The sequence below is a fragment of the Nitrosospira sp. NRS527 genome (genome assembly GCF_018406445.1).
GTDB lineage: Bacteria > Pseudomonadota > Gammaproteobacteria > Burkholderiales > Nitrosomonadaceae > Nitrosospira > Nitrosospira briensis.
Window position 1 is genome coordinate 1,786,987 of record NZ_AP024515.1, and the last position, 461,373, is coordinate 2,248,359.

Genomic DNA, 461,373 nt, shown 5'->3' on the forward strand with positions numbered 1-461,373 from the left:
GCAATAAAAGTAAGCGCGACAGCTTACACGAAGCATCTATTGACCTATATGCCTGTCAATAAAGGCAAGCATCGCTGCCCGTAAATCCAACAACTTATCAGAGAAGAAGTTTTGCCGCGAACACCCGCCGCAACCAGCAAGAAAGAGCTCAGTGAGGGCTGGGGATAGTGGGCATGGTTCTAACCCCTTCGCTTGACGTACCCCACTGGGTGTCGGCTTTCGCATTATTTTCTGCGCGGCTCGCATTCACGCAATTAGGTGTTGCGTCAATGCTGCGTGGACTGGTCTTGCATTCATTCAGCTTCGCAGCACGCTCGGCGGCGTTTGCTTCATACCAGTCAACGGATCGAACTTCTTCCTGCGGCTCATGAGTCTCGCAGCCCACCAGCGTCGTTATCAATAGCGCCCCCACTGCCATGAAAACAGCCATCACTGTCTTTTTTGTATTCATGATTTTCGCTCTTTAATATGCTCATTGGCAATTCCGGCCCGCGCTCTCAGAGGATGGGTAAATATAGGTTCTGCTCTACTTTTCCAGCAAAAAAACACAAGCACATCCTCAATATACCGGCAGAATGGATGGGACTGAAAATCAGGCTTATCGGTATCAACCGATAAGCCTGATTTTTCCCTCATCCATCATTCGTCACCAGAATCAACATCCGACAAGGCCGGAATAGCAACGATCGGAGGTCATTTTTTATTTCATTTTGAGCATTACACGACTCAAATTGTTGCTCTGTGCGCTAGCGAACCTACCGGTGCAGATCCAATTGCTCTTCCGGTTGGGGTACATCCGCGCCAACCACTACGCCATCTCGCCAACCATCGGGCTCCGCAACAAATCACGGATCTCCATTTCCTTTTGCAAGATATCCATGGCCTGGTTATGGATCATATCCAGCGCGTCATAGCCCCGATTGCGCAACGAGGCCGCCTTGAGCATCCCGCACGCCATCGATTTTCTGAGCTCGCGCAAACCTGACTTTTCCCCGCAGTAGCTGCGGATTATTTGTTCAGTGCCTCTTCGGCTATGCATTCCCGTGCCAAAATTTGCGGCCAGATGGCGCGCCAGCAAATCAAGACCGCTTGCTTCCCTGCCGAATTGCACGCTCACGTAGGCCATGTGCAATGCGGGCAATACGCGTTCGCACAGCCCGAGTATCAATGCTGCTTGCGCGTGCCGATCGTATGCCGTCAACTCGCCGTTGGCCCCCTCCCCTGCCCCATCGGTTCCACGCATGGCATTCACCGACGAGATTTTCACGATCGGCCTGCTGCAGGTTTCATAAGCCCATCCGAGGGCGTGCTGCGGATCATTAAATATCATTGTCATATTCCTTCTGGTTGATATAACGCACAATGTTTCCCATGCTTCCGCCCTTTCCCGCAATATTTCGTATGTTGCGAACCAAGACGGATAGTCTCTTCATGTCGGCAGCCATGGCACGACTGCGACTGCCTGCGAGCGGCAACCTCTTCGGGATTTCCGTATTCCCAGTGTTCGAGATGCACTGAGTCGATACTTGCCCTGGTCGCGCTGGTCGCCCTGGTTGTTGTGCTGGCGATATTCATTCTCTTCTGCCGCTCCGATGTATCGAATATTTTTCCTGCACCCTGCAGGTGCTGATATTTCTGGTATTTTTCCCTGCATCCATTGCTTACACCTTCTCCATGTTTAAATATGACTTCACCAATTTCTATTGCCCCTCGACGCCACATTGCTCAACCTGATATTTCGCCTGCCCATTTCGGCTATGCAATGTTTCTCCAATAGCCTCGCCCAGACCATCGCTCATGCGTTTCAAACCCAGCGCCGGCTGATCCGTTCCCCCGCGCAGCACCTGCTTCGCCAACTGCTCGTTCCCGATCAATAGTGGTCTGTCGTTGCGGAAGCCCTTCAGGTTGTTATGGGCTGTCGCGATGCCAATTAGTGTGGATGGGTATTGCGGACGCTCGCTGCGGGAACGGAAACCGCGGTAGCGATTCTCGAATTCCTTTGCCACAAACGGCCATTCATCCTCGGCTTTGGTCCCAAGCGCAATCCAACCGCCCATGTCGTGGATCACCCGGTGGATCAACGCGTCGTCGAACACCACGTCACAGTACGTTCCCGCTTGCCGCACGGCCTGATCGACCTTGGCCCAGGCTCTTAGCGCGGCATCCTGCGTCGAGCCTTGCAACATGCGGATGACGTCAGCCGGTTTGGGCGCGAACTGTCCCGCATCCGGATTCGCCAGATGCCGGTTAAAAGCATCCACAATCGCAGCCAGGTCATACTTCTTGAGCGCGGTCCACCATACATCCAGCGCAAAGGTCGATACGCTTTTGCCATAAAATCCCATCACCCCGGCAATCCCGTCGTGAAATTTCTGAAAATCATCAGCTTGCATGCCGGGCTTCCCTCGATTGCGGCTCTTCGGCTTCCGCCAGCCTCAACTCCGGCGGCAGCCATCCCTTCGTCGCAGCCCTGTTCGATGATTCGAGCAATTCCTGCCTGTTGGGCATCCGTCCCTGATGCAAGATCAGTTTTGCGGCCTCCTCGCGCTGGCGCTTTACCGTACCTATGACATAAGCAAAATTCTCCTTTCCCTTTGCAACGGCGCTTTTAGCCGCTTGCACAAATTCATCCTCCACCGCGCCTGCCTGCAATAACGCAAGCAATGTCGGATGATGAGGATTGCTGCCTTGAACCCCATGCCGGGCCAAAGCCTTGCAACAGGCCCCCGCCGCGCCCGGGGGCACTGAACTTCGGCTTCCGGCTTCAAAGGGTTGGGTGGAGCTGGAATAGATGTTGGAAATAATCGGGGAAGTAACACCAGACGCGATGTCGGATACACACACCTGCTCTTCCGGTGAGTAAATAGTTCGTGTAGAACTACAGTCTCTATCTTGATGGGGCTGGTATTGGTGCTGGCGCTGGTGAGCTTTGCCACCGGGCTCCCCAGCAGATATTGCGGCGGCTATATCGCCGAAAGCCGTGGATAACCCATCGGGTATGTCTTGGGCCTCCCGCCGGGTTTTCTGGAAGGACTCTTTTGGCGGACGGCCGCCTTTTCTGCCGTTGATGCGTGCCGCCTCTATTTTGGGCCGGGCCTTGGCAATCTCGCGGTCGGCACGATGGTTATGGCGCAAACCATCCATCTCGGAAACAGGAAAAAACTGATCGGCAACCACCTTCACGGCGTGCTGCTCAAGCCGCGTCATTGCCCTGCACACCCTGTAGAGGCTGGGCAATTCCTTGGGCAAGGGCTTTTCTACGCTAAAATAGGTATCGAGCAGCATTGTGTAAGCACCGTGCTCTGCCAAAGACAAGTGTGCTGTGTCCCGCTGATAGTCGCCGCAATATCGTTCGTAATAATTCACGGGATAACTCCATTTATTCGCTGTAACTGAATATGAATACGGTAATCCGGCTGGTCGGATCGCATAATGAAACCTTTTTTAATTGGCGATCTCCAATAGAAGGCATTATTACAAGTTTAACTTGTTCAGTCAAGTTATTCTTGTAAGCAGATTGCAAGAGATGCTTGTATTATGAATGCATGGATATTGCGAAAATAATTCGGGAGGGGCGTGAAAAGCTTAACTTGAACCAGTCCCAGCTGGCTGATCTGGTTGGCGTATCGCCGCAGGCTGTTCAGCAATGGGAGGCGGGCGCAACCCAGCCGCGCGGAAAAAGATTGAACAAGATTGCGCAGATACTCAAGCTGTCGCCAACGGTGACGCATTTCGGAGCGCCGGCGGCGCCTGGAGGAAAATCACATAGTGAACGCAGGGGCACAAGAACCGGCGCATCCGCCAAAGCGGATCCTGAAAAACGCAACTCGGATCATGATCCTCTTATCGATCAAGTTATTGAAGCGATGCGGCGCATGTCGAAAGAAGACGCTGCCCGTCTGGTAACAATAAGCAAGGCCCTTGTCGGCGAAGGGTCTGTAGAAAGGGCGGAGGCTATGCCCGACCTGAAACCACTGCCTGTTCCCGATCTAGCCGCTCATCCGTCACCCGCTTTTCCTCCGCGTCGGATGTCCCAGGCAGGAACAAAGGGCCGGGGAAAGACGGCAGTCAGATAGAAGGTTGCACGACCGGCATCAGATGGACAGGCGGAAATTCGACAGGCGCCGAAGCTAGCAATCTGTCGGGCTTGAAAGAATCGCAGCAAAAAAATGACTGGTTAAGGGCAGATTTTGCGGACTTTGAAGGCCAATAGTTATTCTATTGACCGAAAAGCGGCGAAATATGAACAGGCCAGACGCTTTTGCAGCCGATTTCGTTTAAGTACGGCAGGCTGCTGGTAAGCGGCCCCGAGGAGAAGCCAGAGAATGATTAACAACGATAGTGCGACCAACCCAATCAAGACCTTAACAATATGAAACCTTCCAGCGGTATTCCCTACGACAGCATAGAGATGCTGTTCGCTTTTCATGTTTCCGAAAAGGCCCGCGCGAAGCGAGAGCAATATATTATGCAATTCCCTCAACAATTGCGTGAAGCGGAAAAGCGTAGCTATACGCTCGAGCAAGCGGTAAAGGAAATTCTTGCGGATGTGGCCGAAGTCGCCGTGCTCATCAAGGAATTGGAGAGTTAGCATGTCTCGGACGCGTTGCTCGCGGTAACGATTTTTAAAAATAATTATTTATATCCTTCGGAGCCCACTATGAAACCCGCTATTGTCGCCCTGCTCAGCATATTGATCCTTTCTTCATGCGCCGTGGGACCAAAAATGAACCGCCTGCATGAAGGCATGACAAAATCGGAGGTCCTGGGCGCTGTCGGCAGCCCCGATGGCTACCAGCGTAGCGGCGAGTATGAGGTACTGCTCTATGTTGACCGGAACACTACCCCCTGGACTTTTTTTGGCGGCTATTATCGGGATGTCTCCGATTACTCGGTCATTTTAAAAGACAATCAAGTAGTAGAGTATGGCCCCGGACGGACACATCAACGTGACTCCGAGGTGTCTCCTTTCGTAAGAATACCAAGCCGATAATCGCCGTTAAGGCAAATCCGCAATCCCTCAGTTCGAAACTTGTAGCGCGGGCACACGCGTTACAAGTTATCCTTGACAATTACAAGATTAACTTGTAATATGCTCTCCGTGCTGCAACACCTCGGTTTGTTTGGTCCAGGTGTTTGCAGCATCCGCGAAACAGACGTGTAGCCTGATCCGGCATAGCCTCGATCCAGTAAGCCCCCGGTGGCGTGGAAAGACAAGCGGTCGCATGAAGGAAACGCACAAAGAAATGTCCAGGCTGTGCCTGGCGCGGAACTGAGCCCGATTTGAAAGGGTAAAAAAGGTAAACTCGAGGAAAAGCGCGATGATGGAAAACGGGGCCGGGCGTTGGACAAACTGGATGGAAACATGGACCGAACACCGCCCGGTGCCCCTTGATCTATCAGATAGCGAGATACTGGACTGGTTAGGCGAATACTGCGACCAGGCAATTTATAGCCGCCCCACCCCGCAATATTGCGGCAGCTTTACCTTGTATTGCGACGAGATCAAGACAAAGGGCCCGACCCTGCGCGAAGCGGTTTGCCTTGCGGCGGCGAAGTGGAATGAGGTTAACGAATAAACAGCCACAGCGGCTACAGATATTCTGTAGATTGTGCGCTAACATAAACAGCCTGTAGCGCGGCGATGGTGTTTTTAGAACAAAAAAGATTAACGGCTAAGCGCATGAAATGGCGGCGCTTCCGCAGCCCTCTTATTCCCTATAGCTGATTTGAGACAGAAAACCTTCGCTTGGGGAGGCGATCACTTCCGGCTCTCTTGAAGCAACGATGGGGGGCGGGGGCGTTCCGAACCGCTTCCTGCGGGCTGCGCGTTCAACCACTGTGATGAATACATAATCCGGCTTGAAGGTTTCCACCAAACGAGCAAACAACTCCGGGTGCGCCTCGTCATAATGCAGTTGCAGTGTTTCGGTGAAAGTGGCAGCCATAAAGGGTGACATCGCCGTCCCGAAAGAATCGCGTAACCACAACACTCTCTTCTCATTCAAGGCGTGTTTCGATTTAACGAGTAATGGACGCCGCGCGGTATGAATTTGAGGATTGCCCCCGGATCGCTTGAGGCTGCCCGTATCGAAATCATACTGCTCGGTTTCGATAGGGCGATCACTGATAATCCTGATGACCACCTCCGTATCTCTTAATGTTTCCTTCAATCTCAGGAATTTCGCCAAATCCCCCCCTTGGCGCTCATTCACCATGAAACGACGTATCGGTTGCTCGGTAAGCCGCCGCAACCCCTCCTCGGCGCGAGCAATTTCCGTTTCGAAAGCACTAAAAGCCACCCAGGCGCCAAGGCTGTTCCAATGCGTGTCTGTTTTGTAGTAGAGCGATTCGGGAAACTCAGACTTTGCGGCTCGCAAGGCCATTCTGGTGTCGACATAGAGCCCCTGGCTGACATTGGCCAGCAACATATCCGTTGCAGAGTGGGCGGCAGGCTGCGCCCAGTCCGGCAGGAACTCGGGATAGATCGTACCCTTGTCGGGGCCCAGCATGACCCGAAACATACTGACGCCTTTTTGATTCAGCCACTGGCTCCAGGATTCGGTCGCACTCCCGATTACCCCGGCAATTTGCGCGTCCTTGGCCGTTGTCCCGTGACGTCCCTGAGCGACGGTTTTGTTGTACGGCTCCCCGAGATAAAGCCAGTCTTCTTTTCCGATGAATACCTGGCTCGGGTTAGTGGAAATCCCGTGAGGATAGGAAAAACGGCTCAGCAAAGCCAACGCGAAATCGAAATTGTAGAGTACGGATTCGCTCCACCATTCCTGACCCTCATTCTTCTGTCCATTCACATTCAACATGCTCAGGTTGATCACCGGCACAACCGCCAATGCAAGCAAGGCGGCGCAAACGAACATTAAAACTCTTTTTTTCATGTGAGCGCCGCTTAGCCCGGATGTTTCACAAATTCGCGTGATGATTGCGCAGGATTTTGTTTTGTAGGGAGATTTTGTGAAAGAGTGGCGTAGTTATTCATACGCCCGACTGAACGAAATTTTCATACGAAACAAAAGACCAGCAAGGGCACGCGTCAATTTATGAAACATCCGGGTTAAAAATTGAAGTAAAGAAATATCGAGCTCGTTGTTACCATCGTGCAGTACATGGCAACGCAAAACAGCAGCAGCGCTCCCGATAGTTTTGCGGTCCCATGGCCGTCCGCCATCAGCTCGAAAGAGTTCTTCCGGCTGATGATTCCCAGCGTAAGCAGGATCGCCGTGAAGCAGAACACGTTCGCGGCAAGACCGGCAGGCAGCCACCTCAGGAGATGATCGGAAAACCAGCCTCCCCACATCAGGCCGCTGGTTTGCACGTCCATTGCTGAAAAATGAAAGAGCGAGCCCACATCCGCCATTCCACGTATGACCCTGAGCGCATCTTCGAGTGTATTGGCCCGAAAGAAAATCCAGGTAAAATTGATGAAGTTGAATGTCAACAGCCATGCCAATGCTTTCGGCATACGCAGGCCCAGCCCGCACCATGCCCGATGCAGAACGAGTGCGACACCGTGAAACGCGCCCCACATCACGAACATCCAGCTTGCACCGTGCCAGAGGCCGCCCAGTATGAAGGTTGCCATGAGGTTCAGGTAAACCCGGGGGGTGGAGCAACGATTGCCGCCCAGCGGAATATAGAGGTAATCGCGCAGGTAGCGGCTGAGCGTAATGTGCCACCTTCGCCAGAAATCCTGGATATCCAGTGCCTGGTACGGAGAATTGAAATTGATGGGCAACCAGATGTTGAACAGCAACGCCGCCCCGATCGCCATGTCACAGTAGCCGCTGAAATCGAAATAAAGCTGAAAGGTATAGGAAAGGCTGGCGGCCCAGGCACTGAAAAAATCAAGCGCCGTTTCGCCATCGAACCCGGCATTTGCCCAAATCGCAAAGGTATCTGCGATGACTACCTTCTTGAACAAACCGATGCTGAAAATGAACAGCCCGAGGGCAATATTGCGGTAGCGCACCGCCAGGTTCCAGCGCGATTTGAACTGCGTCATCATCTCATGGTGATGCAGAATGGGACCTGCTATCAAATGAGGAAAGAAAGTGACAAACAGTGCGTAATTCAGGAAATCATATTCCCTGGCCTCGCCGCGATAGCTGTCGACGAGATAGGCGATTTGCGTGAAGGTAAAGAAACTGATGCCCAGCGGCAGCAAAATATCGGGTAAGGCAATACCAACATTGAAAGCGGCATTGATGTTATCCGTCAGAAAATTGGCGTACTTGAAGTATCCAAGCAAGCCAAGGTTTGCGGCAATACCGCCAGCCAGAACAAGACGGGGCGGGAATCGCGAATATCCTGCCGCAAAGTTCGAAGAAAGATGGGTGCCAACAGCGAAGTTGAATAATATGGACCCGACGAGAATCGGCAGGTAGGCTATGTTCCAATACGCATAAAAAAAAAGGCTTACCGCCACCAGCCATGCCTTGCCCGCGAGGACAAGCCGCATTCGATTCAATGCGAAGTAACCGAGGAACGCGATCGGTAGAAACAGCAGAATGAACTTCGGGGAGCTAAAAATCATCTGTGCATGGCTCTTCCATGGATTAGCCGGGGGCGTTTTATTGCACCGGCGTTTTTACAGGCGATCCCACGCTCGCCCGTATCTCATCTTGTTCCTGACCAGGCTGCGTTAACGCGGCTCCTTCCAGCCTCGCCCTGATAAATAACGCCTCGGTGATCATAAAAAAATTCTGACGCGGGTAAGTGCTGCCGAACCAGGCTCGGCCAAGGTTTGCCCTGCATGGGGCGAGAAGTCGTTAATCCCCATCTGCGTCTTGCAATGTTCGGATACGCTGCCACTGAAAAACTGACAAGTACCAACCCTGATATACACCGGACCGGCTTGGAATGGGCAAGCGGCATGAAAAGTGAGACTGGCTAAATAGGGCTGAATCAGGCTGTCCGCCACCCGGCAACGTATACTGATTGCCCTGCCGAAAAATTATACGCCTTTGAAGCCCAGCGTCGAGGGGCTATTTTAAAATATGCTTCCGTACGGTTTTCAGCAGGATGGATGGAGCGTAGCGCGACCCATTAAAAGCACGCAACACCACACATTAACCACGACCGGATACCGGCGCGACGTCAGCGTGGCAGGGTATGAGAATAGCCAAATGATGGGTTGCGCTACGCTCCACCCACCCTTGTATGATCGAAATTGTTCTAATTTTGGTTAAGGTGCAAGTAAGATCATCAGTTCACTGGAGAAGCCGTCCCATTCTGAAAGTTGGTCGGGCGCAGCCCGACCTACATAAGCTGAGCAGTCGTCAAGCTGAGAATAGTGCAGAGGCATATTTTAAAGTGATGGGAATACGATTGACGTCAACGATACTGGATTATCAGGTTTGAATCATCCGTCTTCGGCAATGCCGTCAAGGATCCCCCACATTGCGTCTGTGGATTTAATGCGTGGACTGGTCATCGTCCTCATGGCGCTGGATCATGTGCGCTGGTATTTCCTGGATGTCGATTTTAGTCCTACCGATCTTTCGCGCACGGATTCAGCCTTGTTTCTGACCCGCTGGGTGACGCATCTTTGCGCGCCGACCTTTGTCTTCCTGGCGGGCACCAGCGCCTTTTTATCGGCCGCTCACAGCCCGGATCGCCATCAACTTGCTGCTAGATTGCTCACCCGGGGGCTCTGGCTCGTCATTCTCGAGCTTACGATTATCCGCTTTGCCTGGTTTTTCAATCTGGACTATAGCCAGATGGATTTGCAGGTCATCTGGGCCTTGGGGTGGTCGATGGTCGTGCTGGCCGGGCTCGTCCATATGCCTTTGTGGTCGATCGCCGTTCTGGGTATCGGCATGATTGCCGGGCACAACCTGCTGGATGGTATACGGCTCGAGGATTTCGAAATGGCGGACGGATCGCTCGGATGGCAGGGATGGGTGTTAAGCATGCTCCATATTCCGCGCTTTCCGGTAGTGTATCCCCTCATCCCCTGGATCGGCGTGATGGCGGCGGGCTACGCCTTCGGCCCTTTGATGCTGATGACACCGAGGATAAGGAAACAACTGGCACTTGTATCCGGTGCTGTCCTCGTCGCGGCCTTCGTCACTTTACGCGCCTACAATGCATATGGCGACCCTTCGTCCTGGTCCACTCAGGAAACAACCTTGCTCACGCTTTTTTCTTTTCTGAACACGACAAAATATCCCCCTTCCCTGCTGCTCCTGTTGATGACCCTGGGTGCCATGTTCATCCTGCTTTCGGTATTCGAACGGCGACATGGGCTCTGGGGAAATTTTTTAATCACCTTCGGACGCGTGCCCCTGTTTTTTTATGTTCTCCATCTATATGTCATTCATGTTCTGGTTATTGTATTCGGCTATGCGATAAGCGGCGATATCAGCTCATTCATGACGATTCCGGTTTTTTTCCCGCCCTGGTGGGGCTTCAGCCTTCCCATCGTCTATTTGATCTGGGTTGCGATAACTGCGCTGCTCTATCCGGTTTGCCGTTGGTTTGCCACCATCAAGTCAAGCCATAGGGGAAGATGGTGGACCTATTATGTCTAGCGCGCAGCCATCTTCAATTCATCTGCACAGGCTGCTCGCAGGCACAATGCCATGACCGGATGGTGGACGCAGGCATTACCGGTCAGACGGTAATGACGGTTTTCCCGAAATGATCCTCGGTCTGATTGAACTGATAGGCATAGGCATAGTTTGCGTGGTCGAACGGGAATGTGCGGGTAATCACCGGATGCAGTCCGGAAGTGGCAATGGCAAGATTCATTGCGCGGAACATATCGGCAGAGCCGACATTGATACCGTACATACGTATCGAGCGCAGTATCAACGGTAAAGGATCAATTTTCCCGAAACCCGCCATCAATCCGATCAACGTTACCATTCCGCCAAAACGCGCCGCCCTCAGGGAGCGTTCAAGCGTCTGTGCGCCTCCCACTTCCACCACGATATCCACGCCGCGTCCACCGGTGAGTTTCATGACTTCCTCATCCCACTCCGGCGTCTTCTCGTAATTGATAAGATAATCGGCTCCCATTGCCTTGGCCCGCTCCAGCTTCTCGTCGCTGCTTGAAGTCTGTATGACGATTGCGCTGTGCAACTTGGCGAACTGCAAAGCGAACAGGCTTACCCCGCCCGTACCCAGCAGGAGCACGGTCTGGCCTGCCCGGATGCGTCCGGCCTTGACCAGCGCATGCCATGCGGTCACGCCGGCATTCGGCAGGGTTGCCGCTTCCTGGTAAGACAGATGCTCCGGAAACGGTATGACCGCACGTTGGGGGAGCACCACATATTCGGCCAGCATGCCATCGAGTGGTCCGCCAAGCGAACGTTGAAAGATTTCCTGCGTCAATGGGCCCGATACCCAGTCGGGAAAAAAGCACCCTGCAACGCGGTCGCCCACCTTGACGGTTGTGACGCTTATCCCGACCTCAACCACATCACCGGCGCCATCCGAAAGCGGAATGACGCAAGGCTTCACCCCGACCGGGTACTGGCCATGGGCCACGATATAATCGCGAAAATTCAGCGAAGCGGCGCGTACTCGAATCAGCACCTCGTCAGGGCCCGGTTCGGGTTTCTCAAGATTACAGCGCAACATCAGGCCACCTATGCCGCAAGTATCCTCAAGTTGAAAAGCTTTCATCCGACGATATCCCCTATATGCTCTACCGATAATCCCAAATCCGGTAGTTGACTGCTCATTTAATAGATCAGTGTTATGATTAATAACAATATTTCATATTATTTGGCACTCACCTTCCGGGTGAGGCCGCTACAACTACCGGATTCAGGATAATACCGCTCAGGCACGGCATTGTTGACAGCACACCTTCCGGCAACACTCACGGCTGTTTGCCGGAACCAGAACTTCCAGCATACGCACCTATTCTTCTACCATCGCCTGCCGCCGCCGTATGTGCGCTAGTGAACGAAGTAATAAAGCTTCCTTTGCTAGACTTCGGTTTTCCAAATTAATGAAAGGTGTTCTCATGGGCGACGATCTTTTTCAATTCCCGATAACCGGCTGGGAAGTCAAAACTGAGCCACTCGATGGCTTGCTCTCTGTTCGCTTTCCATTTTTATCTCATGAGCAACAAAAGCTGGCCGAAGCTGACCCGGGCAGACCTTACGTCATGCAGGCAGAGCAGGCTCGCGAACTCCGGGATGCGTTATCCAGGGCAATCGAGCGAATGAGCACCCAGGAGTATGCATCTCACTCATTCACAGAAATGCCGAGCGATCTGTCGATCTACTGATCGCGCCGCACACGTTGTGCAATCGGAGCCGTGCAAAACCGCGGCTCGAGTTCAGCTTTTCCTGTCCAGATAGCAACATACCCCTTGCGCGGCCTCTGAAGTGACATCCGGAGCTCCGTCAAACCGGCTCGACCGGCCCGTGGACGAGGCGAACGACCATATCCTGGGTCCGCCGGATGCCGAGATCACGCTGGTCGAATACGGCAGCTACGGCGATCAGCCCTCCAGCGCAGCCCACGAGCGCGTCGTCAAGATGCGCCACCGGTTCGGTAGTCGTTTGCGCTACGTGTTTCGTCACCGCCCCGTGCCGGGGAGCGATATCGCGCGCCACGCAGCCGAACTGGCGGAATCATACGCCGGCGATCCAGCGCACTTCTGGAACGTGCATGTCGCGCTGATGGCGCGTTCAAACAAGCTGACCAAAGAAGACCTCAGCACCCTCGCCGCGGATTTGAGCCTTGGTGTCGACACCGCACCACAAGAAGACGACACAGTCGCCCGAGCCGCGGCGCGGGTGGATGCGGATATCGAAAGTGCGGCCGAGAGCGGTGTCACCGTTACACCGACCTTTTTCATCAATGACCGGCGCTACGACGGCCCGTGGGATGTGGGTTCTCTTTCTGATGCGATGCTGGGCTCACTGGGTCATGTAGTCCACTCGGCCGCGCTGGACTTCGCCAAATGGGCGCCCTCGACCGGCATCATGCTGCTGCTGGCCACCGCGCTCGCAGTCATGCTGAGCAATTCCATGATCGGCGCGGGCTTCAATGATTTATGGAATCAGCCCCTGGGATTTACTTTCGCCGGCGCGGAGTTCGAACTCTCCCTGCGGCATTGGATAAATGACGGGCTGCTTGTCATTTTCTTCCTCGTCGTCGGCCTGGAGATCAAGCGGGAATTCACGGTGGGCCATCTTGCGAGCCGGCAGGCTGCGATGTTACCGATTGCCGCCGCCATAGGCGGTATGGCTGTGCCCGCCATGCTGTACCTGATACTGGTGCCTGAGGGTCCGGCAGGGACGTGGTCGCTGGGCTGGGGCGTGCCGATGGCAACGGATACCGCCTTTGCAGTCGCGTTGATAGTCATGATGGGCAGGCGCGTTCCCATAGAGCTTCGCGTTTTTCTTACTGCGGCCGCTATTGTCGATGATATTGGCGCCATCATCGTTGTAGCGATCTTTTATTCCGGCAGCCTACACTTCAGCTATCTTGCCGGCGCGGCCGCAATCGTGGGACTGCTGGCACTACTCAACAAGGGCGGCATATACCGCGCATCTCCCTATATCTTGCTCGGTATCGGTTTATGGATATGCGTATATTCCAGTGGGATACATGGCACCCTGGCTGGCGTTATTCTTGCCGTCTTCATTCCGACCCGCCCACCGCCCAATCTTCGGGCCCTGATGCTGCAAGCCGATGCCATTCTGACCGCCGAAACACAGCGCGGCAAAGAAGTTCTGCGGTACGGGCCTTCCGAACCCTCTCTGGAAGCGTTGGACGCGATACATGACCGGCTCGAATCGCCCGCAGACCGCATGCTCCGCCATGTCGCGCCGAGATCGAGCTTTCTGGTGCTGCCGGTGTTCGCCCTGGCTAATGCGGGGGTAGTAGTCGATACCGATGTATTCAGCGGCCACTTGCCTTTGATGATGGGTACGGCCATGGCGCTGGTGATCGGCAAGCCGCTCGGGTTTATTGCCGCCACCGCTGCCACAGTATGGCTGGGTATCGCAGCCAAGCCGGCCAATTACTCCTGGCGGCAATTGGCCGGCGCCGGCGCGCTGGCCGGAATCGGCTTTACCATGTCTCTATTCATAGCAAGCCAGGCTTTTCCCCAGGAAGGCGATTATGCTGCCGTCAAGATCGCGATTTTCGTGGGCTCGATTTTATCGGCTATTATTGGCGTAGCGATATTATGGAATGGGCGACCCGACCCGGATTCCCGATAGCAAACCACCGTGCTCGGTGCGAAACCTGCATACCTGCATGGTTTCATGGCGGAGTATGGCTTTTCCCGTCAATTATTTAAAAAATCCTCTTCGCTTTATTCGCTCATCGGTGAGGTACCGAACAGACGAACAGCAATCCATGATGCAATGTGGTCATTTTTTCCACAAATCGATCATTGGCCATTTATCCTGAATCCGGCTGTTGGACCAGGTGAAGCTCAAGGAAAACGAAGAATCCGCTTCCGTTATTGCGCTTGGTTGATAAATGAGCGGTCAACTGCAGGATTCAGGGCTTTCCCGCAAGCAACCTTTCTTACCATATGAGGAGCGATTATGACAACCAAGAAAGCATGGGCAGTCTGGAAAGGCGGCATCAAGGATGGGGGCGGTACCATTTCCACCGAAACCGGCGTACTCAAGGAAGCGCCTTATGGTTTCAAGTCCAGATTCGAAAATGGTAAAGGCACCAATCCCGAAGAGCTGATCGGCGCTGCGCACGCCGGTTGTTTTTCGATGGCGCTTTCGTTAATGCTCGGCGAAGCGGGCCTGACACCGGAGAAGATCGAAACGCATGCGGAGGTTACGCTCGACAAGGCAGGGGAAGGATTCGAAATCACCGCAAGCCATCTTACCGTATCGGCAAAAATTCCCGGCGCGGATAAAGCCCAGTTTGAGGAGATTGCCAACAAGGCCAAAGTTGGATGCCCCGTATCCAAGCTCCTGAAGGCAAAGATCACGATGGATGCCAGACTGGAGCCCTAGCAGCCTGTCGGACTTGAAGGAAATCGGAAAAGTTCCGCGCTGTACCACAGCAACCCGAACCTGCTTTTGATTCCAGCTTGGTCAAGGGGACGGTGACGCTGTTTTTCAGGCTGAGTTATAACTTTGATCGTTGGCGAGGCTTGTACCGATCGCATTAGCGCAGCGTAGCCAGCAATCCCGCGACATAAAGACGTTCATGTTTTCGCACAGGCTGAACGGTCCACCTTGCAATATCAACAAAAAACAGCCCGGCGCGGGATCGCCGCTGCCGGGCCACAGGCGTCGTTGCCTGGGGGAGAAGTCAGGTTATTCTCCCGAGGTGCAATCTTACCGGCTTTCGGCAGGTTGCCTATTGGACTGAAGTACACCCGGGAGCCGAGGTTTTAATGGACAAGAAATGGATTTTGTCAGCTTGCTGCATTACGGTTTGCCTCAGCCTTTTCTTCGATGCCGATCCCTCCTTCGCACAAAAACCACTAAAGCGCGGTGCGGAGTCCACCGTACAGCCTGCCGCAGAAACGGGGTCGCCGGAGCCATCGGGTAACGATCTATGGGCGCTTACCGAAAGCAGATTATTCAACGGAGAAGTGCACAAGATTTCCATCCGCATGAACCAGGCTGTCTGGAACCGGCTTCACGAAGACGAGAAGAATAACGGATGCCGCAAGGCCGCCAATGTCAAATGGGCTCATGCGCGCGACTTCACATTCAATGACGTTACCATGAGTAATATCGCTATCAAGGTGCGCGGCAACAGTTCGCGCTGCATTCCGCGATTGCAATTCAGTATTTCGTTCGACAAGGCAAAGGGCGTTTATACCCGGCAAGGAAGCGAGGACTGGCACGAGGTCAATTATGACGAGCAGACCGGGGCAGCAATCAAGGCCCGTACCTTGCATGGCCTCGAAGAGTTGAGCCTGCGCCGCAGCTACAACGACTCGAGCAGCGAGCACGACAGCGGTAACGGTATGCTGGCACGCGAATTCGTCGCAACATGGGCCGGCGCCAAGACGGAGGACACCGCCAGAACCACGCTTCGAGGTCCCCCCGCTTACCGTACCGCCTACGCGCTCGTCGAGTTCCAGTTCTGTACCAACGATGCGGATAATGTCTGCAATAACCGCTTTGTTCGCGCCTACCTTATCGCCGAACCACTCGACAAGGGTTTCTTCAAAATGCGTTACGACGACGAGAAACCTACCTTCTTCTCAATGGCGCATGGCTGCGCACTCAAGGTCGGCAACGGAAACGAGGGCTTTACCTATCCCTGCCTCGAACCTGAATATATGGATGGGAAAAAGACCGACGAGGCAAATGCGGAAGACCTGCTGAAGGCCCTGGCTCACATCAACGGAACCGATGGCCTCAAGGCACGCGTGGATGCCGCCGCCAGCCCATCGGAACTTGGCAAAGTTCTCGATCTCGATTCGATCATGAATTACGCGGCATTCGCCACAACCGTGGGCCATTGGGATAGCGCCTATGGAAATTTCAATAACGATGTGCTGTACTTTCATGCGCCAAGCGGCAAATGGAAGCTCGTCGTCTGGGATGTGGACAACACGTTCGACTATGATGGCCCTGGTGGCACAGCGCGCAGCTATTCGTACGCCGAGGTTGCCAATGCACCTCGCATATTGTTCGATAAATTGTTTGGCACGCCCGAACTCGATGCAAAATTCAGAAAACGCCTTGGTGATTATCTGACCACGCTCTACGGTTCAAATGGCTCGGATAGCCTGCTCAAGAACAAAATCATCGATGTGCGTGACCGCTATATCATCAAGACCAACGATGAACTGCCCAGCGGCGAGCAACAAAATATTCAGCGTGCGCAAGAGATGATCGACTATGCGAAGCAACGCCTGCGGGTGCTGAGAAATCAGCCACGACCAACCAGATCCGAGGGTCAAAACCAGATGGAAATACATGAGTAGCGTGAATAAGCTTACCTTTAGCCACCCGATAACCCCGACGCGGTTTCCCGTGCGGCTGGCCCTTGCCACCTGCACTTATGTCTTCGCCATGTTGGGAGGCCTTGGCAATGCATTCTCCGCCCCCAATGATATTGCCGGAGATCCGAAGAAGGCGCTGACCGTGACGGAACAATATAACTTGCCCATCGCTGAAGTTTCCGGACTCGCCATCGTGTGGTCGATAAAAAACGAAAAAAGGGGAGCAAACGAGGATAGCGTCAACCTCTACGCCATTGGCGACAAGCGCTACGAAGTTGCCAACTTTCGCGCCAACGGCGTCTCGGACGCAATCATGGATGTGCATGATGCCGCGCCTGTCATCGGCAAGGATAAAAAAGATGTGTCCGAGTGGGAAGCCATTGCGATGGATGGAAAAGATACGATCTGCATGTTGAGCGAAACCCGCAGCGAAATTTCCTGCATCGACCGCGGCCTGCAGCAAGACCGCGGAAGTTTCAGCCTGGATACCTCCAGCATCAGCGACCTCGATTCAGCCTGGCAAGCACGCCCCAACTCGCGCGGAGAAGGGATGATACTCATGAAAAAGGGGCACGTCCTTGTCCTCAAGGAAAAGGAGCCACCCATGCTTGTTGAATTCGGCCCGGAGGGGGATGCTCCCATGGGTTATGGCCCGAGTACATTTCTTCAGGCAGGTGAAGCATTCGCGGGACTTCAGTCGGTTGATCCGGACAAAGCTGATCAGCCAGGCCAGCCCGATCGTCGTGCATCCTCGCAACGCCTGGTAGCGCTGAAGACGTGGAAGTTTTCAGCACACTTAAGCGATCTGGCCAAAGATGCAAGCGAGATTACGCTCGGACCCGATGGGCGTGTTTACCTGCTATCGCAGGAGGGGTCTGCCTTGATTCGACTGGAAAGAATACTGAAGCCCGACGAAAACAAGGTCGGGGTGGATCAAGGCGCTTACTGGAATCTTCCAGCCGGACTCGAAAAAGCTGAGGGTCTGGTGATCGACACCCACATGCGCCCATGGATCGGCATCGACATCAAGCAAACCCACAAACCCAATCTTTTCCGGCTATCGCCCATCGAGGCAGCGACGCCCGAATAGTGACTTTGATCTGCCTTGATGTGGTGAATATCGTTGCATCCGTCACCTGCAAGTCACAGATCGTCATCACCCATAACACCCATCAAACAAACCGATGAAAAATCGAACACGGCTATTTGCTCACCCGTTCAACCAAATGCGCTTGAGCGCGTTTAAATACACGTACAGGAGAACCGGATATGACAAAGAAGAAACTTGAAATCAAGTGGCTGAGCGTACCAGAAGAGCATGACTACACAGCGGCCATGTCATATCTGAACCTGCTATATGATGAGTCCGTTATCAATGCGTATGTGAAGAAGTTGAAGCGCGCTTCCATATCGGCGTTCAAGGCGAAAGACATTTTCAGGGCATCCGGCCTCCCGCTCGTTGGGGTCAGCAACGCACACGTCGAAAAAGATCAAGAGAAAATAGAGTCAGGGCAAGCGCTCGCTCCGCTTCTATTAATACGAGACTCGACCAATGGCAAGGTTATCATTGCCGACGGCTATCACCGGTTGTGCGCGATCTACTCGTATGATGAGGACGCCATCATTTCCTGTAAAATCGTGTAGAGAAGTTTTCGATTAAAACGAGGCAATACGCATACCCGGCGCGGCGCTGACTGCCCCGCTCCCACTACGGCCCCTTTTGGAATCCCTGAAAGAGCCAGACAGTCCAAACCTGCTGATACGTTTATGACTGCCGCAATTCACGCTTCAGAATTTTGCCGGTCGCGCTGGTGGGCAGGTGATCACGAAACTCGATGTGCCTGGGATACTTGTAAGCAGCAAACTCCTCCTTGCACCAGGCCACAAGTTCCTTCTCGGTCGTTTCCATGCCGGCTTTCCTGACGACGAAGGCTTTTATTTCCTCGCCCAGTTTCTCGTCGGGTATACCGACCACCGCCACCAGCGATACCGATGGATGGGTCATCATCACGTCTTCCAGTTCGCGCGGATAAACGCTGTAGCCGCCGCGCAGGATCATGTCCTTTTTTCGGTCGACTATCGATAGATAACCTTCTTCGTCAAGGATGCCGATGTCGCCGGTATGAAACCAGCCATTGCGCATGGCCTCGGCGGTAGCCTCGGGGCGTTTGTAGTAGCCCTTCATGATGTTGTGGCCCCGGATCAGCACTTCCCCTCTCTCGCCCGTTGGAACGGGCCGATCATTATCATCGGCACATATGATATCCACGCCCCAGAGTGCCTGGCCGACCGTACCCGCTTTAGAGGGCTTGTCCATATGGTTGAAAGAAGCGACAGGGGCTGTTTCGGATAAACCATACCCTTCCATGATCCTGACGCCGAACATTTCTTCGAACTGTTTCATCACGTCCACCGGCATGGGCGCGCCGCCGGAAGACGCCAGCCGCAGGCTGGCCGCGATCGGCGCGATGTCGATATTGTTGGCGGCCGCATAATGCAACAAGGCATGAAACATGGTGGGAACGCCCGTCCAGAAATTTACCTTGTCGCGTTTCATCACCTCCAGCACCGAACCTGCCTCGAAGCGCGGCATAAGCGTCAGCGTGGCGCCAGCCAGCAGATTGGCGTTCATCTGTGCTTGCTGGGCAGTGGCGTGGAACAGGGGCAAAGTAATAAGCACGACATTTTCGGCATCAGCACCCGTTTTCATTACCGTAGCGACCAGATCGCGCACAACCATCGCATTCATCAGCAGGTTCATGTGGCTCAACTCCGCACCTTTGGGCTGGCCGGTGGTTCCGGAGGTATAGAGTATGACGGCGGTGTCGTCGGCCTGCGGCGCATGGGCAGCGAAGGATGGCGGTTGGTCATGCATCAACTGCCCCAATGTCACGGCCCCTTCGATAGAGGTGGGTGATGCCGGATTGGCCGTGATGACAATCAGGTGCTCGCATTGCGGCGCTGTGTCGAATGCCGTTTTGCCCATCTGGCCCATCGGCAACTCGGCTGTTCCCTCAAAGCAGAAAAACGCCTTGGCTTCGCTATCTTGCAGGTGGTAGGCGATCTCACGCGGCTTGAGCAATACATTGAGCGTTACCACTACCGCGCCCGCCTTGATTATCCCGTAGTAGGCCATCGGGAAATACGGCAGGTTCGGGCACGACAAGGCAACATGGTCGCCCGGTTTAATGCCGAGGTTCACCAACCCATTGGCGATCATATTAGCCATGGCGTTGAGTTGGCCGTAAGAAAAACGCCGGTCGTTGTAAATAACTGCTATGCGATCGGGACGTTTACGCGCGTGATCTTCGATAATGGAAATCATGCTGAGTGTCGTTGCTGCGTGGGCAATCATTGAGGCTAGCTCCATATAAAATACAAAATTGCATGAAATACCGGGAATCCACGTGCCAACACGACCAACGCAACGACAGGTGGCAGTTGCGCGACTGCCTCACCGGAATATTCATGCGCGTGGCGAGGAAAAGCGTGACAATCATCGCAATAACGCTGGAAACGGCTGAGTTTAACCTCGAACGTGCAAGGTAGTGCTCGCATTATTTATTTTTTTACGTTTACTCTGGACTACAAAAGAAGATGAATTAAAATATTAGATACATGGCTTATCGGACAAAGTTTTAGAAAACCATCCGGGAGAGTCCTTCAGAAAACCATCAGGGAGAGTCCAACCGGCACTGGATTTCATGGAATGCGTGTGGAAGCCTTGATTCCGTTTTTTCGGCCGGAAATCGAACTCGTTTATTTTCGCGATTCGTTTCCTGATGATTCAGGTTATGTTTGTGCTACCCGCCGTTGTAAATCCGGCATGAATACCTTCTGTTCCGTGTGACAATAAGCCCTACCCATCACTGGAAAACAATAATTATGGCTTCACCTCACGAAAATGTCAGCATGGCGGTATTCTGCGACTTCGAAAACGTTGCACTTGGCGTGCGCGACGCAAAATACGATAAGTTCGACATCAAGCCGATACTCGAGCGCCTCTTGCTCAAAGGCAGCATTGTCATCAAGAAGGCTTACTGCGACTGGGATCGTTACAAGAGCTTCAAGTCCACGATGCATGAAGCCAATTTCGAGCTGATCGAAATCCCGCATATACGTCAGTCAGGCAAGAACTCGGCCGACATCCGCCTGGTGGTGGACGCACTGGACCTTTGCTACACCAAATCGCACGTCAATACCTTTGTCATCATCAGCGGGGATTCCGATTTCTCGCCGCTGGTCTCCAAGCTGCGCGAGAATGCCAAACAGGTAATCGGCGTCGGCGTCAAGCAATCGACCTCTGACCTGCTGATCGCCAATTGCGACGAATTCATTTTTTATGACGATCTGGTACGCGAGAGCCAGCGAGCGGCCAAACGCGACACAGAGGAAGTGCAGCCCGAGGCCAGGCGTTCGCCCGATGAGGAAAAGCACCGCAAGGAAGAACTGGAAGCACGCAAGAGTCGGGCGATAGGAATAGCGGTGGAAACCTTCGATGCCCTGGTGTCGGAGCGCGGAGACAGCGGCAAGATCTGGGCATCCGCGCTAAAACAGGCAATCAAGCGACGCAAGCCCGATTTCAATGAGTCCTACTTTGGCTTCCGCGCCTTTGGCAATTTACTTGACGAGGCGCAGCTACGCGGTTTGCTTGAATTAGGCCGTGACGAGAAATCCGGCACCTACGTTTATCGCAGCAGCGGGGGAACGGCCCCCGGCGTGGCGGTAACGGAGCAGACGCCAGACATACCGGTAGCAGAGGTGGAAGCAAAAGCAAAAGCCGAAACCAAACCATCGGAGACCGTAGAGGCTCGCGGCAAACAGGAGGCGGCACACAAGAAACGTGGGGAGCGCAAACCGGCGGAAAAAAAGGCAAAGACCAGAGCGCCGAAGACGACCGGCAAGCCTCCTTTGCCCGAAGCAGCCGATGCGCCTGATGGGTCTGATTTGGCTGCTTCCCTGGCAGCGCCCGATTCGACTGCCTCCTCAGCCAAGCCCGATACAACCGATGTGCCTCTGCCCAATGCGGCGCCGGCACCACAAGCGGCTACCGAGCCAGCGGCTCAAGCCACGCCTAAGGAAGCAGCGGCCCGGACTCCGCGCAAACCTGCCGCCCCTACTCGTCGCCGGCGTAAACCGGAAGTGGCGCCCGACAGCAGCGCTTGAGATGGCCAGCTACTTTCTGCCCGATTGAAACCACTTGAACCGTTGGCTGCTATCGGGACATCAGGGTCAGCCTTTCCCCGACCCGCCGCTTCTGAAAACATCTGAAACACGCTGGAAACCGTTGGTTAAGCGCAACCCCGCAACGCATTCTTGTCGCCTTTGCCTGTTCATTCCCGGCATGAGCAATTCATCGCTGCCATAAAATCCGGGCTGCCTCCAGCGGAACTTCCGCGGCCTGATGGTGGGGTATGAGCCGAATCGCATAGTCCGACTCCGGACGATCCGCCGGCACGGACGCTTGATAGGCAAAACCCGTAGCTGCCGCTATCAGCGGATGCAGACGCGTCATCTCATGGCGCACGGGAATATCGCCGAAAATGGCCTCGGCATGCAGTTCGACCCGCACCGACTCGGGATCGAGGTCATTCAGATATACATGAACTACAAATTTGTGATACTGGCCGTCGGTCTCGACCTTTAATTCGCCGAAACGCAAGGCAGACCATTTTCGATCCAGCGCCTGCCGCCAGTTTTCCACCTGCACACCCAGCGCGCCGTTGTCGGCGCTTCGCGCCTGGTAAGCGGCCGCCGCCGGAAGGTAATGGCGCTCTGTGTATTCGCGCACGACGCGATTGGTGGAAAAGCGGGGTGTCAATTGCGCCATGCTCTTGCGCATGCGCGTGACCCAGGCGATGGGAATACCTTGCTCGTCGCGGGTATAGAATTCAGGAATCACCGCGTGCTCAAGCAGATCATAAAGGGCCTCGGCTTCAATCGCGTCCCAGGCGGGATCATCGCCATGCTCTTTGCCATCGCCCAGGGCCCATCCCACTTCCGGGGTGTGGGCTTCCGCCCACCAGCCATCCAGCTCCGACAAATTGATGCCGCCATTGACAAGTACTTTCATTCCGCTGGTGCCACTCGCTTCCCACGGCCGCCGGGGGGTATTGAGCCATACATCCACCCCCTGCACCAGTTGCTCGGTTAAATGCATGTCATAGTCGCTCAAAAAGATAACGGAAGCGCGTGCGCCGGTGCGATGAATGAAGCGCATCCATTTCTGTATCAGTGCTTTGCCCGCCTCGTCCGCCGGATGCGCCTTGCCGGCCATGACAAGCTGTACCGGGCGCTGCGGGTTAGTCAACAGCCGCAGCAGCCGCTCGGGATCGTGCAGCAACAGATCCGGTCTTTTGTAGGTCGCAAAGCGGCGCGCAAAACCCAGAGTCAGCGTATCGGGGTCAAACATGCTTTTGGCCGCCTCGACCGCTGCGGGTGGCTCCCCTGTAACAGCAAGTTGCCGGGTGAACCGCTTGCGGATGTACTCGACAAACGATTTGCGCGCGACACTACGGAATCGCCAGAGATCGATATCGGGGAGGCAGAGGATATTCTGCTCCAGCATTTCCGTGGTCCCGCCCCAACGATTTTCTCCACAGGCCTGCTTCCACAATTTGGCTGCCGGCACCGAATCCCAGGTCGGCACATGAATACCATTAGTCACATGGCCCACAGGCACTTCGCTTGCTGGCCAGCGCGGGAAAACAGGCCCAAAGAGGCGCCTGCTCACTTTTCCGTGCAGGCGGCTCACTCCGTTTACCGCCCCGCTCCCATGGATAGCGAGATAGGCCATGTTAAAGGGCTCCGACGCATCGTTCGGATCGCCACGCCCCAGCGCCAGCAGATCATGACAGGTTATGCCCAGCCCGGTCCTGGCATAGTCAGCAAGATACCGCTCAATCAGATCCGGGTCGAAACGGTCGAAGCCCGCGTCTACCGCCGTGTGCGTGGTAAAAAGGTTGCCCACGCGTGTGATGGATAACGCTGTCTTGAAATCATGCCCCATCTCCTCCATGCAGTGCCGTGCGCGTTCCAAAACGGCAAAGGCGGCGTGGCCCTCATTCAGGTGGCAGACTTCCGGCTTGATGCCCAGTTCAGCAAGTAATCGCCACCCGCCGATGCCCAGCAAGATCTCCTGCTCAAGCCGCAGCTCCGGACCCCCTCCGTAAAGCTCGCTGGTGATACCGCGGTGGGCAGGATAGTTTGCAGCGTCATTGCTGTCCAGCAGATACAACTTCGTCCTGCCCACCTGAACCTGCCAGGCACGCAGCCAGACGGAATAGCCCGGCAATTTCATCTCCAGCCGCAACCACTCCCCATTCTGGCGGCGCAACGGCGTGATAGGCAACTGGCCGGGGTCGTTATAGGGAAAGAGCGCCTGCTGGACGCCGTCTTTGTCGATCACCTGGCGAAAATAGCCCTGCTGATAGAGCAACCCCACGCCAATGACCGGCACACCCAGATCGTTAGCGGCTTTGAGCTGGTCTCCCGCCACGTTGCCCAGCCCGCCCGAATAAATGGGGAGCGCTTCGTTCAGCATGAATTCCATGCAAAAATAGGCAACACACTTCAGAGGCGATTGCGGATAGGTTTGCTGAAACCAGCCGGGCGCAACCGACGCCTCATGTGTCTCCCGCGCCAGTTCGGCGACGTTCTTGCTGAACACGGGATCGGCAAAGATGCTCTGAAGTTTTTCTCGCGATACCGTCTGCAGCACCACCCATGGATTGCGCGTCAAATCCCATAGCGCCGGGTCCAATTGTTCCCATATATGGTCCCCGCTGTGGTCCCACGACGTTCGCATGTCCAGCGCCAGATCGGCCAGGAAATTATATCCGTCGACATCTTTGGTGGGATGCAGCCGGTATATCGGTTTGCGGTCCGACGTATGGTTTGCCATATATTGACCTCCGGGTTGGGTTGCTAACGATGGAATTTCTGCAACAGTCACTGAGATAGGTAACGCAATGCAAGGTTTCGGTCAAAAAACAGTTCCCTGAATCCGGCAGTTGTAGCGAACTCAACAAAAAGGTGACGATGTTCCGAGGATTACCAAAGGCCAATAGATGGTACCAGCCCACAGGATATTCAATTTTCGTAGGATGGGTGGAGCAAAGCGCAACCCATCAGCATGCACACGCCAAACAAAACGAATGATGGATTGCGCTTTGCTCCACCCATCCTACTATTTCTATTTCCGCTACTTTGTGAAACTTATCCTTGCTGTGCATAGTGCCAGCTTCACAAATGAGCTGAAAAATGAGCGGTCAACCGCCGGATTCAGGGTTACGTATCATCCAGTATTGAACCATAGCAGATATGCCATGGTAGCGAATAGCGCATGCCTCCCGATCTGCATCACTACGCAACGTGGCAGATTGTTTTAGCGCCCGAATCAACCGCCGCGAGGACATATAACCTGCCGATACAGTTGAGCGTGGTTTACTCGCCCCTTTCCATTACGCAGGCTTTGCTGCGCGCCGATAGGCCAGCACTCGTGCCCGTTCCCGCACTATATTTCGTGCTTGACACCGTCCGCACAAACAGATAGTTTTTTAACCGTATTTTCAGTTGGTTGCCTGACGGGATATCATGCATTTGAATCAAGACGGCATGGCGAACCCCGGTTCCAGGAAGTTGAAGAATGGCGAAGCTGGCCAGCGGCCTTGATCAATATCGGCCGGCGTAGGTCATCCAGCCACACGCCCCGAAACCAATACCGAGGCTGAGCCAACGCTAAACAGAAACCAGAAACATCATGAATGCGATTTAACAAGCGCGGTTTCGCTACTTCCACTATGCTAGGATGGCGATGAGTTTCAATCACCAAAAACGCAGCCTGTTCCATGTCGCGCCGCCCTCTTCCTCTACCCACCGATGTCATATGAAATTATCGCCGTCCATCGACGCCCGGGAGAGCAAACAAGACCCTCAACGGATTCCTGCGATCATCCCATTTACATCCGGAAAAGTAGAAACCCATGACGTCCGGCGCTAATTCAAGACTTCTCGCCTGGGATTCCGCTGCCACCCCGCCCAAACTGACCGTGCGCGGCGATTGGACCCTTGACAACTATGCCGCGCTGGGACGGGAAATCGCCCGGCTTCGCGCCGAAGTGGCGGATCTGGCTGGGGCGCAGAGTAACCAGATTGACCTGAGTGGCCTGGGCGCGCTAGACACGGCAGGGGCTTCAAGGCTGCTTGAATTGCTCGGCGTCGAACTCGCCCGGAAACTATCCGGTCCCGATTCAGTGCTGACCACGGAACGCGATGCACTGTTGCGAACAGTAGCGGATGCGATGAGCACCACCGGTAAAATCCAGCACATGCGGCGGCGCTCGGCGGCAATCGAACTGCTCGAGAGGATTGGGCATGCCATGGAAATCTTCCGGCAGCAGGCATTGGCGTTGCTCGGATTTACGGGTCTCACGCTCCAGGCCCTGACCCATACCATTTTTCGTCCAAGGCGCTGGCGTATCACTTCGGTAGTGGCGCAGATTGAAGAGACTGGCCTGAATGCCGTGCCCATCGTTGCCTTGCTCAACTTCATGGTCGGGGCGGTGATTGCGTTTCTCGGCGCAACGGTGCTGGCCAATTTCGGCGCCAGCATCTACACCGTTAATCTGGTGGCCTACTCGTTCCTGCGCGAGCTTGCTGTCCTGCTCACCGCTATTCTGATGGCTGGTCGGACGGCGAGTGCCTTCACAGCCCAGATCGGGTCCATGAAAGCCAATGAGGAAATTGACGCCGCACGCATGCTGGGCCTGAGCCCGGTCGACTTGCTGATATTGCCACGCCTCTCGGCGTTGTTCGTCTCGCTGCCTATTCTTACTTTCGTAGGCATGATCTCGGGCATATTCGGGGGTGGGGTGGTCTGCGCGCTGGCTCTGGATATTTCCCCGGCGATGTTCCTGTCGATTTTTCAGGAACAGATCGAATTGCGGCATTTTCTGGTGGGTATGTCCAAGGCGCCCGTATTCGCTTTTGTGATAGCGATCATCGGCTGTCTCGAAGGTTTCAAGGTCAGCGGCAGCGCACTGTCGGTTGGCCAGCACACGACTTCCAGCGTAGTCCAATCCATTTTCGTCGTTATTCTTCTGGATGCGCTGGGCGCGCTGTTTTTCATGGAGATGGGATGGTAAGCCCGACTGCTGCTCCCAACCACGATGTGATAATTCAAGTCCGCGATCTGACAAACCGTTTTGGCAAGCAGACGGTACATGAAAAGCTGAACCTGGATGTTTATCGTGGTGAAATACTGGGCGTGATCGGTGGCTCCGGCTCAGGCAAGTCGGTACTATTGCGTACGATAGTTGGATTGCAGAAACCTGTGTCAGGGAGTGTATGTGTGCTTGGCGAAAACGTCCTCAAGTTGTCGCGTAAGCGCCGATATCAGCTCGAGCGGCGGTTTGGCTTGCTTTTCCAGCGCGGCGCCTTGTTTTCTTCGCTCACCGTCATCGAAAATGTCGCTGTGCCGCTCATTGAAAATGCCGGCCTCAGCCGGGCCGATGCCGAGCATCTCGCGGAAGTAAAACTTGCGCTGGCAGGGTTGCCCGCCAACGCCGGCGAAAAATACCCCGCCACATTGTCCGGGGGCATGGTAAAACGTGCTGCGCTTGCGCGTGCGCTGGCCCTCGACCCGGATATACTCTTTCTGGATGAACCTACGGCAGGCCTTGACCCGATAGGTGCCGCCGAATTCGACCAACTCATCATCACATTGCGCGACGCGCTGGGACTGACTGTTTTTATTGTGACGCACGACCTTGATACGCTCCACACCGTCTGTGACCGGGTTGCGGTACTGTCCGGCAAGCACGTCCTGGTGGCGGATACGCTGGATGTCGTTGAAGCCACCGATGACGCCTGGGTGCGGGATTATTTTCACGGTCCACGCGGACGCGCGGCGCACCAGGCCGGACGCCAACGACTGCAGGAAGTCGGTTGATGGAACCTCGCGCTCACCATGTACTGATCGGGCTCTTCACCGTTATCGCCGTGGTGGTTGTCTCGCTATTCGTTTTATGGTTAGGGAAATCGCCCAGCGATGCCCAGCAGAGATATTACATCGTCATTTTCAACGAAGCCGTAAGAGGCTTGTCCGTCGGCAGCGCCGTGCAGTACAGCGGTATAAAGGTGGGCGATGTGGCCGGGCTTGAGCTCGATCCGCGCGATCCTCGCAAAGTACTCGCGCGGATACGTGTGCAAGGCAATGTCCAGATTAAGCAGGATACCCAGGCGCGGCTGTCGTTTACGGGCATCACCGGAAACTCCATTATAGAACTTAGCGGCGGGTCTCCGGATAGCCGCAGGTTGGTGGCGGCGGAAGGCGAAGATCCTGTGATCGTGGCCACCCCTTCTCCAATTGCCAAACTGCTGGAGCAGAGTGACAGTACCATGGCTGACATCACCGAGCTGATCCTGAGAGCCAAGGACGTTTTGTCACGAGAAAACGCGCAACACTTAAGTAAAACGGTCGAAAATATAGCGCAGGCTTCCGGAGCGATAGCCGGCCAAAGCGAAAACTTCAAGGTGTTGGTGAAGGAATTGACGGCCGCCAGCAAGCAAGCAAACCTGGCGTTGCGACAGGCTTCGATGATGATGGACAATGCAGACACGCTGATCAACAATCAGGGCGCGCGTACTTTGGACAGCGTAGAGCAGACGACGGCTTCACTGGCAAAAACCAGCGCTACCATCGACCAACTACTGCTAGACAACCAGGAAGCGCTTGGCAGCGGAATGCGGGGTTTGAACGAGCTTGGGCCTGCCCTGCAAGAGCTGCGTAAAACGCTGGGTTCAATGAGCAGGATAATGGGTCGACTAGAGGACAACCCGGCCGATTATCTGACCGGCCGTGAAAAAATTCAGGAGTTTGAACCATGATGGGTCGCGCGCTTCGGCCACAATACTTTTGCCGTTTCGGGCTGGTGTCGGGTATGGCAATGGTATTCTTGTCTTCCTGTTCTATATTGCCTAAAGCCGAAACGCTGGAGATCTATCAACTCCCCTCCTCTTCGATTCCGCGCTCGACCCAGGCACACAGCCTGCCCTGGGCGCTGCGCATTGCTACCCCCAAGAGCAGCCAGGTGACCGACAGCATGCGCGTGCTGGTACTGCGGCAGGACAACCGGATCAGTGCTTACAAGGGCATACGCTGGGGCGATCCTGCGCCCATTTTATTGCGCGATCAACTCGCGGAAGCCTTTCGCACCGATGGCAGGTTCAGTTCCGTGAGCAGCGGCAACAATAATCTCATAGCCGATCTGGAGCTCGGGGGTGACCTGACCGCATTCCAGGTAGAATACAAAAACGGTATACCGGCCGTGAATATCCGTTTATACGCAACGCTGGTGCAGTCCGGAAGAAGCCGCATCGTAGCCACGCGGAGCTTTGAGATCATCGAACCCGTACAAGGCAGGGAAATACCTGAAGTCATCGCGGCATTCGGCAGGGCCACCGACCGGCTCGCGGCGGAGATAATCGATTGGACGCTGCAACACGAACCGGCTTCGCAACCCGCCGTGGAATAATCCACCGCTCGATTTTTAGCGGAAAATTATTATTCGGAATCCGGCAGTTCGCCCCAATGTACGCTACCCCCGGTTTCGCTCAGACGTCCTTCAGCGCATAGCCATAGGCGAGGTTGGTGCGCTCCGCTCCGTGCTTGCCGTACAGGTTCTTGTATGAAGCGATCCCGTCATCAGTCAACCCGGAGCGCTGCTGGGCTGTGAAATTGTAGAGCCGAGTATTGTTCTCGCCGAAAATAGCCATTTTGACGGGGCCGTCGGCAAGCCCCAGCGGTTGCAGGCCATATTTTTTCTGCAAAATCTCCGGAATTTCCAGGCAGCGCAGCGCTTCGGTCTGCCACTGCGGCGAACCGGTCCAGATCGCGTCCGTGCCCCAGCAAACATGGTCCGCGCCAAGGCCCCGGATGAGTTGTCCCGTGACAATGGCCGCCACCCGTGGGTCGGCAATAGTGGATTGGGCGAATACCTGGCCCAGATCCGCATATACGTTTCCGACACCATACTTCGCCGGTATCTCGGCAAGAGCTTTTTCGCACGCTCGTTGGCTTCTTCAGGCATTTGCGCTTCGGCACGCGACCGCCAAAGATCGGTCCATACGTGTCATTCACGGCGAGAAACGCTGTTGCGATCCCCGCCGCCGTCTGGAGAAATTTCCTTCGACTGATACCCAGGCGCTTTGCCATCTGCGCGCCCGCTTCCTTGATACGGACTTCAAATTCCTGCTGCCGGGGCGTCTGTGGTGCCGGCATGAACTCATCGCTCAATACCGACTGAACCGGGATAGGAGAAGAAAAAAGCGATTCAGCGGATGAAAGCCGTGCCAGTTCTTCAGGAGAAAGAAAGCTTATCCGATACTTGCCGGATCGCCACTGCTTGACAAGCTAGTCGAGGCTGGACCGCGACTTCCTGATTCTCCCGCCACCGCGCCGGCACGTTTCAGAGCGATCCGCGAACGCAAGGCCAGTGCTTGCGCCGTTTTGCGCCAACGTGCCCAAGCGTGCAATTGTTCTTGTTCAGCTTCGTTCAAAACCAACTCCACTTTGGTCTGCCTGCCATCTCGTCCTCCTGTCTCGAACTCAATATCCGGGAGACAGATGATGCAGAATAATTCAACAAATTTGTAATTCAGGACGCTAACAGCGAAATTGCTTTCAATCCCCTTTACACCCTGGCCGGGAAAGGAGAAGTCGTGGGAAAACCACCGGTGGATCATTGGCGGATTTTGTATCCCACCTTCAGCATGCGCAATGTCAGCCATGATACCACTAGGAAACAGGCCACCAGAGCCCCTAGGCTGAGGTGGGGCGAAACATCGGAGGTGCGAAAGAAGCCGTAGCGAAACCCGTCTACCATGTAGAAAAACGGATTCAGATACGACAATCCTTGCCAGAACGGCGGCAGCGAGGGGATGGTATAGAATACCCCTGATAAATACGTCAGTGGCAGGATGACAAAGTTTTGCAGCGCGGCAAGTTGCTCAAATTTTTCCGCCCAGATCCCCGCAATAATGCCTAAGGCGCCAAGCAAGGCGGTGCCCATCAAGGCAAACACGAATACCCATGCGAACGAGTACAGGGGCAGTTCAAAAAAGCCCAGCGTCACCATGTAGATACCCAACCCCACCACCAGACCGCGAACCATCGATGCCAGTACATAGGCGGCGAATATTTGCTGGTAAGAAAGCGGCGACAGCAGCATGAAAACATGGGTGCCCGAGACTATCGACTGTATCAGGCTCGACGAGGAGTTGGCGAAAGCGTTCTGCAACATAGCCATTATCACCAGTCCGGGAATCAGAAAAACGGTGTAGGTTACATCGGGATACGCCTGCACCCGTTCTCCCAACGCATGGGAAAAAATTAAAAGATAGAGCAAGGTAGACAGCATGGGTGCAAATACGGTCTGGAACCCGACTTTCCAGAATCGTAGCAATTCCTTGTAGACCAGCGTAAAAAATCCATTCATACCGATACGGGTTCCAGATTCTCTGCACTGTGCATGATCTTTACGAACACTTCTTCCAGATCAGGTTGCAATATCTGCAGTTCCAGGATTTGGGTCTGGACGGCGCGTAATGCTGCCATCACGCTTTCAAGCTGGGAGCATTCCTCGATCGCCAGAACGTGGTAGCCTTGGTCGTGGCTGATTGCCAGTAGCTGTAACGCCGCCGGCAGCGTATCGGGAGATAACCGCAGCCGTATCTGGTGTCCGGAAATGTTGCTAATGAGATTTCTGACGCTTTCAAGCACAACTATACTGCCATTTTTTAGCATTGCCACGCGGTTGCATAAAGCCTCTGCTTCTTCAAGATAATGCGTAGTGAGCACAATGGTATGACCGTTGCGGTTTAATTGCTTGATGAAACGCCAAAGGGCCCGGCGCAATTCCACATCTACGCCTGCGGTGGGTTCATCCAAAACGATTACCGGGGGTTTGTGGACCAATGCTTGCGCTACCAGCACGCGCCGCTTCATACCGCCGGACAACGAACGCATGTTGGTATCGGCCTTGTCGGCAAGGTCGAGATGGTGGATTATCTCGTCTATCCAGCCGTTATTCTTCTTTATGCCGTAATAGCCGGATTGAAACACAAGCGTTTCCCGGACGGTAAAGAACGGATCAAATACCAACTCCTGCGGCACCACGCCTAACATGCGACGTGCTTCACGGTACTCGGCGACGACATCATGCCCCTTTACCCTGACACTGCCGCTGCTGGCAAGGGTAAGACCCGCGATAATATTGATCAGCGTCGTCTTTCCCGCTCCATTGGGGCCAAGTAAGGCGAAGAATTCGCCGGTATTGATTTCGAGATCAATACCGTGCAAGACATGCAACGCACCGAAACGCTTGTGCACCCGCCTGATTTCGATTGCCGAAGTCATGGGGAAAGCCCTGCTTCAAACAGAGGAATGACCTGGGTTTCCGCCAATTCCAGCAGATAAGTGGTATAGACATGTTCCATGTTGAATGGCGGGTCCTTACGTGTCAAAACAGCATTGAATTCCCGCAGCGGTATTTCCTTCGGCTCCTTCGTCCGGTACCAGCGGTGTCGTCCATCGTCATCCGCCTTGCCGGTTAATTCCGCCCACGCGCAAATCCCACGGTTTGCGCACCCTTCCATGCAAGCCGCTTCATGAGTATGCGCAATTCATGGAGCAGCAATTTCGACCATGGTGACAGGCAAGTCTTGAGGCAAGTCCTGGGAATAAATGATGCTGGCTGAGGCGCCTCGCGAGAAATAGCTGCTCAGGTATTTATCGAAAGGGATATCATCCGTGACATCGAGCTGTTTCTGTTGCGCCAGCGATGTCTGGACCTGGAGATCAAAATTCCTTTTTACCGCGACATCCAGCGCGGCACTCTGGAAATAACGAGTGTATTCACGGGACTTCTGCAATACCAGCTCAGTAATTGATATCTTTTGCGCGCGCATGGCCGACAGCATCCTTGCTGAAGCCGTCAACTCGGGGTGGCGAATGGTTTCAATCTGCTGGTGCAATGCGCGGGTGTAGGGAGTATCCACATTGCCATTATCCAGGATCTCACAGACCTCCCGCATCTGCTCACACAGCGTAAACGCCCACTGCCGTATCGGAATTTCATGCCCGTTTTCAAGCAGCTTCAGTCTCGGATCCCTGCCGCGATTGGCCACCGCCAATGCGTTATTGCTGATCTCGTCATGCTGATTCAAATCATGCCCCGCATTGGGCTGGAATAGGCAGAAAAGACTCAGCGCTTCAAGAAAGCGCGTGGTTTCGATCGAAATTCCCGTTGGTTCAAATACATCGACATCCACGGATCGTATTTCAATATATTGAATCCCCCGGCTTCTCAGTGCCTGCAGCGGCCTCTCGCCGGACTTCGTCGGCTGTTTTGGCCGTACCGGCGTGTAATACTCGTTCTCGATTTGCAGGAAATGGGTATTCAACTGCCGGTACTGTTCGCCTACCTTTGCCCCGATCCTTTCATATCCGAGATAAGGTATCGTTGTTGCCCTGCCCAGGTCCCGGATATATTCTTCGATGCTGTTAAAGGAAATATGAAACATCGATTGAACGGGATTCAAATAGCCTATCTCGCTCATCCTCAAAGAGGTGGCAAAGGGCTTGTAGTAGGAAGTCCCGTCAAATTTCTGCAATGTATCGGAATAAACAGAATTACGGCTATCGATGAAGCTTTTGCCCACTGCTGGGGACGAGCCGAATAAATACAGGATAAGCCAGCCATAACGCTGCAGGTTTCTGATCATTCCCATATAAGCGTTGGTAGTGAACGATTGCAGATCCCCCATATGTTTCATGAACTGCTGGTATTCCGGCCAGAATGGCTCAGGAAGCGAGTAGTTGAAATGGATTCCGGCAATGACCTGCATGCAGCGGCCGTAGCGATAGCTTAAACCCTGCCGGTAGATGTGCTTCATCCTCCCGAGATTGGATAAACCATACTCAGCGATGGGAATTGACGGGTCCCGCAAATCGCCGACAGGCATACTTGCCGCCAGCAATAATTCGTCGTTGATATTTGCGCAGACGTATTTATGCAAATCCGTTAAGGAGTCCAGCACTTCCGTTCCATCCGATAATGCTGGCGTGATTAGCTCAAGTAACGCTTCAGAATAATCAGTTGTTATATTCGGATGAGTCAACGCGGCGCCAAGCTGAACCGGATGAGGTGACAATGATATTGATCCCTCCCGGTTAATTCGGAGGCTTTCTTTTTCGATGCCTTTCAAACCATGAATCAATAACGGCTGAAGAGATTGGTTGATGGACGTTGCGCGCTTGCTACAAGATGATTGTCTTGACATTTATCCTCCTCCGATAATGATTGCAATAAGCAAGTGGTCAGAGTATAGACCTGGAGATGGATAAGTGTGTAGCCTGCAAAATCAGTTATCAGAGTCCTGTTTTTGAAACTATGAGTGGCGCAGTGGCAGAGATGGAGTCATTGCGCAAGTTCCGGCAGCGCTCTTAAGTTAGCAGCATCTCAAAACGCTGTGCGAGAAAATCAATTAACGCGTGCACAGAAGGCAGAAGACCGCGCCGGGACGGAAACACCGCATGAATGATTTCGCGACGCGGCGCCCAGTTCGGCACAAGCCTGACGAGTGAGCCTGCCGCCAGCTGATCCCGCGCCATGACCACCGGCAGCTGCACTACACCCACACTGGCCACCGCGGCATCTCTCAGTGCAATCAAATCCGCCGTCACGAAGCGTGGCGTGTGATGAAGTGTTGCGTGTGCGCCATTTGGCCCATGCAGCACCCAGGCATGGATTTGCGATGCGGCGGCTAAGTTTCGATTTCGGCATGCCCAGTACCCGGCCTGTCGGAGCAAAGCTGCCATGATCCACGGCCTGGACATAGTAGTAGAGGTCATTCAGGTCTCGCATAAAGGGCCACTTATCGTTTCAAAAATAGAACTTTGATAACTGATTTGCAGACTACACCTGCCCCGTCTCCAGGCCTATACTGCAACCACTTGCTAACCGCAAGTAGTATCCCTCTCGAGTCAAGAGTCAATTTTAGGAGAAAAATCATGCCATTATGGAAAGTTTATCATCCCGCTGGAGCATACACCGCTCAAGACAAAAAAGATCTATCCGAAAAGATTACCGCTATGTATGCACGCGTTCCCATCCCTAAGTTCTATGTAGTCTTCATTTTTGAGGAAATAGCCAAAGACTCCTGCTTTGTAGGCGGTGAGCCGAATAACAAATTTATCCGGTTCAGGGTGGATCACATTGCGAGGACGCTGCCCGGCCCAGTCATGCGGGAATGGTGGGTGAGGACGCTCGATGAGCTTATTGCTCCCTTTGTGAAGGACAGAGGCTACGATTGGGAGATTTCCATTGACGAGACGCCTTTCGATCTTTGGTCTCTCCAGGGAGAGATTCCGCCTCCTTTTGAATCTGCAGGCGAGAGGAGATGGGTAAAGGAAAACAAGGCGAGTCCTTACACCGTGGTGGAAAAGCTTCCTGTTAACTTGGCGTTTACTCCAGGAATAGCGGATCGCTAGATCTGGATGGCCGCCCCGATTGGGCGGCCAGTTTCCCTGAGTCCGGCACCGCACATGCCGCAAAAAACACGAGCTCATCATTCTGATCTTTCCGGGCGGATGAGCGCACTCATTGATAGTCAGGCACATGGAGGCAACATGGCCTATCAAACGATCAATCCTGCAACAGGCAAGCTGATCAAGACCTATACAAACATATCCGACCCGGACCTGGAGAGGCTTTCCTGGATAGCTTCGTTCAACGCATGGCTTCATTGAAAGCTGGAGACCCCAACGATCCTGCTACAGCCCTGGGGCCTCTTGCTTCAGAGAAGGCATTGCATCTTCTTCTGGATCAAATCAAGCTGGCTCGGAACGAAGGGGGAAAGGTTGTGTTTGGTGGCGGAAGGATTGACCGCTCTGGCTTCTATCTGGAACCGACGGTACTGGCCGGCATCACTGAGGAGAACCCGATCCATGCCCAAGAGTTATTTGGTCCGGTTGCCTCTTTCCGCGTCGTCGAGAATGAAAATGAAGCTGTCCGCCTGGCAAACGCGACCCCATTCGGTCTTGGCGCCTCGGTGTTTACGGCTGACATCGAGCGTGGCCGCAAGGTTGCAGCAAAGATCAAAAGCGGTATGATTTTTATCAACCAGCCAGCATGGGCGGCGGCTCAACTTCCATTCGGCGGCGTCAATAATTCAGGCTTCGGCCGTGAGCTGTCGGAGCTGGGCTTTGGTGAATTCGTCAATGAGAAGCTGATTAATGTTGCACCCCCCAGTTCACCGCCATGGGGGCCTGTCAGATAAGAGTTAACAAATGGTTGCACGTGTATGCTGGGAAACGGCGCAGCGTTGGTATGAGGTTGCGCATGTTCGTGATTTAATGGGAGCCCGCTTGGTAGCGCTCTTAAGTTAGCTTAGTCCTCATGCAGCATCTCGAAACGCTGTGAGAGAAAATCAATTAACGCCCGCACAGATGGCAGAAGACCGCGCCGGGACGGAAACACTGCATGAATGATTTCCCGACACGGCGCCCAATCTGGCACCAGCCTAACCAATGAACCAACCGCCAGTTGGTCTCGTGCCATGACCACCGGCAGCTGCACTACACCGACACCAGCCACAGCGGCATCTCTTAGCGCAATCATATCCGTCGTCGCGAAGCGTGGCGTGTGATGAAGTGTTGCGTGTGCGCCATCTGGCCCATGCAGCACCCAAGTGTGGATTGGTTGCAGAACCCCCAGGCCCAGGCTAGGCCAATTGCTCAAAGCAGATGGTGCAGTAGGAAAGCCGAGCCGCTGGACAAGGGCAGGACTGGCTACCAAACATTGGCCTCGATCAGCCAAAACACGCATAACCAGGTTACTGTCCTGCAGGGGCAATGGTCGCACACGAAGGGCGACGTCGACCGACTCACTGACCAGATCGACACGCCGGTTGGTCGCCTCCATCTGCACTGTGACGTGCGGATAGCGCACCATGAAATCAGCCAGCATCACTCCCACATAAGCATTCACCAGTGGTATGGGGCATGTCATCCGGATTACACCCCTGGGTTCGGCTGTTAGCGTGTCTATTGCTTCCTGGGCCCCTTCAGCTTCCACCAGCATTGCCTTGCAATGTGTGTAATAAGTCTCGCCGGCGTCGGTAACTGCAAAGTGACGTGTCGAGCGCTGGATCAGGCGCACACCCAAGCGTTCTTCCAGCTTGGCGATGCGGCGGCTAAGCTTCGATTTCGGCATGCCCAGGGCTCGGCCTGCCGGAGCAAAACCGCCATGATCCACGGCTTGGACGTAGTAATAGAGGTCATTCAGGTCTTGCATAGGGACCACCCATCGTTTCAAAAATAGAACTCTGATAACTAATTTAACAGACTACCGCCTATCCGTCTCCAGGTTTATGCTCTAATCACTTGCTCATTGCAAGCATAATACTTGCTAGGGCCTGTTAACACAATCTAAGTGCTTCGACGATCAAAGCAAAGTGGATGAAACCAGTGAACATTACATCCAGTTTCTCGAAGCGCGAGAAGATACGGCGGAATCCTTTCAGTCTCCTGAACAATCGCTCAATCTCGTTACGCCGCCGGTACATAACCTTGTCGTATTCCCAAGGCTCAACCCGGTTGGCCTTGGGCGGAACTACCGGAATGAAACCAAGATCCAACGCCAGTTGCCGTGTTTCATTTCCCTCGTAGGCGCGATCCATTACCAGATGAACTGGCCAACGGGGCTTGTCCAGGCTGCCGAGCAGCTTACGCCCCTCCACCGCATCGTGAGCCTGTCCGGGGGACAGTGCAAACGTTATAGCCGTTCGAGCATCCGCGGCAACCATATGAATCTTGGTGGTCCACCCGCCTCTGGATCTGCCGATGGATTGGGGACCGTTTTTTTTAATGCCCCGGTGCCGTCCGGATGAACCTTCACAATGGTGCTGTCCAGGGAAACGGCCTCGATCTTGACGCGAACGATCTGTTCACGCTGCAACTGCTCAAACACCTGATCCAGTACACCGCTTTTGCTCCAGCGGTTCATGCGCGTGTAGATGGTATGCCAATTACCGAAGCGTTTGGGCAGACCGCGCCACTTGCAGCCATGCTCGGCCACATACAGAATGGCGTTCAATACGTTCAGATTACTGAGACTGACATTGCCTCGCTGAAGCGGCAGGCAGTGTACGATTCGCTCGTACTGGGCTTGAGTGATTTCCATGCCCGCAAGTATACCTGAATACATGCGATATGATTATTAGAGTTAACAGGCCCTAACTAAGTTAGTAAGAGGTCTTGGAAGAAGTGGTAGGAATTAACCAAAAGGAGTACGAAATGACAACAAAACATCGAAGATTGCGCAGCTATCCGCAAGCAGGTGTTCGTGCTTCCAGCATGCCGTCATTGCACGAATCAACGATGTATAAGTTTGGCTTGCTGGGTTTGCTGGGAATAGCACTATTCTGGAACGGCTTTCAAATTTTTGCCTGATAGGCGAAGTATTTGCAAGAGTGAATGATGTAACGTGACTTATCCCCATAAAACGTTTGATATTTATGAGGAATGAAGTTAAATCGCTTAAACAGTAACGGGTAGTTTAGTTATCTAAAGGAGTAATGAGATGGCAACAACACTGGAAACGTCAAGCGCTGCCAAATCTCGCAGCCGTGACAATGACATGTCGGAGTGGTACGACTCGAGGTGGTACAAATTCGGGCTCATCACCATGCTGGGGGTTGCGGTATTCTGGGTCTGGTATCAGCGGACCTATGCATATTCGCACGGGATGGACTCGATGGAACCGGAGTTTGAGAAAGTCTGGATGGGATTATGGCGGATACACATGATCGTCATGCCGCTGTTTGCCCTGGTGACCTGGGGATGGATCTGGAAAACACGAGATACCAACCTGGACAACCTCGACCCCAAGCTCGAGGTCAAACGCTATTTCTATTTTATGATGTGGCTGGGCGTCTATCTCTTTGGCGTGTATTGGGGCGGCAGCTTCTTCACCGAGCAGGACGCCTCCTGGCACCAGGTCATCATCCGCGACACCAGTTTCACCCCGAGCCACGTAGTCGTATTTTATGGCTCTTTCCCGATGTACATCGTCTGCGGCGTGGCCACCTACCTGTACGCCATGACGCGGTTGCCGCTATACGTACGGGGCACCTCGTTCCCGCTGGTCATGGCTATCGCGGGTCCGCTCATGATTCTGCCGAACGTAGGCTTGAACGAATGGGGCCATGCCTTCTGGTTCATGGAAGAACTGTTTAGCGCCCCGCTGCACTGGGGCTTCGTGATACTGGGCTGGTCAGGCCTATTTGCCGGCGGCGTCGTGGCACAGATCGTCACCCGCTACTCCAACCTGACCGACGTGATCTGGAATGGCCAGAGCAAAGTCATCCTCAACAACCGGATCGTACCGTAAAGGGCTAATTGAGGAATCCGAGCAGTGGTCTAGCTGCCTAAATCGCTCCGCTCCCGCAGTACAAGGGACGGGGCGATTTGCAATAAGCCACAATAAAACAGCATCAGAGCATAACGAATACACAGTTGAACCCTATCTCAAGGAGCAATCAAATGATCAAGCAAATGATACAGCTCACTATTATTGTCACCGCAGCGCTTTACTGTGGCATGGCTGGGGCGCATGGGAAGGTGTCGATGGATGAAGATACATGCACTCGCCGGCTTGATGATGACAGCATGGTGCACTTGAGTGCCTACCAGCCTCAACATGAACCCAGCAATCAATACTGCACAGAAATACCCAGGGAAGGGAATACTTTATTGGTAATAGACCTTGCGGATCAGGCGTTGCGCGACATTCCCGTAGGGATACGCGTAGTACGGGGAACCAGCGAGGTTGATGATGAAACGGTGGCATACCTGCGTCCGAGTTATCATCCCGACGGGGTAATGAGGGGAGAGACCAGTCTGGATAAGGGGTTATATACGGTATTTATTAATGGAGAGGGAATACCTCCGGTACGTTATGAGTATGCTTTGCGCGTACAGATGATCAATTATGCGAATATTTTTCGTGCTGCGATAGGGCCGCTGATTGCATTGCTGCTGCTCACCCTCCTTGGTTATAAGCTTATGAAATCGCAGCGGGTACAGGATTGGCGAGCTTCAAGGCGCCTGAGATAGTGCGGGATCGAGAACCCGTAAACGTGGGAAGAGCGCTTCTTATACTTTTTTACACTTATTGCCCACATCCATTGCAAAATGCAAATATAATTATTGATTGCAAAAAGCAAGTCAGTATGCAGGCAAGCATAAAGTTATGACGAAATCAAACCAGATCAGCCGCTCCTCCTGTCCAGTCAGCTGCGCTTTGGACATATTGGGCGATAAATGGACGCTGCTTGTCGTTCGTGATCTCATTTTCTTCCGTAAGCGATATTTCGGTGATTTTCAGAATTCCCCGGAAAAAATCGCTACCAATATCCTTTCTGACCGGCTTAAAAAGCTGGAGGAAGGCCATATCCTTTTGCGACGCCGTGATCCGGCTAATGCGCGCAAGGTTATTTATATGCCTACTGAAAAATGCCTGGATCTGGTACCTCCAATCATGGAGTTGTTACGTTGGGGTGCAAAATATGTTCCTGAAAGTGACGTGCACGAGAATCTGGTTCAACAATTCGAACAGGATCCGATGGAATTCATGGCAGAAATACGACAATCCCTAAGTAAAGAGAATGAAGCGAATAAAGAATAGAGGAATTAGATGATTAGTTTTTAACCGAATTACTGGAACGCCTTGGCACTACTACCGAGGTACACCAGCACCATGCACCTAACCGGGGCACCTACTTAAAATTAAACTGCAATGCAGAAGGAATATTCCATGTCCACACAATCAAATGTCGAGCGTACACTGTACGGATTCTGGCTCTCACCTTATATGAGTCAGGTTGCCCAAATGCTCTCGGAAACCGGTCTAACTTACCGCTATGAGCGAGTGTCTCCGTTTCAGGGGAGCACGCTCACGCCAGAGCACATGGAACGGAATCCTCTTGGGAAAATTCCCACTCTCAGGGATGTCAACGGTGTTGATATTTCGGAAAGTCACGCAATCTGTCGTTATCTCGCGAGAATTTACCCAGAAGCACGAAAGTTTTATCCTATTGATGATCCGATGCTCTGTGCAGAGGTCGATGCCAAGAATGACTTCATCACTTTCTCCATTGCGGGCCCGTTCTTCAACTGGTTTGTTGTCAGCGCATATTTTCCAAAAGCATGGAAACTCAAAATTGAAAAAGAAGGACATATCTATAATCTTTGTTCCTTCCTGTTAAGCAAAATGTGGCTGCCCCGCCTGGTTAATGGCTCGAGAATGACGCCGTTCCTACTTGGAAAAGAGCCTTTTCTGCCAGATTTCCAGTTGTTCTACACGCTCGAGCTTAGCCAAATGTTTTCTGAACTGTTCGAAATACCCGAGATGCATCTGTTTCAAGACGATCCTGCATTACAGACGTTTTACGATGCGATGTGCGAGCGTCCTTCTACCCGTGAAATACTGGCGGCTAAAGAATCGGAACTGGATGTTACGAAGAAGGAACTCTTCGGGGGGTTTGGGGCAGCCTATCTTAGTAAGCATATCGACAGAAGAACCCTTGGAGGGATATTCGGGCGTGAAGTATGACGAATACATACTGCGGCTGATCATCTAATGTCCTGAATTATAAATTCGCGGACAAAAGCATTCGATGCTGTCCATGATTTTGTAGGCGGATTTGGTCCCGACAAAGGGCTTCTGGCCGGCGTCATTGAGTTTGAGGTAATTGCGAATGGCATCCTCCAATTGACGGGTTGAACGATGAGTTCTGCGGCGAATTTGTTTTCGGTCAGTATGGCGAACTAGCGTCCGATCTGGTTGAGCCCCGAAGCGGGGGTCGGCGCGAAATAGACACGAGGCGAGAAACGCTGTCGCCACCCCCGCCGCCGTCTGGAGAAATATCCTTCGGCTGATACCCAGGCGCTTCGCCACCCGCATGCCCACTTCCTGGATCCGGACTTCAAATTCCTGCTGCCGGGGCGTCTGTGGCGCCGGCATGACTCGTCGCTCGATACCGACTGAACCGGGATAGGGGAAAAGGTGATTCAGCAGATGAAAGGCGTGCAAGTTCCAGGGAAAGAAAGTTCATCGCATACTCCCGTATGACAGCATGATAAAACCGCCCTGTTCTTTCAAAGTTCGCGGCCGCTGCCGATAATCAGCCGAGGGCCCGGTTAAGATGAAACACGACCCGCCAGCGCCTCTACGCCAGCGATAACATCGAACAATTCCTCATCGATTTTGCTCTGCCGCAGGCGATGGAATGTCTGACGAAGATCAGCACTCAATTGATCGATATTTTTTTCGGCGCGTTCCATTGCTGCCAGGCGGCTCGCATTTTCACTCACGAGCGATTCCGCGCACGCACGAAATAGTGAAACGAACAGATACTCCCGAATCAGTGCGTGCAGCGTCGCCTCGCCGTTGCCCATTACCTCCGGCAGCTTGTCCGTTGGCCAGGGGATTTGGGCCAATTCGCTCCGCCATGCATCGTCCAGCGGCAACAGCCGCTGATGGGCAGGCGCATATATCGCTCCCGATCGAGAGCTGTTGTAGAAGAGATAAAGCTGCCTCACTCCGTTTTGGTTGCGACCGGTTGGCCGGGCTTCGCCTTTTCGCAGACTGGGCGTCAGGCTGGGCCCCGGGCTCGACATCAGCGTCTCCATAAGGATCCGGCCCACCAGCGGTGTGATCGCCTTGACCGAAAGCGGAACGGTAAACAGCCCCGCCACCTGCAGATCCATATGCGCACTCATATCCGCCAACCGATCATGCAAACGCTCACCCATCACCCATACTCTTATTTTGCCCGGCAGGGCTGCCAGCGTCTGAATGGCGTAATCGGTCATGACTTCGTTGAATTGACCCACCAGCCCCTGATCCGAACCGAATAGGACCGCGCCGATTACATCGTTCTCCCGGTTTATTTTCTCTCCCGCTACAGGTGATAAGGGCGACACGGGCGGCGATAGCGTGCCAGTGCGGAAACAGACGCTCAAGCCAAGCTGCACGGCGCGATAATAATCATCCAGTGCCCGTGTTGATCTTTCGTATTGCCCTATGCTTGCCGCCGCCATCGCCTTCATTGTGCTGACCACCGACCGCAGATCACGGGCTCCCTCGATTTTCCGGCGCAGGCTGGCGATGCTATCGCTCATCATGTGCCTCGCCTGCTTTGGATTCAAGTTCCGGCGATGACTGAAATCCGGTGAGTGCCCTGCGCAGGCTTTGCGTGATTAATTCACGGTCCTCATCGCTCAGATTTTCGGCAGTTTCGATGCGCGCACGCACCTCGGCAGGTATATTCGCCACTGCCTCCCGTACTATTCGCTCGGCCTCTGCCATGCGGTCAGGCGGCACGTTGTCAAACAACCTGGCGGTCAGCGCCAGCAGCACACCGATCTGCTCGATCATTGAAACCGGAGCGGATTCGAGTTGCCTGAGGCAGGCACGAATGCGGCGCCCATGCTCGATAATCCGGAGGGTATCCTTATCCAGCCTCGCGCCAAACCGGGCAAAGGTCTCCAGCTCTTCAAACTGCGCATAGTCCAGCTTCAGGTCGCCTATCACCGCGCGGTAAACGGGGCGCTGGGCCTTGCCACCGACACGTGAAACGGATTTGCCGACATCGACAGCGGGCAACACACCCAATGCGAATAATGTCGGGGAGAGATAGATTTGGCCGTCGGTGATGGAAATCAGGTTGGTCGGAATATAGGCCGAAATATCCTGAGCTTCCGTTTCGATAATGGGCAACGCGGTGAGCGAACCGCCGCCCAATTCTTCGCGCAGATGGGTTGCGCGCTCCAGCAACCGCGAGTGAATATAGAAAATGTCGCCTGGATAGGCTTCGCGTCCGGGCGGCCGGCGCAACAACAGCGACAGCTCACGGTAAGCGCGCGCGTGATGCGTAAGATCATCGTACACGATCAGCACATCGCGGCCCTGCTCCACGAAATATTCCGCAATGCTGGTTGCGGCATAGGGGGCAATGTAGATGAGGCCCGGTGGATTGTCTCCCTCCGTCACCACGACCACCGTGTAGCGCATCGCGCCTTCCTCGCGCAAGGTGGCGACCACCTTGGCTACGCCGGAGGCATGTTGGCCGATAGCGCAATAAACGCACAGTACGTTCTGGTTTCGTTGATTAAGTATGGTGTCGAGCGCAATGGCGGTCTTGCCCGTCTGCCGGTCGCCAAGAATCAGCTCGCGCTGTCCGCGGCCGATCGGGACGAGTGCATCGATGGCCTTGATGCCGGTTTGCAAGGGCACGGTGACGGGTGCACGGTCCATGATGGATGGAGCGGCGCGTTCGATGGGCAGGCGCTTCGAGGAAACGACTGGCGCCTTGCCGTCCAGCGGCCGTCCCAGCGGATCGATTACCCGTCCGATCAACCCGTCACTCACAGGCACATCCATTACATGGCTTCTGCGTTCCACCTCGTCGCCGGTATTCAAGTGCGAGTAGTCGTCGAGCAGCACCACGCCGATTTCATCTGCATCGATATTGAATGCAATGCCATATGACTCACCGGGAAACTTCAGTACTTCCTCGAAGCCCACGCCGGGGAGTCCCGATACTTTTGCAATGCCGGCAGCGATGCTCGTGATCGCACCTGTCTCGCGCAATGCCAAGCGCGGCCTCGAGGCTTGCCGTACTTGCGTTATCTGCGCGAATACGCCATCGATGACGCCTTGAAGATTTTTGGCGGTCGTATTCATGGAATATGTTCGGAGGACTTGAGGTTCGGGGTATCCGGGGTGTTCAGTTTTTTCTTATCCCTGTTCTTTTCCTTTACCGCTGCCTCGGCTCCAGGTTCAGCTTCGAGCTCAGGCTCGGGTTCAGGCTCGAGCCCAGCTTCCGGTTCAGGTTCGCCAGGGCTCTTCAGAAGCTTGCCTATCTCCTCCTCCAGCGATGCGAGATAACCTGCAATATTCCAGGTCACTTTATGCCCGTTGGCAATGAGTTCAATGCCGCTGATCAAGTCCGGCCTCGCCTCAAACCGGACTGGAATTCTCGTGCTGAGGATTTCCTTAATCGCCGCTTTAATCGCGTTTTTCTGTGTAGTGGGCAAATCAAATGCACTGCGGATCAGAATTCCTGCCGTTTCTGCTGCCGCTGCTGCGGGGGTGGCGGGGGTGGGGGTGGCTGCCGCCGCCGGTAACCTGATTATCGAAGCCAGGTTCGCCTTTTCCTCAGGGCTTAGCGCACGCAGGCGTTCGATAAACGCGTCCGCCATATGCGCTTCGAGCGTGGTATCGGCAAGATCGGCCAGCACCTTGCGGGCAATGGCAAATACTTCCGCGCCTATGCGCCGGGAGAGCGCTGCCCTCAAATCATCGTATTCTCTTTTTAATGCTTCTTCCCACTGCGCGCGCAATTCGTCCGCATCCGCCCGGGCGGCAGCAATCAGCCGTTGGCGTTCGGCGTGCGCCTCTGCCGAAGCTCTGCTTAGCAGTACCGACCGCTGCTGTTCGAATTCGTCGTTCTTTTGCTGAAATTCGTCACGCTCATTTTCGGCTTCCCTTTTTTTTGCATCGGCAGCGGCCAGTTCCGCAGCGATGCGCTTTTCTCTCGCGTCCAGCGCCCTGAGAATGGGTTGATATAAAAAACGCTTCAACAACCACACCAGGATGAGGAAGTTTATGATTTGTGCAATAACGGTGAACCAGTCTATCAGCACAGCTTATTTTCCGGCAGCCTGGGCAATAACGTAATTCCAGAACGGGTTGGCAAAAATAAGAATCATGGAAACCACAAAACAGTAAATAGCCAGCGACTCGATTATCGCCAGCCCGACAAATAACGTACGGGTAATGGTCGGTGCGGCATCCGGCTGCTGCGCCAGTGAAGTCAGCGCCGTCGCCACCGCCCTTCCTTCCCCCAGTGCCGGACCGATCACTCCGATGCTGATCGTCAGGCCAGCCGCGAGAATCGATACGATTGCGATAAGGGTCATGCTGTCCATACTCCCTCCTTCTCTTTGTCTGTCAGGTTATATTTATCCATGTCATATTTATTCGTAGGATGGGTGGAGCAAAGCGTAACCCATCAAAATCCCATTTCAATAAATCCAACGATGCATTGCGCTTCCCTCTACCCGACTTGCATAAACCCGGGAATGAAAAATGATAATAATTTATTGACATGATCCTCATTGCCCGGCTTCCGGTTTTTCCATTTCAGATTCATCGGGTTCGGCCAAATCATGGTCTTGATCGATATCCTTCGTGTTGCCGGAGGTGGCAGCCGCGATATAGACCGTCGCCAGGATGCTGAAGATATAGGCTTGCAGCATACCCGTCAGCAGGCCAAGCGCGCTCATGACGATGGGAAAGATGAACGGCGTGACGGTCAGCAAGATCGCAAGAATCATCGTTCCGCTCATGATATTGCCAAACAGGCGAACAGCCAGGGCCAGGGTGCGCGAGAACTCGCTGATAACGTTGAACGGCAGCATGATGGGCGTCGGCTCAAGATAGGACCTGAGGTAGCGGCCCAATCCCTGCTCTTTTATGCCGTACAGCGGCACAGCGATAAATACGCAGATCGCCAGCGCCGTGGTGGTCGAAAGCGAACCGGTCGGCGGATCGTATCCCGGAATAACGGTGAAGAGAGTCGCCACAGCGATAAACACAAACAGCGTGCCGAGAAAGGCGAAATATAGCCGCGGCTGGCGCAAGCCTACTTCTCTTATCTGGTTGTGGATGGCGATAACCACGATTTCCAGCAGATTCTGCCAGCGGGCACGTTCCAATCCAATGGAGAGCTTGCGGGTAATGGCTCTTGAACCGATAACCAGCACAAACATCAGCCCCCAGGTGGATACAATGGTGGCGTTCAGTTTCAAAAACCCGTACTCCCAGAAAATGATGTCGTCGGGGCTAAGGTGCATGGCTGGCCTTCCGTTTCAGGTGGTTGAGGTCTGGTTTCCCAGTGCCTGCAAGCCGCGTCGCAACCAGCCGCGTAATAACGAACCCAAGCAGGCCGGCAAGGAGTATTTGCCAGCTTTCGCCCGGCAGGCCCAGCAGGAAATAAAATCCCGCCATGACTGCGCTTATCCGCAGCAACGTGCTGCCGGCGAACCAGAGCCCGGGATTTCGGGATGAAAGGCCGTGGCGCACCGTCCACCACAAGCCGCCAAAAAAAAATGCGCCCAACAGAATGCCTGACACCAATGACAGCACCAGACCCAAGACTTCATTCATTCGATCCCCCTATTGCTCCTGTTACCCCCATTGCTTCAGCTACTTCGGTTCGACCTTTTATTTCCTCTGGCGCTCTCCCTCATGGGTTGCTCTATCCTCTCTGGCTAACCAGTACCACGCATTCAGGCAACCCGCGATCAGGCCGATAATCAGCAGGGTCAACGTCCACGAGTGATTCATCGGATAGTTTTTATCCAGCCATATGCCCAGTGCCGCACCCAGCAGCGTGGGCACAGCAACTGACCAACCCACCAACCCGATCATGCCCAATCCGGCCCAGATCGTCTGGCTGGCCTGATGCTGTGCCTGTTGTCCTTTGAGCTTGCGCGCCGCCCTCACCTCCACGCGTCGGCTTAATTCCGATTCACTCCTCCCTGCAGAGGCTTTCCCACCCGCTTTTCCTTCTGTTTTTCCACCTGCCTCATCGCTCACGGTGAAATTCCATTAAGCGGCGAATGAAGCCGCTTTCCATTTTTGCCATCATCCGGCGCGCATCCCGCTCCTGTGTATCAAGATTTAAAAACGCGCTCATCACGGTCTCATGCAGCGTAGCCAATTCAGCCCCCGCTATCGCATTACGTACGGATATCAGTACCTCCATGCCGGTTTTTATCAGGATACCTTCGTCAACTGCGATATAAACTTCACCCTCCTCTTTCGTCTCGAAAGTGAGGATACCCGGCACAAGCGCGGCCACGCAGTCGAGCCGGTTGGGCAGCAGTCCATACGATCCGCTACTGGTCTCCACAACAATACGTGCGACGCCGGTTTTTTCAGCGAAAACCCCGAACGGCAGAAGTATTTTAAGATTCATGGCAATTCGCGAGCCGCATCTCGGTTCGGGCTGTTGTTCAAGTTCGGGCTGGGGTTCATGTCCGGTTTTACAGACGAATTTCCCGCATGGTTCCTTTCTTTCGCCTCGCCAATCCGCCCGATCATATAGAGCGCTCCCTCGGGAAGGTCCTTGAATTCATCTCGCAGGATACGCTCGCAGCCATCCAGCGCGTCCGCCAGACTGACCAATTTCCCCTCGATGCCCGTAAACTGCTCGGTAGTGAAAAACGGCTGGGTAAAAAAACGCTCCAGCCGTCGCGCACGTGCCACGATGCTTCGGTCTTCCGGCGACAGTTGCTCCAATCCCAGCATGGCGATGATGTCCTTGAGCTCCGCGTATTGAGCGAGCGTGTGGCGCACCTCCTGTGCTATCCGGTAATGCCGTTGACCAATGACGCCGGGCGTTGCCATTTTGGAGCCGGACTGCAGCGGATCGATGGCCGGATACAGTCCCTCGCTCGCGCGTTTGCGCGAGAGTACGATGGAAGCGGAAAAATGCGAGAAGGCGTGCACCGCAGCAGGGTCGGTAAAATCGTCCGCCGGGATATAAACTGCCTGGATCGATGTAATGGCACCCGTGTCCGTATTGGCGATCCGTTCTTCCAGCTGCGCCAGTTCCGTGCTCATCGTCGGTTGATAGCCCAGGCGCGACGGCATCTGGCCCATCTGCCCGGACACCTCCATGCCCGCCTGGATAAAGCGGAAAATATTATCCACCAGCAGCAACACATCACGATGCTCGTCATCCCGGAAATACTCGGCCATGGTCAGCGCAGCATGACCCACACGGAACCGGGCGCCGGGAGGCTCATTCATCTGGCCGAACACCATCACCATGCTCTCCAGTACCCCCGCCGCCTTCATGTCACGGTAGAGCTCCTCCCCTTCGCGGCAGCGTTCGCCGATGCCGCAAAAAATACTGACGCCCTCATGCTGCCCGGCTACGTTATGGATCATTTCGGTGAGCAGGATCGTTTTTCCCACGCCTGCTCCGCCGAGCAAGCCGGTTTTGCCCCCGCGTTCCAAGGGCATCAGCACGTCGATGATTTTGATACCCGTCTCGAAGATTTCGGATCTTGTGGAGCGCCGCGCCAGAGGGGGCGATGCGTGATGAACCGAACGCCATTGAGCATTGACTGGAGCTGGCCGGCGATCGATGGCGTTGCCGAATACGTCGAACATGCGCGAAAGGGTCGCCTTTCCCACCGGCACCATCAGCGGCCCATGCGTATCGGTGACCTGCATGCCCCGAGCGAGACCTTGCGTAGGTGTTAGCGCAATGCCACGCACGTGATGGGCATCAAGCTGCGACAACACTTCAATCGCGATTTTTCCTTGCTTTCCCGCATGCAGTAATGCGTGAATAGACGGCACACGCTCAAACTGCATGTCCACAATGCCACCGCGCACAGAAACAACCGAACCGAATTCCGAAATAGCATCCGTAGCACTCATATTCCCCCTAGGCAAGACAAGACGTCTACATTCCCCGATTAACTACTGTCCTTCATGAATACTTCATCAGTATTCAACCCAGATAATCCATTAGGCGGCTCTGCGAGCCTACCCGAGTGCTGGCGGTCAGTTTGCGGCCATTTTCGCCGCTTGCTCGGCGCCCATAGACCAAGCTATGGACTTCTCCCAACCGGCAAAACTGTCTCGCAACCTGCCTCGCCATCATCTCGTGTCCTAATGGATTATCTGGGTTTAATACGATAGCTATTTCATTCTAGTGCATCGGGAATAATTTTCAGCCTGGATGAGGTTGGCGGAAGGCCTGTGGTTTTGGTGGTTTTGGTGGTTTTGGTGGTTTTGCTTGGCAAGCGCGACCCGAAGAGACCTGCGGTGAATCGTGCCGCCACCTCTTGCGCCGCCATATACCAGCCTGAGCCTCGGACACCTGTAAGATTTTACAGGTATCCAGAAATGTCATTTAATTATCTAATTGTAATTACCTGGCCCCGATCGCGATTGCATGACGGCAGTTCCAGTGCTATGCGCTTTCTTGAGATCCCACTTCCCGGGCGTCGGCAATAACCGGGGCGTTCCGGAAAAATTATCAACTCCCGGTTAACGCAGGCTGACAGCAGGCGTGGAGGCAGGTGCACTCGATATTCAATTCCAACCATAATGAGGTTTTCGTGTCGCAAAATAACAAATTGCAGTCATCAACCATGTCTCGCCGCGCGTTTCTAAAAACAGCGGCTGCCGCCGCCGCTACCGTAGGCAGCGCCACGCTTCCGTTCAGCTCGCTTCATGCGCAGGGAACGGCAAAGTATCGGCGCCTGAATGTCCTGAATCCCGATGCGAGGCGTAATATCGAGAGCTATAAGAGGGCAATCCGTGCGATGCTCGCGCTTCCGCCAACCGATCCGCGTAACTGGTATCGTATCGCGCTCACTCACACCATGGATTGCCCGCATGGAAATTGGTGGTTTCTGGTATGGCATCGCGGCTATATCGGCTGGTTCGAACAGATATGCCGCGAGCTTAGCGGCGACCCGCGTTTTGCACTTCCCTATTGGGACTGGAGCGAGAATACGGATCCGAGAAACCCGTTTCGGCCGAGTGTGCCCTCGATCATGTTCGAGGATGTGCTGACGCCGTCTAATCCTGCCTATATCGCACAATACAGGGAATTCCGGGTTCGCTTCGGGGATGTAATAGCGAAGGCGAGCTACTGGAAACGCAGTTACAAACCCAATGGAGAATTAGACGATGACACGCAATACGGTCAGCTACTCGCGCGCGGAATCCGCGTCCCCGAAGACCTCTGGTTCGACATTATCGATGACCCAAGGGGTCAGTTCTTTTTCGACCTGGCCCATGCCCGCGGCCTGACAAAAGAAAAGCCGGGACTCGACGAAAAAACGGCAAAAGCCGTTTCCCTGCAGACCTTGCTGGACGCGCTCGCGCCGCGGGATTTCCTCACGTTCGCCAGCCCAAAAACGATGGGTCACAGCGGGTTGACCGGGTTCGGCGTTCTGGAAGGCCAGCCACACAACAGGGTTCATAATTGCGTAGGCGGCATCTTTACCGACCCATCCGGCAGAACCACCAATAGCGGCGGCTTCATGCAAGCCAACCTGTCGCCCATCGACCCGCTCTTTTTCCTGCACCACGCGAATATCGACAGGCTATGGGACGTTTGGACCCGGAAGCAACAGGCACGCGGATACCCCGTTTTGCCGGAAGGTTCGGATCTTCAAGCGTGGTCATCGGAGCCATTCCTGTTCTTTGTCGATTCGAAAGGGCAGTCGGTAACCAAAAGGATCGCCGGCGACTATGCCACGATTGGGGATTTCAACTACGATTATCAGCCGGGATCAGGTGAGCAGGTTGTGCCGATGACGCTGGCGGCGCCTGCAGCCAGTGTTGCCGTCACTCAGGCCGAACGGTTCAGCGCGCAGATTTCCCAATCGTCGATAAGCACGACAGAGCCGGCAGTCGGTGCCGTGACAATTCCATACGCGCTGCTCCAGGCAGGGATGCAACCGGAGGCGCCCAGGCTGTTTGCACAGGTGACAATCGCGCTGCCGCCACTGGCGCATGGTCATGATTTCGCCGTTCTGGTCAATGCACCTGCCGGCGGGGCTAAAATCGGTCCATCGAGCCCGCATTATGCCGGTACGCTCTCGATGTTCGGCCACCACGTCATGCATGGGCCTGTCACCTTCACCATACCATTGTCGGGTACGCTTGCCGCGATGCAAGCAGGTAACCTCCTCAAGGCCGATGCGCCGATGAACATCCAGGTGGTGCCGGAACAGGTGGGCGCGCCCGGTGCTGCGGCAATCCATGTTATGGGAGCAAAGGCCGAAGTGCTTTCCATCGTGGTGCAGGCGCATTGACATCATGTACAAACGGTGGCGGAACCTCGCGTCAATCATCATTGCATTGATGTATTCCGCCGGATGCGCGGGCTGTGCAATTGCAGAGAGCGAAACCCAGCAAAGCGTAATCGAACTGGGGCTTGCTCGCCCGGCCACTTCACGGGAGGCGGTCTGGATTCAGGTCCATGCCGGGGCTCTTCCACGTGGAACGGAGATTCGCGTCAGCACGAGCGAAGGCGTACTGCTCGGCACCGTATCGCCTTTCGGTGGGCCGCAGGGCCCGGAAGCCGTCACGTACACCATTCCCCTTCCTCAGACCGCCATCGTCAACAATCGCGTGCAATTGCGCCTTGAGGTCGATGAGCCGGGTGCGCCCACCCGAGCACCACGGCCGGGCGAGGTGGAAAGCGTCAATTTGATTTATGTACCGATCAGCCGCTGAAAATCTGGGATCGGCACCCGGAACTCGATTGAAAGGTAGGTCGGGCTCCGCCCGACGTCGTTCTTGATCGTCGGGCGGAGCCCGACCTACCTTACCAATCTCCGTATCTTCGATGCCAATGCTGGCCCGCTGACTTATTCAAAAGATAACCCATCACTTCAATTGTTCATGAAGCAATTTCAATATGCGGTTTGCGTCACTCGATTTCTCTGGTTCGCCCTCGCTATTCAACACCTTGACATCGGTGCTTTCTCCCGCTGCTCCGGCTTCACTTAACTGGATGCGGAATTGATCCCGCTTCTCGTCCTTCTCGTCGCGCCAGAAGAGAAGTTTTGAGAGTAAGCCTGGCCCGGCACCACTGTCCACGTCAGGGTTGATATAGCGCACGAAATAAATCCCTTGCGAGCGATTACGATCCTCGACGGTAAAACCAATACGGTCGAGCGCCAGTCCAACCCGTCGCCAGGAACGGTCAATGGCCTCATTCACGGTAAGCACCCCGCCTTTTTCACCCGTCAGGCGTGCGCGCTCCGGCGCGTTACCAGCGTTGGCTACTGCCGTTCTTGCACGCTCTTCTGCGACCCCGAATCGCATCATCAGGCGCGAAAGCATCTCCGCCTCCAGATCCGGATCGGCAGGCCGAGGCTGCCAGCGGGTACGAGTATCACCCTCCATCACTTCGTCCATACCGCGATGGCTGATGTAAATCTCGGTGGCACCGTCCTCTCCGCGCTCCAGGCGAGTACGAAACTTGTCGCGCTCGGCGGTCGAATAAAGGGTATCCAGAAATTTACCCAGCGTGTTACGGATAATATCATCCGGAATCTTCGCACGATTTTCCGCCCAGTCGGTTTCCATCACGCCGGCTGCGGGCATTTCAACCTTGACGATAAAACCCAATTCCTGCCAGAACTCTTTTACTACCGGCCATATGTCCTCAGGTTCACCTGTCACCACCAGCCAGCGCTGAGTGCCCGAGCGCTCCATGCGCACACCGCCCTCATCCACGGTGGGTAGAATGGCACTGCCGCCCCCGGTTCCGGAGCTTTTGTTGCGCTCTTTATCGTAAGCGGAAAAAGTTGCGGTTCCCGTCGGGTTGATATCCGGAACGATATAGCGCTCATCCGAACTAGGCATGGTCAAATCGGGCGGGATTTCCAACGGCGGAAGTTTACCCGCCGACTTGTAATTTATTTTCTTTGCTTCCGGCAGCAGACTGCATCCCGCCACGGTCACCGCTAAACATAGCGCGACCATCATCCTCCATCTCATGCGCAACGCTCGATTCCTCGTAAATTCCGGCCGATCATTTATATGGTTATCCCGGCCTTGTCCATCGCTTCTCTTACAACTTGATGATATCGATCCGATAATGGGGTCAAAGGCAGACGAAGGGCGGCACCTACCAGTCCCATCTGCGATATTGCCCATTTTACCGGAATGGGATTCGCTTCGACAAACAAATCGAGATGCAACCTCAACAATTTACTGTTGGCAAGACGAGCAGCGGAAAGGTCGCCTGCAAACGCCGCAATGCACATCTCATGCATCAACCGGGGCGCAACATTGGCCGTTACCGAAATGATGCCGTGCCCGCCCAGCAGCAACATCGCCAGGGCACTCACATCATCTCCACTATAAACCGCAAAGTCTTCCGGCGCCCGGCACAGCAGATCGAAGCCTCGCCCCATATCGCCGGTCGCATCCTTGATGCCGACGATATTAGGAATCTGTGCCAGTCGCAGCACGGTATCATTGGCGATATCGGCCACTGTCCTGCTGGGTACATTGTATAAAATCTGCGGAATATCGACTGCTTCCGCTATTGTCTTGAAATGTTGATACAAACCTTCCTGGGTCGGCTTGTTGTAATAGGGAACCACTGAAAGGCTGGCATTCGCGCCTGCGTTCTTTGCGTAAATCGATAGATCGATTGCTTCCCGTGTTGAATTTGCACCGGTCCCGGCGATAATCGGCACACGCCCAGCAGCACGCTCCACGGCGGCCCTGATCAGCAGATGATGTTCGTCGAAATCCACCGTTGGAGATTCGCCGGTGGTACCTACCACCACGATGCCATCGGTTCCTTCCGCTACATGAAAATCGATCAGGGCGTTGAAACGCTCCAGATCCAGTTCGCCATTGTCATGCATGGGCGTAACGATGGCGACCAGGCTGCCTTTTATTGCAACACTATTCATGACGGATCCATCCAGGAAACATTAAAAGCCATATTTTACCCGAATCTCGGCGCTATCAAGAATATTCGCCTCGACTCGGCATTAACCGGGCACTAATACGTACAAGAGGCACTTGCTCACGCAGATCGCGCTTTCAGACAACACAGGAATGGCTGGGTTCCCGGATGACCTGAACAAATCCAGGAGGAGAGCAGGACGTGGGCTTGCGGCAGGAGCTTAAGCGGCTAAAAGGGCAACGCAAACGGAAAAGGATACAAAGCAAAGCGGCGCTTTCGGGAAAAGATTCGATGTGGAGCCGGACGCAAGCGGCTGAGGGAATTCATGGCGTAATTTTACCCATGATAAATACGTCAGGATAAAAGGAGATCGCTGGGAGTGGACTACACGCTGGCATGGCCGCCCCAGCATGAACCTAAATCCGGTAGTTGACCGCTCATTTAATAGATCAGTGTCGTGATTAATAACAATATTTCATATTATTTGACGCTCACCTTCCGGGTGAGGGCGCTACGGGGCGAATTGCACAGTTTTTGCGGCACATGGCTGCGTTGCAACTCCTTGGAATGGAGCGGCGCCCCAAAGCGTCGCCCGAGGAGCCCCGCGAAGCGGGGATCGGGCAGCGCAGGGTCCTGCGGAAGGCACTGCTCCGCCCTGCGCGGTCGCATTCCGCGTCGTTGCGCCTTGCCCTGCACCCCAAAAACCGTACACTTCACCCCCGTCCAACTACCGGATTTAGGTTGAAATCTCAAGCAGATTGAATGTTTGATGCTTGCTTGCCCTTCGCACCCTGCGTAACCTCAAACGCTACTTTTTGACCTTCTTTGAGCGTCTTGAATCCAGACATGCCGATTGCCGAGAAGTGTGCGAATAAATCCTCACCGCCGTCATCAGGGGTAATGAAGCCAAAACCTTTTGAGTCATTGAACCATTTTACTGTACCAGTTGCCATTTTTACTTCCTTTAAAAAATCGGGCCGGAGCCCGGGAAACATATCAGTCAAAAAGAGACCTTGTTTTCAGGTCTGGGCGCATTTTGACAATCCTTAAGCGAGAAATATGTTCGCTACCGCACGTACGAAATCCCTACACTCGCTCGGGCCATGCATTTTTTGGATTATTAGCAATATATTCATGCTTGTGAAATACTAAAATGCGGACTGCAACTGCACTCCGAGAGGTTGGTGATAAATCAACCAAACGGATATTTTTTGCAAACCGACAACCGAGGTGTTCAGCTAAGCTCCGAATATTCTCCGGATATTTTGCCGATTTTCGGACTGTCTTCCCCGCTCAGGAACAGCTCGCCCATCGTGCACCTCATGCCCGCTGGTGGCTTTGCAAACGAGGCAATTCCCCTACGGAGGTTGTTGCCCGCACGCATTTCCTGGATTCGGAACCGATTACTCCGCGGAAGAAATCAACCAGTTCCGCCACATGGTGATCGAACATGAAAAGCCGTCGTTGCGGCTTTGGTCTACGTTGGTATGCAAATGCAGATACTCGGGCGCCATCGGCTGGGTTTTTTCAATCCACTGGAGCCACTGTCCATGAGTTATCTTCCGTAAAAATGCAGATGATTGCCATGGCCAGCCAACTCCGCCACGTGATGCGGATGCAGGCCGATCGGCTGTCCGGGTAAGACTGTATGAATTTCGCTGCGACCATCGACGGAGGAACGCAACGGCGTGCGCGGCCGGTCAAACCAGTCGCGCTTGGGCAAGTCGCCGTCCAGCACGTGAGTCGGCTTGCTCAGCGACAGGTCGGGAATGATGGTGTCGAACCAATCCCGCATTTCCGGGCTCGAAAAGATTTGCCCATCCGAATACCGGTGCAAGTCGATCAAATCTGGCCAGGTTTCCATTTTCAGGCAGATGAACAACCCATCCTTGAAATGCCAGGCGAATGGAATGCCGGGGCTCGCATCAATACCTCATTTGTAAATGCACTGCCTGCCAGTTGAGCAACGCCTAGATGACATCCAGCCATTTTCTATTCCTAGCCGGCATCTGTACCAAGGCCTCATCCGTGATGGAACCTTGTTCATTGATGGCATATGCAAAATTATCGCTTTTCAAGATGTCGAATGGAACGTGGAGCACTGGAACTGCTGCATTGCATGTGTTCTGATCTCCATCAAATAGCCATGGGGATCAAAAAACAAGAAAACCGCAGGAAAGCAGACTATGCTTTTATGGAACTGCTTCTTCAAAGGAGAAAAATAATGTTACATACCGAAGACCCAACGAGCGCAGATCGCGTTCGTTGCTCAACAGCAGCAGATATGAACCACGAAATAGAACGCCGAACAAATAGCAACATCCGGCGTTACGCCAACAGCAGCCCGGAAGTCGTCCATAGGCGCATCCAGGAACTCGATAGAGAGTGGGACGTCGAGCGCGTGCTTGAAGTCAATGCTGCGACACTGGCCTTGGCCGGTCTTTTGCTCGGCATGACCGTCAACAGGAAATGGCTGGTGTTACCGGGGGTTGTACTGTCATTCCTGCTGCAGCATGGGCTTCAGGGATGGTGCCCGCCATTACCCATATTGCGGCGCTCGGGTGTACGTACACGGGAGGAAATAGACCGGGAAAAATACGAGCTAAAAGCGTTACTGGATGGAAGGTAACCTCTGGCGGGTGGAGAGCGATTACGTAGAAGGCCGATCCTATTATTTATCGGCTCAAACGTATACAGACTTGATCAAGGAGTTCTGTGATCCTTCAAGCAGGTCGGTGCGGCGAGCCAAGTTACAGGGACAGCTCGATTCCTGATTCCGTCGATAATCGACAGATAAGCCTCGATCCCCTCGATCCATAAGCGAGTCTACTTCGGGGCCATCCGCTCCATTATCCGCTCGGTGTAAACTTTTTTATGGGAGACTGGTCCTGATGCACAATCAGCTTCTCGTCTTCATTGCGTGGAGTATTCTTGCGCTGTTCGTTGCCTGGTCAGTTGCCAGAGCGCTTATCATTCACTTCTTTCTCTGACGCTTATCCCTGGGTTTTATCAGGGAAATTACGCCAAAGAACGGTGCCACGCCGAACTGCCGAGCTAGCCCGGCCTAAGTGGACTATGGTCGTGAGTCCGGCACCTGGACGCGCTCATTTGCCGCTTGTCACTTATTTGTCACTCATTTGTCAGCTAGGCGCAGGTCCACCGCCGGGTTAAGGATTATTGCCTCGATTGCTCAGCGTTGGCGGAGGAACGTCTGCTCCCCCGTCTGCTCACGACTTCGCAAATACCATCACGCCATTTCTGCAATCCACGGTAATGGTGTCCTTGGCACCAAAGTGGCCTTCGAGTATTTCCTTTGCCAGCGGATTCTCGATTTGCGCCTGAATGGCACGCTTCAGCGGGCGTGCACCAAAGATGGGATCGAAACCCGCCTGGGCAAGCTCCGCCAGCGCGGCATCGGTCACCTCGAGTTTCATCTGGAGCTTGGCAAGGCGCTCTTCAAGGTATTGCAACTGTATCCGCGCTATGGACCGGATATGCTTCTCGTCCAGCGCGTGGAATACCACCACCTCATCGATGCGATTGATGAATTCGGGGCGGAAATAGGTCTTCACTTCGCCCATCACCGCCAGCTTGATCACCTGATAATCATCCCCCGCCATTTGCTGGATCATTTGCGAGCCCAGATTGGAAGTCATGACAATGACCGTGTTCTTGAAATCCACCGTGCGCCCCTGGCCGTCGGTCATGCGACCGTCATCGAGTACCTGTAGCAGGACGTTGAACACATCGGGATGCGCTTTTTCAACTTCATCCAGCAGAATGACCGAGTAGGGCTTTCTGCGCACCGCTTCGGTGAGATAGCCGCCTTCCTCGTAACCCACATAGCCCGGCGGCGCCCCGATCAATCGCGCGACCGAGTGTTTTTCCATAAACTCCGACATGTCGATACGGATCAGATGATCTTCGGAATCAAACAGAAAACCTGCCAGCGCCTTGCATAATTCGGTCTTGCCCACGCCGGTCGGCCCCAGAAATAAAAAGGAACCATACGGACGGTTGGGATCGGACAGACCCGCGCGCGAACGGCGGATAGCATCCGACACCAGGCGAACCGCCTCATCCTGCCCAACCACGCGGTCATGCAGTTTTTGTTCCATATGCAGGAGTTTTTCGCGCTCGCCCTGCATCATTTTTGAAACGGGAATACCGGTTGCGCGCGATACCACCTCGGCGATTTCTTCGGCGCCCACCTGAGTGCGGAGCAGCTTCGGTTTGCTCTCCGCAGCGCCTCGCCCCACCATTTCGCTCTGCTGCTGATTGTTGAGTTGCGATTGCAGTTGCGCTTCCAGTTGGGGAATCCGGCCGTATTGCAGTTCCGAGACTTTTTGCCAGTCTCCTTTGCGCGTAGCCGCTTCTATCTCCAGCTTGACCTTCTCCATCTCCTCCTTGATGTGTTGGGACCCCTGCACTTGGGATTTTTCCGCTTTCCAGATTTCTTCCAGATCCACATACTCGCGTTCCAGCTTCGCTATTTCATCCTCCAGCAAGCCCAGGCGCTTCTGTGAAGCCTCGTCTTTTTCCTTTTTTACCGCCTCGCGCTCGATTTTGAGCTGGATGAGACGCCGGTCGAGCCTGTCCATCACCTCGGGCTTGGAGTCGATTTCCATGCGGATCCGTGCCGCGGCTTCATCAATCAAATCGATGGCCTTATCCGGCAGGAAACGGTCGGTTATATACCGATGCGACAGCTCAGCCGCCGCGACAATGGCCGGATCAGTGATATCGACACCGTGATGGACTTCGTATCTTTCCTGCAATCCACGCAAAATGGCGATGGTCGCTTCGACAGTGGGTTCTTCCACCAGGACCTTCTGGAAACGCCGCTCCAGTGCAGCATCCTTCTCGATGTATTTACGATATTCGTTCAGCGTAGTCGCGCCAACGCAATGCAATTCGCCGCGCGCGAGCGCAGGTTTAAGCATGTTTCCGGCATCCATCGCGCCTTCTGCCTTACCCGCGCCCACCATGGTATGAAGCTCATCAATAAAGACAATAACGCTGCCTTCCGCCTGAGCAATCTCCTTCAAGACAGATTTCAGGCGCTCCTCGAATTCACCGCGGTATTTAGCCCCGGCAAGCAGCGCCGCCATATCAAGGGAAAGTACACGCTTGTCCTTCAGGGTTTCCGGCACTTCGCCGTTGATGATTCGCTGGGCCAGGCCTTCGGCAATGGCGGTCTTGCCCACGCCCGGCTCTCCGATCAGAACCGGATTATTCTTCGTACGCCGCTGCAATACCTGGATAGTGCGGCGGATTTCGTCGTCACGCCCGATTACCGGATCGAGCTTGCCCATGCGTGCTCGCTCGGTAAGGTCAAGCGTATATTTTTTCAAGGCTTCACGGCTGCCCTCGGCTTCCGCGCTTCCGACGTTTTCGCCACCCCGAACCTCGCTGATAGCCTGCTCCAGCGCTGCCCGGTTGGCGCCGTGCTGCCTCAGCAGGTTGCCGGTTTCGCCTTTGTCCTGAAGCACGGCCAGCAGGAACATCTCCGATGCAATGAATTGATCGCCGCGTTTTTGTGCTTCCTTGTCGGCAAGATTGAGTAAATTGCCCAGCTCGCGCGAGGCGTTGATTTCCCCGCCCGTACCCTCCACTTTGGGTAAACGCTCTATGGCTTTTTTCAGTGCATCGCGCAGGGGAGGAACATTTGCGCCCGACCGTTGCAGCAGCGAAATCGTACCTCCATCCTCCTGTTGCAAGAGTGCGAGCAGCAGATGCTGTGGCTCAACATAAGAGTTATCCTGCCCTACCGCGATGCTCTGCGCATCCGCCAGCGCCTGCTGGAATTTGGTGGTTAGCTTGTCGAAACGCATGGGATTTCCTCGGTGGATTATGGATGACTACTATATGTGGGAGCGAATCGCAATTTCAATATAGTACAGTAGCGCCGTAAAACAGCAGGGGTCATCATTCCGCCGTTGTTATCCTGGGGCAATTCTGCACGGTGGCATGATTCAAGAGGCAAGCTGCACGACAAAAATGGCGAGAAACAATACTATACTGACGAAATATTCGCCGCTATCCTCTGCATTGCTAATGGCGTCATCGTGACACCGAGTTTGGCTGGCGTGTTGTACATAATTGCAGATCAACCAGGAGCGTTAAATGACGATCGCCTCCAATCTCTTGCATCAGCACATTCAGACGTTTGTCGAGGATAACGCGCAATGGCAGACGCTGATCGCCGATGATCTCTTGTGGGAGCTACCCTACGCACCCTCCCTCGGCCATCCGGCGCGGCTGACGGGACGGCAGGAAATAATGAATCATGTAACCTGGTTTTTGGGAGCGGTAGAAAATTTTCGCTTCTTCGATGTCAAAATCTATCCCTTTGTCGATGCGGAAGCGGCAGTCGCCGAATTCAGGGCAGAAGGGCTCATCAAGTCCACAGGGCATATCTATGTCCAGAATTACGTATTATTTCTGCGGGCTGCAGGCGGAAAGATCACGTTCCTGCGCGAATATCTCGATCCCTTGCGTGCTGCCAAGGCGCTGGACGCCCCGATTCCCGGTCTCGAAACCCGAGGGTAACCGACGCATCAAGGTACGATGTGTTACCAGGATCAACAGGTTGAAAAGAACCATGCGAAACGTGCTTTTCGACGGTTTCCTGCATGGCTTTCAGCAGGTTGATCCTGTTACGACGATCCGCTTGCTAACAGAAATTGAAAATTTGCCCTGGCCGTGGATTTGGCCAAACACGAATCGCGAGTTGCCCGCTTAACCCTATCTCAATCCAGCTTGACTAGGTTCAGTCCGGGCAACGGCCATCTGCAGACGGCAAGCAATCCCTGCCCCTTGCCGCATTCAACTTTGAGATACTTCAGGATAAGGATACAGGATGTTGAGCGCCACGCTTTTGCCTGCTGTCTCCACGATACGCACATGCTCGCGCCTCAATTGACGGGCATGGTGCAATCCGCATGAATACGAGATCATGTCGATTTCACTATTCATGTTTTTTGCATAATTGGCGACTCGCAGGTATTTCTCCTCCACCACCAGGCCACGCTGCAAACGCCTGTTGTGAGTGGTAATGCCGGTAGGGCAAGTATTGGTGTGGCAGCGCATGGCCTGGATGCAGCCCAGTGAAAACATGAAACCCCGTGCGGTATTGACGAAATCCGCGCCGGCGCACAGCGCCCAGGCCGCCCGCGCCCCCGTTACAAGCTTGCCCGCCGCGACGATGCGTATGCGATTTTTCAAGCCGGATTGCAGTAGCGAATCCACCACTCGCGGCAATGCTTCGGCAATGGGGAGGCTCATGTGGTCGACCAGCGTCTGGGGTGCGGCACCGCTGCCGCCTTCGCCCCCATCGATCGAGAGAAAATCGGGCGCATATTCGGCGCCGCGACGGTTCACCGCATCGCACAAATCGTTTATAAAGCGCCAACCGCCGATGGCAGCCTTTACGCCGACGGGCCGTCCGGTGAGTTCACGGATATAGGCTATCTTGTCGAGCAACTCGTCCACATTACTGATATCGGCGTGGCGATTGGGGCTGATCGAATCATGATGAGCAGGGATACCACGGATAGTGGCGATTTCGTCGCTCACCTTCACGCCGGGAAGCAGCCCGCCCTTGCCCGGTTTTGCGCCTTGGGAAAGCTTGATTTCAAACGCCTTGACTATCTTGGCCAGTTCCTTTGCCCGCTCAGGCGAGAAGCTTCCGTCCTGCTTGCGGATACCGTACCGGGCGGTGCCTATTTGCATGACGACGTCACAGCCGCCCTCCAGGTGGTAAGGCGAAAGCCCGCCCTCCCCTGTATTCAGCCAGCATCCCGCCTCTGCCGCACCGAGCGACAGCGCACGCACCGCGGGCGCCGATATCGCGCCATAGCTCATGCCGCTGATGTTGGTTATGGATCTGGCATGAAAGGGGTGCTCGCAAAAGCCCTCGCCGATGAGAAGCGACGGGGTCGGCAGGCGCTCGCTTTCCAGCAGTGGAAAAGCGACATTGACAAAAAGGATCGAGCCGGGCTCGCGCACATCATTGGTGGACCCGAAACCGACGATGCCTCCCTCGTTCTTCGCATTCTTGTACACCCAGCTTCGGGTAGCACGGTTAAACGGCATCTCGTCCCTGTCGCCCGAAAAGAAATACTGGCGAAAATATTCCCCCTGCTTTTCCAGAAAAAAACGCAGATGGCCAATGACCGGGTAGTTACGCAGGATGGAATGCTTTTTCTGCGTCACATCCTGAATGAACAGGAACACGATGATCGCGAGCACGATCAAGCCCAGTATGGAACCGAAACCGTAGGAAATTACCTTCAGTGCATCAGACATGCTGCCTCCACCCTCTCGTTCAGCTAAAATACTCCGATTCCATAACATAAGAAAGCCACGATGAGCTCATGGATCTAGCGATTACAATTGAAGAAAACGTCCGCGCGGCCCTGGCCGAGGATATTGGCGCGGGTGACCTTACTGCAAGCCTCATTCCCGCCGAAAAGGCCGCGGTCGCAACTGTCGTCAGCCGCGAGAATGCGGTTTTATGTGGCACCCAGTGGTTTGACGCATGTTTTCGGCAACTGTCGCCAGAAGCCGAAGTGCATTGGTTTTCCCAGGACGGTGAAGCGATCGGCGCCGGCCAACAGCTCTGCGAGATAAAAGGCAATGCCCGGCCTCTCCTCACAGCGGAGCGTGCCGCACTCAATTTTTTGCAACTGCTGTCGGCCGTGGCAACGCAAACCAGGCGTTATGCAGACGCAGTGGCCGGAACCGGAGCAATAATCGTCGATACGCGCAAGACACTGCCGGGGCTGCGCCTGGCGCAAAAATACGCAGTCAAATGCGGCGGCGGCGCAAACCATCGCCTGGGTTTATACGATGGCATACTCATCAAGGAAAACCACATCGCCGCAGCGGGGGGAATCGAACCTGCCCTGCGCGCCGCGAAAAGAATTGCCCCGGCAGGAGTGTTTGTTCAGATTGAAGTGGAAACACTGGACGATCTGCGCACCGCGTTGGATGCGGGGGCTCAACTGATTCTGCTGGACAACTTCGACCTCGGCACTTTATGCGAGGCAGTCATCCTGAACGCGCGGTTGACCAACCGGGCAGCGGCGCTGGAAGCATCGGGAGGTATTACCCTCGACAACGTCCGCGCGGTTGCCGAAAGCGGCGTGGACCGGATTTCGGTCGGCAGCCTCACCAAGGATATAATGGCAGTGGATTTATCGATGCGCTTTTCAGCCGACCGCACGGCATACCGTGACGAATGCACTAACCCGTTCCCTTCATGATGAAGTCGAGGCGCAATGCAACGATCTGACTGACCCGCTCGAGGTCGTCCAGTTCAGCAGCAGGTTTGCATGGACAACGCTTGTTATCGTTATCTTTGCTCAGATGGTCCTTAGAAGCCGTTTTTTCAGCAAGGACTTCATGTCTTTTCGAGTATCGCAAACAACGTGAATGTAGATCGTCTCTTGCCTGACTTCGTAAATGATCCGGTTCATGCCTGAAATAACCTGGCGATACTGAGTGAGGTTCAGTCGGCCAAGTTCTTCAGGCATTTTTCCTTGGAACAGGGAGGTCTGCAGGGTGCCTAAAGCCTCTTGAATCCTTCTGTAACTGGCTTGCCAGGTTTCCTTGCCAAGGTTTTTGACGATGTCGCTTTTCAGCTCCTTCAGGTCAATCTCTGCCGATCTCAGAAACACGACAGCAACACTCACTGTGCATCTTCCTTGCCCAGCTCGTCAAACACGTCGTTGGCGGACAGAAAGTGTCCCTGCTCGATCTCACGGTTGCCAAGTGCCAGTATCTTGAGTAGGGCGAGGGTCTCTTCCTGTTCTTCGATCCCAGTAGTTGGTTTATCGCCAGTTGCCATCGATCATTTTCTTTTTCTGATTTGCTTTATCAGTTTATAAAATGCGTGATTGGAACGCGACGGCTTGTTCAGGACTATTTCCTGTTTAATTCCCTCGGTCTCCAGCATCGCCATTGCTGCACGGCGCGTCTCGGCAAATTGCGCCAATCCCATTTGAATTTGCTCGTCCACCCATTGCATGAACAGTGGGTGGGGCGCAAATCCGCTTCCCAAGTCAAACTCCAGGCCGGAAAGGAACTCTTTCTCCGGTCCCTGACCGGTGGTTCGGGCAGGGATCACAATCGCCCTGCCTCCATCGTTTCCCGCCTCTCCGACCATGTCCCGGACTTTGCGGATCCAGGGTTCCCGTTTGTCCGGCCAATCTTCACGCCAGGTTGCAACCTTGATTGCATGAAATTCGCCCTTGCCGGCATTTTGCATATGGGCAGCCATTTTCTCCAGCACCCTGTTCCACTGATCGTTCTGATGATCGCTACCGGAACCATGCGCGACCAAAATAACGGTATCGCGCACCGGGTTCCTGGATAGCGCGCTCAAGCAATGCGGCGGCAAATAGCGAATGGGACTCCAAGCCGCCCACGGTCCGGATAGGCAAACGGGAAAGGATGCGCGGCGCCGGAATGCCGGCGCCTTCTCCATGCCCATGCCCGGCATGATTATCGGCGGCGTCCCGTGCGATGCCTTCCACATCCAGCCCGGCCATGCGTTCAACCGATTTGCGGAAACTATTTTCCATTGCGAATACCCGCACAATTATCGCGGCTTTTGCGCCGCGCTGCTCCAGCTTGCGGATGGCACGCTCGACAGTCACCGGGTCAGCCATGGAAAATGCAAATTCGATTTTGTACCGCTTGGCCAAAGGCTGTACCGACTCGCGCATTGTTTCATTCCAGTTGAAGTCGGCACCGTGGGACAGAAATACGATTCCGACATCTTCGGCGGCAAGCGGCTGGCTCAGGTTGGCTTCACGCTCAAACCACGCCGCCAGTCCGGCGGTGATCGGGGGGATATTTTTGCTGCGTCCGGTTCCATCATCCGGTTGCATACCCGCACTATCCTCGGAAACCAGTTGAGCACCCGGCGGCAATAGCCACTTGAGCTTCGCGTCGAACGACATCATGCTGTCGAGCCTGGGGCCGAGGCGAAATGGCATCACAACGGTTTTGCCGCCCCCGGGGCCGGCAGCGTCGGCCAGTTCCTGCTTCAGCCTGGCGGTGTGTTTCTCTGCTTCATCTTTTTTATCGTAGCCGATCACCACGCTGACGGATGCAAAATCAAACCCGGCAGCGGCCTTCTCCGCGATATGGTTCCAGTCATCCAGCATTCTCTGCTCGCTATCGTTGTCCACCGCGCCGTACCCCACAACGATCAGGCTGGTATCCGCGGGGGATCGAATGATGCGCAATCTATCCGCCAGTGCCTCTACGGCGAAGACGCTCTCGCCGTAGGAGCGTGCATACGAAACCGGTACGCTGACTTTTCCGCCTCGAATCAGGTTGCGGGCCAGCCGATAGCGGGGATCCTGCGGGGATACAAACAACGGAATCGTCACGATGCGCTCCGCGCCTCTTTGCAAAAGCCTCTCCACCTCCGTATCGAGATATTTCTGCGTGCGTTCGTCGGTAACGAATACCAGTGAAGCATTGCGTCCTTTTGCAAACAGGTGGAATTCGTCGATGATCTCCTCGTTGCCAAGGAAACCGCGATCCGCTGCGACAACCAGAAATCCTGTCTGCCTGTCTTTTCTGCTCAAGGTCTCTTCCGCAAAACCGGATTTGATCGATACCGCCAGCAGCACAACCAGCGCAAGGCAATAACAGGGTTTGAGCATTGATATGTGTTTTTTCGTACTCATGTTTTCCTTACTATTTGATAAAACGTACAGAATCGACTGGAATATGAAGATCCCTGAACAACTTCATTTTGTCAGGGCCGGAGCCAGCTGGCTGGCTTGAGAGCTGTCCCCGGACCATGCTCAATGAAGGTTTGTCGCAACGGCAGAAAAACGTGCGAGGAGCCCCTCCGCATCCATGCCTGCTTTGCCTGCCATGTAGAAAGCCGCCTGAACATCGAGGCTATCGGATGCCGGGTGCAGGACGAGCATATGAATGTGATGGGCAATGGCCAGCTGCGTTGCCGGGTCACCAGGGCGCGGCTTGTTGGTGAGCCACGACAAGGCCGCCAACAGCAGCCGCACCGAGGGCTTGTCGTTCAGGTCTCTGGAATTTCTCATGGTTTAGAATTGGTAGCTGAGGCTCACGGAAAAGTTGCGCCCCGGCCGGGTATAGCGAGGGCCGCCGCGCGAGTCGGTGGTGTGCGGATCATTAACGGGCACATCCGCCCATTGCCAGTATTTCTCGTCCAGCAGATTGAATATGCCTACGGACAGCCTGCCGGTGCGCGCAAATTTCCATTGGGCCAGAAGATCCATCACGGCATAACCGGGCGGCAGCAGCAATCGGTTCACGCCTCTCGATTCACGGGCTGTCTTGCGCATTGCCGCCGTGACAAGCGATTCGATGCGGAACGGGCCGCGCTCATAGGACAAGCCCAGTACGCCCGTGGCCGGGTTGATCTGAATGATCGGGAGACCGGTTTCGAGGTCGCGTCCCTTTGTCCAGGCAAAGCTGCCGCGCAAACGCCAACCGGGGTATAGCTGCTGGTCCAGCCTGCCTTCAAAGCCATAGATGCGCACCCTTGGCAGGTTGCGGGACTGGAATGTCATCAGCCCCGGCACGCACAGGGGATCGCCCGGACAGACAAGAGGACGCGAGGAGTCGATAAAATCCTCATACCGGTTATCGTAGGCGGTGAGGGATACGGTGCCCCTGTCGCTGTCATGACGCAACGATAACTCCCCGCCACGCACAATTTCGGGCCGGAGATGGGGATTGGCAACCGCTGTATACCTTGCGCTTAAATTGGTAAAGCCGATATTCACATCGTTGTATGGCGGAGGTCGGAATCCTTGCGAGTATTGGGCAACGAATGAAAAACCATAGCCCATGTGCAGGATGCCGGAAAGCTTGGGCGAAAATGCGCTGAGCCTGACATCCGCCACCTCTACGCCTGGATTGCGCTCAATGAAAAGCGCATCCGGCTTGGGCTTGAGAGAATAATTGTCATAGCGCAAACCGGCGACAACCGTGAATCGGTCGGATAGCCACCACTCATCCTGGAAGAATGCAGCCAGTTGGGTGGCGCTTGAAGGCGGAAAGTCCCGCGTCGGGAAAAAGTCGGGGCCGACTTGCTTTTTCTGCGTGCCCAGCGTGAGGTTGCTTTCCACGCCATCGCGTTCCTGCTTCGTATCCGTGCGGAAGGCTTCTCCCCCCATGTGAGGGTATGAGCGCCCCACATTTCAAATATCGATTCGGTTTGCAGCTTCGCTCCGGTCAGTGTCTGCCTGAAGTCGAAGTCGCGTTCGATGAGGCTTCTTTGGTCGCCGGCGGCGGGAGATCTATCCAGAAACTCGTCGCGCGTATGCTGCCGGGTCCTGCTGTTCTGCTGGTAGAGTTTGAGGTTGATCGTGCCGGCCGGTGTATTCGCGATGCGCTGGTCGAGCGAGATCCGGTCGCGATCATAGGAATCCTTCGTCATGATTCCAACCCGCCGGCCGCGTGGCAGCGACAGGATATCCGTGTCCACGATGCGCTCAAACCCTTCCGCCGCAAACGTCGCCCGGTAACTGGAAAACGGCGTGAACACCAGCTTTGCCAACCCGTTCAGGGTATCGATATCCTGGGGATTGGCTTTGGTGCGAGTTATACCGGTGCCCCCCACCGTACCCATGGTGGCGGTTTCGTGTCCGCTGCGCTGCACCCCCCGCAGCATCAGTTTGAGATATTCGTTGCCCGTGGCAAGCGTGCCGATGATGCCGAGCGAGCGATCCACGCCCTGGTATATGGTTTCAGGGCTGATGGCAAACGAGCGGCCTTTCAGGAAATCCTCCGGCTCCGGGGAACGAAACGAGACGACGCCCCATACTCCCTCCGACCCTTGCAGGGCGGAACCGGCTCCGCGTTGGATTTCCACGCCGGAAAGCATGCCGACGTCGACCAGGTTGCGGCCGGTATTGGCAAAACCGCCAATGACGAAATTGTCCGGCTGGCGGATGCCGTCCATCTGGATCAGTATGCGGTTGCCGTCCAGTCCACGGATATTGAAACCGCTCAGGCCAAAACGCGACGGATTGTTGCCGACCGATATCCCTGGTTCATAACGGATCAAATCCTTGATGGACGTAGCCATTTGTTCCTTTATCGTCTCTGCGGAAATGACGTTCAGCGTGACCGGCACGTTTTTCATGTCGCGCTCGGCGCGGGGCGCGGACACGGAAATGGTGCGAAGCACGTTTTCCGCGCCTGCTTTTTCAGGTAGTGAATCCATGCACGGAGCCGCTGCCGCGACCGGCGGGGAACCGGCCTCTGGGGTGGGCTTTGGAAAAGCGGCAGCAGCTGCAATTTTCAGTTCGCGTTCCGCGCATGGGGAAGGAAAGGCAGAAGCCTGATCGGCATCTACCTCGGCATAGGCCGCGTATGCAGGCAGGAGTAGCGTGCCCGCCAGAAGGCAGGCTTTATATTTCTGTTCCATTTGGCCTGCCCGCGCACCATCAGGCTTTTCTATACCTGGGTATTATTTCCGGCACTACGCCGGCGAATAATCGTTCCCATCAAACCCAGTCCGGCCAACAGCATGGCCCATTCACCGGGTTCCGGTACGGGAGCGGCAATATCCAGGGCGGCTTGCGTGAAGCTCTGGTGCGGTCCGGTACTTTGCATATCTATGTGAAACACAGTTGGGGCCGCGTTCAGATTCCATACCGCCAGATAGTGGTTCAACTCGACCGGCCCCATGGAGCTGGAGAAGTTAGGATCGGTATAGGTTACTCCCGCGCTGGTGGGCGCTATTCCATTCAGCTGGATGCTGCCGTAATCCATCACTGTGCCCCAGGTTTCGAATTGCAATGCCACTGTAAGCGGACCATTGAAAGCGACAGCAGGCGTGACATCGATGTCGAATATCTGAGAGCCGGTAAAGCTATACAGATTTCCCGAGGTCGCGCCGAAGGTGCCGGCATTCCAGGTAAAAGTGGCGCTGCTTACGCCAGACGAGTCATAAACCGAGGAGTAGGGAGTGCCGGGCCTGCCCCCGACGAAATTATCCCATTCCGCATACGCGGTACCCGCATCGCCCCGGGCCCATCCGCCCCAGGCAGCCGTGGCATCGCTCGGCTTGTCGAAGCCGAAGCCGGCGGCATTGGGATCGGGTCCGTTGGCGATATCGGCAAGGGCTGGGGCGGCCAGCAGCAAACCGGCAATCAAACTTATGGATTTCAATTTCACGTCAAGATCCTCCATGGATGAATGAATAAAGCAAGTACGCTAGCCCTGAGTGCCAGAGACACATGAGCAGGCATATGTGGAAACTCCACATGTCAAACGCTTATTGATTGCGGGCGGAATCGGCTGGCGGGTATTTCGGGAAACCTGACTGGCAGGATTTTTCAGGGCTGGCGGCCAGAGGTAAGAGCCTGGCGTGGCGGGCAGACAACAAACTACAGCTATTTTTGTTTTTGAAAGCTCGAGAACGGTTTCTCAGATCTATCGAAGCCGTAAGCGACGACAAAATAATAATGAGAATGAGAACTATTGTCAATTAATATATTTAGAAATAACGCTATTCTCATCTTTATAGTAGTAAGAGCTGGCGCTTCATAAAACAGAAATAACACCCTTGGATCAAGAGAATTTCGGCTGTGCGGCTAATGCTCCGGCTTAATGTGCTTTTGCGCTCCGTACTGAGAATTCGTGATAGATCAAGTAAAAATCATCATTGATAATAAGAATCATTTGCAAATGAGTTTAGATAATATTATGATTCTTACAGCTCGACCGCAGCCTTGCAGTGGATTGTTAAGGTGCATCGCTGCTGCTTGCCACCAGATCAGATCGGCTCCATGCGTCAAGGAGATCCTGCCGCTCTATCAATCAAAACGAAAAGGAGAATCGTTTGTCACGTTATACTGGACCGAGACTCAAAGTCATGCGCGCACTTGGGATCGAGTTGCCGGGCTTGTCCCGCAAGTCCCTTGAGCCGGGAAGCTATCCGCCCGGTCAACACGGACAGAAGAGCCGCCGCCGTTCCGATTACGCGGTGCGCCTGATGGAAAAGCAGAAGCTGCGTTTCAACTATGGCCTATCGGAGGCCCAAATTCGGATTTTGTTCAAGGAAGCCAAGAAATCCCAGACGCCGACCGGCGAGAAACTGCTCGAACTGCTTGAGCGCCGCCTCGATAATCTGGTATTTCGCGCCGGTTTCGCACCGACCGCGGCAGCTGCCCGCCAGCTTGTCCGTCATTGCCATGTCATGCTGAATGGCCGCTTGGTGAACATCCCATCCATCCGGATAAAAACCGGCGACGCCATAGCCCTGACCGATAAGGCAGCGCGCATTCCTGCGACCATGGAGTGCCTGCTAACCCCTGCCCTTATCCGCCCGGAATGGATCAGCTTCGATGCTCGGACCCGATCGGCTGCCGTCACCCGCCTGCCAGGCGCCGATGAGGTGCCCTTCCCTATCGAGGTTCAGCACGTCGTCGAGTATTATGCCGTGAGGTTGTAACGGATGAGGCCCAAGACCCGCAATCAGGCTGAAGCACTACCGGAATACTGCACGAATCCGGAACAGGCCCTGGCAGCCCTGATCTGCCTGATGTCGCGCTTTCCGGCGAGACGTTCGCAGGCGGTTGCAGCGGCAATCATTATTCACTTGCGCCTTATCCGTGATGATCCTCGCCTGTCGCACGTGGTACGCGATTGTGCTGATAATCTGATCGAGGAGTGGGGAAGCCTACGCAGCCCTGTGCGCACCGGATGCTGCCATTTCGCAATGGCATCTGCCAAACTGAGCGGTCTCTTGATAAAATCCCGGTAAATACTGCTCAACCGGCCAGCATTGTCATCTTTTCTCCTTAAAGCAAGACAATATTATCCAGCAAGGGCAACGTAATCGATCCTTGCCCTTCCTCCCGGTCGGTACTCAATGTACCCAGAGGCCACGCGGGGAGATGCACCAGGGGCACGGCAAATTCCGGCGGCTGCCCAGTTTCATCCTCGCTAAGACCAAAAAGAAATAAACGGCTGGGCAACCAGGCATCATTGCCCTTTATACTTAAGCGAATCGAATCGGCATTCAGCTCAGTCCTGTTGAACGGGGTGCTGACCGGCACGTAGTAAAGGTTCGCTTGTGCCCTTTCCAGATCAGCCTGCGACGTGTCCGGAAAGACGTGGTCCACGACGAGTCGCCCGTCGATGGTCGTAATCTGAAGCGCGATATCATCATCGGTACCGGCATCATCCACATCCGCGGTCGTCACAAGCATGAGCAACCGCCGAATCACTGTCGTTGCGGTCCCGAGTTGTATGCGCGAAGGCGCAAAGGAAAGTTTGCCTTCGCTTGCGTCCGTACTGAGGTCAACATTGACCAGTTGACCCGCAATGCCGATATCGCCCCGCAACTCGGTATCCAGAGCAAGCGGAACGATGAGTCCATCTTTTTGTTCCCCCCAGATGAAGACACTCTTCGGGCGCCATAAATCATTGCCCCGGATACCGATTCGGATGGAGGACGCGTTCAAGTCCTGAGGATCGACCGTGGATCCGACAAAAGCTTGCGGCTCAAAGTCATCCTCTGTTACCTCGTAAAGATTCGCTTGCCCCTGCTCCTGATCGCTCTGGGCCGTATCAGGGAAAGTCCGGTGCAAAACATCGAATCTGCCGCCTCTTACATTGATAATCAAGACGATGGGGCTGTCAGTACCAGAGTCGTCCGAATCATCGGTTAGCATGCCGAACCATACGGTTTTGAGATCAGACATGATTTATTCCTCGCTTGATGTAGGACTTATCAGAGTAGTCACTCTTTAACAAGGCTTCAAGTTCATTTTTCGCCGCGAGATATCTTGAGCAAGAGAGAGTAAGACGTTCTCATTATCCTAAATCCGGTAGTTGGGCGGGGGTGAAGTGTACGGTTTTTGGGGTGCAGGGAAAGGCGTAACGACGCGGAATGCGACCGCTGATTTAAGCATTTCAAGGGTTGCATCCTTGACAGCGGCTGACAGGCCATTATTGGTGTAAGCGTGGGCGGTTTACTATAACCGTCGAGCCAGCAAACTCGCGCCAAATTCCTTTATGCGCGCAATAATCGAACGCTGCCGCCATTTTTCCAATGTGACAAGTCGGGAAGATTTAATATCTTCGTCGAACAGCGCTTTCATTTGCGTACCAAACTCTTGACCAAGGACAACCGCATTAATTTCCTGATTATGCTCCAGGCTGAGCCAGTCAAGATTGGTCGAGCCTATGGTGGACCAGACACCATCGATCAGCGCGGTCTTGGCATGCAATAAAGCGCCCTCCCGTTCATAAATCTTCACGCCGGCACTCAACAGTTCGTCGTAATAGGAGTGCGACGCATACAAAACCAGATTCGAATCGGTTTTGTCCGGTAACAGCAATCGCACGTCGACGCCGCGCTGCGCTGTACCCTTCAATGCAGCCAGTAACCTCGGATCAGGCACAAAATAAGCGGTAGTGACATATGCATAGGTTTCAGCGCTGTTTATGGCAGATAGCAGCGTAACGTAGATGAGGCTGTAAGACTCATCGGGAGAACTGCCGATGGCACGCACGACTTCGTTACCCCTCCTGCCTATCCGTGGAAAAAAGGATTTCGACGCTAGCGGCTTACCCTTCTGTTTTTCCCAGGTCGCCAGAAACAATTTCTGGAAATCACTGACGACGGGTCCTTCAATACGGAGATGCGTATCGCGCCATGGTTGGGTATCCTTGGTACGCGATTTTGACCTGAATGATCCGCTGGAATATACACTGCTGATATTGACCCCACCTACAAAGGCGATCTGGCCGTCAACCACGAGCAGCTTCCGATGATCACGGCCCAATTCCAGTTTCTTGCGAAATGCCAATGGGTTGACGGGGTTGAACTCCAGTACGTTGGCGCCGCTGTCGATCAACGGTTTGAAGAATTCTTCAGGTGTAGCGCCCGATCCGATGCTGTCGTAAATCAAGTTGACTTGCACGCCCTGTTTTTGCTTTTCGATCAATGCAGCGGTGAAGCGGCGGCCAACCTCGTCGTCCTCGATGCTATAGGTTTCCATATTGATATGATGCTTCGCGCCCCGTATTGCCGCATACATCGATTTGTAGGTGGTGGGCCCGTCAACCAACAGCTTCACATTATTGCCCGTCATCAGCGGGCTTCCCGAGAGCTGCTCTGCCTGGGCAAGGTGCCTGGTAAAGATATTGGTTTCAGGGCCGCCGTTTTTGAGATTGGCCAGGACAGCCTTACTTTCCTGGATAGAGAGCGCACCGCGTGCGCCATCGACTTGCACCGGACGGTTTGCATGTGCCGTTTTATCTGGAACTGAAAGGGAGCCGCAACCAGCCAGCAGCATGATCATGCAAAGACTCACTGCACATTTCGGAACTGTCATGATTGAGCCTTCTCAGGTTTGCGGTACAAATAGCCGGTTTTTGTGGAATTGGCGATTTTTACCAAATCAGCAATTTTGGGAGTGATGCTTCTCTTGCCCATGGAAAATTTTACCTAAACAATTCAGCTTGTGAAGGGCGAGTAGCAAGGATCGTTCCAAAGCCTATCAATCAAATGGTTATCGGTAAGAACCAGAGTGACGTGTGAAGTTCCTCGACATGACCTGATCGAAGAAATGCAGGTATTGCATGGCATTCCATTCGCCTCGTCTGTCCCGGTATGCGGGTATGAAATTTAAAGCTGAAGGCTTGACCGTGCTGCATCCGACTGAGATGGATAGGCCATTAATTCGTCCTGAGCGGCTATGAAAGTCACTGGATAGGTATCCCGGTTCCATTTTCGTGCCGCCCTCTGCTCCGTCTGGGCAGGCACAGCTCCTGCCTTGAAATATATCAAGCGGCGACAGAGATGCGCCAATGCTGGTTATTGCACCGCACAAAATCCGGCACATGCTGATTTTTAGTACAGTCGATTACGGCAGACGTTTCCTCTTCGCATTCATGGTTTATAATTCACCCACATCTCTTCCAGATAGTTTATTCAGTCCCTCGCTAACTAACCTGACAGTTATCTGTAATCCGGGGTTCAGTTTGAGGATACCGTAAAGTTTCCTAAGTACAGACCGAACATCCGCATTGTCCTTAAGGAGACCGGATGCATCTGACAATAACGTTCGCGGTTAACGGAACAGCCCTATTCCGGCTGTTTCCCCGCATTGTTTCATGAACTGGCCCGCATACCTCCCTTTTTGGCCGCTTGAAGTCAGCCCCGCACTCTGGCTTGCGTTGACGCTGGTTGCAGCCGTACTTGTGGGTGAAGCACTGGTACGTCACCTGCGATTGCCGCGTATCGTCGGCTATATCGGTATCGGCGCACTGCTGGGCCCAGGCGGCCTGGGCTTTATCCCGCCATTGCCCGTCACTGAATGGCGGCTGGTAGTTGACCTGGCGCTGGGCATTCTCCTGTTCGAACTGGGCAGCAAGGTAAATCTGCGCTGGCTGAAAGCCAATCCCTGGATTGCCGGCACAAGCCTGCTTGAATCCACCGCCACATTCGCCGTTGTTTTCTCGATGCTGAGCTGGTTCGGTGTTGCCAATATCTCCGCCGCGGTGGTCGCTTCCATTGCGATTGCCACCTCACCTGCCATTGTGGTACGCATAGTCACCGAATCACGCGCTCAGGGTCAGGTGACTGACCGGCTTCTGCTGATGACCGCGCTCAATTGTATTTATGCTGTCATCTTCCACAAACTGGCAGTCGCCGGCATGCATGGCCAGGCCGGCACCAGCGTCATCCATACGATATTGGCGCCGTTTTATCTCCTTGGGGGTTCTGCGCTACTGGCCTGGTTATTCGGCATTACCTTCGAGCGAATCCATCATTATCTCGGGCAGCATGAGGAAACTTTTTCTTTCGTCCTGTTCGGCATGATTGCATTTGCGACGATCATGGCGTCGACACTCAAGCTCAGCCCGATCCTCGTCCTGTTGGCTGCCGGCCTCATAACGCGATACCGGCGTCAGCGCCCGCGGACTTTCCCGCCGCACTTCGGTTCCGCCGGCGCCGTTCTGGTCGTATTGATGTTTATCGCTAACGGCCTCGCGTCCGACCTAAGCGGGTTGCGTGACAGTTTTCTGCTGGTCTTGCTGCTTATCACCGCACGCGCAACAGCCAAGCTGCTGGCTGTACTGACATTGGCACATTACAGCGGCATCAGCCTGCGCCAGGCCATGGCCCTGGGGATTGCCCTGATACCCATGTCGAGTGTTGCGCTGCTACTTACATTGGATACGGCGGTGGATTTCCCCATGTTCGGTTCAGGGTTGGGGCTGGTACTGATGAGTTGCATCGTGATACTTGAGCTGGGGGGCCCCATTCTGGTCCAGCTGGCCCTGCGAATGGCCGGGGAAACACCGGAGAAAAAAACATGAGCCTGATGCCCTTCGCGCCCTCCAGACCCTTGAGCATCGGGGTGGAACTGGAACTGCAACTGCTCAGCTGCAATGACTATAACCTGGCGTCTTCGGCTCCTGATATATTGCGCCGGGTTGAGAAACGTGCGCACCCCGGCGAAATAAAACCGGAAATGACCCGCAGCATGATTGAGATCAATACTTCGGTGCAACAGGAATATACCGGGCTGGTCGCGGAGCTGCATGCCTTGCGCGATGTGGTATCCGAGGCGGGACGCTTTCTCAACGTCGCGGTTGCGGGTGGCGGCACACACCCGTTCCAGCACTGGAGCGAGCAGAAGATTTTTGATGCGCCGCGCTTCCATCATCTGTCCGAGCTGTACGGCTATCTGGCCAAACAATTCACCATATTCGGGCAGCATGTCCACATCGGTTGCCCCGGCCCCGATGAAGCGCTTCATCTGATGCATATGCTGTCGCGCTACGTCCCGCATTTTATTGCGCTGTCGGCCAGTTCTCCGTTCGTGCAGGGGCACGATACCGGGTTCGCCTCGGCACGCCTGAATTCGGTATTTTCCTTCCCGTTGAGCGGGCGGGCTCCTTTCGTACTGCGCTGGGATGAATTCGAGCGATTTTTTGGCAAGATGACCGGCACCGGCGTGGTCGAATCAATGAAGGATTTTTACTGGGATATCCGCCCCAAGCCAGAGTTCGGCACTATCGAGGTGAGGGTATGCGATACCCCTCTTACCGTTGAAATTGCCGCTGCCATTGCCTGCTATATTCAGGCGATGTCGCGTTATATCATGGTGGAGCAGCGCACGCCTCCGGAAGAGGACGATTACCTGGTTTATACGTTCAACCGCTTCCAGGCCTGCCGTTTTGGACTCGAAGGTGTTTTTATCGATCCACGTACCCATGAGCAGCGCAGCATTCGTGAAGATATTACCGATATGCTGGCACGCATTGCAGACCATGCCCGGGAATTGCACGCGGTGGAAGCAATGGACCGTGTTCGCGAGATATTACGAGCAGGCAATGGTACAAGCTGGTTGCGCCGGACCTATGCGCGGGAACATTACCTTGCCGATGTCATGCAACTGCAGGCCGAGTTGTGGATGGGAAAGTAATTTTTTTTGCGTGATGCGCCAGCGGCCTGTCGAACTTGAAGAATCGCGATGAAAAAATGACTGAGTGAGGGCGGATTTTGAGGATTTTGAGGATTTTGAAAATCAATAGTTATTCTATTGGCTGAAAAAGCGGCAAAATATGAACCAGCCAGACGCTTTTGCAGTTGATTTCCTTTAAGTCCGACAGGCTGCCAGATACGGCTGTTGTTAAGTAAGAATACCGGCTGAACGTTAAAATAGCGGGGTGATTTCAGGCAGGGTGCAAAGAAGGCAAATATATATTTATATGTGGCGAAGAACACAGCAGGAATGCGGCAATCTAATTATTCTTGATATTCCTTTATGTACCCTACCCAGACTCTAAATGACGCGCCCGTTACTTATCGGATTGTCACCGCGTATCCTGCATCAAGCACCTGCAGAATTAGGTTTCCGCAATAAAACCCTGCAATACCTCGAACAAAGCGTCGCCCACTGGATCATGCGCCGCCGTGCCCTGGCGTTTATGCTGCCCGCCATAGAAACAGGCGGCGTCGAACGCTCCAGCGTGCGCATCAGCGACTATGTCAGGGAAATAGATGGACTGGTGCTGCAAGGGGGAGCGGACGTCAGTCCGATTTCATACGGCGAAACGCCGGTACGGCCCGAATGGTCAGGGGATCGCGTGCGCGACCTTTATGAAATGGAGCTCTTCTGGGAATGTGTCGTACAGGGGAAACCCGTACTGGGCATTTGCCGCGGACTACAGCTTATTAACGTAGCATTGGGCGGAAGCCTTTATCAGGATATCGCCACCGAGCACCCAAACGCTATCTCGCATGTCGACCAGGCCCTGTATGATCAGCATCGCCATCCGGTTTTAATCGAGGAGAACTCCCGATTGGCAAAGCTGTACGGTGAGGGTTATCAACATCTCGTCAACAGCATCCATCACCAGGCGATCAAGCGGCTGGGACGAGACTCGGAGGTCGAGGCAGTCTCCAGCGATGGCATTATCGAGGCAATACGCATGCGTGGGACATGCTATGTGACCGGGTTTCAATGGCATCCCGAGTTTCATGGCGGCGCCAGCGAACTGCTCGACTCGGGACCCATACTGGATGATTTTCTCTCCGCCGCTGAAAAGCAGCGCAGGTAAATCGGGTACCCCATGCCCTTACACGCTTACACAAGGTAGGTCGGGCTCTGCCCGACTATCGAAAAAAATGTCGGGCGGAGCCCGACCTACTCCGGCCGGAAAATTTGTGCCAGAGGTAGGTCGGGCTCCGCCCGACATCATGCATTGAATCGCGTGGCCGACTGCTTAACTTGCCGCTGCTTAAAACAGCGGTGCGGTACATCGGTTCCCTAGACCTGTACGGTCTGCTCGGCAATAAACGCCTTGATGGCATCGGCGTCGGCATTCATCACGACATATCGCTGCGGCATGCTTTCAATATTTTCATACCCCGCCGGACGCGCCGGCTCCTGGCCGATAGCCTCGATAATGCTCTCGGAAAATTTGACGGGCAGAGCGGTTTCCAGGCAGATCAGGGGCACCCCGGTTTCGCGGTGTTCCAGGCCCACCTTCAAACCATCCGCGGTATGCGGGTCCACCAACATGCCATATTGCTCATATGTTTTGCGGATGGTCGCGATGCGGGCTGCATGATTACTGGTTCCCGACACAAGACCGAAGTTCTTCACTTTCTCCCATAATGGTGTAGCGGCGAGATCGAAAGCGCCGCCCTGGTCCACTGACCGCCATAGCTCCTTCACCCTGGACGCATCCCGTTCTGTCAGGTCAAAAATGAAACGCTCGAAGTTGGATGCCTTGGAAATATCCATCGAGGGGCTACTGGTCTGCTGTGTCTCTCCCGTGGCACGGGGCCGATAACACCCCGTCCTGAAGAATTCATCCAGCACGTCATTTTCATTGGTGGCAAGTATCAGCTTCCTGATGGGCAGGCCCATCATCCGTGCAACATGGCCTGCACAGATATTGCCGAAGTTTCCCGATGGCACGGCAAACGATACCTGCTCGCTATTCGAACGGGTAGCTTCGAAATACCCTTTGAAATAATAGATGATCTGCGCCGCGATCCGTGCCCAGTTTATCGAATTGACTGTGCCGATTCGGTATCTTTGCTTGAAGACGGAGTCGTTGCTGACCGACTTGACAATGTCCTGGCAATCGTCGAATACGCCGCGAACGGCAATATTGAAGATATTCGGGTCTTGCAGCGAAAACATTTGCGCGGTCTGGAACCGGCTCATCTTCCCCTGGGGGGAAAGCATGAACACGCGAACGCTGCGCTTGCCGCGCATGGCGTATTCCGCGCTGGGGCCGGTATCGCCGGAAGTTGCGCCGAGAATATTCAGACGTTCTCCGGTTTTCGCCAGAACGTACTCGAACAAGTTGCCCAGCAATTGCAGGGCAATATCCTTGAACGCCAGGGTTGGTCCGTTCGACAATCGCAGGATGTGCAGCCCCGGTTCCAACGTCGCAAGGGGCGTAATCTCCTCACTCTGAAACGCTTCAGCGGTGTAAGTTCGCGTAATGATCCCCCGCAAATCTGCGGCAGGAATATCGTCTGCAAAACGTGAAATAATCTCGAATGCGAGCTCCTGATAATTCAGGGCGCGCAATCTTTCCAGCTCGGCGGCGTCGAACTTCGGGTAGGTTTCAGGCATCACCAACCCACCGTCAGGCGCAAGCCCACCCAGGAGAATCATGGAAAATTTTTTCGGCGGCATGCCACCGCGAGTAGAAATATAATGCATTATTTTCACCACAACAGGATACTGGAACGACTCTTACATATCACTTATGCCACGCCAGCCACGGCATGAGGCATCGTGCCCGCACGCCCGGGTTACCAACTTGCCGCTGTTGATTGCCGGTATCGTGCGTTTCTGGAAGCACCAAGGATGGTCCCGGATTACTTACTGCTTAAATTTTCCAGCCGGATACGCGTCACCTTACCGGTCGTCAGGGGGAGTTTTTTTATTTTCGCGATCGCGGCATTAATGTTTTTTTCAACCGTCAAGTGGGTGAGCATGATGATATCCACCTGATCTTCACCCTCGCTGGGCTCTTTCTGCACCATTGCGTCGATGGAAATGCCCAGATCGGCGAGTACACGGGTGATGTCGGCCAGCGCCCCGGGTTTATCCATCACTCGCAAGCGAAGGTAGTATGAAGTCTCCACCTCCTCCATCGTCAGGATGGGTGTATCCGAAAGCAGGTCGGGCTGGAAAGCGAGATGAGGAACGCGATGTTTGGGATCGGCGGTATGCATGCGGGTCACATCCACCAGATCCGCCACCACCGAACTGGCGGTAGGCTCAGCGCCCGCACCCGCGCCGTAATACAAAGTGGCGCCTACCGCATCGCCTTTTACGACGATCGCATTCATGACACCCTCCACATTGGCTATCAACCGCCGTGTGGGGATCAGCGTTGGATGAACGCGTAGCTCGATCCCCTTGGGTGTGCGCCGTGTAATGCCCAGCAGCTTGATGCGATAGCCCAGTTCCTCTGCATAGCGAATATCTTCGCGGGTCAATTTAGTGATGCCTTCGGTGTAAACCTTATCGAACTGCATTGGAATCCCGAACGCAATAGCCGCCATGATAGTGAGCTTGTGCGCGGCGTCGATACCTTCGATGTCAAACGTGGGATCAGCCTCGGCATAGCCCAGTTTTTGGGCCTGCTTCAGCACGGTATCGAATGTCAGTCCTTTTTCGCGCATTTCGGACAGGATGAAATTACTCGTGCCGTTGATGATGCCGGCAATCCATTCGATACGATTCGCGGTCAACCCCTCGCGCAATGCCTTGATAATAGGTATGCCACCTGCTACTGCCGCCTCGAACGCAACTATTACGCCTTTTCTCTGCGCCGCCGCGAAGATTTCGGTCCCATGCGAGGCCAGCAGTGCCTTGTTGGCGGTAATGACATGCTTGCCGTTCTCGATGGCCTTCAGTGTCAATTCCTTCGCCACGGTGTAGCCACCGATCAGTTCGACGACGATGTCGATATCCGGATTGGTCACGACTGCATTCGCGTCGGCGGTAACCACGACGTCATCACCCGCGATATTGCGCGCTTTCTCCAGGTCGCGATCGGCAATCATCCGGATGACGATGCCGCGCCCTGCACGACGCGTGATTTCCTCCTGATTGCGTTTGAGCACAGCAAAAGTACCACCGCCGACAGTGCCGACGCCTAGCAAGCCTACATTGATGGGTTTCATGTTGAGTGCAATAAAAAATAAAGTTGGCGGATGGGCTAAGTATTTCGGCGTACGGTTGGCAGTTGGAGTTTATCCCTCCCGCTGCGTTTTACTGTTTTGTTTTTAATGTTTTTTCAGGTTGGGTTCAGGTTCGGCATCGCTTGCGATACCGTTCAAGGAAATTCGCTATGCGGCCGATTGCTTCGGTAAGGTCATCGCTGTTGGGCAAAAAAACCACACGAAAGTGATCGGTGAATGGCCAGTTGAAACCGCTGCCCTGCACCAGTAGCACCTTCTCTTCCAGCAGCAGATCCAGCGCAAACTGCTCGTCGTCCTCGATCGGATACATTTCCGGATCCAGGCGCGGGAATAAATACATCGCCGCCTGTGGCTTGTAGCACGTAACGCCGGGAATATCGGTCAGCAATTTCCAGGCGAGATCACGCTGCCGCATGAGCCGCCCTGTCGGCATCACCAGGTCCTTGATGCTCTGATAGCCGCCAAGCGCGGTCTGAATGCCGAATTGCGAGGGAACGTTTGCACACAGGCGCATGGAAGCAAGCATGGTCAGTCCCGATATATAATCGCGGGCAAATTGTTTTGTTCCCGAAACCACCGCCCAGCCGGAGCGAAACCCGGCGGCACGATAATTCTTGGATAAGCCGTTCAAAGTGACAAATAGAATGTCGTCTGCCAGCGAGGCTATCGAAGTGTGCGTGGCGCCATCGTACAGTACCTTATCGTAAATTTCATCCGCATAAATGATGAGCTGATGCTGGCGGGCGATCTCGATAATTTCACGCAGCATGTCATCCGGATACAGCGCGCCGGTAGGATTATTGGGATTAATGACAACGATGGCGCGGGTGTTCGGCGTAACCTTCGAACGTATATCGTCCAGGTCCGGCAACCATCCGGATTGCTCATCGCATACATAATGCCGCGCCGTGCCACCCGCCAACACCACCGCCGCTGTCCACAACGGATAGTCGGGGGAGGGGATCAGGACCTCGTCGCCGGTATTCAACAGCGCCTGCATCGCCATCACGATCAACTCGGAAACGCCGTTGCCGATGTAAATATCCTCCATCCGCACGTCCTGGATGCGTTTTTCCTGGGTGTAATGCATGATCGCCTTGCGCGCGGCGAACAAGCCTTTCGAGTCGCAGTAACCGGACGCGGCGGAGAGGTTATGAATGACGTCCTGCAGAATCTCCTCGGGCGCATCGAAACCGAATGATGCCGGATTGCCGATATTGAGCTTGATGATGTAGTGCCCTTCCTCTTCCATTTGTCTCGAGCGGTCGAGCACCGGCCCGCGGATGTCATAGCATACGTTCGCCAGTTTGCTGGATTTCAGGATGGGTTGCATGAATGGAAAAGACCTGGTTGGCAATGGCGCTGATAAGCGCCGGCTTAAGATGACCTAATGGTAGAGGATTTGAAATTCAAAGCCTTGCGTTTTCCATCGCAGTACCCAAAAATCCTGGCCCTGCGTTGTTCCCCTTAATTGACACAAAAACTTTATCAAGGCGCAAAAAAGATGTAATGTTACCCGACACGCCAACCTGCCGCAAATGGAGCCTTACGTGAAGTTGCATCTTTCCGTGTTTTCCGAACAAAATATGTTCACCGGCTACGGGGCCGGATATGTCATGGTCAACAAGACGCGCCATGAGCAAAGCCTGATCGTATTACCCGATCGCTTGATCGAAAATTGGGACGCCAAAACCTTCGAACAGCTCACGGCCGAGCATTTCGAATTCGTGCTCTCGCTGCAACCTGAAATGGTATTGTTCGGGACGGGAGCCACCCTGCGCTTTCCTCATCCGACACTGACGAGAACACTGATCGAGTCACGCATCGGCGTCGAGGTAATGGATACCGCCGCCGCATGCCGCACCTACAATATACTGACAGCCGAGGGACGGCGCGTGGCGGCCGCGCTGCTTATCCAGACCGAATAAATCAACAAGCCTCCCTGCCAATATGTTCGATCACGCCTCGCTCAGCGATCTTGAATATTGCCGGCAGGGTGGCGGCAGAGGCGCCGCATGCGCCACGCCATCCGGACACGGCACGCCAGCGCCGCTCGCCAGGCCCCATACCGAAACGAGATACAAACGGCCATCAATGAATGATGATTGTTTGTTAAAAAGCAGGATTTTTCGGGGGAACCAAGTACCTGCCCCGGTTTTGCATGCTCTACTGCACACTAGCGCCCAAAGCGCGATGCCTTGAGTTCCACATCGGCACGCGCCCAGGCCTTGTTGAAACGTGCCTCGATGAGCCTTGCCTGATCGTCCTTCTTCTGCGCGCGCAACGCTTGCATCAATCCGTAAAGCGCCCATCCGCTGTTGCGATTTCGCCGCAACTCTTCCCAATACACGGTCTCCGCTTCGGCCGGACGTCCTGCTTCCAGCAAAATTGCACCCAGCGTCAGCCGTGGCGGAGCATTGAATTCCGACGGTTCCGTGTATACCAGGGCGTCTTCAAGGCGAACCGCTCGATCAAGGGACGCGATGGCCTGATCGAATTGTCCGCGCGCCGCAGCGATCTCGCCGGAGAGCACGTCGGGTGCAGCACTCAACACGGTGCGCGCGGTATTTTTCGAGAAAAGCGGGAGGTCCAGCGCCGGGTCCTTCATGATCTCGCGCAACGCATCCAGTTCCTGATCGGCCTGTTGCAACTGCTGCGTTGCGACAAACGCGAGGCCGCGCACATAGTGCCAGCTTCCTTTCAAGAATGGGTTGGTGGATGGCGGGACGGGTTCTTCGAGAATTTCCTTCCAGTACCCGAACCTCGCAAGCGCCCAGTACGGCACCATGCGGAATATCGCTGTCAGCGGCATCGCCTCCAGCACTGCATCGTCTACCTTGGCGGCAACTTCCCGTGCCGATTTGATTGCCACCTTGCTTTGACCATCCCCCGTTGCCGCGAACCAGAGGAAGTGAATGTTATGCGGGTAGTACATCATGGGGTATAGCCCCTGGGCACGGCACTGCGCGATGTAATCCTCGTCGGCTGCAATGGCAAGCTGATTGCTCTTCATCGAGTCCGCGTATCGGCCTACACGCTGATAGATGTGCGATGACATGTGTATCATGTGCCCCGCCGCCGGCATCAGCGTCAGCAGGGTATCGGCCGCCTTCTCCGCCCGCTCGGGCGTGTTTGTCGGCTCCATGATGTGAATATACATATGCAGCGCGCCCGGATGCTTGGGATGGCGCCGCATCACTTCTTCGGTAAGCGCCACGATTTCGGCTGTGCCCTCGTATGGGTAGCCATCACGCATCCAGTAGCCCCAGGGACGCAGATCCATCACCGACTCCACATAAAGCATCGCGATATCCGGGTCGTCCGGAAAACGCTGGTGCACTTCCCGCATCGCCTCCGCGTACGCCTTGTTGTTCGCCGTCCGGTTCTCGGTATTCCCCGAGTAACGCTTTTCCAGGGCGCTGATAAGCGCTCTCTCCCTGGGCGATGCCTTGGCCATGAGCGACTTGGCCTGCTGCACGATCTGCAGAGCCTGTGGCTCCTCGTTCGGTTCCATCATCGCATTGATATTGGGGCCGAGCACCAGCGCCTGGCCCCAGTAAGCCATCGCAAGGCCGGGGTCGAGCCGTGCCGCCTCGCGGAATGCCCGGCGTGCCTCGGCATGGTTGAAACCATAGGCGAGATTCAGGCCCTGATTAATATATTGCTGCGCTAACCTGTTGCGCGTACTGACAGGGAATGTGTGCGTGCCCAGGTTCTGCAGCCTGGGTGCGAGCTGACCATCCGGACCGGGCTTGTTCGCACTATCGGATTGCACGTAATGCTGGTGACCACCTCCAGATCCCGCGGGAGCTTCGCCCTTTTTGGTCGAGGCTACCTCGCCAGTCCCGGCGCCGGCCTCGGCGAATGCGCCGGGAATACCGGTGACGGCCAGAGCCAGAATTAATATCGTTGAATGGACGGCAGCGGATTGCATGGACACTTCTCCTCTTCTGAAGGATTAACTATATATGACCGGTCGTTTTTTAATTAAGAAAAAAATCAGGGCCTGAAAAAATCACCGAGCAGATCCTGGCAGCACTGCTTGACCGGTGCGGATGATTTTTCTATTTTCATCCTCAATAAAGCACCCTGCCAGGTATTCGTCAGCAGATCAGCCATCTCTTCCGCAGATTTGTCCAATCTTACGGTACCCTGTTGCTGCGCCCTGGCAAGGCCGGATTGCAATAAATTCCGGTAACGAGTAACGGCGGACTGGAGAGATTTCCGGCAAATTTCGCTGGTATCGCCTATTTCTCCCATCAGATTGCCCATGAGGCAACCGCCTTTAAACTCATTCCTCTCGAGCTCCACTATGAGCTCGTCAAAATAACGCTTTATGGCACCGAGCGCATCATCGGCTGCTTCAAGGTGAGCGTTCAGTTGTGCGATGAATGGGTTGGCATAGTGTTGAATGACTTCCGCACCAAAGTCCTCCTTACTACCAAAGTAATTGTAAAAAGAACCCTTTGGAACCTTTACCGCATCCAGGATTTCCTTGAGCCCCGTGCCGTGATAACCCTGGCTCCAGAGCATGGCGACCCCTTGGTCTAGCAGGTTTTCCCTGTTGCTTTCCTTTCTGGATGGCTTGAGCATGGATTAATAATACGACCGGTTGTATTAGATGTCCAGAAAAAATGATATATCCCTTTTATAAAACCAGGAGTGCGGCGCGCTAATGGTATCGGGCTTCCGGGTTTTTATAACAGCCTCAAGCCATACGGAACGCTGGACGGCGTCACGCCAGATGCACTTCGCACATCCGCACGCGCGGGCGTTTATTCTTCGGGCAGCTTAAGTTTAAGTGGGAGGCAGGAGAAATATCGAGTGGGTTGCCCCATTCACTTCGAATCGCCAGCGGTCAAAGACTCCTTTCGAACCCGCTCGCGCCATTTTTCGATCCAACCGGGTAGATCGGCGGCCAGCATAGGCCGCGACATGAACGTCCCTTGAGCCAGATCGCATCCCGTGCGGCGCAGAAGATCCCAATCGTTACGGTCTTCGACTCCTTCCGCCACGACCTCCATCTCCAGTTGCCTTGCCAGAGACAGGCTGGCGTCATACATTGCGCGTAATGTTTCGTCTTTCCAGGCGCCATGCACGAAGCCCTGGTCGATCTTGAGTTCGTCGAAGGGAATGTCGCGCAGTTGCGCCAGGGAAGAGTGCCCCGTGCCGAAATCATCAATGGAAAGACGAAAGCGCTTCAAGCGCAGCCGCGTCAAAATCTCGAGCGGCGCTCGCGTATCCTGCATCAACCGGGTTTCCGTTACCTCCAGCACCACGTTATGCGCCGCTACACCCAGCTTTGTCGTGATCTCGGCGACAAAATTCAGAAAATCCAGGGATGCCAGATTATCCATCGATACATTGACGGCGATCCGCAATGGCAGATGCGCTTCTTCCCAGGCTTTCACCTGCGTCATCGCTCCCGTGAATACCACTCGAGTCAGCTTGTCGATCAGGCCGGAGGCCTCGGCTATGCTGATGAACTGGTCTGGAAAGATGAGGCCATCCACAGGATGCCGCCATCGCGCCAGCGTCTCGACACCGATCAACTCGCCGGTGGCAACCGCTACTTTCGGTTGGTAATAATTGATCAGTTCGCCATTGTCGATGGCAGCCCTCAACTCATCCGAGCTGTATACTTTCTTCGCCACACCGGTGGCTTCGGCGGGGGGCGGCGTCCACTTCTCAAGCATGGCGGATAACGCATCCGGTTTGACCGGCTTGTGCAGGTATCCCAGTATCGGGATTTTATGCGCCCGCACCAGTTTCTCGGCGGTTTGCAGCATGCGCTCGTCCTCGCCGCTGATCAGGATGAGGCTACCGGAATAATGCCGGTCGACAAGGTGCCGCACAAACTCGATCCCATCCATTTCGGGCATGTTGAGATCCAGCAGGATCAGATTCGGCCGTCCACTCGCATCAGTTATCTGTTCCAGGGCCGAACGTCCGTTATCGCAAAATATTACCGAGGTAAATCCCAGGTTCAACAGGATACGTCCCAGTAGCTTGAGCATGAAAGACTCATCGTCAAGTACCAGAATATTGACCGCGGATCTATCTGTCATGGCGCTCGCTTTTCCCTTCAGGTCGATAGCTGGAAACTATGCTCATCTGTCTGCTCATCATTCCTTGCCGCGTCCCTCTCCTGGGGAAGCCGAATAAATTCCGGATTCCCCAGGCTTCGGTGCTAAATCGCGGCAGGGAACTTTATCGTGATAACCGGAGCATAACCCATTCGACTCGATATTATAATGCTCGTTTGAGCGGGTCGTTATTTTGCCTTCCCAAAAAAAAGACGCCGCCACTCCCGCGCGGCCATCGGTGGCGCCAGTCAGCGTTTAGCAGCCTGTCGGACTTGAAGAAAATCGGCTGCAAAGGCGTCTGGCTGGTTCATATTTCGCTGCTTTTTCCACCAATGGAATAACTACTGGCCTTCAAAATCCTCAAAACCTCTCCTCACCCAGTCACCTTTAGTTCTTCAAATCTGACAGGCTGCCAGGACCCTGCTTGCATTAGCCTTGCAATGAGTCGATATATTTATTCACGGCCGTTAATTCCGACTCGAAACGCGGCAATAGTGCGTTTAAAGCCTGAGTGTCGCCTGCCTTTCCTGCTTGTTCCATCTCCGCACATAATTCGCCTAACGCCAACGCGCCCACCGCCCGGGCCGACGACTTGAGTTTGTGAGCGGTGGCGCCGGCGATTTTTGCCTGCCCTCCCTGGCAAGCGCCGCGCAAGTCCGCTGCTATTTTTTCCGAACTGGTGCGAAAATCTCTCAAAAACTCACTGGTCACCGTCGGATCATCTCCAACAAGCTCTTTAAGTACATTCAAATCCACCGGTTTTTGCACCGCCGGGGCTTTGGTGGGGGCCGCAGTGGGAGTGCTGGGGGTAGTAGCGGGCACGGCGGTGGGGGCGACAGAGATAGCAGGGGTTGCGAGAGCCAGCAGCTCCGTGGTAGTGGCGGGAGGCAGCCATTTCTGTACTATCGCTTTCAAGTGCGCAAGTTGCACAGGCTTGCTCACATAGTCGTCCATGCCCACATCACGGCAATGCTCGGCCTCGCCCTTGAGTGCATTGGCAGTAAACGCAATAATGGGTTTTCTGGTTTTGCCTTGCTCGGCGAGGCGAATGGCTGAGGTTAACTGGTAGCCATCCATCTCCGGCATATGCAGGTCGGTGAGCAGCAGCGCGTAGTTGCCGCTCTCCCAGCGTTTCAGCGCTTCGCGGCCATCGCCAGCGATATCTGTGGCATAGCCCAGCAACGTGAGCTGTTGGCGGATCACTTTCTGGTTGATTTCGTTGTCTTCCGCTACAAGAATCAGCCGCCCTTCCTTGAGTTCCTTCTCGCGAGACGGCGCAACCACCGGCTCGACCTTGGCAGCCTCCTGCACCTCGACTTCTTCATGCGCGCGCCCCGCCGCGATAGCCACCGCCCGCAAAAAAGCTTCACGATGCATGACATCGCCATCCAGTGTGACCGTATCGACCATTTCGGAACGCTCATGACGACGGCGGCCGCGCCTGATAACCACAAATCGCGGTTCGATGTCGGGCTGATGATGCCCATGCTCAAGAACTACGAAGTGCGGGTCCATATCCGGCCGTGCCTGGAAGGCTTCACGCAACTGCTCGATTGGCGGGACATCGTGACCCGCATCGATAATAAGCAGCCATAAGCCGGGCGGGAGTATTTTTATCCGTTCGCGGGCTGACGCCAGGTCCGTGACGCGCTCGGCAATCGCGCCGCTGTATCTCAAATACACAGCCAGGTCGTCAGCCATTCCCTTGTCGTCACCCAGTACCAGGCAGGAAACCCCCGTCAGGTCCACCACTTTGTTTCCTGAGGGAGTAGCCGGCAATTGCGCGAACGATACGCGTACGGTAAAGATGGAACCCTTGCCGGGCGCGCTTTGCACCGTGATCGACCCTCCCATCAATTGAACCAGATGATAAGAGATGGCCAGCCCTAGCCCGGTGCCGCCATATCGGCGGGTAGTAGAGGTATCGCCTTGAGTAAAGGAGGTGAAAAGACGCGCCTTGGTCTCCTCGTTCATGCCTATGCCATTATCCGTTACCTGAAACTCCACCGTTACCCGATCCGCGCTATGATCCGCCAGTAATGCCCGCACCGATACCCTGCCGGGCTCTTCCAGCCCGCTTGAAAATTTAATGGCATTATTGGCCAGATTGACCAGCACCTGACGCAAACGGAGTGCATCTCCATAAACCTCCTCCGGAATAGCCGGATCAAGGAACAAGGTAAGCTCCACGTTTTTTCTTGAAGCCAGGCTTTCCAGCATATTGCAGGCCTTCTCCACCACGGTAACGACCGACGTGGGCGCTTGTTCAATTTCCAACCGCCCTGCCTCGATCTTGGAAAAATCGAGAATATCTTCGATGATCTCCAGCAAGGCAAAGGCGGATTCCCGTATCAGATCGACCATTTCCATCTGATAGCCGCTCAAGCTGGTTTGCTGCAGCACATCCGCCATGCCGATCACGCCGTTCATGGGCGTTCGTATCTCATGGCTCATGGCCGCCAGAAAAATGGATTTAGCCTGGTTCGCCTGCTCTGCATCGAGCCGAGCTTGCTGCAAATCCTTCAGCATACGGACTCTCTCGCTGATGTTGATACCGGAAGGTATCAGCTTGGCCACCTGGCCTTTGGCATCGCGAACCGGCACAAGCATGAAATCCATCGTCATCACGCCGCCGCCGGCGATGCGTGTCTCGATATCATGGCGCACTATTTCGCCGCCCACGGCGCGCTTGATGTCTTCGCGAATTTGTCCCTGCACTTCCGGCTTGAAAGAGAACCACGCGGTTTCATCAAGTCTTTTGCCGATGACATCCGGGGGCCGCAAACCGCCACTCTCCAGCGCGGTGCGATTGATCTCGACCAGCACCCCGTCGGGTGTCATTTCCCCGACAAACGCCGCCAGATTATCCACTATGGCGCGCAGGCGCTGCTCGCTTCCCCGCAAAGCCTGCTCGGCCTGTTTACGGTCATGGATATCACGCAGAATAGCGGTGAAGTAGCGCTTTCCCCCGACGAAATATTCGCTGACCGCAACATACAAATCGATAGGCTGGCCATTCTTGTGCCGTCCCTCAACTTCCCGGCCCATGCCGATGTTATGTACTCCCTCGACTTCGAGCGTGAGAATGTGATCGAATTCACAGCGGCCCCTTCCTGTCCGGTAATACCTGCTGATGTAACCATCATGGCCGCTGCGATGGGGTTCCGGCATAAGTATGGAAACGTTCTGGCCGATCGCCTCCTCGCGTGTGTATCCGAAGAGTTTTTCAATCACGGGGTTGACTGAGCGGATGATGCTTTTGTCATCGATGGTAACGATGCAGTCCATCATATGCTCGACAACGGAACGTGTTTCCTCCTCTTTACTTGCCAGGATCGCATTGGCTCGCTCCAGCTCGGCGGTGCGTGTTGCGACCCTGGTTTCCAGGTCCTGGTTCAGCTGACGCAAATCGTTTTCAGCGAGGTCCCGTTCACGATTGCTGACGTTCAGGCGTTCGATCATCGTATTGAACGTACCGGCGAGTTTTCCTATCTCGTTCCATCCCTTCACGGGCACGCGCTGCTGCAGATTGCCCGCGGCGATGTGCTGTGCGCTATGGCTAAGTTTTTTCAGCGTGGTTACTACGCGCCGGCTGAACAAAACAGCGCCCAGCAAGGCAACCAGCAGTGTCAGGCCAAGAATCAGCAAACTGAAAGCTCGAACGCGCGTCACTGAAGCAAATACCTCGTCCGCATCCATTTTGACCTCGATGCTCCAGTTCATGCGCGGCAGGTACCTCCACGCAGCGACAACCTCCTTGCCGCGATAGTCCATTTTCAGACCGCCTCCGCGTTCGCCGTACAAGCCGTTATGGACCGCTGTCGAAAATGGCGGATTATGAATAGGTATCTTGAACTCCAATGCTGCATTAGGCTCATGCTTCAGCGGCGCCATCACCAATGCGGTGTGATCGTCCAGAAGCCGTGTAACCACCGTTTCGCCACTCGCTCCCAGGCCCACATTGTCGGTTACCACGTCAAACACGCGCTCGCTATAGATTTGCAGGGCCAGTACCCCTTCGAGTTTCCCCTCAACCACGATGGGAATCGCCATGAACGCAGCGATCGCTCCCCGGGAGGGCGGATAATATTCGAAATCCGATACTCCACTCTGCAAGGTATTCAGCGCTGCACGTGTGATTCTGCCCAAGCCGCTGTTTCGATAAGGACCCGTGATGAGATTAGTGGCAAAATCTGCTTCATGAGCCTGGGTATAGACGATGTCGCCTTGAGTGGAAACCAGGAACAGATCGTAATAACCGGCATCCTCGACAAAACGTTTGAAATGCCCGCGGTAAAACGCATCCAATCTCCGATACGCATGTGACTCAACTCCATCCTTGGCGTAGGCGATGGCAAATTCGCGCATAGCCATGCGTGTGGTACTGGCAACCTGTATGATCCTGGCATCGCGGATACGCTCGCGCAGGTAACTATCGATTTGCTCCGCTTTCATGTCGGCGATGGCCGAGACTTGCTGGACCGCGGTCTTCTGCGTCTCGGTTTCGAAAGTACGCAACAGGCTGTAACCGATGACCAGGATGGGAAGCAAAGAGACGGCCACGAACCAGACCGCGAAGCGCTGGGTGAGCGAGGTGAACCCTATCATGGTTGGGGGCTCGTGATGGTTTCGAGCAGATGGTTCCACTCTTCGCGCGACCGGTATGCGGGAAATGGCGCCGGCTCGAGCGGCTTCCCGGAATCCCAGACAACGTCGATCTGGCCGTCTTCGCGGGATCTGCCAACGCGGGCCACTTTCCAGACGTGACGCGTGACCGGGTCGAGCGAAACGATTCCCTCAGGTGCGAGCAGGCTCTGACGCAGAATTGTGCGTTGCACCTTATGCAAATCGCCCGAACTTGCCTCGAGCGCTGCCTGAATCCACATCCGCATATTGAGGTAAGAAGCTTCAGCCGGGCTGTCGAGCAAAGCATGCTCGCCGAAACGGTCACGGAATCGCTTAACGAAAGCCTGGTTCTCATGAGTAGGAATAGTCCGGAAATAATTCCGCGCGGCATAGTGACCCGCCATCGGCGCGGTCTCTGCGCCTTTCAACTCCACTTCGGTAACGCCGAACGACAAGACCGGCATCATGGCGGCGACGATTCCATTCTTTTTAAGCGTCTTGAAGAAAACGTTATTATCGGGGCCGCTGATCGTATTGAATACAATATCAGGCTGCTGACCCGCGATATCGGCTACCAGATCGTCCATGTTGGCGGCCCCCAGAGGCTGGTACCGCTCGCCCACCACTACCGCGCCGTGCGCACTCGCCATATCCTTGATAAGGATGCTCAGCACCTGTGAAAAGATATAGTCTGACCCCGCCAGATAAACCCGCTTGCCATGCTTTTCCGGATTACCTTCCTTACCGAGGTTCTCCAGCGCCCAATTCACCGCAGGCATGACTAACTGGTTAGGTATGGCACCGCCGTATATGATATTGGGCGATTGTTCCATACCCTCATACCGTAGCGCGTAAAAGAGCAGGTGGCGATGCTCTTCGACTACTTTTTTCACTTTTTTCCGGCAGTCCGTTGTCCAGCATCCGAACAAGGCTTGTACGTGTTCTTCAGTAATCATACGCTCCGCCTGTTGGGCGCAATACGTAGCGTCAGACCGGCAATCGGCCACCACAGCCTCGATCTTCTGTCCCCCGATACCGCCTGCCGCGTTAGCCTCTTCGATGGCAAGCTGGATCGCATCGATCAACGGTTTTTCGCTCGCCGCCATGGGCCCCGACAGGGAGTGGAGCACACCAATCCTGATGCTGAGCTTTCCGCTCGAGTAATGATGCCAGACCAAGGCACCACCGATCAGCAGAACCATCAGCAAAACAAGAGGCATGCGCGATTTTCGGCTGATATTCATTGTTCCTTTTCGTGGATACGGATAATCACGAAGGCTCCATGGTGCCTATGTTTCTATCATAGACACAATAGCTGCGTTATGAAACAAATCAGAAAAATCTCTCATGATAAGTTCGGCCATGAGGGTCGCTGCAAGCTGCGGAGTATGAGTATGGGTCCGGCATCGCAATAAATTGTAGCGAAAATTAGCGAAGCACGCTGCGCCGTGCGAAATTTCGATAACAGTCAAGCGGCACTTTCAAATGAGCGCCTTCAAATGAGCGGCGACGCTCTTCCCAAGCGCGGGCAAGGCATATCCTCCTTCCAGCGCGGATACGATGCGGCCGCCGGCATATTTTTGCGCAATCTCCCTGATCTTCTCCGTCACCCATGTGTAATCCGCTTCCACCAGCTTCAATGAAGCAAGCTCGTCATCTTTGTGCGCATCGAATCCGGCTGAAATGAACAGCATCTGCGGTTGGAATCTTTCCAGCGCGGGCAGCCAGAATCGACGCACCGCTTCGCGAAACGGTTCGCCATCACTACCGGCGGCCAACGGAATATTGACCATACGTTCCGAGCGTCCCTTCACTCCGCTATATGGATAAAGAGGGTGTTGGAAAGTGGAAACCATCATGACTCGCGGGTCATCCCGAAAAATATTCTCTGTGCCATTGCCATGATGCACATCGAAATCCACCACGGCAACACGCTCCAGGGCATGCGCCTCAATAGCATGCGCGACCCCTGCCGCGATATTATTAAACAGGCAGAAGCCCATCGCGCGGTTGCGTTCCGCGTGATGTCCGGGGGGACGAATACTGCAGAAGGCATTTTCCACCTGCTTTCCAGTCACCAGATCCGTTGCCAGGATGACCGCCCCTACGGCACGATAAGCGGATTGCAGGCTGTACCGGTTCATCGCCGTATCTGGATCGAGATTCACGAGACCCGCTGAAAGCGCCTGGCGCCCAGCGGCATCCAGCAACGCGATATACTCTGGCGCATGCACCCGTTTCAGTTGCCCGAGGGTCGCTAGTGGTGCAAGATGGTGCTCCAGTTTATCCATCAGACCGGAGGCGGCCAACTCATCCTCAATCGCCTTGAGCCGCGCTGGAGACTCGGGATGGTGTAAACCCATATCGTGCAGCAGGCAATCGGGATGCGAAATGAAGGCGGTATGCATATCGAACTCCTTTATCCTAAATCCGGTAGTTGGACGGGGTTAAGTGTACGGTTTTTGGGTGCAGGGCAAGGCGCAACGACGCGGAATGCGACCGCGCAGGGCGGAGCAGTGCCTTCCGCAGGAAGGTGCGACCCCGAAGCGGGATGCGGGCGCCTCCTTGCGTGTGGAACGCAATCGCGGCATCCCCTGCGCTGCCCGATCCCCGCTGCGCGGGGCCCCTCGGGCGACGCTTCGGGGCGCCGTTCCATTCCAAGGAGTTGCAACGCAGCCATGTGCCGCAAAAACTGTGCAATTCACCCCGTAGCGACCTTACCCGGAAGGTGAGCGTCAAATAATATGAAATATTGTTATTAACCATGACACTGATCTATTAAATGAGCGGTCAATTACCGGATTTAGGATTATTCCCTGCCGCGCGTACGTTCTCTACTTTGACGCATTCTTCATGCTGTTGGCTTCTTACAAATTGGAAAGCAACATTCGGTCCGTGATAATCTCATAAAATAAGAACCTCTGAATAAGCCCGCCATCACGCTCATTCGGCAACTGAACCGGCAACCCAGCGGGCTTATTCAGAGGTTCACCAAAAATAAGGCGTTCGATGTCTCTTCTTCGACAACTCCGGTTGACGGTTATCCTGGTTACCCTGGCAAGCTTCACAGGCAGCTTTGCCATAAGCCTGCTCAGTGCGCGAAGCTATCTGGAACAGCAACTCCACCAAAAAAATATCGATAGCGCCAATTCCCTCGCCCACTCTATCTCGCAACTGAGCAAGGATACGGTTACGATCGGTCTGCAGATCGGGGCACTTTTCGATAGCGGCCAATATGAGGCGATCTCGATCACTTCGCCGGATGGCAGGGTGATTGCCGAACGGATACGGGATCGGAAAGACGGTACTGTTCCCGAGTGGTTTATCGACCTCTTCCCCGTCAGCGCCGAAGCGGGTATCGCTCAGATTTCGGACGGCTGGATGCATTTCGGCGTCATCAAGGTTGCGGCTAACGCCCAGTTCGCCTATCAGGCTCTCTGGGATCAAACGGGAACGTTATTGATCTGGTTTCTGGCTGCAGGCATATTTTGCGGGCTCATCGGCATATTGATACTGCAGCGTATCAAAAAGCCATTGGCAGCAATGGTCGAGCAAGCCGAAGCGATTACGGAACGGCGTTTTCTCACCATTTCCGACTCTCGCATACCGGAATTGCGCACCATCGCGCATGCGACGAATGACATGATAAGACGCTTGCATAACAGGGCCATAGAAGAAGCGTCCCGGATGGAGAGCGTGCGCAAGCTGATAAATTACGACCCCGTCACGGGTCTGGCCAATCGCGCCCACTTCATGAACCGGTTTCTCGAAATTCTGGACGGCAAAGAGGGCGAAAGCGCCACTACGGATGGAAATGGCAAGGATACTGTTCCCGGCAAGGACAGCGAAGACATGGCTACGAACCAGGACGTCGAAGACGCGGCTTTGATCCATGATGGCAAAGATGCAGGCCCCGGCGACATCGAGGAAAATACCGTTCCGAGCGCGAATGATAAAGATATCGTAGCCATAGCGAAGACGAAGCGCGCACAAGGCGTTCTTTTCCTGGTACGGATCAATAACCTGGAAGAGATCAACCAGAAACTCGGCCGTGATGGAACAAACAGTCTGCTCCGTGAGGTCGGGAGGCTCATAGGCAACATTGCCGGCAGGGCTTGCGATAGCACAGTATCGGATCCACTGGCTGCGCGCCTGAACGGGTCGGATTTCGTCCTTGTCATTCCCGATATCGATGATACAAGCCAGATCGTAAATCAGTTGGCGATGGAATTGGCGGTATTGTCATCAAAAATCGACCGGGAGATCACCGACCTGTACCACATCGGTGCGGTTCGATACCAAGGTGGGGATAAGCTGGGCGAGCTGTTAGGCAACGCCGACCTGGCGCTGACCACCGCCGAGCGTACGGGTATCAATGCCTGGCATCTCATTTCTGCGCAACCTGATCAACTTCCTGCCCCTGTCGTCAATATTGGTGACTGGCGCAATATCTTCAGCGATGCGCTCGCCGAAGACCGCTTCAAGCTGGTGCTCTATCCGGTGGTCGGTCCGACTGGCGTTCCGTTGCATCAGGAGGCCTTTGTCCGCATGCAAGCCCAGCATGACGGAGGCTGGCTGGAGGCAAGCGATTTCGTCAACATCGCTGCACGCCTCAACCTGACCGGGCCTCTTGATCTGGCTGTCATCCGCCACGGACTCGAAACATTACAGTCGTTGACCGGAGAACTCGCGATCAACCTATCCATAGAAACAATTGCAGACTGGGATTTCCGGAATAAACTTGCAGAATTGTTGCGCCAATATCCCAACCTGTGCCAGCGGCTCTGGATCGAAGTGCCGGAGTATGGGGCTTTTCGAAAATTCGAAGCCTTTCGTGACTTCTGCTACACCTTCAAGGAACTTGGCTGCCGTATCGGCATTGAACACTTCGGCCATCACTTCGCTGAACTGAGGGAGCTTACCGGGCTCGGCCTTGATTACATCAAGATAGACGCCAGCTTCGTGCACGGTATCAACCAGAACAGGAATAATCAGAAATTCCTGAAGGAATTGTGCAGGCGGGCCCACAGCATCCGTATCATAGCAATTGCCGACGGCGTGCAAACGGAAGCGGAGCGGCAGGCATTGATAAAACTCGGCTTCGATGGCGTTACCGGACCCGGGGTGAAATAGTTCGACCTATTCCCTTGCGAAACTTCGAATCTCATGGTGTCGAGGTTCTTCTTGCATTGCTCAAGTGCTGCATCTATAACTCCTCAAGAAGCCTCAAAATTTCTAATAATACAAAGGATAGATCATGACTCCCTCACACACCTGGAAATTTTTCCGCGCGGGCGGATTCGATCAAGTACAAATTGATAACGGCGCGGATTTGCTGGCACTAAAGGGATTGGATCAAAAGCTGTGGGTAGCGTTGAGCTGCCCCACACGCGGCATAGAATTCGACACTAAAACCCTCGACTTGATCGACCATGATGCCGATGCGCATGTGCACGCGAATGAAGTGCTGGCAGCTATCGCCTGGGCAGGCGGTCTACTGAGGAATTCGGACCTGTTGGTCGAAGGGTCGGATCGGGTGGCTCTGGCTGATATAGACGATAGCAGCGAAGAAGGACAACAGGTGCTTGCGTCAGCACAATACATTCTGAAAACGCTGGGTAAGCCGGATGCGACAGAGATTTCACTGGCGGACATGGCTGACATCGAGAAGTTTGTCGCCGGTTTGGAATTCAATGGCGATGGCGTGGTTCCTGCCGGCCAGATTACGGATGCGGGATTGCGCACAACGATCGAAGACATCATGAAGTGTCGCGGCTCAGTAACAGACGTGAGCGGGAAGGCGGGTATCAATCAGGAAATCAATGATGCGTTTTTTGCGGAAGTTGCCATTTTTTCGGACTGGGGGGTTAAGGGTGACGCCGATGCCAATATTCAATTTTTGGGTGACAAGACACAAGCCGCCGCTGACGCCTTCCATGCCGTCAAAGAAAAGGTCGATGACTACTTCACGCGTTGCCAGATGGCCGCTTATGATGTGCGCGCAGCCGTCCCGCTAAGCCGCTCCACCGAGGATTACCAAGGCATTGCCGCACAAACGTTATCGGCACAAAACACCGATATCGCAAGTTTTCCGCTTGCGACAGTGGAGCCAAACAAACCCCTGCCATTGGTTTCCGGCCTCAATCCCGCATGGCAAAAACAAATAGATGCATTACGCGAGCAAACCATTGTGCCGGTATTTGGTAAGAAGGAGAATTTGCTCGCATCGGAGTGGGCCGCGCTCTGCACCAAATTCGACGCATTTGAAAAATGGCAGTCCGCCAAACCAGCCTGCTGCGCCGAGCAGCTCGGTAAGGCACGCCTGCGCGAGATCTTCAGCAGCAAGCACAAGGAAGCAATCAATGATTTGATCAACCAGGATAAAGCGGTGGAAAGCGAGGTAAAGGCGATCCATTCGGTAGAAAAACTGCTGCGCTATAAACGCGACTTATTTAACCTGGTGAATAATTTCGTATCGTTTCGCAGCTTTTATACCGGGAGAGATAAGGCGCTATTCCAGGTAGGCACGCTGTACCTGGACGGGCGCAGTTGCGAGCTGTGCGTGAGAGTTGACGATATTGGCAAACACGCTGAGTTTGCCAACATGAGCGGCCTGTATCTCGCGTATTGCGATTGCGTGCGCAAAGGGGGTACGGAGAAGATGAGTATTGCCGCTGCCTTTACCGCCGGCGACTCCGATTTTCTAATGGTGGGGCGAAACGGTATTTTCTATGATCGAAAGGGCCAGGACTGGGATGCCACTATTGTGCGCATCCTGGACCATTCGATCAGTATCCGCCAGGCGTTCTGGTCGCCATACAAAAAACTGAGCAAATTTATCGGCGATCAATTGCAGAAGATGGCCGCATCGAAAGCCGCCGCATCGGATGAGAAGTTGATCAAGGCGGCAGTGGAGAGCAGCACGCCGATAGCGGCGGGTACAGCTCCTCCGCCGCCAACGCCCAAGCCGCCTTTCGATGTAGGCAAGTTTGCCGGGATTTTTGCGGCGATAGGGCTGGCGCTCGGCGCTATCGGCGGCATCCTTGCTTCGCTGGTCAGCGGAATATTGGGGTTACAATTCTGGCAAATACCTTTGGCGATAATCGGCTTGATGTTATTGATTTCCGGCCCGGCCATGATTGTAGCGTGGTTCAAATTGAAGAAACGCAACCTCGGCCCCGTGCTGGACGCAAACGGCTGGGCGATCAACGCACGGGCCCGCATCAATATTCCATTTGGCACATCGTTGACCAAGCTTGCCCGTTTGCCGGAAGGTTCGCGTCGTTCGTTGGCCGATCCTTTTGCGGAAAAAAAAACAGTGTGGCCATTTTATGTGTTGATTGCGGGCGTCATCGTTGCCCTGATCGCGATGTGGCAAATGGGCTTTTTCGGAGCGCCTCCAGTCAAATAATCAGACTGGAGCGAAATTACCCGTGGACGCTTCCGGTTTCGATATGAATCTTCAGCCTTACAGGAGAATAAGCGCTCATGAATATTGACGAACTCAAGTCGGTGGCCGAGGCCATCGTTGCGAAACAGAAGGGTATTCTCGCGGCGGATGAAAGCAACCCGACGATCAAGAAACGCTTTGATTCGATCGCGCTTGAATCCACCGAAGAAAATCGCCGGCGGTACCGTGAAATACTTTTCACTGCGGAGGGTATCGAGCGCTACATCAGCGGTGTCATTCTTTTTGATGAAACATTGCGCCAGGGCACCCGCGACGGTATGCCTTTTGCCGAGTTGCTATCGAACCGGGGAATCATACCGGGCATTAAAGTAGACAAAGGCGCAAAAGCGCTGGCATTGTGTCCCGGTGACAAAGTCACGGAAGGATTGGATGGGTTGCGCGACCGGCTTGCGGAGTACAAACGGCTTGGGGCAAGGTTCGCCAAATGGCGGGCCGTGATGGAAATCGATGAGCACGACCTGCCTTCGGCATACGCGATCCATGCGAACGCCCATGCCTTGGCGCGCTATGCCGCCCTTTGCCAGGAAGCCGGCATTGTTCCGATTGTCGAGCCGGAGATACTCATGGACGGCGCCCACACTATCGATCGGTGCGAAGCAGCCACCTCACAAATGCTTGGAATCCTGTTTGGAGAGCTCAACGCGCATGGCGTACTGTTCGAGGGGATGCTGCTCAAGCCGAATATGGTAATTTCAGGGATGAAATGCCCGCATCAGGCCAACGCGCAACAGATTGCAGCAGCGACTATCCGTTGTATGCGCCGCTACGTGGCCGCCGCGGTGCCCGGAATCGTATTCTTGTCGGGTGGCCAAAGCGCGGAAGAGGCAACCAATAATCTGAACGCGATGAATACGGGGGATGCCCATCACCCGTGGCAACTCAGCTTCTCCTACGGGCGCGCGCTGCAAGCACCGGTTTTAGCTGCCTGGAAGGGACAGGAAGGCAATGTTGCCGCAGCACAGCGGACTTTCTTCAAACGCTGCCAACTGAATGGTTTGGCTCGCGAGGGATTATATAGCCGGGCAATGGAAAGCAACTGACTTGCAATAACAATAAAACAAATAAAACAATAAAATGGGTATCTACGCGATAACGGCGGTGGGTACAGGGGCTGCGCTGGGCGCATGGCTACGCTGGTGGTTTGGCATGGCATTAAACCCGGTATTCCCTACCCTTCCTCTCGGCACTTTGATGGCGAACCTGACCGGCGGCTATCTTGTCGGCATTGTGGTCGAGTATTTTCATCACAATACGATGCTGCCGCCCGAAGCACGGCTGTTTGCCCTTACCGGCTTTCTCGGCGGACTGACCACCTTCTCCACTTTTTCCGCTGAAACGGTCAACCTGCTGTTGCGGGAGCAATATGGCTGGGCCTGTCTCATTATTTTTTCACATCTGGCGGGTTCTCTGGCGATGACAGTGCTTGGAATCATGACCATCAAATGGCTGGCGCAACATTAACCCGCTTAGCGCACTCAAGCCGCGCAGCATCGGTTCGGACGCTGGCTGAATTCAACCGCGAAAGCGAATGACGGGAGAAAGAAGATGAGGGAGGACGACACGAAAGGCACCTTTCTCAAATTCTTTGTGAGCGAATATCGGGAACACGATGGCATTCTGCTATACGAATGGCTGCTGGAACGCGCCAAAAAAAGCGGCTTGCACGGCGGTACCGCGATACGCGCGGTGGCGGGCTTCGGGCGACACGGGGTATTGCACGAAGAAACTTTCCTCGAGCTTGCGGCAGACCTGCCGGTGGAAGTAAGCTTTGTCGCGAGCGAAGAGGAAATAAGGCGCTTTCTGGATTTGCTGCAGGCGGAAAACCTGGACCTTTTTTACGTCAAATTCCCGGTCGAGTACGGGTTTCTGCCGGAGTAAAAATACTGGCTGAACCGATGGCGGTCTTTCACATCCACAATTCCCGTTTCATTGCGCTACACTGACCCCACCGGTTTTCCATGGCGATTGCACACCTAACCAGTAGGTCGGGCTACGCCCGACATTGTTTTTTGATCGTCGGGCGTAGCCCGACCTACCCGTTGGGGTGCGCAGCGCGACGTGTAGCTACGTGATCGCGTGACTGCAAATACGCTGTCGAGATGACGGTGCATTTACCTGTCCGATATGCACGCCTGAGATACCAGGATTGGCAACGTGGCGCGCGATTCTCCTCCTGATTCACCCGGTTACCCATCGTTTTTCGTTATACATCATGTATAGCTACAAAAGGGTTGCAACGAGATTACCCAAACCCCCCAGCCCATCTTTGCCCGTGCGGAAATACATTCCTGAATTACCTCCCCTCTTGCGAGGATAAAGCCACAGGCAGCGTAATCCCGCTGCCCTCTTCGCTTGCGATACGCTCTGCTCTCCATACCATGCCGATGATGAGCGCCACGATGACGATTTTTACGCGCACAGTTGCGTTTTCCCCGCATACATTAGGACATTGCATTGATGAACCGAGAGAAAAGGCCCGACAGCAGGATCACTGCTGCCGGGCCCGTGGCGTTTGCTGCAAGGGAAAAACCGGCATTAAATTCCACTAGCTGTTCCCCAGTTGAATCTTACTCGTTTTGGACGCGCCGCCTATTGGACTGAAGTACAACCCGGGGTGTTAAAAGATATAACGGGAAGGTCTGCCGGATTGGAGAAGGCTGCAAAGTTTGCGGTAGTCATGATCGAAAAGATCAGGGCATCCGCAAATCGAGCAGCCTGATCCATTTAAAGCATCGCTTTGCTGTAGATCCCGTACCCATTTTTGGGTTGAATGAGGATGAGCTTTCCGCTTCATGGGTTTTCCGGTTTTTATAGGCGTTTATGCTATAAATAAGTGTAACTCTACCATTCCGGTTACCGCCTCGGTTGCCCGAGCCCAACTGGGCGGCACCAACAAAAGGCTTACGATATGGCGGAACAACAAGACGAAAAAGCCAAGCTGCCGCTAGCCGGAATATTTGCGTTGATCTCGATGATAAGCAGCTTCTTCATCTATCAGCAAATGTCACTCCAGACTTCCCGGCCGATCCACAAGGACACCGCAAGTCATATATTCGCGGATAAGGGAACTGTACAGTCGCGCCTTTGGCAGGATCCATTCGAAGCAGTCGAAGCGCATCGGCATAGCGAGAAACAAAATCCGGAAATGTCGAGCCACAAAGCGGTCGTTTCCTACCCGCTTTCCGATCTCATCAAGGTCATCGCGGAATCTGGAATTTCATCCGGGCTTCATGTCGTGCCGGTATTTGTCGATGGAAGTCCCTATTCCAGCGGCGCCGAGTCGCGGCTGAACGATCGCTATGCTGTCGTATCGGCTTTGGGAGCCGCAGGATACGTACCTGAATCAGGTGAATATATCCGGTTTTTCGAATGGACTCGTCACGACATGACGACGGGCACAACTGGTTTGGCTGTTCCGGCCGAATTGTTCATTCCGAAGTCAAAAATGCAGAATGAGCAAAATCGGCCTCATGTTCTGGTTTTATGGTTAAAAGATCAGGATTTCAGCCAGAAACCGCTCCAGTCTCTGAATGAGCTACTGGTCGAATTCAGTAGAGTGCTCAATACCGGCGCGCCTCATATCAGGCCGGCCTATAGTGTGTTGGGGCCCCGGTTTTCCACTAGCCTGAGCGCCATGCTGAAGGAAATGGAGAACGAGTTTAGAGACGGGTCGTCACCGTCCGGCCACAGGTGTTCAGCCTTGAACCCACACTTCAGCGAATTGAAAGACACGCGTTTCTATTCTCCCTGGGCAACGGCGAAGGATATTTTCTTGTTGGACTATTCCGCTGATCCTGAGAATAAAGAAGTGTCGCGAAGAACCGCCGAGGAAATATTCGATTGTGCAGGAATCAAAAACTTTACCAGGACCATCGACACGGATGCCGTGCTGGCAGAGCAGCTTCTGCAAGAACTAAAGCGACGACGCGTGGACTTGCGACCTTGTCCAGCTAAAGATTGCAATCCCAAAGTCGCGCTGATTTCCGAATGGGATACTCTTTACGGACGCGCATTGCCGCGCACATTTGCCGCGGTTGCAATGAACAACGGTTCTGGCGACCCCGGCCCGGGATTGGAAGCTGAAATTGACAAACTGCTCGGAGATCACTGGCCCGAGTGGATCTCACGACACTCATACCTGGCAGGACTTGACGGTGAACTGCCGGCGAAGGGATACGATAAGGGGGACGATAAAGCCAATGCACAAGATCAGGCACAGGCTCAGGCCAAAGGTCAGGCGTGGTTCGGAAGCCAACCTCAGGGTATCGAGAAAAATGTCGGCCAAAGGCCTGAAGGCCGCAGCCAACTGGATTATGTCGTCAGACTGGCAACGGCCTTGAAGCAAGAGGAAGCGAAGAATGGGAAATTCGGCGCAATCGGCGTGCTGGGCAGTGACGTGTATGATAAGCTCCTGATTCTGCAGGCATTGCGCGAAAGGTTCCCAACCGCTATTTTTTTTACGACCGATCTTAACGCCAGGCTGGCCTTTCCTGCCCAGTGGAAATCAACCCGCAATCTCATCATCGCTTCTCACTTTGGGCTGGAACTTCAACCTGAGCTGCAAACACCCATTCCGCCTTTCCGCGATAGTTACCAGACATCGTTATTTTATGCCGCTCTGATGGCGTTGAAGTACATCGTTTCTGTTCCCGATAAGGCGAACTGCCCGGATTGCGTCCAACTGAGCACGGATATGAATAAAAAACCGGAGTCAAGGGACTCTCTGAGGAACACGGGGCCGAGATTGTATGAAATCGGGCGGCACGGCGCTTTTGACATCAGTACCACCAGCGCACACATGCCGAATTACGCAAGCATCCATCCGGTGCGGCCAGATATGGATACCTATTTCAATACACGGCAGAATCTGAAGTGGATCGCGGGAGCAGTTGCCACGGCTGTTATATTTATTATCGGCACCATGCTGATCAGCAGTGCGGCGGCAGATATCTTTCTCAAACTCGGCTCCAACATATTGTTCTGGCTGGGCCTTGCCGTCGTGGCCGTGGTAATTTTCGACCTGGTGGAAGGGATGCCGCCTGCTGCGGAAAACGAGCCGCTTGCATTGACCGAGGGAATCAGCGCATGGCCAACGGCGGCCATTCGCCTGCTCGCATTGGTTACGAGCTTGCTCTTTCTCTGGTATTCGCGGCAAAAGATGAAAGGCAACGAAAACATTCTGACACGCGAATTCGCCTTTGAAGAAAAAAACATTAAAGTCACCGATACGTCCGGGGACGAGCATCGTCGCACCCCTTCTTCGCCAAGAATGCTCACCCAAGCTATTCGCCGCTCTTTAGGGTTATATATGTGGCGGCCGCATGCCGTTGGCCAGATTGATGCCATTCGTCTCTGGCGAGAATACACAATACTGGGTGAATTGAAAAATTTCAGCATGAGGGGCTTACCGCAGGTAGCTGTCGCTTTGTGCGTTGCCTGGCTGATGATGGTGCAATTCGGTTTTCCCAACACGCCATGCCGGGGTTCGAGCTGTTTCGCGATAAATGACGCGCTCATCGTTATGAACTTGATAGCGATAATGTTCCTGATATTCTATGTAATAGATGCCACGCGGCTCTGCCGTAGATGGGTCAACTGCATTGCCATGAATAAAGTACGATGGCCTGATGACACACTGGCAAAAATAGCCGGCAAGCGAGGCATCGGCAAGGAGAATCTGGACGAATGGCTGGGCATTGAACTGATCGCGGAGCGCACGACCGTCATCGGCAACTTCATCTATTTCCCTTTCATCGTCATGTTTCTATTAGGTATCGCACGCTACAACTACCTTGACAATTGGGATTTTCCCCTTGCGCTCGCCATTATTTTCATGCTCAACGCGACACTTATTTTTGTCAACAGCATGGCATTGCGAAGATCCGCCGAGAAAGCCAAACGAGAGGCCATCAAGCGCCTTGAAAGCAAACTCATCCAGCTATCCGGTCAAACACCGGATGAAATAAAGCAGAGGCAACAGATCGAATGGGCGATCCGCACAATCAAAAATAACCAGAGGGGAGCCTTCCTCCCCTTCACGCAGCATCCGTTCTTCGGGGCGGCAATTGCATTGCCTTCGGGTGGTTTTGGGCTCGCGCTCTTGCTGGAGTATCTTGCAACCGGTTTCTGAAGCGAATGAAATATTATTATTAATCATAACACTGGTCTATTAAATGAGCGGTCAACTACCGGATTTAGGATAACGATCCGCAGTTGCAGTTCGCATAAGTAACAGTCACCCAATACAGGACTTTATCGATATGCCTGGCGAAAAACTTTTCTATACCCTTGCATTTCTGCTACTCGTGCCCCGGGCTTTTGCGCAGGAACCACCGCAGACCCCGCCCCAACCGGCCGTTGCCAGCGAGAATGCCAAGCCACAGGATGACAGAACCCCCTCCCCGCCTGGTGCCAATCCTCTGAATTTCGAGGGTATTGTTATTCAGGCAATGCCACTGGAGGTAAAATCGATGAGCGGCGAGATACGCCAGTTTTTTCCCCGGGAAAAGGAAATCCCAATTGTTCAGCCCAAAACCGGCGATCTGGTCAAACTGACCTATGAACATACTCCCAAGGGCAACATCCTCAAGGGCGAAGTCAAGGTAGTCGGTAGAACCATAGTTGGGACGATAAAGGAAATTGCCATCGATATGTCGTGGCTCGTCGTCCGGACCCGGCAACCGGATAAGCCAGAGAACGAGATCAATATACCGCTCCAGGTAGATAAGCAGTTCCAGCCGCTAGTCTCAGCGATGCGTTCCGGAGACGGGATCAATGCAACATTCGTGCGAGATGGAGACGTCGACGCCATGGATGGAATCAATCACGTGAAATCCCTTGAATGGCAGAGCAAAGTGGTCGGCCGTGGCGCGCGATGGTTCTCGCTCATCGGTGCGCTGGTATCGCTTTGGGTTATCGCTTTCATTTTTACGAAGGGCCATCCGGCAGCATTGTTTCTCGGCACCGACAATCGTTACAGCAGTTCGAAATTCCAGACCGTTCTCTGGTTTACGCTGGTCATCAGCGCTTATATCGCCATCGTATCGCACCGTATCGCGGCAGCCGGCTGGACCTATGTGGGCGGGGTGGATATCCCACCCAACCTGCTCATCCTTTCCGGCATCAGCGTACTCACCTTTGCCGCTGCCAAGGCGATTACGACAGGAAAGGTCGAAGGCAAACCCGACATGAAAACGAACGCCAGTGCACCGAGGGCAACCAATCTCATCACCGATGACAACAATAAAACCGATCTGGGCGATTTCCAGATGGTGGCAATCACAATCCTGGCAGTCATTATCTATGCCATATCTGCGGTCGAATTCATGGAGCACATCGAGTTCCGTCGTGTCGTTACGATGCCTGATGTCGACGCAACGATGCTTTCCATATTTGGCTTGGGTCAGGCTGCCTATCTCGGCAAGAAAGCCGCTGGAGAGGGATAGCCCAAATATTGATCAGGTCTTCCATTTCCAGCTTCCGAGTGGAAGCCGGCGCCCACGAAGCGAGTCTCGCAACCGTTCAGCTTGGGCGATAATGCGCAGGAGGGCACTCGAAGCGGGCGTTTTCTGGAACGTATGTTTCCGTTTTTGGGATGCGCTCATCCAGGTCGTAGCGCCCGTCAAGGTAGGCCAACTGCTTGGTTAGCCTGAGACGCGTGGCGGACCCGTCCAAGTGAAATTCCACGCAGCCTTCTCGCTTGTGAACGCACCCAGCCATGAGGTTTTATACGATGCAATCGTATCGTACTGCTATACCGTTCTCGAATTCCCGTTCTTTCGTTTAACGTGGCACCTCTTTACTTGAATATCGGTAACTTGCCCCCCCAACTCCCGTTGTTTCGGCACATATTGCGTAGCCCACTCGTTTATTCTCGTCATGACGGGCTCAATCACGCCGTTGGCAACCCCCCCCGTAAGGTCAAGCTGATCAGCTAAAAAACTCTTACCCACACTTGGTTTGAAGCGACGTCCGACATAAACCGCCACTGCAGTGCTAAAGGCAACGTTCAGCGTGAGGGTACCTTTATCGGTGGACCTAATTCCTATGAAAGAAAGTTCCGAGGCTTTCCGAAGGGGAAATAAATAGAACGAGGGCAGGCATAAATGAGGGTGCCACCTAGACAAAAGCTCATCTTCGATTAGCGTGTCAATCCAAGACAGGATTTCATTTAAATCGAAACGGGTGAGGAAGTTGTCATATGTGATGGTAATTGTAAACTCAGGTTCGTTTTCTTCCATTTCAGTCTCCTCAATCTTTAGTTGAACACTTGCAGAGGAACGTTACTAAAAGCGATTTAAAGAGTGAGAAATTTTCTCGCACAACGAAACATCAACTCGGCCAATTTTTCCTTAATGCGAGTAACTAAAAAATGAGTGGCGTTAAACCTGATCTCGGCCCCGCTTCATTTCGTTCTTAATCGGTTTCTTAGCACAGCTGACCACCTAAATATAGTTCATACGAACGAAATTACTAGTGCCATTGCCGCCACTAGTAGCACGTTAGGACTAACGATTCCGCTTTATGGGGGACAGTTAACAAACTCCCCCGGAATGGCTGGGTAAAACATACCCGTTCTCCGCCTTATCCGTGAAACGCAACGCACTCTCATGCAGGTCGGTTATTGCCGGCGCCTATGAATCTATATTGTAGAGGTCCCATGAAGATTTTCCTCCTGTTTGCCAGTGAGTTTATCGCATCTAAATTTTGGACACAGGTCCAGGCACAACCAGCACTGAATGATCATCAAATCGCTGCCATAATCACCGCAGCGCATACCTTAGATATCGAATCCGGCAAGCTTGCTCAGTTCAAGTCATCCAGCGCGGAAGTACAGTTTTTCGCGCAACGGATGGTTGCTGATCATACGACAGCGCTTGCGCGAGCGAAAAGGGAAGCCTTACGCGCGCCAGGAAACCCCCAAGGCCGGACATTCGGCCCTGCAGCAAAACTCACGTTGTAAGTAAATTAGGGGTTGACCGGCCTCAGCGAGATTTTCGAAGCGCGCACTTGCCCATGTCAAACGTCAACCCCTCGTTACGATACCCCCAGACAGCGGTAAAGTTGCCGGTATCGTCGCTATTTCCGGTATCGATTGTCAATGAAACGATTATCGGCTCATTTCCGGGATGCGCAGTTGGTATCAGCTTACCGATCGCCGTAAGGTTACCCGAGGCCCGGTCCCTGAATACGGTCGCCTTGACTGCGTAGCAGTTCGTCCATAGACAAGCCGATAACTCGCCGGTTGTCGTGCTGTAAGCGAACCACTCGGCATGCTGGAAATCGCTGACTATCTTTTCGCACTGGTCTACGGTGCACTCATATTTGATATCCGGCCTGCAATCATATTCCCGATTTTCCTGCCCCGCCGCGATCGTCGGGCTTGATAACAGTATAGACAACAAGGAAAACAATGCGGAGCCGAGTGGAACGTCATCCCGGCGCCAATGATGCGCCTGCTGAAGCTCGTCACTGCGGTCCATTACGGTTCCGCAATGGTAAACCCCCATTCCCTTAACCGGGAGATAAAAGCCGGCAGATCCCTGGCCGTCCCCGTTTGCACGTGCATGAGGATATTGAAGGATTCCCTACGCGGGTGTTGCTCGAACTGACTCTCGATATTGTTTATTTTTTCCGGTCCCAGACCTTGCGGGGCTTTCCAATCCTCGGTATCGATGTCCCAGGTTACGATGTCCAGGGACAGGTCCCGTGCCACCTCGACCAACTCCGGATCGAGGTGTCCACGGAATCCCCCCGCACCGTATGGCGGACGGATTTTAGTCGGCGTTACGCCGGTGGTTTTCTTGATAATGTTCTGGGTGCGTTCCAGTTCACTGCGCACGCTTTGTTCTGTCGCCCGCTCAAGATCCGAGTGGCTCCAGGAATGGTTCTGGATGTCATGCCCCTGATCCACAATCATTCTTGCCGCTTCAGGATATTGCCTTACCTCGTCGCCCAGAACATAAAACTCCGCCTTGATTTCCTCCTGTTGCAGCGTCTGCAGGATGCTTTCAAGTGCTGCCAGGGGCGCTGGCCCGTCGTCGAACGACAGGATTACCGATTTTTCATCACCCAGCATTCTGATTCCCCCGACAAGATGATTAATTAACTCAACCCTGGCCTGCCAATGACACATCAGTTCCTGAATTCAGGTGTTGCTCCTGCACTAATGCCAGACGCCGGACAGCAATGAAATCGTGATTTTTTGCTGCTATATTATGGATACAAAGAACGTTATCATTGGATGGCCTTTTAACTATTAGACCAACACCAGCAGCTAGTCAAGTTTGGTATATTCGAGGTGCCTCCCAGGTAGGGTTGCTGAACGCGAAACACGCATATTCATTTTCTGCAATTTTTCATAAGGAAATCCCACATGAGCCAATATCGCATTGCGATAGTGATCGGCAGCCTTCGCCGTGATTCGTTCAACCGCAAACTGGCTGGCGCAGTGATGCGACTGGCTCCGCCGGAGCTTACTTTCAAACAATCCCAAATCGGCGATCTGCCGCTCTACAATCAGGACGACGATGGAAACCAGGCAGAACCAGTCAAACGATTGAAGAACGAAATTACGAATGCCCACGGGCTTCTGTTCGTCACACCCGAATATAATCGTTCGATGCCGGGCGTGCTCAAGAACGCAATCGATCATGCCTCGCGCCCGTATGGGGCGAATGCCTGGGCCGGCAAACCAGCGGGGGTGATAGGCGCCTCACTAGGGGCCGCGGGCACAGCCATGGCGCAGCAACACTTGCGCAATACACTCGCCTACCTGGATGTACCGACGCTCGGGCAGCCTGAAGCGTTTATCCATGTAAAAGAAGGATTGTTCGACGAGAATGGAGACATCGGGATTGAAGATACCAGAAAATTCCTGCAAAACTGGATGGATCGCTATGTCGCGTGGGTGAAAAAGCTGGCCGTCTGATAAACCAATTCTTATCGTTGAAGCGCTTTTGCCCGGGCTACTTCTCGCGCCCGGGATTTGCCGCTGGCCTGATTATCATCCTCAACGATTGGTCCTTGGTAAAGTAAGCGACTCCCCAGTTGAACAGGGTCATTACCCTGTTTCGATAGGTGATCAAGGAAAAAAGATGTACGAACAGCCATGTCATCCAGGCAACGAAACCGTTGAAGTGCATTTCGGGTTTGGGAAGGTCTGCCACGGCTTTATTTCGCCCGACAATGGCCATCGAACCCTTGTCATGATAGAAAAACGGCTTTAACGGTTTGTCATAAAATGCGGCAAGCAGGTTAGCAGCCAGGTTTTTACCCTGCTGAAGCGCTACCTGCGCCAGTTGCGGGTGCCCCCGCGGAAAATTCCTGTCGGTAACCATCAGACAGGTATCGCCGATAGCATAGATATTCGAGACACCCTTCACCTTGTTATGCTCGTCCACCCGAAGCCGGTTACCGCGACCATAACAATCCGGCGGAATGCCGTCGAACACTTTTGCGGTTACCCCTGCGGTCCAGAGCAGGATTCGGGTCTTGATCGTTTCGCCATCGGCAAAGATGACGGCATTGTTTACATAATCTTTCACCAGTTTGTTCAGCCGTACTTTCACGCCCATTTCAACCAGCCTGTCATAAGCATATTGCTGCGATTTGTCGCTCATTGACGCCAGCAACCCAGGCGATGCATCCACAAGGTAGATATCCACTTCGTGGCCAGCCAGTTCCGGATAATCCTGGTGCAGTATATTCTCGCGCATCTCCGCAAACATTCCCGCAATTTCAACCCCGGTGGGTCCGCCACCCGCGATGACTACAGAAAGCCGCACCTTTTGCACGTCGGCGGCAACGGTTGCCTCCTCCATTTTCTGGATCATGTCGTTGCGGATTTCTATAGCATCGTCCACTGTTTTCATCGGTAGTGCGGCCTTGCGGATATTTTCCATTCCAAAATAGTTGGTTTCCGTGCCCGTCGCGAGAACAAGATAATCATAAGACAGCTCTCCGGTAGATAAGAGAACCTTGTTGTCTTCCGCAATAACCTTTCGCAGGTCGCCCAAACGGAAACTTACGTTCCGTCTACCATGAAACAATTTGCGAAATGGATAGCAGATATTGGATACCTCAAGAAAGCCGGTCGCTACCTGGTACAAAAGCGGCGGAAAGAAGTTGTAATTATTCATATCGACTAGCGTGACATGAAAATCGGGTTCTTCAGCCAGGTGCTTCACCAGGTTAAGCCCTGCAAAGCCGCCGCCGATGACCACCACTTCTTTTTGCATTTTTTATGAAAAAAATGAGAGGAAGCTCAAATATCAAGACATATCTTGCCAAAGTGCCGGTTGGATTCCTGATAGCGGAAAGCCTCGACAATCTGTTCCAGCGGAAAATGCCGATCGATTATCGGCTTCATGCTATTAGCATCGATAGCGCGGATCATTTCCATCTGGTGGCGGCGGCTGCCGACGACCAATCCCTTGAGGCGTAACTGGCGCGTGAGAACCGGGAGCAACGGCAGCGTTCCCGTCACGCCGGAAAGGATGCCGATAATCGCGATGTGCCCACCGATGCGTGCCGCTACCATGGATTGCGCCAATGTCGACGGTCCACCTACCTCGATGACATGATCGACCCCGCGACCAGCAGTCAATCGGCGCACCGAGTCGCCCCAGTTCGGGTCTTTCCGGTAGTTGATCAGGTAGTCTGCGCCCAGCGCTTCCAGCCGGCCAAGCTTCTCATCGCTGGATGAGGTGGCGATTACCGTCGCGCCCGCCATCTTGGCAAATTGCAAAGCAAATACCGAAACGCCGCCAGTTCCCTGGATCAGCACGGTCTCGCCGGGCTTCAATGCGCCATCCACCATCAATGCGCGCCAGGCTGTCAATCCCGCGCAGGTAAGCGTGGCCGCCTCGGCGTGGCTATACCCCTTGGGCGCACGGGTGAACGCGGTAACAGGCATGGTAACCTGCTGGCGTGCAAAACCATCGATGCCATCGCCTGGAACAGTGCTCATATCATCAATCTCAGGTTCACCCTCCAGCCACAACGGGGAGAAAGTACTGACGACATGATCGCCCCGCGCGAACTCAGTCACGCCCTCACCCGTCGCTACAACCTCTCCCGCTCCATCCGACATGGGGATACGTGGAACGGTTGGTGCCCACATCCCGCTGACGACCGCGTAATCGTGATAGTTAAGCGAACTCGCCCGGATGCTGACGGTAATCTCGCCCAGTTTCGGCGGCAAAGGATCGCTTGTACCCAGCGTTACACGATCGAACCCCCCGCCGGGTTGCACGTAGATAGCCTTGTTGGTCATGATTGTTTCTCCTGTCGAAGCCTGGAACAGGTTGAGATGGAAAAGAACGTTTTTGTGTTTGTAGCGTATATACTTTATCAGGTTGCGGACAACTAAACGACACTCGCGGAATCAGGTATCCTCACGGATTCGAAGAGATCACGCGCGCCCTACGATCAAGCGATCAAGCAAAATGCTCGGCGGGGTCTTTTGATGAACAAGGAAAAACAAATCCATGGAATCCAGGGCCATCATCAATACCGAGAACATAATCACTACCACGGAATTGTTCATGCGTATCAAGCGGCTGGAACAGGAACTGAATTACCACTGTTCCGATGAATATTCGAAAGAGCTGAAGGCACTGGGAATACTGGAGAGGAACGTTGAAGCCGTGGCCTCGGTTTCGACTTATCAACCGGGCTCGGACCTGGTTCGCGACAGTTACCTGGAGGAATATAAAAAAGCCGTACAAACGCTGCCGGGTACGGCGAATACGGGCGAAGTACTATTCCGTCCCGTTGATTTCGGCGGCATAACCTATTGGCTGCGTCAGTAAAGTTCAAGCATCGTAGCGCTTGAGCTTCAATGGGTCGCGGTATTATTGCATCCGCTGAATTTGCTTGAGCGCCTCGCTTGGCTGACCTATCGCCTTTTTGCGCGCATCTCTGCGGTCCCGGTATATTCCCGCCCGTATGAGAAGCATCGAGGTCACCGGAGATGTCGTTACGACAAATAGCGAAATCAGCAATTCCTGGAAGACGAACCGTTGAGCATGCAAGGAAGCGACCAATATCGATGCCAGCAATACGCAACCTAGGCCGAGCGTATTGCCCATGGTAGGCGCATGTATCCGCGCAAACAGATCAGGCAGCCTGAGCAAGCCGAAGGAACCGGTCAGCGCGAGCGCCGCTCCCGATACCAGCAGTAAGGAAGCCAGCACGTCCGCCCACACGGGGATATCCGCCGTCATCATGATTCGATTACCTCTCCGCGCAGCAGAAATTTTGCCATGGCAGCCGAACCGACAAAGCCGAACAGTGCAATCAGCAGGGCGATATCGAAATATATCCTGGACCCGAACTGGATACCGAGCGTCAGTACAGTCAGCATGGCATTAACATAGAGCGTATCCAGCGCCAGCACGCGGTCTTCCGCAGCCGGCCCGCGCAACAGCCGGATAGCCGCGCAAATCATGGCCAGTGCAAAAGCAATCAGCGCGAAGGATACGGCCCAGGGTAGCAGGGTATTCATTCGAAGATCTCCATCAGTGGGCGTTCATAACGGTCTTTGATCGTACGGATCCAGGTTTCCTCATCTTGCAGGTCGAGGACATGGATCGTCAAGGTAGCACCATCCGGCGCCAGGCCCGCCCAGATGGTGCCGGGTGTCGCAGTCACTATACAGGCTAGCGTGGCGAGGCCATACGGAGCGCGCATATCGATAGGGATTTCCATGAAGCCGGAATTGGAGCGTGCTTTCGCCGACCCGAAAATAATGCGTGCAACTGCGATATTCGAAAGGGTGATATCCAGCAGCACAACGAAAAGCAGCCTGATCGCAACCAGGAGGTGACCGGGACGCGCGCGCGATCGCAGCATCGCAGCGGTCGCAAGGGAAACGGTTATCGTCATTACGAGGCCCAGCACAATCTGGCCCGGCGCCAGCGAATCATTGAGCAGGAGCCAGATCGCGAACAGAACTATCGTAAACAGCGATAGAGATGGCCATCGTTTCATCGCTCAGGTTCCCCAGCCCCATTTGACGGGGATGATAAAAGGCCGTTCCCCAGCACGGCATCAATGTATATTCGCGGTGAAGATAACGAAATCTCGGTAAGTGCGAGATAATTGGCCGCCGGCCCCGCTCCCGCCGTGAGCCCCATGCTCAGCAGTAGCAACACGGCCACCGGGGCCGCTTCGGTCAGATGCAGTCGCGGTGTGACGATCTCGTCCGAGCTCCAGAACAGGCGCATGCCCATTCTGCACAATGCAATGATACCGACCAGCCCCGACCCGAGCATCGCCGCCCATAACGCCCAGGTCGATGCCGGCACGGTCTCGAGCGGTGCGGTTCCCAGCGTGGCCGAAAGAATCATGAATTTGCCGACGAAGCCGGACAGCGGCGGCAGTCCTGTTACCAGCAGCGCACACGATACGAAACTCAGGCCCAGAAACGCCATGGCTGCGGGTAGTACAATACCCACCACCTCATCCGGACGGTCGGGATCGAGCGGATCGTCGAGGCCGAATGATTCCAGTGAAACGTCTATCGCGTTGTCTCCAAATCGCTGAGTACGCTCGATCATTTCGCTCAGCATGAAAAAAGCGCCGGTCGCCAATACAGAACTGACCAGATAAAACATCGCCGCGCCTTTCATCCCCTCTCCCCCCAGCCCAAGCGCCGCCAATAGCGTGCCAGCTGACACGATGACGCAATACGCCGCCAATCGCTGGGGTTGCTGCACGCTCAGCATGCCTGCGGTACCGAGTGCAAGCGTGATCATGCCGATGCCGAACAGCCATCCATCATTAAACGGTGCAGGTGCACCTGAGGCAGACAGCAGCGACCCCAATCGCAGCAGCGCATAAATCCCCACCTTGGTCAGGATTGAAAACGCCGCCGCCACCGGCGCCGCCGCAGCGCCATAAGCCGCCGGCAGCCAGAAGTTCAATGGCCATGCACCCGCCTTGACCAGAAACGCCACGCCCAGGATCGCAGCACCCGCTTCGAATAAAATACGGTCGCCGTCGTCCAGTCCCGGCACCCGCACGGCCAGATCCGCCATGTTCAGTGTGCCGCTTGCGCCATAAATCAGCGCGACGCCAATCAGAAAAACAAGCGAAGCCGCCAGATTGATGGCAATGTAGTGCAAGCCTGCCTTGACGCGAGCAGCGCCCAGACCATGCAGGAGCAAACCATAGGATGCGGCCAGCAACACTTCGACAAACACGAACAGGTTGAACAAATCGCCAGTCAGAAAAGCGCCATTCACGCCCATGATCAGGAACTGGAACAGTGACTGGAAATGAGGCCCCATCCGTTTCCAGCGCGCCAATGCATATACCAACGATGCGAGTGCCAGTACCGCGGTCAGCATCAACATCACAGCAGACAGCCGATCCGCTACCAGCACGATACCAAACGGCGCCTCCCAGCCGCCCAGCAGATACACCGCGATTCCTCCCGGCCAAATCTCCGGCATGCCGCGATTGGCCATATATACGAGCAAGGCCGCCACCGCGAGGTTTGCCAGCGTGGCGCTGAGTGCGATGAACATGCGGGTGGTGCGCCGGGATTCGGCAAACAGCAACATTACCGCTCCCGCCACGAGTGGTATGACTACTGGTAATACCGGCAAATGCTGTAACCAGCTCATGGTTCAGGCTCCTCCTCGCCGTCGACGTGATCCGTGCCGGTCAAACCCCGCGATGCGAGCAAGACAACCAGAAACAGTGCCGTCGTGGCAAAACTGATCACGATTGCTGTCAGCACCAGCGCCTGGGGCACAGGATCGTCAAAGCGGGTTGGGTCGGGGTTGAGCGTGGTAATGATGGGCGGGAGATGGACAGCCAGCCGCCCCATGCCGAAAATGAACAGATTGACCGCATAGGACAGCAGGGAGAACCCGATGATGACCTGAAAGGTACGCGGCCGCAGTAGCAGCCATACGCCGGATCCGGTCAGCACGCCAATCGCGAGAGCGTAGACAATTTCCATCAGCCCTCCGGTCCCGCCTGCGCCGGAAGCGCTGCCACGCTGCCGGTGGCCGTCTCGGGTCGTGCCTGGGCCGCGCTTTTCCGATGGGCGCGTAACGATTGGTGCGCGAGCGCTACCAGGATCAGCACCGTTGATCCAATCACCAGAAAATAGACACCCAGGTCGAACAACAGTACCGTGGAAAGATGCAGTTCGCCGATTACCGGCAAAGTTTCGTGCCACGCCAGGGCTGAGAGAAATGGGCGCGTTGCCACCCATGCCGATATACCCGCACCCGCCGCGCACAAAAGCCCTGCCCCGATCCAGTAGTGGGGGCGAATGCGCGTGCGCGACTCCGCCCAGGCGGTGCCGCCGACGAGGTATTGCAGGATAATTGCCGTCGCCATGATCAACCCGCCTACGAATCCTCCACCGGGCTCATTGTGCCCACGCAGCAGGAAAAAGACCGATACCATGCCGGCAACCGGCAGCAGTAGCTGGACGAGCGTACCCGGCACCATCATCGGGCCCGGCGGCAGCGGCGCATGCGGGTCCGGCGCGGCCATGCCCGTCTGCGCATCCTGCTCACGCTGCTGGGGCGGCGGCTCCATGCTCTCTGGCGCGGGGCGGAACCGCCGCAGCAGAGCGAATACGGTCAGCGCAACGATTCCCACCACCGTAATTTCACCCAGCGTATCGAAACCGCGGAAATCGACGAGTATCACATTGATCACATTGGCGCCGCCACCCAGCGGCAACGAATTTTCGATGAAGAAATGGGAGATGCCTTTTCCAGCCTGCCGCGTCAGCACCGCATAGCTCAACATGGCCAGGCTGACCCCGGCAATGCTTGCAAGCGCCAGGTCCCGCAGGCGCCGGCTACGCGCCCGCACCCGTGCCCCGAATGAATCCAGTGCATCGTCGATCCAGGCGTACCGGGGCGGAAGCCAGCGCAGACCAAGCAGGATCAGGACAACCGTCACGACCTCCACGACCAGTTGCGTCAGGGCCAGATCGGGTGCCGAAAACCAGACAAATGTCATGGCCGTGGCGAGCCCTGCCCCACCCGCAAGGCTAAGCGCGGCAAGACGATGGTACTTCGCCTGGGTCGCCGCACCAACCGCACACGCTGCGCCCACCAGCCACAGCAGCGCGAATGCCGGCTGGAACGCCGACCCGGCCATATTGCCCGCCGGCAGCCCCTTGTGCAATGGTACCAATGCAATTGCGAACACCGCGCAAATCAGGAGCAGCAACTGGACTTGCAAATGTTCTGTCGAGAGCCACCGCATCAGCCACGCCGCCGACGCATCGAGTTTCTGGATCGCAAATTCGAAAAGGCGCCTGCCGTCGAAGCGGTTGATCAACGGGACTACCGCCGCGCCCTGCTGGTATTTGCCGAGCGCCAGATAGAGTCCGGTTCCGACAACCATTGCCACCAGGCTCATCACCAGCGGGAGATTCAGCCCATGCCAGACCACCAGACTATAAGACGGCATGTATGCGCCCAACACCGAGCGGGCCGCCGTATCCAGAAAGGGTCCCATGGTCGCGGCTGGAAACATGCCTACCACCAGGCAAGCCAGTACAAGCAACGCGCTGGGCAGCAGCATCCAGCGTGGCGGCTCGTGCGGCTTTCTCGGTAAATCCTGTGCAGGGGGTCCGAAAAACACCTGCAAGATAAAACGCAACGAATACGCAACGCTGAATATTCCCCAGATCACTGCCAGCACCGGCAAGCCAATACGCGTGACCGCATGGCCGCTGACAAACATCGTCTCCGCGAAGAACATTTCTTTTGAAAGGAAACCATTGAGCAGCGGGACACCCGCCATCGACGCCGCCGCGACCATGGCCAGCGTCGTGGTGATGGGCATGGCCCGATACAACCCGCTCAGCCGGGTAAGGTCCCGCGTGCCGGTCTCGTGGTCGACCATGCCGGCCGCCATGAATAGCGAGGCTTTGAACGTCGCATGATTCATGATATGAAAAATAGCCGCGATCAATGCCAGCGAGCTGTTCAGCCCGAGCAGCAGCGTGATCAGCCCCAGATGGCTGATGGTCGAATACGCCAGCACACCCTTCATGTCCCGCTGGAAGATCGCCGCATAGGCCCCCAGCACAAGCGTAATAAGGCCCGAGGTGCCAATGATCCAGAACCAGGCTTGCGTGCCGGCGAGCACGGGCCATAGCCGCACCAGTAGAAATACCCCTGCCTTGACCATAGTCGCCGAATGAAGGTAAACCGATACCGGCGTCGGCGCCGCCATTGCATGCGGCAGCCAGAAGTGAAACGGAAACTGAGCACTTTTGGTAAGCGCGCCCAGTGCGACCAGGACCAGCGCCGGCAGATACCATACATCCGCGCGAATAATGTCGCCTGAAGCCAGCACGACATCCAGGTCATAACTGCCGACGATATGCCCCAGTATCAGCATGCCCGCAAGCAGGCATAAACCGCCGGCCGCCGTCACGGTAAGCGCCATGCGCGCACCACGGCGCGCATCCACCCGGTGGTACCAGTAAGCGATGAGCATGAACGACGTCAGGCTGGTCAGCTCCCAGAAAACCACGAGCTGAATGAGATTACCCGAGAGCACAACCCCGAGCATGGCGCCCATGAAAGCCAGAAAAAACGCGAAGAAGCGCGGCACGGGATCTTGCGCCGCCATGTAGTACCGCGCATACAGTATGACCAGCGCCCCCATCACGGACACCAGCATGGCAAACAGCCAGGCGAAACCATCTACGCGAAACGTAAAATCCAGGCCCAGTTCCGGCACCCAAGGCAAGACCGTGCGCACCACGCCCTCGCTGACTACCTGCGGGTAGAGCTGAAACGTCAGCGTGACACAAGCCAGCGCAACCGCGCCTGCGAGCCAAACTGCCGCATTACGTGCGTGAGATGGCAGGACCGCCGCGCAGAGGCTGCCCGCAAATGGCAGGATGACAATCCAGATGGGTGACATGAATATTGTTATTGTTCCAAGGAATAATGGTGTAAACCCGAGGACAGGCGGTCAGCTGTTTTGTACGTTGCCCGCGCAGCACCTGAACCGTCCGCCTCGAAAAAGAGCCGAAGTTTCCCGCGTCTGCGATTTTAAATGTGATGGCTCTCTGGATTGGCAGCTAAATAGAGATTATCGCTGTGAGTGAATCAGCGGCGCCGCATTCCAGGCAACGAATAGGGTGTTTTCTCCGGATTTTACCGCAGACTGACCGTTAACCCTACCATTGATCGCAGGGGGTTGAGGTGGTTACGGCGCCGCTCATGGCGGCCCAGCTATCTTCCCCTGCGCGAAGTTCCCACGAATATACGTGAAGAAAAAGAAATTATTTTTTTATCTTTATGGGCCGTTAAGTCTTTTTGACCTTCCGCTTTAGCTTCTGATCAATCGGGAGATGTCGATATCAGTATTGATCATAAAAGACTTACCTCGTCACATCTTCACCTTGAAGCCACCATGTATCCAAGAGGAAAATTTATGAAATACTCGCATAAAATCGCTGCTGCTGCCGTCGCTCTGATTACTTCTCCTGCGCCTGTCTACGCAAACTATTATTTGAATACTGTCATTAACAACACAGGCAATGCGATAACGGTATCGTCAAATGTCGATGCTGGCAAATCGATCACGCGTGCCGGTCTCGGTCGCAATGGCTTCAAAATGGCTATCGGAGTGCCAAAAAGCGGCGTGGTCGTCATTTATGAGGACGGCACATCTTGCCCTGGATTTCCGTGGGCCGCAAAAATAGAGTATGCCGGTGATCTGGACTGAAATTATTTTTGATAAAAGATACGGAATATTAGTTAATAATGGCCTAGTTATTTCAGGATTAGGCCGTACTGAAAAATTAGCGCAAAGCTATGCTTGTCTATATGGGAGTAATGGAAAAGACCGCCTGCACGTAATTCACTCACAGACCGGCCAATTCTACGGCGAAGGAGAGTACGCAAGGTTACCCTATTTGCATAACCGACCCGGTTGGCAACCAGATCAATGCTGTCACTGCTTGTCCGCAGTAAGTGCACCGCGCGTTCAACGCGCAGATCCTGAAAATAGGAGAGTGGCGTCTTGCCCAATAGGAATCCTTACAGGAATCCTTACGGTACCCCAGATTGATGCGAACAGGGAAAAGCGTAACCACTTCAATGCAGGAATTCATGCATCAGATGTCAGTGCGCTTCATTTCAAAAATAGTTTTGCAAGAAGCTCATCAATGTTGTATTTATCCACAAACAGATTACCTTATAATCGGTTGCCCTACCCCACCCTGTGTGTGCAAGGAATTTTTCCCGCCCGCACACTCCCACAAGCCAGTCAACCCAGAATGGAGTTATCAAATGCCCATTAGTGCTACCGTCAACGCCGTATTCACTATCGATAGTAAAGCCTACACGGCGTCCATTAATATCCCCGATTCCACCCCCACCGCGATCGCGCCTTTCCATTTCAGCGTTACCTCGCAGGCGCCCGCCTCCGGTGGCACCACACCGCCACCGCAGACGCTGCTGCAGGTAGCCGTCGGCGCCGCCAGTCAGGTGTATGTTGCGGTCTCGCCGCCTATGGATGTGATTTCGGGTGCCGTCGGCAGCGATATCGTCCAGGACCTGAATATGGTTGTCTCGGAAGGGAAGTACGACGTCGCCACCGGCCAATTTACGGGCTAATCAACATTTGAATCCGTGGGCGAGGAGGCTGTTACCACCTTGCCCACGTCGAAGAGCACGTATCGCGGAGAGGGTCTTACATCCATGGACATCCGCATCTCGGCTCTTTTTGCCTGGTCGGAAATCTTTGGCGGCAAATTCAAGAGCCAGAGCAAGTGCGAACTGGATTTGTCGCAGCAGTACAGCTTGATTTATGCTGATCTGGCTGCGGACAGCAATGGCGGGCTTGATGTTTTTTTGCTGTTGAACGAGGCGTTCGAGACTCAACTACCACCCGGAAAAATCCTGGTGCAGAATGCCGGCTTTTTCACGTTCAGCCAGTCGGGTCAGGGCGCGCCACCTGGCACCACGCTGGCCAGCATTTTCCCCCAATCGCCGATTCCTCCAACCGTGGCTGCAGCAACCAGGATCATGGACGGCAGTTGTGGCTTCTGGTTCACGGTGCAGATCAAAAACATCGACCTGTTTAACAGCCTGATCCAGATCGGTTACGACAAATCGGGGGGGGCCGGCGACGAGCTGTCGCTGTCAGCGGTGTTGGACAAAGGCATCCAGGCCGGCACCGCCGTGAGCAGGGCGGCATACACGGCTTTACTGCCCAGTTTCAAGCTGTTCAATACCTTCGGCTTTGAAAAAATCTCCATCAGCTACCAGTTCATTACTGCCACGCACCTCAGCATCAACGGCAATCTGACGGCGGACTTATTCGGCAAGCAATACGTCTTCTCTGGCGCACTGGTATCGAATGGCGACGACAAAACCGTAACAGCTTGCCTGCAAGCAGCACAGCTGGACGCGAACATCCCCTCGCTGTTCGGTGGGGCCATGACGGGCATTTCCTTTTCAAACCTCGTGTTCGGCATCTACGCCAAACTTGGTCCGTCGGGACAAAACAACTTTCAGGTGCAGGGTTCGGTAAAGGTGGGCTCGGCCCAGCTTACTGGGCAGATTTACCTGCAAGGCAGCGTGCCCGAGGTCGCTAGCATCAAGGTTGACCAGGTCCTGTCGATCGGCGACGTGTTCAACCAGTGCATCGGCGGCTCCGTCTGGCCCACTTCCCTGATCAACATCACCTTTAAGGCGGGCAGCGAGCTCTACTACTGCAAGACAACGGGCACGGGGCCGCTCAGCCTCGACACCTTCGCCTGCCCCGGCTCCCGAAGCACCGCGTCTCCCGGCGCAGGGACTAGTGCCGCGCCGACGAGCAGCGTCCAGTATTCACCCGGGTTTAACATCCAGGCCGTCTTTGACCTGACGCTGATCGCAACCATCGAAGTCAACGGCAACATCCAGATCGAAGACAAAGGCGTCAACGCCTCGATCACACTGGCCGATCCCATCGACATCTATATTCTGACCATCGCAGCGCAGAGTGCGATCACTGCTACCGGCGGGCCGACACTGACAATATCGACAGTCGGCCCCCATCCCTCAATGGCTTTTGCCGGCAGTCTGTGGTTTATGCAGGAGTCTTTCGGCAATCTGATCGTGTCGGCAACCAAGGATACGGCCGGCAACCTGCAAATTGACGTATCGCTGACCTCCCCGTCCGGCTACTCGCCCTTCCTGCCAAAAAACTTCCCGCTGGAGGTGCGCTACAGCAAGAACGGTGGGTTTCAAGTCCTCAACTGGCCGCAGTTTGATTACCTCAGCGAAGCCATTGATTTCATCAAGACCATGCAGCAATTGTCGAGCGAACGCAGGGCGGGCTGCGGCAAGTTGGTGGATTTCACCTTCAGCAAGCTACTGACATCAAGCTTCAATATCGGCTTGTCGTTCGCCACGGAGAGCAGCGGGCTGAGTCTGCACATTAACGGCAGCTATACCCTGTCGTTCGCCGGCGCACCGCTCACCGGGGCATCGATCGCTTTTCCCAGCATGGTATCGATCCCCTTGCCCAGTTCCACCAAACTGTCGGACCTGGGCAAATATATCGATCGGGCTCTTGCGGGAGCGGCAACGTCGTTCGTCCAGGGGCTCCTCAATAACGGCGCGGCGATTGCCACACTGATCGCCCTCACGGCCGGCAAGGATGCCGCCTCCTATGCAGCCACACTGGCCTGCCAAAACCTGGTTGACAGCGCGGTGGCCGATGCGGTGGCCGAAAGCGCAGCCACAGCGGCCGAGGCTGCCGAAGCTGCTGCTGCCGCCGGCAATGCTGCCGCCGCAGCGGCGGCAGCAGCAGCAGGCATAGCCGCCGTTCTCGCTGCCTTCGGTGGCACGGGCACCGGTACTGGAACCGGTACGGGCACCGGTACTGGAACCGGCACGGGCACGGGCACCGGCAGCACGCAGAACCCGCCCACCAACCCCACCGTGAGCTGCGCCAACAATGTGGTGACCTTGAAGTGGGGCACAGGCGAAGGTAACACCGGCTATAACGCCCAGTTGCTCGATAGCGCCGCGAAAGTGCTGCTCAATCAGCCAGGCGATTTCGCGGCACGCTCGGCCGCCTTCACCTTTGACTCCGGCTGGCAGTCCGGCAGCTACACCGCCCAAGTCCAGGGTATCCGGGGATCAATGGGCACCGCTTGGGTCGACGCGCCGTTCCAGCGCCTGCCGGCACCGACAGACTTGACCGCCCAGCCCGACAGCAGCATCACCCCGCCTGATGCCGGGGTGACATTGAGCTGGTCAGGCGTGGAGGGTGCTCTTTGCTACGTGCTCTCGAATACGCATGCGGGCAACGCCTGGAAACTGGACCAGCCAATCCAGGCGACCGTGGCAGGACAGCCACCACCAACACAGTGCAGCATACCGTTCAGCAAGGATGCGCCCGTCGGCGATTTCAGCCTCACCCTGATCGCCCAGGGCGGCGCCACCACTCTGCCCAGTCCGACCAGTGCGCCGCTGACCCTGACCCGCTTTGGCGCCCCCCAAAACCTCCAAGCGACAGCCACGGGAAGCATGGTGACCCTCAGCTGGCAGCCGGTGACAGGCGCCCCCAACTACCAGGCGCTCGTCACCGATCCGGACAGCCGGCTCCAGGTGAACCCGCTGACCCCGAGCCCAGACGGCAGCAACCTTCTTGCGTCACTTCAACTCGGGGACGTCCCGGGCACGACGCTCATCTACCATCTGGCCGTACAGGCCTTGCCTGCTTCGGGCCAGTCGAATGTCATTGCCGGGCCTCCGTCCATCTCGGTGAGTGTGACCATACTAGCGTATGCAACTGCCGGTGAGATGGCGAAATCCCTCCACAACGAGCAGGTCGATGGCGCCAGTTGCGGCCAACAATTGTTGCAGGCCTTCCCGACCAGCACGCTCGACACCATGGCCACCGCCATGGCGCAAGCCGGGTATGCGTCCGCCGAGACCGCCAAAGGCCTACTCGCGGCCTGGCCACAAACCCCGCCAGCAGCACTTTCTGCGGCCTTGGTCCAGGCCTATCCGAGCTTGGCAGAGACCGCCCTGAGCCTGCATGACCAGGGCGTAGCGGCGGCCGCGTGCGGCCCGATCTTGCTCAAGGCCTTCCCGAATCTCAGCGTCAACGACTTGGCCACTGCCATGGCACAAGCCGGGTATATGGCTAATGACACCGCCAATGGCTTGGAGGCCGCCTTCCCTGCACTTTCCCCGCTACAGATGTCCATCGCGCTGAAGCGCGCCTATCCCTGATGCATACTTGAAAGGAATGAAACCATGACACTTAATGTACAACGGTTAGTCAATCTCTTGCTGCCCCTGCAGCAACAGGGCATGTCGCCGCAGCAGTCGGCACAGTCGGTGATGTCAACAACGGCGCCAAGTATCACCGCGATGGTCGACTCCCATGAAATGCTCCTTCAACAAAGCGCATTCATGGCGCAAGCCCTGGTCATTGTGTTTGAGTCACTAACCCCCGCCGATCTCGCCACCATTCTTCATTGCAACTACCCTGACCTCTCCGCCGTCGACGTCGGCAAAATTATTCTCGAGCCCAATGTGTTTCCAAGCACCATCCAGGCGGTGATGCAAAGCGCGTTGATCACTGCGGGATTTGACCCAGACACGGTGGTAAATGCTATCAAGATCCTCTACCCCGCCCCGCCTGCGCTCGTCCGCTTCGCCGCCATCGCGACATCGATGCAGACCGGCAATCGGGGTATCGAGTTCTGGTCGTCGGGTACCAGCGGCCAGGTCTGGACGTTGTACCAGTGCACTCCAGGTGCGGACTGGAGCAACTGGGAGGGACCCGGCTTCAAGGGGCAGCCAAGGGCACTGCGTCAGCTTGCTGCCGCGCTGCAGAACAATGGTAATGCGATGTTAGCCGCGCTGGACGACGACGGCAGCGTCTGGACATGCGGCCAAGGTAGCCCCGGCGGTGACTGGAACGGCTGGAATGGACCCAATGTGGGCGGCCAGCCTAGATCCTTTCAGAACCTTGTGGCATCGCAACAGGGCGGCAGTCGGGGCGTCGAACTATGGGCGTCGGGTGACGACGGTCAGGTCTGGACGTTGTATCAGCTAACGGCCGGGAGATCCTGGAGCCATTGGGAGGGGCCAGGCTTCAAGGGGCAGCCGACACCGATGTTCAAGCTGGCCGCCGCCCAGCAAAACAACGGCAACGTGATGTTCTGGGGCCTCGACGGCACAGGTCTGCTGTGGGGCATCAGCCAGAATTCTTCCGGCGGCGACTGGGGCGCGTGGCAAGGTCCCGGCGTTGGCGGCCAGCCTGAACCCTTTATTGATATCGCTGCATCGGAGCAAAAGGGGGTACGCGGGCTGGAGGTCTGGGGAGTCAGCGCAAGCGGCCAGATATGGACGCTGTATCAGCTCACCGCAGGCGGCCCGTGGAGCCGTTGGGAAGGCCCGGGCTTCAAAGGCCAGCCTGTTCCCATGAGCAAGGTTGCGGCGGCCTTGCAGAATACGGGCAATGTGCTGCTATGGGGTGTCGACAACGCTGATCAGCTCTGGCGGATCGAGCAAGGCTCGCCCGGAGGCGACTGGGGCGGCTGGGTCCAATCCAGCATGCCGCCGAGCTGAGCGCTGCAAGAAGTGGGAATGATGGCCACCGATGCCGGTACGCCTTGTGACCCACTCACTCTTTTTTTGCGGCCTCCCTTTCGCCATAAAGCATGGTTATATTAACTCTTTTATTAATATATCCAGGGCGAAATTCGAGAGGCGCCGTTGCATGAAAAAGATCTGAATTAAATATAATCGCCCTGTTGCAGCGATAGGGTATGACTATACACTTGGCATCAGATGATTTCAGAAAAGTGGATATTTTATCTCCTTGCCGGTTGTAAGCATCAAAATCCCAATCCATTGGCGCCTCTATATCATAAATAATGAGTCCGCCAGACTCACTATTCTGATTGGCTCCATCCGGAGTAATCCAAAAATTCACATTCACGGCAGCAAAATCAGCATGAGGATGTGTTGAGGGTTGGTTATGCCGGTATTTATAGGCCCACATTTGCAGCAAAGGATGCTTCTTTCCAATCACATTCGGAAAAACAAACTGCATTTCTTCAGCAATCTGGAGCAGCAGCGGACAGTTGAATCCCTCCCTGAAGAAGGCGCCCAAACGGTCGTGCGAGTAGCTGTTGCTATGCCAAACTGTGGATTCTAGGCAAAATTTCTGTAGTTCTGAAAGCGCTTCATCAGACAGGAAATCATCAATAATAACGATGCCTAATTTACTTTTCAGATATTTCTGCTCTGCATGCTTGCTCGATTCAGAAACTGCTACTGCATTTCCAGGAAGTTTGTTCGCCGGATAATGATGAATAATGCGGCCATAGGTATTTTTTATTTCTGGCGCGTTATATATGCTTTCCTGCAATGCGGTGTTGTTTTCATCAAGGCGATTAATCGCCATTGAATAGTAATTTATAATGTCATCGAATTCCTGGTCGAGCAGACCTTTATCGCGCAAATACTGATATTGCTCAAGATCATGCTGCAACTTGCCCCTTGACAGCTTTGGTGTTGGCAATGCCACGTCTGGCGGGGCCGCAGTGGCATGTGCGAGCATTGGATGGTAAACGCTGGCTTTTGTTACCGCCGCATAGCAGGTAGCCCATTGCCCGGCATCAGAGAAATCATTAACTCTGAGTGCCGTACTGATCAGGTTATCCAATACCTGGTGATCTTCCGGATATATATTGGCCAGAAACAACCACATCGACCTCGCTTCTGCAAATTTCCCGATAAAAAAATAGAGGTTTGCAAGAAGATAGGCGAGATTCGCTTGCGCCAACTCTTGCGTGGCATCAATCTGCAGAGCCCTGTTGTAGCAGACCAAAGCCTCCTCATTTCTGCCTTGTGCCTGCAAAACCCAACCAAGATTGTTGTGTGGCATCGGCCACTCGGGCGCTAACGCAATGGCAGCCCTGAAGCATGCCTCAGCATCAATATGCTGACGAGACAGGCACATTTGGTGCCCCTGCTCAATCTGTCCAAGAGCGCCACTGGGCGTATGGTGCGCACTTAAATCACATCCGGCACCCGCATCTGTTCCATATCGGGCCTGACCAGTTTTTTGGACTTTAACAGTGCGCCCAACATCATGATTTGCAGCAGGCGCTTTTTCCGTTTCAGAATGACCTCCCATAGACACTTCAGTGACCAAAATCTCAAACTCCTTAATGAGGGCCAGGAAACTTTCTAACCATCCATCTTAACTGAATTCTTGACTTTGTATGAACCGCCCCGGGTTTCATGGAGGCTGTTTGGTTTAAGTTAGACTTCTACCGTGGTCCTTTCGGCCAGTTGCTGATAATAGTTTATCCCAGCTTCAGCGGGCGGAATGTAACCGATAGGTTCGAGTAACCGGTGGTGGTTAAACCAGGATACCCATTCCGGGGTCGCCAGTTCCACAGTGGCCTTGGTTTTCCAGGGTGCTCGGCGATGGATCAGCTCGGCCTTGTACAGCCCGTTGACTGACTCAGCCAAGGCGTTGTCGTAGCTGTCTCCCCGACTGCCTACGGAGGGCTCAATCCCAGCTTGGGCAAGACGTTGCGTATAGCGAATGGAGATGTATTGCGATCCTCTGTCGCTATGATGCACCAGAGCATCGGCTTGCTCGGGCTGGCGAGCGTAGAGTGCCTGCTCCAGGGCATCGAGCACGAAATCCGTGTGCATGGAACTGCTCACGCGCCAGCCCACGATGCGCCTGGAAAATACGTCAATCACGAAGGCTACATACAGCCAGCCCTGCCAAGTCGAAACATACGTGAAGTCTGAGACCCAAAGCTGATTAGGACGATCCGCTTTGAACTGCCGGTTGACCCGGTCCAATGGGCAAGGTATTGCCGCGTCGGCAATCGTGGTTCGCACAATCTTGCCACGCCGCACGCCTTGCAGGCCTTGGCGTTTCATGAGTCGCTCTACCGTGCAGCGAGCCACATGGCGACCTTCACGGTTCAGTTGTCGCCAGACTTTGTCAGCGCCGTAGACCTGCATATTGGCTTGCCAAACCCGTTTGATTTCTGGATGCAGCATGTCATCACGCCTGGCGCGAGCACAACGCAATGCAGGATTCCTCTGCTGTGCGGCATAGCGTCGATAGCCTGATGGGGCAACCTGCAACACCTTGCAGATCGGCTCGACCCCGTAGGCATCCCGATGCTGGTCGATAAACTGCCTCAGGACTTGAATCGGCGGTCGAGCTCCGCCTGGGCGAAAAAAGCGCTCGCCAGTCGCAGAATCTCGTTGGCTTTGCGCAGTTCTCGAACTTCGCGCTCCAGCGCTTTTATCCGGTCGCGCTCGGCGCCGGTAACGCCATCGCGCATGCCAGTGTCGATCTCGTGTTTACGGACCCAATCATGCAAAGTCTGAGGAACACAACCGATCTTGGGCGCAATGGATTCAATGGTTGCCCACAAGGATGGATACTCGCCACGGTGTCGAACACCATGCGGGCCGCACGCTCACGCACTTCGGGGGAAAACTTGTTTGATTTCTTCATGGCTCCATTCTCTCAGATGTTGGAGCCTCCTCAAAACCCGCGGCCGTTCAGGCTTGCCTCAGCACCCGTATATTAGGTAAACCTCGCCTGCGGGTGGCCATAAACCACATACGCTAACCACGTCGCTTCGCCCTCTTTTTTAACTTTAGCGCGGGCGCTCTTCGTCGCTTCTGCAATATTGACCTTTTTATCCTTGATCTGTGAATAGAATTCCTCGGTGAATATCCTTGCTGGCGCATCGCCTATTGACCAGAGTGCTCCGACAAACACGCTAGCTCCTCTGCTTAGAAAAGCCTCAGCAAAACCGCCCGTTCCGGTCAGCTTATAGCTTGCTTGGCCGATCTGGCAGGCGTTAAGCACTATCATTGGACCCGGCTTGCCATTACGCCGGAGGTTACTGAAAGCCATCGCGGTGGTCGCGCTGAATGTATCCTTAACGCGGTTCCCTTTCTCGAAGCGAACTTGAAGCAGGAGGGAGGCATCCCTGTTGTTGTCGTTCTCGGCCTCACCGTGACCGGCGAAATGAAGTAAATCAAATGCATCAGGTGTAGAAAGTAGCTTGCGCACGGCTGCAGAGGTCGGCTCGACAGCCTGCGCATCAAACGTTTCTTGCAAATATTTTGCCTCTTCAAGTGTTTCAGGTAATTCATCTGGACTGGGGTAATTCGGAATCAGGTAATATGCACGGCCTCTCTCTATTGTAATGGTTTCCTTAGGCCAACCGGCTTTATGCAGCCAGCGCACCAAACCTAGCTCACCAAGGAAGCGCGTACCTTCTCCGAGCGATTTGCCTGGTTCGACTATATGCACAACCTCCCACGGAATAAATGGCTCTTCAGCAATAACCATAATGTTGTCAATCTGATCACGGTGCAACCATAAAGCCTTCTGGATCTTGACCGGCACGAGTTCATCATATAACTCGGCTCCATATGCCCGCAACTCCTCATAGAAATCCTCGACGTCGCTCTTGCTGCTCACCCAGCGCTTCTCGATGGTATCGTAGAGCTTTTTGACGTACTGTTCGCGACTGCCCTTGATCGGATTCGAGACATCCCATTCGAGAAGGCCGAGCTTCGGGCTTTGAAGCTGATAACGGTATCGTAGCTCACCTCCGTTAATCTGCTCAGTGATGAAAAGCTGGGTTAATGGCTCTGAAAGTGGTGGCGCTTCCGCCGAATTTGCCTCTGTAGCGACTCGGCTAACACCCTTCGAGCGCTTAGTGACAATACGTGGCGTCAGTGTGAGTTGAACCAAGGGCACTTGACGCTGGCGAGCGATTACCCAAAGTTCGCCTTCGCCGCCGTCATCATGTGTAGCACGTACATCAAAGAAAAATTGCTGCGGCTTTTTCTCCTCGGGAGGTTCAATCTCTATGCGGTCCTCGTCGCTGGTCAGCTCAAAGTTACGCTTGGGAATGACTTGGATGAGAAGCTTTCGCGTGGGATCTACCTGAACTGGCGTCGCGCTTTCAGCTGCCGCGGCATGGATGATTCCCCCTATGACTTCACGCGAGACCGTGACCTCGACGGTAGTGACGTGCTTGAGCTTCACTTCCCCCTCCATCTCCGCGCGAAAGTGGCACTGCACTTGGGAAACCTGGGTTGATTTATGGCCATGCCCGTGGCCGAGGGGTGCGGGACCGAATGTCGGCATTACCTCGCGGGCAACGATGTAATGCTCCGGCTTGTTTGGTTCCAGGACTTGTTTTGCTTTTTCTACCAAGCTGGCGGTGTTCGATAACTTCCTTTTTTTTGAAATAACCCCCACTGGGTAACCCTTCGTGACAACGATTCCGACTTCGCCTAGGGCTGGTCCCATTGCGCCGGACCGAACCGATGAGATCGAAAAGGTTTTCAGGTGATCCATGTTGAGCAATTCGAACTTATCGGCGAGTGATCCAGTTTCGTTTCGGTGAGCCTCAAGCTTATTCAAAAGCTTCCCAGTGGGCATTGCATAGCTAAAATTCAAGCCCCTAGGATCGCTTCCGAGAGGATCCTGCATTACGACATAGCTCGGTGCTTTTGTTTCAAGTTCTACGATCACTTCGTTTACCGGTGTCATGACATCGGCTACTAGGATGTCAGTGTCTACCATCGCCGGTATGTCGCCCAAGATAACCCCACCTGGTGTTAAATCCTGCAGAGGCTCAAGTTCTGGGCCAGCGCGCTTTTGTGCCCTCGTTCTCATCGATACAGACTCAACGGCTGGCGCGGCAAGCTGGAGCCAGCGTGTAAGTGCGTTAGTCACCTCTGGGTGGATGAAATAATTGAGGTGGTATACCTGAGGGGTAGCGCCAAAATCGAGCGTGTCCCGCACGAATTGCCCCGCGTGGGGGTCAATCTTTGTCATCGATGGCGTGTCAACTACGAGATCGTTGGGCGCATTCTTCATCAACTGATCAACAAACTTGTCAGCTAGTGCAAGTACCAGCCGACGTGGTAGTTCTTTTGGTTCGTGATCTCCATTGAGGACGCGCGCTTCGAACGCAGAGGTAATCGCGTAATACCATGTCTTCTCTGGGGTCGGCTGGCCAGGCTGGGTCTGATTGATCCTGTTGATAAAATCCCCGTCCGGTTCCATTGCTGCCAACCCGGGCACGCCATTCTTTGTGACTGATTCGGTAGCCATGTATTTAACCAGCGCACCGAGCCCCTGCAGCGCTTCTGAGAGGACTTTCATCGGTACGGCGGCCTGTGGCATTTGGCCTAGGGCACGAGCCAAGCCAGTGGCTAGATTGGTGTAAAGATCAATCAGGGCATGCCAGTTATCCGGTTCAGCGAGAGCGGTGCCACCATTGGTGGAACCTACAAACACCGCTCGCTCGAACCGGGCAGGCCAGTTCACTGCGGGCAGCAGATGTTCGACGAGGCTACGCAATACTAAGGCCCCACGGCTAAATGCAATGGAGTCGATCTGGGGAGCATGTATCCAACTCCTGCACTGCAATCGTCTGAGCAGATCCACTGCATTCGTTAGCGGATCCTCACTTAGCGTCGGGTGATTAAAACCGATCACTGCATCGTAGTTCGACAGCAAGCCCGCGAGAAATTCACGCCCCCATGGTGTGCTGCCGAGCTCACCAAAACTACCAATGGTGCTTGAAAACGTCCCGTGCACGAACAGCAGGATTCTTGCTGCCCGGTCCTCCGGCAACGAAACAGCAGATATATCCTCGACGCACTGCCATTGGTTTGGATCTTCTGAATTGATGAGCACAATTCCACGGGAAACGTTTCGCTCGAGGAAAGGCATCACGTGGCCGACAAGGATTCTTGCGGCAAACTTCAGCACCAGAACCTTAACTTTTGAATAAATCAGATCGGTAAAAAAGCCACGCCGATCTTTCCGGCGCTCTCGCGTGCTCGCCGCGTACACGTCAATACTGAATGTTAATCGCCGGACCTTCGCCACTTTGCGCCCGCGATGCGCGCCAGGCATAGCTATGTCAGTGCGTTGGGTCGGAAAAACCCAAGAATATACGCCGTCCTGCTCAAGGAGCACGGCGGCATCTTCACTTGGCTGTACATCAATCTCGAGCTCCGTGCTTTGCTTCTCGGGCACGCTCGGGGCGCCGCGACGGCGCACCCCTGTCATAGGTGTTGGCTCGAGTTCTGGCTTAAACTCGACCGCGTCCACAAGCTGCATCTCCTGTTTTTCCAGTGCTTCGAGGATGGCGGCACTTTCGAGCGGAAATTCTCCCGTCGGTATTGTGGTCGAGTCTAACTGCTGCATCCCGAGCTCGTTTTTTAAGCGGCGCTTTACCATAGGAGGCGAGGATGCCAAGTCAATCGCAGCTGTGCTAACGGAGTAGGTATCAGGCAAGGTGATCCTAAGCCCGCTTGGACGAGTGGTTTCCGGCATGTTAGCTCCTTTCTTTTATTGTTATTTACAGCTAGGCAGACGTCTTCTGATTAGCCTGCGATACTTGAATTCCGTTTCAAGCCGTAATAATTACTTCCTGGTTTTCTCTCGGTATCAGTAGCTCTTACCTGCCCGCTTATATGCTAAAACCAAGCACTCTTTTTCCCCAGATAGGGGAGCCGAGGATGCAGAACAAGTTCCCACCTTTCATTGCCCACGGATCCCATATCTTTATTAATCCGCTCTTGGAAGTCAAAACGTGTTTCAGTCTCATAACGGCAGGAATATCCCATCCGGTTTTCCCGCTTTTGGGACCCGTCGAGTACGTATTCCACTTGTTTTTGAGCAAAAACTGACGATGTAATCAGTAGAATCAAAACATGCCAGAAGATACGTTTTGCGTAGAGCATTTCAATTCTTTATAGCAGACAAATGTCTAGTTTGGCGGGTTGGTTACGGCGGACAATTTCTTTAGCTTTCCCTGTTCTGATTTTTCTATTCCTGACGTTGAGGAACTACTTCAGATCCAGGGAACGGGAGAGAATGATAACGTCCTTTATCATTCATAAAAAATAGAGGAATTAAACTACATCTCACAAGGGCTAGTCCTAGCGAGAGATCAACAGCTGTTTGCCATCTCCATGCAGAAAGGGCGTTATCGTCAGATCCGCCGGAATATTGCTGGGGGAATATCGTATTATCAATTCAGATGATCTGGACGTCCTGTTCGGCCACTGCCCGAACGCCGAATTTTGGCGCTAAAATGCCGCGGTCACATCGACCAGTTCTATATCGGCAGCCACCAATCTTTTATCGAAGAATTTGGAAGCATTGACAGCAAAGCGCACAGGATCGTCAGTTGCCAGTATTTTAATTTGACCCCCTGTTCCTGTAATCCCCGAAAGCTGCCTTGCAGCCGCTTTACCGCTGTTGATGAGAGTGACAGATGGCCCAAGAATGTCCCGGAAGAGAGCTTCAAAAACAGGAAAATGAGTGCACCCCATAATCAACGTATCCGGAGCCTCGGCTGTGTCGAATATGGGATCAAGATACTGGCGGATTGTAGCTGTGGCAATCGGACCTGAAGACCAGCCCTCCTCCGCAAGAGCAACCAGCATCTGACAGGCTTGGGACGATACTTTTATATGAGGATTGATTTTTTTCAGTTTCTTTTCATATATTCCGCTCTGGATCGTGCCGAAGGTAGCGATAACGCCGATATGCTGATTCCTTGTTGCCTGAACCGCCGCTGCCGCAGCTGGCTCAATCATGCCGATCACCGGCAGCGGAGCCGCCAGCGCGCGTACCACATCCAGCGCATGAGTCGAAGCGGTATTGCAGGCGATCACGATGGCTTTTGGATTATAGTTCAGCAGAATTCTGCACAAGCTTTGGCTATAACGCTGCACGGTTTCAGGACTTTTGGTTCCATAAGGAAGGCGAGCCGTATCTCCTAGATAGACATAAGATTCTTGCGGATAACGCTTTTTCAGCGCCTGAAGAACGCTTAGTCCTCCAATACCGGAATCGAATACAGCTACGGGGGAAAATATTTTTGGCACTATGGAAATCAGCTCCTCGCTTCTGCCAATCCTCGATAGCAACCTGCCATGGCTGCGATGCGAGGGATACCCCTAGAGGCAAGGTTAAGAAAATACTCACACTCGTTGAGTTTGTCGTCTGGGTCTGGAATGGCAGACATATCAACTTGCTCGAGCAAGCCGCCGAGATCAATCATCCCACATTGAAGATATGCCTGTCGCGCATGCACGTTAATATTTAGCTACGCTAATTGGATGGCCGTAAGGATTTCCTCGTAAACGATACAATAATTCAGAGGTCGCCGATTCTAACCCTGAATGTGATTCCTTAAGTGCCGTGGCATACTCAACCAACGCTTTATGGCGAGCATTTGCATGTGATTCGTATACAGGATTACGTGTTTCCTGGAATAAGAAGCAATCACGCTCCCACTGTTGCAAAAGATCATTATTCAAGCGTACCGTATCAATCATGGTTCGTGCTTTCGCATATGTCGCTATTATTTGCTTTCTTAATTCCTGATCCTTGATTTTCCCAATGGAAGAAGCATTGGCATTGTAAATAGTGAAATAATCTTGAGTCAGCGGCCAGTGTGAAAGCATTGGTTCATTATTAGCTAAGGCTACGATATCAGCACCCGCTCCCGCCTGATAGATTTCCCAGAGAGTTTCTATTTCGTCGTGAAAGGCTTGACGTAGCCCGTGGACGTGCTCGGTGTCTCGCCGATCCGTATCTTTTTTCTGAAGCCGGTGTATCCAGCACACCCCGACCAACGTTAATCCGCTTCCTATAAGCGTTGGAATTATGTTTACTGTAAGCGCTGAGATTAGCGAACTCCCATCAATATTAATCACAAAGCCTCCAAATAATAGAGTCTACGGACTTCTATGGAGCCGCCTTGAGCAAATTTTTCACCCATTTTTTCATGGCACCGTCACGGAACCATGCGGATGCTTTTGTGTGGACCGGGGTTTCAAGTGATTCTGCACCTGCAATACCGGACAAATTCTATTTGTTGCTAACAGCAAGCGTGCACACACATCCCGCGCACATCCTTTAACCTTTTATAAAACAGGGTTAAGAGCGGTACCGCACAGACCGCTTTCTGATTCGCGCCCATCATTCCAACCTATTTTTGTAAATAGAATGTTCTGGTGAGTATGTTTCTTTGAAATAGGAGGTCACAATGGAAAAGAAATTATTCATGTCACTTGTTCTGCCCGCTGCAATGGTATTCGCAACCTCGGCTTTTGCCGGAGAAGAGGAGAGAATTCAGTGGACGGATGTACCGCCTGCGGTTCAGAAAACGATAACCGATCACGCAGGGGGCGGAAAAATCGAGGAAATTGAGAAGGAAACGAAAACGCAACACGCTCGAGTCCTTCATTTCGACAACGACAAAATTGTTACCGTTTATGAAGCCGAGGTAGAAAAACCAGACGGCAAGGAGATTGAGATCAGGGTCGGCGAAGATGGCAAGCTCATCAAGATAAAACAACTGTGCATATAAGAGCGAAAGACTATAAAAAACGATGGAAAACCGACGATAGGAAACGGATTGCTCCAGGCAGTGATGTCATACGTATAAATCGGGATCGGGATGGCAAGAGTTTTCGGGTTGTCACAGTCAGGAGGTGGTCCAGTATCGAATCTCCTGAGCTTTAGCTTGCAACTCATCTTTTAGCCATTGGTCATCGTCGTCGAGAGAACTCCAGGGGACCTTCCCCTGCGCGAGCATCTCACGGATATACGATCGGAAGCGGTAATGCTGATATACCGACATGACATGAGTCGCATAGGCTATAGCGAGTTTCTTATGGCCACGCACGATTACCAGATTTTCATCGTTTTTCTTGCTCGCCGGCTCAGAGAAATTATGGCTTCCCGTCACAACCACGGGATGCTCGGATAGCGGGTCGATCACGAGTATTTTGGAGTGCACGATCGCGTGGCCGATTTGCTGGAAGGTTTTGCGAGTGACTTCTACGATCCAGGGACCCAATGCCACGCCTATTCCTTGCGGTTGAAGCACCGTATACCGGTCGGGTTTGAATTTTCTATCACTACTGACAAGACTGATATCCAGCACGTTCTTGTCGCCATCATCCTTGCCCAGCGTGCTGACTACCCCGCGCACATACATTTTTTTTTCGTTGGCCCGCTGACCGGCCAACATATGCAGTCCGGCTTTTCCGGGCGTGAACATGAGAAAGAGGATCGAATCGTTCGCCGAGCTGATGATCTCCCGGAGCGCGTCCATGTCGCGGCCATTCGATGTACGCGTGAACCAGACTGTGACTTTCGCTGCTCCGATAGAAAAAGAGTGAGGCTTGTCGTTGGCTTCGATCAGCGTCGCGGGAAACCCGGCCGGGACGGTATCGGGAGGCGAGGCATTCTTCAGACGATCCCACTGCTGGCGATACAATCGCGCAATAGCCTCATCTTCGATAAGCAATCCATTGTTGACCTGGGTACAGAGCCCGGTCGTGCTCCAGTTGGTGCTTCCGGTCCAGACCGCCCTGGGTCCCGCCGCATCCGATAAAACAAGGAATTTGTTGTGGCCTAGCCCTTTCGATTTGAGCAGCCGATCGATGATCGAAACGCCGTTATCGTGCAAGTTCAAACGTGCAGCCTTGTTTCCATCGCCAGACGCATCCGACCCATTGGCGAGAATGACATGCAGCCGCGATGCGAGTGCGATCATCGCACTCTCGAGCTTACTGTCTCCCAGCTCATATAGCGCTGCGTAAAGCTCGGCATCGCGTTGCGTATCTTCTAGAAGCTCCATAAGCCTGGTGCCGAGATCACCTTCAAGGAAAGCACGAAATTCCGGATCGACACTTTCTTGAAGTTGCTTCTTGAACTTTGCCGGTGTGAGGTGATTTTTTTCCAGATACCGTGCGACAAATTGGGAAAGCACAAGGCCTCGATTAAAGAAACACGAGAATCCATCACCCGCATCGGTAGTAAGTTTCGCCCACCTCGACCAGTCGCTCGCCTCGCCTTTTTTTAAAGGGGATTTACTGCCATCTTCGATCATTGCCGTCACCCGATAACGAACTTCGGCCCCTACGTCAATGGCATGATCTGTCCAGTTGAAGCGCTGAAACGGCCATTTACTAGGGCCTGTTAACTCTAATAATCATATCGCATGTATTCAGGTATACTTGCGGGCATGGAAATCACTCAAGCCCAGTACGAGCGAATCGTACACTGCCTGCCGCTTCAGCGAGGCAATGTCAGTCTCAGTAATCTGAACGTATTGAACGCCATTCTGTATGTGGCCGAGCATGGCTGCAAGTGGCGCGGTCTGCCCAAACGCTTCGGTAATTGGCATACCATCTACACGCGCATGAACCGCTGGAGCAAAAGCGGTGTACTGGATCAGGTGTTTGAGCAGTTGCAGCGTGAACAGATCGTTCGCGTCAAGATCGAGGCCGTTTCCCTGGACAGCACCATTGTGAAGGTTCATCCGGACGGCACCGGGGCATTAAAAAAAACGGTCCCCAATCCATCGGCAGATCCAGAGGCGGGTGGACCACCAAGATTCATATGGTTGCCGCGGATGCTCGAACGGCTATAACGTTTGCACTGTCCCCCGGACAGGCTCACGATGCGGTGGAGGGGCGTAAGCTGCTCGGCAGCCTGGACAAGCCCCGTTGGCCAGTTCATCTGGTAATGGATCGCGCCTACGAGGGAAATGAAACACGGCAACTGGCGTTGGATCTTGGTTTCATTCCGGTAGTTCCGCCCAAGGCCAACCGGGTTGAGCCTTGGGAATACGACAAGGTTATGTACCGGCGGCGTAACGAGATTGAGCGATTGTTCAGGAGACTGAAAGGATTCCGCCGTATCTTCTCGCGCTTCGAGAAACTGGATGTAATGTTCACTGGTTTCATCCACTTTGCTTTGATCGTCGAAGCACTTAGATTGTGTTAACAGGCCCTAGATGGCTCGTGATCACCGGATTTGGGTTTGTCCTTTTTGAACCCAAGGCGGTTCTCGACGACTTCAACCTTTTCTTTTCCCCGCGTCTTACGCGCCCGCTCCAGCATGAAACCACGACAGCCCGGTATAAACCCAGCCGGCGCCCAGGCTACGAACGCATCATCGCTATTTGTATAAACTGCAACCTTCATGTCTACCCTCTATCTTGGTCTCATCGGCTATCTTGATGATTCCTCACAAGCCGTTCTCCGCAGCTCTCTCCATTGCGACGAACGCGATCACCGTGAACCGGTTGCCCGGTTTAATCGAAACCGAGATCGTGCTCAAGGCTAAGCGTGCAACCTTGATCCAGATGCCGGCCCGTTCAGAACTTCACCGTCCAGCCCGGATTTCGTGCCTGCTCCTTGGTGTAGGCCACCCCATCCACGCGCAAACCATCGCCGTTCAATATCGTGATGATTCCACCCTTGTTGGGCAGAACAACAGGCGGTTCAAGTTGCACACGCAATGTCTCCCCAGCCGTAATGGACCCTTTTAGCGCCATCCTGTTTTTGTCGCGATCCGCAATGTTCCAGCCATCAAGCGAAATTGTCTGATTGGTGGTGTTCAAGAGCGTTACAAATTCGATCTCGGGCGACCGGCTGCTATTGACGAGCGCTGCGACAATTCGGATCGCCCCGTCCGGCATCTCCGGGGTGGGTTGTCCCCCTGGAACGAACGGGCGAGACACTACGTTCTCGTCTGATGGGGGACCACTGGTTTCGGTATGAATCTGATGTCCGGTCTTGTCATCGGTATGCCAGGTCTGGGACTGGAACTTCAAAAATACGCCGACCCATTGACTGGTCCGGGGAAAATGAAACAACAGGGCACCATCCTGATATACCCCGTCATCGCCCTTGAAACGCCCTGCGTTACCCTGATTCATATGGATATCATGAACACCATTGCCGGGAATAAAGCCGAATATCTTGTCGGTTTTGTTGTTTTCAGGGCCCCACCGCTGACCAAAGGCATAAGCAAGCGCGTCCTCGTCCGCCATGGCACGCTGTACGAACTGATCGATTTTCTCGTTCAAATCGTTATCCGGACCGGGTGCGCTGAGAGGGAGCACACGCATATCGCGCGGATCAAACAGGTTGCCGCGTATAAAGTCGAGTGCGGCCCCACCCGGCCTGGATTGAAGAGGAAGCCAGCCGAGAGGCTTGTCGATCAACTCCGCCAGGAGCGGATGGTCGAACCTTGAATCCACGAGAAATTCCAGCTCGGACGGGGCGAGTTGCGAGGTAACGTTCACCGCGATGCGATAGTGGGTCGTATCGTCCACGATATGGATCTGGTAATGCGGATTGGCGCCCGAGGCGAGTTGGCGGTTCACCGGCCGGCCCTTCAGTACTCCATATGCGTTTAGTGGCATGCTTTCCCCCTTTTTAAAAATTCGCGTCGCTACGCAAAGAATTGCTGTGCTCTGCTATCAACATAGATCATGTTGCCTCGATGTCAATCCTGATGATGGAAACGAATCGCATAAGTACGCCATCCCGGCATCAGGCTATCGGGTCGCAAGCCCGCATTCAAAACAGATGACCAGAGCCCACCCTATTCGGGCAAACCAGCAATCTTCATCCTTGGAAATATCTATCTGATTACTGCCGCTTCTGTGAAAGGGCCGCTGCTCAGCTTGAATATTTCGTATTCAATGCTATTCGTTAGATGTAACGACTGATCCGGGGGAGAAGATCATGGCTACCAATGAGAACGAAAGCGCCGCAACGCCCGGCATGGAACGAGCACGGCCCGGGCCCGGCTATCGCCGCCGAGTAATTGTCAAATTCAAGGATCACGTCCAGCTTCCCCGCGAAGATACCGCGCGAATGGTGGAGTCGCTCGGTGTCGGCCCGTGGAATGCGCTGGCAGCACAGTTTGAAGGCATCACACTTGAACCTCTCCTGTCGTTTGAACCCGATCGGTTCGCCGCACTGGGGGAACGCGCCAGGGCGTTGAATTCAGCCTTTCGTGCGCCTAATCTGAACGCCTATTTCGCGGTCAACCTGCCGCCTGTCACGAATGCCGAAGAACTGGTGAAGCATCTCTCCCAGTGGGAATCCGTGGCCATGGCTTACGTCGAGCCGCCGCCTGTCGAGCCGCCATTCGTCAATGCCGCGGATGACCCGCGCAGCGCTAATCAAGGCTATCTCGACCCTGCGCCCGACGGCATCGATGCGGAGTATGCCTGGAATTTTCCTGGCGGCGATGGTGCTGGTCAGGCACTGGTCGATATGGAGTGGGGTTGGACTTTTGATCATGAAGATCTCGCCGCGCACGGTATCACGCTGATCTCGGGCCTGAATCACTCCTATTATTTTCACGGCAGCGGCGTGCTCGGGGAAATCGCCGCGGTAGACAATGCCGTGGGTTGCGTAGGCATCACGCCCGCGCTGGCATCTGTCCGCTGCGTGGGCCAGCATCTGCCGGGAGGCGGTTATAGTACGGCCCAACCGATACTCGATGCGATTGGCGTCATGCGCTTTGGCGACGTGTTGCTGCTTGAAGCACAGACGAATCTGTTCGGTTACAGCCTGGTACCCGTCGAGATCGAACCGGCCGTTTTCGACGTGATCCTCCTCGCGACCTCGCTTGGCATCGTGGTGGTCGAGGCAGCCGGCAACGGCGGCGTCGACCTGGATACGGTGGTGAATCCCGGTGGCCAGCAGATATTCAACCGCGCCAGCTCGGATTTTCTGGATTCAGGCGCCATCATGGTAGGCGCGGCAAGCTCCATTGCACCACACGTGCGCCTCGGCTTTTCATGCCATGGCAGCCGTATCGACTGCTATGGATGGGGCGAGAACGTGGACACCCTTTCTTCCGATTCCACCAATACGGCGACAAACCTCTATACGACCGGCTTCAACGGCACATCCAGCGCTACCCCCATCGTCACGGGTGCAGCACTCGCGGTGCAGGGCCTGGTGGAAGCGGCCTCAGGCGACCGCCTTGCCCCGTGGCAACTGCGCATGATTCTGTCCGATACCGCGTATGGAACCTTGTCTGCGAATCCAGCTATGGATCGCATCGGGGTGATGCCCAATCTACGCGCGATCATTGATGGAGCAGTACTCAACCTGGCTCCCGACATCTATCTGAGGGATTTCATCGGCGACAACGGCGACCCCCACCTGGGCGCGATCTCGTCCAGTCCGGATATCATTCTGCGGCAGACGGCTGTCGCCGATCCTCAAGCTGCTTTCGGCGCCGGTAGCGGAACCGAGAACGACATGACCCTGGGTTATGAGGCGGAAGCGGGGCAGGATAATTTCGTTTACGTACGTGTGCGCAACCGGGGCGGCTCGGCTGCGGCCGATGTAGCGGCTACTGTCTATTGGGCGCCGCCTTCCACGCTTCTCGCGCCGGACCTCTGGACGCTGCTGGGATCGACCGCCCTGGCAAACGTACCGACCGGCGACCTGCTGACGGTTTCGAGTGACATTACCTGGCCATCCGCAGCGATACCGGCAACCGGGCATTATTGCTTCGTCGGCATTCTCGACGCACCTCGCGACCCTGGCCCCATACCCGCCGATTTTCTGGACTGGGACAATTTCACCACCTTCATCCGCAACAATAATAATGTGACCTGGCGCAACTTCAACGTGGTCAATAATGTGCCACCCCCTCGGTCGGAACCGCGGGACTATGTCGCCCTGCCCTTTATCGCGGCAGGTGCACCGGATAAAGCACGGCGCATGCATCTTGAAATCGTACCGCGGCTTCCCGCCGGGGCCGAGATCGTACTCGAACTATCGCCGGAATTCGCCGAAAGGCTGCGCGTGCGCCCGCATTCCATGCCATTCGCGCCGCTCGACTCAAAAAATCACCCGCGCGTAGTTCACGTCCCTCTCAACCATTGCAGCCGCCTGAGGCTTCCTGAGATTGTCTTCCGCGCAAAGGCACGAATTCCTTTGCGACTACTGGTAAAAATACCGGAAGCAATGCGCAAACATGAGTTCGAGCTTTTTGCGCAGCAGATTCATGAAGGAGAAGAAGTTGGGCGAGTGACCTGGCGGCTGGTACCGCAAAGGCAGCCGCAATAGCGACCAACCGGAGTGTCGGGATAGCGGCTCAACGGAATGGTTTCCTTTTTTCATTTAAGCTGAGTGAAAGACCAATGAAAGCCGGTATCGGCCTCAACCTTTATAGCAGAATGTGTGCCAACGCACAGACCCTGACCCCCAGTCCTTCTATCGTTTGGCGTTTGGGACGGCGCACTATTTCCCGGAGAACATGAAATGGACAACGATAAAATTGTAAGCGTGCTGAACGACTTGATTGAAATCTCGCGCGACGGCGCAAATGGCTTCAGGACCTGCGCAGAGGATACGCATGACGCCGCGCTGCAGTCGTATTTTGAAAACCGGGCGCAGAGTTGCGCGCAGGCTGTCAACAAGTTGAGTGCCGAGGTCAGGCGGTATGGCGGTGACCCCGATACCGGCGGGACGGTAACAGGTACATTGCATCGCGCCTGGGTTGACCTCAAGACGTCTTTGACCAGCAATGATAATCTGGCGGTGCTTGAAGAATGCGAACGCGGTGAAGCGGCTGCCGTGGTGGCCTATGAGAATGCGCTAAGGGAGGAATTACCGGGCAATGTGCGTGCCCTCCTTGACCAGCAATACGAGGGCGCAAAACGTAACCATGACAGAGTACGCCAATTGCGCGACACCGCCAGGCATGGCAACGCCAGCCCGATCTGAAGTCATTGCGGCATTGAAGAGATTGCTCGACTCTGGTCTACATAGATAAGCTTGTCGATATCGTACCCAAGCTTATCCGCTTCGCTTATGAATCGGGTCAACACTTCATCCGAAGTGCGTGGAGTACGCGAAAGCAGCCATAGATAATTCTTGTCCGGCCCTGTGACAAAGGAATACTGGTAGTCGGTATCCAGATCGAAGACTACGTACGAACCGTAGAATGGCCCAAAAAAAGATACTTTCAAATAACCCGTGTCGGGGCTTCCCACAGGATAAGCCTTCCCTTCGGCAGTGCGCCATTCGCCTTTTCCGGCGTGGTATCCTCGGTTTACCACCTTGATACCGCCATCATCACGCAAGCTGTAAGTTGCGGTAATATCGCTCAGGCCTTTTTCGGAAGAATGCTCCAGGCGTGCAATCTCATACCATTTACCCAGATACTTCTGCGTATCAAAGTTGGTGACCGGTGCAACATCCTGTGGGAGCCTCACTTGAGGAACTCCGGCACACCCGGTCAATGCGACCATGGTCATCAGGGAGAATGAAAACAGTAATGTACGCATTCCGAACACCTCCAAGCTACTTTGATATCCGATGCAACGTCAATGCAGGACCACCCTTTGTTTCAAGCGTTGCGGTATTGCCGTCGGCATTCAGTTTGAACGACGTCGTCTCGGAGTCGGAAAAACCTGCGCAACCGTTGTTATCATAGGTGAATCCTTTAATCGCCAAGCCCTTGCTGCCTGCATCATAAGTATATGAGGCAAATTCGATACCTGGCTCACCACAACTTTCATGGCCGGCGCGTTCCGGATCCCCTATAGGATCAACCATCATGAATTTTCCGTTGGAAAAGAAAAAGTAGGTTTGTATCTTGATGACAGCCGGATCAGGTACCCAAGCCCCGATGATGCCTTTTGGGTCATTCTCCATTTTGGAATACCGGATCTCCTTGACCTCGGTCTTGATAGGTTCCTTCGAAGAGCTTACCTCGAGCGTGCCGGCAATATGGAAGAGCTCGCCGAAGAGACTGGCTTGTTTCCTCGGTCTTTGTACTGTCATGATATCCGAGGTAATCAGCTCGGGGCCATCGGTACGAACGCGCCAGGCTGGCCTTGGGTTGGATAAACCGGCATGAAGGTTGGTATCGATTGTGGGCTTGCCGACAAACTTGAATCCTCTTGTCTCAAACTCGGATACCCTCGCTGCTCCGTATTCCACTCCAGCTTTGCTCAGCAGTTTGCCGCCGCACACACGGTTGGTATCGCATGAATCATCCGGCGTGGCTTCTCCGTTCAGATATTCGCCGCCGTTAGCGGCTGAAATACGGATGACGGAAGCGGTCGCGTCATCGTGTCTGACCCAGATATTGGTACTGAGCAAGGGTATCCCCTGCGAAAGGAAGTGAGCCTTGGCCTGTTCTGCCGTCTTCACCGCACCTGCAATGCCACCTGCTTCTCTTGCCTTCTGCAATTCGGCCGACGCGACAAACGCGGCAGGTTCGCTATCCAGACTGATTGAGGCAGTGACAGCCGCCGCGGCGGCAGCCGGAATGGTAATGCCATTTACGGCATTACCATCCGCGTCCAGCGACTGCAACAGGATAAGCAGGTTTTGCAACCTTATTTCACTGTCACCGGCCAGTTCCATAGGGGTAATGATAGCCGCGCCTTTCGGTTTCCCGAGAATCAGGCTGCCCAGCTTGAATTCAATCGTATCCCCGTGGCTGTATTTGTAGACCCCGCTTTCATCTGTATTGCCGGTGGCGCCGGAAGACGCCAGGTAGGCCACGCCACTCACGGCGGCATCCAGCAGTCTCCCCGTAGCCGGGCCTTTTTCGGCCGTTGCAGCGCTGTTGCCGCCGCTGCCATTGCTTGCGGTGGGTCCGCTGCCATCACCACCACACGCGACAAGTCCCAGGGTAATTGTTAGTGGCAGCAAGCGGCCCCATGAAATTATTCTTTTCTTGTGATTAGGTTTCATCCAGATGATCCGTTCCGCGTTTTAATCGACGCGTTATGATAGCAAACTATAGCGCGACAATAACGAAAACATGATCATTCCGCTCAGGGGATAAAGATCTACGTCGCAGCAACGGGTATTTTCGCCCGGAACAACGCAAACCGATGATACGCATACCGCCTCTGACAGGCTTTAACTTGATTTCGTACATGCTTGCCAAGCATCTGCTCGTCCCCATGCTTGCCGATCGTACCCGAGAAATAAGTATCAGCCCTCGTTGCAACGTTTCTTTATTGATCCGTCGCCGGTACGCCCATGTGCATCGTCAATGCCTGTTCGCGATCACGCGCGGTATGTAAAATCGCAATGATTTGTACTTCATCCTGCAAGACCCGATAACTCAGTATATAGAAGGGAAGTCGTGGAAACCGAGTTCCAGAAGACCTGCAAAGCCAGCGTGTCCAATACGCGGAAACTCTCTTAGCGTTTCTAACCTTTGTTGAAGCTCGTTTTCAAAGTGATCCGCGATGGCCGGATCATGGCTGTCGTAGCAATCGACAATATCAATCAGGTCTCGTTTTGCCGTATCGGTGAAAAATACCTTCACGTGCGCCGGCGGGCGCGATGTGAGCGGACTTCCTTCATGACATCATCAGCCGCAGTCAGTCTGCCTTCTTTTACATCATTCAGCCCTTGCTCTATTTTCCGGTGCAAGACGTGATGATAGGCGAGATATTGCTGAATGGCCTGATTGAGCACGTAGTTGCGAGAGCGGTCCATACCGGCAGCAAGAGTGTCGATCTGATTGATAATGTCTTTACTGGCTCGGATGGTAATCGGTTCCGTGGGTTCCATAGTTTCTCCCTGGTAAAGGATTTGTAACCTTTAGTAATCATGAGTAATCGTAACATAATGTGGAGTCACGTCAGGAGGTCTGAACTAACCAAAAACAGTTTGTAATATGCCCTGTAAATCGTGGTAATGGCTTTTCGGGGAGAAAAAAATAAGCGCGGCAATGGCATCAATGCAACCGCCAAGGCCCATGTAAAAGACCTTGGCATCCGCGTCATTTGCCCGACACGGGGGCCAACATGTTGGCATCGCGTGCCAGCACCCATTTTCCGCCCTGTTTCGTGAGAATGGATAACGTATGGCCTGCACGCGTCATGGATTGCGCGCCGCCGGGTGGCGTAACGATGACGGTGAGCTTCGTCCACATAAAGGCCCACTCCCCGAGAACCCTGATCTCCTGAATCTCGCTTCTGCCGTCGAATTGCGGAGCCCCCTGGGCTGATTGAGCGCGCGCCGCCATCGCGAAATCGGCCTTGCGCATGACGGGCTGGCCTGGCACAAGAAAGACAACGTCATCCGCCATCAGTGACAGGACTGTCTCCACATCGCCCGCTTTGCTTGCGGCCATCCATGTGGAAACCAACTGCCGGATTTCCTCTTCGTCGCTTTGCATCGCATTCTTTAGTTAGATCTCGATGGAAGAAACAGCGCGATCAATATGCTTGGCAGCCTGTCGGACTTAAAGGAAACCGGCTGCAAAAGCGTCTGACCGTTCATATTTCGCCGCTTTTTTGGCCAATAGAGTAAGTGACTATTGGGCCTTCAAAATCCGCAAAATCTGCGCTTTCACCCGGTCACTTTTCGCTGCAATTCTTTGAGCCCGACAGGCTGCCAGTTCTCAGCATCGGGCGGCGCAGGCGGAACCTGAAGCTTTTCAGTAACGCGCAAATGTTGAACGACAAGCTCGTCGATCTCCAACTGGCGGATTCGGGCGCGACCGATTGCCAGTCTACCAATGGCTAAGGCACCGACGGCCAATGCACCGATGGCGACCGCGCCCACCGCCAAAGCGCCAATCGCTTGAGATATGGCGCGGATTGCCGAGACCTCACGAATGCCTGGAGTGCCTGAAGCGTTCATTTCATTTCTGTTGAACGAAATCATCAGTTACCGCCTGAATAACCGGGAGCGGTAATCCATATGCCTTCTACTTCTTGATTTCCATCAAATATGAAGACACGCGCTTAGCTTTGTATTGTCGGTCCTGCGAGTGATGCCGCATCCTATGCAAATTATTTGAATTCCAGCTATCGGAATCGTACGTTCATTCGTCCTCGAGTTCGATAAGCTCGCCGCTTTCATCGACTTCAATCTCAAATTTCTTTCCGCCTGGATCGGGTTTTCTCGCGCGCACTTCATAAATCGTGACCGATTTACCGCTTATTGTCCTCGTCTTCTTTTTGATTTCTTCAATTTTTCCCTCGCCCATATTTTTGGAGATCGTTTTTTGTGCTGCGGCCGGCACCTGAGACCATTTGATTTCGGTCGCTTCTCCAGCAAAACTTGAGGTCGCGCAAGCCATGACGAGCGTCAAAATAACGGGGGCAAGTGTTTTAGTCTTCATGACGATTCTCCTGTTTACTTTAACAAATGTTATCAGCGGGAGAAAAGAATAGACTTTGAATAAAAGAATAATCTGTACGATAACGCACGTATTCCTCCGCTACGGCAAATAGATACCCGCCACTTCGGAAGGAGCTAATGGACCATTCCTCGCAGGTCAGGGTGTATTGAAATAAAACAGGGCGTTGTCGGAGGTATTTGGCGGAAATACCTGTAAGAACTATCAGGTTGCTGAGCTTGAGCAAGAGCCTATAATCGTTTCGGTCCAACGTGTGAGCGCTTGGTCTTGGGGTTGGAGCATGTCCATCTAACACGGTCGAGCATTCTTTAGCTGCACATGCCTGACCACCAGACACAGCCGATTTCCTTTAAGTCCGACAGGCTGCAGTCCTTTTCGCGATGATGCTCCTCAGTACAACAACAGCATAATCGTTTCGCGACCAGGTTAAGTAAAACCATACCCGCTCAACTCATGATTACTAATTAATATATGAATACTATCGTTGAAAAACTCCGGGAGGCTTACTGTTTGGATGGAGTAGCCCAGCCCACAATACTTTGTAATTGTTCGGAAAATCAGGAAGAGTACGATCAACAGCGCCAGATCTTCAACCGCAGGTTTCAGTTTATGCCTGCCGCTATTGTGCTGTGTGTTACTACCGAACAGGTAAGTGTGGTGGTCAGGTTTACCCGTAAACATACCCTGCCTTTACGCGTGCGCTCGGGCGGGCACGACCATGAAGGGGAATGCTCCGGTACCGATACCATTCTGCTCGATCTCTCGAAAATGAATGAGGTAGAGATTGATCCTGCGCGCGGAATTACCCATATACAACCGGGAACATCATTTCAGAATCTCACCACGAAACTGGCTGACGACGATGTCATGATTCCACATGGAACCTGCGGCACGGTGTGTATAGCGGGCTATACCATGGGCGGAGGTTGGGGTCCCTGGACTCGTAAGCACGGGATGTGCTGCGAAAGTGTGGTCGGCGCTACCCTGGTGCTTGGTGATGGCACCATACGTAAATTGAGCATGGACGGAGATCTTGACGAAAGGGAACTGCTTTGGGCCATTAAAGGTGGCGGTGGCTTCAGCTATGGGATTGTTACCGAACTTGTGATCAAAACCTTCGAGTTACCTTTCGAGATGATCAAGTTTCAGATCGAGTGGAATAAATATTGCTATGTACCAAAAAACAAGGTATTTGCTATACGCGACTCAACCCCTGTTCCCACCCTTACGGTGTTGCAAGCCTGGGAAGCGGTGATTGCCTCCACCGATCCGGCAGCCAGCCAGTTGGTAGGGACCAATCTGAAAATTTCCGCCAGGCATCATGCCCGCGAAGAGGGTCCCTTTAATCCTGACACCATAAGCCACAACTGTATGATGTATGGCTACTGGGAGGGAGATGAAAACAGCCTGCGGGAGTTTATACGTCAACGTTTTGAATTCACCGGCAGATACACCCTCACCATCCGTGATGAGGATAAGGCCGGACGCAAATACAAGCACTTGCGCTATGGCGATCACTTGATGAGCTCTTGGGATCGGTATTCGTTTCACAACATGAACCGGCTGAAGCAAGGACTGGAAGGAACGCCTTTTCCTCCTGATGAGGATCAGCCAGGGCCCCATAAAATCACCTCACGTCTGGTCGATGCCCAGGGCCTTGGCAAGGAAGGACATTATAAGCTGCTGGAGAGTCTCACTTCTCCGCTCGTACTACCGGGCAACGAAGGCTTAGGACTGTATACGTATATTACTCTGGGCGCCATCACCGGCAACTATTATCAGAATGTCATTACCCCGGAGCAGAAAACAAAAAGCGCCTTTCCTTACAAGGACAAGCTATTCACGATACAGTACCAAACCTGGTGGAACGAAACTGAAGAACAAAAGGAAGGCCAGAACAATCACGTGTACACGCGCATAAACCGCGCGCTTGACTGGATGGATGTTTGTCGTGATTACGATATCCCCAATACCTCAGGTGCCTTCATCAGTTTCAAAGACAGCTCGGTGCCTACCAGAACCTACTTCGATAAAAGTTACGAAGACTTGGTAAAGATAAAGCAAGCCCACGTGAAAGATCCCGATAATCAATTTCGTTCTCGCAAAACAATTATATGATGGGCTTGATTGAAGTGATGTGCTCCTCGTAAACCATGCCGGTTGGGATCTATGACCTGTTGACACAATCCAGCTGCTTCGACGATCAAGGCGAAATGGATGAAAACAGTGAACTGATCAAGTTGCTCGAAGCGCGAGAAGATACTGTCCAAAACGGTACATTTCAGCGAAACGTTTGATGTTATGGTGAAGAACACCATCGCCTCTGTCTGTTAAATGGGCCTGAAAGGGGTTACTGATAAGCGCAAGTCCTCGACGTAGGTCTCCTGCCGCTCGCTGACCGGATAAACCTAAAATGCAGTCAGCGGCGGGAATTCGTAATCGGCTGCTATACGGATCTGCCAAGCTCGCGCGACCCTGGCGCGACAAGTCAACCGTGTCCGTATTTTCAAGTGAAATCTGATTCTTTGCCGGGTTATTCGGCAAAGGCACTGCCAGCCAGCCTCACTCCTGATCGATGCGCCACATTCTGGACACTTTTCCCGGCATCCAATGTGATCGCCTCTCGTCGTTATTTTTGTCTATTACACTCCGCTCACCATCTGTTGAGCCACCCAACAGCTTACACACGAAGCCCGCTTCTTCGTGCATTACCCAGGCCGCGATCGATGCGAATGCCTCCATCTATTTAATTCCAGGGAGCAAGTCAAATAGCCAAACAGCAGCTATTTATTGCTTCTTATTCTCGATTTGATGCTCAAGGAAACCAACTAGACTCAACCAACTCTTGAGGTCTAAAAAATAATCAAGCGCCCGCGAGAGGAAATGAGAAACATTAACAAAAAGACAAAAGGAAATGAACATGGGAATCTCAATTAGCATTAAAGCAGGGACAAATGCAGCGACCTCCAGCGTCAATGCTTCGGGAAGCGTCCAACACATTATCACCACTACTGAAAAAAAGACCTTTGGTATTCAAGACGCGGGTCTCAAGAATGCCGTTGGCAAATATTTCGGACGGAATCCCAATGATGCGTATCTCCACAGCGACACCCCGTGGGGCGACCTTTATAAAACATACAATTGGCCTCAAGTCCAGACGGTGCTGGTTGTCCAGAGCGCCACTATAACGGGGATCACCTCAGAGCCTGTCATTGTGGCCACCAAGATTTTTTCCAACAACAGCAGCAAGAAAGCCACTTTCAACGCCAGCATCTCGGATCAGGTGAACAATACCACGGAGAGCAATTGGTCTCAGACAGATACTGTCTCCGTAGAGCAGAAGATTAAGTATGAAATCGGTTTCTTGGGAACTGGCGGAGGGGGGGAAACAAGCATGTCCTACAGCCATTCGTGGGGGAAGGGCGGCTCTGAGAGCATGAGTATCACAGTCGGGTCGGATTCGGGGGTCAGCGTCGAGCTGGCTCCTGGTGAGTCAGTTGAAGCGCAACTCTCGGCAAGCAGGGGCGTGATGAAGGTCCGGGTTGTTTACAAGGCATACCTGACTGGCTCCACTGCTATCAATTACAACCCGACATTTAAGGGACACCATTTCTTTTCTCTCCCAATCGATGGTGTCATGGAAGCTGGTGGCCTCTCGACTATCAGAGAATTCACAGAAGACATTGAGATAGGCTACTACTCGAATTCAAAAGTAGAACTCAAGGACCCAACAGGCAAGTTGAGGGCGGTGTATTTCGCGGCTGATAAAGCAGCAGCATAAAACACAAGCCGTTTGAACGGTTGCGCTGTTCTGCGGCGGACTACACTGGAGGGGAGCACGGAGCATAGCGGCTGGAATGTAATTTCATATATCGTCGCGATCCTGCTCCGCTTCCGGCGTCCAAGCGACCCTTACGCCTGGTTAGCTGCACCGGCATCCAACAACTGGTAACGCCCCCCACCCCAGTCGGGCCCTTCACGTCACTATTATGATTATTGAAGGTATCTGAAACTGGAAAGATTTAGCCACCTGAGCTGGCGGGTTCAGAACAGCATTGTGTAATTGCCCAAGTAACAATCACCGGGAGGAACTGTAGCGAGCGCAAGGCGAAATGGAAGGATTTGCAGGAGCATCGTATCCCACTACATCATCAGTTGCGTAAATTCCCTTTCCATTGATGTCGAAGAAAAATATTCACTATCAACCTGCCATACCGCCAACGGAGGTAGCTGAAAATACTCTACCGCCATATCTATGTGTATTTGATACACATCCTGGACATCTCCGACTATCGGACTCAATGTGCCGTCGATATCCGCGAGAGCCCCAATGCCGGTCGTTGCCAGGGCAGCGCTTGGAATGTTGCCAGTATCTCCCATCTCGGTAAACGTTTTGCATTGAACCTGCTCCTTTAATTGATATTTTCATTGGCTTTAGCGTATAGTTTTGCATGAGCTTGCTGGAACTGGCAGCCGCGCGTTCCATAGCGTTGCGGACGTCGAACGGCAGTGGCCACGACATATATAAATCTCGATAAACTGCCGTCTATTCGTTATATCTGACCATGAAGCATAGCTATTCAGCCAAAGTCCTGTTGTTGATATGCACTATTCTGTTTGCCGGTTGCGCGTCCGTGCGTCCGCACGACCAGAGCTTTGACGCAATGGACCCCCATGAGCACATTAATCGCAAGTCTTATGATTTCACCGATATGGTGGACCGGAACGTTCTGAAGCCAGTTGCGGACGCCTATGTCGACCATGTGCCCAATCCTGTGCGGCGCTCCGTTGGAAATTTTTATGACAATCTCGGATATCCGGAAACAATCCTGAATGATTTTTTACAGGGCAAGGTACGGCAGGGGTTCCGGGACACCTTGCGTCTGGGTATCAATTCGACCATCGGAATAGCTGGACTCTTTGATGTAGCCTCGCCTATGGGTCTGCCGCTACATAACGAAGACTTTGGGCAAACGCTGGCTGTGTGGGGTGTCGATTCAAACACTTATCTTTTTATTCCTTTATTCGGACCCAGCAGCTATCGTGACGCCACGAGCATTCCTGTGAGCATATTGACCAATATGCTCTTTTATGTGGGTACCTTCCTGGGCCCTTATGCGATTGGCAACGCCATCGCGGTACCGCTCTCCATTCTCGGCATCATCGACCTGCGCGCAAGACTATCCGGCCCCATGTCGCTTCGCGACCAGGCCGCGCTGGATCCCTATTTGTTTGTGCGCGACGCTTACTTGCAGCAGCGCAAGCATGTGATATACGACGGCAACCCCCCACCCGAGAGTTACGATCGGTTGGAAGAAGAACCTGCGGACAAGCCGTCGAACTGAAGCATGAATAGGGGGTTTGGGTCACGATGTGATCAACTCACTTTCCATCGTGGTAGCGAATTCATTCCATTCAGATCATAGTGAATGAATCGCCAAAACATCGATCGGCAGTAGCCCGCTGGCTATATTGATGAGATGGCGGTGATGCGTGAACAGCATCACCTGCCCGCCCTCGGCAAAACGTGCCAGCGCGCTGAAAATATTCGCAGCGCGCTCATCATCGGAAGTAATCAGCACATCATCAAGAATCAACGGCATTTGCCGCTGTTCGTTGCGTTGCAATTCCAATGCAGCCAAGCGTAGGGCGAGATAAAGCTGATCTGCGGTACCCTCGCTCATGGCCGATACGCCAATATGCCTGCCATCGTCGCGCTCGGCCTGCAACGCGGGCTGCTCAGCCGAGTCATCCACGATCAGGCGGCGATAGCGGCCATTCGTAACCAGCCGAAAATACTCGGAGGCCAATGTCACCATGGGGGCTTGCGCCTTGTCGCGAAAGCGCCTTAACGCCTCATGCAGAAGCGATTCGGCCAGCTTCAGTTGTGCCCAGGGCTTTACTCCAGCGCAATAACGCGCAATAGCCGACTCCATCTGCTCTCTGGCTTCGGCAGCACGATCGGAGGTATCGATCTCATCCAGTGAGCGTCGTGCGATTTGCTCGGCATCTGCCGCCGCATTCACCTTCTCTTCAAGTTGTTTGATGGATACCCGGCATTGTTCCCGCTCGATGTCTGTCGCCGCGATATCCAGCCCCGACAAGGCTTCACGTAATTCGGGAAGTTCCGAGGTCGACGCTTCACGCAACTGCCCAATCAGCGATTCAGCCTTTTCCTGTAATAGCCGTTTTTTGGCCGACTGTTCCTCGACATGGCTCAGACTATTCACGTCCGCCTCACCTGCGACATGGCACAGCGCAAGAAGCGCCGCTTCACTCGCGGACTGCTCCGTTTCAGCATCGCGTTTCTTGCGTTGAGCAGCCTCGACGTGGCGGTCGAGTCCATCATTTTTTATTTTCGCTGAACGGGATTTCATTAGCCTGTCTTGCAAACGATCAACGAAATCATCTACATGTGGGGGCTCAGGCTCGCCCAGTAATGTCGCAAGTCGCTTTGCCTGGTCGAACAAGGCATCCAGGGTCGCAACGAAATCATGGATGCGCGACAACCGGCCATCCTGCGTAACCCTCGCCTTTTGCAAGGCATCGAGCTCATCCAGCCTGGCCTTGATGGCCTCAGGCGAACTGTCTCCAGCAAGGAACAGCCGTGTATGCCAGCCAGCCAGTTTGTCCATATACACGGATAGTGCATCGCCGCACTCCTTGATATCCTGATTTGCCGCATTCAGGTCGTTTTCAAGGCTCTTTATCGTATTCCGGCGAGCCGCCTCGTCCGCAGCCACCTTGGTCATGGTTTGAACCCAATCCGAAGCCCGCGCAATCATTGAGCCAAGGTTATGTACATCAGCCTGGACAGCTTCACCCACGGCGGACAGCGCCATGCCAAGGGTCGATGCAGCCTGTTCCGCTTCAGCAAGAAGGCGGGACTGCTCATCCGATACCTTGGCTTGCTGCCGGATCAACTCCAGAATCGTCCCGCGCAGATTCAGCCATTCTCGCAGCGCTGCCGGCTGATGGGCAGGCAAGCTCGCGGCGGAGAGCCTGGCGAGCCAAGCCGACTGAGCCTGGTCTTGCGCCAGTGCATTGGTTTGCTTCAAGAAGATAATTTCTTTTAATCGTGCTTCCATTTCAGCGACACGTGTCTCGCACTCAGCCACTTTCGTGGCTCGCTCGGCGCCTTCACGCAACAGATCCGCCTGGCGGTCCGCCTCGCTCTGCGAATTCTCGAATGCTTCAGGCAACGGGCGGTCCGGATCAAATTGGGCGGCAAGCGATTCAAGATTTTCACTACGCTGAATAAATACCTTGCGTATCAAATCCCAACCATGGTCGCGATGCACCCGGGCTGCACGCAAAGTTTGTGCGGTGACCACTTCACCCGCCGCCGCAAGTTCATGTTGACGCTGTTGTTGAGCTTTCAGGTCGCGCTTGAGGTCTGTTTCCTCCTTGTGCAGGCTATTGATTCCAGTTTCCAGCCTATTGAATTCCTTTTCCGCCGAGGTTATTTCCGCCGCCAATAATAGCTGGCTGCCTTGCAGTTGTTCTACAGTAGAGAGCCCAAGGTCAGTCAAGCCCTGCCGCACCCGCCGCGCGTGATCCTCTATTTCGCCTTGCAGCTTTTCGTGGCGCTTTGTGAAATCACCCATTGCCCGTGCCGTATGCACTGCTTCTTCAATTGCTCGTTTCAAAACCGCATCCATCATTGGCCGGTTGCCTTCCGGCTGCTGTTGCAGTTTTTTCTCAATGTCCGCCACTCGCTCTTGGCGCGAACTCAAACGTACTTCCATGTCATTGCATCGAGCAACATGCTCATTCAACATCACCCGGTCGGCCAGAGAGGGAATCGCTGCCAACACATCATCAATGGCGCGATCTCCTGCAATTTTGACTGTCATCGCGGCCAACGCGAGTTGGCCGCTATCGGCCTCAGCCTGGGTTTTCCGTAATTCAACATGTGTATAACTCGCCGCATCCCGGTCTTTGGTCAGGCGCTCAATCGCGGCGGCATGCTTCAACAATGCTGGCTCGATCATGAGCTGCGCCTTCTCCTGAGCATATTCCACCAGTTCGACATCCACCTGGGAAATGGTCTTGCGTGCTGTTTGCAACGACTGTTCGGCAGCCAGGCGATTTTCTCTTGCAGAGACAGGTAATAATGGAACCTCCGTCAAGCCATTCAACGCTGCCAGAGCGTCATCATATTGCTTCAGCAGGGGTTGAACTGCCCTCAGTTCAGTCAGCTCATTTTCCCTGCACCGCAGTTTAAACAATTGCTCCCTCAGTTCAGCGAGCTTTGTTTTGGCATCTGCATGGGCGCGCTGGCGGTCTTTCCATTCAGCCGGTCTGGTCAACGCCTGACGAAAGGCGCGCTTGTATTCATCAATCTGGAGGCTGGCTTCGTTGAGGGTGGCCTGCTTGGAGCGCGGGATAAAATAGCGGCGGCTATCCTCCTGTAGCGAAGCCAATAGCGCCGTTACACCTCGCGTTCCGGCGCTCGCTTCGAATAATGCCGAACCCAGCTCGCCATCCGCGCTCAACAACAACTTGCCGCCTTCGCGCAGACGTTCATGATCGATCCCGAACATAACCTCAAACTGCTTCCGATCCAGACCTCCGGTCAATGCATGCTCAACGGCGGAAGCGACGGCGGTACTGCCGATCGGTTTACCGTTTCCTGGATCGGCATAGAGCAGCGTTTGCTTGTTTCCTTTGCGGCGCGCCAGGGCAACGCGCTCACCGGCGGTATTCGCGAATACGCCTCCGAGCAGTATACGGCTGTATTCATGAATGAAATCATCCGTGCTACGCGGATGGATGCCAAAGCGCAAGTCGCCCATCGCGCGTAATGCCGACGACTTGCCAGCCTCATTCGGGCCATAGATCAGGTGAAAATTGGCGGGTGTCGCCGCGAAATCCAGTTCACGATCCGTAAACGGGCCGAAGGCGGACAAAAACAGCTTCTCTATTCTCATCGGACGCCACGTCCATCGGCACGCTCCACGTTCAGGCGCGCCAGCAACGTTGCCTCGGCATCCGCCAGCAGGCTTCGCAGCGAGGCCGGATCATCGAGCCGGGGAAGACCATCACTTGCCGCATCGGCCTGTACTTCTGCCGGTAGCCTGACGAGGACGTCTCCCAGCGCCTGCTTCGACCAGTCCGCCAGCATTGCGTCGTCCGCAGCCAGCTCATCCACCAGGCGGATCAGCTCTGCAATCGCGTCCTGCCCTTCCGTGGCCTGGGTACGATCGATCGGCGAGCGGATGGCGAGGCGCACTTGCTCGATCCAGACTTCACAATCGCCGATATCCTGTGCTGCAGCTTGTACTGCAGCGGCCAACGTCCCCGGCTGCTTCGCTTCCAGCTCGTATAGATGGGTTTGTCCGATCAGATTGACCCTGACCGCATGCAGGAGAGCGGTTGCACCCGCTATGGCGGCCGCCAGTGCTTTTCGCGCCTGCTCGGCCACTTGCGCCACATCGTCCACCCCATCGAGTGGCACGGTTACCTGATGCCAGCGCACGACATCAAGTTCAATAAAGCTTGCTTCTACCTTGCCGGCATTTACGGTGACCAGCTCGCAGCCCTTGGGGCCGGTTTCGTTGGCATGACGCCCTTGCAGATTTCCGGGAAACACGATGCGAGGCGTTTTCTCGGACACGACCTGCCGGGCATGGACGTGGCCCAATGCCCAGTAGTCGTAACCCTTGGCCATGAGCACGCCAGGACTGGTCGGGGCATAAGTATCGTGGCCGGCAGCGCCGGTCAGGCTCGTATGCAACACGCCGATATTGAATAGGCCATGCACAGGCTCCGGGTAAAGCGGCACCAGGTCGTCCGGTACTTCACGATCCGGAAAGCTGCGCCCATGGATGGCCACCGCCAGTTCATCGAGCCGTACAGTTTCGGATTTCTTGCTGGAAAATACCGTTACATTTTCCGGCAGCGGCAACTGGCGGCTGATGACACCTTGCGCATCATGATTACCTTGCACAATAAACACGCGAATATTGGCGCGCCCCAGCCGCACCATCTGTTCGCGGAAAAATAAGCCCGTATGAAAATCCGACCAATCGCTATCGTAGAGATCCCCCGCCAGCAGCACAAAATTTACCTGCTCATCCAGCGCCAGATCCACCAACTGCACCAGCGCCCGGCGAGTGGCGTTGCGCAGGCGATCAACAGGCGCACCGTCATAACGGCTTAAGCCGCGTAGCGGGCTATCGATATGCAAATCAGCGGCATGGATAAAACGCATCTGTAAATTCCCTCTATTTTGATCGTTACGACCCGGCAGTGCTTGCTCACGTTCCCTGCTGGTAATCACAAATCATTCAATCAACTCGACAGCCATATTCAAGCACATCCGTAGGCAAGCTTTGCAGGATATCTTTTTTTCGGCAAACGGACTGTCAATTCCAATATATGGATATACCCACCAAGGGCTTGATACTGCCTACTGCACGATAGTTTTCATCCACCATTCAAAATCTTCTTCAGCTGTAGCTCTGCAAAACCGGCATTGTGAGCTAGACTATGCAAGCCATTCAGCCGATCAGTCGGTTTTTCCATTCACGGAAAAGGGCTTCGAGGGTAGAATTCAGAATGTAAAGTCCACCTGGAATCTGCAAGTTTCCGGTTTATGTGACTTTGCGCTGAATAAATTATTTCCACCGCCTTTTTTGGCCATTCAATTTAATATTTCAAGGAGAATAACGATGCGCATATCTTACGTCCTGGCAGCTTCACTGGTTCTTGGCTGCTATGTCCCGGTTTCATTTGCCGCCGACGCCTCCGGCGCTTCCGTCGAGATTTCATCACCTCCCAATGGCGCCAAAATCAGTCCGAAGGGGGATGTCAATATTGACTATGCGGTGTCGCTGGGGAAAAAAGGTGATCATACGCATCTTTACCTGGACAGCGACGAAGCTGTGACGTTACGCGGATTAAAAGGCACTCATGCGCTGGGAACGCTTTCGCCGGGCCAGCACGAGATATGCATCAAGGTGGTCAACAAGGCGCACACCCCAATCGGTGCGCAAAAATGCATCAATGTCAGCATTGAGCCGACCACCTAATTGTGTTTGAAAACCTGGACTACGCCATTGTGCAACTCGTGCACAATTTTGGCGCCGCTGCCGTGGTAGGCGTTGCGATTTTTGCGCTGTACCCGGCAGCGCAGCCCGTCCCGATCCAGCGCAAGTTTGCCTGGCTGGTTGGAATAGGCTGGGCAGCCCAGGCATTAAGCGGCATGGGGTTCAGCGCAGTCAGCTATTACTTCTATGAAAAGCTGCCCGACTTGCACGGAGTAGCCTTCGCTGCGCTGCTGATCAAAATCATGTGCGCGGCGGGTGGCTTCGGCATAGCCGTGATGTATCTGCGCCGAGCCGCCGGCTGGACTGTGGAACAACGCCGCGCCGCCTGGAAACTGCTCATTGCGCTAGGCGTAACGGCACTGACCGCAGCTGCTTTTTTACGCTGGTTTGCCTGATTTACAACCCTTCCATTACTTTCTTTGAACTCAACCGCATTGCTCGGCACATACCAAATTCCTGATCGTCCCGAATAAACATCTCTACTGAACAAAAATACTGAAATCCGAATGGGGAGGCGCTATATTGAGGCCTTCCGCTACCAGACCTGGGAAAGCCATCGGGCCGACCTTTTATGGAACGGCCGCCGATCGGCCTGTACCTATTCCGGCAACAGCGCATTCAACTCGGTGAATAATTTCTCAAACCGGGCAAGTGTGACCTTCAGGTCCGCGCCAAACAATTTCTTGATGATTTCGGATTGGTGCTCGGTGAAATAGACGGCGGGTGCGTAACGATCGAACTTTGGAATGACGCCGGGGACAACGTCCTGATGCGTACGGAAATGTTCTTCCGCGTACACGACAATACGCGCACCCGCACCAGCGGGAGGGGCAGGCAGGGCCTGCCTCCCCTTGAGGCCGTAACACGCATTCACGATCTCCACGTACAGCCCGGCACCGAGCATGTCTTCGACATCCGCCTCCTGCTGGCCTGCCGAGGCGCCCATCGTAAAAATATGGGCATCGCGCAAAGTATTCCATCGGCGCAGGTCTTCGACCCTCTCATGATCCGACGCAAAATCTGTCAGCACCGCAACGTGCAACCGATTACCGCCAAAAAAACTCATGAAAGCGCTAACTTTCTCGATACCGCCGGCCGGACAGATAGTCCAGCGCGGGTCGAGCGGTATGCGCTTGTGAGAACGCAACACCTCCGACATTGCCCGCAAAAAGAGAAGATCGGATGGTCTCGTCACCAGCAACGTATGTTCACCGACGAACAGCGATTGGGTCATCTCGTAACCCAGTGCGCTCTGCAACGGGAACAGCGTATCCGGGTCGGTGCTGAGCACATCGCTGCCGACTTTAGTACCTTGAACTTCCGGCTGCCCATCCTCATGATAAACAACCATATCCTCAACAGTGCGCACCGAGAGCAGGTTGTCGGACGGCACCATGAATGGCGAATGCGTCGTGTAGATGACTTGATGGTCGGGCGCAAGACGCTCCCGGAAGTAACGCAGAAGGTCGGCCTGCGCCTTGCCATGCAAGCTCAGTCCCGGCTCGTCCAGCAACAATATGATCTTTTCCTGGCGTCGCTTCATCTGTGAGAACAGTACAAGGAAGGAAAAAAACCAGACAAAACCCGTGCTGCGATCATCGAATGGAACCGTCACGTCATGAAGCTCATTCAGAATACGGGTCCGGAAGATGCGGCCGCTATTGAAGGGAGGCGGGTCGCCCGGCAGGGCGTGGTCCAGCCGGAAAATCACCTTGAGGAATTTATTCTGGCTCCAGTAACGGAACATTTCAGCGGAAATCTTGTTGGAGGCGCTTTCGAAGCGTGAAACCATGCTTTCGAAATCCTGGATGGAGGCAACTTGTGCAACCGTTGTGGAGGCCATTTTGCAGAGCGCAATGAACACCTGGTCAGCCGCCTCAAGCGTGTTGCCTGATTCCCTTTGCTGAATCTGCTCAAGGCTGACCTGACCTTGCATCCGTTGATACTGGGAGAACAGCATGAATTCCGGCAGGTCCAGCAGCTTTACAATAGCCTGGGAAACCGAGGTGTCGGGAAAATCAAGATCAATTTTCTGAATGCATTGCCATCTACCGGGCGACGATTCATGAAGCGATTCCGTTTTTGCCTTTAGTTCCGCCATTGTTTGAACTGAACCGATATGCGCTTTCTCGTCATCATGGAGACTGCTGCTATCAATGAAATGTTGAACGATGGCTGCTTCGTCGAACCTGACTGTCCAGCGGATTACATTGCCATAGTCCTTTCTCACCACGACTTCGTCGCTCTGCAGTGCTCCAGCGCCGAACGCATTTGCAATAGCCTGTTTTTCGGCAGGTTCGATCATCCACCATGTCGTGATTACATCCGCATCCTTGCCGCCGTGGCGTTCTTCATAGTCCGACAAGTGGCGTCGCGGGTAGTCTATTTGCCACTGGAAACCTGCATCCCGGAAGATAGGATTGAGTCGATAGAGTGCCGTCAACAGCGTTGTCTTGCCCGATTCATTCTTCCCCACCAGGCAGGTTATATGCTCATCGAGGCTGAACTCGCCGGAATCCTCGATACTTCGAAAATTCTGAATTCGTGCACGCACCAATTTCATGTAAGCTCCTCTACTCTAGCGACAATTGTAGACATATACACGCGGTTAGTCAGCAATGGATTTACGGTGCCATATTCGCACACGGACTCGGCAACCGAGCGATCAAAGTAATTTATGTGAATCCCGAGAAGCGGATTTGGCTGTTATCCGTGAAATTTCAGGTTGCCTGAAACGAAGGCACAGCAGGCGAATCAATCAAACTGATGAATATCGTAATGGGAACTTCTTCTAGACAACTCTCCAGATGCCCCAAACCACAATGTCACAAAACGCAGTTCGGGCCGCACAACTGGGATGATGAAGGCGCGACTACGATCCGCAAGAATTGCCATCGGTCGATGATTGAAAACGGTAAACTGCTGGTGGTCGAAATGGTAATTCCGGAAGGCAATGCACCCTCACTTGGCAGCTCCCCGATCTCGAAATGCTGGTGCTCTCTTCCTGCATTCCCATGAAATCGGCATACGATGTAATAGAAGGATGTACGCATCCAGCATAGTACGGTGGCGCGCCAGGTGCAAGGCAAAATGAGTAGATCAACTCCGTTGCAGTCGTTTACCATAAGCGGTCGTTTACCATAAGTTAGTTGTCATTTTTTAACAAACCGGTTTGGATTACCTTATCTATTATTTTCAAGGGAATTACATCATGCTAAAGAAACTGCTTGTTCATGCCGCCCTCGCCCTCACCGGACTGGCCCTGGCGTTCCCTGCGGCCGCGCATTACATCTGGATCGAACAGGACAAGTCGCACCATGCGCAACTTTATTTCGGGGAATACCAGGAACAGGAAAGGGAGACGAGCCCCGGTAGGCTTGATGAGATAAAAGGACCACGGGCCTGGGTGCTCGACGCGGGCGGAAAGCGGAACGAAATTAAGGTGGTACGAAAGGAGACCCACTTCGATCTTGGTGTGATTTCGGATCGTAATTCGCCGATCATCGCAGAAGAGCTTGCCTATGAAGTCAAGGATTGGACCAAGCACGGTATCGGTATCGTGAAACCGATGTTTTACACACGCCTCAGCCCGCTGCTGGGGCGCTCAGCCGCGAAACCAGAACTCGTGCTGGATATACTGCCGGAGAATGGATCACCTAAAGCATTCACCGTTTACTTCCGGAATGCACCGCTGGCAAAAGCCAAAGTCATGGTCTACGCCCCTAATTTCTGGATGCAGGAACACCCGACTGACGAAAACGGCAAGGTCAACATACCAACGCCCTGGCCTGGCCAGTACGTCCTGGAAGTCATCTACGTAGAAAAGCAGCCAGGAGAATTTCAAGGAAATAAATTTGAGGCGTTTCGTCATCGTGCGACGCTGACATTCGATATCCCGGCAGGACCCTATGAAAATAAGGCAAGTAACGATAAATAAAGATCACGAGCAGCCTGTCGGACTTGAAGAATCGCAGCGAAATATGAACCGGCCAGATGAGCAGAAACTGGATGGCGCAGCGGTGCTGTTGGTGAACTCATGGCGAGCTAGTACTTGAGTCCAATTGCTAACACCAATCAAGCTTGTAAGATATACGCTTGCTATCTGCGTACCTGCACTCACGCGCGGCAACTGCCATTCGCCGGTAACCATAGGCAGATGACGCGACATGCCTGGCTTTACAACAAAGAGAGCGAGTTTGCACGCACGTATATGAGCGCTCTCTAATGACGCGTTTTACAGGTGTGTTCGCCCTAGAGATTCCTGACATCCTTGCGAATAGTTGCTATATTGCGGTCTTTAGCGCAACGGAAACAGCCGACCAGGTTTTCGCTGTTTCCCCAGGACAGTTGCACGATTCGCATTCATAACGAATATTATCAATGGGAGCGACAATGAAGTTCGACTCAATCATGAGCCGGAAGCTCATGGGCCTGGAGCGCGTCATTAAAATATTTCTTGTCGCGGCATTTCTGAGCGTTGGCTATTTGGCCGGTGCTTCAGACGCGCAGGCCGGGGAAACATACGATGGGGTGACTCTCACGCCTGTCACGGCGGAAGTGCTTCCGAATGATCCTGGTCAGACACTGACAGCAGTCATCGTCAACTTGGCGCCTGACGCCAGAAGCGCCAGCCATCGCCATGCAGGTATCGTCTTTGTCTATGTGCTTGAAGGTATCGTTCGTTCACAGCTCGACAATGGCGAGCTGATAGAGTATCGCGCCGGTCAAAGCTGGAGCGAACCGCACGGGACCGTGCATTCATTCATGGAGAATCCCAGCAGGACGCTACCAGCGCGCCTACTCGCCACGATCATCGCGCCGACTGGCGCGCAACTGACCACCTACGACAAATAGCCCAGCCGCAATTGCCAGCGTCGATCCGCTTGTGCGGGCTATCCGGCATTGTCCGGTGTACCGCGCCGATTCTCCACACCAAACCCCACCGCGAGATCGCTGAGGAGTGACCGGTATACAAGGTTCATGTATTCGACCGCGTCGGTATTTATCGACTCCCAAGATGCGGACCACTCCGCAAACGTCGTGTTATCGGCCGTAACGGGTAGCAGGTGCAGATTTCCTACGTAATCGTGAATCTCTTTCGATGAGACTGGAGATGGCCCCTCATCCATGGAATACATAATGCGTTTTTCGATCGAGTCATAGGCGATCAGAGTATCCAGAAACACGCCGTTCAATAGCCGCCTTGCACCTACGCAATATCCATTGCCCTCGCCAACCTTCTCGCACGAACCAACGAGGGATGGCGCCCAGGAAAAGTCGTGGAAGTCGCGTATTCTCGACCATACTTGCTCTATCGGAGCAGGAACGATAATTGAATTGTAGATTTTTGGCATTTTCTTCCTGTTTTTTTGGGCTTCCCGGACGCCTGAATTAACCCGCATACCCGATTCTCGCTGTTTCGCAAGTCTATGAAGCTGACAAGAACCTGGGTCGACGGTTGCAACTTGAAAATGAACATATCTCGCTCCGTCAAAATGTAAAAAATAACCTGAAAACATCCTTGATGAAATCATTATATAGGAGCCAAAAAATTTGAAATAACCGTTCTTCCATAGTTCAAATATCATGCAATCCAAATATGCCGGTATTCTTTCTGCTAGGGCGTTATGATCGGCATGTTCCCGCCACCCTGGCCGAACAATTTTTCGCCAGGATCAAGGTACCCTTCAAGTGTCTCGTGTGGTTCGAGCAGTCGTCGCATAATCCTCCGTTCGAAGAGCCGGCGAAATTCAACCAGGTATTGATCGGACGGGTATTGCCTTTATCGGAACCGATTAGTAGTTTTGATGGGTTGCGCTGCGCTCCACCCATCCTACCAAACTACCAAAGTTCACACGTGTCAAACCGGGAATGGCGCATAGGCATATATTGCAATAATGATTCATTGAGCTACATTACGTTATTGCGCCCAGAAACAACGTCGGGGTGTAGATTTAACATACGGGGTCAACACGGGCGACCAGCCGAATCCACAAAGTTGCACAGATTCAACAGGTAATTTTTCAATAAAGGAAAAATCATGCCCTATTACGATCAGAGCAAACGTGACAAATCCGAAGATTCCTCGTCCGTAAGCGAAGCAGAAAGCCTTATGGCTACTGCCGCTTTGCGCCAGAGCACCGCTCCGCCCGCTCACAGAAGCGCCGGCCCAAGCGCCATCCAGACTCACTGCCAGAGCGAGCACGACCGCGAAGTCCCGGAGGTGGACCTGCTATCCCCGTTGACCATTCGCAGCGTTACCTTCCGCAACCGGATCGCAATGTCACCCATGTGCATGTATTCGGCGCAGGATGGTTTTGCCAATGATTTCCATCTGGTTCATCTTGGCAGTCGGGCGATAGGTGGCATGGGGCTTGTGATGGTGGAGGCTACGGCAGTTACCGCCGAAGGGCGCATTTCGCCGGGTGATATGGGAATTTGGAAAGATGATCATATCGAACCTTTGGCCCGGATCGCAAGGTTCGTTGAGGCACAAGGCGCGGTTTCCGGTATACAGCTCGCTCATGCCGGGCGCAAGGCCAGTTGCGACGCCCCATGGACCGGCGGAAACAGCCTGAAAACGGCTACCGAGGGTGGCTGGCCGGTTATCGGCCCCAGCTCCCTGCCCTTCGATGCAGGAGATCCGGTTCCGGCAGCCATGTCTGATGCGGATATCGAGCATTGCATCGACGGCTGGGAATCGGCGGCGCGACGTGCGCTTGAGGCGGGCTTCAAAGTGATCGAGCTGCACGCCGCTCACGGTTACCTGATGCATGAATTTCTGTCGCCTATCAGCAACCACCGCACGGATGAATATGGCGGCAGTCTGGAAAACCGCATGCGGCTGTTGCTGCGGGTTGCGGGACGGCTGCGCGAAGTTATCCCTCAGGAGCTGCCTTTTTTCGTACGCATCTCGGCAACCGACTGGGCTGATGGAGGCTGGGATATCGAGCAATCCGTCGTTCTTTGCAGAGAGCTCAAGGCGCTGGGGGCGGATCTGATTGATGTCTCATCCGGTGGAACGACGCCCGACGCGAAGATTCCTGTCGCGAGAGGTTACCAGGTTCCGTTTGCCGGCCGCATCCGCGACGAAGCGGAAATCCGGACCGGCGGCGTGGGCCTGATTACCGACTCGCAATATGCGGATGAAATCATTACCAGCGGCCAGGCGGATCTCGTCTTTATCGGGCGGGAATTGTTGCGGGAACCGTACTGGGCCATCAAGGCGCAACACGCCATGGGGGTGGAACCTGCCTGGCCGATCCCCTACGGCTATGCTGTCAAGCGGCGACCGAAATAAGCAGAGCGTATACAAATCAGGAGCCATCAATAAAGTTGGGCTCAATTGGAAGGGATGGCCCAGTCATGACCTAGGGCAGGCAAAAGGATTCCCGGCAATAAAACCCGTTAATCATCCGGAGGAAACAGCATGGACGAAAATACAAAACCACGCCTGGTCGGCATCAACCATATCGCGCTCGAGGTCGGAAATATCGATGAGGCGCTGGCCTTCTATGGCCGTATCTTCAGCTTCGAATTGCGCGGCCGCGGCCAGAGGTCGGCTTTCATCGACATGGGTGATCAGTTCATCGCATTAAGCGAAGGTCGAACGCAAGGTGCGGACGATGAAAGGCATTTCGGTCTCGTGGTCGATGATCGATCCCGGGTGCGTGAACTGGCAAAAGCAGCGGGTGCAAAAATTCTGGAAGGCGGCTTTCTGGATTTTCTCGACCCGTGGGGCAATCGCATTCAGGTGGTCGAATACCGCGATCTGCAATTCACGAAGACACCGGCGGTACTGAAATTCATGGGGCTGAACCTGGACAAAAGCGAAGAGGCAAAAACGGAGCTACGCAAAAAAGGAATCGAATCGTAAATCGTAAGAGCCGCGCAGTCTGCCTTACTGGCGCATTGCGCCAGCCAGTCCAGGCGGGTGGATAATCTTCATCACGAAAAAGCAGACTTGACGATTGCTGCCGCGTTGGCTAATGTGAAAGGGCGTGTCAGGCAGCATAAGACAGCGCTGTGGCATCGCATGGCTCCAGTATTGAAATTAGAATCGACTCCCGGCAACCTCTAACTCGGGAACCAATTCGCCGGCGGCAACCTTGATTTGTATCTTTCCGCCATTTCATCGACATACCGGAATCAGATTTAGCTGAACAAGTAACGAAGTTTTGCATGAATCAATTCTTGAGGTGAAATTAAACGTAGAGAAGCGAACCAAAGGAGGCATCCGATGGCGGGTACAGGCAAGACAAAAAAAGAAACGGCGCTGGCGTATACGAGAGACCTATTGGCCACACCACTTGCTGGAATAGCCACATTTCTATATGTCATGTGGCAATTGGTGGTGGAGCAGCAACTTTTCTTGCGCACATTTCTTATCGAGCGAATAGGCAAGCGCGGGGTGGCGAAACTGCCCTTGGGATACGGCAATGTGCTGGCGCTGAAGAGCATCATGTTGTGTCAGCACCTTTCCGCTAATCCTGATATGTTGCGAGACGTCCGTCGGCGTACGGAGCAGCGGATACTACGGCGATTGCAAAACCACGGGGTACCGCGCGGGCAAGTCCTGGCGATTCCCGAGTATGGGCCTGGGGAGATCGATCCGCACCGATTTTACCGTGAGCACGTCAAGCGATCCATTCCCTGCGTGCTGCGCGGATTTGTGGAGAATGCCTCCGCAGACTGGACACTCGCAAGGCTTGCGGAACGATTTCCAAACACCGTGGTGCAGGCTTTGGATAAGGGTACCAAGAAGATGGTCAATACGTCCCTGCGCCAGATCGCCGAGGATCGCCGCCGCAATTTCATCCCGCAACAACTGCTGCTCGACCAGAACCCGACTTTTTACGAATATTTTGGCATCCCACGGTCGCATGGATATTTTCCTGTCATGGGCCGGCCATCGAAACCCGTTCTGAGTTTTCTGATTCTCGGTCTGGGAGCGGGGTTGAATGCCAACTACCATTGTGAGGAAGGTCCGAATTGGTATATGGCCGTATCGGGGTCCAAACATTGGACATTGATCGAGTCCGAATACTCCTGGCTGTTGTACCCGGCAGCGCGTGGGAACGGCATGCGACGGTTTGCGGAATTCAGCGCCGATGAGCATGGCGAACCGAGTGATCGCGATACCTATGCGCTGACAGAATATGCACCGCGCTATGAGCTCGACCTGCATCCGGGCGATGTTTTGTTTTTTCCGCCATGGATGTGGCACAAGACAATCAATCTGGATGAAGAGGGTCTGGGCATTACCTGCCGGTATACCGCGCCGACGGAGATCTCCAACCGGTATTTCCGCGGCCTGCAACTGCTTTCGGGGGGGTTCTGGAAAAGCTGCATTGAAGTCATCAGCTGCAGCATACGCGGTAATATCGCCGATCTGGCCACCGACACGGCCCATAACGAGCAGGAATCCACGTTATACTGAAAAACCCGCCTCCAGATATGAATAGGGCGGCTTCGGTTACAGCTCTTGGTGAATCGAAATTGTTTCCGAGTCGCCCTGTCGCGAAGAACATTTCCGCAAACTGAAGGTACTCGGACAGGTTGCCGCATCGGGTAACGAGCGCTCGCGCGACGGTCTTACAGAATTCGGACATTACCGATGGAAGCGAACTTTTGGGTTTTGCGTTTGCGCTTGTGCGTCCGCTCACCTTATCGAATCGGGTGGCCCGTCTTCCACAAGGCTACCGTCAGATTAATCGAATCTCTACAACAAATTAATCAGGCCCGATCCGATCGATTATGCTGACAATCCGCAGTTATGCGTCGTGGGGAAACTGGACGCTGAGGCACCCTTTTACGGTACTGTCAATAGTGGTTGTGCTCGGTATTCTGGCCGGCTACTACACCGTCGACAATATACGCATCGATACTGATACCAGCAAGCTGATCGCGCCCGACGCACCTTTTCAGCAATACCGCCGTCTTCATGAGCAGGCTTTTTCCCAGGACTTGAGCACGCTGTTGCTGGTGGTCGAGTCGGAAACGCCTGAACTGACCAAATCCGCCAGTAGAAAACTGCTGGGCCTGCTCCGCAACAATACGGATCGCTTCAATTCGGCTTACATTCCCGATGACAGCGAATTTTTCCGCCAGAACGGCCTGCTTTACCTGGACACTGACGAGCTGCAGGCGCTGTCCAACAACCTGTCGATCGCCCAGCCGTTTATAGGCAGAATTACCCAGAAACCCGATCTGACTGGTTTTTTTTCTATTTTTGAGGATGCCCTGAAGGCCACAGATAAGGAGGCAACAGACAAGACCCAGGTTGTACCTATCGATTTAGCTTCGCTGGCCGACAAGATTGCATCTGTTTTGCATAAAACGATCAATGGGGGAAAAGCTTTGCTCTCCTGGGAATCATTGATCGCCGAGAAGAGAAGACATTCCAACAAGACGTTCATTATTGTCTCGCCCAAGCTCGATCACTCGCATATCCGTCCTGCTGAAAGTGCGATCAAGGCTATCCGCAAAGCCGCTGCGGATATTCAAGATCCCGATCTGCCGGCTGTCAAGGTTTGGGTGACGGGCGAAATCGGCCTTGAAGATGATGAGCTTGCAGGCATCAGCACCGGCACCTTTACCGCCAGCGTTTTCTCCGTTGTCGTGGTGTTATTTATTTTACTGGTTGCTTACCGATCTATCTTGCTTACGGTAGCCACGTTGCTGACGCTGACCTTGGGCATGGTTTTCTGCGGCGCATTCGCAACCATCGCCGTCACAGAATTAAACCTGATTTCAATCGCTTTTGCAGTATCCAATATCGGCTTGGGTGTGGAATATGCGATTCATTTCTGCTTACGCTATCGGGATAATTTGAATGATCATGCCGATAAAGAGCGGGCGCTACACGATACCATCATGACTGTGGGGCCGTCGCTGCTGCTGGCCGCCGGCACGACATCCATCGGGCTATATGCTTTTATGCCGACTGATTACAAAGGCGTCGCCGAGCTTGGCCTGCTGGCAGGAACCAGTCTGTTTATTTGCCTGCTGATCACGTTGGTTACGTTACCTGCGCTGTTAAAAATCCTGCCGACACCGAGAAAGTTCAGGTCGAAGGAAAGTCGGCCTCAGATCTCAACCCTGTCAAGGAACCTGGCGGCCATACCGATCCGTTATGCCAAACCGATCTCCGTTGCCACCTTCATCGTGGCCCTGATTTCCATCGTGTTGGCGCTTAATGTGAAAACTGATTTTAATCCGATCGATCTTCGCGACCCTGGTACCGAATCGGTTATCGCGTTCAAACAATTAATGGAAGACGAGGAAACCACGCCACTGACCTTGGATGTCCTGGTCAAAGATGGAAATAGCACCAAAATCCTGCAACAAAGGCTGTCGGCATTGGCTTCGGTTGGTAAAACCATTAGTCTTTTTGACCTTCAGCCCACGGACCAGGATGAAAAACTGGTCTTGATTGAAGACCTGGGGCTGATACTTGGCCCGCAAGTGCAGCATTTCCCACCGCTAAAAACCGATGTCGACCCAGCGCCCGGCATCATCCATCTGATAGAAACCATTGACAAAGTGCTGCCTCAAAAAGCTAATGTTCAGGATCGCGCGTCGCTGACACGCCTTAAAAAGGAATTGCAGGAAATTTTGATCCAGCTTGATGAACGGCAACAATCCAGCCGGACGATTTTCATTGAAAAAATCCAGACTGCGCTACTCGGCACCCTACCGCAGGTCATGAAAGAACTATCAGCCAGCCTGGAACCCGGAAAAATCAGCCTGAACGATCTGCCTCCCGACATCCGGGACCGATGGCTCAGCAGGGACGGTTTGTACCGTATCCAGATTTTTCCAAAAAAAGACCTGAATGATCTGGCCAATCTGAAAGAATTTATTACCGAGGTGCAATCTGTCGCACCGGAAACAACCGGTCTGCCCATAATATATTGGGAATCCATGAAGGTAGTGATCGACGCTTTTCAGCAGGCTATCGTGATTGCCCTGATCGCCATCACGCTGGTTTTGCTCGCTATCCGGCGCAATGTCATTGATACGATCCTGGTCATGGCAACGCTCATACTGGCCGGGCTCTTTACCATGGCAAGCGCGGTTCTCACCAATACTCCCATCAACTTTGCCAACATCATCGCCCTGCCGCTGTTATTGGGATTGGGGGTCGATAACGGCATTCACATGCTCGTAAGGCTACGCCATTCGCTTTTTGATTCTGATTCTGAAGAGCAGAATATCTATCAGTCCAGCACCGCCAGAGCCATATTCTATGGGGCTCTGACCACTTCATCCAGCTTTGGAGGATTGGCTTTCTCGCCGCATGCCGGTATCTCCAGCATGGGGTTGATCATTACCATAGGCATATTCTGGATCATGATCTGCACTTTTATCATCCTTCCCGCGCTTAGTAAGCTGATATTAAGGAAGGTAACCAGTGACGATGTACTGGATAAAACAGTCGCACCCTAGCCCTGCTCACCTGGAAAGCAACCGCCAGCAGGCTTACCCACAGACTCAGCCTCTTCGCATGATCCTGAATCCGGTTGACCGCTCATTTGTCAACTAAGTGCTATCACTGAGAGATGATAGTGGGTTACCGCACAGAACAGAAACGCCAGCAGTGCCACGCTTCATATCAGGATGTGTCAAAAAATATAATGAAAAGATCCACACCGCCGGCCTTACCAGGGACCACGACCTGTTTCTCAAGGGCTCAACGATGAAAAGGCAAGTGTACATTGCGATGGCGTCAGGGGGGCTCTCAGCATTGATGCTGACCGGTGGTTACAGCGATCGCAGAGTCGAAGATGAAGTCCGGTCCGTTGACTGATATCAGGCAAATAAAGTTGAACGGACAGCAAAGCTGGCCCAGTGCATATCCAACCGGACAACGACGCAACGCCCAACTGTATCAACGCAAGCCGCGCGGAAAACGATTCGAAATGCGCAACCGCCTGGGGTGAAGGGAAAGAAGAAGTGAGGACATCGGCATCGCGGGCGACTAGCATTGCGATGTCATTGGAGGCAGGCCGAACCGTAAGAACGTATAGCCCATGGTTGCGCTGTCTTCCGTGGGTGCCGGATGCAGGGAAATGTTGCCTCACTCCACGCAACGTCTGCTCAAAATTTTATCGAGATGGAGGAATCCATGATTTGCCGCCTGATTATACTTGCTGTTTTATTCACCGTACGCACAGTAGCGGCTGCGGAAATTAATGGTTGTACCATCACGTCAGCTACGCTTTGTACGGAAATGGATCTTAGCGGCGCGAACCTGCGCAATGCCGATCTCGCTCGAGCAGCGCTTCGCCAGTCCGATTTTACCGGCGCGGACATGCGGAGCGCGAATTTGTTCAATGCCGACATGGTGCTGGTCAATCTCAACAGCGCAAATCTCGGTGGGGCCATGCTGAACGAGGCGGATATGAGAAACGCTACCCTGATAGGCACCCGGCTCACTGGGGCGCGACTGAACGGCGCGAGTCTTAAAAGTGCCGATTTGACGGGAGCGGACTTTACCGGCGCAGAACTTAGAGGCGCAAATTTGAACGGTGCAAATCTCACCAGGGCGAAATTCAGCAATGCCGAGCTTCAACGGACGGACTTATCAGGTTCCGTAATGAACGGAGCAGACTTCCGCGGCGCCGACATGACCGGGGTAAACCTGAACAATGCAACGTTGCAGGGCGCCGATCTCACGGGAGCCACCCTCAATGATGTCGACTTTTCCAATGTGGACACGAGTGGCTGTAATGGATGCCCACGTGTGAAGAAAACCAGCCAATGACGTAAACGTAACCGGCGTTATGTGTGATACAGGGCGTATTCCGACGTTTTTCAGGTTTCAATGGGTATAACCCTATCTCTTCAGCTTCGCAAATGCTGCAGCCATAGCTGTATTTGCCAAGGGTTCCCGCTTCTGTTCATTTTTCTGCTCATTTTTGTGCGCACCTTTCTGCTGAGCCCGGGCTGAATTGTCTTTCGGCTTGCCTCCTTGCTCCCGCATGCCGTCGCGTCTGGCTGGTTGTGTCGCGTTATCCGTCAGGCGCATGGTCAGCGCAATCCGCTTGCGCTTTTCATCGATCTCCACCACCTTGACCTTGACGACCTGCCCTACCTTGACCACAGTATGCGGGTCTTTCACGAACTTGTCGGCAAGTGCGGAAATATGCACCAGCCCATCCTGATGCACGCCAACGTCGACGAACGCCCCGAACGCGGCAACATTGGTCACCACACCCTCCAGGATCATATCCGGGCGCAGGTCCTTCATTTCGTTCACGCCCTCTTTGAACGTCGCGGTAGTAAACTCCGGTCGGGGGTCGCGGCCCGGCTTTTCGAGTTCACCCAGAATATCGCTGATCGTGGGTATGCCGTATTTCTCATCCGTATACTTGGCCGGATTCAACGATTTCAGCAGTTCGCCATTACCGATGAGCGACTTGATGTCCTGCTTGAGGTCGGCAATGATCTTTTCCACGAGCGGATATGCCTCTGGATGCACGGCGGAGGCATCCAGCGGATTATCGCCATTCATGATGCGGAGAAAACCTGCCGCTTGTTCAAAGGTTTTGTCACCTAGGCGCGGCACGTTGCGCAAAGCCCCGCGCGTGGTGAATACGCCTTTCATATCGCGATACGCGACAATGCTTTGCGCCACGGTACTGTTAAGCCCGGAGACCCTTTCCAGAAGAAGCGATGAGGCCGTGTTGACATCCACGCCAACCGCGTTTACGCAGTCTTCGACCACTGCATCGAGCGAGCGCGCCAGTTGGGTTTGTGCGACATCGTGCTGATATTGGCCGACGCCGATGGATTTGGGATCGACCTTTACCAGTTCGGCCAACGGGTCCTGTAAACGGCGTGCAATGGATACCGCGCCGCGCAGCGATACGTCCATGTCGGGCAGTTCGCGCGAGGCGAATTCCGAAGCGGAATAGACCGATGCGCCCGCTTCCGACACGACGACCGAAGTGAGCTTGAGTTCCGGTCGCAGCTTGATCAGGTCTCTTGCCAGCTTGTCGGTTTCACGCGATGCCGTGCCATTACCGATGGAAATCAACGATATCTGATATTTTTCAGCCAGCTTTTCCAGTATACGAAGCGAGCCCTCCCAATCGTTCCTGGGCTGGTGGGGATAAATAACGGCGGTATCCATGACCTTGCCGGTCGCATCCACTACCGCGACCTTTACCCCGGTACGTACGCCGGGGTCGAGGCCCATCGTGACACGCGGCCCGGCAGGTGCGGCCAATAGCAGTGCTTTCAGATTACGCGCAAAGACATCGATCGCCTCGGCTTCGGCGCGCTTGCGCAGCGCGCCCATCAGTTCAGTTTCAAGATGGAGGAAACTTTTTACCCGCCAGGTCCAGCGTACCGTGTCGCTCAGCCATGCGTCAGCCGCGCGATTCTGGTTCCTGATACCAAACTGCATGGCAATGCGGGCTTCACAGGGATTATGCGGCGCATCCCATTTAGGCCTTTCCGCTTCAGAATCCAGCCGTAAGGCAACGTGCAGGATTTCTTCGCGGCGACCCCGGAACATAGCCAGAGCGCGATGCGAGGGGATGGTGTTGATCGCTTCGGAATAGTTGAAATAATCGGCGTACTTGGCGCCTGCCTCCTCCTTTCCCTTGACGATTCGGGACTCGACCATGCCATGCGCCAGCAGATATTCCCGCAGCCACTGGAGCAGCACCGCGTCTTCGGCAAACCGCTCCATGAGGATTTGCCGTGCGCCCTCGAGTGCTGCCTTGGTATCTTCCACACCGGGATTGTCGCCTTGCTCCGTAGCGAAAGCGGGCTTCAGGAATTTTCCGGCCTCTTCCTCGGGTTGCAGCATCGGATTGGCCAACAATGCATCCGCCAGCGGCTCAAGCCCGGCCTCCAGCGCGATTTGCGCCTTGGTGCGGCGCTTCTTCCGGAAAGGCAGGTAAAGATCTTCCAGCCGCGTCTTGTCTTCCGCCTGCATGATTGAAGCCAGCAAGGCCGGCGTCATCTTGCCCTGCTCTTCAATGGACGCGACGATAGCAGCGCGCCTGTCTTCCAACTCGCGGAGGTAGCCCAGCCGTTCTTCCAGCAACCGCAACTGGGTATCGGTCAGGCCGCCCGTGGCTTCCTTGCGATACCGTGAAATAAAGGGAACGGTCGCGCCTTCGTCCAGAAGGGTGATAGCAGCGGCAATCTGCGGTGGCTTGGCGACGAGTTCAAGGGACAGGCGTTGTTCGATGGATGGCAGCATAGCGGCGAAGCATACCATGCCTGTGCCAGGATGGAACTACCTGGCTGTCGATTCCCATGCGCCGGTATTATCGCCAGGTTCTCTAGTCATAAGGAAAACAGGGTGGTCGGATTATGCTTGACGACACAACCGAGAATGGTTCAAGGACAGGATATATCGGCTCGATCCCGTTCACGTAACATCACTTCTGTAGGATGGGTGGAGCAGAGCGCAACCCATCAGCATGCAAACACCAAATAAAACGAATGATGGGTTGCGCTTTGCTCCACCCATCCTACTAAACTGGCCAGCTAAAGCAGACGGGACTGGGTCCGGTTGTCGAAAGTCAAAAAAATGTCAGGCATAGCCTGACCTACAAAACCTGGAGAGATTTTTCCGGTAATCGACGTAATGATGTTGCTGACTCTTGTACAGTAATCTTATGTCACATTTCCAGCCGCTTCGCTTTCCAATAGGCCGATTTCCAGTAGGCGCTGTTCATACTTGAAATGGCGACACCCTGCCTGGTCGATGCATGCAGGAATCTGCCGCGTTCCAGATAGACCCCCACGTGCCTGAGCGATTTGCCCGTCTTGAAAAAGACCAGATCGCCCGTACGCAGCTCATCTTTATCGATATGCACTCCCAGCTCTACCAGCGAATCGGTTGATCTTGGCAGTACAATGCCCAGCTTCGATTTGAACGTTAAATGAACGAACCCCGAGCAGTCTATGCTGTCCCTGCTCAAGCCGCCGATCTGGTGCGGCGTGCCCTTCCATTCCTCATACTGGGCGTAGAGAATCGCTTTCAGCGATTTCGAATCGCTCAGGTTGATGTCCCTGGTTGCGCTCGTATCCATCTGCGGGTATGCCGCCCTTGCCATGCCTCTTTCAGGGATGTGAGTGCAACCCATGAGGGTCATGATTACGAACCAGCCGACGAACCAAAGTTTATTTTTCACAAGCGATCTCTCATCTGGAATAAGCTGTCCTTATCCAGCAAACGGAGGGGTAACGGTATTCAATCTGACGTATTTGGGTGCGTTTCGCCAGGAAGTTTACTGCCTGCAATCTTCTATCGCAATAAATCAGCAGAATCATTATGAGGCTGATTTCGCTTTTCAAGCGCATCAGACGAATTCTAATCCAGCATGGCTAGCTCAGCAATGAGAGATGTTCCGACGATTGCCAAAGGCGAAATGGCTCAGGCAGATAAGTAGATGCGGTCCTGCCCGACGGCATATTCAATTTTGTAGGATAGGTGAAGCAAAGCGCAACCCATCAAGGCAAAAACGATGGGTTACGGCTTGCCGCCTTCACCCATCCTGCTATTTCGTGAAACCCAGCGGAGATTGGATTAGCTCAAGTGTAGGGTAACCCGGCAATAAAACCGAAACTGCGACAGACCTGTCGCAAGGAACAAGCCTGATCGCCGCAATGCTACACCTTCTGAAAATCGTATATCGGCCCAAGCGACAAGATATGTGTAAGTTCATCGAGCGCAGTACGGCTCTCATGCAATAGCGCGGGATCTCCCAGATCATTCGGCGAAATGCGCTCGCGATAATGTTTCTCGATCCACGCCTTCAGCTCGTCGTAAAGACTCTGGTCGAGGATAGTGCGACTACCACTGGTGACAGCGTCGAATTGCGGTTCGGTAAGGACAACACGTAGCCGCAGGCAAGCTGGGCCGCCACCGTTTCTCATGCTCTGACGCAAATTCACGTATTCGATACGCGAGATAGGATTAGACGCGTCGCTGGCAATACGTTCGAGAAAAGTCCGTGCGGAGTCAGAATTCCGGCATTCGGAAGGCGCCAGAATCATCATTCCTCCACCGGGAAGACTGATCAACTGACTGTTGAACAGGTAAGTGCTTACTGCCTCGGCAAGCGGGAAATCCGATTCGCCGGCTCTTATGAAGTGAACCGGGCAACTGGAAAAATTGAATGCTTCAACCATGGCTTTTTCGGTTTCCCGCCAATCAAGGAATGCGGCTTCGTGATATAGCAGGACATTGCAATTTGACACCGCGACCACGTCATTGTGAAACGCGCCGGCGTCGATAGCCGCCGGGTTCTGCTGGACAAACAGCTGTCTTCCGGGCTTGATCCTGTGAAGCCTGGATATCGCCTCACACGCTTCCGATGATTGGCGCGCGGGAAACTTCAGCGGTTGCGGCGCATCACGCCTTGCAGATCGGCCGAATACGAAAACCTCCAGCCCGGGCTCACCGTGATCCGAACACAACCGCATATGGTTGGCCGCGCCTTCATCTGCGCAATACAGGTTCGGTGGGAGTGGGTTATGATGCTCGAAAAACCGCTCATCGCTGAAGACCCGTTTCAGGATTACCGATGTGGCTGCCGCCTCGATGCTCCGGTGGAATTGAGAGGGCAAATTAGCCGGCGTGATGTGGACCTTGGCGTCTTCCGTATCCGCGCTCGGGGAAACCGTGGCAGCATTCGCCACCCACATGCTCGATGCCGAGCAGCACGCCCGCAGCAATCCCGGCGCCACCGCAGCGGCTTGGCGGATAACCGAAGCATCATTACCCGAAAAACCCAATTTCCTCAACGGGCCGACTGCCGGGCGATCTTGCGGAGGCAATACGCCTTGCCGTATTCCCAAATCGGCGAGGCGCTTCATTTTCTCTAGCCCTTGAAGCGCCGCTTGCCTTGGATTGGATTCGGTCAGCGCGTTCTCTGCCGCGGCAATGTTACCTGTAGCCAATCCGCTGTAATTATGCGTTAAGCCCACCAGACCATCGAAATTGACTTCGGATGCCCTCATGCATGCAGACCAACGGGACGATTATGCGTTACGGGAGATTTATCCCTGCGATGGCTCATGACCATGGGTTTTACCTGGAAAGAGAGTTGCGTTGGCGGCTGCGTTTTCGAGCCGACGGGCCTTTTTCTCCAATCCGCCAATCACCAGTTTCTGGATGCGCTTATGGGGAAGCGCCTCGCCCGCCGCCCAGCGCGAAACCGTTGACGGCGCAAATTCGAATTCATCTGCGATAGCGCGCTGCGAGAACCCCACGATGTCGCCGTGCTGGACCAGCCATGAGAATTCCTCGGGGTCACCCGTCCACTTCGCGCAAATCCACCGGTACTGCTCTATGGTAACCATGATCTTATCTCATTTCCATTCAAGCATATCTCTCTCAGCAATATAGTTGAATAATGCAATTATTTATATTCCAATCCTATTTTAATGTCAACGTAGTATATCGAAAAATGCAATTGCGTATAAAGACCGACAACTAAGCATATGCCATCGGAAGAAATTTCATTGGATTGATCCTTGCCTTGGTGCCCTTATATAGCGCAGCTCATCAAGGAACGAAGAGGTTATTCAGATGTCCTACGCATCTGAATCCGCATGCGGGGGTTGCAACGGCGAAATAGCAACAGTAATCATGTGAGACACAGCAGCGCGACAGGAGGGCAATACAGTGACGATAATCCATGCGGTTATCCGCGCGGCGGGTCTTGGTGATGTTGGGCACATATTGGCGGAGTATCGCGAAGCGATTAAAAATCTGCCGCTGGAAGAATCGGCTAACCTCCTGTCGCGCCCCTACGATGAATTCAAGGCAGCCGTTGAAAACGGGCTATTTTTTGTTATAGAGAACGCCGTCGGCAATTTCATGGCTGGCGCAGGCGTATTCGATCTTGCAAACCCAACCGAGAAAGAACTGGGGATGTGCTACGTGAAAAAAGAGTGGAGAGGCTTCGGATTGCAAACGCTTCTTTTACAAGTCAGGGTTTGCGCCGCGACGCTCGGTCAAGTTCCTGAGAAAAACGGGAGTCACAGCACGAACAAAAACTATGCAGCGTTAATTGCTGGCGTCAAACCGGCAAATGCGCACTCGGCCGCAAACACGACAGAACTCGGATTTGAACCGCTCGCCGTACCCTCGGCTGCGCTGTTCGCCGCATGCACATCCTGCCGAACTCCGCCAGCTTCGAGTTCAGGAAGGAAATGCTGTTGTGATTTCTTCTATCTTTCCGATGACAGGCGAGCTGAAGCCATAGAGAAAAGCTTGCAAATGGAAAGCTGGAGCAGGACAAGGAACGGCAATCAGCTCATCGTCATATTGAAAATTCGCCATTTACAGGATCCGGACTTCCGAAACGCGTTGCAGGATATTGTGCATGAGCTACGGCATGAGATAGCCGACGAAGGGGTGTCGATGGCCGGCCATCAATAAATACTGCCAGGGCTCGTCGCTTCTATACGATGACCTTGAGGGTACACTTGCGAGCGACGATCGGCAAAGTGTACGGCGACCGATTAGCATAGCGCATTGCCTCGTATGGAAGCGGAAGCGCCTTCAATCCTTCTGATCACATCGCGTAATCAACGGTGAGCATCTCCAGGAGGTGGCCGCTGGGATCACGGAAATAAACGCCGCGCCCGCCATCATTGTGATTGATGCTCATGTTTTCCGGCTCAAAGGGACCACTGCCATACTTGATATTCTCGGCTTTGATGCGTCCGAATATCTCGTCGAATTCCTGCTCGCTAACCTTGAATGCATAATGGTGAGATTCGAATTTCTCCCTGTTATCGAAATCCAGGGATAACGTATCGTTCACCTTCACAACAACGAAGTGCGAGAACTCGCCAAAATAGTCGAAACCGAATATTCTCGAATAGAACCTCGCCGACTCAGTCTTGTTATGCGACGGCACAATGGTATGGTTAAGCGTGATTGTCATTTGTAAGACCCCCATCCAATAGGCGATGCCAAAACCTCACCTTATCCGCATCCGTTGCGGGTATCAAGCAAGCCTCAGAACATATTCCATGCATGCAGGGATCAGATTGAGCTTGTATAGCAGGCCAACTCCTGCCGAATGTGAGAATTCGAAAAGCCTCAGGGCCTTCTCTCCCGATCCGCCTTGTTGCTGCGCGAAATGGAAAACAGCAACCAGATTCCGCCGACCGACGCGAACAGGTAGCCGAGCAGTCCGAAGAAGGGCAACCCCAACAACGTCGGACCACCTGATACAGTCATGACGATGGACGAACCGACGATGATCGCCGCCACGACGATACCGACCGTGAGCCGGCTGGCGGCGCCGTCCAGCTGGGCGCCCAGATGCTTGAGAGGCAAAACGTCAACCTGGATATCCAGTTTGCCGCGGCGCGCGGTGCGCAGCAGTCGGGAAAGCTCTCGAGGCATATCCGCTATCAGGCTAGCTATCTGCGCGGCCGTCCGCATGCTCCGTTTCGCCACTGCCGATGGAGCGTAGTGGGCACTTATCGCGTCGCGAAGAACGGGCAGCGCTTCGCTGGCCATATCCAGATCCGGATCGAGCTCGCGCCCCATGCCTTCGAGCGTAATGAAGGCCTTGACGAAGAGTGCCAGATCCGGCGGTAGATGAAGCTGATGCCCCCGCAGGATGCCCACCAGATCGGACAGCATGAAGCCAAGCCTGAGCTGCTTCAATGGCACGCCGAGGTATTGATCTACAAACGCTTGAATTTCGGCTGTCAGCGTTTTTTCATTGACCTCTCCGTCTACTGCCCAGTCGAGCAGCACATCGGCGACTTGCGCGGGCTCATGCTGCACCAGACCCAGCAAAAGCTGGATCAACTGGCCCCTTCGATCCTCCGTAAGCCTCCCAGTCATGCCGAAGTCGATCAGAGCGAGGCGATTGCCCGGTAAATAAAACACGTTGCCCGGATGCGGGTCGGCGTGGAACAACCCATCCAGGACAATCATCTTTACCACTGCGGCGACACCACGCCGGGCAAGAATCTTTCGGTCAAGGCCGGCACGATCGACAGCGGCGAGATCACGGCCGGGTATGCCTTCGATGTAATCCTGCACGCACACTCGCTCACCCGTCCATTGCCAATAGACTTTGGGAATAACAACGATGGGAAGCGGAGGATGGAGCCCAGCCAAGGCTTCCGTAGCAGCGTACTCGTCCGGGAGACCGTCATCGCGCGGGTGACCAGGCCCGGTGTAGTCCACGAAATTGGACGCGATGCGCTCTGCGCTACGACACTCAGCCGCGAAATCAAGCTCTGCCCGGAGGGATTGGGTGAATTGCCGGACAATCTCCTGCCCGCGAAAATGGCGCAACTCGGAGTTCCCCGTTTCGATCAATTCGGCCAGCCTAGAGAGCCAGCGCAGGTCAGCCTCGATGACCGCCCGGATGCCGGGCCGGCGCACCTTCACTATCACCTCACTGCCATCTTCCAAGCGGGCACGGTGCACTTGCGCAATCGACCCCGTTGCCAATGGCTGTGGATCGAACGCGACAAATACCTCCTCGGGCGCGGCGCCAAGGTCTTCGGTAAGCTGCCGATGAACCTCTGGATAAGGAGAGGCGGGCGAGCTGTCCTGCAACTTGCTGAATTCGGCGATCCACTCGGGATCGAAGAGATCGACACGGGTCGCGAGAATCTGGCCCAGTTTGACGAAAGTGGGCCCCATCTCCTCCAGCGCCCGGCGCACGCGAGCATGGGGTTCGAGCTGAGCCAATTCACTCGCTTCGTTCCAGCGCAATACGCGGCCGGTGCGCTCCAGCGCATTGGCAAGCCCCAATCGCCGCACCATATCCCCGAAGCCGTAACGGATGAGTATAGATGCGATCTCGTGCAAACGTCCGAGATCCCGTGCCGCCATTATTGCTTGCCAAAAAAGCATCAGCGATCCTTCCAATACATTTGTTTCATATATTTACCATAGTCTCATAAAGGTTATTTCATTTTACTGAGTATTGGTAGCCTCACTGCTGGTGATACACGCAGGATGGGTGGAGCAAAGCGCGGCCTATCATTTCATCCGCTTATCCTATCCCTTGAATTAGCCGCTAAGCCGAATGGTAAATAATCGTACCTATATTTCTTCTGGTGCTGCCCAGCATCTTGATGGGATGCGCTCCAATCCATCCGCCCTGCATCAGCCATGCCGGTGCATTCATCTATCATATATTGATATGTTGTATTAATATTATTCAGCAAACATTTTTGCGGCACGGCAAAAACACGAATTACTCCTCTTTACCGGCCTAGTCTCGCAACAGCCTGGCGACGTTATCGTACAGCCACGCCGTGAGTGCCTGAGCGTTTGCGCCGTGATGTATTTCACGATGACAATTGGGACAGAGCGCAACCGCATTCGATACCGTATCCGCTCCACCCTCCGCCAGTTGCCGAACATAATGCAATTCCAGGTAAGGCAAACCGTCGGCACCATTAAACGGAGCAGGTTGCTCGCAGCATTCGCAAATTTCCCCTGCTTGCCGTAAAACCCAGGCCTTGACTGCGGTATCCCGCTGAAATTGCGTGATCGCGATACGTCTGGCCTTCGGGCTGGGATTACCATTCGGCTTGGAGAAATTTTTTTGCCGGACTCCTTCTCGCACAGTGATCTCGAAGGCAGCGACGGCCACCAACTTTTGACCGTCGAGTTGGGTAAATAATTTTTCGATCCGGTCCGCAACGTCAGCATCGACATTTTTTGCAGGCTTGAGGCCGGTCAACCAGCTGCGCCCCATGAGCGAGAGGATGTATGAAATGTTTTGCATCCGGTGTTCGAATGCTTTTTCACTACGGCCGAACCTCTGCGCCAGCTTCCTATAGTACTGTTTCTTTGCGATAGGCTGGCCTGCACGCTCCTTGCGCTGCATTTCGACATAGCATTCAACTGACGCCGTCAGTTCTTCGTGGCTCCAACCGTCACTCATGCACGTACGTATTGAACATAATAATATCTTTACTGGTTTACAGGTCGGCGCTTCAGCGCTTCTTGCTGCGCTACGCAAATGTACACTGACCAGGCAGGTATCGGTAAATTCCCGGGTTTTAAAAATTGCGGCCCAGGAGAGTTATGCTGATGCTATGCCGGTGCTCGGGCGTCTCTATGCCGGTGCTTGGACGATCAATCGTATCAATCGACCGATATCTTACACAACTTGGCACACATGAGAACGCCCCGCGGTCCTTCGATACCCATCACTTGCTTATCCTGTGTCTAATACTGGCCTGGCATTTCGCCACAAATGCTTTCCGCGTCGCCATTCATTTACCGATGTGTCTGTGCAAATTACCTCTGCAAAAAGTGCGGCACCGCACAGAACCGGGCAGCTCCATATTCGCAAAATTAGTGTGAATTTCTATCTTGTTTTCGATACCCGGATAAAAAATAACAGACAGCGGTTTTAGCAGAAAGAGGGAGATTTCTAGCTGATGCTATTATTCTCTTACTTGAATGGAGCTACCATGAAACGTTATCGGATATTTAATTTAACTGCCAGATTTATAGCGGCGCTTGGCTTGACTGTTGGCTTGACTATTGGTGTAGGTGGCGCTGTTCATGCACAGGATGGAGCATCTGGACCGGGCACTTCGGCTCCGCACGGAAAATCTGCCACCGGCGAAAAAAAACATTTACCTTGTGGTGGACCCAGCGTAATCCAATGCCCGCAGGGCCTGTCGTGTGTTGATGATCCCGCGGATAAGTGCGACCCCACCAGAGACGGCCTTGAGTGTCCCGGAAAATGCGTGGCCGGTTCCGGGGAAAAGAGCAAATTCAAACAGCCTTGCGGTGGACCCAGCCGGATTAACTGCATCGGCGGCATGGTTTGCATAGATGACCCCGCCGACAACTGCGATCCCACCAGAGATGGTCTTGACTGCAAGGGGATGTGTGTGACCAAACCGTAGCAAGTCCATCCGGTATTGGTTGCGACAAAAGGATGAGGTCAAGCCGGTGTGAGTGGTCTCATCCGTCCTCTGAAGCGTTTTGTTGACCACAACGGGAAATCGTTGTCGCCGGATGCTCGTTCAACCAGCGAGAAAACCAGTAGTACAAAAGGAAAACTTGAATGCACCCACTTTGACCATTTACAGGAGCCAAGCAAAATGGCCACAAAATGTATCACCTATGTACGGACTAAAGAAGGCGATATCGAACGTAAACCCGGTCTTGTCGTAAGCTGTTCAGAGGACTCGATGGATCCGTATTACTTTGAAGCCAAACTTACCGGATTTCCAGAATCAAAAGTCTACTGGGCAAGCGAAATAGGACCAAGCGTAGGGATAGCGCCAATAAACGGCTGAGTGCCGGTAAAGTCTCCGGCAATTATCAGGCTGTTCTATTTTATGCGCTCTACGGTGGTAGTGGTAGCTTGCGCCGGAAATATCATCTGGACCACCTGAATCCAGCCTGACTCGGCGCGCGTCACATCGTATCGCTTGAAAAACAAGCTACGAATAGATGATTTTTGGCGTCCCCAAGGGGATTCGAACCCCTGTACTCACCGTGAAAGGGTGATGTCCTAGGCCACTAGACGATGGGGACTGAAGGACTTTAAACAAATTGCAGTCAGTTTGCGATATTGCCGGAAACTGGTGGAGGTAAGCGGGATCGAACCGCTGACCTCTTGCATGCCATGCAAGCGCTCTCCCAGCTGAGCTATACCCCCGACAAAATGAACGCGAATTATACTGAGCCGCACAATTCCAGTCAATGTAAAGCGGCAGTATAGTGCAAAGCAGATCAACGATATACTGCATTTTGCCGCTCGGGCCGGATCAGGCAGGAAAACCTGCCAGCTGGTTATCCATGCGCTTGAGCGTTTCTTCCCTGCCGAGTATTTCGAGCACTGCGTTTATTGAAGGCGTCTGCGCGACACCTGCCACCATTACGCGCAGCGGCATGGCTACCTTGGGCATTTTTACGCCATGGCCCTTGGCGGCGGTCTTGATAGCGTCATTGATTGCATCGCTTTCCCACTCGATAACAGCCAGTTTCTGCCTCAGGTCGAGAATGACCGGTTTTACCTCAGCGGTAAAATGTTGCGCCTTGAGTTCCTCGGCAGGTTCCAGCGTGCGAAAGAAATAGACTGCCGCATCGGCCAACTCCGCCACGGTATTGACCCGTTCCTTGAGCAGATTCGCCACGCTCGGGAGATTTGGCATACCCTGCCCTGCGGTGTTGCAACCATCCGCTTCAAGAAAAGGCCGAACCAGTTCCGCCAGCCGCGCATTGTCGGCAGTCTTGAGATATTGCTGGTTGAGCCACTGCAATTTTTCCGGATTGAATTTGGCCGGAGAACGGTTGATTGCCGAAAAATCGAACCATTCGACCAATTGTTCGCGGCTGAATATTTCCTCGTCACCATGCGACCAGCCCAGCCGCGCCAGATAATTTATCAACGCCTCAGGCAGATAACCATCTTCGCGGTACTGCATCACTGAAACCGCGCCATGGCGTTTGGACAACCGCTCGCCGTCCGACCCCAGTATCATCGGCATATGGGCATATTGCGGCAATGGCGCGCCCAAGGCTTTCAAGATATTGATCTGGCGCGGCGTATTATTGACGTGATCATCGCCACGGATCACATGGGTGATATTCATATCGAGATCGTCGATCATCACGCCAAAGTTGTAAGTCGGCACACCGTCGGCGCGCAGCAGTACCAGATCGTCCAGTTCGCTGTTGGCAACAGTAATCTGACCTTTAACCAGGTCATTGAAGGTTACCTCTCCTTCCAGTGGATTTTTCAGTCGCACCACCGGCTTCACCCCGGCAGGCGGCGTTTGCTTTGAATCGCGCCAGCGTCCGTCGTACCTGGGTTTCATCCCCGCCGCACGCTGCTGCTCGCGCATCGCATCCAGCTCCTCCCTGCTGCAATAGCAGTGGTATGCCTTCCCCGCCCGCAACAACTGCTCCGCCACTTCATGATAGCGAGCCAAACGCTGCATCTGGTAAAACGGCCCTTCGTCATAATCGAGCCCCAGCCAGGCCATGCCGTCAAGTATCGCCTGAGTGGATTGTGCAGTGGAGCGTTCGAGATCGGTATCTTCTATGCGTAAAATGAATTTACCGCCGTGCCTGCGGGCATAAGCCCAGGAAAACAGCGCGGTGCGTGCACCGCCAATGTGGAGATAACCGGTGGGACTGGGAGCGAAACGGGTACGGATCATGTGGGGATAGACTTTGACGAGGTGAAAGCCGGCCATTTTACGTGAAATACCGAGTCAGCCGTGACTTACGTCGATCACGTGAGACTGCATGCCTTGTAGCGCCCGCGAGCGCGTTGACCGAAAGCGCGTGTTCATGCTCTAATTGCACCTCCCCAACCGGTTATCTGTCGACTAACCAATGGGCGGTTAACTCAGCGGTAGAGTGCCACCTTCACACGGTGGAAGCCACTGGTTCGATCCCAGTACCGCCCACCAAAAGATAGTCCGAAGAAATCCAAAGTAAAGAAAGCCATAAAACGACGTAACGGTGGTATTTGTGGCTTTCTTTCGTCCAAATAAGGCTAGGAGCGTCATATAGCTGGGGGTAACGTCCAAGAATTTAATAACTGAAGCCCTTCTGCGAAGAACCCCATCGGGGGCTAGACAATACTCCCCCAGGTCATTTTTTCGTCATGCATCCAATGCCATGCTCTACAATATTTTGCCAAGCGTCAGGTATTGGCTGAGCACGACTTTAATAAGATATTGGAAACCAAAATTGAATAGGCCTTGGGCTGACTATGAAGCTTCAAGGCGGTCCATATTGCCGGCTATGAAAATATTGGGATTCAAACCGCGCATGAAACCTTGAGTCATTCCCCAACGACTCTACTCGCGGTGAACGAAACTTCGCAGAAGCTTACTCCCCCAGTTAGGTGAAACCATGAAAAATAAACAATTACCGGGCTTTACACTGACCGACACACTACAAAAATAGGTGCTACTACTGAACGTTTTTTCAGAGAAAATTCATATTCTGTCGACATAATTAACCGGCGCATGATCTGCCAATGGCCTTGGAGGTTCTTCAAAGACCTTTAGCGGTGCAAAAAAGGAGTTTTCTTTGGCCTCGGTTTGTGGCTCCATAAGCAATTGTAATAAACCGACATGGCGAAATCCCAATACTTCAGGCGGAAGCAGCGCTGCTGCATCTTTATTGTCAACAACGCGATGGATCGGTAATGTTTGCAGGGACGTAACAAATGCTTCGTTTCCCACCCGTGGTGATCCAAATGTATAAACCGCCCGTGGTTTATGTCGCGATGCCGCTAAGGTGGCAAGCGCTCCGCCTAAACTATGACCGGTATAGAAGATCGGGCAGACAAGCGGAGAGAGCTCCTTCTCAATCTTATCCCACACCGAGTCAAGCGCCTTTTTAAAACCCTTGTGAATCCCTACTTCGTTTCGGTCCCATGGAAGTATTCCACATTCAAAGTCGGTAACATAATCCCTGTTGCTATCGGTACCTCTGAATACCAGAATTGCATAGGAAGGTGAAACCATGGGTTCAACGAGCATTGCATGAGTATCCATTTCCGGTGAAGCAAAAAAGGCACGCTGTTTCAATCCCGCCTTTTCCAAAAAGCGAGCTCGGGTCGGCTGCGGAGCCGATTTCACTTCTTCGATATCTTGTCGATAGATCAATCGGCTGAGCTCCGCGAGCCACAGCGCATTAGTGCGACTGTACTCATGGGCTGCCTCTGGTTCGAATGGTGGGAATTCCCTGCGAGAAAAGAAATCAGTCGCTCCTCCCGGGTTCAGGAGGTCTTGCCATGTTGTCGTTAACATTGATCAAACTTGGGAGTAGAAATTTCTATCGACATTAAGGTGGGGATGTACCTTCACCATCTGATTATTCCACACAGCCTTGCATGTTTAAGTCTTGGGCCCCCTATGAGGGTAATAGGTTGGATCAGGCAAGACCCCGCGCTTGAGATTTTCATGCAACCCGCGTAATCCCATCTATTTTGTCCCCTGCGTCCAGGTTCCCCGGCATATTGTTGGCAATTTAATTGATACACTGTTGATTTCGAGGCAAGAGGAGTTGGCATGAACATTTATCTCATTTCTCAGTATGAGAATACGGGTTTTAACACCTACGATACCGCTGTTGTCATTGCTGAATCCGAGGAAGCGGCACAGCTTACTCATCCCTCTGGCGAAGAGGAGTGGATTGACGAATCCTGGGCGGATCCGGAAGACATTGAAGTAGAACTATTAGGGGAGGCGGTGGAGGGCTCGCGTGCTGGCGTAGTGTGCGCCAGTTTTCACGCTGGCTAAAATAACTCTGAGCCCTGTATTAGTTGTGCTGCCTTCCGCCCCATCCTTGGCTATTCTATCTTACGACTTTCGCCAAGCACGTCGGTATTTCCGGTAATAAGAGCTTTGGCCAGCCCCATAGTACGCGCTACCGTACTATGGGGGTCCATCCCAATATTCCGCTTCCACAATGCTGACCTTGAGCAAGGTCAAGTCCGGATCGTCCAGCCCGTTTGGAAACCAGGGCTTTATCTCTGGAGTCCATAAGTCTTTCATTTTCTCGTTGTCATGTACGAATTGCGCGCTGCCGGATATGGAAAGATAATCCTGCTTATCCGTGCGGACATAGCAAAGGTTGACTTGCCACTGCCGCTGCCCTTCCACAAACTTTAGTGACGACTGCGACGTAAAAAACCAAAGGTTGCCGTCAGCATCGAGTTGCATGGTCGACATTGGGCGACTACGCAAGGTGCCGTCTCTCTCCATGATGGTCAGCATGGCAAATTTTGTGTCTCCTACCATTTCAGCCACTTTTTTTAATGCGGCATCGTGTTGCTCTTCGATTTGCATCGATGGCTCCTTTTTGTATTGAATGAGTGAGATTTGATAAATCAGGATTTTCTTGTTTTCCTGAATGCTTCAGGTTGCTATATAGCCACAGGGCCAGGCACTTTACACCAGTACCGTGGCGGCGGGTCATCCAGCAATCCTATAACCTTTATGTTCGTGCACGTTCGATACGTTACTATGCCGTGTCGCACCTCGTGAAGATTTCCGTGGCGCGATTTAACGCATTCTTCCATGCCTTGACTGCCGAATTGGAATTTCCTCGTCCCCGCGCTACCAGCAGGAGCCTTTCGCGCACGCGCTTGTCATGTTTGCAGGCGTGCGTATAATGCCCATTAACGCGTCCACTTCCAGCGTCTCCAGATAATTGCGAATGTCATCCATGGCGGAGTGCTGCTTCTTTCCCCACGCGCTTTGCGAGCAGCGCAAGACCGGTTGCAACGCAATGCTTGCAGAAATCGCCATCTTGCCCACCGGGCAACTGCACTCGTACATCAGCTCATCGTCTTCCTGCCATAACCGGACTTCATAATCATATGTGCCTGCAACGCAAGCGATGATGTCAATGTCATTCTCATCGATCAATTTCACCAGACCTTGCTCGAAATAAGCGGTGCCTCTGGCGTGATATACCTTGCCAGCAAGTCTTTTCATATCTCTGGAAATCAGTTCACGCAGCATATGGATATATGTCATTGGGAATCTCTGAACAAATCTTCCGCAACGTGCTTGGCTGGCGGTTAAGCTGGTAAAATCGAAAACGCACGGCGCATGACGAAGGTCGCGGCTCACGATTCTAAGTGAGGCAACTCATCATTTGGTTATGCTAATGCCCTACCAAAGCAACATCGCTGATATTCGGCTGTGGTTAATATGTCGTGTTGCGTAGTTTTGATGGGTTGCGCTACGCTCCTCCCATCCCACCCAAGCTGCGCACCCGTCAAACCAAGAATGGCGCTAGACATAATTGTAAAACAATGAATTCGTGTCATGGGAGAAGTCCACTCATGAGTATGAGCGTCTCAAGAATTCTGCAATATCTCCTGCTCTTGCTCGGCAGCTTTTGCGTCCATGCGTTCCCGCTTACGCCCGCATCGGCACAAAGCGCCATTAGTATCGAGTTCAAGGACAACGGTCAAACCGTCAAGGCTCTGTCCCTGGATGAGCTTCGCGCTATCGCGCCCGTGGCTTCGATAAAGGTTTTTGAGGTGCACGAAAATGTGGAGCGTATTTATCGCGCTTTGCCAGCTCGACCTGTATTTGACAAGGTATTCGGGAAGGGTTGGGAAAAGGCGCGGGAGATCATCTTCACGTCCATTGACGGGTACAGCCCAGCATTCGGGTGATGAAGTTACTCGCACATGACGCCTATTTCGCCTTCGCGCATGAGGATGGCACGCCGTTTATGCTGGCTAACAGGCTGCAAAACAACGAAATCGTGTGGCTCGGGCCGCTCTACCTGGTCTGGGACAATACCAAGTCAAAAGAATTGCTCGATGCCGGCGCATCGGACATGCCCTACCAGATCAAGCGCATCGAGCTTAAATTCATGCCGCCTTTTCCAAATATGACCCTGCCGCCAGGATCATCAGCAGCGGCGCAGCGTGGATTCATGCATTTTCGCCAGCACTGCATGGCATGCCACACCATTAATGGTGAAGGCGGAGGTAAAGCGCCGGAACTCAATTACCCGGTAAGCGTGGCTGAATATATCAAACCCGAGTATTTGAAGCGCTGGATTATGAGCCCACGGAGTATCCGGTACAACACAACGATGCCGGGGCTTACCAGCGCGATCCTCGACCGTGAAACGGCCACTGAAGAGCTCGTTGCCTATCTCAAGGCAATGAGCAATGCCAAGCGCGTTCCGGCGAATCCATGAGGTATTTTTTTACTTTAAATCCGGAAATCCTGTCTCCTCGACATTTGTGTGCTCATCAGGTAACAAGCCTATCAATTATTGAGCAGTTATTACTTCACCGAGCTGTTAGTGGTTGAATTCCTTATCCCATCACCCCTTTCGGCCGTTTACGACTGGGTGCATACTAATGTTGTCCGCAAAGGTGCTTCCTTTCGTAAAAATTAATAGCAAAGGAGACAGTCATGCAGCTTTTGTTAATAGTCGGTATTGCCGCCGCCATCGCTGCTGTGGCGTTTGCTCTGCAGAACAGTACATCGGTGACAGTCACCCTGGGTTTATGGACCTTCGATAGCTCTTTAGCCATGGTATTGCTGCTGGCAATCGGCATCGGCGCCGTTATTGCGCTATTGGTATCCTGGCCGGGCATAATCAAGAATGTCTGGAAAGGCTCGCAACTACGCCGCCGGGTCAATAAACTGGAAGATGACAAAGCCGCACTGGAGCGGCGTGTCACCCAACTGGAAGGAGAGCTGATGAGAATAAGCCCGGAACCCATACCGGAAGAGCCCACGCGTTTTCTCGGACTGAAGTCGATATTATTAGGCAGCGAAGTCGAGAAACCGAAGGAGTAAGGGGGCTCAACCACAATTTTTCATGCATTGATGTGAAACGGGTGTTCCGTGCGCTGCTTGTGTTGCAGCGGGCAGCGCGGTGTGCGTCACTCTTGAGTAATATAGTTTTGTGCCCGGCGGTTATCATGGGGAAGAATGGCGTTCTCCCGGTTCTTGATAGCGACGGTAGCTTGGCATTTTGGATTGGCAGCCATCCGGCGGGTAGAACCCGCCCTACTCTGCTAAATATGATGTCGAAATAGCGGATTCACCGCCGATGGGGCTCACTGGTATCGGAGGATCAACGGGTAGGTCGGGCTCCGCCCGACATCGTTTCTTGATCGTCGGGCGGAGCCCGACCTACCGTCAAGTATTCATTCGGGATGGTCAAATTCTTCAATCGCCGAATAGTTTACCGTCAATTTCACTCTCGGCAATACCCCAATCTGGTGGATAAACACCAGCTGTCACAAAACGATGAAATGTGGAATAAGGCCAGTCTGTGGCGCACTTGGCGAGCCCGTGTTTTACGGGGTTCCAGTGGATGTAATTCAGGTGGCGGGTCAAGTCGTTGTCATTGCGGATGAAGTGCTCCCAATATCGGGGTTGCCAGAATCTGGTCTCAGGGATCAAGCCCAGATTGTGCCGCGTCGCTCGCTTTATCTTTGCCCATCGTAACGGATAATCAGCATCATCTTCGGGCAAGCTCCAAATGCAATGCAAATGGTCGGGGAGCAATACCCACGCTTTAATGTGAAATGGATGCTCCTTGCGCACTGCTTGTATTGCCGCATGCAGCGCAATGCGTGCAACCTCTTGAGTAAATATGGGTTCTCGGCCAGCGGCCACCACGGTGAAGAAGTAGTTTCCTCCGGGTTCTTGATGGCGACGGTAGTTTGGCATGGTTGTTTGTTGGTTAGATTGGGCGGTGATGACGGTCATCTGTGGTGGCGGGTCGCCGGGCGGGTAGAACCCGCCCTACTGTGATGGCAGGTCATCTGGTAGGTCGGGCTCCGCCCGACATCGTTTTGTTACCGCACATCCGGTTTTGTTACCGCAAATCCGATCTGCTTGCTGAAAAAAATATTGTACAGTGATTGATATTGCAGGTGAACTGACTGGAGGACCCGCTTTCAAAAGGTATCCTGTCTCGTATTTAACCCATCAGCATTGATGGCCAGCTTATAGTGCTTTTACCCCTTCCTTCATACACCAAGAATATGGGACTGCATAATGTCCGACTCCGATACCTCTGCCGAGGATGAGCCGCTATTCATACGACCCCCCTTGAAAGCAAAAAAAGGCCGGGGCGCGGTTTCTAATTTGCAGGGACGTTATGAGCTGCTGACGCGCGAAGCTATTGATGATGGCTGGTCTCAGGGTGATGCTGGAGGGTACTCGGGAGCCGATGCTGGACCGGATTGCCCGGCGGATGATGGCATCGATGTCAATACGGGGACAGATCCCGCTCCAGCCTGGAAGACTCAGGTGATCGAAGAGCGAGCCAAAACGATCCTGAGCCGCAATCAATCCCCGGATGTTTTATTCAGCATCTCGCTGAACCCTTATCGCGGCTGCGAGCACGGCTGTATCTATTGCTTCGCACGGCCCACGCACAGCTATCTCGGCCTGTCACCCGGGCTGGATTTCGAGAGCAAGATCTTCGCCAAGGTCAATGCGCCTGAGTTGCTGAGGCGCGAACTGGCTAAAGTGTCTTACGTAGCGGAACCGATTGCGCTCGGCGTCAATACCGATGCCTACCAGCCCTGCGAGCGCGAGCTGCGGCTGACAAGGCGCGTGCTGGAGGTGCTGCATGAGTGTGAACATCCGGTGGCGCTGATCACGAAATCGTCATTGATTGAACGCGACATCGATTTACTGGCGGATATGGCATCCCGCCGGCAAGCGATGGCGGCAGTAACCATCACCACGCTCGACCCGACTATTGCCCGTACACTGGAACCGCGCGCTGCGGTTCCTGCACGTCGCTTGCGTACCATTCGCACGTTGACCGATGCCGGGATTCCGGTAGGGGTCAGCGTCGCGCCGATAATTCCCTTTGTTACCGAACCTGATCTTGAGCGCATATTGGCTGCGGCAGCGGAAGCGGGCGCCATCAATGCGGGTTATGTCATGCTGCGCCTGCCGTGGGAGGTAAGTCCGCTATTCCGGCAATGGCTTGAAGTCCACTTTCCCGACCGGGCGGTCCGCGTGATGAACCGGGTGCGGGATATGCGCGGCGGGAAGGATTATGACGCCAGTTTTGGCACGCGCATGCATGGGGAAGGCATCTGGGCTGACGTGATTCGCCAGCGCTTCGAAAAAACGGTTGCGCGCTTGGGCATGGGTGTTCGTTCAGGCCGCTTCAAGGGGCTGGATAGCTCCCGTTTTCGTCAACCTTCGGTTGTCTCGGCAGTTGCGCCACGGGCTGAGGTTACTGCCAAGATTGGCTCTTCAGGGGCAAAAAATATGAGGGTGGAGGCAAAAAACGGTAAATCAGGTGGCCAGCGTGAGCTTTTTTAAGAAACCTATCCTAAGCTCGGCTTCTTGAGCTGCGTCCTTGCTTTTTGATGGGTTGCGCTTCGCTTCACCCATCCTACTCTAAGTACCTAAGCTAGCCGACTTATAGATTATCTATTCCGCGGACGGTTGTGCCGGTTCGGTGGATTCCAGCTTCATCCACAAGCATTTACCTTTGCTTTCGCGCTCGATGCTTTCCAGTTGCTGTACGTGGGCTTCCAGTTCTTCCGGGGTAGGTGGCAGCACCGTCAATTGAAGCTCACTCAGACTGATCGCAAAATCCAGCGCGGAGGGGTCTTCCAGATCCATCAGCAGGCTGTCTTGCCCACGTGTCATGGCGAGGTAGACTTCTGCCAGCAGCTCCGCATCCAGCAGTGCGCCATGCAACGAGCGTCTGGTGTTATCGACGGCGTAGCGTTCGCATAGCGCATCCAGATTGTTTCTTTTACCGGGATACAGCTCCTTGGCCATCTTCAAGGTATCTGTGACCGAATGGCAACATTTACCCAGAGGTTGCAACTTGGCCAGCCCCAACTCATGATCGATAAATGCGACATCGAAAGAGGCGTTGTGCATGATCAACTCTGCACCATCGATAAACTCGAGCAGCTCATGGACTACGTCACAAAACTTCGGCTTGTCCTGGAGAAATTCCGTCGTCAATCCGTGTACCTGCAAGGCGCCCGGCTCGCTATCGCGTTCGGGATTCAGGTAATAGTGGAAGCGGCGGCCCGTCAGCCTCCGGCTCAGCATTTCCAACGCCCCGATTTCAATAATACGGTGGCCGAGTCTCGGTTCCAGGCCAGTGGTTTCAGTGTCGATAAAAATCTGGCGCATAGGGTTAAGTCTGTGCCTTTCCCGCAAAAAGCGTTAAAAACAAACTATTCATCGAAGCTTCCGTTAACTTCGCACTTCTCCGCAGCGCCGGGCGAACCCACCGGATTTTCAAGCACACACTGTACCCCCCGGTTGGCAAGCTGATCCGCCTGTTCGTTGCCTTCATGGCCGGAGTGGCCGCGCACCCATAACCATTCGATGTTATGGCGTTGTGTGAGTAGATCAAGCTCCTTCCACAGATCGTCATTTTTTACCGGTTTCTTGCCCGCGGTACGCCAATTGCGCTTTTTCCAGGAATGTATCCATTCGCTGATGCCCTTCTGCACATATTGGGAATCGGTATGCAAACGCACGTTACATCTCTGTTTCAGTGCTTCCAGCGAGCGGATCACAGCAAGCAGTTCCATCCGGTTGTTGGTCGTCAGTTTTTCACCGCCGAACAGCTCACGCCTATGTCCGTTATATTGCAGCAACGCACCCCAACCGCCGACACCCGGGTTACCCTTGCAGGCGCCATCGGTAAATATGTCGACCACACCTGCGCGGTCCGGCTTCACTCCCTGCCTTGCACTGATGTCTTGTTGCGCGCGGCCCTGCGTGGTTCGCTCCCTGTAGTGCCTTTGATCTTCTGCGCAACCGGGGCCATGCTTCTTCTTCTTGCGCGGACTTCTTTCCATTCGGGCTTGATGACACGCATACCGTGGACGCGCTTGACGGCGTTCAGAAAATATACGCCTCCGGAAAATCGCCACCAGCGACTACCCGCAGCCTCCATGAAATAAAAACGCGTCAACCATTTTTCCTGGCTGAACGGTGGCGCATAACAGCATAGCCGGTCTTCGGTGATCTCAAAATCCAGCAGTGTCAACCAATCCTTGAGCCGTGGCAGCGCAATAAAATTGCCGCGCCAGGGGAAATAATCGTCCTTCGGCGCCCCGAAGAGCCCGCGCACGCCCCACAGACTGCGGGGATTGAAACCACAGACAATAACCTGCCCCTCAGGCATCAATACCCGGTGCACCTCACGCAAGATCTGATGGGGGTTGGAGCTGAATTCGAGCACATGGGGGATCACTACCAGATCGATGCTGTTCGTTTCAATCGGCAAAAAATCAGGCGCCGCCAGCACTTCAGCGCCCCCTTCCGTTGCCGCGCAAAACTGAAATGGTATACGGTTAGTGCGCAAAAAGTCATATTGCGGAAATCCGATTTGCATGGCATTGTATCCGAACACATTTGCCACGGCCTTGTCGAAATAGTTTTGCTCCCGTTCCAACAGATATTGGCCCAGGCAGGTTTCAAACCATTCCTGTGTATTTTTTAGAGGCATAAATAATGTCCAGGGGCGGCCGAAGCTCAATAGTTAAACGATAAGGGACTCTATCGCAGGTAGACCGGCAGGATTATAGGCTAGCCCATCACCTTATCTTTGAACGCGACGCCGAGCTGTCGATTTTCCATACCTGGCTCAACCGCCCGAACTATCATGACTACGCCATATATCGTTCCGATCCGTGCATTCACCGATAATTATATCTGGGTCATTCGCGACCATTGCCACGCTGCCGTGGTCGATCCGGGCGATGCCTCCCCGGTGTTGGATTACTTGAGGCGCGAAAAACTGAAACTCATCGCGATTCTCAATACCCACCACCACAAGGACCATACAGGAGGAAACGCAGCGTTGCTGCAGGAATTTACGGTGCCGGTTTACGGCCCCGAGAAGGAATCAATCCCCACACTGACTCATCGCCTCAAAGAATACACCGAAAAAGAAAAGGAAGAGGGGAACGTCTACCTTTCGGAATTCTCGCTCAGCCTCAAGGTCCTGGACATCCCCGGTCATACTGCCGGGCATATTGCGTATTATGGCGCAAACCTGCTGTTTTGTGGAGACACGTTGTTCGGTTGCGGCTGTGGACGCTTATTCGAGGGCACTGCCCGGCAAATGGTCGATTCCCTGGAAAAACTGTCTGATTTGCCCAAAGAAACACTGATCTATTGCGGTCACGAATATACACTCAATAATATTCGCTTCGCCAGGGCGGTCGAACCAGGCAACCAGGCGTTGATCGAACGCGAAGCAGCAGTTGTAAAATTACGTGAGCAAAATCTTCCGACCCTCCCCTGCACCATCGCATTGGAAAAAGCCACCAATCCATTCCTGCGCTGCAACGAACCGGAAGTTATCCGGAATGCCAGCAATTATGCCGGCACACCATTAACCGATCGTATCAGCGTGTTTGCTGCAATCCGAGACTGGAAGAATCACTTTTAGCGCCGGACAGCAAATGATCGGCAGGGCAGAACCTGCAAATATCAAGGAACTCTCATACTACGCGTTGCTGCGCTGACACCCTGCATGCGCGATCGCTGAGAAAATCTTGCATACATTCACACGCATGTGGCCGGGCAGACGACTGGCATACGAAAGCTCGTCGCGAAAGCTCCGCGCACGCCCCGCCTAAAAACGCGATAAGACATGCAGTAACGGGCAAAGCGATGAACGATCGCGTGATTGCATTGTCTTATTGTTGTGCTTTATTCCCCTGATGGGCAAACAAACATCTCCCGCGATATAAGGCACAGCCATCCGACGCCGTTGTGAAACGCCGAAGCAGTCGCGTGAAGCAGGCAAGTTGCGCGAATCGTTCACAGCAGCCATTTGCAACAGTGCCATCGCTAAAGGAGAACAAATCCTATGAAACCCCTTGAACAGTTACTGCAATGCGGCCAATCTATTTGGCTGGACTCGATCAGCCGTGACCTCATCAATAGCGGAGAACTGCAACGGCTTGTAACTGAAGACAAGCTGCGCGGCCTGACCAGCAATCCAACCATTTTTGAGCAAGCCATTACTCGCAGCAATAGTTACGATGATGCGCTGAGCAAACTGCTCAAAGCCAACGATAAACAAACCGACAAAGCACTGTTTGAGGCGGTAGCCATCGAAGATATCCGCATGGCGGCCGATGTGCTGCGGCCCGTGTATAACGAAACGAACGGCGGAGACGGCTATGTCAGCCTTGAAGTCTCGCCGCAGCTCGCTCACGATACCGCTGGCAGCATCGCTGAAGCGCGGCGGCTGTGGCAGGCCGTGCAGCGGCCCAATCTGATGATCAAGATTCCCGCCACGCCCGAGGGCATTCCCGCGATCGAGCAGTTGACCAGCGAAGGGATCAATGTCAATGTCACCCTGATGTTTTCGCTGAAGCATTACGAAGTGGTGGCACGAGCGTATATTGCCGGGCTCGAGCGCCGGACGGCATCCCCTGGCGTAACAAAGCCCTTGCCAGTTTCGGTCGCGTCCTTTTTTGTCAGCCGGGTGGATACCGTGGTCGATGCCCTGCTGGAAAAAATGGGTACGCCCGAGGCGCTCAATCTGCGCGGCAAGATCGCCATCGCCAACGCCAAGCTTGCCTATCAGCGCTTTCGCGAAGTATTTTATGGTGAATCGTTTGCCGCTCTGCGCGGTAAAGGCGCACGCGTGCAGCGGCCATTGTGGGGCAGCACTGGAACCAAGAACCCGGCCTATTCAGATGTACTCTACCTGGAAAAACTGATCGGGCCCGATACCGTCAATACCGTACCACCCAAAACTCTCCAGGCATTCTGCGATCATGGCCGCGTGCATGCAACGCTGCAAGAGGATATGGCGCAAGCGAAAGCGAATATCGCACAGCTGGCGCATCTGGGAGTCGATCTTGATGCCATTACCGAAAAGCTTCAGAATGACGGCGTGGCCGCTTTCGCCGCTTCATATGACAAGTTGCTTGGCGCGATAAAGGAAAAATGGCAAGATATCCTCACTGCCTGTAATCACGCAGCCTGAACCACCGCTGTAGGCGGGCCTGTATAACTGAGACTGGGCGGAAACAATGGATCTTGGAATGATCGGATTGGGGCGCATGGGGGGCCCCATGTCGCAACGGCTACTGCGGGATGGTCATCGCGTAGCCGGTTTCGCCCGCAGCGCGGATACTCGCAACCGATTGGCGGAGAAAGGCATAACGACGGCAGCATCGCTCGAAGACCTGGTGGATAAACTGAAGTCGCCACGCGTCGTATGGCTGATGATTCCCGCCGGTGCGCCGGTAGATGAAACGATAGCCGAGCTGTTACCGCTGCTGGAACCCGATGACATCATTATCGATGGCGGCAATTCGAATTACAAGGATACGCAACGCCGTGCCCAGATGCTGAAGGCAAACCGAATCCACTATGTGGATGTCGGCACCAGCGGCGGCGTATGGGGTCTGGAGAATGGCTACAGCATCATGGTAGGCGGCGATGACGAGGTCGTCGCCCAGTTGCGCCCTATTTTCGAGACGCTTGCTCCAGCGCCTGATAAAGGTTGGGGGCACGTGGGCCCCAGCGGTGCCGGGCACTTCACCAAGATGATTCACAACGGCATCGAGTATGGCCTGATGCAAGCCTATGGTGAAGGGTTTGCACTTATGAGCCGCAAGACCGAATTCAACCTGGACTTGCACCAGGTGGCGGAGATATGGCGCGACGGCAGCGTGGTCCGGTCATGGCTGCTCGACCTCACCGCTGCCGCGCTTGCAAAAAATCCCGATCTGGATGGTATCGCCGCCTATGTACCTGACTCCGGCGAGGGGCGCTGGACCGTCGCGGAGGCAATCGATCTCGATGTCGCCGCACCGATAATCACGCTGGCGTTATTGCAGCGGCTGCAGTCGCGCGATCCCGAGTCGTTCTCCAACAAATTGCTGTCGGCGTTGCGCAACCAGTTCGGTGGACATGATATAAAAAAGGAATAATTGCGCAATCCTCGAATGCGCCCTGTTGTTTGCTCTCCTTCGTTGGCTTACGTTGCACTATCCCCATAAGTAGGTCGGGCTGCGCCTGACATCATTTTTACGATCGTCGGGCGCAGCCCGACCTACTTCGCGATATTGACACTCCCCTAATATTGGCTTTACCAAAATCAATCAGCCGTTGTCTTCAGGATAGCGAATGCGCTCTGCTATTTGCTCGCCGTCGCCGGTTCACGCTGCACTGATCGCCAGTAGGCCGGGCTCCGCCCGCCATCGTTCTTGATCGTCAGGCAGAGCCCGCCTTACTTCTCAATTATAGGAATAGGCAGGCTTAGGCATCTGCGCGACCCTGGCCCGAAAGCGCTTGCGCATTATCAATGCTTGAAGTTGACAGGGATCAATCCTAATGATACTTTCAACATAAATAAGTTGACAAAGATTTATCCTTCACATATTCTTCACACCATGAGCATGAGAAATTAACGCCCGCTTTGCAATGCGAAGAATAGGAGGTGTGATGATGAATGCGAAACAAATCGTTACTACTTTATCTCTACTCAGCCTTTTTTCCTTGTTGAGCCCCGCTGCATCCGCCATAGAGGATATTGATATCACCGCCGCTGCCCAGAATGCCACAACTCGAAGCGACCACGAGGCTGTGGCAGCCTATTACGAAGACTCAGCCCGAGAAATACAGGCAAAAGCGCAGGAACAAAAACAATTACTTGAAGAATATGAAAGCAAAAGCTACCTATACGGTAGACAGACCCAGGACCTGCAATCCCACACCTATGCGTTAGTGCGTAAGTATGAGAAAGAGGCAAAAACCAATATAAAAGAAGCCGCCCTGCATCGGCAGATGGCAGCTAACGCTGAAGAGAACGGTTACTCTGTACCTCAATTGGAGAAACTGAGTATTGTGCATGAGCTTCATCAGGCTACTGTTTCTAAAAAATAGCAGTAAAGCAATGTGTTAAAACTTAGCGTATGGCATTACTGTAGCTTCAAATTATATTTTGACTTTCTCTCATTTTCATGGGCAGCTTTGCTACCGTACGTAGCGTAATCTCGAAGGTGCCCCATAAACCCTTCTCACGACCCCTCCACGACTCTTCCCGCTACGATAAGCTCCGAGTTTTCCCTCTTAATCTGCTTCAGTCTGCGCTCAATTCTTGGACTCCATCCTATGGTCCGTCCATAACATCGGCATATCTGCAAAGTCTGGTGCTTTAAACATACCGAAGTTGACGAAGCCATAGCCATCAGGTAGGCTTCGAGTCAAGGAATATTCTGGCGTAAATTTCGTCGAAACTTCAGTTCTGACGTCCGTAAAAAATGGATTCGAACGTATCGAAATGAAAACGATAAATATTTTTGCCGCGTTGTCCCTGCTTGGCTTGCTGGCCTCACTGAGTTCGCCCGTAACAGCAACCGTCGATGATTCCGAAATCCCGTCCGGGCAGGATCCCCCCGCCGGAAGCGACCACGAAGCCATAGCGAAATACTATGAAGATGAGGCAAGGAAGCGACATGAAATCGTGGCCAAATACTACGAAGATGAGGCAAGGAAGGCACAGGCAAAGATGAGGGAACTGAAACTGTTGCTTGAGCATTACGAGGAAAAAAGCTATCTCTACGGGAAAAAAGCTCAGGATCTGCAAGCGCATACCTCGGCGCTAGTACGCAAGTATGAACAAGCCGCGAAGGCGGATGCGAAGGAAGCTGCCACTCACCGACAAATCGCCTTGAAATTTAAAGAAAAAAATCACGCTACCGCGTCCAGTGTGCAGAGATTCAGCGTCGTAAATAAATCTCACTAGCGAATTCAACTGAATAACTGAGGCTTTCCCTTTCCCGTTAAGCCGAGTAAGTTCGGCTAGCGTAACGCGCAATGCATTGGTTGTCTCCTGCCCTATTCCGCCCATTGAAATGGCGAGCCTGAAATTACCGGAGACATGATAGTGTCCAATCCGTTTCACAATGATAACCTCGGTAAATTGATTCTCCGTGTTACGGTTGGAATGCTGATACTGTTCCATGGGGCATATAAAATACTCAATCCAGGTTCTCTCGACTTCATCAGCAAGCAACTCAGCAGCAATAGTCTTCCTCAGGCATTGGCTTATGGCGTTTATCTGGGTGAGGTTATCGCACCATTAATGATAATCCTGGGAATTTTTTCCCGCCTTGGCGGCTTGCTCGTTTTCGGTAATATGGTGTTTGCACTTTTTCTGGCACACCGCAGCCAGCTGTTTACGTTGACCACTTCAGGTGGCTGGGCGCTCGAATTGCAGGGTTTTTATTTATTTTCTGGCCTCGCAGTATTGTTCCTGGGCAGCGGTCGAATGGCAATCAGACCGGATTAGTGTGTTAGCATAGCCAGCTCTACTGTTCAGTTTAAGTTATTTACAAGACCAATCAGCACAGGTAACTACAGCCATGAGCATTGTCAATTCGGAAAAATACCGCTGGCACGGATTCGCCGATCTGCCAGCTTTACAGGAAGCAGCGCTGGGCGCCATTCTCGACGGGGCGGCGATGGCGATACAGGAACGCGGACGTTTCAATCTCGTGCTGGCTGGGGGTGAATCACCGCGCGGAATTTATCAGCGGCTGCGATCGGCTCCCACGGACTGGACTGCCTGGCACATCTATTTTGGCGATGAGCGCTGCATGCCACCCACGGTGGAAGAGTTGAATTTTCGTATGGCTGGGGAAGCATGGCTCGATCATGTGTCTATTCCCCCAAACCAGATACATGCAATACCGAGCGAGATTCGCGCGGATAAAGCAGCTAATGAATATGCACAAACCCTACAGGGCGTTGACATGTTCGATCTGACCTTGCTTGGGCTCGGGGAAGATGGCCATACTGCAAGCTTGTTCCCCGGTAACGAATGGGGAACCGCTTCGGATTCCCCCGATACACTGGCAATTTTCAATTCGCCCAAACGACCACCTCAGCGCGTATCGCTCAGCGCCGCGCGGCTAAGCCGTTCGCGTCAGATAATTTTTCTGGTGAGCGGCGCATCGAAGCATAAAGCAGTGGCAAGGTGGCGCGCTGGAGAGAATATACCCGCGCGAGCAATAATGGGCGAAACGGGTGTCGATGTGCTGGTGGAGTCTGCTTTATTGCTGCCGCTTGCGGGGATAACGCACTAGGTCCGCGCCAGAAGGGAAAGAAAGGCAAAAAAAAGGAGTAGAAACTACTCCTTTTTAGGCAAAAACCTGAATCGACAAAGATCTCCGCCACGAGCCATGCATTCGTGTTGCTCGACCTTGGTATCGGTAAACGTTTCCATCAGGCCCTTATCCAGATGGCAGATTTCCAGGTCTTTTACCGCCATTTGGTGAAAGACACAGTTATCGGCTTCAATAACCGCCTCGCCACCCGGTAATGTCGCATTTCTCGCATTGTAACCAAGCTGATCCATTACCTCGGCGAGCTTTTGGACCTTTTCCTGTTGCGTGGTCAATTCCGGGTACTGGCTTCGTATCTGCCGGGCTATGCCTGCACCGATACCGTTCAGCCGCTTACGCATGTTTTCCGCGCCTTCTTCACGCTGAACCGAGGCCACCACCAGTTGCGCAAGCCACGAATATTGACGGGGAAAACTTTCCTGGCCGAGCTCGGTGAGTACGTAAAGTTGCTGAGGACGGCCTCCGCCAGATGGACGCGTGACACCTGCCGCAATTAATCCTGCCGCTTCCAGGGACGCGAGGTGCTGTCGCACGGCATTTCGGGTAATTTCAAGCCCTTTCGAAAGCTCATCCACACTCATGCCGGTTCTGTTCCCACGCAATAGCTTGAGTAGTTGCTTTTGGCGTGCACCCATTTTATTAACCATTTGGTTGTACCTCCTTCCCCCCCTGTCTATGTCAGGAAATCGAAAAACGTGTTATAGCACATTTACCACTATACGCCATCTTAGTACACTTTACACATAAAATAGTTGACAACTTTACGCTCATCCCTTTACAGGTCTCCACGAAATCACCATGAAACATGCCAGGCTGGCAGCCCGGTGCTTCACTCTCTCCATGCCGGAAATCTCGGCAAGCCCAGGAAAAAATTCATATCGTGGTTAGGCCAAAGCTGTGCGTTTTCTGTGCGGGCGAGCGCCTTTAGCTTACGAATGCTCGCTAGTGCCAGTGCTTCGTTCCTGCCAGCAGTACCCCGGCGCAACCTCCTCCTCCAGGTTTTCCACCAGATCGGCTGCATCCCCACACAAAATGACTGGCTGCCCTTTTTGCAGCTCGATGAATAGCGACATATGTCCGGCCGTATGCCCAGGGCTGGCAACCGCCTGGACGCCGGGAGTCAACATATACTCACCTGTCATTACCTTCCATTGCCCCGCACTCGCCAGCTCATCGGTAAACACGCTGCCATCCTGCCCGGTACGCGCTGCCGCCACCTCCTCAGCCTGAACATGCACCTCGCAGCCGGGCAGGTCGCACAGGCCACCTGCGTGGTCGAAATGTAAATGCCCGATAAACACGACATCGATATCGGATGGCTCGAGTCCCAACCGTGCCAGATAGTGAGGGATACGTTGGTCTTCCTCCATCGCAGGCGGTTCGAACGAATGACGCATGGGCTCGAAATATTTTGCGCGAAGTGCTGGGTCAGCAAGCTTGCGATAGTCGCAACCGACATCGTAGAGGATGCGTCCATTGGGCGTTTCTATCAAATAGGCAAGAATCGGCGCATCGATAAATCTGCCATGGCCGCGGTTGCGTGTCGAGATTGTCTTCTTGTAGCGATGCGTGCCTGTCAGCAGTGGCCAAATCTTTGTATCGCGAGGCATATTAAATTCCCATTGTTTCTAGACCTCGCCAATGCAGATTGACGTCCTCAGTTAACTTCAATGGTGTTCAGTCTCGAATGCCGAGTGTTCTGACTGTTCCGGGTGTTCCGGGTGTTCCGGGTGTTCGGCGGTTTCGTCAATACTTGAATGATTCATCTTGCCGAATATCAGATGAGCGGAAAAATTCAATCCCAAAGGCACCAGCAATGCCACCACCAGCAATGCCACCAGTGCGGTGTTAACGCTTACGTCGATTTCTCCGCGCGCTATTTTCCTGAGAACCCATATAGCCAGACAAAGCAATCCAGTCAGGACTATAACGCTAAAGATTATCAAACCGCTATCAGCCATGGTCTACCCGATTTTGATCGACAATATTACCGTAATTATTGGCTATGCCCAAAATTACGGTTTAGTGTGCCATGATAGGCTGAATACAACCAGAAAGCAGCAATGGCGAAGCCGGAAGCTCGAATGCCACGGCTTGATCTAATCGGCCAGAAAACCTATCTTAAACTTGGACTTGAGGGACGCTTGCGATTGACATCCGTGATTATCCCAATTAGAGTATTAACTGGATTCGCGCGGGCGAATTCAGGATAAAACATACGCAGAATTACAATTCTAACGATGAGTAAAGCGCTCATGGTTAATGAGTACTATCCAGATGCTTGCCCTTGTTGATTAGGGCGTGGCAAGTTGTAAGTACCGTTAAACAAGAGCGGCTGCTATTTCATTAAACGTAACGTATAGTAAAGGAAAGTAATTATGAAAAAAACCATAACGATGTTTGCAAGTCTTGCCTTGGGATTGTTATTAGTAGGAACCGCGCAAGCAGCCGAACAAAAATTCAAGGTAGTTATCAATGCTTATGACACTACTATTCCTGAGCTCAACGTGGAAGGTGTGACAGTCAAGAACATCCGCGCGTTTAACGTTATCAATGAGCCTGAAACCTTGACTGTGAAGAAAGGGACTAAAGTAAAGATTACCGTAGAGAACAAATCCCCTATCAGCGAGGGATTTACTATTGACGAATATGGAGTTCAAGAAGTGCTCAAGGCGGGAGAAACAAAAGAGGTCTCTTTCGTAGCGAACAAGAGCGGTGCGTTTACCATTTGGTGCCAGCTCCATCCCAAGAACATCCATCTATCGGGTTCCTTGAACGTTATAGATTAAAGTCTCCTTACGGCGACGTATGAAGTAGCAGGATCGGCAGCGCAGTAGAAAAAGCGGAAGCAACGAAGCTAACATCGACAACAGATCGAAGTGACGATCTGGTCAATGATAGCTTCGAAGCCGCCGAACGCCGAAGCAGAAGCGGCATGGCGGGCGCTCGTAAGATCAGGATGCATACTGATGAGGTGCATTTAATCTGCCCTACCGTGGCTGTTCATAATAAGCCTGACCCTGCTCAGGAATGTGATGGAGTATTCCTAGGGAGTAAGCATTGCTTACCTGGAACAATGAAACCCGCTAAACAGCGGGTTTTTTATTTGTAGTAAGTAGCATCGATTTAACAGGATAAGCCTCTTCAAAAGCTGGATTACTAAGTTTGATAGAAGTGTGTCTTTATCGACTTGGGCGGCCACGCTCAACCGCTTCTGCGTAAACGCCAACCCCTTCCTGTCACGCCCATACTCCAACCCTTCATTATCGCTTGGATCGTATTTTGTATGCCACCGAACAGATAAAACTCGTCAAAAGAGCATAATAAAAATCTCAAATCAAAACGAGGAGAATTAAAATGACTCTCGGAACGATTCTTATGATTGTACTGATACTTGCCCTGGTGGGTGCGATTCCAACATGGGGTTACAGCAGCGGCTGGGGTTATGGACCGAGTGGCGGTATCGGATTCGTGCTGTTAATAGTGCTTATTTTGGTTTTGTTGGGGCACATCTAGCTTGCTAAGCTGAAAGCTATGCGGAATTACGAGAAGAGACCCGCCAGTAGCGTATAGATGACAGATAGCCCCATGCCGAACCATGCGAGCTAGTAGTATTTGCATGAACTGGTGCGGGGCTATCGCTACCAGGGCGACGAAGGCGATGAAGAAGAGGATGAGCAGGGCCATCGGAAAAGTATATTCCCATACTTTCTGGGTGGAATAACATCAGTTGTTCGAATTTTTCTAATAACTGAAGAATCGCAGCATTAAATACCAATAGGGTCAGACTTAGTCTAACCCTATTGGTTCTCGAATGGGAGTCGCTGGTTTACGAAGTGCGGTCGGCCTGCTTTGCCTGCCACTGCGCGTACAAGCCCTCTTCGTCTGCAGGCTTCAATGGTCGCAGCACCACTTCCTGCTGCAAGGGAGGGCGAGCCATCTGTGCATACACGTCAGCAGTCGACAGCCCATATGGCTCGCCCTCATCGTTGGAATAGGCGTACCACGCCCGATGGATACCGCACAGGTGCATTGCGGCCAGGCACATGGGGCATGGATGACCGCTGGCGTAGATTTCGCAGCCATCAAGATCGGGACGGCCCAGCACACGGCTGGCTTGGCGGATCGCCTGCATTTCGGCGTGACAGGTCGGATCCTGGGTACTATGGATCTCGTTTACCGCCCGGGCGATCACCTGCCCTTGGTATATCAGCACCGCACCGAAAGGCCGACCCCCGGCCTTGATATTGTCCCGGGCCAGCGCCAGGGCTTCTCGCATGTGCTGCTCGCTGCTCACGATTGTGCCTTCTTGTAACCCAAGGTCGACTGTCGCCGCCTCCGATTCTTGAATACCTTGATGTTCCCAAGGCTTGACGCCGTCATCTCCGCTCGGTTTTTAGCGTAGTCCATGCAAACGCTGGTTCTTGAAATTATTGACCCCCCTTTCAGCCGGGGCGTTATCAACAATTCATATAGTGGCTCGTCGAGCATACCATGTTGTATTCTTTTAGTGCGTCCTGGAAAGCAAGACTGCCGTACTGACTTCCTCGATCCAAAGAATATAAAAGTCAGGAGCGATTGATAAGAAGCGTTCCGACCGTTAGACCACACGTACACAAATATTTAAAAGCAATCAATATATTACCTTTAATGTTGATTCAATCGAGTCTGACCCCATTGAATGGAGTCTGACCCCATTGAATGTGCAGCATCACCTCAAACAAACGGAAGCCGCAAAAATCCTGATGGTGTCGCGGCCCCGAGTCTCCGACGTAATAAACAGGAAAACAGCCAAGTTCACCATTGATACGCTAGTGGAAATGCTGAGCCGGATTGGCAAGCCGGTGCGGTTAGCGGTGGATTGATGCTGGGCTACACCCACTGGTTTTCGTATATTACTTTGCGTAAGGTCCGAGTAGCAAAAATGGCCGTTTTCTCAAGCTCTTGCTCTGCTTCTTCAGGTTTTTCCAGTAAGGATGAGTCATTCCAAGGATCATCTACCTGCACTCATTTATTACGATATTTGCGCAGAGTGTGTAGATCATCTTTCAAAATACTGTCGATTGGAGCAGTGTTGATCAATTCGACCAAACGTTCTGTGTTCGTACTCGAATATTCCGATCTCAGACAGGTTTCACAATCTGATAGAAGAATCTATGGAGCCAAAATCGGTTGATAAGAATCGTTCCGGCCGCCTAGACCACACGTACTCAAACTCGCGGAAGCAACCAATATTGTCTTTTATGTTGATTCAATCGACTCTGACCCCATCGGAACACGTTACTTTGAAGATCAGTTTGTTCTGCAAACCAATGACCCCGTGCATCGCTTCGAAATATGAATCGGAAAGGCTACGGGCTTAAAAGCTCGCTGAATCCTACTAAATAATCCGTCTGTTGAGGGGTTACGTCATCCGAGGGTTTTTCCCGCCTTTTCATTTCTCTCTTCGATAGCTAATCTTTTAGACTCAGGTAGTTTCCCGTAAAGGCGCTCCACGGTCTTGGGGTGTGTAATCATTTGATCAGCGATTCCATTGACTAACTCAAGAAGTTGGAGGGCTGTATCCCGATCATCCTTGAGATCAATAACCCCTGGATGAACCGCTTCGTTTCCGATTACCCGGACCACATCCAATGATTTTTGGACAAGGGGATGAAGCCCCTTTTTCACAAGACTTGCAATATCTTCATCTATGTTCCTTCCCTTCTCGCCCAGATACGCGCACAGTTTTTGAACACAAAGCCTTAATAGAGCCGCAGCTCCTCTGGGTGAGTAATTGAGCACTACTCTCGCCTCTTCGAAATCACGGCATATTTCATCCGGCAAATCCGCATTGGCCCGCGCACCCTCTTTTTGGGCGGGATATACCAATGTCTGATGAACCCAAATAGCATTTTTTCCGCAGTTGTAGCACTGACTGAGAAATAAGTTCCCGACATCGCGATAAATAGAGGAAGCGCGTTTGTTTTCAACAATGAATACTGATCCGGTCTCTATCTTATCTACCCAAGCTAAGAAGTTCTGCTTGGCCTCAGTATCAAGCTCTTTTGTCCCATGAATACTAGCTCGCATCTCCTTGTCTGGGAACGGGGGGGTTCGGCTGCCACGATCCAGCGGATTGGCATGAAGGGTGAACTAGTACTGGGTAGTAAAGGCTCCGCAGTATGGACAATCAAAGGCTGTTTTAGAAATCGACGGTGTGTTATTTTTAGTCATCAATAAAAGTTCTTATTCGGATTCCTGTACATGGGTGTGTTTTTCTTCCTGAATTAGCTACTGCAAGAGTTCGCCCCTTATAGCTATCCTCAGTTTTTGGAGAGCAGCATACGGAAGGAGGCAATTTATGTCAATCAGGTAACAAATCTCCGTATAACCCCTCGGAATATGTGGCTAGCTGGAAGTCCGTATTGCATTTCAGTGCGAGTCTTGGCAACTTTTTTCTATATTTCTGCGCGTATAAATATATCGCTGCACGCAGCGTCATTCTAGGCATTCTCATAAAGCAATAAAGTTTGCGCGTGTTCAACCAATAGGAGACATGGCATGCAAACAACACTACTCAACACCACACAAGCCGCCCGTTATATGGGCCTGAGCAAGGCGTTTCTAGAACGTGACCGCTGGGCCGGGGCCAAGTGCCTTTCATCAAGATTGGCTCCCGCGCGGTGCGCTACCGGCTGCAAGACCTGGAACGCTACATTGAGTCCTGCATACGCAAATCCACCAGCGATACGGGCGTAGATGAGTATGACTGTATGGCCTAGGCTAATCCCGGAAGATGCATCTAACATGAATGGCATTGTCTATTTCCATAAAGAAGAGGAAGAGCCGTTCACATCCGACATCGTCAGCCGTCACCCTGATTGCCTGGCTGAACCGATGACGAAAGAATATACGTGCTTATACGTCGGTCATGGGAAAGAACAAGCCGCAATTCAATCGACTCTGAGCTAACCCGGCTTTTCCGGACACATTAGAAGGTAGACAATGTGAACGGAGGTGCCAAATGGAGAAGAATGTTAGGAAACAGAATCCCGAGCGTGAGCGAAATCGCTACAGCAAGGAATTCAAACTTGAGGCAGTCAGGCTTCTGGAGCTTGGACAGAAGCCTGCCACAGAGCTTGCATTGGAACTGGGGATAGCCCGCAATCAGTTATACAAGTGGCAGGCGCAACTGAGCAAAGTTGGCAAAGAACAAGCCTTTCATGGGCCGGGGCGCAAGCCGGAAGATGAGCGCAGCGAGAATGAGCGGTTGCGTGCTGAACTCAAAAGGATGACCGAGGAGCGCGACATCTTAAAAAAGGCCGCAGCGTACTTTGCGCGGGAACTGCCGTGAAGTACGAGTTCATTGCCCAACATCGTCAGCAGTTCCACCTCTCAGCCATGTGCCGGGTATTGACTGTTTCGCGCAGCGGATTTAATGAGTGGCAGGAGCGCGGTCCCTCTGCACGGACTCTTGCCAATCGTCAATTGCTCGGCCAAATTCGCCGGCTACATGAGCAAACGGGTAAGAATTATGGCGCGGTCAAGACCTGGAGGGCACTCAACCAGGCAGGCATTGCTTGCGGTAAGCATCGTGTCGCCAGATTGCGCAGCCAGGTGGGGATCGAAGCACAACGCAAGCGCCGGTTCCGGATCACGGTCGAGCATCACAAGCTTCCCCAGGCGGCACCCGATCGGATAGAGCGACGCTTTCATGCCCGCCAACCTAATCTGGTTTGGGTAGGTGACATGACCTTCATTCGCACACGAGCCGGTTGGCTTTACCTGGCGGTGTTGCTTGATCTGTACTCGCGCAGAGTCGTAGGCTGGTCCATGGGAAATCGACCCAACGAGGCCTTGACACTGGGCGCGCTGAACATGGCCATTGAGCATCGCGCACCGAAGCCGGGCTTGATTCATCACACAGATCAGGGCGCCATCTATCGGAGCCAAAGATATTGTGAGCAGATGGCAAAGGCGGGAATGCTGCCGAGCATGGGCTCAAAAGGCAGTGCTTACGACAACGCGGTGGCTGAAAGCTTCTTCTCGAACTTGAAGAACGAGCTCATCCATCATACCGACTTCCAAAGTCGCGAAAACGCCAGAACAGCGATCTTCAGCTATATCGAGCTCTTCTATAATCGCCAGCGGATCCATCAAACCCTGGGATATGTCAGCCCGGTAGTATTTGAGAAGGCCAGCAGAAAGGTTCCAAATTAAACCGTCCGGAAAACGCGGGTTAGCTCACTCTGACCCCATCAGAATATGAGTCTCAGACGTGATAAACAGGAAAACAGCCAAATTCACCATTGATATGCTGTGGAAATGCTAAGCCGGATTGGCAAGTCGGTGCGGTTAGCGGTGAATTAACTTCGACGGAACGCCAATATACATAATAGCGATTTAGCATAACGGAAAGAATGAGCGCTGTTTTGGCACAATGATTTGATCATTGGACTTGATCTGCTTTCCAGATGTACGCCAGGCTCCATCTGCACCAATAATTTCTATTTCTTTATGCAGGATAAGATGCCCTAGCGCATCTTTGTAAACACCTCTGGACGCCGGCGAAAAGTTACATGTAGCCTTGAAGAGAGTATCAAATTTAATACCGCCTTCACTCTTATGGATCATCGGCGGAATCTGTTTTTGTAGCGCGGCACCACTGGCTTTCCGAGCCACATCATCAAACTCAAACCCGAGGCCATCCTGGCCAAACCGTGCTATATCGTGATCGGGATCGTAGCCCACCTGAAACATTTCGAGCCCGGGGCCGCCATAGTGAATGAAGTAATTGTTATTGCTCCAATGCACATCAACCATCACGTCGCGTGCTTTGGGATGCCTAGACAGATGAATAAGCCAATAGTCTCCATGCCCTTTATCGTTCCGAATAAAAAACGGAGTGAAGTATTCCGCACCGCATTCCTCTACCAAGGAGCGATAAAGGGTACTCTGGATGAAAAGCCTCCAGTCAGGATCGGAAGCTTTAATGTCACTGAGCGATCTGTTCCGTAAAACATCCGGGATACCCATATCCCGAAGAAGTTTTCTCGTGAGCTCATTGTCGCTCGCATAAGTGATGAAGGAATCCACACCGAAAGTCAGTATAACTTCCGCACTCGGCAGGCTTGCGAAGATCTTCCGAATGAATTGGGTTGGTACCTGCGAATATCCATACTGATCAAGTGCAAAAATGGAACGTCCACTCCTTGGATTTTTATGCTGGACGAATGCAACAATGTTTTCTATTTCGTTATGAAAATCAGCGTGACGCAGATGAATAGACTTCCCGATATGCTCGCCATATTCGCTCCCACGCAAAACCTTATCGAGATGCGTATAGGCATGATGATCTTTCTCAATAAAAAAATAATCGACTTCAAAACGGAGAGGTTTGTGCCGCTTCTGATTAATTGCGAAATTGGCATCTCGAACGGCGTCGAGGAAAACGAGGGGTGATCCTTTTACGAGCTCACCTTTTTCGCTATGAATATACTGACCTCCGCCAGCAAACCCATCAACCAGAGTCAGGCGGAGTTCATCCCTATGGGGAGTAGCCAGTGTTTGAAAGTATGCAGCCAGATATGATTGCAGAATGCGATGTTTTGCAATGCTATGAGGTTGAATAATGTCAGGACCATTTCTGTAATTATAAGGCTTCCGTGCCATAGGCGCTCAAACCTGAGTTAACAACTCTGGCATGCTATCCCAAGTTCTGCCATTTAATACTCTTCCATTTGTTTTTTTGTCGCGACTCACGCCATCCGCCCCCCACCGCCCCCATTGCTTGAAGAAAAAAGCGGCGCCTGCTTCTTCCGCTTGTTGCTGAATGCTTTCAACCCACTCAAGTTGCATAGGTCGGGCCTTACGGCCGGATTCACCTCCGACAATTACCCAATGAATGCCAGACAGATCGATTTCGCCTACATCTTCAAGTAACGGCTCGACGGACAGAAACCTGATATGAGCTTCCACCTGCCGTAGATAATCGATACGCGGTACGCCGTATCGCTTGTCTTCAACCGACACTCCAAGCCAGACGTTCTTTGGGCAAGACCGTTCATGAAAATATTGCGGCAAACGATCAGCGCGCTTAGTCAAAATCTGATAGGTATGATATGGTGTTTTTCTGATGACGTCGAATACCCGATCCAGAAATTCATCTGATACATGCTCATGAAAGAGATCACTCATCGAGTTTACAAAATAAACCGTGGGTTTCTTTCGTTTGATGGGCTGCTCCAATCTCAGCGGATGTAAGGTCAACTCGAATTCGTTTTCATAGCCAGGTGTGCCCATTGCATGAAGCCGCCGCGCCATAATCTCGGCATAACAATTCTTGCAGCCAAGTGAAATTTTCGTGCACCCTGTTGTCGGGTTCCACGTTTGTTCTGTCCATTCAATAGAAGATTGCGTTGCCATAGTTCTCTCCTGCTTGCCGAATTATATACGCTAAAGGAAATATACCCGTTAGTATTGACATTCGATTTCTCGGCTGTCGCTGCCGATAACGAATCCACAGTTCAACATTGCGGCGGTATCAGGCATGAATCCGGACGCGAAAGCGATGCGATCGAAAGAATCTATGGTGTGGTCAAGAATCTACGGAGTCAGAACCAATTGATAAGAATCGTTCCAGGCTATTTAGACCACACCTACTCAACTTTCGGAAGCAACCCAATATTGCCTTTTATGTTGATTCAATCGACTCTGACCCCCATCAGAACATGCGGGTGTTACATCAACGGAGAAGTCGAATATGGGGACGTTTCTGTTCAGTGTTTGCGCTATTTCTATTTTAGGTTTATTGAAACCACGACGTTAGGAATAAAGAGTCAAGTTGTACGAGATTCCGTGCCAGATTTGTCATCTTTGTCGTCTACATTACGTTAGAGATCGAAATGGCAAAAATCTCGACCCTACAGTCGCAATACGTCGCTCTTACGGCAGGAGCAGAAAGACTCCGCACTGCACTCACGGAGCAACTTGAACACATCCTTGCGACGAATCAAATCTCGCTGGGTGTTCCACTTGAAGGTCGCGTAAAGGCGTGGTCATCAATCGTGGAAAAGATTGAACGTAAGGTGCCCCGCTTGACGTCCGTAAGTGATCTTGATGACTTGGTCGGCATCCGACTAATTCTTCTGTTCCAGCGAGACGTGGATGTCATCCATCGGTTAATTGGCGAGACCTTTCAGGTGTTGAGTGCGGAGGACACAGCTTCCCGCCTCACCGAAACACAATTCGGATATCAGTCGCGTCACTACGTCGTGCAAATTCCAGAAACCTGGGTGAAGGTTCCCAGCCTCGCTGGACTTCAGTCATACAAGGCAGAAATACAGCTACGCACACTATCGCAGCATATTTGGGCAGCCGCATCGCATAAGCTCCAGTACAAGCATGATGAGAGCGTTCCTGTCCCTTTGCGTCGCTCAATCTATCGCGTGTCGGCACTTCTTGAAACGGTAGATTTGGAATTTAACCGCGTCTTGAAAGATAGAGACGCTTACGTCGCTCAGCAGGTGGCGATCCCTCGACTAGAGGAAACGCTAAATGTTGACAGCGCTCAAGCCCTACTTATCCAACTGCTGCCGGCGGAAAATCTGGGGCATGATGAAGACTACGCTGATCTGCTTGTCGACCTTTTCCATTTTGGAATAGATACAGGGCAAAAGCTACGAAATCTTCTTGTAGAACACATGGTCGAAATATTGAGAAAGGATGCCAAGGCAGCGCTCGCGCGTAATGCGTATGACGATGTTGGCGAAGACGAATACGAACCACTTCGTGCGCGGCTTGAACGAGGTGTGTTTTTTACACACGTTGGTCTTGTGCGTCAAGCGCTTCGCGAGCAGTTCGGTGATGATGAAGTTCGTATATGTCTAAACTTGGGAGGGGATAAGTATGGCCTCTAATCCTTTTTACAGCGAACCGGTTTCGGCGGCGTATGCAATGTTTATCGATCGGAGATAACCGTAACCGTATGTTAACCTATAGTCGCAGTATTTTCGTCAATGCTACTATTTCCATTGCAGGGTCTTACCTACCGTAGGGCTAGTAAAGCAGGAAAAGATTTACAATGTTACTGTAAGTCTTTGTTTATTTGGCTCCCCGACCAGGGCTCGAACCTGGGACCTGCGGATTAACAGTCCGTCGCTCTACCGACTGAGCTATCGGGGAATTGGAGAGGTGCATATACTAATAGTTTGGGCGAGGCTGGTCAATCAAAACCGCCCATCAGTAGCTGCTGACGACGCCTGAATTCAGGCTGAAACATCCTCCTCAGGCCGGTTTGAGCATATAGTGGTCAAGTCAGGTAGCGTAGCGTAATCTGGAAGAACCGAGGCGTGAAAGGAACTCGCATTCGAGCGAGCATGGCAGGCAGACGTGGATTAGTGAGAAATGGAACAGAATGACCAATGCTTACTCAACCGCTGGTACTTCCGTGACATCACGGGAGCGCCAGCGGTTTGTTCACTGAAGGCGCCTTTTAATAATCCTTGTCGGGAACGACAATAACTTTTTCCGTGGAGGTTCCAGGATCTCCCTTTGGACCCGGTGGTCCAGACTTGCTGGTATCTATCGATAGGCAGCCCGCAACTCCGGCAAGCATCACTATCACTGTAAATAGTTTTAATTTTTTCATTTCGATTATCCTTTTTAATAAGTACGGCACTGGAAACCGCCGCGTATACAAGATAACCTGAAGCTCTAGCTCTAACTGTCTGTTACCGTACATAGGGGCGTTGCTGCACGCTCTTCTACCCGGTAAAAGAGGGTCGGGTTTTTCGGGTTTTCATCTCCATCAGCTACTTATTGATTGACCAGGCTAAGCTTCAGGTATCGTGCTCTCTTCTCTGGCAAGGCCGGTTCATCCGTTTTCGGTATTATAAAATCCGGCTTCTGAAGCGAGCGACTGGCATGCCTGCTTACGACGCACCATAAATCCTACCAGGACCAGGCCAGCAAGCATCAAGGCATAAGACTCGGGCTCCGGAACAGCGGCAATAAAGCCGCCTGCGATAACCTGCCCCAGGTTGTTGACGCCATAGGACTCCGTCAAGGGATCGCCGGGCAGATTTACCAGTGAATTAAGGTCGGTCATGCCGCTTCCATTTGAACCCGTGACAAAAGCATGAAAATCGCTGACCGATTCTTCCGGCAGCAGGGGAATTTGGGCTACACCCACCACTTGCCCGGCGTTGTTGACGCCGTAGGCCACACTTTCAAGTCCGCCCAGCGTGCCAAGGTCGGTCAAGCCCATGCCATTAGCACCAGAAATAAAAGCATGGGAATTCGACTGTCCTACTGCCTGCCCGGTATCATTAACACCATACCCGAACGTATCTCCGCCCAGCGTGCCGAGGTCGGCCATGCTCCTACCATTAGCGCCCGTGATAAACGCACGTTGATCCCCGCTATTCGTAAATGAATCACCCACTACCTGTCCGGCGCTGTTGATGCCATGGGCCGCGCTGTAATCTCCTCCCAGCGTACCCAGGTCAGTCATATTCCCACCCTTCGCATCGGTAGTAAAAGCACGGAAGGATTTATCGCCGCTCGTCAGGGAAATTCCGACCGCTTGCCCGGCGGTGTTAATGCCGTAGGCCCAACTGGTGCTTCCCCCCAGGGTGCCGAGATCGGTCATACCAACCCCATTGGGGCCAGTGATAAAAGCATGGTAAGCTTTATCCTCGGTTATGAGGGAACGTCCCACAACCTGTCCGGCGGCATTGATGCCATAGGCCCAGCTGTCGCTTCCACCCAAGGTACCAAGGTCTTTGATTCCTGCGCCGTCGGAACCGGTAATGAAAGCGTGCGTATTTCCACCAGACGTTCTGGACCAGCCCACCACCTGTCCGGCATCGTTGATGCCGCGAGCAAACGCATCTATTCCGCCCAGGGTACCGATATCGACTACCGCTTTGCTGTTGGGATCTACGATGAAGGAACGGAAGCCGGCAAAAGCCGTCGGCGCGAAACCGAGGCTGACGCCCAAGGCTGTGGCCAGAATCAAGTTTCCGACTTTACAGTTTTGGATAGCTTTCATGGTTTATGCACTCCAGTAAACGTTGCCGCTTGAAAATAAAGTCTGATAATTTTTTAGAATAGACCATGTAATCAAAATTTCAAGGTGAAAAAATCGGCTGATGGCTTTGTTTACCGCCCCTGGCTTGAATCTACCGGCAGCATCATGCTATTGCCGGAACCCGAGGTATTGCAGGAGATATACATGGCCGTTTTGTTGGCGTTTTGCACGTCGCAAAGTATTTGTATCGCAACTCCAGGCCGGTGCTATCCGGTACCCGGGTTTTAGTTTACGAATCGATTTCTAAACTACCACCTACTAATAGTAGGTGGGTTAGCGCAGCTTTGATGCAGACGACTAAAGTCGTCTAACCGCATCAAGCTAAATGCGCATGGGTCAACACACTTAAAATCAAAGTCACCGTCTAAAGACGGTGGTTTTAACCAAATCTATTGAAATAAATTACGATTGAGCGCATGAAAAAGATTTCCCGCAATGACCCGTGCCCATGCAATAGCGGCCGGAAGTACAAGCACTGCTGCCAAAAACACGAATCGGGAGCCTCATCCGCTCCCTCCGCTCAGTCCATTTCGGAATACCTCCAGGCAGGGATTCAGTATCATCAAGGCGGCGACCTGCATCAGGCTCAGGCCATCTATCAGCGAATACTCCAGGTAGCGCCAGATCATCCCGGCGCGTTGCATTTCATGGGATTAATAGCGAGACAGATGGGAAAAACCGAGATCGCCATTGAGCTCATCGGTAAGGCGCTCGTATTCAAACCGGACTATGCGGAGGCCCATGGTAATCTGGGGAACGCCCTGAGGCAGCAAGGCAGAATAGACGATGCGATTGCCAGTTATCGCACTGCACTCAGGCTCAAGCCGGACATGGTGGAGGTATACGTCAATCTGGGCAATGCGCTGAAGGACCAGGGCAAACTGGATGAAGCGATTGCCAGTTATCGAAAAGCGCTGACATTCAACCGGGATTTTGCGCAGATTCACACCAATCTTGGGAACGCACTGAGAGAACAAGGTAAGCCGAATGAAGCGATCGCAAGCTATCGCAGAGCGCTCACGCTCAAACCGGACTCGGCCGAGGCACACAACAACCTGGGGAATATGCTGATCGAACGGGGCAATCTGGCAGACGCCATCGCCAGTTTTCAAAAAGCACTCATTCTCAGGCCGGATTTTGCCGAGGCGCACAGCAACCTGGGAAATGGGCTTAGAGAACTGTGCAGACTGAATGAGGCAGTTGCGAGCTATCGCAATGCACTCACTCACAAACCGAATTATGCCGAGGCATACAGTAATCTGGCAAATGCGCTGAAAGAGCAAGAGAAGCTGGACGAGGCGGTATTCAATTATCAATGCGCACTACAGATTAGCGAAAACCCGGAAATAAAAAGCGGATTCGCTCAATGCATTAGAAATGTTTACTTTACTCATGAGATTCCCGGTATTCGTGCTTTTGTCGCCAGAGCGCTATCCGAGGCATGGAGTCGCCCGGCTGATCTCGGAAACCCGGCTGTATCGCTCATCAAGTTGAATCCAGGCATCAGGCAATGCATAGACCGGGCGAATAGCGCTTGGCCCGACCTGCTTTCGCCGCAAGAGCTATTTGAAACCCACGGTTCAAACGGCTCAAGTGGGCACCTTGGATCCGATGGTCCGGATAGCGTGGATGGTCTGTCCGGCTTTGCCAGCGTCTGCAGCGACGTCTTGCTTCAGTGCTTGCTGGAGACTACGCCGGTATGCGATATGGAACTAGAGCGGTTTTTAACCATGGCAAGGTATGCCGTGTTGCATGCTGCCATCCACGAGCACGATCACAGCACGATCACTGCTGATTCACCCGCCGTTTTTTCCGATGCTTCTCCCAATGCGCCGGAAGGAAAAGCGCTGATTTTCTATTGCGCCCTGGCTCGACAGTGTTTTATCAACGAATACGTCTTTGCCTGCTCAGGCGAAGAATTAGAACTGGCACAACAGTTGAAAGAGCGCCTTGCTGCAGCTTTGGCAGCCTCACTGCCTGTTTCCCCGTTATGGCTGGCAGCGGTGGCGGCATATTTCCCGCTGATCTCGGTGGCCCCTGAGGCTCTTGTACACCCGCTGCTGGATCGTCCCTTGCCCGATGCCATGGCTGCGTTGCTAGTGCAACAGATACAGGAACCGCTGGAAGAACGGCGGCTTCGCTCGCTCATCCCCCAGCTGACATCTATCGTTGGCGATACGTCCCGCCTGGTGCAGAAGCAGTATGAGGAAAACCCGTATCCAAGATGGGTCAAGCTGCCCTTATGCCGCGAAACCATTTCGCTTAATCGCTATCTGCGCAACCGATTTCCTTTTTCGCAGTTCATCCCGATGAACCGGCTCGATGAGGCAAACGCAGGAATCGATATTCTGATAGCCGGATGCGGAACGGGTCAACATTCGATCGCAACAGCCCAGCGATATGGCAATGCTAAAGTCCTTGCCGTGGACTTGAGTTTAACGAGCCTGCGTTACGCAAGAAGAAAGACCGAGGAATTGGGTTTGGGCAACATTGAATACGCACAGGCCGACATTACCAGCTTGAGTACGCTCGGTTCGCCTGCAATGGGTGACGGAATGTTCGACCTCATCGAATCGGTCGGCGTGCTGCATCATCTTGCAAATCCACTGGCCGGGTGGCGAGAACTGCTTGCTTTACTACGCCCCGGTGGATTCATGCGTTTGGGCTTCTACAGCGAATTCGCCCGGCAAAATGAAACTGATGCGAGGCTTTATATTGCCGAGAAGGGATATGCACCGAATGCGGAAGATATCCGGCGGTGCCGGCAGGACATGATGTCTCCCGAAAATGCGCTACGGTTCCAAAAAGTTTTGTCCGCCAGGGACTTTTATACGATGAGCGAGTGCCGTGATTTGCTGTTTCACGTTCAAGAGCATCACTATACGCTGCCTCTGCTTAAAGAAAACCTGCGGGAACTGGACCTCGCATTTCTCGGATTTTCACTTGAGCCCGACATTTCCAAACGATATAGAGAGCATTTTTCCGAGGATATATCCCAAACCGACCTGGATAAATGGCATACCTTTGAGATCGAGAACCCCGACACGTTTAAGAGCATGTATCAGTTCTGGTTACAGAAACCAGTGAATACCCAGCATTGATAGAAGAAGCGAGTTGCAATTGACGACGATTCAGCTCCAGCGACTTTTTCAAGCAAGACCTTATCGACTCGATGGATGTTTCCCTTGACATTCTGAAGTAATCCACACCGTCATAATAATCACACAAATTCCCGGGATCATCCTCTGCAAACTCGCATGAGGCTTAGCTCTTGACATATCTGTATGATTATAAACCTTTATTCAAAAGTTCAAAAAATAGCCAAGTAAGAAAATACTGTTACAGGCACGTGACTTACCCGCCCTGTGCAGAGGTTATCAACAAACTTATCCACAGCAATTGTGGACAATAAAACTCATCCTATCGCTACCAAAAAACATCCTCCCAAAGCAATTTGATCACAATTTGAAAGATTACATGACTGAGCCTGAGTAATTCACGACAAAAGGTGTTGCGAGTTTCAAAGCCTTTTCTCTTTACTCACGTCAATTACGCCGCCCGTGGTTAACTGGCTAACCCCGGTTATTTGTTTGTATCGGCAGGATTTTTATACTCCTCCATGCGAAGTGCGGTTTCCACGGCTTTTTTCGCTTCTTCAACCGTTTTGACACGGGAGAGATCAACCGCCGGATTAGGATAGCTGTGCCAGAACGAAAAACCTGCGGCCGTGATCCATAGGAGACCTCTGACATGCTGGTCTATAAATACCTCTTGATGATGTTCGTCAACTATTTTCCATTCCAAGTCCATAGCTCAAGCTCCTCAGCAGGTTATAATATAAAACAGTGAGATAACTGTTCCGCATCTCATCAATCCAATCGAGCGCTTGTATTCGAGGCCCGTCATGCGCGTCAGCGCACGTAAATTGTATTCCGGCTCTCGCTTGAGGCGAAAAACCAATATGCCATCGAACTTGTAGCGGTCGCACGAATGCTGACCTGTTCGAGTAAGAGGCTGGCCGAAGCCCAGTCTACCAAAATTATATGCATTGTTTAATTCACTTTAGCTCATCTTGGAGAAAATATGATTCGGAGTGCCAGGACACGCTGGAAGATTTTGTTACCGATTGCTGCAGCCGTGATGCTCGCCGGTTCAATGGCAAAAGCCGATACGATGACCGATTGGAACCGCAAGGCCGGTGATATTCTTGTCGATTCGGGATTGGGACCGTTACCGGTTGATCGGGCGCTGGCTATCGTTCACGCTTCCGTATACGAAGCAGTGAACGCAATTACCCGGCGCTATCCTGTCAGCGACATCAAGCTTAAAGCGGCCTCAGGGGCCTCGGTGGACGCCGCTATCGCGGCGGCAAACCGAACTGCACTGGCGAAACTCGTACCGTCCCGATTGGCGGAAATCGACGTTGCTTACCAGGCAGCGCTGATTACCATCGTCGATGGCCGAGCCAAGACAGACGGCATTTCGGTAGGGAACGAAGCAGCGGCGGCGATTTTAGCCAGGCGCATTGATGATGGGTCGACAGCGGGTGAAACATACCGGCCTCGTACTTCTCCAGGCGTCTATGTGCCTACCGTAATACCCGAGGCGCCTCAATGGGCAAAGATGAAACCATGGCTGATGACAAGTCCTGCGCAGTTCCGTCCCGGCCCGCCACCACCGCTTGACAGCGCGCTATGGGCACGCGACTACAACGAAGTTAAGACTCTCGGCGGCAAACACAGCGACCGCCGTACTACCGAATAGACCAATATCGCCCTCTTCTGGGAAGAAGTGATGCCGCCGATTTACCATGGGGTCGTGCGCTCCGTTGCCGAGGTCGACGGGAGAGAGATTACACAGAACGCACGCCTGTTCGCCGCTGTGACGCAAGCATCGCACGATGCGCTAATCGCCGTGTTTGATGCAAAGTATCATTATGGCTTCTGGCGGCCGATCACGGCGATTCGTAATGGGGACATCGATGGAAACGACGCAACAGAAAGAAACCCGTCCTGGCTGCCTTTCATTGAGACACCGATGCACCCCGAATATCCGTGCGCGCACTGCATTGTTGCCGCGGCGGTTGGCGCGGTGCTGCAAGCGGAGATCGGAACGGGACCCACGCCTCTCCTGACAACCACCAGTAACGCGGCCGGTGGCGTAGCACGAAGCTGGGCGAAAATTGATGATCTTACGCAAGAAGTAAACAATGCACGCATTTACGATGGCGTGCATTACCGCAATTCTGGAGAAGTGGGCACTGCCATGGGCCGGCAGATCGGCGAACTGGCCGTAACGAAGTATTTGCAGCCGCTCAAGTAGAGCGATCAGGGCGGGTACCGGTCAACCGGCGTCTTCTTGCGGAGGTAACGTCGCCCGACTGCAACTCCCGCCTATGGATCAGGTTGCGGTAACGGGTGCCCATGCCTGCGTCAGGCTTGAAATTTCAACGCCTCAGCACGTGCGTTCGACCGATCGAAAGATAAATTTTATAAACTCGCGCTGGATGCAAACTCCCGGAATCGATACAAGCCCTGCCATAAAATGGCAAAGTTTTTTCTTGACATTTTGGCAATAATCCACATCCGGCCACAAGCAATATGCAATCGGTACAATTACCCAAAATTGCCTTGGACAAACCTGCTTGAGTGGTAGCCCCCTGTTCAAGCCACTGATAACAAATGTGGTTCTGTAAGGATTAAAAAGCAGACAAAAACAGAAACATCGTTACATAAAGACCACTTAGTCATCATGCTCATAGGTTATCAACAAACTTATCCACAGGAAATGTGGACAAAAAATTGGCTTGCTACCACTGCGCAATGCCGCTTGGACTCGCTATAGCGCGCGTCGCCGGCTACTATTGCCGGGAACCAAAGTGAATCGTCTCTGACTAATATAGTTATGTGTCCTACCTCAGCGTTGAAGGTGGACAAGGTTGGGTTTCTTCTATTGCTGATCTTATAAGGAGAAAAAAGTGAAAAAACATAACGATCCGGATGGTCCCACTGCCGTTACTGCTTTGCTTGATCATGGAGCGGAAGTTTTTACGAAAAAAAGGTTTACACACTCTCAATCAAAAGCTCGGCAACATGGAAATGACATAAAAAACGACTGGCAAGAAAAAATGTTAGCTATCAGATCGAGGTCCGCCCAGGAACAATTGAATCAGGACTAGCCTTGAACCGGCAAAACGGCAAGCATAGGCTTTATAGCGGCGGCATTACACCGCCGTAAACCGGGTAGCCGGGTTCAAATTCTGCGCATTCTCGCCTTCCGCAATTTCAGACGGGAATCCTGCTACAGTAGTCATATTCCACTGATCTTCAGTGGAAAAACAATTGGAAAAACAATTTCTTCCGAGGTAGCTCTCTACGATTACATCGGCCAGAACTTCAACTCACGCGGATATTCTTGAACTGCCACGGGTCACTCGTATCCACGTCTTCGCTGAATAGCCATCCTCTATCGCATAGAGGGGTCCAATCGGTATATACGCCCAGTATTTCTCCGAGATAAGGTCGCGCGATCTTCAAAACGACCTCATGGTCAATGTCATCGGGCTCGACCACACCCGCATCCGGATTTTGAAGCACCCATACCATGCCGGCCAGAACGCCCGCCACAACCTGCAAGCTTGTCGCATTGTTGTGTGGCGCCAGCCGCCGCGCTTCCTGTATCGACAAACGTGAGCCGTACCAGTAGGCGCCCTTGGCGTGCCCCATGAGCAGGACGCCAAGTTCATCCATTCCGTCTTCTATTTCATCCCGAAGGATTCGCTTGCTGGACTGCGAGCGCCAGTTCCTGCCTGCCAGTTCGTGGATGGAAAGCACGGCGTCGTCACAAGGAAGGTATGCGTAATGCACCGTTGGGCGATAAATTACTTTTTCGTTTTCTTTCAACGTAAGATGATCGGCGATGGAAATGGATTCACTATGCGTAATCAGAAAACCCTGATAAGCGCCACCGAATGGAACCCAACTGCGCACCCGTGTAGCAGCGCCGGGTTGGTTAAGGTAAATGGCCGCATCACAGCCAAACCCATGACGTGCACCATCCTGGGGCCAATGACGCTCATGACTTCCCCACCCCAGTTCTGAAGGTTGAAGGCTCTCGCCCACGAACCCCTCGACCGACCAGGTATTGATAAACTCATCGTCACGCTTACACAGGGTGGTAGTCTGGGTATCTCGCTCGGCGATGTGGATCGTTTTAATTTCAAGGCGAGAGGCCAACTCGGCCCAATCTCCAGGGTTTACCGGCTTCTTTACTGTCAAGCCGGTATCCGCGGCGATGTTTAGCAACGCCTGTTTGACAAAGGCTGAAGCAAGGCCAGGGTTGGCGCCATGAGCCACGAGTGCCGTGGGGCCTCCACGCTTTTCGCGTGCAAACGCCAGGGCTTTTTCGCGCAATGCATAATTCGAGCGCATTGATACCGATATCGATTTGTCGGTATAGCCACCCAACCACGGCTCAATACAAGTATCCAGGTACAGTGAACCACGCTGCGAGCACAGCTCGATCAAGGCAAGACTGGAGACGTCCACCGACAGGTTGAGCAGGAAATCTCCCTTGCTCAGCCAAGGCTCGATTACGGCAGGGTAGTTTTCTTCGGTCAGCACATGAAGCGTAAATTCCACGCCGAATTGCCGCGCAATATCCCGGCCACTCGCATCAGCGGAAATTATCCTGACCTGTTCAGGGCGTATTTCGAGATGTTGAAATAATAGCCTGAGCAAGGCTTGCCCTATGCTGCCGAAACCTACCATTATCAACTTACCGTGCAAACACCCGTATTTTTCATACCCTGTCTCTTCCATGCCAAGATTTTCCTGTGCTTCTTTGAACATATTCTCCCTCTTTCGTTGGCTCCTGCTGGGCAAACATTTCCCATCGGACAAACTCGATAACCGACCAAACAAAATCCCAATCGCGCGCTCGCTTTGGCCCTGTTTTGCCTTGTTGCCCGGCCCAGCAGGAACTGCACGTCGCAGATTGGGTCAAATTGATATTTTAGCGCTTCGTATTTCTTTTGGAGGAGAGCGGCAAAATGACCAATTGTATCCTGCCACAGCATGAAAATCATACTCATCCGCATGGTCCGGAATGTGGCCATACAGGTATCGTGCACAACGGACACGTGGATTACCTGCATGACGGGCATCTGCATCACCCGCACGGCAGCCATATCGATGAGCATGTGATAGACATAACCACGGCCAATCCGGAAAGCTGCACGCCTGAACATCAATGCGCAGGACATGCGCAAGGACATATGCATGGACCTGACTGCGGCCATGAAGCCGTACCGCATGGCGAGCATATCGATTATCTGGTCGATGGCCACCTCCACCATCCGCATGATGGGCATTGCGATGACCATGGGGCAGTTACGGTGGCCTGATCGGGGAACCGCTGGGCAAGCCACCCGCGGGTCCACTGGTGGGGCTCATTCGACGATGGGAATTCTATATCGGAACAGGTAAGGCTTTATGAGCCCGCTTCGTTTCGGCGGGTGAAATTTGCCTTGGCGGGCCGTTGCTTTATCCGGGTTGGTGAATCCTGCTCTACCGATTGCGGCTGATCGCGGCGGGTAAAACCCGCCCTACGGGTCGTTGCGGCGGGTTGTTGCGGCGGGTTGTTGCGGCGGGTTGTTGCGGCGGGTTGTTGTTTATCCTCGAGGATAAGTTCCTCCTTGCTGGTTTGTAGGTCGGGCTTCGCCCGACATCGTCATCAACGCAGGGTGAAGTAGCTCAATCTCGTAAATATCCCGGCCTTGTTGCGGCGGTGAATATGCGCTGTAGCTGGAAATGACCGAAGGCTCCAGATAGCCCGTGACCTGATCGAGATCCGCTAGCCGCAGACCTTGGCGTACAAGGTAAGCGATATAGCTATGCCGGATCGCTTCGGCGGTAATTTGCTGGGGGTCAGGTAAACCCGAATCGACTGCTGCACAGACTAATGCGGCGGAAAGATCGATGTGCGTCCCTGGGTCATCCGGGTTCCATACCGGATGACCTCCTGACTGCATGAGCGACGATTTAATGGGATTGCTTAGAGGAATGACTCTGGGCGACCTTCCTGCAAGATTGATGGCTGCGGCATCAGGATCGATCTGGTCCGGAGTCAATGATGCAGCTTCGTCGATGGTCAATCCGCTGAGCAATAAGCCAATCAGTTGTTTTCCCTTTAGATTGGCAGCGTTGAGCAAAATTCTTAACTGATGACTGGAAAGCTCCCTGCACGCCGGACCTGCCAGGGCATTGTTTGTTTTTTGCCCCAGCTGACCCGCCACGGTGCCCAGCGCGGCATGAGAATGTTCGATTAATGGGGCAGCGGGAGCCGGATGTCCCTGCACGCCAAAAACCGCAACAAGCGGCTGTTGTTCTTTTTTTTGCGTTGCCAAATATTCGAAAACCCATACGCCGAAGAGCCCTAGCAATAGTGAGCCCACAATGGCTATCAAAGCATCCCGGCTATAATTGGGCCTGAGCGGTTCCACCGGTTCAAAAGCCCTGCTAATGACCGTTACCTGGGGATATTTATCTTTGCGGCCGGTTTTGACTTGCACCAACCGCTCCTGCGCGTCCCGGTAAAGCGTCTCCAAACCTTCCAGATCGGTTTTCAAGGCGTCGTGCTCAGCAAATTTGGACGTGAATGCCGATGCTTCCCGTTTATGCTCGCTCAATTGAGCACGAATTTCTCTAACAGTTTGTTGTGCGGCCGCAAATGCCATCTCGGCATCATTCAATGCGACGCTTGCACCATATTTACGTTTATTATTGACCGCAGCCTCCAGTTCCTTGATTTGTTCCGGAATGGATTTCAAATCAGGTTGCAGATTTAAATACTCCCGCGTAAATTTTTTATCGAGTTCCGCCAGCTTTTCGCGCAAGTCCTGCAAACGCGATTCAAGATCGACCAGACTGCCCTTCTCATCATCGGGCACCACTGCCTTTCCCCTGGCAATGGCGGTCTGGATGGAATTCAGGTTGGCCCTCGCCTTCACTTCATCTTCACTGGCCTTGTTGAGAGAATCGTTCAGGCCTTTAAGGCGGGCTGCTGCTTCATTTTCTTCACGTTCCGTGGAAGAGATGTCGTGATTCTTTCGGAAAGCCTCCAGCTCTAGCCGGGTAGAGCTAACCTTATCAGCCAGCCGCTTTACCTCGTCCTCCACAATATGTTCGGTATCGGTTGTCAATCTTTTGACTTCTTCAGTCCGCGCATCCAGGTACACATCTATCCACGTATTAATGAGCAGCGGCAAGAACTTGGCATCCGGCCCTTCTGCCTTTATCTCAACGAGATTGGTTTCAGCGATGGGTTCGACATTCAACAGATTCTGAATATCGGACGCGGTCAGCTGTTGCAGAGATTTGCCTGCTGATGAAGCCTTGAGTCGCGACACGGCCTCTGCAGCAAGCTCATGCCGCAGGAAAATCTGTCGCTGAATAGCGACATGCTGAATATCCGCCTCGCTGCTTTCACGGTCTATCGCAGTCATCGCCGAGGTCAACAATGTCGCGGCGCTACCGTAAATGGCCGGCCGGCTGTAAACATAAGCCAGGCTTATCGCGATGCTGATTAGAAATACCAGGCCAAAGATGCTGAATCTGCGAGATCGGTACCAGGGATGCTCATCCGTGTCGACAGCGGCACGGAAATCAGGAGTAAAGCGCGAATCGATTCTGTTTTTCATAAACCGGGTTACATCCAAAAATTCGATACAGAGAACGCAATCCGGATTTCAATGGATAGGCAAAATAATAGCCGGATATGTTCAGGAATAGCAATCAGGTAAAGATTCGGTAAACCCATCTCACGCTGCAAGCAAAAGACGTGCTAACTCTATATTGAGGTCAGGAAAAGTAAAATTCATCTTATTGTTTCCTGGCGGCGCGTGTCCATCAATCAACAATTACGAAGAGAGGGTCAACAGATCAAACGACACATAGCAACCTCATCACTTTCATATCAGGATTCTCATTGGTTCCGTGAAAACGCGAACTTATAAAATCTTGCCACAAATGCGACTTCCGTTCGGTTCCGCACGAACGAGACCCAATCCGTTCCATGACAATGTGCGCAATTCGAAAGATGAAGCTTTTCATATTACTGTAAAAGTTTCGTTTTAAGCTGAAGACGTAGCTGGAGCGGTATACGCTTTTCGAAAGCGGGCAAAAAAATATTGGAAGCCCTAAAACGCCCTTCGTCCTTTTTGGCGAACAACCGCTTCGGAAACTTATTATGGTTTATTCAGCTTTTTTATTTATTCCCTTCAGGGGGCGCACAATGAAAAAACATGATGATCAGGATGTGTTCGGCATAGCTTCTGCATTGTTCGATCACAGGTCGGCAGCCTTCCGACAAAAGATGTTTAGACATTTCCAGTCGAGTGGCCACCAGCATTGGATAAGTATCGAAAAAATACCGGAAAGGAAAAAACACGAGAGCATCATCCTTCATAAAGAAAGCGCTTGACCGAAATCCTGGGTGGCGGTCCCGCATCCGCATTCTCGTCATGGCTACGCCGCTGGCGAGCTGTATCGACGAAAATACAGATTACGCTTGAAATCCCCGGATTATGCGATGATTCCGTGATTGGAAAATTTGGATGAGTCACGGGACACTCCCGGTCTTTCTTTTTTATATTTATTTAATCCCATGCCCTACCCCAAGGCATCGATGCCCGCAGTATTTGTGGGCCACGGCAATCCGATGAATGCGATCTCCCGCAACCGGTATACCGAAGCGTGGTCTGCCATCGGCGCCTCGCTGATCCCTAGACCCAAAGCTGTTCTCTGCATCTCGGCACACTGGTACGTGCCGAAAACAGCGATCACGGCCATGGCGCATCCGCGGACTATTCACGACTTTGGCGGGTTTCCCCCCGAGCTTCATCAAGTTCAGTATCCCGCGCCGGGATCCCTCGAGTTCGCGGCGGAAGTCGCGGATTTGCTGATGCCAGTTGCGGTCATGGACACAAGCTGGGGTCTCGATCACGGCGCCTGGTCGGTTCTCATGCATATTTTTCCCGATGCCGATATTCCCGTCGTTCAGTTGAGCATAGATGAAACCCGGGAAGCAGCCTGGCATTATGACATGGCCCGACGCCTGGCATCGTTGCGTGATCAAGGGGTACTTATCCTGGGCAGTGGGAATATCGTACATAATCTGCACGCATATGCGTGGGGAAAGCACAATGTAGAACCATACGATTGGGCTGTCCGGTTCGAGAATGTCATACGTGAGTCGTTAAGCTCAGGCGATGTCGATTCGCTCATAGCGTATGAAGAACTGGGGCAGGACGCATTGTTATCGGTACCCACCCCGGAGCATTACCTTCCGTTTCTCTACGTCCTTGCACAACGCCGGAAAGATGAGAAAATCAGTTTCCCGGTGGAAGGATTCGATGGTGGTTCAATTTCAATGTTGGCCGTAAAGATCGGCTAACCCGGATGTTTCATAAATTCGCGTGATGATTGCGCAGGATTTTGTTTTGTAGGGAGATTTTGTGAAAGAGTGGCGTAGTTATTCATACGCCCGACTGAACGAAATTTTCATACGAAACAAAAGACCAGCAAGGGCGCGCATCAATTTATGAAACATCCGGGTTAAGATCAGCTGGATCGTGATATGACAATACCATGAACGCAACAGATTTTCAAAGACGGCCGTAATGGTATGCCGCTGTCTTTTCCTGTCGGCGCACGCGCTCGCGTATTGCGTCTTCATACTCCACAAATCCCATGAGTGCATGGGATTTCGTTGTTCTTTGCATAGCCTCCAGCAGTGCATGCGCCCCAAGCTGCGCGGATTCAATCGCCAATTCAATTCCCATCCCGCTGAGCGGATCTGGCGCATAAGCAGCATCACCAACAGCGATCCAGCCTTCTCCCGACATCCTGTCGAATACCTGGGCGCCAGCCATACGGCCGGATATTTGTATATTTCCTGAAGCGGTCGACAATAGAGGTGCGAGCAACCGAGTGTTGCAAAGCTCACGGACAAAAAATTCCTTCAGGGAGGCAGGCCTTTTTTTAACCTCATCGCGATCAGTACAAAAACCGGCGAAGTAACTGCCGTCCCCGGCGGGCAATGCGTACCACCAGCCGTTGTCCGTGCCCTCGACATAAAGCGTATTTCCGTGTGATTGGACTGACCCGCTACCCGGCGTTCGTAAAAATGTCATCAAGGCAATTCCCGATGGTTCGGCTACAGGTGATCGATCGACAAACTGTGCGGCCACGCGGCCAGTAGCAAGGATCAGAAAACTGGCGGATGCATGACTTTCGGCCTCATCAGCGGTGGTTCCGGCCGAGCGCATCAGGAGATGCCACTGATCTCTGCTGCGCTCAATACGCATAACTTTGGCATCGTCAATGATGGATACACCCGCCGTGCAAGCCAGATGACGCAGTGCTCGGTCGAAAAGGGGGCGCGCTACCGCGACACCGGCACCCCGTGGATTAAACATTGCGTTAAATGTAATGGGCTCGGGCGTACCCCATAATGATATCGTCTCATGGACTTCTACCCCGAGCGACGCCTTCTGGAAAAAATCGGGGCTGTAGCGTTCAATAAGGTGACGCGCGTGGCCAGACACGAGTTCGATGCCGCCAGCGGCATAACCGCCCCAATGTATAAGACTCACGCGCGCGCCGCCACGCGCGAGCATGAGCGCGCATATCGCACCAGCCGGTCCGCCGCCGACGACAATGATATCCATACTCCGGCTACACCCGGGCATGCGCTGCAATGTGGGCTGCCACACTTGAAAACCCAGGTTCAACGATCAACCTGTTATCCAAGAAGGGAGCTGTAGCTGTATTGAAAATCATCATTAGATACAAAGTGGAAAGCCGATTTAACGTCTACATCGAGAACAAGGATTTGCTCTGACGCACCAATTGCGCAAGCGTATACTCATTCTGTACTAACATGATTTTATATGGAAGAATTCATTAGAGGAGAAGGTTTCCAGGAGACAGGATATGTTTCCCCTTCGGTGAAGATCGTACTGGGCCGCAGCAGAATACCGCGTCAAATTTCAACCTGCCATTATGAAAGAGGATATCGACCATGAGTCCGGATAAGAGAACGCAAAGTCATCGCGTCATGTTGAGCCGCCGCATGATATTGAAAGCATCGGCTGCAATATTCGCCACAGGCATACTGCCATCGGCCACTGCGGTTTTTGCGCAACCGGCTCTGAACCGGACACAAGATCAGATCCTGGGTCCCTTTTATCCCATCATGAGCAAGCCCGATCGCAGCGGAGACCTGACTCGGGTACCGGGCGGGTCGGGTCGTGCAAAGGGGCAGCCTCTTATTGTTACCGGATGCGTGCGAAATCCTGCAGGCAAGCCTGTGGCAGGCGCGGAGATCGAAATATGGCAGGCCAATGCTTTCGGCCGCTATGCGCATCCCGACGATACGAACCCGGCACCGCTCGATCCGAACTTCCAGGGTTTCGGGGCGGTAACCACCGGTGCCGATGGCCTCTACCAGTTCAAGACAATCAAACCGATACATTATCCCGCGGGAATCACCGGAATCAGGCCGGCGCATATTCATTTCGACGTTAAAGGCCGCCACGACGTCCTCATAACACAGATGTACTTCGAAGGCGATCCATACAACGACAAGGATCCATACCTCCAGAGCACTCCCGACCCCGAAGCGTTGATCGTAAAGCTGCGCTCACCGACAACAGAGGAACCTGAGTTCATGGTCGTGGTATTCGATATTGTATTCAGAGGTTAATGTCGCTGGCCGATTACGGATACCCGAGCCTCGGCCGGTTGTATAGCAAAGAAATCAATCGTAAGTCTTACGTATGCATGACCTTGAGAATTTCAATGATTATTGCAATCCATAGGACGTGAAATACCTCGGTCATCTTTCGACGCACGATCCTTTTTACACCTACCTTCGTAACGATATTGTTCCTCTGCTGGGCGTCGGCATGAATTCTCCCGACTTCCGTGTATATCGGCTACCGGCTTCCAATCACGTCTACCTCTACGAAGACCGCCACAGCCACACCCGTATTATCGGAAAATTTTTTGGCGGCGTCGCCGGCTTTGGGTCGGAGGCCGCCTTTCATCGAATGGAACGGGAATTCAATAACCTGAATTATCTCCGAAGCATTGGCTTTAATGGCTATCCGCATTACGTCGCGCGCCCCTTGGGACGAAACGCCGATCTGAATAAGGTTTTGGTAGAAGAATTCTGCTACGGCACGCCGCTTGCGGACTTCATCGTCAAGGCGATTCGCGAAAACGCCCGAGATATTCTTTTTCAAAAACTTGCTGCTCTAGCCTATTTTCTCGCTACGCTACACAACCGAACTGTGCACGTCAGCAAAGTAGATTTCAACAAAGACGGTATATATTTTGATCGCATTATGGAACAATTGACCAATGCCCAACGGGTGGGACGGGACGAGGCCTTGGAGTTTTACCGGTTCAAGGACCGGTGGCGGGAGAAAGCCTTTATGTGGGAAGACCAGCAGGTTCTTGTTCACAGCGATGTCACCCCAGCTAATATTCTCTTTGGCGACGGCCCCTGGGTGATCGTTATCGATCTGGAACGGATGAAGTCGGCGGACAGGGTTTTTGATCTTGGGAGGGTGGTCGGAGAACTTCAACATTTCTTCATGCAGAGAACCGGTGATAAATGGCTGGCCGAGCCGTTTATCGGACACTTTTTATGGGAGTATGCCTGTCACTTCCCTGATCGGGACGCCGCTTTCGGCGCTATTACGCGTCGTATCCCTTTTTATTCGGGGCTCACCCTCCTGCGCATTGCCCGTAATGCATGGATCGATAAAAAATATAGCCGGCGATTACTGGATGAAGCCAGAAAAACGTTGAGGTAACTTACGATGATAAAAGGCATTTTATTTGATCTTTACGGCACGCTGATCGATATCGAGACCGATGAGTCGATGGAGGAAATCTACCGCGCGATTGCTCATTATCTGACCTACCAGGGCGTATATTTGCACCGCTGGGAAGTCAGGGATCGCTACTATCAAATCATGAAACAGCAGAAGGAAGCGCGCGGCGAGGAATATCCGGAAATTGATGTGGAAGCCATATGGAACGAATTACTCATGCAGGAAGGCATCCGATCAGGACCCATCCGGGGGCAGGTAGCCAAGGTTATTTCCCATATTTACCGCGGCATATCCTGCAATCGCCTTCAGCTATATCCCGGCGTCAGGCAAGTATTGAATGAATTGCGGATGAGTCATCGCCTGGCGCTCATCTCCGATGCCCAGTCTTGTTTTGCGCTGCCTGAAATCCGTGCCGTAGGACTGGAAGGCTACTTCGAGTCTACCGTTATCTCCAGCCATTATGGTTTCAGAAAACCTGACTCCCGTCTTTTTCAACGAACGCTCGGCAATATGAACCTCAAGCCGACGGAAGTGATCTGGGTGGGCAATGACATGTTCCGGGATATCCATGGAGCAAAGTTGCTCGGCATCAAGAATATCTTCATTGATTCCAACCAGGGCGCAAAATCCTATAAGGATGTGGCTCCGGACTACCGTGCCCAGCAATTCACGGACGTTCTAAAGGGCGTGGCAATGCTGGGGTAAGCAGCGCTACTATTAGCCTGGATACCTGAACTTCAATCGGTTAACGAAAGGTGCTGAAAGTGTGAAATCGCTGTCACTCGGTATGAAAACACTACAGCTGTGCTCCGCGCCCTCATCATTTATCTTGAGATTGGCGAATATTGCTTTATCCACAGGTCGTGTCACCCCAATCTGGGACGTTTCTGCGTTTAGCTTATAGCCGACCGGTAAAATCCTCCGGGGTTCCGTGCTTTCGAATTTTGAGACGGCACCCCGCGTGAGGAAAGAATGCCGTACTTCCGGCCGCACCGGAGATTGTGAAGAACCGGTCTTTGTCCATTTGACATTCAGCAGAAACTCTTCATTGCGCGGCAAGGGAAAGCTCGGAGAAGCCCAGCAGCTGAGCCCTTCCCGCTTTTTCATGCAGGCAGACCATTCCTCCATAGCCTTCATGGCGACCGGATGCCCGACAGCTGCCTTCTGCATGAAAAACTCGGCTGCCTGGGATGAATCCACCGCTGAATTCTTCGAACAGTAGCCGCTCTTCCACTGCATGAATCGCTCTTCGTTCAAGACCAGGCCCGATGAGCCTGCTCCGGAGTTCGCACCGGTGCTCGTTCCGCCATCGTCAAGGGTGAAGAGCCCATATGAAAGACCTAACGAGCCATCATCGGCGGATCGACGCGCGCGCTTGATTGCGGTCAATGCTTGCTCGAAATTGGAGGAACATAATTCCGCGTATAGCGATCGGTCTCTCAGCCGAGCGTCGATTCGGGCATATTCGCTGTAGAACCCATTCGTAAGAATATTATGACAGGCGCTTCCAGCGGACGCGCTTCCCGACAAGATGAAGACAGTAAACGAAATGGATAAAATGAAGGCAATGACGGCATTCCGGTTTTTCATGATGTTCCTCCGCGGCAGTACGCATAGTATAGCTAAGATGGGCCTCCCGGATAAGATAGGAACCGTCAACCCGGAGTCGTTTTTATGGCCGGCTCAATCAAGAAAGCAGGTCGCTTCCTTTTTTTCGCGCTCTTTATATGATGTTTCTTGCTCCATGGGGAAGAAATCCATAGAGTTGCAGCGAATTGCGAGCACTTTAATACTCCGCTTTGTTAGCCATCACACAGAAAAGCGCTTTGCTCTTATGCTCAACTTACAAGCGGAAGCCCGCCATTATTCCATGGTTGGCAAGATGACCGGAAGAGTCACGCATCCTCTACTGGAACGTTCTCATCTCCGAAGTGGCCTCCGCTTTTTTGATACTCGATGATAAAGTTCCTTTCCTGCTCAACCGTAATATGACGAGTCGCAACCCATGGCTCATCGTTTTGCTTTACGCCGCCTTTTCAACGCTATGGATTGTCGTTGCGGGCTATCTGATCTCACTCTCCCTTGAGGATCCGGTTTTGCGGAGCCGCGCCTATCTCTCGAAAGAACTGATTCTTGTCGCGATCAGTAGTGTCATGTTTTATTTGCTGCTTAAATGGGGGCGAGGCAGCGCCATTCCGTCGGGCATATTGGCATCTGACCCCGGAAGCGTCTCCCCAAATCGGTTATTGCTGATATTTTTTTCGCTGGCAATGGTCGCGCCCCTTGTCAGCATAGGCATCGTCAAGGTATATGAACCACAAATAGAGCGGGATGCATACGCGGATCTTCAAACTATCGTTGATCTTAAAGCAGAACAGATCGAGCTTTGGTTGGCTGAGCGGCACGGGGATGCGGAAGCATTAGCGATGAGTCAGGCGCTCATCGAGCGGGTAGTAAATCTGAAACGCGATACGGATGGGCACCTGCAACAGCTTATTCGCAGCCGCCTGGACGCGGTTCGGCAGGCTTATAGCTACGAGTCTGTACTGCTGATGGATATAAAAGGCCAGCCTCTGCTGGCATTAGGCGACGCGCACAAACTACCTGCTATTACCAGGAAATTGCTGCCTGCTGCCATGCAGACTCGCGAGATACAAAGCAGTGACCTGTTCCTGGATGAACGTGGGGAAGCCCGGCTGGATATCGTGGTGCCTCTGGTTCACGATGGCATAAGCGACGAGGCTGTGGCGGTGGTCGTTTTGCGCGCGAATCTCGAGCAATTCCTGGTTCCGCTGGTTGGGAAATGGCCGGGCCGCAGCCCCAGCGCGGAGACATTGTTAGTCCGTAAAGAGGGTGAGAATATCACCTATCTTAATAAGTTGCGCCACGCCGGGAGCTACGGAGCGACTGCGCCGCAACGCCAATCGTTAGTCGCAAGAGAGGACTTGCCTGGCGCCATTGCAGCACGAGAAGGCCAGCGGGGGAAGGTGAGTGGAACCGACTATCGCGGCGAGCCGGTCGTTGCAGTCTACCGGCCAATTTCCGGCTCTGGCTGGCAGCTGCTCGCAAAAATCGATCATAGCGAAGTACTTGCCCAATTATGGACCCTGGTGTTCTGGGTCAGCGTGGTAATCTTGATCGCGATGGCTACAGTAGGCGTAATGCTGTTTCTGCTCTGGCGTCAGCAGCAGCGCGCTCATCAACTGGCGTTGATTGTCCGCACCGCCGAGCAAGACCGCCTCCTCAAGTATTTTTACGAATTGCCATTTATCGGCATGGCAATCATCTCTCCGGATACCAGGCGCTGGCTGCGATTCAATAACCAGTTATGCGAAATGCTCGGTTATTCCCGCGAGGAGCTTGCCGAAAAGAATCTGGTTGAGACGACATATCCAGCGGACATGGAAAAAGACACTGCCGATCTGGAACGTGTCCTGAGGGGAGAGTCGGAAGGCTATGCAACGAACAAACGCTTCATCCGCAAGGACGGTTCGATTGTGATGGCCAACATGGATGTCAAATGCGTGCACAGCAATAATGGTAAAGTGCATTACGTTGTCACCATGATCCGCGACGTCACCGAGCAGGAGCGGCAAAAGGCTGAAATTCTTGCGGCGCGAAGTCAGTTGCAAGCCACGCTGGATGCCATACCCGACCTGCTATTCGAGCTCGACCTCGACGGTTGCTGCCATGCCTACCATTCCGCTCGCACTTACCTGCCCGGCTCTCCTGTTGCAGATCTGCTTGGCAAGAAAATTTCAGATGTCCTTCCGCCGGGCGCGGCCAATATTGTCCTGTCAGCATTGCTGGAGGCCCAGAAAAAAGGACTGTCCTCCGGCAAGCAAGTGGAACTGGAGCTTTCAGGAGAAAAAGGCAAGTTGTGGTTCGAACTCTCCGTTTCCCGAAAGCAATCGAGTGCCGAACTGGAGCCTCGCTTCATTGTTCTCGCGCGCGATATCACCGAACGCAAAGCATCCGAACAGCGCATCATGCAGCTCGCTCACTACGATCCTCTCACTGCGCTTCCCAACCGCGCGTTATTAGCGGACCGGATGAAGGTCGCGATTAAACGTGCCGAACGGCGTTCTGGCCGACTCGCCGTGCTATTCGTGGATCTCGACCGTTTCAAGCCGATCAACGATTCGCTTGGGCACGATATTGGCGATCATTTGTTGAAAGCCGTCGCGGAACGCATGCAAGCTTCAGTTCGTAGCGTTGATACGGTAAGTCGGGTCGGGGGCGATGAATTCGTTGTTCTATTGAGTGAGATTGAAACGGCAGAGGATGCGGCACGTGTTGCGCAAAAGCTTATTTTTGGATTATCGCGGCCATATCTGATCGAAGCGCATGAGTTGCTGCTGACTGCAAGCATTGGCATTTGCATCTATCCGGATAATGGCAAGGAATCCAATATTCTATTACGTAACGCAGATGCCTCGATGTACACCGCTAAGGAGGCCGGCCGGAACCGTTATCAATTCTACTCACATGACATGACAGCGCGGGCAATCGAGCGACTCAGTCTCGAACACGATCTGCGAGGCGCGGCTGAACGCGGTGAACTATTTTTGGTGTATCAGCCGCAAATCGAGCTTGCGACAGAGCGAATAATCGGCGCAGAGGTGCTGATGCGCTGGCAGCATCCTACGCGCGGGCTCGTTTCGCCGACTCGATTCATTCCGGTCGCAGAGGACAGCGGCTTGATTCTCGCGATCGGGGAATGGGCGCTGCGCGAATCCTGCCGGCAGGCCCGGATATGGCGCGATTGCGGGTTACTGGATATATGTATCTCGGTCAATGTTTCAGCGGTCCAATTCCGCCAAACCGATTTCGTCACTACCGTTGAGCGCGCACTCAGGAATACAGGACTCTCGCACGGCAACCTGGAACTGGAGCTCACCGAAAGCGTAGTGATGCAGGGGGTGGAACCTACCCTGGGGAAATTACGGGAACTGGACGCGCTTGGAGTAAAGGTCGCGATCGATGACTTTGGCACCGGCTACTCGAGCCTCTCATACCTGCGGCAGTTTACGGTCGCCAGATTGAAGATCGATCAGTCCTTCGTACGGGACTTGCCGGGCAATGTCGACGCTGAAGCCATCGCGGCGGCGATTGTGGCCATGGGCCTCAGCCTCGGTTTGCGCATTATTGCCGAGGGCGTGGAGACCGAAGCGCAGGCGGAATTTCTGCAAAGCGTCTTATGCAAGGAAGGCCAGGGTTACCTGTATGCTTGGCCGATGGCAGCTGACGAGTTTGAAGCATGGGTAGCGGAGTGGCAGAGCCGAACGGACAGGAAGTCGCACGCAGTCTGAATCGAAGAAGCAAAGGCGCATTGAAATCCACCAGGATCAGTCGAGTAGTCCGTATTGCGGCTTGGTTGTTCTTGCTTAATTCTTCCCTTCCCGATTCTCGGTCTTCTCCTTTTTGATTGGATTCTGCAGTGTATAACCCTCTTCATTTGCCTTGTAGCCGCCATAAGCCCCTACGCCCGCCGCTGCCAGCAGCCAGCAGCCTGACAGCATGGGTACAGTCAGAAAAAGCGTTACCAGATAAAACAATGTCCGTACTTTCATTAGCGATCTCCTGAGTTAAAAATGCTGGTTTTGTGGTCCCGCTTAAAGCCGTGTATCGCTAAAATCATAAGTGAATGAGCGTTGAAGTCTGTGCGGTTGCAAACGTTTGTCATCGCGTACGCGCAGTATACTAGAATATAAACGGATCCTTATTACCCTTCTTATAATCCTGTTACCACCACCATCGCGTGCGAAGCGCCGCCGACTCGACCATATAGCTATGATATGCGAAAGACGATTTCATGATTCCAGATGAAACGAGGGTCGGGTCATGGCGGTCTTACTCCATCATGAATCTTGTCAATGACAGGCGCAAGCCGGAACGATTACGCAAACCGCACGCAGAAGCCGTAGCCCCTGCGACCCTATCGAAAAGTTCCCAAAGGAGAACGGTTATGAAAGTATCCGAGCTTAAAGATGAATTGCTCGATTACTGGGCGGCGAAAGCAAATGGTGCAACGGACGTGCACGTAATTGATTCGCACTGCGTCATCAATCATGTTCGCTGGGAGCCGTCGCGCAACTGGTCGCAAGGTGGACCCATTATAGAAAGAGAGGGGATAAACCTCAGCCATAGCCTGGAAGCCGGTTCGGAGCACTGCACTGCCTATATGAGATCCGGAAGAAACCGGCAAAAGGGACTCACGCCCTTGATCGCCGCCATGCGGTGCTATGTCGATTTCAAGTTCGGTGAGGAAGTTGAGGAGTAATGCCCGAACTGTGATTCTGAAGATCGGGGCGGCTCGAAGCAGGGATGCTGTGCGATACGCGCGCACGATGCGATAACATATGGCCAACGTAAAACTGAAAGAACATTTGCGCGAGGCGTCGCAGTCTACGCGAATTCTGGCCGCCCAGGCATTTTCACGAGCGGCGGGGGCTCCGCTCGTGCACGGTAACAGCATTCGCCTCCTCAAGGATGCAAGCGAGAATTATCCCGCATGGCTTGAAGCGATCCGTTCGGCGGAAAAGAATGTCCATTTCGAGAATTATATTATTCGTGACGATGACATTGGCCGACAGTTTGCCGATGCATTTATCGCAAAAGCAAGAGAAGGCCCCCGGGTAAGAGTTCTCTATGACTGGATGGGCGCCCTGACAGAAACATCGGGCAACTTCTGGCGGCGCCTCAGCGATGGTGGCGTCGAGGTGCGCTGTTTCAATCCACCACGCTTTGGCAGCCCATTGGGCTGGGTGAGCCGGCTTCACCGAAAGTCACTTTCCGTGGATAATTATGTTGCATTTGTCAGCGGATTATGCCTAGGGCAAATGTGGGCGGGTTACCCCGAACGCGATATTCCACCCTGGCGCGATACAGGTATCGCGCTGCGCGGGCCGGTCGTGGCCGATGTGATACAGTCCTTCTCCCGCGCTTGGGCTGAGGCTGGGTCGGAACTTCCAGCCGATGAACTGCCGGACCAGAAATCAATTCCTGTAGCGGGCACCGTCGACATGAGAGTGTTGGGCCACGTCGCAGCCACCGCTGGATTATACCGCCTCGAACAACTGATAGCGGTATTGGCGCAAAAAACGCTCTGGCTTACCGATGCCTACTTCGTCGGCACGACGAGCTACGTGCAAGCACTGAGAGGTGCGGCGATGGATGGCGTGGATGTTCGTTTACTGGTGCCGGGATCAAGCGGCGATCTCAAGTTTCTGCGACCGATATCGCGCGCAGGTTATCGTCCTTTGCTGGAAGCCGGAGTGCGTGTATTCGAGTGGAATGGATCGATGTTGCATGCCAAGACAGCCGTTGCCGATGGCCGTTGGGCGCGCGTCGGATCAAGCAATCTCAATCTGGCCAGCTGGCTCGGCAATTGGGAATTGGATGTTGCAGTGGAAGATCTGGGGTTTGCATATGAAATGGAGCAGATGTATCTGCAGGATCTGGACAATGCTACAGAAATCGTGCTCAGTGAAAAGGACCGTGTCCGTCCTGTTGCCGAACCCGAACCTCTCCCCAGGTTTCAACGCATGATAACGGGTAGTGGCAAGAGCGGAAGTGCGGGAAGGCTTACCGCTGGTGCGATCCGGGTCGGTAACACCGTCGGAGCGGCCATTACCAACCGCCTTGTCCTCGGCGCGGCCGAGGCGAAAATCATGCTTTCCGGCGGCGCTGCGTTGCTGGTTCTGGCCGTGCTTGCGTTGGTGGAACCGCTGCTGATGGTGATTCCTTTCGCGCTGATCGCCGGTTGGTTCGGCATTTCGCTGCTGATCCAGGCTTACCAGCTACACAAAAGCGGAAAAGATGAGAGCGCATCTGATGCGGCATTCGACAGAGCCAGGGACAACGTGGTCGAGATTCCGGGCTTGCGCCGCGAATCCGCTGTCGAGCCGCCGCCTCAAAAACCGCGCGACGCGCAAGAGGAACCTTGAAGCAAGCTTACCGGGAATCCAGCAGACAGACCAATCCATTCATTCTCATTTTCTTAAAAGACAATTCCGCCTTCCAGTCTTTCATTCCTTCATAATGAAAAACCGCATCCACCAATCGGCGCAATGAGATGCGATGTTACATTACCGGCTAACGGTTTTCACCCGCTCTCGTCTGATTATTTCATCGATTAATGTCTGGAATTGCTCTCGCGCCTCTTGTTTGACGAACACATCCCCCACCATTGGAGGAACCCATACGCCAGGAACTAAAACCGCACGATAGATGATGCGTGTTTGCCCTCGTTCTGGCAGCAGTTCCGTAGTCTCCTCCATTTTCCGCATATTGCCGCTGATCATGCGTTCGTGGATTCTCTCGAAGGGCACCAGCTTTATTTCTCGGACGGATTCAAATGAAAAGACAATGAAACCGTATTTCGTGATACTTTTTTGCACAACATGGCAATGGTTGCCTGTTCTGCCGGTGATTCTACTGGATAGAATACCGGGATTAAACTGGGGTATGTTTTCGAAATCGGTCAGTACAGCCCATGCCTTCTGGGGCGCGACCGGAACGACAAAATTGACGTCAATAGTGATCTGGTCGCCATCATTCCGCACGTCGACCCTGATATTTTTATCGTGGGGCTCGAGCGTCTGCTTGACCGGATGCAAAACCTGTACTTTTTCCCTCCCGGGTTGCGTCTCCTCTTGTGCCCAAGCTGAATCTCCAAGAACCAGATTCAAGAGAATGGCGGCGAAAGTACATTGGAATTTATTCATCGTTCAGAACCCGTAGTTCTGCGTTAGCGTTTATTATTCGCCGATTTTTGCAAAGGAACAATATTTTTTTGTGATGAGAATGAGCGAGAGTATTGACCGTAGGGTACGTCATACCGGTTTGCCCCACTGTGAATTTTTCCGGTTTCGCTCCGTGGTCTACAATAGCAAAACGACGGGCTCTAAAATTAGCCATAAGCACACCGCCAATCTCAGGAGAAGTTCCATGGCTCTATTTCATTTCGGCATCGACAAAGCACCCCCGTCCGACGCCAGCACCTCCATATCAGAGGCATCAAGAGTAGTACAAAGCCCTCTTACCCTGGTCATGACCCTTCGCTCACCTGAGGATTTCCAGGTTCTTCATAAACGAATAAAAGAAATTCAATCGGCCCCGCCAGAACGGAATCCCATCTGGGTTGCGCTCGATAAGCTCAAGATCGTACATTTCGCACGTTTTGTGTTCCTCGAAAATAATACCAAGCTGGCGATAATTACGACGTATGACGGCTCGTTCGACGACTACCTCAATGAGTTCATCGATGAGATTGGCGACGTGTTCAATGTGCTTCTCCAGCACATGAAGGATGCGCCGCCCTTACCTGTTCAACGCAATCGCGGTGCTTTCCGGGACTATATAAAAGCCAACGATCTGGGCGGCATCGCGCCTTTCTACAGCGCCTACCCACAGGCAACAGTGCTGGATATTCAGGCTGCGCTCAGTCAGACCTGAGCGCAGCCCTGGCAACCCTCTATTTACAACATCCTTTACAATGACAATGCCTGACTTGCCATACGAAGACATCCAGGGTCTCATCCTCCGCACTTATGCGATGCCGATCCTGCGTGTAATTGTCTTGAAGGTAGAGCAAGCGGAACCTGCCAGGCAATTTTTAGGCGGCCTGGTCGATGGCAGTAATGGCTCTGCCGGCACCGACAATGTCGCGCCCAAGCTCGCTACCGCCACGGATTGGACGGTAAAACCTCAGTATTGCCTCAATGTCGGGCTCACCTACACAGGCCTTGCCGCGCTTGGGCTTCCCGCTTGTTCACTTGCATCTTTTCCGGAGGAATTCGTTGCAGGGGCGGTAGCCCGTGCCGAACGGGTAGGAGATACAGGAGAAAGCAGCCCGGAGCATTGGAAGGACCCATTCGCCAGCCCTGATCTCCACATCCTGCTGCTCCTCTTCGCCCAAACGGAGGATGTGCTGGCGCAGGTCACTGCCCGGCTCAGGGCAGCTTATTCGCACGGCGCAATGTCCGAGCTTTCCGTACATGAAGCCCGCAGCCTGCCTGAAAGCAAGGCACACTTCGGGTATCGCGACGGTTTCGCACAACCATCTATCGATGGCGGGCTTCCGTCGGCGATGCCGGACGTACTTCCAAAAGCGCCGGCAGGAGAATTCCTTCTCGGCTACCCCAGCCAGTACGCCGACTTTAGCTATCCGATGCCTGCCCCCGCCGCGCTTGGCCGAAACGGGAGCTTTGCGGCTTTTCGCATTCTGGCCCAGGACTGCCACGGCTTCGAACAGTTTCTGGCAGACGCTGCCCGTCAAACCGGACTCGACCCGGAGTTGATAGCCGCCAAGCTCTGCGGCCGCTGGCGAAATGGCGTTCCGCTTTCCCTTTCGCCTCATTTCGCCGACGAACAAATCCCCATGGAGCAGCGCAACAGTTTCGACTACGTACCCAGCGACAGCGTACCGGATGCATTCGATGATGCTCGCGGCTACCGCTGCCCACTGGGATCGCATATCCGCCGCATGAATCCGCGCAGCTCCGTGGTGGCCGGAAACGGCGGCCTCAAGCATCGCATTATCCGCCGCGGCCTTCCCTATGGCCCCCCTTATGATCCGGCCAATCCCGATGATGGAATCGAGCGCGGGTTATTGGGTCTGTTTATCGGCGTAAGCCTCAAGGATCAGTTCGAATTTCTGATGTCCGACTGGAGCAATAAGGGAAGCTTTGCGCCGGGCTTGCGCAATACCAGAGATCCCGTCATCGGGAATAATTCGGCCCCAGGCGCAACTTTTCTCATTCCCATGGAAAATCAGAAACATCCGGTCGAGCTTACCGGACTTTCCCGTTTTGTCACCTGCCGTGGTGCAGCTTATTGCTTCCTCCCCAGCGCCACCGCACTTCGTTATATTTCCGCTTTACCCGACGTGCCGCTTTCCTGACAGGGCAAACGGCCTTATCTCTGCATTAAAAAAAGCTCGCGAGGGCCTGAAACTTGGCCTATACCCTATTTCAGGCAGTTTCGGCAGTAGCGATGATCCAACGCGAATAAGCGGGCGACTCGCTATAGCTAGGCGATTTGCTCAATGACCTGATGTATCCAACATTAAGGGAAGATAGGCCGGAAAGGCTGCCACGAGAGCGATCAATAAGGGCCATATGATATGAAACCCTATACCGTTCAGAGTTTCTCCAGAAACTCCTGGAGGACAACGGCTTCATTGCACTCTTCGTCCTTGGCGCCATACATCAGTGTGACCTTTCCTTTTTTTACCTGTTCTTTGAGCAGCGCGACCTGTTTATCGTTTTCCTTGAGTTCCGCCCGATAACGCGTCTTGAACTCGGTCCACTTGTCGTGGTCATGAGCAAACCACTTTCGAAGATCGGTGCTTGGCGCAATTTCCTTTAGCCAGATATCGACGCTTGCTTTCTCTTTTGTCAACCCCCGAGGCCAAAGCCTGTCGACCAGGATGCGCACTCCATCTTCTTTCTCCGGCGGTTCATAAACGCGTTTTATGCTGATATTCATCTGTGGCTCTTCTCCGCAATAGTCTGCTGATAACTCACCGGCATGGCGCTTGCCGTTACCGACTTAAATCGTAATAACGTCTGGATAAGCAAGGTATGATATCGTTCAAGCACAGCTTTGGTTCCAGCTAACCAGAAAGGTAGCAATGCAACGCTCCATTTCTGGTACGACGCACAGATGAGAGGCCATGCATGCAGGGCTGGATGACAGTCATCGTCCGGATCTCATGTTATCTCATACTCATGTCGGTCTCAAGAACCAAGGCTGTTCTACTCCAGGCCTTACCGTGAAGAGGTATGCGTTTTGATTCGATGACATCAATGATGGAAACAAAGGTCCACTGTAGTTCGCCATTGCCCAGGCGCTGGCTTGATAGACGGTATTGAAGGGGTAAAATAATCTGGCAAGGAGGAGAAATGCTGAAAACTGGATTTGCCGTGGAAACGGTTGCGCTGGCATTGCTGTATGTTGCGTTTTGCACGCCCGTAAAAGCCGAACTCATCGGTGAGGTGGACACCGCCTTCCGATGGATGGGAAAGGATGACCGGGTGGTCATGGAAGCGTATGACGACCCCAAGGTTCACGGCATAACCTGTTATGTTTCGCGTGCGAGGACGGGAGGTCTAAAAGGTACGGTGGGTCTGGCAGAGGATAGAGCGGAGGCGTCCATTGCGTGCCGGCAAGTAACAGAGTCGATCCATTTTCCCGAGAAAATACCCAGGCAGGAAGATGTATTCACCGAACGCATGTCTATTTTATTCAAGCGCCTGCATGTCGTGCGCGTCGTCGATTCCAAGCGCAACACGCTTATTTACCTGACCTATTCCGATAAATTGATTGAAGGCAGTCCGCAAAACAGTATTACCGCTGTTCCCGTAGCACGCAATAATCCCATTCCGGTCAAGTAGCGACTCCAGGGGTTGGCAATAATTCCGGATTGTGGGTAGAAGCATTAAAAACTGCCCCGGGAAAGTACTGCGGAGTAATTGCCGAGTTCAATACCCCCACGCCCCGCCCGGCATCTTTCAGAGAATCACTGCCTCAATCGCCCTATAATCGGAATGAGACTCATTTCTATACGTGCGCTACCGTACGGACTCATCATTAATTCATGCATAGCATTGCGTATTGACGCCGCGCACACCCAAACAAAACCAGGCGGCAAATATAAACTGGTGCGCGCGAACCAGTTGAGTGGTTAAGAAAGCGATCACAATCCATAATTTATTATTTTAAAGGAGCCACCCCATGAATACAGTTCTTCGTACGCGATCCACCCTGGCCATTGTTGCGTTAATAGCCGGCACACTGGCTGGGGGCACAGGATTCGCGACCGCTGGCGAAATCAAGGTCAATCTGAGCGGCGATCAGGAAGTCCCCCCTGTCCAGACCTCCGCATCTGGCAGCGGCACGATAACGGTCGAGGACGACAGATCTGTCAAAGGCAAGATAACCACTTCCGATTTAAAGGGCACAGGCGCGCATATCCATGAGGGAGCAGTTGGCAAAAATGGGCCGGATATTATCACGCTCAAGAAGAGTTCCGATAACGAATGGTCCGTTCCCGGTGACGCAAAGTTGACCGACGCCCAATATGATGCCTACAAGGCAGGAAACCTCTATGTTAACGTTCATAGCGACGCGAACAAGAGCGGGGAGATACGTGGGCAATTGAAACGTGACCTGGGTACCGGCTCCCGCTAATCGATCCGGGATTGTTGGATTGCCCTGTCAGCAGGCAGGGTAATCATTGAGATATGCCTAGGGAGAGGGTCTTACCATGACAAAATATTTTCAAACCGGATCATATAGAACCGGTCGGCCCCATGGGCATGAGCCATACCCCGGCAAGCCGGTACAGGATCCGCCTCGCCCCATCGATCCCGATAAACCACGAGAAGATCCGCAACCATTCGACCCGGACAAGCCGGTAGATCCTCGACCGTATGATCCCGACCCGACACCCGGAGATCCGATCGTCGATCCTGCGGATGAACCTCTACTCCAGGCATAACGCTGAATAGTCTTCAGCGCGTTGCCTGGCGGCAACTGAGCAAGCAATGCCGGCAGGCGTCCGGTTCTTTTCTCAGCAAGGCTGAGAGTGGCAATCGAAGTGCTTCAAACAAATTGAGCACCTCAAGCAAACACAAATCCAACCTTCATTTCAATGTGATGCCCTCCCGGCTCTTGTCGACTTGAGCTGTCGTGACCAGGCTGGCATGATTACCCCATGCATTGCGGATATATGACAACACCAGCGCAACCTCACCATCATGCAGGGTCTGGGCGAAAGGCGGCATGCCGTAAGGACGTGGGTTACCCGTGGTGGATGGAGGATAACCGCCGTTGAGAATGCTGCGAATTGCGTTGATCGGCGGTGTCATTGTGACACTCCGGTTGCCCGCCAGAGGCGGGTATACACCTGGAGCGCCCTGACCCGAAGCCCCGTGGCAGTCCTGGCAGTGCTTCTCATAAATCGTGGCGCCTTGCCGAAACCAGGCCTGCACCTGTTCTGTCATGGCTGGACCGTTATTGACGGCAAGTGAATTGCTCTCGGGTAATGACTGTAGATAGATAGCCATTGCACGTGCATCCTCTTTTGTCAGATGCTGGAGGCTTTCCATGACAACCTGCGCCATGGGGCCCGAGGTGGTCGCTTGCGGCGAAACACCCGTTGTGAGCAGTTGGATGATTTCGTCGATACGCCAATGGGTGAACCCTGCTTCCACGCGTGAGGTAAGGGACGGCGCATACCAGTTTGACCCCATGATCTGTCCGCCTCCCAACGCATCATCCCCAGCCGTAGCACCTAGCGGATTGCGTTCCGCATGGCAGGCGTTGCAATGGCCGAGTCCCTGCACCAGGTAGGCGCCCCGATTCCACTCGGCGCTTTTTCCGGGCTCAGGTTGATAGACGCCGGGCTTGAAGTATACGGCGCGCCAGACACTCAACAACAATTGATAGTTGTAGGGAAACTTGATCTGGCTCGGCGGGTTGCGTTGCGCGACGGGTGCAAGCGTCTGCAGATGAGCAAAAATCGAATCGGAATCCTCGCGCGTAATTTTTGTATACTCGGTATAAGGAAATGCAGGGTATAAAGGCCGCCCATCGCGTGACTTCCCCTCGTGCAGCGCTTTCCAGAAATCTTCTTCACTCCAGTGCCCGATACCGGTTTCCTTATCCGGGGTGATATTGGTCGTGATGAATGTACCGAAGGGTGTGGAAAGGCTGCGGCCCCCAGCGTAAGCCGGCCCACTCTGGGCCGTATGGCATCCCATGCAATTACCGGCGCGCGCAAGGTAAGTCCCACGGCTCAGCGATTGCTCGGTGAATATCGTCTTCGGGGTATTTGCTGTCTTTCCTGGAGGCGGCGCACCGATCAATGTAAACGAGGTACCCATAGCAGCAAGACCCGCCAGACCGACGAGTAGGGCTATTACAACAGCGATCCTGCGTTTCATTGAACGGTAGCGTTTTGAACAATGCTGCCGCAACGCCTTGCCATTTCAACCGGAAGCGTGGCAGCCGGGCCACTATTTTCCGGAACGGACTGGGCAGCCAACCACGCCGCGACTGCATTCGTCTCCTCGGAAGTAAGCCGCTTTGCGATTTCCGACATGCAATCTGCAGTCTGCCCGCGTATCAGCCCCCCATTCTGCCAAGCGCCGAACTGGGCAATCATGTAAATGCGCGGAAGACCCAGCAAACCCGGAATAAAAGGCGCCGTACCCATCAGTTCGTTACCATGGCATTGAACGCAGGCAGGAATCTGCCGTGCAGGGTCTCCCTGATGGATAAGCTGCCGGGCGAGCTTGATTTGGGCCGGTGACGCGGCCATGCGCTCGGGTGGCGGGAAAGGCTGTTTAAGCGTCGAAAAATAGGCAGCCATTTCCAGCAGATACTGGTCGGTCATATTTGCAAGCAGCAGGGTCATGGGGCGGTAATAACGCAGCCCATCCCGGAAACTGCGCAACTGGTTAAAAAGATATCCTTTTGGCTTGCCTGCAATACGTGGATAGTAGGCATCCCGCCCTACCCTGTCTTCGAGGCCGTGGCAGGCAACGCAGGGCTTAACCCGCTCCGCCATGGTATCGGGCACGTCAACCGGCGCAGGGGTGGGGACGGCTTCCGCGGCATTGGCGAGCCCGGCAGCAAATAAGAATGTCGCTAAAATAAGTCGTCTCATGAACCGCTGTATGCTGACCTCTGGAATTTCACTGATGAGACTATGACAGTCTGCCAAAGTTGCCGCAAGGGCTGAGGCTCAGTTTGTCCGGAAATTCGAATAGCTCAGGCAGGCGGGCTCAGGAACTCGTCCCATCTCTGCCTGAGACGTTTTCTCTGCATCGGGAATCCGATGCGGGCGGGGAATTCGCTACAGCCGAGCCTGCTGGGGACGTTTGCTCCGGCAAGTTTTTGAGGGATTAAATCCAGACTATCGTGTTTGTCGAATGGCAGGGAATAAGCAGGTCAGGCACAATAATTTTGGAGGTTTTATAGTAATACCTAACCAGTTCGAGCCTGCCTTGGCACATTCGAATCCCGGTCATTTTTTGTTGGGGCAGAAACCTGTCTGGAATGGCAGACATTGAGTATGTCATCAAAACAACGCTGCCGTTGCTTGCGTCGATGATGAAGAACCATAACCGAACTCAAGTCCGGCGGGCCGCTAGCGTGGCTCAACCGCGGGAAATATTTGAGTACCGGAATGATGTTTCTGACTCCATGAGATGATGGCAGACAGTACAGGCTTCAGACTCTCGCCCTTCTCGGTCAGGGAATATTCGTAACGTACCGGCTTCTGCTGATAGGCTCGACGCGTGATAAGGCCTGCGGCTTCCAATCTTTTCAGCCTGTCGGCAAGGATATTTGAAGCGATTTTTTCGGCTGACGATATCAATTCCAGATAGCGGCTCTTGCCTAAAATCAAATCCCGGATAATAAGTAGCGTCCATTTATCACCAAAAATATCCAGTGCATGGGTGATGGGGCAGCACGACCTTTCAAAAGCGACTTTTCCTTCCACCGTCTTGTCATCTTTCATAACTTGCCTGCAGGAAAAATTGGCGAGTTAATAATATAGTACAGTTACTTGCATTTTGCAATACTGTAGGATAAGCTTCGTTAGCTTGCTTATTGCAAGCAATATCGGAGGATAAAATGTCAAACCAATTATCTCGCAGCCAGCGCCAGACACCCATCCATGAATCCCTTCAGCCGTTATTAATACATGGTTTGAAAGGCATCGAAAAGGAAAGCCTCCGAATCAACCGGGAGGGATCCATATCACAGTCCCCTCATCCGATTGAGCTAGGGGCCGCATTGACTCATCCGCACATAACAACCGATTATTCCGAGGCTTTGCTTGAGTTGATCACACCGGCATTGCCGGATGGAAAGGAAACGTTGGATTTTTTGACGGACTTGCATAAATACGTCTGCACAAACATTAATGACGAATTATTGCTGGCCACAAGTATGCCTGTCGGCACCTTGCAGGACTCGGCGATTCCTATCGCGAGATATAGCTCCTCCAACGTAGGAATGATGAAGCACATATATCGCCGTGGTTTAGGTTATCGCTATGGTCGTTGCATGCAGGTGATCGCCGGGATCCATTTTAATTACTCGCTTCCTGAAAAATTCTGGCCGGAATATCAGCAGTTCAAGAAGCATAAGGGTGACCTGCAATCATTCGTCACCAACGCTTATATGGAAATGATCAGGAACCTGCAGCGCTACGGCTGGCTCATCCTTTATTTGTTCGGGTCTTCCCCGGCGGTCAGTAAAAGTTTCGCCGATAGCCGTCACTCTGCTTTTTCCCATACCTTGGAGAAATTTGACGAAACCTCATATTACAAACCTTTTGCAACTTCACTGAGGATGAGCGAGATTGGATATGTAAATCCGGTTCAGGCAATGTTTCATATCTCCTTTAATAGTCTTGATGAATATATAAGGGATCTGGCCAACGCGACAACGATATCCTATCTGGATTACGAAAAAATCGGCGTAAAGACAGGCGGTCAATATCGGCAGTTGAACACTAATTTCCTGCAAATCGAGAACGAATATTACACCTCGGTACGGCCGAAACAGCCTACCAGACCCAATGAGAGACCGCTCAAGGCCTTGGGAAGCAGAGGGATCGAATATATTGAAATGCGATCCATCGATATTGATATTTTTGAACCTGCGGGAATTTCGATCGAAACGACGCGGTTTCTTGAAGCGCTTAGCCTGCATTGTTTATTTCGCGGAAACTCGGGCCATGGCTTGAAGCAGCATGAGGAGGTTAACAATAATGCGTTATCCGTCGCCAACCAGGGAAGAGATCCAGCGCTGAAGCTATCCGACAACGGCCGGGCGGTCTCCCTGCAAAATTGGGCGTTGAGCCTGTGCGAAGAAATGCAGGAGGTTTGCGAGGTTCTGGATAAAGGGAATGACCATAAACCGTATACCCAGGCACTACGCAAACAGATAGAAGTTGTTCGCCACTCCGAGCTGACTTCTTCAGCAAGAATGCTGTCGGCAATGCGGGACCAGAAGCTGTCGATCACCGAACTGGTGTTGCAAAAATCGGATGAATACACACGTTATTTTCAGAATGCAACACTGGATGCCTCGATAAAGAAAAGCTTCGATTTCCAGGTCGAGGCGTCGCTGGAACAGCAGAAACGACTGGATACAATGAGCGAGATCCCGTTCGAGAGGTACCTGAATAACTATTTTTCTGGAGATACCACAGCGAATGAAACCGGTTTGCAAGATTCCAAAAAAATATCAGATTCAGGATTGGAGCAGTTGCCAGACGAATTGCGGGTAGGTCAAAAAAGCGAAGCAAAAACCGAAACAGCGCAACGGGCGGGCTGAAGCCGCCGTTGCAAGCAGAACGCAGAGATAGATTTATTCCAGGTGGTGTACCTAGGAGTCCCAGTCGCCCTTCGTTTGAAATAGCGCCTCGCGAAAATCCTTCTTCTATGACCCTGGCAATCGGCATGAATGGATTTCTTACCCTGCTCTACAAGGAGCTATTACGATTCTGGAAAGTCGGATTCCAGACTGTATTTGCGCCTATGCTGTCTACCTTGCTCTATCTGTTGATTTTTTCCCATGCGCTGGAAGAACGTGTGCAGGCTTATCCCGGCGTAACCTACACCGTTTTCCTGATTCCGGGACTGGTGATAATGGCTATGCTGCAAAACGCATTCGCCAATTCCTCGTCTAGCCTCATTCAATCGACGGTCTCCGGCAATCACATCTTCATGCTGCTATCGCCGCTTTCCTATCAGGAAATATTCATGGCCTATGTACTGGCATCGGTGGTTCGCGGCCTGTTGGTTGGACTGGGTATCCACGTGATGACGCTGGGATTTTTTGAACTTCCCTTGTATTCGTTTCCATGGGTATTCATATTTGCCTTGATGGGCACCGCGTTGCTGGGTGCCTTAGGCATTATTGCGGGGATATGGGCAGAAAAATTCGAGCAGCTTGCCGCGCTGCAAAACTTCGTCGTCCTGCCGCTGACATTTTTATCGGGGGTATTCTATACGATTCCCTCATTGCCACCATTCTGGCAAGGATTGTCATATCTGAATCCATTTTTCTACATCGTAGACGGGTTTCGCTACGGCTTCTTTTGCACCTCGGATGTACCACCCTACCTCAGCCTCGGGACGCTGACAGCGTGTTTCCTGGCGGTATCGTGGCTGACATTGCGGATGTTGAAGACAGGATACAAAATCCGGCAATGATCCGGCAGTGGTTTTCCTTGCTTGATGCAGACCGGACTTTCGGCATGATCCAATTATTGGAATGGCCGAGCGATATTGAAAGCAATCTTCCCGCTAATAACGTCAATCCAATTCCGCGATAAGCCTTTTCTTTCGTGCAATAAATTCATGAATTATAAGTGAATAAAATAAGCATGGTAACTTGCAATTCGCAATGCATTAGGATAAGCTTTCGTTACTGGTTAATTGCAAGTTGACGTGGCACAAATAACTTTGGAGCGCTGATGGTAATACTTTATCAGTTGGAACGTACGTGGGGTATTCCGAATCTCAGCCATTTCTGCTGCAAAACAGAAACCTATCTAAGGATGGCGGACATTAAATATACTGTTAAAGCGACGCTTCCGTTGTTTGCGCCGAAAGGCAAAGTACCTTATATCGAAGATGGCGATCTCAAATTAGCGGACTCGCGCTTTATCGTACGACACCTTAAAGCCCAATATAAAGATCTGGATGAGGACCTGACCTCGGCAGAATCAGCACTGTCGCTAGCAATGCAGCGGCTGCTTGAAGAACACCTGTTCTGGGCGACCATGTATTCGAGATGGCAATATACCGACGCCAATTGGCAAGTGAACAAGAAAGCTATTTTCAGTGTATTGCCGCCTGTTATTCGCGATGTGGCGGCAATCTATTATCGCCGCAGGATCCAGCGTCAGATTTTGGGGCATGGAACGGGACGGCATAATGCCGAGGAGATTTTTGAGCTCGGTATGCAGGATATCGATGCGTTGTCAGCATGCCTCGGGAACAAAAAATATTTCCTCGGAGATAAGCCGACCAGCCTGGATGCCAGCGCCTTCGGTTTTCTGATCAATACCTTAGGTTGCCCGATCGAGTCGCCCCTGAAGGAACATGGCTTGACGAAGGAGAACCTGAAAAATTATGTCGAACGAATCAAGCTGCAATATTATTCCGACTTGCAGGCGGCTTAGTATTATGTAGCTCTACCCTTCACTGAAGGATCAATCTCATAATGTTTATAAAGTCTTGCCGGTAAGTCTTGCGGCAGCTTTCACTTGAAACAAACATAAAAAATATTATATATATTACATAATTAGGCGTAAATGATTCTGTGTCGGTTGATGAACCAAAATCTGATCGAGTTCAGGGCTAGCGCCCATAATGATAGGATCTGCGCGCCTTCCCTATTTCGACCAAGCCTTAGTTCACGCCTGAGAACATTTCTGATGCGCTCACCGGTAATTGATCGCGGAACTCGACGTGGCCAGGATACTTGTAGGCTGCCATTTCTTCCTTGCATCAGGTTATGGGCTCGTTTTCGGTGATTTCCGGATCCGCCTTTCTTACGACAAAGACTTTCACTTCGTCGTCCAGCTTATCGTGGAAGATGCCGGTGACCAACCATTGATACCACAGGGTGTGTCGCCTATGACTTCTTCCAACTCGCGCTATTAGGTTGTCCATGAGGCAACATGGTCCCTTTCCCATGCGATTGAGAGCTCAAACTGCTTGATCTCCTCTATGGCGCCATCGCCGAACCCACCTATTTTGCGCACCTGAGCACGGGCCAATCGCTCCATAAGCCGCAGGTCACGGTCAGTTAAGGTCATCGCGGTGGCAGCCCATTGATTCACTATCTCGTTCAATGATTCGTACGTAATCGGTGCTGCGACACGACGCGACTCCAAAGCGGCTAAAATCCCGCGCAGACGTGGATGGACAGAGCGAACCACTTGCTGCACGGCGGCCTCACCCTCGCCGTCTTCCACAACCATATCTACCAGCTTGCGACAATGCAACTCCTCGGCGGTATATATTCTCCCCGACAGAATCATCTCGTTGGCAACTGCAAAACCCGCTTTACGAATCGTAAAATTCCAAGCCCCCATGCCGGGGAAGAGGTTAAAAAGCACTTCCGGATAACCTCCTTGTGCACTCCGCTCGAAGATGACTTTATGATAGGGCAAGACTGATTCGAGACCACCACCAAGTGCATCGCCTTGTACCAACACTACCGTATGAACCCCCCGCTGCGAGGCTGTCTCCATCCACCATACGAGTTCAATGCAGCGCTGCCCATACATTTGTAGTGACTCAAGGTCACGCGCACGAATCAGCAACACGAAGAGGCAAAGATCGCCGCCAAAGTTGAATACTCCTGGTGTATCGGAGCTCATGACCAAGTGTCTAACATATCCGAAACTCGAAGAGATACCCGTAAATACCTGATGTATTTCTGCCATAACAGCGAGGCTATAGCACTGAATGGGCCGAACCCGGGTTTTCAGGCGTAATAGTGATAGCGCCGGATCCCACTCCAACTGAAGATATTTATAGGGACGATAAAGCCAAGGTGGGCCTCTGAGGATGTCTCCAAGTTCACTCATACCGCCTCGAAAATCTGGGTGAAATGATGGAAATTAATGATGGCGGACTCGGTAATTGCGCTTCGCGATTCGGCGTCATGCAGTGTATTGAGTACCAAGCGCAGCTCTGCCATATGCTCAGCGTCCATCGTGGCATGTGAACTTATAAACGAAGTTCCCGACTCATTCTGCAACTGCAGTGCTTCCTTAATTGCCAAGGAAAAGGGCCCACCGTATACCGACGCAATTACCTCCAGCGCATAGATCATTCCTAGCACGGAACAGGGTTGACGGCGATCTGCCGCCCAATAATTGTATCCAATTAGTGCTAAGGTAAATTTTGATGGTTGATGCTCACCAACTTCCTCCTTCACGATCCCCATCACTTCGAGGTCATTGATTACCCATTCCTCATGACCAGACTCCTCATACATGTGCTCATACAGGAAATAACGAATTTGCCGGTGTGTGTCAGGTATTCGGCTAGCTCCTGCTGCGCATATGGGATTGAAATGCCAGACGATGTGGTATAGCTCGAGTAAAAGCTTGCGATAGCGTTCAGCTGACATCCCGCTGACCACCGCGTCGAGCACCACTGGACTCGTTTCAAACCTTCGCCGCTCTTCATCAGTAAGGGTTACCAGTTCCAAAAAAAAAGGCTGCATAATATTCCGGGTAAATTTGAGTTATGGGAATTAAACGGCTCCGAATTATACTGGTCTTTAGCGAAAACTTCCGATCCGCTACTCTCCCCGGATCAGGCTCTGCTTAGACACGATCAGCGGACCATCCGGCAGTCATACCGAGACTGAGCACTGCGAATTCTTCAAGGTAGCGCGGTACCTTGCGACTGCTCCAGCGAGTGTTAGTTTTGCTACACATATTGCGTCCAGCGGTTTATTTATGTGACCACAAGGGTAACGACACCCATCGCCAGTTCCGCCATTGACGACCTTCCCGACTCGATTTCATTTCCAACTCGCATAAGCCGGCCTTTGCGCCTGCGGATAAGCGTTATTCTGCTATTCTGAACTATAAATAACACGATTCCTGCAGACGGAGGAATGAATGTTCGGCTCAAATATACTGGAAGTCGCAATCGGTATCATTTTCGTCTACTTGCTCCTGAGCCTCATATGCACGGCCCTTAACGAGGGGATTGCGTCGCTCATTGACAAGCGGGGAAGAAATCTCGTGGGAGGAATTAAAAATCTTCTCAACGATCCGGAGTTCACCGGGTTGGCGCAGCAGGTCTACAACCACGGACTGATAGGCGGCATTTCACAGTATGCTTCCGATCCGAACAAGGTGACCCGCTTGCCCTCCTATATATCCGGGCAGAACTTCTCGCTGGCGTTGCTGGATATTCTTGGCGCACGCGGCGTTATCGCCGGCAAGTATGGCGATCTGCTCGCAAATGCCGAAAGCGCGGACGACGCCTATGGAAAAGCCTTCGAAGCAGCGGCCGCAACGCCTGGCAATCCCCAGCTCGCTGAAGCCGCCAATCAGGCGAAGGCCGCCCAGGAGCAAGCCCAGGCAGCGCTCGAGAATATCGCGGACCAAGCAAAGGCGGCATACGATAAAGCCATGCAGTCCGCCGAAAGCGCCCCGGAAGATGCCAGCCTTGCCAACATTGCAACACAGGCGAAAAATGCGGCCGACACCATAAACGCCGCGATTAAAATGCTCGACGCGCGGCGCGCCGCAATCGCATCCGCGAAAAACCCCAGGGAAGCGAGATTGCTCCTGGCAGCAGGTACTACCCTGAAAGAGGCGCTGGCCTTCGCCCGTACTTTCGCCGCCCAGTCTCCCGATCCATTGGGCAATATTCAGGAAGGTCTGAAAAAGCTGCCCGAAGGAGATACAAAAGAAACCCTTCTTGTCCTTGTAGACAAAACTCGGCGCGAAGTCGCTGCTGTCGAACACCAGGCGGAAGCGTTTCGGAAAAATCTCGAAGGCTGGTTCAATAATGCCATGGAAAGGGTGGGCGGCTGGTACAAGCGCTGGACCCAGCGCGTGTTGCTTTTTCTGGCGACCGTCGTCGTTATTATTTCCAATGCGGATACGGTCATGCTCATTCAGCGGCTTTCGACGGATAGTGCCTTGCGCGCGTCACTGGTCGCTGCGGCGCAAGATGCCGTGAAGACCCAGCCCGCCTTGGAACTGTCCACCCCCCCCATGGAAGGGACCACATCTCAGCCCGCGAAATCGCCACCTGCCGAAGCAAAAAATAACAATCCGGGCTTGCAAGCGGTTCTTAAAACGGCAGGGAGCATCAAGTTGCCGGTAGGATGGTCATCTGACGCCAATGACGCCGGATATTTTCGAAGCCCCGAGCGGACGTGGGATTACGCAGGCTGGGTGTTTTACAAGCTGTTCGGTCTGCTGGTTTCCATTCTTGCCGTATCGATGGGCGCTCCCTTCTGGTTCGATACATTAAGCAAATTCGTCAATTTGCGTAGCGCCGGGACTCCGCCTGGCGAAACCAGCAAAAGTGCCCGCCAGCCCACCCTGTAAATTTCAGGAAATATGATTTTTGGATTATTACGCGATGCGATACAAAACAAGCAGCGGGAGATCAGAGGCTTTCCATGCCCATACTCATTATCGTCGAGGAACCCGATGATTGGCCTCTGGAGATTCCGGATGTAACAATCGTATCGGCGCGAACATATCTGACTGATTCAGGGTTTGCTGTAAACCATAATGCCGGCCACACCCGCCGTTCCCTGAATCGCTCTGCCAGAGTTTTCAACCTTTGCAAATCCTACCATTACCAGAGCTCGGGCTATTATGTTTCGCTGCTTGCAGAGGCACGTGGCCATAAACCACTACCCAACGTCGGGGCGATCGAGGACTTGCGATCCCAAAATCTGGTGCGCCACCTTACCGAGGATCTGAGCGCCTTGATTCAGCATCTGCTCGCGCCGCTGACAATGAACGATCTCGAACTCAGCATCTATTTCGGCCGCACCATGGATAGTCGCTATAACAGGCTCAGCCACCAGCTTTTCAATCTGCTACAGGTACCGCTCCTGTCCGTCCGCTTCGAGCGCCATCGCAACCAATGGAGCCTGCGCAGCGTACGGGCGATTGCCGCAAGCGATATACCCGCCTGCCACCAGGAGTTTGCAGGGTTTACGGCGACTGAATACTTCAAGGTCAAGGGTCGCAAGCCATGGTCGAAGAAACACATTTCTCGCTTCGATCTCGCAATTCTTCACGATCCGGATAACCCGGAGCCCCCTTCCAATGCAAAAGCTTTGCAAAAATTCAAGGATGCCGCCGAGAAAATGAGCATGCGGGTGAAATTTATTACCCGCGCCGACATCGGCCAGTTGCCTCAATTCGACGCGCTGTTCATCCGCGACACAACCTTTGTCAATCACTATACTTATTACTTCTCGCGGCTGGCATCCGCAGAAAGACTGGTGGTGATCGACGATCCCGAATCCATCCTCAAATGCAACAATAAGGTCTATCTGGCTGAACTCCTCGCCCGACACGATATACAAACCCCCAAAACGTTGTTGGTGCACCGGGACAATATCGCCCGCATTATCCCTGAGCTCGGTCTCCCCTGCATACTGAAGCAGCCGGACAGTTCATTCTCGCGCGGGGTGGTAAAAATCGAAACAGAAGCCGAACTGCTGCCCCGGATAACAGAGTTGCTGGCCAAATCGGCACTCGTTATTGCTCAGGAATGGCTGCCTACCGAATTCGACTGGCGGATCGGCATACTCGACCGGAAGCCATTATTCGTAGCCAAATATTACTTTCCCCCCGGATACTGGCAGGTCATCAAGCGCGACGCGCAGAAACGCAAAATAAGCGAAGGTCCCACCCAGGCGATCCCGCTGGACGAAGCACCGCAAGAAGTAGTCGGAATTGCACTCAAATCGGCCAATCTCATTGGTGATGGCTTCTATGGTGTGGATATCAAGCAATCCGGTAACCGCTGCTATGTGATCGAAGTCAACGATAACCCCAATGTGGACGCCGGCAACGAAGATGCCGTGCTCAAGGATGCACTCTACCGCGAAGTGATGGGTGTTTTTCTGAAGCGTGTCGAAGCCCGAAAACGAGGCTATAAAAGCGCCAGCGGCGTAACCTAACTAGAATTTTTACGATTTTCCTGGAGCCTGGCCGCGTAGCCGGATCACGCGGCGCTAATCCAGACTGCTCAAGCTCCGATCAGAGTCAGGCAGACGTGCGCGATCGTGAGGCTGATCAAAGTCCAGGATCGGCCCAGCCGGCACAATACCGTTGGGATTGATAGTTGGATGGCTGCGGTAATAGTGCGCCTTGATGTGCTGCATGTTCACCGTCTCTGCAATGTTGGGCAACTGGTATAGCTCGCGGGTGAAACCCCAGAGATTCGGATAATCTGACAGGCGCCTGAGATTACATTTAAAGTGGCCATGGTAGACCGAATCGAAGCGAACCAGCGTGGTGAAGAGCCGCCAGTCGGCTTCGGTGAGACGACCACCCACAAGATAGCACTGATGTGACAGACGCTGATCGAGGTCGTCCAGGCACTCGAATAAAACCCCGACGGCATTCTCGTAGACCTGCTGATCGGTGGCAAAGCCTGCCTTATAAACCCCATTGTTGACATCGTGATAGACGCGGGCGTTAATCTCGTCGATTTGCGGGAGCAGCGCAGCCGGCGCAAAATCTTCTCTCGTGGCACCAACGCCATCGAAGGCAGAATTCAGCATACGGATAATCTCGCCTGATTCGTTGTTGACGATGGTGTTCCGCTGCAAATCCCACAGCACCGGCACGGTCACCCTGCCGCTATATTCCGGATCGGCGCGCAGATAGACTTCATAAAGATAGTGCGTATTGCTGACCGAATCAGGCACCACGCCGGGAGCCTGCTCGAACGTCCAGCCGTGATCGCCCATGTAGAAATTGACTATGGAGATGCTTATCGCGTCACCCAAACCTTTCAGCGCGCGAAAAATCAGTGTGCGATGCGCCCAAGGACAGGCCAGCGAAATATAGAGGTGGTAGCGACCCGCCTCGGCGGGAAATCCGCCCTCACCGCTCTGCCCGGGACTACCATCCGGCGTGATCCAGTTGCGAAACTGGGCATCCGTGCGGACAAAGCTGCCGCCCGTCGATTCGGTATCGTACCATTCGTCTACCCATTTGCCTTTGATGAGCAAACCCATCTTGTACCTCCTCCATTTCGCTGACTTGATGGCTAGCAGTGTAACGTAAGAGAGGATGGTTTACGAAGGGTTGGAAGAGCAGCCGGCAGTACGTCGATGTCCACCGAATGTACGCTGCGACAAGGTCAATCTCTTACCTCGTATCTCTCATGTATAACTTGCGCTATACGAACCGCTGCAAACGAGGCTTTCGTGAAAAATTGCGCCAAGCCCAGCGCTAAAGCCAGAAAAATTTTGGCTATCCTCAAGGACATTATCCTTACGATTTTATTCAATTGATAAAAATAACCTCTTGTGATTAAATAGATTTGTTCTGAATTAATCTAGACATTTTTCTGGACAATAATGATACTTCCTCCGAATTACCGCCTTCGGGTGGAAACTGACCGTTTTGGGCCGTTTATCTTTGAGCTTGGGGTAGATTTGTCGAAGATAGGGCCTATGCTTTTACGCGTCGAGGATGTGCATGGCTTCTTTCGGAATTCCCCCCTATCGCAAGTGGCGAACCAGCTTGAGAAGGAAATCCTGGTATCCGGTATTTATGGAACGAACACGATAGAAGGCGGGCTACTGACAGAACAGGAAACTGCTCAGGTATTGGAAGAAGATCCCGCGAAACTCAAGGAAGAAGAGGCTCGCCGTGTCGGAAACATAAAAAAAGCTTATGATTTTTCACATGAGGCAGCAGCAGATTCCAAGTGGCGACCCACAGTGGCGTTTATTCGCCAGCTTCATGCGCTAATAACTGATGGGCTAACCAGCGTTGAAGAACGTAACCAGCCTGGGCAATTGCGCGACAACCCGAAGAACGTTGTCACCCGAGTGGGTGGAGCGGCAACTGGCGGGAGCTACAAACCGCCTCAATTTGGCCGTGACGTTGCCCGCTTGCTTGCTGCGCTGGTGGATTGGCACACGGAACTACAAAGACAGCAGATTCCTGCACTGATTAGAGCACCTTTATTTCACTACTACTTCGAACTTATTCATCCGTTCTGGGATGGCAATGGACGGGTAGGCAGAGTGGTAGAGGCTACTATTTTGCTTGCGGCGGATTACAAATACGCTCCTTTTGCACTAGCAAGGTTTTACCTCTCTGAAATCCAGCAGTATTTCAGGCTGCTCAATACTTGCAGATTAAAGGCCAAACGCAGCGCGGAAAACCCGAACCTCGATTTTGTCATGTTTCACCTCGAGGGAATGCTGGAGACCATTAAAAGACTGCATGAGCGAACAAATCTGATCATCAAGATTTTATTATTTGAAAACATGCTGAAAAAGATGTCTGATAACAAGGAGATCAACATTCGCCAATATGCCATTGCCTCCCAGGTGCTGAAAAATGGACCAACAAGGCTTGACGCCATACGCGCCGCTCCATGGTATGTTGCCCTGTACGTGAAGCGCAGCGAGAAAACGAAACAGCGAGATCTCTCAGACTTGAGAAAGAAGGAATTGCTGATACTGGATAAGGAAAACAAACTATGGCCGGGTTTCGCACAACAGAAAAATGAAGTGATTTAATTCATCATTGAGTATCACGCACCGCAGTTCGCATACTGCCGAGAATCCGATGGCGTGGATGACTGAGGTAAACCAGATTAACCAGGACTTCCATTAGAAATAATTCTAATGGAATCTGGGGGATTGAGTTTTGGTAGCGCAACAATAGAAAGGTATCAATATCGTGAAGTGAAGTAGGTCGGGCTATGCCCGACGATCATAAACTGGTGCCTGAGGTAGGTCGGGCTATGCCCAACGATCGTAAACTGGCGTCGGGCGCAGCCCGACCTACTTCAAGCACAGCCTCCTGGGTCGGATTAGCGCAGCGTAAGCCGACGAAGGCACGCAAACAGCTGGGCACATTCGCTATCCATGAAGACGACAACAGCGCAATGTCTGATTCTGATGTGTTGAGAGGTAAGATAATTCCAACTTGATCCAACCCCGTGGGGCGTAAGAAAGCTCGCTCATATGGCCTCGCTGGTCCAATCGACAAGCAAGGCGGCGATTCCGCACGCGGCGCCGATAAGGCAAACCGCTATCCATCCGCCCCAAGCCCAGGCGACTCCCGCAGTGGCTGCGCCGGCCGCTCCGCCGAGGAAGAAGAGACCTACGAAAAGGCCGTTGAGCCGGCCGAGTGCCTCCGGCTGGAGAAGATTGATGACCCGGCGGCCGAGGTTGTGGTCACCGACGACGCCGATATCGAGCAAAACCGCACCTGCACCCATGAGAAGAAGGGACTGGAGCGGCGGCTCGACATGCGACGATCCGGCCCATCCCGCAAGCGCGAAGGCCACCACTATCAGGAGATGGGATGCGATCATTCCCGATTGCGTCCAGCCGAGATCGCCCGCTCGTCCGACAAGCGGCGTCGCCGCGGCGCCGACCGCGCCGACGAGCGCGAACAAAGCGATTTCACCTTGGTCGAGTTCAAACGGCGGTTGCATCAGCCTGAGTGCGACAGCAGTCCAGAATAGGCTGAATGCGGCCATGGTCAAGCCCGCCGTGAGCGCTCGGCGCCGCAGCACAGGCTCCGCGCACAATAGATGCAAAAGCGAGACGATTAGCATTGGATAAGTCGAGCGTGTCGTCGGCCGACGCTCGGGTAGACGCGCAGCAAGCGTGAACGTGAGCATCACCAGGGCGAAAGCGCTCACACCGTAAAAAGCGCGCCATCCAAAGGCATCGGTGATGACGCTCGCAAGCGGCCTCGACAGTACAATGCCGATCATCAGCCCACCCATGACGTCCCCGATGACGCGGCCGCGCAGCTCCGGCGGCACCATTGACGCGGCGACGGGAACCAGAATGTGGATAGCAGAACACGCAGCCCCAAGAATGAAAAGAATCGCCAACAATAAAGCCGCGCTTGGAGCGAAGGCAGCTGCAATCGCGCTTATCGCCGCGCATCTGAGCATCCGGACGATCAGCTTGCGATTTTCCAGAAGATCGGCCAGCGGAACCAAAAGGAAGAGACCAACGGCGTAGCCGAGCAAGGTTGCCATAGAGACGAACCCGCCGCTTGCATCGGCGAGACCAAGCGATGGACCGATCAGGTCGATCAAGGTCTGCGGAGCATAGAGATTAGTGACGACGACCCCTACCGACGTCGCGAAGAGCGCCGTGAGGGACCCGGTAAGCGGTATTTCTCCCTTGGTCGAGGGATGGGCGGCAGTCTCGCGCGGCGTTATGGGCATGGAGGCTGTTATTCTGATGGACGGTAACGGTTTGCCAAAACCAGCTCTGGCAGGATATGACACGGTTCGCACTGCGTGTCGGATGAACGCTATCAGGCAGGTACAGTTGGGGAAAGCTTCAATCGATTTTTGCTCCGGCACGGATTCCCGGCCGTAATCGAAGTCAAGCCTTGCCTTCCGTACCTCCTGCGCGACGTCGACTGTTTCTAACTTCAAGAAAGCCGTTTCCCGCCAATCAACAGCTTCCCGTTCAATTCTTCACCGCTGGTAATCATGTTAATTCTGCAACATGAATGTTTCATACTCCAGGCGGTTGAATTTATGCGAAAGGATAAAGAGGCTGAGAAACGCAGACAGTGTTACCGAGGCGGCAAATCCATAACCGAAAGTTTCCGCGCCGAGGTGCAATGTGGCAAAGGTGAACAGCAGGTTCGTAATAAAGAAACATGCGGTGATAATCAGGACCTCGCGGCGGGCGTCGAGATAGAACAGCACGTTGAGTATCGCCATCAACAGCACCTGCACACTGACTGCAACGACATCGATGTAGAACAAATGTATATATAGCGGGGAAATGCCCACCGCGTGCAGCAACTCCCTGCCCCATAGCAGGCACAACACGACCGTCAGGCCCTGCACTTTGAAGATCTCGTAGATTCCCTGCCGGGCAGCGTACACCATCCGGTCCCGCCTATATTCAATATGCATAAGCGTATCGCCTTCACGGACTGCGCGGTAAAAACGCTCATGCTGTTGTGCGAAATCAGCCTCCATGCTCACCAGAAATACGGCCATGCCGGGTAGAATGAACAGATAGGCCAGAAAAATGGGGAGATCGTAAATGATGGAAGCACGCAAGGGACCGATGACTGCCTCGGAAGTATGCGGCACAAACCAGAATATGAATTTGTCGACCCAGACCGCCAGATAATAAAGGGTACCGACAGCAAATAAACTATAGAAACTCCTGCGTTGGTTGAGAAAATCAAACTTGAGCAGCGTGCTCCCGGGATATTCGCGGACAATGTGGCGCAGGAATGAAAACAACAAATAGGCATGGCCGGTCAGCACGCCCAGCAATAGCCCATTCAGTTCCCAGGGTGACGCCGCAAGCGCTACGGCGATGCCGAGCAAATAACCTTTTCCCAATGTCCAGACTATGCGGCGATAGGCCTTCATTCCCGATAGAAAAATAAGCGTGATCCACGCGCCGCTCAGCACAACAAAATTGCTCAGCAATAATAAATTCTGGAAAAATGGTCCGGTAAAAAACCAGAAAATGGCAGGCGCAGCCCACAGGAAGCCCCCACCCATGGTAATCGTAAGGACACCAAACAAGTTAGGTAGCACCTCAGCCTGGGCGCTCGCATAAGCCCGATCCGCGACAAAGCGCGTAAACATCAACTGCATGCCGCCGGTCCAGATTAATGAAGTCGCCATGAGGTAGGTTACGCAGATCTGGAAGGCATTGACTTCCCGTTGGGCAACCCCCAGCGCGACGGCAAGGACGCCGATCATCATGATACTCAGAATAGATAATACCCACGGGCCGCCGCTGACCAAACCCGCATAGCCGTAAGCGCGCAATACCGACCAATAGCTGTCGCGCTCCAGCATTTTGCGAATTTCAAAACCGATACTGGCCATATTCAAGCCACTTTCACAGTTTTAGCTGAATCCGTCACGGAATCCAATGCTTTCACATAAAGATTCCGATAGGATGAGAACATCAGCTTGTCGTCATAATAGCGCTTCACGCGCTCAAGCCCAGCCTGTTGCGCCGCGTGCCATCTGGCGGTGTCATTGAGCAGTTCGAGCGCCGCTTTCGCCGTTCCCTCGGGGTCGGCGATGAAAACCACGCTTCCCGCCGCACCGAGCGCACGGTCTTCCTCGCTGTTTCCCTCAATAAGCTCGCGGCATGAACCTACATCGGTGGCGATACACGGAACACCACTGGCGAACGCCTCCAGCACGACCAGGGGCAACGCTTCACTGATTGAGGTCAATACCATCAGACCCAACTGCGGAAGAATTTCAAGTACGTTTTGAAAACCCATGAACCTGATGTGATTTTGTAAACCGAGGCTCGATGCCAGTTCTTTGCACTCATTCACATAGGATGGGTCTTCATCTTCCGGGCCGGCAATCCATCCTTCCGCATCGGGCCGCTCATTGACCAGCATGCGCAATGTCCGAATAAATGTCTTGATGTCCTTGATGGGCACCACACGCCCGATCAATCCCAGCACCGGCGGAATTTTTTCAGGCCGTTTTTCAAACGCAACCCGGTAGCGCTGCAGATCGATCCCGTTGGTAATGACGAGCGTTTTTTCCGCCGCCGCCCCATCCGCAATCTGCCTCAGACGATTGCCTTCGTACAGGCTGACGATGGGCGATGCTTGCGCGTAGGCCATGCGGCCGATCTGTTCATAAAATCGTATCCAGAGGCCGCGGATATATCCCATTTCATCATGCAGGGTGTTACATACGTCGTCATTGTGATCCTGAATCCATGTGGCTTGCGCCAAATCGATTTTCCGTTCCTTTGTATAGATACCGTGTTCCGTCAGCACGAAGGGAATATTGCGGCGCAGGCGAATCATCGCACCCAGCAATCCCGCATACCCTGTCGAGATGGCGTGTACGGCGCGCACGGGCGGCAGCCCGGCCGCAATATCCGCCAGTACGAACAGAGGCGCGTGCATGGCGCGTATCGCCCAGAAATAGGCAACAAACGAGGGTTCCGTGCAGCGCTCGCGGTACTGCCGGGTGATGTAATCCCATGAAGCTTCGCTATAGAGAAAATCCTCGTGGCTGATGCCACCGGCGGAACCCAGGCGGGAAAACGCTTTTGTCATTTTCTCGACTGGCATTGTCGACGACTGGCGCATGTGCGCATGCAGCTCGTCCATTTCCGAAAAAGCCCTGCGATCACCTTTCCGCGCATTCGGTTTAGGCGGTTTATCCTGATGCAGCAAATAATGCGTTTCAACGTGCGTTACGTTGGGCGGGAATTGGTACTGCGCGGGACCATACATTTTCCTTTCGCCGCCGATAAAAATAACGGCGAATTTGATTTCCGGCAAACCGGTGATGATCTGGTGTACCCATGAGGATACGCCACCCCGAACGTATGGGTAGGTACCCTCCAGTAACAGGGCAATATCGGCCACCGGATCTGCCACTAATCCTGCTCCTGCCGACGTCCCGGCTGCCTTGGCTCGAATGTCATTCATTTGTTCCACCACGCCCTTACCAAAGCCAGTTCGTGCCCTCTCTCGCCGGGCCGCGTCAGCGCCGATAAATAAACCTTCACTTCCGGGAATCTGCGCTCATTGAAGGCTATTTCGGCAAGCCACGGCAGGATTTTCTGCTCATCCGTTCCGCCGGCTCGTGCGTTGGCGAACGCTTTCCCCGCGAGCGCGAGATCACCCGATTCCAACAGAATCCGCCCGTACAAAAGCCAGCTATCCGCATCGGACATAACGGATGCGCCAGGTTTATCCGCAATATCCGGCACAGTTGGTGCGCCAGGCGATGATGCATCGCCTGGTGAGGCAAATACAACTTCCATATGGTGCCGTGCGGTTTGCAGCCAATGCTGTTTCACGGCCCCTTGTACCAGACGGTGATACACCAGCTCCCAGCATAAAGCAGCAATCGCTTTATGGCAGGCATTGCGCATTCGCACCGGAACATCCGGCAATGCTTCAACCAGGGTCGAAATATGGTCGGTCAGTTTTTTTTCGCTGCTGTCTCTCATGGCGTAAGCCAGCAATCGTACGTCATCGACGGGATCGCAGGTCGCCTTCGACCAGATGGTCATGGCTTCGCGCGGTGCCATATGCCGCGTCGCCATCACCGCCTTCAGCCGCTTCAACGGCCGTCCGGCAAAATGCACAATCTGGCGCAAGGCGCCTTGGCTGTAGGGCGGTGTCGGGAAAATGACAGGGGGCGAAAACGGCAGTTCAGGTAACGCAACAATCTTTACATTGTGGGAAGAACGGCTGCGCGGACGTTGTAAAGCGCTGGTGATGCTCCACAGTACACCAAGCGCACCGAGGACCGGTAAAATCCATATAAAGGCAACCAGAAAACTCAAGCTTCTTCTGGCGGGCAGCTTGTAACGGCGCGGCAGCAATTGCCAGAAACCCCGGCCAAGAAAATAGGATGAAACAGAGTGGGATAACACCGCCGCCAGCACTATCCAGTTCGCTGCCCAATTCGCTATCCAGGCACTTGCGCTCAACCAGAGCAGCAAACCAGCCAGTACCTCGGCTGACACCCCCCATCGCATGGGCAGCCGATACATCAGTGCGGCTCCAGAGAACGAATCGTTTGCGGATCGATGTCGCTAATGGCTATCAGCTCGCTGGTTACGCTTGCAAGAATATCATCCGCCCGCTGCATCCATGCTCGCGCGTTCACGGTATCGGTCAAGGGCAGCAAAAGCCAGATGACGGGTTTTTCCCTATCTCGAGCCACACACATCAGGTCGATGGCGCGGACCGAAGACCGCAATTGCCCATAAACGTTCAGGATATCGCCGGGTGCGCCAGACAACCGCAGGAGCGTTGCCTCGAGTTTGAATCTTGAAAAATCCTGATGCACACGCTCGAACGAAGCAATGAAGCGTCCGACAGAAGAATTGGCTGTGCCAAAACGAAGATGGTCGACGCCATGCGCCACAAGCACCGCAATAAGTCTTAAATTATTTTCCTGAAAAGCGAAGAACGGCATGGATCTAACCGCCAGCAGCGCGTGAATTTCGCCGGTTGAATCAGCCAGAGGAATAGCGGCCAATAACTGGTCCTGATCCATGGCGTATTCGTTTATCAGGTTGACCGCTGCCAGCTCGCCGCTCTCAAGCGCACGCATCACCACGGAGTCATCGCCATTTATCGAAAAATTTCCGCCGATACACGCCAGAATTCTGCCCGTATCGATCCGGTCCGCTGCTATCCCCACTATACATGCTTGCGTCAGGGCACCGTATTCCGCTATGAACTCGATAAGCCGCTGTAACGAGGATGGGCTCAGCCCATCAATGGCATCGAGCGTTGATTGCAGGTTCATGATGCCTTCACGCAGCGAAAATCCGCTGTTGGCGACAGTCTGCTCCAGGCGATCATGCGACAGGCGTAATAACTGATAACTGCGCGTGAATTCCTCCAGACGTTCAGCGCGATATTGATAGGCACCCTCCAACCGGTGTAACCGGCGTCCCCACATATCGCGAAACTCTCCCGCCACCATCGCAACGACTACAACGCCAATTGCCCATGGCAATGGAAAACCGGTCGCAATTTGCCACTGCTGATTGATAGCCACGCCTAATATTGCCAATATGAGCAAAGCACTGACAAAACCATAGACGAATCCATACCGTAACCCCGCCAGCAAAGGAGCGAGAAGCGGCCATGGAAACCCGCCATTCAGCCGGAAAGGATCATGCTGCTGGGTAATGAACGACGCCGCGATCACAATCGCGGTCAGTACAAATGTCTCGAACCAGCCACCCCAGGCCGAGACGGGCGTATTGACATCGATGACCTCAGTGCCTTCCAGCCAAGGTTTTTTCATGGTTTGGCAGGCTCCTTATCCGGGCTGGGTGTCATCTGCAATTCACGGATTTTTGCCAGGGTTTCACGACATACCTCCAATTCGGTATTTAAAGAACTTTGATTAGGCGCTGCTTCTCCGGCGAGCCATCGATTGGCCCGGTCAACATCATCTATGGATAACGGCAATATTTTCGGGGAAGAAGGACCGCCTGGCTGCTGCTCCAGATGAGTGGAAATTGCGGATAATTGCGCAGAAACCGCCGGATGATCCTTATTTTTCACCGCATCGGCGAATGCCTCCCATGCTGGCGTTTGCAGCCGCTCGCGCTCGCGCCGCAGTGCAAAATAACGAGCATTGTCCAGTGTTTTTGTAAACCCCCAGCGCTCGCGCATCGATTGCCATTTTTCCAGGTTATCCGCATTGCCGGACTGCACCAGTGGATCTTTCAGTCCGCGAAAGTATTCGGCCAGGCGTGGGGGATATTCCACCGCGGTTTGGGCGAAACGCTGTGAAGCGAACATTTGCAAGGTGCTGAAGCGGACCTGGTTTGCGTTGGCGAGGCAATCCGCCCATTCCATATTATCGGCTAATATCAATGTCCACAAAAAATCCCGAGGCCTCGTTTCCAACGATCCCAAATACCGCGCCGCTGCCTGAACGGGTTTGCCCAATGTTTGCTCCGCCGCTGCCAGGGCTTCGGTCAAAGGCGGGTTTACCACCGATTGATTCCCGGATGGGTTACGGTACGGCTGAACGATTGCCTCAAGCAATACCTGATCAACTTTTTTGTCGGACAATAGCAGCCAGATCATTGCCTCGGTAACTTCAGGGTCAGGACCTCGCAGCCGCAAAAGCTCCCGCAATGCCTGGCGCGCCGCGTCTCGCTCTCCGCTTGCCATTTTCCGCATGGATCGGAAATACCAGTAATCCGGTGCCTGCGCTACTGAAGGAAGTGATTCGGCCAGGGAGAGCCAATGATCGAGCTCTTCCAGATTTTTTCGCTTCCATGAAAAACGCATGAGTCGCTGCAAATCTTCTATACGCCGTAGCCGATCCCATCCATAACGCGCAAGTTGCTCGCTTTTTTTATCGTCGCGATGGCGTACCGCCAGACGTTGCAGGTGATCGAGTATTTCCACGTCATTTGGCCGAAGCGCCAGCGCCTTTTCGTAGGCTTTGCTTGCATGGGTATCCTGGCCCAACTGCGTAGAGACTCTAGCCAGTAATAACCAGTACGCTTCGGCATACGCTGGATCAGGGGATTTGATTCCATGAAGTAGATCGAAGCTTTTTTGTGTTTCCCCCGCTTCTTCATATACCCGAGCCAGCGCCAATTGTTGCTGTCCATCTCGCGTATCGGGCATTTCCTCATACACCTTGAGCGCCGCGCGAGGCTTGCCCTGGAGAATCAATAAATCCGCCAATGCTTTCATTGTCGGCGGAGGATTATCAAAGCGCTCCGCATGCCGCCGCAATTGCTGTTCCACATGCGAAGGCTGCGCAATGCTGAGGCCGGCCTTGACGTAAGCCGCCGCTTCGTCCGCGGTAAGCCTGCGGCGCGACATGACAGCCTCGAGCAATTTTACCAGCGCATCGTAATCTGGTTTCGCCTGCGCAAGTGCAAATGCTCGCGTCTCCGCCTCGTTATCGGCCTTACGAAGCGCGAAAGACAACCATAGAGCCAGCGCGTCGTCGGGTCGCCCATTCCAGTCATAAATATGGGCAAGCAACCGGTGGCGATCGCTGCCGACTACCAGGGATGATCGCAGCACTGCCGCACGGGAGAGACTTTCATCCAACAAACCCATCGAAATTTGCAATCGTATGACACGCTCGGCCAGTGCGCGGTCTCCCGGCAATAATTCGCTCGATTTTTTCAGCCAGGCCAATGCATGTTCGCGATCCTCGAGCGGCTCGGCAATATTGGCACCCAGCAACAAAAGCTCCGCATCGCCCTTGACATTGTCAGGGCCGGAAGTACCGCCGTTCAGCACTTGCACTGCGGCCTTCAACGCCTCACGATCGATACCTGCCTGAAGATAGGCGCGCAAGCAGGATCTCGCAATTTCCTTTTTCTTCGCCGGTATTCGTTCAATCACAAACGCTTTGCACAGATTGCGTGCGGCCAACCTGGGCTGATTGGCCGCTATGCGCTGCTTTGCGGCAAAAACAAGCCAACGCGCTTTCCTTTCGCCAGATTCATTTCGCCGGACAGGCAACTGCTCGAAGATTTCCGCCAATACCGAGGGTTCCCCAAACTGCTCCGCCAATACAACCACCTGGTTCAGTTCGTCGTCATTATGCGAAATGCGTAAGAGTAAAGGGATGAGTTCAGCGGTGCGGGACCGCAACGACGCTTCGACATCCTTGGCGGGATGCCGGTAAAGCTGCTGCAGCGACAGTTTTAGCTCCGCCATGCGAATTTCATAAGTCAGGTTCGATTCCGGAGCGTTTCGCAAAGGATCGATAGCAAGGACAGCCTCGTCAGTCATGCCCGCCTCTGTCAGCACTTGGACGAACGACAAGCGTAATGGAGCGTTCCCGGGATCCGACTGGACAAGAACGCGAAGGTAAGCCACTGACAAGGCGTCTTTTGCCGATAGATTGGCCGGATCCCTGAATGCAGGCTGCCGGGGAAACAAAACCCAGAAGGCAATCAACAATACCGCGCTCAGGAACAGTAGCGCGGGTGCGTTTAGCAAGGATTCTCGCTGCGTTTCAACACTCAAGCTGAAATTCCCCGGATGCGTTGTCCGCGGATACCGTATATATGGAATGCGGGCCTTCACGGCGAGGGGTCAACGGCTTGCCACCCATGCTCAACGCGCACGATATCGGCACGCTGACAGCCAACTCTCCGCGTGCTTCAAACAAAAGGGTAGCTGAACCATCGGAATTGACATGCCAGGATTTCAGTGGCGCGCCGGCATCTATCAGCCGCAAGGCTGAGCTCGCACCCCGCTTGCTGCGCCTCTGGCTGAGGACGGCATAATTGCGCGCCAGATAAATATAGCGATCCACATTTCGTTCGGAATACCCGACAATATCAGCCGAGATTTCCGGTTTTATTTCGGAGACAGGTAATCGTACCGTCCTGAGCGCATCTCCAAAGAGCATCCAATCGCCTTCAAGATCGTGTGCAATGCTCGCTGTTTGAAAAGCCCTGACACGCTGGACGTATTCATCAACCCAGATGCCAAGCACCCTCTCTTTACGCTGCTCATCGGCCAACTGATCCAGAAGCTCCGCCCCTCGCGCGTGTAATAGCGCATCAGCATTGATCGATATGGATGAAGCACGCAACCGGCGCCCAAGATCGAGTTGCCGGTTCCAATCGCTGACCCTGCCAAAATTCAGCGCTTCCCCATACCAGAGTTGCGCGAATAACGGCTCGGCGGTCAATGGGGTCAACACTTGCGTACCCCATTCGGTCGGACGCAGCGCCGGAGAAAGATCGGCGAAAGATAACGACCCGCTCTGCCAGCGCAGGCCGCCGCCGCCATAATTGGGCAGGTTTTCTTTTTTTGCGGCTGCCAAGGCTGCGGGTCCCGGCTTGCCATCGCCAGACCAGATAAGCAACAGCGGCGAACTGGGCGCTATCGATTGCAGGAAGGGAATGGTACCCACGGTTTCGCGCGTGATATCCGCCGCATAACCTTCCATGAACACGCTATAGCGGTAGGGCTGCTGATCGGCATCCGTCTTCCCCTCAAACACGCCCCAATAAAAAGGATGGCTGTAGGTGTGGCTTGCCAATCGAACCTGCGGCATGGCAGTCAACTGCCGCAATTTGCTACGCTGATCTTCACTGTTCACTTCTGCTTCTATTACACCCAGCGTTACCGGCGCACTGTTTTTTTCGATCCATGCCCGAAGCCGGCCGATCGCTTCAACGCCATACTCGTCTTTAGCAAACAGACGGTCGCCGCGCACTTCCATAATACCGAGACGGCGCCCATTTTCGGTGGTCATATCGAACACAGGCTGTACCGGCAGGCGCAATGCTGCCTGAAAAAAAGAAAAAGGGTCCAGCAGCCATTCATGGCGGCCCGATGCGTTCTCGGTTAAAATATGAGGGTGTAATGCGTATCCTCCCCATGCGCCGACCGAGACCGGATGAAACAGCTGTTCTCCGTCGCTCAACGTCAACCACGCCTGGTTACGTTCGCGAACGCGAACGCCGGGCGTACCGCTTCCGACCACCGGCGCTGCGCTCGGCCGGCCCAGGCGCTCGTTGACATCGCCGAGCTTGAGCATGCTGGTGGTGGGTTGCAGCTCCCCCTGATAGTCGATCAGATCGCGGCAGGCGACACCGGCCGGCAAATGACCCATGAATACCACCGGCAAGCCGGCATCCACTTCTATTTTCAAACGGGCGCACACGTTTTCATAACGGCCCGTACCGTCCGCGCCATCTTCGCCCAGCCATGCGACGACGCCGGCATAACGGCCCACGAGGGGTTCGATGGGCAAAGGAAGTTGATCGACGTACCAATAATCCAGCGCCAGGCCAAGGTATTCCAGGGGCATGGCTGCATGCTTGAATAGCTCATGATCCATCTGTTGCGCGGGCGTACCGTTAATGACTGCGAGTAATTTGCGCGGAGCCAGGCGCAGGCGACCCTGTCCCAGCCAAGTCAGGTCGCCATTGGCAACCCATGGCATGAATCCGAGCTTGACAATTTGACGCGCCGTTTTTTCGGCTTCGACCCAATTGCCCGGTTCGACATAATCAAGCACGGTAATCGGTACGTTAAATTCATTTTGCGCACGCTTGAGCTGGTTGAGAAGCCATTCCCGGTTTTCTTCCTTGGTGGGTGCATGTTTGCCCGTCACAGGATCAAAGCCGTGAAAAAGAGATTCGGCCACCATGCCGTCCGCGTATTGACTGGCGCGGTCCAGTACTTCAAAGCCCCGATTGAGGATCAGCTTACAGCCGGGAAAGCGGCGCTTTACCTCTGCAAGCAACGCAACCAGTCCTTTTTCCTGTTCCTCGCGTTGCTTGCCTTCGCTCGTCACAATCAGATAGCTATCGACGGTATCGAGGAAAAACGCGCGGTACCCATCCTGCCACAGGCGGCCAAAATGGTGCTCCAGCAAATATTCGTGCCAAGCGGGATCGTTCATGTTCATCACCAGGCTATTCCATGCCGGGTTGACGCCAATCGACCATTTTGTTTTGATGCGCTCCATGTCCTCGCTATTGCGTGCAATTTCGCCGAATGAAACATAAGCAAATATCAGCGAATCCAGATTCAGCAACGCTGTTTTCTCATGCGGCAGAATCTGGCTCGGTTGTACGACAATTTGGTCAAAGTGGCGCAAATCCTCGACGGGCGGCCGACTGCCATAGTAAAACGCAATATCGCGCTGCTCGAGCACATCAGCAAATACCGCAGATGTCATTAACAGAAACGGCAGAAAAAACTGCCAGATGCATAAACGGAAAGATAATATTTTGCTGTTGAGCATTTAAGTCCCTTTGCTAGCGTCAGGGGAACAGTAAAAACGAAACAGAGCTGATCTGCAATAGCCCATCTGTTCCACCCCGCTAGCAGCTTTGATGCCGGCTGAGCCTTGACAACACTGGATTTGATGTGGCAGTTAGCAAAACTTGTTGAGATATCCCTGCAGATCCGGATACCCCTTGCTGGATGGGCTCCTGGCATTCCCTGACGGGAATGATTTGATGGTGTTGCCTTGGCGATCAAATTGCCGGGTTTTTCCGCCTGGCAGTCCTGCCAGGAATACCGCCCGTACGGTATGGCGACAACCCTTTACCGGTTCGTCGCCCGTAAAAAGAGCCCATAGCGGCATCAAATGCCTGGGCAGCAGACCCCACTCAACCATCCGCGCCATTTCATGGCGGGACTCGGTTGCATGATGATAAAAAACCCCCATAAAGTTATCCCGTTCATTAGCTTAGTGAATAAGGTAGCGGCGTGATCTCCAGCGATGGGCCAGCCAGCGATTTCCAGCGAACCGCCGCGGCCTCGACACTACTTGTCTGAATGACCGCCAGCACGTCAAAGCCGCCATCAGGGGAAGGTGATGCGTTCACTACCATGCCGATGGATTGTTCCCCCATATCGGCACCGAATAGCTCGTCCCCGGCCTCAACCGGGTTTTCGGATATCCCCGGCCGGATATTCGCCAGATACATGCGACGTTTGATTTTACCTAAATATTGACTACGAGCCACGATTTCCTGACCAGGGTAGCAACCTTTTTGAAAACTCACGCCGCCGATGGCCTCCAGATTTGCCATTTGCGGCACAAACTGCTCCTGAGTGGCGGGGGTAATGATGGGGATGCCGGCTTTGATTTCCAGCCAATCCCAACACGGCGCGCCCACTGGTACGGCTTCCCTGCTCAGACCTTCCCATATTGCGGGCACCTTCTCCGGCACGATGACCAGTTCAAATCGATTTTGCGCAAGGCGAATTATGCTCACGGATTCGCCATGAATCACGCCGAGACGGGAAGCGGGAACCTCACCCAGATTTTTCCGCACCAACGCCTCGGCATGGTCTCCCGCCACGCCCAAGCACACCAGATCATCGCTGGCGTCGGCAAGCTTCACTTTAGCGCGCAACACGTACATGGCCAGACGCTTCTGTATACCCGGGCGCAGTGCTGCGGGCAACTGCATGACGTACCCGCCGCCATTGCCGATGCCCTCGCTCCAGATCAGGAAACTCGCCAGTAACCTGCCTTTCGGATTGCAATAGCCTCCATAAAGCGCAGCGGAAGCATCGACCTGCTTTACGTCGCAACTCAACTGCCCTTGCAGGAAGGATTGCGCATCCTCTCCCGAGAAATGGATCAGGCCAAAGTGCGAAAGGTCGCTTAATACCGTAGCAGACCGGGCACTATCGAGTTCGGCCGCGTTGTCGCCAAAGCTGACGACGCGGTCATCCTGGATAATGGCGCCATGGTTGCGCAGATATGCTTGCCAGTTAAGGTTCATGCAGAACGATTTATGACTGTGGAAAGTGTTAATTATAAAGCATACGCTCCGGATGAGCGGCAAATCGCCAGGAATGAGATAATTCGATCATGGCTGACTTCATGCCTTCGCCTCTTCCCCCACTGCTGGTTGTCCGGCTCAAACCCTCCAGGCGCCTTGCCGCGATGCTGAGTGTCGCCCATTTCGCGGCGATCGGCCTGCTATGGCCGCTGATATTACCCGTATCGGCCAAACTGGCGGGGTCCGCCATGCTGGTCGTCAGCCTTGTTTTCTACTTGAGGCGTCACGCTTTGTTACGCTCGCCGGATTCGGTGATGAATATCGGATTATCGGAAGAAATGATTTGTACGCTTGAAACACGGCGCGGCGACCGCATCGTTTGCACATTGCTCGGCAGCAGCTTTGTCGCGCCTTATCTGACGTTACTCGAACTGAAGCCACTGAAACGCCAGGAACCCGCCAAATCAACTCCGCCTTCAAGCTGCCCGAGACGACAGCGAAGATTTTTCGCACGCAGTATTGTGATACTACCGGACGGAATAGATGCGGAGCAGTTCAGGCAGTTGCGAGTGCTGTTGCGGTGGAAGTGGAAAGATCCGGCGGAAAAAAACCCGGCAGGCCCCGGTTGAAGCTTACTGTTCTAATATGTGGCAAGCATGCTGTATTCAACCGAATACCCAGCCATGGTCCCCAACGGCTGGGTACTCGTCAACCGTTGGCGCTGCCTCAGGCCCGCGTTCCGGAAAATGCCCGCTGCTTGATAAAGCAGAAGCTACGGCTTGAGCCATTCCAAACAAACGGGCCAGGCATCATCCGATGCGCTGGTTTAAAATCCAGCGGACTAGAAAAAAACCAGCGAGGCGCTGCCGCTCAGACGTGTTACCGTATAAAAGTCTCGTTGTCCGCTAATCGGTATGATCGAGAACTTGTGTATAGTCGTTATACCGAAAGTTTTGACGGGTATCGTCTGCTCTCCCGGTATTTGCACATGCGGCAGCAGGATGCTGAAAGTAGTTCCACCGGTATCGACAGTCATGCGGATAGTTACACTGACAAGAATGCCGACTTCGGTCTCGACACTACGAATCTCGTCCCCACTGAAGCTGAGCGTCTGCTGCCGGTCCTGGTAGGTGAAACGCGGCTTGCCGTCAAAGCTGGTGGTCGAGTATGTAACATGGAGATGCTTACCGCTGAGCTGATACTGGTTTGGAATCTGGATGGCGGGTTGGTCCGGTTGCATGGATAACTCCTTCATTAAAATTAACCTCGCTCGAGACGACGACAATAGGCCGCGTTAAAGAGGATTAGCTGATCAATATGCAACGTAAAGGCGTTGGCTGGAAGCGCTGACTTTGCCGACTCCCACTGAAAATATAGATCACGGCGTTCAAAAAGCAAGGAACGAAAGAAGATCAACGAATCGAGAATGCGCCAGTGATTCAGGTAACGCCGGTACAGTATCATTTTCAATTGCTCTGGATCTGCTCGAAAATTCCACCCTTGGCGAAGTGCATTTTCTGTGCCTTCTGCCAGCCGCTAAAAATATTGTCGACGGTGAACAGCGCCAGGCGAGGGAACCGGTCCAATGGCTCACTGTGTCGGGGCTCACGTACTGATGGATGGCGCGCAGTCCATGTCGCACATGCGCATAGATGTATAGCAGCTCGATTGCGACTGGCTTGTTTTCTCCGGTCATAAGGTATTCGGTCCGACAGGCATCGGTGCGCTGTTCGGCAAAAACGAGTTACGCAACACTTCTCCTCCGTGGCAAGGCGGGAACATGTCAACTACCAGATTAGGTTGAATAACATGAATTTTCAGCAATTGCGCATCATCCACGAAACAGTTCGTCAGAACTACAATCTCACCGAAGCGGCAAACGCCCTGTTTACTTCGCAATCCGGCGTCAGCAAACATATAAAAGATCTGGAAGATGAACTGGGCGTCGAGCTGTTCATACGCAAGGGGAAACGGCTGCTCGGGTTGACCGATCCGGGGAAGGAACTGGTGAAGATAGTCGAACGCATCCTGCTCGATGCCAAGAACGTCAAGCGTCTAGCTGAGCAATTCAGCAACCGGAAGCAGGGGCGGCTAACCATTGCAACTACGCATACTCAGGCACAGTATGCCTTGCCACCGGTGGTGACCCAATTCAAAAAGGCGTTTCCTCAGGTGCATCTCGTCCTGCATCAGGCCAGCCCCGGCGAGATCGTATCGATGTTGCTCGACGGCCATGCAGATATCGGCATTGCCACGGAAGCGCTGGAGAGCGTTTCGGAGTTGGCGTCCTTTCCCTATTACTCATGGCATCACGCCGTCATCGTGCCGCACGGACATCCCTTGGAGTCCGTCCATCTCCTTACCCTTGAAGCGATTGCCGAATTTCCTGTTATCACATACCACGAAGGTTTCACGGGACGGACAGGAATTGACCAGACACTCGCAAAGGCAGGTCTGGTACTCGATATCGCCATGTCGGCACTGGACGCCGACGTCATCAAGACTTACGTCGAACTCGGGCTGGGGGTGGGCATTGTCGCTTCCATGGCGTTCAACCCGGCGCGGGATACGAAGCTCAACCTGCTCGATAGTTCGCACCTGTTCGAGAAAAATACGACCAATATTTCCGTCCGGCGCGGCCACTACCTGCGCGGCTACGCTTACCGCTTCATCGAGCTGTGCCTACCATCGCTGACGGAGGCGGCTATCCGCACAGGCGTCAAGCCCGAGGTGGACATAGAGCTTGGCACCTGAATTGAACCGCCTGCTTCGTACTCCTGGTCTCCGTCACATGACTTCAACCAGAACCTTTACTCTGGTTATTTCATTCATGCAGGATAGCGCAGTACAAGGTACGACATGCACCAAAACAAATTACACGTCGCCCCCAAGGAACCCACCGCTCTGATGATTCCATAGCCGCGCGTAGAGGCCATTGAGCGCTATGAGGCTTTGATGGTGGCCTTCTTCTACAATACGACCCTTATCGATCACGATCAGGCGATCCATTGCCGCGATAGTCGACAAGCGATGTGCGATTGCGATCACTGTCTTGCCCTGCATCAATCGATACAAGCTGGACTGGATGGCCAGTTCCACTTCAGAGTCCAGGGCGCTGGTCGCTTCATCGAGCAGGAGGATCGGTGCATCTTTCAGCATGGCACGCGCTATCGCAATCCGCTGGCGTTGACCACCCGAAAGCTTTATCCCCCGCTCGCCCACATGTGCGTCATAGCCTTTACGCCCCATGGGGTCGGTCAGCCCGGCTATAAAATCGTGTGCTTCGGCTCTTTTCGCAGCGGCTATCATATTCTCGTCGCTCGCATCCGGCAGGCCATATGAAATGTTATCCCTCACTGAGCGATGCATGAGCGAAGTATCCTGCGTGACCATGCCGATACTGGCGCGCAAACTGTTTTGGGTAACATGTTTGATATCCTGCTCATCGATCAGTATGCGACCCTGCTCGATATCATAAAATCTGAGCAGCAGGTTTACGAGGGTGGATTTACCTGCGCCTGAACGTCCAACCAGTCCAATTTTTTCGCCCGGCCTGATATGCAGCGAGAGGCGATCTATCACGGGTGTATCTCCTCCATAACAGAAGAGCACTTCCTCAAACCTGATATCGGCGTTATTGATCCGCAGCGGCTTTGCATCGGGGTAATCGGTTACCAGATGCGCGCGGGATAAGGTATTGATGCCGTCTCGCACAGTGCCGACATGTTCGAATAGCGCCGCCATTTCCCACATGACCCAATGCGACATGCCGTTGAGCCGTAGCGACATTGCACCGACGACAGCGACCGCGCCGACGCCTATTTCACCATTTGTCCATAACAGCAACGCCACGCCAACCGCACCGATGATAAGTGCCGCGCCCATGATCTGATTAACCGTCTCAAAGCTGCTGATCAATCGCATCTGGCTATGCACCGTTTTCAGGAACTCCTGCATCGCCGATTTCGCGTAACTCGCTTCCCTGCCCGCATGTGAGAAGAGCTTGACCGTTGCAATATTGGTGTAAGCGTCACTGATGCGCCCCGTCATGAGAGAACGTGCATCGGCCTGGGATTGAGAAACCCGGCTCATGCGCGGAACAAAAAACCACAATGTAAAAATATAGAGAATTAACCACGCCATAAAAGGCAGTAACATCCAGACATTAAAATTACCGACCACCGCAACCAGCGTAAAAAAGTAAATCGTTACATAAACGAGGATATCTCCCAGGATAAAGCAGACGTCACGCAGTGCGAGAGCGGTTTGCATGACCTTGGCCGCTACGCGACCGGCAAATTCATCCTGATAAAAGTTCATGCTCTGATTGAGCATCAGCCGGTGGAAATTCCAGCGTAGCCGCATCGGAAAATTCCCCCCCAGCACCTGGTGCTTAATGAGATTTTGCAATCCGACCAATATGGGGCTTGCCGCCAATATCCCGGCAAACAGAAGAAGCGTGTACCGTTCCTGTTGCCATAGCAGAGAAGGTGGAATTTCACTGAGCCAGTCGACCACCTTCCCCAGTATCGCAAACAATATTGCTTCGAACGCGCCTATGGATGCGGTAAGCAAGGTCATCGCGACAAGATACCGCCTTACGCCATCTGTCGCTTCCCACACGAAAGATGAAAAGCGTTTTGGCGGAATCCTGTCCTGGGAATCGGGATAGGGATAAATCAGTTTTTCAAAGTAACTAAACATTTAAATCATCCAATAACAGCTTTAACAACAAGCCTCTGGTCGCTAAAACGCATTAAATTTGATATTTGATATTCGGCTGATGCATCGCTACATTAAAATACGGTGATGACCATCGCAGCCTGAAGCTGAAACAAAATATACAATAGCACCGATTCTCCGATGCAATATCCGATCAACGATCGCGGCACCGCCCAACCAGGCTGGATGGCATGCGATCAAGGAAGTGGAACCTGGAGCATACATGCCTGGTGCCTATGCACATCTCACGCTCGTCAATCTGATCAGGGAACCGGCCCGGCTCGAAAGCCGCGGTTTAACGCCTGAGGCAATCGTTCCGGTACTGGATTACTTCCGCTTTTGCGAGCTTGGCGCGGTCAGCCCGGATTATCCCTATCTGGATATCGCTCATCCCGATGCTTGCCAGTGGGCAGATCGAATGCATTACCAAAAAACCGGCGATATGATCAAAGCAGGAATTGATCTTATTAGAAAACTGGAAGGCGCATCGCAGCAGAAGACATTTGCCTGGCTACTGGGATATACGAGCCATGTCGTGGCGGATGTGACGATTCATCCCGTCATCGAGCTGAAAGTAGGCGAATATCAAAAAAACAAGGGCAAGCACAGAATCTGCGAGATGCATCAGGATGCCTATATATTTCAGCGATTGAATATCGGTGAGATAGGTTTGGGCGAGCATCTGGATTCGGGAATCTGGGGATGCTGCGATAAACCCGACAGCGGAAAGCTCGATCCGATAATCGTTAGGACTTGGCAGCGCATGCTCGAGACCTGCTATTCCAACCCATATCAAAGTAATCCTCCGATCATCGACAATTGGCACGGCGCATTCAAGTTCATCGTTGACAAAGCGGAAGAAGGCGGTGCACTTCCCCCTTTTGCGCGACACGTTGCCACCAATCTCGGCCTGACCTATCCGGCGATAGCCGATCTCGACAATCAATATCTGAAGGGTCTGGCCACCCCTCTCGGACCGATGAATTATGACCAGATATTCGAACGGGCGATGGAAAACGTCCTTACCGCCTGGTCGTATATTGCCAGTGCCGTGTTCACGAAAGATGACGCGTACCAGACGGCATCGGTCAACTGGAATCTGGATACCGGAAGAGACGCTGACGGCAACTATGTCTATTGGAAGGGCCACGCATGACCAGAGCCACTGTTGCCAACGCCATTGGCGTTATGATCACGATTGGTTTCCTGACAGGTTGCACCTCCAGTCAGCGAGGCCCCGATAGCGAGGAAATGTACGTCAAAGCCTCTGCACTGACAAAATTATCGGCTGCGGTGGAATCGACGGTGCGTTATAAAAGCCCTCCACCCGATCTTGGCGACAGCGAATTATTGGAACTCGCCACCCGGCACGATCCGGTGCTATTGGAAAATTTCCGGGGCTATAAGCTCAGGGTGCTGCGGCAGGAGCGCCACTCGGTAGTGCTCGTATGCGATGCGACCGGCACCCGTGCACTTCTGGAAGACGCAGGCTGCTCCGGCCCGATGGATCGCGAACGCTGGATGGGAAAGACCGAGCCATGCGAGTTCTCGATCGATACGAAACAGGTTTGTGGCGGAAATTGATATTCATATTTAGCTACCGTTTCAATACCGTATCCTTCGCCTCCGACAGCAGCTCGGGATAATCCCGACTGTAGTGCAGACCACGGCTCTCATGCCGCAGCATGGCGCTTTGCACGATAAGGTCGGCGGTATCCACCAGATTGCGTAGTTCCAGCAGATCGCTGGTTACACGGAAATTTGCGTAATACTCGTTGATTTCTTCATGTAGAAGACCGATTCGGTTCTGTGCGCGTTGCAAACGCTTGGTAGTGCGGACAATGCCGACGTAGCTCCACATGAAACGACGCAATTCGTCCCAGTTGTGCGAGATGACGATCTCCTCATCCGCATTGGTAACACGGCTTTCGTCCCATTGCGGCAACTCAACGGCGGGTGCTGGTGCCTGCCTGATAATATCATTGGCTGCCGCCTGGCCGAATACCAGGCACTCCAGCAGTGAATTGCTTGCCAGCCGATTGGCGCCATGCAAACCGGTATGGGCAGTTTCGCCGATCGCATAAAGATTATCCATGTCGGTTTTGCCCTTCCGGTCGGTGAAGACGCCACCACAGGTGTAGTGAGCGGCGGGCACAACGGGAATCGGTTGCGCGGTGATATCGATGCCGAATTCCAGGCAGCGCTTGTAAATGGTGGGGAAGTGCTCTTTCAGGAATTTGGCCGGCTTGTGGGATATATCGAGATAAACGCAATCGAGTCCGCGTTTTTTCATTTCGAAATCGATTGCGCGGGCGACAATATCCCGCGGCGCCAGCTCCGCGCGTTGATCGTGCCAGGGCATGAACCGCGAGCCATCGGGAAGCTTCAACAAACCGCCTTCGCCACGTACCGCCTCACTGATGAGAAATGATTTGGCATGGGGGTGATAAAGGCAGGTGGGGTGGAACTGGATAAATTCCATATTGGCTACGCGGCAGCCCGCGCGCCAACCCATGGCGATGCCATCGCCGGTAGCGGTGTCGGGATTGGTGGTGTAGAGATAAACCTTGCCGGCACCGCCAGTCGCCAACACCGTGTTGTTAGCGCCGATGGTGTAGACCTGTCCGGCTGCGCTGTCCAGCACATAGGCACCATAGCAGCGGTTGCCGTTATGATCCGCGCGGCCCAGTTTCGCGCTGGTAATGAGATCGATCGCGACATGGTGCTCAAGCACGGTGATATTGGGATGGGTACGTGCCTTCTCGATCAGGGTCAACTGCACGGCCTGCCCCGTCGCATCCGCCGCGTGGATCACACGCCGTACGCTGTGGCCGCCCTCCCGGGTCAAATGATACCCGGTCCCGCTACCCTCGTTTCGGGTGAACGGAACGCCCTGGCTGATGAGCCACTGGACGGCCCGGGGTCCTTCTTCAACCACGTATCGCGTAACGGCTTCGTTACAGAGTCCCGCGCCTGCGATCAGCGTGTCCCTTATGTGGGCTTCTGGCGAATCTTCCTCCGACAAAACCGCGGCAATCCCCCCCTGCGCCCACCCGCTGGCGCCGTCCAGTAGCGCGCGTTTGGTAATGAGGCCCACCTTGTTGGTTTGCGCCAGATTCAGTGCCAGGGTGAGGCCAGCCAGACCGCTACCGATGATCAGAGTGTCGAAATTGAGCTGTGGCAATTGAGTATTCTTGTTTTAATTCCAATGAATGTAATAATAACAGACCTGCCGCCGGTCTTTATACGCATTATGCCATCATGCTTTGCGACAGGGCAGCGACACGCCGACTTCACCCAAGCTTCACGTCGACGGATGGGAAAGTTGGAACGGGCTCCTATAGCAAACATCGGAAAGGACGCCCCGCTGAGGATTATTTTATATGGCACGCATGGCTGACGAACCCCTGTTCGATTTGCAGGGTACTGTGATGAATTGCATACTGGACTTCGAGTGTATTTCTGATCTCGTCCATGAATGTGTCGCCAGGATAACCCTCAGGCATTACCAGGTGAACGGTCAATGCGCTTTCTGTCGTACTGAGGCCCCATACGTGCAAATCGTGTACATCCATTACGCCGGGTTGGCGCCGTAGATAGGTGTCGATAGCGGCGATATCGATGTGCGCCGGTACTGCGCTTAATATCAACTGCACTGAATCACGAAACAAGCCCCAGGTACTATAGATAACCACGGTGATGATGATCAGGCTGATGACGGGATCGAGCCAGAACCAACCCGTTAAAACTATTGCTATGCCTGAAACCACTACGCCTGCGGAAACCGCAGCATCCGCCGCCATGTGCAGGTACGCACCCCGGATATTCGGATCGTCCTTGCTTTCCTTCAAGAGCAGCCACGCGGATAAGCCGTTGATGATTACACCTGCAGTTGCAACCACGGTTAGGGTCAGGCCGGATATGACGGGAGGCTGCGAGAAACGGTGAACGGCCTCCCAGGCAATCGCACCGCAGGCCACAAGAAGCAGCGTGGCATTAGCCAGCGCAGCTAGAATGGAAGTACTGCGCAATCCATAAGTGTAGCGTTCGCTGGCCGCTTTACGCGACAGAATGGCGGCGCCCCAGGCGAGTACAAGGCCGAGCACATCCGATAAATTGTGACCTGCATCGGCCACTAAAGCCGTGGAATTGGCAGCAAAGCCATAGCCGAACTCAACCACTACGAACGTTATATTTAAAACGATGGCAATCGCAAATATGCGTCCGTTGTCATGCCGGTTCGCGTGCCGATGACCGCCATGCCCAACCGGTGAAGGCGGTCCGGAAGGAGCATGCTCATGCTTGTGGTCGGAGTAATTTCCCATCATGCTCCGCTTGGATGAGAAGGATATGTGTCGGCATATCGCCGGGCCGGCATTAATACCACCCGACCTGATATTACTCCCATCCGATATGCGCCGGGCTTACTCATGAAGCGTTGATCGAAACAGGTTGGGCCTCCGAATGACCGATGAAGTGAACTCACGCAAATGTGCACGCTCGCTGCTTCCTTTCCCCGATTTTAAACCCATATAATTCATTAGGACGCGAGATGATGGCGAGACAGGTTGCGAGACAGTTTTGCCGGTTAAGAGAAGTCCATAGCTTGGGCTATGGACGCCGCGCAGGTAGCAAAAATGGCTGCAAACTGACCGCCAGCACTCGCGTAGGCTCGCAGAGCCGCCTAATGAATTATCTGGGTTAATAGCAAAGGCTATGTCTGTTATCGTACAGAACGCGCCGCGCCGCGCGTGCATATTATCTTCCTGCACCGATTTTTGCCCTGGCCACATGGAAGCCGCTTGACGAGCAAAAAAGGAGATATCTCATCATGCCTACCGATAATAGCCACGACATGCAAGCATGCATCGATGCATGCAGCCATTGCCACCAGATCTGCCTGCAAACTGCCATGAATCATTGCCTTGAATCAGGCGGAAAGCATTTGGAGCCCGAGCATTTCCGACTCATGATAAACTGCGCCGAAATTTGCCAGACGTCGCTTAATTTCATGCTGAGCGGTTCCAGGCTGAGCAATCATGTCTGTGGTGTCTGCGCCAGAATTTGCGATGCTTGCGCGGAAAGTTGCGAAAAACTGGATGGGATGGAGGAGTGCGCCCGCGCCTGCCGCAAATGTGCGGAAAGCTGCCGAAGCATGGCGAGCTAAAATCGCTGATTCTCGCAACCCTCAACTCTCACATCGGCAAAATGCCGGATTGAAGCGGCACTGTGAGTAGCAAGTACCCGGGATTGTGCTTGATGCGATGTAAAATGACACGAGTGGCAGGATTTGAACCGCGACCTTCGCTTGGTTATGTCGCGTTTTTATGCAGTACCTGAGTAAGAGTGAGGGCGCCGATAAAGTGAAACGAGGCAATCGAATTCAGCCTTTCCATTCCTTTTGGTTCCTCCATCTAACTTTTGAACTGTTATCGAGATCGTTTCTTATATCGTAAAACTGTTTGGAATTGCGCCATGAACTCTGCCATATCGAATAACCACATTTTCAGCTGAACTAATTTATATTATACGTTGTCTGTTCACACAGGCCACCGACAGTGTGTCTGCGTGTGATACCCAGATGGACCCTTGAACGAGTATACTTGACTGGGCTGCCTCGTAATACAGCAGTCACAAGTATAAAAAACACAAATTCAGGGATTAGGTGGCATGGGTGACCGGGAAATCGATCAGCAGCTGGTGGAGCGCGCGCAACAAGGAGACAAACATGCGTTCGATCTGCTGGTGATCAAGTATCAACGCAAACTTGCACGATTGCTATCGCAATTTATCCGCGACTCTGCGGAAGTGGAGGATGTGACCCAGGAAGCCTTTATAAAAGCTTATCGCGCGCTACCGTCGTTCCGTGGAGACAGCGCGTTTTATACCTGGTTGTACAGGATTGGTATTAATACGGCAAAAAATTTTTTGGTGGCTCAAGGTCGGCGTGCGCCGACGACCACCGCCGGCTTCGATAACGAAGATGCCGAAGGCTTTGAGGAGGGCAGTCATTTACGGGAGATGAACACGCCGGAAAGCGAACTGACAAGCAAGCAGATCGCGCAGACGGTTAATCAGACCCTGGAGGAGTTGCCTGAAGAATTGCGTACGGCAATTACGCTGAGAGAAATTGAGGGGCTAAGTTATGATGAAATTGCTGTCATCATGAATTGTCCCATCGGTACGGTCCGGTCGCGAATATTTCGTGCCCGGGAAGCTATAGCGGAAAAACTACGGCCCCTGCTGGGGACCGGCAAAGATAAGAGGTGGTAGCATGCAAGATAAAATATCAGCCTTGATGGACGGCGAGCTGGATCCTGAAGAGGCAGCGGTAGTCGTCGATCAATTCAGAAAAATGGATGGCTTACGCGAGCAATGGGCGCTTTATCATCTGATCAGCGATTCGCTGGGGCAATCCGATGTAAAACCTTTCGATATCACACGTCGCGTCGGCGCAAGATTGGCTGACGAACCGGATATACGGGCTGTGCTCGCACCGCGCTCGTCGATGAAACATAGGCCGATCGCCTACGCTGCCGCTGCCTCGATCGCGGCAGTGGCCGTCGCAGGATGGATGAGCCTGCAAACGATGCAACCTCCGGAGGTGGCGCGGCAAAATCTGGCGGAGAATAATCCGGTTCCTGCAACCGCTATTCCGGCGGTTCCGGTTGTAGTGTCGGCCCCAGCGCAAATTAACGATTACCTCCTTGCGCACCGGGAATTTTCGCCGAGTACCTCGGTGCATGGCGTAGCGCCTTATATGCGTACGTCTGCGGAATCGCACCAAAATTTTGCCAGATGACACGGGTCGCGCTGGCTACCCTATTGCTGTTATGCGCCAACGTTCAACCTGTATTTGCACAACATCCATCCAGTTCCTCCCCAGAGGCATTAAACTGGCTGCAAAAGATCGCTGCCGCGCCTCGCCAGTATAACTACGTCGGCACTTTCATTTATTCATCCGGCGACCACATCGAGACCTCTCGCATCATCCATTTCGTGAATGAGGACGGCGAGCAGGAAAGAAGCGAAGTGCTGGATGGCGCACCCCGGGAAATCATCCGTAATAATGATGAGATGAGGTGCTATCTGCCGGAAAGCAAGACCGTTGTCACTGAAAAGCGCTGGCTTCGGAAGGTTTTTCCGGCACTGCTGCCTCAGCCCCTGAATAATCTGGATGAGAGCTATATTGTCAAAAAAGGTGGGCAGGAACGCGTCAGCGATTACCTTTGCCAGGTAATCGAACTGGAACCCAGGGACGACAAGCGCTATGGCCAGAAACTATGGGTGGATATCCATACCGGCCTGCTACTTAAAGCCGCGGTAATGGATAAGGACCGCGTCGTCGAACAGTTTGTTTTTACCGCCTTGAAAATTGGCGGCAATATAGATAAAGAACTGTTGAAATCCAAATATGCCAAGAAAGCTGCCGAGTGGCGGACCACCAATCTCGTATCGTCCACGGTGGGCCGTGGCAAACTCGGCTGGCAGGTTAAAGATCCGCCTCCGGGATTCAAAAAGATCATCGAAATGAAGCGTCATCTCTCAGGAAAACCTGCGCCCGTGGGACATATCGCGTTGTCGGATGGTCTTGCCGCGGTATCGGTGTTCATCGAGCCAGTTTCCGAGGATTCCCCCCCGCCGAATGACGGGCTTTATCACAGCCGTGGTGCAATCAACATCTATAGCCGCACGGTGGCGGATAACGTCGTAACAACGGTAGGCGAAGTTCCGCCGGCCACTGTCATGCAAATCGGAAACTCGGTAAGCAGAAAGGCCGATTAGAAGCGGAGATGGAATCTCGATACCGCTTGAGTTGCATGGTGATAACGAACCACGAACCGGAAAAATGTGCTCGGAGGTCTTTGCCCAGGTTGCCTGTCATCAAGCCCGGGTATGGATAACAGCTGCGGTGAGTAAAAATGCCCCGCCTATACCGTTTGATTCCTGAGCCTGTTACGAAACCGTTTCTGGCGCGCCAGACTGAAAAGTTCGGTATGGTAGTCTTGCAGAAGCTCAGCTATTATCCCGAACGGATGGTTTATTCGCTTTTATCCTATGGAAGACAGAGAATGATACGCAAATTTATTCTGATAACGCTGATTGGATTGTCAACTGCTGTTTTCGCACAGACCCGGGAATTACCCGATTTTACCGGTCTCGTCGAAAAAGAAGGCCCTTCCGTGGTGAATATCAGTACGGTGCAAGCGCCCAGTATGATTTCCAATCAGGATTTTCAGGGAATGCCTAATATTCCCGAGGATGACCCATTTTTTGAATTTTTTCGCCGGCACATGCAGCCCTATGGCGGCGCACCCAGGGACTTCGAATCGAAATCGCTCGGTTCGGGCTTCATCATCAGTTCCGATGGTTATATCCTGACCAATGCGCACCTGGTGGATTCTGCCGATGAAATTACGGTAAAGCTTACCGACAAGCGCGAATTCCGCGCCAAGCTAATCGGCGCCGACCGAAAAACCGATATCGCGCTTCTCAAAATCGAAGCCAGCGGCTTGCCCAAGGTAACTCAAGGCGATCCGGGCAAATTGAAAGTCGGCGAATGGGTAGTGGCGATCGGCTCGCCCTTCGGCTTTGAAAACAGCGTGACCGCCGGTATCGTCAGCGCCAAGGGTCGCTCCTTGGCACAGGAAAATTTCGTACCTTTCATTCAGACGGATGTGGCAATCAATCCCGGCAATTCGGGTGGGCCATTATTCAACATGAATGGTGAAGTGGTGGGTATCAACTCCCAGATTTACAGTCGTACCGGCGGCTTCATGGGCTTGTCATTTGCCATTCCCATCGACGTAGCCACGAATATTTCAAACCAGTTGATCGCTACAGGTAAGGTGAGTCGTGGCCGGATTGGCGTACTGATCCAGGAAGTGACCAAAGAACTCGCGGAATCCTTCGGGTTGCCGAAACCTGACGGCGCGCTGGTCGCTTCCGTGCAAAAGGGCGGCCCCGCGGATAAAGCGGGAATGGAAGCGAGAGACGTCATTTTGAAGTTTGACGGTAAACCCGTGACTGCTGCAGGCGATTTACCGCGCATTGTAGGCGCCACCAAGCCAGGGTCGAAGGTGCCGGTGCAGGTTTGGCGTAATGGCGCCACCAAGGAAATGACGGTGACGGTAGACGAAACACCGCCAGATGAGAAACCAGTGGGCCGGGGCGGTAAACGGGGTAAAGCGCCGGATACATCCAATCGTATCGGGCTCAGCTTGAGCGAACTCAGCGCAGACCAGAAGAAACAGCTGGAAGTGGACAACGGTCTGCTGGTGGAAGACATGGTGCCCGGCATCGCCAGTCACGCCGGCGTTCGTCCCGGCGATGTGATTCTCAGCATTAATAATCAGGATGTTACCACTGTTGAGCAATTCAATCAGTTGCTCAACAAAACCGGAAAAGGACGTAACATCGCACTCCTGGTCAGGCGTGGCGATACCGCAACTTTCATTACGATGAAGCTCAATGGCAACGACAGCAAATAACCCGGCCGCTTCCGATACCCGTCGCGATCCATTTGGGCTGGTGGTATATAGCCGGGAGAATTGCCATCTCTGCCAGGATATGATCGCCGCCCTGCACAAATTGCAAGTGCAGCTTTCTTTTCACCTTGAAGTGGTGGATGTGGATAGTGATGAAGCGCTACGGTCGCGTTTCGGTTTGAAGGTTCCGGTACTGGTAGCGGAGGGGGAGGAAATTTGTCACTATCACCTCGATCCTGTTGCGCTTGATGCTTATTTCGCCAAAATTCGCTAGCAGTCAGTCGGACTTGAAGAACCGCAGCGAAAAAGTCACCGGATGACGACAGCCTTTAAAGGTCAATAGTTATTCCATTGGCCGAAAAAGCGGCGAAATATGAACCGGTCAGACGCTTTTGCAGCCGATTTCCTTTAAGCCCGACAGGCTGCTAGAATGCGTATTCTTGAATAATCGGGGTTGCCGGGTCCTCGCAAGACGTGCGAGGATCGATACCATACATTTTCAAGAGGGCACAGTAGTGCCCTTTTTAGTTGTTTATAATCCCGTCATTCCGATCATCATCCTCTTTGATTCCATCCCCGACTCCCTGACCGCTGATGCAGCACATTCGTAATTTCTCCATCATTGCCCATATCGACCATGGTAAATCCACCCTCGCCGATCGCATCATTCATTTGTGCGGCGGCCTGTCGGACCGTGAAATGGAGCAGCAGGTACTGGATTCCATGGACTTGGAGCGCGAGCGCGGAATTACGATCAAGGCGCAGACGGCCGCGCTGGAGTACAAATCGCGTGACGGTACTCATTATCTGCTGAACCTGATCGACACGCCGGGGCACGTCGATTTTTCCTACGAAGTATCGCGGTCGCTGGCAGCCTGTGAAGGCGCGCTACTGGTGGTGGATGCTTCGCAAGGCGTAGAAGCCCAGACCGTTGCAAATTGCTACACCGCCATCGAGCAGGGGGTGGAGGTCGTGCCGGTACTGAACAAGATCGATCTACCTGCAGCCGAACCAGCGCGCGTCATTGAAGAGATAGAGGATATTATCGGCATCGACGCCCAGGATGCGCTACATTGCAGCGCCAAGACGGGAGAGGGCGTACTGGATATCCTCGAAGCGGTTATTGCACGTATCCCGCCACCCAAAGGCGATCCTGCTGCGCCGCTGAAGGCCCTGATCATTGATTCCTGGTTCGATAACTACGTTGGTGTAGTGATGCTGGTGCGGGTACTGGATGGGATACTCAAGCCCAGAGACAGGATATTGCTGATGGCCAGCAAGACTGTCCATCTATGCGAGCAGGTCGGCGTATTCACGCCCAAGTCAAAAAATCGGGAATCTCTCAGTGCGGGCGAGGTCGGCTTTATTATTTCCGGCATCAAGGAATTGAAATCGGCCAAGGTGGGAGACACGGTAACTTTGGCGGAACGTCCCGCCAGCCAACCGCTGCTTGGCTTCAAGGAGATAAAACCCCAGGTATTTGCCGGCCTTTATCCGGTGGAATCGAACCAGTACGAGGCTTTACGCGACGCATTGGAAAAATTGAAGCTCAATGATTCATCGTTGCAGTATGAGCCAGAAACATCGCAAGCCTTGGGTTTTGGTTTCCGCTGCGGTTTTCTCGGCCTGCTGCATCTCGATATCGTGCAAGAAAGGCTGGAACGGGAATACGGCATGGATCTCATTACCACCGCCCCGACAGTCGTATATCAGATAATGATGCGCGACGGCTCCATAACTGAAATCGAGAATCCGTCAAGACTGCCTGATCTGTCGAAAATAGAGGAAATCCGCGAGCCGATCATTACTGCTACCATCCTCGTTCCACAAGAGTATGTGGGTGCGGTCATTACGCTTTGCATCAGCAAGCGCGGAACACAGAAAAACATGCAATACATGGGCAGGCAGGTGATGCTCACCTACGAAATGCCGCTGAATGAAGTCGTGATGGATTTTTTCGATAAGTTAAAATCCACAAGCCGCGGGTATGCCTCGCTGGATTACGAGTTCAAGGAATTTCGAACTTCCGATCTGGTCAAGCTGGACATTCTCATTAACGGCGAAAAGGTGGATGCACTGTCACTCATTGTGCATCGCGCCAGCAGCCAGTACCGGGGACGGGAACTCGCACAGAAAATGCGCGAATTGATTCCTCGGCAAATGTTCGATATTGCGGTACAAGCCGCCATCGGCGCACATATCATCGCGAGAGAAAGTATCAAGGCGTTGCGCAAGAACGTGCTTGCCAAGTGCTATGGCGGGGACATCAGCCGCAAACGCAAGCTGCTCGAAAAACAGAAGGCCGGAAAAAAACGAATGAAGCAGGTCGGGAATGTCGAGATTCCCCAGGAAGCCTTTCTGGCTATTCTGCAAGTGGGCGACAAATAGCAAACGATGGGCATCCGTATTGAAAAGGCCTGTATACGCCAGCCAGAGCTGTTTTTACCTTCAATACGGCGCCAAATACTATCACTTGGGGACGCGGAATGAACTTTCCTCTCATCATGCTGATACTGCTGATAGCAACCGGCGGTATCTCATTGCTCGATCGCTTCGCGCTGCGCCGCCACCGCGCGCCGGAAGCGCAGGGGCCTTGGTGGGTGGAGTATCCCAAAAGCTTTTTTCCCGTGATCCTGGTCGTCTTCTGTTTACGATCGTTTCTGGTGGAGCCTTTCAAAATCCCATCCGGCTCGATGATTCCAACCCTGTTGGTAGGGGATTTCATACTGGTGAACAAATATACTTATGGCATCCGGTTGCCAGTCGTCAACCTCAAATTATTGGACGTAAAAGAGCCGCAACGTGGCGAAGTAATGGTGTTCCGCTACCCGGAGAACCCCTCGATGGACTACATCAAACGCATCATCGGGGTTCCGGGCGATACCGTCACCTATCGCCACAAGAGGCTCGCTGTAAATGATATTCCAGTTAAAACACAGCCGGACGGGGAATATACTTATGTTGAATCCGGCCTGAATTACGTTTACAGCCGTCGGTTCAGCGAATCAGTGGGAGATCACAGTTATAGGATTCTCATCAATTCAGAAGTCCCTCCCATACAGCTTGCCGGCGTGCGTCCGTTCCCCCACCATGAGAATTGCAGCTACAATGACAATGGTTTCACCTGCAAGGTGCCTGAAGGCAATTACTTCACCATGGGCGACAACCGGGACAGCAGCAGCGATAGCCGGTACTGGGGATTTGTTCCGGAGCGCAATATTGTCGGCAAGGCATTCATGATCTGGTGGAATTTCAATGATCTCAAGCGTATCGGGTTATCGATTGACTAGCCGGGGCCAAGGTGAATCACGGCGCGTAAGTTGTACCATACGATAACGCAGCGGCAGTGCGGTCATAATCCGGATCAAGGATTGCATAAAACTTGCAGGATATGAACAGTGATGCACTTTGCCGGAAAATCGGCTATATCTTTAACCGGCCGGAACTGCTGCGCCAGGCGCTGACCCACCGCAGCCATAGCCTTCCGCACAATGAGCGCCTCGAATTTCTCGGCGATAGCGTACTCAATTGTGCCGTCGCAGGATTGATATTCAGGCATTTCCCGGCTCTTACGGAAGGTAATTTATCGCGGGTCCGAGCCAACCTGGTCAATCAGCAAGCGCTGGCCGAGCGAGCCCAGATGCTTGAATTGGGAAAGCTGATCAGATTTGGCGATGGAGAACTCAAAAGTGGCGGAGAGCGGCGCCCTTCTATTCTCGCCGACACATTGGAGGCGGTACTCGGCGCGATATACCTCGACGGAGGCTTTGCGCAAGCCGAGAAAGTCATCACAGCGCTTTTCACCCCCTTACTGAAAGGACTGGATGCGCAAACGCTGGGAAAAGACCCTAAAACGCTTCTGCAGGAATATCTTCAGAGCCTCAGGCTGGCGCTGCCGCAATATTCTGTTATCGCTACGACCGGCGAAGCTCACCAGCAGCAATTCAAAGTGGAATGCATGATTGTAAAACCCGACATTCGCACGGTGGGAGAAGGTGCCTCCAGGCGGAGCGCAGAGCAGGAAGCAGCGAAACAAGCCTATGAGCAGCTTCATTCGCGCCGTTAAGCAAACTGCGGACAGGGCAGGAAATTCCTTATTTTTTTGCGCTGCATGCTCGCTCCATCACCGGTTCTCTGTTTCTCTTTAACCATATTCCCGCATGAATATCGACCTCGACCATTCTACCGATCCCAACCATAGCAGTGGCTATGTCGCTATCGTGGGACGCCCCAACGTCGGCAAGTCGACGCTGTTGAATAGCCTCGTCGGGCAAAAGATCAGTATCACATCAAAAAAATCACAGACCACACGCCATCGCATCAACGGCATTCTTACCGACGCACGGTCCCAGTTTATTTTTGTCGATACTCCCGGTTTTCAGACTCGGCATACGAATTGTCTGAATAGCGCAATGAATCGTATCGTTACCCAGAGCCTGCGCGATGTGGATGCGGTGATATTCGTTATTGAGGCGATGCGTTTTGATGATCGCGACAAAATGGTCGTTAAGCTCCTGCCTGAAGACCGACCGGTGATTCTTGCTGTCAACAAGGTAGACCGGATGATCGATAAATCGCAAATGCTTCCCTTTCTCCAAAAAATGGCAAAGGAGTTTCCTTTCGCCGCAATCGTTCCGGTAAGTGCTGAGCGAGGAACACAGCTATCGGCACTGATAGACACGGTTCGACCATATTTGCCGCAAAACCCGCCATTGTTCAGCGAAGATGAGGTAACCGACCGCGATGAAAGATTCATCGCCGCCGAACTGGTACGTGAAAAATTGTTCAGGCTGCTGGGTGAGGAAATTCCTTATTCAACCAGCGTCGTCATCGATCAATTCAAGATGGAGGGAGAACTGCGCAAAATTGACGCCTCCATCATCGTGGACAAGGCCAATCAGAAAGCGATCATCATTGGCAAGGGCGGGGAAAAGCTCAAGCTGATCGGCACCACCGCGCGCAAGGATATGGAGGAAAATTTTGGCGGTAAAGTATATCTCAAGATCTGGGTAAAAGTTAAAAGTGGCTGGGCCGACGACGCACGGGTTTTGAAAACCCTGGGGTATGCGTAAACCCGGCTGACGAATAATGATCGCGGATAAACAGCGTCAGGACGCCCAGCCCGCATTCGTGCTGCATACTTACCCGTACCTTGAAACCAGTCTCGTGGTGGAGGCCTTCACACGCAATTTCGGGCGGGTGCCACTGGTGGCAAAGGGAGCCAAGCGTCCTAAATCCGCCTTCAGAGGTCTATTACGGGCTTTTCAGCCGCTGCAGCTCAGTTGGGGTGGAAAAACGGAACTGCGCACGCTGCATAAAGCCGAATGGCAAGCAGGCCAGATGCCGCTGCAAGGGACAGGCCTGATCTGCGGTTTTTACCTCAATGAGTTGCTGGTGCGCCTGTTGCACCGTAACGATCCGCATGAACAGCTATTCATATATTACCAGGAGGCACTGTCCGCGCTGAGCAACGGGAAAGATTACATTCCCATACTGCGGCGCTTTGAACAACGCCTGCTGCAAGAGCTCGGCTATGCCGTGACACTTGATCACGACGTCGCCTCCGGCAATCCCATCGATGCGAATAAAGATTACTGCTATGAAATCGAGCGCGGGCCGGTACCGTCAAATGGGCATCGCTGCGATCAGGGTTTGCAATTGGCCGGTAAAACGCTTCTGGACATGGAGCGGGGCGATTATTCCGACACGCTGACACGGCAACAGAGCAAAGCACTGATGCGCTATATACTCAATCACTATCTCGGCGACAAGCCGCTCCATACGCGCCAATTGCTGAAAGACCTTCAACAGCTATGATATGTTACCTGGATAATCGCTCCTGCTTGCGCCAAACTCAACGCATGTGAACGCTTGAAACCAGCAAGCCGGAGCGCTCAATACAGGAAAGCATAATGATCAACTTGAAGCGGGAAAAAATAGATGCAACCGAATATCGAGGCATTTCTTGACCCAGCGACGGGGACGCTTAGCTATATTGTCTTTGACGAGTCTGGTGGAACCTGCGCAATCATTGATCCCGTGCTGGATTACGATCACAGATCGGGCAGAACGAGTACTTTATCCGCAGATAACCTGATTGCGTTCGTGGAAAACCGGCGATTGACGGTGGAGTGGATTCTCGAGACGCATGTGCACGCCGATCATCTGACTTCAGCACATTATCTCAAGAACCAATTGGGCGGAAAAACCGGCATCGGACGTGAGGTGCCAAAAGTGCAACAGATCTTCAAGGAAATATTCAACCTGGGGCCGGAATTCATCCCGGATGGCCGCCACTTCGACCATCTCCTGGCGGATGACGAGATCTTCGAAATCGGTAAGTTGAGCGCAAAGGCAATTTCTACCCCTGGCCATACACCTGCCGACCTGTCTTATCAGTTTGGCGACGCCATCTTTGTCGGCGATACGCTCTTCATGCCCGATCTCGGTACGGCACGCGCTGATTTCCCCGGAGGGGATGCCCGCCAGCTATTTCGGTCGATACGCAAACTGCTGGAACAACCGCCGGAGACCCGGTTGTTCATGTGCCACGACTACCCACCCCCCACCCGCCAGGCCCGGTGGGAGACTACCGTCGCTGAACAGCGTGCGCGTAACATACATGTGCGCGACGGCATCTCCGAAGACAGTTTTGTCGCCATGCGCGAAGCGCGTGACGCTACGCTCGATATGCCAACGCTGCTGCTTCCATCCGTCCAGGTCAACGTGCGGGCGGGAGAAATGCCACCGCCGGAAGAGAACGGTGTTTCATATTTGAAAATACCGTTGAACGTGATCTGATAGCTGAAAATGAACACTTGCGTGATACGCTCATACCCTTTGTTCTTTGGCAATGACAGCTAATTTGTTCAATGGCTGATTTACTACCGGTATGGATAGGCGATAGGCATCATGCGAATAAAAGATACACCGCCAGCAGAACCCCCACCACGGCGATAGATACCGATAGGAATGATGTAAGCCATGGTATGGCCAGTTTGGGCAAGTCCTCCGGTGGGAGAGAACGCACGTAAAGCCTGTGATTATGGAAGGCCCCCAGGATAACTGCAGAACCAGCCAGTACAAAAATAATACCAAGCGCTTTCGAAGGCCAGTGAGGTGCCACTGCCGAAATTCCGGTTGAAGCCGCCATGAGATTCAGAAATAGCCCGAACCTGGCCACTACAAAACCGAGCGCCGCTATAGTAAGCCCTGTGCGCACCCATGCTAAAAGTGTACGTTCAGCCGCGAAGAAAACTCGTGGATCCGACATTTTTTATAGCTCGCCCTCATCCGCGCGGGTTTCCGAACGGGTCAATTTTGTAGCGACACCCTGCGCTCAAGCTGGATCTCACGCTCCTTTTACTACTGGAATCCGAATTACGCACCAAGCATGTTGTCCTTCCAATACAGTCTACTATAGTATAGTGAGTTTTTATTTGAGCATCGCCCAACGCTGGGCCTGTATAGGATCATCGGCAACCCCGGTATAAGGGCCTGGTTTGTGCCAGCAGCCAGTCGACGTCGTGTCTGGACGTCGTGTCTGCTCAAAGGTTTTTCCAGGCGTTAGATCGAGTGACTAGCGGACCGCAAGTACCCAGCTGCTGCATGCACTATCATTTCGGCAACCGCGCGCAGACGGCAATTATTGAGACAAGCAGGAATTATGATAAAACTCGGCGTTAATATTGATCACGTCGCCACGCTCCGGCAGGCGCGACGCACGTCCTACCCCGACCCTGTAGAGGCTGCGTTAATCGCAGAATCTGCCGGAGCGGATGCGATTACGCTGCATCTGCGCGAAGACCGCCGCCACATCCAGGACAGGGATGTGGAACGCTTGCGCGGCTCGCTTAAAACCCGCATGAACCTCGAAAGCGCAGTGACCGATGAAATGATCGATTTTGCACTACACATCAGACCCCATGATGTTTGCCTGGTGCCTGAAAGGCGGGAGGAACTGACAACCGAGGGCGGGCTCGATGTACTGCAGCACTTCGATCAAGTGCAACGCGCCTGCCGCGAATTGGCGGAGGCCGGCATCCGCGTATCGCTATTTATCGATGCGGATCATGCGCAGATCGAGGCAGCAGCAGACGCCGGTGCGCCGGCTATCGAAATTCATACCGGCCATTACGCCGACGCGCAAAGTACGGACGAGCAACAGCATGAGCTGGAGCGGGTTCGCATCTCGGTAGCGGCAGGCCTGCGGCAAGGGCTGAATGTCAATGCCGGCCATGGATTGCACTATCATAACGTACAACCCATTGCGGCGATGGCCGATATATCCGAGCTCAATATCGGCCATTCAATCGTGGCCCGCGCCCTATTTGTTGGTTTTGAACAGGCTGTACGGGAAATGAAAAAGCTGATGATCGAAGCGCGCAAATGATTTATGGAATCGGAACTGATCTGGTCGAGCCATCACGTATTGCGCGATTACTGGAAAAATATGGCGAGCGTTTTGCCAAAAGATTGCTGACAAATGACGAATGGCCTGACTATATCAGGAGCAGCCAGCCTGCCATGTTTCTGGCCAAGCGTTTCGCCGCCAAGGAAGCTCTTTCCAAAGCGATCGGCACCGGTATGCGCTATCCGGTAAGCTTGAACCATATCGGGATCACCCATGACAACCTGGGCAAACCGTACTTTACCTTTCATCCGGCATTGAGCGCACTCTTCACGAACAAAGGCATTACCAGCCATCATCTTTCGATTAGCGACGAGTTAAATCTTGCCTGTGCTTTTGTTATTCTGGAAAAATAGCGGCCACTTTATAATATAAATTTCTTGTATGACACAAGAAGTCTGCCAAAACACAAGAGTGGCAGCACGAACATCTCTTGCACCTTATCTTCCCGAAACTTTGAATTCATAGAGACACGTTATGTCGCTCGGCCCTGTCATGCTCGACATCGAAGGCACGCAACTTACTGCCGACGACAAGATAAAACTCCGGCACCCACTGGTCGGTGGTGTGATCTTATTTACGCGCAATTACTCATCGTTCATGCAGCTTAAGGAGCTAACCGCCGAGATTCATGCACTTCGAACTCCACCATTATTAATTGCAGTCGATCATGAGGGCGGCAGGGTACAACGTTTCAGGAAGGATTTCACGAGGCTGCCCCCCATGCGCGAACTGGGTACAATCTGGGACGTACACCCCGGCCAGGCCCGGCATCTGGCGCAGCAGGCGGGTTACGTATTGGCGGCAGAACTGCGCGCAGCGGGCGTGGATTTCAGCTTTACCCCGGTACTGGACATGGATTATGGGCAAAGCTGCGTCATCGGTGACCGTTCCTTTCATCGTAAACCGCAGGCGATCGTCGATTTGGCGCATAGTCTTATGTCCGGTCTGAAATCCGGCGGCATGGCGGCGGTGGGAAAGCACTTCCCGGGGCACGGCTATATTCAGGCGGATTCCCATATCGAAATGCCTGTCGACGAACGTTCTTACGCGGAAATCGAAGCAAATGACCTGGTCCCATTTCGCAAAATGATCGATTTCGGCCTTGCGGGCATCATGCCGTCGCATGTGGTTTATCCGAAGGTGGATATGCGCCCGGCAGGCTTTTCCGAGGTCTGGCTGAAAAACATTCTTCGCGGAGAACTTGGCTTTGAAGGATGCATTTTCAGCGATGATTTGAGCATGGAAGGCGCAACAGTTATCGGAGATGTGATGCAACGCGCACAAACAGCACTAGCGGCGGGTTGCGATATGGTCCTGGTATGCAATGATCCGGAGGCAGCGGATATATTACTGGCGGAATTACAATATGACATTGCGGCCACCAGTATTATTCGCCTCGCGCGCATGCGTGGAAAGCCCCACCCCGATTCGATCGTAAAACTGCGTGAGAACGCCAGCTTTGTTAAGGCAGTCGAGCAGATCTCAGGCATCGGAATTCACAACGGAGAATTGCCGCTCGCATAACGCATCAGGTTCCCTCTCCTTCTCCGCTACGTCGGCAGGCCATCTCGGTAGAGTTATGGTAATGGTATCTGCTGGTGTGCCTTCAATCCTCAAATAGAATATTGCGTTGCGCCCGCATAGAGAGGGCGCTGGAATTTTCCGCGCCTGGTTGAAAAAGCGGCAAATGCAACTATATTGATTGTTAAGTGCTGGTTCAATCTTTCAGCATTGGTACAACATCAACAATATGGAGGCATTATGGCTATAACCCGTTATGAACCCTGGAGCCTGTTGCATCAATTACATAGAGAGCTGGACCGCGCGCGCGAAGGCGGAGAAGGCGAAGGATCGACTGCTACCGCCGAATGGGCGCCTGCGGTCGATATCAAGGAGGACCCTGATAAATTCATTCTCCAGGCGGATCTTCCAGGAGTTAAACCGGAAGAAATCGATATCAGTATGGAAGATGGTGTCCTGACTATCAAGGGCGAAAAGAAAACCGAAGCCAAAACTGAAAAAGAAGGATACAAGCGGGTTGAGCGTACATATGGCTCATTTTACCGACGCTTTAGTTTACCCGATACCGCAAATCCAGACGCGATATCGGCAAAATCAAATCACGGGGTGCTGGAAATCGTCATCCCCAAACGTGAAGCTGTCCAGCCAAAGAAGATCAGCGTAACCTCTGCCGAGTGAGTGATTTCACGGAGTCTTCGGACTCCGTTTTTTTGATCTGAAAGGAGCAATTGCCATTAAGTTGGGTTATGGCCAGATTTCATCAGGCACTATCTGTCGTATCAAATCTCAACTGCCACCCTTTATCCTGAATCCGGCAGTTGAACGGGAACTCACCAAAAGGTGAAGCTCACAGGATACAAAGAGCCCTTTTCGGTTATAGCGCTGGTTGACGAATGAGCTGAAAAACGAGCGGTCAACCGCCAGATTCAGGTTTATGGTTGACGGTTGATGCGCACACGATAAGTCAGCGTGGCCTTGCCGTTGGCTGGAATTGATATGTTCCATTCCGCGATGCCGGAAGCTCTCTTGATGTGAGGTTGCGATTCCGAAACCATCGTCCAGTCACCTGGTACGGGTTCTCGTACAACTACTGTAACCGATTCTTTTTTTGCACTCTTCAATACAATTTGAAAAGCAGCTTCGACTACGCCATCATGGCGCCCTTCCCCACCTGATCTTTTGAAATCGGTCTGCTTTTTATCAGCAGTCACATCAAATGCTTCGCCCAATTTCAAGCGGATAGATCCATTTCCCGGCGTATGGTCGATCTGATCTTCGCCCACGAATTGCGCGTTACCCTGCGAATCTTTTTTATAAACCCGTACCGTTCCCCTGGGTAGCGGAAGACCAAGATTGTCGCCGGTATTTTGAAACTCAAGAAATACGCCAACCTTCGGTATCTGGCCGAGGTCCGCACTCTGGCTGAAGTAATAATAATCCGCTCCGGACAGCAGAAATTGCTTCGTGACGGAAATACGATTCGCAGACATCAACGCTACCTGCTTGGTCTGAGCCTCCGCCAGCGTCGTGGATCGCGGGAGCGTATAGAGATGATAATCAAGCAGCGACTCCGGCTTCATCTGCATGGCATCCGCCGCTTCCGCCATCATGCTCATCACTTTACGCTGCATTGGGGGCCGCTGACGGGCCCGGTTCAGATCACCCGCCACGAGTTGCAGTCGGGCATTCGGATAAGCCATTCCACTTTGATTGATCAGCGTAACCCAACCGTTGAAGTCGAGATGATCCTCGCGATCGCTCAATTCCGCCATGTAGTCAGCGCGCCAGGAGAGGCCCGACGTTAAATAGGAGAGTTCAAGGTTCTGTTCGCCCTGAACAGCATTGATGAGCGAGATCACCAAGGTCGGCTTATCGCGCAAGCCCTCTGGTAAACCTGGAAACGCCAGTCTGCCCGGATTGCCAGCCTCGATCCGATCGCCGAACTTGAGTACTGCCTCATTATTTGCTGCGAGTACTATAGCCGTTTCTCTGGTTTCAACACCCGTCACCGGGTTGGTGCGGATAGCGATTACTTCCTTCCCGACATACTTCTCCAGTAATTTTTCCGGCGTCAACAGATCGGAATCAAAATTCTGCTCCAGCAGCCGAAATCCGGCGGAGTGCGTCAGATTACGCAGTTGCACCGTTTCAGGGCGTATCTGACCGGAAATGTCACGCCAGGCCAGCTTGTTGAAATCCAGGCCAAGCTTGACCCGGCGCGTATCTTTCACCAGCGCCAGATCGTCGTTGTAAATAGTAACAGCCATGCCCTTTTGTTCAGCGCCAGTGATAACTTTCTCATCACTGGCGCTTCCGGAAGCCGCGACAACACCGAAGGAAGCCATTGCCAGGCTCGCGGTGGCAATTCCTGTTACGAATATTTTCAGCATTTCACCCCTTGATTCGGTTCTCTTACTCAGCAAGCTCTGTAGTGGACTTATTTCCGGTGCCGGAATACCCCTGCGCAACGCGATAATATACACGCCGCAATGGCTTACCGTCCCGAATGATCGCCAGCTCCTTTACCGGCCCTGGTTGAACGAGCGCGGGGGTAATATCGTCCACGCCTGCGATATCATGTTCGAGCTGATGAGGCTTCATGCCCACCAGTATAATCGGCCGGGTCGTCGGTGGCTCGGATGGATACCAGAAATCGTACATGGCGGCGTTCTGGCCGAACATGTTGCGCGAGCGTATGTCCATCGGCTCCTCTTTATTATAGAAAGACAGGGCGCTGGCGACCGACCACCGGCTCATTCCCACCACGATAGGCTCTTGCCCGGCCTGCTGTCGAACTGCGGCTACAACTCGTTCGACCTCCTCTGTCGCCTCTCGCCAGAAGTAGTGTTGATTAAAAACCGCGTACGGAACGCCGGGTACGCCGAGCACAACATAGTGAAGCGCGAATGCGTAGAGAAACAAACAAACACCGATGGCCGGCTTCCACGCCGCTCTGACACGGTTTGCCAAACCTCGTCTACTATCGGTTTGTCCTATCATCCACGCCATCGTGGGCAGCACCGCAAGCCATACCGGCGCCGTCCAGTGAAACTTTGGCGCCCCAAACAGGCTGAGCCAAAAAAATGCGGCGAGCGGCACGACGGTGAATATACGTATGAACAGGCGTCGCCTATGCATGTGCAGATTGTCGGCGCCATTTTTGCCCAGTAATGCCAAGTCGGCAGCCAGCATGCCGACAGGCGTTAAAACCAGTAAAATGTGGACAAACAACAATTGCAACGAAAATTGGCTGCCTATTCCCGTAGCCCGCTGCGATTGAAATCGGATCGACGCCCAGTCGTGCTGGAAATTCCAGATAATCACCGGCGAAAACAGCAGTAGCGCAAGCGCGGCGGCCAGATAGGCATGCGGACGGCGCAGCCAGCGGCGCGAAGCGGGGTCCAGGATCACAAACAGCAGCGCCGCCGGACCCAGCAGGCCCAGCGTGTATTTCGACAGGATACCCAGGCCGAACGCAATACCCATGCCCAGCCAGGCTGAACGCTCATCGGCTATCAATGCGCGTTCCATATAGTAGAGCGTGGCAGCCCAGGCGGCCAGCAGCGGTGCATCCGGCGTCATGAGTGCGGCAGGAACAAAACCAAGCGGCAACACCGCCAGCAGCATCACCGCGCGCATAGCGGTCGACTTATCGTACAGATTGCGTGCCAGCGCATACAAATAAGCCATCGTTATCAGGCCACAGCAGAACGAGCCGATCCGGACCCCGAACTCGCTGTTGCCGAAGATCGCGGTACCAAGCCAGATCAGCCATGCCACCATGGGCGGATGATCATAAAAGCTCAGGTCCATGTGCTCGGCATAGGTCCAGTAGTAAGCTTCGTCGGGAATCAGTTCGGCTGTGCCCAGATAGATCAGGCGCAACAGGACGGCAAAGGCAACGATTCCGATCGACGCGACCCGCCAGCGCACTTCCGGCGAGGGCGGATTCACGCTGACGGGAAATACGTAGAATGCGGTGCCGAAGTAGTTGATGACGGCCGTTGCGGCGATGGCCGGGAAGATGGCCAGAAACGGGGACAGGTGCCAGCCATCGATCAGCAAGGCCAGTACGCCGCCGCGCATCAGTAACGCAAACATGCCTATGGTGAGGGCGCGGCCCAACCGATTCCACCGCAGGTCGCCTGCATGATCGCGGAATGACCTTCCAGAATGGAGCGAGTAATTCACCGCCGCGGCGGTGAAGAAGCTCGTGATGTGCGCCAGGGCGAGTCCGGAACCACGACTCATGAGGAATTGAAACAGCAGCGCGTCTATGGCGACGCTCAACAATCCGACTGCGGCAAAGCGGCTGGCGGCACCGGCCGGGACGGTGCCGCCGGCCAGGGTCATGAGGCGTTGCAGGTAGGCCCACTGCGGGCGGGCTGATAATCTGGAGGTGCCGTGGGTGCGATGGGTGCCATGATGAAAGCGGATGGGCACTTCCACGACCCTGAGTTTGCCTTGGCCGGCCATGAGCAGTTCGAGCAGGAGTTCATGGCCGTGTGCGGGTTCGGCAATGGTGGCGGCCAGTTCCCGCCGGAAGGCGAAATATCCCGAGGTGGCGTCGTTTACGTCGCAGAGGGGGCGGGCAAGCCAGTTGGCGAGGCGCGAGAGCCATCGGCGCGGCAGGGGTTCTCCTTCGGTGCTGCCGCCCGCTACGTAGCGGCTGCCGATGGCGATGTCGCAGCTTCCGTCCAGTATGGGGGCAATCAGGGCGGGCAATCGTTCCGGTGGGTGGCTCAGGCCTGCATCCATCACGACGATGATATTCCCGCGCGCCGCTGTCGCGCCGGCCAGGATGGACCGGGTGAGACCGGGTTTTTCCCGGCGTTCGATTAGCCGTACATTCGCCCGTTTTTCCCAGGCACGTACTTTGGCGGGCGTGCCGTCGCTCGAGTTGTCGTCAACGACAATGATCTCGAAGTCCTCCGCCGGCAGGTCAAGCTCGTTCAGGCCCGTCAGCAAGGGGTCGATGTTGTCGGCCTCGTTGAGCGTGGGAATCACTATGGAAACTTGCGAGACGCTGGCTATAGCTGTATCAGGCAACTCAGGCGGCGTTGAGGAGGCGGGACGCAAAGACGGGAAATCGGTTGTGTCAGACAAAATTGGTCAAGATGCACGTAACTGTTATTTTTCTACGAGGTGCGCGGTGTTTCTTGCTTCAATGACGAAAACGATAGTTTCACCACGATAGTTTCACGGCACGCGGAAGCGTAGCACAATTCATAGTGGCGCGCCTCGAAGACGCTGATAATGCAGAACAGGCGGCTAAAAACCGCGGACGCAGGCGTTTTCCCCAAAATCCTTCACCCCGGCTGGTTCTGCCGTAGCGGAAACAAGAGCTGGCTCTGCCGTAGCGGAAGCAAGATCTCGTGCATACACATCTTACGGTATGCTAGTATTAATGCGGTTTAATTTTTTTTCAATCCACGCGGGGGACACTGATGAAAAATATACTGAAATCGTTACTGCTATTATCTGCAACGCTATTCTTTTCTTCTCAGGCTGCGGCGGAGGACGGCTATTTCAAAGGCGTAGGCATCAAGCTCGGGCATGGCGCCATGAACGCCGTAACAGGCGTGGTGGAAGTTCCGAGAAATATGCTGTATGAGTCCAATGACAAGGGCATCGGTTATGGCCTCACCACTGGATTGTTCAAGGGTATTGGATATGGGGTCGGCCGTACGGCTGCCGGCTTTATAGATCTTGCCACGTTCTTCCTTCCGAGCAAGCCGATAATCGCACCTGGTTATGTGTGGGAAAACTTCACGACCGAACCAACCCACTTCCGGCCATGGAGGTAGAAATTATATAATTTCGAAGCAGACTTGTTCGCCCGTCTGTCATTTTATAAAAAGGGAGCATGGACTCCCTTTTTATTTGCCCATCCGGAATCAATTCGGTTACCGAATGATAGTTCCATACCTGATTCAGTATCGCAAGAATAATAAACTGCGGCAGAAAATACGCCGAAAGCGTTAATTTTTGGAATGCCGTGCACATATCTTTCAGCGGTATGCTAGTATTAAACTTGATTTAATTTGTTAATCTACTTAAGGGAGGTATCGATGAAAAATATGTTGAAACCGCTGCTGCTGCTATCTGCGCTGTTGTTCTTTTCACCTCAGGCCGCGATGGCTGATACTTACATCGAAAACGTAGGTGATAAACTCGCTCATGGCGTTGCGAATACCATAACAGGCATAGGGGAAGTTCCGAAGAACATGATAATGACGACCAATGAAAAAGGTATCGGTTACGGACTTACCGCTGGATTGGCGTCGGGAATCATATATGGAATTGGCCGTACATTGACGGGCGTTGTAGACTTGGTGACTTTCATTATTCCGACCAAGCCCATAATTTACCCCGATTTTATCTGGAAGGAATTCGAGACCAAGCATACGCACTTCCATCCGGAATGGAAGTTACAAAAATAATAGGTTTTGCCCATTTGCCATTTCATAAAAAGGGAGCCATCGCTCCCTTTTTATATGGTGGGATCAATGCGATCAGCATGAACATCACAATTGCACATACGGCAGCCCCGATGTTCCACGGGTAAATCCTTGCATATCAGCGGACTCCGCCGCATGTCCCCACCTCTGAGTTCGCCCACGAACTATCCCTGGGCGATGTATACAGCCAAAGGCGGGAAATTTCTTGAAGCATAATCGTGAATCCGGTAGTTGACCGCTCATTTTTCAGCTCATTTGCAAACTAAAGGCTATGACCGAAAAGGATTTTTTGTACCCGTGAGCTTTACCTCTTCGGTGAGTTCGCTACGGGACGGATTCAGGATAATGTTTTAACAGGCATTGCCACTACACCTCAGCGGTATGCTAGTATTACGCGGGATTTAATTTGTTCCACTTTTGGGGGGTATCGATGAAACGTATACTGAAACCGTTGTTGCTGCTATCCGCATTGTTATTCTTTTCGCCTCAGGCGGCGGTCGCCGCCAACTATGCTGTGGATGCCGGCGACAAGCTTGCGCATGGCATGGCGAACCTGGTAACAGGCATAGGAGAAGTTCCAAAGAATATGGTAATGACGACCAATGAAAAAGGTATTGGTTATGGACTTACGACTGGGGTGTTTTCCGGAATCGTATCCGGGATTGGCCGATCGTTGACCGGCATCGTCGATCTGGTGACGTTCTACGTTCCGACCGAGCCGATAATCACACCTGGCTATGTCTGGCAGGACTTTGACACCAAGGAAACGCGCTTCGACAGCAAATGGAAGGCCAAAGAATACTAGCTTTGGACACAGGCCTATCCGTCTACCATTTCAAAAAGGGAGCCATTGGCTCCCTTTTTTTGTATATTGGAATCAATGCGGGTAGCATGGTTAATTCGCTATAGATGTATGTGCCGCCTATACAGCAATTGCGATTGACTCCTCTGGAGGCAGGCAGTGATGAATCATAATATTCTTGCACGCCGGCCCGACGATTTGAACGTTGGCTGGGCTCAGCGTGTCATTAACAAACATCATTCCCGTACAATCGTATCGAACGTGAATATTGTTTCTGTCGATATCGGCACGACCACGCGAATTCGTCTCGCAATTGAGCACAATGGACCTGCAGCACTGCCTAGACAGTGGTTCGTAAAACTGCCATCGCTGACGTGGCGCGCACGAATGATCACCGCTTTGCCAAGATTGTTACATACAGAGGTGCGCTTCTATAATGAAGCCGCTCAAGCCATACCCATCGCGATACCCGGTCTATTGGCGGCACAGAGCATGCTGGGGAAAGGTTCGACGCTGGTTCTGAGCGACGTAACAGAATCCGGCGCGATTGCCGGGCATACCGGCGATGCCCTGACGGCGGCACAGGCTACGCTCGTTATTGAACAGCTTGCCCGCATTCATGCTCATTTCTGGGAAAAAGCCGATCTCGCGCGAACTTATCACTGGCTGGCGGCGCCGGTGCGCCGCCTGGAAGATCATCTGGGCACCGCCCTGGCTGTTCCATTGATGAAACGAGGATTGCATCGGGCTGGAAAACTCATCCCTTCGACTCTTTATCCACTGGCCGTTCGCTATGCGCGAAATCGCCACCAGGTAATGCGTTTTCTTTCTAACGCGCCGCAAACACTCGTTCATCATGATTGCCATCCCGGCAATCTATTCTGGAACCAGTCTCGACCTGGCCTTCTTGATTGGCAGCTTGTACGCTTCGGGGAAGGTATAGGGGACGTTGCCTATTTTCTTGCGACTGCGCTTGATCCGGAAATCCGGCGAGCTCACGAGATGAAGCTTTTGTCGGTTTATATACAGGGGCTCAGAGATAACGGAATCACAGGCATCGATAACGCTGGTCTATTGCAGAGATATCGCGCCCACCTTATCTATCCCTTTGAAGCAATGGTTGTGTCACTCGCCGTCGGTGGAATGATAAAGCTGGAAGCCAATCAAGAACTCATCCGCCGGACAGTGGCTGCTGTAGATGACCTCGCTGTCTTTTCCGCCATTCCGATATGAAGCGGCCGCTTTCAGGAAATCCGGCAGATTGACAGGTATTGTGCCGCACCGTAAGTCGGCACATTCTCCGTCAATCTCCATGTGCATTACTCTCATTTCCAACGAGAGAATCAGCACCTCGTAGCGCCTGAAATTGTGCCCGCTATCGATGCGCCTCGCCAGGCTGTACCGTACCCGATACATGTGTTCAAGCTGTGCACGCATTTTGTAAATTGCGTTACACTGTACGGCTTCCGATCCCACCTTCAACTCGTCTTTCAATCATAGGTGTTCGCTTCAGGAAAACATCATGAACGATATTCTCAAAGCCAGGCTTGACGCAATTGACGCTGATTGTGAAATCACCGCAAAAATGGAACTCGACACGCTATCCGAGGCTGCTCTCCATGACAATAACAATACAAAAAACAGCGTGCCGTCTCCGCAGGCGATCGAGGCTGTCTGGCTCAAGCTCATCGCCAGGAAAGAACACGAGTTTATCGATGAAATCGCCCGGACTCTGAAGCCAAAATCCGCTGGTGGATCTACTATCCAGTCTGTTGTTCCGGATAAGGAATTTGTGTCTACCGTTGAGGCAGTGGTGGACGCCATGTTCGCGGAGGATCGGTATGTGGATCGAATGCGGGATTTCTATCACCTGGCGGCCAGAAAGGTGCCTGTGGATGAGCCCGCCTCCCCCAGGCAGGCAAAACGGCCGGACCTCATCGATACCGCATACCGAACCGGCATCCAGAATGCGCTACGCCGATCACGGCAAACCGTCCTTAGGGAATTCGACTTGTATAAACCGCTCAAGGCACCGGAAAATACCGGTTTCCTATCGGAGTGGCGCCATTACTCCACCTTGAGCCCATGGAGGTCCCTCGGCGCAATCGTAATGTTGAGTTTAATGTCCTATCTTATCGCTTTTATCATCGCAAGCGACTCATTCCGTGGATTGCTCGAACGCTTTGGCTGGTCCCCCGGAACCGGACTTTAGCACTCGGTATCGAGTGAGTTGAAGAAATCGGCGCTCTACTCACATTGAGTTTAAATCCATGATGGCATCGATAACCATACCGGTACCTGCTGCTATCAAAAGAATGTCCGCTGCGACACGCACATAGCGGTAACTCGGCCCAGGCGCGCCCAATTGCATGATCAGGTGAGGTGGGAGATCATAAAACACCACATTCCGGGGCAAGGCGCGTCCCACTCCCCATTTTCTTGCTTGTCCGGGCGGCATGCAACCGTTGTACTTCTTGGCCAAGCCCGGCGGACAGCGGCCGCTCTGAAAGCGGGGACCATAGTAATCGAGGATAACAGCGCGTTGCCTCGAGTCAAAACTACCCGGCAGAACACGCATTCCATGAGATCGATAATTCTGATTCTTGCCCTTGTTCCAATTTTTTTCCTTTTGATGGCGATGTTGATTTGCCTTATGATCGCCTCCCCCCTTCTCGGCAGATACGGGTATGGAGATGCAGAATATCGAAAGCGCCATGGCCGAAACAAAAAACTTCAAAAGTGCTTTATACATGATCTGTACCTTGGAAACTATGAGCTTGGCCGGGGAGTATCGAGCTGATCCAGCAACCACCCGTCCAGCTTTGGACGCAATTCATCAAGTGAACAATAACCCGTGTTGAGCAGGCGGTAATCCGCCCCGCTCTGCCCGATTACAGTGGGAAAGCCATGCACGCCCCACTGACTTGCCTTTTGGAAATGTTCAAGCGTCAGGCGCTTCGCGATATCGGACTCGAACGCCTGCCCGAACTGCTGGGCATCTATTCCCACCCTCGCGGCGAGCTGTGACAGCACAATGGAGTTCGTCACATCCTGCTGCTCGACGTAGAACGCGGATTGCACTATCTTGAAAAAAGAAAAGATCGCTTCGCGGTTGATCAAGGATACGGCAATCACCGCGCGGCTGGCGGGTTCGGTGTCGTAAACAAACCCTTCGGGCATCGCGCCTTCGAACCGGAATGGCTGCGCAGTCTGTTGCTGCACCGCGCGCCAATGGTGGAGTATCTGTTCACGTTGCGCCGAGGGCATTGGATGTTGCGTCCCTGGCCGCAAACCACCCAGTAATAGCTCTACTTCAAACCGGCTTCCATACTCACGCCGAATCGCTTCGATTACCGGAGAGAAGCCCCAGCACCATGAACACATGGGGTCAGCGACATACCAGAGCTTTCTTTCATTCATAGCGGACGAGATCCTTCCATTCTTGTCGTGCAAAATGGAAAATAGTCAGCCTGCGTCAGGCTTGGCCACCTATGGATAAGTTGTGCAGGCTGAGCTCAACCGGTGCATCAACCAGCCCCGATATGCCTCGTGAAATTATGCAGCGGCGCGCGAAGCTTTCTTGCGTTCGTGTTCCTGCAGGAAACGCTTGCGAATGCGAATGGTCTTGGGCGTAATCTCCACCAATTCATCATCAGCGATGAATTCAATCGCGGACTCGAGAGTGAGCTGGATCGGCGGTGTCAGGGTCACGGCTTCGTCAGTTCCGGATGCGCGAATGTTGGTCAACTGCTTGCCCTTTATCGGGTTGACAACAAGATCATTATCGCGGCTGTGAATGCCGATCACCATTCCTTCGTACAGACGATCCCCTGGACTAACAAACATACGTCCGCGCTCCTGCAATTTCCAAAGTGCATACGCCACGGCTTCCCCCTGCTCGGCGGAAATCAGTACCCCGTTTCGGCGTGCAGCTATTTCCGGCCGCATCGGCGCGTATTCGTCGAATACGTGGCTCATCAGACCTGTACCGCGTGTCATGGTCATGAAGTCGGATTGGAAGCCGATCAAACCCCGCGCAGGAATACGATAATCCAGCCTCACACGTCCGCGCTCATCCGAGACCATGTCCTGCAAATCGCCGCGGCGCGCGCCCAGCGCCTCCATTACTCCACCTTGATGAGTTTCTTCAACATCGACGGTGAGCATTTCAAATGGCTCGCATTTAACACCGTCAATTTCACGAATCACTACGTGTGGACGCGATACTGCAAGCTCATAGCCTTCGCGACGCATGCTTTCCAGCAAAATGGTTAGGTGCAACTCGCCCCGCCCGGAAACCAGAAACGAGTCGGTATCGTCCGTTTCTTCCAGCTTCATCGCGACATTGGTCAGCAGCTCTTTTTCAAGGCGCTCGCGCAATTGACGGCTGGTGACAAACTTGCCTTCCTTCCCGGCAAAAGGCGATGTATTCACCTGAAAGTTCATCGTCAGCGTAGGCTCGTCCACAGCACGCATCGGCAGCGCTTCGGGCCGGTCGATATCGGCCAGCGTCACCCCGATACTGAGTTCCTCGACACCATTGATCAGAACGATATCGCCCGCCATGGCTTCTTCCAACTGGACTCGCTCGATACCGCGAAAACCCAGAACCTGGTTGACCCTGACCTTCTTCGGCGCACTCGATCCGTCCAGCACCAACACATCCTGGGCGGGCCTGAGCCGTCCACGGCTGATGCGGCCAATACCGATACGCCCGACGAAACTGGAATAATCAAGCGCAGCAATCTGCAATTGCAGCGGTTCGTCGGGGTTGCCTTCGGGCGCCGGGACGTGCTTGAGTATGGTATCGAAAAGCGGACGCATATCGGCACCGGTCTGCTTCAGGTCCAGCATGGCATAGCCGTTGAGCGCAGAGGCGTAAACCACTGGAAAATCCAGCTGGTCTTCATTTGCGCCCAGTTTGTCGAACAAGTCGAAGGTATGATTCACCACCCAGTCGGGACGCGCACCGGGACGGTCGACCTTATTGACGACGACTATAGGGCGAAGCCCCAGCGCCAGTGCTTTCTTTGTGACAAAACGGGTCTGCGGCATGGGGCCTTCAACCGCATCGACCAGCAGCAGCACGCCATCCACCATGGATAGCACCCGCTCCACCTCACCGCCAAAATCGGCATGGCCGGGTGTATCGACAATATTGATGTGCACGCCCTGGTAATCCACAGCGCAATTCTTGGCGAGGATCGTGATACCGCGCTCACGCTCGATATCGCTTGAATCCATCACCCGATCGGCAATATGCTGATGCGCGGCAAAAGAGCCTGCCTGATGCAGCAATTTATCCACCATGGTGGTCTTGCCGTGATCGACGTGGGCGATAATAGCGATATTTCGTATGGAACGGGACATTGGTAAATCCTCAGTCGGAACGACAAAAGGGCAGCATTATATCAGATAGCCAAGGAACTCGCCTGTATCATTGTACGGCCGAATCCCTTCACCGTCACAAGACGAAGACCGGAGGTGGATTATAAAAAAGATACCTCTGATGGTAACAGACAAACCCCGGAAGAACCGGGGTTTGTCTGACAATGCTGCCCTGCCGCGACCATTTCGTGCCTGACTTCCACTGTCTTTGTTTGTCCTGTACAGCTGTCCTTGGCACCTTTCAGGCAGGCGTTTCTTTTCTTTTCTTACTTGGCCGCAGGCTTGTCATCTTGCCGAATCTGGGTGGGGCCAGTGATCGAAATATCCTTGCGGATTACGCGCATGTCAATGAGGCTGTCGACTTTCGACAAATCATCCGTCGACCTGAACGCACCCGCTTTTGAGCGATAATCAATGATTGCCTTGGCTCTGGGAGCGGTGATACCTGGAAGAGTCCGAAGCTCGGCCTCGGTAGCAGTGTTGATGTTAACGACCGCGTGGGCGCCGGTAAGCGGTAACGCGGTTACAAGCAAAGTGACAATGGTGATAAGTAATTTTCGCATGGATTTTCCTTTAGATTAAAAAAAGAACAACACTCAACTCTTCATCGAAGTACTTTGAAAGGCTGGTATTTTGGGGGAAACAATAAATGAAAAAGGTCCCGGACGGAGAATATCAGCAATTCGCGCAATTCGCGCTTTCCTTGCTTAATTTTTTTTAAAGATATGAAAAGCATCAGATTGCCATTTTCGAAACTAAAGCATATTCCGGGCCATGACAATAAACACTGACGAATATCACCTCTACACGCCCCTTGCTGGAAATCGTCGTTCCCGGTAGTGCTACTTGCAAAATAACTGTGACGATCACCGAGAAGTAAATCTTGAGTTCGTCCGTGCAAGAAACCAGTGAAATATCCTGGAACAAGAAAATCGCTGTCCCAGAACTGAGACAGGAACGGCAGGTCAAGCTTCGAACTGACGGTCTACGGAATCCCGAACATTGCTGGTACGCCGGTGGTAAGCAATCTGCTTCAAACGCTCCAGATCATTCAGCCTTACGCGCCTATACTGGCTGCTGATGAGACCGTCATCCTGAAACCGCGCAAATACGCGGCACACGGTCTCCTCAGCGATTCCCAGATGGTTTCCTATATCGCTGCGAGACATGCTCAGGTCGAATTCGGTAGCCGAACAATGGCGCCGCGCGAACTGCTGAGACAGGCTGAGCAAGAACGTAGCCAGACGCTCTTCAGCATTATGCTTACCCAGCAACAGCAGCAATTCGTGGCTGTGGTGGATTTCCGCACTCATGATCTTGAGAATTTCGTGCTGGATGGCGGGATCCGTGCTGGCCAGTTCTTCAAAGCGATCGATGGAAACTTCGCAAACAGAGGTCATTCCCGTCGCCTGGGCTTCGCAGTTGTGTTGCCGGCTCTCTATGGCATTCAGACCCAGCAATTCTCCTACTATGTGAAAGCCTATGACTTGCACCTGCCCGTCCTCAGTGCTGACGCTGGTTTTGACCGATCCGCCGCGGATGACATACATGTATTCCATCGGTTGCCCCATGCGATACAAAACTTCTCCGCGTTTAAACACGTGCTTTTTTTTGACGACTCGCTCGAGCAAAGATGGGTCGCCCGTCTTCAACCAAAGGGACATGCATAATTTATAGGCGCCACAATCCCTGCAATCCAGCGGGACATCAACTGGGTCATCAGTAGCGTGTGATATATCCGATGAGCATTTGGTCATGTCCGGAGCTCCGTTGATAAATTTTACAATCTGTCCGGGCAGGTTACGCCCAGACGGTCTTGACCGCCAAGCGCGGCCTCCGGTAAATCGGTCAGTTTATATCTGCCGCTTACGACCATGGCGGCAAGCATATCCAGAGTCTGGTTTTGCAATAGCTTCACGATCTCCTGCTTGATTGGCCACCATTTGACATGCATCGGGCACGGCGCCTTATCACTGCAAACCTTGAGCCCCAGCACGCAGCCATCGGTGAATCCGGGACCCTCGGTAAGGATGGCGATCTGCATCAGATTAATTTTGTCGCTATTTTCCCTCAGGCAAAAACCCCCTTGTTTTCCACGGAAAGAATAAAGCAGGTTGCCGCGGGACAAGTCTTGCAGAATTTTGGCAAGATAGGTAGGGGATGACTTCAGGTGGTCGGCGATGGTGCGATTCAGTACTGCCACGCCACGAGGTTGCGTGGCCATATAAATAAGTGCCTGAATGGCATACTGAGTTGTGCGGGATAAGATCATCGCGAGATCATGAAAAAACTGTCATGCCATAATAACAGCGCTGGATAAATCCGGCGGCTGTCACACAAGCCAGTAGACGAATATGAACAGGCCCAGCCAGACCACGTCCACGAAGTGCCAGTACCAGGCAACGCCTTCAAAGCCGAAGTGATTCTCCGGCGTGAAATGACCTGACAGTACGCGGCAATAGATGACGAACAGCATAATGGAACCCAACGTCACGTGGAAGCCGTGGAAACCCGTCAGCATGAAAAAGGTTGCGCCATAAGCACCGGTCGTCATCTTGAGGTTGAGCTCGGAGTAGGCATGGCCGTATTCGTAGGCTTGCAGGCCGACAAAGAGAAACCCCAGGGCAAAGGTGAGGAACAATCCCAGTTTGAGCTGGCCGCGTTTATTGAGCTTGAGTGCCCAGTGCGCCCAGGTGACCGTCACCCCCGAGGTCAACAGCAAGACGGTATTGATTGCCGGCAGGCCCCACGGACCCATGGGGAGGAATTTCTCGGTGATGCCGGGCCCGGCTGTGGGCCAGTCCGCCGTGAAATTCGGCCATAGCATTTTATGTTCCAGGTCGCCCAGGTCGGGAATGGAATGAACCTGCATGTAATACAGCGCGCCGAAGAAGGCGCCAAAAAACATGACTTCGGAAAGAATGAACCAGCTCATCCCCCAGCGGAAGGACGCATCCACCTGCTTATTGAACTTGCCACTCTCGCTTTCCCGCGCCACCGTGCGAAACCAGCCGAAAAGCATGTAAAAGAGTATGGCAAAGCCCAATGTCAGCATCGCGTAGCCTACTGGCATCTTGTTGACCGAGAACGCCGCGCCAAACCCCATGAAAAACAATGCTATCGACCCGGTCATAGGCCAGGTCGATGGCGCTGGAACGTAATAATTGCTTCCTTCCTGGCTCATGCTCTTTCTCCTGCTTGTAATTTACCGGTTATTTGCCGGGGTCCGATCAACAACAGTAAGCTTGCCACAAGTAATACGCCACCGGTAGAACCAGAGAGTAAGCAAGCACGAACAACGCTGTTCTGATCGATGCCAACTTTCTCTCGATGTCCACGTTTTCCGGGACGTCCATGTCGTCGGACATATTCATATGCTTTGACATATCGCTCTCCTGTCTCGGCTGTTACTTGATGACGGGCGGCACTACGAAGGTATGATAGGGCGCGGGAGACGGCAAAGTCCATTCCAGCGTTTTCGCACCTTCCCAAGGTTTTACCGGCGCTTTTGCGCCCCCGCGGATGCACTTCAGCACTACGTAAAGGAACAGCAATTGCGTGGAGCCGAAACCAAAAGCGCCTATGCTGGAAATCATGTTGAAATCGGCGAATTGGAGCGCGTAGTCGGGAATACGGCGTGGCATGCCCGCCAATCCCAGGAAATGCTGTACGAAGAAAGTCAGGTTGAAAAAGAACATGGACAGCCAGAAATGCCATTTGCCCAGCGTCTCGTCATACATATGCCCGGTCCATTTTGGTATCCAGTAGTAGGTTCCGGCAAATATGGCAAAGAGTGAGCCCGACACCAGCACATAGTGGAAGTGCGCAATGACATAGTAGGTATCCTGCACCTGGACATCGATCGGCACTATCGCGCAAACGACACCGCTGAATCCGCCGATTACGAACAGGAAAATGAAACCGATGGAAAACAGCATGGGGGTTTCGAAGGTCATGGAACCGCGCCACATGGTGGCGGTCCAGTTGAATACCTTCACGCCGGTCGGAACCGCGATCAGCATGGTGCCATACATGAAAAACAGCTGTCCGGTTACCGGCATGCCGGCAGTGAACATGTGGTGGGCCCAGACGATGCAGGACAGGATGGCGATCGAGGCGGTGGCATACACCATCGAGGAATAGCCGAACAATGGCTTGCGCGCAAAGGCCGGGATAATTTCGGAGACAATGCCGAACGATGGCAGGATCATGATATAGACTTCGGGATGGCCGAAGAACCAGAAGATATGCTGGAACAAAACCGGATCGCCGCCGCCCGCCGCATTGAAGAAGTTGGTGCCGAAGTTGCGGTCAGTCAGCAACATGGTGACCACGCCCGCCAGCACCGGCATCACCAGCACCAGAAGATAGGCGGTGATGAGCCAGGTCCACACGAACATCGGCATTTTCATCAGTGTCATGCCCGGCGCCCGCATGTTGAGGATGGTCGTGATAATGTTGATCGATCCCATGATGGAAGAGGCGCCAAGGATATGAATGGCGAAAATCATCATGTCCATGCCTACGCCCATCTGCACCGACAGCGGCGGATAAAATGTCCAGCCACCGGCAGCCGCGCCGCCGGGCACGAAGAACGAGGTAATCAGCAGCAAAGCCGCCGGGGGCAATAGCCAGAAACTCCAGTTGTTCATACGTGCAAAAGCCATGTCGGGCGCCCCGATCATCATCGGTATCTGCCAATTGGCGAAACCGACGAACGCCGGCATGATGGCCCCGAACACCATCACCAGACCATGCATGGTCGTCAACTGGTTAAAAAACTCCGGATTGACGATCTGTATGCCGGGCTGGAACAACTCGGCGCGGATAGTCAGCGCCATCACGCCCCCGGTCAGGAACATCAGAAAACTGAACCACAGATACATCGTGCCGATGTCTTTGTGGTTGGTCGTAGTCAGCCAGCGCATCATACCGGTGGGATGATGGTCGTGCGCGTGTGCAATATCGTCTTGTACTGCCGCCATAATTGTCTCCTTGATGCTGGTTTTTTAAAACGTACTGTTGATGGAAAGCGGCCGGCACATCAAGCCGCGGGAGCGATCGCCACAGGCATGCACAATGTCGCTATCGCAACGGTCGCGGTTGCAATGTCGTGGCATGCGCGCCATGGTGTCCTCCTTGATGCTATTTTCTGAACTGGTTGATTTCCGATGGCTGCACCACGTCTCCTGCGGTATTCCCCCAGGCATTACGTTCGTAGGTGACCACCGCCGCGATTTGTACATCCGACAGGTGCTTGAATGCAGCCATTGCCGTGCCGGTCTTGCCATTCATGACAATGTCGACATGGTCGGCCTTGGGACCGTTGGCGATCTTCGAGCCGTCCAGCGCGGCAAAGGTCCCGGGTATGCCCTGGCCATTGGCCTGATGGCAGGCAACACAGTTGGCGGCATAGACTTTCTCGCCTTCGGCTTTCAGTTCTTCTGCCGTAAATACTTTGTTTACGTCCTCGGTCGCCGCAGCGGTCTTGCTTTTCTGTTCAGCCACCCACTGGGCATATTTCTCCGGCGTCACCGCTTCGACTACGATCGGCATGAAGCCGTGCTCCTTGCCGCAGAGCTCGGCGCATTGGCCGCGATAGGTGCCAGGCTTTTCAATGGTGAACCAAACGTCGCGTATGAAGCCGGGGATGGCGTCCTGCTTTACGCCCAGGGCAGGTACCCACCAGGCGTGCAGTACGTCGTTGGCGGTGAGCAGTACGCGTATCTTCTTGCCGGTGGGCACAACCAGCGGGTTGTCTACTTCGAGCAGGTAGTTCTCACCCTTGGGCGCGGTGTTCTCGATCTGGTCGCGGGGGGTGGACAGGCTGCTCAGGAAACTGATGCCTTCTCCTTCGCCCGTCAGGTAGTCGTAGCCCCATTTCCACTGGTAACCGGTGCTCTTGATGGTGATCTCGGAGCTGGAGGTGTCCTTCATGTCGATGATGGTCTTGGTGGATGGATAGGCCATGCCAACCAGGATGAGGAACGGGATGCCGGTCCAGATGATCTCGACCGTGGTGCTGTGATGGAAGTTGGCCGCCGGGTAGTTCAAGGATTTGCGGTGCTTGAGTATGGAATACAACATGACCCCGAACACGCCCACGAATATCACCAGGCATATCCATAAAACCAGCGTGTGAAGATCGTATATCTGCTGGGCTATCGGCGTTTGCGGCTCGGGCAAGTTTAACTGGTAAGGATCCGCCGCTGCCGCCATTCCCAACCCGGAATACAATGCGATCGTCACAATCCCAACTATGGTTGCTGCTGCTTTGCTACTCATATCTCCCCCCACCTGATCGCTGATTGCCAATGATGAAAGTCCTTATCCAAGCCAGAGATGAAACCTTGATAACTACCGGTTTTATAAGCTTCTTCCGGAAATGAATCCAAGGTCGCTCCGGTTGAACATTAAAGATAATCGGACTTTCTTATCCGGTATCAAATCGTATTGCGCAACGCGCATCGAAACCTTGATAAATGTCAACTTTCATGAAGGTTTCCAGAAAAAAACAGGCTTAGCCCGGATATTTCATAAATTTGCGTGATGATTGCGCAGGATTTTGTTTTGTAGGGAAATTTTGTGAAAGAGTGGCGTAGTTATTCATACGCCCGACTGAGCAAAATTTTCATACGAAACAAAAGACCAGCGAGGGCGCGCGTCAATTTATGAAACATCCGGGTTAGGATCATCGCGTGACTGATCTAGCGCCATGGCGCTATGGCATCAACAAGGGCGCGCGCACGAGCAGCTTGATTGCCGCATCAAGCACAATTCTTGCCGGATGGCGGAGCTCGATGAGCGTAACCATTAGCGACGCGTAACTTCAGGGATGAATGCTGAGCCCGGGTGACTTTACGGATGAGTCCCGGGTCTTGGATGCTGAAGCGGAAAACTCTTTTCAGCTTTTTTTGTATATTCGACTATGGATATTTCCGTTAATCCCTTCAGGTTGGCCTCTTCAAAAGAGTCCCTGCTTATGTTCGAGCCGCCAGGGACCTGCGGGACTGTCGCGGCACAGGCCGAATACCAGAGATGGCGGGAGCGAAGGAACGGTAAAGCGCAAATCGAGAAACGATACGCAAACGCCATTTCCTGTGGGCTCGATCTGGTTGAGCGCAGGAAATGCTGCGAACTGGCGAAACGGTGCAAAGATATCCTGCGTCCATGCTTCATGGGCGAGATAGCGCTGGGAATCCGTATCGCCAAATCGCCCACGTCGTATCCATTTTGCGGCCGAGGCTGGCTGGTAGCCTGCGGCTATCCTCTCCCACATACCCAATATCCCACTTGCTGGATCGGGCGGCTTGCGGCTATGGTTTCGCCATAGATCGATCGAAGCAACCTGATAGTCATCGCCATGGCTGACGATGACCTTCCAGTTAAAAGGCGACAGCGGTTGAGGAAAAGCATGGACTTCGGCTTCGAACAACCCGCTATTTTCAGCGTAAGCCTCGCCCACCTTGACTGCGTGAGAATGCAGAATGCCCTGAAACCCTACGTAGCCTCCTAAAACCAGGAGGGCGATCAAGGCTGGACGCCGTCCCTGAGGCCGGAGCATGGCCGCCGCCAGGCCGATTGCAATAATTGCGGTGAAATAGGGGTCGATTATAAATGTGAACGGAATGGCGAAACGATGACTGGAAAAGGGTGCCAGCAGCATCGTGCCGTAAGCGGTAAACACGTCGCCCGCGATATGAATGGCTATGCCCAGAGCGGCCATACTATAAATCGCCCGCCACGAGTAGCGTTGACGCAAGATAAGGGAAAGTAGCCAGGCTAACAGCAATGCCCAGGCGGGCAAGAGTATGATCGAGTGAGTAACGCCCCGGTGCAGGGTTATGTAGGTGAGCGGATCAAACAGGCGCAATACAAAATCGCAATCGGGAAACGCGGCTGCCACGAACCCGACCGTCGTACGCACGCCTGACGTCAACTCACCCGCGGTCGGCCTCATTGGCGCGGTTGCCCGCGCCAGCAGCGCACCGCTTAAAGCATGGGTCAGCGTGTCCATGCTGCTTCAGTAACGATGAGAGCGATGCGTGCGGTTGGGTTCGGATTCAGGTGCCTCAGGTACTTCAGGTACCTTGTGGCGCTTTTTCGCTGCCCCCTCTTTCTTCTATGCTGCGACCGGTAAATACGAAGCGATCCAGGTTCTCGGCCATCGAGAGGCACCCGTTGAGAAACCGGCCGGTTCTGGCCGCACCAGGAGAGTTATCGCTCATCCAATGGATGAACGTGGCCAGATAAATCGTGGTGAGCCCGGTCTCTTCCAGGGCGCGTCGAAAATAAGTGGCATCCCGGCCCGCCGCCTCGCGCATCCATTGAACCGTACGGCTGATACGCATCAGTGCGGGGAGCTGAATATGGATGTGCCCCGGTTCCAGCTTGCCGTAGATCATCTGTCGGGTTGTCTTGCGATAAGGATACAGCGCGCCAAGCCATGCCATGATCAAGCGGTGAAGTCGCCGGCGCGGCGTCAGATATATAAAGTCGGAAGCCTGCGCAGCTTTGAGCATGGCGCTATCGGCTCGCTCGAACCAGGCATCGACAATGTCCTCTTTCTCGCGAAAATGCGCACGCACATCGTCCAGGCTGATTCCCAGCACAGCCGCCACATCATGCAGGCGCACGGCTTCCCATGATTTCTGCTCGCCGAGCCCAACCGCGGCACCGACAATCTGATCGGATGTTGCCATATTTCCTCCGATGAGTTATTGATTCGGAATGGAAAAATATTTCAGCTCAATCTGGCTTAAAGTTTAAAGCACATCCATCGCATTATCAATACCGGCGGCTCGTATGACGAGCGTGATCTGAGATGCCGGTGGGATAGCCTGGTTACATCAGGCTTACATCAAGCGACCAGGTAAATCAGATGTGCCAGGTGTAATCATTAACCCCTTGCTCATAGCCGGCATGACCGCCCGGCCTGTGCTTCTGCGGAAATATGCTTTTGCTTTTATCCGGTTATCCTCGATCGTCTCCCCTACTGCAAATTCAGTCGAACCGCAACGTATAAAGCACGTCTATTGCATTATCGATACCCGCTCGTGTGACGAGATTGATTCTGGGGGTAAGCGTATAGGTCAGTTTGGTTACGCCGACCACGGCCGTCAGTCCTTGTTCATAGCTGATATAAGCTCGCTTCGAAAGCCGTTTACCGACAATGCCGACCTGTCCCATCAAGGCATCGCTTCCCGCCTGTTTTATGGTTAGCTCATCCACGCCGATCGCCTGGCTGATCTTGTCCGTGATGCCCCCCGATTGCCCGCCCAGAATAGACGCGGCTGCCGCGAGCAGCAATGATGCATCGGCCTTTCCTCCAGGGGAGCGGCCCAGCGCGATCCATGAAAGTTTCTCGAGATCGGGTACAAGCGGGGTAGATACCAGTCGTACTTTAGGTTGACGCACGCTTCCGGTCACTTCGACGCCGGCCTCTACCGCCAGCCCTTTGCGCACAGCAAGGACATTCAGCGCGGGATCGTCAATCGGCCCCTTGAAATCAACGATACCCCGCTCTACCGCCAGACGCTGGCCATAAGCTTCGAAACTGGTATCGCGCGCAGCGATGGTGCCAATGGCTCGCAATCGATGCCCGGGCTCGCCGCGCAGGCTCAACTGGCCAGCCAGTCTTCCCTCGAGACCCGAGGCACGGATATAGAATTGATCGCCCAGATCGAGGTTGGCCTCCATATCGACCCGTAAGCCCTTCCGGTCGGGCTGATGGTCAGAGGACGCTCCTCCGGTAACGGTGATATCATCCGGCAAGTGTGGGCTACCGGCGGTTGGCTGAGCAATTAACCCCGCGTTTGCGGCAAGGCTGCCCTTCAAGGTGAGCATGTTGTTTTCCAGGCTGGCGCGACCATTTCCCGAAGCAATAATCCAGCGATCCGGCCGCTGTGCCAACGGTACGAGGTCGGCGATAATTTCCAGATTACCGCGCTGCCCCTTTAAATCCATCACGCCCGATGCGCTCAAACTGCCCGGCCCTTTGGCAAGCTTCACGTTCTTGAGCAACCGGTCATTGGGCGGGGGCACGTGAGGGGCGGTAAAATTCAGAACATCCATATGTAAGGATTCCTGGTCGAAGCTCGCTGACAGTTTTCCCTGCTCAAGCCGCACACCCTGCTCCAGCAGCGCCAACGCCAGATCGTCGCCGTATATCTGCCCGTCCAGACGCGGGCTGCCGAAAGTGCCGACGACATCCGCTCGCAAGGCAAGCCGCCCCCCTGTTCGTATATTGTCATCGAACGCCGGACCAGCCCAGGAAATATCGTCCATATCGACGAGTAAATTTCCCGTAAGGGTTGCATCGGGCAGTACCGTCCAATTCATGGCAGACTCGGCAGATCTTGTGACAGGCACGGAGATTGAGGCACTCGCCTCACCCAAGCGCTTGCCTCTCGCCTTGAATTCTCCCGTCAATCTCCCGTCCACGGCTTGGGCAGCGAGCTGGAGCGTCTGCAAGCCCAGCGGCAGCGGCGAGTCGCCCCCCGGTAATATCCAATCGCCGCTTTCACGTGCAACGCTAAGGCTACCCGTCAGCCGCGCCCCCGATGCGATGTCCCATTTGCCGCCCAGCCGAAGTGCTTCATTATCTTTCGGCCCGTTCTCGACTGCATCGGTGCTAAGGCGCAATCCAATCCCGGTAAAATTACCCCTGCTACTCCATATTTGGGGCGTCCACTCAATTCCATCGATCTGCGCGGTTCCACCTGCAACGATAAACTTTGCTGCGCCAAACGATACATGCTTGGCGCTCATGCCCAGCGGCGCCACACCCGTCAGCTGAAAGGAAAATCGACCGGTTCCCGACAGTTCGGATAATTCTCCCAACCATTGCGCGTTTTGCCACTGCTGAGCCGGTTTGTTCAATTCGCCCCCTGCTCGCAGCACCAGGCTCTGGTGCTCATTCAAGCGAGCGGCCACCCGCACTTCGTGCCGCGATCTTTTACCTTTCACTTCCAGCGTCAGGTTTTGCAACAGTGTTTTTTTCTTCGTCGCATAATCCGCGGCCGTTATCGTTAATGCGACAACGTCGCCATGCAGGCTGCCATCGGCCGCTACACTGCCAAAATGGTGCTCGCCTGGAAGCGCAAGATTATTCCCTTTTGCATTGAACGTCATATCCGGCCATTGAAAACCACGTTCTGAAAAATCGGCAGAACTGCTCTCCAGCACCGCCCTGGCAGCAAGGGAACCGCTGAGTCCGTGCCCGATCTGTACAAGAGCCGGTGCGACAAGCTCGAATTGCAACTGGTCGCCCTTGCGGCCGAAGCCACCGCGCGCGGTGACATGATTGCTGCCGAGCCGCGCCTCGACCTCGCCCCTGGCTCTGCCGAAACCCGCAATCTCGACCCGGCCGTGGCCGCTCACGGGCTGTTTCGCCACATGACTATTCCCCATCTTGAAATGTATCGCGCCTGCCGGGCCGCTTGCTGTTCCGCCCGCTGCCCCGGGCTCCAGTTCGCCGGCCAGCGCCAGCGTTGCGTTGAGGCTGGTTTGCGGCGCCTGTGCAAATGCGGAAACATCAAAATTCTGGAGCTTGCCTTCGAAATTAAATGCACGTGGACCGCTTAACCCAAGCTTGCCTTCACCTGTAAGTTGGGACCGGCCATGGCTGAGGCTCATCTTGTCCAGTGTCAAGGCATCACCTGCCCGTACCATATGGGCGTCCAGGCGCGACGCCTTGTCGCGAAGCGAGAGAAAAGCGTTTTGATTCTGCGTGTCGCCGCTGAGCTTTACCTTGCCATTCAGGCTCGCCGGGCGCAGGCGTGTATCAAGCTTGGCAGGATCGACACGGCTGATTATCAGATCCGCTGATCCCGTCGCCTCCTCTAGCTGCCAGGCAAGGCTGCCTGAAACGGTTCCGCCGCCCGACGCCACCAGCATCAAATCGTTGAACTGGAGTAATTCGGCAGACACTATCGGTTGCGCGCGCGCCTGAAGCATGGGTAAGCCGCCCTGATCAAGCGTTTTTGGCGCACTGTTCTCCACCGAAACGCTGCCTTCGAGCTGCCCGGCAACGACCTCGTGCAGGTTTGCCTGCACCGTGAGACTCGCTGTCGGCGCACCGGCAGAAAAAACATGCGGATCAAGTCCGCTCACAGACAAGCTCAGCCCGGCGATAAAAACAGGGCCATAAGGCTGCAGTTGCGCTTCGCCCTGCCCTGTCAACCCGGCGCCGCTCCCTTTCGCTGTCATATCGAGCCGCTCCAGGTTGCCTTTGATGATGGCTGAAATACGCGAACCGGTGGTTTGAAGCGCCGGGAAATCGGAATTCGCAAGCTCGGCCAGTTCAGCTTCGGCATGCAGATCGAATGGCCTGATACCGTCCAGCTGGCCCGACCCGATCAATCTGCCGAATTCGAGGTTGGTGCGCAACCCGGATAACCGATGCCTCCGGCCGTTGCTTTCCAACCCTGCCGTGAGCTCTGCCGCGACAAATACCGGCCTGCCGCCCTCTTCATTCATTACCCGTAACGTGCCGATATCGAGTTTATGCAAAGACAGCGAAAAAGGCAGCTCCAGGCTTGCGGGCAAGGATTTTGGTTGCGAAGAGGGTAGCGAAACGATCTCCACTTCTTTCGCCGACAGTGCCGTAATCGTCACATGGCCCGAACGCAACTCGCTGGGTTGCCAGTTCAGTTGTACATCTCTTGCAATGACAAGCAGATCGTCACTCACGAAGCGAATGGTCCGCGCTCTAATCGATCCCGAAAGCGCTCCATCCAGTTCTTCAAACGAGAGATTGCCGCCGCTGATATGCGAGACTACCGATGCGAGCGACTTCAGCCCGGAAGTGCTTGTCGATAGCCAGATGCCGATGCCCGCAGCCAGGGTAATGAGGGCAACAAGCACTAGCGCCGCCCATTGCCATCGCCATTTTTTCATGGCGGATTTTTCAGTTTGACCTTCCGGAAAGTTCGGCATGGTCTTTTTAGAATGCCACGGCAATCGAAAAATGCAGGCGCAATTTGCCGTCACGTTGCCCGCGCGCGAGATCGAGCGCCAGCGGCCCAACAGGACTGCGCCAGCGGACACCTCCTCCGTATCCAACCGCAAGGTCAAGCTGACGTACACTGTCAGCAGCATCACCGACATCGGTAAATACGGCGGCGCCCCACTCACGCGTAAACCAGTGATTGTATTCAATCGTACCGGTAGCCATGGTTCGGCCGCCCACTATGGCTTCACCTTCGCGTACACCCAGATGCTGAAATGCATAACCGCGCACGGACTGGATGCCACCGGCGCGGAACAGGTATTCCTGAGGGATACCAAAGCGCGATGGAGCAAACGTATACCCCAGCTCGCCGCGCAGCAACAGCACATCGCGTTTCCCGATGGGGTACCAGAATTGATGCCTTATATAGGTGCGCAGAAAATTTTGATCAGATAACGCCTGTTTACTTCCGCCTCCGATACGCACTTCCGTTACCATCCCATCCCGTGGAAACAATGGATCATCCACCGAACGATAGCGCAACTGCCCGTCTAGTACCAAAGTCTCATTTATCTGATGCAGCCCCCCCTTGGGCGCCCGGTCTTCCCGTTGCCAGTTAAGCGCAAAGCGGGTTTCCGTTTTGTCATACAGTTGATTACGGCTTATGCCCACCTTCTCACGTACGGTTTCCAATTCCTGAATAAAAGTTCTTTCGGCACCTGCCCCCAGAGAAAACCAGCGGCCGGCCTGGTCCCGCACGCTTTCGACGGTAGTGGATAATGTTTGGCGCTTTTGTTCCAGGCGCAATCCGCCATTCAGCAGCAGCGCACGGTCCAGAAAATTATTGTTGGTGTAATTGATCTCGCCTCGCCCGCCGGTATTGGAACTGTAGCCCGCCCCAACCGAGACGCGCTGCGACTGAGCCTCCGATAAAACCACCTCCACCGGTGCTGCCTGATGCGTCACTGCATCAGGTTTAATGTTGACGGCGGCTGAATTGAACTGCGGCAGGTTTTGCAGTTTCGTCTGGAATGAGAGTAATTGGTCTCGCCGATAAGAATCGCCGGCTTTGAATGGAGCCAGCCCGGTGATCAGCGTTGGATCATAGCGGCTGAGTCCCTTGATCTCCAGATTTCCAAAGCGGAAAGCAGGACCGGAGTCCACTATCACCAATAGCCGCGCCTTATGAAAATCTGAATCCACCTCCGCCTTACTTTCTTCTATCTCCGCTGCGGCATAATCCTCCGCCGCCACGCTGGATAAGAGTATTGCTTTGGCTTCTTCCCAGGCTGGCGAGCGAAATGGCTGACCTGCGCCCAGGGTCCAGGCAGCTCGCAGCTTTTCGATACGCGCGCGCCGCCCGGGCTCATCAGTTGCTAGATCCCCCTTGAATTCGATATCGACTTCTGTAACGAGGGTGCGGGGTCCCGGTATGACTTCCAGCACCGGGATTGTCCCGGGAATGGTATGGGGCGTCGCGGAATGCAAGGTCATGATCGGCGTGTAGTAGCCTTCGGTCGCGAGCAACTCGCTTATCTGCTTCCGTGCCCGGCGCATGAAAGTCGCGCGGTCGGTTTCATCGACCAGTTGCGCCATCGGTAGCTGAAAATGCGTTTTCAGCAAATCGCGCAACGGCTCCGGTGCTGAAATGGTGACTGCCGGCGGCGTGTTTTTGGCATCGGATTGCTGTGCATTAGCAACACCGCCATTTCCCAGCGTAAAAAGGATGAGCACCAGAAGGCGCGCTGATATCCGTATCCGTATTTGCGCCGGATGGATATGAGAAAGGGATTTCGCAACAGACATGAACGAGATAGGCTGTTTGAATACGCTACCGGAACCCACTAAAAATAATATGTGAATCCGGACGATGAGTTGAGAGACCGGCGTATGCCCCAACAGCCGTTTATCGAGCTGGGAGCCAACAATACCATTGATTTCTATGCAATTTCGCCTATGCTTCTATTTGGCGGTCCAGGCGGACCATCAAAGTAGAACTCATTTCGTGTTTCGCCGTCAAGCCGAGCGGTCGTGAACCGGTCATTGCGCGCGGCGTTTCAGCTGAAGAAATAAAATGCAGTTTCAATCCTGTGCGACTTATGCGGAAACGACTTTTTTCGCGCATACCATGCATGGCCAGGCGCGAACCTTCGCCCCGCCCGCACCATGCTGAACAAACCCTTTGCTGAATTGTCTCTAAGCACAAGCACTTTGCAATGAGGATGGTATGGATAAGATAAAACCGATGGGAAATCCCATAGACAAGAAAACACAAATCAATTTCTGGTACGTCATCATTGCGATACTCGGCATCCTGGTTGTACAGAATTGGTACACGAAATACACAAAGGTCGAGCCGATCCCTTACAGCCGCTTTCATGAATTGCTCGATCAGGACAAGATCGCGGAGATCGCGATCACCGAGAATCATATTTACGGCTCACTCAAGAATGAAGGCGCCGATGGGTTAAAGAATTTCGTTACCACGCGCGTAGAGTCCGAACTGGCTGATAAGCTGGATAAGCACAACGTTATCTATACCGGAGTGGTTCAGAGCACGTGGGTTCGTGACCTGCTGTCCTGGCTGCTGCCGATGGCGATTTTTGTCGGAATCTGGTTATTCATCATTCGACGCATGAATCCGGGGGGCATGACCGGCGGCTTGATGTCCATAGGCAAAAGCCGTGCCAAGGTATTCGTGGAGACAGAAACCAAAGTCACCTTCGCGGATGTCGCCGGCGTCGATGAAGCAAAAGAAGAATTGGTCGAGATCATCAATTTCCTGAAGGACCCCAAAGAGTATGGCCGCCTGGGCGGACGCGTGCCCAAAGGTATTTTGCTGGTGGGTCCGCCCGGTACCGGCAAGACGCTCCTGGCCCGCGCGGTCGCAGGCGAGGCGGGTGTCCCGTTCTTTTCCATTTCCGGCTCCGAGTTCGTTGAGATGTTCGTCGGCGTCGGCGCCGCCCGAGTGCGCGATCTGTTCGAGCAGGCACGACAAATGGCGCCCGCCATTATTTTCATCGATGAGCTGGATTCGCTGGGGCGGGCGCGTGGTGCGTATGGAATGGGCGGGCACGACGAGAAAGAACAAACGCTGAATCAGTTACTGGCTGAGCTCGATGGTTTCGATCCGAAAAGCGGGGTGGTGTTGCTGGCTGCAACCAACCGGCCCGAGATCCTCGATCCCGCATTATTGCGGGCAGGGCGATTCGACCGCCAGGTGCTGGTGGATCGGCCCGACAAATTGGGCCGTGAACAGATTCTCGCCGTTCACCTGAAGAAAGTGTCGCTCGATACCGATGTCAAGCCTGAGCAGATTGCAGCATTGACGCCAGGGTTCACCGGAGCGGATCTGGCGAATCTGGTCAATGAAGCGGCCTTGCTTGCAACCCGGCGTTCCGGTACGTCCGTCACGATGGATGATTTCAATAACGCGATAGAGCGGGTCGTTGCGGGCCTCGAAAAACGCAATCGCCTGCTTAACCCCGAAGAGCGGCGCGTCGTCGCATTCCATGAGTTGGGCCACGCCTTGGTAGCCCTGGCTTTGCCAGGCACTGACGAGGTGCACAAAATTTCGATCATTCCCCGCGGCATCGGCGCACTGGGCTATACGATCCAGCGTCCGACAGAAGACCGGTTTCTGATGAGGCAGGCTGAGCTGGAAAACAAAATGGCCGTGCTGCTGGGTGGCCGCGCGGCGGAACAAGTGGTATTCAGCGAGATATCGACCGGCGCGTCGGATGATCTTATCCGCGCAACCGACCTTGCCCGCGCGATGGTGCTGCGCTACGGGATGAGCGATGCCCTGGGCCACGTCGCCTATGATCGCGAACGGTCGACTTACCTTCAGCCCGGCATACCGATGCCTCAAAGCCGTGACTACAGCGAGGAAACCGCAAACGCAGTCGATAGCGCCGTGCGCGCGCTTGTCGATCATGCGTTGGAACGCGCCATTGGCGTTCTAACGGTTAACCGCGCGCTGCTTGACCGGGCCGCGGAGGAACTGCTCAAGACCGAAACCCTGAACGAGCCCCAGATAGAAGTGTTGAAGCGCGAGATAATCGCTCAGGCCGCGCATCCGGTGACAGCCTGATGTGAAGAAGAGGCGATAAGCACGGCGGCGTGCGTCCGAGTTCTTCATTTGCCAGCCCTTATCTTTTTTAAAAAATATTTTCTATGCGAACGCTGATTCGTGTATACTCGCCGCTTCGATGAAAAGCCCCTACTGTCTTTCCGGGTTTTTGTCGGTTCATCGTTCCTGACCTCTCTTCGATTTTCAAGCCTCCAACGGAAATTGTGCGGTACCGTGGTTAGCGGCGATGTCTTATATGTACGCTTGCGCCAACGGTATTTTGCCCATCAATTTCGGCAACCTTTTCTGTTTGCGCGCGTTAAAGCGCCTCTATGAGTCCAGGTTACTGGCCGAGACAAGCGCAAAAGAAATTGCTCCTTGCATGTCAATGACTGCAAGCAGCAAAACTTTTGATCATGCTCCGTTTGGCCTCGAACCTCGAATTCTCATGAGGTGCATATTTTTTCATTTAATAGGAAAAAAACAACGTGTCTTTTGAAAATCTGAATCTACACCCGCTTATCCTCAAAGCTATCATCGACTCGGGCTACACCACGCCCACTGCCATCCAGGAGCAGGCCATTCCCGAATTGCTGGCTGGCCACGACATCATGGCTTCCGCCCAGACGGGTACCGGCAAAACCGCTGCATTCATGTTACCGGCGCTGCACCGCCTTGCCACGCCATCGAGTGTACACAGCCGTGGACCGCGCGTACTGGTCCTGACGCCGACGCGCGAACTCGCGCTTCAGGTATCAGAATCCGCTGCAAAATACGGCAAGCATCTGCCCCGCGTCCGGGTCGTAAGCATTCTTGGCGGCATGCCATACCCGCTGCAAAATAAACTGCTTTCACAACCGGTGGATATTCTGGTAGCAACGCCTGGCCGCTTGATCGATCACATCCAGCGCGGCCGCATTGATTTTTCGCGCCTGGAAATGCTGGTGCTGGACGAAGCCGACCGTATGCTAGATATGGGTTTTATCGATGATGTCGAAAGAATCGCTTCAGCCACACCCGCAACTCGCCAGACGCTGCTTTTTTCAGCCACGCTGGATAGCGCGATAGACAATGTCGCGGCACGGCTGCTGAAATCCCCCAAACGCATCCAGGTTGCGGCACAGCAGGCGCGACTCGACAATATCGAGCAACGACTGCATTATGTCGACGATCTTTCTCACAAGAATCGGCTGCTGGATCATCTTTTACGTGATCTGGCCTTGAAACAGGCCATCGTCTTCACTGCCACCAAACGCGATGCAGATACGCTTGCCGATAATCTTTCCGCCCAGGGCCATGAAGCCGCCGCCTTGCATGGCGACATGAATCAGCGTGATCGCACGCGTACGCTGAGCAAGCTTCGCGGCGGCGCACTGCGGGTGCTGGTGGCAACCGATGTGGCGGCACGTGGAATCGACGTGGTGGGCATCACTCACGTCATCAATTTCGATCTGCCAAAATTCGCCGAAGACTATGTGCATCGTATTGGCCGCACCGGCCGTGCCGGCGCATCAGGGATTGCGGTATCATTTGCTTCGGGCAAAGACGGCATTACTCTGAAAAAGATCGAACGCTTCACCGGCCAGCGAATCGAATCGCACGTGGTGCCGGGTCTTGAGCCCCGATTCAAGCCGCGCACCGGAACGGGTGGCGCGCCCAGCGTCGCCCATAAACGCAATCGCACGTGGTCGAATGACGGCGGCCGCTCCAGCACCGCAAATAGTGCCAACGGTAACTGGGATAATAGCCGCAGCCGTTCATTTGGCGATAATCGCACCGGTACGCGGGGTAATGCAACAGGAAATACGTTCAGGAATAGCAGCGCTCCCGGATCTCACTTCAGAACCAAGTAACAGACACATTTATAATGCAAACGGCCCGGATTCAGCGGTTTCGACGCTGAATCCGGGCCGTTTGCATTAACTGGTACAGTTCCCCGGATATGCCATACCAGTTGCCAGAGTATGGCAGCGTGGCACGAATGAGTCGTTCGGTTACTCTGGCTGATTACGCATGAAATCGGCAGTCTGATAGAAAGCCTTGGCAAGACTTTTGCACAATTCCTCGTCCAACCCGACATCCGCCATCGCACGATTCATGCAGTCCAACCACTGGTCACGCTCCGGCGCGGCTATCGGAAAAGGCTTATGACGGGTTCGCAGGCGCGGCTCGCCATGTTTTTCGGTGTACAAGGATGGGCCGCCTGTCCAACCGGATAAAAACATGAACAACTTGTCTCTCGAACTGCCCAAATCCTGTGGATGAAGTTTACGTATGCCGTAATAGTCCGGGTCCTCATCCATCAGATCGTAAAAACGGTCCACCAGGCGACGGATAGCTGTTTCACCACCCATCAGTTCATAAGCTTCTACAAGATGCACTTCACTCTCCTATCTTATTCTTCAACCATCAGTCGCTATACAAGCGCTACGACAAGCGTGCAACGCGCGCCTCCGGCCGTTCCAGTTTCTTTGGCAGGGGCTCGCGTTTTCCAAGCATGTGCAGGATACAGTAAACGCCGGCGGCGGCAAGCAGATGCTTTGCCGTATGACCGCTTATCACATGACCGAGATCATAAATTTCCTGATCCTCGAGTTCCGCAAGCTTGGCAAAGCCATAGAGCGCAAGCGCCACGTAAATATCAGCTCCGCGGGTATATCTCGACCGGAAAAAAATGGCAAGCAGGATAACCGCCAGCAATGAATAGAACTGTACGAAGACGTAAAAGTTCAGATTGCCGATGCCACGCTGTTCACTCCAATGCCAGTGCACCACCGTTCCTGTTCCAATTGCAACCAGCACAGGCAGCAACCGCGAGCCCAGCTTTGGATTGATGCGCTCGTTGAGCGTTGCGGCGAGCAATGCGGTTATACCGATGGCAATCGGTAGCCGGTCCCACATCAGGCGGTCGTTATCGGGCATCAGGTGATAATAGCCCGAGCCAAAGCAAGCCATTGCCACACTCAGAAAAAGAATCAGGTAGGGCCAGCGTTCGAACGGCTCGACAAATGCCCCCGCTGCCCCCCACCCGCAAGGGTCCAGCAGGAACCGCAAACCTGCTACGCCAACAAACAGAAAGGCAACGCCGGAAGTGACATCACAAAAATTCGGTATGCCGAAAAAGTAGCGCGCATCGGCAAACTGATGATATGCCTGGGGCTGGGGAATAGGCGGCACTATCGCTGCAATCAGGAACATCCCGGCCGAAAGAATGCCCAGCCACCACAACCGGGAACGCATCCGACCCCCCATCCTCCTTCTCCCGAGTTATATCCTCTGCAGCGCTTCACCGCCGCATTTGCGCGACGGCCTCCTCCACCCGTTCCACCGCAATGACCTCGATGCCGGAAATTGCCTGCTTCGGCTTGTTGGCCTTGGGAACGATGGCCTGAGCAAAACCCAGCTTCGCGGCTTCCTTCAGCCGCTCCTGGCCGCGCTGGACCGGACGTATCTCTCCCGCCAACCCGACTTCACCGAACACCACCGTTTTTTCCGGCAGCGGCTTGTTCTTGAGTGAAGAAACAATAGCCAGCAATACCGCCAGATCCGCACCCGGCTCCGTAATTTTCACACCACCCACCGCATTGACGAACACATCCTGATCGAAGCATGCGATGCCTGCATGGCGGTGCAATACCGCCAGCAACATCGCCAGACGGTTCTGTTCCAGCCCCACGCTAAGCCTTCTGGCATTAGGCGCATGGGCCTCATCCACCAGCGCCTGGATTTCCACCAGCAGGGGGCGCGTGCCTTCCTGCGTCACCATGATGCACGATCCCGGCACCTGCCCTCCATGGTGGGAAAGAAACAGAGCCGAAGGATTGCTCACCTCGCGCAAACCTTTTTCGCTCATGGCGAACACGCCGAGTTCGTTCACCGCGCCAAAGCGGTTCTTGAAAGCTCGAATCAGGCGAAAACTCGAATGGGTGTCGCCCTCGAAGTAGAGTACCGTGTCCACCATGTGCTCCAGCACGCGCGGCCCCGCCAGCGCCCCTTCCTTGGTGACATGGCCCACCAGAATGATGCACGTGCCGCTGGCCTTCGCTAATCGTGTCAATTGAGCGGCACACTCGCGCACCTGCGCGACCGAACCCGGCGCCGATTGCAGCGCGTCGGAATAAATCGTCTGGATGGAATCGATTACCGCGACATCCGGTTTGCGTTCCGCCAGTGCTATCTGGATTTTTTCCAACCGTATTTCTGCCAGAAAATGTATCGCCTTGGCATCCAGGGTCATGCGTTGTGCCCGTAGCGCCACCTGCTGCGCCGACTCCTCGCCGCTCACATACAATACGTTACCCGTAGCGGATATTTGCGACATATGACATAGTGCTTGCAGCAACAATGTGGATTTACCAATTCCCGGGTCTCCCCCCAGCAGCACCACGCCGCCATGCACCAGGCCGCCACCCAATACCCGGTCAAATTCAACCATGCCGGTGGAGTAACGCTGCTCTTCCCCCGTCTTCACCTCGCTCAAGCTTTGCACCTGTCCTGTTTCGGATACCGGTGTAAAACGGGTCACGGATTTTTCGGCGATTGCCTCGACCAGCGTGTTCCATGCCTGACAATGCGGGCACTGTCCCTGCCATTTCAAGGTCTGGCCGCCGCATTCGGTGCAGGAATAGGTGGATTTGGGTTTAGCCATCAGAAAATTATTTTCGGCAAGATAGCTCCGCAGTCGTTGCGGATAAATCCCGTCATTTCACAATTTGGGAAAATACGTTTTGAATAAATGAATTGATTTATAAATGCCATGGTCTATATATAGCAATTGCGCTGATATTACAAAAATTATTCGATGAAGGACGCCTTACCGTCCTCATCAGCTGTCAAGTAAACCCAAGCGTTACGTGCGGATTCTGCCAAGCAAAACCACATGGTCCCGTGGGCGGTATCAACGATGCCTAATTGGCGCTATATAATCCATTGGTCGTCAATAACAACAGCACTGTTTTTTTATAACCGGGGTTTCCTGATGAGCACGTCCACCAACGATAGCCCCTCGAACACCTCGATCCCCGGCGCGTACTCGCCGCTAAAGTTACGGACGTTCAGATTTTTTTGGCTCGCATCCCTCGGTTCCAATATCGGCACCTGGATCAATGCGGTAGCCTCCGGCTGGGTGATGACCGATCTTTCTCCTTCGCCGGTGATGGTGTCCCTCGTACAAGCAGCGGCATCATTGCCGATGGTACTGTTCGCGCTGGTTGCGGGTGCACTCACCGATATCGTCGACCGGCGCCGCTATTTGCTCGCAACACAAATATGGATGGCGCTTGCAGCCGCCACGCTGGCTTTCCTGTCCGGCATCGATCAGCTCGATGCCTGGTATCTATTGATCCTGACCTTCGCCATGGGCATCGGGGCATCCATGGCAACACCTGCAATGAACGTCACCGGCCCCGAACTCGTTCCCAGAAACCTGCTGCCGCAAGCTGTTGCCCTGAGTTCGCTGTCGATGAACCTCTCGCGCTCCATCGGCCCGGCCATTGGCGGCCTGATGCTATCCCAGCTGGGCGCATGGGCGGCCTATAGCCTCAACGCAATTTCGTTTATCGGCATGATACTGATGCTGTGGCACTGGAAACCTGAACCGGATGAGCGTTCCCTGCCGCCCGAACGCTTCTTCCAGGCGCTGCGTGCGGGGTTGCGCTATGCACGCATGGCATCACCGTTTCGCGCCGTCCTGATCCGTGCCACCGCTTTCATTGTCTTCACGATTTCCGCATGGGCGCTGCTCCCGCTGATCGCGCGCAATGAGCTTGCCGGCGGTCCGGCAACCTATGGGTTTCTCCTGACCTTTGTCGGCATTGGCGCGGTTGCTGCTGTTATCAGTTTACCGAGGCTTCAGGTGCGTATCTCGCGCGACCGCCTGGTGCTTGTCGCGAGCATAGTATATGCCTTGACCACCGTAGCCCTGGCGACGATCCGGAACGAAGCGGTACTGTACGGAGTCATGCTGATTTCCGGCGCCGCCTGGGTCACTGTCCTGTCTTCGCTGCAGGTCGCAGCGCAGATCTCGGTGCCCACCTGGGTTCGAGGCCGTGCATTATCGCTCTACATCATGGTGATCTCCGCCGGAATGGCACTCGGCAGTCTGCTATGGGGATGGTTTGCCTCGGAAGCCGGCATTACAGCGGCCCTGGTGGCCTCGGCCGGGGGTGCGGTGGCGGCAGCACTGGCTGCGCGCGGATTCAGCCTGGGAGCACAGGAAGCGCCTGACCTGGCGCCATCCGATCATTGGGCACCGCACCCGCCCGCCGCGGAGGAACTGGATCGGCGCCGAGGCCCCGTCCTGGTGACTATCGAATATGAGGTTGCGCTGGGCCAGCGCGTGGCCTTCCTGGATGCGATGCAACCGCTCGGCGCGTTACGCCGCCGCGATGGCGCATTTGCCTGGGGCATCTTTGAGGATATCACCCTGCCCGGCCGCTATGTCGAGCTCTTCCAGCATGACTCATGGCTCGATCATTTGCGTCAGCACACGCGTGTCACACGCGAGGATCAGCGTGTTCAGGAAAATGTCCTCCGTTTTCACACAGGCGGCAAAACCCCAAGGGTTACTCATTTTGTCGGCGGTGCGCCAGTGACGCTCACTGACAGTTCTGTTGCGGCTGCCCCTTGAATGGCCAGCTTTCGCCTGCTTCGTTCATGCCAATTACAGGTGCAGGTGCATTCGCCGCGACCGTTTCGTTGCCCTTATTTTCATTATCCACAAGGAGAACAAATCATGATAGATATACGTCGCGCCCAGGATCGCGGTCATGCCAATCTCGGCTGGCTGAATTCCTGGCACAGTTTTTCTTTTGGGGATTACTACGACCCCAAACATACCCAGTTTCGTGCGTTGCGCGTAATCAACGATGATACCGTCGAACCGGGGCGTGGTTTCGGCACGCATGGCCACCGCGATATGGAAATCGTCAGCTATGTGCTGGAGGGCGCACTTGCGCACAAGGACAGCATGGGCACCGGCTCCATTATTCGCCCGGGCAGCGTGCAGCGCATGAGCGCAGGCACGGGTGTGCAACATAGCGAATTCAATCCCTCCCAGAGCGAAAAAGCCCATTTTCTGCAGATCTGGTTCTTGCCCAACGAGACAGGAATTTCTCCCGGCTATGAGGAAAAATACTTTGACGACACCGAAAAGCGCGGGAGATTACGATTGATTGCTTCGCCGGATAGCGCTGATGGGTCCGTAAAGATTCACGCCGATGCGAAGTTATTCGCCGCGCTGGTGGACGACGGAGAACGGGTTGAGCAAACTATCGTACCGGGTGGCTATGTTTATGTTCACGTCGCGCGCGGCGAGGTATCGTTGAACGGTACCCGCCTGCACGCAGGTGACGGCGCCAGCCTTACGGATGAAAGTCACCTGGTTCTCGATCAAGGCCAGAAAGCGGAGGCGCTTGTTTTCGAGCTGGCATAAGCCAAGGATGGCGGATGGCCGACGCTGAGGGTAAGTCCAACTGCATCCTTCCTTCGACCAGCAGAATCCGCCCAAAGCATTCTGGCGCCGATCAAACAAGCTGCGTATCAGGCTGCCACTGGATTACCAGGCCCGGTTCTCCGATCGTCGCCTGGAAGTCGGAATTCACGCCGATTCCCGGTACGCATACGAGATGTTCACCACTGAATATCAGCGGCAGCATTTCCCGCTCCCATGGTGGGAGCGATGCCTCGCGTAAAAGATTCTTGAGGCTGCGGCGCGGGCGCTTGCGATCCGGGCGCAGACGCTCCCCGCCATGGCGCGGACGAATCGTGACCGGATCCTCGGAGAGTTTTTGCAGATTGATCCCCATGCCGCTATCGTGCGTGAATATAAGCGTACCGCCAAGCTCGGCAATAACCAGTTGTTTTTCTCCATGCCAAGGCACCTGCCAATCCACGGCCGGCAAGTCATCGGGTCCTGCTGATACGTCCCGGTTGCGCACGTGAACCACGCCTTTGAAGCAGCGAACTTCGGCATTGCCGAAAATCACCCGTAGTTTTGAGTCTGGGCCGGAAGACAGCAGTTGCCGCAGAATTTCTTCGAGCTTTATTGTACTGGGGAGTATCGCGCCCTGCTGAGCCAGAGTGTTGCGCAACAGATTTCTGGCGCGAGGAAAACTCAATTTCCGCAAATCTTCAATGTGAAGTTTTCCAGGGATGACACATTCCCTGCTGTCGGCCTCGGCTAATTCATCCAGCAGAGTGGATGCCTCCGCCATATGTCGACTTGCGCGCAAAAAAGTCGTGCGGTAAGAAGGGAAACGCTTCTCCAGTAGGGGAAAAAACTCATGACGCAGGAAATTCCGATCGAAAGATACATCTTCGTTGCTCTCATCGGTGACCCACTGCAATCCACTCTCTTTGGCATAATCTTCGATCTCGCGCCGGGACACGTTAAGTAATGGCCTGAGTATTCGGGGCCTGCCATCCAATGGCCCCGACTTATCGTTCCCGACTTCTGGCTCTTGCTTGCTGCTTCCCTGCGCCAGATTCCTGACGACCGGCATCGCCCCCAGGCCCTTCACACCCGCTCCGCGCAGCAACTGCAGCAGCAGGGTTTCAGCCTGATCGTCCAGATGCTGAGCCAACACCACGTAATCCGCTTTGATTTTTCCGAATGTCCGGTAGCGCTCGTCACGAGCGAGTGCCTCCAGGCTGACACCGGGTTCCCGCCTGATTTTCAGCTTGGCAATTTCGAGCGAAATGTTTCTGGATCGGCATAGATCCCGGCAGAATTCGCTCCACCTGTCTGTGTTGGGACTAATGCCGTGGTTGACGTGAATGGCCGAGAGCGAAAACCGCATCTCAACCGATGCCGGCACCAGCAAATCCAGCAGTACGACTGAATCCACTCCGCCGCTCAATGCGATAGCCAGATGATCGCCGCACTGAATCTGCTCACGCAACACATTCTCAGTCCTGCGTGAAATGCTATTTGATTTTGACTTCCTTGAATTTGCCATATCCCATCAGCCGCTCAAAACGTTTCTCCAGCAATAACTCCGTGGAGTAGCCTTGTAACTGCTTGAGCGATTCCTGCAATGATTTCCTGGCGGACTGCATGGTAGCCAGATAATCGCGATGCGCTCCGCCTGGCGGCTCGCTGATGATCTTGTCAATCAACCCCAGGGTTTTGAGGCGATGAGCGGTAATGCCCATGATCTCGGCAGCTTCCGGCGCCTTGTCCGCGCTCTTCCATAAAATGGAGGCGCAACCTTCAGGAGAGATGACGGAGTATGTTGCATATTGCAGCATCTGCACCACATCCCCCACCGCCACTGCCAGCGCCCCGCCAGAACCGCCCTCGCCGATAACCGTGCAGATCACCGGTACTTTCAGCTCCGCCAGTACAAAAAGATTTCGTCCAATAGCCTCTGACTGGCCGCGCTCTTCCGCGCCGATGCCCGGTGATGCACCCGGCGTATCGATGAAGGTGATTAAAGGCACACTGAATTTTTCCGCCAGGCGCATCAGGCGCAATGCCTTGCGATAGCCTTCAGGCTGGGGCATGCCGAAGTTGCGATGAATTTTTTCCTTGGTGTCACGTCCTTTTTGCTGTCCGATAACCATTACCGATTGGCCATTAAACCGTGCTAATCCGCCAATGATGGCGTAGTCATCGGCAAAACTCCGGTCTCCGTGAAGCTCTTCGAAATCGGTGAATAGATGCTGGATATAGTCAAGCGTATTAGGACGCTGTGGATGCCGCGCGACCTGTGAAATCTGCCAAGGTGTAAGCTTCGCATAGATGCTGTTGGTCAGCGATTGACTCTTTTTCTGCAGACGCAGGATTTCGGCTGAAATATCCACCGCTGAATCGTCCTGTGCAAAGCGCAGTTCTTCAATTTTTGCTTCAAGCTCAGCAATGGGCTGCTCGAAATCCAAGAAAGTAATTTTCATGCAACACGGGCGTAATTGTGAAGCCGCAATGATACAGGATCGCAGATTTCCCAGAGAGCATTCCAATTCGGAAGCAACATGGGACCCTATGCAAATTTGATTTATACAATATTTTTACAAATTTGGATCAATATCTTACGACTTCTTTACTTTCGTAAACGTAACATGCCAGCTATAAATCTATTTTAATGCTGGACTCCCCATGACTACCCTGTGCATCGACCCAGTGCGCATGTTTCCCATTATTTCATTTTTGTTCGTTCTCGACTGCGTCCGGTGGGGAGAAAAAGGGTGACCTGGCTTTACGTTACCAGCGGTGCCCTAGTGATATTTCTGCTGGGCTATTTGATCTATGCCCTGTTTAGACCGGAAGATTTCTAATGGTTGAAAACATCATGACCCAGGCGGGACTCTACCTTCTCACTCTACTCGTGCTGAGTAAGCCTACAGGCTTGTTCATCGCACGGGTAATGGAAGGTAAAACACCGCATCTGAACAAGATTAGCGGAGCGGTAGAGCGACTCTTGTATCGTGCGGGCGGTATCAGTCCCCCTGAAGAGATGGACTGGAAGCGCTATGCGATGGCCCTGCTCCTGTTTAATCTTCTAGGGTTATTAGCGACCTATGGGGTACAGCGCCTGCAATTCTGGCTACCGCTGAATCCGCAGCACTTCGAGGCTGTCAGCCCGGATTCTTCCTTCAATACTGCAGTCAGTTTCGTTACCAATACCGACTGGCAAGGCTATAGCGGCGAAACCACCATGAGCTATTTCACCCAGATGACGGTGTTGGCGGTGCAGAACTTTCTATCTGCGACAACGGGTATTGCGGTAGCAATCGCACTGATCCGAGGTTTTGCGCGGCATAGCGCCCAGACTATCGGCAATTTCTGGGTCGATGTTACCCGCTCTACCCTATACATATTGCTGCCGCTATCGTTGTTACTGGCGGTGATTTTCATGAGCCAGGGCGTTATCCAGAACTTCAGTGGCTACCAGAATGTGCAAACGCTTGAATCAATCACCTACCAGAAGCCTGGAACGGATGCGCAAGACATTCCGCTCAATAATGACAAAACCAATCCTGTGCAGGAAACGGTGAGAACACGAATCCAGGCGTTATCCATGGGCCCGGTGGCGTCACAGGAGGCAATCAAGCTGCTTGGCAGCAATGGCGGCGGCTTTTTCAACGCCAATTCATCCCATCCCTATGAAAACCCAACTCCACTCACCAATTTCCTGGGAATGCTGGCGATCTTCCTCATCCCGGCCGCGCTCTGTCATACCTTTGGCGAAATGATCGGCGATCGGCGCCAAGGTTGGGCGATATTCTACGCTATGTTGATCATTTTTTTAGCGATGGCCAGCATCGGCATTTGGGCCGAGCAGAACGGTAACCCCTTGCTCACCTCCGCAGGCGCAGACCAGAGCAGCGGTACTCTGCAACCGGGGGGCAACATGGAAGGCAAGGAAACCCGTTTCGGCATCGTTGCCTCCATGCTGTTCGTCGCCGTGACGACCGGGGCTTCCTGCGGCGCGGTGAATGCGATGCATGACTCCCTCACCCCGCTTGGCGGCCTGATACCCATGTGGCTGATGCAACTGGGCGAAGTCGCCTTCGGCGGCGTCGGCTCGGGCCTCTACACCATGCTGATATATGCCGTCATGGCGGTGTTTGTAGCCGGGCTGATGATAGGTCGTACGCCGGAATACCTGAGCAAGAAGATCGAGATATTCGACATGAAGATGACTGCGCTCGTTCTTCTGATCACACCCATGCTCGTGCTGGCCGGCACGGCCCTCGCGGTCACACTCGATGCCGGCAGGGCAGGTATCGCCAACCCAGGCGCCCATGGCTTCAGTGAGATTCTTTACGCTTTTTCGTCGGCAGCCAACAACAACGGCAGCGCATTTGCAGGGCTGTCGGCCAATACTCCTTTCTATAACATTACGCTGGTGATCGCCATGTGGTTCGGCCGCTTCGGCGTCATCGTCCCGGTATTGGCCATTGCCGGTTCGCTAGCGGCGAAGAAGCGCATACAGCCGGGCCTTGGTACTCTGCCCACACATGGGTCATTGTTTGTCGCATTATTGATCAGCACCGTCATCCTGGTAGGCGCCCTGACCTATGTCCCGGCTCTGGCGCTGGGTCCGGTCATTGAGCACCTGATAATGACGGGTGTGAATTGATCCAGATCAGACCGGACTAAAAGAGGCCATTCAGTGAGCAAAGCCGCAGCACTCCCGATGTTTGACCCCAAGCTGGTCAAGCCAGCGCTGCTGGACGCGGTCAGAAAACTCGCCCCGCAAACACAGTGGCGCAACCCGGTGATGTTCGTCGTCTATATCGGCTGCATCCTGACGACAGTTCTGTTTTTCCAGGCGCTTGGGGGCCAGGGAGAGGCGCCTGCAAGATTTATTTTCAACATCATGCTCTGGCTCTGGCTCACCGTACTGTTTGCCAATTTCGCCGAAGCCCTGGCGGAAGGCCGCAGTAAGGCGCAGGCGGCAGCATTGCGCGGTGCGAAGAAAAATGTCATGGCAAAAAAACTCTCCGGTAATTCGCGCGATTCCGAAGTACAGTTGACCGACAGTATGGCTCTGCGCAAGGGGGACATTGTGTTGATCGAGGCTGGCGACACAATACCGGCCGACGGCGAAGTGATCCAGGGTGTGGCGTCGGTAAACGAATCGGCCATCACCGGTGAATCCGCCCCGGTTATTCGGGAGTCCGGCGGCGATTTCAGTGCTGTCACCGGTGGCACGCATGTACTTTCAGACTGGATCGTCGTGCGGGTGACCGTAAATCCTGGAGAAGCTTTTCTCGACCGTATGATCACCATGGTGGAAGGCGCCAGACGGCAAAAAACACCCAACGAGATCGCGTTGACCATACTGCTGGTAGCGCTAACCATCATTTTCCTGCTGGCGACAGCAACACTGCTGCCGTTCTCGCTGTTCAGCGCAAAAGCGGCCGGCGCAGGTACACCGGTGACAATTACGGTGCTGGTATCCTTGCTGGTCTGCCTGATCCCTACGACCATCGCCGGTCTGCTCTCCGCCATCGGCGTGGCAGGGATGAGCCGCATGATGCAGGCCAACGTCATCGCCACTTCAGGTCGCGCGATAGAAGCGGCGGGAGATGTGGATGTGCTGCTGCTGGACAAGACCGGCACTATCACGCTGGGCAACCGGCAGGCTGCCGCCTTCATTCCCGTGATCGGCATCACCGAAGCGGAACTTGCGGATGCGGCCCAGTTTGCCTCGCTTGCCGACGAAACCCCGGAAGGACGCAGTATTGTGGTGCTCGCCAGAAACAGGTTCAAGTTAGGCGAACGCGATATTAATGCGCTGGGCGCGGTTTTCGTTCCCTTTTCCGCGTATACCCGGATGAGTGGCGTCAACTTGGGCGAGCGTCAAATCCGCAAAGGTGCCGCCGATTCGATGCGTCTATATATCGAATCGCAAGGCGCGGCCTACCCCGCCGAGATATCCAATCAGATCACTGACGTGGCCCGTCGCGGCAGCACGCCCCTGGTCGTGGTTGACGGCGCCAGGGTGCTTGGCCTGGTGGAACTCAAGGATATTGTCAAGGGTGGCATCAAGGAACGCTTCACCGAGCTGCGTGGCATGGGTATCAAAACAGTGATGATCATCGGGGACAATCGCTTGACAGCGGCTTGCGATTCGATGCGTCTATATATCGAATCGCAAGGCGCGGCCTACCCCGCCGAGATATCCAATCAGATCACTGACGTGGCCCGTCGCGGCAGCACGCCCCTGGTCGTGGTTGACGGCGCCAGGGTGCTTGGCCTGGTGGAACTCAAGGATATTGTCAAGGGTGGCATCAAGGAACGCTTCACCGAGCTGCGTGGCATGGGTATCAAAACAGTGATGATCACCGGGGACAATCGCTTGACAGCGGCTTCCATCGCCGCAGAGGCAGGCGTGGACGACTTTCTGGCCGAAGCTACGCCGGAAGCGAAGCTGTCACTGATCCGCAAACACCAGGCCGAAGGCAGGCTGGTGGCCATGACCGGCGATGGAACCAATGATGCCCCGGCACTGGCACAGGCGGATGTGGCGGTGGCGATGAACACCGGTACTCAAGCAGCGAAAGAAGCCGGCAATATGGTGGATCTCGATTCCAATCCGACCAAGCTGATAGAGATAGTGGAAATCGGCAAGCAGATGCTGATAACACGGGGTTCGCTTACGACTTTCAGTATCGCCAATGATATCGCCAAGTACTTTGCCATCGTTCCAGCAGCATTTGCCACTACCTATCCGCAGTTGAATACACTTAATGTCATGCGCTTGGCCAGTCCCGACTCGGCCATTCTCTCGGCGGTGATTTTCAATGCTCTGATTATCGTATTTCTGATTCCGCTGGCTCTAAAAGGTGTGCCCTATCGCGCAATCGGCGCAGCATTGCTGCTGCGCCGCAACCTGATGATTTATGGCCTGGGCGGAGTTCTGACGCCTTTTGTGGGCATCAAGATCATCGACCTTCTACTGATTTTATTTGGCTTGGTTTGATTACCAGATCAACTGGAAAACATCATGAAAAATCTTCTTCGTCCTGCAATCGTCCTGTTTATCGGGCTGACCCTGATTACCGGCGGCATCTACCCGCTGCTCACTACGGCCATTGGCAAAACACTATTCTCCCGGCAGACCGAAGGAACGTTGATTGAGAAGGATGGCAAAGTCATCGGTTCGGTGCTGATCGGACAGCACTTTACCGAACCAAAATATTTCTGGGGCAGACCCTCAGCCACTTCCCCATATCCCAACAATGCGACCGCTTCTTCCGGCTCCAACCAGGGGCCGCTAAATCCAGCGCTGGTTGATGCGGTAAAACACAGAATTTCTGCGCTGCAACAGGCTGACCCCGGCAATGGACTACCGGTCCCGATCGACCTGGTCACGGCATCCGCCAGCGGCCTCGACCCGGAGATCAGTCCGGCAGCGGCCCGATATCAGATCAACCGCGTGGCCAGAGCGCGAAATCTGCCCCCTGCGCGCATCGGCGAACTCGTCATCCAGCACACCGAAGGCCGCCAGTTGGCCGTCCTCGGGGAACCACGAGTGAATGTACTGAAACTAAATCTCGCGCTTGATACCTTGCACTGAGAAGGGCATGACCAATCAGCGACCCGATCCTGACGAACTGCTGGAGAAAATCCAGCAGGAACAGACCAGGCAGCGGCACGGTACGCTAAAGATATTCTTCGGCGGCTGCGCCGGAGTCGGCAAGACCTATGCCATGCTATCCGCTGCGCAGGAGCTTCGCCGTCAGGCGGTTGACGTGATAGTAGGCGTTGCCGAAACCCATGGCCGCAGCGAAACCGAAAAACTGCTCACCGGTCTGGAAGTACTGCCATGCCAGCATATCGATTATCTCGGGCATGCGCTGACAGAATTTGATCTGGACAGCGCTCTGAAGCGAAATCCCGGCCTGATTCTGGTTGACGAACTGGCACATACCAACGTCACCGGCTCACGACATCCCAAGCGCTGGCAGGATGTGGAGGAACTGCTGGCGGCAGGGATAAACGTGTATACCACGCTCAATGTGCAGCACCTTGAAAGCCTGAACGACGTAGTGGGCCGAATCACGGGTATTCGCGTACGGGAAACACTGCCGGACACGGTATTCGAACGGGCAGATGAGGTAACGCTGGTGGATTTGCCGGCGGATGAGCTTCTGCGGCGGATGAAAGAAGGCAAGGTCTATCTTCCTCCGCAGGCAGAACAGGCCAGAAAGAATTTCTTCCGCAAAGGTAATCTGATTGCATTGCGGGAACTCGCGCTGCGTCGTACAGCCGACCGCGTCGACGCGCAAATGCGCGAATACAGGATGGACCAGTCCATCCCGCAGATATGGCAGGCCAGTGATCGCCTGATGGTCTGCATCGAGCCTGGACCTGAAGCGGAACAGGTCGTGCGGGGGGCCGCGCGGCTGGCTTCCAGCCTGAAAGCCGACTGGCTGGCTGTTTACGTCGAAACCCCGGCACTGCAGAAACTGGCTGCTGCGGAACGTGAAGCCATTCTCCGAACCTTACGTCTGGCGCAGGAACTGGGGGCGGAAACAGCAACCCTGAGCGGCGTCAGCATTGGCCAGACGCTGATAGCATACGCGCGCAGCCGTAATGTCTCCAGGCTGGTGATGGGCAGTCCCCGGCGCTCCCTCATCGCCCGTTTGATCAAACCCACCGTGGCGGATGAATTGTCATCCCACGCCAAGGATATCGATCTCTATTTCATCGGGCGCGGCATCCAGCCGTCATCGGATGAATCCATGCAAAATAGGAGGAAGGGCGAGGCAATAGCCGGCCTGGAGTTCCAATCGGTGAAAATTTCACGTCAACGTGGTTATATCTGGGCAGTGGCAATCAGTTGCCTGACCACCATAATCGCCTCTTTTCTGGTGCAGCGCTTCGACCTGTCCAATGTCGCGATGCTTTATCTGCTGGGGGTAATTGTGGTATCGGCCAGATTTGGTCGCGGCCCCGGCACATTCTCGTCTCTGCTCAGCGTGATGGCATTCGATTTCTTTTTTGTGCCGCCCACACTGTCGTTTGCGGTATCGGATACTCAATATGTGCTGACCTTTATCGTAATGATGACAGTCTCGCTGGTCATCAGTAACCTGACTTCCAATCTGCGCTATCAGGCCCGGGTTGCAACTTATCGCGAGGAGCGCGTCCGCGCCTTATATGATCTTGGCAAAGAACTGGCTGCCGCGCTGACTTTTTCCCGAATCATTGAAATTAGCATCGATCATCTGGCTGGCGTGTTCCAGTGCACGGGAGTCATTCTGCTACCCGACAGTCACGAGAGAATTCGCGTGGTTGAAAGCCAGAAAAATGATGCTATACCGGAAACTATCGACTTGGGTATCGCGCAATGGGCTTACGAACATAACGAAGAGGCCGGCTTTGGCACCAATACGCTGCCTTCCAGCAAGGCGATATATCTGCCTTTGAAGGCGCCTATGCGAACCCGAGGCGTGCTGGCTGTCGTTCCAGAAAACCCCGGCATGATCTTTTTGCCGGAACAACGCCGCCTGCTGGATACTTTCGTATCCCAGATCGCGCTTGCGTTTGAACGGGTTCATTACGTGGAAGTGGCCCAGGATGCGCTGATCACAATGGAGTCAGAGCGTCTTCGCAACTCCCTGTTGAGTGCGATTTCGCACGATCTGCGCACCCCGCTGACGGCGATTATCGGTATTGTCAGCTCCCTGAGAGAGCAAGGGCATGAGCCGGGCCAGAACGGCGACAAGCATCTGGGATTGATGAATGCTCTGTATGAACAGGCCTTTCGCATGAATAGCCTGGTAACGAATCTGCTGGATATGGCAAGGCTGCATACCGGCAAGGTGCAGTTGAACAAACAGTGGCAAATGCTGGAAGAAGTGATCGGCAGCGCAATACGCACAATGCGGTATGCATTGGAGCAGCATCACACGCGGGTCAACTTGCCGCCTGATTTGCCACTTCTGCAATTTGATGCGGTGCTGATAGAGCGAGTACTGTGCAATCTGCTTGAAAACGCCGGCAAATACACGCCTGCCGGGTCTCATATCGTTATTTCGGCTGAAAAAAAGGATGATGATGTTTGGGTTTCGCTCGCCGACGATGGACCCGGTTTGCCGGTCGGGATGGAAAACCGGATTTTCGACAAATTTACACGTGGAGAGAAGGAGTCCGCAAAGCCTGGCGTTGGTCTCGGGCTTTCGATATGCCGTGCTATCATCGAGGCGCACAACGGCAAAATCTGGGCAAACAACCTGCCCACCGGAGGCGCGATATTTACGTTTTCCTTGCCAATCGGCAAACCACCTGCGCCACCAAGCCCCGAAGCCGGTCTGCCCGACTGAATCAACACCACATGCCCGAACATACCAATATTGTTTTGATCGAGGATGAACAGCAAATTCGACGTTTCATCAGGATTGCTCTTGAGAAAGAAGGGTTTCGTGTTTATGGAATGAATATCTCCCGTTGCCAATCTTCAACTAGTCCTCGATAGCAGACTATTCCGCCTCGGATGACAAACACCGGAACCATGGAATGTTCCGGGATCGCTCAGTTTCACCACAATGGCAGGAATCACAACCCAATCGAAAAACGCCCGATCCTGAAATAAATAATGGGATACGAACTGAGTTTCCCATTTTTTTATATGATTTTTACGGATTCATGTTAAGGATATTGTGACTTCTTTATTTTCCGAAGCGTAATGTATCAATAGTAAATTCACTTTGATCCTAAACCGTTTATGGATGCTTTATGGTGACCCCAAACAGTCTGTTAGACCCACGAAAACTTCATCCGTATATCATATCTATTCCGGATCATGACATTCAAGTTTTCTTTGATCCTGACAGATACAGCCATTATCTCGCCCATCGTCTGCCTGGTCTGTCTGCTGATAAGCATGGAAACCCATGCACAGCATGGCACGGGAATTACCAGCGATCTCCTCTCGCCATTCGCCATTAGTGGTTACGTTGAAACTTATTATGGCGTTGATTTCGGTAGCCATGCCGCTGACAGAAGGCTTTCGTTTTTGTACAACTTCACTAAAAATGAGGAACTTTCGGTAAATCTGGCTTTCCTGAAAGGTTCATACAACACAAACAATATCAGGGCCAATCTCGCATTAGCGGTGGGCAGCTATATGAACGCCAACTATGCGGCCGAACCCGGCATATTGGGAAATTTTTACGAAGGTAATATAGGTGTGAAGCTGGTACCCAGGTCACCTATACGCCTTCTTCAAGGATAACCCTGAATAGCAGCACATTTGCCGGGACCGACAAACCTGATAGTGCCAGGAAAATGCGCTACTTTCATAATTTCTACGGTATTTTCAAACTGAATGATGCGCTTGCAGCCACGATTGGTTTCGATATTGGGATCGAACAAAAAAATGAGAATTCTTCAGCCATGAATACGTGGTGCAATCCAACAGTTATCTTGAAATATGCACCCACAGCAAAAACGGCTATTGCAGTCAGAGCGGAATATTACGATGACAGGCACGGGGTAATCATCGCGCCTGGCACGCCTAATGGCTTTAAAACATGGGGTTTCTCAACCAACTTTGATTACCGTGTTTCGAGCCATGTACTGTGGCGTATGGAAGCGAGAACATTGAGCAGCAAAGATGATATTTTTATCAGCGATGATAGCCGTACATCTGATAGCAACACATTTGTGACAACATCATTGTCTGTCAACTTCTGATGCGCGACCTCATAGGGTAATAGATGATCATAGTTGATCATTATTCCTTTATCCCACTCTATAAAAAATCCCATCGGATAAATCAAGGAGTAATTGCCGATCTAGGATGGACTTTTTTGATAATGGCGTTTTTGTGAACGCCCTCTGCACGGTATTACTTTCCAGCAGCCTGGTCGGTGCCTTGCAAATGAATTCGGAATTCGGACAAAGAACCGTATAAAATAGAGGGTTTTTCCAAATCCTTTTTGAGGAAAAAGCTTTGATCACCACAGCCAATATTACCATTCAATTCGGGGCCAAGCCCCTGTTCGAGAATGTCTCGGTCAAATTCGGCGACGGAAACCGCTACGGCCTGATCGGCGCCAACGGCAGCGGCAAATCCACTTTCATGAAAATACTCGGGGGCGACCTCGAGCCGACTTCCGGCAATGTCAGCGTTGACTCCGGTGAACGTGTAGGCAAATTGCGCCAGGATCAGTTCGCTTTCGAGGACTGCCTGGTAATCGACACGGTAATGATGGGGCACGATGAGTTATGGCGCGTAAAGCAGGAGCGCGACGCGATCTATGCCAATCCGGACGCCACCGAGGCGGAGTACATGCACGCTGCGGAACTTGAAGCGCGATTTGCCGAGCTGGATGGGTATTCAGCCGAAGCGCGTGCCGGAGAATTATTGATGGGGGTGGGTATCCCGTTGTCCCAACACACGGGTCCGATGAACGCGATAGCCCCCGGATTCAAATTACGCATACTGCTGGCACAGGCGTTGTTTGCCGATCCCGACATCCTGCTGCTGGACGAGCCGACCAACAACCTCGATATCAACACTATCCGCTGGCTTGAAGATGTCATCAACGCCAGCAAGAGTACCATCGTCATCATCTCTCATGACCGCCATTTTCTGAACAGCGTCTGCACTCACATGGCCGATCTGGATTACGGGGAGATCCGCATCTACCCCGGAAACTACGACGACTACATGACCGCGTCCACCCAGGTGCGGGAGCGCATGCTGACCGATAATGCAAAGAAGAAAACCCAGATTGCCGAATTGCAGTCGTTCGTCAGCCGTTTTTCCGCCAACGCCTCCAAGGCACGGCAGGCCACCAGCCGTGCGCGCCAGATCGAGAAGATAAAACTGGAAGATGTAAAGCCTTCCAGCCGGCAGTACCCCTACATCCGCATTGATGTGGACGAGCGTGAAAAACTGCATCGTTTGGCGGTGTCGGTGCAAAGCATCGACAAGCGGTTTCCCGGCATGGAAAAACCAATACTTCACAAATTCAGCCTCAACGTCGAAGCGGGCGAGAAAATCGCCATCATCGGCCCCAACGGTATCGGCAAGACCACGCTGCTGCGCTGTCTGGCGGGGGACCTGGCGCCCGATGCGGGAGAGGTGAAATGGACGGAGAAGGCTCGCCCCGGTTACTTTGGCCAGGATCATGCCGCCGACTTCGAAACAGATATGTCGCTCACAGACTGGATGACGCAATGGCGGCGCCAGAGCGATGATGATCAGGCTGTGCGCAGCGTACTTGGAAGACTGCTGTTTTCCGGCGATGAAGTAAAAAAATCGGTGACGGTAATTTCAGGAGGCGAGGAAGGACGGATGTTGTTCGGCAAGCTCATGTTGCAAAAAAACAATGTGCTGCTCATGGACGAACCGACCAACCATCTCGACATGGAATCCATCGAATCCCTCAATGCCGCATTGGAAAAATATACGGGCACGTTGATCTTTGTCTCCCATGACCGGGAATTCGTATCCTCGCTGGCAACGCATATCATCGAAATGAAGCCGGATGGAATCAACGATTTCAAGGGCAGCTATGAAGATTATTTGAGGGGAAGTCAAGTCGCCGTACCAGACAACGCCGGCTCCCGGAGCGGTAACCCTGCATCCAGGGAAAAAATCCGCGCTTCATCCCGATGACCCGTTGTCCGCGCCAGGCAGCGCGGCGCGGTAACGCTCCCAGTCGAAGCAGGAGCCTGGATCCGTCTTTCGGCCGGGTGCGATATCCGAATGCCCGGCAATACCGGTAATGGGATATCTGCTTTGAAGCGTTCGGGTGAGTGCTGCCAGAGCCTCGTATTGGAGATCGGTAAAAGGCGTCGTATCGCTGCCCTCAAGCTCTACACCGATGGAAAAATCGTTACAGCGACTCGTGCCCTGCCAGCAGGATTCACCCGCATGCCAGGCCCGTTTTTCGCAGGAAACAAACTGGATAGTCTCGCCCCCACGCCGGATTAGAAAATGCGCGGAAACCCTAAGGCCGCGAAGGGCCTGATAATAAGGATGCGCTTCGGGGTCGATCCTGTTGGTGAATAATTCAATTACGCCATCCCCGCCAAATTCTTCCGGCGGCAGGCTGATGTTATGGATTACCAGCAGGCTTATCGCGCATCCGGCGGGACGTTCGTCGCAATTAGGGGAAAGAATGAAACGTGCCCCGTCCAGATAGCCTGCCGCATCGATTCGCATCCGATGGCTGCCTTTAAACACCGCTCTCACGCCTTGACCTTGCTCACTGGCCACTGGTCGGGGCAGGTGGTTCTACGGCTGCAAGTGCAACCGGCGATGTTCATCGCTACAAAAAAACTTGCCTTCCGAAGCGATACTTTCACTTCTGGGCAAATGTACGCCGCAATGAACGCAGCGCACCATGTCCTCGCCTTCGATTGACGACGACGCTTTATTCGCCTCTTCTCGCTGCTTTTTAATTGCGCGCCGATATCCCCTTATTACCCAGATGAAAAATACAACGATAAGGGCAAAAAATAACAGTCTACCCAACGCGTGATCTCCGCTTCAGTATCAAGATTTTTCGTGTATGCCAGTAAAAGGCATGTCGTCACATTCTACCGTTTGGGTGATCCTGCGCAAGCTTCATAAGGGATATACCTGATTCCGCTCCACCCGGCCTTCATCCGGGGGCTTTCATTTCCACGAAAGCAGATGCGCAGATCGTCAACTCTGCGGAGGTGGATTATAGATGTCCAGGCCCCGCTATCGACGCCATGATCATTAAGCGACGTCAATCGTTGCGCTGTGTGGCACAACTCGTTCAGCGTTCTCTCAGTTCTCGGACACAAGCGCGGGAGGATACCAAGGGGTCAGGAGCAAAACCTGATCCCGCAGCGAATGAGCTACTATCGGCCTCGACCAGGAAACCGATTTCGCGCTAGAGGGCTAGGGGTTTACTTTCCATAACCCCTGTGAATCGCTCCGTTCAGGCGAGATAAAAATTGAAAAGACAAAAGAATTGAACGAATGGTCGGGGTGAGAGGATTCGAACCTCCGACTCCTGCGTCCCGAACGCAGTACTCTACCAGGCTGAGCTACACCCCGAACTAGTTGTTTTAAAACACTTATTTTTGTTATACGCAACTTGCTTCAACTTCTCAAGCCCGTGGGCAGCAATTGTACGCAGGAAGAGATATCCCGGCAATCCGGAACTGCTCGGAAAAGCTCAAAATTGAACTAAAACCCGATCAATGATCCGGGTGCGGAAACCGCCTAGTAATTTCGCGCCACTGCAAATATGCTCAGTTGTAGTAAGGACTCCTTGTAGTTGGAATCAGGCAGCGACGAAATCGTTTTGGACGCCATCTCGGATTCGGATTGTGCCCGCTGCCTGGCGTAATCCAGTGCGCCGGTTTGCTGGATAACCTCCAGGACCGGCTGGAAGCCACCCTCGCCGCCCTGCTCTATGGCATTGCGTATTATTGCCGCCTGCGCACTTGATCCTGTTTTCATGGCGTAAATAAGTGGCAGCGTAGGCTTGCCTTCCGCCAGATCGTCTCCCAGATTTTTACCCGTTTCATGATAATCTCCCGAGTAGTCGAGCATGTCATCGGTTAATTGAAACGCGGTGCCGAGATGCATGCCATAGGCGGCCATCGCCTTCTCCTCCGCCGGCGTGGCATTACCGAGGATCGCACCAAGCCGGGTCGCCGCTTCGAACAGCTTTGCGGTTTTATAACGGATCACTCGCAGGTAATTTTCCTCGTCGACATCCGGATCGCGACAGTTGAGCAATTGCAATACTTCGCCTTCGGCAATGGTATTCGTCGCATCCGCCAATACCTGCATGATGCGCATATTGTCCACTTCCACCATCATCTGGAACGCACGAGAATAAAGAAAATCCCCCACCAATACGCTGGCGGCATTCCCGAACAAAGCATTTGCTGTTGCCTTGCTTCGCCGCAACTCGGAAGCATCCACGACATCGTCGTGCAACAGTGTCGCGGTATGTATGAACTCCACGACTGCCGCAAGATTGTAGTGGTACCGCCCCGCATAGCGAAATGCATTGGCGGAGAGAATCACAAGTGCGGGCCGCAAGCGTTTTCCGCCGCTGTTGATGATGTATTCGCTTACCTGACGGATGAGCTCCACATCGGAGTAGAGTTTCTCTCGAATAACTGCATCTACTGCGCCCATATCCTGGGCGATAAGACTTCTGATACGTTCAATTGACACTGAGGTTCCTGCAAAAAAGATGCCATGGTAGAAACGTCCCTGCCACCGTGTCAAGTTCAACAGCGGGTGCATCCCGACATTTTGGCACAAAACTGATTCGCAACAGGCCTTTGACCTGAAGCGAGCGACTATGTATAATTCGCGCTCACCTCTTTCAGGTCACTCTCGTACGAGAGCATAGGAATCCAATAATATGTATGCAATCATAAAAACCGGCGGAAAGCAGTATCGCGTTGAGGCCGGGCTAAAACTCAAAATAGAACAGGTACCGGCAGATATTGGGAGCGAGTTCCTGATCGACCAGGTCTTGATGGTTGCCGACGGGGACAATGTTTCGGTGGGCAAGCCCTTGCTGGATGGCGCTTCGGTCAAAGCCACGGTGCTGGAGCAAGGCAGACACGCCAAGGTGCGCATTTTCAAGCTGCGTCGGCGCAAACACTACCAGAAACATCAAGGACACCGGCAGAATTACACCGAAATCCAGATTACTGGCATTTCGGTCTAGGAGAGTTTACCATGGCACATAAGAAAGCAGGCGGCAGTTCCAGAAACGGTCGTGATTCGAATTCCAAACGCCTGGGGGTAAAAACTTATGGCGGCGAATTGATTCCGGCTGGAAGTATCATCATTCGTCAGCGCGGCACGAGAGTTCATGCCGGCGAGAATGTTGGCATGGGCAAGGACCACACGCTGTTCGCCAAGATCGACGGCAAGGTCAATTTCGGCGTCAAGGGCTCGCCACAACGTAAAGTAGTGAGCATCGTACCGGTCTAGTTTTACTGATCTCCGCTTAAAGAGCCCTGTCATACCGATAGGGCTTTTTTGTTTGTACCGCCGATAACAGGCAAGATCATCCATGAAATATATAGACGAAGCAATAATCCATACCATCGCGGGCAAAGGAGGCGACGGCGTAGCCAGTTTCCGCCGCGAAAAATTCATTCCTAAAGGCGGCCCTTCGGGCGGCGACGGCGGACGCGGCGGCAGTATTTTCGCCATTGCCGACCGCAACATCAATACCCTGGTGGATTACCGTTTCGCACATACGCATCGCGCCAAAAAAGGGGAAAACGGACGCGGCTCGGACTGCTACGGGAAAGGGGCCGACGACATTATATTACGCATGCCGGTAGGCACCGTTATCACAAACACCAACACCGGAGAAGTGATCGCCGACCTGAAGCAGAACGAGCAGAAAGTTTTGCTGGCCAAAGGCGGTAAGGGTGGGCTAGGGAACCTGCATTTCAAATCCAGCATAAATCGCACACCCCGCCAGTTTACGCTGGGCGAACCCGGTGAGGAATTCGACCTCAAGCTGGAACTCAAGGTTCTGGCGGATGTAGGGCTTCTGGGCATGCCCAATGCCGGCAAATCTACGCTGATCCGCGCAGTTTCGGCCGCTCGCCCAAAAGTAGCGGATTATCCTTTCACTACGTTACATCCAAACCTCGGCCTGGTACGCGTCGATCAGAACCGCAGCTTCGTGATGGCGGATATTCCCGGCCTGATAGAGGGGGCGGCGGAAGGTGCGGGATTGGGCCACCGCTTCCTTAAACATCTTACCCGTACCCGTCTGTTACTGCATATTGTGGACGTAGCGCCGCTGGATGAAAACGTCGATCCCGTGCGCGAAGCCAAAGCCATCGTGAACGAACTCAGCCAATACGACGAATCCCTGTATCAAAAGCCGCGTTGGCTGGTACTCAACAAGGTCGACCTGCTGCCGGAAGATGAACGTGAGAAAACATGCAAAAAATTCGTACGCAGCCTCGGTTGGAAAGGAGAGACCTTTATTGTTTCAGCGCTGGCCGGTGAAGGCTGCAAAGAGCTGACCTACGCCATCATGAATTATCTGGAGCAGGAAGCGGGAATTGCAAATCGAGAGCCGGTGCCAACTGACGAGCATCATCCGGAATCTTAGGTCGCGGGCTTTTCTTTTAAAGGGAAATAACGAGGCTGCTGCTATCTGCCTCATCCTTTGGCCTAGCACATGTATATAATCCGGCGACCACAACGTAGAATCAGATATGGAATCCATTTTAAAACAGTCGCGGCGCATCGTCATCAAGGTTGGCAGCAGCCTCGTCACTAACCAGGGGCAAGGGCTCGACCATACGGCGCTGGCGGGCTGGGCGGAGCAAATCGCCAGACTCAAGGAAATGGGCAAGGAGGTCGTGCTGGTTTCTTCCGGCGCGATAGCGGAAGGCATGCGGCGCCTGAAATGGAAAAAACGTCCTCATGCATTGCATGAATTGCAAGCGGCCGCCGCTGTGGGGCAAATGGGACTGGTGCAGGCCTATGAACACTGTTTTCGCACCCATGGGATTCAGGCTGCGCAAATACTGCTCACTCACGAGGATTTGTCCGATCGGAAACGCTACCTCAATGCGCGCTCGACGCTGATCACGCTATTAAGCATGAATGTCATCCCGGTTATCAACGAAAATGACACGGTGGCGACCGACGAGATCCGCTTTGGCGATAACGATACGCTTGCTGCACTGGTAACCAATCTGATTGAAGCCGATGTGCTTGTGATTCTTACAGATCAGGGCGGATTATTTACGGCTGACCCGCGTAAGAATGCGCACGCAAAGCTCGTGGAAGAAGCCAGGGCTGGAGACCCTGCCATTGAATCGATGGCCGGCGGGGCGGGCAGTGATATAGGACGCGGGGGCATGCTGACGAAGGTAATAGCGGCCAAGCGCGCGGCACGCAGCGGTGCTCACACCGTCATCGCATCGGGTCATGAGCCTGATGTCCTGATTCGTCTGGCAAAAGGGGAAGCCGTTGGCACGCAACTGCTGGCGGAAACCCTGACGCTGGCCGCCCGTAAGCAATGGCTTGCAGACCATCTGCAAATTCGCGGAAATGTCATACTGGATGCGGGCGCCGTGGAAGCACTTGCAGTGGGCGGCAAAAGTCTTTTACCGATAGGCGTTACAAATGTCATTGGCACCTTCGAGCGCGGCGAGCTGGTAGGCTGCCTCGATCCTATCGGACGGGAAATTGCGCGAGGACTCATTAATTACAACGCTGCGGAAACCCGGAGAATTCTGCGGCGCGCAAGTAGCGAAATCGAGACTGTTCTGGGTTATTTAGGTGAACCGGAACTCATCCATAGAGATAATATGGTCCTGCTTTAATATCGTAGAATATTGCCTTGTTCACTCTGAGAAATGTTCAATGAAGCTCACGAAAATAGACGATAATTTTTCCACCAGCCCACAGATCAGTGTTGAGGATTTGCTTGATATTAAAGCGGCTGGTTTCAGAAGTGTAATCTGCAATCGACCGGACAGCGAGGACGGTGGCGCCCATCCGGATCACAACCTACTTGAGTCAGCGGCAAAAGAGGCGGGCCTCGAATTTGCCTACCTTCCGGTTGTGCCGGGACAAATAAATGACGCCCAGGTTGCTCGGTTCAAGTTAGCGATTGATGAACTGCCCGGCCCCATACTTGGCTATTGCCGCCTGGGGATTCGCTCTAAAGTGCTTTATGAGCGTGGGCGGTGAAAATCACGACCTGATTTGCCAGACTCGAAGAAATTTTCACCCGGCCAGCAAAAGTACGCTTCCGCCTAATATCGTACCGCTCGCGGGTGGATTCCGGCTTTCAATGCCTGGATAGCTTCATCCGCATCCCTCACCATATCGAATCCAAGCGGACAGAAAAAATATCTGTAGAGCGCGCGCTGGGCATAGTTCTGGTTAAGTGTTTCGAGATCGGCCCATTTCGACCTTCCCGCCCGCGTCCAGGTATGGTCATTCCGGCCATAAGCGTAAGTTCTTTTTTCGGCGGTTTGGCAGCGTATTCCTTCGTAGCTCACGTTCATCCCACCTGCCGATGATGTGATCACGAGGGTGTAACGCACTACCCCATCCTCTCCAACCGTGATGGACAAGGCGTCGACATAGTGAAGGTTTGTGCTGACGGGACCCGCATCGAATTGCAGCAGATTTTCCGTCTCCGGATAGGGAGGCAATTGCGCCTGAAGTTCGACCCAGGGCCTCTCATGATCGAATTCATATTCGAATTTCTGTTGCTGGGCATAAACTGCAACCGGCAAGAAGCATAGCAACAGCAAGACTCTTTTCATTACGCGGTCAAGTCCTTGATCAACGATTCGCGTACCGCTGCTGGCACCGGCTCAGCCGTAACCTCGTAAGCATTGTGATCGATGCCCATGCTCAGGGACACACCCTGATGTAGCGCTTTTATCATTTCCCCGGTGAGCTCAAAACGCAGAAAATGTACCGCGGATGTCTTCTCTTCGTTTTCACGCTCCATGTCTTCATCGGCAATCGCATAAACCGGATCACAGCCATTTACCCTGATCCATACCTTATCTTCTATACCGATCAGTTTCGCCAGCCTGGCGGCGCGCTCGACCGGATCAGGATATTCGATCATCATGGTCGCTTTCCAGTTGGCGCCATCCGGAACCAGAGGACCGTAGGCATCCAGCTCGGCAAGTATGCCGTCTTCATCAAAAATCTTCTCTGCCCGCAGCATTTCCTGGATTTGATATCGTACCGTCAACTCGTCCTCAAAAATAAGCGTGACATTCTCACCCAGATGAACCTTGCGGTTTTTTTTGTGGGCCATTACGCGAGCGCGGAACTCCTGCCTCACTTTGGCGTAGGTTTCCAGGGTCATCAGACTACCAGGAGTAATCGAAGGCATGAATTATTATTCCATTGCATTAAAAAATAGGCCGTTTTTGGTTTCGTTCCCGGTTCCTCGCGGTACTCATGCGTACTATCTCGTGTTTCGCCCTCACTCTCCATTCTCGAACTGGAATAACAGGAACGAAGCAAGAAGGCCGATTGCTCAGCCAGCTGTTCAGTCAAGCCCGTAAGCAATCCGGATCAGCGTCAACGGGTGCTGTTTCTGCGCCTTGGTGTCACCCATACCCTGCTCAATGTGCCGGGCGGCGATGGCGCAGTCGGAACTGATGTAATCGGGCTTGGAAGCCCCCATTTGCTTGAATACCGGTTTGCCGATTTTCATGGAATCGGCGAAGTGTTCGCTTTTTACTCCCCAGGTCCCATCATGGCCGGAGCATCGTTCGACGACGCTCACTTTCGTATCGGGAACCATTTGCAGTATTTCCCTGGTTTTCTGCCCGATGTTCTGTACCCGCAAATGGCAGGGAATGTGATACGAAATATTACCTAGCGGCTGCTTAAAATCGGTTTTCAGCAAACCGTCCCGGTTGCGCAACATCAAGTATTCAAATGGATCGAACATTGCTGCGGCTACCGCTTTCACATCCTCATCCTCGGGAAACATGAGCGGCAGTTCCTGCTTGTACATAAGCGTGCAGGAAGGCACAGGTGCAAGTATTGCGTACCCTTCCTTCGCAAGCTCCGCCAGAGGGGGAATATTCCTGGTCTTAAGCGCTTTCACCGCATCCAGATCGCCCAGTTCCAGCTTCGGCATTCCGCAACAGGCTTCTTTTTCCACCAGGCGCGTGGGAATCTGGTTGTGGTCAAGCACCTTCAATAAATCGTGCCCTATGCCGGGCTCATTGTAATTGACATAACACGTGGCATAAATCGCAACCTTCCCCGATGTCCTGTCACCGTCACGGACTTCATGAGATTGATTGATCCTCGCATTCGGTCGAAATTTATGGCTGTCATAATCCGGCAGTTTCCGCTCGGCGTGAATACCCAGTACGTTATCCATTAACTTGCGGGCGACCGGCGTCTTGTTTACCGCGTTTACCGCCTGAGCCACTACCGGAATAGCAGCCAGTTTACCCATGAGATCCGTGCTCGAAAGCAATTCATCACGGAAGCGAACATCGCCTTTTTTGTGCTTGACAGCCTTTGCACGCAGCATCAGGTGAGGAAAATCGACATTCCATGGGTGCGGGGGCACATAGGGGCATTTCGCCATGAAACACATATCGCAGAGATAACAACGATCCACTACCTCCCAGAAGTTCTGTTTCTCCACCCCATCGAGTTCACCGGTGCTTCCCTCGTCTATAAGATCAAACAAGCTCGGAAATGCCGTGCATAGACTGACGCAACGGCGACAACCATGACAAATGTCGAAGACGCGCTCCATTTCGCTGAATAGCTTCGGCTCGTCATAAAAATCCGGATTTTCCCAGTCGAGCGGATGACGCGTGGGGCGCTCCAGACTGCCTTCTCGAGTGGTCATGGTGATATGAAAATGTATAAGGATAAAACAGATGAAACTTCAGAACAGAGCGTCAGAGCGGAACAACCGACCGGATCGAATGCTGGCACTCGACCCGGTCCATTGCTGTCTTGCAACGACTTAATCAGCCAGATTATCCAGAACCTTCTGGAAGCGATTGGCATGAGAGCGCTCAGCCTTGCCCAGCGTCTCGAACCAGTCGGCGATTTCATCGAAACCTTCGTCGCGAGCAGACTTGGCCATGCCGGGATACATATCGGTGTATTCATGCGTCTCGCCCGCTATCGCCGTTTGCAGGTTGGCGCGGGATGAGCCGAAAGGCATACCTGTAGCCGGATCGCCACAAGCCTCCAGATACTCCAGGTGTCCATGAGCATGCCCGGTTTCCCCTTCCGCCGTCGTGCGGAAGATGTTTGCCACATCATCCTGACCTTCAACAGCCGCTTTGCTTGCAAAATAGAGATAACGACGATTGGCCTGAGATTCTCCGGCAAAGGCAGCTTTCAAGTTTTCTTCAGTTTTCGATCCTTTAAGTTCCATGTTTCCCCTCCTGTTATTTAAGTACCAATAATCAAACTGATCATATCCACGAACCATCCGACCTGAATGCTCGAACCACATGAATTGAAGCGGCCCAAAACCAGACCAAAACTTAACCCTGAGAGACTATCGAAGGGTCTTCACCTTGTCAACCGGTCGACTTGCATACGGTTTATGCTTGTGTGCACTCAGTTGCGCCTAACGTGGTTAATCGCACTGAACAATACGAAGAAATAGCCTGAATTCACTTTAAACCAGGTGGAGATGGTGATAAATAAAAAGTGATAAGCCGAGAAGGCAAAATATATTCTATGCGTACAGAATTCTGCTTGATCAACCTCTTTACTCAGGTAACCAGATTCTGCGGCTTTCCGGCCACCCAGGCTTCGATATTGTCGATCAACTGATCGGCGAGAAAGTGCATTGCCTCGGCTGAGGCCCAGGCGATATGTGGCGTAAGAATGAAATTGGGACGGCGCAGGTCGAGCAATAGATTGCCCTCGCTGGGTGGCTCGACGGTGAGTACGTCGAAGCCAGCGCCTGCAATAACGCCTTCTTCCAGGGCCTGAACCAGCGCCGCCTCATCGACAAGCCCTCCCCGCGCGGTGTTGATCAGCAACGCGCTGCGCTTCATCTTGCGCAACTCATTAATGCCGATCATGTTGCGCGTAGCCGGCGACAAGGGGCAATGCAACGAGAGTATGTCCGACTCGGCGAGTACCTGATCGAAAGGGGTGAGCAGCACATCTTTTTTCTTGGTGGACGGATGGTACCCAAACAGAACGCGCATGCCGAACCCGCGCGCGATTGCGGCGGTGCCGCGCCCGATAGCGCCTTCTCCGATAATGCCCATGGTCGAGCCGAACAATTCGCTTATATTATGCGTAAACAGACAGAACTGTTCCGATTTCTGCCACGCCCCCTGCTCAATCTCCTGCCGGTACGCCAGTAAGTTGCGACGCAACGCGAGCACCATCGCGAACACGTGTTCAGGTACGGTATGAATCGCATAATTACGGATATTCGCCACCGCGATGCCACGCTTGCGGCAGGCTGCAATATCGATGGCATCATATCCCGTTGCGGCAATCGCTATCATTTTCAGCCTCGGCAATTCCGCGAGGATCCCGTCGCTCAATCCCAATTTGTTGATGATGGCCACAGTCGCACGCTGCAGGTGCGGCACGATCTGATCAGAAGTCGTTTGCGCGTATTCCTCGTAAGTATGCTCAAAATTCGGCCGGCGCACCTTCACCTTGAGTGAATCCCGCTCCGGAAAGACGATGTGATGGCTCATGTGTATTTTTCTGCCTTTATGCAACCTGGAGAATCCAGATAATTCCGGTGTATGCGCTCAGACGACAACTGAACCGGCAAATCTGATTGAACACCGGGCGCGGAACGAAAACCATGGCCCGCCCACGGTGGCATAGCGATACAGAAGAACTTTGTTTTGCCGAACCAGACGAGATGGAGACTATCATCGCCGTCGGTAGTCGGCACGCCGATTGGCCATGTTACTCCCGATTCATCGAGGCAGAAAACAGACTTGCCGAAATAATCATTAGCCCGCCGATCCATTCCCTGGGCGTCATCGCCTCATCAGTCAGGAAATAGGCCGCAATCGCCGCCACCACCAATTCGAACAGCATGATTACGATGGCCTGATTCGCGGGCGTATGTGCCAGGCCGTATTGCACAACCAAACTCAGGGCGAACACGACCAATCCGACGCCCAACAGGAGCAGATACGTATCTGTGAAAATGTCGCTCATTACGGGCAGGTCGACCAGAAACAGGCTGTAACCGAATGCTACCAGCGCGACGCCGCTCCACACCGCCACCGATTTTACCTGAACACTGTGGTATTGGTCTTTGCGGCTCAGCACATTCGAGAGTGCAAACATGAAGCCGGCCGATAATCCCATCCAGTCACCATAAGAGGAAGGCAACGAGAAGCCATTTTCCGGCTGCCATAACATGACTATCGCACCTGCCAAAGAAAAAGCGATAACCAGATAGCCGTGCAAACTCAACATTTCATTCAGCAGAACACGTGAGAACACGATGGTCCATAACGGCGCGAGATAGAATAAAAGCAGGACACGCATGACTTCGCCGTGAATGACGCCGAGTACATATGCGAGATTGGTCCAGCCTGCAAACAGGCCAATCCAGAACAATAAATGCGGCTCGCCGCCGAGCACTTGCGATCTGTGCAAACTTTTCCGAAATATAACCAGCCCCAGCAGTAAGGCAATTGCGTAAGTAATAGAGGTCGCGATGGCTCCGCTTATCCGGGCTTGTTCCAGCAGTCGGTAGGGATACCACAGCAAGCCCCAGATACTTGCTCCTATGAGCAGTGCCGCCACGGGAAAATCATTTTGTTTTGTTTTGTTCATTTTGGTTGGTCGCGAGACGCCTGCCCTTTATAATCCTGCTTCGATCAATAGACTTAACCATAGAGGTAGCAGATTGTTGTTCAGAGCCTGCCCCAGCCTATCAAATTGAATCCTAACCTCGATCGTCTGCAACCTTATCCCTTCCAGAAGCTCAACAAGCTGTTTGAAGGAATCAAGCGAAACACGGCTCTTTCTCCCATCAGCCTGCACATAGGCGAGCCCAAACATACCACACCGGATTTTATTCGCCAGGCGCTGGCGGAGAATCTCGCGGGGATGGCTTTCTACCCCACCACCCTGGGCACCCGATCGCTGCGAGCATGCATAGCCGCCTGGCTGATAAAGCGTTATCACGTGCCTGCCGTCGATCCCGACACACAGGTCATTCCGGTTAACGGGAGCCGCGAAGCGCTGTTTTCTTTTGCCCAGGCGGTAATCAACCCATCGCTGCCGGAAGCCATTGTAGTTTGTCCGAATCCTTTTTATCAGATATACGAAGGCGCAGCTTTGCTGGCGGGTGCAACCCCATATTTCCTAAATACGTTGCCGGAAAATAATTTTGCACTCGACTATGCGCAATTGTCGGGCGATATCTGGTCGCGCACGCAACTTGTATATGTCTGCTCCCCTGGCAACCCTACGGGCAGGGTAATGTCGATGGATGAGTGGGAGCACCTATTCGAACTTTCCGATCGCTATGGCTTCGTTATTGCGTCGGATGAGTGTTATTCCGAAATCTATTTCGATGAAGCTTCTCCACCGCTTGGCGCGCTCGAGGCTGCCCACCGTCTTGGCCGCACCGGCTTCCCCAGGTTGGCTATATTCAGCAGTCTGTCGAAAAGGTCCAATGTACCGGGTATGCGCTCAGGTTTCGTAGCGGGAGATACTGCGTTACTGGCAAAATTTTTGCTCTATCGTACCTACCACGGCAGTGCAATGAATCCGGCGGTGCAGGCAGCGAGCGAGGCCGCCTGGAGCGACGAGTTTCATGTTATCGAGAACCGCCGCCTGTACCGGGAAAAATTCGATGCGGTTATCGAATCGCTGCGGGGAACGCTGCAGGTGTCCATGCCGGATGCCGCATTTTATTTATGGGTGAAAACACCGTGCAGCGATGTCGAGTTCGCCCGGCGGCTTTATGGCGATTATAATGTAACGGTTTTACCCGGCAGCTATCTGGGACGATACGCGCATGGGGTCAACCCGGGCGAAAATTTCATTCGTATCGCTCTTGTTGCCCCATTGGAAGAATGCGTTGCAGCAACTGGACGCATAAAAATGCTGGTAGCTGACTTGCAGCGCGAGCGGGGCGGAAAATTTCAATCGATAAAAATATCTAAAGTAGATTAAGGAAAATCATGGATCAGCTCCAAAGTACCATTGAAGAAGCATTCGAACGCCGCGCCGAGATTACACCACGTAATGTCGAAGCCAAACTCAAGGAATCCGTTGCCCAGGTACTTGAAATGCTCGACAGCGGTAAACTGCGGGTGGCGGAGAAAATAAATGGCGAATGGAATACGCATCAATGGATCAAAAAAGCGGTGCTGCTCTCTTTTCGCATAGAAGACAATAGCTTCATCAAGGGTGGTTTCTCCAACTATTTCGATAAAGTGCCCTCCAAGTTCGCGGATTACAGTTCAAAGGACTTCCGTAATGGAGGGTTCCGCGTGGTGCCTCCTGCGACAGTAAGAAAAGGCTCGTTTATTGCCGGTAACGTCGTGTTAATGCCTTCGTATGTCAATATTGGCGCTTACGTCGATGAAGGCGCGATGGTCGATACCTGGGCCACGGTTGGGTCCTGTGCTCAGATCGGCAAGAATGTACATCTGTCCGGCGGCGTGGGGATAGGCGGCGTACTTGAGCCGGTGCAGGCCAACCCGACTATCATCGAGGATAATTGCTTTATCGGTGCACGCTCGGAAATCGTCGAAGGCGTGATTGTTGGAGAAAATTCCGTCATTTCCATGGGTGTATACATAGGCCAGAGCACCAAGATCTATAATCGGGAAAGCGGCGAGATAAGCTATGGCCGTGTTCCACCGGGATCGGTGGTTGTTTCGGGTAATCTTCCCTCCGCAGATGGGAAATACAGCCTTTATTGCGCGGTCATCGTTAAACAGGTAGATGCGAAAACCCGCGCAAAAACGGGTATCAATGAGCTTCTGCGCGGAATATAGGTCGGAAAAATTATTCACCACGCCGATTGCGCAATCCACGCATGTTACTTATCGGTGAATAAATTATGAATTTCATCGTTCGGTTTGAACAGGAAACCGGCCTGAATCAGCGATAACGGCTTTGCATGTTACTGGAAACCGGCTTCCACCTGTATGCGCTCATATCGCTTGCCTCGATCAACAGTAAACATCAGTAGGTAATACTCAATTTCCGGCGCATCCATAAGCCAGTTTCTATTCAGGAAATATCCCATGCACAATGACACAATCGCGCTCGCAAAGGCGCTAATCGCCCGCCGTTCTCTGACGCCACTCGATAATGGTTGCCAGGAAATCCTGATCAGCCGCCTGGAACCGATCGGCTTCAACATTGAAAGAATACGTTGCGGCGAAGTGGACAATTTGTGGGCACGGCGCGGAACCGGCTCTCCGCTATTGTGTTTCGCCGGACACACTGATGTGGTGCCGACTGGCCCGCTCGACAAATGGGAAAGCGACCCTTTCAAACCTGAAATCCGGGATGACAAGCTTTACGGTCGAGGTGCGGCCGACATGAAAGGATCACTCGCGGCATTCGTTACCGCAATTGAGGCTTTTGTTGCCGAACACCCGAATCATGGCGGTTCTATTGCATTGCTTATCACCTCGGACGAAGAAGGGGTCGCAACCGACGGCACCGTCAGGGTGGTGGAGGCTCTCAAAGCCCGTAATGAGCTGATCGATTACTGTATTGTCGGCGAACCCACCTGCGTGGACAAACTGGGTGATACCATCAAAAATGGCAGACGCGGTTCTCTATCCGGGACATTGACAGTGAGAGGCATACAAGGCCATATTGCTTATCCTCATCTGGCAAAAAATCCGATACACCTTGCCGCCCCCGCAATTGCGGAACTGGCACAGACCCAATGGGACGAAGGCAACGAATATTTCCCGCCCACTACCTGGCAGATTTCCAACATGAATGGCGGTACGGGTGCTACCAACGTCATTCCCGGCGAAGTCACCCTGTTGTTCAATTTCCGCTTCTCGACCGCCAGTACGGTCGAATCGCTAAAAGCCAGGGTGCATGAAATCCTGAACCGGCAAAATCTCGATTATCATTTGGTATGGGAGCTCTCCGGCAAGCCCTACCTCACCCCCAGGGGCGACCTCGTGGAAGCAGTGAGCCGCGCTATCAGAACCCTGACACGAATCGAGCCGCAGCTCTCCACTTCCGGTGGAACCTCCGACGGGCGTTTCATCGCGGACATCTGCTCGGAAGTAGTGGAGATAGGACCGCGTAACGCCACCATTCACAAACTCAACGAATATGTGGAAGTAGAGGACCTGAAACAGCTGCCGCAAATTTATCGGCTGACGCTTGAGAATTTGTTGCTTAAATAATTCCTCTACCTGAACCGCAAGCTTCCGGCGGATGGACGGGGCGTCGCAAAACCCGTCAAGAATGGATAAGATGGGCTGAGCCAGTAGCAGCCGATAACGTTCATCACATCAAATAAAATTTATGTACCGTGAAGCAAAAACCCAACTTCAAACCGTCCGCGACCTGCTGCGCTTCGCGGTAAGCCGCTTTAACGACGCCAGTCTTTTCTTCGGCCATGGCTCAGCCTCGGCATATGACGAGGCGGTGTATCTGGTTTTGCACACTCTGCACCTGCCGCTCGATCAACTGGAACCATTTCTGGATGCTCGCCTCACCACAGTCGAGCTGGATCAGGTATTGGACATAGTCAGGCGTCGCGCAACCGAAAAAATCCCGGCTGCTTATCTCACTAACGAAGCCTGGCTAGGCGATTTCAGTTTTTATGTGGATGAACGTGCGATCGTGCCGCGCTCCTTCATTGCCGAATTGCTGCAAGAGCAACTTGCACCGTGGATAGAAGAACCGGGCAACATCCATTCCGCGCTTGATCTTTGTACCGGATCGGGATGCCTTGCCGTGCTGCTTGCCCACGCTTTCGAAAACGCCGCGATAGATGCTGCGGACATTTCACATGAGGCGTTGCAAGTTGCCCAAAAGAACGTATCGGATTACGACCTGGAACATAGAATCAGTCTTGTCCGGTCTGATTTATTTGCTGCATTGGCAGGACGCCGTTACGATCTCATCATCAGCAATCCGCCTTATGTCAGCGCGAAATCAATGGCAACTCTTCCCGAAGAATATCGCCATGAACCGCGCAGCGCACTGGCGAGCGGCGAAGATGGTCTGGAAGCAACCCGGGCAATATTGCTCCAGGCGTCCGATTACCTGACAGACCGGGGAATTCTGATTGTCGAGATCGGGCATAATCGTCAAGCGCTGGAACAGGCCTTTCCTCTGACGCCTTTCACCTGGCTTGAAACCAGCGCCGGGGATGAGTTTGTTTTTCTTCTGAGGCGCGACCAGCTTCCTGAATAATCACCTCAGATTGCAGCGGCTGGCTGTAGCTGGCAATCGAAGGTCATATTCATCGACGTGTATGCCTTCGGATTGTATGCCTGGAAAACGGTGGTTTGCATCCACAGCGAATGCGGTTGGGGTAATCACGTATCCCCACATTTCCTATATTTCCAATGTTACGACATTGGTAGCGGATTCCAGATGCGCCCTCAAATAATGAGGTGGCATCTTCTTATTGGCTGATAGCCACCAGCTCCAGCAGACGCTTTATTTCCACTTCATCCAGCTCGATCCATTTTCCTCGCTTCAGACGCGGCGGCAGGTTAATTGGACCAAAACGTACGCGCATCAGGCGGCTCACTGTGATCCCCACTTTCTCGAACATACGGCGCACTTCGCGATTCCTGCCTTCCTTCAATATCACGCGATACCAGTGGTTGGAACCCTCTCCGCCTTGATCCGACAAATGTTCGAATTTTGCCAGACCATCTTCCAGCTCAACGCCAGTGGTCAGCAGTTCCGTTACTTCAGGCGTCAGGCGCCCCATGATCCGCACCGCATACTCGCGCTCGACTTCAAAGCGCGGATGCATCAAACGATTAGCCAATTCACCATCTGTCGTAAAGATCAGCAGCCCGCTGGTGTTGTAATCCAGCCTACCAATGGCTATCCATTTGGAAGACCGCATTTGCGGCAGTTTTTCGAAGACTGATGGACGGCCTTGTGGATCGTCGCGACTGACTATCTCCCCTTCCGGCTTGTGATAAAGCATGACTCGGGGCAACCGTTCAGGGGACTTGAGATGAATCACGCGCTTGCCCACCCGAACAATATCCTCAGGTCCCGCGCGGTCGCCGATAGTTGCGACCTTTCCATTGATGGTGGTCTGCCCGGCAGCGATCAACTCCTCCATTTCACGCCTTGATCCCAACCCTGCCTGCGCCAGCAACTTATGCAGTTTTTGCGTGATGGGCGGTGCCGAGGCAGAAATCGGTTCAACCCCCGCTACCGTCGCAGCTATTTTTTTCTTTGCCGGCCTGAGCGGGCTGTGCGCCGGCGATCTCGACGGCCTGGACGATTTTGGCGGCTTCGGCAACCTGGCTGTCATCTTGGTCTCAACTTTCTGTTTGTGGTCTATCACGACTTACACTTCGGCACTTGGATGCCATTGGGGAAGAGGGCGTCATTCCTATTACTTCACTTCACTTTATAGCCTTACGATTATGCTGACGTCAGCGGGGCAGATCGGTGAAAACAGCATTGCGGCACAACCATTAACAGGTAATGCACCCTACCTGCTTGAACCAGGACTCCAGGTCAAACCTGACATAACAATCCTGGATGTTTTCTTGCCGGAACTAGATCTCTCTACGCTCAATCACTGCTTGCGCCAGCGTACCGCTATCCACGTGTTCCAGCTCGCCGCCAACCGGCAACCCGCGTGCAATGCGTGTGACCTTCAGATCTTTGTTATGCAGCAGCTCGCTAATATAATGAGCAGTCGCCTCCCCTTCGACCGTGAAATTGGTGGCGAGCACAACTTCCCGCACTACGCCATCCTGAGTCCGCTTCAGTAGACGATCAAGATGAATCTCCTTGGGGCCGATGCCATCCAATGGCGAAAGCCTTCCCATCAGTACAAAATACAGGCCTTTGTAACAGTGCGCTTGCTCCATCATCAGCAGATCGGCAGGCATTTCGACCACACATAGCAATGCGGCCTCGCGCCGCTGAGAACGGCATAATTCGCATATCACTTCTTCTGTGAAGTTATTGCATTTCTCACAATGCCTGATATGTTGCAACGCATAATCGAGCGAACCGGCGAGGCGCCGCGCACCCTCATGATCGCGTTGCAACAGATGATAAGCCATACGCTGTGCTGACCGGGGGCCTACCCCGGGAAGACAGCGCAAGGCGTCGATCAGGTCCTCTAGGCTGGTTGGCGTTTTCACTTAGGAGAAATGATAAAAAACTCCGAAAACGAACATAGAGCTATGGAAGTGCGCCGACATAACGAATCAATCCGTTAGTCACAGTCACGTATTTTCGGTATAAAGCTAAAATGGTAGCTTCATCCCCGGCGGCAGCGGCAGTCCGGAGGTGAAACCAGCCATTTTTTCCTGAGTGGTGGATTCCACTCGTCGCACAGCATCGTTTACCGCAGCAGCAATCAGGTCTTCCAGCATATCCTTATCGTCACCGATGAGGCTGCTGTCGATGCTGACCCGCTTCACATCATAACGACAGGTCATTACTACCTTGACCATGCCCGCGCCGGATTGGCCTTCGACTTCTATCGAAGCCAATTTTTCCTGCATGTTTTTCATGTTCTCCTGCATCTGCTGAGCCTGTTTCATCAGATTGCCCAAGCCGCCTTTCATCATTTTTTACCTCCGCTATTGAATAGGTTTGATCGAAGAAACGATCAGTTTTGCATCGAAATGCTCCACCAGTTCCCGTACAAACGGGTCGGACTCGATAGCTGCAACGGCTTGCGATTGCTTCTCCTGCTTTTCACGATTACCAAGTTCCGCGGGTGTCAAGCCGGTGATCGTTCCTATGGAAAACTTCAGCCGGACCGGCTTTTCCAAATGCTCCCTCAGAGCAGTTTGCATCCTTTCCTGGTAAGCCTTATCAAGCAGGTGTTTATGCGTTTCGAGCACGCAGAATTCGATTTCGTTCGGCGAAACATTCTTCACTTCGCAGTGCTGGGCCAGCATTTTGGCCAAACCGCTCAGCTTTAACTGATTTACCATCACTCTCCAGCCATCGCTGAATGCGCTTGAGCTTATATCAAGATCCGGCTTGATAACCGCTGTTTCGACGGTAATTAACGGCAATGGGCGTTTAGTTTCCGCACCGGTGCCGCTACTTGGGGCTTTTACCTCAGCTTTGGCTGCAGTTTTTTCCTGGCCTCCCACTGAAGCCGTTGTCATATCGTCGGGTATGAAAGCCAGCATTCGCATCAGCGTCATGGTGAAGCCGGCGTACTCATCCGGTGCCCGGCTCAGGTCGTCACGGCCATTTATGGCAATTTGATAAAACAACTGAATATCTTCCGGCAAAAAGACTTTGGCCAGCGCGAAAATTTGTTCGCGCTCCGGTGCATCCTCGCCGATAGCCGACGGCACGATTTGCGCCAGCGCAAGACGATGCAGCAGCGTTGCCATATCCTGCAGCGCGGTGTCAAGCGACAGGCTGCGGGTTTCCATCGCATCGGCTATCGCCAGCATCTTCGCCCCGTCTTTTTGCGACAAAGCATCCAGCAAGTCATAAAGATAGCGCTGGTCAATAGCGCCGAGCATATCGCGCACTCCGGCTTCTTCGATCTTCCCCTCGCCAAAAGCAATCGCCTGATCCAGTATGCTCAAGGCGTCACGCATGCTGCCCTGCGCCGAACGCGCAAGCAATTGTAACGACGTTTCATCGCAGCTTATATGCTCCTGCTCAAGCACATGCTTGAGATGCACAGCAATCAGCGGCAGCGGAATCTGCTTCAGGTTGAATTGCAGGCAACGAGACAGAACCGTTACAGGAATCTTCTGGGGGTCGGTAGTGGCGAGTATGAACTTGACGTGCTCCGGCGGTTCTTCCAGCGTCTTCAGCATGGCATTGAAAGCCGATTTGGAGAGCATGTGTACTTCGTCAATAATGTAAACCTTGTAGCGAGCCACCGTAGGGGCGTAAAGTGCGTTCTCCAGCAGTTCGCGCATCTTTTCGACTTGCGTATTGGAGGCCGCATCCATTTCAATCAGATCGATGAAGCGCCCGCCATCAATCTCGGTGCAGGCGGAACATACGCCGCAAGGCATCGACGAGACGCCTGTCTGGCAGTTGAGCGCCTTGGCTAAAATACGTGCGATAGTAGTCTTGCCGATACCTCGGGTTCCTGTAAACAGATAGGCATGATGCAAGCGTTTTTGCTCAAGCGCGTTGGTAAGCGCCCTGACCACGTGCTCCTGCCCGGTCAGCTCGGAAAAGTTCTTCGGTCGCCATTTGCGGGCAAGAACCTGAGTCTGGGACATGATATCGAGAGATGACTATTTAGGCTGGGTTATAGAGCGGAAAGAATTTTGGACTTTTCTGTTTACAGCACGGTGAAGGAGATCGGCTCGACGCTCGTTCCCTCCACCTGTGCAAACAAAAAAGGGTGGCGAGCCTAACCCCCGGCACTTGCAGAAAATAGCTGTGGCTGCTTCCTTCCGGACCTGACCAGATTCACTACTATGCAATGCGGGGAGGCCCGCCATAAAGCTGGAATTCAATAGTGAGGATTCACAACGCTACGCTATCCATCAATTGTACTATTGTGCACTGAGTTACGTCTGGCGTCTACCGGCACAATAACCAATCAAGCTCGCGTTCCGATGGGAATTAATATTGAGACAAATATTCTACGTATGCTGACGAGTCTGACAAAACAGACCGGAAAAATTTTCCCACCATTGCATGGTTAGAATATACAGTCAGGACGCGGCCCTAGGATGAATTTGATGAGACTGACAGCACAGCATCGGCGGGCCATACGGCGCAACGAACTCCGCCCTCTACGAAACGCAGAGGGCGGAGCGGTAAAGCTACGGTACAGATTTAGACAACGTTATCCAGAATGGATCTGCTTTGACTATTCCATTGCACATCCAGAAGGTTGGAGAAGCGTGCGATGATCTGCACAGCAAGGCCACCAGCAAACAGCGCTGCCCATGCCAAGACTACGAAACCCCAATGCAACGGCGCGCTGAAGAGTTCTTCCATGAACCAGAAGGCATGACCCCACTCGTTAAGACCCACGTTCGGCAGACTCATCACCGGTCCGCTGATAGCCATTACCAAAGGAAACGAAGTTCCCTTGTTGTAGAGAGGCAACCGCGTATTTGCGTACAGGTAAGTCGCTATCCCCATGATGATGTACATCGGAAATGAACCATAAAAAAGCGGGATATGGCTGGGCGTGAAGCTCGTATCGCGAATGATCACCTGATGCCATGAGGCGTCTTGCTCGGTGAAGAAACTTGACCCGAAATAAACAGCGAACAGATATACGCCGAGCCACATGAGGAAATAAAAATAGCGCTTGATTTCCTGTTTCACCGTTAGGCTGGCCAGTTGCGCCTCGCTATCACGCGTCTTCCATATCCAACCCCAGACAACAAGCGCTACGACCGGCCACAACATCATTTGAAAACGCCATAGTCCCATCCAGATTTGCTCGAACTCCGGTTCCATCGAGTCCATCCCATGCGAGTAGGCATAAGTGCGTTGGAACCAGACCCAGAAAATGGCAATCCCCAGTATAGGCAAAAGGCCCATTTTGTAATACTTGGAGTCGTACCACTCAGACATATCGTAGCGAGCACTGCTCACCTTCGTTTGATGTGTAACTAATTTTTCTGGCGTAGTTGTAGACATTACCAACTCCTATTTTGTAAGTTAATTAAGAATTTCCGGACCAGAAACGTGGGGAGTCCAAATTAAAAACAAAAACTACCAGTTTTGTTTGGACTGAATAAATTTCAATATGGTTCCAAGGTATTTTCCGCAGCGACCAAGGTTTCGCTTGATGCCATCGTAACCATTGCAAGCTCCTTTAAAAAAAATATTTAAACTACCAGTCCAAATTAGACAAATTTAATTCTCGATAGTTCACAGCGTGCTGCTCATAACGATCGAATAATCCGCTTTCTTCTGTAAAGCAATGATTTCAAACGATGATGTAAGCATTCGCAAACTCCTGTTTCAAACAATCAAGAACTTCCTGTTTCCCAAAGGATCTACCAGTCCTTGTTCGACTCAGCCTCTACAGTTTAGTTCCCCTAGTCACGTCGAGGGTATTTCACTGCGGTCTTGCGCATATTACGATAGTTGCACTGAAGGGGATAAACGAACAATCGGCTTGAATGGCCCCAGCGAGTTGTTGAGCTGGAACTATAAAGAAAGCATTCCTGCCCATATAGCTCATATTCTTCGAAAAACCGGCACCAAAAACAAACCCCGCCGATCAGGCGGGGTTTGTCCATGCGACTTACCTGATATAAATCGGCTAACCTTGCAGCTTATTATTGTTTCTACGCTTTACCATACCACCCATCAACAACAACCCTGCTACCAGCATGGCATAAGTCTCCGGTTCCGGAACACTCGGCACTTGTGTCAAAGTAAAGGTAGAGGTGTTACCGGCACCGGGATCGAACGGGCTTATATTAAAGGTCGCGTCGGCCACACCGCCGGCCGCTAAATTCCCGGTAAAGTTAAGGTTACGAGGACCACTTGAGCCATCGAGCGTAAAGTCGCTAAACGTTGACTGCTCATGGGCGGTAAATACAGTGCCATTACCCCGGTTTGGTTCGGTAATACTGTAATGAAAATCTGTCCACGCCTGTCCAGTATTATTGGTAACCGCCTCGGTCACGGCGTAGGGGTTTCCGCCCGTACCATTCTCATGGGCAACCGTGAATGTCAATGAGATTGGATTGATACTGCTGAAGGTCTTGGCAAGATCCAAGGTATGATCCCCAATAATACCTGAGTCAAACGTTCCCCCGGATGTGTCGGTGGCCGTAATATTTGTGATCACACCGCCTGCGGTTGCGGTAGAGATGGAACCTCCAAGAACCAAAGCGGCTACGAATGCTTTTGACATTGTATTCATTTTTCTCTCCTGGGATAATAAGCTATTAATATGGCGGGTATTCTCATGTAAAGTCGTGGCAATTCGAATCCCCAGCAAAGCTGCTTTATTTTGAAAGGGAGTCAATTACATCTTTAGCATCTACCATGCCAATTAAAAAAGAGTTAATAAATACAAAGACTTGAGCAGAATTCGCCGTAGAGGCGGAGCTCAGGATTTCGTCGTTGTTAAGCAACACGTTGTTTTTTCTTTTAACTCAGGTACTTGAAAAAAATCATATTAGTTGTGTCGTTGTTTGATGACTTGAATCTAAAACAATTAAAGCTGTCTCAAGTTGGAGACATAGTTCTTTATTACTATATGGGAACCTTTCCCTGAAAAACCACGATAGTCACCCACAAAATACCTGCTTAAGCCGCACGGGAATTAGCGAACTGGGGTGAGGACAGATTTGAGAAACGCCAATACAATAATTTTCTATTGGCCGAAAAAGCGGCGAAATATGAACCGGCCGGATGCTTTCAGCCGATTTCCTTAGGGACGCGGGAAAAGGGTTGTTTAACCGAAATTTGGGAGAAGGCGCGACGCTCCGCCATACGCGCGGTTTGTCTTTTCTGGCGATTGCTCAATGAGTGATTGAGCAGAGAAGTCTGCATCGCTCCACACATGTGAGCCATACAGCACAAAGCCCCAGCTTGGGGTTAAACGCTTTGATTTTGGTTGCGGGGGCAGGATTTGAACCTACGACCTTCGGGTTATGAGCCCGACGAGCTGCCAGACTGCTCCACCCCGCGTCAGAGAAATACAATTATATCAACCTACCCATAGCAAGGTCAAATCTTATTGCTCCGTAAACTTGGACTGGGAACCGCCGGAGATAGTCTGGTTTTACGAAAAAGTTTTCTTGAATTAAGCTACTAAAGCTTGGCATATATGTCGTTAAGGGTAAAAAATGTCCAAATATGGTCGTTCGAATTACAGCAACCCTCAAGCCCAACCCGGAGCACCGCGTCAGTATTATATTGAGCGCTATTTCTCTCTAAATTCCCACCCGCTGCAAGCCGATATTTTTCCAAATGAGTCGTTTTCACGTTTCTTATGAGAGTTAGCGCACAGATAGCGACGCAAAATAGCAGCAAAATTTGCGCGTTTAAGGCCTGAGAATTTGCTATTGCTCAAACTCGCCATCGATCAGCTAGATTATAAAGATAGTCGGCCAATTGAATATTCATGCAATATGATCACTGAAACCGACATTCATAATGCAAAAATCCTGATCGTTGACGACCAGGAATCAAATATCCAGCTCCTGCAAAGCGTGTTAAGCACTGCAAACTATACTTCCATCAGTTCGACGATGGATCCCTATAAGGTTTATGAATTGCATCGGCAAAATCGTTATGACCTGATTTTGCTTGATCTCAAAATGCCCGGCATGGACGGATTTCAGGTGTTGGAAGTCTTGAAGGAGATTGAAGCAGACGGATACCTCTCTGTACTGGTCATTACCGCTAATCCCGACTGTAAGCTCCGCGCACTCCAATCCGGGGCAAAAGATTTCGTCAGTAAACCGTTTGATATGGCCGAGGTGCTTGCCCGGGTTCACAATCTGCTGGAAGTGCGCTTGTTGCATCAGCGGTCGCGCAGTTATGCTAAAACACAGGAATTCATGGCGTTGCATGACCCTTTGACTGGGCTTTCCAACAGACGGCTTCTGGTGGAGAGAGTCTCTCAGGCAATCATCCACGCAAAAAGATACGACAGCATTATGGCGGTTATATATCTGGATCTGGATGGTTTCAGGCAGATCAATAACACCTTGGGTCACGACGTCGGCGATTTGCTTCTAAAATTGGTCGCAGCACGCCTGGTGGCGGCTGTACGCCAGGAAGATACCGTAGCGCGACTTGGTGGTGATGAATTTGTGATCGCAATGCCGCATGTCAGTAACGTCAACGGTATAGCACTGGCAGCAGAAAAAATTATCAAAGTGCTGTCACAACCCTATAGTATTCAGGGGAATAATGTTTGGGTCACAGCGAGTGCGGGTATCGGTCTTTATCCGTTCAATGGCAAAGATGTCAATACGCTTTTGAAAAATGCGGACGCAGCTCTGCTGGACGCCAAGCAGGCAAACAAGAATACCTATCGAATTTCGGAGCGAGCATATATGTGATGGCCAATTCTGTTTCGCGTAAACTCACGAGCTCGATTCGCGTTTGGCAAAGTATTTCCATGTCAACAATATAAATTCGTCAGGAAAGAATATAGCGGAATATGGATATCGAGTTCGCGGTACCAGTTCCGCTCCGTGTTTATCCCAGACAGACGTGCTGATAGGCCCGACATTTCTGGTCGGGGATGGCAAAAGTCAGTTACGGAGAAATAGTCGCTTTTACCATTACCATCTACAGAACGATGGAGTATCTTAGGCAAATTCGAAAAAAATCGATTAATTGCCAGTGAATAGGGAACAGAAAATGATTAGTACTCCCGACATTCTTAACGCTAAAATCCTGATTGTCGATGATCAGGAAGCTAATGTCCGGCTGCTTGAGCAAATGCTGAGCGACGCACGTTATACCTGTATTGCCTCGACAATGAATCCACGCGAGGTATCCGGGCTCTATCGCCAGAACCGTTATGATCTGATTCTTCTCGATCTGCAAATGCCGGGCATGGATGGCTTTCAGGTGTTGGAAGCCCTGAAGCAAATTGAACCGAAAGGCTATTTGCCAGTACTCGTAATCACTGCCCAGCCAGGTCATAAGTTGCGAGCGCTTCAGGCCGGTGCGAAAGATTTTGTCAGCAAGCCATTCGATCTGGTCGAAGTCCAGACACGTATCCACAACATGTTGGAAGTACGCCTGTTATACAAGCAACTCGAGGATTATAATAAAAAGCTGGAACAAACCGTGGCGGAGCGAACTGCGGAACTACGCGAGAGCGAAGCGCGCTTTCGCCGGCTGACCGAACTGGCGTCTGACTGGTACTGGGAACAAGACGAGAAAGGACGTTTTACCAAGGTTTATGGACCCGTCCTTGACATGCTCGGGATCGGGGTTGATAAACTGATGGGTGAGCATAGGGAAGATAGCGGAACGCGCTGGAATGAATCCGAGTATGCCGCATTCAAGGAAAATATCACGGCACGACGGCCTTTTATCGATTTTGTCTACAGCCGCACTAAAGCCGATGGCGCCAAACAATATCTGATGGTTAGCGGAGAGCCGATGTTCGACTCGTCTGGCCGCTTCACCGGTTATCGCGGAATAGGTAAAGATGTTACCGACAGCATGCGGTCAAAACAAAATTCATAACCTTTGTTCCGATCTCCGAATGAATCCCGGGTTTACCAGTAGCTGGATCGGTGAAATTAGCAGCGTAATCAACCGATGTCAGTCAGCCAACTGCTATCAGGTCAAATTACGCCGCCAAAGCTCCGCTTCTGGATGAGTAATCCGACAGAAATAATCGGGATCAGGAGGCAGCGAAAACCCTTTGCTCTACCTCCACCAAACTGTTCAAACGTTCCCTATAAGTCTACTAGGGGCGATTTCACCCCCCGCGGTTATTTTTCCCAACCCCAGAAAACGTTTAGTCTGATCGTACAATCGAATCTTTTGCCCTTCGGATAAGCAATCCTGCGAGAAATAGTCGCAGATCACCCGTCCCTGAAGCAAAGATGCCGCCGCCGCGGCATCCAGTGTAGCGGTCGCCAGGTCCCGCATGAGAATATCGACCGGAAGCAGACAGCAGTCTCGCTGCGGCAGCGGCATAGCTTCAAGCGCATCCAGCGTATAAGCTTGCGATAAGTCAAAATTATCAACAATGTTTCGGCGCAAGCGGGTGAGATATGCCCCACCGCATCCTAGCGCCTTGCCTATATCTTCAGCCAGCGTGCGGATGTAAGTACCCGAACCGCACTTGACCAGGATGCGTAAACCATTCCCCTCGATGGCCTCGATATGCAAATCATGAATAATGGCTTCACGTGGTTGCCGCTCGATTTCCAACCCTTCCCTTGCGTAAGCATACATGGGTTTCCCTTGATGTTTCAGGGCACTATACATCGGCGGCACCTGCATGATCGTGCCGGTAAATCTTTTCAGCGCTGCCTCGATCTGCTGCGGCGCCAACTTCAAATCGCCGGGTGCTATTTTGCTTGCAACTGAAATTTCACCTTCGGCATCGCCGGTTGTACTGATATAGCCCAGCCTCAACGTCGCTTCGTAGGCCTTGTTCGCCCCAAGCAATGCCGACGAAAACTTTGTAGCCTCCCCGAAGCAAATGGGCAACAGGCCGGTTGCCATCGGGTCAAGCGTGCCTGTGTGACCGGCCTTACGCGCTGCAAAGATGCGTTTAGCTACCTGCAACGCTTGATTGGACGAAATGTGGGCTGGTTTGTCGAGCAGCAGGACGCCGCTGATGTGACGCTTGACGCATGCAGGTTTTAGAACACGGTTCAATATGGAGGTGATCTATACCTGATCGGACACAGATCAGGTATCATCCGGTTCGTTCGCCGGCGCCTCTTGTGCTACGGCCTCATCTATCAGTTGGGATAAACGCACACCGCGCTCGACCGACTCGTCATAAATGAAATGAAGTTGCGGAATTACTCGAAGCTTCAATCGATGCATCAAATGGTTGCGTAAAAATCCAGATGCGTTTTCCAATCCTTTGCCGGTGAGGAAATTGTCGCTTTCGCTACGCAGCGTCGTGTAAAAAACTTTGGCATGCGCGTAATCCTGACTCACCTCGACACCGGTCAAGGTGATCATGCCAATACGGGGATCGTTGAGGTCGTTGCGAATCAGGTCGGCGAGTTCACGCTGAATCTGGTCGGCTATCCGCAGCGAGCGGGAATAATCTTTAGGCATGATGATCCCATTCGGTGCGGCAGTTACAAGCTACGTGCAACTTCGACGATTTCGTATGTTTCCAGTTGATCCCCCACCTGGATGTCATTAAAGTTCTTCAGTGATAAACCGCATTCAAAACCCGCTCTCACCTCTTTCACGTCGTCCTTGAAACGCTTCAGCGAATCAAGCTCGCCTGTGTGGATGAGTTCGCCATTGCGTATCAGCCTGGTTAGCGACCCGCGCTTGATGACGCCCTCCAGCACCAGGCAACCCGCCACCGCGCCCACTTTAGAGATGCGAAACACTTGGCGTATCTCTACCAGGCCCGTAACATTCTCCTTGCGGTCGGGGGTCATCATGCCTGATAGCGCTGCCCTGATTTCGTCCACAGCCTCGTAAATAATACCGTAGTAGCGCACATCCACTCCGGTAGAAGCGATGAGCTTGCGCGCCACCGTATCCGCGCGGCTATTGAAGCCAATCACAACGGCTTTGGAAGCGAGCGCAAGATTAATGTCGGATTCGGTAATCGCTCCCACACCGCTGTGGATAATATTGACTCTGACCTCGTCGGTGGAAAGCCCTTGCAGTGCATGCGTCAGCGCTTCGTAAGAACCCTGCACGTCGGCTTTGATGATAAGCGCGAGTACTTTGACCTCACCCTTCTGCTCAAATACATTTTCCAGTTTGGCCGCCTGTTGTCTGGCAAGCTTTACGTCGCGGAATTTGCCTTGGCGGAAAAGTGCGATTTCGCGAGCTTTGCGCTCATCCGTCAGCACCACTACCGTTTCGCCAGCGACAGGAACTTCTGACAAGCCTTGAATTTCCACCGGAATGGAAGGTCCGGCCTGCTCCACCGGCCGACCGCTTTCGTCGAGCATTGCGCGCACTCGGCCAAACACGGCCCCTGCCAGCAATATATCACCACGCTTCAAGGTTCCCGACTGAACGAGTATTGTCGCCACCGGGCCACGGCCTTTATCCAGGCGCGACTCAATGACGATACCTTTGGCGGGTCCGTCCGTTACGGCCCCGAGTTCCAGCACTTCAGCCTGGAGCAGTACGCTTTCGAGCAATGAATCGATGCCTTGACCGGTCTTGGCGGAAACCTCGACGAACATCGTATCGCCACCCCAATCTTCCGGGACGACTCCCTGCGTTACCAGTTCCTGCCTGATACGTTCTGGATTAGCGTCGGGTTTATCTACTTTTGTTATTCCTACCACGATCGGCACTTTGGCGGCCTTGGCATGGTGTATCGCCTCGATTGTCTGAGGCATTACGCCGTCATCCGCCGCTACAACCAATATAACCAGATCGGTAACTTTTGCGCCGCGAGCGCGCATGGCGGTAAAAGCTTCATGGCCGGGCGTATCCAGAAACGTGACCATGCCTCTTTCAGTTTCCACATGATAGGCACCAATGTGCTGAGTAATGCCGCCAGCTTCTCCGCTTGCCACACGTGTACGACGTATGTAATCGAGAAGCGAAGTCTTGCCGTGATCGACGTGTCCCATAACGGTAACTACCGGCGCACGCGGCTCCATCTTCGATCCCGCTCCGGGTAGTTCCGTGTCCGCCAGAAAGGCTTCAGGGCTATCCAGCGCCGCATATTTGGCGACATGGCCCAGTTCTTCCACCACGATCATGGCAGTTTCCTGGTCCAGCATTTGATTGATAGTTACCATATTCCCCATTTTCATCAGGGTCTTGATTACTTCCGCGGCTTTAACCGACATCTTCTGCGCGAGCGCCCCGACGGAAATGGTCTCAGGTACCATTACCTCATGGACAATCGGTTCGGTGGGTATGGAAAAGCTGTGAGCGCCCTGATCTTCCGTGGTCGCTTTACCGTGTCTATCTCTGCGCGTACGCCAACCCTTGACGCTGGATAAATCGCTCCGTGTCTTGAGTCCTCCACGTTTCTCGACCCTGTCGTCTTTCCAGACCACTTGCTTGGCCTGCTTCTTTTTCTTTTCGGCCTTCGCCGCCTTCTCTTCCGGCTTGACTACCGGTTTATGCAGTGTTCCTTCGGTTGGAGCAGGCTGGGCCGCCTCAACCGCAGGCGCCACCGATGGGGTACCGACAGGCGCAGCAGGTATGGGCTCGGGAGTAGCAGCGGGTTCGCCCGGGATTGCGGCAGCCGGCTCAACTTCCTCGATATTAACCGCCGGCTTTTGCCGTTGTTTCTTTTCCCTCAGTTCCGCAGTCTGCCGTGCGATCAATTCGGCCTGTGTTCTCGCTTCCTCTTGCCGCAAGGCCTGCTGTGCCGCATCCACCACCGGCGTGAGAACCGGCGCAATCGTAACGGGAACGGAAGTGACAGCGGGTTCCGCCGCCTTTGTCTCGGTCGTTAAATCACCCTTCACAAACACACGCTTCTTGCGCACCTCTACCTGGATACTCCGGGCTTTGCCGGTGCTATCCGACTTCTTGATCTCGGAAGTCTGCCGACGCGGAAGAGAAATCTTACCCTTTTCCTCATTGGCACCGTGGATTTTGCGCAAATAGTCGAGAAGCTGGGTTTTATCGCTTTCGGTCAAACTATCCTCAGTCAGATGCTTGCGGATACCGGCGGCCCGGAGTTGCTCCAGCAGCACTGCAGGAAGTACACCCAGTTCACTAGCGAATTGTTCTACGTTCATTTGAGACATTGATAACCTTTAATAACCTATGCCCTGTCTGCCGAGGCGAACCACGGCGCGCGCGCCGCCATGATCAACTGCCTGGCTCGTTCAGCATCCATCTCGACCATTTCAATCAGGTCATCCACAGCCAGATCGGCGAGATCCTCCTGAGTATTCACTCCTTTGGCCGCCAATTCACGCGCTGTCTGACTGTCCATACCCTCCAGCGAAAGCAGGTCTTCTGCTATATTCTCTACTTTTTCCTCGCTGAAGATCGCCTCCGTCAAAAGAGCGTTACGAGCTCGAGTGCGGAGTTCGTTGACCGTTTGCTCGTCAAATGCCTCGATTTCCAGCATTTCGTTGAGCGGCACATAAGCCACTTCTTCCAGCGTGGTAAAACCTTCCTGTACGAGAATATCCGCCACTTCCTCATCCACATCAAGTTTTTCCATGAAGAGATGCCGAAGTACGGAAAACTCCTCTTCATTTTTTGCCTGTGACTCTTCCATCGTCATGATGTTGAGCTCCCAACCCGTCAACTCAGACGCAAGCCGTACATTCTGGCCTCCACGTCCAATAGCTTGGGCAAGGTTATCCTCATCCACCACGATGTCCATGCTGTGCTTTTCCTCATCCACCAGGATGCTGCTGATTTCGGCGGGTGCCAGCGCATTGATCACGAATGTAGCGGGATCGTCGGACCACAAAATTATATCCACTCTTTCTCCGGCCAACTCACCAGTCACTGCCTGCACCCTCGAACCCCGCATACCTACGCAGGTACCGATCGGGTCAACGCGCTGATCGTGAGATTTGACCGCAATCTTGGCACGTGAGCCTGGGTCCCTCGCTGCAACCTTGATCTCCAGCAGACCTTCCTCGATTTCCGGCACTTCCAGTTCGAACAGTTTTACAAGAAACTCCGGTGCAATCCGTGACAATATCAACTGCGGACCGCGGGCGGTCCGGTCGATCTTGTATAAATAGGCGCGTACCCTGTCACCGACACGCAGATTTTCCTTTGGTATCATCTGATCGCGGGGCAGTGCCGCCTCAACCCTGCCGGACTCGATGATCGCATTGCCGCGTTCCATCCGCTTGATGGTCCCGGTAACCATGTATTCTTTACGTTCCAGAAAATCGCTCAGAATCTGCTCGCGCTCAGCGTCGCGAATTTTCTGGAATATCACCTGCTTCGCAGCTTGAGCGCCGATACGCCCAAACTCCACCGGCTCCAATACTTCCTCGATGAATTCATCCAATTCGATTTCAGGATTGCGCTGCAATGCTTCGCTCAACGGAATTTGACGGGCAGGCTCTTCCACAGCATCGTCCGCCACCACCTGCCAGCGGCGCAACGACTGATAATCGCCTGTCTGGTGATCGATCGACACACGCACATCAGCGTCTTCGTGAAAACGCTTTTTTGTAGCGGATGCCAGCGCCAATTCAAGCGCGATAAAAACAATGTCTTTCTCGACATTCTTTTCGCGCGCCAGCGCATCCACCAAAAGTAAAACTTCGCGCGTCATGTTACCTCCAGCCAATCTCTCTCGAATAATTACAATTTCGGAACCAGACGAACCTTCTCGAGATTGTTTAGATCCAGATCGAGCATTTTTCCGTCTACTTCCAGCTTTAATATCCCGTCGTTCACTTCACGCAAAATTCCGACGAAATTTCTTTGACCCTGTAACGCCACGCGTAGCCTCAGTTTAACCGACTCACCCGCAAAACGGATGAAGTCAGCGGCCTTTTTCAGCGGCCTGTCCAGGCCGGGCGATGAAACTTCCAGTCGATCGTAATCGATGTTCTCAACCGCGAGCAAGCGGCTCAGATGATTGCTGACGGCCCCGCAATCATCTACGGTAATACCGTCGGGTTTGTCAATGAACACACGCAACATTTTCCCTCGCGAAGACCGCTCCACTTCGACGAGCTCATAGCCAAGCCCGGTCAAGGTCGATTCAAGCAATTCATACAGATCCATAGTACCGGCACAAACAAAAAATGGGCTAGAAAGAGCCCATAGTCATTGCTATTTTAGCAAAATTTTATACTTAATGAAATAGACCCCTGTTTGCATTATAACTGGTTGCGTCAGGGAATATCTGTTTCCGTTTAGCGCTTACTCAGCGGTTCCATACATATTATGAATTTATGAATGATACAATTTCACCGATCTCCCAAATAAAAAACTCATTGGAGGCAATTCCGTGGCCGCGATCAAATCCATTCTGAATGAAACGCGCATTTTTCCGCCGGACCCGGCATTTGTCCAGCAAGCTAATGTATCCGGCATTGCAGCTTATCACGCCCTCTGCGCCGAAGCTGAAAAAGACCTTCCTGCGTTCTGGAGCAAACTGGCGCGCGAACACATATTGTGGCACAAACCGTTCACTCGCGTATTGGATGAAACGAACCATCCCTTCTTCACATGGTTTGATGATGGCGAGCTGAACGTTTCGTTCAACTGCCTGGACCGGCACCTGACAAGCCAGCCAGACAAGATTGCGATTATTTTCGAGGCGGATGACGGCACAATCACCCGCGCCACATACCGCGATCTTCATCGCCGCGTTTGCCAGTTTGCCAATGGTCTGCGATCTCTTGGCATCAAGAGGGGCGATCGTGTCATTATCTATATGCCGATGAGTATCGAAGCCGTAGTGGCAATGCAAAGCTGTGCCCGCATTGGCGCGACTCATTCGGTGGTATTTGGCGGTTTCTCCTCCAAAAGCATTCATGAGCGCATTCTTGACGCAGGTGCAGTGGCTGTCATTACCGCCGACGAACAACGGCGGGGCGGCAAAGTCAACCATTTGAAAGCCGCGGTGGATGCAGCGCTTGCCATGGGTAACACCGACGCCGTGAAATCGGTCATTGTGTATAAGCGCAGTGACGACAACCTGCAACTGCAAGAACGTGATATCTGGTGGCACGAATTGATCAGGGACCAGAGCGACACCTGCGAGCCCGAATGGGTCAATTCCGAGCACCCCCTGTTTACGCTCTACACCTCTGGTTCCACCGGAAAACCAAAAGGCGTGCAACACTCTTCAGCAGGTTACCTGCTGGGCGCAATTACAAGCATGGAGTGGATTTTCGATTACAAACCCACCGATATTTTCTGGTGTACCGCCGATGTGGGTTGGGTTACGGGACATAGCTACGTTACCTACGGTCCGCTGGCAGTGGGCGCCACCCAGGTCATCTTCGAGGGGGTTCCCACTTATCCCGACGCCGGTCGCTTCTGGAAAATAATTCAGGACCATAAAGTCACCTCGTTTTACACAGCGCCCACCGCGATCCGGTCGCTTATCAAACTGGGGCCCGACCTGCCCGGAAAATATGATCTTTCCTCTTTGCGCCTGCTCGGTTCGGTAGGTGAGCCGATCAACCCGGAAGCGTGGATGTGGTATTACACCGTTGTTGGCCAGTCCCGCTGTCCCGTTGTGGACACCTGGTGGCAGACCGAAACGGGCTGCCACATGATTGCCCCCATGCCCGGCGCGGTGCCGCTCAAGCCCGGCTCCTGCACGCTGCCCTTGCCCGGCATCATGGCAGCCATTGTGGATGAGGCAGGTCACGACCTGCCTAACGGCAAGGGCGGGTTTCTTGTCATCAAACACCCGTTTCCGCCACAGGCACGTACTTTATGGGGCGACCCGGAACGCTTCAAGCAAACCTATTTTCCCGAGGAACTCGGCGGCAAGTACTATCTGGCCGGCGATTCCGCCAACCGCGATCTGGATGGCTATTTCTGGATCATGGGGCGCACCGACGACGTATTGAACGTTGCCGGTCACCGTTTAGGCACCATGGAAATCGAATCCGCGCTGGTGGCCAGCCCCCTTGTTGCGGAAGCTGCAGTGGTAGGCAAACCCGATGAAATCAGGGGCGAGGCCATTGTCGCATTCGTGGTGCTCAAGGGCGAGCGCCCGGAGGGTGAGAATGCCCACAATGTTGCAATGGAATTGCGTAACTGGGTATCGAAAGAAATTGGTCCTATTGCCAAACCCGATGAAATCCGCTTCGGCGATAATCTCCCGAAAACCCGTTCAGGCAAGATCATGCGGCGCTTGCTGCGCACCCTGGCCAAAGGCGAGGAAATAACGCAGGATATTTCTACGCTGGAAAACCCTGCAATACTTGAACAATTGAAGCACCCGATAGCATAGAGGGTTGGATAGCTTAACAATGCAATTAAATGGCTCGACAGCTTGACGAATAATCGCTTTCATACCCAGGCAGAAGCATCGGCTGAAGCCCCACCGCTGCCCGTCCGCCTGCCTCAGGTCACCGACTACGACCATGGTATCAGCGCTATCGACGCGGACTATTTCCGCACGGGGCTGGCCGCGATTCACCTGATTGTCGAGGCGGGAAAAGCGGCACTGGTGGATACTGGAACATCGTCTTCCGTCGCAGGCCTGATGAAAATACTGCACCAAAAGAATATCGCTCCGGCGGATGTGGCGTACGTGTTCCTGACCCACATACATCTGGATCACGCCGGGGGCGCGGGCGAATTCATGCATCGTTTTCCCAATGCGAAACTGGTAGTGCATCCCCGCGGTGCGCGACACATGGCCGACCCCGCCAGGCTGGTTGCAAGCGCAATGGAAGTGTATGGCGAAGCGGAATTCAAACGTGTCTATGGGGTTATCCGTCCAGTGGAGGCAAATCGCATCGTTGAGGCACCCGATGGATTCAGCCTGGATTTCAACGGCAGGCCGTTACTTTTTCTTGATACGCCAGGCCACGCACGTCATCATTACTGCATCTTCGATAAGCAAAGCCAGTCGTTTTTTACCGGCGACACGTTCGGCATCTCCTATCGTGAATTCGACGTGGACGGCATGGAGTTCGTGTTTCCGACCACCACGCCGGTACAGTTCGACCCGATAGCCGCGCATGCCTCGCTGGACCGGCTCATGACCTACAACCCTTCTTATGCTTTTCTTACACACTACGGCCGCATCGGCCATTTGCCGCGCCATGCGGCCGAGATGCACGATTTGATCGATGCCCATGTGTCGATAGCCCGGAAATTGCGCGATGCGCCCAACAGGCATTCCGCACTAGTGGAGGAACTTGGAGAGTTGCTGTTACAGCGGGTTATCGCACACGGCTGCAAATTGCCGGGGGAAGAAATTCGTTCTCTGTTAAACCTGGATGTTGGGCTGAATGCGCAGGGACTGGAATACTGGCTGGATCATGCGGGAGGAAGCAGTTGAAGTCGATACCGTATCGCAAACTGTAGGGTTGTGTAGGGTCGCCAAGATAAAGAACCCGGAAATCTGAAGCTGAATACTACATCAGGCTGTTTCCATCTGTCTTACTCTCTCAAAAAAACATACCGCCGCCGCTGCCGCCACGTTCAATGATTCCGTTCCACCGGGCATGGGAATGCTGATTTCGTCAGTGATTACTTGCAGCACCGCATCAGACAAGCCCACGCCCTCATTACCGAACACCAGTGCGATCGGCCCCGTCAATTCGGTCTGGTAGAGACTGTTTTTTGCTCTCAGGCTGGTAGCAATTACCTTGCCGCTAAATGCACGCACCACTTCCGGTAGATTGGATTGTTCGTGAATATGCAGAAAAAAGTGCGCACCCATCGCGGCGCGCAGTGTCTTGGGTGACCACGCATCCGTGCAATCATTGGATAAATAAATATCCGTCGCTCCTGCGGCGGCGGCGGAGCGCAGTATGGAGCCGACGTTTCCAGCGTCTTGTATGGCTTCGAGCAATACGCAAAAACCTTCATTTCCTCCACGCTTGTTTTCATCCCTTGCAGGTTTACGTATGAGGATGGTTTCAGCCGAGGGGATGCGTGCCAGCGCCATGATACCGGTTGGAGTTTTGACTGGAGAAACCTCGCGAAACAGCGAGTCGCTCAGCACAACCAAGTTCAAACTTTCCCTGGGTTTCCATTCGTCCAGCAAGCGTTTTATTTCCGCGCTTTCCCCACCCGACTCGCTCATGATGAGAACTTCCGGCTGTCCCAGTGCAACACGATAGGCAGAGACCAAATGTACGCCATCGAGCAGTGTCAAGCCGGCTGCTCTGCGCTGCTGTGCAGACCCGGCCAGTTTGATCATTTTCTTGAAGAATGGATTATCGCGGGAACTGATAAATTTCATGATTAGACTGCGAATAGCTTCAGTGGCTATTTGTATCAGCCGCCATCACTTCAGCCTCATCTGCTTTTCCGAATGGCTCCATCGGAATCATCCGGTATCTGACTTCCAGAATTTCTAGTTCTTCAGTGCCACCCGGTGCGTGCAATGTCACCACATCCCCTTCTCGGGCCTTGATCAATGCGCGTGCCATGGGTGAAATCCAGCTGATGTAGGCTTTGGAAGTATCGATCTCATCCACGCCTACGATAGCAACTGTTTTTTCATCGCCTTTTTCATTGGCGAATGTAACGGTTGCGCCGAAAAAAATACGGGTTTCATCATCTCGTGGGGCGGCCGGATCCACTATTTCTGCCATATCCAGGCGTTTGGTCAAAAAACGTATACGCCGGTCGATTTCACGCAGGCGCTTTTTGCCGTAGATATAGTCGGCATTCTCCGAACGGTCGCCGTTGCTGGCAGCCCATGATACTGTAGCGGTCACATGGGGGCGCTCTTTATTCATCAGCCATTGAAACTCGTCCATCAGCCGTGCATGGCCGCCGGGGGTGATATAGTTTCTACTACCGGCAGGTAAAGAAGATGGGGTGTCGATAACCTCTTCTTCAAGGTCATCAGCCGGTTCTGTTTCCTTGGTAAACGCTTTGCTCATATGCTGATGTCGCGCCCGAAAATATTGATATTTAAAACAGCTGACCTTCAGGCTCAGGCCCACTATTATTGGATCGTTACAGCGCCGTAATACTGCTCTCAAGTAAACCAGCTTATCCTGGTTACTCAATCTATGAATAACAGCGCGTCTGTTTGGCATCGTCTCGCTGCAGCGCCGCATCATGGCATGTTTCTGGCTGGAGCTCTGCACGGTGTGTTCACACTGTTATGGTGGGTACTCGATCTCGCTGGGCGCCATGATATTGCGGTGGCAATCGGATACTTCGCCAATATGGTGCTGGGCATGGCTTCGCGTGTCACGCTTGGGCATTCGGGAAACTTGCTGGTGCTGGACAAATTTACCTGGCGGCTGTTTATCGGGTTTCAGGCCGTAGTTTTGCTGCGGATATCTCCCGATCTTTTGCCTGACGCTTTCGGTACAGCTACCATGACTCTATACCTCCTGGCGGGGCTGTCCTGGCTGATCTGCTTCACACTCTGGGCAGTTCGCTATGTTCCCCTCTACTGGCGACCGCGGATCGACGATAAACCGGGCTGATCACTCGTCGAGTGACAACGATATCGCGCGGCATCATGGTCATTAACCCGAATGTTTCATAAATTGACACGCGCCCTCGCTGGTCTTTTGTTTCGTATGAAAATTTCGTTCAGTCGGGCGTATGAATAACTACGCCACTCTTTCACAAAATCTCCCTACAAAACAAAATCCTGCGCAATCATCACGCAAATTTATGAAACATCCGGGCTAATTATTTCCGGCAATCCGCCGCGCTTCTTGGGTAGCGCCCAGCAGTCCGATTTTTGGATTCATGACCACATGCACCGGAATATCCTCCATCAATGAGGAAAAACGTCCTTTGTCGCGAAACGCTTTCATGAAACCGCCTTCCCTCAGCTTATCGATGATTCTGGGAGCGATGCCGCCCGCCACATACACGCCATTACGGCACAGGCCCGCCAGCGCCAGATTCCCGGCATAAGCACCATAGATCTCGACAAATAAATCCATCGCTCTCATTGCGATGGGATGCTTGTGGTTGAAAGCCAGGTCTGATACTTGCGCCGCGCCATCGGGCTTCAGCCGCACCTGCACCAGCGCCGGCGTGCTATTCAAGTCCGTCTGCAGAAAATTGAAAGTATTGATCAATCCCGGTCCTGATAGTATCCGCTCGATCGATACATGGCCAAATTTCTTCCGCAAGTATTGGAGCAGGCGATCCTGCAATTCATCCGCGGGAGCAAAATCCATGTGCCCTGCTTCACTGGACAAGGGTATATAGCGGCCGTCTTGCCATATGAGCCACGCCACACCCATGCCCGTGCCTGCGCCAAGCGTAACCCGAAGCTCCATGGCAGAAGGCTTCCCTGCCTGCAGCGTTGCCAAGTCGCTCTCGGGCAGGGTTTCAATACCCAATGCCACGGTTTTAAAATCGTTGATGAGTTTAACCACAGGAATGGAAAATTCTTTTGTGATAGCTGCGCTATCCATCACCCAGGGCAAGTTGGTGAGATTCGCCACCTGTTGCGTAATCGGTCCTGCCACTGCAAAACAGGCGCTTACGGGGTTGGAGCCGATACCCAGCGTCATTGTCTCCCGCAAGAACTCCCTCAGCATATCCGAAAAACAGGCGTATTCCTGACTGGCATAACGGCGTTCGCAGCATACCTGAGCGTCGCCGTCCTTCAGTTCAGTTGCCTGTAGCAATGTCTTGGTTCCGCCAATATCGCCGCTGATGTAATATCCGGTCACGATTTTCTCCAACGTTGGGCAGGATCCTGACGATAAAACAGCGCTAACTGCTCATACACCCCAGGAAAATGTAGCTTTACCGACAAGGGTATTTCAAAAAATGCCTCGCTCATTACTGCGAAGAACTCTGCGGGATCCTCGGCCGCATAGGGATCCACTTCTATCGCCTCATCCGCATCGACACGTCTGCAAAAAGCCGCATAAGCTTCACCGAAAGCTTCGCTCCATGCTTGCCGGCTCATGTCCGCATGCAATGGCGGAAATCCGTTGGCATCGCCGTTCAGCATGTCGAGTTTGTGCGCAAACTCGTGTATTACGACGTTGTACCCCAACTCGGCTTCAGCAGCAGAAACATCTTCCCAGGAAAGAATCAGGGGCCCGCCGAGCCAGGATTCTCCCGATACGGCCTCGGCCGCATGATGCACCACCCCATCTTCGTCCACATACTCATAGTTGCGGATGAATTCACCGGGATAAACGATAATTTCGACCCAACCATCATAGTAATCCAGGTCGAGATTCAGGATCAGAATACAAGCCTGCGCTGCGATCAGCACATGCATTTCATCGGTGACGATCAGCCCGTGCGCGCCACTTATCTGCTTTGAATGAAGAAACAGGATGGCGTATTCACGCAGTCGCTCCAGCTCAGTCGTATCAAGGCCGCGCAAAAATCTCAGGCGCGTTACAGCCTGTCGCCAGGTATCATCAGGAATGGATTCATTTTTAAGGATGCGGCGACGATACCAGGCTTTGAAGTTCGAAAGCATAGAGATTCGGAATCAGCCATCGCCGGGTTCCAGCACAGTGGTTTCCACTTCTGGAGCTTCCAGCTCCACCGCGTCGATCCGGGCAAAGCGCTGGCTGATCTTGCGACTCGAAACGTGTACCTCTTCCACATCCTGATTAGCTTGGCGAATATGATCGGCAAGCTTCTTCATGCGCTCGTCGAATCGGGCAAAATCCTTGCCGAGCCTGGAGAGTTCATCCTTGATGATATGCACCTGCTCGCGAGTTTCGATATCTTTCAACACCGCGCGCGCAGTATTCAGCACCGCCATCAAGGTTGTCGGTGAGACTATCCATACCTGCTTCTGCATGGCGTAATCGACTACATCGTAGTGATAAGCATGGATTTCGGCAAAAACGGCCTCCGCCGGCACAAACATCACTGCGCCATCACAGGTTTCCGGCGGCAGAATATATTTGCCGGCAATATCATCCACATGCTTCTTCACGTCCGCCTTGAATTGCTTTTGGGCCAATGCCCGGCTGGCTTCATCCGCATGGCGGTCAAACATGCGATGAAAGTTTTCAAGGGGAAATTTTGAGTCCACCGCCACCATGCCGGTCGGTGGAGGAAGCCTCAACACGCAGTCGGCACGGCTACCGTTGGAAAGCGTGTGCTGCATCGTATAGGCGGCAGCAGGCAGAATATTGCGAACCAGCGCTTCCAGTTGTACCTCGCCGAATGCGCCGCGGGAACGTTTGTCACCCAAAAGTTCCTGCAGGCTCACCATATTGGTGGTGAGGCTATCTATTTTTTTCTGCGCCTCATCAATAGTCGCAAGCCGCGTCATAACGCTGGTAAAAGTCTCGTTAGTCTTTTTGAACCCTTCGTCAAGACGCTCGGTAACATGACCGCTGATCTGGTCCAATCGCGACTCTACCGTGCCGCGCAACTGCTCGGAGGTTTTACCGAGCGCCTCCGACAACCGGTCTCCCTGCTTCGCCAATCCCTCGTGCAGGTCCTTGAGCATGTCGCGGTGTTTGTCTTCCATCGACTTTGCCTGATGCCCCAACAGTTCGCGCACCATTGTCGAAAGCATGCTGAGCCTGATCACCAGAAAAGCCATGGTGACAAGCAATATGGCGGCGGAAGCAATAATCAGCAGAGGTCCGGGCATGATGTTGTAGAGTATACCGGAGAAAATAGGACAACTGGACATATGGAAAATATGACCAGGGCGCCACAGGAGAAATTCGCCTCATTGAAAGGCAATCCGGAATCTACAGCGCTTAATCAATCAGATCAGGGGCGCAGTTCTGGTTTGTTTTTTTTTGCAACAGAGCCTTAATGTCTCCGGCTCCAGAAGTCCGACTTAGGCCAACGGCATTCGTGCTGATAAAATTTATTGCGTGTTTCAAGGTAGCTGTTGAAATGGTTTTTTATATCAAGCTGGTAGGATGCAAATGCATCTATCGTATTTCGAGTCAAGTTGTTTGCAATAAGACTGGCCGCTTGACACGCGGTGGAAATTGCAAAACCAATACCCATTGATGATATCGGGTCAAACGCGCTGACCGCATCGCCAACCGCGATAAAATTTTTGCACGACGAGAAATCCGTTATCTGTGATGCAGCGTTGCGAACCCAAGGATTATTTGAGCATATTGACGCGCCCTTAACCCGCATCTTGACGTGACTCGTTTGCTGTAACAGTGCTGCCCAGTTATCGCCTTGATGCAGTCGATGATGCGATACGATATCGGCATCGGAGAACAAAGTTACCACCATCGTATTATTGGGTAATAAAGCGCTATACCACCACCCCAGTTCGGCTGCCTCAATTAAATATTCATGGGCAAGCATGGTGTGCGGGTCATGGTTAAAAAAAGTTCCTACGCCCACCAGATTATCCAGCTTCCTTGGAGCAGCGCCTACCCGTTTACATATGCTTGCGTTTCGGCCGGTTGCATCTACTAAAAACTTTGCCTCGACATAAAATACACCTTGCGTAGGATGCTTGAGTTGAATTCGCCAACCGCCATTATCAAGTTTATCAACTGACATGCACCTGGTTCGTGGAAATATGCGTCCCCCTCGATGAACAACCTGTTCAACCAATTTAAAATCGAATCGTTCACGATCCAATTGAAAACTGGCCTGCTCGGTCGTGAATATTGAATCACGGCAATTAGGTCTATCACTGCCCCAATACGATGTGCCACTGTAAGAGGGAATAAAACTCCCCTCGTCAAATTCATCTTTGTCAATTATCAAATAATCCATCAGGCTGAAAATGCTCGCCGAAACCTGCTCTCCCACGCGAACCTGGTTGAAATCAGACTGCTCAACCAATATAACATCAGAGTTCGAGTAATTAAGGAGAGCAAGTGCGGCGGAGGCCCCAGCAGGGCCTCCGCCGAATATCAGCGTATCGGTTTGATGAACAATGCTGGCCACCGCCCGTTAACGCCTACTGCGCGTACCGGAGCGAGGCATGCCTAAACCACCACTGGCAACTTCAATGGGTTTAAATGCGCGTTGCTCGAGAAACTCCACCATTTTTGCAGCACGCAGGCTTTTGGTTTTAATTACGTCTTTCTTTTTTTCGATATAAAAAACGGGAATCTGGGTCTCGTTGTCTTCTGGATTTCCGCTTATAAGGCCCACACCCACGTCTTGATAAGAGAACAGCTCGTGGTTGCGCTCTGTTTCTGTGAAGTATGGGAAGCCCGTGTCTTGCGGGTTAGAATCCCGAATAAATGCCAATGCTGACCAATGCTCCACCATTTGCACAAACGTATTAATGCCGCGTGCGTAATTCATTTGCTGCCCTGCAGGCATATGAGATTTAGCCTGGCCTTCGGCGGTAAGATCGCCGGTTAATACATCCCAGGGGCTTTGTGGTGGCCACCAATACGTATAGTAGGTTGGTGGCATTGGTACTTTCTGCTCTGATTTATTCACGTTGGGGTCTGTAAAATTTACGTACTGAACCGTACACTGAAAAAAATCAGCTTGCCATGGGCACGCCATTCTTTTGGTTAAATCACCGGGCTCACAGCCACCCCCTTCGCACTCATCCCGCGAAGGTGACAAACCCGTTTGGTTGTATCCATTTTTACCTTTTTGATCCTCGATAACATAAGGCGCAGAGTAGATATTCTTGTTTTGCAAGCTCCAGGTCACTTCTATACCCGGGCACATCGGCAGCCCAACGCAATTACCCACGCCGGCTTCATCCATTACATCGACGTTGTAAGGCTTAAAAACAGGATCACTTACAAAATTTCCATTGGCCCATTGGTTCAGTAAAAAATACTGAGTTTCGTTAAGCGCTAAAAATTTTTCTATGATGTCATTACTCACCGAATTACTGCCGGAGTTCAATGGCATTTGTGGAAAATGCCCTCCTACAGTTTCCTTAAACAATATTTGCTGCGGTTGATCGGGAGACGGGTTCTGCTTGTCGTCTGGCTGCCGAAAAAACGAGAAATAGTGTTGACGATTGGCTTTATTCGCGTCGCTGCTGTCAGAAAAGTCAAAAACATTGGATGAAAACGCCATCATGGATTGAACATTAGCCACCCATTGATAGCGCCCGGTGCGTTGGATAATCGGCAATATGTCACGCTGATAATTCGCCTGGAACGATTCACGAAAAGCACCGTTGATGTACATCTCCGGAACCAGGTTAAAGCACCGAACGCCTACATCAAACATGGTGTCGCTCAGCGTAGAAATATTTACAATCTCCGGCGCGAAATCTGGTGAACCAACAATTACCCACGCCTGTAATTCTTGTGCGGGCGAACCGTCGTTAAAGATGATTTTGCAATAAACCGGCCCATCCGCAACATCGTCGTGCCATGTGTCTGACCCACCATAACTGGTAAGAGGCGCATTGCCACCGGCGTTGCCATATGCGCCCAAAACAATCAGGCGGCCTGCATCGTCTGTGATCAAGTTGCCCAGCGTGGTTACGTGATTACCGTAAAGAACGACTTCCGACGGGTACGTCGCCGGATAGCCGTCTGGTACAGAGCCTTTATCAAAACCAATCGTTTGACGCGCCCCCGACACGCTTCGCGGCCCTGGGTCCACAATCAGCTTTCTGCGATCATCATCTTTCACATTAGGGTTACGTAATGCGACGCCACGACTTTGATAACTATTATTTTCACCATAAAGCAAATTTCCTTTCAATTCTGCATATTGGTACCAAGCGGCTTTTTTATTGGCCAAATGTACCGTCCACTCGATGGATTCGACATTAGCGGAATTCAATGTCAATTCGCTGCCATCGGCCTGGTACACTTTAAAAGGCTGACCTTGCCTGCGTACTTGGCCAACGTCGTCTTTAAAGTGGACAATAGTGCCTTGCTTATTGCCGTATTGATCCGCTTCAAAAGGCAAACCACCGATCGATTCTGGTGATAGACAAAACTGACCTTTGCTACTCCCTAAACGTGCTACCCCAATCGAGGGGTGTATCTTGCATTGCATGACAGCATCTCCATTTTGTAATAAATGAATAAAACCACTCTATCAATAAAACCCCATTAGCTAGATCCAGCTAACGTGCCATTGGCCCATAATGCTTTTCAACTTGCCCTGCTCTATGGTTGAGTTTATTGGACGCTTCCCGAAGCGTTGAGGCTGGAGGTCGCTGTATTTGCCCCTGCCCTGATGCGGATTGAGATTCCCATGTTCGTTTCCTTTTGTCTTTTTGTTAATGTTCTTTATCTCCTGTCGCGGGCGCTTGATCATTTTTTTGATCTCAAGAGTTGGTCGAGTCTAGTTGCTTTCCTTGAGCGTCAAATCGAGAATAAGAAGCAATAAACAGCTTCTGTTTGACCATTTGACCTGCTCACGGGAATTAACCCGGATGTTTCATAAATTGACGCGCGCCCTTGCTGGTCTTTTGTTTCGTATGAAAATTTCGTTCAGTCGGGCGTATGAATAACTACGCCACTCTTTCACAAAATCTCCCTACAAAACAAAATCCTGCGCAATCATCACGCGAATTTATGAAACATCCGGGTTAAATAGAGAAGGCATTCGTATCGATCCTGGCCTGCGTGATGCACGCAGAAGCGGGCTTCGTGGGCAAGCCTTGGGAAACGTTATTGACTCAATAGATGGCGAGCGGAGGGGTATGGGCAAAAAATAACGGCAAGTGGCGATCGCATTGGATGCTGGAGAGGGTATCCAGAATGTGGTGCACCAATCAGGAACGAGACCGGAGTAATACCCTCTCCAAATGCCCCGGCAAAGGATCAGATTTCACTTGAGAACACGGACACGGCTGCCTCATCGCGCCGGGATCTCGGCGAGCTTAAACCCCTCCGTAAGTGAATAATCCACTTATCAAAGGTGCTTATGCAAATTAGACCCCCATACCGTTGTTATATAGACAGACCGTTGATAAAGATGGAGGATTGGCGGGAACTCGAAAATTATCTTGCGTGCGTCTCATTCAATTGCTTGGCTTCCATGAGCAGAGCAGATCCGATAAGGGACAATGGCTTGGCTGAAAACGAAAAGTCGCAAAAGGGAAGCCGCTTCCTTGTGGCTCAGGATCAGGCCGGCTTAAACACTCTTGCGGCATGCGACATGAATCCGAGCAAACCCAAACCGGTTGGCAGCGTTGCATAGGTCTCGAGCTCGGACACAGCGGTGAGCATTGGTCGCAGTCCCCGGATATTGGGCACGTCGCACCCCACCCAACCCATCAAATTAGCGGGTAATTATTGCGCCGATTTGTTACCTCATGCCCATCGGATAATACCGCTCGCTTTCCATCTGGTGCCTTTGCCATTTGTTCTGACGTTGCTTGACGCGATCCTGATAGCTGCTGACTTCTGCCGTATCTTCCTTTTTTTCCGCCCGCTCCTTCCTGGCTTTTCTACCGACCCGGCGTCTCTCTTCCGTAGCTTTCCGTGCTTCGTCCGACCTCGAATCCTTTGGCCTCACCTCTTCCGAAGCCGAGTCCCATGGCCTCGATTCCCATGGTTTGGATGCCGACGGCTTCGGATCCCATGGTCTCGCCTCCCAAGGCTTCGGGTCGCCATTTTGCTGCCCTCGCTGTTTTACCTGATTCTTGTCCGGTTCCTGCTGTCCCGACCGGCTATCCTCAAATGCTGTGGCAGACTGCGGAACCAGCATCATGAAGGCAATAAGTGCTGTGCACTGAACACACAAAATTTTCATAGTTGAGCTACTCCCCTGCTATTGATTCACTTCGTTATTCATGACCCGCATTATGAGCGCGGCAACCGTCCTCATCTATTAAACTCTTCCTGTAACGGCAGACTCTCTTGCGGAGGATAGAAAATTCTCAAGCCATCCGTTTGTGCCCAGGGCGTTATCACATGTACCTTCCGTCCCTGCGTATTGATGATATCTTCAACCCGCGCCCCACGCACGGTAAGCGCATCGGCGATCAACGAACGATGGCAGCGCCACGGAACCGCTTCGGCACACATCAGTGCGCACCGTTCCTTCTCGGCAAGTTCCATCACATCCTGCACATTCGAGGCGAATCCCGGCGTTTGCATGTAATCAGCATATCCGCGAAAAGACGCATTGCGCCAGGCTCCATTGATCGAATCCTTACGAGCATGCCGCAGCCCGCCCAGCCCCGGCAGGTGAGTGTATTTGATGCCCGCTACTTTCAGGGAGCCAGGCAGCGTTTCTTTATTGAATTGCGGATTATGCCGGGACCGCGGCACGGTGCGCACATCAAGGATATGCGTAACCGCGTTCGCTTTTAATATACTAACGAATTCGTCCAATGGGTGCGTGGAATGCCCAATTGTGCATATCAAAGGCTCGGATGCTGATTGCTGTTTACTCATAGCGCTAGCTCTTCCCCGCTCGCTGGTATCCTCTATCGGTACGTAAGCCAGAAACACTCCCACCATGAAAAACGTCGAAGGACAATGAAAGTAAGTCAACACTTACGTTAACATTCTCTTCTTATACACGAGACAATTGCAGAGAGTGGACGAAGCTCCCTCCGGGGCACCCCTATATGCCTCAGCCGCACGCTACTGTGGCGCCTTTACCGCCGGAGGTGCTGAAATGCACCCGAAGCGGGATGCGTTGAGTTCCACATCGGCACGCTCCCAAGCCTTTTTGAAACGCGCCTCGATAAGCGCCGCCTGATCATCCTTGTTTTGCAAGCGCAGCGCTTGCAACAAGCCATAAAATGCCCATCCATTGTTACGATTTCGTCTCAGGTCTTCCCAATACACCGTTTCCGCTTCGGCTGGGCGCCCCGATTCGAGCAGGATAGCGCCCAGTGCCAACCTTGGTGGAGACTGCCATTCAGACGGTTCCGTATAAGCCAGGCTATCCTCAAGGCGGACCGCCCGTTCAAGATGCGCGATAGCGGTATCGAACTGTCCGCGGGCAGAGGCAATCTCCCCTGCGAGCACTTCAGGACCAATACTTAAAACTGCGCGCGCGGTATTAAGCGAGAAGAGCGGCCAATCCAGCGATCCATTCTTCATGATCCCACGCAACGCGCTCAACTCCTGCTCGGCTTGCTGCAACTGCCTTGTCGCGACAAACGCAAGGCCGCGTGCGTAATGCCAGCCGCCCTTCAAAAACGCATTCGTCGACGGTGGCGCGGGCTCCTGGAGAATCTCATTCCATTTTCCGAACCTCGCATACGCCCAGTACGGCACAATCCGGAACACCGCTGTCGCCGGCACCCCCGCCAAAGCCGTGTCGTCAACGGTTCCCGCTACCTTCCTTGCGGATTCGATCGCCAACCGGCTTTGGCCATCCGCCGTTGCCGCGAACCACAGAAAGTGAATATTATGGGGGGTGTACATTATCGGGTACATCCCTTGTGCATGGCGATGGGCTAGATACGCCTCATCCGCCACCATGGCGAGTTGATTGCTCTTTATCGAGTCCGCATATCGGCCCACCCGCTGATAGATGTGTGATGGCATGTGCACCACGTGCCCGGCCGCCGGCATCAGTGTAAGCAGCGTATCCGCCGCTTTTTCCGCCCGCTCCGGCGTGCTGGTCGATTCGACGAGATGAATATAAAAATGTGCCGCGCCTGGGTGGTTTGGATTGCGCTGCAAGACAGATTCGGTGAGTGCCACGATTTCAGCGGTTCCCTCAAGCGGATAACCGTCGCGCATCCAGTAACCCCAGGAGTTGAGGTCCATCATCGACTCGACATAGAGCGTTGCAATATCGAGATCGTTTGTGAATTGCTCATGCGCATCCCGCATCGCATTCGCATAAGCTTTATCGTTCGCCTTCCGCTGCTCGGCGTTGCCGCTATAGCGCTTCTCGAGCGCGCTGATAAGCGCCCGTTCGCGGGGCGATGCTTTCGAACGAAGCGAGGCGGCTTTTCGCACAAGCGCCAGGGCGAGCGCCTCGCTCTCGGGTGCCATCGCTGCGTTGATGTTGGGGCCGAGCACGAGCGCCTGCCCCCAATACGCCATCGCCAACGAAGGATCGAGCCGCGCCGCTTCCCGGAAAGCGCGGCCCGCCTCGGCATGGTTAAATGCGTAGGACAGGTTCAATCCCTGGTTGATATACTTTTGCGCCAGCTTGTTTCGTGTACTGACCGGAAAGGTATGCGAACCGAGGTTCAGCAGCCTCGGCGCGGCTTTATCATCGGGGCTTGACTGATCCCGCTGTTCGTGATGCTTATGAACGGACTTCGATGACAAGGATGCCGAACCTGCTTCTTCCGCCTGGGCAAACGCGGCAATGCCTCCAGTCGTCGCCACCAATCCCAACGTGATTAAACGAAGAATAAAATGAACTTGCATAAACGTTACCCCCTGATAATCGTCGATTCAGCAATCGGCAGCGCAATGTCGGTTATTTAAGACATTATGTACCGGTAGTAACACTATAGACGAAAAACCGGGGTGCTCATGGGACGGACGGTGCCGAGATAAGTTTGACATGAATGTCAGGCAAACCGCTCGCTGCTGTAGATCCGCACGCGAATCGCGATCACGGCAGTAAACGCAAGTTTTTCAGGCGTGCCAAACCGAAATGAATGAAGGCCAGCGCCGTCAGCACTGGCGCGAACAGGTTTAGAATCGGTATAAATTGTACCAGGCCGGTCAGAAGCCCCAAGCCCCACAGTAACGACCGCCGGGAGGAAAATATCGCGCGCATTTCGTCCTGGCTGGCGTGCTCCGCCAAGGCGTCATAACGGAACAGCCGCTGGTTCAAATACGCCGTGGCGATAAATGGTATGACCAATCCTGCCCCGATCAACCACAAAGGAAGTGTGATCAGCCAAATAGCGGCGAATATTCCGAGGGCAATCAGCGCATTGAGCAAGCTGCCGGCGAAACCGCCACCATTTTTGCGTTCAAGATGCGGGTAGTCACGGTCAGCCACCAAGCTAATCAGGGCGGGCATCGCGAATAAGGCAGTGATCACCAGCGCAGTAATGAAAACGAGCGGCACGAACAGAATCAGATGCGCGATTGCCTGAATTCCGTAGGCGACCCACCTTGGTTCGACGCCTTCGAGCCAAGTTTGAATGCCGATCGCCGTGAGGCCGCTCGCAATCCATCCCGAGAACGTACTCCAGAATGCGACGCCTAACAGGAACCACAACAGACTAGCCGCCAGGATGGGCCAGATGACGATCCACAAAACCTGAAACTGGAATAAATCACGGAACGCACGCGAAAGCGCTTCGAATACCGAGGTCACACGTTCTCCTTCTCAGGCCTCATCCGATATCAATACAGCCGTTAATTTTTGCAGGACTTTACAGCGGTTGGAAGTTACACGCAGGCGCTTATCGCCTCGATGTCATGGTCCAGGCCACCTCGACCCCGCGCCCACCAACTTGTAAATTTCAAAACGTATCGCTGAGACGTCCCAACAAGTATCCGCTATAACGTATGCCAGTCATTGAATTCCACTTTCGCAACCCGGGTCCCAGTCGTATGCAAAGGAGTTGTACCAGGCAGTATGCTCCCAGATTTCCTCGCACACCTCGCCGCAGATTTTTCGCTCGAACCCGCACATGCCACCCAGTTTAAAGCGTGCCGTATACGCACCGGCAGCATCGCCTCCCTTGAGTTCGAGGATAACCTGCCCGCTCTGCTCAGAAACGTCCAGGGAGTGCGTATTAGTGAGATCTTTATAGAATTTCTCGGGAATGACAAATTGTTTACTGCCTATGAAGACGAGAAATGTTTCAGTAACAAACTTTGGAATACCACCATCCACGCCCCATGTGCCCGAGTCAGCCTCGTGGCATTCTCCGCTTTTGCATTGGCGCTCGCGGAATGTGACAGCAACCGTTTGGCCCGAGGGCAGCAAATACGTTTTCTCGTGCGAAAATGGCATGATCCCGGTTTGTGCAAGCGCACAAAAAGACCATAAAGCGGAGCCGAGCAACAGCATTTTGAAGAAACTCAACATGGGAAAGCGACCATTAATTCTTGTTATCAACTGAGCCCTTTTTGCGCCGCTAGCAACCTGTCGGACTTAAAGGGAATCGGCTGTAAAAGCATCTGGCCGGTTCATAGTTCACCGCTTTTTCGGCCAATAGAATAACTATTGACCTTCCAAATCCCTCGAAATCTGCCCTCATCCAGTCACTTTTCGCTGCGATTATTCAAATCCGACAGGTTACTAGGCTATTTCCAGGAATATTTTTTCGGTTTCCGACGCAATTTTCAGTTTTTCGAATAGCCGATTAAAGGCCCATCGACTTTCACCGATGAAATTTTCAGTTTTCGTCTCACCGACCAATATGCATCCTTCCGTGTTTGCGGCCGTATTTCCGCTATGTATCCTGACGCCTTCATAGTTCGGCACATTCAGAAGAAGCGGAAGCTGTTTTTGAAACCGCTGTGAGAAATTGATGATCACTTCGTAGCGACCGGATGGTATGGCTGTCTTTCCGGCAATTTTGACCGGCCTGACTTTATCTTCAAGGGTGTAGCACTCAAACACGCCATTTACCGATAACTCGCCAATCGTGCTCTCTTCAGAGAAATCAGTCCTTTTAATTTGCAACTCCATTTTTGGCTGTCCTTGTATTCTGGGATATCATGGAAATGGAACATCAAGTGTAACGGACGATTCTGATGATCGATGTTGAAATTTTTATAAAAATATCCTTCGCGGAATATTAAACCTAAAGCCGGCAGTTGATCGCTCATTTAATATATCAGTGTTATGATTAATAACAATATTTCATATTATTTGACGCTCACCTTCAGGGTGAGGGCGCTACGGGGTGAAGTGTACGGTTTTTGGGGCACATGGCTGCGTTGCAACTCCTTGGAATGGAACGGCGCCCCGAAGCGTCGCCCGAGGGGCCCCGCGCAGCGGGGATCGGGCAGCGCAGGGGATGCCGCGATCGCGCTCCACACGCGAGAGCGCACCCGCATCCCGCTTTGGGATCGCACCTTCCTGCGGAAGGCACTGCTCCGCCCTGCGCGGTCGTATTCCGCGTCGTTGCGCCTTGCCCTGCACCCCAAAAACCGTACGCTTCACCCCGTCCAACTACTGGATTTAGGTTAAAGGATAGAAGAACTTGTTTCCCTGCGCCAGGTAGTGCCCTGAGGTCCATCCTCCAGGATAATGCCGGCGTCCAGTAATTCCCTGCGAATACGATCGGCTTCGCTATAATTTCGGCGTGCCCGGGCAATGAGGCGTTGCTGAATCAGTTGCTCGATACGTTCCGGCGTGAATACAGAATCACCTGCAAGTCCGTCGTCCTGAAAATACTGCTGTGAATTTTGTTGCAATAATCCCAACACGCCGCCTAGCGCTCTCATCAGCGCCGTGTCCCGTGGTGATCCGGTTTTGTTGACCTCGTTCGCAAGATCGAACAGCACCGCTATCGCATCGGACGTATTGAAGTCATCATCCATTGCTTCCCTGAAACGGCGTGCATGAGGCGCCTGCCAGTCTATGGTGGCCGCAGCGTCACTGGCTTCATTTCCTTTCAGCGCAGTGTAAAGCCGATCAAGCGCGCGCTTGGCATCGTCAAGATGCTGATCCGAATAGTTCAGCGGGCTGCGGTAATGCGCCCGAAGAATGAAGAAGCGCACCACTTCCGGTTGATAGCGGGCAAGAATTTCGCGTACGGTAAAAAAATTGCCCAGTGACTTAGACATCTTTTCATCATTGACACGCACGAAGCCGTTATGCATCCAGTAATTCACGAAAGGATGGTCATGCGCGCCTTCGCTTTGCGCAATCTCGTTTTCATGATGAGGAAACTGCAAGTCCTGGCCACCCCCATGTATGTCAAAGTGTTCGCCGAGATAACGTTCAGCCATTGCCGAGCATTCGATATGCCAGCCGGGACGCCCACTGCCCCAGGGCGAATCCCATTGCGGCTCGCCGGCTTTGGCGGCTTTCCATAATACGAAATCCAGCGGATCCTCTTTGTATGGATCGATTATTACGCGTTCCCCCGCACGCAAATCATCCAGCGATTTTCCGGAAAGCTTTCCGTAGCCGGGAAATTTGTGCACGGCATAATACACATCGCCGTTGGGCGCCGCGTAGGCAAGGTTTTTTTCCATCAGAATTCGAATCATGCCAATCATATCTTCCACATGCCGAGTGGCTCGCGGTTCACATGTAGGCGGCGCGACACCGAGCGCAGCGGCGTCTTCTTCCATAGCCCGGATAAAACGATCGGTCAACGCATCGATGGATTCGCTGTTTTCCTGGGCCCGTTTGATAATTTTATCGTCAACATCGGTTATATTGCGTACGTACGTCACATCGAAACCGCTCGCTCGAAGCCAGCCTTGTACCATATCGAATACCACCATCATGCGAGCGTGACCAAGATGGCAATAGTCGTAGACCGTCATGCCGCAGACATATATTTTGACCTTGCCGGGAACGAGGGGAACAAAGTCCTGTTTTTCCCTGGCGAGCGAGTTATGGATTTTGAGCATCTGGCAAGATTGTGAATTAGACAGGCTTCTTGGTAGAATCCCGGGGATTCCGGGACAACCCAACAAAAATCGGAGCAGTATAGCACAATGAAAATGCTGGATTTTCCCCTCATAAACGCATTAATGGCAGTTGCCGTGCTGCTGCTGTCGAATCCTGCTGCGCTTGCCGATGAGAACGATACAGTTGCCAAACTCTACAAGCAGGGCAATTTCGCCAAGGCGCTGGAGCAAGCAGATGCTTACCTCGCCCTCAAGCCAAAGGATGCACAGATGCGCTTCCAGAAAGGCCTGATACTGACTGAACAAAATAAGACCGCGGACGCCATCGGTATATTCTCTTCACTCGCCGAAGAATACCCGGATCTGCCGGAGCCATACAATAACCTCGCGGTGCTCTATGCCAGCCAGGGCCAGTATGACAAAGCCAAGGGTGCGCTCGAAGCAGCGATACGCACCCACCCCAGCTATGCGACTGCGCATGAGAATCTGGGGGATGTATATGCAAAGATGGCAAGTCAGGCATATGGCAAGGCATTGCAACTGGACAAGGGTAACGCCGCTGCGCAAACCAAGCTTGCAATGATCAAGGACCTGTTCACAGGGAGACCTAAAGAAATACAAACCGCATCTTCCCCATCTGTTTCCTCTGTGCCGCCAACTGATGCCCCCGCAATAGCCATGGAGAAAGTCCCGGAAAAAAGGGCTGTAGAAAAAGTGGAAAAACCAACAGCCGGGAAGACCGCCTCTGCGGAACAATCGGGGCCGAAAGTCCAACCCACTGTTCCGGACGAATCGGATGAGGTTATCAAGACGATAGAGGCCTGGGCCATAGCCTGGTCCGATAAGAATGTCGCGGCCTATCTGGCATTCTACGCGAGCAGTTTCCGTCCTCAAGGCGGTTCGTCGCATGCGGCATGGGAAAAAACCCGCCGAGAACGCATCGGGAAACCAAAATCTATCCAGGTCGCCATTACCAACCCCAAAGTAAACTTGATCGGCACCACGCACGCAAGGGTAAGTTTCAAGCAATCGTACCACTCCGACGCAATCAGGAGTAATACAACCAAGACACTTGAGCTGGTCAAGACAGGGGAAAAATGGCTCATACAGCAGGAGCAAGCCGGGCGATGAGATTAGCCGGTCCGGCTTTCCCCAAGCACATTCAATCACGTACAACCACGGTTACCGCCGGCGTCATAGTCGCGTTTGGTTTCCTGGCCTTTGGCGCATTAGCGAGCGATCACTCGGCCTTGCCGGAACTATCGATCACCGGCCCGGAAACCATGCTGGTCAAAAGCATGCAGGAAATTGCGGAGAGCCGCATGGATTCCGCTTTAAGCGGAGTCGAGCAAGTGCTCAAGACCAATCCGAATTTTCGGCTTGCTCACCTGATTAAAGGTGACCTGCTACTGGCTCGTTCTCGCCCGATCAGTAATATTGGTGATACTGCCGGGGTCTCACCGCAGAACATTGCCGATTTACGCGATGAAGCGCGAGCCCGGCTGCTGCGTCACCAGGAACCCGTTCCACCTAACATGGCGCCGAAATATCTTGTGCAAATGCCGCCGGAACAAAAATATGCAATTGTTGCCGACACTGGGAAATCCCGGCTGTACATTTATCAGAATGTGGGTGGCCAACCTCGTTACCTTTCCGATTATTACATCAGCAGCGGCAAGAATGGAACTCAGAAACTGAAGGAAGGAGATAAGAAAACTCCCATCGGTGTATATTTTGTTACCGCCAATGTACCTCGCGAGAAACTCACCGATTTTTATGGAGGGGGCGCTTTTCCCCTCAATTACCCCAACGAATGGGACAAGCGGCATGGACGAAGTGGTTTTGGCATCTGGCTCCACGGCACGCCATCGGACACCTATAGTCGGCCACCCCGTGCCAGCGATGGTTGCGTCGTGCTGGCCAATCAGGATTTACGTAGCGTAGGTGCGGCGCTGCAAGTCGGGATAACACCCGTGATTATCAGCAACGAAGTAGAATGGGTAAAATCCGGTGCCGAAACTGCTTTGCGCAGCAAACTGGTACAACATCTGGAAAAGTGGCGGCGCGATTGGGAAGGTGGAAACACCGAGGCGTATATCGGCCACTACGGCCGGGATTTTTTCAGCGGTGGCCAGAGCCTGGCTGAATGGTCGCGGCACAAGCGCCAGGTTAATACTGCCAAGAATTGGATCAAAGTGAGAATCAGCAATATCGGCATCTTTCTTTATCCTGGACGAGATGATCTGGTGGTGGTCAATTTCGATCAGGAATATTCCAGCAGCAACCTTTCCAACAAAATGAAGAAACGTCAGTACTGGATGAGGGAGCAAAAAAACGGTCCCTGGAAGATCATTTATGAAGGCACAGCCTAGTTTCGGAACCGATCAAACATTTTATCGACTACTTTGCGTTTACACCTATGCATATTATCAAGCTTCTTGCTGCTTTCTCGCTTCTGTTCAGCACGACCGCTCACGCAGCTAATCCCCAGGTTGAAATAAAGACCAATTTTGGTAATATATTATTGGAGCTTTACCCTGATAAGGCGCCTAAAACCGTAGATAATTTTCTGCGTTACGTGAAAGACGGCCACTATAAGGGCACTGTATTTCATCGTGTAATTCCCGGGTTCATGATTCAGGGCGGCGGATTCGACAAGGCCTTCAAGCAGAAACCGGCGAGGCAGCCCATCGAGAATGAGGCGGCCAACGGCCTGAAAAATGAGATTGGAACGATTGCCATGGCCCGCACCTCGGACCCGCACTCAGCCTCTGCCCAATTCTTCATTAATGTAGCCAATAACGGGTTCCTCAATTACACTGCACCGACTCAGCAAGGCTATGGTTACACCGTGTTCGGCAAAGTTATCAGAGGAATGGAGGTGGCCAATAAGATTGCCGGTACGCCGACGGGCTCCGGAGGACCATTTCCAAGCGACGTACCTGAAAAAACAGTAATCATCGATGAAATCAAACTTGTCACAGAGGTGCCGGCTGCCGGCACCGCTTTGCCTGGAAAATAAGGACAAACATGATCAAACTCCACACCAATCACGGCGATATCACTCTCGAACTGGACAGCGAAAAGGCTCCGCTGACCGTTCAGAATTTTATAGACTATGTGAACAGCGGTTTTTATGATAATACGATATTTCATAGGGTGATCAACGATTTCATGATTCAGGGAGGCGGATTCGAGCCGGGCATGAACCAGAAGCAGGTTCGCGCCCCGATTCAGAACGAGGCCGCCAACGGCCTCAAGAATGATAAATATACAGTTGCCATGGCACGCACATCCGACGTGCATTCCGCTACAGCACAATTTTTTATAAATGTCAAGGACAATAGTTTTCTTAATTACACGTCGCCTACTTCCCAGGGTTTCGGCTATTGTGTGTTTGGCAAGGTAGTGGAAGGCCAGGATGTGGTGGAGAGGATCAAGAAGGTAAAGACAGGTACCCGAAATGGTCATCAGGATGTGCCATCGGAAGATGTGATATTGCTGAAAGCGGAAATGGTTGAAAATAAGTAGTCGCTATTTATACCCCGGGCCATCCGTTAAGAGGCTGTGAAAGTTAGCTATGCCCGCTATCAGTACCATGACAATGAGTTTTTATTAAACTTTTGAGCCGGAATAGCGCCTTTTGTCCAAGCTCCGGCACGCCGCCAGGTAATATTGCCGTGGATATTACTATGTGAGGCATGCACCACCCGTCCCGTGAGAGGTCGTTTGGGTAGGGGAAATAAAATATTTCATCAATGGGGAAAATCATGTCCACTTTTCGAATTCTTACAGCAATATCGATCAGTCTTTGGTTAGCTGCGCTAACGGGATGTGCAACCACCACCTCGGGCGGTGCGGTCGGCGCGAACCGCTCTCAACTGATGCTTATATCTTCAGAGCAACTGGAGCAAACGGCCGCACAAGGTTATACCAAGCTGAAATCGGACGCAACGCAACAAGGTGCGTTGAACAAGGATCCGAAACTGCTGCAGCGGGTGCAGGCAATAGCCCGCCGCATCGAACCACAGACCGGCGTATTCCGCAAGGATGCCCCCGGGTGGAAGTGGGAGGTCAATATCATTGACAGCAAGGAACTCAATGCCTTTTGCATGCCTGGCGGCAAGATCATGTTTTATTCGGGACTGATCAATCAGCTTCAACTCAACGATGCGGAAATTGCAGTGGTGATGGGGCATGAAATCGCCCACGCCTTGCGTGAACATTCACGTGAGCAGGTGTCGCAGGCAATCGCGGCGCAGACCGCGCTGGGGTTGGGATCCGCGGCATTTGGCCTCAGCCAGAATGCCGCCACTCTCGCCAACGTCGGTTATCAGGCCTTGGTCGCAACACATTTTAGCCGTACCGACGAGGCCGAGGCAGACCGCATCGGGCTGGAATTGACCGCACGTGCAGGTTATAACCCGCGCGCCGGCGTTACGTTGTGGCAAAAAATGATGAATGCCAACAGTGGCGGCCAGCTTCCCGAATTCCTGAGCAGCCATCCTGCGGACTCAAGCCGGATCCAGCAGATTGAATCGTTGTTGCCACGTGTTATGCCTCTTTATGAAGCCACGCTTCACTGAAGCTGAACCGTCTCGTTGGACCAATAGAAGATTATGCGTTTAATCCTCTTGCAAGGTCAGCCTGGATATCCTTTACCGCTTCGAGCCCCACCGCGATGCGCAATAAACCTTCGGTGATCCCGGCGGCATCCCGGCTTTCCTGACTGATACGGGCATGAGTGGTGGTGGCGGGATGGGTGAGCGTACTCTTGGCATCCCCCAGGTTGGCGGTGATCGAAATCAATCGAACGGAATCCACTACCCGCCATGCCGCTTCTCTTCCATTTCTCAACTCGAATGAAACGATTCCGCCACCGGTTTTCTGTTGGCGTCTGGCAAGCTCGTACTGAGGGTGTGAGGGCAAGCCCGGGTAGTGAACCCGCGCCACCCCGGGCTGCGCTTCCAGCCAGCGAGCGATCTGCATGGCATTTGCAGAATGCGCATCCATGCGCAGCTTCAGAGTTTCCATTCCCTTTAAAATAACCCAGGCGTTGAAAGGGCTCAAACTCGGCCCCGCGGTACGCAGAAAGCCAAAAATCCCGCGTTCCATCACCAGGTCGCGCTTCCCCAATACGGCGCCGCCTAAAACCCTACCCTGGCCTTCGAGATACTTGGTGGCGGAGTGAACCACAAGATCGGCGCCCAGATCCAGCGGCCGCTGCAGCGCCGGCGAACAAAAGCAATTATCGACCGCAAGCCATGCGCCGGCTTTTTTTGCCACGTGTGCAAGTGCGGCGATGTCCGAAACTTCAGTCAACGGATTTGACGGCGTTTCGATAAACATGAGTTTTGTGGTGGGTTTTACCGCCGCCTCCCATGCTGCGACATCGGTGGCGGAAACAAACGTCGTTTCGATATTGAAGCGCTTGAGGATATTATTGAACAGACTCACGGTTGCACCGAAAAGACTGCGCGACGCGATGACATGATCGCCGGCGGAGAGCAGCCCCATCACGCAAGCCAGTATGGCTGACATCCCCGAAGAAGTGGCAACACACGCTTCTGCGCCTTCAAGCGCGGCAAGCCGCTCTTCGAAAGCTGTAACCGTGGGATTGGTGAATCGCGAGTAAATATTTCCGGATTCCGCACCTGAAAAGCGCGCTGCAGCCTGGGCTGCGCTGTCAAATACAAAACTCGAGGTCAGGTACAAGGCTTCCGAGTGTTCATTGAATTGACTACGGTGAATACCGGTGTGTAACGCCAGGGTTTCCAGCTCAAAATCATCAGACATGCTTAACTCCCAAAAAAAACCCGTTCAGCATTCGCTAAAACGGGTTTCCCGCTTTAGCCGAATTTATAATGCGCCCGCAAGCTGAATATCAAATCGGCGCTACAGTCAAATTACGCCCGATAACCGTTTTTGTCAAATCTCCATTAATCGATCGCCACCAGGTTCAAATCCAGCTGCGTACTGGACCGTGAGCGAGACAAGGGTGCGCCGCCATCACGCTGCGCCTCCAGTAAAGCGAGGTACTCCGGCGTAACATCGCCGGTGATATAGCGCCCATCGAAACAGGAGGTTTCATAATGCGTAATCGATGGATTGACGCGGCAAACATCTTTGACGAGTGAATCGAGATCCTGATAAACGAGATGGTCGGCACCGATCTCGCGGCAGATTTCGTCTTCGTTCCGCCCGGTAGCGATGAGCTCGCGGCGCGTCGGCATATCAATTCCATAAACGTTGGGAAACCTCACCGGTGGCGCGGCCGAAGCAAAGAATACCTTATGGGCGCCGGCCTCCTGCGCCATTTGCACAATTTCGAGGCTGGTGGTGCCGCGCACAATCGAATCGTCTACCAACAGTACGTTTTTACCGCGAAATTCCACACTCATTGCATTGAGTTTTTGTCGAACGGATTTGCGCCTCTGCTGCTGGCCCGGCATGATAAAAGTACGCCCAATATAGCGGTTCTTTACGAAACCTTCGCGAAAGCTCACTCCCAGGCGATTAGCAAGCTGCAAGGCACTGGGACGACTGGAGTCGGGGATCGGAATCACCACATCGATATCCAGATGACGCATGGTCGTGGCGATCTTGTCAGCCAGGCTCTCGCCCATGTTAAGGCGCGTTTCATATACTGAGATACCATCCATGACGGAATCCGGGCGCGCCATATAGACATATTCGAAAATACACGGATTCTGCGTGGGGTTGGCGGCACATTGCTTATTGTGGAAATTACCGCTCTCGTCGATAAAAATTGCTTCGCCCGGGGCGACATCGCGTACCAGCTTAAACCCTAAAGTATCGAGCGCCACACTTTCGGACGCCACCAGGTATTCCATCCCATGCTCGGTTTCAGCAGAGCCGAATACCAATGGACGGATGCCGTAAGGGTCGCGAAAAGCGAGCAATCCATAACCCGAGATCATTGCCACCACTGCGTAAGCACCTCGACAGCGCCGATGTACGCCGGACACCGCGTCGAAAATAGCGGCAAGGTCGAGCTGGTGGTTTTTCGTGCTTCTTTGCAACTCATGGGCGAGTACGTTGAGAAGCACTTCTGAATCGGAACTGGTATTGACGTGGCGCAAATCCTCGCGAAACAACTCATCATTGAGTTGGGCTGCATTCGTGAGATTGCCGTTGTGCCCAAGTACGATTCCGAACGGCGAGTTGACATAGAACGGCTGTGCCTCAGCCGACGATTCAGCGGAGCCAGCGGTGGGATATCTCACATGGCCAATGCCCATGTTACCAAGCAAAGCACGCATGTTGCGGGTACGGAACACATCCCGGACCAGGCCGCCACCCTTATGCATATGGAAAGTGTTACCCTGGGCAGTAACGATGCCTGCTGCATCCTGTCCGCGGTGCTGGAGTACCAGCAAGCCGTCGTACAACAACTGGTTGACGGCAGTTTGTGCGACTAAGCCCAGAATTCCACACATGACCACACTCCGCAAAGATGGCTTTGATTTTGATTAAAACTGTACAAAAGGTTTATCCGGATATGGACGAATGGAATTGCCGAGCGCTGTATTATACCGACAGGCTGCTAGTCACTGTCCGCGCTTTAATTTCACATAATTGATACGCGTGGACAAATCTGGCGGCAACCATGGTATTACCAACATCGCCGCTGTCTCCAGCGGTTTGCTGAGCAAGGCCTTTTGCCAGAACGGCTCTTGCGGCAACGCGGTGAATCCCGCTGCCAACACAACCAATAACACTACCAGCAACCCTCGTATAAAACCGAACAACGAACCAAAAAAACGATCTGCAAACCCCAATCCCACACTTTTTACCAAGGCTGAGATCAGCATGGCGATCAGACTCATCGCCAGCAGCACCGACAGGAATAATGCAGCGAATGCCAGCAACATACGCAATGTTTCGCCGGCGATACCGGATGGCAGCATGGGCGCGAACCCTGCTGAAAATGAGTTTGCCACCATGAATGCGACAATCCAGCCCGCCAGCGACAATGATTCGCGCACCACGCCTCGCATCACACTCAGCAAAATGGATATAACAAGTATGGCAAGAACGCAGTAATCGAAAATAGTCATTCGTAAACAGGAACGAAATTACAGAAGGGCAATTTTCCTGTGCGGTAATGGTTCCATCATCCTACTTCTCCGCGACTACGCCATCGAATCCAAGTTTCTTCAGTTTCTCACGTGTAAGCTCCGCCTCCTCACGCGTATCAAACGGCCCTACCCGAACACGCGTTATCTCGCCCTTTTCGGCACCGCTGTCAACCTTCAGTGTTTCCGTATAGGCCTTGGACCTGCTGTCCTTCGATGTCACGCTCTGCAGCTGTTGCCTGGCTTTGCCCGGATCGGAAAAAGCGCCCAATTGCACTACGAATACAGTAGCGGCAGTGGCAGGAACGGTCGCTTTTGCATTTCCCGTTCCCGATTCACCTTTGGTATCCATGCTGTTCGCCGCCGGTTTCTCTATCGATTCATTCGCGGCTTGGGCAGGCTTTACTGATGGCTCGGAGACTACCGGCTCTTCCTGACCTATTCCGGTTTCCAATTTTTCTGGAACAGTCCTGGCCGGTGCTTCTGTACGAAGGGCGACATCGGGTGCGAGCTCTTCCACAGAGTCTTCAGATGGTATGCGAATGTCAATTTCGTGACTTCTCTGCTCCGGTTTGCTGTCGAGCACCATCGGCAGAATGACAACCGCTGTGACCACCAGTGTAATTGCGCCGACGAGACGTCTTCTGGCGCGTTTCCTTAGCTGAATCTCTTCTTCGCTGACGGTCTTTGCCATTCGTCTCTGCTTGATTCTAACCGTGCTCAACCGCGTTCCGGTAACGCAACACTTCGGCTACGGTATGGAAAGAGCCAAAGACACAGATTCTATCATTTACGGTTGCGTGCTCACAGGCAAATGCATATGCCGCGGCCGGATCCGGAAAACTCTGAATTGTCTCCTCACCCACACCTGCCTCCTTCAGCGCCCGCGCCACGTCACCAACCGCAGCCCCACGTGGCAAATCGATGTTCGCCGTCAACCATACATCGACTTTTGCCGCAAGTGCCCGCGCCACACCGGCAATATCCTTATCTTTGAGCATTGCAAATACCGCGTAAGTCTTTTGATAGCGGTCCATGCTGTCGAGCCCGGCAGCCAAGGCGCGCGCAGCACCCGGATTGTGTGCCACATCCAGCACCGTCACAGGACGGCCGGGTAACACCTGAAACCGGCCTGGCCAGACAACTTCCAATAGTCCCTGGCGTACATCGCCCATGGTAATCGGCAAGCTATCCTTTACCGCATCCAGTGCAGCAAGACAGGCATTGGCGTTGCGCAACTGATAAGCGCCCCGCAATGCCGGATAGGGCAGCGAATGACGCTTGCCCCCCTTTCCCCAGAAACTCCATCCGGTCGCGCTGGTCGAGTAACCGAAGTGCTCGCCGATGTGCATCAAATTCGCGCCGATCGCTTCTGCATGAAGCCGCACGCTCGCGGGAATATCCGGTTCCGAGCAAATGGCAGTCTTTCCGTTTCTGAAAATTCCGGCCTTCTCAAATCCAATTTCCTCCCGAGTGGTACCCAGATAATCCATATGATCGAAGTCAACACTGGTGATAACCGCACAATCAGCATCAAAAATATTGACTGCGTCCAACCGGCCGCCCAGTCCCACTTCCATGATCGCGACTTCCACTTCGGCCTGTTTGAATAGTTGCATTGCGGCCAGTGTGCCAAACTCAAAATAGGTCAGGGGAATACCGCTGTCAAGCCGGGCCGATTCCACTATTTGAAAAGCATTACATAACTCGTCATCGCTGGCTTCCTTTCGGTTCACCCGCACGCGCTCGTTATAACGCAGCAAGTGCGGAGAAGTGTAACAGCCAACGCGATACCCGGCGCGTGTCAGAATCGCCTCCATCATGGCACATGTCGATCCTTTGCCGTTAGTGCCCCCGACCGTGATGATGGGAAAGGAACATGCAAGATTCAAGCCCGCCTTCACCCGATTTATCCTGTCCAGTCCCATCTCGATGGACTTCGGATGGATACGTTCAAGCCAGTTCAGCCAATCGGAAAGCGTTCTGGATTTTGTATCGGATTCACTCATTACTATCTTGCGCCACCCGGCATGAACATCATGACGACATGATTATGTGAGCCAAAGATCAGGCTGCCGGCGGAGAAACGTGCATCAGCAGCGAACATAGGTTAGCAACCTTATCGCGCATGCGCCGGCGATCTACAATCATGTCTATAGCACCGTGTTCCAGCAGGAATTCGGCACGTTGAAACCCTTCCGGCAGGGTTTGCCGCACAGTCTGCTCGATAACGCGCGGCCCGGCGAATCCGATCAATGCCCCTGGCTCGGCGATTACCACGTCACCGATGAAGGCAAAACTAGCTGACACCCCACCCATGGTAGGGTCTGTCAATACCGAGATGAAAGGCAGCCGCTCCTGACTGAGTTGGGTAAGCACCGCTGTTGTTTTAGCCATCTGCATCAATGATAGCAAACCTTCCTGCATGCGCGCGCCGCCACTGGCGGCGAAGCATACAAAAGCCACATGTTGCTCAACGCATGTTTGCACCGCACGCACGAAGCGCTCACCTACCGCTGAGCCCATCGAGCCCCCCATGAAACCGAATTCGAATGCTGCTGCAACCAGCGGTACGGTTTTGACGCTGCCCTGCATGACCACGAGGGCGTCATTTTCATCCGTATCTCTTTTCGCTTCCGATAACCTGTCGATATAACGCTTGTTATCCTTGAATTTAAGCGGGTCAAGCGATTGCACTTCCGCTCCGATCTCATGACGGCCTTCGGCATCCAGGAATAAATCAAGACGCACCCGGGCAGAAATGCGGTTGTGATGATTGCACTTGGGGCAGACATTTAGATTGTTACCCAGATCAGAGTAATAAAGCACTGCTTCGCAAGACGCGCACTTGCTCCACAATCCCTCAGGCACGGCCTTTTTTTCGCCGCTTACCTTGCGTTTTATTTTTGGGGGAAGAAGTTTCTGGAACCAGCTCATAAATTAGTTTAAATGATGGATGATGCGTGTTCAGCGCTGGCTTCGTCGACGGCGGCACGGAGATTTTTTACCAAGCCGTATACGTTCGTTAATAAATTCTCCCTGGTTGAATTTTCTATTTCTTCAATGATGCGGCTACCTATCACGACAGCGTCGGCAAGGCCCGCCACGGCTTTGGCCGTCGCACCGTCGCGTATGCCGAAACCGACGCCAATGGGAATGGAGATGCAGGTGCGCAACTGAACCAGTTTGTTGGCGACATCGCGGAGGTCGAGACTTAATGCACCGGTTACGCCTTTTAGCGAAACATAATATATGTATCCCCGCGCCAGCTCCGCTACCCGCTCGACGCGCATTTGCGGAGTAGTAGGAGAAAGCAGGAAAATCGCATCTATTTGCTGACGTTCAAGATTGCTTACCCATTCCCGGGACTCTTCTGGTGGATAATCCACTACCAGCACTCCATCTATCCCGCTTTTTTTTGCTCCCGCCGCAAATTTCTCGTAGCCCATCGATTCTATCGGGTTGGCATAACCCATCAGTACAACCGGTGTGTATGTATCGGTTTTCCTGAATTCCTCCACCATTGTCAGCACATCCTTCAGACCTACACCATGCTTGAGCGCGCGCTCCGAAGACCGCTGTATGGTCGGCCCGTCCGCCATGGGGTCCGAAAACGGGACGCCCAGTTCGATGATGTCGGCGCCTGCTTTCACCAGCTCATGCATCAATGGAACCATCATTGCGGGCTCCGGGTCACCGGCAGTGATGAAAGGAATCAGTGCTTTTCTTTTTTTCTGGAGCAGGTTGCCGAATACGGTAGCGATACGAGACATATATGATGATTCAAAAGGTTATATTGGAAGCCTGCGCTACAGTGGCCATATCTTTGTCCCCGCGTCCGGACAGGTTCACCAGCAGCAGCTTATCCTTGCCAAGCGAGGGCGCGAGCTGGGCGGCATAAGCCAGCGCATGACTGGATTCCAGCGCCGGTATGATGCCCTCGTAATGGCACAGTGAATGGAATGCCTCCAGCGCCTGGTCATCGGTAATGGCGATGTATTCAGCACGATTGCTGTCCTTGAGCCAGGCGTGTTCGGGGCCGACGCCAGGATAATCCAGCCCGGCTGAAATAGAGTGGGTCTCGACAATCTGACCGTTCTCATCCTGGATCAGATAGGTGCGGTTTCCGTGCAATACGCCGGATCTTCCCATCGTCAGGGAAGCCGCATGCTGACCACTCTCAATTCCGCGTCCCGCCGCTTCCACGCCGACCATCCTTACATTACTTTCTATATAAGGATAAAAAAGGCCGATAGCATTTGACCCGCCACCCACGCAGGCAATCAACGCATCCGGCTGCCGCCCGCATTCCTCTTGCATCTGCACGATTGCTTCCCGCCCGATTATTGCCTGGAAGTCGCGTACCATCATCGGATAGGGATGCGGTCCCGCTACGGTGCCAATAATATAGAATGTATCTTCGATGTTGGTTACCCAGTCGCGCATGGCTTCATTCAGGGCGTCCTTCAATGTTCGCGAACCTGATTCGACCGGTATGACCGTTGCTCCCAGGAGCTTCATCCGATAAACGTTGGCTGCCTGGCGTTCCACATCGACGGAGCCCATGTAAACGACACATTCCATACCATAGCGCGCGGCAACTGTAGCGCTGGCTACACCGTGCTGGCCCGCGCCGGTCTCGGCGATCACGCGCGATTTCCCCATGCGCCTGGCCAGGAGTGCCTGCCCGATAGCATTGTTGATCTTGTGCGCCCCGGTATGATTCAGGTCTTCACGCTTCAGCAGAATCTGGGCACCTCCCAGATGTGCCGACCATCTTCTGGCATGATAGATGGGGCTGGGCCGCCCCACATAATGCTTTAACTCGTAAGCAAATTCCGCCTGAAAATCGGTGTCACTACGATAATGCTCGTACTGAACGCGCAAATCTTCCAGCGCTGCAATAAGTGTTTCAGCGACAAAAATGCCGCCATATGGACCAAAATGTCCATGGCTATCCGGAAGATCATAAACTTTCACTGGTTCGAACTCCTCGCATGAAAGCGGCAATTTTTTCCACGTCCTTGATACCCTTGGCGCTTTCCACGCCGCTTGATACATCTACTGCCCAAGGCTGTGCGTGCTGGATCGCACTGGTAACATTACCCGAGTGCAGCCCTCCCGAAAGAATCAGGGGCAGCGGCAATTCCCGAGGAATCAGACGCCAGTCAAACGCATGGCCTGTGCCGCCCGGCTCGCCTTCGACATAGGTATCCAGCAACAATCCGCTGGCTCCGGTATAACGGGTGGCGTATTGTAGCAAATCTACGCTCGCCCTGACTCGCATCGCCTTTATATAAGACCGCGAAAATTGCCGGCAAAACCCGGGGTCTTCATTGCCATGAAATTGCAGCAAATTCAGGCTGGCTACAGAAAACGTTTCTTCCACCCAATCCGGATCAGGATCGACATAGACACCCACCGCGGTAATGAATGGCGGTAGCGCGGCAATAATTTCCTGCGCTTTTGCCGGCGTCAAATAACGCGCACTTTTCTTCCAGAATACAAACCCAATGGCGTTGGCACCAAAACGCACTGCTGCCAGCGCATCCTCCACACGCGTTATACCGCAAATTTTCACTTTGGTAGACATACTTGCAATTTCTTCTTTCCCTTTCGCTGAGTTTTGTTCGGCAACATCGGCGGGTCCGCGACTGAGACGGCTAGCGAGGCCTGTTCGTCCTCGGCAATACCGCGGCAAGCGGCGGTTCGACAACAGACGGCAACTTCCATTTGGCATCGTAAGTGATGCCCGTCAGGTATAATCCGGCAGCGGAAAAAGTCGGCGCCGCATCGCTACGCTTACCGCTTTCAAGCAGCGCGCCTATCCATTCAGGTGGATATTTGCGCTTTCCCACATATATCAGGCAACCGATGATATTGCGCACCATGTGATGCAAAAACGCATTGGCGCGCAGTTCGAATGCGATAGTATCGCCCAACCGGATAATTTCCAGTTTCGTCAGATTGCGTACGGGAGATTTTGCCTGGCACTCGGCCGCCCTGAAAGCGCTGAAATCATGCTCTCCCAGCAGCGTCTGCGCGGCGGCCTGCATGGGTTCAATGTCAAGAGTCTGATGAAACCAGCCGATATTGCCTTGGTAAAGCCCCGGGCGCGCAGGATGATTCAATAGCAGATAGAGGTAGCAGCGCTCGATGGCGCAGTAGCGCGCATGGAAATCATCCCCAATCTCGGATGCCCATAGTATCGCGATGCTGTCCGGTAACAGCGCATTAGCCCCGCGAACCCACGCTCCCATGGGCCGCTCTGCCTGCGTATCGAAATGCACTACCTGATACGCGGCGTGAACGCCGGCATCAGTGCGCCCAGCGGTTACTACTCGAACGTCCCTGCATGCGATTCTGGATAACGCGGCTTCCACCGCATCCTGGACCGAACCGCCCGATCGCTGGCTTTGCCAGCCACAAAAACTGCTGCCATCGTACTCCAGCACCAATGCAATTCTCACGGCACGAACGCCTGTGCGCCTATTTTTATCGTAGCGCCCACATGCCACTTGAACAGAGATTCATTAAGCAAATTTTGCGGAAGAAGCAGAAGAATTGAACATATGAATGAAAAGGGCAGTCCGTAATAATCCAGCTTGTTTATGAGTTATTCTTGGTTTCGTCAAGCGACCTGTGCTTTGCTGCAGCACCCTCCTTCATTGCATGGAGCCCACGCTGGGCACTTGGCTCTTTTCCGCCTGCCTCGTCGCCCACGATCCCACCGATATTGTTTCTGATGTATGTGCTCCCATTCCCGCTTTCCTCACCTTTGAAAGCTTTAAAATCTCACGGGAAAGCTCCTGGGCTGGAATAATATCTACCTCAACAGCGGGGTCAATCCTTCCACCGACCGTTTGCTTCAGTTCCTCGGTCGCCCCTTCTCTATCCGCAAACCTCCGCCGGTACCAATCCGCGGTCTGTGCTTTCACCTCTCGGTTGGCTTCCGCCGGGGTTATCGCACCGACTTCACTATTATCCGGTATCCTTAAAATAGGTCCTGTTTTGAGCTGATTCATATTATTGCCGAAGAAAGCATCGCAATTTGCACGATGCAACGCGACCAGCATCTGATTCAAGCTCACCCCAGCGGGAAAAACGATATTTTTCGCTATTCTGACTAAGGTATCGCCCTGCTTTACCGGACCATAGGCAGTATGAGTCTTGCCGGCGGAATTGGACTCATCCTGTATTGGCAACTTCTCATCCTGCTTGACTGACGCATCTGATCTGCCAACGACCGATTCAGAGGGCGGATGCGCATCGATTTCGGACAGACCGGGCAGCACGGTATATTCGCGCAGCAATCGTCCCGACGACCAATTCAGCTCAACCAACATATTGAGAAGCGGTTCGGCAATAGGTTGCGGAGACATGATCCTGACGTAAGGCTGCCCGTCGGAGCGGGTCTCAATACTCGCATTGAATGTCGAGAGGACAGACGAATAATCGATGTTGGCTTGGCGATACGTTTCTTGTGAGGCAAGACGCGCCACTAGAGAAGGTTTCTCTTCTTTCTTTACCGCAACCAGTTCGATTTCTGCTTTAAAGGAGTATCCCTGAGCCGAATTGACGGTCAGTCTGCCCAAGCCAACTGCATATCCGGCTACCGGCAAAAAAATTGCAAATAAAAACAAACATGCTTTAGAAGTAAACTTCCGCACAGCCGTACACTCTTGAGGAGGATATATGGATAAACATCACGGGGCCGGCATTAACATTTGGCTGAAGCTTGTCTATTGTTAGTTTATTACTAACCCTCCCACCAAGTTATACCCGAACCCCGTTTACAGGGAAGAAAATAAGTATTGCTGCGAAACGTCATCGGCATCAACCCGCCAGGCGAATACCGTGAGCAGGATCGTTGAGATGATTTTCTATCGGAAAAACAGGAAAATCGCTTAAGCATGGAATTAATATAAGCCCCATTTTGCACGACTCATATAAATCAAATTTCTTCCCGAATGAGGAAAAAGGCGGCTCCGCCGACTCTCAGGCTTGAACCAGAATTCTCAGCATCCTGCGCAAAGGTTCCGCCGCGCCCCACAGCAACTGATCTCCCACTGTAAACGCCGAGAGATATTCCCCTCCCATGGCTAGCTTGCGCAGCCTCCCTACCGGAATCGTCAGTTTTCCGGTAACCGCAGCCGGAGTCAACTCTTGCAAGGTGCTCTCGCGCTCGTTCGGGATAACCCGTACCCAACTGTTGGATGCGGCAAGAATACCCTCTATCTCATCCAGCGGGATGTCCTTCTTGAGCTTGATGGTCAGCGCCTGGCTATGGCATCGCATTGCACCGACGCGAACACAAATACCATCGACAGGTATCACCTGGTCAGCGCGCCCCAGGATCTTGTTCGTCTCGGACTGGCCTTTCCATTCTTCTCTGGTCTGCCCGTTGCCCAGATCCTTGTCTATCCAAGGAATGAGGCTGCCTGCCAGCGGCACGCCGAAATTCGCGGTGGGAAAATTGCCATCGCGCAATGTCCCCGCAACCTCCCGGTCAATGTCAAGTATGCCCGCGGCCGGATCGTCCAGCAAATTTTTCGCCACACGATGCGCTTCACCCATTTGCAGCAATAATTCCCGCATGTTCTGCGCACCCGCGCCGGATGCGGCCTGATAAGTCATGGCGCTCATCCATTCCACCAGATCTTCTTCGAACAATGCGCCCACAGCCATCAGCATCAAGCTGACGGTGCAATTGCCACCGATGTAATTTTTGACATCGTCGTGCAGCGCCTGCTCGATAACCGGCAGATTGACGGGGTCGAGTATGATGATTGCGTCGTCTACCATGCGCAATGTGGAGGCCGCATCGATCCAGTAACCCCGCCAGCCCGCTTCACGCAGCTTGGGGAAGATCGCGCTGGTGTAGTCTCCGCCCTGGCAGGAAACAAGGATGTCCATCGACTTAAGCTGGTCTATATCATGCGCATCCTCGAGCAACGGCGTCTCCTGGCCGATATCCGGACCTTTGCCGCCTTTCTGGGAAGTGGAAAAGAAAGTCGGCTCCACCAATGCAAAATCATTTTCTTCCCGCATGCGCTGCATGAGCACCGACCCTACCATGCCCCGCCAGCCAATAAATCCTACTCGTTTCATCGATCGCCTCTCTCCAGGAAACTGAACCTGGTCTCTTTCAACCATTTACCTATATATTTGCCAGGACCGCATCGCCCATTGACGCCGTGCCGACCTTTTTCGTTCCCGCCTCGTAGATGTCTTCAGTACGATACCCCTGAGCCAGGACTTTCTTCACCGCGCTCTCGATGCGGGAGGCTGCCGTTTCCTGGTCGAACGTATAGCGCAGCATCATCGCCACCGACAATATCGTTGCCAGGGGGTTAGCGATGTCTTTACCCGCAATGTCGGGAGCGGAACCATGTATCGGCTCATAGAGGCCCTTATTCCGGTCGTCCAGTGAGGCCGATGGCAGCATGCCGATCGAACCGGTCAGCATGGAAGCTTCATCCGACAGGATATCGCCGAACATGTTGCCCGTCACCATCACATCGAACTGCCGAGGATTACGCACCAACTGCATAGCGGCATTATCCACCAGCATGTGCGAGAGCTCCACGTCGGGGTAATCTTTCGCTGTCTCGGTCACCACGTCGCGCCATAGTTGGGTGCATTCGAGCACGTTCATCTTGTCCACCGAGCAAAGCCTGCGATGACGTTTACGCGCCGCCTGGAAAGCCACCCTGGCAATTCGGCGAATCTCGGTTTCGCTATAGATCATGGTATTGTAACCAACACGCTGGCCGTCGCGACATTCAATGCCCCGCGGCTCGCCGAAATAGATATCGCCGGTCAATTCACGCACGATGAGAATATCCAGGCCGGCCACCACTTCGGGTTTTAGCGTCGAAGCATTGGCAAGCTCAGGATACAGTATCGCGGGGCGCAGGTTGGCAAACAGATTCAGCGCCTTTCGAATACCGAGCAAACCCCGTTCCGGCCGCAGGTGACGCGGCAGCGTATCGAATTGGGGACCTCCAACGGCACCCAGGATCACGGCATCCGCACCGGCCACAAGATTGCGTGTCGCTTCCGGAAACGGCTCACCCGCCGCTTCTACGGCACAACCGCCCAATAAGCCCGGTTCCAGCTCAAACTTCAACCCGTCGCTTCTTAATGCTTCCAGCACTCGCACAGCCTGGGCGATAATTTCCGGGCCGATACCGTCTCCAGCCAGGATTGCAATTTTCATAAAATCCTTGGTTTAAACCGGAAGAAAAATCATGTGAATAACCAGGGCTGTGCAGCCCGGTGCTTCTCTTCAAAGGCCTTGATCTTGTCCATATGTTGCAAAGTCAGACCAATTTCATCCAGGCCATTCAATAAAGTGTGTTTACGGAAGGGATCGATATCGAAAGAGAAGGATTTACCGCTGGGCGTCGTCACCGATTGATCCTGCAAGTCAACCCGCAACCGATAGCCCGCAGTGGCCTCTACCTCGGCGAACAACTGGTCCACGTCCGCCGCATCGAGCACAATGGGAAGCAGGCCGATCTTGAAACAGTTGTTGAAAAAAATATCGGCGAAACTGGGCGCGATGACCACTTGAAAGCCATAATCCTGAAGTGCCCACGGCGCGTGTTCTCGACTCGAACCACAGCCGAAATTCGAACGCGCAAGCAGTATCTGCGCACCCTGGTAACGTGCAAGGTTGAGTATGAAATCCGGATTGGGCTTGCGCCGAGCGGCATCCATGCCCGGTTCGCCGTGATCCAGATAACGCCACTCGTCAAACAGGTTCTGCCCGAAACCAGACCGTTTGATGGATTTCAGAAATTGCTTGGGAATGATGGCGTCGGTATCGACATTAGCGCGATCGAGCGGCGCCACCAATCCGTCGCAGAAAACAAATTTTTTCACGAGCCAATAACTCTATTTATTGTGCCTGTTTTTGTATCGCTTCACCACCACTCTGGAGATCCTTGCCGAAGCCTTGCATGGTATTACACGCAGACAGACCGAAGACAGCGATCAGGACAACCATCATTGAAAACGTTCTCATTGCAACTCCCGTTTTGTAGTAAAAAAAGAACCCGTTTTTATTGCCCCGGAATTTTAATATATTTCCCGTACATCGACAAAATGTCCCGCTACCGCAGCGGCTGCCGCCATGGCCGGGCTCACCAGATGAGTGCGCCCCCCCGACCCCTGCCTGCCCTCGAAATTGCGATTGGAAGTAGAAGCGCAACGCTCGCCGGATTCAAGCCGGTCGTCGTTCATCGCGAGGCACATCGAGCAACCCGGTTCCCGCCATTCAAAGCCGGCATCAAGAAATATCCGGTCCAGCCCTTCCCGCTCCGCCTGCTGCTTTACCAGGCCTGAACCCGGCACCACCATCGCAAGCTTGATGCTCGCGGCAATACGCCTCCCCTTCACCACTTTCGCTGCAGCCCGCAGATCTTCAATGCGCGCATTTGTGCAGGAACCGATGAATATCTTATCCGGACGAATTTCGCTGATCGGGGTGTTGGGGGCAAGTCCCATATACTTCAGCGCATGCTCCATATCGTGGCGCTTCACGCTATCGGTAATCCGCGAAGGATCAGGCACCTTTCCGTCGATAGCCGCCACCATTTCGGGAGACGTTCCCCAGGTTATCTGCGGCTTGATCTGTGCCGCATCCAGCGATATCGTCTTGTCGAAGCTTGCACCCTCGTCGCTTTTCAGCGTGCGCCAGTAAACCACGGCTCTGTCCCACAAATCACCTTTTGGTGCAAAAGGCCGCCCCCTGAGATAGTCGATAGTAGTATCGTCCACCCCTACCATGCCTGCGCGCGCCCCCGCCTCAATAGCCATGTTGCAAAGCGTCATCCGTGCCTCCATGGAGAGTTCGCGTATGGCGCTGCCGGCGAATTCGATGGCATAGCCCGTGCCACCCGCCGTACCGATCTCACCAATAAGGGCAAGCGCGATATCCTTGGCGGTGATGCCATGACCAAGGTCGCCCTCGATTGCAACCCGCATCGTTTTTGCTTTTTTCAAAAGCAGACACTGTGTCGCGAGCACGTGCTCCACCTCCGAAGTGCCGATACCAAAGGCAAGACAGGCAAATGCACCGTGCGTACTGGTATGCGAATCACCGCATACCACCGTCATGCCGGGCAACGTGGCGCCCTGCTCCGGGCCTATTACGTGAACAATACCCTGGCGCAGGTCATTCATTCTGAATTCGGTGATGCCCAGTTCCTCGCAATTCTGGTCAAGGGTCTCTACCTGGAGACGCGAGATCGGGTCGCTGATGCCGTGGTCACGCCGGGTGGTGGGCACGTTATGATCGGCTACTGCCAGGATCGAATCCAGCCGCCAGGGCTTGCGTCCAGCCAGCTTCAATCCTTCGAATGCCTGCGGGCTGGTGACTTCGTGCACAAGGTGACGGTCGATATAGAGCAAAGTCATGCCATCCGGCTTATCGGATTCCTCATGTACCACATGGCTTTGCCAGAGTTTGTCGTATAGCGTTTGCATTTCTCAGAATTCGGATTTAGGTTTAATCGAACCTCGATTCCGGTGGAATCTGAAATTATCCCATAATGGGACAGCAAGAAACAGTGACATGAGCGTTGCACCTCGTTTTCCGTTACCGCTCAACGTCCATCTTCCACATTACCAATGTCAACCCAAGCAGAACAGCGGCTGCGCTCACGGTAAATGTAAGGCCCGGCCCGAGCGATTCCCAGGCATAGCCGCTGAATATTCCGCCAATCGTGCCACCGATGCCGAATGTAAGGCTGGTGTAGAGCGCTTGGCCCTTGCCTTGATGGCGCCCGCGAAAGAGTCGATGCACGAACATCATGGCCGTGGCGTGGTGAGCACCATAGGTCGCAGCGTGAAGTATTTGCGCCAATAATATGATGGCCGGCCAGTCCACTCCCCAGCCGATCATCAAGAAACGCACTATCGCGCAGCTCAGGCTGAAAACCATGATCTGCTTGAGGCCGAAACGGTGCATCAACTGGGGCATCAGGAAAAAAATGCCTATTTCACAAATTACGCCGATAGCCCACAGCCAACCGACCATGCTCTTACTATAACCGTTTTCCACCAGATAAATGGAATAGAAAGTGTAATAGGGGCCATGCGCAAGCGCCATCAATAAACAGGCACCGAAAAACGCCAGCACTTCCGGACGCTTGAATATTTGTCGAATGGAGTGACTATCGGCAGCATGGACTACTATCTCGCCCTCCGGGATCTGGCGCGAAAAGATGACAATGCCCAGCTTGAATCCGAGCACTGCCCACAATAGTGCAGCAATATTTGTTGAATCAAGCAGATAGCCGACGCTTGTCACCGCAAAAATAAATCCCACTGAACCCCAGACTCGAATACGCCCATACTTTGCGGTGCTCTCACCAAGATAGGAAAGCGTGGTTGCTTCGATCAAGGGCAAAGAGGCACTCCAGAAAAAACTTAGCAGCGCCATGGTTACGAATAGCCACGTAAACGACTCGCCGAAAAAAACCGCGCAATAACTTATCAAGCCTGTAATTGCCGCCGATCGTACGATCAGCAACCGCTTGCCGGTATGATCGGCAAGCCAGCCCCAGGCAGCCGGCGCAAAAATACGCGTCACATGCAAGAGGGACATGAGGATGCCAATCTGAAAAGCACTGAACGAAAGGGATTTCAGGTAGAGGCTCCAGTAAGGAGCAAAAGCACCGATGAAAGCGAAATGGAAGAAATAAAAGCCGGAAAGGCGCCAGTAAGGGATTGGTTGCATCTGGCAGAGTTTAACAGCCTACGACAGGCAACATACTGAACGCCAGGATCCAGGTGATCTGGTAACTATGCGAATAGTTGCCCATATATTAATGGTGTTCGAATTTATTAATGATGGAACTGAAGTAGCTGAAGATGAAGCATTTGTAGCTATATCAGGTTTTTATAGCAGTAGGGTATCTCGACCAGGTACAGTGAGACAGTGAATAAACATTTAATTGCGCATTCAACTGCCGGGGAGGCTGATCATGTGGATACATTGGGCATTGAAGTTCTTTCAGAGATCGCCTCGGACCAAGCGCATCCAACGAAACAAGCAGGTTCTGGATAGGTCAATCGCTGCTGAAACGAATTGCACAAGGACCAGGCACACGCTTACCAGGTCCACACTGCCCTGCCGGATAAATTCATAACGGCATTGGAGCAAGCCATTACCACGACCACGGATTATCTTGCTGAAAACCCAATGAGCATACATGGGGAAGAAGAATTGCAACGCTTCTACTTCGATGCGCTGCATTCAAAAGGTAATGCAAGCTACAGGCCATGTGATTCGTACCCATCTGGATCAAGGCGTCATTAACCTTATTGACGACAGGTTTATACGACCCGAAGTTCTTCGTTTATTACCGGATTAGGGGAAAGTCGAGCGATATAAAACAAAGAGGCAAGATAAACTTGCCTCTTTGACTCCAACTCAAGAAATCAAGCAGTTGCGCGATTCAGCGCCTTCGTCTTTGCCTATTATTTGCGTATGGTCACCATGGTCTCGTTTTTTACATGATCAGTGCCGATCCGCGCCACGGGTATTATTCTTTCGTTGTTTTTTGAGCCGGCGTCGTGTAGTCCTTGGTGGACTTTGTGTCCGCGTAGCTTGTGTCAGTGTATGTCTTTGTTCCATAGTAGGCGTTAATGGTATTCTGCCAGCTCGGATCCGCCATATCGGGCCAGTTGTCCTTATCGAATCCCGGAGCGGAGTCGAGGCGTTTCTTATCCACATCGAGTATGAAACGCTTGTTCTCCGTATCCAGCTTCAACGCACTCCAGGGCACAGCAAAAAGCTTGTCGCCCATACCCATGAATCCGCCAAAAGACAATACCGCGTAAGCGATTTTGCCATTGTTCATATCCAGCATGATTTCCTTTATGTCGCCTAGATCCTCGTCTTTCCGATTGTAGACGTCCTCTCCAATGAGCGTATCGGCACCCATCAACCGAGGTCCGGGACCCTCGTTTTTGCCATCGCTTTTGTACATACCGTAAGTATCACGATCTTCATAACTCATGGTTATCTCCAGTAAAAGTGGTTTAATTCCAGGCTTTCGGTTTCGTTTTGCTTCTTAACGAGAACCTCCCCTGATTTCATTCCTGACCGCTTCGATTAGCTTCAAAAGCGATTCAGACGGGTACAGAATGCGTGAACTCCTAAAACGGGTCAGTGCGGTAACGTACAAAGATAGCCGTTGTCTGACACAGCCATAAATATTCACCAACGGCAATCAGTACTGCCCGCCAGCAACCGCGCCCCTTATGTCTGGCAGCGCACAGAATACATATCGGTGTTTATAGAAAATGCACAGCAGAGTTAACGAGAATTGATGAGAATTCGCATGCGTAACACATTTGCATAAAGAGGTTCACGAGTTCACGAACACTATTCTTCATAAACAATTTTAAGAGAATAGCATCGCTTTTTTGTTTAGCCAGCTTTCAATCCGCATCGATAACGACTTCAAAAAGACGAGATACCCCATGCCTGAAACTTTCAGCCAACACATCGGATCTTCGCTACCACTCATGCGGCCAGGGCGGTATGACGAGGTGCGCAATCAGACCCTGAGGCTTGCTGAAATGCCTACCATAGGTGATCAGACAATCCAGTCCATGCCTGACTCTGGAGCATTTATTTTAACGCCGTCCATGCGTTTAGCTCGCACTGCTCCAGACGCGTCGGCATTTCTCCACACGCCCGGTTTACCGATGATGGGGTGGGCACATGATTGCGCCTGAGCGTTTGAATCGAATCTCGACCCCCACGCTCATGCCGGGTCCGGCTCCGGTAATAGCAGGAGACGTACTCCTGGGCCTCACACGCATGCCTAAGAGGCTGCCCCCGAAGCTGCTCTACGATGCCCAAGGTTCGGCTCTATTTGAAAAAATTACCTGCTTGCCCGAGTATTACCCGACGCGAACGGAAGCCGCCATACTGATGACCCATGCCGACGAAATATGCGGCCGGCTCGGCCAGAACGTGTCCGTCAGTGAACTCGGCGCAGGGACGGCGACCAAGACGCGCATTTTGTTGCGTTCATTGTTGCGACAGCAATGCAGCGTGAATTACTTTCCGCTTGATGTATCCGACGCGGCCCTGCAGTTGGCCAAAGATGAAGTGGAAAGAGAAATGGGCGCAGTGAACGTGCATCCACAAATTGGAGATTTCGAAGACCTCGGGTTTCTGAAACGACAGCCCTCGCCGCGTCTGGTCTTGTATATCGGCTCGAGTATCGGCAATCTGGAACATGGCGAAGCCATTGCGCTGCTCCGAAATGTAGCACAGCACCTATCGAGCGGAGATCAGCTACTGCTTGGGGTAGATCTCGTCAAGGACGCGAATGTCATGCACGCGGCGTATAATGACAGTGCTGGAATAACCGCTTCGTTCAACAAGAATCTTCTCGTGAGAATCAACCGCGAACTTGGCGGCCAATTCGAACCGGATTCTTTTAGCCACGTATCTTTTTGGAACCACAAAGCATCCCGCATCGAATTGCATCTGGAAAGCACACGTCCCCAATCAGTCAGAGTCGACGCGCTGGATACCACGTTGCAGTTCTATCAAGGTGAGCGCATCCATACGGAAAACAGCTATAAGTATACAGTTGAGCGCCTGAAAGACCTGCTCCAGCGCGGCGGCTTCGAGGTGGAACATACCTGGACCGATCCTCATTGCTGGTTCGCGGTAAGCTTGGGCGTGATAATATAAACGGCATTTTTTGGCTGTTTCCCATTAGCGCTGTAATAAGCGCTCCGCAGTATAGCGATCAGCAAAATCAGCGTAATAAACTAGCGATGAACTTCATGATGACACCCAGCAAAAGCCGGGCAGCGAAATAGTGCGCCAATCAAGGCCGGCATTAACCATGACCATGAGGAAAATTGATGTTTGAGTGGGTGACGAGTCCCGAATCGTGGGTAGCATTGTTGACTTTAACTGCGCTGGAAATTGTTTTAGGCATAGACAACATTATTTTCATTTCGATTCTTGTCGGTCGTCTTCCTGAAGCTCAGCGTAATTTCGCAAGAAGAATGGGGCTTGGCCTGGCAATGCTTACCCGTCTTGGCTTACTGTTTTCCATTACATGGGTAATGGGTTTGACCGAACCGTGGTTTACCGTACTTGGCAATTCGGTTTCCGGTCGGGATATCGTGCTGATCGGGGGTGGGATGTTCCTGCTGTTCAAAGCGACGCATGAAATCCATAACAGCCTCGAGGGCGCGGGGGATAACGCCAAAAACATCGCCGTTACCAGCATGGGCATGGTGCTGATACAGATTGCCATCCTGGACATTGTATTTTCGCTGGATTCGGTCATTACCGCTGTCGGGCTGGTGGAACATATCACATTGATGGCCATTGCCATCATTCTGGCAGTGCTGGTAATGTTGATGGCGGCAAAGCCCATCGGTGATTTTGTGGAGGATCACCCGACCATCAAGATTCTTGCTCTTTCGTTCTTGATACTGGTAGGGATGACGCTCATCGTCGAAGGTTTCGATGTCCATATCCCGAAGGGTTATATTTATTTCGCGATGGCATTTTCGGTCGGTGTGGAATTTCTCAACCTTCGAATGCGTAAAAAAACTGCGGAGACGATAAAATTGCACAGGCAGATAGATAACATCGAGTGATTGCCGAGTCTGGTATGTAAGTACCGCGTATCGTTTGATCCCTATATTTTCTGCGTTTCCGTTTATGCCATCTGTTGATGTGATAACTGACCTGGCCAAATCATGTTGAATCCGGCTAATCATTCCCTTCAGCGCAATCCATTCAAGCTCGCAGCTTGAACGCATATTTAAACCCCTCCCGCTGATGCTCGATTGGCAGAACGGCCAACCGTTTTCTTCCCGCTTCGGCGACATCTATTTCTCAAGAGATTCCGGCGTGGCGGAAAAACGCCACGTTTTTCTGGAAGGCAACCGCTTGGCTGAGCGTTTTGCATCATTGCCAAGCGGGGATGGATTTGCCGTCGGCGAAACAGGGTTCGGCACGGGATTGAGTTTTTTATGCACGTGGCAGCTATTCGATGAAATTATCCCATTCCCATCCAGATGCAGCCTGGATTTTTTCAGCGTCGAAAAATATCCGCTCACTGAGCGGGAACTGAACGACGCATTGGCACAATGGCCGGCGCTGCAAGGGTATGCCAACGAACTCATCAAGCGCTGGCGGCGCCGCGTGCCTGGCTGGAATCGATGGAGCTTCGGCGAAGGGCAGGTACGCCTCACGCTGGTAGTGGACGACGTCGCCAAGGCGCTGCCTGAAATCTGCGGCGGGATCGACGCATGGTTTCTCGATGGCTTTTCACCCGCCCGTAATCCCGAAATGTGGACTCAGCAGGTATTCCAGGGCATCGTGCAGGCCTCCCGGCCAGGTGCGACGTTTGCCACCTATACCTGCGCCGGCCACGTACGGCGCGGCCTGGAGCAAGCCGGGTTCCAGGTAAGCAAATCGCCCGGCTTCGGCCTGAAACGTGAAATGCTGCAGGGCCGCCTTCCTGGGTCGCCCCCTGCTCGATCCATTCCGGCAACAGCCATTGTCATCGGCGGGGGTGTGGCCGGTTGTGCCGCTGCTTCAGCGCTGGCGATGCGCGGCGTCTCCGTTAAGCTGATCGAGCGATCGCCAGCGCTGGCCACAGGGGCATCGGGCAACCCCAGCGGCATACTGCACACCCGTCTGGCCGCCGGTATGAACTCGCTGCAACGCTTCGTCCTGGCCTCCTATGGGCATGCTCTCGCCCTGCTCGATGAAAAACTGCCCATAGATGGCATCGTCCGGGCCGAATGCGGAGAGCTGCAACTGGCATTTTCAGCGGAAGAAGCGAAACGTGTCGATAAACTGGCGGCACTCGATTGGCCGCCACATGTATTGCGGCGCGTAGATGCGGCTGAAGCATCCATGCTGGCAGGCATCGAACTGGCATGTGGAGGGCTGTGGTTCCCCGCTGGAGGCTGGGTAGTTCCACCGCGGATGTGCGCGGCATTGGCGTCGAACCCAGCCATCGCTCACTTCACCGCCCATCGCGTCGAATCATTGACAGCGGTGGATGCCGGCTGGCGTGTGGAGGGGAAGAACCAGCGTGAACAGGCCTGGTGCCATGAGGCTCAGCTAGTGGTCGTTTGCACTGGATATGAGGTGAAATCGTTCGCCCCGTTGTCAAGCTTGCCGCTGACACCGGTACGGGGGCAAATCACTGTATTGCCCGCGACATCGCATAGCCGTAATCTGCGAACCATCGTTTGTACCGGCGGCTATCTGCTCCCCTCAATTGCAGGCGTACATATGATGGGTGCGACGCACAGCTTCAATGATGAAGCAGTTGATTTGCGCATAGCCGACCATGCCAAAAATTTATCCCGATTGACAGAAATATCCGCAGGATTAGCCAGATCGATGAATACGGATTCGTTGGACATTAGACAGCTTGACGGCCGTGCATCGGTAAGAGCCTCTCTCCCCGGCGCAATGCCGCTGGTGGGAAAATTGTCGCCTGGGCTATATACCAGCCTGGGCCATGGGACTCGCGGCCTGATCAGCGCAGGACTTTCCGCCGAATTGATCGCGTCGGCATCCTGTGAACAGTTGCTGCCCCTGCCATTGGCTGTGGTTAATGCTCTTTCTCCTGTCGCAAAGCGTGCAAGGGAGGCTTCAAGCTATAGGGTCAGCCCAGCGATCGGGATAGGCTCACCGGGAATCTGAATAATCTACGTTGGGCTTGCGGCTGGCGACAGCGTGAGGTGTACTTTGGTCCAATGGGCAACGTACCTTAAAACCCGTAAGATACGCATATCTCTCCCGGACAGCTTCACTTGTATGGCATTTGGACAGTTCCGCCTGAATTTACACTAGGAACCATGATCCGATCTCAGCTATTCTGCCCGATCTGCGACGGGAGAGCAGTACTAACCCCGCTTACAGAGGAGCCTTATGAAAGCTAAACCCAAGCGTGAATCGCCGCAAGCCGCACAAACCCTTCAGGCAGCACAACCGCTTATACCAATCAGTTACTGGACGAGCGCCGCCATTGGCATTACAGCCTACGTATTTGAAGAGTCCGAAGCCGCCATACGCCAGTCCGGCCTGGTGCCTGAATGGGTGAGTTATCCGGCAGAACGCGCAGGCAACGGAATTGCTGTACCGGCACATCATCTTTTCCCCAATTACCTGAAGCTTCTGAGGCTGGAAAGCGGGCAATTACGCCTCATAATCGACGTCCGCGCCGTACTGAAAAAAGATATGAGCTTCCAATGCTTTCTTGGAGGCTTGCTGGCAGATACCAACCTTACTTTAGTCAAGAAAGAATCTGCATGAGCCGGACACAACTATAAATTAAATACGCATTCGAGTTAATTCAAGCGCTTGAAAAAAGGGGTCAGGCTTTTGCCTGACCCCTTTTGATTTGAAGACCCAGCAGATTCGAACCTACGATCCGCGATTTATGGCCAGCGAGCATCCGCTGTCTTGCCTTTCAATTATCTATACTGACTCAACAACCACCAGCTAAAGCCGGTAATTGTTGAGTTGTTCATTCTTTTAACGTCATCCTGATTCTCGCCTGCGCGTCCGCCTTATTAAGGGCCGAAATCTGCCGCCCGAACGCATCGCGAGTCTTTCTGTCCGCCTGGGCGCTCTTGATGCTGCGCTCGCAGCGCCATCGCTTGCCCGTCTTCGTAACGACCAATCGCATTTCGCTGCGGTCATGGGGAATGTGGCAGTGGTAGCAATAAATGGATGTAGGCATGGTTGAATATGAAAGGTTATTGGAAGTTCCGCGCTAAGGGTGCCCACCGCTAGCTCAAAAAAATCAGGGATTAGGCGAATGCCTAATCCCTTGTTTATGGCTCTTGGGATTCAGACCACGAACACCTTGGTTCGCACCCAGCTCGACTGCTATATAATGCCATTATATATCAATAACTTATATAATAGCAAATATGCTATGGATTTTCCGGTGATACATGTATAAGCCATTGATATTTAAATATTCCCATTCCGAGTTCTGTGTCCTTTTTCCTGATCCTCCTCCCCTTATTCCTCGATTGCCTCCCGCTATGCTTCGGCGAAACCAAAATTTCGTTTTTCCTACCTGGGATCATATATTCGTTTTGGGAAAATGATCGGATGTACTGCGGGAACGTTCATCGCCACGCCATCCGCCGGCGAGTCATTACGATACCCAATAAACCAATGCCAAAGAGCGAGAAGGTAGCAGGCTCGGGCACAACCGTAGCGGGCAACTCCGGTAAGGACGGAATGAGGGTTGCCTGATTGATGAGTCCAGCGTCTCCAATCATCACATATCCCGAGGCGACAAGATCCGAAGAGGAATTATTTTTTAACCAGCTTATAGTCCAAGCTGAACCTTTCATGCTGAATTCATAGATTTTCTCATTGACGATAAAGCCTTCCACGAGAGAAAAACCGTTGAATACCCCATCCATGAACTGTATGGACGGACTGCCTGTTACGTTTATATCACCAAATTCAAATCCCAGCGGTTTGCTTCCCAATACAATGTTGAAGATATCGTGGTTCGAGACACCGGTGATCGATGCAAGCGCGATGTTAACGATACCGGTGCCGCTTGCTGGTATAAGGCTTTTATCGAACAATACCTGGCCACCCACGCTGCCTGCCGCACAGCCGTTGCATGTGCTGGTTTGTTGAAAACCCAGGCTATTACCTAAACCGGTCACAGTGGAAACCCCGCCCGAGAAATCGGCTATCGTATAGATGGGCGCCGCCCGAGCAGGCGATATGGTTATCAAAAGAATTCCGAAAACAGCAGCGACGCTGGCCAATCTGTTCATTTTTTCTTCCGTGGATTATTAAATCGGTAAACCAGGGCTCATCATACAGACCTCATGTCGGATAACTATTGGACTGAAGTACAGGTGGCGCAGCAGGAAAGTTTCAACCCGTTGTCAGTCAGGATAAATGTCGTGTTCCTTCTCTCATACCCTGTACTCCTGGCGCCCATTTGCGGACCATTTTTCCCTTGGCAAGATAGAGTTCGATTCTCATGGACGGCATATGACAATCCGCAGAGCCACAAAGTGGCTGCTGATAATCGTACTGCAAGAAGGGCAATTCAGTCAGATCGAAGGCCAACTTGAAAGCATCAAACCCGCCGAAGCGGGTCTGTATGCGACTATCCTGCAAAGTGCAGGGTTATATCTTGAGTTGTAACAATCCATGCACTGCGAACCAGTGCCGGGAGCTCAACGACAGCGGGGATACCGACTAAACGTTGTGCTTCATGTTTCTGCGTCGTACCATAGTACCCATCAGCCCAAGCCCTGCAAGCAGCATGGCGTAGGTTTCCGGTTCAGGAACCGGGCTAACCGTCGGCGTCTGGGTAATGGTAAAGGTGTAAGTGTTGCCAGTACCCGGGTCGAACGGTTTCAGGCTGAAGCTCGCATTCGCTGTCTCTCCTACCGCCAGGGTTCCGGTAAAGTTAAGGTCGCGTGGCCCACTCGAATTGAAGGGAGAGGGTTGATTCACGGAAGGTGAGTCGAGCGTGAAACCACCCAGGGTTGATGAGTTAAAGCTGGTGAAAACCACGCCGTTTCCTGGGATATTCGTGGGTTGCGCAATGCTGAGGTGGAAGTCGCTAAAAACAGTTGACGTATTGTTGGTGATTGACTCGATAATGTTATAAGAACCGCCATTGCCAACAGAGTGAGCAACGGTGAAGGTCAACGTAATCGGATTGACGCCATCAAATACTTTGGAAAAATCAAGGCCTTTGTCATCGATGGAACTGGCAAGGAAGGAAAAGGAACCCAAGCCAGATCCGCTCGCGGTGATGTCAGTTATGACAGCAGATGCGGAGGCAGTGGAAATTGATCCACCAAAGATCAGGGCCGCGATAACTGATTTTGTTCGTATGTTCATTTGCTTCTCCATGAAGAATTAAGACAATCACCCTCCCGGGCGAACCCAGGGTACGTTCCTGATTCCCTCGGATCAGTTGCAGTAATTCTGCGCTTTAATCAAAGAATTAAAATAGCCCGACTGGTTTTGGCATATAGCTCTGTTGAGCTACGCCGAGTGTTCTGCCATCGATATTCTTTATGGAATAAAGTTGCACGCAGCTCTGCTGGAGAACTACTGGGCGCGGTAGTGGAGATAAAGAGCGAATAGCATTGGGCTTCTGGATATTGCCGTGGAGATTTGCCACGAACGGAATGGCAAAGATAAAAAAACAGGCTGACGAACTGGATGTAATCGTTGATCTGGATTATTGACACACCTGTTGACGGAAGAAGAACGGTGCAGGGCGGAAACGCAATTGGGAGTATTTGCTCGAAGCGGCGCTGCGTGAGGGAGAGCCTATCGAGGCAGATGAACAGCTTTGGAAAGATAGGATGCTGAAGCTATGGCAAGGATCGAAGCACGAAAAAGAATCTCGACCTGGGCTCGAATCAGGGATCTATGGATTTAACAGTTCTTAAACTATAGTCAAAACGCTAATCCAGCAATTTCTTGGTTTACTCATGGAAATACAAAGAAAAAATGGGTTAGAGCAGCGTGGCTCTAACCCATTGATTTTATGGCGCGCCCGGCAGGATTCGAACCCACGACCCCTTGGTTCGTAGCCAAGTACTCTATCCAACTGAGCTACGGGCGCTGAAGCTGATCATTTGCGCGGAAGATTGGCGATTCGCGTCGCCATATTTACATTTCCGTGCGTGAACTGATTTATTATACCAGAGCGGTATACCCTCAGGTCAAAGCTATTTTTTACTGACCCCGAGTTTGATGGGTCGCAAACCCATTCGGAGTTGGCACCTGAAACACTCGGGGCTTATATAAGCTAAATACAGCAGCAATCAAGCGATAGCCGATAACAAATACGCCAGTATCTTCTTTAACGGTATGTTTTGCCTGATCACGCTCGTGCTAAAGTATCGGAACGAATGCTGCCTGACCCCAAGGTTTTTGAACCGCTACGAATAAAAGGATATCTTTATGCAATTCATCATCTCTGGAAGTCACGGAACCGACGATCCGACCATGGCAAGCCTGCCTTTCATGGCAGCAAAAGCCGCACGTGAGCAAGGACATGACGTCATTCTATTTCTGTGGAATGAGGCAGTAACGCTGGCGCGCCCTGGGATCGGCGATCACATAACGGGCGTAAATTTGCCGCCGCTAAAAGATACTTTAGCGGCTATACAAACGGCAGGCATTCCCATCTGGGTGTGCGGTGCTTGCGCTGTCGCGCGAAAGATTGGTGAGCCCGATCTTGTATCCGGCGCGCTGATCAAAAACATGGGAGACTATATCAAGGCCGTGGCCGAGCGTGATAAGTGTGTCACTTTCTGATGTTGTAAGCCGGACGGCAACGCAACTCATCTGATGGACCTAAAATTCGGGAATGAGCACCGCCGCACCGGTTAGCTTTCCTTCACGCAGCCTCGTTAATGCTGTATTCGCCTGGCTAAGCGGCAACGATTCCGTACTTACCCTGATTGGCACTTCTGGCGCCAACGCCAGAAACTCTTCGGCATCCCTGCGGGTAAGATTGGCGACCGAGACCAGACGCTTTTCACGCCATAGAATATCGTAGGGAAAACTGGGGATGTCGCTCATATGGATGCCCCCGCATACGACAATTCCACCCGGACGAACCGCTCGCAATGCGGCAGGCACCAGCGCGCCTACCGGTGCAAAAATGATAGCCGCATCGAGCGCTTCGGGCGGCATCATGTCCGAGCTGCCTGCCCACGCAGCACCCATCCTCCCGGCGAAATCCTGAGCCACAATATCCCCAGGACGTGTGAATGCAAACAATTTCCGTCGCTGATGAACCAGAATCTGGGCCACGATATGGGCCGCGGCGCCAAATCCATAAATTCCGACCCGTTCCGCATCTTCAGTCATCCTGAGCGCGCGGTAGCCGATTAGTCCGGCACACATCAGGGGCGCCGCTTCGACATCGCTATAAGTACCGGGTATGCGAAAACAATAGCGCGCATCGGCGACAGTATATTCAGCATACCCGCCATCGATCTGATAACCCGTGAATTTGGCGGTAGTACATAAATTCTCCTGCCCGCTGCGGCAATACCGGCACTGGCCGCAGGTCCATCCTAGCCAGGGGACGCCGATCCGTTCGCCGATAGAAAAACTACGGACATTTGCTCCGCAAGCTACCACTCGACCGATAATTTCATGGCCCGGAATAATGGGGAGCTTTGGATCGGGCAATTCGCCGTCGACCACATGTAAATCAGTGCGGCAAACAGCGCAGGCTGCAATCTTGACAAGCAGCTCATCAGGACTTGGGTGTGGGCGAGGCAAGTAGCGCATCTGAACCGGTTGCCCCGGCCCCTCCAGAACCATTGCACGCATGGAATCGTTTAGCGTGGACATGTCAATATCAACTATCAATACCAAATATCGATTGATGAACCTCCGTCGAGCCGCTCCATTACTGACCCACTCAAGCTTCTTCGGTCGGCGGTACGAGCACGTGACCGGCAAAAACCTGCGCTGGAATAGTCTCTCAGCACCGCGGCACAATTACTCATACTATTCTTCCCTCTAATGTCGGGAGCGAGGATACAACGTGGGGCTCCATTTTTTAGACTAGCAGCAAAAAAGATGGTTAACAAGAATAAAGCAGTTGCAGGTACTACTGCGACGATTGAGTTGTAAGTTGTATATACAGATGAGGTGACGATCCAACTCATGGACAATCATTAGAAATATGCCCACACAGACGCAACCGCTAGTGGTGATAGATGGAGGGCTAGTGGTGATAGATGGAGGTAATGGCGATGTAAATCTTGCCCGCGCCGGTCGCATCTGAATCAGAGCGCGGGGACGACCGACCTTGAACGAGGCCTTCAGGTTGTTGATGGCGATTTCCTGGCAATCGCGCGGGCGCAGTTCCTTGGCGGGAAGATGGCCTGGATTGAGCGGCGAAATATGTGGAAGGCGCTCGCGCAGACTGGCGCCTTGAGCCAGCTATCTATTGAGCGTGTCAGGGGGTGAAACAGAAAATCTCGCGCGAACGCGGCTTGGGGTCGCACGCATCGGTGAAGCGGGTGACGACACCGATGCTTTCGCAAAGAAAGGGCAGAGGCGCTTTATTGTTGACCCACTTCAGTCTGACACCCTCGCCCGCCGGTATCAGCGATCGGAGAATCTTCGGCAAACCGTGAAAATGAGCGCATGCCTATAACTGGCGGAGACGGAGTGCGAAACTTCGAACCGCATTCTGGAAATTCCAGAGGAATGGAACGACTATCTCAAGAGTAACGTTTCGTATTATCAGGAGCCGTTACCATGAGCGGTTTCACCAATATTCCATCAGCAACGTAGGCATTCTCGACTGCTGCCGCACCCCCCTTAAAAACAAAAGAATCGCAAAAAGAGAACGGTTGCCAGTTAAGAATAAGCACTGAGCATCAAATATGTACTTCTTCGTGGGGTTTCCACGGATTGATTTTCTGGATTTTTTTACCCAGCTCAATTTTCGCTTTATCAAGCTCATAGGTTTTTTGCAGGTTCAACCACAGTTCCGGGCCGGTGCCAAAGAACCGTCCTAACCGTAGCGCTGTATCTGCTGTCAAGTCGCGTTTTCCATGAATAAGCTGCGAGATACGGTTTGGAGGCACATCGATTTGCCGCGCAAGCTCTGTTCGCGTCATACCGATTTCTTCCAATTCATCAGCAAGAAATTCGCCAGGGTGAATAGCTTCTCTCGTCATGTTCTGTTACCTTTCTCTATATCTACTTAGTGATAATCCACGATTTCCACATCATTCGCACCTTCGTTCCACGTAAAACATACACGCCATTGTTGATTGACGCGGATGCTGTATTGTCCCGCTCTATCACCGGATAAGCGCTCAAAGCGGTTACTGGGTAAAGCAGCCAACGCTTCAAGTGTATCGGCAGCATCCAGTATTCTAAGGCGCTTCTCCGCTTGGCGTTTAAAGCCGGAAAACGCCGCAATATGCTGGCCTTCAAAGAGGCGCTCTGTTTTTCGGCATTTAAAGCTCTTTATCATTCTTAATCCTAGCACAGATTGACGCTGAACGTCAATCGTCAATATATTGAATAAAGTAGCTAAAATGAAAACGATAATAGTTAAGGCCGATCTCCCGAACTGACGTGCTCCCCATAAACGGTGCCATTTAGAATCTAGTAAAGTTCGTTTTTGACCTGACCCCGAAATCAGTACCGGTCTAAAGTGGAAATTTCCGACTCAGTAGGCCTGCCGGGCAAGGCATTTTCCTTTGCCTGGCGGGCGAATTCAGCGGGTGTTGCCCACTGTAATGCAGAGTGGGGGCGCGTCTCATTATAGTACTGCCGCCACTCGTCAATCTTGCGCTTGGCGTCTTCTAAAGACAAGAACCAATGCGCATTGAGGCACTCCTGCCGCAATCGTCCGTTGAAGCTTTCCACCTTGGCATTGTCGGTCGGCTTGCCGGGACGGCTGAAGTCGAGTTCGATGCCGCGCTCATAGGCCCACTTATCCATGACCTTGGAAATGAATTCGCTGCCATTGTCGACTTTGATAATGTTGGGCAACCCCCGCCTCGTTGCAATGCGGTTGAGCGTGTTCACGACATCTTCTCCTTTCAGGCTCTGGCCTACCTCGATGGCCAGACTCTCTCTCGTATAGTTATCCACTACAGTCAGTGCTCGCAGCCGCCTGCCATCGAACAACGCATCTGCGACGAAATCCATGCTCCAGATCTGATTAATGGCAGTAACGTGGTGCTTGGGCTGGCGCAGCCGCGCAGATTTGTTACGTTTCGGACGCTTGAGCCGTAATGACAGCCCTTCCTCCCGGTAGAGTCGGTAAACACGCTTGTGATTATCCCTAAAGCCTTCCCGCTGTAACAGGACATGCACGCGCCGGTAACCGTAGTGCACGCGGGCGGCGGCAATTTCCTTGATGCGCATGAGCAGCAATGATGAATCACGGGCGCGAGACTTGTAGACGTACACCGTGCGCGACAGCTTGAGCAATGCGCAGGTCTGCCTCAAGCTGGCGCGGTAACGGTTGCGCAATTCATCAATCAGGATGCGCTTGCAGGAAGGCTTCAGAGCTTTTTTGACAACACATCCTGCAACATGGCCTTGTCCAGGCTCAAGTCCGCGACCAGCCGCTTGAGCTTGGTATTTTCTTCTTCCAGTTGCTTCAGCCGTCTCAGCTCGGACGGCCCCAGCCCACCGTACTTCTTCTTCCAGTTATAAAACGTCGCATCACTGATGCCCATCTTCCTGCAGACTTCTTCAACCGGCGTGCCAAGCTCTGCCTGCTTCAGGGCAAACGCGATCTGCTGCTCCGTATACTTGCTTCTCTTCACGTCATGACTCCTTTCATCAAGGTTAAAATCATGCCGGAAATTCTACTTTTAATCGGTACTGTTTATTGGGGTAGGGTCATTTTTCGAGAGGAGAACGGACGTGAAGAAACGGTTTACGGATGAGCAAATTATTGGTTTTTTGAAACAGGCCGATGGAGGGGTTCCGGTCCGGGAATTATGTCGCCAGCACGGCTTTAGCGATGCCTCGTTCTACACCTGGCGTGCGAAGTTTGGTGGAATGACGGTACCGGACGCAAAACGGCTGCGGGACCTTGAAGCTGAGAATAATCAACTCAAAAAGCTATTAGCAGAGTCGCTTCTGGATACTGAAGCCTTAAAGGTAGCCTTGGGTCGAAAGCATTAACTTCACAGGCAAAGCGTGAGGCAGTAACGGCGATGCTGGAGCAAACGGGGATCTCGCAGCGTCGCGCCTGCCTGCTTGTGAAGCTATCACGTACGGTGCTGAACTATGCCCCGAAGGGGCAACCGGAGAATGAGCAGTTGCAGAGCCGAATGGTTGAATTAGCCTCTGAACGCCGCCGTTTTGGCTATCGGCGCATTCATGCTCTACTGCGGCGTGAAGGCATTGAAGTCAATCACAAACGCATCTTCCGCCTCTACCAAGCTGCCGGGTTGACGGTAGCGCGTCGAAAGAAGCGATGTAATGTGGCGGTTGAACGTGAGCCATTGGCATTGCCGAGTCGGCCAAATGAAATATGGTCAATGGATTTCATCAGTGATGCATTAGCCAACGGCAGGCGCATCAAGGTGTTGACCATCGTTGATGACTTCACAAAAGAGTCTGTTGATCTGGTGGCTGAGCATGGCATTTCGGGGCAATATGTTGTGCGCGTGCTGGAGCGAGCTGCACAGTTTCGTGGATTGCCCTTGGCAATTCGCACCGATCAGGGACCGGAGTTCACGAGCAAGGCGCTGGATCAATGGGCTTATCAGAATGGCGTCCAGCTCAAACTAATCGAGGCGGGAAAGCCGACGCAGAACGCCTATATCGAGAGCTTCAACGGCCGCTTTCGTGATGAGTGTTTGAACGATCATTGGTTTACCAGCCTGGCTGAGGCGAGAATTCGGATCTCGGCCTGGCGCCGCGATTACAACGAGCATCGTCCGCATAGTGCGTTGAATTACCAGACACCGGCAGAATTCGCAGCCCGCTGCCGCATGCAAAAAGAAATGAACGGCTGCGAAAGAGAAAGTAGCTAATTTTTAACCGAACTTTGCTAGAACACCCTTGGCACTACTACCGGGGCACGTCAGACGGAGCTAACTCGTGCCCTCAACCGCGAAGCACGTACCAGCTGGCCAAATCTAACAGGTTTGGATTTCCACCGTATCTGCCCACTGACAAGGTTAGCGCAGTTTTTAGAGCCGGTCCTGTTTACTCAACTTTGTATAGCGACCAAACTCTGGGTCACGGGCCGTCCTTAATAGCGCTGAACCCTATCACGTCAGTCATCTGGTTCCTGTCTCGAGAAAAAGGCTAATGAATCAATCTCAGTACGATGGGAGATTAGTAGAGAGAATATTAAACCCCGTTTCTTTCGTACAACGCTGCGAGTCATTCACTGCTCAGAAAGTCGATTACTGTTGCAGGAGAGCAACGTAAAAGGGGGTTGAAACGTATGTAGGATAATAGTTATAGAAAATAATAAAAAGAAAACAAGTACTTATATATTATAGTGGCGGAGAGAGAGGGATTCGAACCCTCGATAAGCTTTTTGAGCCTATACTCCCTTAGCAGGGGAGCGCCTTCGACCACTCGGCCATCTCTCCACAAAGCACAAAGCAAAAACGTAAAGCCACACTAGGATAGCGGTTTACAACTCTACGGTCAAACGCCGGGGCGTGTATTTGATGCCATGAATTGTATACCCGGTTGCTCGAACGGTTATGGCGCCTGATCCAGTTCAAACACCTTATGCAACACGCGTACGGCGAGTTCCATGTATTTCTCATCCACCACCACCGAGATTTTTATTTCAGAGGTGGAAATCATCTGGATATTGATTCCTTCTTCCGCCAGGGCTCGAAACATCCTGCTGGCGATACCGACATGCGAGCGCATTCCGACACCCACTGCCGATACCTTGGCTATTCTTTCGCCGCCGATGACGCCACGCGCGCCGATATGGGCCTGAACCTGGTTCTTCAGGATATCCATGGTCCTGGCGAATTCATTACGGTTTATCGTAAATGAAAAATCCGTCAGGCCGTCGTGGCCGACGTTCTGGATGATCATATCCACATCAATATTGGCATCCGCGACCGGGCCGAGAATCTGATAAGCGATACCGGGGCGGTCCGGCACACCCAGCACGGTAATCTTGGCTTCATCCCGATTAAATGCGATACCGGAAATAATCGCATGCTCCATGTTCTTTTCTTCCTCGAGAGTAATCAGTGTGCCCTCCCCTTCTTCCTCGAAGCTGGACAACACCCGTAAATTAACCTTGTATTTACCTGCGAATTCGACGGCACGAATTTGCAATACCTTCGAGCCCAGGCTCGCCATCTCGAGCATTTCCTCGAAGGTAATGGTCTTGAGCCTGCGAGCTTCAGGCACGATGCGCGGGTCGGTGGTATAAACGCCATCCACATCGGTATAAATCTGGCATTCATCGGCCTCAAGTGCTGCCGCTAATGCAACCGCCGTCGTATCAGACCCGCCACGGCCCAAAGTGGTGATACTGCCGGCTTCATCCACGCCCTGAAACCCGGCCACCGCCACCACATACCCTGCATCGAGATCCCTGCGTATTTTATCCTCATCGATTTTCAATATCCGCGCTTTAGTATGGGCGTTGTCGGTAAGTATTCTCACCTGCGTCCCGGTATAGCTCTTTGCCTTGATGCCCATATCCATCAGCGCCATCGATAACAGCGCGACAGAAACCTGCTCTCCAGTCGACACCATGACATCCAGTTCACGCGGATCGGGATGCGACTGAAATTCCCTGGCTAAAGCAATAAGACGATTGGTTTCCCCGCTCATGGCGGAAACCACCACCACGACCTGGTGGCCACGGGATTGAAACTTCGCTATGCGCCGCGCAACATTCTTGATGCGCTCAGTGCTGCCGACCGATGTACCGCCGTATTTTTGAATAATAAGTGTCACGATTACCCGGCTTCTATGTTTGGAATAACGAACCTTGCCGCTAGCAAAACCGGATTATATGCCGGATCAATTTACAGCCGGTGATGGCAAGAGCTTGCCTCAGAGAATATAGTTTTTTATTTTGTGGATTTTACCTCATTACCGAAAAGAAAACTTGGAACTATTCCAGATAGGCGAAGCAAGCGCCAATTTCTTCCATTCAGTCGTGGGAACTCGCAACGCGATTGCCATTTACGACGGTGACTCCGTTCATTTACGCTATGCAGGTCAGTTGGAATTTGCACCGCTACTTATGGTGAGCCCGACAGTAATTCCCTAATGAAGACAGGGGATTCAGCCATTTGCTCCATCGTATCCCCTTCCTTTCGCACCTCTCATCCCCGCGAAGTGCCATACGCTTGCGCCGAGAGTAACCCAAGGCTCCCCAAACATGCCAAAATGATAAGTATGAAGGTCCGACAAAGCTTGGCAAGGGGAAAAACCGACACACTTAATACTTGCATAGAATAAAAAAACGAATTAAATTTATGTATGTGCAATAATTCTATAACATAACCTCAACAATAACTTTTTACCATAACCTGTGAGAGCCGACCCATGAAACTCTTCGAAGAAATATCCAATCCTCGTGAAATCCGCCGCAAATTGGGTCTTAACCAGCATGACTTCTGGAGCAAAGTCGGTGTCACTCAAAGTGGAGGCTCCCGTTACGAAAGCGGGCGGAATATGCCCCGACCGGTAAGAGAGCTCGTGCGACTCGTACATATGGAGCATATCGATCTCACCAAGATCAAAAAGGATGATTTGGCCGTGGCTGCGTTGCTGAAAAGCCAGAATCCCGATTTGTACAAGAGCCTGAAGAAAGCGGCCAAGGCAAAGTAACGGTCAATATACTCGTCAAGGTACAGCCATTACGGTCCGGTTTGGTTAATATCATTGAATATCGATGTGAGAATCGGGAAGACGAGAATTGGAATTCATGGATTCAGCTTGACGGCGAGTCCGAGGGCGCGGATTTTCGTCGAAAATGACTCCATCCACGCCTGACCGATGTTTGTGAGCCTCGGTGCTTCCGGCTGCAGGGACGGGCGTGCAAGCCCATATAGCAATACCCCTTTGAGCAGCCCTCCTCCTTGCAGGAATTTCTCTATAAATGTCAGATAGGCGTCCGATTCCAGCTGAGTCGGCGGCAAGCCATCGATTTGAAACACGCAGGTTTGCAGCCAGGTAGGGCATAAAAACGCAGCCAGCTCCAGGTTTTCACGAACCTGCTTCAGACTCATACTTGTATTGTTGATGGATCGTCTCCCCTCCCGGGTAACACTATCCAGCTTGAACCAGACCTCACCGTTGAGCGCTGCCATACGGCGCAAGCCCGCCTGTACGCCAGGCCGCTCGATCAGGCTGCCATTGGTGATCAACACCAGCTTAAGCGCCTCGGGCAGGTCGTAATCGGCTTTCACGCGTCCGATCAATTCCACCGCCTGTTCAAACTCCCGGGCACTGGTGGGTTCGCCGTTGCCGGAAAATGCGATGTCATTGATGCGCCGCGCTTCCGGCGGCACTTGTTCCCGCATGAAGTTGCCATGCAGAATTTCATGCAGGAACGTGCGCAATTCCGCCTCGAGCCTGGCCAGATCAATTACCGGCGCCGTTCCGCGTTTGAGTTCAGGAACCTGGCAATAAATACAGCGCCAGTTGCATGCATTGTTGGGATTGAGATTGATGCCTATCGAAACGCCTCCGGCGCGGCGCGACACCACGGGATAGACGTAGGTCATCCCCGCGACATCGCGGCTGTGGTCCTCAACATGCAATCGTTTGGAAGTTCGCTGCAATGTTACAATTCCGATAATGTTAATTACTCGCAGGCTGGAATTTGACGCCGGCCATCGCATACCTTCCCATAATAGCAAATGCCGTCACTTGCACGGGCATCGCTACGCTATTGAAATTACCCTGTCCGGAGACATCATCACTGAGGCGGGCGTCTCCGAACAAGGGATGGTAATGGATTATTCCGAGGTAAAGCGCATCGCCAACACCGTGCTGGTGGACAAATGGGATCACGCATTCCTGGTATATTCCGAAGACGTAAAGTTATTGCAATTTCTTCAATCTCTGGAAAACCATAAAACAGTCGTGCTGGATACGCCGCCCACGGCGGAAAATCTCGTGCTCACCGCATTCCGGATACTGGATGCGGCTTATCAGGATACCTATGGCAACCACCTGAGGCTGGAGCAGGTGCGCTTGTTTGAAACGCCCAATTGCTGGGCAGATGCCACGCGAGCCCAGGTATTGAAGATGCGTTGAATAAGTCTTGCGGCTTCGACATTTGCTTTATGCCATCTTTTTGTTACCATGCAAAATGAAAAATTCTGCAGACAAGTCTTTTTACCATGAGCCTTCTTCCATGCTAAATCAGCCCGTTCCCGATTTTGAGCTTCCTTCCACCGGCAATAAGGTATTCCACCTGTCCGAGGCGTCCAGAAAAAACCTCGTAATTTATTTTTATCCGAAAGACAACACGCCGGGATGTACCACAGAGGGTCAGCAGTTCCGCGACGCTTACGGCGAATTTCAGAAACTCGGCTGCGATATTGTAGGTATCTCGCGAGACAGTATCAAGTCACATGAAAATTTCAAGGCGAAGATGGAATTTCCTTTCGAATTGCTGAGCGACAGCGACGAAATCGCTTGCAAGCTGTTCGACGTCATCAAGATGAAAAATATGTATGGCAAACAGGTTCGTGGCATAGAGCGGAGCACATTCGTCATCGATGCAAACGGGATCCTGCGGGCGGAATGGCGGAAAGTCAAAATTGATGGCCATGTCGAGGAAGTACTGGAATTCGTGAAGAACCTGGGCAGAGAAAGTCATGAGTCCTAGAAAACCGGCTTCATCTACAGTTTCTCCCGTTACCAAAATCACCCGTTTGCGAACCAACCCCAAGTTGTTCGTACTCGACAGCAATGTGCTGATGCATGATCCCACCAGCCTGTTCCGTTTCCAGGAACACGATATTTATATCCCCATGGTAATCCTTGAGGAGCTCGACAATAACAAGAAAGGAATGTCGGAGGTGGCGCGTAACGCGCGCCAGACCAGTCGTTTTCTGGATGAGATCGTCAGCAGTGCGGTAACCGATATCGATCAAGGTATTTCATTGCAGCCGCACGGCAGCAAGAGCGCAACCGGACGGCTGTTCCTCCAGACGCAGGCGATCACTAGCGTTTTGCCCATGCGGTTGGCCAGCGGCAGCGCCGATAACCAGATCATCGGCGTCGTGAAATTTTTGCACGAAACCTATCCGGATCGTAGCGTTGCGCTGGTGTCCAAAGACATCAACATGCGTATCAAGGCGCGGGCGCTGGGGTTGGCAGCAGAGGATTACTTCAACGATAAGGTCCTGGAAGATACCGATCTTCTCTTTTCGGGGATACAGGAATTACCTGCGGATTTCTGGGACAAACACGGCAAGGAAATGGAATCATGGCAGCAATCCGGCCACACGTTTTATCGCGTCAAAGGCCCGCTATGCGCCAGCTTTATCGTCAATCAGTTTGTTTATCTGGAGCATGACAAACCGTTCTATGCCAAAGTCACCGAGCACAGCGGCAAAACCGCCGTTCTGCAAACGCTTAAGGACTATACCCACCAGAAAAATAATACGTGGGGGATCACCGCACGCAATCGTGAGCAGAATTTTGCGCTCAATTTGCTGATGAATCCGGAAGTGGATTTTGTCACGCTACTGGGGCAGGCGGGGACGGGCAAGACGCTGCTCACACTCGCCGCTGGCCTGATGCAAACGCTCGAGCACAAAGTTTATTCGGAAATCATCATGACGCGCGTCACGGTGCCGGTAGGTGAGGATATCGGCTTTCTGCCGGGAACCGAAGAAGAAAAGATGACGCCGTGGATGGGCGCACTGGAAGATAATCTCGACGTCCTCAACAAAACGGACAGCAGCACGGGAGAATGGGGCCGCGCCGCCACGCTCGATCTGATCCGCTCACGCATCAAGATCAAGTCGCTCAACTTCATGCGTGGGCGAACTTTCATCAACAAGTTTCTAATAATCGATGAGGCGCAGAATCTTACGCCCAAACAGATGAAAACGCTCATTACCCGCGCCGGACCGGCGACCAAAGTGGTGTGCCTGGGCAATATTGCCCAGATAGATACGCCTTATTTGTCCGAAGGAAGCTCAGGATTGACTTATGTGGTGGATCGATTCAAGGGATGGAGCCACAGCGGCCACGTAACGTTACAGCGCGGTGAACGTTCCAGGTTGGCCGATTATGCGACTGAGGTCTTGTAGCTTGCAAGCAGGTATAGCCTGGCTTGATCAAGGCTCGGAATAAACCAGCCTGTGCCCCTGTGTTCCCTCGGATTTACCGGTGCAGTCCCTGAATGAAATCCAGGTGCGCCCGCAGACGTTATTAAGCGATTCTCAATAGTGCCCGGTTTTGGCACAACTCTCAAACCGGGTATATTCCCCAAGGAAGGTAAGATCGACTTTGCCGATCGGGCCGTTCCGTTGCTTGCCTATGATGATTTCAGCGATTCCCTTGTCTTGCGTATCCGGGTTATAGACTTCATCCCGATAGATAAAAAGAATCAGGTCCGCATCTTGTTCAATGGCTCCGGATTCGCGCAGATCCGACATGATGGGGCGCTTGTTCGGGCGCTGCTCAAGGCTGCGGTTCAATTGCGACAGCGCGACGACAGGCACTTGCAGTTCTTTTGCCAATGCCTTCAGCGAACGGGAAATCTCCGAGATTTCAGTGGCCCGATTCTCGCCTTGACCGGCTGAGGACATCAGCTGCAAATAATCGACCACGATCAATCCCAGTTCGCCATGCTGGCGATGAAGCCGGCGCGCCCGCGCTCTAACCTCCAGCGCATTCAGTGCCGCGCTTTCATCAATGAAAAGTGGCGCCTCGCTCAGCTTGCCCAGCGCATGCGTCAGCTTGGACCAATCCTCATCCTGCAAGCGGCCGGTGCGAACTTTGTGCTGATCCAGGCGTCCTACCGAGCCCAGCATGCGCATTGCCAGCTGCGCTCCCCCCATTTCCATACTGAATACGGCGACGGGTTTTTCCAGTACCAGCGAAACATGCTCGGCAATGTTGAGCGAAAAAGCGGTTTTGCCCATGGAGGGCCTACCCGCGACAATAACCAGGTCACCCGGTTGAAAGCCGGAAGTCTTCTGATCGAGATCATGGAATCCGGTAGCGATTCCGGTCACATCGCTGGGATTATCCTGATTGTAAAGTGTCTCGATACGCTCCACAACCTGCTTGAGGAGCGGTTGAATATCGATAAAACCCTGCTTTCCCCGCGCCCCTGCCTCGGCAATCTCAAACACCTTGGCTTCAGCTTCATCCAGCAGGGTCGCAGCGGAGCGCCCTGCGGGACTATACGCGGAGTCCGAGATCTCCGAGCCAACCTGAGCCAGTCTGCGCATCACTGCCCGTTCGCGCACGATTTCCGCATAACGCCGAATATTGGCTGCGGAGGGCGTATTTTGAACGATCACACCTACATAGGCTAATCCACCTACATTTTGCAGCTCAGCTGATATTTCAAGCGACTCGGCGACGGTCACCACGTCCGCGGGTTTGCTATGCTCCACCAATTTGCAAATGTGGCGATAAATGAGCCGATGGTCCTGCCGGTAAAAATCTTCTTCGGTGATGACGTCAGCCACCTTATCCCAGGCATAGTTATCAAGCATCAACCCGCCCAGCACAGACTGCTCCGCCTCAACCGAGTGTGGCGGCATTTTGTAGGATTCAAGCAACTGATCGTTGGTGGCTGCGGTAAGGAATTGAGCCATGGGATCCGGGTGGCGTTGCGGGGAAGAGGAAGATTTTACCATCCGTACGATAGGGAAATACGGAAAAACGAGAAAAGAGCCTATAAACAGCCCTTGGGAAACCTCTGAAGGAATCCCCTGTCGAGCCCCTGGTTGTCAACGCTGGGTCGGCAACCAGGACTTGAAATCAAAGGATCATTCAGGAGTATTCAGAACCATCCTGCAGGAGTACCCTGGCGCGGATGGGCGTACTTTCAGGAAGCCGTCTCGCCCAAAACGGAGACAACAATATTTGCCAGTACTTCACTATGCAATGCAATAGTGACGGGATGGTCTCCCACCTGCTTCAATGAACCTTGCGGCATGCGTATCATTGCCCGTTCAATCTCGAAGCCCTGGGCTTTCAATGCCTCCTCGATATCAGCATTGGTAACTGAACCGAACAGTTTGCCGTCAACGCCGGCCTTCTGGCTAATCTGCACCATTAATCCGTCCAGTTTTTCCGCACGCGCCTGAGCAGCAGCCAGGACGTCCGCGTGGGTTTTTTCCAATTCCGCGCGCTTCACCTCGAACTCGGCAATGGCTGCCTGCGTTGCCCGCTTTGCCTTGCCTTGCGGAATAAGGAAATTCCGCGCATACCCGTTTTTGACTTTGACAACGTCACCCAACTGGCCGAGATTGAGAATTTTTTCCATCAATATGATCTGCATATCGTCGCTCCTCAGTGCAAATCGGTGTAAGGAAGCAACGCGAGAAAGCGCGCGCGCTCAATAGCAATACCTAGCTGGCGCTGATAACGCGACTTGGTACCGGTAATGCGGGCCGGAATGATCCTGCCGTTTTCATTGATGAAATCTTTCAATAACTCGACATCCTTGTAATCCACGGTTTTAATGCCTTCCGCGGTAAACCGGCAGAATTTCCTGCGCTTGAACAACGGGCGGTTGGCCTTTTTGTCCTTGTCCTTGTCTTTACCATCTTTACGTCTTGAAATAAAACGAGCCATGATTTTTCCTGTCTTGAAATGAGGGCCTGAATAATTTAAATAAGGTCAACTTTGTTCACATGCAGCACTAGTTGCAAGCTCATCCGGCTTTTTTTTGCCAGAAAACCCACGAGTTTCACTAGCGTATCGGGCGCTATGCTCGCAATGGCTTCAGCCATCTGTGCTAGCGCCACTGCCGAAATTTCGCACTCCACCTGGCGCGGCTTATCTGCTTCGATCTGGCGGGAGACGTGGCTAATCTTGAATTCCGTCACCGCCACCCCCGCCGGTGTGTAACGCAAACTACCGATTTCGATAATCTTTCCGCAAATTACAGTCTGGTTGCAGTTCAATTATTGCCGAGCCTACGTCGCGAGCGTGGTTTCTTTAAGCTCCTCCGCTGCCGGCGCGGCTGACCTTGGTTTTTCTTCGCGCATCATCGGCGAAGGCGTCGTTACCGGCCCACCCATTTTAGTGGTGAGATGCCGCAATATCGCGTCGTTGAATTTAAATGAATGATCCAGTTCGTCCAGTGTTTCCTGATCACATTCGATGTTCATCAGCACGTAATGCGCCTTGTGAACCTTCTGGATCAGGTAGGTGAGCTGGCGGCGCCCCCAATCTTCCAGGCGGTGAACCTGTCCGTTTCTCGCAGTAACGATTCCGCGGTAACGCTCGATCATCGCGGGAACCTGCTCGCTCTGGTCAGGATGGACGATAAAAACGATCTCATAATGTCGCATGCTGTCTCCTCATGGGTAGAGCCTCCCGCGATGCGAACACGGTGAGGCAAGGGTTGAAAAACCGGGTACTATACTGAACCGAGAAAGAAATATCAATTGGCAAAGGCATTTAAACAGGCATCAATGAAGCTCGGATAGCCTCACGCGGGCGCGGCAGCAGCTTTTGTAGCGGGCTGCCCGGCGGCTTCCTGCGCAGCGCGCTGCCGGCGAGTCTCGAAGAGGCATATGCCGGCGCTGACAGAAACATTCAGACTTTCGACGCTGCCCAGCATGGGGATGGCAACAAGGTGATCACAGGTCTCGCGGGTCAACCGGCGCATCCCTTTCCCTTCCGCACCCAGAACCCAGGCAACGGGCCCATCCAGCTTCACGGAGTTGAGATCGACGTCTGAATCGGCCGTTGCTCCGATTATCGATATACCGCGCTGTTTCAGCTCGCGCAACGTACGGGCCAGATTAGTCACGGAAACATACGGCACGGCATCGGCTGCACCACTCGCCACCTTATGCACCGTGGCGGTGAGCCCTACGGCACGGTCCTTCGGCGCGATCACGGCATGAACACCGAAGGCATCGGCCACCCGCAGGCAGGCTCCCAGATTATGCGGGTCCTGTATGCCGTCCAGTATCAGAAGCAGCCCTGGTTCAGTCAGCGTATCAAGCACATCGTCTATGGCCACATGACTGCGAGAGGCGTCTATATTCGCCGCCACGCCCTGATGGTGCGCGCCACCGGCCATCGCCGCGAGCCTGGTGTTATCGCATGAGATCAACCGCACCTCCTGGGTTTCGGCAAGCTTCGCCAAGTCACGCGCGCGCTGGTCACGGCGCTCGGCATCAAGAAAAATTTCCTTGATGCTGGCAGGATTTTGCCGCAGTCGGCTGATAATAGCGTGGAAGCCGAATATAAGGCGTATGTTGGACATCTATAAGTAGGTCAATTGAATAAGTGGATGGGTCGGGAATGTGACGACTCCGGTTGATCGGAGCGATATCCATCCTGCGCTCCGGAGTTAACTCTGATTTTCCGTATCGCGCGAACTGGTTCCGGCCAGGACAAAATCGATCTTGCTCGACTCCAGGTCGACCCGCACCAACTTGACGCTGAGCCGGTCGCCGAGGCGATAACGCTTGCCGCTACGCTCACCCAGCAACATGTGCTTGCCGGCATCGAAATGGAAATAGTCGCTGGGCAGTTCTGAAATATGCACAAGCCCTTCCACATAAATGCCATCCAGCGCCACGAAAAGGCCAAAGCCGGTTACGCCGCTGATCACGCCTTCAAAGCGCTCGCCTATTCTATCCTGCATGTAATAGCACTTAAGCCACAACTCTACATCGCGGCTAGCATCGTCTGCACGGCGCTCTGTCTGTGAGCAATGCACACCCAGTTCATGCCAATCGCCGGGAGAATACGTTCCGCCATTCAATACTGTCTTGATCGCACGGTGCACCAGCAGATCGGGATAGCGCCGGATAGGTGAAGTGAAATGGGTATATGACTCGTATGCAAGCCCAAAATGGCCAATGTTGTCCGGGCTGTAAACCGCCTGGCGCAAGGATCGCAACATCACCGTCTGCAAGAGCTGCGCATCCGGTCTATCCTTGATTTTACTCAGCGTCCTAGCGTAGTTTTTAGCGCTCGGCTCGTCGCCGCCGCTTAGCTGCACACCGAATTCCTTGAGGAAATCACGCAGGGCAAGCAGTTTTTCCGGAGTAGGTCCTTCGTGGATACGATAGAGCGTGGGTTGTTTATGTTTCTGCAAGAAATCCGAGGCACACACATTCGCCGCCAGCATACATTCTTCGATCAACCGATGGGCATCGTTGCGCTTCACGGGAAGAATGCACTCGATTTTTCCCTGATCGTTGAAAATCATCTGGGTTTCAATCGTTTCAAAATCGATCGCGCCGCGCTTGCCTCGTGCCTTGAACAATACCTTGAATAATTTGTAGAGCAATTGAATGTGCGGAAGAAGGCTCTTGTATTGCTTCGCATCCTCACCCTCGGGATTGTCCAGCATCGCTGCCACTTTGGTGTAGGTCAACCGTGCCTGGGAAAACATCACCGCGGGATAAAAACGATACTCCTGAAAATCGCCCGCTGCATCAATACTCATCTCGCATACCATGCACAAACGCTCCACCTGCGGGTTAAGCGAACATAGACCGTTCGAAAGCACCTCCGGCAACATCGGAATAACGCGGCGCGGGAAATAAACCGAGTTGCCTCGATTCAAAGCCTCGCGATCAAGCGCATCCGTGGAGCAAACGTAGTGGCTGACATCCGCAATGGCTACATATAGCTTATAACTTTTCCCGTCGCGCTCACAATACACCGCGTCGTCAAAATCACGTGCGGTTTCCCCATCTATCGTCACCAGCGGTAAATGACGAATATCCTCCCTGTCGGCCAGATCCGCTTTCAGCACGCTGTCGGGGAATCTGGCTGAACGTGCTTCCACTTCCGGTGGAAACTGATGAGGCAAATCGTGTTTCCGGAGAGCAATTTCGATCTCCATGCCGGGGGCGGTATACTCACCCAGAATCTCGACAATGCGGCCGATGGGTTGAGCGTTCTTGCTGGGCTGCTGGATGATTTCGACCATCACTACCTGGCCCGCCTTGGCGTTCATGGATTCTTCCGGAGGGATCAGAATATCCTGGCTGATACGCCTGTTCTCCGCCTCCACAAACAAAATTCCGTGATCGGCGTGCAAACGGCCGACCAGTTGCGTGACGGCACGCTCCAGCACCTCCACAATAGTGCCTTCCCTGCGTCCACGCCTATCCACTCCGATTTCGCGCACCATCACACGATCGCCATGCAGCGCCTTGTGCATTTCCTTGGCGCTCAAAAACAGATCCGGACTGCGATCGTCGGGTACCAGGAAGCCGAAACCATCCGCATGCCCCTGGATCCTCCCCTTGATAAGATCGAGCTTGTCCACCACGCAGATATCGCCCTTGCGGTTACGCATAATCTGACCCTCGCGTAACATCGCGGAAACACGACGACCGAAAATTTCGTTTTCTTCGTCCGTGATTTCCAGCAGGCTCTGCAATGCTTTCTCATTCACGGGAACGCCATGCTCTTCCAGAATCTGGAGCATGAATTCGCGGCTCGGCAGCGGATGACCATATTGAAGCTTCTCGCGCTCAAGATGAGGATCAAGATCGCGGAGTTTGCGTTTCTTCTTAATTGACAAAGCAATGGTTTCCTATAAAATTGCGACCTCTGCCCCGCACCCTGTATCGTAAGTCCCACTCCGGACAGGATGCGAGCATTGCCCAGATGGCGGAATTGGTAGACGCACTAGGTTCAGGTCCTAGCGGTGGCAACACTGTGGAGGTTCGAGTCCTCTTCTGGGCACCAGATTATATTCTTCAAGACCCCGCTCTCCGGCGTATTCATTGCCTATCAGGCATGTTACGCCTATCACTTGATTCAACTATTGCGGTACTCAATCCACTCCATTTGCTGCCTGCCCCGTCATTTTTCTGTCAAGAATTTCAATTTTTCCGTCAGGAATTTCATTGCGGCGTATATCAGGAAACAGGGCAAAAGGCGGTACGTCGAAATAGACAAAGAAGACATTCGGAAGCACGCTACTTCTGACTCAAAAACAGAAGCGCTAAATAAACGGCTGATGCCGAGGTCTTGATTATAGCAGCGAGTATCGCCACTTCTCGAACAAGCGCTGAACTTGCCGGAACTGTGTCGTCTGACGAAATCATTGCAAGTGGTGAATCGCCACTCGCAAAACACTAGCAGTGTGACAGAAATGCATCAGTCTTGAAATAGTTCTTGTATGTATCCTGTATCGGCCCTGTATTTCTTATGATAAGCGGGTTGATCAGGTTTCTATCAGCCGAACCGTGCCGGATCAAGTAATTTCTAGCTGTAAAATCTTACAGCTATCCATGAACGCCAATCCATTGTCTCATAGCGTACTTACGCCATTCAATAAATGGCCAAATCATGGCGCTTTAACAGAAGAAAATCTATGCTATCCGGGGCTTTAACCGAACTTCAATCTCTAAAGCCGGCGAATGGAGCATGTCGGAACATTCATAGCCGGACTTAGCGCGAATTTGCAATTGATGATGACCAACCCGATTTTGCCGCCGCGCACCGCAAAGCGCCGTTTCCCGAGTTCCTTGTCCTGAATATTCCGTCCACTATTTCCCATCGTCAAAGGACAGCGACAATGCCACTAAAAACCAGATCCTGCATCTTTCTTATGACAATTGCAAAACAAGCCTAATTTTTACCGTATGAAACCCTGCGAGAGAAAACGGAAAAGGGCAATCTTATTCCTTTCAATTCACATTGAAATAAAGTGAAGCAGATTTTCGTCGTTAACTATGTAGCGACTCACTCGAAATCAGTGTCTATCGCACATGGCAAAAATTTTTCTATCCTTTATGAGCGATATGCATATGCATGGCTTGTTTCCCCCACACTCATCGATAAGCGATGCCTCCGAAGCAGGCCGATTTGCGCAGGAAGCATACTCCGGCCCTTGCTTTCCAACCTTTGGCAAAAGCTTCTTCATCATGAAATCAGCAACCGGAAAGACGAGCAAACGGGGCTCAACCGGGCTGACCTGGCTTCTCCCGTCGGTTGACCAGCGAAGAAATCTCATAAGTAATGGATTGCGAGCGACGTCACTTTTGGGCTCTTCCAAATGAACGACGTCGTGGCCGCGTTCAACGAATATTTCGAAATTATCCATGTCGATTCTCCGGAATTGCTACGTGAGGTATTTCGCCTGCGCTATCAAGTGCTATGCATCGAGCAGCGTCTTCCCGGTTTTGACGTGTCCTGTTATCCGGAAGGGTACGAACGCGACAGCTATGATGACCATTCATCTCATATTCTTCTACAGCACCGTTCCTCTGGTGATTATGTAGGAACAGCACGTCTGATATTGCCCGATCCGGTGAATGTGGAAAAACCATTTCCCATCGAGCAGCATACCCGATTTGATCCGGCACTTATTGATGTCCATGCGTTACCGCGACGTAATACAGCTGAAATATCGCGCTTGCTTATCGTGCGACGACTGCGCCAACGCAGAGGTGACAGCGAAAAAAAACCTCAAAGAGAGCTTGTTGAAGGGAATAAGCGGCGCTTTCCTCATCCCATCCTGGCGCTTGTTGTTGGCATCATACAAATGTCCGCTCAACACAATATCACACACTGTCTTTCGGTAATGGATCCTTCATTGAACAGATTATTAGCTCCCTATGGACTGCAGTTCGATGCCATCGGACCATTAGCGGACTATCACGGCCCACGTCGACCCTACATCATTGACTTGATCAAAATGCTGGAAACTATTTATGTAAACAATAGTGAGATATGGGAATTGATCACGAATTACGGCAGCGTCCGGCTAGGGCCTCTAAAGCATACCTGCGAAATATCATCACTGGAAATGTCAATAGCGAGACTTTAGAGTAGAGATGTAGAGATCACTTAGAAGTCAATCACTTCTATCACAACCCGGTGCGTTTCTCAATTGCGCCCACTCTTTCATTCTGGCCAACTATCTCAACGGTTGGGGCTTCAGCCCGGCCGAGGTGCACGATGGCATGAACGACAGATAAATAATTTAAACCGTGACAATTAAAAAAAATACCGGTCGCCTTATCCTGCTCTTATCTCTGCTGCTCGGCATGCTGTGCACTATAAGCATTGCTCGGGCAACGGATCACTATGAGGTCGTGACTCACCCCGGAGTCAGCGAGAAAACGATTTCCAGGAGCGCCCTACGCGCCATCTTTGGAATGCGTCTCCACGAGTGGCCGGACGGCACAGCCATACGGATATTCGTAATGCCAGACGACGCGCCTCTACACGCCACCTTTGCTAAAGAGGCACTGAATGTCTTTCCCTACCAGCTTCGCGCCGCCTGGGATCGATTGGTATTTTCGGGAACCGGTCAAGCCCCCAATACAGTAAGTTCTCCTCAGGAAATGCTTGCCAAGGTCGCTAGCACGCCTGGAGCAATTGGTTATTTAACTAAATCCAGGATGGACGGTAGTGTCAATGTACTCCATATCAAATAGCCGCTCTCACAACCGTTTCCTGATGGCTATCAGGCTCGCTGTCGTGCCGTGCGTGCTGTGGAGCTATGCTGTGCAAGCTGAAAAGTTGCCGCAAAATCTGCAAATACACGGCTTTGCAAGCCAGAGCTGGTTGAAGAGCTCCGGCAACAACAATGTTTTCGGAAAAAGCGCTTCCGATGACGGCAGCTTTGACTTCAGGGAGTTGGGACTGAACGCTTCGATGAGGCCATTACCCAAGCTGCAGTTTTCGGCACAGATGCTGTCGCGCTGGGCGGGCAAAGGCAGCCCCGGCAATATCCGGCTGGATTATGGTTTTCTGGATTACACAATATTCTCCGGCGAGACCAATCAACTGGGAATACGCCTGGGCAGGATGAAAAACCCAATCGGCTTCTATAACGATACCCGCGACGTACCCTTCACGCGGCCAAGCATACTGTTGCCACAATCCATTTATTTCGACCGCACGCGCAAGCTGGCATTAGCCGCAGATGGCGCACATCTATACGGCGAACAACGCTCCGATATCGGAAACATTTCATTTCAGCTAGGGGTGGCACGCCCGTTGGTCAGAGGTGCGGAAGCAGAGGTAGCCTTGTTGGGTTCGGACAGGCCCGGCAGATTCGTGGCGGAAATGTCTTATACCGGCCGTGTCGTTTACGAGCTCGACGAAGGTAGATTTCGCTTAGCGTTCAGTGGATCGCAACTCAATATAGGGTATAGCCCGACAGCAAGTGATCCAGTTCAAGCCGGTTCTATCCGCTTTACGCCGCTCGTTTTCTCGGCTCAATATAATGCCGAGCGTTGGAGCCTCACTTCCGAATATGCCCTACGCCATTTCGAATTCAAAAACTTCGGTGTAGCGCCACTCACATTGGATTTCTACGGGGAAAGCTATTACTTTCAAGGTGCATATCGTTTTACTCCTGAATGGGAGGCCGTGATTCGATACGACGTGCTTTATACCGACAGGAACGATCGTAGTGGAAACAAATGGGCTGCGGCTTCCGGACGCCCTGCACATAACCGCTTCGCCAAGGATATAACGGTGGGCCTGCGCTGGAATGTCACGCCTGAGTTCATGCTGCGCGCCGAATATCACCGGATCAACGGTACGGGCTGGCTCTCCACTCTTGACAATCCTGTGCCTGGCGATCTGTCCCAGAACTGGAATCTCTTCTCAATCCTCGGTTCCTATAGGTTCTAGCGATAACTTGATGGAACATAATTTCCATATGAACAAGGGTCAGCCCGACGACGGCACGGCACGCTCCGCGCCGCCTGGATTTCTGAGCCTGAAATGGAAAGTTCTGCTGCTGAGCAGCTTGATATTGGTCTTTATCGTAGTTTCATTCACTGGAATCACTTATTTGAGCCTGATGAGCGATTTTGAGGCTCAAAGACGCGCGCAGCACAAGCGTTATGCCAGTGAAGTTGAAGGTTTGATAGATCAGATCTCGAAAGATCTGCATCAGCTTGCTGAATTGCTTCCTTTCCTGGAAGGAATGGGACCAGACCTGCTGGCGGCCAATGGAAAAAATATCGCCGAGACATTCGATCCATATTGGGCATCATTGCAGCTTAATAAGGGTATCGAACTGATACGTTTTTACGATAACTCCGATCAGTTATTGGCAAGCTGGGGTATTCCGGAATCCGACACTCATGAAGGCGTAATGCTGAATTGGATTCATGAAGTGAATGTGCGAGAACGGCCGATCAGCTCTCTGAACTGCCAGAAAGAATGCACTCAGTTCGTGGTGGCACCGCTGCTGGTAGAGGGCAAGAGTGTTGGCGTCGTCATCATCGGCGCACCTCTGATCGATGCCGTCCTGGGATTCAAGGATGTTTCCGGCGCTGATATCGGCTTGCTTATCAGAGAGCACGACAGTAACAGGAAAAGCACCGAGATGATAATTCCCGGCTGGAATGTTCGGATTGCCGCACACAGCAAAGAAATGAATACAGCAATTCTTACTAAAGTCGCGGCGCAGTATCCCGACTTCAGCCACTTGGAAAACGGCGTTCAGATTGCTTGGGATAACCAATATCTGCAAATCAAACCGCTTTCCGTGAACAAAATAGATGAGCTCGATAAGGCGCAGTTTATTGTCGTCACTGATATTACCTCCACCATGCATACCATCCAAAGTTCAACACAGCAGAACATAATCATCGGAGTGGTGGGGCTTATGCTTTCCGAGCTGTTATTATTTTTCATTCTCAGCAGGCCATTGTCGCGGCTCAAACATATCGCCTTCACACTGCCGCTTCTGGCCCGGAGCAGCTTCAAGAATTTCCGGTCGGAGCTTCATACCGATGGCCAGAAACCATGGCTGAAAGATGAAATCGGCATGCTAGATGAAACAGCCGTGGCCCTATCCTATCAACTGGAGAAACTTGAAGACCAGGTCGCCGATCGGACTCAGATATTGGCGAGGAAGATGAATGAATTAAGCAAGGAACGGGATTTCATCACAAATCTGCTCGACATCGCGCAAGTCATTGTAATGACGCAAAACGCCGGCGGTGAAATTCTCACACTAAATGCTTACGGCGAAACGCTTATCCAATATATGGAAAAGGAGCTGCAGGGAACACCGTTCATCAATCTCCTCACGCCCGATGGAGATATGCGCGATCTTCCCGCCTACCTTGAGGAGGTACGCTCTGACCAAAGAGACCAATTGCGGCATGAAGCCAACGTCCTGTGCAGGGATAAATCGACAAGGCATATTCTCTGGTTGCATTCCCACCTGACTCGACATACCGAGAATGACCCGGCAATGCTCTCGGTAGGGCTCGATATGACCGAACATAAACGCACAGAAAGCCGACTGGCATGGCTGGCCGACCATGATCCCCTCACCAACTTATATAACCGGCGCCGTTTTCAGGAAGAACTGGAGCAAATGCTGAATCTGGCAGCCCGCTATGAACATTCGGGCGCGCTGCTATTCCTTGACCTGGATCAGTTCAAATATATAAACGATACGAGCGGACACCAGGCAGGCGATGCTTTGCTGAAAATGATCGCGCACATGTTGCATGGCAGCGTACGCAGCGTAGACATACTCGGGCGTCTGGGCGGCGATGAGTTTGCAGTGATACTGCCTCAAACCACCGCGGAGGGAGCAATAGAAGTCGCAAAAAATGTTCTTGTTTGCCTGAATCAGGGAAAGATCACCATAAACGGCCGAAGCCATAAGGCGTCGGCCAGCGTTGGTATTGCGGTTTTTCCCGAGCATGGAAATAACGTCCACGACCTATTGGCGGCGGCGGATCTCGCTATGTATCAGGCCAAAGAAGCGGGACGAGGCGGTTGGCATCTGTTTTCAAACGAGGAAAAGACCCGGGAGCGCATGCATACCCTCGTATATTGGAAAGAAAAGATCGAGTATGCGCTTTTGAACGAACGATTCTTGTTCTATTTCCAGCCCATCATGCATATCGCAAACAAGACCGTTGACCATTACGAAGTGCTGCTACGCATGCTCGACGATAATGGAACCGTGCTTGCTCCTCAATATTTTATACCGGCAGCAGAGCAAACCGGCCTTATCCATGCCATCGATCATATGGTTTTACGGAAATCCATTGCTCAAGCGGCAGAAATTCAACACAACGGGCTGCGTGTCCGTTTTTCGATAAACCTTTCAGCTCATGCATTTCATGATCCCGAATTGCTATCGATCCTGGAGGAAGCTTTCACTCAATATGACGCGGATCCTTCAAACTTCATGTTTGAGATAACCGAGACGGCGGCGTTAGAAGACTTGTCCGCAGCGCGAGAGCTCATGGAAACGATTAGAAAACTCGGCTGCAGCTTTACACTGGATGATTTCGGCGTCGGCTTCTCTTCGTTCTATTACATACGGCAGCTTCCCATCGATGTGGTGAAAATCGACGGTTCGTTTATACGCAATCTGGCGGATAGCCCCGACGACCAGATACTGGTAAAAGCGCTATGCGATGTGGCACGGGGATTCGGGAAGAAAACAACGGCCGAGTTCGTGGAGAACGCAGCGACTTTATCCCTTCTGGAGAAAATGCATATAGATTACGCGCAAGGCTTTTTCATAGGAACGCCGATCCCCGCGCATGATTCACCGTTCAAGGAATTTTTGTAGGCGTAGCTTGCATTCTTTCGTGTTCAGCCTCGCTTTGAGAAATACAACGCTGGAGCAACGGCAAAGGATCAAGCAGTGGCCGGTTCAGGGCACATGCAGAGCATTACGAGCGCCGGATCCGATAAACAGGATTATTGCTGGATCGTGGGGCGATGAAGAGAAACAGCGGACCCGCGTAACCCATCTCAGGCTTCTTCAGGGTCGGGGTTTTCCGTCAATTCCGGTCTTAACTCGGCGTTGGCTGCACTGGCTTCTTCAAGATCGATTTTACCGGGAATTTTTGGCGTTTCGCACGTTACATCCGCATTTTGCGCGCGATGGCGCAAGGCGTGATCCATCAGCACCAGTGCCAGCATTGCCTCCGCGATGGGTGTGGCACGAATACCTACACAGGGGTCGTGCCTGCCATGAGTTTCCACCAGGGCCGGATTCCCGGCCTTATCCACCGAGCGTCGTCCCAGGCGGATGCTGGAGGTCGGCTTGACAGCGATATTCACAACGATTTCCTGACCGGTAGAAATCCCGCCCACTATACCGCCCGAATTGTTGCTCAAAAATCCGCCGGGAGTAATCTCGTCGGAGTGTTCGGTTCCCCTCTGGGCCACGGAGGCAAACCCGGCGCCGATTTCGACACCTTTTACCGCATTGATGCTCATCATGGCGTAAGCGATTTCCGCATCCAGGCGATCATATACTGGCTCTCCCCAGCCTACCGGCACGCCCTCCGCCACGACACAGATCTTCGCACCGACGGAGTCGCCGGATTTGCGCAGCTTATCCATGAATTCTTCCAGGCTGGGTACCCGATCGGGATCAGCGGCAAAAAATGGATTTTGCCCAACCTCATCCCATCGTTTGAACGGAATTTCCAGGGGGCCCAACTGCGCCATGAATCCGCGTATTACCGTGCCATATCTCGTGTACAGCCATTTCCTTGCAATCGCCCCTGCCGCAACCCTTACCGCAGTTTCGCGGGCAGAGGCGCGTCCACCGCCTCGGTAATCGCGTATCCCGTATTTTTGCCAATAAACGTAGTCCGCATGCCCTGGCCGAAAGGTATCCATGATTTTGCTGTAATCCTTGCTGCGCTGGTCCTCGTTTCGAATCAGCAACGCAATCGGGGTACCCGTGGTCTTGCCCTCGAACACCCCGGAGAGAATCTCGACTGTGTCCGATTCCCGCCGCTGGGTCACGTGGCGCGAGGTACCGGGCTTGCGCCGGTCCAGATCCTGCTGGATATGCTCGGCGGATAACTCCATCCCTGGCGGGCAGCCATCGACGACGCAACCTATCGCGGGACCATGCGATTCGCCAAAAGAAGTAACGCAAAAAAGCTTGCCAAGGGTATTGCCGGACATTTTATTTTCTCGCCAGATCGATGCTTCGAGTTTAACATATCCCTCGTATTTCGCCATTTTCACCCGCATAATTCGATCATGGAAAAACCTGATCCCGACAAGATAACAGGCCCTGGTGGTTTGACCTTGCGCCAGATTCATACACAGGTAAAGCTAAGCACAACTCGTGATCAACGAGAAATTGCTCAGGATAAATCCGCGCAATCGCTCACCCGGTGGCAACGATTTATCCGCTATGCCTGGACCAGGAAAAGAGGAAAAACATGAGGGCCGTGCTGATGAGTGCGCCGGGTGCACCGGATGTGCTGATATCGGCCGATATACCCATACCCACACTCACCGATACATCTAGCGTGTTGGTAAAATTGCACGCTGCGAGCGTAAACCCGATAGACGCCAAGGTGCGCAAGCTCAACATTTATTACCCGGATAAACTGCCTTCGATTCTGGGCTGCGATGGCGCAGGGGTGGTGGAAGCGGTAGGTAGCTCAGTCAGTCGCGT

General features: G+C 53.2%; 418 protein-coding genes, 9 tRNA genes, 1 other RNA gene, 4 pseudogenes and 1 other annotated feature (1 of these 433 only partly in view). Of the genes and pseudogenes, 193 read left to right on the forward strand and 239 right to left on the reverse strand.

The window, feature by feature from the left end:
* Positions 1-148 precede the first annotated feature (148 nt).
* The 4 genes from KJS40_RS07985 to KJS40_RS08000 form a co-directional block, all read right to left on the reverse strand.
* Positions 149-451 carry an EexN family lipoprotein gene (locus tag KJS40_RS07985; protein ID WP_213537025.1) on the reverse strand — a complete coding sequence of 101 codons (303 nt, stop codon included), beginning with the start codon at positions 449-451 and terminating at the stop codon, positions 149-151.
* 357 nt (positions 452-808) lie between these two features.
* Positions 809-1,336, reverse strand: a complete 528-nt coding sequence (locus KJS40_RS07990) for a hypothetical protein (RefSeq protein WP_244859500.1) — start codon at positions 1,334-1,336, stop codon at positions 809-811.
* 364 nt (positions 1,337-1,700) lie between these two features.
* The gene (locus KJS40_RS07995) at positions 1,701-2,393 is read right to left on the reverse strand and encodes a DUF6475 domain-containing protein (protein WP_213537026.1); all 693 of its coding nucleotides are present in this window, start codon (positions 2,391-2,393) and stop codon (positions 1,701-1,703) included.
* Positions 2,383-3,366, reverse strand: coding sequence for a YdaU family protein (locus KJS40_RS08000; RefSeq protein WP_213537027.1), 984 nt, complete (start codon positions 3,364-3,366; stop codon positions 2,383-2,385). Before KJS40_RS08000 ends, KJS40_RS07995 begins: the two co-directional genes overlap by 11 nt.
* 179 nt (positions 3,367-3,545) lie before the next feature.
* Between KJS40_RS08000 and KJS40_RS08005 the strand changes: the two genes are divergently transcribed.
* The 4 genes from KJS40_RS08005 (at position 3,546) to KJS40_RS08020 (ending at position 5,579) form a co-directional block, all read left to right on the forward strand.
* On the forward strand, positions 3,546-4,076 hold the full coding sequence (locus KJS40_RS08005; RefSeq protein ID WP_213537028.1) for a helix-turn-helix domain-containing protein: 531 nt from the start codon (positions 3,546-3,548) through the stop codon (positions 4,074-4,076).
* 296 nt (positions 4,077-4,372) lie between these two features.
* Positions 4,373-4,591, forward strand: coding sequence for a hypothetical protein (locus KJS40_RS08010; RefSeq protein WP_213537029.1), 219 nt, complete (start codon positions 4,373-4,375; stop codon positions 4,589-4,591).
* 69 nt (positions 4,592-4,660) lie between these two features.
* On the forward strand, positions 4,661-4,993 hold the full coding sequence (locus tag KJS40_RS08015) for a hypothetical protein (RefSeq protein ID WP_213537030.1): 333 nt from the start codon (positions 4,661-4,663) through the stop codon (positions 4,991-4,993).
* A 328-nt stretch (positions 4,994-5,321) separates the two neighbouring features.
* Positions 5,322-5,579, forward strand: a complete 258-nt coding sequence (locus KJS40_RS08020; RefSeq protein WP_213537031.1) for a hypothetical protein — start codon at positions 5,322-5,324, stop codon at positions 5,577-5,579.
* A gap of 132 nt (positions 5,580-5,711) precedes the next feature.
* Here the strand turns inward: KJS40_RS08020 and KJS40_RS08025 are convergent, their stop codons facing one another.
* Together KJS40_RS08025 and KJS40_RS08030 are read right to left on the reverse strand one after the other, a co-directional pair.
* The gene (locus tag KJS40_RS08025) at positions 5,712-6,896 is read right to left on the reverse strand and encodes a hypothetical protein (RefSeq protein ID WP_213537032.1); all 1,185 of its coding nucleotides are present in this window, start codon (positions 6,894-6,896) and stop codon (positions 5,712-5,714) included.
* A gap of 176 nt (positions 6,897-7,072) precedes the next feature.
* Positions 7,073-8,551, reverse strand: a complete 1,479-nt coding sequence (locus KJS40_RS08030) for an MBOAT family protein (RefSeq protein ID WP_213537033.1) — start codon at positions 8,549-8,551, stop codon at positions 7,073-7,075.
* Positions 8,552-9,434: 883 nt separating this feature from the next.
* On the opposite strand from KJS40_RS08030, the gene KJS40_RS08035 reads away from it, so the two are divergent.
* Complete coding sequence (locus KJS40_RS08035) at positions 9,435-10,550, forward strand: heparan-alpha-glucosaminide N-acetyltransferase domain-containing protein (protein WP_213537034.1); 1,116 nt, start codon at positions 9,435-9,437, stop codon at positions 10,548-10,550.
* An 82-nt stretch (positions 10,551-10,632) separates the two neighbouring features.
* Here KJS40_RS08035 and KJS40_RS08040 read toward each other — a convergent pair whose 3' ends face one another.
* Positions 10,633-11,649, reverse strand: a complete 1,017-nt coding sequence (locus KJS40_RS08040; RefSeq protein WP_213537035.1) for an NAD(P)-dependent alcohol dehydrogenase — start codon at positions 11,647-11,649, stop codon at positions 10,633-10,635.
* 346 nt (positions 11,650-11,995) lie between these two features.
* Between KJS40_RS08040 and KJS40_RS08045 the strand changes: the two genes are divergently transcribed.
* The 7 genes from KJS40_RS08045 to KJS40_RS08075 all read left to right on the forward strand — a co-directional run bounded on the left by KJS40_RS08045 (position 11,996) and on the right by KJS40_RS08075 (position 18,571).
* Entirely contained in the window at positions 11,996-12,262 is a 267-nt protein-coding gene (locus KJS40_RS08045; protein ID WP_244859501.1) for a hypothetical protein, read from the forward strand.
* 100 nt (positions 12,263-12,362) lie between these two features.
* A complete protein-coding gene (gene nhaA / locus KJS40_RS08050; protein ID WP_213537037.1) occupies positions 12,363-14,210 on the forward strand; it encodes a Na+/H+ antiporter NhaA in 1,848 nt (615 codons plus the stop codon).
* 9 nt (positions 14,211-14,219) lie between these two features.
* The gene (locus KJS40_RS08055) at positions 14,220-14,534 is read left to right on the forward strand and encodes a hypothetical protein (protein ID WP_213537038.1); all 315 of its coding nucleotides are present in this window, start codon (positions 14,220-14,222) and stop codon (positions 14,532-14,534) included.
* Positions 14,535-14,540: 6 nt separating this feature from the next.
* Positions 14,541-14,972, forward strand: coding sequence for an OsmC family protein (locus KJS40_RS08060; RefSeq protein WP_348529556.1), 432 nt, complete (start codon positions 14,541-14,543; stop codon positions 14,970-14,972).
* 386 nt (positions 14,973-15,358) lie between these two features.
* Positions 15,359-16,909, forward strand: coding sequence for a CotH kinase family protein (locus KJS40_RS08065; protein WP_213537040.1), 1,551 nt, complete (start codon positions 15,359-15,361; stop codon positions 16,907-16,909).
* Positions 16,902-18,017 (forward strand): hypothetical protein, encoded by a 1,116-nt coding sequence (locus tag KJS40_RS08070; RefSeq protein ID WP_213537041.1) that lies wholly within the window; start codon positions 16,902-16,904, stop codon positions 18,015-18,017. Before KJS40_RS08065 ends, KJS40_RS08070 begins: the two co-directional genes overlap by 8 nt.
* Before the next feature lie 179 nt (positions 18,018-18,196).
* Positions 18,197-18,571: a hypothetical protein gene (locus KJS40_RS08075; RefSeq protein ID WP_213537042.1), complete on the forward strand. Its 375-nt coding sequence runs from the start codon at positions 18,197-18,199 to the stop codon at positions 18,569-18,571.
* Between the two features lie 121 nt (positions 18,572-18,692).
* On the opposite strand, the gene KJS40_RS08080 is transcribed toward KJS40_RS08075, so the two are convergent.
* Positions 18,693-20,282, reverse strand: a complete 1,590-nt coding sequence (locus KJS40_RS08080) for a long-chain fatty acid--CoA ligase (protein ID WP_213537043.1) — start codon at positions 20,280-20,282, stop codon at positions 18,693-18,695.
* A 32-nt stretch (positions 20,283-20,314) separates the two neighbouring features.
* Here KJS40_RS08080 and KJS40_RS08085 point away from each other — a divergent pair, with 32 nt between their 5' ends.
* Entirely contained in the window at positions 20,315-20,476 is a 162-nt protein-coding gene (locus KJS40_RS08085) for a hypothetical protein (RefSeq protein WP_213537044.1), read from the forward strand.
* Between the two features lie 336 nt (positions 20,477-20,812).
* The gene (locus KJS40_RS08090; RefSeq protein ID WP_213537045.1) at positions 20,813-22,093 is read left to right on the forward strand and encodes an NYN domain-containing protein; all 1,281 of its coding nucleotides are present in this window, start codon (positions 20,813-20,815) and stop codon (positions 22,091-22,093) included.
* A 187-nt stretch (positions 22,094-22,280) separates the two neighbouring features.
* On the opposite strand, the gene glgP is transcribed toward KJS40_RS08090, so the two are convergent.
* Complete coding sequence (glgP, locus tag KJS40_RS08095) at positions 22,281-24,830, reverse strand: alpha-glucan family phosphorylase (RefSeq protein WP_213537046.1); 2,550 nt, start codon at positions 24,828-24,830, stop codon at positions 22,281-22,283.
* 441 nt (positions 24,831-25,271) lie between these two features.
* Here glgP and KJS40_RS08100 point away from each other — a divergent pair, with 441 nt between their 5' ends.
* From KJS40_RS08100 to KJS40_RS08120, 5 genes are all read left to right on the forward strand, one after another.
* Positions 25,272-25,481 carry a hypothetical protein gene (locus tag KJS40_RS08100; protein ID WP_213537047.1) on the forward strand — a complete coding sequence of 70 codons (210 nt, stop codon included), beginning with the start codon at positions 25,272-25,274 and terminating at the stop codon, positions 25,479-25,481.
* 430 nt (positions 25,482-25,911) lie between these two features.
* On the forward strand, positions 25,912-27,072 hold the full coding sequence (locus KJS40_RS08105) for an ABC transporter permease (protein WP_213537048.1): 1,161 nt from the start codon (positions 25,912-25,914) through the stop codon (positions 27,070-27,072).
* On the forward strand, positions 27,066-27,878 hold the full coding sequence (locus KJS40_RS08110; RefSeq protein WP_213537049.1) for an ATP-binding cassette domain-containing protein: 813 nt from the start codon (positions 27,066-27,068) through the stop codon (positions 27,876-27,878). Before KJS40_RS08105 ends, KJS40_RS08110 begins: the two co-directional genes overlap by 7 nt.
* Complete coding sequence (locus KJS40_RS08115) at positions 27,878-28,816, forward strand: MlaD family protein (protein ID WP_213537050.1); 939 nt, start codon at positions 27,878-27,880, stop codon at positions 28,814-28,816. Before KJS40_RS08110 ends, KJS40_RS08115 begins: the two co-directional genes overlap by 1 nt.
* On the forward strand, positions 28,813-29,463 hold the full coding sequence (locus tag KJS40_RS08120; protein WP_213537051.1) for an ABC-type transport auxiliary lipoprotein family protein: 651 nt from the start codon (positions 28,813-28,815) through the stop codon (positions 29,461-29,463). Before KJS40_RS08115 ends, KJS40_RS08120 begins: the two co-directional genes overlap by 4 nt.
* Positions 29,464-29,542: 79 nt before the next feature.
* Here KJS40_RS08120 and KJS40_RS08125 read toward each other — a convergent pair whose 3' ends face one another.
* The 7 genes from KJS40_RS08125 to KJS40_RS08155 all read right to left on the reverse strand — a co-directional run bounded on the left by KJS40_RS08125 (position 29,543) and on the right by KJS40_RS08155 (position 34,808).
* Positions 29,543-29,893: a hypothetical protein gene (locus KJS40_RS08125; protein WP_213537052.1), complete on the reverse strand. Its 351-nt coding sequence runs from the start codon at positions 29,891-29,893 to the stop codon at positions 29,543-29,545.
* Positions 29,894-30,304: 411 nt separating this feature from the next.
* Positions 30,305-30,718 carry a hypothetical protein gene (locus KJS40_RS08130; RefSeq protein WP_213537053.1) on the reverse strand — a complete coding sequence of 138 codons (414 nt, stop codon included), beginning with the start codon at positions 30,716-30,718 and terminating at the stop codon, positions 30,305-30,307.
* The gene (locus KJS40_RS08135; protein WP_213537054.1) at positions 30,670-31,425 is read right to left on the reverse strand and encodes an ABC transporter permease; all 756 of its coding nucleotides are present in this window, start codon (positions 31,423-31,425) and stop codon (positions 30,670-30,672) included. Before KJS40_RS08135 ends, KJS40_RS08130 begins: the two co-directional genes overlap by 49 nt.
* Positions 31,422-32,345 carry an ABC transporter ATP-binding protein gene (locus tag KJS40_RS08140; RefSeq protein ID WP_213537055.1) on the reverse strand — a complete coding sequence of 308 codons (924 nt, stop codon included), beginning with the start codon at positions 32,343-32,345 and terminating at the stop codon, positions 31,422-31,424. The genes KJS40_RS08135 and KJS40_RS08140 overlap by 4 nt, the downstream gene beginning before the upstream one ends.
* Positions 32,342-32,584, reverse strand: coding sequence for a hypothetical protein (locus tag KJS40_RS08145; RefSeq protein ID WP_244859502.1), 243 nt, complete (start codon positions 32,582-32,584; stop codon positions 32,342-32,344). The genes KJS40_RS08140 and KJS40_RS08145 overlap by 4 nt, the downstream gene beginning before the upstream one ends.
* A 27-nt stretch (positions 32,585-32,611) precedes the next feature.
* A complete protein-coding gene (gene gshA, locus KJS40_RS08150; RefSeq protein ID WP_213537056.1) occupies positions 32,612-34,270 on the reverse strand; it encodes a glutamate--cysteine ligase in 1,659 nt (552 codons plus the stop codon).
* A 163-nt stretch (positions 34,271-34,433) separates the two neighbouring features.
* Positions 34,434-34,808: a LysR substrate-binding domain-containing protein gene (locus KJS40_RS08155; protein ID WP_244859503.1), complete on the reverse strand. Its 375-nt coding sequence runs from the start codon at positions 34,806-34,808 to the stop codon at positions 34,434-34,436.
* Between the two features lie 192 nt (positions 34,809-35,000).
* On the opposite strand from KJS40_RS08155, the gene KJS40_RS08160 reads away from it, so the two are divergent.
* The 3 genes from KJS40_RS08160 (at position 35,001) to KJS40_RS08170 (ending at position 36,268) form a co-directional block, all read left to right on the forward strand.
* Positions 35,001-35,480 carry a tautomerase family protein gene (locus tag KJS40_RS08160; RefSeq protein WP_213537058.1) on the forward strand — a complete coding sequence of 160 codons (480 nt, stop codon included), beginning with the start codon at positions 35,001-35,003 and terminating at the stop codon, positions 35,478-35,480.
* Between the two features lie 99 nt (positions 35,481-35,579).
* Positions 35,580-35,738 carry a hypothetical protein gene (locus KJS40_RS08165; protein WP_213537059.1) on the forward strand — a complete coding sequence of 53 codons (159 nt, stop codon included), beginning with the start codon at positions 35,580-35,582 and terminating at the stop codon, positions 35,736-35,738.
* Complete coding sequence (locus tag KJS40_RS08170) at positions 35,726-36,268, forward strand: aldehyde dehydrogenase family protein (RefSeq protein ID WP_213537060.1); 543 nt, start codon at positions 35,726-35,728, stop codon at positions 36,266-36,268. The genes KJS40_RS08165 and KJS40_RS08170 overlap by 13 nt, the downstream gene beginning before the upstream one ends.
* A 110-nt stretch (positions 36,269-36,378) precedes the next feature.
* Here the strand turns inward: KJS40_RS08170 and KJS40_RS08175 are convergent, their stop codons facing one another.
* Together KJS40_RS08175 and KJS40_RS08180 are read right to left on the reverse strand one after the other, a co-directional pair.
* Positions 36,379-37,284 (reverse strand): LysR family transcriptional regulator, encoded by a 906-nt coding sequence (locus tag KJS40_RS08175; RefSeq protein ID WP_213537061.1) that lies wholly within the window; start codon positions 37,282-37,284, stop codon positions 36,379-36,381.
* 124 nt (positions 37,285-37,408) lie between these two features.
* Positions 37,409-38,172 (reverse strand): IS5 family transposase gene (locus KJS40_RS08180; protein WP_244859763.1). Its coding sequence is split into 2 segments (ribosomal slippage): positions 37,409-37,857 and positions 37,857-38,172, totalling 765 coding nucleotides; the frame shifts between segments, so codons are not numbered across the junction.
* Between the two features lie 113 nt (positions 38,173-38,285).
* Here KJS40_RS08180 and KJS40_RS08185 point away from each other — a divergent pair.
* From KJS40_RS08185 to KJS40_RS08205, 5 genes are all read left to right on the forward strand, one after another.
* Positions 38,286-38,441 carry a hypothetical protein gene (locus tag KJS40_RS08185; RefSeq protein WP_213537062.1) on the forward strand — a complete coding sequence of 52 codons (156 nt, stop codon included), beginning with the start codon at positions 38,286-38,288 and terminating at the stop codon, positions 38,439-38,441.
* Positions 38,442-38,571: 130 nt separating this feature from the next.
* On the forward strand, positions 38,572-39,381 hold the full coding sequence (locus tag KJS40_RS08190; RefSeq protein ID WP_213537063.1) for a methane monooxygenase/ammonia monooxygenase subunit C: 810 nt from the start codon (positions 38,572-38,574) through the stop codon (positions 39,379-39,381).
* A gap of 152 nt (positions 39,382-39,533) precedes the next feature.
* Entirely contained in the window at positions 39,534-40,106 is a 573-nt protein-coding gene (locus KJS40_RS08195; RefSeq protein ID WP_213537064.1) for a hypothetical protein, read from the forward strand.
* Between the two features lie 97 nt (positions 40,107-40,203).
* Positions 40,204-40,677, forward strand: a complete 474-nt coding sequence (locus tag KJS40_RS08200; protein ID WP_244859504.1) for a helix-turn-helix domain-containing protein — start codon at positions 40,204-40,206, stop codon at positions 40,675-40,677.
* A 129-nt stretch (positions 40,678-40,806) separates the two neighbouring features.
* A complete protein-coding gene (locus KJS40_RS08205; protein WP_213537065.1) occupies positions 40,807-41,604 on the forward strand; it encodes a glutathione S-transferase family protein in 798 nt (265 codons plus the stop codon).
* A gap of 24 nt (positions 41,605-41,628) precedes the next feature.
* Here KJS40_RS08205 and KJS40_RS08210 read toward each other — a convergent pair whose 3' ends face one another.
* The 10 genes from KJS40_RS08210 to atpD form a co-directional block, all read right to left on the reverse strand.
* Positions 41,629-42,084 carry a hypothetical protein gene (locus tag KJS40_RS08210; protein ID WP_213537066.1) on the reverse strand — a complete coding sequence of 152 codons (456 nt, stop codon included), beginning with the start codon at positions 42,082-42,084 and terminating at the stop codon, positions 41,629-41,631.
* Between the two features lie 107 nt (positions 42,085-42,191).
* Positions 42,192-43,178 carry a F0F1 ATP synthase subunit gamma gene (locus KJS40_RS08215; RefSeq protein WP_244859505.1) on the reverse strand — a complete coding sequence of 329 codons (987 nt, stop codon included), beginning with the start codon at positions 43,176-43,178 and terminating at the stop codon, positions 42,192-42,194.
* Positions 43,165-44,739 carry an alternate F1F0 ATPase, F1 subunit alpha gene (locus KJS40_RS08220; protein WP_213537067.1) on the reverse strand — a complete coding sequence of 525 codons (1,575 nt, stop codon included), beginning with the start codon at positions 44,737-44,739 and terminating at the stop codon, positions 43,165-43,167. Before KJS40_RS08220 ends, KJS40_RS08215 begins: the two co-directional genes overlap by 14 nt.
* Positions 44,736-45,701: a F0F1 ATP synthase subunit B gene (locus KJS40_RS08225; protein ID WP_213537068.1), complete on the reverse strand. Its 966-nt coding sequence runs from the start codon at positions 45,699-45,701 to the stop codon at positions 44,736-44,738. Before KJS40_RS08225 ends, KJS40_RS08220 begins: the two co-directional genes overlap by 4 nt.
* 3 nt (positions 45,702-45,704) lie before the next feature.
* Positions 45,705-45,986, reverse strand: a complete 282-nt coding sequence (locus KJS40_RS08230) for a F0F1 ATP synthase subunit C (protein WP_213537069.1) — start codon at positions 45,984-45,986, stop codon at positions 45,705-45,707.
* Between the two features lie 186 nt (positions 45,987-46,172).
* Positions 46,173-46,913, reverse strand: coding sequence for a F0F1 ATP synthase subunit A (locus KJS40_RS08235; protein ID WP_213537070.1), 741 nt, complete (start codon positions 46,911-46,913; stop codon positions 46,173-46,175).
* Entirely contained in the window at positions 46,903-47,226 is a 324-nt protein-coding gene (locus KJS40_RS08240; protein WP_213537071.1) for an ATP synthase subunit I, read from the reverse strand. Before KJS40_RS08240 ends, KJS40_RS08235 begins: the two co-directional genes overlap by 11 nt.
* A 57-nt stretch (positions 47,227-47,283) precedes the next feature.
* The gene (locus KJS40_RS08245) at positions 47,284-47,658 is read right to left on the reverse strand and encodes an AtpZ/AtpI family protein (RefSeq protein WP_213537072.1); all 375 of its coding nucleotides are present in this window, start codon (positions 47,656-47,658) and stop codon (positions 47,284-47,286) included.
* Positions 47,648-48,040, reverse strand: a complete 393-nt coding sequence (locus KJS40_RS08250) for a F0F1 ATP synthase subunit epsilon (RefSeq protein ID WP_213537073.1) — start codon at positions 48,038-48,040, stop codon at positions 47,648-47,650. The genes KJS40_RS08245 and KJS40_RS08250 overlap by 11 nt, the downstream gene beginning before the upstream one ends.
* Positions 48,037-49,515 (reverse strand): F0F1 ATP synthase subunit beta, encoded by a 1,479-nt coding sequence (gene atpD / locus KJS40_RS08255; RefSeq protein WP_213537074.1) that lies wholly within the window; start codon positions 49,513-49,515, stop codon positions 48,037-48,039. The genes KJS40_RS08250 and atpD overlap by 4 nt, the downstream gene beginning before the upstream one ends.
* 719 nt (positions 49,516-50,234) lie before the next feature.
* Between atpD and KJS40_RS08260 the strand changes: the two genes are divergently transcribed.
* Complete coding sequence (locus KJS40_RS08260; RefSeq protein WP_213537075.1) at positions 50,235-51,911, forward strand: tyrosinase family protein; 1,677 nt, start codon at positions 50,235-50,237, stop codon at positions 51,909-51,911.
* Positions 51,912-51,915: 4 nt separating this feature from the next.
* Positions 51,916-52,335 (forward strand): hypothetical protein, encoded by a 420-nt coding sequence (locus KJS40_RS08265; protein WP_213537076.1) that lies wholly within the window; start codon positions 51,916-51,918, stop codon positions 52,333-52,335.
* Between the two features lie 153 nt (positions 52,336-52,488).
* Here the strand turns inward: KJS40_RS08265 and bamC are convergent, their stop codons facing one another.
* From bamC to KJS40_RS08290, 5 genes are all read right to left on the reverse strand, one after another.
* Positions 52,489-53,595: an outer membrane protein assembly factor BamC gene (bamC, locus tag KJS40_RS08270; RefSeq protein ID WP_244859506.1), complete on the reverse strand. Its 1,107-nt coding sequence runs from the start codon at positions 53,593-53,595 to the stop codon at positions 52,489-52,491.
* A 50-nt stretch (positions 53,596-53,645) separates the two neighbouring features.
* Positions 53,646-54,536, reverse strand: coding sequence for a 4-hydroxy-tetrahydrodipicolinate synthase (gene dapA / locus KJS40_RS08275; protein WP_213537078.1), 891 nt, complete (start codon positions 54,534-54,536; stop codon positions 53,646-53,648).
* 476 nt (positions 54,537-55,012) lie between these two features.
* Positions 55,013-55,285 (reverse strand): hypothetical protein, encoded by a 273-nt coding sequence (locus KJS40_RS08280; RefSeq protein WP_213537079.1) that lies wholly within the window; start codon positions 55,283-55,285, stop codon positions 55,013-55,015.
* On the reverse strand, positions 55,282-55,485 hold the full coding sequence (locus tag KJS40_RS08285; protein WP_213537080.1) for a cold-shock protein: 204 nt from the start codon (positions 55,483-55,485) through the stop codon (positions 55,282-55,284). The genes KJS40_RS08280 and KJS40_RS08285 overlap by 4 nt, the downstream gene beginning before the upstream one ends.
* A 602-nt stretch (positions 55,486-56,087) precedes the next feature.
* Positions 56,088-56,396, reverse strand: a complete 309-nt coding sequence (locus KJS40_RS08290; protein WP_213537081.1) for a hypothetical protein — start codon at positions 56,394-56,396, stop codon at positions 56,088-56,090.
* A 420-nt stretch (positions 56,397-56,816) separates the two neighbouring features.
* Between KJS40_RS08290 and KJS40_RS08295 the strand changes: the two genes are divergently transcribed.
* Complete coding sequence (locus tag KJS40_RS08295; protein WP_244859507.1) at positions 56,817-57,161, forward strand: hypothetical protein; 345 nt, start codon at positions 56,817-56,819, stop codon at positions 57,159-57,161.
* Positions 57,162-57,759: 598 nt separating this feature from the next.
* On the opposite strand, the gene clpB is transcribed toward KJS40_RS08295, so the two are convergent.
* Entirely contained in the window at positions 57,760-60,366 is a 2,607-nt protein-coding gene (gene clpB, locus KJS40_RS08300; protein WP_213537083.1) for an ATP-dependent chaperone ClpB, read from the reverse strand.
* Between the two features lie 292 nt (positions 60,367-60,658).
* Here clpB and KJS40_RS08305 point away from each other — a divergent pair, with 292 nt between their 5' ends.
* Positions 60,659-61,084, forward strand: a complete 426-nt coding sequence (locus KJS40_RS08305; protein ID WP_213537084.1) for a nuclear transport factor 2 family protein — start codon at positions 60,659-60,661, stop codon at positions 61,082-61,084.
* A 276-nt stretch (positions 61,085-61,360) separates the two neighbouring features.
* Here KJS40_RS08305 and KJS40_RS08310 read toward each other — a convergent pair whose 3' ends face one another.
* Positions 61,361-62,842, reverse strand: coding sequence for an FMN-binding glutamate synthase family protein (locus KJS40_RS08310; RefSeq protein ID WP_213537085.1), 1,482 nt, complete (start codon positions 62,840-62,842; stop codon positions 61,361-61,363).
* Positions 62,843-62,910: 68 nt separating this feature from the next.
* Between KJS40_RS08310 and nadC the strand changes: the two genes are divergently transcribed.
* Positions 62,911-63,801 carry a carboxylating nicotinate-nucleotide diphosphorylase gene (gene nadC, locus KJS40_RS08315; protein WP_213537086.1) on the forward strand — a complete coding sequence of 297 codons (891 nt, stop codon included), beginning with the start codon at positions 62,911-62,913 and terminating at the stop codon, positions 63,799-63,801.
* Positions 63,802-63,900: 99 nt separating this feature from the next.
* On the opposite strand, the gene KJS40_RS08320 is transcribed toward nadC, so the two are convergent.
* The 8 genes and pseudogenes from KJS40_RS08320 to KJS40_RS08355 all read right to left on the reverse strand — a co-directional run bounded on the left by KJS40_RS08320 (position 63,901) and on the right by KJS40_RS08355 (position 69,727).
* Positions 63,901-64,230 (reverse strand): type II toxin-antitoxin system RelE/ParE family toxin, encoded by a 330-nt coding sequence (locus KJS40_RS08320; RefSeq protein WP_213537087.1) that lies wholly within the window; start codon positions 64,228-64,230, stop codon positions 63,901-63,903.
* Positions 64,227-64,385 carry a hypothetical protein gene (locus KJS40_RS08325; RefSeq protein ID WP_213537088.1) on the reverse strand — a complete coding sequence of 53 codons (159 nt, stop codon included), beginning with the start codon at positions 64,383-64,385 and terminating at the stop codon, positions 64,227-64,229. The genes KJS40_RS08320 and KJS40_RS08325 overlap by 4 nt, the downstream gene beginning before the upstream one ends.
* A 3-nt stretch (positions 64,386-64,388) precedes the next feature.
* The gene (locus KJS40_RS08330) at positions 64,389-64,898 is read right to left on the reverse strand and encodes a hypothetical protein (protein WP_213537089.1); all 510 of its coding nucleotides are present in this window, start codon (positions 64,896-64,898) and stop codon (positions 64,389-64,391) included.
* Positions 64,858-66,240, reverse strand: coding sequence for a cobalamin biosynthesis protein CbiX (locus tag KJS40_RS08335; protein WP_213537090.1), 1,383 nt, complete (start codon positions 66,238-66,240; stop codon positions 64,858-64,860). Before KJS40_RS08335 ends, KJS40_RS08330 begins: the two co-directional genes overlap by 41 nt.
* A gap of 120 nt (positions 66,241-66,360) precedes the next feature.
* Complete coding sequence (locus tag KJS40_RS08340) at positions 66,361-66,618, reverse strand: hypothetical protein (protein WP_213537091.1); 258 nt, start codon at positions 66,616-66,618, stop codon at positions 66,361-66,363.
* Between the two features lie 3 nt (positions 66,619-66,621).
* Entirely contained in the window at positions 66,622-67,719 is a 1,098-nt protein-coding gene (locus tag KJS40_RS08345; RefSeq protein ID WP_244859508.1) for a TonB-dependent receptor, read from the reverse strand.
* Positions 67,720-68,417: 698 nt separating this feature from the next.
* A pseudogene (locus tag KJS40_RS15535) lies at positions 68,418-68,975 on the reverse strand (TonB-dependent receptor plug domain-containing protein); the annotation flags it as partial.
* 29 nt (positions 68,976-69,004) lie between these two features.
* Positions 69,005-69,727 (reverse strand): PEP-CTERM sorting domain-containing protein, encoded by a 723-nt coding sequence (locus tag KJS40_RS08355; protein WP_213537093.1) that lies wholly within the window; start codon positions 69,725-69,727, stop codon positions 69,005-69,007.
* Positions 69,728-70,394: 667 nt separating this feature from the next.
* Between KJS40_RS08355 and rpsD the strand changes: the two genes are divergently transcribed.
* On the forward strand, positions 70,395-71,006 hold the full coding sequence (rpsD, locus tag KJS40_RS08360; RefSeq protein ID WP_213537094.1) for a 30S ribosomal protein S4: 612 nt from the start codon (positions 70,395-70,397) through the stop codon (positions 71,004-71,006).
* 3 nt (positions 71,007-71,009) lie between these two features.
* Positions 71,010-71,318 (forward strand): hypothetical protein, encoded by a 309-nt coding sequence (locus KJS40_RS08365; protein ID WP_213537095.1) that lies wholly within the window; start codon positions 71,010-71,012, stop codon positions 71,316-71,318.
* A gap of 37 nt (positions 71,319-71,355) precedes the next feature.
* Here KJS40_RS08365 and KJS40_RS08370 read toward each other — a convergent pair whose 3' ends face one another.
* Both KJS40_RS08370 and cls read right to left on the reverse strand, forming a co-directional pair.
* Positions 71,356-72,261: a hypothetical protein gene (locus KJS40_RS08370; protein ID WP_213537096.1), complete on the reverse strand. Its 906-nt coding sequence runs from the start codon at positions 72,259-72,261 to the stop codon at positions 71,356-71,358.
* A gap of 273 nt (positions 72,262-72,534) precedes the next feature.
* Complete coding sequence (gene cls / locus KJS40_RS08375; protein WP_213537097.1) at positions 72,535-73,899, reverse strand: cardiolipin synthase; 1,365 nt, start codon at positions 73,897-73,899, stop codon at positions 72,535-72,537.
* A 781-nt stretch (positions 73,900-74,680) separates the two neighbouring features.
* Here cls and KJS40_RS08380 point away from each other — a divergent pair.
* The 3 genes from KJS40_RS08380 to KJS40_RS08390 all read left to right on the forward strand — a co-directional run bounded on the left by KJS40_RS08380 (position 74,681) and on the right by KJS40_RS08390 (position 78,139).
* Positions 74,681-75,889 carry a cation:proton antiporter gene (locus tag KJS40_RS08380; RefSeq protein WP_213537098.1) on the forward strand — a complete coding sequence of 403 codons (1,209 nt, stop codon included), beginning with the start codon at positions 74,681-74,683 and terminating at the stop codon, positions 75,887-75,889.
* Positions 75,886-77,001 (forward strand): YbdK family carboxylate-amine ligase, encoded by a 1,116-nt coding sequence (locus KJS40_RS08385; RefSeq protein ID WP_025040025.1) that lies wholly within the window; start codon positions 75,886-75,888, stop codon positions 76,999-77,001. Before KJS40_RS08380 ends, KJS40_RS08385 begins: the two co-directional genes overlap by 4 nt.
* Before the next feature lie 364 nt (positions 77,002-77,365).
* The gene (locus KJS40_RS08390; protein WP_213537099.1) at positions 77,366-78,139 is read left to right on the forward strand and encodes a gamma-glutamyl-gamma-aminobutyrate hydrolase family protein; all 774 of its coding nucleotides are present in this window, start codon (positions 77,366-77,368) and stop codon (positions 78,137-78,139) included.
* Positions 78,140-78,348: 209 nt separating this feature from the next.
* Here the strand turns inward: KJS40_RS08390 and thrC are convergent, their stop codons facing one another.
* The 3 genes from thrC to KJS40_RS08405 all read right to left on the reverse strand — a co-directional run bounded on the left by thrC (position 78,349) and on the right by KJS40_RS08405 (position 82,590).
* Positions 78,349-79,764 carry a threonine synthase gene (thrC, locus tag KJS40_RS08395; RefSeq protein ID WP_213537100.1) on the reverse strand — a complete coding sequence of 472 codons (1,416 nt, stop codon included), beginning with the start codon at positions 79,762-79,764 and terminating at the stop codon, positions 78,349-78,351.
* A gap of 158 nt (positions 79,765-79,922) precedes the next feature.
* Positions 79,923-81,239, reverse strand: a complete 1,317-nt coding sequence (locus KJS40_RS08400) for a homoserine dehydrogenase (protein ID WP_213537101.1) — start codon at positions 81,237-81,239, stop codon at positions 79,923-79,925.
* A 124-nt stretch (positions 81,240-81,363) separates the two neighbouring features.
* Entirely contained in the window at positions 81,364-82,590 is a 1,227-nt protein-coding gene (locus KJS40_RS08405) for a pyridoxal phosphate-dependent aminotransferase (RefSeq protein ID WP_213537102.1), read from the reverse strand.
* Positions 82,591-82,807: 217 nt separating this feature from the next.
* On the opposite strand from KJS40_RS08405, the gene KJS40_RS08410 reads away from it, so the two are divergent.
* The gene (locus tag KJS40_RS08410) at positions 82,808-83,185 is read left to right on the forward strand and encodes an Mth938-like domain-containing protein (RefSeq protein WP_025040030.1); all 378 of its coding nucleotides are present in this window, start codon (positions 82,808-82,810) and stop codon (positions 83,183-83,185) included.
* Between the two features lie 248 nt (positions 83,186-83,433).
* Here the strand turns inward: KJS40_RS08410 and KJS40_RS08415 are convergent, their stop codons facing one another.
* The 6 genes from KJS40_RS08415 to KJS40_RS08440 form a co-directional block, all read right to left on the reverse strand.
* Positions 83,434-85,191, reverse strand: a complete 1,758-nt coding sequence (locus KJS40_RS08415; RefSeq protein ID WP_213537103.1) for a hypothetical protein — start codon at positions 85,189-85,191, stop codon at positions 83,434-83,436.
* Positions 85,192-85,256: 65 nt separating this feature from the next.
* Complete coding sequence (locus tag KJS40_RS08420) at positions 85,257-85,790, reverse strand: TetR/AcrR family transcriptional regulator (RefSeq protein ID WP_244859509.1); 534 nt, start codon at positions 85,788-85,790, stop codon at positions 85,257-85,259.
* A gap of 305 nt (positions 85,791-86,095) precedes the next feature.
* Positions 86,096-87,325 (reverse strand): EAL domain-containing response regulator, encoded by a 1,230-nt coding sequence (locus KJS40_RS08425; RefSeq protein WP_213537105.1) that lies wholly within the window; start codon positions 87,323-87,325, stop codon positions 86,096-86,098.
* 447 nt (positions 87,326-87,772) lie between these two features.
* Positions 87,773-91,951: a PAS domain S-box protein gene (locus tag KJS40_RS08430; RefSeq protein ID WP_213537106.1), complete on the reverse strand. Its 4,179-nt coding sequence runs from the start codon at positions 91,949-91,951 to the stop codon at positions 87,773-87,775.
* Positions 91,948-93,213 (reverse strand): ABC transporter substrate-binding protein, encoded by a 1,266-nt coding sequence (locus tag KJS40_RS08435; RefSeq protein ID WP_213537107.1) that lies wholly within the window; start codon positions 93,211-93,213, stop codon positions 91,948-91,950. Before KJS40_RS08435 ends, KJS40_RS08430 begins: the two co-directional genes overlap by 4 nt.
* A gap of 237 nt (positions 93,214-93,450) precedes the next feature.
* Positions 93,451-94,377, reverse strand: coding sequence for a histone deacetylase family protein (locus KJS40_RS08440; RefSeq protein WP_213537108.1), 927 nt, complete (start codon positions 94,375-94,377; stop codon positions 93,451-93,453).
* Positions 94,378-94,978: 601 nt separating this feature from the next.
* Between KJS40_RS08440 and KJS40_RS08445 the strand changes: the two genes are divergently transcribed.
* The 5 genes from KJS40_RS08445 to KJS40_RS08465 all read left to right on the forward strand — a co-directional run bounded on the left by KJS40_RS08445 (position 94,979) and on the right by KJS40_RS08465 (position 101,318).
* On the forward strand, positions 94,979-97,102 hold the full coding sequence (locus KJS40_RS08445) for an EAL domain-containing protein (protein ID WP_213537109.1): 2,124 nt from the start codon (positions 94,979-94,981) through the stop codon (positions 97,100-97,102).
* 124 nt (positions 97,103-97,226) lie between these two features.
* Positions 97,227-99,380: a hypothetical protein gene (locus KJS40_RS08450; protein ID WP_213537110.1), complete on the forward strand. Its 2,154-nt coding sequence runs from the start codon at positions 97,227-97,229 to the stop codon at positions 99,378-99,380.
* A gap of 77 nt (positions 99,381-99,457) precedes the next feature.
* The gene (locus tag KJS40_RS08455; protein ID WP_213537111.1) at positions 99,458-100,480 is read left to right on the forward strand and encodes a class I fructose-bisphosphate aldolase; all 1,023 of its coding nucleotides are present in this window, start codon (positions 99,458-99,460) and stop codon (positions 100,478-100,480) included.
* Between the two features lie 34 nt (positions 100,481-100,514).
* Positions 100,515-100,901: a fluoride efflux transporter CrcB gene (crcB, locus tag KJS40_RS08460; protein WP_107729340.1), complete on the forward strand. Its 387-nt coding sequence runs from the start codon at positions 100,515-100,517 to the stop codon at positions 100,899-100,901.
* Between the two features lie 84 nt (positions 100,902-100,985).
* Entirely contained in the window at positions 100,986-101,318 is a 333-nt protein-coding gene (locus KJS40_RS08465; protein WP_213537112.1) for a DUF190 domain-containing protein, read from the forward strand.
* Positions 101,319-101,733: 415 nt separating this feature from the next.
* Here the strand turns inward: KJS40_RS08465 and KJS40_RS08470 are convergent, their stop codons facing one another.
* The gene (locus tag KJS40_RS08470) at positions 101,734-101,895 is read right to left on the reverse strand and encodes a hypothetical protein (RefSeq protein ID WP_213537113.1); all 162 of its coding nucleotides are present in this window, start codon (positions 101,893-101,895) and stop codon (positions 101,734-101,736) included.
* 453 nt (positions 101,896-102,348) lie between these two features.
* Here KJS40_RS08470 and KJS40_RS08475 point away from each other — a divergent pair, with 453 nt between their 5' ends.
* Together KJS40_RS08475 and KJS40_RS08480 are read left to right on the forward strand one after the other, a co-directional pair.
* On the forward strand, positions 102,349-105,570 hold the full coding sequence (locus tag KJS40_RS08475) for a hypothetical protein (RefSeq protein ID WP_213537114.1): 3,222 nt from the start codon (positions 102,349-102,351) through the stop codon (positions 105,568-105,570).
* Positions 105,571-105,700: 130 nt separating this feature from the next.
* Positions 105,701-106,885, forward strand: a complete 1,185-nt coding sequence (locus tag KJS40_RS08480; RefSeq protein WP_213537115.1) for a hypothetical protein — start codon at positions 105,701-105,703, stop codon at positions 106,883-106,885.
* Between the two features lie 76 nt (positions 106,886-106,961).
* Here the strand turns inward: KJS40_RS08480 and KJS40_RS08485 are convergent, their stop codons facing one another.
* Entirely contained in the window at positions 106,962-107,126 is a 165-nt protein-coding gene (locus KJS40_RS08485) for a hypothetical protein (RefSeq protein ID WP_213537116.1), read from the reverse strand.
* A 65-nt stretch (positions 107,127-107,191) separates the two neighbouring features.
* On the reverse strand, positions 107,192-107,680 hold the full coding sequence (locus tag KJS40_RS08490; protein WP_213537117.1) for a hypothetical protein: 489 nt from the start codon (positions 107,678-107,680) through the stop codon (positions 107,192-107,194).
* A gap of 419 nt (positions 107,681-108,099) precedes the next feature.
* Between KJS40_RS08490 and KJS40_RS08495 the strand changes: the two genes are divergently transcribed.
* Entirely contained in the window at positions 108,100-108,402 is a 303-nt protein-coding gene (locus tag KJS40_RS08495) for a DUF4142 domain-containing protein (RefSeq protein ID WP_213537118.1), read from the forward strand.
* 22 nt (positions 108,403-108,424) lie between these two features.
* Here the strand turns inward: KJS40_RS08495 and KJS40_RS08500 are convergent, their stop codons facing one another.
* On the reverse strand, positions 108,425-108,922 hold the full coding sequence (locus tag KJS40_RS08500) for a hypothetical protein (RefSeq protein ID WP_213537119.1): 498 nt from the start codon (positions 108,920-108,922) through the stop codon (positions 108,425-108,427).
* Entirely contained in the window at positions 108,922-109,575 is a 654-nt protein-coding gene (locus KJS40_RS08505; RefSeq protein WP_244859510.1) for a polysaccharide deacetylase family protein, read from the reverse strand. Before KJS40_RS08505 ends, KJS40_RS08500 begins: the two co-directional genes overlap by 1 nt.
* A 240-nt stretch (positions 109,576-109,815) precedes the next feature.
* Here KJS40_RS08505 and KJS40_RS08510 point away from each other — a divergent pair, with 240 nt between their 5' ends.
* The gene (locus KJS40_RS08510) at positions 109,816-110,370 is read left to right on the forward strand and encodes an NAD(P)H-dependent oxidoreductase (protein WP_213537120.1); all 555 of its coding nucleotides are present in this window, start codon (positions 109,816-109,818) and stop codon (positions 110,368-110,370) included.
* A gap of 37 nt (positions 110,371-110,407) precedes the next feature.
* Here KJS40_RS08510 and KJS40_RS08515 read toward each other — a convergent pair whose 3' ends face one another.
* The gene (locus KJS40_RS08515; RefSeq protein WP_213537121.1) at positions 110,408-111,679 is read right to left on the reverse strand and encodes an NAD(P)/FAD-dependent oxidoreductase; all 1,272 of its coding nucleotides are present in this window, start codon (positions 111,677-111,679) and stop codon (positions 110,408-110,410) included.
* Between the two features lie 26 nt (positions 111,680-111,705).
* Entirely contained in the window at positions 111,706-112,716 is a 1,011-nt protein-coding gene (locus KJS40_RS08520; RefSeq protein ID WP_213537122.1) for an NAD(P)-dependent alcohol dehydrogenase, read from the reverse strand.
* Positions 112,717-112,930: 214 nt separating this feature from the next.
* On the opposite strand from KJS40_RS08520, the gene KJS40_RS08525 reads away from it, so the two are divergent.
* On the forward strand, positions 112,931-113,254 hold the full coding sequence (locus tag KJS40_RS08525; RefSeq protein WP_213537123.1) for a hypothetical protein: 324 nt from the start codon (positions 112,931-112,933) through the stop codon (positions 113,252-113,254).
* A 42-nt stretch (positions 113,255-113,296) separates the two neighbouring features.
* On the opposite strand, the gene mnhG is transcribed toward KJS40_RS08525, so the two are convergent.
* Genes mnhG through KJS40_RS08555 form a run of 6 tightly spaced genes read right to left on the reverse strand, consistent with a single transcriptional unit; the run spans position 113,297 to position 119,363 of the window.
* Positions 113,297-113,671 carry a monovalent cation/H(+) antiporter subunit G gene (gene mnhG / locus KJS40_RS08530; protein ID WP_213537124.1) on the reverse strand — a complete coding sequence of 125 codons (375 nt, stop codon included), beginning with the start codon at positions 113,669-113,671 and terminating at the stop codon, positions 113,297-113,299.
* Positions 113,668-113,949, reverse strand: a complete 282-nt coding sequence (locus KJS40_RS08535) for a K+/H+ antiporter subunit F (RefSeq protein WP_213537125.1) — start codon at positions 113,947-113,949, stop codon at positions 113,668-113,670. Before KJS40_RS08535 ends, mnhG begins: the two co-directional genes overlap by 4 nt.
* On the reverse strand, positions 113,946-114,434 hold the full coding sequence (locus KJS40_RS08540) for a Na+/H+ antiporter subunit E (RefSeq protein WP_213537126.1): 489 nt from the start codon (positions 114,432-114,434) through the stop codon (positions 113,946-113,948). The genes KJS40_RS08535 and KJS40_RS08540 overlap by 4 nt, the downstream gene beginning before the upstream one ends.
* The gene (locus KJS40_RS08545; protein ID WP_213537127.1) at positions 114,431-116,074 is read right to left on the reverse strand and encodes a monovalent cation/H+ antiporter subunit D; all 1,644 of its coding nucleotides are present in this window, start codon (positions 116,072-116,074) and stop codon (positions 114,431-114,433) included. Before KJS40_RS08545 ends, KJS40_RS08540 begins: the two co-directional genes overlap by 4 nt.
* On the reverse strand, positions 116,071-116,415 hold the full coding sequence (locus KJS40_RS08550; protein WP_213537128.1) for a Na+/H+ antiporter subunit C: 345 nt from the start codon (positions 116,413-116,415) through the stop codon (positions 116,071-116,073). Before KJS40_RS08550 ends, KJS40_RS08545 begins: the two co-directional genes overlap by 4 nt.
* Positions 116,415-119,363: a monovalent cation/H+ antiporter subunit A gene (locus KJS40_RS08555; protein ID WP_213537129.1), complete on the reverse strand. Its 2,949-nt coding sequence runs from the start codon at positions 119,361-119,363 to the stop codon at positions 116,415-116,417. Before KJS40_RS08555 ends, KJS40_RS08550 begins: the two co-directional genes overlap by 1 nt.
* A gap of 516 nt (positions 119,364-119,879) precedes the next feature.
* Between KJS40_RS08555 and KJS40_RS08560 the strand changes: the two genes are divergently transcribed.
* Positions 119,880-120,173: a hypothetical protein gene (locus KJS40_RS08560; RefSeq protein ID WP_213537130.1), complete on the forward strand. Its 294-nt coding sequence runs from the start codon at positions 119,880-119,882 to the stop codon at positions 120,171-120,173.
* Between the two features lie 47 nt (positions 120,174-120,220).
* On the opposite strand, the gene KJS40_RS08565 is transcribed toward KJS40_RS08560, so the two are convergent.
* Entirely contained in the window at positions 120,221-120,427 is a 207-nt protein-coding gene (locus tag KJS40_RS08565; protein ID WP_244859776.1) for a hypothetical protein, read from the reverse strand.
* 312 nt (positions 120,428-120,739) lie between these two features.
* Between KJS40_RS08565 and KJS40_RS08570 the strand changes: the two genes are divergently transcribed.
* The 3 genes from KJS40_RS08570 to KJS40_RS08580 all read left to right on the forward strand — a co-directional run bounded on the left by KJS40_RS08570 (position 120,740) and on the right by KJS40_RS08580 (position 126,031).
* Positions 120,740-121,066, forward strand: a complete 327-nt coding sequence (locus tag KJS40_RS08570) for a hypothetical protein (protein WP_213537131.1) — start codon at positions 120,740-120,742, stop codon at positions 121,064-121,066.
* Positions 121,067-121,150: 84 nt separating this feature from the next.
* Entirely contained in the window at positions 121,151-124,684 is a 3,534-nt protein-coding gene (locus tag KJS40_RS08575) for a hypothetical protein (RefSeq protein ID WP_213537132.1), read from the forward strand.
* Between the two features lie 24 nt (positions 124,685-124,708).
* Positions 124,709-126,031 carry a hypothetical protein gene (locus KJS40_RS08580; RefSeq protein ID WP_213537133.1) on the forward strand — a complete coding sequence of 441 codons (1,323 nt, stop codon included), beginning with the start codon at positions 124,709-124,711 and terminating at the stop codon, positions 126,029-126,031.
* Positions 126,032-126,086: 55 nt separating this feature from the next.
* On the opposite strand, the gene KJS40_RS08585 is transcribed toward KJS40_RS08580, so the two are convergent.
* From KJS40_RS08585 to KJS40_RS08610, 6 genes and pseudogenes are all read right to left on the reverse strand, one after another.
* Positions 126,087-127,625 (reverse strand): tetratricopeptide repeat protein, encoded by a 1,539-nt coding sequence (locus KJS40_RS08585; protein WP_213537134.1) that lies wholly within the window; start codon positions 127,623-127,625, stop codon positions 126,087-126,089.
* A 110-nt stretch (positions 127,626-127,735) separates the two neighbouring features.
* Positions 127,736-128,963, reverse strand: a pseudogene (locus tag KJS40_RS08590) (IS3 family transposase).
* Positions 128,570-128,686, reverse strand: a sequence feature (AL1L pseudoknot). (Overlaps the previous pseudogene by 117 nt.)
* A gap of 72 nt (positions 128,964-129,035) precedes the next feature.
* A complete protein-coding gene (locus tag KJS40_RS08595; RefSeq protein ID WP_213537135.1) occupies positions 129,036-132,827 on the reverse strand; it encodes a CHAT domain-containing protein in 3,792 nt (1,263 codons plus the stop codon).
* Between the two features lie 143 nt (positions 132,828-132,970).
* Complete coding sequence (locus KJS40_RS08600; protein ID WP_213537136.1) at positions 132,971-133,237, reverse strand: hypothetical protein; 267 nt, start codon at positions 133,235-133,237, stop codon at positions 132,971-132,973.
* A 348-nt stretch (positions 133,238-133,585) separates the two neighbouring features.
* Positions 133,586-134,389: a glutamate racemase gene (murI, locus tag KJS40_RS08605; RefSeq protein ID WP_213537137.1), complete on the reverse strand. Its 804-nt coding sequence runs from the start codon at positions 134,387-134,389 to the stop codon at positions 133,586-133,588.
* A gap of 210 nt (positions 134,390-134,599) precedes the next feature.
* Complete coding sequence (locus KJS40_RS08610; RefSeq protein WP_213537138.1) at positions 134,600-135,223, reverse strand: hypothetical protein; 624 nt, start codon at positions 135,221-135,223, stop codon at positions 134,600-134,602.
* Between the two features lie 332 nt (positions 135,224-135,555).
* Here KJS40_RS08610 and KJS40_RS08615 point away from each other — a divergent pair, with 332 nt between their 5' ends.
* A complete protein-coding gene (locus KJS40_RS08615; RefSeq protein WP_213537139.1) occupies positions 135,556-135,879 on the forward strand; it encodes a hypothetical protein in 324 nt (107 codons plus the stop codon).
* 117 nt (positions 135,880-135,996) lie between these two features.
* Here KJS40_RS08615 and KJS40_RS08620 read toward each other — a convergent pair whose 3' ends face one another.
* Positions 135,997-137,409, reverse strand: coding sequence for a phospholipase D-like domain-containing protein (locus KJS40_RS08620; RefSeq protein ID WP_213537140.1), 1,413 nt, complete (start codon positions 137,407-137,409; stop codon positions 135,997-135,999).
* 135 nt (positions 137,410-137,544) lie between these two features.
* On the opposite strand from KJS40_RS08620, the gene KJS40_RS08625 reads away from it, so the two are divergent.
* Positions 137,545-138,308 (forward strand): IS5 family transposase gene (locus tag KJS40_RS08625; RefSeq protein WP_244859763.1). Its coding sequence is split into 2 segments (ribosomal slippage): positions 137,545-137,860 and positions 137,860-138,308, totalling 765 coding nucleotides; the frame shifts between segments, so codons are not numbered across the junction.
* A 373-nt stretch (positions 138,309-138,681) separates the two neighbouring features.
* Here the strand turns inward: KJS40_RS08625 and KJS40_RS08630 are convergent.
* On the reverse strand, positions 138,682-139,734 hold the full coding sequence (locus KJS40_RS08630; protein WP_213537141.1) for a DUF2278 family protein: 1,053 nt from the start codon (positions 139,732-139,734) through the stop codon (positions 138,682-138,684).
* Positions 139,735-140,059: 325 nt separating this feature from the next.
* Between KJS40_RS08630 and KJS40_RS08635 the strand changes: the two genes are divergently transcribed.
* Both KJS40_RS08635 and KJS40_RS08640 read left to right on the forward strand, forming a co-directional pair.
* Positions 140,060-142,411, forward strand: a complete 2,352-nt coding sequence (locus KJS40_RS08635) for a S8 family peptidase (protein WP_213537142.1) — start codon at positions 140,060-140,062, stop codon at positions 142,409-142,411.
* Positions 142,412-142,606: 195 nt separating this feature from the next.
* Positions 142,607-143,071 (forward strand): PA2169 family four-helix-bundle protein, encoded by a 465-nt coding sequence (locus KJS40_RS08640; protein ID WP_213537143.1) that lies wholly within the window; start codon positions 142,607-142,609, stop codon positions 143,069-143,071.
* 2 nt (positions 143,072-143,073) lie between these two features.
* Here the strand turns inward: KJS40_RS08640 and KJS40_RS08645 are convergent, their stop codons facing one another.
* The 7 genes from KJS40_RS08645 to KJS40_RS08675 form a co-directional block, all read right to left on the reverse strand.
* A complete protein-coding gene (locus KJS40_RS08645; RefSeq protein WP_213537144.1) occupies positions 143,074-143,634 on the reverse strand; it encodes a lipocalin family protein in 561 nt (186 codons plus the stop codon).
* Between the two features lie 16 nt (positions 143,635-143,650).
* The gene (locus KJS40_RS08650; RefSeq protein ID WP_213537145.1) at positions 143,651-145,054 is read right to left on the reverse strand and encodes an adhesin; all 1,404 of its coding nucleotides are present in this window, start codon (positions 145,052-145,054) and stop codon (positions 143,651-143,653) included.
* Positions 145,055-145,433: 379 nt separating this feature from the next.
* Positions 145,434-145,640, reverse strand: a complete 207-nt coding sequence (locus tag KJS40_RS08655) for a type II toxin-antitoxin system RelE/ParE family toxin (RefSeq protein ID WP_213537146.1) — start codon at positions 145,638-145,640, stop codon at positions 145,434-145,436.
* The gene (locus tag KJS40_RS08660) at positions 145,637-145,888 is read right to left on the reverse strand and encodes a ribbon-helix-helix protein, CopG family (RefSeq protein ID WP_213537147.1); all 252 of its coding nucleotides are present in this window, start codon (positions 145,886-145,888) and stop codon (positions 145,637-145,639) included. The genes KJS40_RS08655 and KJS40_RS08660 overlap by 4 nt, the downstream gene beginning before the upstream one ends.
* 211 nt (positions 145,889-146,099) lie before the next feature.
* Positions 146,100-146,498, reverse strand: coding sequence for an SgcJ/EcaC family oxidoreductase (locus KJS40_RS08665; protein ID WP_213537148.1), 399 nt, complete (start codon positions 146,496-146,498; stop codon positions 146,100-146,102).
* A 173-nt stretch (positions 146,499-146,671) separates the two neighbouring features.
* Positions 146,672-146,989, reverse strand: coding sequence for a hypothetical protein (locus KJS40_RS08670; protein ID WP_213537149.1), 318 nt, complete (start codon positions 146,987-146,989; stop codon positions 146,672-146,674).
* Positions 146,990-147,149: 160 nt separating this feature from the next.
* Entirely contained in the window at positions 147,150-147,449 is a 300-nt protein-coding gene (locus KJS40_RS08675) for a hypothetical protein (RefSeq protein ID WP_213537150.1), read from the reverse strand.
* Positions 147,450-148,076: 627 nt separating this feature from the next.
* Between KJS40_RS08675 and KJS40_RS08680 the strand changes: the two genes are divergently transcribed.
* The 3 genes from KJS40_RS08680 (at position 148,077) to KJS40_RS08690 (ending at position 152,812) form a co-directional block, all read left to right on the forward strand.
* Positions 148,077-149,585 (forward strand): FAD-dependent oxidoreductase, encoded by a 1,509-nt coding sequence (locus tag KJS40_RS08680; protein ID WP_213537151.1) that lies wholly within the window; start codon positions 148,077-148,079, stop codon positions 149,583-149,585.
* An 802-nt stretch (positions 149,586-150,387) separates the two neighbouring features.
* Entirely contained in the window at positions 150,388-151,248 is an 861-nt protein-coding gene (locus KJS40_RS08685) for a hypothetical protein (RefSeq protein WP_213537152.1), read from the forward strand.
* A gap of 784 nt (positions 151,249-152,032) precedes the next feature.
* On the forward strand, positions 152,033-152,812 hold the full coding sequence (locus KJS40_RS08690) for a VacJ family lipoprotein (RefSeq protein ID WP_213537153.1): 780 nt from the start codon (positions 152,033-152,035) through the stop codon (positions 152,810-152,812).
* A 75-nt stretch (positions 152,813-152,887) separates the two neighbouring features.
* On the opposite strand, the gene KJS40_RS08695 is transcribed toward KJS40_RS08690, so the two are convergent.
* Complete coding sequence (locus tag KJS40_RS08695; RefSeq protein ID WP_213537154.1) at positions 152,888-156,400, reverse strand: YhaN family protein; 3,513 nt, start codon at positions 156,398-156,400, stop codon at positions 152,888-152,890.
* Complete coding sequence (locus KJS40_RS08700) at positions 156,397-157,683, reverse strand: DNA repair exonuclease (RefSeq protein ID WP_213537155.1); 1,287 nt, start codon at positions 157,681-157,683, stop codon at positions 156,397-156,399. Before KJS40_RS08700 ends, KJS40_RS08695 begins: the two co-directional genes overlap by 4 nt.
* A gap of 460 nt (positions 157,684-158,143) precedes the next feature.
* Between KJS40_RS08700 and KJS40_RS08705 the strand changes: the two genes are divergently transcribed.
* Both KJS40_RS08705 and KJS40_RS08710 read left to right on the forward strand, forming a co-directional pair.
* A complete protein-coding gene (locus KJS40_RS08705; protein WP_213537156.1) occupies positions 158,144-158,503 on the forward strand; it encodes a hypothetical protein in 360 nt (119 codons plus the stop codon).
* A gap of 2 nt (positions 158,504-158,505) precedes the next feature.
* The gene (locus KJS40_RS08710; protein WP_213537157.1) at positions 158,506-158,916 is read left to right on the forward strand and encodes a hypothetical protein; all 411 of its coding nucleotides are present in this window, start codon (positions 158,506-158,508) and stop codon (positions 158,914-158,916) included.
* A gap of 203 nt (positions 158,917-159,119) precedes the next feature.
* Here the strand turns inward: KJS40_RS08710 and KJS40_RS08715 are convergent, their stop codons facing one another.
* Complete coding sequence (locus KJS40_RS08715; RefSeq protein WP_213537158.1) at positions 159,120-161,084, reverse strand: AAA family ATPase; 1,965 nt, start codon at positions 161,082-161,084, stop codon at positions 159,120-159,122.
* A gap of 648 nt (positions 161,085-161,732) precedes the next feature.
* Between KJS40_RS08715 and KJS40_RS08725 the strand changes: the two genes are divergently transcribed.
* Together KJS40_RS08725 and KJS40_RS08730 are read left to right on the forward strand one after the other, a co-directional pair.
* Positions 161,733-162,458: a hypothetical protein gene (locus KJS40_RS08725; protein WP_213537160.1), complete on the forward strand. Its 726-nt coding sequence runs from the start codon at positions 161,733-161,735 to the stop codon at positions 162,456-162,458.
* 455 nt (positions 162,459-162,913) lie between these two features.
* Positions 162,914-163,375, forward strand: a complete 462-nt coding sequence (locus KJS40_RS08730) for a cupin domain-containing protein (protein WP_213537161.1) — start codon at positions 162,914-162,916, stop codon at positions 163,373-163,375.
* A 38-nt stretch (positions 163,376-163,413) separates the two neighbouring features.
* Here KJS40_RS08730 and KJS40_RS08735 read toward each other — a convergent pair whose 3' ends face one another.
* Positions 163,414-163,875: an SRPBCC family protein gene (locus tag KJS40_RS08735; protein WP_213537162.1), complete on the reverse strand. Its 462-nt coding sequence runs from the start codon at positions 163,873-163,875 to the stop codon at positions 163,414-163,416.
* A gap of 686 nt (positions 163,876-164,561) precedes the next feature.
* Here KJS40_RS08735 and KJS40_RS08740 point away from each other — a divergent pair.
* The 5 genes from KJS40_RS08740 to KJS40_RS08760 all read left to right on the forward strand — a co-directional run bounded on the left by KJS40_RS08740 (position 164,562) and on the right by KJS40_RS08760 (position 172,289).
* The gene (locus KJS40_RS08740) at positions 164,562-165,821 is read left to right on the forward strand and encodes an NADH:flavin oxidoreductase/NADH oxidase (RefSeq protein ID WP_244859511.1); all 1,260 of its coding nucleotides are present in this window, start codon (positions 164,562-164,564) and stop codon (positions 165,819-165,821) included.
* A gap of 129 nt (positions 165,822-165,950) precedes the next feature.
* The gene (locus tag KJS40_RS08745; RefSeq protein WP_213537163.1) at positions 165,951-166,397 is read left to right on the forward strand and encodes a VOC family protein; all 447 of its coding nucleotides are present in this window, start codon (positions 165,951-165,953) and stop codon (positions 166,395-166,397) included.
* Positions 166,398-166,760: 363 nt separating this feature from the next.
* Positions 166,761-167,960, forward strand: a complete 1,200-nt coding sequence (locus KJS40_RS08750; protein ID WP_213537164.1) for a cupin-like domain-containing protein — start codon at positions 166,761-166,763, stop codon at positions 167,958-167,960.
* Positions 167,961-168,277: 317 nt separating this feature from the next.
* A complete protein-coding gene (locus tag KJS40_RS08755) occupies positions 168,278-170,971 on the forward strand; it encodes an MMPL family transporter (protein WP_213537165.1) in 2,694 nt (897 codons plus the stop codon).
* Positions 170,972-171,650: 679 nt separating this feature from the next.
* Positions 171,651-172,289: a pentapeptide repeat-containing protein gene (locus KJS40_RS08760; RefSeq protein ID WP_213537166.1), complete on the forward strand. Its 639-nt coding sequence runs from the start codon at positions 171,651-171,653 to the stop codon at positions 172,287-172,289.
* 72 nt (positions 172,290-172,361) lie between these two features.
* Here KJS40_RS08760 and KJS40_RS08765 read toward each other — a convergent pair whose 3' ends face one another.
* The 4 genes from KJS40_RS08765 to KJS40_RS08780 form a co-directional block, all read right to left on the reverse strand.
* Positions 172,362-174,743, reverse strand: coding sequence for a Tex family protein (locus tag KJS40_RS08765; protein WP_213539784.1), 2,382 nt, complete (start codon positions 174,741-174,743; stop codon positions 172,362-172,364).
* 424 nt (positions 174,744-175,167) lie between these two features.
* Entirely contained in the window at positions 175,168-175,683 is a 516-nt protein-coding gene (locus tag KJS40_RS08770; protein WP_244859512.1) for an NlpC/P60 family protein, read from the reverse strand.
* Between the two features lie 478 nt (positions 175,684-176,161).
* Positions 176,162-177,514: an N-succinylarginine dihydrolase gene (gene astB / locus KJS40_RS08775; protein WP_213537167.1), complete on the reverse strand. Its 1,353-nt coding sequence runs from the start codon at positions 177,512-177,514 to the stop codon at positions 176,162-176,164.
* Positions 177,515-177,553: 39 nt separating this feature from the next.
* Complete coding sequence (locus KJS40_RS08780) at positions 177,554-177,856, reverse strand: hypothetical protein (RefSeq protein WP_025040111.1); 303 nt, start codon at positions 177,854-177,856, stop codon at positions 177,554-177,556.
* A 325-nt stretch (positions 177,857-178,181) separates the two neighbouring features.
* Between KJS40_RS08780 and KJS40_RS08785 the strand changes: the two genes are divergently transcribed.
* Positions 178,182-178,940, forward strand: coding sequence for a hypothetical protein (locus KJS40_RS08785; RefSeq protein ID WP_213537168.1), 759 nt, complete (start codon positions 178,182-178,184; stop codon positions 178,938-178,940).
* A 136-nt stretch (positions 178,941-179,076) separates the two neighbouring features.
* Here the strand turns inward: KJS40_RS08785 and KJS40_RS08790 are convergent, their stop codons facing one another.
* The 3 genes from KJS40_RS08790 to KJS40_RS08800 form a co-directional block, all read right to left on the reverse strand.
* Positions 179,077-179,451, reverse strand: a complete 375-nt coding sequence (locus tag KJS40_RS08790) for a VOC family protein (RefSeq protein ID WP_090960326.1) — start codon at positions 179,449-179,451, stop codon at positions 179,077-179,079.
* Between the two features lie 158 nt (positions 179,452-179,609).
* Positions 179,610-181,394 (reverse strand): AarF/UbiB family protein, encoded by a 1,785-nt coding sequence (locus KJS40_RS08795; RefSeq protein ID WP_213537169.1) that lies wholly within the window; start codon positions 181,392-181,394, stop codon positions 179,610-179,612.
* 364 nt (positions 181,395-181,758) lie between these two features.
* A complete protein-coding gene (locus KJS40_RS08800; RefSeq protein WP_213537170.1) occupies positions 181,759-182,436 on the reverse strand; it encodes an HNH endonuclease in 678 nt (225 codons plus the stop codon).
* Between the two features lie 535 nt (positions 182,437-182,971).
* Between KJS40_RS08800 and KJS40_RS08805 the strand changes: the two genes are divergently transcribed.
* Complete coding sequence (locus tag KJS40_RS08805; RefSeq protein ID WP_213537171.1) at positions 182,972-183,415, forward strand: hypothetical protein; 444 nt, start codon at positions 182,972-182,974, stop codon at positions 183,413-183,415.
* Positions 183,416-183,613: 198 nt separating this feature from the next.
* Positions 183,614-183,811, forward strand: coding sequence for a hypothetical protein (locus tag KJS40_RS08810; RefSeq protein ID WP_213537172.1), 198 nt, complete (start codon positions 183,614-183,616; stop codon positions 183,809-183,811).
* A gap of 165 nt (positions 183,812-183,976) precedes the next feature.
* Here the strand turns inward: KJS40_RS08810 and KJS40_RS08815 are convergent.
* From KJS40_RS08815 to gltX, 3 genes are all read right to left on the reverse strand, one after another.
* Positions 183,977-184,052 (reverse strand) — tRNA-Glu (locus KJS40_RS08815).
* A 48-nt stretch (positions 184,053-184,100) separates the two neighbouring features.
* Positions 184,101-184,176: transfer RNA gene (locus tag KJS40_RS08820), tRNA-Ala, on the reverse strand.
* A gap of 109 nt (positions 184,177-184,285) precedes the next feature.
* A complete protein-coding gene (gene gltX / locus KJS40_RS08825) occupies positions 184,286-185,683 on the reverse strand; it encodes a glutamate--tRNA ligase (protein WP_213539786.1) in 1,398 nt (465 codons plus the stop codon).
* Between the two features lie 180 nt (positions 185,684-185,863).
* On the opposite strand from gltX, the gene KJS40_RS08830 reads away from it, so the two are divergent.
* Positions 185,864-185,938, forward strand: a tRNA-Val gene (locus tag KJS40_RS08830).
* Positions 185,939-186,472: 534 nt separating this feature from the next.
* On the opposite strand, the gene KJS40_RS08835 is transcribed toward KJS40_RS08830, so the two are convergent.
* Positions 186,473-187,291, reverse strand: a complete 819-nt coding sequence (locus tag KJS40_RS08835; protein WP_213537173.1) for a lipase family protein — start codon at positions 187,289-187,291, stop codon at positions 186,473-186,475.
* Between the two features lie 261 nt (positions 187,292-187,552).
* Here KJS40_RS08835 and KJS40_RS08840 point away from each other — a divergent pair, with 261 nt between their 5' ends.
* Positions 187,553-187,783: a hypothetical protein gene (locus KJS40_RS08840; protein ID WP_025040124.1), complete on the forward strand. Its 231-nt coding sequence runs from the start codon at positions 187,553-187,555 to the stop codon at positions 187,781-187,783.
* A 135-nt stretch (positions 187,784-187,918) separates the two neighbouring features.
* Here the strand turns inward: KJS40_RS08840 and KJS40_RS08845 are convergent, their stop codons facing one another.
* Both KJS40_RS08845 and KJS40_RS08850 read right to left on the reverse strand, forming a co-directional pair.
* Positions 187,919-188,332: a pyridoxamine 5'-phosphate oxidase family protein gene (locus tag KJS40_RS08845; RefSeq protein WP_213537174.1), complete on the reverse strand. Its 414-nt coding sequence runs from the start codon at positions 188,330-188,332 to the stop codon at positions 187,919-187,921.
* Between the two features lie 270 nt (positions 188,333-188,602).
* A complete protein-coding gene (locus tag KJS40_RS08850; RefSeq protein WP_213537175.1) occupies positions 188,603-189,025 on the reverse strand; it encodes a hypothetical protein in 423 nt (140 codons plus the stop codon).
* A 311-nt stretch (positions 189,026-189,336) separates the two neighbouring features.
* Between KJS40_RS08850 and KJS40_RS15320 the strand changes: the two genes are divergently transcribed.
* The 3 genes from KJS40_RS15320 (at position 189,337) to KJS40_RS08860 (ending at position 190,822) form a co-directional block, all read left to right on the forward strand.
* Positions 189,337-189,675, forward strand: a complete 339-nt coding sequence (locus tag KJS40_RS15320) for a hypothetical protein (protein WP_244859513.1) — start codon at positions 189,337-189,339, stop codon at positions 189,673-189,675.
* Positions 189,675-190,211, forward strand: a complete 537-nt coding sequence (locus KJS40_RS15325; RefSeq protein ID WP_244859514.1) for a c-type cytochrome — start codon at positions 189,675-189,677, stop codon at positions 190,209-190,211. The genes KJS40_RS15320 and KJS40_RS15325 overlap by 1 nt, the downstream gene beginning before the upstream one ends.
* Before the next feature lie 221 nt (positions 190,212-190,432).
* The gene (locus tag KJS40_RS08860; protein ID WP_025040127.1) at positions 190,433-190,822 is read left to right on the forward strand and encodes a LapA family protein; all 390 of its coding nucleotides are present in this window, start codon (positions 190,433-190,435) and stop codon (positions 190,820-190,822) included.
* Between the two features lie 375 nt (positions 190,823-191,197).
* Here KJS40_RS08860 and KJS40_RS08865 read toward each other — a convergent pair whose 3' ends face one another.
* Complete coding sequence (locus tag KJS40_RS08865) at positions 191,198-191,743, reverse strand: transposase (protein WP_244859515.1); 546 nt, start codon at positions 191,741-191,743, stop codon at positions 191,198-191,200.
* A 291-nt stretch (positions 191,744-192,034) separates the two neighbouring features.
* On the opposite strand from KJS40_RS08865, the gene KJS40_RS08870 reads away from it, so the two are divergent.
* Complete coding sequence (locus KJS40_RS08870; protein ID WP_213537176.1) at positions 192,035-193,324, forward strand: PA0069 family radical SAM protein; 1,290 nt, start codon at positions 192,035-192,037, stop codon at positions 193,322-193,324.
* 111 nt (positions 193,325-193,435) lie between these two features.
* Here the strand turns inward: KJS40_RS08870 and dnaQ are convergent, their stop codons facing one another.
* From dnaQ to KJS40_RS08885, 3 genes are read right to left on the reverse strand one after another with little or no spacing between them, the layout of a single operon-like run.
* Positions 193,436-194,158, reverse strand: coding sequence for a DNA polymerase III subunit epsilon (gene dnaQ, locus KJS40_RS08875; protein WP_213537177.1), 723 nt, complete (start codon positions 194,156-194,158; stop codon positions 193,436-193,438).
* Between the two features lie 44 nt (positions 194,159-194,202).
* On the reverse strand, positions 194,203-194,715 hold the full coding sequence (gene rnhA, locus KJS40_RS08880; protein ID WP_213539875.1) for a ribonuclease HI: 513 nt from the start codon (positions 194,713-194,715) through the stop codon (positions 194,203-194,205).
* Positions 194,712-195,488, reverse strand: a complete 777-nt coding sequence (locus KJS40_RS08885; RefSeq protein WP_213537178.1) for a class I SAM-dependent methyltransferase — start codon at positions 195,486-195,488, stop codon at positions 194,712-194,714. Before KJS40_RS08885 ends, rnhA begins: the two co-directional genes overlap by 4 nt.
* Before the next feature lie 156 nt (positions 195,489-195,644).
* Here KJS40_RS08885 and gloB point away from each other — a divergent pair, with 156 nt between their 5' ends.
* From gloB to pgl, 7 genes are all read left to right on the forward strand, one after another.
* Complete coding sequence (gene gloB, locus KJS40_RS08890; RefSeq protein ID WP_213537179.1) at positions 195,645-196,436, forward strand: hydroxyacylglutathione hydrolase; 792 nt, start codon at positions 195,645-195,647, stop codon at positions 196,434-196,436.
* Positions 196,437-196,859: 423 nt separating this feature from the next.
* A complete protein-coding gene (gene tal / locus KJS40_RS08895) occupies positions 196,860-197,990 on the forward strand; it encodes a transaldolase (protein ID WP_213537180.1) in 1,131 nt (376 codons plus the stop codon).
* 46 nt (positions 197,991-198,036) lie between these two features.
* Positions 198,037-198,942, forward strand: coding sequence for a phosphogluconate dehydrogenase (NAD(+)-dependent, decarboxylating) (gnd, locus tag KJS40_RS08900; RefSeq protein WP_213537181.1), 906 nt, complete (start codon positions 198,037-198,039; stop codon positions 198,940-198,942).
* Between the two features lie 514 nt (positions 198,943-199,456).
* Positions 199,457-199,897 (forward strand): hypothetical protein, encoded by a 441-nt coding sequence (locus tag KJS40_RS08905; protein ID WP_213537182.1) that lies wholly within the window; start codon positions 199,457-199,459, stop codon positions 199,895-199,897.
* A gap of 397 nt (positions 199,898-200,294) precedes the next feature.
* Complete coding sequence (locus KJS40_RS08910) at positions 200,295-200,759, forward strand: hypothetical protein (protein ID WP_213537183.1); 465 nt, start codon at positions 200,295-200,297, stop codon at positions 200,757-200,759.
* A gap of 135 nt (positions 200,760-200,894) precedes the next feature.
* Positions 200,895-201,305, forward strand: coding sequence for a DoxX family protein (locus KJS40_RS08915; RefSeq protein ID WP_244859516.1), 411 nt, complete (start codon positions 200,895-200,897; stop codon positions 201,303-201,305).
* Positions 201,306-201,378: 73 nt separating this feature from the next.
* A complete protein-coding gene (gene pgl / locus KJS40_RS08920) occupies positions 201,379-202,101 on the forward strand; it encodes a 6-phosphogluconolactonase (protein ID WP_213537185.1) in 723 nt (240 codons plus the stop codon).
* A 44-nt stretch (positions 202,102-202,145) separates the two neighbouring features.
* Here the strand turns inward: pgl and KJS40_RS08925 are convergent, their stop codons facing one another.
* The 3 genes from KJS40_RS08925 to KJS40_RS08935 form a co-directional block, all read right to left on the reverse strand.
* Positions 202,146-202,787 (reverse strand): HTH domain-containing protein, encoded by a 642-nt coding sequence (locus KJS40_RS08925; RefSeq protein WP_213537186.1) that lies wholly within the window; start codon positions 202,785-202,787, stop codon positions 202,146-202,148.
* 282 nt (positions 202,788-203,069) lie between these two features.
* A complete protein-coding gene (locus tag KJS40_RS08930) occupies positions 203,070-203,750 on the reverse strand; it encodes an N-acyl homoserine lactonase family protein (RefSeq protein WP_213537187.1) in 681 nt (226 codons plus the stop codon).
* Between the two features lie 57 nt (positions 203,751-203,807).
* The gene (locus KJS40_RS08935) at positions 203,808-204,101 is read right to left on the reverse strand and encodes a hypothetical protein (RefSeq protein WP_213537188.1); all 294 of its coding nucleotides are present in this window, start codon (positions 204,099-204,101) and stop codon (positions 203,808-203,810) included.
* Positions 204,102-204,518: 417 nt separating this feature from the next.
* On the opposite strand from KJS40_RS08935, the gene KJS40_RS08940 reads away from it, so the two are divergent.
* Positions 204,519-204,929: a nitrosocyanin gene (locus tag KJS40_RS08940; RefSeq protein ID WP_025040145.1), complete on the forward strand. Its 411-nt coding sequence runs from the start codon at positions 204,519-204,521 to the stop codon at positions 204,927-204,929.
* Between the two features lie 568 nt (positions 204,930-205,497).
* Positions 205,498-205,656: a DUF3309 domain-containing protein gene (locus KJS40_RS08945; protein WP_072768382.1), complete on the forward strand. Its 159-nt coding sequence runs from the start codon at positions 205,498-205,500 to the stop codon at positions 205,654-205,656.
* A 313-nt stretch (positions 205,657-205,969) separates the two neighbouring features.
* Here KJS40_RS08945 and KJS40_RS08950 read toward each other — a convergent pair whose 3' ends face one another.
* Positions 205,970-206,437 (reverse strand): nucleoside deaminase, encoded by a 468-nt coding sequence (locus KJS40_RS08950; protein ID WP_213537189.1) that lies wholly within the window; start codon positions 206,435-206,437, stop codon positions 205,970-205,972.
* Between the two features lie 406 nt (positions 206,438-206,843).
* On the opposite strand from KJS40_RS08950, the gene KJS40_RS08955 reads away from it, so the two are divergent.
* Complete coding sequence (locus KJS40_RS08955; protein ID WP_213537190.1) at positions 206,844-207,005, forward strand: XRE family transcriptional regulator; 162 nt, start codon at positions 206,844-206,846, stop codon at positions 207,003-207,005.
* Positions 207,006-207,549: 544 nt separating this feature from the next.
* Here the strand turns inward: KJS40_RS08955 and KJS40_RS08960 are convergent.
* Positions 207,550-208,212 (reverse strand): DUF4145 domain-containing protein, encoded by a 663-nt coding sequence (locus tag KJS40_RS08960; protein WP_213537191.1) that lies wholly within the window; start codon positions 208,210-208,212, stop codon positions 207,550-207,552.
* A gap of 471 nt (positions 208,213-208,683) precedes the next feature.
* Here KJS40_RS08960 and KJS40_RS08965 point away from each other — a divergent pair, with 471 nt between their 5' ends.
* Genes KJS40_RS08965 through KJS40_RS08980 form a run of 4 tightly spaced genes read left to right on the forward strand, consistent with a single transcriptional unit; the run spans position 208,684 to position 210,342 of the window.
* On the forward strand, positions 208,684-208,881 hold the full coding sequence (locus KJS40_RS08965) for a hypothetical protein (protein WP_244859517.1): 198 nt from the start codon (positions 208,684-208,686) through the stop codon (positions 208,879-208,881).
* 48 nt (positions 208,882-208,929) lie between these two features.
* Positions 208,930-209,094: a hypothetical protein gene (locus KJS40_RS08970; protein ID WP_213537192.1), complete on the forward strand. Its 165-nt coding sequence runs from the start codon at positions 208,930-208,932 to the stop codon at positions 209,092-209,094.
* 52 nt (positions 209,095-209,146) lie between these two features.
* Positions 209,147-209,476, forward strand: a complete 330-nt coding sequence (locus tag KJS40_RS08975) for a transposase (RefSeq protein WP_213537193.1) — start codon at positions 209,147-209,149, stop codon at positions 209,474-209,476.
* A complete protein-coding gene (locus tag KJS40_RS08980; protein ID WP_213539788.1) occupies positions 209,473-210,342 on the forward strand; it encodes an IS3 family transposase in 870 nt (289 codons plus the stop codon). Before KJS40_RS08975 ends, KJS40_RS08980 begins: the two co-directional genes overlap by 4 nt.
* 183 nt (positions 210,343-210,525) lie before the next feature.
* Here the strand turns inward: KJS40_RS08980 and KJS40_RS08985 are convergent, their stop codons facing one another.
* Together KJS40_RS08985 and KJS40_RS08990 are read right to left on the reverse strand one after the other, a co-directional pair.
* Positions 210,526-211,794 carry a three-Cys-motif partner protein TcmP gene (locus KJS40_RS08985; RefSeq protein ID WP_213537194.1) on the reverse strand — a complete coding sequence of 423 codons (1,269 nt, stop codon included), beginning with the start codon at positions 211,792-211,794 and terminating at the stop codon, positions 210,526-210,528.
* A 6-nt stretch (positions 211,795-211,800) separates the two neighbouring features.
* Positions 211,801-212,547 carry a phage Gp37/Gp68 family protein gene (locus KJS40_RS08990; protein WP_213537195.1) on the reverse strand — a complete coding sequence of 249 codons (747 nt, stop codon included), beginning with the start codon at positions 212,545-212,547 and terminating at the stop codon, positions 211,801-211,803.
* Positions 212,548-213,026: 479 nt separating this feature from the next.
* On the opposite strand from KJS40_RS08990, the gene KJS40_RS08995 reads away from it, so the two are divergent.
* Positions 213,027-214,040: a RelA/SpoT domain-containing protein gene (locus KJS40_RS08995; protein WP_213537196.1), complete on the forward strand. Its 1,014-nt coding sequence runs from the start codon at positions 213,027-213,029 to the stop codon at positions 214,038-214,040.
* Between the two features lie 189 nt (positions 214,041-214,229).
* Here the strand turns inward: KJS40_RS08995 and KJS40_RS09000 are convergent.
* From KJS40_RS09000 to KJS40_RS15540, 4 genes and pseudogenes are all read right to left on the reverse strand, one after another.
* A tRNA-Asn gene (locus KJS40_RS09000) sits at positions 214,230-214,305 on the reverse strand.
* A gap of 310 nt (positions 214,306-214,615) precedes the next feature.
* Positions 214,616-214,771 (reverse strand): hypothetical protein, encoded by a 156-nt coding sequence (locus KJS40_RS09005; RefSeq protein WP_213537197.1) that lies wholly within the window; start codon positions 214,769-214,771, stop codon positions 214,616-214,618.
* Positions 214,772-214,996: 225 nt separating this feature from the next.
* The gene (locus tag KJS40_RS09010; RefSeq protein WP_348529518.1) at positions 214,997-215,773 is read right to left on the reverse strand and encodes a PEP-CTERM sorting domain-containing protein; all 777 of its coding nucleotides are present in this window, start codon (positions 215,771-215,773) and stop codon (positions 214,997-214,999) included.
* A 28-nt stretch (positions 215,774-215,801) separates the two neighbouring features.
* Positions 215,802-215,972, reverse strand: a pseudogene (locus tag KJS40_RS15540) (hypothetical protein); the annotation flags it as partial.
* Positions 215,973-216,630: 658 nt separating this feature from the next.
* Between KJS40_RS15540 and KJS40_RS09015 the strand changes: the two are divergent.
* Positions 216,631-219,315: a tetratricopeptide repeat protein gene (locus tag KJS40_RS09015; RefSeq protein ID WP_213537199.1), complete on the forward strand. Its 2,685-nt coding sequence runs from the start codon at positions 216,631-216,633 to the stop codon at positions 219,313-219,315.
* Positions 219,316-219,796: 481 nt separating this feature from the next.
* On the opposite strand, the gene KJS40_RS09020 is transcribed toward KJS40_RS09015, so the two are convergent.
* Positions 219,797-220,024 carry a hypothetical protein gene (locus tag KJS40_RS09020; RefSeq protein ID WP_025040154.1) on the reverse strand — a complete coding sequence of 76 codons (228 nt, stop codon included), beginning with the start codon at positions 220,022-220,024 and terminating at the stop codon, positions 219,797-219,799.
* A gap of 273 nt (positions 220,025-220,297) precedes the next feature.
* Between KJS40_RS09020 and KJS40_RS15330 the strand changes: the two genes are divergently transcribed.
* The 3 genes from KJS40_RS15330 to KJS40_RS09030 all read left to right on the forward strand — a co-directional run bounded on the left by KJS40_RS15330 (position 220,298) and on the right by KJS40_RS09030 (position 222,392).
* Positions 220,298-220,978, forward strand: a complete 681-nt coding sequence (locus KJS40_RS15330) for a hypothetical protein (protein ID WP_244859518.1) — start codon at positions 220,298-220,300, stop codon at positions 220,976-220,978.
* A 30-nt stretch (positions 220,979-221,008) separates the two neighbouring features.
* On the forward strand, positions 221,009-221,536 hold the full coding sequence (locus tag KJS40_RS15335) for a vanadium-dependent haloperoxidase (protein WP_244859519.1): 528 nt from the start codon (positions 221,009-221,011) through the stop codon (positions 221,534-221,536).
* 655 nt (positions 221,537-222,191) lie between these two features.
* Entirely contained in the window at positions 222,192-222,392 is a 201-nt protein-coding gene (locus KJS40_RS09030) for a hypothetical protein (RefSeq protein WP_213537200.1), read from the forward strand.
* Positions 222,393-222,609: 217 nt separating this feature from the next.
* On the opposite strand, the gene KJS40_RS09035 is transcribed toward KJS40_RS09030, so the two are convergent.
* Positions 222,610-224,064, reverse strand: a complete 1,455-nt coding sequence (locus tag KJS40_RS09035) for a saccharopine dehydrogenase C-terminal domain-containing protein (protein ID WP_244859520.1) — start codon at positions 224,062-224,064, stop codon at positions 222,610-222,612.
* Positions 224,065-224,264: 200 nt separating this feature from the next.
* Between KJS40_RS09035 and KJS40_RS09040 the strand changes: the two genes are divergently transcribed.
* A complete protein-coding gene (locus KJS40_RS09040) occupies positions 224,265-224,618 on the forward strand; it encodes a hypothetical protein (protein WP_213537201.1) in 354 nt (117 codons plus the stop codon).
* A 267-nt stretch (positions 224,619-224,885) separates the two neighbouring features.
* Here KJS40_RS09040 and KJS40_RS09045 read toward each other — a convergent pair whose 3' ends face one another.
* Positions 224,886-226,913, reverse strand: a complete 2,028-nt coding sequence (locus tag KJS40_RS09045; protein ID WP_213537202.1) for an integrase — start codon at positions 226,911-226,913, stop codon at positions 224,886-224,888.
* Between the two features lie 593 nt (positions 226,914-227,506).
* Here KJS40_RS09045 and KJS40_RS09050 point away from each other — a divergent pair.
* Positions 227,507-227,695 (forward strand): hypothetical protein, encoded by a 189-nt coding sequence (locus KJS40_RS09050; protein ID WP_213537203.1) that lies wholly within the window; start codon positions 227,507-227,509, stop codon positions 227,693-227,695.
* Positions 227,696-227,878: 183 nt separating this feature from the next.
* Positions 227,879-228,667 (forward strand): 4,5-DOPA dioxygenase extradiol, encoded by a 789-nt coding sequence (gene ygiD / locus KJS40_RS09055; RefSeq protein WP_244859521.1) that lies wholly within the window; start codon positions 227,879-227,881, stop codon positions 228,665-228,667.
* Positions 228,668-228,878: 211 nt separating this feature from the next.
* Here the strand turns inward: ygiD and KJS40_RS09060 are convergent, their stop codons facing one another.
* A complete protein-coding gene (locus tag KJS40_RS09060; protein WP_213537204.1) occupies positions 228,879-229,943 on the reverse strand; it encodes an NAD(P)/FAD-dependent oxidoreductase in 1,065 nt (354 codons plus the stop codon).
* Positions 229,944-230,296: 353 nt separating this feature from the next.
* On the opposite strand from KJS40_RS09060, the gene KJS40_RS09065 reads away from it, so the two are divergent.
* The 3 genes from KJS40_RS09065 (at position 230,297) to KJS40_RS09075 (ending at position 232,823) form a co-directional block, all read left to right on the forward strand.
* A complete protein-coding gene (locus tag KJS40_RS09065) occupies positions 230,297-230,980 on the forward strand; it encodes a protocatechuate 3,4-dioxygenase (RefSeq protein ID WP_213537205.1) in 684 nt (227 codons plus the stop codon).
* 118 nt (positions 230,981-231,098) lie between these two features.
* Positions 231,099-232,097: an aminoglycoside phosphotransferase family protein gene (locus KJS40_RS09070; protein WP_213537206.1), complete on the forward strand. Its 999-nt coding sequence runs from the start codon at positions 231,099-231,101 to the stop codon at positions 232,095-232,097.
* Between the two features lie 6 nt (positions 232,098-232,103).
* Positions 232,104-232,823: an HAD family hydrolase gene (locus KJS40_RS09075; RefSeq protein ID WP_213537207.1), complete on the forward strand. Its 720-nt coding sequence runs from the start codon at positions 232,104-232,106 to the stop codon at positions 232,821-232,823.
* A 12-nt stretch (positions 232,824-232,835) separates the two neighbouring features.
* Here the strand turns inward: KJS40_RS09075 and KJS40_RS09080 are convergent, their stop codons facing one another.
* Positions 232,836-233,708 (reverse strand): hypothetical protein, encoded by an 873-nt coding sequence (locus KJS40_RS09080; protein ID WP_213537208.1) that lies wholly within the window; start codon positions 233,706-233,708, stop codon positions 232,836-232,838.
* A 341-nt stretch (positions 233,709-234,049) separates the two neighbouring features.
* Between KJS40_RS09080 and KJS40_RS09085 the strand changes: the two genes are divergently transcribed.
* Complete coding sequence (locus KJS40_RS09085) at positions 234,050-237,430, forward strand: EAL domain-containing protein (RefSeq protein WP_244859522.1); 3,381 nt, start codon at positions 234,050-234,052, stop codon at positions 237,428-237,430.
* 75 nt (positions 237,431-237,505) lie between these two features.
* On the opposite strand, the gene KJS40_RS09090 is transcribed toward KJS40_RS09085, so the two are convergent.
* Positions 237,506-237,691 (reverse strand): hypothetical protein, encoded by a 186-nt coding sequence (locus tag KJS40_RS09090; protein WP_213537209.1) that lies wholly within the window; start codon positions 237,689-237,691, stop codon positions 237,506-237,508.
* Between the two features lie 395 nt (positions 237,692-238,086).
* Between KJS40_RS09090 and KJS40_RS09095 the strand changes: the two genes are divergently transcribed.
* Positions 238,087-238,401: a phage protein NinX family protein gene (locus KJS40_RS09095; RefSeq protein ID WP_090456346.1), complete on the forward strand. Its 315-nt coding sequence runs from the start codon at positions 238,087-238,089 to the stop codon at positions 238,399-238,401.
* A 79-nt stretch (positions 238,402-238,480) separates the two neighbouring features.
* Positions 238,481-240,067, forward strand: coding sequence for a phospholipase D-like domain-containing protein (locus KJS40_RS09100; protein WP_213537210.1), 1,587 nt, complete (start codon positions 238,481-238,483; stop codon positions 240,065-240,067).
* Positions 240,068-240,208: 141 nt separating this feature from the next.
* On the opposite strand, the gene KJS40_RS09105 is transcribed toward KJS40_RS09100, so the two are convergent.
* Positions 240,209-240,847 carry an SRPBCC family protein gene (locus KJS40_RS09105; protein WP_213537211.1) on the reverse strand — a complete coding sequence of 213 codons (639 nt, stop codon included), beginning with the start codon at positions 240,845-240,847 and terminating at the stop codon, positions 240,209-240,211.
* A 223-nt stretch (positions 240,848-241,070) separates the two neighbouring features.
* Here KJS40_RS09105 and KJS40_RS09110 point away from each other — a divergent pair, with 223 nt between their 5' ends.
* Positions 241,071-241,577 (forward strand): hypothetical protein, encoded by a 507-nt coding sequence (locus KJS40_RS09110; RefSeq protein ID WP_213537212.1) that lies wholly within the window; start codon positions 241,071-241,073, stop codon positions 241,575-241,577.
* A gap of 40 nt (positions 241,578-241,617) precedes the next feature.
* A complete protein-coding gene (locus tag KJS40_RS09115) occupies positions 241,618-243,024 on the forward strand; it encodes a hypothetical protein (RefSeq protein WP_213537213.1) in 1,407 nt (468 codons plus the stop codon).
* 239 nt (positions 243,025-243,263) lie between these two features.
* Here KJS40_RS09115 and KJS40_RS09120 read toward each other — a convergent pair whose 3' ends face one another.
* On the reverse strand, positions 243,264-243,611 hold the full coding sequence (locus tag KJS40_RS09120; protein WP_213537214.1) for a DUF488 domain-containing protein: 348 nt from the start codon (positions 243,609-243,611) through the stop codon (positions 243,264-243,266).
* 416 nt (positions 243,612-244,027) lie between these two features.
* Here KJS40_RS09120 and KJS40_RS09125 point away from each other — a divergent pair, with 416 nt between their 5' ends.
* From KJS40_RS09125 to KJS40_RS09135, 3 genes are all read left to right on the forward strand, one after another.
* Positions 244,028-244,519: a CreA family protein gene (locus tag KJS40_RS09125; RefSeq protein ID WP_213537215.1), complete on the forward strand. Its 492-nt coding sequence runs from the start codon at positions 244,028-244,030 to the stop codon at positions 244,517-244,519.
* A 340-nt stretch (positions 244,520-244,859) separates the two neighbouring features.
* Positions 244,860-245,315 (forward strand): CHRD domain-containing protein, encoded by a 456-nt coding sequence (locus tag KJS40_RS09130; RefSeq protein WP_213537216.1) that lies wholly within the window; start codon positions 244,860-244,862, stop codon positions 245,313-245,315.
* A gap of 76 nt (positions 245,316-245,391) precedes the next feature.
* Positions 245,392-245,625, forward strand: a complete 234-nt coding sequence (locus tag KJS40_RS09135) for a hypothetical protein (protein ID WP_143002879.1) — start codon at positions 245,392-245,394, stop codon at positions 245,623-245,625.
* 145 nt (positions 245,626-245,770) lie between these two features.
* Here the strand turns inward: KJS40_RS09135 and KJS40_RS09140 are convergent, their stop codons facing one another.
* From KJS40_RS09140 to KJS40_RS09150, 3 genes are all read right to left on the reverse strand, one after another.
* Positions 245,771-247,072 (reverse strand): cytochrome c, encoded by a 1,302-nt coding sequence (locus KJS40_RS09140; protein WP_213537217.1) that lies wholly within the window; start codon positions 247,070-247,072, stop codon positions 245,771-245,773.
* Positions 247,069-247,797 carry a cytochrome c4 gene (locus KJS40_RS09145; protein ID WP_244859523.1) on the reverse strand — a complete coding sequence of 243 codons (729 nt, stop codon included), beginning with the start codon at positions 247,795-247,797 and terminating at the stop codon, positions 247,069-247,071. Before KJS40_RS09145 ends, KJS40_RS09140 begins: the two co-directional genes overlap by 4 nt.
* Positions 247,798-248,280: 483 nt before the next feature.
* On the reverse strand, positions 248,281-248,655 hold the full coding sequence (locus KJS40_RS09150) for a helix-turn-helix domain-containing protein (RefSeq protein ID WP_025040180.1): 375 nt from the start codon (positions 248,653-248,655) through the stop codon (positions 248,281-248,283).
* A 116-nt stretch (positions 248,656-248,771) separates the two neighbouring features.
* Here KJS40_RS09150 and gshA (KJS40_RS09155) point away from each other — a divergent pair, with 116 nt between their 5' ends.
* The 3 genes from gshA (KJS40_RS09155) (at position 248,772) to KJS40_RS09165 (ending at position 252,339) form a co-directional block, all read left to right on the forward strand.
* Positions 248,772-250,484, forward strand: coding sequence for a glutamate--cysteine ligase (gshA, locus tag KJS40_RS09155; RefSeq protein ID WP_213537218.1), 1,713 nt, complete (start codon positions 248,772-248,774; stop codon positions 250,482-250,484).
* 125 nt (positions 250,485-250,609) lie between these two features.
* Positions 250,610-251,365 carry an ABC transporter permease gene (locus KJS40_RS09160; protein WP_213537219.1) on the forward strand — a complete coding sequence of 252 codons (756 nt, stop codon included), beginning with the start codon at positions 250,610-250,612 and terminating at the stop codon, positions 251,363-251,365.
* A 263-nt stretch (positions 251,366-251,628) separates the two neighbouring features.
* A complete protein-coding gene (locus KJS40_RS09165; RefSeq protein WP_213537220.1) occupies positions 251,629-252,339 on the forward strand; it encodes a glutathione S-transferase family protein in 711 nt (236 codons plus the stop codon).
* 328 nt (positions 252,340-252,667) lie between these two features.
* Here the strand turns inward: KJS40_RS09165 and KJS40_RS09170 are convergent, their stop codons facing one another.
* The 3 genes from KJS40_RS09170 to KJS40_RS09180 are packed head-to-tail and all read right to left on the reverse strand — an operon-like array spanning position 252,668 to position 254,399.
* Positions 252,668-252,832: a hypothetical protein gene (locus KJS40_RS09170; protein ID WP_213537221.1), complete on the reverse strand. Its 165-nt coding sequence runs from the start codon at positions 252,830-252,832 to the stop codon at positions 252,668-252,670.
* Positions 252,820-253,755, reverse strand: coding sequence for a crotonase/enoyl-CoA hydratase family protein (locus KJS40_RS09175; RefSeq protein WP_213537222.1), 936 nt, complete (start codon positions 253,753-253,755; stop codon positions 252,820-252,822). The genes KJS40_RS09170 and KJS40_RS09175 overlap by 13 nt, the downstream gene beginning before the upstream one ends.
* On the reverse strand, positions 253,752-254,399 hold the full coding sequence (locus KJS40_RS09180) for an iron-containing redox enzyme family protein (RefSeq protein ID WP_213537223.1): 648 nt from the start codon (positions 254,397-254,399) through the stop codon (positions 253,752-253,754). Before KJS40_RS09180 ends, KJS40_RS09175 begins: the two co-directional genes overlap by 4 nt.
* A gap of 403 nt (positions 254,400-254,802) precedes the next feature.
* Between KJS40_RS09180 and KJS40_RS09185 the strand changes: the two genes are divergently transcribed.
* A complete protein-coding gene (locus tag KJS40_RS09185) occupies positions 254,803-256,251 on the forward strand; it encodes a hypothetical protein (RefSeq protein ID WP_213537224.1) in 1,449 nt (482 codons plus the stop codon).
* Positions 256,252-256,325: 74 nt separating this feature from the next.
* Positions 256,326-257,849 carry a RimK family protein gene (locus KJS40_RS09190; RefSeq protein ID WP_213537225.1) on the forward strand — a complete coding sequence of 508 codons (1,524 nt, stop codon included), beginning with the start codon at positions 256,326-256,328 and terminating at the stop codon, positions 257,847-257,849.
* 54 nt (positions 257,850-257,903) lie between these two features.
* On the opposite strand, the gene KJS40_RS09195 is transcribed toward KJS40_RS09190, so the two are convergent.
* Entirely contained in the window at positions 257,904-258,914 is a 1,011-nt protein-coding gene (locus KJS40_RS09195; protein WP_213537226.1) for a glutathione S-transferase family protein, read from the reverse strand.
* 597 nt (positions 258,915-259,511) lie between these two features.
* Between KJS40_RS09195 and KJS40_RS09200 the strand changes: the two genes are divergently transcribed.
* On the forward strand, positions 259,512-260,435 hold the full coding sequence (locus KJS40_RS09200; protein ID WP_213537227.1) for a Fic family protein: 924 nt from the start codon (positions 259,512-259,514) through the stop codon (positions 260,433-260,435).
* Between the two features lie 446 nt (positions 260,436-260,881).
* On the opposite strand, the gene KJS40_RS09205 is transcribed toward KJS40_RS09200, so the two are convergent.
* The 9 genes from KJS40_RS09205 to KJS40_RS09245 form a co-directional block, all read right to left on the reverse strand.
* Positions 260,882-262,327 (reverse strand): MFS transporter, encoded by a 1,446-nt coding sequence (locus KJS40_RS09205; protein ID WP_213537228.1) that lies wholly within the window; start codon positions 262,325-262,327, stop codon positions 260,882-260,884.
* A gap of 60 nt (positions 262,328-262,387) precedes the next feature.
* A complete protein-coding gene (pelG, locus tag KJS40_RS09210) occupies positions 262,388-263,758 on the reverse strand; it encodes an exopolysaccharide Pel transporter PelG (protein ID WP_213537229.1) in 1,371 nt (456 codons plus the stop codon).
* 2 nt (positions 263,759-263,760) lie between these two features.
* On the reverse strand, positions 263,761-265,347 hold the full coding sequence (pelF, locus tag KJS40_RS09215; protein WP_213537230.1) for a GT4 family glycosyltransferase PelF: 1,587 nt from the start codon (positions 265,345-265,347) through the stop codon (positions 263,761-263,763).
* A complete protein-coding gene (locus KJS40_RS09220; protein ID WP_213537231.1) occupies positions 265,344-266,423 on the reverse strand; it encodes a protein PelE in 1,080 nt (359 codons plus the stop codon). Before KJS40_RS09220 ends, pelF begins: the two co-directional genes overlap by 4 nt.
* Positions 266,423-267,694: a protein PelD gene (locus KJS40_RS09225; RefSeq protein WP_213537232.1), complete on the reverse strand. Its 1,272-nt coding sequence runs from the start codon at positions 267,692-267,694 to the stop codon at positions 266,423-266,425. Before KJS40_RS09225 ends, KJS40_RS09220 begins: the two co-directional genes overlap by 1 nt.
* Entirely contained in the window at positions 267,691-270,405 is a 2,715-nt protein-coding gene (locus tag KJS40_RS09230) for a tetratricopeptide repeat protein (RefSeq protein WP_213537233.1), read from the reverse strand. The genes KJS40_RS09225 and KJS40_RS09230 overlap by 4 nt, the downstream gene beginning before the upstream one ends.
* Positions 270,395-273,148, reverse strand: a complete 2,754-nt coding sequence (locus KJS40_RS09235; protein WP_213537234.1) for an endo alpha-1,4 polygalactosaminidase — start codon at positions 273,146-273,148, stop codon at positions 270,395-270,397. The genes KJS40_RS09230 and KJS40_RS09235 overlap by 11 nt, the downstream gene beginning before the upstream one ends.
* A gap of 132 nt (positions 273,149-273,280) precedes the next feature.
* Positions 273,281-273,577, reverse strand: coding sequence for a hypothetical protein (locus tag KJS40_RS09240; RefSeq protein WP_213537235.1), 297 nt, complete (start codon positions 273,575-273,577; stop codon positions 273,281-273,283).
* A 16-nt stretch (positions 273,578-273,593) separates the two neighbouring features.
* Entirely contained in the window at positions 273,594-274,646 is a 1,053-nt protein-coding gene (locus KJS40_RS09245) for a folate-binding protein YgfZ (RefSeq protein WP_213537236.1), read from the reverse strand.
* An 89-nt stretch (positions 274,647-274,735) separates the two neighbouring features.
* Here KJS40_RS09245 and KJS40_RS09250 point away from each other — a divergent pair, with 89 nt between their 5' ends.
* Positions 274,736-275,275, forward strand: coding sequence for a protein YgfX (locus tag KJS40_RS09250; RefSeq protein ID WP_244859524.1), 540 nt, complete (start codon positions 274,736-274,738; stop codon positions 275,273-275,275).
* Between the two features lie 212 nt (positions 275,276-275,487).
* Here the strand turns inward: KJS40_RS09250 and KJS40_RS09255 are convergent, their stop codons facing one another.
* The gene (locus KJS40_RS09255) at positions 275,488-275,886 is read right to left on the reverse strand and encodes a hypothetical protein (RefSeq protein WP_213537237.1); all 399 of its coding nucleotides are present in this window, start codon (positions 275,884-275,886) and stop codon (positions 275,488-275,490) included.
* Between the two features lie 345 nt (positions 275,887-276,231).
* Between KJS40_RS09255 and KJS40_RS09260 the strand changes: the two are divergent.
* Together KJS40_RS09260 and KJS40_RS09265 are read left to right on the forward strand one after the other, a co-directional pair.
* A pseudogene (locus KJS40_RS09260) lies at positions 276,232-276,429 on the forward strand (aminotransferase class V-fold PLP-dependent enzyme); the annotation flags it as partial.
* 26 nt (positions 276,430-276,455) lie between these two features.
* Entirely contained in the window at positions 276,456-277,400 is a 945-nt protein-coding gene (locus KJS40_RS09265; RefSeq protein WP_213537238.1) for a CysB family HTH-type transcriptional regulator, read from the forward strand.
* 120 nt (positions 277,401-277,520) lie between these two features.
* Here the strand turns inward: KJS40_RS09265 and KJS40_RS09270 are convergent, their stop codons facing one another.
* Positions 277,521-279,350, reverse strand: coding sequence for an ABC transporter ATP-binding protein (locus KJS40_RS09270; RefSeq protein WP_213537239.1), 1,830 nt, complete (start codon positions 279,348-279,350; stop codon positions 277,521-277,523).
* A gap of 241 nt (positions 279,351-279,591) precedes the next feature.
* Between KJS40_RS09270 and KJS40_RS09275 the strand changes: the two genes are divergently transcribed.
* Positions 279,592-280,524, forward strand: coding sequence for a zinc dependent phospholipase C family protein (locus KJS40_RS09275; protein WP_213537240.1), 933 nt, complete (start codon positions 279,592-279,594; stop codon positions 280,522-280,524).
* Positions 280,521-280,952, forward strand: a complete 432-nt coding sequence (locus tag KJS40_RS09280; RefSeq protein WP_213537241.1) for a hypothetical protein — start codon at positions 280,521-280,523, stop codon at positions 280,950-280,952. The genes KJS40_RS09275 and KJS40_RS09280 overlap by 4 nt, the downstream gene beginning before the upstream one ends.
* A 13-nt stretch (positions 280,953-280,965) precedes the next feature.
* On the opposite strand, the gene nadB is transcribed toward KJS40_RS09280, so the two are convergent.
* Positions 280,966-282,552: an L-aspartate oxidase gene (gene nadB / locus KJS40_RS09285; protein ID WP_213537242.1), complete on the reverse strand. Its 1,587-nt coding sequence runs from the start codon at positions 282,550-282,552 to the stop codon at positions 280,966-280,968.
* Between the two features lie 190 nt (positions 282,553-282,742).
* Positions 282,743-283,696 carry a cation diffusion facilitator family transporter gene (locus tag KJS40_RS09290; protein ID WP_244859525.1) on the reverse strand — a complete coding sequence of 318 codons (954 nt, stop codon included), beginning with the start codon at positions 283,694-283,696 and terminating at the stop codon, positions 282,743-282,745.
* Positions 283,697-284,472: 776 nt separating this feature from the next.
* Between KJS40_RS09290 and KJS40_RS15545 the strand changes: the two genes are divergently transcribed.
* The 12 genes from KJS40_RS15545 (at position 284,473) to KJS40_RS09345 (ending at position 295,657) form a co-directional block, all read left to right on the forward strand.
* Positions 284,473-284,535, forward strand: a complete 63-nt coding sequence (locus tag KJS40_RS15545) for a four-helix bundle copper-binding protein (protein ID WP_348529557.1) — start codon at positions 284,473-284,475, stop codon at positions 284,533-284,535.
* Between the two features lie 503 nt (positions 284,536-285,038).
* Positions 285,039-285,641 (forward strand): RNA polymerase sigma factor RpoE, encoded by a 603-nt coding sequence (gene rpoE, locus KJS40_RS09295; RefSeq protein WP_090456443.1) that lies wholly within the window; start codon positions 285,039-285,041, stop codon positions 285,639-285,641.
* Position 285,642: 1 nt separating this feature from the next.
* On the forward strand, positions 285,643-286,170 hold the full coding sequence (locus tag KJS40_RS09300; protein ID WP_213537243.1) for a sigma-E factor negative regulatory protein: 528 nt from the start codon (positions 285,643-285,645) through the stop codon (positions 286,168-286,170).
* Complete coding sequence (locus KJS40_RS09305) at positions 286,167-287,153, forward strand: MucB/RseB C-terminal domain-containing protein (protein ID WP_213537244.1); 987 nt, start codon at positions 286,167-286,169, stop codon at positions 287,151-287,153. The genes KJS40_RS09300 and KJS40_RS09305 overlap by 4 nt, the downstream gene beginning before the upstream one ends.
* A gap of 287 nt (positions 287,154-287,440) precedes the next feature.
* On the forward strand, positions 287,441-288,859 hold the full coding sequence (locus tag KJS40_RS09310) for a DegQ family serine endoprotease (RefSeq protein WP_213539795.1): 1,419 nt from the start codon (positions 287,441-287,443) through the stop codon (positions 288,857-288,859).
* Positions 288,840-289,130, forward strand: a complete 291-nt coding sequence (locus KJS40_RS09315; protein WP_213537245.1) for a glutaredoxin family protein — start codon at positions 288,840-288,842, stop codon at positions 289,128-289,130. The genes KJS40_RS09310 and KJS40_RS09315 overlap by 20 nt, the downstream gene beginning before the upstream one ends.
* A gap of 317 nt (positions 289,131-289,447) precedes the next feature.
* Positions 289,448-291,244 carry a translation elongation factor 4 gene (gene lepA, locus KJS40_RS09320; protein ID WP_213539796.1) on the forward strand — a complete coding sequence of 599 codons (1,797 nt, stop codon included), beginning with the start codon at positions 289,448-289,450 and terminating at the stop codon, positions 291,242-291,244.
* Between the two features lie 98 nt (positions 291,245-291,342).
* The gene (gene lepB / locus KJS40_RS09325; protein WP_090456454.1) at positions 291,343-292,146 is read left to right on the forward strand and encodes a signal peptidase I; all 804 of its coding nucleotides are present in this window, start codon (positions 291,343-291,345) and stop codon (positions 292,144-292,146) included.
* 101 nt (positions 292,147-292,247) lie between these two features.
* A complete protein-coding gene (rnc, locus tag KJS40_RS09330; protein WP_213537246.1) occupies positions 292,248-292,922 on the forward strand; it encodes a ribonuclease III in 675 nt (224 codons plus the stop codon).
* 94 nt (positions 292,923-293,016) lie between these two features.
* Complete coding sequence (gene era, locus KJS40_RS09335; protein ID WP_090456509.1) at positions 293,017-293,928, forward strand: GTPase Era; 912 nt, start codon at positions 293,017-293,019, stop codon at positions 293,926-293,928.
* Positions 293,929-293,944: 16 nt separating this feature from the next.
* The gene (gene recO, locus KJS40_RS09340) at positions 293,945-294,673 is read left to right on the forward strand and encodes a DNA repair protein RecO (RefSeq protein ID WP_213537247.1); all 729 of its coding nucleotides are present in this window, start codon (positions 293,945-293,947) and stop codon (positions 294,671-294,673) included.
* Between the two features lie 123 nt (positions 294,674-294,796).
* Positions 294,797-295,657 carry an MBL fold metallo-hydrolase gene (locus KJS40_RS09345; RefSeq protein WP_213537248.1) on the forward strand — a complete coding sequence of 287 codons (861 nt, stop codon included), beginning with the start codon at positions 294,797-294,799 and terminating at the stop codon, positions 295,655-295,657.
* Positions 295,658-295,766: 109 nt separating this feature from the next.
* Here KJS40_RS09345 and KJS40_RS09350 read toward each other — a convergent pair whose 3' ends face one another.
* Positions 295,767-296,129, reverse strand: coding sequence for a DUF202 domain-containing protein (locus KJS40_RS09350; protein ID WP_213537249.1), 363 nt, complete (start codon positions 296,127-296,129; stop codon positions 295,767-295,769).
* Between the two features lie 393 nt (positions 296,130-296,522).
* Between KJS40_RS09350 and pdxJ the strand changes: the two genes are divergently transcribed.
* The 4 genes from pdxJ (at position 296,523) to KJS40_RS09370 (ending at position 299,468) form a co-directional block, all read left to right on the forward strand.
* Positions 296,523-297,248, forward strand: a complete 726-nt coding sequence (pdxJ, locus tag KJS40_RS09355) for a pyridoxine 5'-phosphate synthase (protein ID WP_213537250.1) — start codon at positions 296,523-296,525, stop codon at positions 297,246-297,248.
* Entirely contained in the window at positions 297,245-297,622 is a 378-nt protein-coding gene (gene acpS, locus KJS40_RS09360) for a holo-ACP synthase (RefSeq protein WP_213537251.1), read from the forward strand. The genes pdxJ and acpS overlap by 4 nt, the downstream gene beginning before the upstream one ends.
* Before the next feature lie 121 nt (positions 297,623-297,743).
* On the forward strand, positions 297,744-298,793 hold the full coding sequence (gene nagZ, locus KJS40_RS09365; protein ID WP_213537252.1) for a beta-N-acetylhexosaminidase: 1,050 nt from the start codon (positions 297,744-297,746) through the stop codon (positions 298,791-298,793).
* A gap of 237 nt (positions 298,794-299,030) precedes the next feature.
* Positions 299,031-299,468, forward strand: a complete 438-nt coding sequence (locus KJS40_RS09370) for an Hsp20/alpha crystallin family protein (protein WP_025040222.1) — start codon at positions 299,031-299,033, stop codon at positions 299,466-299,468.
* 254 nt (positions 299,469-299,722) lie between these two features.
* Here KJS40_RS09370 and KJS40_RS09375 read toward each other — a convergent pair whose 3' ends face one another.
* Positions 299,723-301,180, reverse strand: a complete 1,458-nt coding sequence (locus KJS40_RS09375; protein ID WP_213537253.1) for a DUF4139 domain-containing protein — start codon at positions 301,178-301,180, stop codon at positions 299,723-299,725.
* 22 nt (positions 301,181-301,202) lie between these two features.
* Entirely contained in the window at positions 301,203-303,839 is a 2,637-nt protein-coding gene (locus tag KJS40_RS09380) for a glycosyltransferase family 39 protein (protein WP_244859526.1), read from the reverse strand.
* 398 nt (positions 303,840-304,237) lie between these two features.
* Here KJS40_RS09380 and KJS40_RS09385 point away from each other — a divergent pair, with 398 nt between their 5' ends.
* The 5 genes from KJS40_RS09385 to KJS40_RS09405 all read left to right on the forward strand — a co-directional run bounded on the left by KJS40_RS09385 (position 304,238) and on the right by KJS40_RS09405 (position 308,265).
* On the forward strand, positions 304,238-304,597 hold the full coding sequence (locus tag KJS40_RS09385) for an exosortase system-associated protein, TIGR04073 family (RefSeq protein ID WP_213537254.1): 360 nt from the start codon (positions 304,238-304,240) through the stop codon (positions 304,595-304,597).
* Positions 304,598-304,861: 264 nt separating this feature from the next.
* Complete coding sequence (locus KJS40_RS09390; protein WP_213537255.1) at positions 304,862-305,233, forward strand: exosortase system-associated protein, TIGR04073 family; 372 nt, start codon at positions 304,862-304,864, stop codon at positions 305,231-305,233.
* A 448-nt stretch (positions 305,234-305,681) separates the two neighbouring features.
* On the forward strand, positions 305,682-306,056 hold the full coding sequence (locus KJS40_RS09395; protein ID WP_213537256.1) for an exosortase system-associated protein, TIGR04073 family: 375 nt from the start codon (positions 305,682-305,684) through the stop codon (positions 306,054-306,056).
* Between the two features lie 159 nt (positions 306,057-306,215).
* On the forward strand, positions 306,216-307,286 hold the full coding sequence (locus KJS40_RS09400; RefSeq protein ID WP_213537258.1) for an aminoglycoside phosphotransferase family protein: 1,071 nt from the start codon (positions 306,216-306,218) through the stop codon (positions 307,284-307,286).
* 289 nt (positions 307,287-307,575) lie between these two features.
* Entirely contained in the window at positions 307,576-308,265 is a 690-nt protein-coding gene (locus KJS40_RS09405; protein WP_213537260.1) for a hypothetical protein, read from the forward strand.
* A gap of 39 nt (positions 308,266-308,304) precedes the next feature.
* Here the strand turns inward: KJS40_RS09405 and KJS40_RS09410 are convergent, their stop codons facing one another.
* From KJS40_RS09410 to coxB, 10 genes are all read right to left on the reverse strand, one after another.
* Entirely contained in the window at positions 308,305-308,805 is a 501-nt protein-coding gene (locus KJS40_RS09410; RefSeq protein WP_213537262.1) for a hypothetical protein, read from the reverse strand.
* Between the two features lie 17 nt (positions 308,806-308,822).
* On the reverse strand, positions 308,823-309,473 hold the full coding sequence (locus tag KJS40_RS09415) for a DsbA family protein (protein ID WP_213537264.1): 651 nt from the start codon (positions 309,471-309,473) through the stop codon (positions 308,823-308,825).
* Positions 309,474-309,608: 135 nt separating this feature from the next.
* Positions 309,609-311,423 carry a translational GTPase TypA gene (gene typA, locus KJS40_RS09420; protein WP_213537271.1) on the reverse strand — a complete coding sequence of 605 codons (1,815 nt, stop codon included), beginning with the start codon at positions 311,421-311,423 and terminating at the stop codon, positions 309,609-309,611.
* Positions 311,424-311,707: 284 nt separating this feature from the next.
* Positions 311,708-312,004, reverse strand: a complete 297-nt coding sequence (locus tag KJS40_RS09425; RefSeq protein ID WP_213537273.1) for a helix-hairpin-helix domain-containing protein — start codon at positions 312,002-312,004, stop codon at positions 311,708-311,710.
* 402 nt (positions 312,005-312,406) lie between these two features.
* Complete coding sequence (locus KJS40_RS09430; RefSeq protein ID WP_244859527.1) at positions 312,407-313,105, reverse strand: helix-turn-helix domain-containing protein; 699 nt, start codon at positions 313,103-313,105, stop codon at positions 312,407-312,409.
* A gap of 116 nt (positions 313,106-313,221) precedes the next feature.
* The gene (locus tag KJS40_RS09435; protein ID WP_244859528.1) at positions 313,222-313,665 is read right to left on the reverse strand and encodes an Rrf2 family transcriptional regulator; all 444 of its coding nucleotides are present in this window, start codon (positions 313,663-313,665) and stop codon (positions 313,222-313,224) included.
* Between the two features lie 108 nt (positions 313,666-313,773).
* Positions 313,774-314,625: a cytochrome c oxidase subunit 3 gene (locus KJS40_RS09440; RefSeq protein WP_213537279.1), complete on the reverse strand. Its 852-nt coding sequence runs from the start codon at positions 314,623-314,625 to the stop codon at positions 313,774-313,776.
* A gap of 46 nt (positions 314,626-314,671) precedes the next feature.
* A complete protein-coding gene (locus tag KJS40_RS09445) occupies positions 314,672-314,827 on the reverse strand; it encodes a hypothetical protein (protein ID WP_213537280.1) in 156 nt (51 codons plus the stop codon).
* Positions 314,828-314,848: 21 nt separating this feature from the next.
* Entirely contained in the window at positions 314,849-316,426 is a 1,578-nt protein-coding gene (gene ctaD, locus KJS40_RS09450; protein ID WP_213537282.1) for a cytochrome c oxidase subunit I, read from the reverse strand.
* Positions 316,427-316,586: 160 nt separating this feature from the next.
* Positions 316,587-317,726 (reverse strand): cytochrome c oxidase subunit II, encoded by a 1,140-nt coding sequence (gene coxB, locus KJS40_RS09455; protein ID WP_213537284.1) that lies wholly within the window; start codon positions 317,724-317,726, stop codon positions 316,587-316,589.
* A gap of 413 nt (positions 317,727-318,139) precedes the next feature.
* Between coxB and KJS40_RS15475 the strand changes: the two genes are divergently transcribed.
* Complete coding sequence (locus tag KJS40_RS15475) at positions 318,140-318,268, forward strand: hypothetical protein (protein WP_280520230.1); 129 nt, start codon at positions 318,140-318,142, stop codon at positions 318,266-318,268.
* A 137-nt stretch (positions 318,269-318,405) separates the two neighbouring features.
* On the opposite strand, the gene KJS40_RS09460 is transcribed toward KJS40_RS15475, so the two are convergent.
* The 4 genes from KJS40_RS09460 to KJS40_RS09475 all read right to left on the reverse strand — a co-directional run bounded on the left by KJS40_RS09460 (position 318,406) and on the right by KJS40_RS09475 (position 326,199).
* Positions 318,406-319,458 carry a metal-dependent hydrolase gene (locus KJS40_RS09460; RefSeq protein WP_213537286.1) on the reverse strand — a complete coding sequence of 351 codons (1,053 nt, stop codon included), beginning with the start codon at positions 319,456-319,458 and terminating at the stop codon, positions 318,406-318,408.
* A gap of 64 nt (positions 319,459-319,522) precedes the next feature.
* Entirely contained in the window at positions 319,523-320,143 is a 621-nt protein-coding gene (locus tag KJS40_RS09465; RefSeq protein ID WP_213537287.1) for a TetR/AcrR family transcriptional regulator, read from the reverse strand.
* Between the two features lie 301 nt (positions 320,144-320,444).
* Complete coding sequence (locus KJS40_RS09470; protein ID WP_213537289.1) at positions 320,445-324,341, reverse strand: translocation/assembly module TamB domain-containing protein; 3,897 nt, start codon at positions 324,339-324,341, stop codon at positions 320,445-320,447.
* 46 nt (positions 324,342-324,387) lie between these two features.
* Positions 324,388-326,199: an autotransporter assembly complex family protein gene (locus KJS40_RS09475; RefSeq protein ID WP_213537291.1), complete on the reverse strand. Its 1,812-nt coding sequence runs from the start codon at positions 326,197-326,199 to the stop codon at positions 324,388-324,390.
* A 451-nt stretch (positions 326,200-326,650) separates the two neighbouring features.
* Here KJS40_RS09475 and ftsH point away from each other — a divergent pair, with 451 nt between their 5' ends.
* Together ftsH and KJS40_RS09485 are read left to right on the forward strand one after the other, a co-directional pair.
* Positions 326,651-328,486, forward strand: coding sequence for an ATP-dependent zinc metalloprotease FtsH (gene ftsH, locus KJS40_RS09480; protein ID WP_213539798.1), 1,836 nt, complete (start codon positions 326,651-326,653; stop codon positions 328,484-328,486).
* 467 nt (positions 328,487-328,953) lie between these two features.
* On the forward strand, positions 328,954-330,318 hold the full coding sequence (locus tag KJS40_RS09485; RefSeq protein ID WP_213537292.1) for a DEAD/DEAH box helicase: 1,365 nt from the start codon (positions 328,954-328,956) through the stop codon (positions 330,316-330,318).
* Positions 330,319-330,459: 141 nt separating this feature from the next.
* Here the strand turns inward: KJS40_RS09485 and KJS40_RS09490 are convergent, their stop codons facing one another.
* From KJS40_RS09490 to radA, 3 genes are read right to left on the reverse strand one after another with little or no spacing between them, the layout of a single operon-like run.
* Positions 330,460-330,846 carry a group II truncated hemoglobin gene (locus KJS40_RS09490; protein ID WP_025041521.1) on the reverse strand — a complete coding sequence of 129 codons (387 nt, stop codon included), beginning with the start codon at positions 330,844-330,846 and terminating at the stop codon, positions 330,460-330,462.
* Between the two features lie 46 nt (positions 330,847-330,892).
* Positions 330,893-331,705, reverse strand: a complete 813-nt coding sequence (locus KJS40_RS09495) for an alkaline phytoceramidase (RefSeq protein WP_244859529.1) — start codon at positions 331,703-331,705, stop codon at positions 330,893-330,895.
* Between the two features lie 46 nt (positions 331,706-331,751).
* Positions 331,752-333,113: a DNA repair protein RadA gene (gene radA / locus KJS40_RS09500; RefSeq protein ID WP_213537293.1), complete on the reverse strand. Its 1,362-nt coding sequence runs from the start codon at positions 333,111-333,113 to the stop codon at positions 331,752-331,754.
* Between the two features lie 330 nt (positions 333,114-333,443).
* Here radA and KJS40_RS09505 point away from each other — a divergent pair, with 330 nt between their 5' ends.
* Both KJS40_RS09505 and KJS40_RS09510 read left to right on the forward strand, forming a co-directional pair.
* On the forward strand, positions 333,444-335,093 hold the full coding sequence (locus tag KJS40_RS09505) for an MFS transporter (protein WP_213537294.1): 1,650 nt from the start codon (positions 333,444-333,446) through the stop codon (positions 335,091-335,093).
* 105 nt (positions 335,094-335,198) lie between these two features.
* The gene (locus KJS40_RS09510; protein ID WP_213537295.1) at positions 335,199-335,897 is read left to right on the forward strand and encodes a pirin family protein; all 699 of its coding nucleotides are present in this window, start codon (positions 335,199-335,201) and stop codon (positions 335,895-335,897) included.
* Positions 335,898-335,988: 91 nt separating this feature from the next.
* Here the strand turns inward: KJS40_RS09510 and tilS are convergent, their stop codons facing one another.
* Positions 335,989-337,368 carry a tRNA lysidine(34) synthetase TilS gene (tilS, locus tag KJS40_RS09515; RefSeq protein ID WP_280520231.1) on the reverse strand — a complete coding sequence of 460 codons (1,380 nt, stop codon included), beginning with the start codon at positions 337,366-337,368 and terminating at the stop codon, positions 335,989-335,991.
* Between the two features lie 22 nt (positions 337,369-337,390).
* The gene (locus KJS40_RS09520) at positions 337,391-338,359 is read right to left on the reverse strand and encodes an acetyl-CoA carboxylase carboxyltransferase subunit alpha (RefSeq protein WP_090456827.1); all 969 of its coding nucleotides are present in this window, start codon (positions 338,357-338,359) and stop codon (positions 337,391-337,393) included.
* A 380-nt stretch (positions 338,360-338,739) separates the two neighbouring features.
* On the opposite strand from KJS40_RS09520, the gene kdpA reads away from it, so the two are divergent.
* The 7 genes from kdpA (at position 338,740) to KJS40_RS09555 (ending at position 349,551) form a co-directional block, all read left to right on the forward strand.
* Positions 338,740-340,548, forward strand: a complete 1,809-nt coding sequence (kdpA, locus tag KJS40_RS09530) for a potassium-transporting ATPase subunit KdpA (RefSeq protein WP_213537300.1) — start codon at positions 338,740-338,742, stop codon at positions 340,546-340,548.
* Positions 340,549-340,605: 57 nt separating this feature from the next.
* The gene (gene kdpB / locus KJS40_RS09535) at positions 340,606-342,897 is read left to right on the forward strand and encodes a potassium-transporting ATPase subunit KdpB (RefSeq protein WP_244859777.1); all 2,292 of its coding nucleotides are present in this window, start codon (positions 340,606-340,608) and stop codon (positions 342,895-342,897) included.
* Between the two features lie 24 nt (positions 342,898-342,921).
* Positions 342,922-343,494 (forward strand): potassium-transporting ATPase subunit KdpC, encoded by a 573-nt coding sequence (gene kdpC, locus KJS40_RS09540; protein ID WP_213537304.1) that lies wholly within the window; start codon positions 342,922-342,924, stop codon positions 343,492-343,494.
* Positions 343,495-343,501: 7 nt separating this feature from the next.
* On the forward strand, positions 343,502-346,246 hold the full coding sequence (locus KJS40_RS09545; RefSeq protein ID WP_213537306.1) for a DUF4118 domain-containing protein: 2,745 nt from the start codon (positions 343,502-343,504) through the stop codon (positions 346,244-346,246).
* Positions 346,247-346,725: 479 nt separating this feature from the next.
* A complete protein-coding gene (locus KJS40_RS15345; protein WP_244859530.1) occupies positions 346,726-347,157 on the forward strand; it encodes an outer membrane beta-barrel protein in 432 nt (143 codons plus the stop codon).
* A 2-nt stretch (positions 347,158-347,159) separates the two neighbouring features.
* Positions 347,160-347,618, forward strand: coding sequence for an outer membrane beta-barrel protein (locus KJS40_RS15350; RefSeq protein WP_244859778.1), 459 nt, complete (start codon positions 347,160-347,162; stop codon positions 347,616-347,618).
* A gap of 259 nt (positions 347,619-347,877) precedes the next feature.
* A complete protein-coding gene (locus KJS40_RS09555; RefSeq protein WP_213537307.1) occupies positions 347,878-349,551 on the forward strand; it encodes an ABC-F family ATPase in 1,674 nt (557 codons plus the stop codon).
* Here KJS40_RS09555 and ampD read toward each other — a convergent pair.
* The 4 genes from ampD to ispB all read right to left on the reverse strand — a co-directional run bounded on the left by ampD (position 349,540) and on the right by ispB (position 352,104).
* Positions 349,540-350,100: a 1,6-anhydro-N-acetylmuramyl-L-alanine amidase AmpD gene (gene ampD / locus KJS40_RS09560; RefSeq protein WP_213537309.1), complete on the reverse strand. Its 561-nt coding sequence runs from the start codon at positions 350,098-350,100 to the stop codon at positions 349,540-349,542. The genes KJS40_RS09555 and ampD overlap by 12 nt on opposite strands.
* 72 nt (positions 350,101-350,172) lie before the next feature.
* Entirely contained in the window at positions 350,173-350,412 is a 240-nt protein-coding gene (locus tag KJS40_RS15480; protein WP_280520232.1) for a PP0621 family protein, read from the reverse strand.
* 478 nt (positions 350,413-350,890) lie between these two features.
* Positions 350,891-350,967: transfer RNA gene (locus KJS40_RS09570), tRNA-Pro, on the reverse strand.
* 168 nt (positions 350,968-351,135) lie between these two features.
* Entirely contained in the window at positions 351,136-352,104 is a 969-nt protein-coding gene (gene ispB, locus KJS40_RS09575; RefSeq protein WP_213537313.1) for an octaprenyl diphosphate synthase, read from the reverse strand.
* 193 nt (positions 352,105-352,297) lie between these two features.
* Between ispB and rplU the strand changes: the two genes are divergently transcribed.
* The 5 genes from rplU (at position 352,298) to KJS40_RS09600 (ending at position 355,620) form a co-directional block, all read left to right on the forward strand.
* Positions 352,298-352,609, forward strand: a complete 312-nt coding sequence (rplU, locus tag KJS40_RS09580; protein WP_213537315.1) for a 50S ribosomal protein L21 — start codon at positions 352,298-352,300, stop codon at positions 352,607-352,609.
* Positions 352,610-352,620: 11 nt separating this feature from the next.
* Complete coding sequence (rpmA, locus tag KJS40_RS09585) at positions 352,621-352,878, forward strand: 50S ribosomal protein L27 (RefSeq protein WP_213537317.1); 258 nt, start codon at positions 352,621-352,623, stop codon at positions 352,876-352,878.
* Between the two features lie 82 nt (positions 352,879-352,960).
* Positions 352,961-354,025, forward strand: coding sequence for an Obg family GTPase CgtA (gene cgtA / locus KJS40_RS09590; RefSeq protein ID WP_213537320.1), 1,065 nt, complete (start codon positions 352,961-352,963; stop codon positions 354,023-354,025).
* Positions 354,026-354,131: 106 nt separating this feature from the next.
* Entirely contained in the window at positions 354,132-355,250 is a 1,119-nt protein-coding gene (gene proB, locus KJS40_RS09595; protein ID WP_213537322.1) for a glutamate 5-kinase, read from the forward strand.
* A 40-nt stretch (positions 355,251-355,290) separates the two neighbouring features.
* Positions 355,291-355,620, forward strand: a complete 330-nt coding sequence (locus KJS40_RS09600; protein ID WP_213537324.1) for a TIGR01244 family sulfur transferase — start codon at positions 355,291-355,293, stop codon at positions 355,618-355,620.
* Positions 355,621-355,685: 65 nt separating this feature from the next.
* Here KJS40_RS09600 and KJS40_RS09605 read toward each other — a convergent pair whose 3' ends face one another.
* The 6 genes from KJS40_RS09605 to KJS40_RS09630 form a co-directional block, all read right to left on the reverse strand.
* Positions 355,686-356,204, reverse strand: a complete 519-nt coding sequence (locus tag KJS40_RS09605; RefSeq protein ID WP_025041539.1) for a CNP1-like family protein — start codon at positions 356,202-356,204, stop codon at positions 355,686-355,688.
* Entirely contained in the window at positions 356,204-356,791 is a 588-nt protein-coding gene (locus KJS40_RS09610) for a DUF3501 family protein (RefSeq protein WP_213537326.1), read from the reverse strand. The genes KJS40_RS09605 and KJS40_RS09610 overlap by 1 nt, the downstream gene beginning before the upstream one ends.
* 159 nt (positions 356,792-356,950) lie before the next feature.
* Entirely contained in the window at positions 356,951-358,282 is a 1,332-nt protein-coding gene (locus KJS40_RS09615; RefSeq protein WP_213537328.1) for a heterodisulfide reductase-related iron-sulfur binding cluster, read from the reverse strand.
* A gap of 120 nt (positions 358,283-358,402) precedes the next feature.
* A complete protein-coding gene (locus tag KJS40_RS09620) occupies positions 358,403-358,822 on the reverse strand; it encodes a rubrerythrin family protein (protein WP_025041542.1) in 420 nt (139 codons plus the stop codon).
* Positions 358,823-359,168: 346 nt separating this feature from the next.
* Positions 359,169-360,119 (reverse strand): D-2-hydroxyacid dehydrogenase, encoded by a 951-nt coding sequence (locus KJS40_RS09625; protein WP_213537330.1) that lies wholly within the window; start codon positions 360,117-360,119, stop codon positions 359,169-359,171.
* A 220-nt stretch (positions 360,120-360,339) separates the two neighbouring features.
* Entirely contained in the window at positions 360,340-361,224 is an 885-nt protein-coding gene (locus tag KJS40_RS09630; protein WP_213537332.1) for a DMT family transporter, read from the reverse strand.
* A gap of 105 nt (positions 361,225-361,329) precedes the next feature.
* On the opposite strand from KJS40_RS09630, the gene dapC reads away from it, so the two are divergent.
* From dapC to prmB, 4 genes are all read left to right on the forward strand, one after another.
* The gene (gene dapC, locus KJS40_RS09635) at positions 361,330-362,574 is read left to right on the forward strand and encodes a succinyldiaminopimelate transaminase (RefSeq protein WP_213537334.1); all 1,245 of its coding nucleotides are present in this window, start codon (positions 361,330-361,332) and stop codon (positions 362,572-362,574) included.
* 8 nt (positions 362,575-362,582) lie between these two features.
* Positions 362,583-363,404 (forward strand): 2,3,4,5-tetrahydropyridine-2,6-dicarboxylate N-succinyltransferase, encoded by an 822-nt coding sequence (dapD, locus tag KJS40_RS09640; RefSeq protein WP_025041546.1) that lies wholly within the window; start codon positions 362,583-362,585, stop codon positions 363,402-363,404.
* Positions 363,405-363,656: 252 nt separating this feature from the next.
* Positions 363,657-364,790 (forward strand): succinyl-diaminopimelate desuccinylase, encoded by a 1,134-nt coding sequence (gene dapE / locus KJS40_RS09645; RefSeq protein ID WP_213537336.1) that lies wholly within the window; start codon positions 363,657-363,659, stop codon positions 364,788-364,790.
* A gap of 121 nt (positions 364,791-364,911) precedes the next feature.
* The gene (gene prmB / locus KJS40_RS09650) at positions 364,912-365,808 is read left to right on the forward strand and encodes a 50S ribosomal protein L3 N(5)-glutamine methyltransferase (RefSeq protein WP_213537338.1); all 897 of its coding nucleotides are present in this window, start codon (positions 364,912-364,914) and stop codon (positions 365,806-365,808) included.
* A gap of 214 nt (positions 365,809-366,022) precedes the next feature.
* On the opposite strand, the gene rluB is transcribed toward prmB, so the two are convergent.
* The 8 genes from rluB to KJS40_RS09690 form a co-directional block, all read right to left on the reverse strand.
* Positions 366,023-366,898, reverse strand: coding sequence for a 23S rRNA pseudouridine(2605) synthase RluB (rluB, locus tag KJS40_RS09655; protein WP_213537340.1), 876 nt, complete (start codon positions 366,896-366,898; stop codon positions 366,023-366,025).
* Between the two features lie 250 nt (positions 366,899-367,148).
* Complete coding sequence (gene recR / locus KJS40_RS09660) at positions 367,149-367,745, reverse strand: recombination mediator RecR (RefSeq protein ID WP_213537343.1); 597 nt, start codon at positions 367,743-367,745, stop codon at positions 367,149-367,151.
* A 105-nt stretch (positions 367,746-367,850) separates the two neighbouring features.
* On the reverse strand, positions 367,851-368,174 hold the full coding sequence (locus tag KJS40_RS09665; protein ID WP_244859779.1) for a YbaB/EbfC family nucleoid-associated protein: 324 nt from the start codon (positions 368,172-368,174) through the stop codon (positions 367,851-367,853).
* 15 nt (positions 368,175-368,189) lie between these two features.
* Positions 368,190-369,818, reverse strand: a complete 1,629-nt coding sequence (gene dnaX / locus KJS40_RS09670) for a DNA polymerase III subunit gamma/tau (protein ID WP_213537345.1) — start codon at positions 369,816-369,818, stop codon at positions 368,190-368,192.
* Between the two features lie 124 nt (positions 369,819-369,942).
* Positions 369,943-370,041: signal recognition particle sRNA small type (ffs, locus tag KJS40_RS09675), an RNA gene on the reverse strand.
* Positions 370,042-370,383: 342 nt separating this feature from the next.
* On the reverse strand, positions 370,384-371,202 hold the full coding sequence (locus KJS40_RS09680) for a methane monooxygenase/ammonia monooxygenase subunit C (RefSeq protein ID WP_025041553.1): 819 nt from the start codon (positions 371,200-371,202) through the stop codon (positions 370,384-370,386).
* 631 nt (positions 371,203-371,833) lie between these two features.
* Positions 371,834-372,442, reverse strand: coding sequence for a PEP-CTERM sorting domain-containing protein (locus KJS40_RS09685; protein WP_213537347.1), 609 nt, complete (start codon positions 372,440-372,442; stop codon positions 371,834-371,836).
* Positions 372,443-373,138: 696 nt separating this feature from the next.
* A tRNA-Met gene (locus KJS40_RS09690) sits at positions 373,139-373,215 on the reverse strand.
* A gap of 443 nt (positions 373,216-373,658) precedes the next feature.
* Between KJS40_RS09690 and KJS40_RS09695 the strand changes: the two genes are divergently transcribed.
* Together KJS40_RS09695 and KJS40_RS09700 are read left to right on the forward strand one after the other, a co-directional pair.
* Positions 373,659-374,597: a diguanylate cyclase gene (locus KJS40_RS09695; RefSeq protein ID WP_213537351.1), complete on the forward strand. Its 939-nt coding sequence runs from the start codon at positions 373,659-373,661 to the stop codon at positions 374,595-374,597.
* 304 nt (positions 374,598-374,901) lie between these two features.
* Complete coding sequence (locus tag KJS40_RS09700; protein ID WP_213537353.1) at positions 374,902-375,741, forward strand: response regulator; 840 nt, start codon at positions 374,902-374,904, stop codon at positions 375,739-375,741.
* 204 nt (positions 375,742-375,945) lie between these two features.
* Here KJS40_RS09700 and truB read toward each other — a convergent pair whose 3' ends face one another.
* The 5 genes from truB to rimP are packed head-to-tail and all read right to left on the reverse strand — an operon-like array spanning position 375,946 to position 381,903.
* Positions 375,946-376,890: a tRNA pseudouridine(55) synthase TruB gene (gene truB, locus KJS40_RS09705; RefSeq protein ID WP_213537356.1), complete on the reverse strand. Its 945-nt coding sequence runs from the start codon at positions 376,888-376,890 to the stop codon at positions 375,946-375,948.
* Positions 376,891-376,923: 33 nt separating this feature from the next.
* Positions 376,924-377,304, reverse strand: coding sequence for a 30S ribosome-binding factor RbfA (gene rbfA, locus KJS40_RS09710; protein ID WP_090456765.1), 381 nt, complete (start codon positions 377,302-377,304; stop codon positions 376,924-376,926).
* Between the two features lie 23 nt (positions 377,305-377,327).
* A complete protein-coding gene (gene infB, locus KJS40_RS09715; RefSeq protein ID WP_213537357.1) occupies positions 377,328-379,940 on the reverse strand; it encodes a translation initiation factor IF-2 in 2,613 nt (870 codons plus the stop codon).
* A gap of 17 nt (positions 379,941-379,957) precedes the next feature.
* A complete protein-coding gene (gene nusA / locus KJS40_RS09720) occupies positions 379,958-381,445 on the reverse strand; it encodes a transcription termination factor NusA (RefSeq protein ID WP_025041560.1) in 1,488 nt (495 codons plus the stop codon).
* A gap of 29 nt (positions 381,446-381,474) precedes the next feature.
* Positions 381,475-381,903, reverse strand: a complete 429-nt coding sequence (gene rimP / locus KJS40_RS09725; protein ID WP_090456760.1) for a ribosome maturation factor RimP — start codon at positions 381,901-381,903, stop codon at positions 381,475-381,477.
* Between the two features lie 226 nt (positions 381,904-382,129).
* Between rimP and acs the strand changes: the two genes are divergently transcribed.
* Both acs and KJS40_RS09735 read left to right on the forward strand, forming a co-directional pair.
* Entirely contained in the window at positions 382,130-384,094 is a 1,965-nt protein-coding gene (acs, locus tag KJS40_RS09730) for an acetate--CoA ligase (protein WP_213537360.1), read from the forward strand.
* Between the two features lie 96 nt (positions 384,095-384,190).
* On the forward strand, positions 384,191-385,153 hold the full coding sequence (locus tag KJS40_RS09735; protein ID WP_213539800.1) for an MBL fold metallo-hydrolase: 963 nt from the start codon (positions 384,191-384,193) through the stop codon (positions 385,151-385,153).
* Positions 385,154-385,234: 81 nt separating this feature from the next.
* Here the strand turns inward: KJS40_RS09735 and KJS40_RS09740 are convergent, their stop codons facing one another.
* Both KJS40_RS09740 and greB read right to left on the reverse strand, forming a co-directional pair.
* Positions 385,235-386,062, reverse strand: a complete 828-nt coding sequence (locus KJS40_RS09740) for an RNA methyltransferase (RefSeq protein WP_213537361.1) — start codon at positions 386,060-386,062, stop codon at positions 385,235-385,237.
* 19 nt (positions 386,063-386,081) lie between these two features.
* Positions 386,082-386,711, reverse strand: a complete 630-nt coding sequence (gene greB / locus KJS40_RS09745) for a transcription elongation factor GreB (protein WP_213537364.1) — start codon at positions 386,709-386,711, stop codon at positions 386,082-386,084.
* Positions 386,712-386,843: 132 nt separating this feature from the next.
* Here greB and KJS40_RS09750 point away from each other — a divergent pair, with 132 nt between their 5' ends.
* Positions 386,844-387,269 (forward strand): NnrS family protein, encoded by a 426-nt coding sequence (locus tag KJS40_RS09750; protein ID WP_213537366.1) that lies wholly within the window; start codon positions 386,844-386,846, stop codon positions 387,267-387,269.
* Positions 387,270-387,476: 207 nt separating this feature from the next.
* Here the strand turns inward: KJS40_RS09750 and glk are convergent, their stop codons facing one another.
* The 12 genes from glk to cysS all read right to left on the reverse strand — a co-directional run bounded on the left by glk (position 387,477) and on the right by cysS (position 402,149).
* Complete coding sequence (gene glk / locus KJS40_RS09755) at positions 387,477-388,481, reverse strand: glucokinase (protein ID WP_213537368.1); 1,005 nt, start codon at positions 388,479-388,481, stop codon at positions 387,477-387,479.
* On the reverse strand, positions 388,478-389,251 hold the full coding sequence (locus KJS40_RS09760; protein ID WP_213537370.1) for a M90 family metallopeptidase: 774 nt from the start codon (positions 389,249-389,251) through the stop codon (positions 388,478-388,480). Before KJS40_RS09760 ends, glk begins: the two co-directional genes overlap by 4 nt.
* A 12-nt stretch (positions 389,252-389,263) precedes the next feature.
* A complete protein-coding gene (rmuC, locus tag KJS40_RS09765) occupies positions 389,264-390,388 on the reverse strand; it encodes a DNA recombination protein RmuC (RefSeq protein ID WP_213539801.1) in 1,125 nt (374 codons plus the stop codon).
* 167 nt (positions 390,389-390,555) lie between these two features.
* Positions 390,556-391,668 carry a lysine-epsilon-oxidase maturase LodB gene (gene lodB / locus KJS40_RS09770; RefSeq protein ID WP_213537371.1) on the reverse strand — a complete coding sequence of 371 codons (1,113 nt, stop codon included), beginning with the start codon at positions 391,666-391,668 and terminating at the stop codon, positions 390,556-390,558.
* 6 nt (positions 391,669-391,674) lie between these two features.
* The gene (gene lodA, locus KJS40_RS09775) at positions 391,675-393,714 is read right to left on the reverse strand and encodes a CTQ-dependent lysine 6-oxidase LodA (protein WP_213537372.1); all 2,040 of its coding nucleotides are present in this window, start codon (positions 393,712-393,714) and stop codon (positions 391,675-391,677) included.
* Between the two features lie 1,260 nt (positions 393,715-394,974).
* The gene (locus tag KJS40_RS09780; RefSeq protein WP_213537373.1) at positions 394,975-395,421 is read right to left on the reverse strand and encodes a hypothetical protein; all 447 of its coding nucleotides are present in this window, start codon (positions 395,419-395,421) and stop codon (positions 394,975-394,977) included.
* 71 nt (positions 395,422-395,492) lie between these two features.
* Positions 395,493-396,068 carry a DUF488 domain-containing protein gene (locus tag KJS40_RS09785; RefSeq protein ID WP_213537374.1) on the reverse strand — a complete coding sequence of 192 codons (576 nt, stop codon included), beginning with the start codon at positions 396,066-396,068 and terminating at the stop codon, positions 395,493-395,495.
* Positions 396,069-396,260: 192 nt separating this feature from the next.
* Complete coding sequence (locus KJS40_RS09790; protein ID WP_213537375.1) at positions 396,261-398,015, reverse strand: hypothetical protein; 1,755 nt, start codon at positions 398,013-398,015, stop codon at positions 396,261-396,263.
* A 190-nt stretch (positions 398,016-398,205) separates the two neighbouring features.
* On the reverse strand, positions 398,206-398,922 hold the full coding sequence (locus KJS40_RS09795) for an EI24 domain-containing protein (RefSeq protein ID WP_213537376.1): 717 nt from the start codon (positions 398,920-398,922) through the stop codon (positions 398,206-398,208).
* Between the two features lie 201 nt (positions 398,923-399,123).
* On the reverse strand, positions 399,124-399,642 hold the full coding sequence (locus KJS40_RS09800) for a hypothetical protein (protein ID WP_213537378.1): 519 nt from the start codon (positions 399,640-399,642) through the stop codon (positions 399,124-399,126).
* A gap of 213 nt (positions 399,643-399,855) precedes the next feature.
* On the reverse strand, positions 399,856-400,248 hold the full coding sequence (locus KJS40_RS09805; RefSeq protein WP_090456729.1) for a DUF5675 family protein: 393 nt from the start codon (positions 400,246-400,248) through the stop codon (positions 399,856-399,858).
* A gap of 500 nt (positions 400,249-400,748) precedes the next feature.
* On the reverse strand, positions 400,749-402,149 hold the full coding sequence (gene cysS, locus KJS40_RS09810; RefSeq protein ID WP_213537380.1) for a cysteine--tRNA ligase: 1,401 nt from the start codon (positions 402,147-402,149) through the stop codon (positions 400,749-400,751).
* An 87-nt stretch (positions 402,150-402,236) separates the two neighbouring features.
* Between cysS and KJS40_RS09815 the strand changes: the two genes are divergently transcribed.
* The 5 genes from KJS40_RS09815 (at position 402,237) to KJS40_RS09835 (ending at position 406,735) form a co-directional block, all read left to right on the forward strand.
* The gene (locus KJS40_RS09815) at positions 402,237-403,280 is read left to right on the forward strand and encodes a nuclear transport factor 2 family protein (RefSeq protein WP_213537381.1); all 1,044 of its coding nucleotides are present in this window, start codon (positions 402,237-402,239) and stop codon (positions 403,278-403,280) included.
* Entirely contained in the window at positions 403,247-404,521 is a 1,275-nt protein-coding gene (locus KJS40_RS09820; RefSeq protein ID WP_244859531.1) for a L,D-transpeptidase family protein, read from the forward strand. Before KJS40_RS09815 ends, KJS40_RS09820 begins: the two co-directional genes overlap by 34 nt.
* 47 nt (positions 404,522-404,568) lie before the next feature.
* Positions 404,569-405,171: a peptidylprolyl isomerase gene (locus tag KJS40_RS09825; protein ID WP_213537383.1), complete on the forward strand. Its 603-nt coding sequence runs from the start codon at positions 404,569-404,571 to the stop codon at positions 405,169-405,171.
* An 8-nt stretch (positions 405,172-405,179) separates the two neighbouring features.
* A complete protein-coding gene (locus KJS40_RS09830; protein ID WP_213537385.1) occupies positions 405,180-405,680 on the forward strand; it encodes a peptidylprolyl isomerase in 501 nt (166 codons plus the stop codon).
* A 239-nt stretch (positions 405,681-405,919) separates the two neighbouring features.
* Positions 405,920-406,735: a M48 family metallopeptidase gene (locus KJS40_RS09835; protein ID WP_213537386.1), complete on the forward strand. Its 816-nt coding sequence runs from the start codon at positions 405,920-405,922 to the stop codon at positions 406,733-406,735.
* A gap of 31 nt (positions 406,736-406,766) precedes the next feature.
* Here the strand turns inward: KJS40_RS09835 and KJS40_RS09840 are convergent, their stop codons facing one another.
* The 17 genes from KJS40_RS09840 to KJS40_RS09920 form a co-directional block, all read right to left on the reverse strand.
* On the reverse strand, positions 406,767-407,945 hold the full coding sequence (locus tag KJS40_RS09840) for an O-succinylhomoserine sulfhydrylase (RefSeq protein ID WP_213537388.1): 1,179 nt from the start codon (positions 407,943-407,945) through the stop codon (positions 406,767-406,769).
* A gap of 143 nt (positions 407,946-408,088) precedes the next feature.
* Positions 408,089-409,609 (reverse strand): amidophosphoribosyltransferase, encoded by a 1,521-nt coding sequence (gene purF / locus KJS40_RS09845; RefSeq protein ID WP_213537390.1) that lies wholly within the window; start codon positions 409,607-409,609, stop codon positions 408,089-408,091.
* Positions 409,610-409,720: 111 nt separating this feature from the next.
* The gene (locus tag KJS40_RS09850) at positions 409,721-410,230 is read right to left on the reverse strand and encodes a CvpA family protein (RefSeq protein WP_213537392.1); all 510 of its coding nucleotides are present in this window, start codon (positions 410,228-410,230) and stop codon (positions 409,721-409,723) included.
* 61 nt (positions 410,231-410,291) lie between these two features.
* The gene (locus tag KJS40_RS09855) at positions 410,292-410,942 is read right to left on the reverse strand and encodes an SPOR domain-containing protein (RefSeq protein ID WP_213537394.1); all 651 of its coding nucleotides are present in this window, start codon (positions 410,940-410,942) and stop codon (positions 410,292-410,294) included.
* A gap of 16 nt (positions 410,943-410,958) precedes the next feature.
* The gene (gene folC / locus KJS40_RS09860) at positions 410,959-412,257 is read right to left on the reverse strand and encodes a bifunctional tetrahydrofolate synthase/dihydrofolate synthase (protein ID WP_213537396.1); all 1,299 of its coding nucleotides are present in this window, start codon (positions 412,255-412,257) and stop codon (positions 410,959-410,961) included.
* A 58-nt stretch (positions 412,258-412,315) separates the two neighbouring features.
* Positions 412,316-413,185: an acetyl-CoA carboxylase, carboxyltransferase subunit beta gene (accD, locus tag KJS40_RS09865; RefSeq protein WP_213537397.1), complete on the reverse strand. Its 870-nt coding sequence runs from the start codon at positions 413,183-413,185 to the stop codon at positions 412,316-412,318.
* Between the two features lie 8 nt (positions 413,186-413,193).
* The gene (gene trpA / locus KJS40_RS09870; RefSeq protein WP_213537399.1) at positions 413,194-414,021 is read right to left on the reverse strand and encodes a tryptophan synthase subunit alpha; all 828 of its coding nucleotides are present in this window, start codon (positions 414,019-414,021) and stop codon (positions 413,194-413,196) included.
* 10 nt (positions 414,022-414,031) lie between these two features.
* Positions 414,032-415,228: a tryptophan synthase subunit beta gene (gene trpB, locus KJS40_RS09875; protein ID WP_213537400.1), complete on the reverse strand. Its 1,197-nt coding sequence runs from the start codon at positions 415,226-415,228 to the stop codon at positions 414,032-414,034.
* Positions 415,215-415,841 (reverse strand): phosphoribosylanthranilate isomerase, encoded by a 627-nt coding sequence (locus KJS40_RS09880; protein WP_244859532.1) that lies wholly within the window; start codon positions 415,839-415,841, stop codon positions 415,215-415,217. Before KJS40_RS09880 ends, trpB begins: the two co-directional genes overlap by 14 nt.
* 70 nt (positions 415,842-415,911) lie before the next feature.
* A complete protein-coding gene (truA, locus tag KJS40_RS09885) occupies positions 415,912-416,718 on the reverse strand; it encodes a tRNA pseudouridine(38-40) synthase TruA (RefSeq protein ID WP_213537404.1) in 807 nt (268 codons plus the stop codon).
* A gap of 195 nt (positions 416,719-416,913) precedes the next feature.
* Positions 416,914-417,843 carry a FimV/HubP family polar landmark protein gene (locus KJS40_RS09890; RefSeq protein ID WP_213537406.1) on the reverse strand — a complete coding sequence of 310 codons (930 nt, stop codon included), beginning with the start codon at positions 417,841-417,843 and terminating at the stop codon, positions 416,914-416,916.
* 403 nt (positions 417,844-418,246) lie between these two features.
* On the reverse strand, positions 418,247-419,359 hold the full coding sequence (gene asd / locus KJS40_RS09895; protein WP_213537408.1) for an aspartate-semialdehyde dehydrogenase: 1,113 nt from the start codon (positions 419,357-419,359) through the stop codon (positions 418,247-418,249).
* A 49-nt stretch (positions 419,360-419,408) separates the two neighbouring features.
* Complete coding sequence (gene leuB / locus KJS40_RS09900) at positions 419,409-420,470, reverse strand: 3-isopropylmalate dehydrogenase (RefSeq protein WP_213537410.1); 1,062 nt, start codon at positions 420,468-420,470, stop codon at positions 419,409-419,411.
* Positions 420,471-420,499: 29 nt separating this feature from the next.
* A complete protein-coding gene (leuD, locus tag KJS40_RS09905) occupies positions 420,500-421,138 on the reverse strand; it encodes a 3-isopropylmalate dehydratase small subunit (RefSeq protein WP_213537412.1) in 639 nt (212 codons plus the stop codon).
* Between the two features lie 16 nt (positions 421,139-421,154).
* A complete protein-coding gene (locus tag KJS40_RS09910; protein WP_213537415.1) occupies positions 421,155-421,280 on the reverse strand; it encodes an entericidin A/B family lipoprotein in 126 nt (41 codons plus the stop codon).
* 53 nt (positions 421,281-421,333) lie between these two features.
* A complete protein-coding gene (gene leuC, locus KJS40_RS09915; protein WP_213537417.1) occupies positions 421,334-422,743 on the reverse strand; it encodes a 3-isopropylmalate dehydratase large subunit in 1,410 nt (469 codons plus the stop codon).
* A 112-nt stretch (positions 422,744-422,855) separates the two neighbouring features.
* Positions 422,856-423,998: an MFS transporter gene (locus tag KJS40_RS09920; RefSeq protein ID WP_213537419.1), complete on the reverse strand. Its 1,143-nt coding sequence runs from the start codon at positions 423,996-423,998 to the stop codon at positions 422,856-422,858.
* A gap of 351 nt (positions 423,999-424,349) precedes the next feature.
* On the opposite strand from KJS40_RS09920, the gene KJS40_RS15355 reads away from it, so the two are divergent.
* Complete coding sequence (locus KJS40_RS15355; RefSeq protein WP_244859533.1) at positions 424,350-424,580, forward strand: hypothetical protein; 231 nt, start codon at positions 424,350-424,352, stop codon at positions 424,578-424,580.
* Between the two features lie 226 nt (positions 424,581-424,806).
* On the opposite strand, the gene KJS40_RS09930 is transcribed toward KJS40_RS15355, so the two are convergent.
* Entirely contained in the window at positions 424,807-425,283 is a 477-nt protein-coding gene (locus tag KJS40_RS09930) for a PRC-barrel domain-containing protein (RefSeq protein ID WP_213537423.1), read from the reverse strand.
* Positions 425,284-425,749: 466 nt separating this feature from the next.
* Between KJS40_RS09930 and KJS40_RS09935 the strand changes: the two genes are divergently transcribed.
* The 5 genes from KJS40_RS09935 to KJS40_RS09955 all read left to right on the forward strand — a co-directional run bounded on the left by KJS40_RS09935 (position 425,750) and on the right by KJS40_RS09955 (position 430,589).
* Positions 425,750-426,007 (forward strand): hypothetical protein, encoded by a 258-nt coding sequence (locus KJS40_RS09935; protein WP_213537424.1) that lies wholly within the window; start codon positions 425,750-425,752, stop codon positions 426,005-426,007.
* On the forward strand, positions 425,994-426,980 hold the full coding sequence (egtD, locus tag KJS40_RS09940) for an L-histidine N(alpha)-methyltransferase (RefSeq protein ID WP_213537426.1): 987 nt from the start codon (positions 425,994-425,996) through the stop codon (positions 426,978-426,980). Before KJS40_RS09935 ends, egtD begins: the two co-directional genes overlap by 14 nt.
* A 176-nt stretch (positions 426,981-427,156) precedes the next feature.
* Positions 427,157-427,906, forward strand: a complete 750-nt coding sequence (locus KJS40_RS09945; protein ID WP_213537428.1) for a TerC family protein — start codon at positions 427,157-427,159, stop codon at positions 427,904-427,906.
* 184 nt (positions 427,907-428,090) lie between these two features.
* A complete protein-coding gene (gene mnmC / locus KJS40_RS09950; protein ID WP_213537430.1) occupies positions 428,091-429,977 on the forward strand; it encodes a bifunctional tRNA (5-methylaminomethyl-2-thiouridine)(34)-methyltransferase MnmD/FAD-dependent 5-carboxymethylaminomethyl-2-thiouridine(34) oxidoreductase MnmC in 1,887 nt (628 codons plus the stop codon).
* A 228-nt stretch (positions 429,978-430,205) separates the two neighbouring features.
* Positions 430,206-430,589 (forward strand): hypothetical protein, encoded by a 384-nt coding sequence (locus tag KJS40_RS09955; RefSeq protein WP_025041608.1) that lies wholly within the window; start codon positions 430,206-430,208, stop codon positions 430,587-430,589.
* 214 nt (positions 430,590-430,803) lie between these two features.
* Here the strand turns inward: KJS40_RS09955 and KJS40_RS09960 are convergent, their stop codons facing one another.
* Both KJS40_RS09960 and KJS40_RS09965 read right to left on the reverse strand, forming a co-directional pair.
* Entirely contained in the window at positions 430,804-431,019 is a 216-nt protein-coding gene (locus KJS40_RS09960; protein WP_025041609.1) for a hypothetical protein, read from the reverse strand.
* A gap of 397 nt (positions 431,020-431,416) precedes the next feature.
* The gene (locus KJS40_RS09965; protein ID WP_213537432.1) at positions 431,417-432,088 is read right to left on the reverse strand and encodes a PEP-CTERM sorting domain-containing protein; all 672 of its coding nucleotides are present in this window, start codon (positions 432,086-432,088) and stop codon (positions 431,417-431,419) included.
* 223 nt (positions 432,089-432,311) lie between these two features.
* Between KJS40_RS09965 and KJS40_RS09970 the strand changes: the two genes are divergently transcribed.
* Positions 432,312-432,467 (forward strand): hypothetical protein, encoded by a 156-nt coding sequence (locus KJS40_RS09970; RefSeq protein WP_213537434.1) that lies wholly within the window; start codon positions 432,312-432,314, stop codon positions 432,465-432,467.
* Positions 432,468-432,521: 54 nt separating this feature from the next.
* On the opposite strand, the gene KJS40_RS09975 is transcribed toward KJS40_RS09970, so the two are convergent.
* On the reverse strand, positions 432,522-433,175 hold the full coding sequence (locus KJS40_RS09975) for a PEP-CTERM sorting domain-containing protein (protein WP_213537436.1): 654 nt from the start codon (positions 433,173-433,175) through the stop codon (positions 432,522-432,524).
* 659 nt (positions 433,176-433,834) lie between these two features.
* Positions 433,835-433,911, reverse strand: a tRNA-Arg gene (locus tag KJS40_RS09980).
* A 341-nt stretch (positions 433,912-434,252) separates the two neighbouring features.
* Between KJS40_RS09980 and KJS40_RS09985 the strand changes: the two genes are divergently transcribed.
* Positions 434,253-434,609 carry a DsrE family protein gene (locus KJS40_RS09985; RefSeq protein ID WP_213537438.1) on the forward strand — a complete coding sequence of 119 codons (357 nt, stop codon included), beginning with the start codon at positions 434,253-434,255 and terminating at the stop codon, positions 434,607-434,609.
* 39 nt (positions 434,610-434,648) lie between these two features.
* On the opposite strand, the gene KJS40_RS09990 is transcribed toward KJS40_RS09985, so the two are convergent.
* The 4 genes from KJS40_RS09990 to KJS40_RS10005 form a co-directional block, all read right to left on the reverse strand.
* Positions 434,649-435,659, reverse strand: coding sequence for a zinc-dependent alcohol dehydrogenase family protein (locus tag KJS40_RS09990; RefSeq protein ID WP_213537440.1), 1,011 nt, complete (start codon positions 435,657-435,659; stop codon positions 434,649-434,651).
* Between the two features lie 1,040 nt (positions 435,660-436,699).
* A complete protein-coding gene (locus tag KJS40_RS09995; protein ID WP_213537442.1) occupies positions 436,700-437,002 on the reverse strand; it encodes a HigA family addiction module antitoxin in 303 nt (100 codons plus the stop codon).
* Positions 437,003-437,028: 26 nt separating this feature from the next.
* Positions 437,029-437,346 carry a type II toxin-antitoxin system RelE/ParE family toxin gene (locus KJS40_RS10000; protein WP_280520233.1) on the reverse strand — a complete coding sequence of 106 codons (318 nt, stop codon included), beginning with the start codon at positions 437,344-437,346 and terminating at the stop codon, positions 437,029-437,031.
* Positions 437,347-437,471: 125 nt separating this feature from the next.
* Positions 437,472-438,613, reverse strand: a protein-coding gene (locus KJS40_RS10005) for an IS3 family transposase (RefSeq protein ID WP_213537444.1) whose coding sequence is annotated in 2 segments (ribosomal slippage) — positions 437,472-438,361 and positions 438,361-438,613 — 1,143 coding nt in all. Because the reading frame shifts where the segments join, the coding sequence is not laid out codon by codon here.
* Between the two features lie 100 nt (positions 438,614-438,713).
* Between KJS40_RS10005 and KJS40_RS10010 the strand changes: the two genes are divergently transcribed.
* A protein-coding gene (locus tag KJS40_RS10010; RefSeq protein ID WP_213537446.1) for an IS3 family transposase occupies positions 438,714-439,834 on the forward strand; the annotation gives its coding sequence in 2 pieces (ribosomal slippage) (positions 438,714-438,972 and positions 438,972-439,834; 1,122 coding nt in all).
* 477 nt (positions 439,835-440,311) lie between these two features.
* Here the strand turns inward: KJS40_RS10010 and KJS40_RS10015 are convergent.
* Positions 440,312-440,404: transfer RNA gene (locus tag KJS40_RS10015), tRNA-Ser, on the reverse strand.
* A 115-nt stretch (positions 440,405-440,519) separates the two neighbouring features.
* Positions 440,520-441,749, reverse strand: coding sequence for an aspartate kinase (locus KJS40_RS10020; protein WP_213537448.1), 1,230 nt, complete (start codon positions 441,747-441,749; stop codon positions 440,520-440,522).
* Positions 441,750-442,346: 597 nt separating this feature from the next.
* On the opposite strand from KJS40_RS10020, the gene KJS40_RS10025 reads away from it, so the two are divergent.
* Positions 442,347-442,631 carry a transcriptional regulator gene (locus KJS40_RS10025; protein ID WP_025041617.1) on the forward strand — a complete coding sequence of 95 codons (285 nt, stop codon included), beginning with the start codon at positions 442,347-442,349 and terminating at the stop codon, positions 442,629-442,631.
* A 95-nt stretch (positions 442,632-442,726) separates the two neighbouring features.
* On the opposite strand, the gene KJS40_RS10030 is transcribed toward KJS40_RS10025, so the two are convergent.
* Positions 442,727-443,587, reverse strand: coding sequence for a radical SAM protein (locus KJS40_RS10030; RefSeq protein WP_244859534.1), 861 nt, complete (start codon positions 443,585-443,587; stop codon positions 442,727-442,729).
* Positions 443,588-443,603: 16 nt separating this feature from the next.
* Here KJS40_RS10030 and queD point away from each other — a divergent pair, with 16 nt between their 5' ends.
* The 3 genes from queD (at position 443,604) to KJS40_RS10045 (ending at position 446,077) form a co-directional block, all read left to right on the forward strand.
* A complete protein-coding gene (gene queD / locus KJS40_RS10035; RefSeq protein ID WP_213537450.1) occupies positions 443,604-444,065 on the forward strand; it encodes a 6-carboxytetrahydropterin synthase QueD in 462 nt (153 codons plus the stop codon).
* Between the two features lie 100 nt (positions 444,066-444,165).
* A complete protein-coding gene (locus tag KJS40_RS10040) occupies positions 444,166-444,642 on the forward strand; it encodes a peroxiredoxin (protein ID WP_213537456.1) in 477 nt (158 codons plus the stop codon).
* Complete coding sequence (locus tag KJS40_RS10045) at positions 444,632-446,077, forward strand: PhoH family protein (RefSeq protein WP_213537458.1); 1,446 nt, start codon at positions 444,632-444,634, stop codon at positions 446,075-446,077. The genes KJS40_RS10040 and KJS40_RS10045 overlap by 11 nt, the downstream gene beginning before the upstream one ends.
* 132 nt (positions 446,078-446,209) lie before the next feature.
* Here the strand turns inward: KJS40_RS10045 and dnaB are convergent, their stop codons facing one another.
* From dnaB to rnr, 7 genes are all read right to left on the reverse strand, one after another.
* The gene (dnaB, locus tag KJS40_RS10050; protein WP_107729866.1) at positions 446,210-447,598 is read right to left on the reverse strand and encodes a replicative DNA helicase; all 1,389 of its coding nucleotides are present in this window, start codon (positions 447,596-447,598) and stop codon (positions 446,210-446,212) included.
* Between the two features lie 233 nt (positions 447,599-447,831).
* Positions 447,832-448,287 (reverse strand): 50S ribosomal protein L9, encoded by a 456-nt coding sequence (gene rplI / locus KJS40_RS10055; RefSeq protein WP_213537460.1) that lies wholly within the window; start codon positions 448,285-448,287, stop codon positions 447,832-447,834.
* An 11-nt stretch (positions 448,288-448,298) separates the two neighbouring features.
* On the reverse strand, positions 448,299-448,583 hold the full coding sequence (rpsR, locus tag KJS40_RS10060; RefSeq protein WP_213537462.1) for a 30S ribosomal protein S18: 285 nt from the start codon (positions 448,581-448,583) through the stop codon (positions 448,299-448,301).
* A gap of 35 nt (positions 448,584-448,618) precedes the next feature.
* Complete coding sequence (gene priB, locus KJS40_RS10065) at positions 448,619-448,915, reverse strand: primosomal replication protein N (protein WP_213537464.1); 297 nt, start codon at positions 448,913-448,915, stop codon at positions 448,619-448,621.
* Positions 448,916-448,927: 12 nt separating this feature from the next.
* Positions 448,928-449,305 carry a 30S ribosomal protein S6 gene (gene rpsF / locus KJS40_RS10070; RefSeq protein WP_025041627.1) on the reverse strand — a complete coding sequence of 126 codons (378 nt, stop codon included), beginning with the start codon at positions 449,303-449,305 and terminating at the stop codon, positions 448,928-448,930.
* A gap of 140 nt (positions 449,306-449,445) precedes the next feature.
* The gene (rlmB, locus tag KJS40_RS10075; protein WP_213537466.1) at positions 449,446-450,231 is read right to left on the reverse strand and encodes a 23S rRNA (guanosine(2251)-2'-O)-methyltransferase RlmB; all 786 of its coding nucleotides are present in this window, start codon (positions 450,229-450,231) and stop codon (positions 449,446-449,448) included.
* Between the two features lie 87 nt (positions 450,232-450,318).
* Positions 450,319-452,514: a ribonuclease R gene (gene rnr / locus KJS40_RS10080; RefSeq protein ID WP_213537468.1), complete on the reverse strand. Its 2,196-nt coding sequence runs from the start codon at positions 452,512-452,514 to the stop codon at positions 450,319-450,321.
* A gap of 80 nt (positions 452,515-452,594) precedes the next feature.
* Here rnr and KJS40_RS10085 point away from each other — a divergent pair.
* The 5 genes from KJS40_RS10085 to KJS40_RS10105 all read left to right on the forward strand — a co-directional run bounded on the left by KJS40_RS10085 (position 452,595) and on the right by KJS40_RS10105 (position 459,513).
* Positions 452,595-452,681, forward strand: a tRNA-Leu gene (locus KJS40_RS10085).
* A 1,327-nt stretch (positions 452,682-454,008) separates the two neighbouring features.
* Positions 454,009-454,770: a PEP-CTERM/exosortase system-associated acyltransferase gene (locus KJS40_RS10090; RefSeq protein WP_244859535.1), complete on the forward strand. Its 762-nt coding sequence runs from the start codon at positions 454,009-454,011 to the stop codon at positions 454,768-454,770.
* A gap of 163 nt (positions 454,771-454,933) precedes the next feature.
* Complete coding sequence (locus tag KJS40_RS10095; protein ID WP_244859536.1) at positions 454,934-455,383, forward strand: hypothetical protein; 450 nt, start codon at positions 454,934-454,936, stop codon at positions 455,381-455,383.
* A gap of 22 nt (positions 455,384-455,405) precedes the next feature.
* Positions 455,406-456,590 (forward strand): OprO/OprP family phosphate-selective porin, encoded by a 1,185-nt coding sequence (locus tag KJS40_RS10100; RefSeq protein ID WP_244859537.1) that lies wholly within the window; start codon positions 455,406-455,408, stop codon positions 456,588-456,590.
* Positions 456,591-456,618: 28 nt separating this feature from the next.
* Entirely contained in the window at positions 456,619-459,513 is a 2,895-nt protein-coding gene (locus tag KJS40_RS10105; RefSeq protein ID WP_244859538.1) for an EAL domain-containing protein, read from the forward strand.
* Positions 459,514-459,698: 185 nt separating this feature from the next.
* Here KJS40_RS10105 and aroC read toward each other — a convergent pair whose 3' ends face one another.
* Entirely contained in the window at positions 459,699-460,871 is a 1,173-nt protein-coding gene (gene aroC / locus KJS40_RS10110; RefSeq protein ID WP_213537476.1) for a chorismate synthase, read from the reverse strand.
* Positions 460,872-460,949: 78 nt separating this feature from the next.
* Between aroC and KJS40_RS10115 the strand changes: the two genes are divergently transcribed.
* Both KJS40_RS10115 and KJS40_RS10120 read left to right on the forward strand, forming a co-directional pair.
* Entirely contained in the window at positions 460,950-461,138 is a 189-nt protein-coding gene (locus KJS40_RS10115; RefSeq protein WP_082204647.1) for a hypothetical protein, read from the forward strand.
* Positions 461,135-461,373, forward strand: partial view of a zinc-dependent alcohol dehydrogenase family protein gene (locus KJS40_RS10120; protein WP_213537478.1) — the start only. 763 nt of this gene lie beyond the right edge of the window; 239 of the gene's 1,002 nt are visible here — the first part of the coding sequence; its start codon is at positions 461,135-461,137; its stop codon lies off the right edge, out of view. Before KJS40_RS10115 ends, KJS40_RS10120 begins: the two co-directional genes overlap by 4 nt.

What these genes read in the sequence shown, in the direction of transcription:
- KJS40_RS07985 (WP_213537025.1), bottom strand. Translation starts at nt 451, where the DNA reads ATGAATACAAAAAAGACAGTGATGGCTGTTTTCATGGCAGTGGGGGCG.
- KJS40_RS07990 (WP_244859500.1), bottom strand. Translation starts at nt 1,336, where the DNA reads ATGACAATGATATTTAATGATCCGCAGCACGCCCTCGGATGGGCTTAT.
- KJS40_RS07995 (WP_213537026.1), bottom strand. Translation starts at nt 2,393, where the DNA reads ATGCAAGCTGATGATTTTCAGAAATTTCACGACGGGATTGCCGGGGTG.
- KJS40_RS08005 (WP_213537028.1), top strand. Translation starts at nt 3,546, where the DNA reads ATGGATATTGCGAAAATAATTCGGGAGGGGCGTGAAAAGCTTAACTTG.
- KJS40_RS08010 (WP_213537029.1), top strand. Translation starts at nt 4,373, where the DNA reads ATGAAACCTTCCAGCGGTATTCCCTACGACAGCATAGAGATGCTGTTC.
- KJS40_RS08015 (WP_213537030.1), top strand. Translation starts at nt 4,661, where the DNA reads ATGAAACCCGCTATTGTCGCCCTGCTCAGCATATTGATCCTTTCTTCA.
- KJS40_RS08020 (WP_213537031.1), top strand. Translation starts at nt 5,322, where the DNA reads ATGATGGAAAACGGGGCCGGGCGTTGGACAAACTGGATGGAAACATGG.
- KJS40_RS08025 (WP_213537032.1), bottom strand. Translation starts at nt 6,896, where the DNA reads ATGAAAAAAAGAGTTTTAATGTTCGTTTGCGCCGCCTTGCTTGCATTG.
- KJS40_RS08030 (WP_213537033.1), bottom strand. Translation starts at nt 8,551, where the DNA reads ATGATTTTTAGCTCCCCGAAGTTCATTCTGCTGTTTCTACCGATCGCG.
- KJS40_RS08035 (WP_213537034.1), top strand. Translation starts at nt 9,435, where the DNA reads ATGCGTGGACTGGTCATCGTCCTCATGGCGCTGGATCATGTGCGCTGG.
- KJS40_RS08040 (WP_213537035.1), bottom strand. Translation starts at nt 11,649, where the DNA reads ATGAAAGCTTTTCAACTTGAGGATACTTGCGGCATAGGTGGCCTGATG.
- KJS40_RS08045 (WP_244859501.1), top strand. Translation starts at nt 11,996, where the DNA reads ATGGGCGACGATCTTTTTCAATTCCCGATAACCGGCTGGGAAGTCAAA.
- KJS40_RS08065 (WP_213537040.1), top strand. Translation starts at nt 15,359, where the DNA reads ATGGACAAGAAATGGATTTTGTCAGCTTGCTGCATTACGGTTTGCCTC.
- KJS40_RS08070 (WP_213537041.1), top strand. Translation starts at nt 16,902, where the DNA reads ATGAGTAGCGTGAATAAGCTTACCTTTAGCCACCCGATAACCCCGACG.
- KJS40_RS08075 (WP_213537042.1), top strand. Translation starts at nt 18,197, where the DNA reads ATGACAAAGAAGAAACTTGAAATCAAGTGGCTGAGCGTACCAGAAGAG.
- KJS40_RS08080 (WP_213537043.1), bottom strand. Translation starts at nt 20,282, where the DNA reads ATGATTGCCCACGCAGCAACGACACTCAGCATGATTTCCATTATCGAA.
- KJS40_RS08085 (WP_213537044.1), top strand. Translation starts at nt 20,315, where the DNA reads ATGAAATACCGGGAATCCACGTGCCAACACGACCAACGCAACGACAGG.
- KJS40_RS08090 (WP_213537045.1), top strand. Translation starts at nt 20,813, where the DNA reads ATGGCTTCACCTCACGAAAATGTCAGCATGGCGGTATTCTGCGACTTC.
- glgP (WP_213537046.1), bottom strand. Translation starts at nt 24,830, where the DNA reads ATGGCAAACCATACGTCGGACCGCAAACCGATATACCGGCTGCATCCC.
- KJS40_RS08100 (WP_213537047.1), top strand. Translation starts at nt 25,272, where the DNA reads ATGCCTCCCGATCTGCATCACTACGCAACGTGGCAGATTGTTTTAGCG.
- KJS40_RS08105 (WP_213537048.1), top strand. Translation starts at nt 25,912, where the DNA reads ATGACGTCCGGCGCTAATTCAAGACTTCTCGCCTGGGATTCCGCTGCC.
- KJS40_RS08110 (WP_213537049.1), top strand. Translation starts at nt 27,066, where the DNA reads ATGGTAAGCCCGACTGCTGCTCCCAACCACGATGTGATAATTCAAGTC.
- KJS40_RS08115 (WP_213537050.1), top strand. Translation starts at nt 27,878, where the DNA reads ATGGAACCTCGCGCTCACCATGTACTGATCGGGCTCTTCACCGTTATC.
- KJS40_RS08120 (WP_213537051.1), top strand. Translation starts at nt 28,813, where the DNA reads ATGATGGGTCGCGCGCTTCGGCCACAATACTTTTGCCGTTTCGGGCTG.
- KJS40_RS08130 (WP_213537053.1), bottom strand. Translation starts at nt 30,718, where the DNA reads ATGGCTGACATTGCGCATGCTGAAGGTGGGATACAAAATCCGCCAATG.
- KJS40_RS08135 (WP_213537054.1), bottom strand. Translation starts at nt 31,425, where the DNA reads ATGAATGGATTTTTTACGCTGGTCTACAAGGAATTGCTACGATTCTGG.
- KJS40_RS08140 (WP_213537055.1), bottom strand. Translation starts at nt 32,345, where the DNA reads ATGACTTCGGCAATCGAAATCAGGCGGGTGCACAAGCGTTTCGGTGCG.
- KJS40_RS08145 (WP_244859502.1), bottom strand. Translation starts at nt 32,584, where the DNA reads ATGGAAGGGTGCGCAAACCGTGGGATTTGCGCGTGGGCGGAATTAACC.
- gshA (WP_213537056.1), bottom strand. Translation starts at nt 34,270, where the DNA reads ATGTCAAGACAATCATCTTGTAGCAAGCGCGCAACGTCCATCAACCAA.
- KJS40_RS08155 (WP_244859503.1), bottom strand. Translation starts at nt 34,808, where the DNA reads ATGGCAGCTTTGCTCCGACAGGCCGGGTACTGGGCATGCCGAAATCGA.
- KJS40_RS08160 (WP_213537058.1), top strand. Translation starts at nt 35,001, where the DNA reads ATGCCATTATGGAAAGTTTATCATCCCGCTGGAGCATACACCGCTCAA.
- KJS40_RS08165 (WP_213537059.1), top strand. Translation starts at nt 35,580, where the DNA reads ATGAGCGCACTCATTGATAGTCAGGCACATGGAGGCAACATGGCCTAT.
- KJS40_RS08170 (WP_213537060.1), top strand. Translation starts at nt 35,726, where the DNA reads ATGGCTTCATTGAAAGCTGGAGACCCCAACGATCCTGCTACAGCCCTG.
- KJS40_RS08175 (WP_213537061.1), bottom strand. Translation starts at nt 37,284, where the DNA reads ATGCAAGACCTGAATGACCTCTATTACTACGTCCAAGCCGTGGATCAT.
- KJS40_RS08185 (WP_213537062.1), top strand. Translation starts at nt 38,286, where the DNA reads ATGACAACAAAACATCGAAGATTGCGCAGCTATCCGCAAGCAGGTGTT.
- KJS40_RS08190 (WP_213537063.1), top strand. Translation starts at nt 38,572, where the DNA reads ATGGCAACAACACTGGAAACGTCAAGCGCTGCCAAATCTCGCAGCCGT.
- KJS40_RS08195 (WP_213537064.1), top strand. Translation starts at nt 39,534, where the DNA reads ATGATCAAGCAAATGATACAGCTCACTATTATTGTCACCGCAGCGCTT.
- KJS40_RS08205 (WP_213537065.1), top strand. Translation starts at nt 40,807, where the DNA reads ATGTCCACACAATCAAATGTCGAGCGTACACTGTACGGATTCTGGCTC.
- KJS40_RS08215 (WP_244859505.1), bottom strand. Translation starts at nt 43,178, where the DNA reads ATGATGAGCGATAGCATCGCCAGCCTGCGCCGGAAAATCGAGGGAGCC.
- KJS40_RS08220 (WP_213537067.1), bottom strand. Translation starts at nt 44,739, where the DNA reads ATGAATACGACCGCCAAAAATCTTCAAGGCGTCATCGATGGCGTATTC.
- KJS40_RS08230 (WP_213537069.1), bottom strand. Translation starts at nt 45,986, where the DNA reads ATGGACAGCATGACCCTTATCGCAATCGTATCGATTCTCGCGGCTGGC.
- KJS40_RS08235 (WP_213537070.1), bottom strand. Translation starts at nt 46,913, where the DNA reads ATGCACCTTAGCCCCGACGACATCATTTTCTGGGAGTACGGGTTTTTG.
- KJS40_RS08240 (WP_213537071.1), bottom strand. Translation starts at nt 47,226, where the DNA reads ATGAATGAAGTCTTGGGTCTGGTGCTGTCATTGGTGTCAGGCATTCTG.
- KJS40_RS08250 (WP_213537073.1), bottom strand. Translation starts at nt 48,040, where the DNA reads ATGAATCTTAAAATACTTCTGCCGTTCGGGGTTTTCGCTGAAAAAACC.
- atpD (WP_213537074.1), bottom strand. Translation starts at nt 49,515, where the DNA reads ATGAGTGCTACGGATGCTATTTCGGAATTCGGTTCGGTTGTTTCTGTG.
- KJS40_RS08260 (WP_213537075.1), top strand. Translation starts at nt 50,235, where the DNA reads ATGTCTCGCCGCGCGTTTCTAAAAACAGCGGCTGCCGCCGCCGCTACC.
- KJS40_RS08265 (WP_213537076.1), top strand. Translation starts at nt 51,916, where the DNA reads ATGTACAAACGGTGGCGGAACCTCGCGTCAATCATCATTGCATTGATG.
- bamC (WP_244859506.1), bottom strand. Translation starts at nt 53,595, where the DNA reads ATGATGGTCGCGCTATGTTTAGCGGTGACCGTGGCGGGATGCAGTCTG.
- dapA (WP_213537078.1), bottom strand. Translation starts at nt 54,536, where the DNA reads ATGAATAGTGTTGCAATAAAAGGCAGCCTGGTCGCCATCGTTACGCCC.
- KJS40_RS08285 (WP_213537080.1), bottom strand. Translation starts at nt 55,485, where the DNA reads ATGGCAACTGGTACAGTAAAATGGTTCAATGACTCAAAAGGTTTTGGC.
- KJS40_RS08290 (WP_213537081.1), bottom strand. Translation starts at nt 56,396, where the DNA reads ATGGAAACCTGGCCAGATTTGATCGACTTGCACCGGTATTCGGATGGG.
- KJS40_RS08295 (WP_244859507.1), top strand. Translation starts at nt 56,817, where the DNA reads ATGAACCACGAAATAGAACGCCGAACAAATAGCAACATCCGGCGTTAC.
- clpB (WP_213537083.1), bottom strand. Translation starts at nt 60,366, where the DNA reads ATGCGTTTCGACAAGCTAACCACCAAATTCCAGCAGGCGCTGGCGGAT.
- KJS40_RS08305 (WP_213537084.1), top strand. Translation starts at nt 60,659, where the DNA reads ATGACGATCGCCTCCAATCTCTTGCATCAGCACATTCAGACGTTTGTC.
- KJS40_RS08310 (WP_213537085.1), bottom strand. Translation starts at nt 62,842, where the DNA reads ATGTCTGATGCACTGAAGGTAATTTCCTACGGTTTCGGTTCCATACTG.
- nadC (WP_213537086.1), top strand. Translation starts at nt 62,911, where the DNA reads ATGGATCTAGCGATTACAATTGAAGAAAACGTCCGCGCGGCCCTGGCC.
- KJS40_RS08325 (WP_213537088.1), bottom strand. Translation starts at nt 64,385, where the DNA reads ATGGCAACTGGCGATAAACCAACTACTGGGATCGAAGAACAGGAAGAG.
- KJS40_RS08335 (WP_213537090.1), bottom strand. Translation starts at nt 66,240, where the DNA reads ATGAGTACGAAAAAACACATATCAATGCTCAAACCCTGTTATTGCCTT.
- KJS40_RS08340 (WP_213537091.1), bottom strand. Translation starts at nt 66,618, where the DNA reads ATGAGAAATTCCAGAGACCTGAACGACAAGCCCTCGGTGCGGCTGCTG.
- KJS40_RS08345 (WP_244859508.1), bottom strand. Translation starts at nt 67,719, where the DNA reads ATGGGGGGAGAAGCCTTCCGCACGGATACGAAGCAGGAACGCGATGGC.
- KJS40_RS08365 (WP_213537095.1), top strand. Translation starts at nt 71,010, where the DNA reads ATGAGGCCCAAGACCCGCAATCAGGCTGAAGCACTACCGGAATACTGC.
- KJS40_RS08370 (WP_213537096.1), bottom strand. Translation starts at nt 72,261, where the DNA reads ATGTCTGATCTCAAAACCGTATGGTTCGGCATGCTAACCGATGATTCG.
- cls (WP_213537097.1), bottom strand. Translation starts at nt 73,899, where the DNA reads ATGACAGTTCCGAAATGTGCAGTGAGTCTTTGCATGATCATGCTGCTG.
- KJS40_RS08380 (WP_213537098.1), top strand. Translation starts at nt 74,681, where the DNA reads ATGAACTGGCCCGCATACCTCCCTTTTTGGCCGCTTGAAGTCAGCCCC.
- KJS40_RS08385 (WP_025040025.1), top strand. Translation starts at nt 75,886, where the DNA reads ATGAGCCTGATGCCCTTCGCGCCCTCCAGACCCTTGAGCATCGGGGTG.
- KJS40_RS08390 (WP_213537099.1), top strand. Translation starts at nt 77,366, where the DNA reads ATGACGCGCCCGTTACTTATCGGATTGTCACCGCGTATCCTGCATCAA.
- thrC (WP_213537100.1), bottom strand. Translation starts at nt 79,764, where the DNA reads ATGCATTATATTTCTACTCGCGGTGGCATGCCGCCGAAAAAATTTTCC.
- KJS40_RS08400 (WP_213537101.1), bottom strand. Translation starts at nt 81,239, where the DNA reads ATGAAACCCATCAATGTAGGCTTGCTAGGCGTCGGCACTGTCGGCGGT.
- KJS40_RS08405 (WP_213537102.1), bottom strand. Translation starts at nt 82,590, where the DNA reads ATGCAACCCATCCTGAAATCCAGCAAACTGGCGAACGTATGCTATGAC.
- KJS40_RS08415 (WP_213537103.1), bottom strand. Translation starts at nt 85,191, where the DNA reads ATGCAATCCGCTGCCGTCCATTCAACGATATTAATTCTGGCTCTGGCC.
- KJS40_RS08420 (WP_244859509.1), bottom strand. Translation starts at nt 85,790, where the DNA reads ATGCTCTGGAGCCAGGGTTATCACGGCACGGGGCTCAAGGAAATCCTG.
- KJS40_RS08425 (WP_213537105.1), bottom strand. Translation starts at nt 87,325, where the DNA reads ATGACAGATAGATCCGCGGTCAATATTCTGGTACTTGACGATGAGTCT.
- KJS40_RS08430 (WP_213537106.1), bottom strand. Translation starts at nt 91,951, where the DNA reads ATGATAGGGTTCACCTCGCTCACCCAGCGCTTCGCGGTCTGGTTCGTG.
- KJS40_RS08435 (WP_213537107.1), bottom strand. Translation starts at nt 93,213, where the DNA reads ATGAATATCAGCCGAAAATCGCGCATGCCTCTTGTTTTGCTGATGGTT.
- KJS40_RS08440 (WP_213537108.1), bottom strand. Translation starts at nt 94,377, where the DNA reads ATGCATACCGCCTTCATTTCGCATCCCGATTGCCTGCTGCACGATATG.
- KJS40_RS08445 (WP_213537109.1), top strand. Translation starts at nt 94,979, where the DNA reads ATGTCTCTTCTTCGACAACTCCGGTTGACGGTTATCCTGGTTACCCTG.
- KJS40_RS08450 (WP_213537110.1), top strand. Translation starts at nt 97,227, where the DNA reads ATGACTCCCTCACACACCTGGAAATTTTTCCGCGCGGGCGGATTCGAT.
- KJS40_RS08455 (WP_213537111.1), top strand. Translation starts at nt 99,458, where the DNA reads ATGAATATTGACGAACTCAAGTCGGTGGCCGAGGCCATCGTTGCGAAA.
- crcB (WP_107729340.1), top strand. Translation starts at nt 100,515, where the DNA reads ATGGGTATCTACGCGATAACGGCGGTGGGTACAGGGGCTGCGCTGGGC.
- KJS40_RS08465 (WP_213537112.1), top strand. Translation starts at nt 100,986, where the DNA reads ATGAGGGAGGACGACACGAAAGGCACCTTTCTCAAATTCTTTGTGAGC.
- KJS40_RS08470 (WP_213537113.1), bottom strand. Translation starts at nt 101,895, where the DNA reads ATGCAATGTCCTAATGTATGCGGGGAAAACGCAACTGTGCGCGTAAAA.
- KJS40_RS08475 (WP_213537114.1), top strand. Translation starts at nt 102,349, where the DNA reads ATGGCGGAACAACAAGACGAAAAAGCCAAGCTGCCGCTAGCCGGAATA.
- KJS40_RS08480 (WP_213537115.1), top strand. Translation starts at nt 105,701, where the DNA reads ATGCCTGGCGAAAAACTTTTCTATACCCTTGCATTTCTGCTACTCGTG.
- KJS40_RS08490 (WP_213537117.1), bottom strand. Translation starts at nt 107,680, where the DNA reads ATGGAAGAAAACGAACCTGAGTTTACAATTACCATCACATATGACAAC.
- KJS40_RS08495 (WP_213537118.1), top strand. Translation starts at nt 108,100, where the DNA reads ATGAAGATTTTCCTCCTGTTTGCCAGTGAGTTTATCGCATCTAAATTT.
- KJS40_RS08500 (WP_213537119.1), bottom strand. Translation starts at nt 108,922, where the DNA reads ATGGACCGCAGTGACGAGCTTCAGCAGGCGCATCATTGGCGCCGGGAT.
- KJS40_RS08505 (WP_244859510.1), bottom strand. Translation starts at nt 109,575, where the DNA reads ATGTGTCATTGGCAGGCCAGGGTTGAGTTAATTAATCATCTTGTCGGG.
- KJS40_RS08510 (WP_213537120.1), top strand. Translation starts at nt 109,816, where the DNA reads ATGAGCCAATATCGCATTGCGATAGTGATCGGCAGCCTTCGCCGTGAT.
- KJS40_RS08515 (WP_213537121.1), bottom strand. Translation starts at nt 111,679, where the DNA reads ATGCAAAAAGAAGTGGTGGTCATCGGCGGCGGCTTTGCAGGGCTTAAC.
- KJS40_RS08520 (WP_213537122.1), bottom strand. Translation starts at nt 112,716, where the DNA reads ATGACCAACAAGGCTATCTACGTGCAACCCGGCGGGGGGTTCGATCGT.
- KJS40_RS08525 (WP_213537123.1), top strand. Translation starts at nt 112,931, where the DNA reads ATGGAATCCAGGGCCATCATCAATACCGAGAACATAATCACTACCACG.
- mnhG (WP_213537124.1), bottom strand. Translation starts at nt 113,671, where the DNA reads ATGATGACGGCGGATATCCCCGTGTGGGCGGACGTGCTGGCTTCCTTA.
- KJS40_RS08535 (WP_213537125.1), bottom strand. Translation starts at nt 113,949, where the DNA reads ATGAATACCCTGCTACCCTGGGCCGTATCCTTCGCGCTGATTGCTTTT.
- KJS40_RS08540 (WP_213537126.1), bottom strand. Translation starts at nt 114,434, where the DNA reads ATGAAACGATGGCCATCTCTATCGCTGTTTACGATAGTTCTGTTCGCG.
- KJS40_RS08545 (WP_213537127.1), bottom strand. Translation starts at nt 116,074, where the DNA reads ATGAGCTGGTTACAGCATTTGCCGGTATTACCAGTAGTCATACCACTC.
- KJS40_RS08550 (WP_213537128.1), bottom strand. Translation starts at nt 116,415, where the DNA reads ATGGAAATTGTCTACGCTCTCGCGATTGGCGTGCTGACCGGATCCGGC.
- KJS40_RS08555 (WP_213537129.1), bottom strand. Translation starts at nt 119,363, where the DNA reads ATGTCACCCATCTGGATTGTCATCCTGCCATTTGCGGGCAGCCTCTGC.
- KJS40_RS08560 (WP_213537130.1), top strand. Translation starts at nt 119,880, where the DNA reads ATGAAATACTCGCATAAAATCGCTGCTGCTGCCGTCGCTCTGATTACT.
- KJS40_RS08570 (WP_213537131.1), top strand. Translation starts at nt 120,740, where the DNA reads ATGCCCATTAGTGCTACCGTCAACGCCGTATTCACTATCGATAGTAAA.
- KJS40_RS08575 (WP_213537132.1), top strand. Translation starts at nt 121,151, where the DNA reads ATGGACATCCGCATCTCGGCTCTTTTTGCCTGGTCGGAAATCTTTGGC.
- KJS40_RS08580 (WP_213537133.1), top strand. Translation starts at nt 124,709, where the DNA reads ATGACACTTAATGTACAACGGTTAGTCAATCTCTTGCTGCCCCTGCAG.
- KJS40_RS08595 (WP_213537135.1), bottom strand. Translation starts at nt 132,827, where the DNA reads ATGCCGGAAACCACTCGTCCAAGCGGGCTTAGGATCACCTTGCCTGAT.
- KJS40_RS08600 (WP_213537136.1), bottom strand. Translation starts at nt 133,237, where the DNA reads ATGCTCTACGCAAAACGTATCTTCTGGCATGTTTTGATTCTACTGATT.
- KJS40_RS08615 (WP_213537139.1), top strand. Translation starts at nt 135,556, where the DNA reads ATGGAAAAGAAATTATTCATGTCACTTGTTCTGCCCGCTGCAATGGTA.
- KJS40_RS08620 (WP_213537140.1), bottom strand. Translation starts at nt 137,409, where the DNA reads ATGATCGAAGATGGCAGTAAATCCCCTTTAAAAAAAGGCGAGGCGAGC.
- KJS40_RS08630 (WP_213537141.1), bottom strand. Translation starts at nt 139,734, where the DNA reads ATGCCACTAAACGCATATGGAGTACTGAAGGGCCGGCCGGTGAACCGC.
- KJS40_RS08635 (WP_213537142.1), top strand. Translation starts at nt 140,060, where the DNA reads ATGGCTACCAATGAGAACGAAAGCGCCGCAACGCCCGGCATGGAACGA.
- KJS40_RS08640 (WP_213537143.1), top strand. Translation starts at nt 142,607, where the DNA reads ATGGACAACGATAAAATTGTAAGCGTGCTGAACGACTTGATTGAAATC.
- KJS40_RS08645 (WP_213537144.1), bottom strand. Translation starts at nt 143,634, where the DNA reads ATGCGTACATTACTGTTTTCATTCTCCCTGATGACCATGGTCGCATTG.
- KJS40_RS08650 (WP_213537145.1), bottom strand. Translation starts at nt 145,054, where the DNA reads ATGAAACCTAATCACAAGAAAAGAATAATTTCATGGGGCCGCTTGCTG.
- KJS40_RS08660 (WP_213537147.1), bottom strand. Translation starts at nt 145,888, where the DNA reads ATGGAACCCACGGAACCGATTACCATCCGAGCCAGTAAAGACATTATC.
- KJS40_RS08665 (WP_213537148.1), bottom strand. Translation starts at nt 146,498, where the DNA reads ATGCAAAGCGACGAAGAGGAAATCCGGCAGTTGGTTTCCACATGGATG.
- KJS40_RS08670 (WP_213537149.1), bottom strand. Translation starts at nt 146,989, where the DNA reads ATGATTTCGTTCAACAGAAATGAAATGAACGCTTCAGGCACTCCAGGC.
- KJS40_RS08675 (WP_213537150.1), bottom strand. Translation starts at nt 147,449, where the DNA reads ATGAAGACTAAAACACTTGCCCCCGTTATTTTGACGCTCGTCATGGCT.
- KJS40_RS08680 (WP_213537151.1), top strand. Translation starts at nt 148,077, where the DNA reads ATGCCTGCCGCTATTGTGCTGTGTGTTACTACCGAACAGGTAAGTGTG.
- KJS40_RS08685 (WP_213537152.1), top strand. Translation starts at nt 150,388, where the DNA reads ATGGGAATCTCAATTAGCATTAAAGCAGGGACAAATGCAGCGACCTCC.
- KJS40_RS08690 (WP_213537153.1), top strand. Translation starts at nt 152,033, where the DNA reads ATGAAGCATAGCTATTCAGCCAAAGTCCTGTTGTTGATATGCACTATT.
- KJS40_RS08695 (WP_213537154.1), bottom strand. Translation starts at nt 156,400, where the DNA reads ATGAGAATAGAGAAGCTGTTTTTGTCCGCCTTCGGCCCGTTTACGGAT.
- KJS40_RS08700 (WP_213537155.1), bottom strand. Translation starts at nt 157,683, where the DNA reads ATGCGTTTTATCCATGCCGCTGATTTGCATATCGATAGCCCGCTACGC.
- KJS40_RS08705 (WP_213537156.1), top strand. Translation starts at nt 158,144, where the DNA reads ATGCGCATATCTTACGTCCTGGCAGCTTCACTGGTTCTTGGCTGCTAT.
- KJS40_RS08715 (WP_213537158.1), bottom strand. Translation starts at nt 161,084, where the DNA reads ATGAAATTGGTGCGTGCACGAATTCAGAATTTTCGAAGTATCGAGGAT.
- KJS40_RS08725 (WP_213537160.1), top strand. Translation starts at nt 161,733, where the DNA reads ATGCTAAAGAAACTGCTTGTTCATGCCGCCCTCGCCCTCACCGGACTG.
- KJS40_RS08730 (WP_213537161.1), top strand. Translation starts at nt 162,914, where the DNA reads ATGAAGTTCGACTCAATCATGAGCCGGAAGCTCATGGGCCTGGAGCGC.
- KJS40_RS08735 (WP_213537162.1), bottom strand. Translation starts at nt 163,875, where the DNA reads ATGCCAAAAATCTACAATTCAATTATCGTTCCTGCTCCGATAGAGCAA.
- KJS40_RS08740 (WP_244859511.1), top strand. Translation starts at nt 164,562, where the DNA reads ATGCCCTATTACGATCAGAGCAAACGTGACAAATCCGAAGATTCCTCG.
- KJS40_RS08745 (WP_213537163.1), top strand. Translation starts at nt 165,951, where the DNA reads ATGGACGAAAATACAAAACCACGCCTGGTCGGCATCAACCATATCGCG.
- KJS40_RS08750 (WP_213537164.1), top strand. Translation starts at nt 166,761, where the DNA reads ATGGCGGGTACAGGCAAGACAAAAAAAGAAACGGCGCTGGCGTATACG.
- KJS40_RS08755 (WP_213537165.1), top strand. Translation starts at nt 168,278, where the DNA reads ATGCTGACAATCCGCAGTTATGCGTCGTGGGGAAACTGGACGCTGAGG.
- KJS40_RS08760 (WP_213537166.1), top strand. Translation starts at nt 171,651, where the DNA reads ATGATTTGCCGCCTGATTATACTTGCTGTTTTATTCACCGTACGCACA.
- KJS40_RS08765 (WP_213539784.1), bottom strand. Translation starts at nt 174,743, where the DNA reads ATGCTGCCATCCATCGAACAACGCCTGTCCCTTGAACTCGTCGCCAAG.
- astB (WP_213537167.1), bottom strand. Translation starts at nt 177,514, where the DNA reads ATGAGGGCATCCGAAGTCAATTTCGATGGTCTGGTGGGCTTAACGCAT.
- KJS40_RS08780 (WP_025040111.1), bottom strand. Translation starts at nt 177,856, where the DNA reads ATGGTTACCATAGAGCAGTACCGGTGGATTTGCGCGAAGTGGACGGGT.
- KJS40_RS08790 (WP_090960326.1), bottom strand. Translation starts at nt 179,451, where the DNA reads ATGACAATCACGCTTAACCATACCATTGTGCCGTCGCATAACAAGACT.
- KJS40_RS08795 (WP_213537169.1), bottom strand. Translation starts at nt 181,394, where the DNA reads ATGCTTTTTTGGCAAGCAATAATGGCGGCACGGGATCTCGGACGTTTG.
- KJS40_RS08800 (WP_213537170.1), bottom strand. Translation starts at nt 182,436, where the DNA reads ATGAGTGACGGTTGGAGCCACGAAGAACTGACGGCGTCAGTTGAATGC.
- KJS40_RS08805 (WP_213537171.1), top strand. Translation starts at nt 182,972, where the DNA reads ATGAAACGTTATCGGATATTTAATTTAACTGCCAGATTTATAGCGGCG.
- KJS40_RS08810 (WP_213537172.1), top strand. Translation starts at nt 183,614, where the DNA reads ATGGCCACAAAATGTATCACCTATGTACGGACTAAAGAAGGCGATATC.
- gltX (WP_213539786.1), bottom strand. Translation starts at nt 185,683, where the DNA reads ATGATCCGTACCCGTTTCGCTCCCAGTCCCACCGGTTATCTCCACATT.
- KJS40_RS08835 (WP_213537173.1), bottom strand. Translation starts at nt 187,291, where the DNA reads ATGTTAACGACAACATGGCAAGACCTCCTGAACCCGGGAGGAGCGACT.
- KJS40_RS08840 (WP_025040124.1), top strand. Translation starts at nt 187,553, where the DNA reads ATGAACATTTATCTCATTTCTCAGTATGAGAATACGGGTTTTAACACC.
- KJS40_RS08845 (WP_213537174.1), bottom strand. Translation starts at nt 188,332, where the DNA reads ATGCAAATCGAAGAGCAACACGATGCCGCATTAAAAAAAGTGGCTGAA.
- KJS40_RS08850 (WP_213537175.1), bottom strand. Translation starts at nt 189,025, where the DNA reads ATGACATATATCCATATGCTGCGTGAACTGATTTCCAGAGATATGAAA.
- KJS40_RS15320 (WP_244859513.1), top strand. Translation starts at nt 189,337, where the DNA reads ATGAGTATGAGCGTCTCAAGAATTCTGCAATATCTCCTGCTCTTGCTC.
- KJS40_RS15325 (WP_244859514.1), top strand. Translation starts at nt 189,675, where the DNA reads ATGAAGTTACTCGCACATGACGCCTATTTCGCCTTCGCGCATGAGGAT.
- KJS40_RS08860 (WP_025040127.1), top strand. Translation starts at nt 190,433, where the DNA reads ATGCAGCTTTTGTTAATAGTCGGTATTGCCGCCGCCATCGCTGCTGTG.
- KJS40_RS08865 (WP_244859515.1), bottom strand. Translation starts at nt 191,743, where the DNA reads ATGACCGTCATCACCGCCCAATCTAACCAACAAACAACCATGCCAAAC.
- KJS40_RS08870 (WP_213537176.1), top strand. Translation starts at nt 192,035, where the DNA reads ATGTCCGACTCCGATACCTCTGCCGAGGATGAGCCGCTATTCATACGA.
- dnaQ (WP_213537177.1), bottom strand. Translation starts at nt 194,158, where the DNA reads ATGCGCCAGATTTTTATCGACACTGAAACCACTGGCCTGGAACCGAGA.
- KJS40_RS08885 (WP_213537178.1), bottom strand. Translation starts at nt 195,488, where the DNA reads ATGCCTCTAAAAAATACACAGGAATGGTTTGAAACCTGCCTGGGCCAA.
- gloB (WP_213537179.1), top strand. Translation starts at nt 195,645, where the DNA reads ATGACTACGCCATATATCGTTCCGATCCGTGCATTCACCGATAATTAT.
- tal (WP_213537180.1), top strand. Translation starts at nt 196,860, where the DNA reads ATGAAACCCCTTGAACAGTTACTGCAATGCGGCCAATCTATTTGGCTG.
- gnd (WP_213537181.1), top strand. Translation starts at nt 198,037, where the DNA reads ATGGATCTTGGAATGATCGGATTGGGGCGCATGGGGGGCCCCATGTCG.
- KJS40_RS08905 (WP_213537182.1), top strand. Translation starts at nt 199,457, where the DNA reads ATGATGAATGCGAAACAAATCGTTACTACTTTATCTCTACTCAGCCTT.
- KJS40_RS08910 (WP_213537183.1), top strand. Translation starts at nt 200,295, where the DNA reads ATGAAAACGATAAATATTTTTGCCGCGTTGTCCCTGCTTGGCTTGCTG.
- KJS40_RS08915 (WP_244859516.1), top strand. Translation starts at nt 200,895, where the DNA reads ATGATAGTGTCCAATCCGTTTCACAATGATAACCTCGGTAAATTGATT.
- pgl (WP_213537185.1), top strand. Translation starts at nt 201,379, where the DNA reads ATGAGCATTGTCAATTCGGAAAAATACCGCTGGCACGGATTCGCCGAT.
- KJS40_RS08925 (WP_213537186.1), bottom strand. Translation starts at nt 202,787, where the DNA reads ATGGTTAATAAAATGGGTGCACGCCAAAAGCAACTACTCAAGCTATTG.
- KJS40_RS08930 (WP_213537187.1), bottom strand. Translation starts at nt 203,750, where the DNA reads ATGCCTCGCGATACAAAGATTTGGCCACTGCTGACAGGCACGCATCGC.
- KJS40_RS08935 (WP_213537188.1), bottom strand. Translation starts at nt 204,101, where the DNA reads ATGGCTGATAGCGGTTTGATAATCTTTAGCGTTATAGTCCTGACTGGA.
- KJS40_RS08940 (WP_025040145.1), top strand. Translation starts at nt 204,519, where the DNA reads ATGAAAAAAACCATAACGATGTTTGCAAGTCTTGCCTTGGGATTGTTA.
- KJS40_RS08945 (WP_072768382.1), top strand. Translation starts at nt 205,498, where the DNA reads ATGACTCTCGGAACGATTCTTATGATTGTACTGATACTTGCCCTGGTG.
- KJS40_RS08960 (WP_213537191.1), bottom strand. Translation starts at nt 208,212, where the DNA reads ATGCGAGCTAGTATTCATGGGACAAAAGAGCTTGATACTGAGGCCAAG.
- KJS40_RS08965 (WP_244859517.1), top strand. Translation starts at nt 208,684, where the DNA reads ATGCAAACAACACTACTCAACACCACACAAGCCGCCCGTTATATGGGC.
- KJS40_RS08970 (WP_213537192.1), top strand. Translation starts at nt 208,930, where the DNA reads ATGAATGGCATTGTCTATTTCCATAAAGAAGAGGAAGAGCCGTTCACA.
- KJS40_RS08975 (WP_213537193.1), top strand. Translation starts at nt 209,147, where the DNA reads ATGGAGAAGAATGTTAGGAAACAGAATCCCGAGCGTGAGCGAAATCGC.
- KJS40_RS08985 (WP_213537194.1), bottom strand. Translation starts at nt 211,794, where the DNA reads ATGGCACGGAAGCCTTATAATTACAGAAATGGTCCTGACATTATTCAA.
- KJS40_RS08990 (WP_213537195.1), bottom strand. Translation starts at nt 212,547, where the DNA reads ATGGCAACGCAATCTTCTATTGAATGGACAGAACAAACGTGGAACCCG.
- KJS40_RS08995 (WP_213537196.1), top strand. Translation starts at nt 213,027, where the DNA reads ATGGCAAAAATCTCGACCCTACAGTCGCAATACGTCGCTCTTACGGCA.
- KJS40_RS09005 (WP_213537197.1), bottom strand. Translation starts at nt 214,771, where the DNA reads ATGAAAAAATTAAAACTATTTACAGTGATAGTGATGCTTGCCGGAGTT.
- KJS40_RS09010 (WP_348529518.1), bottom strand. Translation starts at nt 215,773, where the DNA reads ATGACCGATCTCGGCACCCTGGGGGGAAGCACCAGTTGGGCCTACGGC.
- KJS40_RS09015 (WP_213537199.1), top strand. Translation starts at nt 216,631, where the DNA reads ATGAAAAAGATTTCCCGCAATGACCCGTGCCCATGCAATAGCGGCCGG.
- KJS40_RS09020 (WP_025040154.1), bottom strand. Translation starts at nt 220,024, where the DNA reads ATGGACTTGGAATGGAAAATAGTTGACGAACATCATCAAGAGGTATTT.
- KJS40_RS15330 (WP_244859518.1), top strand. Translation starts at nt 220,298, where the DNA reads ATGATTCGGAGTGCCAGGACACGCTGGAAGATTTTGTTACCGATTGCT.
- KJS40_RS15335 (WP_244859519.1), top strand. Translation starts at nt 221,009, where the DNA reads ATGCCGCCGATTTACCATGGGGTCGTGCGCTCCGTTGCCGAGGTCGAC.
- KJS40_RS09035 (WP_244859520.1), bottom strand. Translation starts at nt 224,064, where the DNA reads ATGTTCAAAGAAGCACAGGAAAATCTTGGCATGGAAGAGACAGGGTAT.
- KJS40_RS09040 (WP_213537201.1), top strand. Translation starts at nt 224,265, where the DNA reads ATGACCAATTGTATCCTGCCACAGCATGAAAATCATACTCATCCGCAT.
- KJS40_RS09045 (WP_213537202.1), bottom strand. Translation starts at nt 226,913, where the DNA reads ATGAAAAACAGAATCGATTCGCGCTTTACTCCTGATTTCCGTGCCGCT.
- KJS40_RS09050 (WP_213537203.1), top strand. Translation starts at nt 227,507, where the DNA reads ATGAAAAAACATGATGATCAGGATGTGTTCGGCATAGCTTCTGCATTG.
- ygiD (WP_244859521.1), top strand. Translation starts at nt 227,879, where the DNA reads ATGCCCTACCCCAAGGCATCGATGCCCGCAGTATTTGTGGGCCACGGC.
- KJS40_RS09060 (WP_213537204.1), bottom strand. Translation starts at nt 229,943, where the DNA reads ATGGATATCATTGTCGTCGGCGGCGGACCGGCTGGTGCGATATGCGCG.
- KJS40_RS09065 (WP_213537205.1), top strand. Translation starts at nt 230,297, where the DNA reads ATGAGTCCGGATAAGAGAACGCAAAGTCATCGCGTCATGTTGAGCCGC.
- KJS40_RS09075 (WP_213537207.1), top strand. Translation starts at nt 232,104, where the DNA reads ATGATAAAAGGCATTTTATTTGATCTTTACGGCACGCTGATCGATATC.
- KJS40_RS09080 (WP_213537208.1), bottom strand. Translation starts at nt 233,708, where the DNA reads ATGAAAAACCGGAATGCCGTCATTGCCTTCATTTTATCCATTTCGTTT.
- KJS40_RS09090 (WP_213537209.1), bottom strand. Translation starts at nt 237,691, where the DNA reads ATGAAAGTACGGACATTGTTTTATCTGGTAACGCTTTTTCTGACTGTA.
- KJS40_RS09095 (WP_090456346.1), top strand. Translation starts at nt 238,087, where the DNA reads ATGAAAGTATCCGAGCTTAAAGATGAATTGCTCGATTACTGGGCGGCG.
- KJS40_RS09100 (WP_213537210.1), top strand. Translation starts at nt 238,481, where the DNA reads ATGGCCAACGTAAAACTGAAAGAACATTTGCGCGAGGCGTCGCAGTCT.
- KJS40_RS09105 (WP_213537211.1), bottom strand. Translation starts at nt 240,847, where the DNA reads ATGAATAAATTCCAATGTACTTTCGCCGCCATTCTCTTGAATCTGGTT.
- KJS40_RS09110 (WP_213537212.1), top strand. Translation starts at nt 241,071, where the DNA reads ATGGCTCTATTTCATTTCGGCATCGACAAAGCACCCCCGTCCGACGCC.
- KJS40_RS09115 (WP_213537213.1), top strand. Translation starts at nt 241,618, where the DNA reads ATGACAATGCCTGACTTGCCATACGAAGACATCCAGGGTCTCATCCTC.
- KJS40_RS09120 (WP_213537214.1), bottom strand. Translation starts at nt 243,611, where the DNA reads ATGAATATCAGCATAAAACGCGTTTATGAACCGCCGGAGAAAGAAGAT.
- KJS40_RS09125 (WP_213537215.1), top strand. Translation starts at nt 244,028, where the DNA reads ATGCTGAAAACTGGATTTGCCGTGGAAACGGTTGCGCTGGCATTGCTG.
- KJS40_RS09130 (WP_213537216.1), top strand. Translation starts at nt 244,860, where the DNA reads ATGAATACAGTTCTTCGTACGCGATCCACCCTGGCCATTGTTGCGTTA.
- KJS40_RS09135 (WP_143002879.1), top strand. Translation starts at nt 245,392, where the DNA reads ATGACAAAATATTTTCAAACCGGATCATATAGAACCGGTCGGCCCCAT.
- KJS40_RS09140 (WP_213537217.1), bottom strand. Translation starts at nt 247,072, where the DNA reads ATGAAACGCAGGATCGCTGTTGTAATAGCCCTACTCGTCGGTCTGGCG.
- KJS40_RS09145 (WP_244859523.1), bottom strand. Translation starts at nt 247,797, where the DNA reads ATGAGACGACTTATTTTAGCGACATTCTTATTTGCTGCCGGGCTCGCC.
- KJS40_RS09150 (WP_025040180.1), bottom strand. Translation starts at nt 248,655, where the DNA reads ATGAAAGATGACAAGACGGTGGAAGGAAAAGTCGCTTTTGAAAGGTCG.
- gshA (WP_213537218.1), top strand. Translation starts at nt 248,772, where the DNA reads ATGTCAAACCAATTATCTCGCAGCCAGCGCCAGACACCCATCCATGAA.
- KJS40_RS09160 (WP_213537219.1), top strand. Translation starts at nt 250,610, where the DNA reads ATGAATGGATTTCTTACCCTGCTCTACAAGGAGCTATTACGATTCTGG.
- KJS40_RS09165 (WP_213537220.1), top strand. Translation starts at nt 251,629, where the DNA reads ATGGTAATACTTTATCAGTTGGAACGTACGTGGGGTATTCCGAATCTC.
- KJS40_RS09170 (WP_213537221.1), bottom strand. Translation starts at nt 252,832, where the DNA reads ATGGACAACCTAATAGCGCGAGTTGGAAGAAGTCATAGGCGACACACC.
- KJS40_RS09175 (WP_213537222.1), bottom strand. Translation starts at nt 253,755, where the DNA reads ATGAGTGAACTTGGAGACATCCTCAGAGGCCCACCTTGGCTTTATCGT.
- KJS40_RS09180 (WP_213537223.1), bottom strand. Translation starts at nt 254,399, where the DNA reads ATGCAGCCTTTTTTTTTGGAACTGGTAACCCTTACTGATGAAGAGCGG.
- KJS40_RS09185 (WP_213537224.1), top strand. Translation starts at nt 254,803, where the DNA reads ATGTTCGGCTCAAATATACTGGAAGTCGCAATCGGTATCATTTTCGTC.
- KJS40_RS09190 (WP_213537225.1), top strand. Translation starts at nt 256,326, where the DNA reads ATGCCCATACTCATTATCGTCGAGGAACCCGATGATTGGCCTCTGGAG.
- KJS40_RS09195 (WP_213537226.1), bottom strand. Translation starts at nt 258,914, where the DNA reads ATGGGTTTGCTCATCAAAGGCAAATGGGTAGACGAATGGTACGATACC.
- pelG (WP_213537229.1), bottom strand. Translation starts at nt 263,758, where the DNA reads ATGGCCAGTATCGGTTTTGAAATTCGCAAAATGCTGGAGCGCGACAGC.
- pelF (WP_213537230.1), bottom strand. Translation starts at nt 265,347, where the DNA reads ATGAATGACATTCGAGCCAAGGCAGCCGGGACGTCGGCAGGAGCAGGA.
- KJS40_RS09220 (WP_213537231.1), bottom strand. Translation starts at nt 266,423, where the DNA reads ATGTATCGGCTGCCCATGCGATGGGGGGTGTCAGCCGAGGTACTGGCT.
- KJS40_RS09225 (WP_213537232.1), bottom strand. Translation starts at nt 267,694, where the DNA reads ATGAAAAAACCTTGGCTGGAAGGCACTGAGGTCATCGATGTCAATACG.
- KJS40_RS09235 (WP_213537234.1), bottom strand. Translation starts at nt 273,148, where the DNA reads ATGCTCAACAGCAAAATATTATCTTTCCGTTTATGCATCTGGCAGTTT.
- KJS40_RS09240 (WP_213537235.1), bottom strand. Translation starts at nt 273,577, where the DNA reads ATGGGGGTTTTTTATCATCATGCAACCGAGTCCCGCCATGAAATGGCG.
- KJS40_RS09245 (WP_213537236.1), bottom strand. Translation starts at nt 274,646, where the DNA reads ATGAACCTTAACTGGCAAGCATATCTGCGCAACCATGGCGCCATTATC.
- KJS40_RS09250 (WP_244859524.1), top strand. Translation starts at nt 274,736, where the DNA reads ATGGCTGACTTCATGCCTTCGCCTCTTCCCCCACTGCTGGTTGTCCGG.
- KJS40_RS09255 (WP_213537237.1), bottom strand. Translation starts at nt 275,886, where the DNA reads ATGCAACCGGACCAACCCGCCATCCAGATTCCAAACCAGTATCAGCTC.
- KJS40_RS09265 (WP_213537238.1), top strand. Translation starts at nt 276,456, where the DNA reads ATGAATTTTCAGCAATTGCGCATCATCCACGAAACAGTTCGTCAGAAC.
- KJS40_RS09270 (WP_213537239.1), bottom strand. Translation starts at nt 279,350, where the DNA reads ATGTTTAGTTACTTTGAAAAACTGATTTATCCCTATCCCGATTCCCAG.
- KJS40_RS09275 (WP_213537240.1), top strand. Translation starts at nt 279,592, where the DNA reads ATGCCTGGTGCCTATGCACATCTCACGCTCGTCAATCTGATCAGGGAA.
- KJS40_RS09280 (WP_213537241.1), top strand. Translation starts at nt 280,521, where the DNA reads ATGACCAGAGCCACTGTTGCCAACGCCATTGGCGTTATGATCACGATT.
- KJS40_RS09290 (WP_244859525.1), bottom strand. Translation starts at nt 283,696, where the DNA reads ATGATGGGAAATTACTCCGACCACAAGCATGAGCATGCTCCTTCCGGA.
- rpoE (WP_090456443.1), top strand. Translation starts at nt 285,039, where the DNA reads ATGGGTGACCGGGAAATCGATCAGCAGCTGGTGGAGCGCGCGCAACAA.
- KJS40_RS09300 (WP_213537243.1), top strand. Translation starts at nt 285,643, where the DNA reads ATGCAAGATAAAATATCAGCCTTGATGGACGGCGAGCTGGATCCTGAA.
- KJS40_RS09305 (WP_213537244.1), top strand. Translation starts at nt 286,167, where the DNA reads ATGACACGGGTCGCGCTGGCTACCCTATTGCTGTTATGCGCCAACGTT.
- KJS40_RS09310 (WP_213539795.1), top strand. Translation starts at nt 287,441, where the DNA reads ATGATACGCAAATTTATTCTGATAACGCTGATTGGATTGTCAACTGCT.
- KJS40_RS09315 (WP_213537245.1), top strand. Translation starts at nt 288,840, where the DNA reads ATGGCAACGACAGCAAATAACCCGGCCGCTTCCGATACCCGTCGCGAT.
- lepB (WP_090456454.1), top strand. Translation starts at nt 291,343, where the DNA reads ATGAACTTTCCTCTCATCATGCTGATACTGCTGATAGCAACCGGCGGT.
- rnc (WP_213537246.1), top strand. Translation starts at nt 292,248, where the DNA reads ATGAACAGTGATGCACTTTGCCGGAAAATCGGCTATATCTTTAACCGG.
- era (WP_090456509.1), top strand. Translation starts at nt 293,017, where the DNA reads ATGAATATCGACCTCGACCATTCTACCGATCCCAACCATAGCAGTGGC.
- recO (WP_213537247.1), top strand. Translation starts at nt 293,945, where the DNA reads ATGATCGCGGATAAACAGCGTCAGGACGCCCAGCCCGCATTCGTGCTG.
- KJS40_RS09345 (WP_213537248.1), top strand. Translation starts at nt 294,797, where the DNA reads ATGCAACCGAATATCGAGGCATTTCTTGACCCAGCGACGGGGACGCTT.
- KJS40_RS09350 (WP_213537249.1), bottom strand. Translation starts at nt 296,129, where the DNA reads ATGTCGGATCCACGAGTTTTCTTCGCGGCTGAACGTACACTTTTAGCA.
- pdxJ (WP_213537250.1), top strand. Translation starts at nt 296,523, where the DNA reads ATGATAAAACTCGGCGTTAATATTGATCACGTCGCCACGCTCCGGCAG.
- acpS (WP_213537251.1), top strand. Translation starts at nt 297,245, where the DNA reads ATGATTTATGGAATCGGAACTGATCTGGTCGAGCCATCACGTATTGCG.
- nagZ (WP_213537252.1), top strand. Translation starts at nt 297,744, where the DNA reads ATGTCGCTCGGCCCTGTCATGCTCGACATCGAAGGCACGCAACTTACT.
- KJS40_RS09370 (WP_025040222.1), top strand. Translation starts at nt 299,031, where the DNA reads ATGGCTATAACCCGTTATGAACCCTGGAGCCTGTTGCATCAATTACAT.
- KJS40_RS09375 (WP_213537253.1), bottom strand. Translation starts at nt 301,180, where the DNA reads ATGCTGAAAATATTCGTAACAGGAATTGCCACCGCGAGCCTGGCAATG.
- KJS40_RS09385 (WP_213537254.1), top strand. Translation starts at nt 304,238, where the DNA reads ATGAAAAATATACTGAAATCGTTACTGCTATTATCTGCAACGCTATTC.
- KJS40_RS09390 (WP_213537255.1), top strand. Translation starts at nt 304,862, where the DNA reads ATGAAAAATATGTTGAAACCGCTGCTGCTGCTATCTGCGCTGTTGTTC.
- KJS40_RS09395 (WP_213537256.1), top strand. Translation starts at nt 305,682, where the DNA reads ATGAAACGTATACTGAAACCGTTGTTGCTGCTATCCGCATTGTTATTC.
- KJS40_RS09400 (WP_213537258.1), top strand. Translation starts at nt 306,216, where the DNA reads ATGAATCATAATATTCTTGCACGCCGGCCCGACGATTTGAACGTTGGC.
- KJS40_RS09405 (WP_213537260.1), top strand. Translation starts at nt 307,576, where the DNA reads ATGAACGATATTCTCAAAGCCAGGCTTGACGCAATTGACGCTGATTGT.
- KJS40_RS09410 (WP_213537262.1), bottom strand. Translation starts at nt 308,805, where the DNA reads ATGTATAAAGCACTTTTGAAGTTTTTTGTTTCGGCCATGGCGCTTTCG.
- KJS40_RS09415 (WP_213537264.1), bottom strand. Translation starts at nt 309,473, where the DNA reads ATGAATGAAAGAAAGCTCTGGTATGTCGCTGACCCCATGTGTTCATGG.
- typA (WP_213537271.1), bottom strand. Translation starts at nt 311,423, where the DNA reads ATGTCCCGTTCCATACGAAATATCGCTATTATCGCCCACGTCGATCAC.
- KJS40_RS09425 (WP_213537273.1), bottom strand. Translation starts at nt 312,004, where the DNA reads ATGCGAAAATTACTTATCACCATTGTCACTTTGCTTGTAACCGCGTTA.
- KJS40_RS09430 (WP_244859527.1), bottom strand. Translation starts at nt 313,105, where the DNA reads ATGTCCCTTTGGTTGAAGACGGGCGACCCATCTTTGCTCGAGCGAGTC.
- KJS40_RS09435 (WP_244859528.1), bottom strand. Translation starts at nt 313,665, where the DNA reads ATGGCCACGCAACCTCGTGGCGTGGCAGTACTGAATCGCACCATCGCC.
- KJS40_RS09440 (WP_213537279.1), bottom strand. Translation starts at nt 314,625, where the DNA reads ATGAGCCAGGAAGGAAGCAATTATTACGTTCCAGCGCCATCGACCTGG.
- KJS40_RS09445 (WP_213537280.1), bottom strand. Translation starts at nt 314,827, where the DNA reads ATGTCAAAGCATATGAATATGTCCGACGACATGGACGTCCCGGAAAAC.
- ctaD (WP_213537282.1), bottom strand. Translation starts at nt 316,426, where the DNA reads ATGGCGGCAGTACAAGACGATATTGCACACGCGCACGACCATCATCCC.
- coxB (WP_213537284.1), bottom strand. Translation starts at nt 317,726, where the DNA reads ATGAGTAGCAAAGCAGCAGCAACCATAGTTGGGATTGTGACGATCGCA.
- KJS40_RS09460 (WP_213537286.1), bottom strand. Translation starts at nt 319,458, where the DNA reads ATGGACACGCTGACCCATGCTTTAAGCGGTGCGCTGCTGGCGCGGGCA.
- KJS40_RS09465 (WP_213537287.1), bottom strand. Translation starts at nt 320,143, where the DNA reads ATGGCAACATCCGATCAGATTGTCGGTGCCGCGGTTGGGCTCGGCGAG.
- KJS40_RS09470 (WP_213537289.1), bottom strand. Translation starts at nt 324,341, where the DNA reads ATGAAAAAATGGCGATGGCAATGGGCGGCGCTAGTGCTTGTTGCCCTC.
- KJS40_RS09475 (WP_213537291.1), bottom strand. Translation starts at nt 326,199, where the DNA reads ATGTCTGTTGCGAAATCCCTTTCTCATATCCATCCGGCGCAAATACGG.
- KJS40_RS09495 (WP_244859529.1), bottom strand. Translation starts at nt 331,705, where the DNA reads ATGCGTTCCCGGTTGTGGTGGCTGGGCATTCTTTCGGCCGGGATGTTC.
- radA (WP_213537293.1), bottom strand. Translation starts at nt 333,113, where the DNA reads ATGGCTAAACCCAAATCCACCTATTCCTGCACCGAATGCGGCGGCCAG.
- KJS40_RS09505 (WP_213537294.1), top strand. Translation starts at nt 333,444, where the DNA reads ATGAGCACGTCCACCAACGATAGCCCCTCGAACACCTCGATCCCCGGC.
- KJS40_RS09510 (WP_213537295.1), top strand. Translation starts at nt 335,199, where the DNA reads ATGATAGATATACGTCGCGCCCAGGATCGCGGTCATGCCAATCTCGGC.
- KJS40_RS09520 (WP_090456827.1), bottom strand. Translation starts at nt 338,359, where the DNA reads ATGAAAATTACTTTCTTGGATTTCGAGCAGCCCATTGCTGAGCTTGAA.
- kdpA (WP_213537300.1), top strand. Translation starts at nt 338,740, where the DNA reads ATGGTTGAAAACATCATGACCCAGGCGGGACTCTACCTTCTCACTCTA.
- kdpB (WP_244859777.1), top strand. Translation starts at nt 340,606, where the DNA reads ATGTTTGACCCCAAGCTGGTCAAGCCAGCGCTGCTGGACGCGGTCAGA.
- kdpC (WP_213537304.1), top strand. Translation starts at nt 342,922, where the DNA reads ATGAAAAATCTTCTTCGTCCTGCAATCGTCCTGTTTATCGGGCTGACC.
- KJS40_RS09545 (WP_213537306.1), top strand. Translation starts at nt 343,502, where the DNA reads ATGACCAATCAGCGACCCGATCCTGACGAACTGCTGGAGAAAATCCAG.
- KJS40_RS15345 (WP_244859530.1), top strand. Translation starts at nt 346,726, where the DNA reads ATGACATTCAAGTTTTCTTTGATCCTGACAGATACAGCCATTATCTCG.
- ampD (WP_213537309.1), bottom strand. Translation starts at nt 350,100, where the DNA reads ATGCGAATCGATGCGGCAGGCTATCTGGACGGGGCACGTTTCATTCTT.
- rplU (WP_213537315.1), top strand. Translation starts at nt 352,298, where the DNA reads ATGTATGCAATCATAAAAACCGGCGGAAAGCAGTATCGCGTTGAGGCC.
- rpmA (WP_213537317.1), top strand. Translation starts at nt 352,621, where the DNA reads ATGGCACATAAGAAAGCAGGCGGCAGTTCCAGAAACGGTCGTGATTCG.
- cgtA (WP_213537320.1), top strand. Translation starts at nt 352,961, where the DNA reads ATGAAATATATAGACGAAGCAATAATCCATACCATCGCGGGCAAAGGA.
- proB (WP_213537322.1), top strand. Translation starts at nt 354,132, where the DNA reads ATGGAATCCATTTTAAAACAGTCGCGGCGCATCGTCATCAAGGTTGGC.
- KJS40_RS09600 (WP_213537324.1), top strand. Translation starts at nt 355,291, where the DNA reads ATGAAGCTCACGAAAATAGACGATAATTTTTCCACCAGCCCACAGATC.
- KJS40_RS09605 (WP_025041539.1), bottom strand. Translation starts at nt 356,204, where the DNA reads ATGAAAAGAGTCTTGCTGTTGCTATGCTTCTTGCCGGTTGCAGTTTAT.
- KJS40_RS09610 (WP_213537326.1), bottom strand. Translation starts at nt 356,791, where the DNA reads ATGCCTTCGATTACTCCTGGTAGTCTGATGACCCTGGAAACCTACGCC.
- KJS40_RS09615 (WP_213537328.1), bottom strand. Translation starts at nt 358,282, where the DNA reads ATGACCACTCGAGAAGGCAGTCTGGAGCGCCCCACGCGTCATCCGCTC.
- KJS40_RS09620 (WP_025041542.1), bottom strand. Translation starts at nt 358,822, where the DNA reads ATGGAACTTAAAGGATCGAAAACTGAAGAAAACTTGAAAGCTGCCTTT.
- KJS40_RS09625 (WP_213537330.1), bottom strand. Translation starts at nt 360,119, where the DNA reads ATGAGCCATCACATCGTCTTTCCGGAGCGGGATTCACTCAAGGTGAAG.
- KJS40_RS09630 (WP_213537332.1), bottom strand. Translation starts at nt 361,224, where the DNA reads ATGAACAAAACAAAACAAAATGATTTTCCCGTGGCGGCACTGCTCATA.
- dapD (WP_025041546.1), top strand. Translation starts at nt 362,583, where the DNA reads ATGGATCAGCTCCAAAGTACCATTGAAGAAGCATTCGAACGCCGCGCC.
- dapE (WP_213537336.1), top strand. Translation starts at nt 363,657, where the DNA reads ATGCACAATGACACAATCGCGCTCGCAAAGGCGCTAATCGCCCGCCGT.
- prmB (WP_213537338.1), top strand. Translation starts at nt 364,912, where the DNA reads ATGTACCGTGAAGCAAAAACCCAACTTCAAACCGTCCGCGACCTGCTG.
- rluB (WP_213537340.1), bottom strand. Translation starts at nt 366,898, where the DNA reads ATGACAGCCAGGTTGCCGAAGCCGCCAAAATCGTCCAGGCCGTCGAGA.
- KJS40_RS09665 (WP_244859779.1), bottom strand. Translation starts at nt 368,174, where the DNA reads ATGAAAGGCGGCTTGGGCAATCTGATGAAACAGGCTCAGCAGATGCAG.
- dnaX (WP_213537345.1), bottom strand. Translation starts at nt 369,818, where the DNA reads ATGTCCCAGACTCAGGTTCTTGCCCGCAAATGGCGACCGAAGAACTTT.
- KJS40_RS09680 (WP_025041553.1), bottom strand. Translation starts at nt 371,202, where the DNA reads ATGTCTACAACTACGCCAGAAAAATTAGTTACACATCAAACGAAGGTG.
- KJS40_RS09685 (WP_213537347.1), bottom strand. Translation starts at nt 372,442, where the DNA reads ATGAATACAATGTCAAAAGCATTCGTAGCCGCTTTGGTTCTTGGAGGT.
- KJS40_RS09695 (WP_213537351.1), top strand. Translation starts at nt 373,659, where the DNA reads ATGATCACTGAAACCGACATTCATAATGCAAAAATCCTGATCGTTGAC.
- KJS40_RS09700 (WP_213537353.1), top strand. Translation starts at nt 374,902, where the DNA reads ATGATTAGTACTCCCGACATTCTTAACGCTAAAATCCTGATTGTCGAT.
- rbfA (WP_090456765.1), bottom strand. Translation starts at nt 377,304, where the DNA reads ATGCCTAAAGATTATTCCCGCTCGCTGCGGATAGCCGACCAGATTCAG.
- infB (WP_213537357.1), bottom strand. Translation starts at nt 379,940, where the DNA reads ATGTCTCAAATGAACGTAGAACAATTCGCTAGTGAACTGGGTGTACTT.
- nusA (WP_025041560.1), bottom strand. Translation starts at nt 381,445, where the DNA reads ATGACGCGCGAAGTTTTACTTTTGGTGGATGCGCTGGCGCGCGAAAAG.
- rimP (WP_090456760.1), bottom strand. Translation starts at nt 381,903, where the DNA reads ATGGATCTGTATGAATTGCTTGAATCGACCTTGACCGGGCTTGGCTAT.
- KJS40_RS09740 (WP_213537361.1), bottom strand. Translation starts at nt 386,062, where the DNA reads ATGAAATTTATCAGTTCCCGCGATAATCCATTCTTCAAGAAAATGATC.
- greB (WP_213537364.1), bottom strand. Translation starts at nt 386,711, where the DNA reads ATGAGCAAAGCGTTTACCAAGGAAACAGAACCGGCTGATGACCTTGAA.
- KJS40_RS09750 (WP_213537366.1), top strand. Translation starts at nt 386,844, where the DNA reads ATGAATAACAGCGCGTCTGTTTGGCATCGTCTCGCTGCAGCGCCGCAT.
- KJS40_RS09760 (WP_213537370.1), bottom strand. Translation starts at nt 389,251, where the DNA reads ATGCTTTCGAACTTCAAAGCCTGGTATCGTCGCCGCATCCTTAAAAAT.
- rmuC (WP_213539801.1), bottom strand. Translation starts at nt 390,388, where the DNA reads ATGCCCGGACCTCTGCTGATTATTGCTTCCGCCGCCATATTGCTTGTC.
- lodA (WP_213537372.1), bottom strand. Translation starts at nt 393,714, where the DNA reads ATGCAATGCAAGATACACCCCTCGATTGGGGTAGCACGTTTAGGGAGT.
- KJS40_RS09780 (WP_213537373.1), bottom strand. Translation starts at nt 395,421, where the DNA reads ATGAAAATTTTGTGTGTTCAGTGCACAGCACTTATTGCCTTCATGATG.
- KJS40_RS09785 (WP_213537374.1), bottom strand. Translation starts at nt 396,068, where the DNA reads ATGAGTAAACAGCAATCAGCATCCGAGCCTTTGATATGCACAATTGGG.
- KJS40_RS09790 (WP_213537375.1), bottom strand. Translation starts at nt 398,015, where the DNA reads ATGCAAGTTCATTTTATTCTTCGTTTAATCACGTTGGGATTGGTGGCG.
- KJS40_RS09800 (WP_213537378.1), bottom strand. Translation starts at nt 399,642, where the DNA reads ATGTTGAGTTTCTTCAAAATGCTGTTGCTCGGCTCCGCTTTATGGTCT.
- KJS40_RS09805 (WP_090456729.1), bottom strand. Translation starts at nt 400,248, where the DNA reads ATGGAGTTGCAAATTAAAAGGACTGATTTCTCTGAAGAGAGCACGATT.
- cysS (WP_213537380.1), bottom strand. Translation starts at nt 402,149, where the DNA reads ATGCTCAAAATCCATAACTCGCTCGCCAGGGAAAAACAGGACTTTGTT.
- KJS40_RS09815 (WP_213537381.1), top strand. Translation starts at nt 402,237, where the DNA reads ATGAAAATGCTGGATTTTCCCCTCATAAACGCATTAATGGCAGTTGCC.
- KJS40_RS09820 (WP_244859531.1), top strand. Translation starts at nt 403,247, where the DNA reads ATGGCTCATACAGCAGGAGCAAGCCGGGCGATGAGATTAGCCGGTCCG.
- KJS40_RS09825 (WP_213537383.1), top strand. Translation starts at nt 404,569, where the DNA reads ATGCATATTATCAAGCTTCTTGCTGCTTTCTCGCTTCTGTTCAGCACG.
- KJS40_RS09830 (WP_213537385.1), top strand. Translation starts at nt 405,180, where the DNA reads ATGATCAAACTCCACACCAATCACGGCGATATCACTCTCGAACTGGAC.
- KJS40_RS09835 (WP_213537386.1), top strand. Translation starts at nt 405,920, where the DNA reads ATGTCCACTTTTCGAATTCTTACAGCAATATCGATCAGTCTTTGGTTA.
- KJS40_RS09840 (WP_213537388.1), bottom strand. Translation starts at nt 407,945, where the DNA reads ATGTCTGATGATTTTGAGCTGGAAACCCTGGCGTTACACACCGGTATT.
- purF (WP_213537390.1), bottom strand. Translation starts at nt 409,609, where the DNA reads ATGTGTGGAATTCTGGGCTTAGTCGCACAAACTGCCGTCAACCAGTTG.
- KJS40_RS09850 (WP_213537392.1), bottom strand. Translation starts at nt 410,230, where the DNA reads ATGACTATTTTCGATTACTGCGTTCTTGCCATACTTGTTATATCCATT.
- KJS40_RS09855 (WP_213537394.1), bottom strand. Translation starts at nt 410,942, where the DNA reads ATGGCAAAGACCGTCAGCGAAGAAGAGATTCAGCTAAGGAAACGCGCC.
- folC (WP_213537396.1), bottom strand. Translation starts at nt 412,257, where the DNA reads ATGAGTGAATCCGATACAAAATCCAGAACGCTTTCCGATTGGCTGAAC.
- accD (WP_213537397.1), bottom strand. Translation starts at nt 413,185, where the DNA reads ATGAGCTGGTTCCAGAAACTTCTTCCCCCAAAAATAAAACGCAAGGTA.
- trpA (WP_213537399.1), bottom strand. Translation starts at nt 414,021, where the DNA reads ATGTCTCGTATCGCTACCGTATTCGGCAACCTGCTCCAGAAAAAAAGA.
- KJS40_RS09880 (WP_244859532.1), bottom strand. Translation starts at nt 415,841, where the DNA reads ATGTCTACCAAAGTGAAAATTTGCGGTATAACGCGTGTGGAGGATGCG.
- asd (WP_213537408.1), bottom strand. Translation starts at nt 419,359, where the DNA reads ATGAAACGAGTAGGATTTATTGGCTGGCGGGGCATGGTAGGGTCGGTG.
- leuB (WP_213537410.1), bottom strand. Translation starts at nt 420,470, where the DNA reads ATGAAAATTGCAATCCTGGCTGGAGACGGTATCGGCCCGGAAATTATC.
- KJS40_RS09910 (WP_213537415.1), bottom strand. Translation starts at nt 421,280, where the DNA reads ATGAGAACGTTTTCAATGATGGTTGTCCTGATCGCTGTCTTCGGTCTG.
- leuC (WP_213537417.1), bottom strand. Translation starts at nt 422,743, where the DNA reads ATGCAAACGCTATACGACAAACTCTGGCAAAGCCATGTGGTACATGAG.
- KJS40_RS09920 (WP_213537419.1), bottom strand. Translation starts at nt 423,998, where the DNA reads ATGCAACCAATCCCTTACTGGCGCCTTTCCGGCTTTTATTTCTTCCAT.
- KJS40_RS09930 (WP_213537423.1), bottom strand. Translation starts at nt 425,283, where the DNA reads ATGAGTTATGAAGATCGTGATACTTACGGTATGTACAAAAGCGATGGC.
- KJS40_RS09935 (WP_213537424.1), top strand. Translation starts at nt 425,750, where the DNA reads ATGCCTGAAACTTTCAGCCAACACATCGGATCTTCGCTACCACTCATG.
- egtD (WP_213537426.1), top strand. Translation starts at nt 425,994, where the DNA reads ATGATTGCGCCTGAGCGTTTGAATCGAATCTCGACCCCCACGCTCATG.
- KJS40_RS09945 (WP_213537428.1), top strand. Translation starts at nt 427,157, where the DNA reads ATGTTTGAGTGGGTGACGAGTCCCGAATCGTGGGTAGCATTGTTGACT.
- mnmC (WP_213537430.1), top strand. Translation starts at nt 428,091, where the DNA reads ATGCTCGATTGGCAGAACGGCCAACCGTTTTCTTCCCGCTTCGGCGAC.
- KJS40_RS09955 (WP_025041608.1), top strand. Translation starts at nt 430,206, where the DNA reads ATGAAAGCTAAACCCAAGCGTGAATCGCCGCAAGCCGCACAAACCCTT.
- KJS40_RS09960 (WP_025041609.1), bottom strand. Translation starts at nt 431,019, where the DNA reads ATGCCTACATCCATTTATTGCTACCACTGCCACATTCCCCATGACCGC.
- KJS40_RS09965 (WP_213537432.1), bottom strand. Translation starts at nt 432,088, where the DNA reads ATGAACAGATTGGCCAGCGTCGCTGCTGTTTTCGGAATTCTTTTGATA.
- KJS40_RS09970 (WP_213537434.1), top strand. Translation starts at nt 432,312, where the DNA reads ATGACAATCCGCAGAGCCACAAAGTGGCTGCTGATAATCGTACTGCAA.
- KJS40_RS09975 (WP_213537436.1), bottom strand. Translation starts at nt 433,175, where the DNA reads ATGAACATACGAACAAAATCAGTTATCGCGGCCCTGATCTTTGGTGGA.
- KJS40_RS09985 (WP_213537438.1), top strand. Translation starts at nt 434,253, where the DNA reads ATGCAATTCATCATCTCTGGAAGTCACGGAACCGACGATCCGACCATG.
- KJS40_RS09990 (WP_213537440.1), bottom strand. Translation starts at nt 435,659, where the DNA reads ATGTCCACGCTAAACGATTCCATGCGTGCAATGGTTCTGGAGGGGCCG.
- KJS40_RS09995 (WP_213537442.1), bottom strand. Translation starts at nt 437,002, where the DNA reads ATGACGAGAGAAGCTATTCACCCTGGCGAATTTCTTGCTGATGAATTG.
- KJS40_RS10025 (WP_025041617.1), top strand. Translation starts at nt 442,347, where the DNA reads ATGAAACTCTTCGAAGAAATATCCAATCCTCGTGAAATCCGCCGCAAA.
- queD (WP_213537450.1), top strand. Translation starts at nt 443,604, where the DNA reads ATGTTAATTACTCGCAGGCTGGAATTTGACGCCGGCCATCGCATACCT.
- KJS40_RS10040 (WP_213537456.1), top strand. Translation starts at nt 444,166, where the DNA reads ATGCTAAATCAGCCCGTTCCCGATTTTGAGCTTCCTTCCACCGGCAAT.
- KJS40_RS10045 (WP_213537458.1), top strand. Translation starts at nt 444,632, where the DNA reads ATGAGTCCTAGAAAACCGGCTTCATCTACAGTTTCTCCCGTTACCAAA.
- dnaB (WP_107729866.1), bottom strand. Translation starts at nt 447,598, where the DNA reads ATGGCTCAATTCCTTACCGCAGCCACCAACGATCAGTTGCTTGAATCC.
- rplI (WP_213537460.1), bottom strand. Translation starts at nt 448,287, where the DNA reads ATGCAGATCATATTGATGGAAAAAATTCTCAATCTCGGCCAGTTGGGT.
- rpsR (WP_213537462.1), bottom strand. Translation starts at nt 448,583, where the DNA reads ATGGCTCGTTTTATTTCAAGACGTAAAGATGGTAAAGACAAGGACAAG.
- rpsF (WP_025041627.1), bottom strand. Translation starts at nt 449,305, where the DNA reads ATGCGACATTATGAGATCGTTTTTATCGTCCATCCTGACCAGAGCGAG.
- rlmB (WP_213537466.1), bottom strand. Translation starts at nt 450,231, where the DNA reads ATGTCCAACATACGCCTTATATTCGGCTTCCACGCTATTATCAGCCGA.
- KJS40_RS10100 (WP_244859537.1), top strand. Translation starts at nt 455,406, where the DNA reads ATGGCTATCAGGCTCGCTGTCGTGCCGTGCGTGCTGTGGAGCTATGCT.
- KJS40_RS10105 (WP_244859538.1), top strand. Translation starts at nt 456,619, where the DNA reads ATGAACAAGGGTCAGCCCGACGACGGCACGGCACGCTCCGCGCCGCCT.
- aroC (WP_213537476.1), bottom strand. Translation starts at nt 460,871, where the DNA reads ATGTCCGGCAATACCCTTGGCAAGCTTTTTTGCGTTACTTCTTTTGGC.
- KJS40_RS10115 (WP_082204647.1), top strand. Translation starts at nt 460,950, where the DNA reads ATGGAAAAACCTGATCCCGACAAGATAACAGGCCCTGGTGGTTTGACC.